This window comes from Microtetraspora glauca, assembly GCF_040656155.1.
GTDB classification, from domain to species: domain Bacteria; phylum Actinomycetota; class Actinomycetes; order Streptosporangiales; family Streptosporangiaceae; genus Microtetraspora; species Microtetraspora glauca.
Genome location: NZ_JBFALK010000004.1, coordinates 1 through 332,119 on the forward strand (window position 1 = coordinate 1; position 332,119 = coordinate 332,119).

The following is a 332,119-nucleotide window of genomic DNA, read 5'->3' on the forward strand; positions in this document are numbered from 1 at the left end:
AAGCGCGGTAACGTGTGGAGCTGACCGGTACTAATAGGCCGAGGACTTGTCCATAGATGTTCGCGTCGACTATGCAATTCAGAGACTGCAAACGGTCCTGCCTGCTGTGATGAGCGGGTGGTCCTGGTTGTGTGTTTCATAGGGTTACGGCGGTTATAGCGGTAGGGAAACACCCGGTTACATTCCGAACCCGGAAGTTAAGCCTTCCAGCGCCGATGGTACTGCACTGGGGACGGTGTGGGAGAGTAGGACGCCGCCGGACAATTTTTGTGGGAGAGGGTCACCCTTTTGTTGGGGTGGCCCTTTCTCTTTTTTGTGCCTTGGTGGGTAAGCGCTTTCCGTATTTGTTTGGCGGTGTATTGCTGGGGCCAGCCGCCGCCCAGCGCGTCGGGTTGCGGGGTGAGCCACTCGATGTGGGGGTTTTGGTGGTGGCGGAGGGCTGCCTGGTGTCCGTAGGCGCGGAGGCGGGGGCTTGCTCCGGCCGGCCGTGATAGTTGCGATCAGGTGCATACCGCTGTCGCGGTCGCGGGCGCGGTGGTTGCTGGCACGGTCTTACGCCGGCCTCCACAAACCCCCGCCTCCGCGCCCCCCTTTCCCGCCGCAGCATCCCGGTCTGGACGCACTTCCTGGCATGGACGGGTTCATGGAGACGTCCCCCGGCGCCCCGGCGTGGCCGCGTTCCGACGTGAGGAAGCGTTCATGGAGAAGTTCCCCGGTCTGGGAGCGTTCCGCCGTCCGGGCGTCTTTTCCGCTCTGGACGCCTTCCCGGGGGTGGGCGCGTTCCCCGGTCCGGGAGCGCTCCGCGGTCGGGCGTCTCCGCCGACCTTGAGGCGGCTTCCCCTTGCGTCGCCTCGGCTGTTGGCGCGTGGTTCTGACGTGTCCCGTGGTTCTGGCCCAGTGCGCGAAGCTTTGTGATCTCGTGAACGGCCGAGCTCCTCTGGACGGCCCGTCGCCGCCCGACCATGCCGTAGGCGGCGGGCCCGGCTCGGGGAAGGAGAAGTCCGACCGGCTCGCCCAGGAGCCGGGAGGAGGCGTTCGAGGGATCTGGCTGTGGCCCGCCACGTCGGGCGATTAGGCGCACCAGTTGGTGGAACTGGCCGGCTGCAGCCCGGTGAATGGGTGGATCAACTCCGGGCAGTCCGGGCAGGAGGCCGAGAAGACCTGCATCCATCGATGATCAGCCACGATCCGACCCAGACCAACGCCGGGTGACGAGACATCCCATAGCCAACACCTGCGAGCCTCGCCAAGATCACCTACGCGACGTCGGGCCGTGTCATCAGCGGCGACCGCAAATGCAACGCCAGACTGGGGCTGGTCAGGGGCACGATGCTCCACGTCGCCACCGCTGTCCCTGCGTCGGCGTCGACCACCAGCCGAACCCGGTGCGGGGTGGTGATGACGTAAAGCTCGGCGACGAACGTGTTGCCCTGCCAGGCGCCAGCCGCGACGACAGGGCGGCCGAGCGGCGAAGTTTCCCGCCATTCGCCGTGGCCGACCTCGACGTTGAGGAACGACCCGAATCGCAGGAGCCATCCACCGGCCACGGGATCGACGATCACCGTGGTTCCGTCGGGCAGAGCCGAATCCTCGGCGGAGGCGTCGAGTCTCGCCTTGACGGGACGCTCCGGGGCGGCCGAACCCGGCACCGGCGCGAGTGACAGCCGCCGCAGCCGATCGGCGAGGATCTCGTCGTCCCGGGCGCTTCCCGCGTGGTCCATGCCGGGCAGCAGGCAATCCCATATTGCGTCGAGCACTGCCTGTGCCTGCGTATTGGCGCCGGTCACGGCGACCACGAGACCGTGTGACGGGATGACTACGCATTGCTGGCCGAAGGAGCCGTCACTGTGGTAACCGTGACGCGACATCCAGAACTGGTAACCGTAACCGCAAAGGTAGTCAGCGTCCCCCGACCCGTCCTCGAATGGCAGGGTATCGATGTGCCGTCTGGTCGCGAGCTCCACCCATTCGCGCGGGACGAGCCGCCGGTCGCCCCAAAGGCCTCCGCGCAGGAGCAGTTCACCGAAGGCGGCGACGGCCTCGGTCGTGAGGTGCAGTCCGTGGAATCCGAAGGCGGCACCGCTCGCCACCCGGTCCCATTCGGCGTGGTCGACGCCCATCGGCTTGAAGAGGCGCTCGTCGAGCAGTTCCGGGAGGCCGCGGCCCGTGACCCGTTCCACCATCCGGGCCAGGATGAAGGTGGTCGGATTGTCGTAGGCGTGCCGTGTTCCCTCGGCCTCGGGAAACGGTACGCGCAGGAAGCCCTTCACAAGGTCGCCCGGTTCCAGTTGCCAGGCCTCGGCGAGGCTGTCCGTGCGGTGTCCGGCCGTCATGGACAGCAGGTGGTGAACGGTGAGGCGGCGTCCCTGCTCCGAGATGTCGGCCGGAACGTGGTCGGGCAACACGTCCACCACCCGATCGTCCAGCGAGAGCAGCCCGTCGGCGATCGCGAGCCCCACGGCGACCGAGGTGAACGACTTGGTCAGCGAGTAAAGAAGGTGCGGGCGTTCGGCCGAGTACGGCGCCCACCAGCCTTCAGCGACGACGTGACCGTGGCGTACGACCATGATGGAGTGACACTCGATGGATTGCGCTTCGAGCCGGTCCAGCAGCGCGGCGACCGCGCGGGACGACACCCCCGACGCGGCCGGTGTCGACCGCGGCAGTAGTGCGCGTTGAGAAGGCATCAGGCACCCTACCGCCAGGGAGTAGGGCTGCGGCGAAGTGTGCGGATGACTCGGAGCCGGCTGCGGGCCGGAGGAGGCGCCCGATCGGGTGTCGAGTACGTGTACGGGCGGGAGAGGGGGGCGCGGAGGCGGGGGTTTGTGGAGGCCGGCGTAAGACCGTGCCAGCAACCACCGCGCCCGCGACGGCCGCGAGAGCGGCATCACCAGAGGCCCGCTATCACGGCCGGCCGGAGCAAGCGGCGACCATGATCCACGATGTCAGGCGACACGGCTCCAGCGCTACGCGTGGAGTTCGCCGGACCAGATGGTGACGGCCTGGCCGACGAGTTCGACGCGCTCGCCCTTGATGGTGGTGCGCATCACGCCGGACCGCGCTGACAACTGCGCGCCGACAAGGGTGTCGCGTCCCAGTTTGGCCGACCAGTACGGGGCGAGCACGCAGTGAGCCGATCCGGTCACCGGGTCCTCGGGGACGCCGACGCGGGGCGCGAAGAACCGGGAGACGTAGTCGGGTTCCCCGAATGTCGTAAGCCCGGCGCCCTCTGAAGAGAGTCCGACCGGTGACACGTGCTCGGGTCCACCTGTTGGTACGGAGGCGGTTCCTGCCGTCGGTGTGTGCGTGGAGGCGGCGGGGGCGGTCACGATGACGGCTCGGACATCGAAGGCGGCCAGCGCGTCGATGTCAGGAGTCAGATCGCGCACTGCCTGTTCCGATTCGACCTCGGCGAGTAGATCGAACCCGCCCATTCCGGTCCACCGTACGGGAACGCCGAGGGCCTCCGCCAAACCGCTCGGCGGGGTGATTTCCGACGGGGAATGCGCCGGGAAATCCATCACTATCGAGCCGTCTTCTGACTGGTCGACGGAGAGAATTCCACTCTTTGTCGCAAATTCGATCTTGCCTTCGGCGAGACCCGTCGAATAGAGCACATGTGCCGCCGCGAGGGTGGCGTGCCCGCACAGCGCGACCTCAACGGATGGTGTGAACCAGCGTAGCGAGTACCGTCCCGAGGCGTCGGGTCCGAGTACGAACGCGGTTTCCGAGTGACGCATTTCGGCGGCGACGGACTGCATCCAAGAATCAGCGGCCGAGGCTTCCAGCAAACAGACGGCCGCCGGGTTACCCTTGAAGGGTTGGTCGGTGAACGAATCGACGGTGAAGATACGCATGCGGGTGATGCTATCGACGCCGTGAATGCGGCCTGGCGCGGGGGCGTACGCCGGACAAAATGAAATTCAGTCGGGCGTGTCGCCCGCCTGGGGCCGAATCGGTGGTTACTGTCCTTTCTATCGGGGTAGCCCAATGCGGCCGGATCTCGGGGAAAGGAAGTGCCGATGGGGGCAGTGCGCAAGGTGGCGAGCTACCTTGGTCTGGGCGCCGTTGAGCAGTATGACGAGCCCTATGGCGACGAGGAATACGAGGATGACTGGATGCCGGCGTCGGAGCGGGCGGCCAGGCGTTGGCAGCCTGCGGAGCAGCCCGCACGGATCGTGATGGTCCGTCCGCAGAAGTACGACGACGCTTTGACGGTTGGACGACACTTCCGCGAGGGGCACGCGGTGGTCATGGATGTGGTCGGCATGTCGATGGCCGAGGCCACCCGGATGGTGGATTTCGCGGCCGGCTTGGCGTACGGCTGCGAGGGGCGGATCGAGCGGATCGCCGAGAAGGTCTTCCTGCTGACTCCTGCCAACGTCGAAGTCTCCATGGTCTGACGCCGAGCCGGGCTTCCGGGCCTCTTTCTATCCGCCCGTCCCGGCTCGGCCCGTAGAACGACACCGTAGAGCGCACCGGCTCCCGTGATCAGGCAGCGGCCGGAACGGCTGCGAGAAGCCCGAGCTCCGGCAGGCGTCACCACGTCGAGACAGGCATGCGGCCGGCCACAGCGGTGGCGCGGCACCTGTCCGGCATGGGACCAGAGAGCACATCCCACGACGACGTACATGGAGAAGGCCACGGTGGTCCGGCCGTAGAAGGACGACCGCGGTCAGGCGGCGCGGGGGCCGCGCCGGAGCAGGCGGGTGAGCTCGCCGAAGTCCTCGGTGGCGGCGTCGGCGCGTTTCAGCGACTCTCTCGCGTGCTCGTGCAGCGCCCAGACCGCGCCTTCGGCGGTCTCGTTCAGCTCGGCGAGCCGCGCCTGGACGAAGTCGAGATCGGCCTGCTCCTGAACCCGGCGCTTCCACAGGAGGAAGCCACCCCAGCCGGCGACGGCGATCCCGGCGAGCGCGGCCACGAGGTGGACCGCGAAACCGGTGCCGAGCAGGACGACGCCGATGCCGATGAGAACATACCCCAGCCAGTTTCCCCGGCGGTTCCGCACGGACTCGGTGACGACGCCGTGCTCGGCCGCGTGCATGGAATTGCGATCGGGGCCTTCGGGGCGAAGGATCACGGGATGGCCGAGCACCGGTACGGTCACCGCCTCGGGAGGCGGCTCCTGGGCGGCGTGCAGGAGTGACTCCGCCGCCGCCTTCACCGCGGGGGCGGCGACATGGAGGGCGAGCGCCGCCAGGTGGGGTTCCGCGCCGGGCTGGACGTCCTGGAGCAGATGGCCCCGGAGCGAGCTGAGCGGCCCCTCATGGCCTCCTTGCCCGATCAGCGTACGCAGGACGGCGATGGGCTCGGCATCGGGCCACACCGATCCAGTCACGATCTTGGAGACCGTGACGGGCTGCCGGGAGGAGGTGATCTCGGCGCAGCGCTCGCGCAGGCGGGTGAGCCGGTCGGCGGCCTGGGCCGGGGCGGCGATCTCGGGGATCTCGGCCAGCTGGGGAAAGTCCTTGAGTGAAGGCGGTACGACGATCGCGGGATCGTCGGGGACGAGGGCCTCCAGCCAGAGCGCGTCCTCGGCGGGGACGGCGACCGCGTCGAGCTTGCGGAGCACGAAGATCTTGCCGACCGGCCCGTACGCGCCGCGAGCCGCGGCGAGCCACACCGCCCGCTGGCCGGAGGTCACCGGGCGGTCGTCGCTGAGGTCGCCGAAGGCCGTGCCGAGCCAGGAGGCGTGGATGCGGTCGCCGTGGCCGGCGACGGCGAGGGCGAGGCAGAGGAACAGCGCGGTGCGGCCCTCGTCGAGGCGGGCGGCGCGGGAGAGGGGTTCCATCGCGTCTTCGCCCGCCATGGTGAGGACCAGGGCCTGGACGGCGGGGGCGAGCCAGTAGTCCGGCACGTCGTCGAGACCGGGCGGCGCCACGGGCGCGCTCCCGTCGGCGGTGAGGTGGACCAGGAGCGCCTCAGCGTACCGATGCAGTTCGGTGGTGTCGGCGAGACCCGCGACGTCGGGGTTCTTGCTCAGGTCCATGCTCAACGCAGAACGCTCCCCGAGAAGGTGACGAAATGCCGCCGACTGAAGAACCGCCCCTGGCGGTGGCCACGCGCGCTGCGGGGATCGGCGGACACTCCCTTGACCGGGTCAAGACTAGACCGTCGCGGCGGCATATCTGGACCAGACGCGCCGAACGGCGAGCGGGGACTTGCCCCGCCCGGAACCGGTGGCTCCGGGCGGGGAGAGCCGTCACATCCGCTCGGGCACCTCGATGCCGAGCAGGTCGAGCCCTTGGAGCAGGACCCGGAGGGTCAGCGCGGACAGCGCCAGGCGGGACTGCCGCACGGCCTCGTCCTCGGCCTTGAGGACCGGGCAGTTCTCGTAGAACGACGTGAACGCCTGGGCCACGTCGAACAGGTAGTTGCACAGCCGGTGCGGCTCGGACAGTTCGGCGACGCTCTCGACGACCGCGCCGAAGCCGAGGAGTTGCAGCGCGAGAGCGCGCTCCGCGGGCTCGCCGAGGATGATCGGCCCACTCACGGTGGACGGGTCGACCGAGCCGTTGCGGAAGATCGAGCGGATCCGGGCCGTGGCGTACTGGAGGTACGGCCCGGTGTTGCCGGTCAACGCCAGCATCCGGTCGAAGTCGAAGACGTACTCGCTGTCGTGGCTGACCGACAGGTCGGCGTACTTCACCGCGCCCATGCCGACCTGGCGGGCGATCGAGCGGCGGGCGGAGGCGTCGTAGCCGCGGTCGGCGATGACGGCCTCGGCCCGGATGACCGCCTCCTCCAGCAGCTCGGTCAGCTTGACCGACTCGCCGCTGCGGGTCTTGAACATCTTGCCGTCGCTGCCCAGCACGCTGCCGATCTGGATGTGCTCGGCGCTGGCCTCGTCGGTCAGCCACCCGGCGAGGCGGGCGGAGGCGAACACCATCTGGAAGTGCAGCGACTGGGTGGCGCCCACGACGTAGAGGATGCGGTCGGCCTTGAGGTCGCGCACGCGGTACCGGATCGCGGCGAGGTCGGTCGTGGCGTAGCCGTACCCGCCGTCGCTCTTGCGGATGATCAGCGGGAGCGGCTGGTCGTCGCGCCCGGTGAAGCCGGGCGGGAAGACGCAGAGCGCGCCCTCGCTGATGACGGCGACGCCGGAGTGCTCGAGCTCGTCGCAGGCGTCGGCCAGCATCGGGTTGTACATGCTCTCGCCGGCGATGTCGTCGTCGGTGAGGGTGACGCCGAGCTGGTGGTAGACCCGGTTGAAGTAACGCTGGGTGTACTCGATGAACTCGCGCCACAGGCGGAGGGTGTCGGCGTCGCCGCCCTGCAGCAACGGCACCCGGAGGCGGGCGCGCGCCTCGAAGTCGGGGTCGCTGTCGAACTTGCGGCGGGCCTCCTGGTAGAAGGCGTTGCCGTCACCGGCGGCGAGCCGCTCGAGCGACTCCTCCTCGCCGACGTCGAGCAGGTGCTCGATGAGCATGCCGAACGGCGTGCCCCAGTCGCCGAGGTGGTTCTGCCGGATGACGTGGTCGCCGAGGTGCTCGTGGGTGCGCGCCAGCGTGTCACCCACGATCGTGGTGCGCAGATGCCCGACGTGCATCTCCTTGGCGGCGTTGGGCGCCGAGTAGTCGATCACGACGGTCTTGGGCGCGGGCTGCGGCACGCCGATCCGCTCGTCAGCCAGCAGCCGTGCGGCCTGGGTGGCGATCCAGCCGTCGCCGAGGGTCAGATTGAGGAATCCCGGGCCGCTGATCTCGACGCTGATGTCGCCGGTGTCGAGCGCGTCCACCAGGGCCTGGGCGACCTCCCGCGGCGTACGTCGGAGCCGCTTGGCCAGGCTGAGAGCGACGTTCGCCTGGTAGTCGGCGAACTGTGAGGGCCTGATCAGCGGGTCTTCGCCTGAGTACTCCTGGCCGAAGGCGGTGCCCAGCGCCTGCTGGACCCGCTCGGCGAGCACGAGTTGCGGGTCGGTCATGCGCTCAAGTTTATCGACGGCCGTCCATCCGTTTTCCAGCTCGGAAACGCGCGTCACCAGAGCCGATGCGATCTCGGGATGGAGGCGATCCGCTCACCGATGCGGGTGACGATCTCGCCGGCGGCCAGGCGCGCGGCGAGTTCGCACGCCGCGGCCACGCCGCCGGCCCTGGACGAGCCGTGTGCGATGACGACGGTCCCGTTCAGGCCGAGCAGTACGGCACCGCCGTGGGCCTCGGGGTCGAGCCGGCGGTAGAGCTCGCGCAGCCGGGGGCGCTGGAGCATGCCGCCGAACCGCGCCACCGCGCTCTCCTCGATCGTCTCCCTGAACTGCCCGAAGGCGTACCTGATGCTGCCTTCGAGTGTCTTGAGCGCGACGTTCCCGGTGAAGCCGTCGGCGACGACGACGTCGACCCGGCCGGTGAGCAGGTCGTGCCCCTCGATGTTTCCGTCGAAGTCGATCCCGGGCGTGCCGGAGAGCAGTTCGTGTGCACGTTTGATGAGCTTGTTGCCCTTCTCGGCCTCGGACCCGATCGTGAGCAGCCCGACCCGAGGCCGGGGAAGATCGAGCGCGGTCTGGGCGAAGGCCACGCCGAGGTGCGCGAACTGGACCAGCATCTCGGGCTTGGCGTCGGCGTTGGCGCCCGCGTCGAGGAGGACGGTGGGCGTCGGCCGGGTCGGGAGGGTGACCGCGATGGCGGGCCGTCCGACGCCGTGCTGTCCGCGCAGCCGGAGCTTTCCGGTCGCCACCACTCCGGCGGTGGATCCGGCGGAGACGACGGCGGACGCGTCTCCGCGCCGCAGGAGGTGGCAGGCGACGGCGATGCTGGAGCGGGGGCGGCGCAGGCTGGCGAGCGCGCCCTCGTCCATGGCGAGCGCCTCTTCGGCGCGTACGATGGGGATCTCCGCGGTGGCGTCGTACGCGGCGAGCGCCTCGTAGAGCAGCCGCGGCTGGCCCACGAGGACCACGGGGATCCCGCGTTCCCTGACCGCCTGTACGGCTCCCGCCACGATCTCGCCGGGAGCGTTGTCCCCTCCCATGGCGTCGAGGGCGACCGGCAGCGCCCCGACTGGGCCCGGGTCGGGCGCAACGCGGTCCAATCGGTTCACCTCACGAGTCTGCCACCTGCGCGGATCGTTGGCGCGAGCGTAGACCGTACGTGCGAGCGGGACGGTCAGCCGTGCCAGGGAGAGTGCACGTCGGTGGCGACCCGCGACAGGATGATCTTTCCGAAGCGGGCCTTTCCCGTCACCCTGATGAGCGGCCCGTCCCCTTCCTGGCCGCCGGAGACGTGGCGCTTGGAGAACAGGGCGCTGCCCTCGTCCATGATCCTGGCGTTCTCGGGCACGCGAACGATCATCTTGCCGCAGAACGAGTTGAGTTCGAGAGTGATCTCCCGGCCGGGCAGCACCGCGTCGCGCAGGTCGATGATCAGCGCGCCGAAGACCGAGCGGAGCTCGGTGTGGCGGCCGGCCACCCAGCGCCCGCTGCGGATGACCTTGCTGAAGACGGCGGTCACTTCTTGCCGCTCGGCCCTCAGCGCCGTCGTACCGGCGGTGCTGGGGAGGTCGGGGAGGTCGTGGGTGAGGGGGACGAGGTCGCCAAGCGTCACGGCGGTGTAGGCGGCGGACAGCCGGTCCGCATGCTCCGCGGAGGTGAGACGGCCGGTGGCCAGGCCCTCACCGAGGACGGCCGCGACCCTGTCCCGGTCGGCGTCTGAGGCACGCTGGCCTGCGTCTCCATCGCCATATGGGGTCAAGGAAGTCACAAGCCGACGATACTCCCTTTCGCGATATGTCGCGAGATCTGATGACATACGGCAGAACCTCACAAGGAAGTTTCCTGCCTGTGGAACCTGCCGTGGAGGCGGTGACTCGGGTTATATGGGAACCTCAGACGCGCGACGGGGGTAGTTGGTTTACACAGTTCCCAAAACCTACCGAGAAAGGAAGGCCGAGTGATCGTTAGCGAAAGCAAGCGAGGCTTCCGGGCCTACACCACCAAACATCTCGACGAGCTTCTCGGCCGCGGCGGCCTCGATGAGGCGGCCCGGTTGCGGGTCCGCGCCGTGGCGACGGTCCTGCCGTTCCGCACGAACGCCTACGTCGTCGACGAGCTGATCGACTGGTCGGCCGTCCCCGACGACCCGATCTACCGGCTCGTCTTCCCGCAGGAGGACATGCTGCCCGAGGCCGACGTTTCACGGCTGGCAGGCCTACTGCGCGACGGCGCGCCGGCGACGCGGGTTCAGGAGGCGGCCCGCGAGATCCGGATGCGGCTCAACCCGCATCCGGCCGGGCAACTCGAACTCAACGTGCCCCGTGTGGGTGGGGAACCCGTTCCGGGGTTGCAGCACAAGTACCCCGAGACCGTGCTGTTCTTCCCGAAGCAGGGCCAGACCTGCCACGCGTACTGCACCTACTGCTTCCGCTGGGCCCAGTTCATCGGCGAGCCCGACCTCAAGATGGCGTCCGACGACATCGGGAACCTCGTCGAGTACGTCAAGTCCCATCCCGAGGTGACGAGCATCCTCTTCACCGGCGGCGACCCGATGATCATGAGTGAGGCGGTCCTCCGCCGGTACATCGATCCGCTGCTCGGGCTGGAGCAGATCGAGTCGATCCGCATCGGCACCAAGTCCCTGGCGTACTGGCCGGACAGGTTCGTCGGTGATCCCGACGCCGACGCGACGCTCAAGCTCTTCGCCGAGGTGGTCGAGTCGGGCAAGAGCCTCGCTTTCATGGCGCACTTCTCGCACCCGCGCGAACTCGAACCCGACATCGTCCAGACGGCGGTCGGGCGGATCCTGGAGAGCGGGGCGACGATCAGGACACAGGCGCCGCTCATCCGCTCCATCAACGACAGTCCCGGCGTCTGGTCCCACATGTGGCGGCGGCAGACCGCCATGGGCATGATCCCTTATTACATGTTCGTCGAGCGCGACACCGGCCCACAGGACTACTTCGCGGTCAAGCTCGCGGACGCTCACCGGATCTTCCGTGACGCGTACGCGCAGGTGTCCGGGCTGTGCCGGACCGTCAGAGGGCCGTCCATGTCGGCCACCCCCGGAAAGGTCTGCGTCGACGGCGTCGCGGAGGTCGCCGGAAAGCGCGTCTTCGTCCTCCATTTCATCCAGGCGCGGGATCCCGAACTGGTCGGGCGTCCCTTCTTCGCCCACTACGACCCGCACGCGGTCTGGCTCACCGATCTGAGACCGGCGTTCGCGGACCGTTTCCCCTTCGAGTTCTCCGGTGCTTCCAGTCGGCTCAGCGCCTGACGCACGGCGGAATCACCCCCTTCGCCGTCCGTCGCCGGCCTCCGTATCCGTCTGAATTCTCAAGCGATCGGAAAATCTGTTCGCCCGGCCTGGGAAGCATGTTTACCGAGCCTTTTTCCCAGGCCGGGGATCGCTTCGCCGGATATCCCGATGAAAAGGGATTCTTGGGGATGACTGGAAGGTGATCGCTAGTCCTTAGATTTCCGGAAATTCCGGTCCTCTGCCCTGGCTGAGGTGCGGACGAGCGCGGCAGCCCACCCTTCGAGAAGGGTGATAGAAATGCCGTCCGTAGCTGAGTCCTGGTCGGCGCCGTACGCCGACACACGGGGGGTAATTCCCGCTCTCGTGAAAAGGGATATGAACCGGGGGAATTATGAATCGAATCATTAAGGCTGCCGCGGTCCTCATCACCGCCGGTATCGCGGGCATGTCCGCCGTGCCGGCCCAGGCCTCGGCCGCCGACACGGGCACCGACGCGCAGCTCGCGGCCGTCACGAGGGTGCTCGCCGACGTCCGCGCCGACGTGGTCGCCGGTGCGACCGGCTCCCTGCAGGGCCAGCTCGCCACCGTGGCGAACCTGGCGGCTCACGCGGACGCGAGCGTCAACGCGGTGGTCGCGGCGCAGCTCGCCGCGACGGCCAACGTCGCGCTCGGCGCGGTCGTCGACGTCAAGGCCGCGACCGAGGCTCAGCTCGTGGCCGCCGCCAACCTGACCGCCGACGTCACCGCCGCCCTCGCCGCGAACGTGAACGCGAACGTTCAGGCCCAGCTCACCGCCGCCGCGAACCTCACCGCGAGCGTCGCCGCCACCCTCACCGCCAACGTGAACGCCGCGGCCGTCGCCACGGTGAACGCGAACGCCGTCGTCGCGGCCCAGCTCGCCGTCGCGGCCAGCGCCGCCGCCAACGCGGCCGCCACCCTGACCGCCTTCGTCGACGCGCACCTGGACGCCGGCGTGGCCGTCCTCGCCGGCATCCGGATCCCCGTCGTCGTCCTGGTGGGCAACGTCCGCGCCCTGGCCAACGCCTCGGCCGCGCTCACCGCCAACGTGAACGCCGCCATCAACGTCGGTCTCGTGGCGAACCTCAGCGCCCTGCTCAACGTCAACGTCGGCGTCAACGCGCTGGCCGGCGTCAGGGTTCTGGTGCCCGGCGTGCTCACCACCGGCCTCAACACGGTGAAGTCGACCTCGTCGGTCACCACCACCCGTTCCAACGGCTGGGTGAGGACGGTGACCACGACCGTCGTTCCGTGGAACACCGTGACCGTGGTCAAGAACACCAGCACCAGCAGCACGAGCACCACCGGCACCACCGGGACCACGACCACCGGCACGACCACCACCGGCACCACCGGTACGCCGACCACGACCACCACCACGACCACCACTCCGGGCACGACCTACCCCGCGCGCACCAAGTAAGCGATGATCGGGTGCCGCCCCGGGTGCGGTCGCCGCACCCGGAGCACTCGCAACACTGAAAGAACATGAGAGAACCGGCCGACACCCTCCAGGTGTCGGCCGGTTCTCTCATGTCGTCAGCGTGTCGCCCGGGCGAGGCCGGGGCCGCCAGGTCGTGGAACCACGCAGGCGGGACGCGCTCCCCGGCGCCTGGCGCCGGATCAGTTGAGCGAGCCGCGCAGGCAGGTGCGCCGGCCGATCTCCGCCTGCAGCCGGGCCATCTGCCAGTGCAGATCGATCAGCTGCTCGGCGATCAAACTCAACGGAAGCTCCGAGGGATCTTCAGCGGCCAAATGGTCGATCGCCGTCGCCAGGTCACCCATCCCGCCCTCCGGTGTCCAGGTCGAATCTACGTTCGAATCATAGTGGAACACCGGCACGGGCGCATCAGGTTTCGTAGGTCGGCGCGATATAACCGCGGGCCAGGGTGTTCGCCGTGATGTTGAACCCCACCACGGCGGGTGGCGCGTCGTCGCCCACCCCGAGCTTCTCGACCTTCAACGCGTGCACGGCGAAGACATAGCGGTGCGGCCATCCCGGCGGCGGAGCGGCGCCGCCGTAGGACTTCTGGCTGTAGTCGTTGCGCGCGTGCGCGGCCCCCTCGGGAAGGCCCGCGAAGCCCGGGGCCGTCCCCGCGCCGGTCGGCAGCTCGGTGACGTCCGCGGGGATGTCGTACACGAGCCAGTGCCAGAATCCGCTGCCGGTGGGCGCGTCCGGGTCGAAGCAGGTCACCGCATAGCTTTTCGTGCCCTCGGGCGCGCCCGACCAGCGCAGGTTCGGCGACTGGTTCTGCCCGGTCATGCCCCAGTCGTTGAAGACGTAGGCGTCGGACAGGCGCTCCCCGTCCCGTACGTCGTCGCTCTCGACGGTCAGGCTGGGCACCTGAGGCAGATGGTCATAGGGAATCGGCGGCTGCGTCGGCACGATCCGTCCTCCGATGGGTCGACATCATGGTCGTCACCCATCCTGGTACGGCCGCCGCGCGGTCGCCACTGGCCGCGCTCAGGCCTTGTTGTACGCGGCGAGGACCTCGGAGGGGTCGCCGTCCATCTTGATCTTGCCCTTGTGCAGCCAGATGACGCGGCTGCAGGTGTCCTCGATGACGTCGAGGTTGTGTGCCACCAGGAAGACGGTGCCGGCGGACTCGCGCATCTGCTTGATGCGCTTCTGGCTCCTCTTCTTGAACTCGCGGTCGCCGGTGGCCAGCGCCTCGTCGATGAGGAGGACGTCATGGGTCTTGGCCGAGGAGATGGCGAAGCGCAGCCGCGCGCCCATGCCGGAGGAGTAGGTCGACATCGGGAACTGCACGAACTCGCCGATGCCGGAGAAGTCGACGATCTCGTCGTACTTCTCGCGCAGTTCGGTGGGGGACATGCCCATGGCGTAACAGCCGAGGACGATGTTGCGCTCGCCGGTGAGCTCCTTCATCAGGGCGGCGTTGACGCCGAGAAGCGACGGCTGGCCGTCGGTGTAGACCGCGCCCTTGTGCGGCGGGAGCAGCCCGGCGATGGCCCGCAGCAGCGTCGACTTGCCTGAGCCGTTGCGGCCGACGATGCCGATCGCCTCTCCGTGGCGGGCGACGAAGGAGACGCCCTTGACGGCGTGGACCTCCTTCATCTGCGGACGGCCCTGGCGCCTGACGATGCGCATGAGTGCGTTCGCCGCATTGCCCTTCTGGGAGTCCGAGGCGGCGCCGTACACCTTGTAGACGATGTGGAGGTTGTCGACGATCACCGTCGGCGTCCCGAGCACCTCGGGGGACGCCTGTGATTCTTCCTGGGCCACGTGGGACAGCTCCTTGGTCAGCTCAGCCACGTCCGTACCTCTCCTCGGCCCGCCAGAAGTACCAGAAGCCGACGATCAGCGCGAATATCGCCCAGAATATGCAGGTAATCCACGCCCATCGCTCCGGGAATCGCTGGTAGATCAGCAGGTCGCGCATGAACTCGATGTAGGCGGCGGCCGGGTTGAACTCCAGGGCCCACCGGAGCACGTCAGGGAGCTTCTCCGTGCGCTCGCTGATGCTGTAGAAGACGCCGGAGGCGTACAGCCAGGTGCGGGTGATGAACGGCAGGAGCTGGTTCGTGTCGCGGACGAACGCGCCGACGCGAGCCATGAACAGGCTCGCGCCGACGTTGAAGACCAGTTGCAGGGCCAGCGTGACCGGGATCAGCAGCCAGAGCCATGTGATCGGCTCGCCGGTGACCAGGACGAGCACGATGAGCACGCCCATCGACCAGCCGAGCTGCTGCAGCTCCTGCACCGCGTACGCCAGGGGCAGCGAGGCGCGGGGGAAGTGCAGGGCCCTGATGAGCGAGAGGTTCGACGAGACGGACTTGGCGCCGCTGATCACCGTCCGCTGGGTGAAGGTGAAGACCATGACCCCGGTGATGAGGAACGCGGGGTAGTTGTCGATGTTCTTGCTCTGACCGAGGATGACACCGAACATCAGCCAGTAGACCGCGGCGTTGAGCAGCGGCGTGAGCACCTGCCAGAGCTGCCCGAGCGCGGACTCGGAGTACTTCGAGACGTTCCTGGACGTGGCGTACGTCAGGATGAAGTGCCTCCGCGTCCACAATTGGCGCAGGTACGCGGGCAGGGTGGGGCGCGCGATGGCGCGTCGCAACCCGTGGCGCTCGGCGAGCGCGGCCAGTGACTCCGGCGCCCCGCCGCCCGCCTGGGCGTCCGCGACCGCGGAATCCGGCTGGCTCATGGGATGGACTCTATTGGATGGTGATGAGTAAGAGACCGGTGATGGTGATCCGTTGGCCTCTCGTGGACGTCGGCCGTGACCGTCGCGGGGAGCGGGGCCGCGGCTTGGTCAAAGGTAGCCCAGCGACTCGTGGTATGGGGACAACGGCACGGGTCCGATGTCATGGAGACGCCGATGCCCCATCAATCGCATCCTATGTGTACCTTATTGGGTGGTTTGGGCTTCGCATCGGCATTTAGCCCGACCTTGTTGGTATGCGTATGACGCCCCACCGACGCACGTGTGACCGAACTGCAATGCACCAGAGACTCGTCTGGTGTGCGGAGTGAGGGATGCTCGCGACGACTGGCAGGGCGTCAGCGGGCTTGACCATGTTTGCAAACGAGGGAACCTCACCACCATCCGAGGAACCCGCGCGAGTGAACGGGGCATGCCCGCCAATGCCCATCCTTAGAGGGAGGATCAATCCACTATGCGCGTAGCTAAGGGCGCACAGATCGCCGCGGGCACCGCGCTGCTTGCGCTTGGGGTCGCCGCGTGCGGCGGTGGCGGCAGCGGTTCCGGCGGCAGCGGCAGCGACGGCGGCACCAACCCCCGCGCGGCCGACGGCACCGTGTACATCCGGGGATGTGAGCCCCAGACCGGCTTCGTCCCGGGCAACATCAACGAGACCTGCGGCGGCACGATCAACCAGTTCGTGTACGACCAGCTGATCAAGTACAACACCGACACGGCCGCGCCCGAGCTGAGTCAGGCGGAGTCGATCGAGAGCCCGGACAACAAGGTCTGGACGATCAAGCTCAAGCCGGGGCTGAAGTGGAGTGACGGCACGCCGGTCACCGCCAAGAACTACGTTGACGCCTGGAACTACACCGCGTACACCCCGAACGCGCAGAACGGCGGCTGGTGGTTCGGCAGCGTCGAGGGTTACGGGGACGTCGCGACCGAGGACCCGGACGGCGCCGACGGGCCGAAGGAGGCTCCGAAGCCGGCCAAGGAGACCATGTCCGGTCTCGAGGTGATCGACGACCTCACCTTCAAGGTCACGCTGCAGGCCCCCGAGGCGGTGTTCCGCACCAAGCTGGGCTACACCACGTTCTCCCCGCTGCCCGACGCGTTCTTCAAGGACCCCAAGGCGTTCGCCGCCAACCCGGTCACGAACGGCCCCTTCAAGTTCGTGAAGTGGGACCACAACTCGCAGATCGTGGTCGAGGCCGTCGCGGACTACCCGGGCGCCGAGAAGCCCAAGGTCAAGAAGATCGTCTACAAGATGTACAAGGACGACGACGCGGCCTACGCGGACCTGGTGTCCAACAACCTCGACTTCACCGAGCTCGTCCCGCCGTCGGCCCTGGCCGGTGACAAGTGGAAGAGCGACCTCGGCGACCGCGCCATCGAGGGCCAGCAGGGCGTCATCCAGACGATGACCTTCCCGCTGTACGACAAGGAGTTCGGCGGCAACGCGGACTTCCGCAAGGCGCTGTCCCTGGCGATCGACCGGAAGACGATCACGGACAAGATCTTCAACAAGGGTCGTGTCCCGATCGACGGCTGGATCTCCCCGCTGGTCGAGGGCTACAAGACTCCGGGCGCGTGTGGCGAGTTCTGCACCTTCGACCCGGCCAAGGCCAAGGAGTACCTCGCCAAGGCCAAGGCCGCGGGCTACACCCCGCCGAAGGAGTACCCGATCTGGTACAACGGCGACTCCGCGCACAAGGAGTGGGTGGACGCCACCGCCAACAGCATCAACCAGGCCCTGGGCGCCGACGCCGGCTTCACGGTCGTGGGCAAGGCCACGCCGACCTTCGCCGAGTTCCGTGACCTGATCACGAACCGCAAGATGAAGGGCGCGTTCCGCACGGGCTGGCAGATGGACTACCCGAGCATCGAGAACTTCCTGAACCCGCTGTACAAGACGGGCGCGGGCTCGAACGACGGTGAGTTCAGCGACAAGGAACTCGACGCCAAGCTGAAGGAAGCCGACACCTCCACCGACCCGGCGCAGTCGATCCTCCACTACCAGGAGGCCGAGGCCATGCTGGTCAAGGAGATGAACGCCATCCCGCTGTGGTCGTACGGTCTGCAGGCAGGCACGTCCAAGTGGGTGACCGGTGTCAAGGTCACACCGTTCGGTGTGCTCGACCCGCTCTCCATCGCGATCAAGGAAGCGTAGGCTCGCCTCGCATGCGCCACGAGGCCGGTTCCAGACCGGGGCCGGCCTCGCTGGCTGTCTGACGGCGGATACGTAAAGTCACGGCTCCGCCACTGTCCAGCCCTCCCTTTCGGTCCTCCGCACTCATCCACCTGCGGCATTGTTGACCGGTAGGGATGCATGTACGACCTTTAGCGTCAGAGTGGAGGTGCGCATGGGCCGATATGCCATCCGGCGCCTGCTGCAACTCATCCCCGTGCTCCTAGGCACGACCTTCCTCATCAACTACATGGTGTGGCAGCTCCCCGGTGACCCGTTCGCCGCGCGCTGTGGTCAGCGAGCCTGCCCCGACTCATACATCTCCGCCATGCGCGCGCAGTTCGGCCTCGACCAGCCGATGCTCGTGCAGTACTGGCACTTCCTGAAGAACCTGCTGTCCGGCGACCTGGGTGTGAACTTCAACCAGGTGTCCGTGGCGTCGCAACTCGCCGACGCCTGGCCGATCACCATCCGGCTCGGCCTGATGGCCGTCGCCATCGAGGCGATCATCGGCATCGCGGCCGGCGTGCTGTCCGGTCTCAAGCGCGGCGGCTTCATCGACAACGTGATCACGATTTCCACGCTGTTCATGCTGTCGCTGCCGATCTTCGTCACCGGCTTCATCCTGCAGTGGCTGCTCGGCGTGCAGCTCCAGTGGATCAACCCCACGGTGTCCGACGCGGCGACCGTGGGTGAACTGCTGATCCCGGCGTTCGTGCTGGCCAGCCTCAACCTCGCGTTCACCGCCCGGCTCACCCGGACGAGCATCGTCGAGAACCGCCGGTCCGACTACGTCCGTACCGCGATCTCCAAGGGCATGACGAACCGCCGCGTGGTGGGCGTTCATCTCCTGCGCAACTCGTTGATCCCGGCACTGACCTTCCTCGGCACCGAGATCGGCTCGCTCATGTCGGGCGCGATCGTGACGGAGGGCATCTTCAACATCCACGGCATCGGTGGACTGCTCTTCACCGCGATCAACAACCACGACTTCACCATCGTGGTGCCCGTCGCGTCCCTGCTGGTTCTCGTCTATCTGCTCGCCAACCTGCTCGTCGACCTCCTCTACGGCGTGCTCGACCCGAGGATCCGTTATGAGTGAACCGACCGCCACGCAAGATCTGATCCAGGGAACGCCAGAGCCCTCGGCCGCCGCCGTCCCCAACTCGTCGGGGAAGCCGCGCAGCCTCTGGTACGACACCTGGGACATCCTGAAGCGCAGGAAGATCTTCTGGATCTCCTTCGTGATGCTCATCGTGTTCCTGGTGATGGCCGCGTTCCCGACGCTGTTCACCCACAAGGACCCCGAGTGGGCCACGCTCGCCAGAAGCATGGAGGGGCCGAGCGAGGACGCCTGGTTCGGCTTCGACCTGCAGGGCCGGGACGTGTTCGCGCGCACCATCTACGGCGCGCGCACCTCGATCATCGTGGGTGTGCTGGCCACGCTCGGCACCGTGGTGCTCGGCGGCATCGCCGGCGTCATCGCCGCGTACCAGGGGAAGTGGCTCGACTCGCTGCTCTCCCGCGTCGGCGAGATGTTCCTCGGCGTGCCGTACGTGCTCGGCGCGGTCATCATCCTCGGCTCGGTCGCCCCGGTGCAGTCCAACCCCGGTAAGACCATGATCATGACCGTTGTGATCATCGTGCTGGCCGTGCTCGGCTGGCCGGTGCTCATGCGCATCGCCCGGTCGTCGATCATCCAGGCCAAGCACCAGGACTACGTGCAGGCCGCCCGCGCGCTGGGCGCCGGCCCGTTCCGGATCATCTTCAAGCACCTGCTGCCGAACTCGCTCGCGCCGATCCTGGTGTACTCCACGATCACCATCGGCAGCTACATCGGCGCCGAGGCGACCCTGTCGCTCCTCGGCATCGGCCTGCGCACGCCGGTCATCTCGTGGGGCATCGCGATCGCCGACCACACCCGGTACATCCGGACCGGCGCGCACGCGATGTTCTTCCCGGCCGCGTTCCTGTCCCTCTGCGTGCTCACCTTCGTCATGCTCGGCGAGGCCGTACGCGACGCACTCGACCCCAAGCTTCGCTAGGAGGCACGAACAGTGATCGAAGTGCTTCCCGAGTCCGCGGGCAGCGGTACGCACGGCGGGGCTCTGCTGGAGGTCGACGACCTCCACGTGGAGTTCCGCACCAGGGCGGGCGTGGCCAAGGCGGTGAACGGCGTCACCTACAGCGTGAGCGCCGGGGAGACCCTGGCCGTGCTCGGCGAGTCGGGCTCCGGCAAGAGCGTGACCGCTCAGACGATCATGGGAATTCTCGACATGCCGCCGGGCAAGATCACCGGTGGTGAGATCCGCTTCCGCGGGACCGACCTGCTGAAGCTGCCCGAGGACGAGCGCAGGAAGGTTCGTGGCGAGGGCATCTCCATGATCTTCCAGGACGCGCTGTCCGCGCTCAACCCGGTTTTCCCGGTGGGCTGGCAGATCGCCGAGATGTTCCGCATCCACCGGGGCGCGTCCCGGGCCGACGCCAAGAAGAAGGCGATCGAGCTCATGGACCGGGTGCGCATCCCGGCCGCCAAGGAGCGGGTGAGCGACTACCCGCACCAGTTCTCCGGCGGCATGCGCCAGCGCATCATGATCGCGATGGCCATCGCGCTCGACCCCGAGGTGCTGATCGCCGACGAGCCGACCACCGCGCTGGACGTCACGGTGCAGGCCCAGATCATGGAGCTGCTGGCGGAGCTCCAGCGTGACAGCAACATGGGCCTGATCCTGATCACCCACGACCTCGGCGTGGTCGCCGACGTCGCGGACAAGATCGCCGTCATGTACGGCGGGCGGATCGTGGAGAACGCGCCGGTCCACGACCTCTACCGGAACCCGGCGCACCCGTACACGAAGGGCCTGCTGGAGTCGATCCCCCGGGTCGACCTCAAGGGGCAGGAGCTGTACGCGATCAAGGGCATGCCGCCCAACCTGCTCGACATGCCGTCGGGCTGTGCGTTCCACCCCCGCTGCCCGTACCGGCAGGAGACGTGCACGACCGACGTTCCCCCGCTGCACACGATCAGTGGTACGCGCGGCAGCGCCTGCCACTTCTGGAGGGAGGTTCTCGATGGCGACGCCCAGTGAGGTCGTTCTCGAAGTCCGCGATCTGGTCAAGCACTTCCCGCTGACCCAGGGCATCCTCTACAAGCGGCAGATCGGCGCGATCAAGGCCGTCGACGGCATCTCCTTCGACCTCCATCGGGGCGAGACGCTGGGCATCGTGGGGGAGTCGGGGTGTGGCAAGTCCACCCTGGCGAAGCTGCTCATGGCGCTCGAACGGCCCACCTCGGGCAAGGTGCTCGTGGGCGGCAAGGACATCGCCGCCGCCAGGGGGTCCGAGCTCAAGCACATGCGGCGCAACATCCAGATGGTGATGCAGGACCCGTACACCTCGCTGAACCCGCGGATGACCGTCGGCGACATCGTCGGCGAGCCGTACGAGATCCACTCGGAGGTCGTGCCGAAGGGCGACCGGCGTAAGCGGGTGCAGGAGCTGCTGGAGGTCGTGGGTCTCAACCCCGACCACATCAACCGGTACCCCCACCAGTTCTCCGGCGGCCAGCGGCAGCGCATCGGCATCGCCCGGGGGCTCGCCCTCCAGCCGGAGATCATCATCTGTGACGAGCCGGTCTCCGCGCTCGACGTGTCGATCCAGGCCCAGGTGATGAACCTGCTGGACGGGCTCCAGAAGGAGTTCAACCTCGCGTACATCTTCATCGCCCACGACCTGTCGGTGGTGCGCCACATCTCCGACCGCGTCGGCGTGATGTACCTGGGCAAGATGGTGGAGCTGGGCAAGGACACCGAGATCTACGACCGGCCGAGCCACCCGTACACCCAGGCGTTGCTCTCGGCCGTCCCGGTGCCCGACCCCGACGGACGCGAGCAGCGTGAGCGGATCATCCTGCAGGGCGACCCGCCCTCGCCGGCCAACCCGCCGTCGGGCTGCCGGTTCCGTACGCGCTGCTGGAAGGCGCAGGACATCTGCGCCGAGCAGGAGCCGCTGCTGGAGATCCGCGACAAGGCCGGGGACCACCCGAGTGCCTGCCACTTCGCCGAGGCCGCCGACGTCGTCCACGTGAACTGACGCCGGACCGGCACCGGACCGGCGTCGCCGGTCGAACGGGTCACATGCGCCCGGCCGCCTCAAGGGCGCGCCGGGCGCTCGCCATTCCGGCTCCGTACGCGTCGTCGCGCTCGCCGCGCGGGCGCGGGGTCGTGCCCCGCTGGAGCGCCCGCCGTACCTGGCGGGCCGACAGGTCGGGATAGCGGGAGCGGACCAGCGCCGCGACCCCGGCGACGAGGGCCGCGGCCGAACTCGTGCCGTCCGCCATCACGTACGAGCCGCGGCCCTCGGCGCTGACGATCTCCGTGCCGGGGGCGACCAGGGACAGGTAGTCCTGCCGGTTGGAGAAGGAGGCGGGCCGCAGCGCCCGGTCCACCGCGCCCACCGCGATCACGCCCGGATAGGCGGCGGGATAGTTCCTCCTGTTCGCTCCGGCGCCGTCGTTGCCGGAGGAGGCGATCAACACGACCTGGCGGGACAGGGCGTACCGCACGGCCCTCTCCTCGGCGGCCGATCCCTGGTAGGACCCGCTGCCTCCGCCGAGCGACATGCTGATCACCTGCGCGCCGTGGTCCACGGCGTACCTGATGCCGCGGGCGACGGCGTCGCGGCAGATCGTGTTGCCCACGCCGAGCAGGTCGTCATCGTCCAGCGTGACCTTGATCGAGAGGATCCGCGCCTCGGGGGCCACACCGAGTATGCCGTGGGTGTCGTTCGGGCCGTGCCCGCGACCCGCGATCAGGGCCGCCATGGCGGTGCCGTGCTTTCCGGAGGGCGCGTGCGGCGTTTGCCGGGTCGTGCTCGTCCACGCGCCGCAGGAGCCGCCGGGGCTCGTCGTGGCTCCGGTGAGGTCGGGTCCACGGACGACCGCTCCCAAGAGGTCGGGATGCCGGTCGTCCACGCCCGTGTCGAGCACGGCGACGGTGACTCCCGCGCCACGGGTGGTCCGCCATGCCTTCCTGACGTCCAGAGCCTGGAGCGGCCACTGGCGCGCGCGGACCGCGGCGCCCACGTCCTCGGAAGGGACGGCCGTCGCTCCGGTGAGCAGGCAGGCGGCGAGCAAGATCGGTACGACGCAGAAGAGCATCGCCGACCTCATGCCGTGACGGGCCTCCTCCCCGGGACAGCGGGTCAGGGAGGGCCAATTCTCGCATGGGACCGTCGACCGGAGTTGATGTTTCGGTGAACGACCCCTTGCGGTCCGTTATGTCACGGCTGTCCCTTCTGTGATTGCAGCGACAGCCGTACGTGGGCGCCGGGAGGGAGCCCGAGCCGCTCGGAGGCGTCCCCGGAGTTGACCGCGAGCGCGATCAGCCCCGCCGAGTCGGTGAACGCGACCAGATCACCGGGCGGCACCGCCGCGAACGTCTCCCGGTACGGCACGGCGAGCTGCCGCCTGCCGAGCCACACGCCGAGGGTGTCGCCCCCGCGTACGCCCAGCACGGCCAGGTCCGCGGTGGTGATGGACAGCTGGACGTTGCCGTGGCGGTCCACCGAGAGCACCTCGCCCTCGACCGCGCCGTCCCGCACCCGGGACGTGGGAGCGGGCAGCGAGACCAGCCCGAGAACGTCGATCCGCGGGCCTACGTCGCCCGGCCGGTGTCCGGCGCAGAGGTGCGCCGCGACGGGCGCGAAGATGTCCCTCCCGGGAAACGTCGGCGAGACGGGCTTGAGGAACAGGTCCTCGTTGGCGATCTCGTACGCCGCCTCGGCGCCTCCCGCCGCGTGCACCGCCCAGGACAGCACGCCGTTGTCCGGCCCGAGGAACATCCGCCCGCCGGCCTCGATGGCGACCAGGCGGCGGTTGCCCCCCATGGCGGGGTCGATGGCCGCGATGTGCACACCGGGGGGCAGGTAGGGCAGGGTCTGCGCCAGGATGGCCGCGCCGCGCCGCACGTCGCCCTCGGGCACGAGGTGCGCGACGTCGATGATCCGGGCCTCCGGCGCTATTCCGATGATCACTCCGTGGCACGCGGCGACGAACCCGTCTTCCAGCCCGTAGTCGGTGAGGAGCGTGATAACTGAGGTCACACCTGGTGACACTACGTCCGGCTCTCCGCTCTGAACACCCCGGCGTTCCGCGACTACCATGAGGGCGGGCCACAAGCCCGGCTGAGGAGGAGAGCATGGATACTGCGCCGGTCGGCGGCGAAGGTCCCGCTCCCGAGAACGCCCCCCGACCTCAGGCACTCTCGGATCGCGATCGCCAGGTGCTCGCGTTCGAGCGTCAGTGGTGGCGCTACGCGGGAGCCAAGGAACAGGCCATCAGGGAGACCTTCGACATCTCCGCGACCCGTTATTACCAGATCCTCGGGGAGCTGATCGACAGGGTCGAGGCCATGGAGCACGACCCGATGCTGGTCAAGCGCCTGCGACGGATGCGGGCGACGCGTCGCCGTGATCGGGCCGCGCGCCGTTTCGGCCCGCGCCCTTGACTGTTTTGGGGGTATGTAGCCCGCTATGGGAGACGAGACGGCGCCCGTCGAGGCGCTGATCAGGACCGAGACGGGACGCGCCGGGCTTGCGGCGGTGCTCGACGACCCCTCCGGGGCCGTGATCGGCCTCGACTTCGACGGCACGCTGTCGCCCATCGTGCCCGACCCGGCGTCCGCCAGGATCCACCCCGAGGCGCCCGCCGCGCTCCTGCGGCTCGGCGAACTGGTGCGCGCGGTGGTCATCGTGACCGGCCGTCCGCCCCTCCAGGCGCTCGCCCTGGGCGAGGCGCCCGGCGGCCCGGCCCTCGCCGACGTACCCGGTCTGGTCGTCCTCGGCCACTACGGCCTGGAGCGGTGGGAGGGCGGGGACGTCACCGCGCCGCCTCCGCCGCCCGGCCTCGGCCGCGTACGCGCCGAGCTGCCCTCGATCACGCGGGCCTTCGACGGCGTCCTGATCGAGGACAAGGGCCGGGCGGTGGCCGTGCACACCCGCAGGGCTTCCGATCCCGAGGGCGCGCTGCTGGCGCTCGGAGAGCCGGTGGCGAAGCTGGCCGCCGCGTCCGGCCTCATCGTCGAGCCGGGACGGCTGGTCCTGGAGCTGCGGCCGCCCGGCATGGACAAGGGGCAGGCCCTGCGCGCGTTCCTCGCCGAACGGTCGGCCAGGTCCGTCATGTTCTTCGGCGACGATCTCGGCGACATCGCGGCCTTCGACGCGGTGGCGACCTCCGGCCTGCCGGGAGTGCGCGTGTGCAGCGGCTCCGCGGAGGTCACCCGGCTGGTCGAGCACGCCGACGCCGTCGTGGACGGCCCCGAGGGCGTCGTACGGCTCCTGCGCTCGCTGGCCGCGGCGATCTCCCCGGCCGGCGCCTGAACCCGCTACAGCCGGCCACAGGCGATTCCCGAAGGGCCCGGCCGGGCCACGGCATGCGCACGGAAGGGCGCGTGCGGTCTCCCGCAAGTCGTTTGCAACTTCACGACCATACGATTCCGCCATGATGAAGAAGACGATCATGGCTGCCGTGGCCGGCCTCGCCGTCCTGGCGACCCCGGCCGCCGCTTCCGCTTCCACCTCCGCTTCCGACACCAAGATCCTCCGGCTGCGTGCCGGACTGAACCTGACCGTTCCCAAGTCCTGGAAGGTCTACAAGATCAGCAAGGACTGGACCCGCGTGGTGACGGGTTCGTGCCCGACCGTCCACGACGAGATCTTCGGGTTCCGTGACTCCGGTTGCCGCAGCTTCTGGGTGCTGGGCCCGAGCGCGATCGAGATAGGGCACGAGGTGTTCCAGGCGTACACGCCGGAAGGCCCGTTCTACCCGGCCACCGACGTCGGCCCCTGCGTGTACGACGCGAAACTCTCGACCGGCCAGATGACGCTCGCGGCCAAGGGGCTGCACCAGATCGGCCCCGGGCACAAGGCGTACTACCGCGCCTGGTCGGCCAACTGCGTCAGCATGAACAGCGGCAAGGTGAAGGGCCACTTCACCCAGCGTGAGTGGTACCTGCCGAAGTCGAAGATCCTTTTCGTGGACCAGTGGAACACGCAGGGCCTCTCGACGGTCCTCAAGTACGCGACCTGGAGCTGATGATCCCGCCGACGGCGAGCCCGATCAGCGCGGGCACGAGCAGGAACGCGGCGTGGGTGCCGAACCCGTCGCCCAGGGCGCCGAGGACGAACGGCCCGGCGCCGGACCCCACGCCCGCCCAGATGGAGGCGGCGCCGGACGCCCGGTCCGGCCTGCCGCCGGAGGCGTCGATGATCCTGGCCAGCGCGAGCGGGAAGTGGACGGAGATGCCGAGCCCGCTGAGCGCGAGGCCGACGTAGCCGAGCGGCACCGAGGTGCCGGTCCAGAAGATCGCCCACCCGGCCAGGGTCACGGCCAGCGCGCCGAGAAGCACCGTCGACGAAGGGAGGCGCAGAGCCAGCCTGGCGCCGCCGAACCGGCCGACGGCCATCCCCATGAGCATCGCGGACAGCCCGGTCGCCGCGGCGGCCGCCGTGAGCCCGGTCCGCTGGGCCAACAGCTCGGCCGCCCACAGATTGAACGTGAACTCCAGTGCCACGCAGCACAGCAGCACCGCCCCGGCCACATGGAAGCGCCACCCGTACGGCGCCTTGGCGGGGCCGGAGACGGCGACCGCGGCCTGCTGCGGGTCGGGCACCCAGACCCTGCCCATCGTGAGCGCGAGGACGGCGGTGGCGACGATCGGGATGTAGAGCGCGGACCGCCAGCCGAGTGCCGACCCGGCGGCGAGGCTGAAGACGTATGAGGCCGCGATGCCCGCGCTCACCCCGACGGCGTTGGACTCGCTGATCGCGGCGGGCCCGGCGAGGCCGTGGTGGTCGCTCAGGACGGCCATCGACACGTAGAGGGCCATGGAGGCCGATCCGCTGGCGAGGAGGTAGCCGCTCAGCGTGAACGGAAGCGCGTGGCCGAGCGCGACGGTGAGCATGCCCGCGTTCATGCCGACAAGCCCGGCCCAGGTGATGGTGCGGCGGCCGAAGCGCCTGGTCAGTGCGGGCAGGGCGAGGCCGGTGACGATCGCTCCGACCGCCATCGCGGTGCCGTGCAGGCCAGCGACGGCCTGGGAGACGCCGAGTTCGGCGCGCAGGGTGGGAAGCGCGGCGGAGAGCGCGTAGAGGTACGTCGCGAAGGTCGCGAGCTGGAGGTAGATCAGCCAGGTCGGCCGGTCCCTGGTGAGCCTGGCGGCCGCGACGGTCGTGGTCAAGCTCGTCCCCCGTGCTGAAGCGCAAACTAGCGCAGACGCTATCACCGGACCTCATTCAGGAGAGATCACCCTGAGGTCAGACAGGCGTGCGAACGCGATGGTCCCCGCCGGTCCATCGGGCCGCGGCGGGACGCCGCGGCATGGTCAGGACAGTGCGGCGAGCTGCTCCGCGAGCCACCGCCGCGGAGGGAGCGCGGTGGCCGCGGCGCGCAACCGCGCGCACCGCTCCGCCCGCTCGTCCTCCGGCATGATCAGCGCCTCGTGCAGGGCGGCCGCCGTACCCGAGACGTCGAAGGGGTTGACCAGCAGGGAGTCCGCTCCGAGTTCCGTGGCGGCGCCCGCCTCGCGGGAGAGCACGAGCGCGCACCGGGGCGAGAGGATCGGCCCCTCCTTGGCGACGAGGTTCATGCCGTCGCGTATCGGGTTGACCAGCAGCACGTCGGCCAGCCGGTACGCCGCGAGGGAGCGGGGATAGTCGTCGTGCACGTTGAGGATGAGCGGGTCCCACTCCTCGGTGGCGTAGGCGTCCTCGATCTCCTTGGCGCACCGCTGCACCGCCGCCGTGTACTCACGGTATTCGGGCAGGTCGTGCCGCGACGGGTAGGCGAAGGCGAGGTGGACCACCCTGCCGTGCCACTCGGGGTGGTCGGCCAGGAACTCCCGGTAGGCCATCAGGCCGCGGACGATGTTCTTGGACAGCTCGGTCCGGTCGATGCGGACGATCAGCCGCCGGTCGCCGACCTGCTCCTTGAGCGCGGTCATGCGCGCCTCGACGTCCGGCTCGGCGGCCCTGGCGCGGAGGGCGTCCCCGTCCACTCCGAGCCCGTGTACGCCGACGCGGGTGGTCCTGCCCTCGTAGGTGACCGTACGGCCGGCCCGGTCGACCCGCGCCCCCAGGATGGCGGCGCAGCAGTCCATGAACGCGGCGGCCCAGCGGGACGTGAGGAACCCGGCGTGGTCCGCGCCGAGGATGCCCGACAGCACCTCGGCGGCGACGTCGTCGGGCAGGAGCGAGAAGTACTCGGGCGGGGCCCAGGGCGTGTGCGAGAAGTGCGCGATCCGCACGTCGGGCCGCTCGACCCGCAGCATGGCCGGAGCCAGGGTGAGGTGGTAGTCCTGGATCATCACCTTGGCGCCGTGCGCGGCCTCCTCGGCGAGCGCGAGCGCGAACGCCCCGTTGTACTCCTGGTAGGACGCCCACTCGCGGCGGAAGCGCGTGTCGAAGTGCGGCATGGTCGGGGTGTTGTAGAGCAGATGGTTGACGAACCACAGGGTCGAGTTGGCGACCGCGTTGTAGGCCCGATGGAAGGTCGCCGGAGGGATGTCGAGCATCCGCAGCCGTCCCGTGTCGTAGCCCGCCTGGTCCAGCCGGCCGCCCGGCGCGAGCCGTGCGGCACTGCGGTCGCCGTCGGAGAGGGCCGCGCAGACCCAGAGCATGTCGGAGTCCTTGAACGCCTCGGACAGCCCGGAGACGAGGCCGCCGCCGCCGCGCCGCATGGTGAGCGCGCCGTCGTCGGACAGGGTGAACGAGACCGGCCCCCGATTGGAGGCGATCAGCACGTTGCTGCTCATGATCCGGCTCCCGTTACTGTGAGGGCGCGCATTCCGGAAGAGTAATAAATCCTGACCGTCGCCAATAGGATGTCAGGGAACCGCGGGTGCCCCGGCGAGGCGGGATGAGATCAGAGATGGCACTGGACGAGACGACCGAGGAACTGGCCCGATCGGCCGCCCAGGGCGATCATCGCTCTCTCGGCGAGCTGTTGCGCATGATCGAGCCGCACGTGCTGCGGCACTGTGAACGGCTGCTGCCCTACCGGCAGGACGCCGAGGAGGCGGCCCAGGACACCCTCCTCGCGGTCGCGCGCAACATCGGCAGGTTCGAGGGGCGGGCCAAGTTCAGCACCTGGCTGCACATCGTGACCGCCAACTGCGCCCGCACCACCTACCGGTCGCTGAAGCGCCGGGCGTCCGAGCAGGCGGAGGAGCTGCCCGAGCAGCGTCCCGACCCGCGCCGGGTCAGCGTCATCGCCGGATCGCGGCTCGACCTGCTGGACGCGATGGAGGCGTTGGAGGCGGAGAAGCCCGACCTCGCCCAGGCGCTGGTGCTGCGCGACATCTGCCAGCTGGATTACACCGAGGTGGCCGATCAGCTGGGCATCCCGCTCGGCACCGCCAAGTCGCGCATCCATCAGGCGCGCAAGTACGTGCAGACGGCCCTGGGCGAGGCATACGGCTGATCGTCTTACCTGGCAATGCGATTTCATCTCGAATAATGAGACGTCGGATCGGACACCTGGGACGACAAGGTACAGTGCTAGGGAGTGTCCCGCCGATGATCTTTGGGATACGCCCTGCGGCATGCCCGTCAGGGAACAACTGAATATTGCTCATCCAGAGGGGTGGAGGGACCGGCCCTGCGAAGCCCCGGCAACCCTCCCGGTGCCCGTACTCGTGACCACGAGGCCGGCCGGGACAGGTGCCAATTCCGGCTCGTGACCAGGGTGGCCACGAGCGAAGATGAGGGAAAGGCCTCGCTTCATGGCGCTCGCAAGCACTGCAAACTCCGCTCTCGACTTCGGCCCCGCCTCGGCTCTGTCCTGCCGTGAGTGCGGCACCCGCTATGACCTCGGCCCGATCTTCGCGTGTATCGAGTGTTTCGGGCCACTCGAGGTGGCGTACGACTTCGGTCCGGTGACCCGCGAGGAGATCGCGGCCGGTCCGACCAACATCTGGCGGTACAGCAAGCTCCTCCCCGTGCCCGGGAACGTCGAGACCCGGCCCAACCTCCAGCCCGGCTGGACCAAGCTGGTCAAGGCCGACAACCTGGCCGGAGAGCTGGGCCTCCGCTCGCTGTACATCAAGGACGACTCGGGCAACCCCACCCACTCCTTCAAGGACCGCGTGGTGGCGATCGCTCTGGAGGCCGCGCGGAACTTCGGCTTCCACACGCTGTCCTGCTCCTCCACGGGCAACCTCGCCGGAGCGGTCGGCGCGGCCGCCGCCCGCGCGGGGCTCGACTCGTGCGTGTTCATCCCTTCCAACCTCGAAGAGGCCAAGATCACCATGGCCTCGGTGTACGGCGGCCGCCTGGTCGCGATCGACGGCACCTACGACGAGGTCAACCGGTTCTGCTCCGAGCTCATCGGTGACGAGCTGGGCGAGAAGTGGGGCTTCGTCAACGTCAACCTCCGCCCGTACTACGCCGAGGGCTCCAAGACGCTGGCCTATGAGATCGCCGAGCAGCTCGGCTGGCGGATCCCCGACCAGATCGTCATCCCGGTGGCCTCCGGCTCCCAGCTCACCAAGATCGACAAGGGTTTCCGCGAGCTGATCAAGCTGGGTCTGGTCGAGGACAAGCCGTACAAGATCTTCGGTGCGCAGGCCGAGGGCTGCTCGCCGGTCTCCAGTGCGTACAAGGCGGGTCATGACGTGGTCCAGCCGGTCAAGCCGGACACGATCGCCAAGTCGCTGGCGATCGGGAACCCGGCCGACGGGCCGTACGTGCTGGACATCGCGCGGCGCACCGGCGGCGCGGTGGAGGACGTGAACGACCGCGAGGTGGTCGACGCGATCCGGCTGCTCGCCCGGACCGAGGGCATCTTCGCCGAGACGGCGGGCGGGGTGACCGTCGGCGTGCTGCGCAAGCTCACCGAGAGCGGCGCGCTCGACCCGGAGGCCGAGACGGTCGTGCTCAACACCGGAGACGGCCTGAAGACCCTGGACGCCGTCGCGGCCGAGGCCCGGCCCGCGGCCGTCATCCGCCCCTCTCTCGCGGCATTCCGTACGGCTTTCGCCAACTGACCGCGTTTACCAACGAAGCAACGAAAGCGAGCGAAAAATGAGCGTTTCTGTACGGATTCCGACGATTCTTCGTACATACACGGGGGGAGCCGCCGAGGTGTCCGGTGAAGGCGGAACGTTGCGCGAGGTCCTGCAGAAGCTGGACGCCGACTATCCCGGCATCGGCGCGCGGATCCTCGATGAAACGGGCAAGATTCGGCGTTTTGTCAACGTCTATGTCGGGGAAGAGGATGTCCGTTTCGTGGAGGGTCTGGACACCCCCACTCCCGAGGGTGTCCAGATCTCGGTGATCCCGGCGGTGGCCGGCGGCTGACCCCTCGCGAGCCCACGACACCCACGTACCCAGGCCGGCTACGTGGGTGTTCGCATGTTGACGTGGGGTTCTGGCTAATGGCCGTTTATCTGGACATCGGGGCATGTGGTGCAATTCTCAACTAACTAATCGTTAACCGAATATTCTCCTGATCCTGCTTTGGGCGAACGCCAAGAAGTAGTTTGGGGATTGACTCTGTTGCCCTACGGCTTGACACGGGTATGGTCGAGGACGATCGACGTAACCGGGGGCCTCTTCGGTATCGGCGGTCAGCACTGGTCTCGGGCGTCTGCATTGAGATCAGCTGTTACGGATCGCGCGGGAATGGGCGTGATCTCCAGCCCAGCAAGAGGAGTCGGAAGTGGCGCAGGGCACCGTCAAGTGGTTCAACGCGGACAAGGGCTACGGCTTCATCGCGGTAGACGGTGGTAAGGACGTGTTCGTCCATTACTCGGCAATCATGATGGACGGTTACAAGGCCCTTGAGCAGGGGCAACGGGTGGAGTTCGACATCACGCAGGGTCAGAAGGGCCCGCAGGCGGAAGGCGTACGGACCGTCGTTTGATCCTGGAACGGCATCTGACGGCGCTTCGTGGAGCGTCGGCCTGGGGCCCGGTTCGCGTGGGGCGAGCCGGGCCTTCGCGTTCCGGCACGCATCCGCCGTGTCCGTCAGGGTACGGCACGGGTAGATCCATGATGCTGGACGTGCGAAAAGAGTGATGCTTCCAGCTCAGACCCGTTGCGGCTTGCACTCGCCTGGGTAGAGTGCTAAACAGTTCGTTGGCACTCTGATGTCGAGAGTGACAGAAACACCAGGATCGAGGCGATGGGGCCGGCGAAGGGAATGCGGGCCCAGACGCCGTCGCGGGCGTCGGCTCGGTCCTCGCAAGCCACCCTGCAACTGGGAGGTCTAGCCTTATGGCAGCCAAAATGATCGCGTTTGACGAGGACGCCCGGCGCGGTCTCGAGCGCGGTATGAACCAGCTCGCTGACGCCGTGAAGGTGACTCTCGGCCCCAAGGGCCGCAACGTCGTGCTGGAGAAGAAGTGGGGCGCCCCCACGATCACCAACGACGGTGTCTCCATCGCCAAGGAGATCGAGCTCGAGGACCCGTGGGAGAAGATCGGGGCCGAGCTCGTCAAGGAAGTCGCCAAGAAGACCGACGACGTCGCGGGTGACGGCACCACCACCGCCACCGTGCTCGCCCAGGCTCTGGTACGCGAGGGCCTGCGCAACGTCGCCGCCGGCGCCAACCCGATGTCCCTGAAGAAGGGCATCGAGGCCGCCGTCGAGCGCGTCAGCGAGGAGCTCTCCAAGCTGGCCAAGGACGTGGAGACCAAGGAGCAGATCGCCTCCACGGCCACCATCTCCGCCGGCGACGCCCAGATCGGCGAGATGATCGCCGAGGCCATGGACAAGGTCGGCAAGGAAGGCGTCATCACCGTCGAGGAGAGCAACGCCTTCGGCCTCGAGCTCGAGCTCACCGAGGGTATGCGCTTCGACAAGGGCTACATCTCGGGCTACTTCGTCACCGACCCGGAGCGTATGGAGGCGGTCTTCGAGGACCCCTACATCCTCATCGTCAACTCGAAGATCTCGGCCAACAAGGACCTGCTCCCGCTGCTCGACAAGGTCGTGCAGGCGGGCAAGCCGCTGGTCATCATCGCCGAGGACGTCGAGGGCGAGGCCCTGGCCACCCTGGTCGTCAACAAGATCCGCGGCCTGTTCAAGTCCGTCGCCGTCAAGGCCCCGGGCTTCGGCGACCGCCGCAAGGCCATGCTGGGCGACATCGCCACCCTCACCGGTGGTCAGGTCATCAGCGAGGAGGTCGGCCTCAAGCTCGAGTCCGCGACCCTCGACCTGCTGGGCAAGGCCCGCAAGGTCGTCATCACCAAGGACGAGACCACCATCGTCGACGGTGCCGGTGACGCCGAGCAGATCGCCGGCCGGGTGAACCAGATCCGCGCCGAGATCGAGAACACCGACTCCGACTACGACCGCGAGAAGCTCCAGGAGCGCCTCGCCAAGCTGGCCGGCGGCGTCGCCGTCATCAAGGCCGGCGCGGCGACCGAGGTCGAGCTCAAGGAGCGCAAGCACCGCATCGAGGACGCCGTTCGCAACGCGAAGGCGGCCGTCGAGGAGGGCATCGTCCCCGGCGGTGGCGTGGCCCTGCTGCAGGCCGGCGCCAAGGCGTTCGACAAGCTCGAGCTGGGCGGCGACGAGGCCACCGGTGCCGCGATCGTGCGCAAGGCTCTCGAGGAGCCGCTGAAGCAGATCGCCGTCAACGCCGGTCTTGAGGGCGGCGTCGTGGTGGAGAAGGTGCGCAACCTCACCCCGGGTGAGGGCCTCAACGCCGCCTCCGGCGAGTACGTCAACATGTTCGAGTCGGGCATCATCGACCCGGCCAAGGTGACGCGCTCCGCGCTGCAGAACGCCGCCTCCATCGCGGCCCTGTTCCTCACCACCGAGGCCGTCATCGCCGAGAAGCCCGAGAAGACCCCGTCCGCTCCCGCCATGCCCGGCGGCGGCGACATGGACTTCTGAGTCTGCTCGTCAACAGAGAAGGGCGGTTCCCCTCGCGGGGGAGCCGCCCTTCTCTGTCGGAATGATCCATGGCGTCGGCGCTACCGCTTGACCTTTTCGGCCAGCTTGCCGCCGTTCGTGTCGACCGCCAGGCACGTGACAGACCGGTCTTTCCCCCACGACGCGGCGTCGGGCGGGTAGAGGATGAAACCGGAGAGCCGGTCGACCATCGGGCTGTCGGAGAGCAGGCGCGCAAGCCGCTTCTCGCACCCGGACGTGGCCTTGTCACTCACAGCGTCCCTGCCGGGCCACGCACCGGTGGGCAGGTCGAACTGGGTGATCACTTCGGCGTCGTGCGGCTCCGAGCACGACTTGGCACTGATGGTGTACGACACCTCGCCGTCGGCGACACCGTCGAGACAGTCGCCCGTCCGTAGGTCGGCGACGCTCAGGGAGCCGCTCTCCGTGATCGCGCCGGAGCTGTCCCGCTCCGCCGACGTCATGGCGGCGATGACGACGCCGGTCACGATCAACAGCGCCCACAGGCCGGAGATGGTGAGCCCCGCTATGGCGAGGCCCCGGCCCTTCTCGCCCCGCTTTCTGATCTGGACCAGCGCGGCGATCCCGAAAATGACGGAGAACAGCAGGCCGCCGATGATCCCGAAGACGAGCGCCGCCACGGCGAAGCCGTTGGTCCTCGCCGGGTAGGCCCCGTAGGGCGGGTGGGGCTGGGGTGGATAGGCGCCCGGGCCATACGAGCCATACGAGCCATACGAGCCATCGGGGTAGGCGGACGGTGGGCCGTATGGATTCGGCCCGTATCCGGAGCCCTGCGTGCCTGGTGGCTGAGAGGAACCCGAATCGGGCGGCGGGGGATAGGGGGAACCCGAGGCTGGGGGATAACCCGGGGGAAAGTCATTCACACGACCACATAGTGGCCCGTGTCCTTATTCGCGGCAAGCCGCCTATGTCATCCAGGCTGTCAGGACGCCTGGCGACGTGCGCCGATCTGCCGAACTCTCACGTCCGGTTCAGAGCCGGCACGGAACGACCGCCGCACACACATCTCGCCGCCGCGCCAGCACCTCCGGCACCCTGTCGTTCAGTTCGACCCATGCGGCGGTCTCGGGGGAGAGGTAACTCAGAACGCGCACTATGGTCGAGTGGTCGGCAGCCAGGTGTCGCTTGTGGATCGGTTCGTAATGCGCGATTCGATTGCGCAGCAGTCGGACGTGATAGAGGTCCCGGTGAAGGGGACCGCGCCGTCCCTCGTAGCCAGGGAAGGCCTGGTGCAACGCGGGTCTCCACAGCCGCGTTTCGTAGTCGTTTCCGCTGGCCAGGAGGTTCACCCAGAAACCGAACATCAGGGAGGCGACGATGTGGCCAGTCGTGGGTATGGTTCGCGCTCGAGCTACCTCCATCCTGGCCGTCGCGATCTTTTGCGGGGCGACCTGGTCAAGACACAGTCTGGGAGCCGTCCACCAGTCGGCGCGGTCGAACAGCCGCACCAAATGCCTGTGCAGAGCATTGCGGAGCACCACCTCAAGACAGTGAAGCGGGCCGTGGAAGGCCGCGGAGATCTCGATGTTCCACGCGTAGAGCCGCGCGGCGGCGAGGAGGTCGCCGTCGCAGACCCTCAGATAGGGGGCGAAGCGTTCCAGTGAGAGCGCGTTCTGTACCTCGATCATCGTTACTGTTCTCGGAGTGTGTTCGTAGTGCTACTATCGGTTCCGGAAGCCCCGGGATGTGCCTCTGCTCAGCAATCGCCCCGGGGCAAGCTCTTTTCTGGGGGAAATCGCCGAGCTCGTGTAACCTCTGTGCGCATCCATGTGACTACATAAAGTCAGCCCCCCGAACGTGGGTCCAGGGGGCCTTTCGGGCATCCGTATGACGGCTATTCGGCCAGTTCGGCCGGGAGGTCCTTCTGGTGGACGACGGTCAGTGACGTGACGGCACGGGTCAGGACCACATAGAGCCGGGCGAGGCCGCGCTCCTCCGCCGCGACGATGTCGGCGGGTTCGGCGACGATGACGTGGTCGTACTCCAGGCCCTTCGCGAGGGTCGCCGGAATGACGAGCAGGCGATGGTCGCCGGTCGAGTCGGGGCCCAGGACCCCGTGCTCGACGCCGTCGACCGTCAGGGCCGCCGAAACGTCGAGGACGCCGGAGTCCGCCACGATCACGCCGATGGATCCGGGTTGCGCGAGCGCCGGCCGTACGGCCTGGACGATCTCCGTGACCACATCGGCCGTCGGCCGTACGGACAGGGAGCCGGCGCCGGGACGGAGTGAGCGCGGCGCGGCGAGTTCGGGGGCCACCGAGGGGAGCAGCCGAGCGGCGTAGTCGAGGACCTCGCGCGGCACGCGGAACCCCAGCGTGAGCTCCGTGACCTCGCCCGACGGCTGTCCCAGGTGATCGAGCACGGCCTTCCACGACTGGGCGGACCACGGAGTCGTGCCCTGGGCGAGGTCGCCGAGGATGGTCGCGGAGCCGTTGCGGCAGCGCCGTCCGAGGGCGCGGAGCTGCATCGCGGACAGGTCCTGGGCCTCGTCGACCACGACATGCCCGTGAGAGGCCGTGCGCTCGATGAGGTCGCCCAACTCGTCGAGGAGCGCTCCGTCCGCCGCCGTCCATCGTGCCGACTTGTACGACCGGTACGGCTTACGCCAGATCAGCGTTTCCTGCTCGTCGGGCGACAGGTCGGTCTTGGCGGCGTGGGCGAGGAACTCGGCGTCGGACAACAGCCGGAACAGGACCTGCTCGGGCGTGAGCTTCGGCCACACCGCGTCCAGGACCTGCTTGACCGGCCGTGACCTGGCCACGGCGTCCTGGACCCGGTCGTCGGGCGACTCTCCGCGGCGCTCCATCTGGATGAGCACGGCGTTGGCCAGCCGCTGGGCGAGGGCCGTACGCCCCGGGCCGTAGCGGGTGGTGCCGCGCAGCGAGGCGACGATCTCGCGGACCTCGTAGTCGGCGACCCGGTAGCGGTTGACGCCCTTGGTGAAGAGCACGCCCTCCTCGGGTTTGGCGACGTGCAGCCAGAGGGCGCGCTTCAGCACCGCGGCCATCCGCGCGTCGCCCTTCACCGCGGCGACGGCCGGGTCCTCGGGATGGGCGTGGTCGCCGAGGATGCCCGTCACGGTCGTCTGGTCGACCTTCACCTCGCCCAGGGCGGGCAGCACGGAGGAGATGTAGGAGAGGAACGCGCGGTTCGGTCCGACGATCATGACGCCTGACCTGGAGAGCCGTTCCCGGTGGGTGAACAGCAGATAGGCCGCGCGATGGAGGCCGACGGCGGTCTTCCCGGTGCCCGGGGCGCCCTGGACGCAGACGGTCACGCCGAGATCGGATCGGACGATCTCGTCCTGGTCGGGCTGGATGGTCGCGACGATGTCGCGCATGGGGCCGGTGCGCGGGCGTTCGATCTCCTCGGTGAGCAGCTTGCTCTGCCCGAGCTCCCGGCCGTCGAGGGGCTCGTCCTCGTACGCGGTGAGGGAGCCGCCCTGGTAGCCGAAGCGCCGGCGCAGCGCCACGCCCATCGGGTCGGCCGGGCTGGCCTGGTAGAACGCGCGGGAGACCGGCGCCCGCCAGTCGATCACGAGGGCGCGGCTGTTGTCGTCGTGGACGTGCCGGCGGCCGACGTAGATCGTGTCCGGGAGGTCGTCGATCGCCGACCTGTTGAGCCGGCCGAAGAAGAGCGGGGTGTCGGGGTGGTCGGCGAGGGCGGCGACCCGCTGGTCGAGCAGCCCCTGCAACACCTGCTGCGAGACCCAGTCGCCGGCCGCGTCGGCGGAGAGGGACGCCGCGTGCTCCCGCATGTCCTTGAGCGCCGCGCGAGAGGTGGCCAGATGGGCGCGCTCCGAGGCGAGCACCTCATCCGGCGCGGGTATGTCGGGGGCGAGCTGGTGTCCGGGCATGCGAAAGACTCCTCGCGGGTCGGTCGGTGGCGGTACGCCGTTCGGTCACGGCGGGTAGCGAAACGCAGCAGTCTACCCGTGCCGGAATGTGGTCCCCAACCGGTTTTTCCGCTCGTGGGGCGCCGTGTCGCGGGCACGGATCACGCGGCTGACATGATCTCCCCGTAATCATCCCAACACGGTGCGAAATCGAACAAATCGGCATGGCGCCAATGCCGAAAAATCCGCGCAAATTACGTGATTTGCCTTAATGATGGGGTATGCCGCGACCGGTTGTGATGGGCACCCGGCCGGCGTGCGAGGGGGTGATGCGGTTGTCTCGGGCCGACGGTATTTCCTGGACGTAGATCGCGACTTTCCGTACATGGATCCGGACGCGTATCCGGGTCATGGACGCAGGGGCGGCGATGGCCGTCCCCCGTGGAGGAATTCCCCGGCAAGGCTCACCTCGCCGGGTCCTCCTCCCCCTCGGCCAACACCTCATCGGCGTCGATGATGTGGTACGAGTACCCCTGTTCAGCGAGGAACCGCTGCCTGTGGGCGGCGAAGTCCTGGTCGACGGTGTCGCGGCTGACCACGGAGTAGAACCGGGCGCCGCCGCCGTCGGCCTTCGGCCGGAGCACGCGGCCGAGACGCTGCGCCTCCTCCTGACGCGACCCGAACGTGCCGGACACCTGGATCGCGACGGACGCCTCGGGCAGGTCGATCGAGAAGTTGGCCACCTTCGACACCACGAGCACCTGGATCTCCTTGTCGCGGAACGCCTGGAACAGGCGCTCGCGCTCGCGGACCCGCGTCTCGCCCTTGATCACCGGGGCGTTCAGGTGCTCGCTCAGCTCGTCGAGCTGGTCGATGTACTGCCCGATGACGAGGACCTGCTCGCCCACATGCCGTCGTACGAGGGCCTCGGCGATCCGGTTCTTCGACGGGGTCGTGGCGCAGAACCGGTAACGCTCCTCGGCCTCCGACATCGCGTAGGCGAGCCGCTCCTGGTCACTCAGGGTCACCCGGACCTCGACGCAGTCCGCCGGGGCGATCCAGCCCTGGTTCTCCATCTCCTTCCAGGGCGCGTCGTACCGCTTGGGGCCGATCAGCGAGAACACGTCACCCTCACGGCCGTCCTCACGGACCAGCGTGGCGGTCAGCCCGATCCGGCGGCGGGCCTGGAGGTCGGCCGTCATGCGGAAGATCGGCGCGGGCAGCAGGTGCACCTCGTCGTAGACGACCAGGCCCCAGTCGCGGGCGTCGAACAGCTCCAGGTGGCGATACACGCCCTGACGCTTCGTCGTCATCACCTGGTACGTCGCGATGGTGACCGGCCGGATCTCCTTCTTGGTGCCGGTGTACTCGCCGATCTCGTCGGCGGTCAGCGACGTCCGCTTGATCAGCTCCTGCTTCCACTGGTGCGCGGAGACCGTGTTGGTGACCAGGATGAGCGTGGTCGCCTGCGCGTGGGCCATCGCCGCCGCGCCGACGATCGTCTTGCCCGCGCCGCAAGGGAGCACGACGACGCCGGAGCCGCCGTGCCAGAAGGCGTCCGCGGCCTCCTGCTGGTACGGCCGGAGCGTCCAGCCGTCCTCGGCGAGCGTGATCGTGTGATGCTCTCCGTCGACGTAACCGGCGAGGTCGTCGGCCGGCCAGCCCAGCTTGAGCAGCACCTGCTTGATGTTGCCGCGTTCCGAGGGATGGACGGCGACCGTCTCGCCGTCGATGCGCTCGCTGACCAGGGGCTGGACCTTCTTGGAGCGCAGCACCTCCTCGAGCACCGCCCGGTCGGTGCTGGTCAGCACCAGGCCGTGGCTGGGGTGCTTCTCCAGCCGGAGCCGTCCGTAGCGGGCCATCGTCTCGACCATGTCCACGAGCAGCGCGTTCGGGACCGGGTAGCGGCTGAAGCCGATCAGCGTGTCCACGACCTGCTCGGCGTCGTGCCCGGCGGCGCGCGCGTTCCACAGCGCGAGCGGGGTCACCCGGTAGGTGTGGACGTGCTCGGGGGCCCGCTCCAGCTCGGCGAACGGCGCGATCGCCTTGCGGCACGCGTCCGCCCGCTCGTGATCGACCTCGAGCAGCAGCGTCTTGTCCGACTGAACGATCAGCGGTCCGTCATTCAATGCCTGCTCCCTTGTACGGCTACCGCCTATCAAACAAGGGATCGAGCCGAATCACTCCCGGGTTTGGTCAATCGGGGGTGGGAGTGTCGAGATAGCCGTTCACTCCGGCCCAGACGAGGGCGATCATGCCGAGGATGAACAGCACGACGTTGATGCCGATGGAGATCCACGTCCACTTCAGCAGGCGCCTGGCCGTGTCCGGTTCGGTGTCGACCTTGCTGAGCGCGATGCCGGACAGGATGGCGCCCGCGATACCGCCGAGCGTGATGTAGCAGCTCAACGCGAGCACGAGGCTGATGACCAGGGCGACGATCGCGTGGGTGCGCGGGCCCGCGGGCTGGGGAGGGTAGCCGTAGGGTGGCTGGCCGTATCCCGGCTGGCCGTAGGGCGAGCCGTAACCCGGCTGGCCGTACCCCTGTTGGCCATAACCCGGCTGGCCGTACCCCTGTTGGGCATAACCCGGCTGGCCGTATCCCGGCTGGTCATAGGGCTGCCCGTACGCCTGCCCGTGTTGCTGGCCGTATCCCTGTTGACCGAACTGCTGCCCGCCATGGGGCTGCCCGGTTTGAGGATCCGTTCCGTACGGGTTGTGGGGGCTCTGCCACTCCTGGGGGTTCTGGCCCGGCTGTTCTGGGGTCGTCACCGTAGGTCGATCCTTCGTCGCTCGGGGTCCAGATTGTCGGGTTCCAGAAATATCACGGTATGGCGCTCCCCGCTCCGGTGCTGAGGACCGCATCGAAACGGGGAGCGCGGCGACCTGAGGGACCAGTCGCCAATCCAGCCCCTACCGGTCAGCCGGATCATCGCCAAATCGGGCGCCGAAAGGCAACGGATTAAACGACCGGTGCGGGTTAGAGGCGCGTACCGATGGCCCGTCACGCCACCGTGATGGGGAATCCGGGTGACAGGAGCCGCCATCTGGGCGCTGATGCCCGGTCGACGTTCGGAGCCGGGCCCGACTAGTTGACGTCGGCGATGCCGGTGATCCGGTGCAGCGCGAACCGGTGGACGGCCGCACGGGTCTCGTCGTAGGCGGTCAGATAGCCGCCCTCCATCCGGGCCGGCTCCAGGATGCGACTGGTGGCATGACCTTGCGAGTCGAGATAGCCGATCCACACCCGCGCCCCCTGGCGGATCGCCTCCTGGAGCGCGCTGATCGTCGCGGTCGAGGGAGAGCGCGGGACCTGCCCGCGGGGTGCGTCCGACGGCCCGCGCCGCGCGAGGTGGGCGTCGTCCCCGGCCCTGATCGCGCGTACGGCCGCGGCGACCATGTCGGGGTCGGGCCCGGTCGCGGTCCCGCCGCGCGCGAGCGGCTGGCCCTCGGTCCGCCGGGTGTCCGCCCGTGACACCAGCACGTCCCCTTCCAGGGACTCCGCCACGGGGGAGTAGCCCATCGCGCGCAGCGCGTCGACCAGCGTCGCACGGGACGTCTTGGAGGCGAGGACGGTGGGCGCGAGCCGCCGCAGGCGCAGTACGGACGCCCGCCGGTCGGCCACCACCTCGTCCAGGACCGCGGGGTCGTCGCAGCGGATGTAGGCCGAGGCCGTACCGACCCTGATGCGGCCGTGCCTGCGGGCCACGTCGGTGACCAGATAGCGCAGCGGCTGCGGCACCGGGGTGGCGGAGTGTCGCTCCAGCATCGTGAGCAGTTCGTCCGCCGACTGGCCGGCGTCGAGCGCCCGCCTGATCGACCCCTCGCCGAACCGGTAGACGGTCGCGCCGCCCTTGGACTCCACGTCCGCCGCCAGCGCCAGCCAGCGGCCGAGATCGCTGGTGAGCGGCCCCGGCGCCACAGCGGTCAGGTCCGCCTGCAGCAGCACCTTGTCCACGGGCTCGGGCAGCAGCGGTGCCAGCAGCTCCGCCGGGGCCTTCCCGGCACCGCCTCCGCCGCCGGCCCCCTGGCCGTACGGAGGGCCGGATGGAGGGCCGTACGGAGGGAAGGCGCGCAGCAGCGCGCGGCCATGGCCGGACAGGACGCCGAGCCCGGTGACGCCGAGGTGCTCGGCCTCGCGCAGCGTGAGCTCGGCCAGCCGGTCGCGGTGCGCGACCCGTCGGCGTGGCTGCTCCCACGCGAGGCGGCCGATCACCGACGCGGGCGTGGGGGCGATGCCGGGGCCTGCCGCGCCGAGTACGGACAGCGTGCGCAGGCGCACCTCGGAGGCGGCCGACCTGCGGAGATCCGGGTGCAGGGCATTGATCGGACGGTCGCGATCGTCACGCTCCCCGATCAGGCCGGGGGCGCGGTCCATGCCCGCCCAGGCCGAGGCGAGCAGGGTCCATCGGTCCTCGGTGGCCTTGAGCCGCCAGGCGTCGTACGCGGCGGTCGGCAGCCACTCCCCGTCGACGGACCCGCCCGACGCGACGAGTCCGGCCGCGTGCGCCACCTCCACGACGAGCCCGGTCGCCCACTCGGGGAGGTCGAGAATCTGCGCCGTCCGCTTCAGATCCCGTACGGCGAGGCCGCCGGCGCGCAGGACGCCCGGAGGATCGTGGCTCCAGAGCTCGCAGAGCTCCTCGACCGTGCGGACGAAGGTGAACGCCTGGCCGGCGGCGGTCCGGTCGGCCAGCGTCTGGTCGCGGGCCACGCCGTCGAGCTCGGGCGGTCCCGGGGACAGGTCGCGGTGGACGCGTCCCGCGCGCAGGTACAGCGCCACCTCGCGGGGCAGCGCCACGGTCTCCTCGCCGGTCGCCCCAAGGAGGCCGCGCGCCAGAAGCTGCTCGACCGGCGACCGCGCCGTGGCCGTACGGACCTCACGCCTGGCGCCGGCCACCCGGCCGCTCGGCGGGCCCCAGGCCAGCTCGTCCAGCGCCGCGCGGGCCTGCGGGGACACCTCGCCGATCAGCCGCCCGAGGGTGGCGGGGTCGGCGAGCAGCGCCGCCAGCCGCCGCCCCGGAGGAACGGCCGGATCCGTCGCGTCCGTCGCGTCTGTCGCGGCCGGGGCGATGTCGGCGATACCGGTGATGTCGGCGAGCAGAATCGTGAGGGACTCGGGGGAGTGGTGCCGGAACACGTCCGTCGCGGGCGGCCCGAGACCCGCCGGAGGATCGAGCGCCTCCTTGACCCCGGGCGCCGGCAGCAGCGCGTCATCGGGCCCGAAGATCAGGCATGCCGTCCTGAGCCGGTCGACGGCCTCCCGGAGCGCCGTGTCCAGCTCCGCGGCGTACCGCTTGTCGCTCGCGCGGCTTCCGTGGGGGAGGGCACGGGCGAGGATCGAGCGCAGCTCCGCGTACGCGAGCGGACCGGGCTGGAGGATCAGCGTCTCGGCGACGGACAGGGAGAAGCGGTCCAGCCGGTCGAGCGCCCGGCCGACGGCCGACGGCGTGCCCGCGCGCGCCGCCAACCCCTCGACGTGGGGCGGGACGGGCATGATGAGCTCCGGACGTGCCGTCACGAGGGCACGGAGCTGCTCGTCCGCGCGGCCGCGCAGCCACGCGGTGAAATCACCGTCCATCCCCTCACTCATCTCTTCATCGTAGGAGTACGGGTGCGGGTGATTCGCCTGGAAGGCGGCCCGCGGCCCCGCGAAACCACCGGGAGCCGTGGCCGGGGCGGGACCCGCGGCCTGGCCAGGGGGGTCGCGCCATATGCCGGTGCGCGGTACCGCGCACTTTGGCATCCTTTATCGGGTGAACTCGGTGGGATTCGACCTTGACCTGACCCTGGCCGACACGCGCGCGGCCATCGCCGCCGTGTATGAGGCGATGTCGCCGCGGCTGGCCTACCCCATCGACGTGGACGTGGTGGTCTCCCGGCTCGGGCCTCCGCTGGAGGAGGAGCTGGCCTACTGGATGCCGGAGGAGGAGATCCCCGCCGCCGCCGCGCTGTACCGGGAGCTCTATCCGCGGATCGCGCTGCCCATGACGGGGCTCATGCCCGGCGCCGGCGAGGCGCTCGCCGCGGTCCGCCGGGCGGGTGGCCGGATCATCGTCGTCACCGGCAAGAACGTGCTGGACGCCCGGCGCACCGTGGACGCCCTGGGGTTCGAGGTGGACGAGGTCGTCGGTTCGCTTTTCGGGGCCGACAAGGGCGAGGCCCTCGCGAGTTTCGGTGCCGGAGCATATGTTGGAGATCACGTGGCCGACATTGATGCGGCGCGTGCCGGTGGTGCCACGAGCGTCGCGGTGGCCACCGGTTCGTTCACGGCGGACCAACTAGTCGATCATGGAGCTGACGTGGTGCTGGAGGACCTCACCCAGTTCGTCGCGTGGTTCGACTCATGGACCGCCGTATCCGCGTAAAACACGGCCGTCAGGGCGGTCCACAGGCGCCCTTCGCGGGCATAACCTACATCCATTCCTTTCACGACAGTCTGAACGAGGTCACCCCTGTGCCGAGTGGCAAGGTCAAGTGGTACGACGCCGACAAGGGATTCGGCTTCCTCACGCGCGACGACGGCGGTGAGGTATTCGTGCATTCATCGGCGCTGCCCAAGGGCGTGGACGTCCTCAAGCCCGGGCAGAAGGTCGAGTTCGGAGTGGCCGAAGGCCGCCGCGGTCAGCAGGCCCTGTCGGTCCGTGTTCTGGAGCAGCCGCCCACCCTCGCCAGGGCCGCTCGGGTGAAGGGCAAGCGCAAGAAGCCAGACGAGATGGTCGTCATCGTCGAGGATCTGATCAAGCTGCTCGACGACATCTCGACGTCCTACCAGAAGGGCAAGCAGCCGGACGCCGCGCACGCCAAGAAGGTCGCGAGCGTGCTGCGCGCCGTCGCGGACGACATCGACGGCTAGACGGCCGATCAGCCTCTAGTACGGGTTGGTCAGCGGCTTGGTGTCGTCCCGCCGGGGCCGCAGGGGCTCGCGCGGGACGACCGGTGTGATGTCGGACTCCTCGTGGGGCGCCCACGCGGCACCCTGCGGGGTCGGCGCCCCGCCGCCCGGCGCGTCCGGTGGTGTACCACCGGGCTCGGGGACGCGCCCCGCCGTGGCGGCGAGCCGGGTCCGCCGCCGGACGAGCAGCCACACGAAGGTGACGGCGAGCCCGGCGGAGACCACCGCGAGCCCGGCCGGGCCGTGCGCGGACAGCGACATCACCAGCCCGGCCAGGCCGCCGAACACCCAGGCGATCTGGAGCAGCGCCTCGGCGACGCCGAACGTCGACGACCGCACCTCCTCGGCGATCTCCCGCTGGATGATCGCGTCCAGCGCCAGCTTGCCGAGTCCCTGGGCGAAGGCCGCGGCCAGCGCCACGACGACGGCCGTCCACAACGTGAAGAAGACCGCCGTGACCATCGTGGTGACGGTGGCCAGGGCGAGGGTGCCCAGGATGATGATCTGCGGGGAGCGTGACCGCGTCCACGACGCGACCGCCGCTCCGAGGAAGCCGCCCCCGCCCGCGGCGACGGCGAGCAGGCCGAGCGTGATGTGCGGGGCGAGGCCGGGGATGTTGCCGTCCTGCACGAGGAAGAGCAGGAAGAAGACGAGGAACCCGGCTTGGACGCGGATCGCGGCGTTCGCGCGCACGGCCTCGCCGACCACCGGGCCGACCCGGATCAGCTCGCGCCATCGATGCCGTGACCGGGCCTTCCTGCCCTGACCGGTCCCGAGGCCGGCCTTGTGATCGGCGCCGAGATCGGTGCCCTGGCCGGCGCCGGGCGTACCGGTCTCCTGGGCGGTGTGCGGTGCGGCGCCGAGATCGGCGGTGACGCCCAGTTCGGGATCGGCCTCGGGACCCGGTTCGAGATCCGGTTCGAGGTCGGCGTCGAGATCGGCTTCGAGATCGGGGGAGTCGACGTGGCGCGGCAGCCGTACGGCGGCGACACCCGCGACGAGGAAGAGCGCCGTGGTGGCGCGCAGAACCCAGTCGGCCCCGATCCAGGCGGTCAGCCCGGTCGAGAGGCCCGCCGCCGCGCCCGCGGCGACCAGTGCGAACAGCGCAACCCGGGCGTTCGCCGCGACCAGCGTGATGTCGGCGGGCAGCACACTCGGCATGATCGCGGCCCGGGACACGTTGTAGGCCTTCGACAGGACCAGCACGGCGAGGGCCGCGGGAAAGAGGGTGAGCGCGTCCGACGGCCGGATCGCCGCGGCCATGCCCCAGCACAGGAGTCCCCGCGCGAAGAGCGTTCCCGCCATGACGTAACGGCGGCCGGAGCGGAAACGGTCGAGTACCGGGCCCACGAAGGGCGCGACCACCGTGAACGGGATCATGGTGACCAGGAGGTACAGCGCGACCTGGCCGCGCGCCTGGCCGACCGGCAACTTGAAGAACAGCGCTCCCGCCAGGGCGACGGTGACGAACGCGTCGCCCGCGGAGTGCGCGGATGTGAGCTCGATCAGGCGGCCGAGACCGGTTCGCCCGGCTCCCTGCGCGTGGGTGAGCCTGCGCGTCGCCTGCCCGAGACTCCGGGTGCCCCGGCCGAGCCGCCGACCGGCGTGCGCGGCCGAACGGCCCGCCCGGCGGGTGGCTCCCGCGGTGGCGTGGCTCGCGCGCCGTACTCGGTTCCAGGCATTCGCCACGAAGAACGACTCCCTTCCCAGCTGGGGAATTCCAGTCTTACCCACTGATCGGGGTGCCGTCCGCTCGCGGAGTGGGTGAAAATGGAGTGTGAGTCGCACCCGAACCCGAAGCACCGCAGCGGACCAGGCATGCGCTGCGGCCGTCGAGCTGGCCCGCCGGGCCGCCGAGGAGGTCGCCCGGCCCGCGGAGGTGGGCGAGCATCTCGGCTTCGACAGCGAGGGCGACCGCGTCGTCACGCATTTCTTCGATTGTCTTGATCGAGCGTACAAGGGCTGGCGCTGGGCCGTGACGGTCGCCCGCGCGTCGCGGGCTCGTGTCGTGACGGTGAGCGAGACCGTGCTGCTGCCCGGGGCGGGCGCGCTGCTCGCCCCGAGCTGGGTGCCGTGGAACCAGCGGCTCCTCCCCGGAGACCTCGGCGTGGGCGACCTGCTGCCGACCGAGGCCGACGACGACCGGCTGGCCCCGGGATTCACCGCCACCGACGACGACTCCGACCGTCAGATGATCTTCGAGTACGGCCTGGGCAGGGCCCGGGTGCTCTCGGCTCTCGGCCGGGATCTCGCGGTGCGCCGCTGGCACTCCGGCGAGTCCGGCCCGCACAGCCCCATCGCGCACGCGGCCCCGGCCCAGTGCTCCACCTGCGGGTTCTACTGGCCGCTCGCGGGCGCGCTGCGGCTCGGGTTCGGCGTCTGCGCGAACGAGTACGCCCCGGACGACGGCCGTGTCGTCGCCGCCGACCACGGCTGCGGCGCCCACTCCGAGGCCACCACCGTCCCGTCGATGATCGTCGACCAGCCGCCGCCGATCCTGGACGATCTGGGATACGACCTGCTGCCCGCCGAGACCGAGGAAGAGGTGGTCGTGGCGGCGACCGAGGGGCTCGCGCCCAACGGTGGACCCGCCGAGTCCGCCGGTTCCGTGGACGAGTCCGACTCGGAACCGCTCGGTCACTCCTGATTCACGCCCCATCGGCCGGCGGGGCGCGTCCCGCCGGCCGTACCCGGGGTCCCTTGGAACCGGCGCGCGAGCAACCTCTGATGTTCGGGCAGGTTACCGGCCTTCTGCACCGATTTACGCGTGATCGCGGCGGTACGTGGAAGTGTGCGGGGGTTGGTTAAGGTACGTCCGGACGTGGCGGCGAGATCTGGGACCTGGGGGCTCTAAAGATGAACGACTCCTTCGGCACCGCGCGGATGCGCGACACCGTTCTCGCGGCGTGGACGGCCTCTCCCGCCCGGTTCCGCGAGGACGCCAACGCGGAGGAGGACTTCGCGCTCGGCGGCTACCGTGACCGGCTGGTCGTCGAGCTGGCGCAGAACGCGGCGGACGCCGCGCTGCGCGCCGGACTGCCCGGCCACCTGCGGCTGACCCTGCGTGACGGCGTCCTCCTCGCCGCCAACACCGGAGCCCCGCTGGACGCCGAGGGCGTGGAGGGCCTGTCCACGCTGCGGGTGTCCGGCAAGAAGGACGAGACGGGCGCCGTCGGCAGGTTCGGGGTGGGATTCGCCGCCGTGGTCTCGGTGTGCGACTCCCCGTCGGTCACCTCGCGCAAGACGGGCGGCGTGCGCTGGTCGCGTGAGGAGACGGCCGCCCTGGTGGCCGACCGGCCCGCCCTGGCCGCGGAGCTGACCGGGCGGGAGGGGCACGTGCCCCTGCTCCGCCTGCCCTTCCCCGGTGAGCCCACCGAGGTGCCGGACGGCTTCGACACGCTCGTACGGCTCCCGCTGCGGGACGAGGCGGCGGAGCGGGCCGTGCGCAGGATGCTGCGGGAGGCCGGACCGGCGCTGCCGCTGGCCATGCCGGCGCTGTCCACCATCGAGATCGAGCTCGACGGGGAGACCCGCACGATCTCCGCCGAGGGCTGGCACTTCGTCACCGCGTCGGGCTCGTTCACCTCGGAGCAGGTGGCCGAACTGTTCGCCGACCGGCCCACCGAGGAGCGCTCCCGGCCGTACTGGCAGGTCCGCTGGGCGGTGCCGACGGCGGCCTCCGGCGAGCCGCGTCCGCTGCCGGACGACGTGCCGCCCGTCGTGCACGCGCCGACGCCCAGCGACGAGCCGCTCGCCCTCCCCGCGCTGCTCATCGCCACGCTGCCGATGGCCACCGACCGGCGGCACGCCGCCCCCGGCCCGCTGGCGGAGTTCCTGGTCGAGCGGGCGGCGGACGCGTACGTCGAACTGCTGGCGTCGCTGCCGCGCACGCCGCGGCTGCTCGACCTGGTGCCGGGGCTCATCGGCAAGGGAGAGCTGGACGCGCGGATCCGCCGCGCGATCCTGAACCGGCTCCCGGACGTCCCCCTGCTGCCGGCCATCTCCGCGCCCGAGGAGCCGCAGGACGGCTCCGGCGTGGCAGGAGAGGCGATCCAGGCGTCCGGCGACGGCGGTCCGGGCTGGCTGGTGGCCGGTCGTGAGGCCAGGGTCGTGGCCGGTCCGGCGGAGTTCCTGGAGAAGATCGCCGACATGGTGCCCGGGCTGCTGCCCGCGGGCTGGTCGGCCCGCCACCCGGCGCTGACCGCCCTCGGCGTACGCCGGGTCGAGCTGGCCGACGTGATCGACATGCTGTCCGGAGACGCCGTGAAGGACAGGGAGCCCGCGTGGTGGCGGTCGCTCTACGAGGTGCTTCCCGCGGACGACCCCGAGGCGGTCGGCGCGGTTCCCGTCCCGCTGGCGGACGGCCGGTTGGTGCGGGGGCCGCGCGGCACGCTCGCTCTGACGAACGGCTCGGGTGACGGCTCGGGTGACGGCTCGGGCGGGGGTGCCGGGCCGCTCGACCCGTCCGTCCTGGCGCCGCTGGGGCTGCGCGTCGTGCATCCCGACGCCGTGCACCCGCTGCTGCTGCGGCTGGGCGCGGCCGAGGCGACCCCGCGCACCGTCTTGGAGGACCCCCTCACCCACGCCGCGGTGACCGAGTCGCTGGACAGCGCCGACCCCGAGCCGGTGGCGCAGGCCGTGCTCGCCCTGGTCGAGGCGGCCGGGCTGTCGGCGGGGGAGGCTCCGTGGCTGGCCGAGCTGGCGCTGCGCGGCGCGGACGGCGAGCTGTACCCCGCGGGCGACCTGCTGCTGGCCGAGGGCTCCCTGGCCACGCTGATCGATCAGGACGTGCCCTTCGGCGTCGCGGCGCCCGACCTGGTGGAGCGGTACGGTTCGCACGTCCTGGCGGCGGCCGGTGTGCTGGACGGGTTCGCCGTGGTGAACGATGCCGACGTGCTGCTCGACCCCGAGGACTGCGACCACGATCTCGACCTGGAGGACGAGTGGCTGGAAGCGGTGCTCGACCTGCTGCCCGAGCTCGACGTCCCTCCGGTCGCCCGCGAGTTCGCCGCCGTCCGTGACCTGGAGTACGTCGCGGACTGGCCGGCCGCGCTCGCGCTCCTGTCCCGCCCGCCGTTGCGCGCCGCCCTTCAGCCGCTGCGTGTGCTGGTCTCGGGAGAGGTCGTCGAGATCCCGTCGTACACCTCGTGGTGGCTCTCCACCCATCCGGTGCTCGACGGCAGGCGGCCCACGTCCCTGCGGCTCCCCGGGGGCGACCCGCTCCTGTTCGGCCTGTACGGCGACGCGCCCGCCGGGGTGGACGAGGTCGCGCTGACGATGATCGGCGTCCGGTCGTCGCTGGCGGAGCTGCTGGCGTCGCACGGCGGCCCGGACGAGTTGCTCGACCTGCTGGCCGATCCGTCGATCGAGGTGGACCGGGCCCAGCTCCGCGCCCTGTGGATCGCCCTCGCGGCGGTCGACCCGACGCGGGTGCGCCCGCCGTCGGCGGTACGTGCCGTACTGGACGGGGCGATCGTGGTGGCGGACGCCGAGGACGGGCGGGTCCTCGACGGGTCGAGCCGGGAAGAGCCGGCCGAGGGCCCGGGGGAGCCGGTGGTGGTCGAGGCGCCGGACCTGCTCGCCCTGGTGGCGGACCGGCCGCTGGTGCTCGCGCCGTTCGACCTGGCCGAGGCGTTGTCGGAGCTGCTCGACCTGCCGCTCGCGGGCGAGCTGGTGAACGGCGTGGTCACGTCGTCGGGCGAGGAGCGGCCGGTGCCCGCGGAGGTGCGCTCGCTGCTGCCGTCGGCTCCGCTGAGCTATGTCGAGCACGGAGAGCTGCTGGTGGACGGCAGGCCCGTGCCGTGGCGCTTCTTCGAGGGGAAGGTCCACGCGTCGGGGATCGAGGGGCTGGCGCGTGGGCTCGCCTGGGCGTCCGGGCAGTGGGGCGACCGCCTCGCCGTCGCGGCGTTGCTGCGTGATCCGGAGCGGGTTCCGCTGCTGCTCGCCGAGGCGGATCTCGACTCCTGAGACCGTCGCGGCGGCCGGTTCACTCGGGCGCTCCTTATGGGGCGCCTGACGGATGCCGGCCGCGCGCACTGAGGGCTTGACTCGTCAGTCTTCCTAGCGGCGGTCGCGATGGCGGATGTAGGCGAGGCCGAACAGTCCGAGCCCGATCCCCGCCGCGCAGGTCCACAGCCATCGGCTCTCGTCCGGCCGCGCGACCAGCAGCACGACCAGCGCGACCAGCCACAGCGCCGTCCCGACGAGGATGGTCGCGGTGTCGTTGGTCTTGATCGGCTCGAGGTCCGGCCGGGGCTGCTGGCTCACGGGACCCAAGCTTAAAGCCACCGCAAATCCGCGGAGCGGCGGATGGCGCGTTCACAAGGGCGGAGGCCGGAGCCCGTAGGGCCGGCGATACCACCGCGGCAGTGGATCCGGGCCCCGGAGCGAGCCGAGGGAATGGTGCATCTCATCCAAGCAGTAAAATATGCACAAAACGGTCACGGAACCGTCACACTGACCACCAAACTCTTTTCGCAGGTGATACCGCCTGCCACTCTTCGCGCGTGAGTAACAGCATGAATCCTCGGGCCACCGGCTTTCTTGATCGTTTCTTCTTCATCTCCGAGCGTGGCTCGACCATCGGCCAGGAGGTACGCGGCGGGTTCGCCACCTTCTTCACGATGGCGTACATCGTCGTGCTCAACCCCATCATCATCGGCACGGTGGCCGACAAGACCGGCAACCTCCTCGGCGGCGGCACCGTCCCCAACTTCCCGCTGATCGCGGCGGCGACCGCGTTCGCGGCCGGAATCCTGACGATCGCGATGGGTGTGTTCGGCCGCGTGCCGCTGGCCCTGGCGACGGGGCTCGGCCTGAACGCGTTCGTGGCCGTCGGCATCGCCTCCCAGATGTCCTGGGCGGAGGCCATGGGCCTCGTGGTGCTCGAAGGCATCGTGATCGCGATCCTCGTGCTCACCGGTTTCCGGGTCGCCGTGTTCAACGCCATCCCGGCCCAGTTGAAGACGGCGATCAGTGTTGGCATCGGTCTGTTCATCGCGTTGATCGGGTTCGTCGACGCGGGCTTCGTCCGCCGCATCCCCGACGTCGCGGGTACCACCGTCCCCGTGAAGCTGGGTGCTCTCGGCAACGGATCGCTCACCGGATGGCCCACGCTGGTCTTCGTCGTCGGCGTGATCGTGACCGCGTTCCTGATCGCCCGCAGGTTCAAGGGCGCCATCCTCATGGGCATCATCGGCACGACGATCCTCGCGATCATCGTGGAGGCCATCGCGCAGATCGGCACGCAGATCACGCCGGGCAAGCCCGTCAACCCCAACGGCTGGGCGCTGATCAAGCCGGAGTGGCCCTCGACGTTCCTGGAGCTGCCGGACCTGTCGCTGCTCGGCCACTTCAACCTCTTCGGCGGCTTCGCGAAGGTCGGCGGCGTCGCGGCGATCCTGCTGGTCTTCACCCTCTTGCTCGCCGACTTCTTCGACACCATGGGCACCGTCGTCGGCGTCGGCCGTCAGGCCGGGCTGGTCGCCCCTGACGGCACGATGGAGCGGACCCGGGCCATCCTGCTGGTCGACTCCCTCGCGGCGGCCGGCGGTGGCGCGGCCGGCGTCTCGTCCAACACCACCTACGTCGAGTCCGCCGCCGGAGTGGGCGAGGGCGCCAGGACCGGTCTGGCCAGCGTGGTCACCGGCCTCCTGTTCCTCCTGGCCATGTTCTTCGCGCCCCTGACGAAGGTCGTGCCGTCCGAGGCGGCGACCCCGGCGCTGATCATCGTCGGCTTCCTGATGATGACGCAGATCCGGGAGATCGACTTCAGCGACTACGAGATCGCGATCCCGGCGTTCCTCACGATCGTGCTCATCCCGTTCACGTACTCGATCACGGCGGGCATCGGCGCCGGGTTCATCACCTACGTGTTCATCAAGACGCTGAAGGGTCACGCGCGGCAGGTCCACCCGCTGCTCTGGATCGTCGCGCTGCTCTTCCTGATCTACTTCACCGTGGAGCCGATCAAGTCCGTCCTCGGTCTGTGACGTCCCGCCTCGTCGTACGCTGACGCCGTACGCGCCGCGCGACCTTCGCGGTCCTTCCGCGAGGGTCGCGTTTTGCGTTTTTTTGACGTAAGCCCGAACCGTGGAATACCGGCCACAACCGGTATAGTTAGCAAAGGTAATGACGCATGCTAACGAACGAACCCAAGACAGAACCGATCGCGAACCTACGCTCCGACGCAGGGCTGGCGTCCGCGCTGCGCGTCTCCCTGGCGCGGCTGAATCGACGGCTGCGCAAGCAGGCCGCGGGGCACGCCTTGACGCCCACCCAGCTCGCGACGCTGGCCGCCGTCGAGCGGCACACCGCGATGACGCCCGGAGAGCTGGCGGAGCACGAGAAGGTGCAACCGCCCTCGATGACTCGCGTCATCGCAAAACTGGAGGAGCGCGGCCTGCTGGCCCGCAGCCCCCATCCCACGGACCGGCGGCAGGTCAGCGTGAGTGTGACGGCCGCGGGAGCGACGCTCCTCAAGGAGGAGCGGCGGACCAAGGAGGCATGGCTGGCCCGGCGGCTGAAGGAGCTGACGGCCGAGGAGAGGGCGACGCTGAGGGCGGCGGCGCCGATCCTGGAGAAACTCTCCAAGAGCTGACCCGCGCCGAGGAGGCCGGGGACGCCGAGCCCGCCTGCGCCGCGGTCCCCGAACCCGGCACCGAACCCGGCACCGAACCCGGCACCGAATGCGGCGAAGAGCCTGACGCGCATGCCCGGACCGCGCCGGCGCCCGCGCGCGGCGGCATGTTCCGGTCGCTGCGCAACCACAACTACCGGCTGTTCGCGGCCGGCGGCATCGTGTCCAACGTCGGCACGTGGATGCAGCGGACCGCTCAGGACCTGCTGGTCCTCCAGCTGACCGCCGGCAGCGGGGTGGCGCTCGGCGTGACCGTCGCGCTGCAGTTCCTCCCGGTGCTGCTGTTCGGGTTGTGGGGCGGGATGCTCGCCGACCGCTACCCGAAGCGGCCGGTGCTCATGGTGGCCCAGTCGCTCATGGGCGTGCTCGCCCTCACCATGGGCCTGCTCACTCTCACCGGGTCCGCCCAGGTCTGGCATGTGTACGTGATGGCGTTCGTCCTCGGCGTGATCTCCTGCGTCGAGGTCCCCACGCGGCAGTCGTTCGTCGTGGAGATGGTCGGCCGCGACGACCTGTCGAACGCGATCGCCCTCAACAGCTCGACGTTCAACCTGGCCCGGGTCTTCGGGCCGGCTCTGGCCGGAGTGCTCATCTCCTGGATGGGCACCGGTCCGATCTTCCTGCTGAACGCGGTGTCGTTCGCCGCGGTGATCGGCGGCCTCGCGATGATGCGTACGTCCGAGCTGCGCACCCCGGAACCGGTGACGCGCGCCAAGGGCCAGCTCCGCGAGGGGCTGCGGTACGTCGGGCGGCGTCCCGACCTGCTGCTGCCGATCCTGATCGTGGGCTCGATGGCGATATTCACGCAGAGTTTCTCGACCAGCATCGCGCTCATGGCGACCGAGGTGTACGGCGCGGGCGCGTCCTCGTTCGGCGTCGCGTCCAGCGCGTTCGCCGTCGGCGCCCTCGGCGGGGCGCTGCTGGCCGCCAAGCGGGTCAGGCCGAGCCGCAGGTTCCTGATAATCGGCGCGATCTGCTTCGGCGTGTTCCAGGCCGTCGCGGGGCTGGCGCCCGGCTACCCGGCGTTCCTGGCGTTCCTGATCCCGGCCGGCATGGCCGTGGTCACGGTGAACACCACCGCCAACGCCACCGTCCAGATGGGCGCGTCGCCCGAGATGCGCGGACGGGTGATGGGGATCTACGTCCTCGTCTTCACCGGTGGCGCTCCCATCGGCTCGCCCCTGGTGGGCTGGCTGGCCGAGATGGCCGGGCCGCGGGTGTCGGTCGTCGTGGCGGGCGTGCTCAGCGTGCTCGGCGTCGGCCTCGCCGTACTGGTGACCAGGATCGTGGCCGCGCGGACGCGCCCGGAGAAGGCGCTGGAAGGGGCGGCGGCCGAGATTCCCGGTGACGCTTCGGGCGCGGCCCGGGTCGAGACGCCGGACGAGGCGGCGGAGCCCGTGACGGTGCCGCCGCGCTGGAGGCTGCGGCGGGCCGCCTGACGGTCCGCCGGGCCGCCCGGCCCTCCCTCGACGCCGATGGGCGCGGATCGGGGCCGGGCCGCCGGACCCTCCCTCACGCCGATGCGCGCCGATGGGTGAGAATCGCTGGGTGAGCAGGTTGTTCGTGGCGCTGTCGCCGCCTGCCGGCGTGCTCGCCGAGATCGCCGCCGAAGTCGGCCCGAGGCGGGCGGAGTGGCCGGATCTGCGGTGGGTGGACGACGCGCTGTGGCACGTCACCCTCGCGTTCCTCGGTGAGGTGCCCGACGAGGTGCTGCCCGAGCTCGAGGTACGGCTGGCGCGCGCGGCCTCGCGCTACGCGCCCATGACGGTGTGGTTCGGCGCCGCGGGGGCGTTTCCCTCGCCCGGCCGGGCCAGGACCTTCTGGATCGGCCTCAACACCGTTCCCGCCGGGTCCGCGAGCGCCCGGGACGCGTACGCAGGCCCTCCCGGCGACCTCCAGGAGAGCTCTCACGGGGATGATCACGGGGGTGCTCACGGCCGATCGCCCTCGGGGCCGTTCGCGGAGCCGCTGGTACGGCTGGCGGCGTCGCTCGCCGCCGGCGCGCGGCGGGCCGGGGCCGCGGAGGTGGACCGGAAGTCGTTCCACCCCCACCTGACCCTGGCCCGCTCACGGGCCCGCTCACGGCACGGCGACGATCTGCGGTCGCTCGTCTCCTCGATGAGCGCGTTCCACGGGCGCGAATGGGAGGCGGGAGCCGCCCATTTGGTGCGCAGCCATCTGGGATCCCATGTTCGCTATGAGCAGGTCGCGGTCTACTCACTCGGTGGACGCGATTAGGCTCCAATGCGTGGATCGTCCTCGTCGCTGGCTGCTGCCCACGGTGCTCGCGCTGCTCGTGCTCATCGTGGTGGTCGGAGCGTTGCTCCGCTAGCTACCAGGCGTACTCCTCGGGAGCGGTCTTGAAGCCGGGGAAGATCTCGTCGAGACGGGCGAGCGCCTTCTCGTCGAGTGTGATCTCCAGGGCCTTCATCGTCCCGTCGAGCTGGTCCAGCGTGCGCGGCCCGATGATAGGCGCGGTGACGGCCTTCTGGTGGAGCAGCCAGGCCAGGCCGACGTTCGCCGGGTCCTCGCCGAGCTCGTCGCAGAACCCCTCGTATCGCTCGATCTTGTCGCGGTGCTTCTCCAGCTCCTTGGCGATCACGTCCGAGGCGGAGCGACCCTTGTCGATCTTGCGGAGGATGCCGCCGAGCAGGCCGCCCGCGAGCGGGCTCCACGGGATCAGGCCGAGCCCGTAGTCCTCGCACGCCGGGATGACCTCCAGCTCCGCCGCCCGGACGAGCAGGTTGTAGTGGGACTGCTCGGAGACCAGCCCGAGCGAGTTACGACGGCGGGCGGACTCCTGCGCCTTGGCGATGTGCCAGCCGGCGAAGTTGGACGAGCCGACGTACAGGATCTTGCCCTGCTGCTTCAGGATGTCCATGGCCTCCCAGAACTCCTCGAACGGGGTGTTCCGGTCGACGTGGTGGGCCTGGTAGAGGTCGATGTAGTCGGTCTGCATGCGCTTCAGCGACGCGTCGCAGGCCCGGCGGATGTTGAGCGCCGACAGGCGTCCCTCGTTCGGCCAGTTGCCCATGTCGCCGTAGAGCTTGGTGGCGATGACCGTCTTCTCGCGGCGGCCCCCGCCCTGGGCGAACCAGCGCCCGATGATGTTCTCGGTGATCCCCTCGCCCAGCTTCCATCCGTACACGTTGGCCGTGTCGAAGAAGTTGATCCCCAGCTCATGGGCGTGGTCCATGATGGCGAAGGAATCGGCCTCCGAGGTCACGGGGCCGAAGTTCATCGTGCCGAGGCAGAGCCTGCTGACTTGGAGACCTGTGCGGCCGAGCTGTCCGTAATCCATGGAGTCCACACTAGGAACCTGGAGTGGACTCCAGTCGAGCGCATCCGGCGCCGAATCCACCCGATCACGGCCGGCGCGGCCCGGCCCCGGCGTCGGCGCGGGTTCCGTCGGGAATGATTGGCGCATGGGGAGCGGGACGGGGAGATTGCCGATGCGGAGGACAAAGCACTCGGACGGCCGCGCCGGTGGGCGTCTGCGCCGGCTGGTGCCGCCGATGCTCGCCCTCGTACCGGTGCTCGCCCTGCTGCTCGGCGCCGGTCCCGCCACGGCTGAGCAGGCGACCGCCGGGACAGGCTTCTCCGCGACGCGGGACGGCGAGCGGCTGCTGTTCAGCTTCAGCGACTCGCGGATCGACGAGTCCAGCGGTCTCGCGGTCTCGCCCACCCATGACGACATCGTCTACACCCACAACGACAGCGGCGACAGCGCGCGGTTCTTCGCCGTCGGCACGGACGGGCGGACCCGGGCCACGTTCAGGCTGGCCGGGGTGACGGCGCGGGACTGGGAGGCCATGGCCGCCTCCGTGGACCCCGCGACCGGCAAGGGCGTGCTGTGGTTCGCCGACATCGGGGACAACCTCGACGGCGCCTGGCCGGACGTCTCGGTGTACAAGGTCGCCGAGCCGGAGACGATGCGGTCGGCGACGCTCCAGGCCACGCGGTACCGCTTCCGGTACGAGGGCGGCGCCAGGAACGCCGAGGGCCTGATGGTCCACCCCAAGACCGGCCGGCTGTACATCGTGAGCAAGGAGTTCTCCGGCTCCGTCTACGCGGCGCCCAAGAGCCTGCGGACCGACCGGGTCAACCTGCTCCGCCGGGTCGGCCCCGCGCCGATCATGGCGACGGACGCCGCGTACGCGCCGGACGGGTCGAGCTTCGTGATCCGCACCTACTTCTCCGCCTCGCTCTACCGCGCGCCCGGCGATCTCATCGCCCATCTCACGATGCCGCCGCTCAGGCAGGCCGAGTCCATCACGTACACGCGGGACGGCAAGGCGCTGCTGACCGGCTCGGAGGGAGCGGGCAGCCCGGTCTACCTCGTGCCGCTGCCGGCCGGTGTCACGTCGGCCTCGGCATCGGCCTCCCCGACGCCGGCTGAGGCCGCGGACGCCCCGGCCGGTACGGCACGGCCCGCCGACACGGGCTCCACCGCGGCGTCGGGCGGACGGGAGAGCGGCGGGATCCCGCTCTCGATGGTCGCGCTCTGGCTGGGGACGGCCGTCGGGGCGATCGGCATCATCACCGTGATCGCCTATCGGACCGCGCGCTGACCTCCGGGACGGTGGGTCACATCCTGGCGACGAACGGCTCGCCGCGCAGCGCGTGCTCCACCAGCTCGATCGACCGGGCCAGGCGGACCAGGCGGGGGCCCTCGCGGCGGTAGGCGTCCAGCACGGCCTCGACGGCGTGCGGCGGCAGGTGGCCCTTGAGCTCGACCGCGGCGCCCCGATAACCGGCCCTCGCCGCCTCGATCTCGGCCTGGACGTGGTGGCGGGCCATCCGGGCGAGCGCGAGCGGATGCCGCCTGAGCACGCCGTACGCGCGGTAGTCCGGCGGGACCGCGTCGAGCAGCCACGCCGCCGCCGACTCCTCCCAGTCGGGGGTGTCCGGCGGGCGCACCTCGGACGGCCATCCGGGAGGCAGATACACGCCGACCAGCATACCGAACAAGAGTTCGATCAAGAGGGCTGTCCCTTGGGGTGTCGTCTGCGCTAACTTGCGATGATGCGCGTTCTGGGGGCGAAAGCCGTACGTCCATGAAGATCGGGGTGATCGGCGCCGGCATCCTCGGGCTGGCCGTGGCCCGGGAGCTGGCGGGCTCGGGCGCCGATGTGACTGTGCTCGACAAGGAGAGCCGGGTCGGGGCGCACCAGACCGGGCACAACAGCGGGGTCGTGCACGCGGGCATCTACTACGCCCCCGGATCGCTCAAGGCGCGGCTGTGCCGGGACGGCGCCGCCATGCTCCGGGAGTACTGCGCCGAGCACCGCCTGCCGTACGACGAGGTGGGCAAGCTGGTCATCGCCTCGACCCGCGCGGAGCTGCCCGGCCTGCGGCGGATCGCGGCCAGGGCACGCGAGAACGGGGTGCCCGGAATCGCCGAACTGGACGCGCTCGCCCTGCGCGAGATCGAGCCGTTCGCGGTGGGCGCGGGCGCGGTGCACTCGCCCACCACCGCGATCACCGACTTCCCGGCCGTCGCCCGCCGCCTCGCCGAGGACCTGGCCGCCATGGGCGGTGCCGTACGGCTGTCGCATCCGGTCAGGCGGCTGCGCGAGACCGCGAGCGGCGTCGAGGTGATCGCGGGACGGTCCAGGTTCACGTTCGACGCGGTCGTCTCCTGCGCCGGCCTGGGCACGGACCGGGTGGCCGCGCTGGCCGGGGCTCCGGGAGACGTGCGGATCGTGCCGTTCCGCGGGGAGTACCAGCGGCTGGCGGGCGCGGCGCGTCACCGGGTGCGCGGGCTGATCTACCCGGTGCCGGACCCGCGCTACCCCTTCCTGGGCGTCCACCTGACGAGACGGATCGGCGGGGAGGTCCTGGTCGGCCCCAACGCGGTCATGGCCCTGGCGTTCGAGGGGTACCGGTGGCGGGACGTGTCGCCGGGCGATCTGCGGGAGATCCTCGGCTGGCCGGGCACGTGGCGGATGGCCGGGAGGAACTGGCGCACCGGTGTGCACGAGGTGTACGGCTCGCTGGCGAAGGACGCCTTCCTGGCCGCGGCCAGGCGCTATGTCCCCTCGCTCGGTCCGGGCGACCTGGAGCCGGCGGAGGGAGGCGTGCGCGCCCAGGCGGTCGGCCGGGACGGGCGGCTGCTCGACGACTTCGCGATCGACGTCCACGGACGGATCGTGTTGGTCAGGAACGCGCCGTCGCCTGCGGCCACGGCGAGCCTCGCTATCGCCCGACATGTCGTCTTAACGGTGCCTTTAAGGTAAACCTCATATAGTGCTCGATGCCCCGAACGTCATCTTCACGTTGCCTTAAGGAAATTCGGTCAACATGTCATGGTGAGCGAATTCCCAGAAGCCCGGTTGCTGATCGTTGAAGACGAGCCCAACATCCTGGAACTGCTGGCGGCCAGCCTGCGGTTCGCCGGATTCGAGGTCACTACCGCCTCCAACGGAGGTGAGGCGGTCGCGGCGGCCCAGCGCCACCGGCCCGACCTGATCGTCCTTGACGTGATGTTGCCCGACATGGATGGATTCGACATCGTCCGCCGCCTGCGTGGTGGCGGAACGCATACGCCTGTCGTCTTCCTCACCGCGCGGGACGCCACCGAGGACAAGATCCGTGGGCTCACCCTCGGCGGCGACGACTACGTGACCAAGCCGTTCAGCCTCGAAGAGGTCATCGCCCGCATCCGGGCCGTGCTCCGCCGCACGGCGGGTGACCCGATGGCGCCGCCGCCCCGGCTGACCTTCGCCGACATCGAGTTGGACGAGGAGTCCCACGAGGTGTGGCGCGGTGGCCGCGCGATCCCGCTCTCCCCGACCGAGTTCAAGCTGCTGCGGTACTTCATGGCGAACGCGGGGCGGGTGCTGTCCAAGGCGCAGATCCTCGACCATGTGTGGGACTACGACTTCCGCGGTGACGCCGGCATCGTCGAGTCGTACGTGTCGGTGCTCCGTCGCAAGGTCGACAACTCCCATCCGCGCCTGATCCACACGCTCAGGGGCGTCGGATACGTCATGCGAACGCCCCCGTCCGGCGTCGTGTAGCCATGGCGGGGAGGTGGTCGGACCGCACGCCGCTGCGGATCAAGCTGATCGCCGCGATGCTGGCACTGGTCGCCGTCGCCCTCGCCGTCATCGGTGTGGGCAGTGTCTCGGTGCTCAAGGGCTACCTCGTCGACAGGGTCGACGCGCAACTCGACATGGTCGCGAGGGACGTCGGCAGGCAGATGAAGCGCAAGCCGCTGGAACTCGTCCGGCTGCGCACCCCACCCGACGGCTGGGTCGCGATCTACGGCGGCGACGGCGGGCTGATCGCCTCGCAGGCCGGGATGTCCGTCGAGGGCCTGCCCGGGCCGCTTTCCCCGCCCCGTGACACCGAGATGCCGCAGACCGTCGCGGCCGAGTCGGGAAACGGCATGTGGCGGGTGCGCGTCGTGCGAGGCGAGGACGGCGGAAGCGCGCTCGTCGCCGTCGACCTGGACTCCGTCCAGCAGATCACCACCCGGCTCGCGCTCATAGAACTGCTGGGGAGCGCCATCGTCATGGGCGTGCTCGCCGTGGTCGGCATCGTCACCGTACGGCGGAGCCTGCGCCCGCTGACCGAGATCGAGCGGACCGCGGAGGCCATCGCCGACGGCGATCTCAGCAGCCGGGTGCCCGACCGTCATCCGCGTACCGAGGTGGGGCGGCTCTCCCGCTCGCTCAACGGCATGCTGTCCCAGATCGAGTCGGCGTTCCAGGCGAAGGCGTCGTCGGAGGCGGCCGCACGCGAGTCGGAGGCGCGGATGCGCAGGTTCGTGGCGGACGCGTCACACGAGCTGCGCACGCCGCTCACCTCGATCCGGGGGTTCGCCGAGTTCCACCGGAGGGTGCCGGCCGACGGCGGCGACACCGCCCGCCTGATGCGGCGGATCGAGGACGAAGCCGCCCGCATGGGCCTGCTTGTGGACGATCTGCTGCTGCTCGCCCGGCTGGACCAGCAGCGCCCGCTCCAGGAGCATCCCGTCGATCTCCTCGCCATCGCGGCCGAGGCCGTGTACGACGCGCGGATCCTCGAACCGGACAGGGACGTGTCCCTGCTGGTCGACTCCGACGTCGCTCTGATCGTCGAAGGGGACGAGGTACGGCTGCGCCAGGTCGTCGGCAACCTGATGAGCAACGCGATGACCCACACACCCGCGGGGACGCCGGTCACGATCCGGGTCGGGGTGATCGGCGCGCGGGCCGTCGTCGAGGTCGCGGACAAGGGGCCCGGCCTGACACCGGACCAGGCGGAACGCGTGTTCGAGCGCTTCTACCGTGCGGATCTGTCGCGGGCCCGCAGGGACGAGTCGGTCAGCCGGTCCCTGGGCGGTAGTGGTCTGGGGCTGTCCATCGTGGCGGCGATCGTCCGGGCGCACGGCGGCACGGTGACCGTGGAGACGGCGCCGGGCGCCGGTGCCGCCTTCCGCGTCCTCCTCCCGCTGGTCCCCGAGGTCCTGATCCCCGACGAGGCCATGGACGATGACGCGGGATCGGGAGACACGGGATCGGGAGACACGGGATCGGGAGGCACGGGATCGGGAGACACGGTGTCCGGCGCGGGCGTCGGGTGAGGTGACCTCGCCCTCCCGATTTCCACCTGATTCTGAGGCCCTGACTCTGACCTGCCTGACTCTGACCTGCCCGGCTCCGGCTGTCTGGCCCCGACTGTCTGCCCCGACTGCCTGGGTCCGACCGCTTGATTCCGAGTCAGTGGTTCCGGTCCGAGACCGATTCCGGCCCGCTGGATTCCGAGGAGCTCGGCCGACGCGGGCTTCTCGGAATTCCCCGGCGTCACCTCCCCGGGGTCGCGTCACCTCCCGGTCTCACTTGCCGGGCCCCCGTCGGGGTCGGCGTGGGGGTGAGTCCTGGGAAGGTCCCGTCCGGGAACGTCCCCGGGCCGGAGGCTCCGCTCGACACGATCACCTGGTCGCCCTCGTCGAGGCCCTCGACGATCTGGATGTACTGGTCGCTCTCCACGCCGGTCTTCACCTGACGCCGGACGTCCTGGTCGCCGCTGCGCACGGTGACCGTCGCCGTCCCGCCGGATCCGATCTCCACGGCGCGCGCGGGGACGTAGACCGCGTTCTCGGCCTCGTCGGTCGTCACCTGGACGTACGCGGTCTGCCCGACCAGCAGGTTCTCGGGTGAGCTGGAGAGGGCGACGCGCACGCCGTACCGGACGAGCTGGTCGCTCGTCGTCGCGGTGACGTCGATGTGGGTGATGGTTCCGGTGAACTCCTGGCCGGGGTGGGTGTCCATGGTCACCGTGGCCTGCTGTCCGACCTTGAGCTTGCCGACGTCGGACTCGGTGAACAGCGCGTTCACCTGGAGCTCGTCCAGGTTGCCGAGGGTGATGAACGCCGATCCCGCGCTCGCCGTGTCCCCGGCCTTGCCGCCGACGGTCATGACCGTGCCCTTCGAGGGGGCTTTGATGATCACTCCGGCCAGCGCCTCCTTGGCGTCCGCGAACTCGCGCTTCGCCGTGGCGAGGTCGGCCTCGGCCTGCTCGACCGACGTGGTCCCCCCGCCCATGCCGGAGCCGCCGCCTGAGCCGGCGCCGGAGGAACCGCCCGCCGCGCCTCCGGAGGCGCCGGTGCCGGACGAGCCGCCCTGAGGCGAGGCGCCGCCGGTGGAACCGTTCGATCCCGTGGCGCGGTTCCCGGTGGTGGACTTCCCGGTGCCGGTGCCGGTGCCGGTGCCGGTGCCGCAGGTCGCGGCCGGGCCGGACGTCGTGGAGGGCCTCGCCGACGCCTTCCCCGACGGGCTCGCCGACGGGTCCGCTCCACCGCCGGTCGTCGCGGCCGGCGAGAAGCCAGAGGAGCCGCCTACCCCGCCGGACCCGGTGTTCGTGGTCACGGTGAGCATCTTGACGATGGTCTCGATGATGCCCTGGGTGACGGTGACCGTCTCCCTGACGGTCACTCGTTCCTTGATGATGATCGTCTGGGTGACGGTGACCGTGGGGGCCGGGTTCGGCCGGTTCTCCTGTGTCGGCTGGGCCGGCTCAGGTGTCGACGCGGAATCCGAGGGTTCCGGTGTCGGCTGTGCGTGCGCCCGCCGCGAGGACTGCTTCACCTCGGAGGACTGCCGTACGGTCTCCTGGCCGGCCGATCCCGGCTCCGACGTCGTGGTGGTCGTGACCGTGGAGATCGGGGTGGGCTCGGAGGTGGTCGTGGAGATCGGCGTCGGGCGCGACGTCGTCGTCGAGATCGGCACCGGGGTGGAGGAGGTCGTCACCGCCGGGGCGGCGGGGGTCACCACGACGGGGCCGACCACCGAGGGCGACGGAGCGGCCGAGGACGCCGCGGGCGTCGCCGAGGCGCCGCCGCCTCCGGGCGGGCAGGTCGCGGCGGCGGAGGAACTCGGGCCGGCGGACGGCGCGGCGGACTGCCGGGACGTCGTCCGGTCCGACGTGGACGTGGAGGAGCGGTCCGACGTGGGGGAGGCCGTGGAGGAGCTCTCCGCCTCTTCGGCGTCGTCGAGCGCCTCGTACGCGGCGGACAGCGCGGCGCGGGCCGCGAGGTAGTTCTCCCTGGCCTCCGTGCCGTCGACGCGTGCGAGGGCCTGTCCCGCCCGGACCTTCTGGCCGGGTCTGACGTACACCTTCCGCACGGTGCCCGAGGCGCTGAACGACAGGTCACGGCTGTTGGCGTCCACCGTGTTGCCGCTCGCGGAGATGGCAGAGGTCACGTTGCCGCGTTTGGCGGCCACCAGCTCGATCCTCGCGGTGGTGGCGGTCTCGTCGCCGCCACCGAGAAGGTAGACGCCGCCACAGGCGAGTACGGCGCAGGCGAGGGCCAGACCTCCTGTGCGAAGGACCTTGGGCGGAACAATCATGCGCAAAATGGTGCTGGTGCCAGGTCATACCAGGCTCAGGTGCGCCTGAGAGTTGTCTGTGTAGGTGTCCGCGTACGGGCGCAGTTGTCAGCAAAGCTTCAGGCACGTCCGAAGTTGGCTCAAGCCCCGCCAGGCAGGGTGAAGGCCCGTGAAGCTGTCGACCAGGCGCAGGGCGCTGATCGTGAACGGCACCCTCGGGGTGCTGGTGGCGGGTGGTGCGGTCGCCGCCTATCTCTCCCTCGTGGGCACCGCGGCCGGTCCCGCGAGCGCGGCCGGGGGTTCCACCGTGACCGTCGGCCGGGGCACGGTCCTCGACTCGGTCTCGGCCTCCGGCTCGCTGGAGAGCGCTCGGAGCGCGTCCCTCGACTTCCGTACCAGCGGGACGATCTCCTCGATAAACGTAAAAGAGGGCCAGAAGGTCAAAAAGGGGCAGGTTCTCGCGAGGTTGGACGGCTCCTCGCTGAGGGACGATCTCACCGCCGCGTCCGCGAGCCTCACGGTGGCCAAGGAGCAGAACGAGAGCCAGGCGACCGCCTCCAGCTACTCGCAGTACGTCAAGGCGCTCAACTCCTACAAGAGCGCCAAACGGGCCCTCGCGGAGACCGTGCTCAAGGCGCCGTTCAGCGCCACGGTCACCGCGATCAACGGCGTGATCGGCGACACGGCTGGATCCTCGTCAGGAGGTGGCGGAGGGGCGTCGTCCGGAGGGGCGTCGTCCGGAGGTGGCGCGGCCGGGGCGTCGTCGGGAGGTAGCTCGTCCGGCTCCTCCGGGACGATCGAGCTGATCGACACCTCCCGCATGCAGATCGTCGGCAACTTCACCGAGTCCGACGTCACGAAGCTGAAGGTCGGCCAGGCGGCCACGATCTCGTTCGACGCGCTCAGCGGGGTGACCGCCCAGGGCAGGGTCAGCATCATCAACCCGGTCGCCACGACGAGCAACAACGTCGTCCAGTACCCCGTGACCGTCACGCTCACCGAGATCCCCGACGGCGTGCGACTCGGCCAGACGGCCACGGTCGCGGTCGTCGTGGACAAGGCCGAGAACGTGGTCACCGTGCCCACCTCGGTGATCACCACCACCGGTGGTCGTACCACGGTCACCCTGCTGCGCGACGGGCGGCGAGTGACGCAGACCGTGGAGGTCGGCGTCGAGGGCGACGACACGGCGGAGATCAGGTCCGGCGTCTCCGAGGGCGACCAGCTGGTACGGCCGGCCACCACGTCCGGCGGGACGAGCGGATCCACCGGGATCGGCGGCGGCCGGATGCAGGGCGGTTTCGGGACCGGTGGCGGCGGGGTGCCCGGCGGCATGCCGGGTGGCGGCGGCGGACCGGCCGGTGGCCGATGAACGAGCCGCTGAACGGGCCCCTGAACGGGCCCACGGCCCGGCCCGGTGACGGCGCGTACAGCGCGGGGAACGGCTGGACGACCGCCGTGCCGTGCGACCCGCCGCCCGCCGACAGCCCGCGCGACGATGTCCCGGGCGGCGAGGCATCCGGTGCCGAGCCGGTCCTCCTCATCCGTGACGTCAGGAAGATCTACGGCGAGGGCGAGGCGACCGTGCACGCCCTGCGCGGCGTCTCGCTGACCGTCGAACGCGGCGACTACGTGGCGATCATGGGCGCGTCCGGGTCCGGCAAGTCCACGCTGATGAACATCATCGGCTGCCTCGACATCCCGACCACGGGGACGTACCTGCTCGGCGGCACCGATGTGGGCGTGCTCGACGACGTCCAGCTCGCCCGTGTGCGCAACCGGAGGATCGGGTTCATCTTCCAGTCGTTCAACCTGATCCCCCGGATGAGCGCGCTGGCGAACGTCGAGCTTCCCCTGGCGTACGGAGGGGTGCGGGCGGCCGATCGCCGCCGCCGGGCGCTGGCCGCGCTCGGGCTGGTCGGGCTGGCCGACCGGGTGGGGCACCAGCCGAACGAGCTGTCCGGCGGGCAGCAGCAGCGGGTCGCGGTCGCCCGCGCACTGGTCACCTCGCCGACGCTGCTGCTCGCCGACGAGCCGACCGGAGCCCTGGACAGCACGTCCACCCGGGACGTTCTGGCGATCTTCGACCGGCTGAGCGTGAGCGGCAGGACCATCGTCGTGATCACCCACGAGGACGACGTCGCCGCGCACGCCAAGCGTGTCATCCGGCTGATGGACGGTCAGATCGTCGAGGACCGCAGGCAGGCGCCGGTGGACGGGCCGCCGCCCCTCGCCGGGCTCCGACCCCCCACGGAAGCGGTGAGTGACCGATGAACGCCCTGGAGATCACCCGGTTCGCGGTACGCGGCCTGACCGCGAACAAGATGCGCAGCGTCCTGACGATGCTGGGCATCCTCATCGGGGTCGCCGCGGTCATCCTGCTGGTCGCGGTCGGTCAGGGATCGTCGGAGTCGATCAAACAGCGGATCCAGAGTCTGGGGGCCAACACCCTCACCGTCTCCGCGTCGTTCTCCGGCGGGTTCGGCGGCCCCGGAGGCCGGTCGGGCGGCGGTGGAGGCCCGCGCACCCAGGCGCGGGGGCTGACCCTCGACGACGCCCGCGCGCTCGCCGGATCGGGCAACGCTCCCTCGGTCAAGAGCGTCTCGCCCGTGGTGACCGCCTCCTCCGCCACGACGACGTACGAAGGGGCGAGCCACGACATATCCCAGGTCGTCGGCACGTACCCCAGCTATTTCGAGGCCACCAACAAGCCGGTCGCCTCGGGCGCGTACTTCACGAACCAGGACGTCACGGGGGTCCGCAAGGTGGTGGTCATCGGGAAGACGGTCGCCGAAGAGCTCTTCGGCCAGGCCGACCCGGTGGGCGGAAGGGTCAGCATCGAGGGCGTCTCCTTCACGGTCGTCGGCGTGCTGAAGGAATCGGGCTCCACCGGCGGCCAGGACGCCGACGACATCGCCATCGCGCCGCTGCCGGCCGTACAGCAGACGCTGTCCGGGTACGGCTCGCTCGGCAGCATCGTCATCCAGGCCACGAGCGCCGAGACGACGGACGCCGCTGAGGCGGAGATCACCGCGATTCTCAACCAGCGGCACGACATCACGGGCAGCGCGACGGCCGACTACCGGATACTCAACCAGGCCAGCCTGCAGGAGACGGTGACCGAGGCGACCGGCACGTTCACCGTGCTCCTCGGCGCGGTCGCGGCGATCAGTCTCCTCGTCGGCGGCATCGGCATCACGAACATCATGCTCGTGACCGTGACGGAGCGGACCCGCGAGATCGGCATCCGCAAGGCGATCGGCGCGCCCCGGGGGGCCATCCTCGGACAGTTCCTCATCGAGGCGACCCTGCTCAGCCTGATCGGCGGCCTGCTCGGGGTCGGCGTGGCCGTCGCGGGCAGCCAGTTCACGATCGCCGGGGTGCGGCCGGTCATCGTGCCGCAGTCGATCGTGCTGGCTCTCGGCGTCTCCGTCGCCATCGGCCTGTTCTTCGGCAGCTATCCCGCCAACCGCGCCGCGAAGTTGCGCCCGATCGAGGCACTGCGCTTCGAGTGATCCCGCGCCGCCGCGCGGTGACCCGAGGCGAGCACCCAAACCAGGAGTTGAGATGAGCAGAGCGAAGGCGAAGGCGGACAGGTCCGAGGCCGAGATGCCGGCGGGAGACCTGCTGGACACCTCGCCGTTCGACGACGAGCCCGAGACGGAGCCAGAGGTGCGTCCGGCCGGGCGGGGGATGTCGAAGGTCACCCTCGCGCTCGGCGCCGCTGTCGTGCTCGTGGCGGGCGTGCTGGCCGGCATCCAGGCGCAGAAGGCGTGGGGGACCGCGTCTCCGTCCGGTGGCGGCGCGGCCGCGGGAGCCGGCGCGCGCGGCCTCGCCGGCGGCGGTTTCGGCGGCGGGTACGGCGGTGGCGGCGGTTTCCCCGGTGGCTATCCCGGGGGCGCCGGCGGCGGTTTCCGCGGCGGCGCCGGTCAAGGCCAGGGACCGGGCCAGGCCGGTCAGGGTGCCCAGAGCGGTCAGGGTGCCCAGAGCGGTCAGGGCGGTCAGGGCGGTCAGGGGCAGGGCCAGCAGGGCAGGGGCGGCGCCGGCTCCTCCGGTGGAGGCGCGGCGGGCGACATGACCGTCGGCACGGTCAAGCTCGTGGACGGCAGCAAGATCTACGTCCAGACCTCGGGCGGGACCATCGTCACGATCAGGACCAGCGGTGACACGAAAGTGCAGGTCACCAAGGCCGGGAAGGTCACGGACCTCAAGGTCGGCAGCCCGGTCGTCGTCGCGGGCGCCAAGGACCAGGAAGGCGCCGTGGACGCGACCTCGGTCGTCCAGAGCTCTGTGAATCGCTGACGACGCGGACGAACCGCCGAAGGGAGACCACCCGATGACGACGGAGGCACGCCTGCTCGTCGTGGACGACGAGCCCAACATCAGAGAGTTGCTCTCCGTGAGCCTGAGGTACGCCGGATTCGAGGTGGTGACCGCCTCCGACGGCCGGGAGGCGGTCCAGATCGCCGAGCGAGTACGGCCCGACCTCATAGTGCTGGACGTGATGCTGCCCGACATGGACGGCTTCGCGGTCAGCGCCCGGCTCAGGGCGGCCGGTCGGCGGGTTCCCGTGGTCTTCCTGACCGCGCGGGACGCGACCGGCGACAAGGTCACCGGGCTGTCCCTGGGCGACGACTATGTGACCAAGCCGTTCAGCCTGGAGGAGGTGCTCGCCCGGATCCGAGCCGTGCTGCGCCGTACCCGCGGCGACGGCACCCCCTCGACCCGGCTCCGGGTGGCCGACCTGGAGATGGACGAGGAGGCGCACCAGGTGTGGCGCGCGGGCCGGCAGGTACGGCTCTCGCCCACGGAGTTCAAGCTGTTGCACTATTTCATGATCAATCAAGGCCGGGTGTTGTCGAAGGCGCAGATCCTGGACCACGTGTGGCACTACGACTTCGGCGGTGACCGCAACGTGGTGGAGTCCTACGTCTCCTACCTGCGGCGCAAGATCGACACGGTGGATCCGAAGCTCATCCACACGCTTCGCGGCGTGGGCTATGTCCTCCGTGCTCCGCGTCGCTGAGGTCAAGAGGCGGCTCGCCCGCACTCCTCTGTGGCTCCGCCTGGTGGGAGCCACGCTGCTGCTGGTGACGCTGGCGATAGCGCTCACCGGCGGCTTCGCCGTCCAACTGCTGCGCGGCTACCTGGTCGACCGGGTGGACCGGCAGTTGACGGGGTTCAGCCGGCCCCGGAACGACCCGCAGGGAGAGCAGGACCGGGTGCCGCCCGCCCCCAGCGGGACCCGGCCCCAGCGGCAGCCGGGTTTCTACTACATCGTCCTGCTCGACGCGGACGGCAACCCCGTACAGACCGTGCAGGAGCCGCCGAACGTCGATCCGCCCACCCTGCCCGCGCTCACGTCCGCCGACACGGAGCGCATGGGCCGCATGCTGTTCACCGCCGATTCGCCGTCCGGCGGGAAGTGGCGCGTGGTCGCCATCGGCGAGCCGGGCGGCATGACCCGCGTCGTCGCGGTCAGCCTCGCCGACATCGACGGGACGGTCTCCCAGCTCGTGGTCATCGTGGCCGGGGTCGGCTTCACGGTGCTCGTCGCGCTCGGCCTGGCCTGCTACTGGCTCGTACGGCGCAGCCTGCGCCCCCTCGGAGAGATCGAGCGTACGGCCCAGGCCATCGCGGGCGGCGACCTGTCCCGGCGGCTGCCGCTGCGGCATCGCCGTACCGAGATCGGACGGCTGGGACGGGCGATCAACGGCATGTTGTCCCAGATCGAGGCGGCGTTCCAGGACCGTGAGGCGTCGGAGGCGATGGCGCGCAGGTCGGCGTTCGACGCACGGCGGTCCGAGGAGCGGATGCGCAGGTTCGTGGCCGACGCGTCGCACGAACTGCGCACGCCGCTCACGTCGATCAGGGGCTTCGCCGAGCTCTACCGGCAGGAGCGCTCGCAGGACCCGGTGCGGCTGCTGCGCCGGATCGAGGACGAGGCCGCCAGGATGGGCCTGCTCGTGGACGATCTGCTGCTCCTCGCCCGCCTGGACCAGCAGCGCCCGCTGGAGCAGCGGGCCGTCGACGTGCTCAGCCTGGCCGCGGGAGCCGTACTGGACGCGCAGACGCTCGCCCCCGACCGCGAGATCGACCTTGTGCGGCTCGACGGCTCCGACGGGGCGGTGAAGGCGCTCGGCGACGAGCACCGGCTCCGCCAGGTGATCGGCAACCTGGTGGGCAACGCACTCCGGCACACCCCTCCGGGTACGGCCTTCCAGGTCCGGGTGGGGACGCTGCCGGATGATGGGGCAGGGGGCGGCCAGGTGGTCGTGATCGAGGTGGCCGACGAGGGACCCGGCCTGCGCGAGGAGGACGTCGAGCGGGTCTTCGAGCGCTTCTACCGCGCGGACCCGGCGCGCAGCCGGGCCGACACGGGCGGGACCGGGCTCGGGCTGTCCATCGTGGCCGCCCTCGTGCACGCGCACGGCGGCACCATCACCGCGGAGTCCCCGCCGGGCCGAGGAGCGGTCTTCCGGGTCCGCCTTCCGTCCTGTTGAGCGTTCTGTTCGAGCCTGTTCCGCGGCCGGTTGACAGGTGATCCTCAGCGGCGCCCGATGTGGTGCCAAGATTGCTGGGCTGGAGTGGATCGCCGTGGCGCGGGCTTCGCGACGCCGGAGCCGGCCGCCCGCGTGCACCCCTGCGTGAGAGGCCAGGTCGATCACCGTGCGTTTCCTGTACGCCGCCGTTGTGGCGGTTTCCGTCCTGACCGTCTCGGGCTGCGGGGGAGACGGCGGTGACGGCGACGGCGGCGGCGGTGGTGGTGGTGACCAGCGCGCGGCGTACATGAACTGCCTGCGGGAGAACGGCGTGACCCTGCCCAGCGGTCGTCCCAGCGGTCGTCCCACCGATCGTCCGAGCGGGGCGCCGGACGGCAGCGGCGATGACGCCCCAGGTGACGCGCCCGACGCGCGGCCCAGCGGCGCTCCCAGCGGTCGCCCGAGCGGGGGACCGGGAGGCTTCCGCTCCATGTCGCCGGAGATGCGGAAGGCCATGGAGGCGTGCCGGTCGCTCATGCCCGAGGGCGGGCGCGGCCCGGGCGGCTACGGCGGAGGCCCGGGTGGCTACGGTGGCGGTCCCGGCGGCCCGGGGAGTGCCGGCGGTGACGAGGGACGCGGCCCGGACGCCGCGGACACCGCCGCGCTGCGGCCCTTCCTCACCTGCCTGAAGGACAACGGCGCCGAGGTCGCCGAGGGGAAGAGCTGGCGCAACCTCGACCAGAACGACCCGAAGGTCGCCGCGGCGGTCAAGAAGTGCCGCACCCTCCTCCCCGAACCCTCAGCCCAGCCGTCCGCCTGACGACCGCGGGTCGCTCTCGACATGCCGCCTTTGTATGGGGTTGTGGTGGAAAGTTCGAGCTAGCGGGCATTCAGGGGGGCCGGGTGGGGAAGGTCCGAGGGTATGGCGGGCGGCACCGGGCTGCTTGAAGCCCTCGGAACGCTGCGACGTCAGCTCGATCACGATCTTTTCCCCCTGGAGATCGGGGACGTCGCGGCGGATCGCCGTGCGCTCAAGGAGCTGACCGGGCAGCTCGACGACTATCTGCTGCCCCGGCTGGCGGACATCGACGCGCCCCTGCTGGCCGTCGTCGGCGGCTCCACCGGTGCGGGCAAGTCGACCCTGGTCAACTCCATCGCCCGCGCCGACGTCACCGAACCCGGCGTGCTCCGGCCGACCACCCTCGCGCCCACCCTCGTCGCCGGGCCCGAGGACGCGCCGTGGTTCATGTCCGGCCGCGTGCTGCCCGGCCTCCCCAGGGTCACCGGGCCGGGCCAGGGAGAGCCGGGAACGCTGAAGGTGGCCGTGGTGGACACCCTGTCGCCGGGGCTGGCGCTGCTCGACGCCCCCGACATCGACTCGGTCGTCACGGCCAACCGCGAGCTCGCCGCGCAACTTCTCGCCGCCGCCGATCTGTGGTTGTTCGTCACCACCGCCGCCCGTTACGCCGACGAGGTCCCCTGGAGCTTCCTGCGCAGCGCCCGCGAGCGCAGCACGGCTCTGGCGATCATCCTGCAACGGGTGCCGCCGGACGCGCTCGGCCCGGTCACCGCCGACCTGGAACGCCTGCTCCGGGAGAACGGGTTGGCCGGTGCGCCGCTCTTCGCCGTCCTCGAATCGGTCCTCCCCTCGGAGAACGCGCGACTGCCCGCTGAGGCCGTACGACCGATCACGGACTGGCTGGCCGATCTGTCCGCCGACGCGCGGTCCCGCGCCGAGGTGGTACGCCAGACGCTGTCCGGCGCCCTGGACAGCCTCGTCGTCCGGGTGCCCGTCCTCGCCGCGCACGCGGACCGGCAGCGGGAGGGGATCGCGGCGCTCCGCGACGTCGCGGCGAAGTCGTACGACTCGGCGATGTCGGCCTTCGACGAGGGCATGCGGGACGGTTCGCTGCTCAGAGGGGAGGTGCTGGCCCGCTGGCAGGACTTCATCGGCACCGGCGACCTGATGCGCTCCCTGGAATCCCGTGTCGGCCGGGTGCGCGACGTCGTCGTCGCCTTCGTCATGGGACGGCCCACCCCCGACCGGGAGCTCCGGGTGGCGCTGGAGAGCGGCGTGGAGTCGCTGATCCGGTCCTCGGCGGAAGGCGCGGCCGAACGCGCCGTGGAGTCCTGGCTGGCCATGCCCGCCGGCCGGGACCTGCTCGAACGCGTCGGCGTCTCCACCGCCGGCCGGCTCGGCCGCACGTCGTCCGATCTGCGCGACACGGCCGGTGCGGCGGTGCGCGCCTGGCAGGGAGAGGTGCTCGATCTCGTACGCACCGAGGGCATGAGCAAGCGGGTCGCGGCCAGGACCGCCTCCTTCGGCGTGAACGGCCTCGGCCTGCTGCTCATGCTCGGCGCCTTCGCCTCCACCGGGGGCATCACCGGCATCGAGATCGGCATCGCCGGCGGCACCAGCGTGCTCAGCCAGAAACTGCTGGAGGCGATCTTCGGTGACCAGGCGGTACGGGCGCTGACCCACGAGGCCCGCGAGGACCTGCGCAGGCGTGTCCGGGCCCTCCTCGACGACGAACTGGCCCGCTTCACCGCGCTGCTCGACGGTGTCGGGCCCGGCGAGGATGCTTCGGCGAACCTGAGGGCCGCCGCGCAAGCCGTACAGGAGCGGAAGCGAGAGCTCCCGATCGCGCCGGCCACCGACGGCGGGGAGGGCGGCGCTCCCGGTGATCCGCGGTGAAGCTGTCGCGCAGGAAGGCCGGCGTCTCGCTGGACGACCGGCTCGCGGCGCTCGCCGAGGCCGCGGACCTGGCCGAGGGGCGGCTCGGCCGGGGGGTGATCGAGCAGGCCAGGAGTGTGGTGGCCCGCGCGGGCAAGCGGAGCGGCCTCTCGGTCGACCACACCGCCGTCGCCCTCGCAGGAGCGACGGGAAGCGGCAAGTCGTCGCTGTTCAACGCCCTGTCGGGGACGTCGCTCGCCGACGTCGGGGTGACCCGGCCCATGACCGCGCAGGCCCAGGCCGCGCTCTGGGAGGCCAGCGGCTCGGGGCCGCTCCTCGACTGGCTCGACGTCCCCCTGCGGCACGCGGTGAACGGCGACGGCCTCTCCGGGCTCATCCTGCTCGACCTGCCGGACCACGACTCGATCGAGCTGAGCCACCGCCTCGAGGTCGATCGCCTGGTCGCCGTCGTGGATCTGCTGGTGTGGGTGCTCGACCCGCAGAAATACGCGGACGCGGCCGTCCACGAGCGATATCTCCGGCGGTTGGCACGGCACCGGGACGTCATGATGATCGTGCTCAACCAGGTCGACCGGTTGCCGCGTCACGCCGTCGACCGCTGCCTGATGGACCTGCGCTCGCTCCTCGCCGCCGACGGCCTGTCCGGGGTGCGGGTCGTGGGCGTGTCCGCGCTCACCGGTGAGGGCCTCCCGGAGCTGCGCGAGGCGCTGGCCGGCCAGGTGTCCCGCCGTACGGCGTGGGCGTCGCGGCTCGGGGCCGACGCCGCCTCGGCCGGTGCCGCCCTGGCCGGGGCCTGCGGGGGTGCGGCGGAGCCGCTCGCCGGGCCGCTCACCGGGCCGCTCACCGGGCCGGACAGCGCGGAGACGTCGGCCAGATCGATGATCGTCCCGCTGGTCGCCGCTCTGGAGGTGGCGGCGGCCGTGCCATTGGTCGTCGAGGCGGTGGCCAAGACCCACCGGCACCGCGCCGTCGCCGCGACGGGATGGCCGGTGACGCGGTGGCTGAGGAAGCTGCGCCCCGACCCCCTGCGCCGGCTCCATCTCGGCGGTGTGACCGAGACGCCGGGCCGGACCTCGGTGCCCGCGGCGACGGCCGTACAGCGTTCGCAGGTGGACATGGCCATCCGCGAGGTCGGGGCCGAGGCCGCGCGCGGGGTGCCCGAGCCGTGGGCGGCCGCCGTCCGGCACGCGGCCCGCTCGCACGCGGGCGAACTGGGAGACGCGCTCGACCAGGCGGTGGCCCGGACGTCCCTGGGCGCGTCGAGGAGGCCACGCTGGTGGCGGGCCATGGGAGCGGTGCAGTGGCTGATCTTCGCCGCGCTGGTGTCAGGGGCGGCCTGGCTGCTCGGGCTGCTCGCCGTCGCCGCGCTCATGCTGCCCGAACCGCCCACGCCGAGTGTGGGCGAGGTGCCGTGGCCGACCGTGCTGCTGGTGGGAGGCGCGGTGGCCGGCCTGGCGGTCGCGGTCGCGTGCCGTGCCGTCGCCTGGCTGGGCGGCAGGCGCAGGGCGCGCAGGGCCGCCCGTGCCCTGCGCGCGAGCATCGTCGAGGTCGCCCGGCGGCTGGTGCTGGCACCGGTCCAGGGCGAGCTGGACCGCTATCGCCGGTTCGTCGAACGGGTCAGGTTCGTCAGATCGCCCTGAAACGAACGACCAGAGACCGCCTTCCCGGTCGCTCAGATCTCGGCGGCAGATCTCGGTGGCTGAGGTGTCGGCGGTTCAGGTTTCGGTGGTGCGGTCGGCCTGCCGCCGGGCGACGTCCAGCGGGTCGGGCAGCGGGTCGGGCAGCGGGTCGGGCAGCGGGTTCCTGGCCGTCTCGATCTGGCGTGGAAGGCCGGTGCCGATCTCGCTGTCCTCGGCCGCGGCCTTCGCCTCCGCGGCGGCGCGCTCGGCCTCCGCGACGGCCTCGGACCCCACCATGCGTTCCTGATCCCGCTCCTCACGGTCGCGGGTTGCCGCCGAGCGGGGCAGCGCCTCGGTGAACGCCCTGGAGACACCCTGCAGCGCCGACGTGACCTCGCTCGGGATCACCCAGAACGTGTTGCCCTGGCCGTTGGCGAGCTGCGGAAGGACCTGAAGGTACTGGTAGGCGAGCAGCTTGGGATCGGGATCGTTGCGGTGCACCGCCTGGAACACGTTGTCGATCGCCTGCGCCTGGCCCTCGGCCTTGAGGATCTGCGACGTGCGCTCGCCCTCGGCCCGCAGGATCGCGCTCTGCTTCTCGCCCTCGGCGGTGAGGATCTGCGACTGCCGGAGACCTTCGGCGGTGAGGATCGCGGCGCGCTTGTCCCGCTCGGCGCGCATCTGCTTCTCCATCGCCTCCTTGATGGTCTTCGGCGGGTCGATGGCCTTGATCTCGACGCGGTTGACCCGGATGCCCCACTTGCCGGTGGCCTCGTCGAGCACACCGCGCAGCTGGCTGTTGATGGTGTCGCGCGAGGTCAGCGTCTTCTCCAGGTCCATGCCGCCGACGACGTTGCGCAGCGTGGTCACGGTGAGCTGCTCCACGCCCTGGATGAAGTTCGCGATCTCGTACGCCGCGGCGCGCGGGTCGGTGACCTGGAAGTAGAGCACGGTGTCGATGTCGACGACCAGGTTGTCCTCGGTGATCACCGGCTGCGGCTTGAACGAGACCACCTGCTCACGCAGGTCGATCAGCGGCCGTACCCGGTCCACGAAGGGGATCACGAAGTTCAGGCCGGGTCCGAGCGTGCGGTTGTACCGGCCGAGCCGTTCCACGTTGCCCGCGCGGGCCTGCGGGACGATCCGGACGGATCGCAGCACGACGAACACCACCAGCAGAGCGACGATGATTCCCGCGATGACGGATGGGTCCATGCTCACTCCCGTGGATAGACGAGGGCGGTCGCCCCCTCGATCTCGATGACGTCCACCGTGGCGCCCGCGGGGATGACGAGGGTCTCGTCGTAGGCGCGGGCCGACCACTCCTCGCCGCCGATGCGTACCCGGCCGTCCCGCCCGGTGACCTCCTGCGTCACGTACGCGGGCCGGCCGACGAGCGCGGAGACGCCGAACTGCCTGGTGGGCGCCTGGGTCAGGTGGCGGCGGGCGATCGGCCTGACTCCGGCGATCCCGGCGACCGAGGCGGCGATGAAGACGACGAGCTGTATGCCGATGGGGAACCCGATGGCCGCGACCCCCGCGGTGAGCAGCGCCGCGACGGCGATCAGCCCGAGAGCAGCGGTCAGCGTGAAGATCTCGGCGACTCCCAGCCCGGCGGCCAGGATCAGCCAGATGATCCACGAGTCCATTTCCTCGCCTCCATAGCGATAAACGGATCCCGTTTCGTAGGGGTTCCTTCTTTTACGTTAACTCTGTATGGACGACACCTGATATTTCAAGATTTCAGGCTGGGGACCGAGCTGATGAAGGCCTGGACCGGACCCGGCACCCGCAGGGCGCTGCCCTTGATCCAGGCGTCCCAGGAGAGCTGCCAGAAACCCCAGCCGTTGTTCCATTCGAGTTTTCGGTCGGTCCCGGTGACGATGACGGGATCGCCGCGCAGCGCGTTGTCGTAGAACCAGGCCGCCTGGTCGGGGCGGGCGTTCACGCAGCCGTGGCTCACGTTGGCCCGGCCCTGGGCCCACACGTTGTTCTTGGCGTGGACGTACTCGCCGCTGTTGGAGATGCGCACGGCGTGCCCGATCATGACGTCGTAGTATCCCGGGTCGCCCTTGGATCGGCCGGGCGAGATCATCCGGACCGGATTGCCCTTTTCCATCGTCAGATGGACGCCGCTTGTCGTGGTGTACTCCCTGGTGGTGGCCATGCCCGCGCTGATGGCCATGCGCTGCGCGACCTCGCCGTCCCTGCGCACCACCATCTGGTGGGTGCGCGTGTCGACCGTGCTGACCATGCGCCGCCCGACCGCGAAGGTGATCGTACGGTCGGCCGTGCCGTACGTGCCGGGGGCGGAGCGCACGCCGGAGAGGTGGGCGGTGAGGACGATGTTCTGCCGGGCCGGCCAGAGATCCCTGGTGCGGAACACGACCTGGGTGTCGCCGAACCAGTGCCACGCGCCGTCGACGGGGCCGGTGTAGGCCTTCGTGTACGCCCTGGTGCCGTGCTGGCCGTACGCGGCCGGGGTGGCGATCGGCGACGCGCGGACCTCCAGGGCGCGCTCCACGGCCCGGCGGTCCTCGACGGCCTCGGCGAACGTCAGGATGATCGGCATCCCCACGCCGACGGTCTCGTGGTCGTTCGGCGTGATGGAGAGCACGTCGAGCGAACGTTGCGGCCGCAGTGTGCGGAACCTGTTCATGAGCCGGGCCGTGTCGCCGCCCGGGGCGCCCGCGGTGGCGTTCACGACGTATTCGGTGTCGGGGGCGAGCGTCCAGTCGGACCGCCAGACCGTGTGGGAGGCGTTGAACCCGCCGGGAACGATCATGCCGCCCGCGTAGGCCACCACGGCGGTCAGCGTGCCGTCGTGCGCCTTCACCACGAGCCCCCGGTCGGGCCTGGCCGCCGTGGACTCCGCGGCCGGCGACATCGTGATGCGGGGCAGGAGGTGCGGCTGTTCCTCGCGAGGGGCGGTCACGGCGGAGCATCCGGCGACGAGAAGCAGAACGGTCGTCGCCCATGCCACGAAGCGCATCCGCCGCCTGCCTCCTCGGTGCCCCAGATCCAGGTCACGTCCCGGGGATCCCACCGGCCCGCCGCGATCGTCCGTACGGCTTCTCGCGTCGCCGCCGCCCCACGCGGGCGTCCATCCGGCCGGCCCTCGCCTCGGCGAAGATCCACGGGACGCCTCCTGGCGCTCCGTAGCAGTATAGATACTCTACGTGGCGGAGGTGATCCTCCCTGTGACCTCTCCGAGCCCGATCCCGCCCGGCGCGGTCGCGGTGATCGTCACCGTGTCGCCGTCCTCCAGGAAGGCGCGCGTCGTGCCGTCGGTGAGTTTGACCGGCTCGGCGCCGTTCCAGGTCACCTCGATGAGCGAGCCGAAGGCCCCCTCGCTGGAGATCGTCCCGCTGGCGTACAGGTCGCCGGTGCGGAGCGACGCGCCGTTCACCGTCATGTGGGCCAGCATCTGGTCGGGAGTCCAGTACATGTCCCGGTACGAGGGTGTCGAGATCGTCTCGCCGTTCAGTTCGACGCGCAGGGTGAGGTCGAGCCCCCACGGCGACTGCCTGCGCAGGTAGTCCAGCGGGACGGGATCCTGCTCGCGGCCCGCGACCCTCGCGTGTTCGAGGGCGTCGAGCGGGGTGATCCACGGCGAGATCGAGGTGGCGAACGACTTGCCGAGGAACGGGCCGAGCGGCACGTATTCCCATGCCTGGATGTCCCGCGCGCTCCAGTCGTTGAGCAGGGTGACCCCGAAGACGTGGTCCTCGAACGCCCCGGCCCGCTCGCCCGGCCGGGTCGGCGTGCCGACCACGAAGGCCAGTTCGGCCTCGATGTCGAGCCGGGCGGAGGGACCGAACGACGGCCCCGGCATGCGCTGCCCGCACGGCCGCCTCACCGGGGTGCCCGAGACGACGACCGTCCCGGCCCGCCCGTGGTAGCCGACGGGGAGATGCCTCCAGTTGGGCTTCAACGGCTCCTCGTCCGGGCGGAAGATCCGCCCGAGGTTGGACGCGTGCTCCAGGGAGGCGTAGAAGTCCACATAGTCGGCCACCTCGACCGGCAGGTGCATCGTGACCTGGTCGAGCGGGATCAGGTGCGGCTCGACGACCGCACGGTCCCCGCCCGCCTCGTCGGCGCGGTCGGCGGCGAGGAGCGTCCGCAGCCGGGCGCGCGTCTCCCGCCATGCCGTACGGCCCCGGGCGAGGAAGGCGTTGAGTGTGGGGGAGGCGAACACCTCGTCGTGCAGCACGGGCGCGAGATCGAGCACGTGGTCGCCCACGCGCACGCCCACGCGCGGCGCCTCTCCGGGGCGTGAGAACACGCCGTAGGGCAGGTTGTCCAGGCCGAAGAGCGACTCGTCCGCCCCCGGCACCCAGCTTCGCGTCACCGTCGTCCTCTCCGTCACCGGGCGGTGGCCCAGGTCCAGGCGTATGCCGGATCCTCGCACGCGAGGGCGGCGGACCCCAGGTCCAGCGGGCGGAACGTGTCGATCATGACGGCCATCTCGCTCGTTTCCGTGTGGCCCTGCCGTACGGCCTCGACGACGGCCTCGACCGCGCCCGGCTGCGGCCCGTGCGTGAACCCGGCCGGATGCAGCGAGATGGAGCCGATGTCGATGCCCGAGCCTCGGCGCGCCGTGTAGTCGCCGCCGACGTAGAACATCAGCTCGTCGGAGTCCACGTTGTGGTGGTTGTACGGGATCGGCACCGCGTCCGGGTGGAAGTCCAGCGGCCGGGGGCAGAACGAGCAGATCACGAAGCCCGGTCCCTCGAACGTCTGGTGCACGGGCGGCGGCGCGTGCGTCCGCTTCACGATGGGCTCGAAGTCGTGGATGTTGAACGCGTACGGGTAGAGGCAGCCGTCCCAGCCGACGACGTCGAAGGGATGGTGGGCGTAGGTCAGCCGGGTCAGCCCACCACGGGTCCGTACCAGCACCCGCACCTCCTCGCCGTCCACGATCAGCGGCTCGGCGGGCGCGCGCAGGTCGCGCTCGCAGTACGGCGCGTGTTCGAGGAACTGGCCGTAGGCGGACAGGTAGCGCCGGGGCGGGCGGATGTGCCCGGCCGCCTCGACGACCAGCGCGGTGACCGGGCCCTCCGGAACCCAGCGGTGGATGGTGCCGGTCGGGATGACGACGTAGTCGCCCTCGCCCGCCTCGATCACGCCGTACGTGGACTCGAAGCGGGCCCGGCCGCTCGCGATGTAGACGCACTCGTCGCCCATCGAGTTGCGGTAGAGGTCGCTGGGCGCGTCGGTCGCGACGTACGACATGCGGACGTCGGAGTTGCCGGCGAGCGGCTGCCGCCCGGTGACGAGGTCGCCCGTGGCGGCGAGGTCCTGGGTGCGGAAGTGCCGCGGAGAGAGCGGCAGGTTCGGCGTGAGACCGGGAGCGGCGAGATCGACGGCCTCCGCTTTCACGATCGCGGTCGGCAGGTAGCGGTGATAGAGCAGCGACGAGTCGGACGAGAAGCCCTCCTCGCCCATGAGCTCCTCCGCGTAGAGCCCGCCATCCGGCTGACGGAACTGGACATGGCGCTTGCGTGGCACGTCGCCCACGACACGGTAGTACGGCATCGACCCTCCGCGTACGGATTCCGGACGTAGGTGTCCTCTATACGTGCGACGATGCGCCATTGCCGCAGAGATGTCAAACCACTTGGGGCACAAAAAGCCGATTTATCCCCGCGTTGCGGCAAGGCCGCGGGCGTCGCCGACGGCCCGTGTCTGGTGGCGATCGAGCTCATCTCCTGGCGGCCCGGCGGACGCCTAGACGGCGAGGCGCCTGGCGTCGACGTTGCCGCTCAGGGTGTTGAGGACGCCGGGTAGCTCCGCCACGGTCTGGGCGGGCAGGCCGGTCACGGTTTCCTCCGCCAGGGCGCACCATAGCCGCTTGACCTGGTCGGTCAGTGCCTTGCCGCTGTCGGTGAGTTCGACGATGCTGGCGCGCTTGTCGGAGGGGGCGGGTGCGCGGCGGATGTGACCGGAGGCTTCGAGCTTGCGGGTCATGAGCGTGACGCTGGGCGGTTCGACGCCGAGGGCCTCGCTGAGTTGGGCCTGGATCATCGGGCCGGTCCGGGCGAGTTCGAGCAGGAGAGCCTCCTGTCCAGGGTGCAGGCCGAGCGGGGCCAGCAGTGCCGCGGTCCTGGCGCGGTGGCGCAGACTCAGCCGGCGGATGGCCTGGTTGATGACGTCGGCTTGGTCGAAGTTCATGGGCTCTCCTCGACAAGTTGGTTATGCGCCTAACTATTATGCGCATAATGTTATCCGCATAACTAATCCTATGTGATGACGAGGAGCCCGATATGACCGCGAAGATCGCCGTCATCTACTACAGCGCGACAGGCTCGGTGCACGCACTCGCACAGGCCCTCGCCGAGGGCGCCGCCTCGACCGGTGCCGAGGTACGGCTGCGGCGGGTCGCCGAGCTGGCCCCCGACAGCGCGATCGACCAGAACCCGCGGTGGAGGCAGCACGCCTACGCCGCCGGCGGCAACCCCTAACCCGCACCCGGGGCGGCACGCCTGCCGGCAAAGGCAGCCCATGACACGCACCGGCCGACCGCCCCCCGAATCCCCACCGCAGATCCGCACTCCCCATCCACGACTCAGGAGACACTCGTGGCACCGCACCTATCCGCCCGCCCCCTCACCAGCAGCCAGGCCACAGCGAAGACCCGTCCTGCCTGGATCGTCCTGGCGCTGGTGTGTGCCAGCCAGTTCATGGTGATCCTGGACTCCTCCATCGTTAACGTCGCACTCTCCTCGGTCGACCGTGACCTCGGCTTCACCACCACCGGCCTGGCCTGGGTGGTCAACGGCTACCTGCTCACCTTCGCCGGCTTCATGTTGCTGGGCGGCCGCGCCGCCGACCTGTTCGGCCCCCGCCGGATGCTGGCCGTCGGTCTGACCGTGTTCTCGGCCGCGAGTCTGGTCGGCGGCCTGGCGACCACCGCGGAGGCCCTGGTGGCGGCCCGCGTCGCGCAGGGCATGGGAGCCGCCATGACGGCCCCCGCGACGCTGGTCGTGATCAACGCCTACTTCACCGAAGCACGCGCGCGTGCCCGGGCGTTCGGCGCCTGGTCGGCCTCCGGCGGCGTGGGCGGGATGGCCGGCGCGATCGCGGGCGGCGCCCTCACCACCGGCCTGTCATGGCGATGGGTCTTCCTGATCAACGTGCCGATCGGCGCGGTGCTGATCGCCACGGCCGTGACCTCGCTCGTTCGCACGCGAGCCGCCCGGCGGGAATCACTCGACCTCGTGGGCGCCGTCACCGGAACCGCGGGGCTGGCCGCGCTGGTCTACGGGGTCATGCAGAGTACCGATCACGGCTGGAGATCCGGGCTGGTCGCCGGACCGATCGGCGCGGGCCTGCTCCTGCTCGTCGTGTTCACCGTCGTGGAAGCGCGTTTCGCCGCGCACCCGATCATGCCTCTGCGACTGTTCGAAGTCCGGGGGGTCGCCGCGGGCAGCGTCATGCTCCTGCTGCTCGGAGGGGTCTCCATCGCGATGTGGTACTTCACGTCGCTGTTCCTGCAGGACGTCCTCGGCTACAGCGCGCTCGAGGCCGGGCTTGGGCAGACACCCGCGGCGGTGACGTTCATGCTGATCGCGCGGTGGGCCGCCGCTTCGCTGCCTCGCACCGGTGCACGTCCCCTGGTGCTGGCGGGCTGTGTCGGCTTCCTGGCCGGTTTCGGCTGGCTCTCCCAGGCCGAGGCGGCCAGCGGCTACGCCACCAGCGTGCTCGGGCCCACGCTGCTCATCGCGATCGGTATCGGGCTGACCTTCCCCACTCTCATGGCCGCGGCGACCGCGGATGCTCCCGGGGGTGACGCGGGGGTCGTCGGTGGCATGGTCGCCACCGCCAATCAGGTAGGTGGGTCGATCGGCCTGGCGGTGCTCGCGACGGCCGCCGGTGCCACAGCCGCGGCGGAGACCTCCGCGAACTCTCCGGTCGCCGCCCTGGCCGCCGGCTACGACCGGGTCTTCCTCATCGCGGCCGGGCTCGCCCTGGTCCTCGGGGTGGCCAGTGGGCTGCTGCCGCGGCACCGGCGCACCTGACCGCGGCCTGTCGTCCGTCGCGGCGGGGACGGGATCACTGGGCGAGGGTGTGGGCGAGGTCGCGGGCGGCCTCGACGACGCGGGGACCGACCGCGTCGACGTCGAGCAGGCCGAAGGTGACGACCCCGAGCGAGGCCTCCAGCCAGGGAAGCCCGCGGAGGGGGACGGCGATCCCGCGCGCGCCCTCCTGCAACTGCCCTTCGGTGACCAGGAACGGCCGGGTCGCCGCGGTCTCCGGTTCCGCCTCGTCGCCCGCCGGACGGGAGCCCGGGTGCGCCTGTTCCCGGGCCGCCTCCTCGCGGAGGGCGAGGATGGCGAGCCCGGCGGCTCCGCGGGTGAGCGGGTGGCGGGAGCCTTCCCGATAGGCGAGGTGCATGTCGGTCCAGGACGGTTCGACCACGGCGACGGCCACTCCGTCGTCGCCCTCGGCCACGGTGAGATGCGCCGTGGCCCCGACCCGCTCGGCGAGTGCGCGCAGCGCGGGCAGCGCGGCCGCGCGCAGCAGGGGCTGTACGGCCTGCGCCATCACGAGCACCCCGAAACCGAGGTGGACCCGGCCCTCCGCGTCCCGCCGGGCGAAGCCCTCGTTCTGCAGGGTCGTGATCAGCCGGTAGACGACGGGGCGGCTCAGCCCGAGCTCCTGGGCCAGTTCGGTGGGGGTGCGCCCCCGGTTCCCGTCGGCCAGCAGTCGCAGCAGCCGCAGCCCCCGCTCCAGCGTCTGTGCCGATTCCGCCGCCATCATCACAATCTCCTTCGAGCGCGGAGACCTCGTCTTCAGGTGCGATTATCGCCACTTCCGGCCGGCAGCCGGGCTCGGGCCGTTCGATCCGGCCGCTCAGGGCCGGGCCGCTCTCTTCGCTTCGTCGCCGTGAACGGCAGGGCTCGACGCCGCCGCCCGTTTGTGAAAAACGTGATCCTGGAGCTCACGTTTTCGGCGGTGTGGGGCGCATGCCTTCGAGCAGGGTGGTGAGGTAACGGTGGGCGGTGTCGATCCGGTCGGTGGGGGTGCCGCCGTGGACGGTCACGGCGTGGGCGATGCCGCACATGAGCGGGACGAGGTCGGCGGCGGCGAGGTCGGGGCGGACGGCTCTGGCGTCGCGGGCCCGCTCGAGGAGTGTGGTGCCGGCGGACACGAGTGACCTTTTGAGTTCCGTGGTGCGCGGCAGGGTGTCGGTGGTCGCGGCGGCGACCGGGGGCAGGGCGGCGTCGGTGACCTGTGCTTCGACGACGCGGGACAGGAAGCTCTCCAGCGCCCGCCAGGGGTCGGTGTCGGCCAAAGCCTGCTCGCCATGCGCGGCCAGGGCTTCCAGGCAGGGAGCGGCGACGGTCTCCAGCAGTGCCTCGGGGGTGGCGAAGTGCCGGTAGACCGTGGCGACCCCGAGGCCCGCCCGGCGTGCGACGTCGTTGAGCTGCAATGCGGTGCCCTGGTCGACCAGGTCGCGGGCGGTGGCGACGATCCGCTCCCAGTTGCGGGCGGCGTCTTTGCGCAGCTGTGTGGTCGTCATGTGGGAAGAATCCAGGTTGCTCGTCTTGGTTCACGGGCTTGTCGTCTGATCATATGCGGGCGTTCCCGGGGAACCTGGTTGTCGGGCGGCGGGTGCGTGGGTTTCGCTGAGCAGGTGTACGGCCTCGGCGATGCGGCGGTCGGTCGCCGCTCGGAACGGGGCGACGGGGTGTGCCTGGGGTCCGATGACGAGGCCGGTCCGGCCGGTCAGCGCGTGGTCGGTGGCGGCGGCGATCGAGGGCCTGGCCGCCGCGGACGCCGGACCGGAGGTGGAGCGCTCGAACTTGCGGCGTACCAGCGGCCACAACAGCCGCAGGGCAGGAGAGACGATCTTCGGGTCGGCCAGGGTGCCGTTGGTCATGTCGGTCGCGGCGCCTCCGGGATCGGCGGCGAAGACTGACACGCCCGTGCCGTCCAGCCGCCTCGCCAGGTCGAGCGTGTAGGCGAGGTTGGCGAGCTTGGCGCGGCCATACCAGTGGAAGCCGTAGTAGCCGCCTGGCGGCTCGACGGCGTCGAACACCCGCTTGGCGACGCCGACCGCGCCCGAGGTCACGTTCACGATCCTGCTCGGCGCCCCGGCGGTGAGCGTGGGCAGCAGTAGTTCGGTCAGCAGATACGGCGATAGGTGGTTGACGACGAACGACGCCTCGACGCCGCCCAGGTCCGTGCGCTCGGCGAACATCGCCCCGACGTTGTTGACCAGCACCGTCAACGGTTCCCCCGACGCGGCGTGGTCGGCAGCGATGTTGTCGGCCAGCGCGCGGACCTGGTCGAGCGAGGCGAGGTCGGCGGACAGGAACCGGCCGGGGTGCGCCGGTTGCGTCGCGTTGATCCGCTCAACCGCCCTGGCTCCCCGGTCGGCGTCGCGCCCGACCACAGTGACCGCGAACCCTGTGGCGGCCAGCCCCAGCGCAGTCTCCAAGCCGATGCCCCCGGTGCCGGCCGTGACCACAGCTGTCTTCGTCATGAGCCCCTCCTCCCATCTAACCGGATAGTTCATCCGGTTAGATGGGACAGTAGCATAATCGGATGAACTATCCGGTTAATGGCTTCGGCCGGTGATGACAGTCGGCCATGAAGCGCCTCCGCCGGCGGGACTGTCGTCCGACTCCGGCCGGCCGTACGGCGTGGGGGTTGTGGGCCGGGTGGAAATCGCCCACCGTGGGACGGGTGAAGACGGCGATCGTGATCGGGGCGGGGATCTGGGGAACGTCGCTGGCGCTGCGGCTGGCGGAGACGGGATGGCGGGTGACGCTGGTCGAGCAGTACGCCCCCGGGCACGTACGGCAGGCCAGTGCGGGGGAGACGCGGCTACTGCGGGCCGCGCACGGCGCCGACCAGTGGTACGCGCGGATGGCCAGGCAGGCAAGGGACGGCTGGCGGGAACTCGGCGCGCGGACCGGTGAGGAGCTGTATCTGGAGGCCGGGCTCATGTGGTTCGCCCGGCGGGAGGACGGCTGGGAGCGCGCCAGCGCCAACGTGCTGAAGAACCTCGACATCCCGCACGAGTTCCTCGATCCCGCCGAAGCGGGACGGCGGTTCCCCGGCTTCAAGGGGGACGACCTGGCGTTCGTGCTGTACGAGCCGGAGGCAGGGCTGATCCGGGCCCGTCGCGCCACCCAGGTGACGGCCCGGCTCGCCGTCGCGGCCGGTGTCACCCTCGTCCGCGCCAGGGCCGTGCCGTACGGCGACGCGGAGGGGAACGCCGGGCCCGCGATCGTCGCCGACGGTGAGGTGCTGCGGGCGGACCGGGTCGTCTGGGCCTGCGGCGGATGGCTGCCCACCCTGTTCGATGTCGAGGTCGAGGTGACCCGGCAGGACACGCTGCACTTCGCCGTACCACGGGAGTGGTCCACGCCGCCGCTGCCCGCGTTCTGCGACTACGAGGGATCGGCGTACGGCCACGGTGACGTGGACGGGCTCGGGATGAAGGTCACCAGCGACGTCGAGGGCGAGCCGTTCGACCCGCAGGAGGGCAGTCGCCGCGTCCTGCCCGAGAGCGAGGAGGCGGCCCGCGACTACCTGCGGCGCAGGTTCCCCTCCCTGGCGGGTGCGCCGGTGCTGTTCAGCCAGGTCTGCCAGTACACGCTCACCCGCGATGCCGAATGGATCATCGCCGAGGTTTCCGACGGGATGTGGCTGCTCGGTGGCGACTCGGGGCATGGCTTCAAGCACGCACCGGCCCTGGCCGGGTACGTCGCGGACCTTCTCGACGGCAGGCGGGAGGTGGATCCCCGGTTCGGCCTCCACGCCCGTGTGCCGGCCCGGGGACTGCGGACCAGCGGTGCGACGTAGATCAGGCGAGCGGGCGACCGCTCTGGAGCCAGGCGCCGAACTCGTCGAGGTTGATGAGACCGTCGCCGTCGGTGTCGACCTTGGTGATCACACCCTGGGCGCCCTCGACGGTGATCCGCTCGCCGAGCACCTCCATGAGGCGCACCAGTTCCTCGGCCGAGATCAGGCCGTCGTCGTCGCTGTCGACGAGGTCGAACGTCGCCGCGTACTCGCTCATGTCTTCTCCTCGCCCGGCGGCTCGTCGGCGTCCGAGAGCGTCCCCGGCTGTCGGTTCACGTTGGCGAGCAGCACGATAGCCGGATAAGTCACGATCGGTGTCGTTTTACGGCAAGCCCACGGCGGTGCGGCCTCAGGTTCGATGGACGGGACAATGGGCCGGTGCGAGTCGGGATTCTGGGACCACTGCTGATACCGGCGGCGGAGATCAGGGGCGCCCGGCTGCGTGCCCTCGTCATCCGGCTCGCGCTGGACCCCGGGCGGGTCGTCACGACCGAGCGGCTGATCGATGATCTGTGGGAGAACGATCCCCCGGAGAACCCGAGCGCCGCGCTGCAGTCGCTGGTCTCCAGGATCAGACGGCAGGTGGGGACGCTGATCGTCTCGCATCCCGCCGGCTATCGCCTGGACGCCGACGTGGACGCGGCCGAGTTCGAGAACCTGGCCGACAGCGGCAGGCGCGCGCTGCGCGAGGGAGATCCGGCGCGGGCGGCCGCCCGGCTGCGGGAGGCGCTGGCACTGTGGCGGGGCGAGGCGCTGGCCGACGCCGCCGGGCTGGCCTTCACGGCGGCTCCGGCCGCGCGCCTGGACGAGATGCGGCTGTGTGCCGTCGGCGACCGTGTCGAGGCCGACCTGGCGACCGGTGTCCCCGGAGCCGCCCTCGTCGCTGAACTGCGTGACCTCGTGGCGGCGCATCCGTTGCGGGAGCCGTACCACGTGCTGCTGATCAGGGCGCTGCTGGCGGACGGGCGGAGGGCGGACGCGCTGGCGGCGTACGAACGGGTGCGCCTGCTGCTGGCCGACGAACTGGGGACCGATCCCGGCGACGAGCTGCGCGCGGCGCACATGACCGCGCTGGGCGGGGGTGCGGCTCCGGTCCGGCGGGACAACCTGCCCGCCGGACTGACCACCTTCGTCGGCAGGTCCGATGACGTACGGCGGGTGAGCGAGCTGCTGGGACACCGGCGCCTTGTCACGCTCACCGGGCCCGGTGGTGCGGGCAAGACCCGCCTCGCGATCGAGGTGGCCGCACGCATGGTTCCGGTGGCGGGCCCGGACGCGTCGGCTCTGGTTCCCGACGGTGTGCGGCTGGTCGAGCTGGCTCCGGTGGGCGCGGACGCCGTCGCGGCGGTCCTGCGCAACACTGTGGGGCCGATCTCCGAGCTCGCCGACCGGCGGATGCTCCTGGTGCTGGACAACTGCGAGCACGTCGTCGACGTGGTGGCGGAGCTGGCGGAGCAGCTGCTGGCGGCGAATCCGGGCGTGCGGATCCTGGCCACCAGCCGTGAACCGCTCGACCTGCCGGGCGAGACGCTCCACCCCGTGAAGCCACTGGACCTGGCTCCCGCGATGGAGCTGTTCGCCGATCGGGCCGCCGCCGTCAGCCCGGATTTCGCGCTCGACGAGTCGACCTCGGGTGAGGTGGCCGCGATCTGCGCGCGGCTCGACGGTATGCCGCTGGCCATCGAGCTGACGGCGGCCAGGTTGCGCTCGCTGACTCTCCCCCGGCTGGCCGCCGGGATCGGGGACCGGTTGCTGGATCGCGGCAGCCGTACGGCACAGCGGCGGCATCGCACCCTGCGCGCGGTCATCGGCTGGAGCTGGGATCTTCTCGACGAGGACGAGCGCACGTTGCTGGCGCGGATGTCGGTGTTCGCGGGCGGCGCCACGCCCGAGGCGGTCGAGCGGGTCTGCGGGGCCGACCTGGACGTGCTGGTCTCGCTGGTCGACAAATCGCTCGTCCAGACGAGCGGGGACCGCTACCGGCTGCTGGAGAGTGTGCGCAGATTCGCCGCCGAGCGGCTCGCCGCCGCCGATGCCGAGGGGGCGCGGCGGGCCCATCTGGCGCACTATCTGGAGTTCGCCGAGGCGGCCGACCCCCTGTTGCGCACGGGCGAGCAGGTGCGGGTGCTGGCGGAGGTCGACGCTGAGCGCGGGAACCTCGACGCCGCACTGCGTCACGCCGTGGCGACCGATCGCCGGGCCGCGTTGCGGCTGTTCGCCGCGCTTACGTGGGCGTGGATCATACGCGGGCAACGGCGCGAGGCCGCCGAGTGGGCGGCGGTGCTCGGCGCGGGCGAGCCGCCCGAGGGGCTGGAGCTGGAGCACGCCCTGTGCCGGGTGATCGGCCCCACCGGCCGGCCGGGGGACGCGGCGCGTGTGCTGCGCGAGTCCGACCGGCCGGTCGCCCTGGTGGCGTGGTCGCTCGCGGACGGGTACGGCGGAGACATGGTGGACCAGGTCAGGGCCGCGACGGCGGGGTTCGCCGACCACCCCGACCCCTGGGCTCGGGCCACGGTCCAGCTGCTGCGAGGGCTCGTCATGCTGGAGTTCACCCCCGGAGGCGCCGACGCCGCCGAGAACCTGCTGGACGAGGCGCTGACCGGATATCTCCAGATCGGAGAACGCTGGGGCCTGTCGATGGCCCGCTACTGGCTGTCGCTGGCGCTGGAGAACAGGGGCGACTCGGCGAGGGCGCTTGCGGTGCTTGAGCAGGCGGCGGCGAGCGCGGCGGAGATCGGCTGTCCCCAGGTGCTGCCCGCCCCGGGGATGCTCGCCGTACGGCTGGCGCAGTTGCGCGGGCGCACCGGCGACCTGGCCGGAGCGCGGGCGGGGTTGTCGGCGGCGCGGGAGGGCGTCGAGCGGACCGGTGACGTGCTCGCCCTGGCCAGGATCGAGCACGCGCTGGGCGAGCTGGCCCGCCGCCGCGGCGACAGGACCGAGGCGTCGCGCAGGCTGAACCTGGCCGTCGAGCTGCTCGACGGGCGGCTCGCGCCGCCGCAGTTCCTTTCGCTGCTGGAGGTCGAGTGGTGCCGGTCGCTGGAGCTCGACGAGGGCCGTGCCTGGGCGCGGTCCGCCCTTGACCGCGCGTTCGACGACGACATCGCGAGAGCGGCCGTGTTCGAGGGCGTCGCGGAGTGGTGCCTGGCCGTGGGCGACCCGCGCCGGGCCGCGATCCTGCTCGGTACGGCCCGGCGGTTGCGCGGCATCGAGGACACCGCCGACGAGGCACTCCGCGAGCTGATCGAACGCTGCGCCGGCCTGCTCGGCCCGGACGCGTTCGCCGCCGCCTGGAACTCACACCATGGCCAGATAGGCGGCGAGTTCCTCGACTGACGACGTGGCCAGCCCGATGTATCCGTCCGGCCGGACCAGCACATACGTCTCGTCCCCGTACGGCTCGGCGAGCTCGTGGGCGTGGATCTCGCGGCCGGGCACGTCGGCGACGACGGCGGGCACCGGCCCCGACGACAGCAGCGTGAAATGCGGCCCCCGGAAAAGGTCGAACAACCGCACGGGTGTCCCGTCCGCCAGGTGGCGGCGGCCGTCCGGCGCCCGATCTCCTCCCCGCCGCGCCAGCGAACCGCCCCGGTAGCTGAGCAGGAGCTGCTGGGTCTCCTCGTCGCGTTTGTACGTCTTCTTGTCGTGCAGGGCGGTGCTCAGACCGAGAGCGTGGGCGGCGACCGGCAGCCGCTCCTCCTCATAGGTGTCCAGCAGTGCCTCCGGCGCTCCCGACAGCACCCGGGCGAGCTTCCAGCCCAGGTTGTACGCGTCCTGCACGCCGGTGTTGAGCCCCTGGCCGCCGGCGGGCGAGTGCACGTGGGCCGCGTCACCCGCGAGGAAGACCCGCCCGACCCGATATCGCTCGGCCATGCGGATGTTCACCCTGTAGAGCGAGGCCCACAGCAGCTCGCCGATCTGGACGTCGCGCAGCATGGACCGCTCGGCGAACACCTTCCGGAAGCCGGACAGGGTCAGCTCCGGCGTGACTCCGGGCCGCAGCTGGGCCATGAACTGGAAGGTGTCGGTGCCCGCCATGGGGAACAGCGCCACCATCCCCTTGCCCGGCCTGACCCATACGTGGATGTGCGCCCGATCGAGGCCGTCGATACGGACGTCACCGACGAGCATCCGCTCCTCATCGCGGGTCGCCCCGGCGAATCCCACCTCCAGCGTCTTGCGCACGAAGCTCCTGCCGCCGTCCGCCGCGACCAGGTAACCCGCCCGCACGGTCTCGCCGGTGCCGAGCACGGCGCTCACGCCGTCCTCGTCCTGCCGCAGGCCGACCAGCTCGTCCCCCTGCTCCACCGTGCCGCCGAACTCGGCCAGGCGCTCGCGCAGCACCGCCTCCGTGCGCCACTGCGGATTCATGATCACCATGGGGTACGGCACGGCGGGGGTCGGGTCCTTGAGCTTGTGCATCCGGCCCCGGTACACCGGAACCCTGCCGATCCGGACCCGGAGCGGGGGATAGACCGTGCCCGTCTCAAGGAGCGGGTCGACCACGCCGAGGTCGTCGAACACCTCCAGGGTGCGCGGCTGGAGTCCCTTGCCCTTGGATCCGTCGAACGGCCGGGGCGCCTTCTCGACGATCCGGAAGCCGACGCCGCGCCGGGCGAGGTCGATGGCGAGAGTCAGGCCGGTCGGCCCCGCGCCGACGACGAGAACGTCTGTGCGGTTGTCTGTGTCACTGCCCATGGCGGCACTGTCCCGGCCGTCGCTGCCAGATCACTGTCACGCCCGCCCGCGGCTCTGTCATCCACCGACTGCCTTAGATAACTATAGTTATTATAACTGCAGTTATCTATCTGGGAGGGGCGCCATGGACAAGCCTGCCCACATGTTCGACAGGGACAGCGAGTGGGCCTCCCTCACCCGCTTCGTGGGAAACGAAGCCAAGGGGGCGACCATCGGGGTCATTTACGGCCGCCGAAGGCAGGGCAAGACCTTCCTCCTTGACGCCCTCTGCAAGGCGACGGGCGGTTTCTACTTCGCCGCCACGGAGGCGACTGAAAGGGAGACCCTGACGAGGCTCGGCGCCGAACTCGCCGAGCACCTGGGGCTGCCTTCGGCCATCGGTCTCGCCGACTGGTACCAGGCGGTCGACTGGTTGCTCGCCCTGGGCCGGGACCGGCCGGTCCCGGTGGTCATCGACGAGTTTCCGTATCTGGTCCAGGCGACGCCCTCGCTGCCCTCGATCATCCAACGCGCGTACGCGCCCAACCGGAATGAGCGGACACAGTCGCGTACGCGGTTGCTGTTGTGTGGCTCGGCGATGTCCTTCATGGGCCGGCTCCTCACCGGAAACGCTCCGTTGAGAGGGAGAGCCGGGCTGGAAATGGTGGTTCCAACCCTCGACTATCGCCTTGCCGCGCGTTTCTGGGATATCGATGACCCGCGCTTGGCCGCGCTGACCCACTCGGTGGTGGGGGGAACCCCTGCCTACCGTACGGAGTTCCTTCACGGAGATCGGCCAGAGAGCCTGAGCGACTTCGGGCCGTGGATCGTGCGGAACGTCCTCGATCGGGACAGTCCTCTCTTCCGCGAGGCGCGTCACCTGCTGGCAGAGGAGCCGAACCTTCGGGATCAGGGGTTGTACCACTCGGTGCTCTCTGCCATCGCGGCCGGCAACAACGCGCGCAGCGGCATCGCGTCCTTCATCGGACGCAAGGTGACGGACCTCGCACATCCCCTGACAGTGCTCGAGGACGCGGGACTCGTCAGACGTGAGGAGGATGCTTTCCGGGCGGCACGCACGAGGTATTGCATCGCCGAACCGCTCGTGACCTTCTACCACGCGGTCATGCGGCCTGAATGGTCACGGCTTGACCGCGCCGGGCAGGCGGCTCGGGTGTGGGAGGAGAGTGGTGACAGGTTCCGCGGGCGGGTCGTCGGCCCTCATTTCGAGGCACTGTGTCGTCATTGGGCCCAGTTCTACGCTGGTCCCGAAACCTTCACGGCATCGCCATCGCACGTCGGCCGAGGGGTCGTCAACGACGCGGCCCGGCGCACGAGCCACGAGGTGGATGTCGTGGTGACCGGAGCCGCGACGGGAAGCAGGCGCCCGCTTCTGGCGATCGGTGAGGCGAAGTGGGGGGAGCGCGTCGGACTGGGCCATGCGGAACGTCTACGGCGGGTCCGCGAGGTGCTGCGGGGCCGCACGGACGTCGACGCCTCCGCCGCACGGCTCGTCCTTTTCAGCGCGGCGGGATTCACCGACGAGCTTCGCGAGCTGGCGGCGGGCGACGACGAGGTGCGGCTCATCGAGGTGGCCGATCTTTACCGGGATTGACCGGTTCCACCGGGGCGGGGTAGTGGGTTGCAGGTCAGGCACAAGCGGCTGAGCCCATGGTGATCCCATGGACCTGTCCGACGCCGTTCAGTCGCTCACCTCGCCGGTGACCCCCATTCGGGGCGGTCGCATGCCCGGTCCCGTCGGAATGAGCATCCTTCTGCTCTGCTGGCTGGCCCTGGGCGTCCTCCCGTTCGTGTTCTCCGTACCGGATCTGCGGCTCGCGACCGGTCAGATCGGCACCCCCGGCACGCTCACGGTCGTCTCCTGCGAGTCCCTGGGGGAAGGCCGGTACGACTGCAAGGGGCGGTTCACGCCTGACGGAGGCGGCGACGCCGTAAACGTGGACGCCTCTCCCGACTCCCGGGCGGGTGACGTCACCCCGGCCCGGCTCACCCCGGAGGGCGACCGTGCCCTTCCCACGGGTGTGAAGGGCGTCCTGCGCGCGCTGACCCTGCCCGCGCTCGGTGCCGGCGCGCTGGCCTTCCTCCCGTACGTGGTCCTGTACGTGCTCGGCGTACGGCGGGGCCGCGGAACGGCGGTGATCGCCGGAAGCGCGGTCAGCGCCGTGTCGCTCGTCATGATGATCGTGGGCGTTGCCGCCGCCGTCGCCTGATCACTAGGGTTTCGCCCCTATGGTCGACAAGATCACCTTATGGGCCGCGCGAGCCGCGCTTGCCATCTGGCTGGGGGCGGTCGCCGCCGCCGGGTACCCCACCTGGGAGTGGTGGCGGTTCGAGTCGGAACCAGGCGGGACCTTTTCAGGGTTCGATTGTGTCGGCCGCTGGGGCCACTCCTCATGGGTGGACTGGCTTCTGACACCGGCACGGACGGACATCGGGGCGATCCTGAGCGTCTCTGAGATGTGGGCGGTTCCCGCGCTGCTGGTCGTCGGGGCGTTCCTCGCCGGTCGCGGCTGCGGCGGTCCACGCGTGGCGGGGCGACGAGGGGCCGCCGCGCTCGCCCTCATGGCCGTCGCCCGGCCGCTCGCGTGGGATTACTTCGACAGCGAGGCGTGTACCTCGGTGCCCTTGCTCAGCCGGGCCTGGTTCGCCGAGGTGGTCTGCGGCTGGGGAAACACGGAGACGGCCTTGCTGGTGGCCGCCCTGCTGGTGCTGCTCGCGTCGACGCTCACACCACGTGGTCCGCGAGCGCCGCTCCCGCGCGCGGCCGTGACCACGTCGAGTGGACAGGGCATATCGAGCGGGCCGGATAAGTCGTATCCCGACTTTTCGGGGATGTTCGCCACGTCCATGGTGTCCGTCGCCGGCATTCCCGCGCCCAGGTCGCCCGTGCCGTACGAGCACAGGGGAATGGTCTGGCGGCGGTCGGTGGCGCTCCTGATCGACTATCTGATCGTCGTCCACATCCTGGGGGCCGCCCTCGGGGGGTTGCTGTCCATGATCCCCGGTGCTTCCGAGCCCGGCCTGGAGTACGGGGTGTTCAACCGGGTCGCCTCGTGGACGCTCGACTTCGAGCCGCGTTCGCACGCGATCATGCTGGCGATCTTCCTCTATTTCTGGTCGCAGTATGTGCTGTGGGGGCGGACGCTGGGACAGCGGCTGCTCGGCCTGCGGGTCGTCCCCGCGGGCCCCATGATCACAAGGCGCGTCATGGACGTGCTCGCGGGTTCGACCGCCGACCCGGCGGACACCACGCCGGTCGCGGCAGGTGCGGTGCCGGGGCAGGAGGGGGGACGGCGTCCACACGGACTGCGGGGGAGGCGGGCGGCGCTGCGCACGCTGGTCTTCCCGGTCGTCACTCTGCTGCCCGAGGTCGGGTGGGTCGTTCTGATCGCGGACGCCCTTGTGGCGTTGCTCGCTCCGGACGGCCGCGCCCTCCACGACCTCGCGGCGGGCACCGCCGTCGTACACGATCGGCGCTCGACGCCCGGACGCCTTGCTTCGCCATCCGTCCCTGATCGTCGGTGACGACGGCCCGTACGGCGGGGTGTTCTGCCGTACGGACCGGGAGTCGCTGACCGAGGTCAGCCGACGGTGCAGGTGACGGCGGGCGCGCTGTTGCCGCCGCTCCAGGAGCCGAGGAAGCCGAACGACGCGGTGGCGTTCGGTGCCAGGGAGCCGTTCCAGTTCACGTTCTTGGCGGTCACGTCCGCTCCGCTCTGGGTGACCGTGCCGTTCCAGCTCTGGGTGATCTGCTGACCGCCGGTGAACGTCCACTTCACGGTCCATCCGTTGATCGCGGCGGATCCGGAGTTCTTCACCGTGACGTCACCCTGGAAGCCGCCCGTCCACTGGTTCGTGATCGTGTAGGTCGCCGCGCAGCCCCCACTGCCCGTCGGCGTCACCGTGGGGCTGGCGCTCGGGCTCGCACTGGGACTCGGGCTCGCGCTGGGGCTCGGGCTGGGGGTGGTGCCCGAGAGCAGGGCGGCCAGCGCCGGGTACCAGCGGTCGCTCATCTTCTGGTCGCCCGAACTGTTGGGATGCACGCCGTCATAGGTGTCGGCGCTCGTGCTGAACCCGGTCCACTGGTCCACCACGACGATGGGGGACTGCGCGGTCGTCTTCCCCGCCGCCCAGCCGGGGATCGCGTTGTTCAGCGCGACGGCTCGGGCGCCGCACTCCGAGCAGGTGCTCGGGTTCATTGGAATGATCTTCGCGACGAGGATCTTCATGTTCGGGTTGCTCGCCCGCATCTGGTCCACGAGCTTGCTGTACGCGGCGAGGATCGTGTCGGTGGGGCGGTTGTTCCAGACGTCGTTCGTGCCGAAATGCATCAGCACGATGTCCGGCTGGGTCGCGGAGAGCCAGCCGGGAAGCTGGTTCTGGTCGGCGACGTTCGTGACGAGGGCGCCACCGTGGCCCTCGTTGTCCCCGTCGTACGGCAGCGAGCACCCCTGAGGGCCGAGCGTGCCGACGAAGTCGATCGATGTGTAGCCGCTGTTCTGCAATCGGTTCCACAGGATCGATCTCCAGCAGCCGGGGGATCCGGTGATCGAGTCACCCAGCGGCATGATCCGGAGCGTGGCCGCCTCGGCGGGCCCGGCGATCAAAAAGCCGATCAGCAGGACGAGGGCGGTGAGCAGGGCACTCTTCTTCGGCATCTTCGGCATCTTCGGCATCGCGAACTCCCGTCGTCGGTCGGGCGCGATGGTAGGAAACCTGTGCGGATCCGCCCAGGGCCCGCTCCCGTCGCAGGCGACCGACCTGCGGCTTCCTTACGGGTGGTGTGTACGTTTCATCGGACGTGCTCAGGCCGCGGCTCTCGACCTCGTGTCTGATCTGCCGGGTTCCGGCCTCCTCGACGCACCTCGTCCATTTCATGTTCCTCGCGCCCCGGTACGCGGGCGCGCCGAGCCCCGGAACCCCGAAGACCGGATGCACAAGAGGCGCCTGAGAACGGGACGTAAGCGGCGCTGAGAACGGGACGAGAGAGCCCCAGAGGGCGTACGGGGCTCCGCAGCGCGGTGGGACGCCGCTGGGCGGGACCGCCGCCTATGAGCATCGCCGCCGACCTAATATGCTGGCGCAACGTCAGTTTCATATCCCAGAGGGAGAACTTTGCGATGTACAAGGAATTCGCCGGCGAGGTCGTGATGTGGCTGATCCCCGTCGTCGTCCTTCTGGGACTCGCCGTCCTGATCACCACGACGGCCTGACGCCAAGCGTCCAGCACTACCGGCAGTACCAGCAGTACGCCCCGAAGCAACGGGGCGGCACCCGACGAGGAGGCCGGACCATCGAGGTCCGGCCTTTTCGCTGCCCGAGTCCGGGGCGTCAAGCCGATCGGGGACGAGGTCAGCGGCCCAGCTCGGCGATCAGCTTCCGGTACGCCGCGAAGGCCGGCTTCGGCGCGTAGTCGTCGGTCATGAGACCGAATCGGTGGAACAGGCCCGGCACGGAGCTGTCGGCGTCCCGCAGCGCGAAGTGGACGTAGCCGCCGATGTTGACCGCGGCACGGCAACCGTCGACCGCCCGGATGATCGTCTCCACCACCCACGCCTGCTGCTCCGCCGTACGCCCGGGTCCGGTGGGCCAGCCGTTCTCGGTGATGTACAGCGGCACCGCCGGATCGATGCCCGCCGGGGTGAGGCGCTCGGCGCGGTGCAGCGCGAGCAGGCCCGTGACGGTGTCGTGCAACCGGTCGGGGGAGACGGGCATGAAGACGTCCGGGAAGAAGTCCAGACCCACATAGTCGAGAGCGTCCGCGAACGCCTGCCCGCCCTCCTCGACGAGCGAGGCGACGAAGCCGGCGGCCGGGCCGAACAGCGGGGTCGTGTTGAATCCGATCTTCAGATGGTCGAAGCCCTGCCGCCGAGCCTCGTCCTTTGCCGCGAGCACGCCCTCCACCACGGCTCGGCGGATGTTCGGGTAGTAGCCGTCCAGCGTGGGATTGCCCTCCACGTTGGGCTCCTCGGTCACCTGCAGGGTCATGGCACGGTGTCCGTGGCGACGGACGAGGTCCCGGACGAAAGCGGTGAACCCGGCGACGTCGCCGCTCCGCGACTGGAACTGGGCGACCAGGTCCAGGGCGCGCCCCTCGCCGGCGTAACGCTCGACCCGCTCAGGCGTCCGCACATGGGTGCGCGGGTCGTCGGGGTCGGTGAATCCGAGGTAGCCGCGCACCAGGAAAGGCCGCTCACCGGACTGCAGCGACCTGAGCGCGTCGAGGATCCGCTCCGGATCGTCCGCCGGCCCCGTGGCCAGCCCTCCCGTGTCGTCGCCGGTGATCCCGCCGGGGTAGACGCCGAAGATCAGCGCGTCGGGCATGTCGGAGGTCGAGGTCATGATCGGTTCCTTTCGTCGTGCCGGGATGGGACGGCCCCGCCGGTCGGCTCACCGCCGGCGGGCCAGGGCAGGGTTCCGGAGGAGACCTCGTCGGCGATGGCGTTCACCCAGCCCAGCTCGGCGCGCGCCATGTGCAACGCGTACTCGGCCTCGATGACGTGCAGGCGCGGCACGCCGCCGGACGCCAGCGCCTCCCGCAGGGTCCGCTCGTCGTCGGCGATGGCCGCGCGGAGCCGACCCGCCCGCTCGCGCAGCGCCTCCGCCGCACCCTCCTGGCCCAGCGCGCCGAGGTAGGCGACGGCGGTGAGGAAGACCGGGTACTCGCGCCGGGGATTGCGGATCTGCTCGTCAAGCCGCGCGACGAACGCGGCGCGGCCCTCCCCGGTCAGCGCGTAGACGGTGCGGGCCGGCCGGTTCCCCTCCCGCACCCGGGCGCTCGGCGTGATCCACCCCTGTCCTTCCAATGCGGCCACCACGTCGTACAGCGAGCCGCGGTTGATCCGGACGCTGGCGTCCTTGCCGCGCTCGCGCAGCACGGCGGCCATCTCGTAGGGATGCATGGGCCGCTCCATCAGCAGACCCATCAGGGCCACGGCCAAGGGATTGTCCGCGCTGCGTGCCATAGTCGCCTCCTGATATCAGAAACCGACTATATACCTGTGACGGCCGACTGGGCCTCCGGCCGACCCGGAGCCTCGCCGAACGTCCCCGCCATCCCGCCGTCCCCGGCGCCGTCCCTGCCTCCACCGTTCGGGCTGTCTCGCATGGCATCTGGATTTCCGCTGTTTAGGGGCGTAACGGGGACAAAACCCCGCGATCTCTGCATGTCGCCCATGTGTTCACAAAAGTGCCATGCTTGTTGACCTTGATTCGGGAGAGTTGATCATGTGATACTGCGCGCAGGGTGTCAGTGATGCGAGGGGGAATCGCATTGCCGGCGCGGCAGTAGGGGCGAGGGAAAGCGGAGGTACGAACGGGGCTGGGGAACGTCATAACGGCCTATTCGATACCGACCCACGTCAAACGCAACGGTGGCGCGTGACGTAATGCCCTCAGGGCGCCTCGACTGTCCTTTGCCGGCCAGTTGGCGGCTGCGGGTGTTGTGTGCACCGCACGTGAATTCCTGCTGGGAGAACGTCGAAATGTCAACAGAAGTCGTCGCACCTGCCCCCGAGGCGAGGACTGTGCCCTTCTACCGCACCCTGACCCGGTACGCCCGTGACCCCGTCCGGGCCTTCGAGGAGGCGGGAAAGCAGGCCAACGGCGAACTCGTCCGCCTCAACATGGGCCCCTTCAAGCCCTATCTGGTGACGCATCCCGATCACGTCCAGCACGTCCTGCGCATCAACTGGTCGAACTATGTGCGCGAGGGCATGTTCTGGGATCCGTTGAAACCCCTGCTCGGTGACGGCATCCTCTCGGACGGGACGGGCTGGCAAGAAAGCCGGAAGATCCTCCAGCCGCTGTTCACCGCCAAGTACGTGGACTCGCTCACGGAACGCATGGCGGAGATTCTCACGGAGCAGATCCAGGAGACGATCCGCCCCGGAGAGCGCTTCAACGTCGTCACCGCGGTGTCCCAGATCGTGCACCCGACGATCGTCCGGCTCTTCTTCGGCGACAAGATCTCCCGCGATGACATCGCCCAGCTGGTCCCCGCGTACGACACCGCCGTCACCTCCAAGGCGATCCGGCTGGTCCTGCCGTTCGTCCCCGGCAAGGTTCCACTGCCCGGTGACAAGGCGTTCGAGCGCTCCGTGAAGACGATCAACGAAGTCGCGTACGCCCGGATCAGCGAGATCCGCAGCAGGGCCAATGATGATCGCGACGTCGTCTCGTTCGTCTGCCGGGCTCGGAACCACGAGATCGGTGAGATCGGCGCGAAGAAGATCCGTGACGACATCGTCGCCATGCACGGCGCTTCCACGGAGACCTCGGCGACGGCGCTCACGTGGGTGTGGGTGGCGCTCGACGCCTACCCCGACGTCGCCGCGCGTGTCTACGAGGAGATCGACCGCGTGGTCGGGGGCGACCCGATCAGCCCGGCGCACCTGCCGGAGCTGCGGTACCTCCGGATGTTCATCAACGAGCTTCTCCGTCTCTACCCGGCGGGCTGGCTCCTGCCGCGCATGGCGGTGAAGGACGACGTCATCGGTGGGGTCAAGATCAAGGCCGGTTCGACAGTGATGATCAGCTCCTACCTGACGCACCGGCTGCCGGAGTTCTGGGATCGCCCGCTCGTATTCGACCCGGAGCGGTTCGCCCCGGAGAACGAGGAGCGGCGGAACCGGTACGCGTACTTCCCCTTCGGCGGTGGGCCGCACCAGTGCCTCGGGCAGCACCTGTTCATGATGGAGGCCCTGCTTCTCGTCGGGGGCATCCTGAGCAGGTTCCGGCCGGTCGTCCACACGTCGGTGCCGGTCACGCCACGGCTGGCCTCGTCCCTGCGGCCGAACCAGAACTTCGAGATGACCCTCGTACCGGTCGAGCGCGCCTGATCATGCACGGGCACCACTCCAGCACGACGAAGAGTACGAGCATGTCCGCGGAACGGTTCGCGGCCGCCTCCGACATGGGGAGGATCGCCGCGCTCGCCGCGGCGGCCGGGCGCGACCTCCGCAGGTGCGCGGAGTCCTATGACGGCCTGTTCGGCGGGAAACCTTTCGACCCCGGCTTCTTCGGCTCCCTGTCCCTCGTGGGTGCGTTCGGGTCGCCCTGGGCGACGGTGGACGAGTTGCGGATCGTCAACCGGGCCGCGCTGTGGGTCTTCGCCGTCGACTGGCGGATCGACGTGACGGCGACGTCCGCGCAGGACGTCGATCTGATCGTCGGTGACTGCCTGACGGCGGTGGACGGTACGACGGAGCCCGCCACCCCGCTCACCCGGTTCCTCGTCGACATCAGGGACGAGCTCGCGTCCGTGTCCGCCTTCGGGACCGCGCGCCCCATGTGGCGGGCGCAACTCGAACGGATGCTGACCGCCATGGCCCGCGAATGGCGCTGGAACGACGCCCGCGAGAGCGCCGGTGACAAGGAGGAGGGTGCGTCCGGCCCTGGAGGAGGCCGGGTCCTGCCGGACCTGGAGGAGTATCTGGCCAACGCCGACGGCACCGGGTCCTCCTTCGTCAACGTCTCCCACTGGATCTTCACCGGTGATCCACGGACGGTGGGCCTCCTCGACGAGCTCATGGTGGTCGGCGCGGAGGTCCAGCGGTACCTCCGGCTGCTCAACGACCTCGCCACCTACCGCAGGGACGTCGGCTGGGGCGATGTGAACGTGCTGATGCTCGGCGTCGGCCGTACCGAGGTGTCGGAACGGATGTCAGTGCTCGCGGACCGTGCCGGAGAACTGCTCGAACCGCTGCGGGACGCGTGCCCGCGGGCGGTCGCCTATCTGGAATGCCAGGTCGGGTTCAACACGGGGTTCTACGGCGGCGCGGACTATTGGGGCGAGATGTGAGCATTGGCGATCTGGTTGTTCCGGAAAGCGCGGAGGCCGTCGTCGCCGCCGCCGACGAGTTGGTCGCCGGGCTGATGGCCCGGCCCTGGGGACAGGTCTCCCCGTCGGTGTACGAGACCGGCCGCCTGGTGACGCTGGCTCCCTGGCTGGCGGGCCACGCCGAGCGGATCGACTTCCTGGTCCGGACCCAGCATCCGGACGGCACCTGGGGCGCGCCGGACGGGTACGGGCTGGTCCCCACCCTCAGCGCGACCGAGGCGCTGCTGTCCGCGCTGTCGCGCGGCGACACGGGCTCCCGGCCCGAGACGGCGGCCGAGGTGGCCGGCGCGGCGGACCGCGGGTTGCGCGCGCTGTCCGCCTGGCTCGGTGGCGCGTCCTCCCCGGTCGACCACCCACGCTCCTGCCCGACCGGTACGTCCGTGGACGTGGCCGCCCTGCCGGACATGCCGGCTCTGGACATGATCGTTCCGTCCCTGGTCGTGGCGATCAACGAGCACCTGGACGCGCTGGACCGCACTCCCGGAGCCGCCGTCGACGCCGCCGGGCGGCGGCTCGGCATGCCGCCCGGCATGAGCACGGACCGGCTCGCGATGGTCCGGGCGCTGGTCGCCTCGGGTGCCGACCTGCCGGAGAAGCTGGTGCACGCCCTGGAGATCGCGGGTGGCGTGGCGAGCGGGGCGACGGCGGTCCGGCCCACCTCGATCGGGACGATCGGCGCCTCACCGGCCGCCACCGCCGCGTGGCTGGGCGACCGCGGCCTGCTCGATCCCACCGATCGTTCGTTGCGGCACCTGGAGGCGGTCGCGCGACGGCACGGCGGGCCGGTGCCGGTCGGGCTGCCGATCACCGTGTTCGAGCGCGCCTGGGTGCTCAGCTGGCTGGCCCGCGCGGGCATTCCCCTCGACGTGCCGCCGGAGATGCCCGCGGACATCAGGGCGGCGATCGGCCCGTCGGGAACCCCGGCGGGTCCGGGCCTGCCGCCCGACGCCGACACGACGTCCGTCGCGCTGTACGCGCTGGCGCTGCTGGGCGTGCCGTGCGAGCCCGCCGGTCTGTGGGCGTTCGAGACGGACACGCATTTCTGCACCTGGCCGGGCGAGGACGGGTTCTCGGTCAGCGTCAACGCCCACGTGCTCGACGCCTTCGGCCAGTACGCGGTCGCCCGCCCGGATGACGCGGCCCGTTACCTTCCGTACGTGCGGAAGCTGGCGGTTCTGGTGCGCGACCACCAGCGGCCGGACGGGAGCTGGGACGACCGGTGGCACGCCTCGCCGTACTACGCGACGGCGTGTTGCACGCTCGCGCTGGCCGACTTCGGCGGTGAGGAGGGGGCGGACGCCGTACGGCGGGCCGTGCGGTGGGTCCTGTCCACCCAGCGGCCGGACGGATCCTGGGGCAGGTGGGAGGGGACGGCGGAGGAGACGGCCTACGCCATGCAGATCCTCCTGCTCACCCGGCACCACCAGGCGGCGGGGGCACGCGATGCCGAGGCGACCGAGGCCGGAGTGACCGGGGCCGAGGTGACCGAGGCGGCGGCCCGCGGCTACGCCTTCCTGCTGGAACCCGCAGGTCAGGCGGAGGACCCGCCGCTCTGGCACGACAAGGATCTCTACCTGCCGGAGGCCATCGTGCGCGCGGCCGTCCTGGCGGCGCTGCACCTCGCCAGGACCGATCCGGTTGTTATGGAGTGGTACGGACAGTTATGATCTTGGCGACCCGCTCACAGGTGACAAATGCAAATATATTCGGACATTGAGTCGGTAAATGCATAGTCGCCTTGAGGGGATTTAATGCCTTTTGCTAAGGTACCCCGGGTGCGGCGCGGCAATTATGCCGTGTTGCTGTCGCGGCATCAATAGGTGGCATTCGTTAATTGCCGGGAAACGTGCCGCGGGATTCTCTGACATTGCTGGACGGGTATCTATGCGCTTCCGCAATTCGCGTGTAAGGACCAAGGTCACGGCCTTGCTCGTGTCGCTCACCGCGCTGTGGGCGTTCGCCGCCTGGGTGACGCTGCGGGAGGGTGTGAACCTGCTCGGCGCGACCACGATCGACGGCAGCGTGGCCGAGCCGAGCGAGCCCCTGCTGCTCGAGTTGCAGCGCGAGCGGCGGCTCTCCGTCGCCCGGCTCGGCAACTCCACGGCGTACTCCCGCCAGGAGTTGCAGGACCAGCGGGCCCGCACTGACAAGGCCCGGGCGGAGTTCGAGCGCTCCGCCGACAGCGACAGCGTCAAGTTCGCCGCGAGCGATGCGCTGCAGGAACGCATCCGGGCCACCTTCCTGCAGCTCGACGGCTTGAGCGCCACACGCAAGTCCATCGACGCGGGACGGTTCGGCCGTGAGCAGGCCGAGTCGGCGTACAACGAGGTCGCGGACTCCTTCGCCGAGATGTACGAGTCGGTGGCGTCACTCGACGACGAGGACATCGCGAAGGACGGGCGCCTCCTCGGCACGATGACCCAGGGCCGGGAGATGCTCGCCCGCGAGGACGCGCTGCTCGCCGGAGTCTTCGCGGCGGGACGGTTCACCGAGGCGGATCACGCCCGGTTCGTGACTCTCGTCGGCGCACAGCGCTACATCTTCGATCACACCGCGAGTGGCCTCCGAGACGAGGACCGCGCCGCCTACGAGGCGTGGACCAAGAGCCGCGCGGTGGCCGCCATGCGCAACCTGGAAGACCTGCTGATCCAGGGCAGGCAGGTGGAGCGCCCGCTGACCATCAGCGACGCGCAGTGGCGCGCGGTGGCCGAGCCCGCCCTCGCGAACATCCAGAAGATGATCCTCGACGGTGGTGACCGGCTCGTCGAACGCGCGACGCCGATGGCGATCGGCGTCGTCCTCCGCCTGGTCCTCGCCGGACTCCTCGGTCTCTTCGCCGTCGTCGCGTCGATCATCCTGTCGATCACCACGGCCCGTGCCCTGGTCCAGCAGCTGGAGAAGCTCCGCGACGCGGCGCTCGAACTCGCCCACGAGCGGCTTCCCAGCGTCGTGTCCAGGCTCGGTCACGGCGAGAAGGTGGACGTCGCCCTGGAGGCGCCGCCCCTCCAGTTCGGCGGCGACGTCATCGGCCAGGTGGGCCAGGCGTTCAACACCGTCCAGGAGACCGCCATCCGGACCGCGGTCGAAGAGGCCGAGCTGCGGCAGAGCATCCGCGACATCCTGCTCAGCCTCGCCCGCCGTACGCAGTCGCTGGTCCACAGGCAGCTCACCCTCCTCGACGTCATGGAGCGGCGCGAGAACGACGAGGCCGAGCTGAGGGACCTGTTCCGCGTCGACCACCTGGCCACCCGAATGCGGCGCAACGCCGAGAACCTCATCGTCCTCTCCGGCGCGTCCCCCGCCCGCGCGTGGCGCCGCGCGGTCCCGATGGTCGACGTCGTACGCGGCGCGCTCGCCGAGGTCGAGGACTACACCCGGGTCACCGTGCTCCCCATGGGAGACGTCGAACTGACCGGACGCGCGGTCGGCGACGTCATCCACCTGCTCGCCGAGCTGATCGAGAACGCCGTCTCGTTCTCCCCGCCGTACACGATGGTCCAGGTGAGCGGGCAGCTCGTCGCCAACGGGTACGCCATCGAGATCGAGGACCGCGGCCTCGGCATGTCCGAGGAGGACCTGGCGGTGACCAACGAGCGGATCGCCGATCCGCCCGAGTTCAACCTGTCGAGCACGGCCCGCCTCGGCCTGTACGTGGTCAGCAAGCTGGCCGAGCGGCACGGCATCCGGGTGGTGCTGAAGAGCTCGCCGTACGGAGGGACGACCGCGATCGCCTTGCTTCCGCACGAGTTGATGGGCGACGGAGCCAACCCGCAGAGCCCGTCCGAGCCCGTGTCCGCCGAGCAGCTCGTCAACGACGGCGCCTTCGGCGCGGCGCGTGACGAGGCGCAGGGTCCCCCGTTCCCCATTTCGCGTATCGCGCTGGTGGGCGGGCGCGAGCCCTCCGTCCAGGCGGTGCGCACGATTCACGACTCCACCGTTTCCCCCGCTCCGGGGACGGTCACCGGGCCGGTCTCCGTGCCCGCCACCGGCCCCGTCCCGGGACCGCGGCCGGATCCGGCGTCGGCGCCGTACTCACACGAGCCGCAGGGACCGCCCCAGGATCTGCCGCCGGGCCCGCCCGCGGGATCGCCGCCCGAGCCGTCCTACACGCCGTCCGGCCTGCCGTTCCGCGTCCCCCAGGCGAGCATCGCCCCGGCGCTCCGTGACGACTCCCCGGTCGCCGCGGGCGAGGAGAACGACGACGACGATCGTTCCCCCGAGGAGATCCGCAAGATCATGGGCTCGTTCCAGAGCGGAACCCGGCGCGGCAGGTCCGAGGCGTCCAAGCTGGTCGGCGACGACACGGGCCCCTTCGACGATCGGCCGTCGGCGTGACCCCGCCGCCCACCCGCCGTTCACCCCGCCATAAGGAGATCTACCGGTGACGCAGAAGACCAGCGCTTCCGCCGACCTGGCCTGGTTGCTTGACGACCTGGTCGGGCGGGTGAGAGAAGCCGAACACGGCATCGTCCTGTCCACGGACGGATTGCTGATGGCGTCGTCGGAGGGGCTGAGCGTCGACGACGCCGAGCACCTGTCCGCGGTGGCCGCCGGGGTCCAGAGCCTCGCCCGCGGTGCCAGCGAGCGGTTCGGCGGCGGCACGGTACGCCAGACCATCATCGAGATGAAGTCGGCCTACCTGATCGTCAGCGTGGCCGGACCCGGCGCCTGCCTCGCCGTGCTGTGCTCGCAGGACGCCGACGTCGGTCTCGTGGCGTACGAGATGGCCATGCTCGTCGTCCGGGTCGGACAGTATCTGACCTCTCCCGCGCGAACCGCCGAACCTGCTGCCAGGAGTGAAGCACCGCGATGAACATGGAGCGAAGTCCCGGAGAATTCAACGAGGAATGGCTGCTCGACGAGCCGACCGTGCGCCCGTACGTGATGACGCGCGGCCGCACCGACGCGAGGGGCAAGTTCGACCTCGTGACGATCGCGGTGACCATTCGCTCCACCACCGGAGCGGAGGTCGGCCTCGACCCGGAACATCTCGTCATCGCCAGGCTGTGCCGGCGGCCCCTGTCCGTGGCGGAGATCGCCGCGCACATGGACCTGCCCGCCGGGATCGTACGCGTGCTCCTCGGTGACCTGCTCGAAAAGGGTTTCGTCGCCGTGCAGCAACCCCAACCGGAGATGGACGTGCTGGACGAGAGAACTTACAGGGCGGTGCTCGATGGCCTCCGGGCGCTCTGACGCGCCGAAGCTGCCCAAGGCGATCAAACTGCTGGTCGCGGGTGGTTTCGGGGTCGGCAAGACCACCATGGTGGGCGCGGTGTCGGAGATCCGGCCGTTGCGCACGGAGGAGACCCTCACCGACCGCAGCGTGGGCGTCGACGACCTGTCCGGCGTGGAGGCCAAGAACACCACCACCGTGGCGATGGACTTCGGACGCATCACCATCGGCGACGAGTTCATGCTCTACCTGTTCGGCACCCCGGGACAGGAGCGGTTCTGGTTCGTCTGGGACGAGCTGGCCCGCGGCGCCCTCGGCGCGGTGGTGCTGGCGGACACCCGCAGGCTCGCGGACTGCTTCCCTTCCGTGGACTACTTCGAGCGCCGCGGCACGCCGTTCGTGGTGGCGGTCAACTGCTTCGACGGCTCGCCGCAGTACGACCTGGACGAGGTGAAGCTCGCGCTGAACCTCGGGTCCGAGGTTCCGGTGCTGCTGTGCGACGCGCGCAGGCGCGAGTCCGGCAAGGAAGTGCTGATCGCCCTGATCAAGCACGCGTACGGCAGGCGGCCGGCGGCGGTCAAGGAGACGTCGGCCACCTGACCGCGCCCGTCGCGGTGGCGTGCCCGACACGGTCACCGTCCGTGACATGACGTGATCAGGCAGGTAGGAACGCGGCATGACCACGCCGCGGCTCACCCTGTTCGCCGTCATCCTCACCTTCGGTACGGGAGCGGTGGACGCGGCGGCCTACATCCGGCTCGGCGGGGTCTTCAGCAGCGTGATGACCGGGAACCTGGTCCTGGCCGGATACGCCATCAGCAGCACGACGCTCAGCATGGCCCTCCACACGGCGGTCGCGTTCGCGGGATACATCATGGGCACCGCGCTGGGCACGCGCATCGCGGGCCACCCCCGACCGGACGAACCGATCTGGCCGGCCAGGGTCACCACGACCCTGGCGGTCGAACTGGTCGTCATCGCGTGCTTCAGTGTCGGCTGGGAGATGACCGGAGGTAACCCCGCGATCTTCGCCGAGCACGTCCTGCTCGCGCTCTCGGCGCTGGCCATGGGCATGCAGAGCGCGGCGATGCGCGGCCTCGGCGGGCACGCCGCCCTGTCCACGACGTACCTGACCGGGACCCTGACCGGGGTCGTCGCCGCCCTGCTCACGCCGCGGGACGGCACGCGCTTCGACCTGCGCGGCATGGCCATGCTGGCCGCACTCACCGGCGGCGCCGCCTGCGGGGCCACGCTCATCGCCGTCGCCCCCTCTCTCTTCCCCGCGATCCCCCTCAGCACGCTCGCGCTGGTCGTCGTGGCCGCCCGGATCACCTGGCCGACGGGCGCCGGCGCCGGGTGAATCCGCCCTGGCACGGGGGCGCGGCCGGAGGAAGAATCGTAGGGAGAACCCATGCGATGGTTGGAGGTCATCGTGCCAGAGGGACCGGAGAGCGGACAGCCGCCCGAGATCGTGGTGCGCGAGCCCGCACAGGACGCGCACGAGTACACCGTCGACCGGGTCAGGGACGTGACCCGCGAAGGCAAGATCGTGCTGGAGACCGGCGCCAAGGGAGTGGACACCGCGTTCCGGCAACTCTTCCCCACGACGTACGACCTCGTGCTCGATCACCCCGAGACCACGAAGACCTCCGAGGACGAGTAGCCCCGAACGGGCGGTTCGCTCCGTGTTTGCCTCGGGCGGGACAGGGCACCGAGAGCCTGAGAGTCCCGCCCGCCGCCCCACCCGGCGCCGCCGGCGGAAGTCACGCAGCGACGCGGCCGCACGCGAGCGGCCTTCGCGCTGGACCGAGCTGGTGGGAGAGTATGAGCCGCCTGCGCGACGTCAACTGGACCGACGCCCTGAGCTACGTCGTTCCCGTGCTCGCGGTCCTGACGCTGGGGCTCGCGTGGGGGCGCGTCCTGGCGCCCTTCGTCGTGGTCGTCGTCGCCTGCCTGCTGGCCGGGGCCGTGCTGTCCGCCGTCCATCACGCGGAGGTGGTCGCGCATCGGGTCGGTGAGCCGTTCGGGTCGCTCGTCCTCGCGGTGGCGGTGACGGTCATCGAGGTGGCGCTGATCGTCAGCATGATGCTGTCCGCCGGAGGGGAGACGTCGTCGCTGGCCCGCGACACCGTCTTCGCGGCGGTGATGATCACGTGTAACGGCATCGTGGGTCTGTCTCTGCTCGTCGCCACGCTGCGGCGCAGGGTGGCCGTGTTCAACGCCGTGGGAACCGGTGGTGCGCTGGCCACCGTCGCGACCCTCGCCACGATGTGCCTGGTGCTGCCCACCTTCACCACGACCACACCGGGGCCGGCCTTCTCACCGCCGCAACTGGCCTTCGCCGCTGTCGCCTCGCTCGCGTTGTACGTGCTGTTCGTGGTCACCCAGACGATCCGGCACCGCCAGGCGTTCCTGCCGATCACGACGGAGGGGGAGGTCATCGCCGTCGACGAGCACGCCGAGCCGCCGTCGCCCCGGATGACCGCGGGGAGCCTCAGCCTGCTGCTGGTGGCGCTGGTCGCCGTCGTCGGGCTGGCGAAGGTCGAGTCGCCCGCCATCGAGACGGCGGTCCGGGCCGCCGGGCTGCCGCAATCCGTGGTGGGCGTCGTCATCGCGTTGCTGGTGCTGCTGCCGGAGACGATCGCCGCCGTGCGGGCCGCCCAGAGGGATCGGGTGCAGATCAGCCTCAATCTCGGGTTCGGCTCCGCCATGGCGAGTATCGGGCTGACCATCCCGACCATCGCCGTCGCGTCGATTTGGCTGGGCGGGCACCTGCTGCTCGGCCTCGGGCCCATGCAGATCGTGCTGCTGGCCCTCACGGTCGCGGTGGCGACCCTCACGGTCGTCCCCGGGCGGGCGACCCTGCTCCAGGCCGGGGTCCACCTGGTGCTGTTCGCCGCGTTCCTCTTTCTCGCGATCAGCCCGTGAGGGCTCGCCGCCGATCCGTACAGGGGACCGGCGGCGAGGTCTCGACCCGGCCTCGCGGGTGACCGTCCGGAGGGACTTCCAGAGGGACTTCTGGGGGGACTCCTAGAGGGAACGGCCCTCGGCGGCGTGGAGACGGCGGCGGTGGTCGGCGAACACCTCGTCGTTCGACGCGACCGTGGCGCCGGGAACCGTCGGCGAGACGAACGTCGGCACGACCACACCCCGGCTCGCCAGGACGGCCGCCGTGCGGGTCACGATCTCATGGCTCACGACGCAGGCCACGACCGTGGACGCGCCGCCGACCGGGCGGTCCCAGCCGTCCACCTCGACGACCGCGTCCTGCACGGGAACGCCTGTGTCGACGGTGATGTCGCAGATCTCGGCGATCCGCTGCCCGGAGGAGTGCTCGGCGGGGCGCTCCAGGTTGGCGACCGAGGTCACCGCGACCGTGAACAGTCCGCGCTTGGCCGCGTACATGGCCGCCTCGACGGGGGCGGCGTTCCGCCCGCCGTGGGAGTACACCACCATGACGTCACCGGCCGCGAGCGGCTCGTGGTCCAGGTACTGCTGGACGTATCCCTCGGTGCGCTCCAGCCACAGCAGTTCGCGCACACCGCCGGGGCCGAGCACGTTGTGCCACATCAGCCGGGGGTCCGTCAGCGGGTGGATGCCCGCGAAGCTGCCGTAACGCGGGAAGGCGTCCATGGTCGGGATCACGGAGTGGCCGCTGCCGTAGAGGTGGATCAGTCCGTCGTTCTGGATGGTGTCCGCGCAGCGCGCGGCCACCGTGTTCAACGCCTCATCCTGGGTCGAGACGAGCCGGTCAAGGATGTCGATCAGGGTTCGGGTGTAGTTCACGGTGCTTCCTTTCATGGGTGGAGTCATGGATGGGTGGAGTCACGGATCGGATCACTGGATGTGGTCACGGGTTGCGCAGCGCCAGCCGTACGCGGTAACGATCGCCACGCATGACGCTGCGGACGTATTCGAAGGGGCCGTGGACGTCGAAGGTCAGCCGCTCGACGTAGAAGGCGTGGGCGCCGGGAGCCACGCCCAGGGTGGAGGCGTCCTCGTCCAGCACTCCGCCGACCGTGAAGGTCTCGATCGCCTCGCGCGGGACCAGCCCGTAGGTCTCCTTGAGTACCTGGTAGAGCGACCTGTCCGTGAAGTCGAGTTCGGCGATGCCCGGGAACCGTTCGAGGGGGAGCAGGGCGGTCTGCACCCCGACCGGACGCGAGCCGTCGGTCCTGAGCCGCCGCAGGCGCAGTACCGCCGCGTCCGGAGGCGACGGCATCTCGGGCGGCAGCCCGGCCTCCTCCGCGGTGACGACGCTCTGTTCCAGGACCCGGCCGCCCGACGTGTGACCGAGATCGGCCAGCTCGGCGGTGAAGGAGGTGACCCCCCGGGCCCCGGCGGTCAGGCTCGTGTCGCGGACGAACGTGCCCCGGCCCTGCTCGCGTACGAGCGCGCCGCGGTCCACCAGCCGGGCGAGCGCCTGCCGGACCGTGACCCTGCTGACGCCGTACGCCTTGCCGAGTTCCTCCTCGGTGGGCAGCCGCTCTCCGGCCAGCCACTCGCCCTCGTCGATCCGCTGCTGCAGGCTCCGCTCGACCTGCAGGTAGAGCGGGACTCCCGAGGTGGAATCCAGAGCCTTCACGATCATTCCGTCTCCAATCGGGCGGTGAGGAGCGCGCCCACGACCCCCGCGCGTGAGCCGAGCTCCGCCGCGCGCACGGGAACCCGGCCGCCGTCAGGAGAGGCGAAGCGGGCGACATGGCGGTCCAGCAGCGGTCCGAGGACGTCCATCGCGTCCGCCAACCCACCGCCGATCAGGATCACATCAGGATCGATCACGCTGGCGAGTGCCGCCACGCCACGGGCGAGTCGTACGGCGTAGCGGTCGAGCTCGGCGGCCGCCCGCTTGTCACCGCCGCGTGCGGCGGCCACCAGCGCGGGGCCGCCCGGCAGCGCCGACCCCGACGCCACCTGCTCGAACGGCCCGTGAGCGGGGTCGAGTGCCGGGCCGCGCTCGGGTGCCGGGCCGGGTTGGGGTTCGGGTGCTGGTGTGGGGTGGGGTTCGGGTGTCGGGCCGGGCTCGGGAGGCGGCGCGGGCAGCCAGCCCCACGAGCCCGCGCTGCCGTGCGCGCCCTTCCAGATCCGGCCGTCAACCAGCAGTGCCCCGCCGATGCCCGTGCCGACGGCCAGCAGTACGGCGGACCTCGCTCCCCTGGCCGCGCCCTCGGCCGCCTCGGCGAGCAGGGTGAGATGGCCGTCCAGGCCGAGCCGCACCGTCGTGCCGAGCCGCCGTTCCAGGTCCTCCCGGAGGGGCCGGCCCTCGATCCAGGGCAGCGCGGGGACGAACAGGGGGCGGTCGCCGTCCGACGTCCCCGGAAGCCCCACCCCGACCGCCTCCGGCCGTCCGGCCGCCGCGCACAGGGTCGCTATCTGGTCGAGGAAGGCGTCGTACGAGCCGGCGACGGGAACGGAGACGATCTCCCCGCGCCGGCCGGACGTCTCGGTCAGCACGCGGACGGACGTGCCGCCCACGTCGATCCCGATGAAGATCAACCCTTCACCCCCGTACGCGCGACGCTCCGCACGAACACCCGCTGCGCGAGCAGGAAGACCAGCATGGTCGGCACGCTGGCGATCAGCGCCCCCGCCATGACGACGTTCTGGTAGCGCACGCTCGTGCTGTAGGAGAGCAGGCGGCTCAGCGCGAGGACCACGGGGAACTTGTCGTCCGACTGCAGGATCGACAGCGGCCACAGGAAGTTGTTCCAGTAGAAGACGAACGCGAAGATCGCCAGGCTGACCACGGCCGGCCGCAGCAACGGTGTGATCACCCGCCACAGGATCCGCGCCTCCGACGCGCCGTCGATGCGCGCCGCGTCGATCAGCTCGTCGGGCACGTCCGAGATGAACTGCCGCATCAGGAAGATCCCGAACGCGTTCGCCAGCCAGGGCAGCATCACGCCGAGATACGAGTCCGCCAGGCCCATGGTCGAAACCAGCCAGTACAGCGGGACGAGGGTGACGATCGGCGGCAGGAACATCGTGGCGACGACGGCCCAGAACAGCACGTCGCGCCCCTTGAAGCGGTACTTCGCGAACACGTATCCGGCCATCACGCTGGTCACCAGCACCGACAGGGTCGACACCCCGGCGATCAGCACGCTGTTGAGGAACGCGTCGCCGAACGGGATGACCTGGAACACCTCGCCGAACGCGCCCAACGACGGGTCGGCGGGAAACCAGGTCGGGGGGACCTTCTGCAGCTCCTCCGGCCCCTTGAGCGCCGAGATCACCATCCAGTACAGCGGGAACAGCGGCACCAGCATGACCAGCGCGAACGCCAGCGCGGTCGCCACGCGTACGGCATGCTTCATGACCGCCTCCTCATCGCGGCGAGTACGACACCGGCGACGGCGACCAGGACCAGCAGCAGGCTGAACGCCATCGCGCTCGCCTGACCGGCGAGGCCGTACTGGAAGGCGGACCGCTGGATGGCGAACGACAGCACCGTGGTGCTCTCCGCCGGGCCACCCTGGGTGAGGATGTAGACCGGGTCGAAGACCTGGATCGCGTTGATGATCGCGATCAGCACGATGAACGTGGTCGTACGGCGCAGCAGGGGCAGCGTGACGCTCACGGTCTGCCGCCAGAATCCCGCTCCGTCGATGCGGGCCGCCTCGTAGAGGTCGATCGGGATCTGGGTGAGCCCGGCGATGACCAGGATCGTGTAGTAACCGATCATCTGCCACACGTGGAAGACGACGAGCGAGACCAGGGCCGTGCCCGGATCGCTGAGCCAGGCCGGCGCGTCCAGCCCGACGGCGTCGAACGCCTGGGCGATCGGGCCGTAGTCGGGGGCGTAGAGCGCGCCCCACACGATCGCGATGGCGACGGTCGGCACGACGTACGTCGAGAACAGCGCCGCTCTGGCTACGCCCTTGCCCGCGTTCTTCGGGAAGTAGAGCAGCATCCCGAGCGCGAGAGCGAGGGGGATCGTGACCACCAGGACGAGCAGCACGTAGATCACGGTGTTACGGAGGGCGGTGAAGAACTCCTGGCTGGCCAGCAGATCCTGGTAGTTGCCGAGTCCCCGCCACGACATCTCGGACAGCGGCGTGTACATCGACCAGTCGTGCAGGCTGATCCAGAAGGTCAGCGCGATCGGCACGGTGACGAACACGCCGATGACCGCCATGGACGGCGACAGGAAGGCGACCGCCGCGGCCCTCCTGGAGATCCCCCGAGCTCCCGCCCGCCGTCCGGGCGTCGCCCGGACGGCGGTGGTGGAGCGAGTCCGTACCGTCATGCGCCGGCCTTGGTGAGGATGTCCGCGACCTCCTTCTGCGCCGCGGCCATCGCCTCCTGCGCGGTCTCCTTGCCGAAGACGACGTTCTCGATGTGCTTCTGCACGGCCTGGCTCATGGCCTCACCGCCCAGCACGGCCGGGAACGGCTTCGCGTTCGGCAACTCGGCCACGTACGCCGCGATGAACGGGTCGGAGAGGTCGCTCTTGTGCGCGGTCAGGTCGCTGGTGCGGCTGGGCAGGATGCCCATCGACATCAGGATGTCGGCCATGGCCGAGGAACCGTTCTTGCCGCTTTCCGGGCCGTTGAGGAACGCGAGGAACTTCCAGGCGGCGTCCTGCTTGGCCGTCGTCGCCTTGCCGTTCACGACCGTGAGCCACGAGTAGGAGACCGGCGCGGACGCGGTGCCGCCCGGCCCGACGGGCAGCGGGGCCACGGCGACGTCGCCGTACTTGTCGCCCATGGCCTCCTTGAGCGCGCTCTGCCACCAGTTGGCCATGATGATCATGCCGGTCTTGCCGTTGACGAAGTTGTCGAGGTAGGGGCCGGTGGTGTTCGCGTTCGCGTTGCTCATGGACGGCTGGGTCGAGCCCTCCTTGACGAGCCGGGCGTACAGCTCGGCCGCCGCGAGGACCTTCGGATCGTCCAGTTTGGGGGTGCTGCCGTCGAGCAGCGCGCCGCCGTTCGATCCGACGAGCGACAGCCAGGGGTGGACGACGCCCGCGGGCCAGCTCGTGATGACGCCGAAGCCCTGCTGCGTGACCTTGTCGCCGTCGCGCTTCGTCAGCTTGGCGGCGGCGGAGACCAGCTCGTCCCAGGTCTTGGGCGGCGCCGCGATGCCCGCTTCGGCGAAGAGCTTCTTGTTGTAGTTCAGCGCGTAAAGATCGACCTCGTTGGGGTAGCCGCGCGCGGCGCCCTGCTTGGTGATGCCGTCCACCAGGTTGGCGGGCCAGTTGGCCTTGAGGTCGGCGGCGGCCGTGGCCGGGGCGGGCGCGGCGAGGCCGTCCCTGACCAGCTCGGGCAGCCAGAGGTCGTAGATCCCGGCGATCGTCGGGCCGCCCGGGCTCGCTCCCTGCGTTCTCAGCGTGCTGAGCAGGTTGGCGAACGGGACCGCTCGCACGTCGACGGTGACACCGGGGTTCTTCTTCTGGAACTCGGAGGCGGCCGCCTTCAGGGCCGTCACCTGCTCGGGTCCCCAGTGGGTGAGGAACGAGATCGTCTGCTTGCCGCCGTCGTTCCCCGTGTCGCCCGAGCCGCCACATGCGGTGAGCGTGAGCGCCAACGCGGCGCCAAGGGAGATCACTCCGGTGATCCTCAAGGGGGTTGCCTCCTCCCCGCTGTACGGCGCCGCACTCGGTGGCGTCGTTACATCGTTAGGTTGTTATAACGAATTTCCGGACGGTTGGGAACCCCTCCCCACACGCCGTTTTCGCCGTCCCTCGGCCCGTGTTTCGTGGCCCACCAGGGGCGAGACGTAGGTCGCGCTGCCGTTCCTTCCCGCGCCGCGTCGCAGGTCGGAAGTGCGAATCCGTGGGCGGAGGCGACGTCCCAAGGGCGTGGGGGGTGGTGGTCCCGGTCACGTCCCAAGGGCGTGTGAATCCGTGGGCGGAGGCGACGTCCCCAGGGCGGAGTACGTGAGGCCGGGCGGCCCGGCGCTGACCACTGGTACAGGCCGTCCTCGTCCAGCCATCCCTGTCGTCGTGTCCGTCCAGGCCCACCAGGCCCCTCCAGCGGAGGGCGGCCCGGAAGCGGACGCCTGGGTTGACGGCGCGACAGGTCGATCAGGGGTGGGGCGGTTTGGACGCGCGGCCGGGAGCGTCCAGGCCGGGACGGTGATGGGTCTCCCGAATTCGTGGGGTTTTATGGATTCGATTGTTACGGGTTCGCCTTCCCGGCATGCCTACATCGGACGGTTTGTCTGGTGTGCATCGGGGATGTGTCGCTGAGGCTGTGATGTCACAGGAAAGATCGTCGTATGTCGCAGGTGGCGTGCGCCTCGGACGCTCAACCGAATTAAATTGATTTGGCGCATATGTCCAGAAATAGTGTGTCGCTAATTTCATCGAGATCTGCGACAGAATTCGTTGTCTCCTGCGAATCTGTCGTGCAATAATTCGTGTAGATGTTCGGATACTGCTCGGGGGGTGGCGTGAACGGGGCATTTGGGTCTTTCGAGTTCTCTACGGAAAATCGGTCACGCCGTTCTCTTAAGGGACCGTGCGATGCCGAGTGGTGGGCGCAGGTGGCGGCGCTCAAAGCGCCCCGCGCGTCGCGCGGAAGTTCGGTGCTCGCGCTCGATGATGCCCTCGATGGCACCTTCGGCAGCGTCTCCGGCGGCGGCAGTGTCGGTGCGTCCGGAAATGCGTACGATGGTCCTCGGCGAAACTCCCGCGACGGCACCTGCGGGGCCCGCGATGGCGCCTGCGGGGATATTGGTGACAGTCGCAGTGCCTTCGGTAATCCTCCCCGCGATGCTCGGCGCGATGAGTCCCCTGGTGACGCCCGTGACGCCCGTGACGGCGTTCTCGGTGACATTTACGACAATGCACGCAATGGTGTCCATGGTGGAACTCCTACCTTTTTTCGCGACGATGCCCATGACATTTCCGGCGGTGCCGTTGATCGCGATGTTCGTAGTAATGCTCGCGACGAGGCCAATGACAATGCCCGTGGGGGCGTTCCTCACTATGCGCGTGGCGGCATCCATCGGGACGCCCGTGCCGACGAGGGAAGCATCCGTGGCGTTGCCGCTGACGGCATCGGCGGCGATGGCATAGGCGAAGGTCCCGGTATCGGTAGCGCTGGCGGTGTGGGCGCCGGTGTTGTCACAGGCGAGGGATACCGCGCCGGCGAAGAGGCGGGCGAAGGCGCCGGAGCCGGGGGTGAGGTCGGCGGCGGTGGTGGTGCTGCAGGTCGGGGTCCGGGGTGGGGTCGGGTGTCGTGGCCGTTGGTGGCGTCGGTCCGGGAGACGGCGTCCGCTCTGGCGCTCGCGGTGGTGCCGGAGTCCGCGCCTGTGTGTTTGGCCGAGGTAGAGGATCTGTTGTTCGCGCGGGATCGGCTGGTTTCGGCGGTCGCGGCGCGGGTGGAGCGGGTCCACGCTGCTGGTGAGGCCAGGGCGCATGGGCATGCGTCGACGAAGTTGTGGTTGCGTACGGCGGCGGGGATGAGCGTCGCGGGGGCGGGGCGGTTGGTCGCGCTCGCGGTCGAGCTGGCTCGTCTGCCTGTGGTTCGGGCTCGGTTCGCTGACGGCAGTCTGGCGGAGGGGTATGTGACGGCGATCTGCGCGGCGACCGGCCGGTTGACCGATGAGCAGGCCGGCCTGGCGGAGTCGATTCTGGTCGCGTTGGCGGATCAGGCGGGTCCGGCGGAGATCGCGCGGGCGGGCCGGTATCTGTATGCGGTGCTCAACCCGGATGGTGAGGATGACGATGCCGAGGCTGATTATCGGCAGCGTTTCCTGCTGGTGCGGGAGAGTTCTTCGGGTGGGCTGGAGGGAGAGTTCCGGCTTCCCCGCGAGGCGGGGGCGCGGTTGCGGGCGTTGCTGGATGCCTATGCCAAGCCTCGGGCTGTGGGTGATGACCGGCCGTTGCGGGTGCGGAACGCTGACACGTTGATCGCCGTGCTGGAGCGGCAGATCGGCACCGAACTCCTTGTTCTGATCAACGCCGAGTCCCTCCCCGACGACCCGGCCGGCGCTTCCGCATGCGACACGACCATCCAGGGCGCAACCGCGCAGGACACAACCACCCAGGACACAACCACCCAGGACACAACCGCGCAGGACACAACCGCGCAGGACACAACCACCCACGACAGCGCCGCCGCCACCGGAACAGGAACCCGAACGGGCACGGAAGCGGGCACAGAATCCGGAACGGAAGCGGCAGCGGGCACCGGAACGGGACCGGAAGCGGGACCAGCAACGGGCACCGCGACGGACACCGAAGCGGGACCGGCAGCGGGCACAGAATCCAGAACGGGACCGGCAGCGGGAGAGGGAGAGGGAGAGGGAGAGGGAGCAGTCACGGGAGCGAGCGTCCTCGCAAACACGGCTGGCACTGCTCCGGAGACCAGATCCGCGGCGACGGACCCGACCCCCGAGAGCGCCTCCACCATGGCGGTAGCAACCACGCCAGGTTCCGCCGCTGTCCCCGCGTCCGAGGCCGCCACTGCCGACGTGGCCGGCGCTGCCGAGGACACGTGCGCCGCAACACGCGCAGCTGAATCCGCACGTCCCGGCGAGCAAGCGAGTGATGGCGCTCCTCGGTCCGGCGGAGTGCCGGGCGTGCAAGCTGTACGAGAAGAGCTTGGTGCGGCCTGGGATGACCAGGCGTCGTCCCCCCATGAACCGACCTTCCCCGGAGCCGGGGCGGGACCGACATGGGATGAGCGCACATCGTCGCAAGAAGGGCCGTGCACCACCCAGCATGAGCACGCACCATTCCGAGAGGGGCCGGGCACGGCACAGCATGAGCGCACACCGTCCCAAGAGGAGCCGGGCACCACCCAGCATGAGTGCACATCATCCCGAGAGGGGCCGGGCACCACCCAGCATGAGTGCACATCGTTCCGAGAGGGGCGGAATGCGGTCCGAGATGACCAGCCATCGACCGTAGGTGAACGAGAGGCCGCATGGGATGGGTGGAGATTAGCCCAAGGTGGGCCGAGCACAACGCGGAACCAGCCGAGCACAACGCGGGACCAGCCGAGTGCGGCGCGGGACCAGCCGAGTGCGGCGCGGGACCGGCCGAGCACAGCGCGGGACCAGCCGAGTGCGGCGCGGGATGAGCCGGGTCCGGCACAGGGCGAGCGGGTCTCTGATTGGGTGACGCCCGGTGGGCTGATCTCGGGCCGGAGGCTGCCCGGACTGCTGCTGGCCACTGGGCAGTTCCTGCCCGTCTCCGATGTCCACCGCCTGGCCAACACCTCCACGCTGGCGCGCCTGGTCATGAACGCCGACGGCGAGGTCCTCGACATGGGCCGCAAAGTCCGGCGCGCAACGGCCCCGCAACGCAAGCTCATCCTCAGCCGCTACGCCACCTGCATGGTCGATGGCTGCCACCTGCCCGCTCACCTGTGCCAGATCGACCACATCGATAACTGGAGCGACGGCGGCGCCACCGACCTGGACAAACTCGGACCCACATGCCAGTTCCACAACCGCGACCGCTACCGAAACCCCCACCGCTACCGGCTCTATCGGGCCGGCAAGAACCGCTGGGCCTTCGCCTATACCGGCCCTCGGCCCACCACGGCCTTTCGCTAGGCCACGGCCCGTAGATCCACGGCCTGTGGACGAGCCGCCGGAACATACTCCGGGTACACGGATCGGGGGCGCAGGGCTGTGGCATTCGATGGCCATGGCAGCGAGTCCTGAGGGCTACGGATGCAGGAGCAGCGGACGCAACCGCTGTGGAGTGCGACGGCTGCGGGGCTCGGGCTCTGAATCCCGTTGCCTTGGGCACTGGGCTGCGGGTTCGGCGGCTACGAGAAATGTGGCGCGGCCCCATGCGCGTGCGGCCCATGCGCGTGCGGCCCATGCGCGTGCGGCCCATGCGCGTGCGGCCCATGCGCGTGCACCCCATGCATGTACGGCCCCCATGCATGTACGGCCGCTGCGGTGCGACCCAAACGTGTGCGGGCTAAACGTGCGGGCTAAACGTGCGGGCTAAACGTGTACGGCCCGCGCCGGGTGGGCGCGGGCCGTCAGGATAGGCGTCATAGATCGGGCATGAGAGGTTCTGGCATCAAAAGGCGATGCCGGGCGTGATCAGGCGACGGTCTCGGGCTCCTCGATCTCGTCGACGGTCCGGCGTGGGCCGGTGAACCACTTCCGCGCCGAAAGGGTCCACCACAGGGCGATGCCCAGCAGTACGGCGCCCACGGCGATCGGTGCGTAGTTCACGGACGTCCAGGCGAAGTCGTCGCTACCCGGCACGCCGGCGGGCGCGATCGGCAGGATGAAGTAGACCGAGATCACCGCGATCTCGACCACCGAGATCCAGCCGAGCACCTTGTACTTCGGCCCGAGCGTCCACGGTCCGGGCTGGAAGTCGGCCCCGGCGCGCAGCCGCAGCCAGATCGGGATGAGAAAGGCCAGGTAGAGCCCGATCACCGCGATGGACACCACGGCCAGGAACGCCACGGGCGTGGTCGTGCCCTCGGGGGCGTACAGCGCGGGCAGCGTGATCAGCAAAGCGACCGCGCAGCCGCCCAGGATGGCGTTGACCGGCGTGCGGTTGCGGTCCACCCGCGACCAGAGCCGCCAGCCGGGGACCGCGCCGTCGCGGGAGAACGCGTACGTCATCCGCGACATGGAGGTCACGCAGCTCATGCCGCAGAAGAACTGCCCGATCGTGGAGATGCCGAAGATCACCGTCGCGAGCGTGGATGACAACGACGACGTGAAGATGGCGCCGACGAAACCGGCTTCCTTGTTGACGGCATCTACGTCGGTCGCCGCGAACAGGAACGACAGCAGCAGGATCCAACCGCCGATCGCCGAATAGAAGATCGACTGCCAAAGGCCCTTCGCCGCGGTCCTGGCCGCGCCGTGGGTCTCCTCGGAGACGTGGGCGCAGGCGTCGAACCCGGTGATCGTGTACTGCGTGAGCAGGAACCCAAGCGGCAGGACGTACAGCCAGAACGCGGGACCGGAGTCACCGGAGCCGAATCCAGAGTTGTTGAACCGCTCGAACAGGAAGCCCACGCTCTGGTGCTCCGACGGCCCGAAGATCAGGATGAGCACGACCGCCGCCGCGCCGAACACATGCCACCACACCGACACGTTCTGCAGGATCGAGATCAGGCGGTGGCTGAAGATGTTGATCAGCGCGTGCAGCACCAGGACGACGGCGAACAGCAGGAACGTCTGCCGCAGGGCGTCGCCCTGGGCCCAGCTGTCGCTGAAACGGCCGATGGTGATGTTCAGGAAGGTGGCGCAGCCGTAGTCGACACTGGCGGTCACCGCGATCAGGCCGATCAGGTTGAGCCAGCCGGTGAACCAGCCGTGGATCGGCTTGCCCAGCTTGGCGGCCCACCAGTAGATGCCACCCGCGGTCGGGTAGGCCGAGACCAGCTCCGCCATGCAGAACCCGATGATCAGGATGAATGCCGAGATCAGGGGCCAGCCTACGGAGATCGCGAGCGGTCCGCCGTTGTTCCACGCCTGGCTGAACGTCGTGAAGCAGCCGGCCAGGATCGAGATGATGGAGAAAGAGATGGCGAAGTTGGAGAACCCGCTCCAGGTCCGCGAGAGCTCCTGTTTGTAGCCGAGTTCGGCAAGTCGTCTGGCGTCGTCGTCGAGGGCTTGCGCCATGAGGCCTCCTCTAACTGGTGGGGGGTATCCGGCCGTCGATGAGATGGCCGAAGCTGGGGGCGTCGAGGTCGCGTACGGCTCGCGCGAACTTGGCGGCGGCCTCGGCGTCGAGTTGGAAGTCGGAAAGTGCGCGGTTGCGGATGAGCCCGCAGTGCACGACGAACCACAGCGCCCAGGCGAGGTTGGACATGATCGCGTTCAGCCGTACCCGCGGGGCGTGCCGGTCGTCGCCGAAGTACGCCCGCGTGAGCCGTACGACCTGATCGGGGTCGTAGTCGGCCTCGGCCGCGATGTCGCCGAGCTCGAAGCAGGGATCGTTGTCGCCGGAGAGCTGGTAGTCGACGATGCGGATCTCGGCACCGGCGTCGATCAGGTTCTGGGGGAGCAGGTCGTTGTGGCAGGGGACGGTGGGCAGCGGCGCGGCGGCGAGCGCGGCCTCGATCTCGGCGACCACCGGCAGCCGGTCCGTGTATCCCTCCGGGAGCGTCAACTCGTGCGTACGACAGATGGCGAGCAGCTCGTCGAGCTTCCGGAAGATCGAGAACGAGTTGGCGAACCGCGGTCCGGCGTGCAGGCGCCGGCATGCGGCGGCGACCTTCGTGATCGTCTCGGGGGTGCTCATCACGGCGACGTCGAGGGTGACGCCGTCGATGTACTCCAGGACCATCGCGCCGGGCAGGACGTGGAGGACCTGGGCGCCCACACCGGTGGCCGCGGCGCACAGCGTGTTGGCGATCTCCTGGTGAAGGGGGACGCCGAGGCCGGTCTCGGCGATCCGGGGGTCCAGTACGCGCAGTAGCCAGCGGTCGCCGTCCTCCGTCTCCACACGCGCGATGTGGTGACTGAATCCGCCCTTGATCGTCGTGTGGGTGACCGGCCGACCGGCCCAGTCCGCGACGAGCGCCAGTGCGTCCTGAACGAGGTCTGGCATGGGCGACTCCTTTTGGTCTACCTTCAGACCATTGATCCGATTCTGCAGGCGGGGTGTTACGGAATCAAGCAGCCTCATGTGACATCTGAGGTCGCGGGAAAGGTGCCGATGTCGCGAATTCCAGCCGACGCTCGGGCGGTCGTCATCGGTGGTGGTGTGGCGGGGTGCAGCGTCGCCTACCATCTGGCCAGGCTCGGCTGGACGGACGTGATCCTCGTCGAGCGGCACGACCTGACCGAGGGCACCACCTGGCACTCCGCCGGATTCGTCGGCCAGCTCAGGTCCACCGTCACGCAGACTCGCATGATCATGTACTCCGCCGGGCTCTATCCCGAGTTGCGCGAGCTGACCGGCCTCGACCCCGGATGGCACGGCGTGGGCGGGCTGCGCCTCGCGACGACGCCGGAACGCCACGAGGAGCTCCTGCGTCAGGCGGCGGCGGCCGAGGCATACGGGCTCGATATGGAGGTGCTCGACCAGGCGGGGACGCTGGACCGGCTTCCCCTGCTGGAGGTCGCCGACGTGCGCGCCGCGCTGTGGCTTCCCGGCGACGGCTGGCTCGATCCCGCACGCCTGGGTCTGGCGCTGGCCGAGGGTGCCCGCCGGCTCGGCGTACGGATCTTCACCGGAGTCGAGGTCACCGGCATCGACGTGGCCGAAGGGCCCGGGGGCGCCGAGGTGCGTGCCGTACGGCTGCGCGACGGGTCGGGTGGCGGGGCGGGTGGAGAGTCGGGTCGAGAGTTGGTGGTGCGGACCGGGACGGTGGTGAACGCGGCGGGGGCGGCGGCGGGTGTGGTCGGCCGACTGGCGGGCGTGAACGTGCCGATCGTGCCGATCAAGCACCAGTACGTCGTCACCGCGCCGAAGGGCGTGCCGGCGGAGACGCCGACCGTGCGGGACCCGGACAACATCGTGTATTTCCGGGAGGAGGACGGCGGCATCCTCGTCGGGGGTTACATCAGGACTCCGCAGGTCTGGGACACCGCCCGCCCGCTCGCCGAACCCCGCACGCTCTTCGCCCCCGATATGCCGAAATTTCAGGAATCGTGGTTAGCGGCGGTGCGACGGGTTCCCCTCCTGGGCGACGTCGGGACCGGGCGGGACGCGGGCGAGTTCCGCAGCGTCGTGCACGGCCCCGAGGCGTTCACCCCGGACGGCGAGTTCCTGCTGGGGGAGACCGCGACGCGAGGATTCTGGGTAGCCGCCGGATTCTGCGTGCACGGCCTGGCCGCCGCGGGCGGCGTGGGCAAGGTCATGGCCGAGTGGATCGTCGACGGCACGCCCGAATACGACGTCTTCGGAATGGACATCCACCGATTCGGCGGGCACGCGCGCTCGTCGCGGTGGGCGCGTGCCAAGGCGCTCGACTCGTACAGCAAGTACTACGACATCGTCTATCCGGGCGAGGAGCGCACCGCCGCCCGCCCGCTCCGCAGGTCACCCGCGTGGGTACGGCACACCGAGCTGAAGGCGTCCTTCGGGGAAAAGGCGGGCTGGGAACGCGTCAACTGGTTCGAGTCCAACGCCGATCAACCGGACTCCGATGGTGTGGTGGCTGACAGGCTGTGCGCCGAGACCCTCCCGGCCGCCGAGACCGTGACCACAGGGGTGGAGACCGTCGGGACCGCCGAGGCCGTGGGGTCGGGGGCTACCGAGCTCGGGGCCGGGGCCGCGCCGAGGGGGTGGGCGGGGAGGGTCTGGTCGCCCGCGATCGGACGCGAGTGCCTGGCCACCCAGAACAGCGCGGGGCTCTTCGACCAGACTTCCTTCGCGAAGCTCGAAATTTCCGGTCATGGCGCATTGGCCATGCTCGAACGTGCCTGCGCCGGACGGATCGACCGGCCGATCGGCACCGTCGTCTACACCCAACTCCTCAACGAGCGTGGCGGCATCGAGGCCGACGTGACCGTGACTCGGCTCGCCCGGGACCGGTTCCGCCTGGTCACAGGTACGGCCTTCGGCGTCCACGACGCCGCCTGGCTGCGCCGCCGGCACATCGGAACCGGCGTCGAGAACGGGCTCGAAAGCAGAGCCGAGAGCGAGATCGGGAACGGTGCCAGGAGGGGGAGCGGGAGTGGTGTCGAGAACGGTGCCGGGAACGGTGCCGGGAAGGCGATCGAGAACGGCGTCGAGATTCGGGACGTCACCTCGGCGTACGCCTGCTACTGCCTGTGGGGTCCGAAGGCGTACGACATCCTGAGTGGCCTCACGGACGACGACCTGACATTCGGCTACCTGCGAGCGCGTGAGATCAGCGTCGGCCACGTTCCCGTGCTGGCCCAGCGGGTGACCTTCGTGGGCGAGTTCGGCTGGGAGCTCTACTGCCCGGTCGAATACGGCCTGACCCTGTGGGACACGCTGATGGACGCCGGGCTGCCGCACGGCATGCTCCCCGCCGGTTACAAGGCCATCGACGCGTTGCGGCTGGAGAAGGGCTACCGCGTCTGGGGCCTGGACATCACGCCCGAGACGACACCGCTTGAGGCCGGTCTCGGCTTCGCCGTACGCGAGGAGACGAGGACCGCGCTGCCCGAGCCCCGGCAGACGCTGCGCTGCCTGATCGTGGACGATCCCCGCGAGGTCTGTCTCGGCGGCGAGCCGATCAGGCCCGTCCATCACGACGCCCCGCCATCCACGCGGCCGTTCGCGTCCTCCGCGTCACCGACGTCGTCATCCGGAGCCTCACCAAAGCCGACCGCGCCGACCATATCGACCGCGCCGACCACATCGATCACGCCGACCCCGTCGATCTCGCGGGTTACCAGCGGCGGGTACGGCTACCGCGTCCACCGCTCGATCGCGTACGCGTACCTGCCTGTCGAGATCACCGGACGAGTGGAGATCGGGATCAACGGAGGGTGGGTGGGGGCGCGGATCGTGTCCGAGCCGCCCTACGACCCCGGAAACACCCGCATCCGAAGCACGCCCTGGCAGGAGGCGTGATCTCCGGCATGCGGCGGCGAGCGATCGACGCGGTGAGAGTGGCTCCGACGATCTGTGCGTGAACGCCAACGCCCACCTGATCAGGGCTCTCGGTTGTGAGTTCGAGGCCGCCCTGACCATGAACGTCGGGGACGCCGGCAGCTACGCCCGGATCAGCGCTTGGTCGCGTGAACGCGGTCACTTTCGGGAGCGCTCCAAGAATGCTCCGGGAGTGAACGCTCGACCTCGCCCGATCACGGGGGCAGTTCGGCCCGGGTGGGCAGGCCCTGCCATGGGCTCGGGCTGGCCACGGCGAACGCGGCCACGGCGATGCCCCGCTTGAGCCGGTCGGCCGGATGCAGCCCGTCGAGCATCGCGCTCAGATATCCCGCCACGAAGGCACCACCGACCTCGGTCGCGTCCACCGCCGTGACGGGGGCGGCCTGGGTGTCGTAGCGCAGCCCGTCCACTGTCGCGCTCGCCCCCTTGGACCCCCGGGTGACGACGAGTTCGGGGATCGTGCCGATCACGGAATCGACGAGGCTCAGTTCGTCCTGATTGGCGAAGAGCACGTCGGCGGACGCGGCCAGCTCGGTCAGGCCCTGCCGCGCCTCGTCCACGCTCTCCCAGAGGTACGGCCGGTGGTCGACGTCCACGGAGACCAGGACGCCCGCGTCCCTCGCCAGCTTGACCGCGTGGTGGACCGCGCTCCAGGAGAACCCGCTCAGCGCGAGCGTGATGCCGGTGACGTGCAGGATCCGTGCCGACTGTACGGCCTCGGCCGGCACGTCGCCGGTGGAGAGCCGCGATCCGGCCGATCCCGCCCGGTAGTAGACGGCGTGCGTCGCCCGCCCGATCCGGCGTTGCCGTACGACCAGGCCGGTGGAGGCCGTCTCGTCGACCCGGACGGAGGAGACGTCCACCCCCTCGCCGCGCAGCGTCGTCAAGGCACGGGCGCCCAGTTCGTCGGAGCTGACCCGACCCAGCCAGCCGACGGAATGTCCCAGCCGGGCCAGCCCGACCGCCATGGTCAGCTCGGGCCCTTCCATGTCGAGTCGGGCGGTGCCGTCGTGCCGGAGCCGGTCGGCGGACACGACGCCGAGAACCTCGCCGAGCGTGAACACCTCCGACCCGGCGGCCGGCAGCATATTGACGGTAGAAACAGTCATGTATGTCTTTCTCCGCGATCGATCGCGAACGATGCGGAAAAGCATGACAGAGGCGGCTCCGCGTCGGGAAGTGTCAGAGCGATCAAGAACGCTGTCGTATGCCCCTCGCCGCGCCCCGAGACCGCATGGCGCTCGCGGGTGGCCCGGAAGTTCGGCGGGGCAACGAGATCTGAACGGTCCGGCGGCTGAGTTCGCCGTGTGGGCGGGCCGGCGGGGGTGCCGACGCGGGGCGTGTCTCAGATGTCGCACTGCGAAGATCGCTTCGGCCTTGCCCTCCACCACGCCCTCGGCCTTTCCTTCCACCAGGCCTTCCGCCCTGGCCTTGGCTACGTTGTCGCGGGCCAGTCGCTGAGGAATTCACGGGTTTCGGTCTGCATGAGATTCTCCAGGTGCTCCCAGATCTTGTGGGGCAGCGCCGCACGTCCCATGTCAGTATCGGGTCATTGATCTGGGGTTCCAGATCGAATGCCGGAGATCTAGTCGCCGAAGGCGTCGACGGCGGCCTGGCAGAACGCTTTGAGATCGTCCGGTTTGCGGCTGGTGATCAGCGTGTTCGCCCCGTCGGTGTCGACCACGACCTCCTGGTCCACCCAGTTCGCCCCCGCGTTGCGCAGGTCGGTCCGGAGGCTCGGCCACGAGGTCACCGTACGGCCGCGGACCGCGTCGGCCTCGATCAGCGTCCACGGTCCGTGGCAGATGGCGGCCACGGGCTTGCCCGCGTCGAAGAACGCCTTCGTGAACTCGACGGCCTTGGGCTCCGCACGGAGCATGTCGGGGTTGGCTACCCCGCCGGGAAGGATCAGCCCGTCGAACTCCGAGGCGGAGACCTGGTCGAGAGTCGAGTCGACCGGGAACGACTCCGCCTTGTCCAGGTGATGGAACGCCTGGATCGTGCCCGGATCGGTGGAGATCAGTCGAGGGTTGCCGCCCGCGTGCTGTACGGCCTTCCACGGCTCGGTGAGCTCGACCTGCTCGACGCCCTCCGGGGCGACGAGGAACGCGATCGTCTTGCCCTGGATCATGTCTGCTCCCTCGTGCCGGTTCACCTGCGATTTCTTCGGTTTGCGACCGACCTGCCCAGCGATCGGGGATCTATGCGGGAACCTGGGTAGAGGACCGGCATGCCATTGTTCGTTGGCACCTCCGGCTGGCAGTACGCCGACTGGGGAGACCGGCTGTACTCCGGAGTGCCGCATCGGCTCTGGCTCGAAAGGTACGGCGAGGCGTTCTCCACGGTGGAGAACAACAACGCCTTCTATCGGTTGCCGTCACGGGAGACCTTCGAGTCGTGGGGCGAGCGCACTCCCGGCGATTTCGTCATGGCGGTCAAGGCGAGTCGTTTCCTCACCCACATCAAGCGGCTCAAGGATCCCGAGGAGCCGGTCGAACGGCTGCTCGGGGTGGCGGAGGGCCTCGGTTCCAAACTCGGTCCGATCCTGCTGCAGCTCCCGCCCACGCTGGCGGTGGACTGTGAGCGGCTCCACCACTGTCTGGCCCGGTTCCCCGGCAAAGTACGGGTGGCGGTGGAGTTCCGGCACACCTCGTGGTGGACCGAAGAGGTGCGCGAGACGCTGGGCGAGTTCGGCGCCGCCCTCTGCTGGGCCGACAGCCGGGGCCGCCCGCTGAACCCGCTGTGGCGGACCGCGCGCTGGGCCTACCTGCGGCTCCACGAGGGACTGGCCCGGCCGCTTCCCTCGTACGGTGACCGGGCGTTGCGCTCGTGGCTGGACCGGCTGGGGGACGTACCGGACGCCTACGTCTACTTCAACAACGATCACGGCGGCGCCGCCGTACGCGACGCGCTGCGGTTCGCCGACCTGGCCCGCCACGCCGGTCGCCGCGTGAGCCGTACCGGCGTCGAGGGCTCAGCCGAAGAGGCGGCCGGAGACTGAAGCGCCTGACTCCGTCATGTCGCGGCCGGTCAGGCACTGTGCTCGACGGCCAGCCGGGTGAGCTCGACCCGGGACCGGATGTCCAGCTTTCTGAAGATCTGCCGCAGGTGGAACGCCACCGTGTGCACGCTGATGAACATCTGCTCGGCGACCTGGCGATTCGTCCATCCCTGCGCGACCAGGAGTGACACGGCGCGCTCGGTGTCGGTGAGGCTGTCCCAGCCGGTGACCGGCCGGTCGGCGTAGCTCCAATGGCGGCGGCGCACTCCCTCCTGGCGCAACCGGCGGCGGACCCGGGCGGTGTCCCGCGTGGCGGCCGACTCCCCGTATCCGGCGAGGGCGCGGTTCAGGCTCTCGATCCCGGCCGCCTGGTCGCCTGTACGGCACAGGAGCACCCCGAGGTCCTCCTCCGCCGAGGCCCGCGACCAGGGATCGGCGGCTCGGTCCGCCGCCAGCGCGAGCGCGCGGGGATCGCCGTCGATCAGGCCGCGCGCGTGTGAGACTCCGGCGCGGGGAACGCCGGGATGGCCTGCGGGCAGCCGGTCCAGGGCGGTCGCGACGAGCTCGGCCCGCCTCAGGTCGCCGGTGCGGAGCGCGACGCGGACCAGCCAGACGGCGCAGCCGGGTTCCCCGGCGAGCACCCATGGATGCCGTGCCAGCCCGGAATAGACGTCATCCCGGAGCATCTGCTCCATCGCGCGTTCCGCGCCCTCGCCCGCTTCGGTCACGCGCCCCGAGGCCATGGACCGGATCAGGTCGTCGCCGCCGGGACACGCCCGTACGGACGGGTGGCCGGGAGACCGAGCCGGCGCGTGGGCGAGCGCCGCGCGCAGATCGCCGCGCCGCAGTGCGACCGTGACCAGCACGGACGCCGCGAGTGAGCCGATCAGGCCGGTCGCCGGGGTGCCGTCGGCGCGCAGGCACGTCCGCGCGTCGGCGGCTGCCTCGTCGAGCCGTCCCGACGCGAGCGCCGTACGGGCGCGCAGGACGGCCTGGCCGCGCGCCCGGTCCGCGTCCGTCCAGCCGGTTTCGGCGGCCGGAGCCGGCGCCGTCGCCGAGGCCGGGGGTGTGGCGGGAGCCGTGCCGAGGAGGGAACGCGCCTCGTCCGGCCTGCGGGCGTCGGCGAGCAGCAGGGCGAGGGCGAACCGCTCCTGTCCGGCGGCCACGCCGTCGCTGATCTCGCTGATGTCGCTGCTGTCCCGGTCTCCGGCGCCCCCGTGGCCGAAGTGGCCGAAGCGGCCGAAGCGGCCGAAATCATCGGGTCCGCCGAGACGGTCGGCGCGACCGGAACAGCGTTCGGCCTGGTGGCAGAGGGCGAGCCGCAGCGGCCGGGGCAGGCCGGTCAGCACGGCCCGCCAGACCAGCTCGTGCCGGAAGGCGAGATCGTCCCGGACCGCCACCAGCAGGCCGGCCGCGAGCGCCTCCTCCAGCGCGGGGAGCAGCATCGCGGGGGACGCGCCGAGCAACTCGGACACGTCGTCGGGCGAGAACGACCGCCCGAGGACGGCGGCCGCCTCCACCAGGTGGCGGGCCTCGCGGCCCAGCCCGTCCAGGCGGTGCCGTACGAGCACTCGTACGCGGCGCGGGAGCACGGGGGACAGCAGCCGGGCGCATCCGCCCGCGACCTCGACCGCGCCCTCGTCGCGCAGCCCGTCGACGAGCTCGACCAGCAGGTACGGGTTGCCTCCCGCGCCGGAGGCGAACGCGAGCAGTTCCGGTTCGGGCCGGGCGTCGAGCAGGTCGGCCACGATCCGGGCGACGGCCTCGTCCGGCAGCGGGCCGAGCGTCATCCTGTGGGCGCCGTGCCGTTCCAGGACGTCGAAGAGTCGCTCCGCCTCGTGCCTCTGGCCGCCGGTCGAGCGGGCGAGGATCCAGGCGAGCGGACGGGACGACAACCGGCACTGGAGGGTGCGCACCGCCATCAGTGTGGCCGGGTCGGCCCAGTGGAGATCGTCCAGCGTGACCAGCAGTGGGCCGGTGGCCATCCGCTTCTCCATGTGGATCCGCAGGCGTTCCAGCCGGGTCTCCAACCCCTCGGAAGCGGGGTCGTCCTCGGCGGGCATGTCGTCGAAGGCGGACAGGATCGGGTTCAGGGGGATGAGCCGGTCGAGTTCCTCGGCGCCGCCCGTCGCCAGGCCGAACCCCCGCGTGGACGCCTGCGCCGCCGCCCGGGTGAGCAGGGTCGACTTGCCGGTGCCCGGCTCGCCGTCGATCAGCAGGACGCCGTCCTCGCCGGTTCCGGCCCGTTCCAGCACCCCGGCGACGGCGGCCTCTTCGCATGCGCGCATCACATGTCCCCCGAAAGATGTCATGCCGCGAAATACCTGGTCAGTTGATGTGACGGCTACCCGTATCCGTGACGACTACACGATTTGACGGTGTGGCCCGGCGACCGGCGGGCGACGCTCAGAAGAGGGCCCGCCGCGTGAAGGCGCCTCATGATGGCGCGCGCCATCGGACCAGGACGTACGTGCCGGGGTGTGCCCGGACGGTCAGGCAGTGTCAGGCAGTCAGGTGAGGGAGCACCGCATGGCGAAGGCAGTCGGCATCGATCTGGGCACCACGAACTCCGTGATCGCGGCGATGGAAGGCGGGCAGCCGTCGGTGATCCCCAACGTGGAGGGATCGCGGACCACCCCCTCGGTGGTGGCGTTCACCGACCAGGGCGAACGGCTCGTCGGCCAGCTCGCCCGGCGGCAGGCGATCCTGAACCCGAAGGGCACGATCTACTCGTCCAAGCGCTTCATCGGACGCCGCTACGACGAGGTCACCAGCGAGATGAACGCGGTGTCCTTCGACGTGGTCGAGGGACCCGGCGGCGCGGTGCGCTTCCAGGTGCGCAACAAGCAGTACGCCCCGGAGGAGATCTCCGCCCTGGTGATCAGGAAGCTGGTCGCGGACGCCGGGAAGTTCCTCGGCGAGAAGATCACCGAAGCCGTCATCACGGTGCCCGCGTACTTCAACGACGCCCAGCGGCAGGCCACCAAGGACGCCGGCAAGATCGCCGGCATCGAGGTCCTGCGGATCATCAACGAGCCCACCGCGGCCGCCCTGGCGTACGGGCTGGACAAGAAGGAGAACGAGACCGTCCTCGTCTTCGACCTCGGCGGCGGCACGTTCGACGTGAGCATCCTGGACATCGGCGAGGGCGTGGTGGAGGTCCGCTCCACCTCCGGGGACACCCACCTCGGCGGCGACGACTTCGACCGCAGGGTCGTCGACCACCTGGCCGACGAGTTCCAGCGGCAGGAGGGCATCGACCTCAGGCGAGACCCGCAGGCGCTCCAGCGGCTGTTCGAGGCGGCGGAGAAGGCCAAGGTCGAGCTGTCGTCGGTCACCCAGACCACGGTCAGCCTGCCGTTCATCACCGCGGACGCCAACGGCCCCAAGCACCTGAACACGACGCTGATGCGCTCGACCTTCGAGCAGATCACCGCCGACCTGGTGGAGCGCTGCACCAAGCCGGTGGAGCAGGCGATGGCCGACGCGAAGCTCACCCCCGACGACATCGACGAGGTCATCCTGGTCGGCGGCTCGACGCGCATGCCCGCCGTGCAGAACCTGGTACGCCGGATGACCGGGGGCAAGGACCCCAACATGACCGTCAACCCGGACGAGGTCGTGGCCATCGGCGCGGCCGCCCAGGCGGCGATCATCAAGGGCGAGGTCAAGGACGTCCTGCTGCTCGACGTCACCCCGCTGTCGCTGGGCGTCGAGACCCTCGGCGGAGTGATGACCAAGGTCATCGAGCGGAACACGACGATCCCCGCCCGCCGGACGGAGACGTTCAGCACGGCGGAGGACAACCAGAGCGCCGTGGACGTGATCGTGCTCCAGGGCGAGCGCGAGCGGGCCGCGGACAACCGCGTCCTCGGCCGGTTCCGCCTGGAGAACATCCGGCCCGCGCAGCGCGGTACGCCGCAGGTCGAGGTGACGTTCGACATCGACGCGAACGGCATCCTCAACGTGTCCGCCAAGGACAAGGACACCGGAGGGGAGCAGCGCATCACGATCAGCGAGAGCTCCAACCTGGACAAGTCCGAGGTGGACCGCATGGTCGCCGACGCCGAGCAGCACCGCGGGGAGGACACCAGGCTCCGCGAGTTGATCGACGCGCGCAACGAGCTGGACACGGTCGCCTACGCCGTCGAACGCCGGGTGAACGAGCTCGGCCAGGCGGTGCCCGTACACGAGAAGGCGCGGGCGGAGACGCTGGTCACGGACGCGCGGCAGGCGATCAAGGAGGAGGTGCCGATCGACCGGCTCCGCTCCCTCACCGCCGAGCTCCAGCAGGTCTACCACGGTCTCGGCGCGTCCTCGGCGGCTCAGGGGCCTCCTGGGGAGGCCGGGCCGGGCCGCCCGCCCGGAGGCGAGGGCGGCGAGGACGTCATCGACGCCGAGTTCACCACCTCGGACTGACCCATGGCCGAGCGCGAGGAGGGCAGGCCCGGGGGCCACGACGAGAACCGGAACGAGGTCGCCGAGAACGAGGTCGCCGAGAACGAGGTCGACGAGAGGGTGGCCGAGCTGGAGGGCCGGTGGTTACGCGCCGTCGCCGAGCTGGACACCGTACGCCGCCGGATGGCCGGGGACGTGGAGCGGCAGCGCATGGAGGAGCGGACCAGGGTGGCCGCCGAGTGGCTGCCCGTGCTCGACAACCTCGAACTCGCCCTGCGCCATGCCGGAGACGGCGCTCTCGGTCCGGCCGACGCGGTGATCGAGGGCGTACGTGCGGTGCGGGACCAGGCGGTCGCGGTCCTGAGCAGGCTGGGCTTCCCGCGCCAGGACGTCGCCGGGCAGAAGTTCGACCCGGCCCTGCACGAGGCGGTCGGCGCCGTACCCGACCGGGACGCGGCGCCCGGGACGATCGTCGAGGTCGTACGGCCGGGCTACGGCGACGCGGAGCACCTGCTCCGGCCGGCGTCCGTGGTCGTCTCCACGAAGGCGGACTGAGGGCGGACTGAGGGCGGACCGATGGCGGGTGACTTCTACGAGGTACTGGGCGTTCCGCGGACCGCGAGCCAGCAGGAGATCCAGCGCGCCTACCGCAAGCTCGCCCGGTCCTACCACCCCGACGTGAACAAGGATCCGGGTGCCGAGGACCGCTTCAAGGAGATCTCGGAGGCCTACCAGGTGTTGTCCGACCCGGAGACGCGCAAACGGTACGACGCGTTCGGCCCGGACTTCCGCCAGGTGCCCCCGGACGTGGACCCCGAGACGTGGGCCCGCGCCCGCGCCGGAGCCGGGGCCAGGGCGGGTGCCGGGGCACGCGGCGCGCCCGAGTGGGAGTTCGCCGGCGGCGACTTCGCGGGCGGGGACTTCGAGGACATCCTGGGCGGGATCTTCGGCGGTCGCCGGGGCGGCCGCCGGTGGGGGCCGGTACCCGGCGCCGACCAGGAGGCCGAGATCACGGTCACGGTCGAGGACGCCTACCGGGGCGCCCGCCGCTCGCTCACGCTCCCCACCGGCCGGAGAGTCGACGTCTCCATCCCCGCCGGGGTCACCGAGGGGCAGCGCATCAGGCTGGCCGGTCAGGGCGGCCACGGCAGCGAGGGCGCGCCCGCGGGCGATCTCTACCTCATCGTCAGGATCGCGCCGCATCCCCGCTACGAGGTCAGGGGCAGGAACATCCACGTCGCGCTCCCGCTGTCCCCCTGGGAGGCGGCGCTCGGCGCGACGGTCGCGGTCGACACGCCGGGCGGTGAGGCCAAGGTGCGGGTCCCTGCCGGGACGTCCACCGGCCGTCACCTGCGGTTGCGCGGCCGGGGCCTGCCCAACCCGCGCGGCACGCCGGGCGACCTGCTCGCGGAGGCCAAGGTCATGGTGCCGCCGCATCTCACCGACGAGGAGCGGCGGCTGTTCGAGGAGCTGTCCGCGGTCTCCGGCTTCGACCCGAGGAGCCGCCGATGAGCTACGCACTCGTCCGGATGGACCTGCCGCGGATGGACCTGGACACGTTCGCGCGGGCCGCGAACCTGCATCCCGAGCTCGTGCGGCGGCTCGTCGCACTCGGGCTGCTCGACGCCGCGCCCGACGCGACCGGCCGGCTCTGCCTCGCTCCGTCACAGCTCGCCGTGGTCGCCCGGATCCAGCGGCTGCGCGCCGGTTTCGCCGTCAACTACGCCTCGGTCGGCCTGGTGATCGACCTGCTCGATCGCGTGGCCGAACTGGAGGCCGCCCTGCGAGCCCGCTCGCGTACGACCGGAGGTTGATCATGGACCCGAACAGGCTGACCCAGAAGTCGCAAGAGGCCCTGAACGACGCTCAGGCCGTGGCGGTGCGCCTCGGGCAGACCGAGGTCGACGGCGAGCATCTCCTGCTGGCATTGCTCACGCAGCCCGAGGGCCTCGTGCCGCGCCTCCTGTCCCGGGCCGGGGCCGACCCCGGCAAGCTGCGTACGGAACTGGAGGAGAATCTGGGCCGCCGCCCCTCGGTGAGCGGGCCGGGCACGACCCCGGGGCAGGTCTTCGTCACCCAGCGGCTGTCCCGGGTGCTCGACGCCGCCGATCGGGAGGCCGGACGGCTCAAGGACGACTACGTGTCGGTCGAGCACCTGGTGCTCGCGCTGATCGACGAGGGCCCGGAGACTCCGGCGGGCCGCCTGCTGCGCGAGCAGGGCCTCACCCGGGAGCGATTCCTGCAGGCCCTCACCGACATCCGCGGCCACCAGCGGGTCACCTCCGCCACGCCCGAGAGCGCGTACGAGGCCCTGGAGAAGTACGGCCGCGACCTGGTCGCGGACGCGGCGGCGGACAAGCTGGACCCGGTCATCGGCAGGGACAGCGAGATCCGCAGGGTGGTCCAGATCCTGTCCAGGAAGACGAAGAACAACCCGGTCCTCGTCGGTGACCCCGGCGTCGGCAAGACGGCGATCGTCGAGGGGCTGGCGCAGCGGATCGTCCGCGGCGACGTGCCGGAGGGCCTGCGCGACAAGACGATCTTCAGCCTGGACATGGGCGCGCTCATCGCCGGGGCCAAGTTCCGCGGCGAGTTCGAGGAGCGACTCAAGGCCGTGCTCGGCGAGGTGAAGGCGGCCGAAGGGCGGATCCTCCTGTTCGTTGACGAGCTGCACACCGTCGTGGGCGCGGGCGCCACCGAGGGCGCGATGGACGCGGGGAACATGCTCAAGCCGATGCTCGCCCGCGGCGAGCTGCACATGATCGGCGCGACGACCCTGCAGGAGTACCGCAAGCACATCGAGAAGGACGCGGCCCTGGAACGCAGGTTCCAGCCGGTGCTCGTCGACGAGCCGTCCGTCGAGGACGCCATCTCCATCCTCCGCGGGCTGCGCGAACGCCTGGAGGTGTTCCACGGCGTGAAGATCCAGGACGGCGCGCTGGTCGCCGCGGTCGTCCTCAGCCACCGGTACATCTCCGATCGCTTCCTCCCGGACAAGGCCATCGACCTCGTCGACGAGGCGTGCGCGATGCTCCGTACCGAGATCGACTCGATGCCGGCCGAGCTGGACGAGCTGACCCGCAGGGTGATGCGGCTGGAGATCGAGGAGGCGGCGCTCGCCAAGGAGACGGACCCCGCCAGCCGTACCCGGCTGGAGGACCTGCGCAAGGAGCTGGCCGACCTGCGGGCCGAGGCCGACGCGATGCGGGCGCAGTGGGAGTCCGAGCGGCACGCGCTGCGCAAGGTGCAGGGCCTGCGTGAGGAGATCGAGGCGGTACGCCGCGAGGCCGAGGTGGCCGAGCGCAGCTACGACCTCAACCGCGCCGCCGAACTGCGCCACGGCAGGCTGCCCGAACTGGCCCGGCGGCTCGCCGCGGAGGAGGAGCAGCTGGAGGCCAAGCAAGGCAGGAGCCGGCTGCTGCGCGAGGTCGTGACCGAGGAGGAGATCGCGGCGATCGTCGCGCGCTGGACGGGCATCCCGGTCAGCCGCCTCCAGGAGGGCGAGCGGGAGAAGCTGCTCCGCCTGGACGACATCCTGCACGAGCGTGTCATCGGCCAGGACGAGGCCGTGCAGCTGGTCGCCGACGCCGTCATCCGTGCCAGGTCGGGCATCAAGGACCCGCGCCGGCCGATCGGGTCGTTCATCTTCCTCGGGCCGACCGGCGTCGGCAAGACCGAGCTGGCCAAGGCCCTGGCCGCGGCGCTCTTCGACACCGAGGACAACATGGTCCGGGTCGACATGAGCGAGTACCAGGAGCGGCACACCGTGAGCCGGCTCGTCGGCGCCCCTCCCGGTTACATCGGTTATGAGGAGGGCGGCCAGCTCACCGAGGCCGTACGGCGCAAGCCGTACTCGGTGGTGCTCTTCGACGAGATCGAGAAGGCGCACGCGGACGTGTTCAACACGCTGCTCCAGGTGCTCGACGACGGACGGCTGACCGACGCGCAGGGCCGTACGGTCGACTTCAGGAACACCGTCATCATCATGACCTCGAACATCGGGTCGGAGTACCTGCTCGAAGGGGTGACCCCCAGCGGGGAGATCAAGCCCGAGGGCCGGGACCAGGTGATGGCGGCGCTGCGGCGGCACTTCCGCCCCGAGTTCCTCAACCGGGTGGACGACATCGTGCTGTTCAAGCCGCTGACCGAGGCGGAGATCGAGCGGATCGTCGACCTGATGTTCGGCGAGATCAGGTTCAGACTGGCCGACCGCCGGATGACGCTGGAGGTCACCGAGGAGGCCCGCCGCCTGATCGCCCAGGAGGGCTACGACCCGGTGTACGGCGCGCGCCCGCTGCGGCGGTTCATCTCGCGCGAGGTGGAGACGCGGATCGGCCGGGCACTGCTCGCGGGAGACGTCCAGGACGGCGCGACGATCAGGGTCGGTGTGGCGGCTGGTGAGCTCGTGGTCGGATTCGAGAACCCGGAACCGGATTAACATCCCGTTCACATACGGGCAAAAGCTCCGAAACGGTCCGTTGGCATTCTCGGGCGTGGCGATGAAACGCACGCTCGTGAAGGGATCGACGTGAGCTACAAGGCTGAGTACATCTGGATCGACGGCACGGAGCCCACGGCGAAGCTCAGGTCCAAGACGCGTGTCCTCAAGGACGGCGCGGAACTCCCGACCTGGGGCTTCGACGGATCCAGCACCAACCAGGCCGGGGGCCACTCCTCCGACCGCGTGCTCAAGCCGGTGTTCACCTGCCCCGACCCGATTCGCGGCGGTGACAACGTGCTGGTGCTGTGCGAGGTCCTCAACCCGGACATGTCGCCGCACTCCAGCAACACCCGCGCGCTCCTCACCGAGGTGGCCGAGCGGTTCGCCGACCAGGAGTCCTGGTTCGGCATCGAGCAGGAGTACACCTTCTTCCAGGACGGCCGCCCGCTCGGCTTCCCGATCGGCGGCTTCCCGGCCCCGCAGGGCGGCTACTACTGCGGCGTCGGCGCCGACGAGGTCTTCGGACGCGACGTCGTCGAGAAGCACCTCGACCTGTGCCTGGCCGCCGGCCTGGAGATCTCCGGCATCAACGCCGAGGTCATGCCCGGCCAGTGGGAGTTCCAGGTGGGCCCGCTCGGCCCGGTAGAGGCCGGCGACCACATGTGGATCGCCCGCTGGCTGCTGTACCGCGTCGCCGAGGACTTCGGCATCGCCGCCACGCTCGACGCCAAGCCGGTGAAGGGTGACTGGAACGGCGCCGGCGCGCACACCAACTTCTCCACCAAGGCGATGCGCGAGTCGTACGAGCCGATCATCACCGCCTGCGAGGCCCTGGCCGAGAAGGCCATGGAGCACGTGCAGAACTACGGCCACGGCATCGAGGACCGCCTCACCGGCCACCACGAGACCGCTCCGTGGAACAAGTTCAGCTACGGCGTCTCCGACCGCGGCGCCTCGGTCCGCATCCCGTGGCAGGTCGAGATCGAGCGCAAGGGCTACATCGAGGACCGCCGCCCGAACGCGAACGTCGACCCCTACGTGGTGACCCGCCTGATGGTGGACACCTGCTGCAGCGCCCTGGAGAAGGCCGGCCAGGTCTGATCCCCGCTCCACCCTTTTCGTACGGCTCCCACCCCTCACCGGGCGGGAGCCGTACGCGTTTGTGAGGGGGTGCCTGGTCAGCGGGGATGTCTTTATGGTTCACTCGACGGACCTTTTAAGACGTTTGACCCCGTTAGGAGTGCCTCATGGAGGTGTCCTTCTCCCCGCACGCGCCCACCGAGGTGCGTGCCGACCTGCTCGTCCTGCCCGCGTCCGCCGGCGAGGACCTGGGGTTCGAGCTCCGGCTCGCCGGATTCACCGGGCGGCCAGGCGAGGAGCTCCTGCTGCCGCGCCGCGCGGGTGACCCGTTCCAGGCGGGGGCGCTCCTGCTGATCGGCCTTGCGCCCGACGCCGACGAGCAGGCCGTACGGCGGGCGGTGGGGCACGCGGCGCCCAGGATGGCCGGGTTCGACACGGTCGCGGTCGCGCTGCCGCACCCCGGGGCGGTCGTCGAAGGCGTTCGCCTCGGCGGCTACCGCTTCGACGGCTACAAGAGCGCACCCGAGAACCGGTCCGTCGGACACCTGGTCCTGCTCGGTCCGGAGAACCGGGACGCGGTCGCGCGGGCCGAGGTGGTGGCCGAGGCCGTGACGTTCACCCGCGACCTGGTCAACACCCCCGCCGGGGACCTGGTCCCGATGACCCTGGCCCAGAGGGCCGTGGAGATGGCCGAGGAGGCGGGGCTGGACGTCCGCGTCCTCGGCGCCGACGAGCTGCGCGAGGGTGGCTTCGGCGGCATCCTCGGCGTCGGCGCGGCCAGCGCCAACCCGCCCTGCCTGATCGAGGTGAGCTACCCCGGCGACGGGAAGAGCGGGGTCGTCGGCCTGGCCGGCAAGGGCATCACCTTCGACGCGGGCGGCCTCGGGATCAAGAGCCAGAAGGCCATGGCGACGATGAAGAGCGACATGGCGGGCGGCGCCACGATGCTCGCGGTGGTCCGGGCGGCGGCCCGGCTCGGCCTGCCGACCGGCGTCCTCGCGGTCGTCCCCGCGGCCGAGAACATGGTCAGCGGGTCGGCGACGCGCCCCGGCGACGTCCTGCGGCACCGCAACGGCATCACCACCGAGGTCGCCGACACCGACGCCGAGGGGCGGCTGGTCCTGGCCGACGCCCTGGCCTACCTCGCCGAGCGCCGCCCGGACGCGATCATCGACGCCGCCACCCTCACGTACTCGGTCATGCACGCGCTGGGCGAGGACATCACCGGCGTCCTCGGCAACGACCGGGCGCTGATCGGCGCGATCACGGCGGCGGGCGAGCAGCAGGGTGAGCCCCTGTGGGAGATGCCGATGTGGCGTCCCTACCTGGAGCGGATCAGGTCCGACGTGGCCGACTTCAAGAACGACGGGGGCGCGCACGCCGACGTGATCCTGGCCGCGCTGTTCCTGGAGAACTTCACCGGCGGTGTCCCCTGGGCGCACCTGGACTTCGCGACCACGGCCTACCTGGACAAGGCCACCGACCTCGGCCCCGCCGGGGCCACCGGGGCGATGGTCAGGACGCTGATCAGCTATCTCGCGAGTCGTTGAGGCCGCGTTCGAGCATCGCCCTGATCACGTCCGCCGTCATGGTGAAGTGGCGCTCCGCGATGGACCCGGCCCGTTCGGCGTCCCTCGCGGAGATCGCCTCGTACAGCGCGCGGTGCTCGTTCAGGGCCTGACGGTAGGTCTCCGGGTCGTCCTCGCCGTACGGCTCGGTCGGGAAGCCGAGGCTGACCCGCATCAGCAGGTCGCGGCTGAGCGCGTTGATCTGGGGGTTGCCCGCGGCGGTGACCACGGCCGCGTGGAACGCCGCGTCGGCCGCCTGCTCCTCGCGGAGGCTGGACGCCCCGGCGTAGGCGTCGAGCGCGACCCGCATCGCCTCCAGGTCCGGGTCCCCACGGCGCTGCGCCGCGGCCCTGGCCGCCATGCCCTCGACCAGGCCGCGCAGGTCGAAGAGCTGCTCCAGCTCCGGCCAGCGCGGCACGAGCGTGCGCCTGACCGCGGCGGCGGTCGCCTCGGTCCAGCTCGTGCGCACGTAGGCGCCGCCGGTGCGGCCGCGCCTGATCTCGACGATGCCGACGGCCTGCAGGCGTCCGACGGCCTCGCGGATCGTGGCCCGGCTGACGTCGAGAAGGGTCGCCAGCTCCCGCTCGCCGGGCAGGCGCTCGCCGGGAAGGTAGTCGCCGATCGCGATGGCGGTCATGAGGCGGTCGGCCACCTCGGTCGCCACGGACGGCACGCGCACGGGGCCGAGCAGGCTCGCGGGTGCGTTGCCGTCGAGCGCCTGGCCGAGCACGCGGGCCAGGTCGTCCGCCGGTGGAGCGGTGTCGGCCGCCTGCTGTGTCACCTGCGGTGTCACTGACCGCGGGTCGTGCTGGTGGAGGTGCTGCTGGGACCGCTGGTGCGTCGGCGGGGGTTCCTCGGCCGGGATCCGGGCGCTCAGGGAAGGGTCCTTTCTGGGGGCATGGCGTGAACCGCACCTTACCCAACCGGCGGATTTCCAAAAAGGTATTGTGTCCAGGCCATTTATCCATATGCTGTCCAGACAACGGACATCTGTCTCATCTAGCGACATCTCGTCCCATCCCGTCCCCCGTACCCCCGGAGGTTGTGCGTTGGCCATTCCCGAACCGACCGAGCAGGGGCTCGCCCCCTTCGGCGAGTGGCAGACCTGGTACCGGGTGACCGGCGATCTCGCGTCGCCGAAGGCGCCCCTCGTGGTGCTGCACGGGGGGCCGGGCGCGGCCCACGACTACACCCTGCGGATCGCGCGCCTGGCCGAGCAGGACCGGGCCGTCGTCCACTACGACCAGATCGGCGTGGGGCTCTCGACACACCTGCCGGAGAAGGGCGCCGACTTCTGGACCGTCCAGCTCTTCCTCGACGAGCTGGACAACCTGCTGGCCCACCTCGGCATCGCCGGGCGGTACCACGTGCTCGGTCAGTCCTGGGGCGGCATGCTGGCCGCCGAGCACGCCGTACGCGTGCCGTCCGGGCTGCGCGGCCTGGTCATCGCCAACTCGCCGGCCTCGATGGAGCTGTGGCGCGAGGAGTGCGACCGGCTGCGGTCCGAGCTGCCGCAGGACGTGGAGCGCGCGCTTCGCGAGCACGAGGCGGCCGGCACCACGGACAGTCCCGAATACCGGGCGGCGGAGAAGGTCTTCAACGCACGCCACGTCTGCACGATCGTGCCCAACCCGCCGGAGGTGCTCGCCAGCGACGCCAAGACCGTCGCGGACCCGACGGTGTACCACACCATGAACGGGCCCAGCGAGTTCCACGTCATCGGCACCCTGAAGGAGTGGTCGGTCATCGACCGGCTCGACAGGATCGCCGCCCCCACCCTGCTCGTCTCCGGTCGACACGACGAGGCCACCCCTCGCACCGTGCAGCCCTTCGCGGACCGCATCCCCGACGTCCGCTGGGAGCTGTTCGAGCAGTCCAGTCACATGCCGCACATCGAAGAGGAAGAGCTCTACCTCCAGGTCGTTGGCGGCTTCCTCGACTCCACCGACTGATCATGAGGGATCTCCGAATGAAGCGCATCACCGTCATCGCCGGCGCCGCACTGCTGGCCGTCGCCGCCACCGCCTGCTCGGGCGGCGGCGCCACCGCCCCCGCGACGGGTACGGCGTCGCAGCCGGCCCAGGCCGCCGCCGGATTCCAGGAGCAGCACAAGGGCGGCACGCTCCGCCTGCTGGCCAAGGCGGGCGACGGCACGCTCGACCCGCACATCAACTACAGCAACGGCAACTGGCAGATCTTCCAGGCCCTCTACGACGGCCTGGTCTCCTTCAGGAAGGTCGGCGGGAAGGCGTCGTACGACATCGTTCCCGACCTCGCCGAGCAGATGCCGCAGGTCAGCGCGGACGGCACGTCCTACACCTTCAAGCTGCGCCAGGGCGTCACGTTCGCCACGGGCGACCCGGTCACGGTCGACGACGTCGTGGCCTCGTTCCAGCGGATCTTCCGGGTCTCCGGCCCGACGTCGGGCACCTTCTACGCCGGGATCGTCGGTGCGGCCGACTGCGTGAAGAAGCCGGCGGGCTGCACCCTCGACAAGGGTGTCGTGGCCGACGCGGCGGCGAACACGGTCACGATCAACCTGGTCGCGCCCGACTCGGAGTTCCTCCAGAAGCTGGCCCTGCCGCACGCCGTCGTGCTGCCGAAGGGCACCCCCGGCAAGGACCAGGGCACGACCCCGATCCCGGGCACCGGGCCGTACAAGGTGGAGTCCTACAACCCGAACAAGCAGATGAAGCTGGTCCGCAACCCCCACTTCACCGAGTGGTCCCGCGACGCGCAGCCGCAGGGCTACCCGGACGAGATCGAGTACAACTACGGTCTCACTCCCGAGGGTGCGGTCACCGCGGTCCAGAACGGCCAGGCCGACTGGATCTTCGACCCGCTGCCCGCGGACCGGCTCACCGAGATCGGCACCACGTACGCGGAGCAGGCGCACGTGAACCCGCTCGCCGCTTTCTGGTACATCCCGGTCAACGTCAACCTGGCGCCCTTCGACAAGCCCGAGGCCAGGGAGGCGCTCCAGTGGGCGTTCGACAAGAACGCCATGGTGAAGATGTTCGGCGGCGCCAACGTGGCGCAGCCGGCCTGCACGATCCTGCCTCCGGCCTTCCCCGGCCACGCCGACTTCTGCGACTTCCCGCAGCAGGACCTCGCCAAGGCCAAGGACCTGGTCCAGCGGTCGGGCACGGCGGGCCAGGAGGTCGCCATCGTGGTCGCCGACGACGACGTGAGCAAGCAGATCGGCGAGTACAGCAGGAGCGTGCTGGAGCAGATCGGCTACCAGGCCAAGCTGAAGGTCATCTCGACCAACATCCACTTCACCTACATCCAGAACAGCAAGAACAAGGTCCAGCTCAGCGTCTCCCAGTGGTACGCCGACTATCCCGCGGCCTCGAACTTCATCAACGTCCTGCTCTCCTGCGCCTCGTTCCGTGAGGGAAGCGACGCCAGCATCAACATCTCCGGCTTCTGCGACAAGGACAACGACGCCAAGATCGCCCAGGCCATGACGCTGGACCAGACCGACACCGCCGCCGCGGGCAAGCTCTGGGGCGAGCTCGACAGGGAGCTGATGAAGAAGGGCCCGATCATCCCCCTGTTCAACCCCAAGCAGATCGACTTCGTCTCCAAGAACGTCGGCAACTACCAGTTCCACGCGCAGTTCCACGCGCTGCTCGACCAGATGTGGGTCAAGTGACCACCGCGGTCAAGGACTCGGCTCCGCAGGCGGCCCGGCAGGCGGTCCGACCGTCCGCCGGGCCGTGGCGGCGAGCGCTCGGCCGGCTGCGGCGCAACCGCCCGGCGATGATCGCCGGGGTCGGGCTGCTGCTCATCGTGCTGGCCTGCGTGCTCGCGCCCGTCTACGCGAACCTGGTCGCGCACACCGACCCCTTCACCTCGGGCGCCTCGGCCACCACGATCGTGAACGGGCAGCAGGTGCCGGTCCTGGCCCAGAGCACGGAGGGGCTCGGCCTGGGGGTCACCCCCATCGGCCCCACCTGGGACCCGGGCCACTACCTGCTGGGCGCGGACAACCAGGGCCGCGACGTGATGGCCAGGCTCCTGTACGGCGGGCGCAACAGCCTGCTGATCGGCCTGTCCTCGGCGGTGCTGTGCTGCACGCTGGCCACGGTGCTCGGCGTGCTGGCCGGATACTTCGGCGGCTGGATCGACGCGGTGCTCTCCCGCTTCTTCGACGTGATCTGGGCCTTCCCCGTCTACCTGCTGGCGATCTGCCTGTCGGTGGTGCTGCTCACCAGCGGACTGCACCTGGGCCCGATCCACATCGACGCCGGCAGCCTCGCGCTTCCCGTCGTCATCATCGCGCTGATCTACGTCCCCTACGTGGCCAGGCCGCTGCGCGGCCAGGTGATGGCGCTGCGGAACAAGGAGTTCCTGCACGCGGCCGTCGGCCTGGGCGCCTCCGACCTGCGCGTCATGCGCCGTGAGGTGCTGCCGAACGTGCTGCCCACGGTCGTGGTGTTCCTGCCGCTGATGACCGCGCTCAACATGCTGACGGAGTCGGCCCTGTCGTTCCTGTCGGTGGGCGTGCAGTCCCCCGACGCGAGCTGGGGGACGATCATCAACGACGGTCTCGCCCTGCTCTACACCCGGCCCGTGATCACGATCGCGGCCGGCCTGTGCGTCGGGCTGACCGCCGTCGCCCTCAACGTCCTCGGCGACGGCGTGCGCGACGCGCTCGACCCGAACGCCCGGCTGCGGGGAGGCGCCTGATGGTCGGTTACATCCTGCGGCGTTTCGGCGCCGCCGTGCTCGTCCTGTTCGCGATCAGCGTGCTGGTCTTCCTCATCTTCTTCGCCACCCCCGGCGTGGACCCGGCCGCCCGCATCGCGGGCAAGAACGCCGACCCCGCCACGCTGGCGCAGGTCCGCGCGTCGTTCGGCTTCGACCGGCCGCTGCCGGTGCAGTACGCGATGATGATGAAGCACCTGTTCGTCTCCCACGACCTGACCTCGTTCGTGAACCGGGGCACACTCGTGATCCCGCAGATCATCGACGCGGTCCCCGTCACGCTCTCGCTCGTCGTGGGCGCGGCGGTGATCTGGATGGTGCTGGGCGTGGCCATGGGCACCCTCGCCGGCGCCATGCGTGGCACCGTGGTCGACCCGCTGGTCATGCTCCTCGGCGTCTTCGGCGTCTCGCTCCCGGTCTACTGGCTGGGCGAGGTCGTCAACCTGATCACCCAGAAGGAACTGCACGACTCGGTCTTCTCCTGGGTGCCGCCGCTGGGCTACGTGCCGATATCCCAGGGCGTCGGCCAGTGGGCGCTGCATCTGCTCTTCCCCTGGCTCACGCTGGCCCTGCTGTACGCCGGGATCTACGCCAGGTTGCTGCGCGGTGAGCTGATCAACGCGCTGAACGAGGACTACGTCCGTACCGCCCGCGCCAAGGGCCTGTCGGAGCGGCGGATCCTCATCAAACACGCGCTGCGCTGCTCGCTGATCCCGATCGTGTCGTTGTTCGGCCTGGACTTCGGGGCGCTGGTCGGCGGGGCGGCGCTGCTGACCGAGGTGGTCTTCGGCCTTCCGGGGGTCGGCAAGCTCACCTACCAGGCGCTGCAGAACCTCGACCTGCCCGTGATCATGGGCACCGTCCTGTACGCGGCCTTCTTCGTCGTGCTGGCCAACGCCGTGGTGGACGTCCTGTACGCCCGGCTCGACCCGAGGGTGCGCCGTGCCTGAACCGCTGCTTGAGGTCAGTGACCTCCGGATCCGCTTCGGCGGCTTCACCGCCGTCGACGGGCTGTCCTTCTCCGTACGGCCCGGCGAGGTGCTGGGCGTGGTGGGGGAGTCGGGCTCGGGCAAGAGCGTGTCGATGCTCGGCGTGCTGGGCCTGATCCGCACCCCGGGTGCGGAGATCTCGGGAAGCGTGGTCTTCCGTGGTCGTGACCTGCTCACGCTGAAGAACGCCGAGATGCGCGCGATCCGGGGACGCGAGATCGCGATGATCTTCCAGGACCCGATGACCGCGCTCACTCCCGTGTACACGATCGGCTGGCAGATCGCCGAGCAGATCCGCGCCCACGAGAAGGTCTCCAAACGCGCGGCCCGCGACCGGGCGATCACGCTCCTCGGCGAGGTCGGCATCCCGGCCCCCGAGCAGCGTGTCGACGCCTACCCGCACGAGTTCTCGGGCGGCATGCGCCAGCGGGCCGTCATCGCGATGGCCCTGTCGTGCAACCCCGCCCTGCTCATCGCGGACGAGCCGACGACCGCGCTCGACGTCACCACGCAGGCGCAGATCCTCGACCTCATGCGGCGTCTGCGTACGGAGTACGGCTCGGCCGTCGTCATGATCACCCATGACATGGGAGTGGTGTCGGAGATCGCCGACGAGGTCCTGGTCATGTACGGCGGGCGGGCCGTCGAGCGCGGCACCCGTCGTGAGGTCTTCCACGGCCCCCGCCACCCCTACACCTGGGGGCTGCTCGACTCCGTGCCCCGCGTCCGCGGTGCCCGCGCGCGCCGCCTCCCGACCATCCCGGGAACCCCGGGCGCGGCGGAGCGGGGCTGCCCGTTCGCCGACCGCTGCGTCCACAGCTTCGCCGCCTGCGTCGAGGTCCCGCCGCTGACAGGGGAGTCCGGCCATCTCGACGCCTGCTGGCTGCCAGAAGAGGAGAGGATGCGATGAGCACCCTGCTTTCGGCCACGGACGTGGTCAAACACTTCCGCGCGGGCGGCGGCCGTGCCGTACAGGCCGTCAACGGGGTCTCTCTGGAGGTCGTGAGCGGCGAGACGCTCGGCGTGGTCGGCGAGTCCGGATGCGGCAAGTCCACGCTGGGGCGCTGCCTGGTCAGGCTGACCGACCTCACGTCGGGCACGGTGGAGTTCCAGGGACAGGACATCACGAGTCTCTCCCGCCGCAGGCTCCGCCCGCTGCGGCCCGCCATGCAGCTGGTCTTCCAGGACCCCTACGCCTCGCTCAACCCGCGCCGCACCGCGGGCGACGCGGTCGCCGAGCCGCTGCGCATCCACGGGTACGGCGACGCGGCGGCGATCAGGAACCGCGTCGCCGAGCTGTTCGACCTGGTGGGTCTGGCACGGGCGCACCTGGACCGCTACCCGCACGAGTTCTCCGGCGGGCAGCGCCAGCGCATCGGCATCGCCCGCGCCATCGCGCTCAACCCGAAGCTGGTCGTGGCCGACGAGCCGGTCTCCGCGCTGGACGTGTCGGTGCAGGCCCAGGTGCTCAACCTCTTCGCCGACCTGCAGGAGGAGCTGGGCCTCACCTACGTCTTCATCGCCCACGACCTTGGCGTGGTGCGGCACGTGTCCGACCGGATCGCGGTGATGTACCTCGGCGAGGTCGTCGAGGTGGCCGAGGCCGAGGAGCTCTACGCGGCGCCCGCCCACCCCTACACCAACGCCCTGCTGTCGGCCGTCCCGGAGATCGACGACGGGTCGGGCGCCCCGCGCCGTGAGCGCGTCGTCCTGACCGGGGACGTCCCGAGCCCCATCGACCGGCCGAACGGCTGCTCCTTCCACCCGAGGTGCCCGGCGGCCCAGGCGCTGTGCCGTACCGAACGTCCGGCGCTGCGTTCCGTCGCGGGCCGCCAGGTGGCCTGTCACTTCCCGATCTCCCCGGGATCGATCGCCGCGGAGTGAGCGGTCAGGCGGGGGTCAGCGCGCCGGAAGGATGGTTCCCGGCCGGCGCGTCGCCGCCGTCCCCTCCGCCGTGCCCGTCGTCGCCGTCGGGTCCGGCGCCGCTCTCCTCGTCCAGCAGGGTCGTCTCGTCGAACGGCACGTGGCCGGCCAGCACCTCCCCGGCCCGCTCGCGGTCGAACTCGCCGGTCCAGGTCCCGATCAGTACGGTGGCCACCGCGTTGCCCGCGAAGTTCGTCAGGGCACGCGCCTCGGACATGAAGCGGTCGATGCCGACGATCAGGCCGACGCCGTCCACCAGGTCGGGCCGGTGTGACTGGAGGCCGCCGGCCAGGGTGGCCAGGCCGGCGCCGGTGACACCCGCCGCGCCCTTCGACGCGATGATCATGAAGATCAGCAGCGAGATCTGCTCACCCAGCGCCAGCGGCGCCCCTGTGGCGCTGGCCACGAAAAGCGTCGCCATGGTCAGGTAGATGGCGGTCCCGTCGAGGTTGAACGAGTACCCCGTGGGCACGGTGATGCCGACCACCGGGCGGCTCACCCCGAGATGCTCCATCTTCGCGATCAGCCGGGGCAGGGCCGACTCGGAGGAGGAGGTCGACAGGATGAGCAGGAACTCCCGGCCGAGATAACGCAGCAGCGCGAGGATGTTGACCCGTGCGACCATCCAGAGCAGCGGCCCCAGCACGACGAAGACGAACAGCACGCAGGTCGCGTAGAACCCGGTCATGATGACGGCGAGGCTCGTCAGCGCGTCTACGCCGGTCGCCCCCACAACCGCCGCCATCGCGCCGAACGCGCCCACCGGGGCGGCCCACATGATCATGGCGAGGATGCGGAAGACCAGCCGCTGGATGTGACCGATCCCGGCCAGGATCGGCGCGGCCCGCCCGCCCATGGCCTGCAGCGCGAAGCCCGCGAGCAGCGCGACCAGCAGCGTCTGCAGCACCTGGCCCTCGGTGAACGCCGACACGAGCGTCGCCGGGATGATCCCCAGGAGGAACGACGTGGTGTCACTCTCCCCGCCCTTGGCGGCCTCGGTCTCGGCGGCCTTGCGCAGGTCGTCGGTCAGCGCGAGGCCCTCGCCCGGATGCAGCAGGTTGCCGACGACCAGGCCGATGGCGAGGGCCACCGTGGACATGACCAGGAAGTAGCCGACGGCGAGCCCGCCGACCTTGCCGACCCGCGCCGCCTGGGTGACGGAGCCGACCCCGAGCACGATCGTGCAGAAGATGATCGGGCTGATCATCATTTTGATCAGGCCCACGAAAGCCGTGCCGAGCGGTTTCAACTCCTTGCCCAGCTCCGGGGCGAGAAGTCCCACGGCGATGCCGGCCAGTACGGCGACGATGACGGCGAGATACAGGTACCGGGTGCGGTCCCGGCTCACCTGAGGCGCGGATGCGGCCACGCGACCCCCTTGTACGGGAAGAGGTCCAAGAAAGACTTTCGGTGGCGTGACTATGCGCCGGGGGTGTGACGCCGGGTCACTATTGCGTACATTTCGTTCATCACCGAAACGACCTCACGGGAGCGAGACGAGGCAGATGACGAGGACGTCGCCCCCCAGACGGTCTCCCCTCAGACGATGGAGCCTCGCCGGGCAGATCCTGCTGCTCCAGACCGTGGTCGTCGGCGTCACGGTGGCGGCGGGCACCGCCCTCGCCTTCGCCCACACCCGCGACCTGCTCACCGACGACGCGACCCGGGTCGCCCGCTCGGTCGCGATCAGCGTGGCCGACTCGCCGTCCGTCCTGGCCGCGCTCGACGACCCGGCCCCCACCGGCGCGCTCCAGCCGTACGCCGAGCGGGTCAGGCGGGAGGTCGGCGTCGACTTCATCACGATCATGGACACCTCGGGCCGCCGGTACACCCACCCGAAGCCCAGCCAGATCGGCGGCATGTTCCTCGGCACCATCGGCCCCGCGCTGGCCGGCCGTACGTTCACCGAGACCTACACCGGCACGCTCGGCCCCTCCGTCCGCGCGGTCACCCCGGTCCGGGACGCCCACGGCGAGGTCCGGGCCCTGGTCAGCGCGGGCATCACGCTCGACAAGATCAGCGATCGGCTGCGCGACCAGGTCGCGGTGGCCGGGCTGACGATCCTGCTCGGCATGTCCGTCGGGGGAGCGGGCACCGCCCTGGTCGCCGCCCGGCTGCGCAGGCAGACGCGGGGGCTGGCCTCGGACGAGCTGAGCCGCATCTACGAGCACCACACCGCGATCCTGCACGCCGTACGCGAGGGCCTGCTGCTCGTCGACGACGACCGCACGCTGACCCTGTGCAACGACGGCGCCCGGGAGCTGCTCGGCCTTCCCGGCGACGCGGAGGGCCGCAAGGTGAGCGACCTGGGCCTGGACCCCGCGTTCACCGCGATGCTGGGCGCGGGCGAGCGGCGCACCGACGAGATCCACCTGACGCGGGACCGGGTGATCGTCGTGAACGCGGCACCGGTGCGATCCGGCCGCGGGTCACTCGGCATGGTCGTCACTCTGCGGGACCACACGGAGCTCCAGGCGCTCAGCGGCCAGCTCGACGCGGTGCGCGGCTTCGCCGAGTCGCTCCGCTCGGCCGCGCACGAGTCGGCCAACCGGCTGCACACCGTGGTCACGCTGGTCGAGCTGGGCCGGGCCGAGCAGGCCGTCGAGTTCGCCACCGCGGAGCTGCGCGCCGCGCAGCAGCTCGCCGACCGCGTCGTCGGCTCCGTACGGGAGCCCGTGCTCGCGGCCCTCCTGCTCGGCAAGACCGCCGAGGCGGCCGAGCGCGGCGTCGAGCTGTCCATCAGCCCGGACAGCGAGCTGGACGGCGAGCTGGACGACGCGGGCCTGGACGGCCGCGACCTGGTGACGATCCTCGGCAACCTGATCGACAACGCGGTGGAGGCCGCCACGACCGCCACGGCCGCCACGACCGGCACCCGGCCCGCCCGCGTACGGGTCCGCCTGACCATGGACGACGGCGGCTGCGTGCTGCGCGTCGCCGACAACGGCCCCGGCCTCGCCGAGGAGGACGCGGCGGCCGCGTTCCGGCGCGGGTGGACCACGAAGGGAGACGGGCGCGGGCTCGGCCTCGCCATGGTCGGCCAGGCCGTCCACCGCCTCGGCGGCACGATCGACGTCGCCCACGAGGACGGAGCCGTCTTCACCGTACGGCTCCCGCTGCGGAAGGGAGACGAGGCGTGATCTCGGTGCTGGTCGTCGAGGACGAGGAGGTCGCCGCCGAGGCGAACCGCCTCTACGTGGAACGGGTGCCCGGGTTCCGGGTCGCGGGAGTGGCCCGCTCAGGAGGGGACGCCCTGCGGTTCCTCCGCCGCGAACGCGTGGACCTGCTGCTGCTCGACCTGCACCTGCCCGACATGCACGGGCTGGAGGTATGCCGGCTGCTCCGCGCGGCCGGGGTCTCCTGCGATGTCATCGCCGTGACCTCCGCGAGGGACCTGTCCGTGGTCAGGTCGGCGGTCTCGATCGGCGTGGTGCAGTACCTCCTGAAGCCGTTCACGTTCGCCCTGCTGCGCGAGAAGCTCCAGCAGTACGCGCGGTTCCGCTCGTCCGTCGCCGGCGGCGGCGAGGTGAGCGCGCAGAGCGAGGTCGACAGGGCGCTGGCCACACTGCGGGGCGCCGCACGATCCGCGCTTCCCAAGGGGATGTCCCACGCGACCCTTGAGGCCGTCGCGGGCGAGCTCAGGAAGGCTCGCGAAGGGCTGTCGGCGAACGCCGTCGGCGAGGCGATCGGCGTCTCCAGGGTGACCGCCCGCCGCTATCTGGAGCATCTCACCGAGACCGGGATCGTCCGGCGCGTCCCGCAGTACGGAGGGGTGGGACGCCCCGAATGGCTCTACCGGATGACGTAGACGTCAGTTCTCCGGGCCCGACTCACGTTCGAGGCGGGCCAGATCGGACTCCATCCGCTTCATCACCCGCTGGTAGCCGTCCCAGCCGTACATCCTGATCAGCTTGGCCTTCACCCTGCGCGTCTCCTCCGCGACCATCTCCGGGCTCCGCTGGTTCAAGCCGAGCAAGGGATGGTGGGGACGATTCATAATGCGATGTCCTTCCGTGGCAACGACAAAGTAGTACTAACCAGGACGCGCTGGACGGCACAAAGGGTGACCGCCGCCGTGAACCTCGTCAGAATCGCTGTCAGCCGGACTCGCGCTCCGCGGTCAGCCCATCCCGGCGTACTGGCGGGGCCGCAACGCCTGGGCGCGCAACGCGGCCAGCGCCGCCGCCCGGCCCACCGAGGTGAGCTGCCACGGCGACCGCCACGAGCAGTCCGCGCGCAGATCGAGGGCGTCCAGGCGGCGCTGCAACTCACCCAGCGGCGCGGACAGATCGAGGGGCGCCACCCGGGCACCCGCCGCCGACCGCCAGCCCTCGCCGTTGACGACCTCCAGGATCCGGTCCCGCAACTCCTCGTACGGCAGGGCGGCACCGTCGGCGAGCAGCATCAGCGCCGCCTCGCGGACGGAGATCTCGAAGTCGTGCTCGCCCTTGGCCGGAGCGAGCAGCGCGGTCGTCGCCGCCGTCCACAGGCTCTCCGACTGCCGGGCCAGGCCGCGTCCCGCCGGGGTGAGCACCAGCTTCCTGCCCGTACGGCGGAGCGCCCGCAGGTCGTGCACGGCGATCTCCCTGAGCGTGGTCAGCGTCGGCACGTCCGCCTCGCCCCGGATCGAACCGGTGGTGAGGGCGTCCCAGCCGAACCTGTCCACCGACTCCGTCACCATGGCGCGGGAGACGTTGAACTTCTCCGTCAGCCGCACCCCCTCGACGGCCATGCCCAGCAGCCACCACAGCGGCTCCAGGTGCGGCTCCGCGGGAGCGGGGATGGGGGCGTGCAGCCGTACCTCGAACGGCTGGGCGAGCTCCCTGCGGGCGTTGCCCCGGCCGAGAACCCAGCGGTTCAACCGTTCCCCGTGGACCCGGTTCAGCCAGCAGTCGCCGCCCAGCTCCGACCGGGGGGAGGTCAGCCAGCGCCGGGTCAGCGCCTCCCGGTCGACCGGCTCGCCGGACATGATGGCCAGCTCCAGCGCGGCGGCGCACGCGACGTGCGCGCCCAGCTCCTCCGGCCCCATGATCGAACTCCAGGCGAGCTCGGTGATGTCCGGAGGCAGCACACCGGTGGCCTCCAGCGCCTGCTGGTAGGCCGTGGTCCCGGCCTCCTCGCCCTCCCGGGCGTACGCACGCAGGATCTGGGCCGTCGTCTGGGAGTCGCACAGCGCGGCGTAGCGGTCCATGCCGCCCAGCAGGAGCAGCCGCCCGAGCGCCCGGGCGATCACCTGGCGGTCGCCCGTCACCTTCACGGGCAGCGTGTACCAGAGGAACTCGCACACATCGAGCTGGCTGATCGTCTCCAGCGCCTCGCCGCCCGTCAGCCACTCGACGGCGACACGGGCCGGCTCGGCGGCGGCCGGCTCGGAGCGCTCAAGCTCGGCGAGGAGCGCGGCCACATCAGGTGCGGGCATGACTCGCAGTCTGCCGTATTGCCCCCATCGTCCGCGACGACCCGTGGTCACTCGCCACCACCCCCCGGGACCAACCATACGGGGGCTCAGATCCAGCCCTTCCGGAAGAGCATCCGGTCGTACCAGTCCTGGTACGGGATGACCTCGGCGGCGATGACGGGGTAGAGCCAGGCGAAGTTCGCCAGGACCAGCAGCGCGAAGAGGCCGACCCCCGCGGCTCCGGCCGCCCGGCGGCGTTGCGGCGCGTCCGCGGGCCCGATGATCAGGCCGCAGGCCAGCACGATCGCGATGATCATGAAGGGCAGCATCGGCAGCGCGTAGAACAGGAACATCGTCCGGTTGTCGGTGATCGCGTAGTAGAACCACGGCAGCCAGCCCGCGGCGTAGGTGAGCAGGATCGCGCCGGCCCGCCAGTCACGGGTCGCGACGTACCACGCGATCATGCCGATCATGGCGGCGAGGCCGGCGAACCAGATCACCGGAGTGCCGGTGCCGAGCACGGCCCACGAGCAGCTGTCGGCGCCGCAGCCCTTCGGCGACTCGTAGAAGAACGCCACCGGCCGCAGCAGCAGCGGCCAACTCCACGGCTCGGACTGGTAGTTGTGCGGCGTCTCCAGGCCGGTGTGGAAGCTCAGCACGTCGTGCTGGTAGCCGACCCACGAGCGCAACGAGTCGAAGACGAAGTAGAAAGGGCCGCTCGACGTGGCCTGGGCCCAGTTTCTGCCGTGCCCCTTGTCGGTGGCGAACCACCCGGCGAAGGACGACACGTACACGATGATCGGGACCAGGGCCATCCAGGCGGTGGCCAGCGGCAACTCCAGCCGGAAGGTCTCGCTGTACGGCCGGCGCAGCCCGACGGCGCGCCGCGCGCCCGCGTCCCACATCAGCGTCATGATCGCGAAGGCGACGATGAAGAAGAGCGTGGTCCACTTGGTCGCCAGCCCGGCGCCCAGGCACAGCCCGGCGGCCAGCCGCCAGGGCCGCCACCCGAGCCGGGGGCCCACGTCGAGTGAGGAGGCGGACTCGCGCCACTCGGCCAGCTTCTGCCGCGTCCGGTCCCGGTCCACCACCAGGCAGGCGAACCCGGCCAGGACCCAGAACATCAGGAAGATGTCCAGCAGTGCCGTACGGGACAGCACGAAGTGCAGCGCGTCCAGGGAGAGCAGGAACCCGGCCAGACAGCCGAGCAGGGTGGACCGGGTCATCCTGCGGGCCAGCCGGGCCAGGATGAAGATCGACAGTGCTCCGATCAGCGCGGCGGCGAACCGCCAGCCGAAGGGGTTGAGACCGAAGATCGCCTCACCGGCGCCGATCAGCCACTTGCCCAGCGGCGGGTGAACCACGTACGAGGCACACTCGCTCGCCTGCCCGCACTTCTTGAAGATGTCGGTGTTACCGGCCAACATCAGCTTGTCGGCGTTCTCGACGAACTGCATGTCGACGCCGTTCTTGATCAGGGCGTACGCGTCCTTGGCGTAGTACGTCTCGTCGAAGACGACCGCATGGGGCGTCCCGAGCCGGTAGAACCGCAGGAACGCGCCGAACGCCGCCACGATCAGCGGGCCCAGCCAGCCCCACAGGGCACTGCCGGGCATGGGCGGCACCAGCCGGTCCCGCAGGGACACCCGCGCTTCGGCGCCCCGGTCGGAGTCGGGCTGCTCGAACGCCTGGTGTGAGAAGTCGGTCACGGCCACCTGGACAGACTACTGTCGAGTGCCTGCGGCGACCATGAAGTTCGGGTCGATTACCGGCATCCAACTCTTCAATGATGAACGTTTCATATGGTGGGATACGTGCTTATTCTGGCGGGAGCTCCGATCGGCCAGGTGGGGGACGCCTCCCCGCGACTGCGGGAGGCGCTGGAGACGGCCGACGTGATCGCCGCGGAGGACACGCGCAGGCTCAGACGCCTCGCCTCCGACCTCGGCGTGACCCTGACCGGGCGGGTGGTCTCCTACTACGACGCCAACGAGGTCGCGCGCTCCAAGGAACTGCTGGAGGAACTGCTCCAGGGCGCGACCGTGCTCGTGATCACCGACGCTGGGATGCCCGGGGTGTCCGATCCGGGATACCGGCTCACCCGGCTCGCCGTGGACGCGGGTGTGCGCGTCACCGCGTTGCCCGGCCCGTCCGCCGTCACCACCGCCCTCGCGATCTCCGGCCTGGCCAGCGACCGCTTCTGCTTCGAGGGCTTCCCGCCGCGCAAGCCGGGTGAGCGGTCCCGCCGCCTCGCCGGCCTGGCCCGCGAGGAGCGCACGATGGTGTTCTTCGAGGCGCCGCACCGGCTGCACTCCTGCCTGTCCGCCATGGCCGAGGCGTTCGGCGCCGACCGCCAGGCCGCCGTCTGCCGCGAGCTCACCAAGACCTACGAGGAGGTACGGCGGGGCACGCTGGCCGAGCTGACCGGGTGGGCCGAGGGCGAGGTCAGGGGAGAGATCACGCTCGTCGTGGCCGGACACGCCCCCGAGGCCGCCGCGCCGGACATCGAGGACCTCGCCGACGAGGTCGCCCGCCGCGAGGCGACCGGCGTCCCCCGCAAGCAGGCGATCGTCGACGTCGCGAAATCCGCCGGCATCTCCAAGCGGGACCTCTACAACCACATCCACAGCGCCTGACGGCACGGCGGCGACCGGGCGGCTGTTACGGGGCGGGCCGGGCCTTCCCGCGCGGCAGCCGTAGGCGCCCGAGGGTGATGGCGGCGGCGACGCAGGCGACGGGGACGGCTGGCAGCAGATAGCGGTAGTCGAACTCCGCCGTCGCGGCCGGGGCCAGGACGAGCCCCACCGCGCAGAGCCAGGGGAGCAGCACCGGGCCGCCCAGCCTGCGCCAGCGGACCGCCACGCCGTACAGGCCGGCCAGCAGGAGCAGCCCGAGCACGGTGCCGGGCAGCCGGACGACCTTCTGGTAGCCGATCATGATGTCCGACCACGGCTTCACCTCGCGGGTGGCGGCCGGGCCGTTCTCGTACCGCTCGGCGTCCCTGTCCGTCTGGCCGAGATAGGACGTCCAGGCGGGCAGCTTCTGGGTGTAGTAGTTGCCGAACTGGTACTGCAGGTACGTCTTGGCGTCAGGGAACAGCGGGCGCCCCCACCCGAAGGCGCGGAAGAAGTCCTTGCCCACGGCGGCCAGATAGTCGCCGGGCTGGGCGAGGATCGCCTTCTTCGCGAACGTGCTCGCGTTGGCGTTGATCTCCGGGGTGAACTTCATGCCCGAGCCGAACACGTGGAGCTGGTTCTGGTCGTCCCACCACAGGTACGCCTGGGCCGTCCGCCCACGTTCGGCGGGGGGTGTGTTGATGCACAGGAGGGCGAGCTCCAGCTCGTTGCGCTTGTCGAGGCCCATCTTGTGGCAGTCGGCGAACAGGGCGGTCCGCATGTACAGGATGACGCCGTCGCTGTTGGTCATCGCGAACTGCCCGTTGACCGCCTTGAACCACCCCATGTAGGCGACGACGGGAAGCGCGCAGGCCGCGATCATCGCGGAGATCGGCTTCCATCCGGCCCGCTTGACCAGCAGGTAGACCACGACCAGGGCGAGGATCGGAAGGCCGATGCTGCGCGTCAGCGCGGTCAGCGCGAGCAGCGCGCCGACCGCGGCGCCCATCCGCCACGACATCTTCCTGTGCCACAGGACGAGCGTGACGACCGCCACCACCAGCAGGGTGAACATCGAGTCCGACATGATCAGCTGTTCGAGCTGGATCTGGTAGGCGTCGAACAGCACGGGCACGGCCGCGAGCGTGGCCCCCCAGCCGGGGAGGCCGAATTTCTTCGTCAGAAGTAGGTAGATAACTACGGCCGCCGCCAGACCCATCACATGCTGGGTGAAGACGACGAACGCGAAACTGTGCACCGGCTTGAGCAGCAGCAGCCAGAAACCGTAGCCGTCCGGGCGGATCGGGTGCGGCCGCGGATGCAATGCCACGGAGACGTAGTCGTAGGAGTCGTTGAACCACATGGCGGGGCCGAACCCCAGCATGGTGACGACCCGCACGATCGCCGCCAGGCCGAGTGCCACGGTGAAGACCCGGTGGCGGCCCAGCACCGCGAGAAGGCGCTTCCACCTGCTATCAGGGGGGGCGTCTAATGCCGAAGGCTCCGCAACCGCGACCATGGTTACAGAATGCCAGCCGTTTCGGTGACTTGCCCCGGGCACCTCCGGGCAGAGGGCATCATGGTTGACTACTTAGGGCGATCACAAATGTAGACGAAGGGTTGCGACGTGGAACTGACCGTAGTCATGCCCTGCCTCAATGAGGCCGAGACCGTCGAGACGTGTGTCCGCAAAGCACTTGCTTGCATGCGAGAGAACGGCATCGACGGCGAAGTGGTGATCGCCGACAACGGGAGTACCGACGGATCGCAGCAGCTCGCCCGCGACGCCGGGGCGCGTGTGGTCCACATTGACGCCAAGGGGTACGGCAACGCCCTCATCGGAGGCATCCGGGCCGCCCGCGGCAAGTACGTGATCATGGGCGATGCCGACGACTCGTACGATTTCACCAACCTGATGCCTTTCGTGGAGGAGTTGCGGGCCGGCGGTGAGCTGGTGATGGGCAACCGGTTCCGGGGCGGGATCGCCCCCGGCGCCATGCCCCCGCTGCACCGCTACCTCGGCAACCCGGTCCTGTCCTTCGTCGGGCGGCTGTTCTTCCCGAGCGCCATCGGCGACTTCCACTGCGGGCTGCGCGGGTTCCGCCGGGACTCGATCCTCCGGCTCGGCCTGCAGACCGGCGGCATGGAGTTCGCCTCCGAGATGGTGGTCAAGGCCACGCTCCAGGGCCTCGACGTCCGCGAGGTGCCCACGACGCTGTCGCCCGACGGCCGCTCCCGCCCGCCCCACCTGCGCTCCTGGCGGGACGGCTGGCGCCACCTGCGCTTCCTGCTTCTGTACAGCCCGCGGTGGCTGTTCTTCATCCCCGGCCTGGTGCTCACCGCCATCGGCCTGATCATGGGCGCCGCGCTGACCTTCGGCCCCGTCTACATCGGCAAGCTCGCCTTCGACGTCGACACCCTGGTCGGGGCGTCCGCCATGGTGGTGATCGGCTTCCAGGCGGTGCTGTTCGCCCTGTTCACCAAGGTGTACGCCGCGGAGGAGGGCTTCCTCCCCGAAGACCGGCGGGTACGCAAGCTCGTGGACATCGTCTCCCTGGAGAAGGGCCTCGTCGCGGGCGGCATGCTCGCCCTCGCCGGTCTCGTCGGTCTGGTGGCCTCGCTGGCCCACTGGGGCGGCAGGGGCTTCGGCGAGCTGATCCCGGCCGAGTCGCTGCGCTTGGTCGTGCCGTCGGCGACCGCGTTCGTCATGAGCTTCCAGACCATCTTCGCGTCGCTGTTCATCAGCATCCTCGGCATCCGCCGCTCGAAGGAGACCCCGGCCGACATCGCCGCGTCCGCCGCGGAGGAGGCCGCCGAGGCCGTCACCCGCGAGTCCAGCGCCGAGAAGACCGCCGAGAAGATCGCGGAGAAGACCGTCGAAGCCCCGGAGACCGTGGAGTCCGGTACCGCGCGGAGCCTGTCGCCGGAGCTGTAACCGGAGCCGTAATCGGTTCGAGACGCTGTGCGCGGGGCTCTAGTCTTGGAACCATGTCCCAGCACATCTTGACCGCCGTCGCGTGGCCCTACGCCAACGGCCCCCGCCACATCGGGCACGTCTCAGGTTTCGGCGTGCCGTCCGACGTCTTCAGCCGCTACCAGCGGATGGCGGGCAACAAGGTGCTGATGGTCTCAGGCACGGACGAGCACGGCACGCCCATCCAGGTCCAGGCCGACAAGGAGGGGCTGACCGCCCGCCAGCTCGCCGACCGCTACAACCGCGTGATCGCCGAGGACCTGACCGGCCTGGGCCTCTCCTATGACCTGTTCACCCGGACCACCACGGACAACCACTACGCCGTGGCCCAGGAGATCTTCCTCGGCCTGCACAAGAACGGCTACATCTTCCCCCGCACGACGATGGGGGCGATCTCGCCTTCCACCGGGCGCACCCTGCCCGACCGCTACATCGAGGGCACCTGCCCCATCTGCGGCTACGACGGGGCGCGCGGCGACCAGTGCGACAACTGCGGCAACCAGCTCGACCCGATCGACCTGATCAACCCGAAGTCCCGCATCAACGGCGAGACGCCCGCGTTCATCGAGACCGAGCACTTCATGCTCGACCTCCCGGCGTTCGCCGACACGCTCGGCACCTGGCTGCAGTCCAAGCAGGGCGAGTGGCGGCCCAACGTGCTGAAGTTCTCGCTCAACCTGCTCGGCGACCTGCAGCCGCGGGCGATCAGCCGCGACCTCGACTGGGGCGTGCCGATCCCGCTCGACGGCTGGCGTGACCGGAACGACAAGCGCCTCTACGTCTGGTTCGACGCGGTCATCGGCTATCTGTCGGCGTCCATCGAGTGGGCCAGGCGCAGCGGCGACCCGGACGCCTGGCGGCAGTGGTGGCAGAACCCCGACGCCCGTGCCTACTACTTCATGGGCAAGGACAACATCGTCTTCCACTCCGAGATCTGGCCGGCCATGCTGCTCGGCTACAACGGCGAGGGCGCGCGGAACGGCACGCCCGGGTCGCTCGGGAAGCTGGCCCTGCCGTCCGAGGTGGTGTCGAGCGAGTTCCTGACGATGGAGGGCCGCAAGTTCTCCTCCTCTCGCCAGGTCGTGATCTACGTGCGTGACTTCCTGGAGCGCTACTCGGCCGACGCGCTGCGCTACTACATCGCCGTCGCCGGACCGGAGAACCAGGACACCGACTTCACCTGGTCGGAGTTCGTCAACCGCAACAACGGCGAGCTGGTGGCCGCCTGGGGCAACCTGGTCAACCGGTCGATCTCGATGGCCGCCAAGAACTTCGGCGCCATCCCCGAGGCGGGCGACCTCACCGACGCCGACCGCGCCATGCTGGAGCTGTCCAGGAACGCCTTCCCCAAGGTCGGCGCCGAGCTGGGCCGCTCCCGGTTCAAGAACGCCGTGACCGAGGCGTTCGACGTCGTCCGCGAGGCCAACAGGTACCTCGCCGACCAGGAGCCCTGGAAGATCAAGGACGATCCCGACCGGCAGAAGTCCATCCTGCACGTCGCGCTGCAGGTCGTGGACGACGCCAAGACGCTGCTCACACCGTTCCTGCCCACCTCGTCCAACAAGATCTTCGAGATGCTCGGCGGTGAGGGCGTCTGGACCGGCATGCCGGAGATCCGCGAGGTGAACGAGAACGGCGGCGCGGACTATCCCGTGATCACCGGCTCGTACGACGGCGCCGCGCGTTGGGAGCACCGCCCCATCCGGGCCGGTGTCCCGCTCGCTCCCCCGACCCCGCTCTTCACCAAGCTCGACCCCAAGGTCGTCGACGAAGAGCTGGCCCGCCTCGGCGACTGATCAGGCAGGAGGTCTGGCGGAAATGTCCCGGGAACTTCCCGTGATGCCCGAGCCGTTGCCCGCCGAGGTGTTCGACAGCCACTGTCACCTCGACATCATGGTGGGCGACCGCAAGGCGTCATCGGGTGATCCGGTCGCGCTCGCCGCGCAGGCGGCGGGCGCGTCGGTCGAGGCCATCCTGGCCGACGCCCGCCTGGTCGGCGTGGCCCGGCTGGTGACCATCGGATACGACCTGCGCTCGTCCCGGTGGAACGCCGAGGTCGCCAGGGACCACGACGACGTCTACGCGGGCGTGGCCATCCACCCCAACGAGGCTCACGCGGCCACGCCCGAGGTGCTGGCCGAGATCGAGGAGCTGGCGCGGCAGCCGTACGTGCGGGCCGTGGGGGAGACCGGGCTCGACTACTTCCGGGACTGGGCCTCCCGCGACGACCAGCACGCGAGTTTCCGGGCGCACATCGAGATCGCCAAGCGGACCGGCAAGGCGCTGGTCATCCACGACCGCGACGCCCATGACGACGTGCTCGCCGTCCTCGCGGACCAGGGCGCACCGGACGTCGTGGTCTTCCACAGTTACTCCGGCGACGCCGAGATGGCCAAGAAATGCGCCGACGCCGGATATTTCATGTCATTCTCCGGGCCGGTGACGTACAAGAACGCGGGATATCTCCGCGAGGCGGCACGGGTGGCCCCCGCCGAGCTCATGCTCGTGGAGACCGACGCGCCCTACCTCCCGCCGACCCCGCACCGGGGCAAGCCGAACGCGCCCTACCTGATCCCGCTGACCCTGCGCTGCCTGGCCGAGGTCAAGGGCACGGACGTCGCCGAACTCGCCGCGACCATCATGGCCAACGGCGAGACCGTCTTCGGAGCCTGGTGAGCCCGCTCTGCCACCCCATGAGCCCGCGCGCGGGCGAGCCGGACGGCAAGAGGACATGCTCCGATGCCGGACACTGGATGCCATGAGTTTGCTCGGGCCTGTCGAAGTGCGCGCGCTCGCGGAGAAGCTGGGCATCCGGCCGACCAAGAAGCTCGGGCAGAACTTCGTCATCGACGGCGGCACCGTCCGCCGCATCGTCAGGGTCGCCGAGGTGACCCGGGACGACGTGGTCATCGAGATCGGGCCCGGGCTCGGATCGCTCACGCTCGCCCTCCTCCCGGAGGTCGCCCGGGTCGTGGCGGTCGAGATCGACCCCGTGCTCGCGGCCCAGCTTCCCGTCACCGTCACGGAGATGGACCCCGAGCACGCCGACCGGCTCTCCGTCGTCCACGCCGACGCGCTCAAGGTGACCCCGGACGACCTCAGGGCGGATCGGGGCGATCACGCCGAGGACGCGGACCGGCGCGGAGCGGATGCGGACGACCTGCCAGCCCTGCCCGACCTGCCCACGGCGTTGGTCGCCAACCTGCCGTACAACGTCTCCGTGCCCGTGCTGCTGCACCTGCTGGAGATCCTGCCGTCGCTGCGCCGGGGCCTCGTCATGGTCCAGTCCGAGGTCGCCGACCGGCTCGCCGCGCCCCCCGGATCGCGGATCTACGGCGTCCCGTCGGTCAAGGCCGCCTGGTACGCCGACGTGCGCCGCGCCGGACCCGTCGGCCGCAACGTCTTCTGGCCCGCGCCCAACGTCGACTCCGGCCTGGTCTCCCTCGTCCGCCGCGATCCTCCGGAGACGTCGGCCACCCGCGAGGAGGTCTTCGCGGTCGTGGACGCCGCCTTCGCCCAGCGCCGCAAGACCCTGCGCGCCGCCCTGGCCTCCTGGGCCGGTACGCCCGCCGCGGCGGAGCAGGCCCTGGTCCAGGCCGGCGTCCAGCCGTCCGCGCGGGGCGAGCAACTCGGCGTCGCCGACTTCGCCCGGATCGCGGAGAACCGTCCCCGCCACCGGTGACCCCCGGAGACCGGTGACAAGGGCACTGGTGCCCCTCCCGGCACTAGGCTCGGGTCTCGTGACTGCTTCCCAGAGGGCGACGGCGCGCGTGACCGTGCGGGTCCCGGCAAAGGTCAACCTGCAACTGGCCGTCGGACCGCTGCGCGACGACGGTTACCACGACCTGGTGAACGTGTTCCACGCCGTCTCGCTGTTCGACGAACTGACGGCCACGGAATCCGGAGCGGCCGGAACGTTCACCGTGCGTGTCGAGGGCGAGTCCGCCGCCCACGTGCCCGCCGACAGCACCAACCTCGCCGTACGCGCCGCCGAGGCCCTCGCCAAGCACGCCGGGCAGACCGCGCCCGACGGGCACCCGTACGGCGCCGCCCTGCTGATCCGCAAGGCCATCCCGGTCGCGGGCGGCATGGCGGGCGGCAGCGCGGACGCGGCGGCCGCCCTCGTCGCCTGTGACGCGCTCTGGGGGCTCGGGCTGTCCCTCGGGGAGCTCATGGAGATCGGCGCCGGCATCGGCAGCGACGTGCCGTTCGCGCTCCTCGGCGGCACGGCCGTCGGCACCGGCCGAGGCGAGCGGCTGACCCCCGTCCCGGTCACCGGCTCCTTCCACTGGGTGTTCGCCCTCGCCGACGGCGGCCTGTCCACTCCGCAGGTGTACGGCGAGTGCGACCGCCTCCGCGCGACCGCGGGCGAGGAGGTCGTCTGGCCGTCCGCGAGCGAGCCGCTCATGGCCGCCCTGCGCGACGGCGACGCCCGGGAGCTCGGCGCCGCCCTGGTCAACGACCTGCAACCGGCCGCGCTCGCTCTCCGCCCGTCGCTGGCGCGAACGCTCGACGCGGGGCGGGACGCCGGGGCGCTCGGCGCGATCGTCTCCGGATCGGGCCCCACGTGCGCCTTCCTGGCCGGATCCGCCGAGCACGCCCGGGAGGTGTCGGCCGCGCTGGCCGGGACGGGCGCCTGCCGTGCCGCCGTGACGGCCGAGGGCCCCGTCCCCGGCGCCGAGATCGTCTCGTAGGCGGATCGCGCCGGGAGGGGCATCGCGCGAGGGGATGCCGAGGGGGATGGCGAGCGTCGGCGGCTGCCTGCGCCCACCCGTTCCGTTCGGCCTGAGCGTCAGCCGTCCGGCTCGGCTGTACGACGGCTTTGCGGGAATCGGTAGGCTGGGCGGGCGATGAATCTGGTCAACCTTGAATCCGTGTCCCATGCCTTCGGGCCCAAGCCGTTGCTCACCGGCGTCACCCTCGGGATCGAGCAGGGCGACCGCATCGGCGTCGTCGGCCGCAATGGCGGCGGCAAGTCCACGCTGATCTCCATCATCGCCGGAGAGCTGAAACCCGACAGTGGGCGGGTCACCCACAATCGCGGCCTGCGGGTCGGGCTCCTGTCCCAGCGCGACGACTTCGATCCCGCGACGCCCGTCCACGACCTGGTGCTCTCGGGCCGGGCCGAGCACGAGTGGGCCGGCGACGCGGCGATCAGAGAGATCCTCGCCAACCTGCTCGGCGACATCGAGCTGTCGGCCCAGGCGGGCGCCCTGTCCGGTGGCGAGCGACGGCGGACCGCCCTCGCGAAGCTGCTCATCGACGAGCATGACCTGATCATCCTCGACGAGCCGACCAACCACCTGGACATCGAGGCCATCGCCTGGCTCGCCGGGCACCTCGCGCAGCGCAAGAGCGCCCTGCTCGTGGTCACCCACGACCGGTGGTTCCTCGACGCCGTCTCCACCAGAACGTGGGAGGTCGTGGACGCCTCCGTCGAGCGCTACGAGGGCGGATACGCCGCGTACGTCCTGGCCAAGGCCGAGCGGGCGCGCATCGCCCAGGCCGCGGAGGACCGCCGCCAGAACCTCATGCGCAAGGAGATCGCCTGGCTGCGGCGCGGCCCGCCCGCCCGGACGTCCAAGCCCAAGTTCCGTATCAACGCCGCCGAGGCGCTGATCGCCGACGAGCCGCCCGCGCGGGAGACCGTCGAGCTGCTCAAGTTCGCCTCCGCCCGGCTCGGGAAAACGGTCTACGACCTGGAGGACGTGACCCTGCACGCCGGAGGCCCCGGCGCGGGCCCGGTCGTGCTCGACCACGCCACCTTCCAGTTCGGCCCCGGCGACCGGATCGGCCTGATCGGTGTCAACGGCTCCGGAAAGTCGTCGGTGCTGCGGCTGCTGTCGAGCACGGTCGCGCCCGACTCCGGCCGCGTGGTGCGCGGCAAGACGGTACGGCTCGCGCACCTGTCCCAGGAGCTGGCCGAACTCGACCCGTCCCGGCGGGTGCTGGAGACCGTCGAGGAGATCCGCAAGTACATCCAGGTCGGCAAGAAGGAGTGGTCGGCCTCCCAGCTCCTGGAGCGCCTCGGCTTCAAGGGCGAGGCCCAGTGGAAGGTCGTCGGCGACCTGTCCGGTGGCGAGCGCCGCCGCCTCCAGCTGCTGAGGCTGATCATGGACGAGCCGAACGTGCTGCTCCTCGACGAGCCGACCAACGACCTCGACATCGAGACGCTCACCGAGCTGGAAGACCTCCTCGACGGCTGGCCGGGCACGCTGGTCGTGGTCAGCCACGACCGCTACTTCCTGGAAAGGGTGTCCGACCGGTGCGTCGCGCTGCTCGGCGACGGCAGGCTCTCCATGCTGCCCGGCGGCGTCGACGAGTACCTCTCGCGCCGCGCGGCCGGTGGGGCTCTGTCCGCCCGAGCGGCGTCCGCCGGTGCGGCCTCGGCCGCCGGGGCCCGTGCCGTACCGGCCGGGCAGGCGGGCCAGAGCGGGCAGGCCGCGCAGCCCGCGCAGGCGGGGGCCGGGGCGGCCGCGGATGCGGGTCAGGGCGCGCCGAGCGGCCTGTCGGCCAAGGAACAGCGCGAGCTGCAGAAGGAGCTCGGCCGTCTGGAGCGTCAGCTCGACCGGCTGGGCGAGCGCGAGGCGAAGCTCCACGCCCAGATGGCCGACGCCGCGAGCGACTTCGAGCGTCTCGGCACGCTGGACGCCGAGCTGCGCGAGATCACCGCGCAGAAGGAGTCGGTCGAGCTCGAATGGCTCGATCTCGCCGCCCGCCTCGACGCCTGACAGTGACGGCCTTGAGGTCTGACTGCGGCGTGCCCGGGTTGACAGCCGTTCCGGCTGGTCAGGCGGCTGGGCGTCGGCCACCGGATCGGTACGCATGTGGTCGGCGAACGGTGCCCGGGCACGGCAGTGCTGAATTCGTTCGGCGACGGTCTCAGGCCCTTGCGTCGGTCCAGGCCGTGCTGGTGAGGAAGTAGGTGTCGTAGAGCTCCTGCACCTCCAGGAGGCTCTCGGGTGGCACCTTCCCGTACGCGATGCGCTCCAGGTGGCGGAAGTACTCGAACCGTTCGACGCCGGGGGTGATGACGATGAGGATGTCGGCGTCTTCTCCCGGCGCGGCGGCGAAGGCGTGGGCGAGACCGGGGGGCACGATGACCAGGTCGCCGCGTTCGGCGGTCACGACCTGCTCGCCGGACAGCAGTTGGGCGGTGCCGTCCAGCATGTAGAACAGCTCCGCGGAGTTGGCGTGGTGGTGCGGTCTGGCGCCGTCCGCGCCGTCGGTCAGGCTGACCCGCTGGGTCGAAAGCGCGCCGCCGGTCGAGCTGCTGTCGGCCAGCAGCCGGATGGTGGTCGGGGCTCGGCCGATCACTTCGGCCTCCGCGGAACGGACGATAACGGACTCGTTGAAGTCCGGCATGACCAGGGACATCCGCATGACTCCTTTGGGGGATGGGTTCTGGCGGTCAGACGGCGAACAGCAGGCGGCGCTGAGCCGGAGCGAACCTAGCATAGCTTCGACAGGAATGCTAGCAATGCTAGAGTAGAGTCATGTCGATTCAGGCGCGCCGGCAGCGCGAGCGGGCCGAGCGGGAACGGTTGATCATCACAGCGGCCCGGGAGCTGGCCGAGGCCGAGGGCTGGGAAGCGGTGACGACCCGGCGCCTGGCCGAACGGGTCGAGTACAGCCAGCCCGTGCTCTACAGCCATTTCAAGGGCATGGACGCCATCATGGCCGCGGTCGCGGTGGAGGGCTTCGCCGACCTGGCCGCCGAGCTGCGCGCGGCCCGCGCGGCGGCGACGGATCCCCGAAAGGCGCTCGCCGACGTCAGCGCCGCCTACGCCGCGTTCGCCGAGCGGCGACCCGCGCTGTACGACGCCATGTTCAGCCGGACCGTCGACCTGCCCTTCGCCACCCCCGAAGCACCGGCCGCACTGCACGCGGCCTTCGGCGAGCTGAGCGAGGCCATACGACCACAGGCCGGTGACGACGACCTGGGCCTGCTCACCGAGACCTTCTGGAGCGGCCTGCACGGACTGATGACGCTCATGCGTGGCGGCAGGCTCCCGCGCGAGGACCACGACCGGCGGCTGACCCTCCTGATCGGCCGCTTCTCGCGCTGACCCACGGGCCCGCCTGCGCTGCCTGTTCGACCTCGGCTACAACTCGACCCCGGCGGTGACAGCCGGCCACACCGCCTCAGGACGCGAAAAAGGGACCCGGCTGGATGCCGGGCCCCTTCGTCGTCGCGGATGGACTGAGTGTTACCTCAGCTCAGATCGCTGATCGGTGATCAGACGATCTTGCCGGACCAGAGGTTGGCCGCGGCCTTGTAGACGCCGTACAGCTCGCCGTCGAAGTACGGGGAGACGCTGGTGTCGATGCGGTTGTTCTTGTCGGTGTCGGCCAGACCGATGGTGACACCGTTCAGGTAGCCGAGACGACGGTCGCTCTTGTAGTTGAGCAGCCAGGACGAACCGATCGAGCCCTCGCCGGTGAAGGAGGACTTGACGCCGACGAGCTCCTCGCCCTTGATCTCCTTGGCGGAGGCGGCGAAGGTCTTGCCGTAGCTCCACTTGAGGGTCTGGCCGGTGTAGGCGTAGTTGCCGTCCAGGTGGGACCCGCTCGGGTAGCCGAACACGAAGACCGGCTTGCCGAGCTTCTGGTTGTAGGCCAGGCCCTGACCGCCGACGTTGTCGCCGAGGCGGCCGACGTCCTTGAGGCCGATGGCCAGCTTCTTGCCCACGACCTGCCAGCCGTAGTACTTCGCCCAGAAGGTCCGCTTGAAGTACTTGTACTCGCGGCCGTGGCCGTGGTCGCCCTTGCGCTCGTCAGCCTGGTCCGGGGCGGTGCTCGGAGCGGTGCTCGGATCGGTGCTCGGAGCGGTGCTCGGATCGGTGCTCGGAGCGGTGCTCGGATCGGTGCTCGGAGTGACGTCCTTCGGGGCCTCGTCCTGGCCACCGCGAGGCTTGCCGTCGCCGGGCTTGCCGGGACCGTCGTGGTGGCCACCGCCGGGCTTGCCACCGCCGGGCTTGCCGGGGCCCTCGTCGGGCTTGCCGTCGACCGCCTTGCGGAAGTACAGGGTCTTCCCGTCACGGCTGACGTACGAGTCCCTGTCAGAGCGGTACTCGTCCCGGCTGATCTCGACGGGGTCGCTGGCGCCCGTGCCGTCGGCCCAGGGGCCGTTGCCGGTGAGGTCCCTGTTCCGGTTCAGGCTCTGGAACTCCGACACGGTGACGGCGATCTGGTAGCCGTCGTTGTGGCCGTGGTCGCCACCGCGCTTGTCGTTCTTGTCGTCGTGGTCGCGACCGTGACCGCCACCGTGGCCGTGGTCGTCGCCGTGGCCGTGGCCGGGCTTGCCGGGCTTCGTCACGGGGACGACCCGGAGGTCCGACCAGCCGGTGGTCTTGTCGTTCTCGAGCCGGCGAAGCTCCTTCTCCGCCTCAGCGCGGGTCCGGAAGACCTTCGAGACGTAGTGACGGTCGGCGCTCACGCTCTCGGGCAGGACGCCGTTGTAGACGGTCACGAACGCGTAGTTGCGGTCGCCGTCCTCGTAGACGTCGTAGTCGTAGTGCGTGAAGGCCTGCTTGCCGACGTAGATGCCCCACGGGGTCTTGCCCTGGTAATAACCCGGGATGAAGACCCACTTGTCGAGCGTCGCGCTGTTCGACTCGGTGTCGTAGACGCAGTGACCGGCCGTGGCGACCAGGTTGCGGTAGTTCGACTGCACGGAGGTGGCGGTGCACCAGTGCGGCCTGCCGTCCCCGCCGATGAAGAACACCTTGCCGGTGGTCTTGGGCAGGTTGACGTTCTTGGACTTGGACGCCGCCTTCTTCTCGTCGCCGATGGCGGGCACGACACCGGGCTTCGTGTCGGCGGCGGGTCCGCCGGTCGACACGTGCTTGGCGACGACCTTGGTCTCGACGTTGTACGGCGTGGCGCCGATCAGGTTGGCCTTGGCCTCGCCGTACCAGAACGCGGCGATTTCCTGGGCGGCCAGGTTGGTGTTGGCCAGGATGACCGACGGGACAGTGTCGCCGGCGGCCTGGGCGGGAGCGGCCAGACCTGCGGCCAGCAGACCGGCGGTGGCGACGAGGCCACCGTAGGCGAGAGAGCGCTTCAAGGGTTTCTCCTTGGTCTGTCGTGGGGCGTCATCTGCGTCCCATGCGTCAGTAAAGGGTTGGTAAACAAGCTACCTAAGGGGTTGCTGTGAGGGAAGTCGATTGAAAAGCCGCAGAACGGTGGAACCGATAGCGGTGGTGGCGACGTCCTAGTTATCCCGCCTGAGTTTCGGCCTGTTTCTGCTGATCAAGACCTGAGTGGCCGACCGGCCGGTATGTCCACATAGTGGATCGGTCCAGCAGTTCGATGTGAGATGAATCACAGTTTGACCGAAAAAATCCCAGTACAAGATCATCACGCTTGAGTGATTCGTCTGTTTTCATCAGGTCTGCGATGAAAACTAATGAAAAGACGTTTCAGTGTCGTCGAGGACCGGTTCCTGGGAGGCCCAGGTTGTGTGCGGGCCGGTATAGCGTCCGGCGTGCGGCATCCGATCCGCCTCATGGAGAGGGGCCGGCGGAGCGTCGACCGGGCTCGGCGACGCGCACCGCGGGGCCAGCCGATGTGCAGGGCGAGGCGACGTGAGAGGCGAGGCGACGTCCGCGGTCGACGCGCATAGGGCTCTCGCGTCGGGCCTTGTCGCGGCCCGCGTCTGCTTCCGGTCCTGGGCGGACCGCGCTTCATGCGCAACGCTTGAATTACCGCTTTATCGCAGAAAAAGGATAATTAACGCAAAGAGCCACATAAGGGTGAAATGCCCGCTTTTCGCGTGAATTGGTCATGCGGGGGGAGTGACGGGTGAGGGCACCCGCGCGGTGGCCGGATGTGAGCTGCTTCCCGGCGGAGACGCGAAAAAGGGGCCCGGCTGGATGCCGGGCCCCTTCGTCGTCGCGGAAGGGCTGAGTGTTACCTCAGCGTGGATCGCTGATCAGTGATCAGACGATCTTGCCGGACCAGAGGTTCTTGGCCGCGGAGTAGACGCCGTACAGCTCACCGTCGAAGTACGGCGAGAAGCTGGTGTCGTAGCGGTTGTTGCCGTCGGTGTCGGAGACGCCGATGGTCACACCGTTCAGGTAGCCCAGACGGCGGCCGTTGTTGTAGTTCACCAGCCAGGAGGAGCCGATGGCGCCCTCACCGGTGAACGACGACTTGGTGCCGATGAGCTCCTCGCCCTTGATGGCCGGGGCCTGGACCGCGAAGGTCTTGCCGTAGGTCCACTTGAGGGTCTTGCCGGTGAAGGCGTTGTTGCCGTCGGGGTGAACGCCGCTCGGGTAGCCGAACACGAAGACCGGCTTGCCGACCTTCTGGTTGTAGGCCAGACCCTGACCACCGACGTTGTCGCCCAGGCGGCCGACGTCCTTGAGCCCGATCCACAGGATCTTGCCCTTGAGCACGTAGTCGACGTCGTACTGGACGAAGAAGTTGCGCTTGGTGTACTTCTCGCCACGCTTGAGGTAGAGGGTGTTCTCGTCCCCGCTCCACGCCCAGGCGTCCGTCTGGCTGCTGTGCCCCTTCTTGTTGTTGGCGGCGGCGGCGTAAGCGGCGTCGAAGTCACCCTTGTTGATGGTCGTCACGTCCGCGCCGGTGCCGGTCGGCCAGGTGGTGTTGTCACCCAGCTGGTTGTCCGCCACGCCCGACTTGGCGATGATCGTCGCCCGGTTGACGTAGACCTTCTCGACCTCGGAGCCGGCGGGCTCGGCGCCCAGCTTGTCCGTGACGACGCGCTCGATCCAGAGCTTCGAGCGGCCGTTCTCCTTGTCGGCCTCGAGCTTGGCCTTCTCGTCCTCGGCTTCCTTCTTGGTCTCGAAGGTCACCGCGCCGCGCGTCTTCTCGGCGCTCGTGGGCAGGACGCCGTTGTAGACGGTGACGAACGCGTAGTCGCGGTCGCCGTCCTCGTAGACGTCGTAGTCGTAGTGCGTGAAGGCCTGCTTGCCGACGTAGATGCCCCACGGGGTCTTGCCCTGGTAGTAACCCGGGACGAAGACCCACTTGTCGAGGGTGGCCTTGTTCGACTCGGTGTCGTAGACGCAGTGACCGGCCGTGGCGACCAGGTTGCGGTACGCGGACTGGACCGAGGTGGCGGAGCACCAGTGCGGCCTGCCGTCCCCGCCCTTGAAGAACACCTTGCCGGTGGTCTTGGGCAGGTTGACGTTCTTGGACTTGGCGGTCGTCTTCTTCTCGTCGCCGATCGCGGGCACGACGCCGGGCTTGCTGTCAGCCGCGGGGCCGCCCTTGGAGACGTGCTTGGCGACGATCTTCGTCTCCACGCCGTACGGCGTGGCGTTGATCAGGTTCGCCTTGGCCTCGCCGTACCAGTAGCTGGCGACCTGGCGGGCGGCCAGGTTGGTGTTCGCGAGGGGGGTGCTGGCGACGTCACCGGCGGCGTTGGCCGGGGCAGCCAGGCCGGCGGCGAGCAGGCCGGCGGTGGCGACGAGGCCACCATAGGCAAGAGTGCGCTTCAAGGGGATCAGCTCCTTGGTCTGTCGTGGGCCGTCAATTCGCGTCCCACCGTCAGTAAAGGGATGACAAAGGACGTTACCTAAGCGCCCGCTGTGAGGGAAGTCGCAAGAAATCTCGCGAAACGGTGGAACCGGATGGCCGGTTGGTGCCGTCAGAGATGAAGGGAGCGGCATTTCCGCTGATCAACTTGAGGTGTGTCCAGTGCCCGGTCTCCGAGGGGTGCGCACATCGAGTCGCCCGCGTTGTGAGCTAAATCACAGTTTTATCTGCCGAATCGGCATAGACGGCAATCGACCCAAAGATCTCTTCGCCCATTTTGTACGAAAAAGTCGGAATTTAACGGGTGTCAAAGAGGGTCCTGTCGCCTGGACGGCGAGAGGCGACGATGCCACGCCCCCGCTCCACGGATCTTCGTCGCATGGAAGCGGGTTCTGTCGCAGAAAGCGAAAAGGACGCTCTCATCCCGTGGAAGGGCATTCGCGGGCCGCGACCTGGCATGCCGCGACATGACCTAATGCGATCCGCCGTCCGAGGCGTCGAAGGGGACGAGCAGGGTGTGAAGCAGGGCGGCGAGCGCGCGCTGCTCGCGTTCGCCCAGACCGGCGAGCAGTTCCCGTTCGCGGCGCAGTAGGCCGGCGAAGGCGGCGTCCACCCGCTCGACGCCCTGGGCGGTCAGCCGGACGAGAACACCGCGGCGGTCCTCCGGGTCGGGGTGGCGGGTGACCAGCCCGGAGGCGACCATCCGGTCGATCCGGTTCGTCATCGTTCCCGATGTGACGAGGGTCGCCCGCAGCAGTGCCCCAGGGCTCAGCTCGTACGGCCTGCCGGCGCGCCGGAGCGCGGTGAGCACGTCGAACTCCCATGATTCGAGGTCGTGCTCGGCGAACGCCGCGCGTCGCGCCCGATCCAGGTGGCGGCTGAGCCGGGACACCCGGCTGAGCACTTCGAGTGGGGTGACGTCCAGGTCGGGGCGTTCCTGCTGCCAGGCCGCGATGAGGCGGTCCACCTCGTCTTCGGCGGCCCTGGAGTGCGACATGGTGTTGATTTTAGCTCTCTTGACATCGAGAGACTCCGGTATGGACTATCTCGACATCAAGGTAAGGAGGAGCGACCTTCATGGCACCGGACATCTGGGATCCTACGATCTACGGGACATACGCCGACGAGCGCTCCCGTCCCTTCTTCGACCTGATCACCCGCGTGGCGGCCGACGCCCCCGAACATGTCGTCGACCTCGGTTGTGGCACCGGCGAGCTCACCGCCGAACTCGCCAGACGCTGGCCCACCGCGACCGTCCACGGCATCGACTCCTCCGCCGCCATGATCGGAAAAGCTCCTCGCGGGGAGCGTCTCGATTTCGAGGTCGCCGACATACGGGACTGGCGCCCGCGACGCCCCGCCGACGTCATCGTGTCCAACGCGGCGCTCCAGTGGATCCCCGAGCACCGCGAGCTCCTCGCCCGGTGGGCACAGGGCCTGCCTGCCGGCGGCTGGCTCGCCTTCCAGGTGCCCGGCAACTTCGACGCGCCCAGCCACGCCCTGATCCGCCGGCTGTGCCGTACGACCTGGCGCGACGACCTGGGCGACCTGGCGCGGGACTCCCCGGTCGGTGATCCCGCCGAATATCTGGACCTGCTCGCGGGCCTCGGCTGCGTCGTGGACGCCTGGGAGACCACGTGCGTCCATGTGCTTCCCGGTGACGACGCGGTGCTCAACTGGGTCAGGGGCACCGCCCTGCGGCCCATGCTCGCCCGGCTCGGGCCGGACCGCCGGGCCGACTTCCTGGCCGACTGCGCGCGGCTGCTCGGTGACGCCTACCCACGCCGCCCGTACGGCACGGCCTTCCCCTTCCGGCGGGTCTTCGTCGTCGCCAGGAAAGACAGGAAGGACAGTGAGGAACAGGCGCCGCAGGGATAGAGCGCCGCAGGGACAGTGAAAGGAGAAGGGGAACGCGTCGCCCGACCGTCAGGCCGAGTCCGCGTCCCCCTGCTGAGGACCGCCCTTGGCGGCCCGGCGGGCCTGCCGCTCCCGCGCCTTCTCCTGGTCGCGCTGGAGCCTCTCCTGGTCGCGCTGGACCTTCTCCTGCTCCTTGAGTTCGCGTTCGCGGGTCTTTTCTTGTTCTTTCAGCTCGCGTTCGCGTGCTTTCTCCTGGTCGCGCTGGGCCTTCTCCTGCTCGCGCTGCAGCTTCTTCTGCTGCTCCTTGAGTTCGCGTTCGCGGGTCTTTTCTTGTTCTTTCAGCTCGCGTTCGCGTGCTTTCTCCTGGTCGCGCTGGAGCTTCTCCTGGTCGCGCTGGAGCTTCTCCTGCTCGCGCTGGGCCTTCTCCTGCTCCTTGAGCTCGCGTTCCCGCGCCTTCTCGCTCTCCTTGAGCTCACGCTCCGTCGGCCGTGCCGTACGGGCGTCCGCGGGCGGGGCCAGCACCAGACCACGGGTGGCCGCGGTGAGCTGGGGGTTCGGATCCAGGCCGGTCAGGCCGTTCCACGACAGGTTGACCAGATGCGCGGCCACCTCCTCGCGCCGCGGCTTGCGCACGTCCAGCCACCACTGCCCGGTCAGCGCCGTCATCCCGACCAGCATCTGCGCGTACATCGGCGCGAGGTTCGGGTCGTAGCCGCGTTCCTTGAACTCGTCGGCCAGCACGTCCTCGACCTGGCTGGCGATGTCGCTGATCAGGCTCGCGAACGTGCCCGTCCCGGACGCGGCGTGCGAGTCGCGGACCAGGATGCGAAAGCCCTCGCTGCTCTCCTCGATGTACTGGAGGAGGGCCAGCGCCGCCCGTTCCAGCTTCACCAGCGCGTGTGACGCCGACAACGCCTGCGTGACCAGGGTGAGCAGCCGCTGCATCTCCCGGTCGATGACGACCGCGTAGATGCCCTCCTTGCCGCCGAAGTGCTCGTAGACGACAGGCTTGGAGACCTTGGCGCTCGCCGCGATCTCCTCGACGGAGGTGCCGTCGAAGCCCTTCTCCGCGAAGAGCGCGCGGCCGATCTGGATCAGCTGCTCGCGTCGCTCCGCGCCCGTCATGCGTCGTCGAGATCGGGAGGAGTCGTTCACACGTCCCATGATGGCCTGTTTGGTTTTGTCGGCAGATTCCGGCACCGCCGCGGCCTCACCGTCCGGCGGGACCAGCCGCGTACGTACGGCTGTCGCCGCCACCCCCGCCGAAGCGAGGGGCGCGACGACAGCCGGGCGGCGCCGAGAAGAGATATCGGCGGGATCACCCAAGTCGTTTCGCCGCCAGCCGCTCGGGGTTGGGCCAGCGCACGTCGTGCACCCAGCCGGCCTTCTCGAACCAGCGGATCAGGCCCGCGCTGAGGTCGATCTGGCCCTTGAGCACACCGTGCCTGGCGCAGGTCGGGTCGGAGTGGTGCAGGTTGTGCCACGACTCGCCGAACGACGGGATCGCCAGCCACCACACGTTGCGAGACTTGTCGCGGACCTCGAAGGCCTCCTCGCCGAAGACGTGGCAGATCGAGTTGATCGACCACGTGACGTGGTGGAGCAGACCGATGCGGACCACGGTGCCCCAGAAGAACGCGGTGACCGCGCCCTGCCAGGACCAGGTCACCAGCCCGCCGAGAATCGGCGGCAGCAGCATCGAGCTGAAGGCGAGCGCCGGGAACCAACGGTGCAGCTTCATGACGTCCGGGTCCTTGACCAGGTCCGGAGCGTACTTCTCGCGGTTGGTGCGCTCGGACTCGAACAGCCAGCCCATGTGCGCGTAGAGCAGCCCCTTGGACAGGGACTTGAAGCCGGGGCCGAAGCGCCACGGTGAGTGCGGGTCGCCCTCCTTGTCGGAGAACTTGTGGTGTTTGCGGTGGGTGGCGACCCAGTCGAGCACGGACATCTCGAGCGAGAGGCTGCCGGCGATCCCCAGGATAATCTTCATGGTCCGGTTGGCCTTGAACGACCCGTGCGTGAAGTAGCGGTGCAGGCCCACCGTGACCCCGAGCCCGGACACCACGTAGAACACCGCGGAGATAATCACGTCGCTCCAGCCCAGGCCCCATCCCCAGGCGAACGGCACAGCGGCGAACAGCGCGACGATGGGAGCTCCGACGACGATGCCGAAGGTGATCAGTTCGGCTCGGGTTTTCGGCTCCGGCTCGAACTCCGGCTTGGGCTGCCGTGCAGGACGTTCGGTGAGGACAGTCATGGGCTACCTCGCGAAGATGTGGGGAAGATGTCCGGCTACGCCACCGTAACCTACGCCATCGTAAGTTAGGAATTCCTAAGCCGCGAATGTAGGGAAGGTGACTCATTCCCACCCCAACTCGTGGCGCATCCATGCCTTGTGGAAGTGTCACTCGGTCTGCTACAAGCGTGGGTCCTCGGCGGTCGCGGAGCCAGGGTGGCGGGGCAACCTTTGCGCCAGGTTGGCGGCCCCCTGGCGGTCCTGTCCCGCTCGCACCGCACCGGCCGCGAATCGCGTTGAGTAGTCGGATTGCGACGGCTGATGCGTGGGAGAGGGCTACTACGGCTGTCTTCGTATAGATGTGCGCCAGGGTGCCTCGCTCTATCGGAAGATCGAGGGATGGTTTCAGGGGATGGCGGGCGGAATTACCGAGTCGGCAGGCGGCCCCACCGATCGGTAAGGTGGGCCTTGGCCTGTCGTGGTCGGGGATCACGAGAGTCCGATTCATCCCGGATCGTCTAATCGGCAGGACTTTCGGTTTTGGTCCGAAATGTGGGGGTTCGAGTCCTCCTCCGGGAGCTGCGTGTTCAGGTTCGAGGCCTGGTCGGGTGGTGAGACCGGCCAGGCTTCTTCCTTGTCCGGACCTTCTCGGTCGGGAACCGGGCCGGTTGCTCATCGCGGGCATGGGCGCACCGCTTGTCCGCCGCGATGCTCCGATCACTCGCATCTTCGCGACGGCGTTCGGCCCGATCGGACGGCTCACTGTCACGGCGCCTTCACTCGCCGGGACCGCCCGCTGCCGGGCCGCTGTCGGGCCGTTTTCGGCTGAGGAAGCAGCGCCGTGGTTACTGTCCGGAGTGTCCGGCAAGGTGAACATCGGGACCAGCGTCCTGACCCGGGCACGCCGGCGTGCTCGGCCGCGGGTGATGGTGCTTCACCGTCACGTTGCGTGACCCCGAGCCGAGGGCGGCGTTCCAGGTGGGGGCTGGATTCCGGTTGGGGGACGGCAGGTAAGCTCACCTTGTCGAGTGGGTGACCGTGCGACGCCCTGGCGGTAGCCGTACGTGATCCTCAAGCCGACCCGTTTCAATCGCGGATCCGAGGGAGCCCCCGCAAGTGAGTGTGCCGCGCCCTGCCGCCGTCATCGTCCTCGCCGCGGGCGAGGGCACCCGGATGAAGTCGAGAACCCCCAAGGTCCTGCACGAGCTGTGCGGTCGCGCGCTCGTCGATCACATGCTCGGCGCGGCCCGCGGGCTGGAGCCCGAGCGGCTGATCGTGGTGATCGGCCACGCCCGTGAGCAGGTCGAGGCCCATCTGGCCGGGAGCGCGCCGGACGCGCGCACCGTCGTCCAGTCCAGGCAGAACGGCACCGGCCACGCCGTGCGCACCGTCCTCGAGGCGGTCGGCACGATCAACGGCACGGTCCTCGTCACGTACGGCGACACGCCGCTGCTGCGCGCCGAGACGCTGAGCGCCCTGGTGGAACGGCATGCCGAGGACGGCAACGCCGTCACCGTGCTCACCGCGGTGGTGCCCGATCCGACGGGATACGGGCGGATCATCCGCGACACCACCGGCGCCGTCCTGGAGATCGTCGAGGAGAAGGACGCCACACCCGAGCAGCGGGCGGTCACCGAGATGAACTCGGGCGTCTACGCCTTCGACGGGTTGCTGCTCGCCGACGCGGTCAAGCGGGTGGGGGCGGCCAACGCCCAGGGTGAGGAATACCTCACCGACGTGCTGTCCATCCTGCGGGAGGACGGCCACCGCGTGGGGGCGCACGTCGCGGCCGACTACGTGGAGGTCGAGGGCGTCAACGACCGGGTCCAGCTCGCCTTCGCCCGGCAGGTGCTCAACGACCGCATCCTCAAGGCGCACATGCGGGCGGGGGTCACGATCGTCGACCCGTCCAGCACGCTGGTCGACGCCGGGGTGGTCATCGGCCCCGACGCCGTGATCCTCCCGGGGACCCAGCTCCTCGGTGCGACGAGCGTGGGCGGTGGCGCCAGGATCGGCCCGGCCACGACGCTGACCGACACCGTGGTGGGCGAGGACGCCGTGGTGCGCAACGCGGTCTGCGAGGGCGCCGAGATCGGCGCGGAGGCGTCGGTCGGCCCGTTCGCCTACCTGCGCCCCGGCACCCGTCTCGGGCGCAAGGGGAAGATCGGGACATACGTCGAGACCAAAAACGCCGCGATCGGCGACGGCTCCAAGGTGCCGCACCTGACCTATGTCGGGGACGCGACCATCGGGACCGGGTCCAACATCGGCGCGGCGTGCGTCTTCGTGAACTACGACGGCGTCGACAAGCACCACACGGTCGTGGGCGACCACGTCAGGATCGGCAGCGACAACATGCTGGTCGCTCCGGTGCGGGTGGGCGACGGCGCCTACACCGCCGCCGGCTCGGTGATCACCAATGACGTCCCGCCAGGGGCGATGGCGGTGGCCAGGGGCAGGCAGCGCAACATTGAAGGATGGGTCACGCGCCGTCGTGCCGGGACCTCTTCGGCCGAGGCCGCCCGGCTCGCTCTGGCGGCTCAGGAAGAGGTCGACCAGGAATAGCGACCGAACAAGCGGCGCGAGGCCGTACGCAGTCAGCAAGGAGAGATCGAGGCGCGGGAGACCGCGTAACTTCCCGAGGGGAAACAGCCGCCGTGAGCGTGCACAGCGAGCGAGCAAGGGGGCACAGCGAGGTGCCGCGGGTACGGATGACGAGTTGCCGGATGGTGGCCGCATGTTCGGCGAGGAGAGCGTCGTGAGTGGAATCAAGGCGGCGGGCGAGCGGAACCTGATGTTCTTCTCGGGCCGGGCGTTTCCCGAGCTGGCCGAGGAGGTGGCGTCGAACCTCGGGGTGGAGATCACTCCGACGGCGTTGCGCGACTTCGCGAACGGCGAGATCTACGTGCGCTATCTGGAGTCCGTCCGGGGCTGCGACGCGTTCGTGATGCAGTGCCACACCGCTCCGATCAACAAATGGATCATGGAGCAGCTGATCATGGTCGATGCCTTGAAGCGGGCCTCGGCCAAGCGCATCACCGTGATCATGCCGTTCTTCGGGTACGCCCGGCAGGACAAGAAGGGGCGCGGTCGCGAGCCGATCACGGCGCGGCTGATGGCCGACCTGTTCAAGCAGGCGGGCGCGGACCGGCTGATGTCGATCGATCTGCACACCTCGCAGATCCAGGGCTTCTTCGACGGCCCGGTGGACCACCTGTTCGCCTCGCCGGTCCTGATCGACTATCTGCGGGACAAGCTCGACCCCGCGACCACGACGATCGTCTCGCCCGACACCGGCCGCGTGCGGCTGGCCGAGCGCTGGTCGGACGCGCTGGGCACCCAGGTGGCGTTCATCCACAAGCGGCGGGACCTCGACGTGGCGAACCAGGTCAAGGTGCACGAGGTGGTCGGCCGCGTCAAGGGACGCACCTGCGTTCTCATCGACGACATGATCGACACGGGCGGCTCGATCTGCAAGGCGGCCGACGCACTGTACGAGCACGGCGCGACCGACGTGATCGTGGCGGCGACGCACGCGGTGTTCTCCGACCCGGCGGTGGACCGGCTGAAGAACTCCCGGATCTCCGAGGTGGTCGTCACCAACACGCTGCCGCTGGCGGAGGACAAGAGGTTCGACAGCCTGACCGTGCTGTCGATCGCACCGCTGATCGCGCGCGCCATCGAGCAGGTCTTCACCGACGGTTCGGTGACCAGCCTCTTCGAGGGCGACAGCTGATCGCCCGTGACCCGCGGGTCCCCGCCGTCGTGGAGTGGCGGGGGCCGCGGTTCGGGTAGGCTGCTCAAGTTGCGCTCGTAACGCCTTCCGCTAGGGCGGGTGAGGGGGAGCGCGTCATCCATAGACGATCATCCCTAGGAGATGTGCCGTGTCTGAGGTTCGCATCGCCGCTGAGCTCCGTACGGAGTTCGGCAAGGGCGCCGCTCGCAAGATCCGCCGCGCCGACAAGGTCCCCGCCGTCCTGTACGGCCACGGCACCGACCCGAGGCACCTGACGCTGCCGGGCCACGAGGTCCTGCTGGCCCTGCGTACGGCCAACGTGCTGATCCGCCTGCAGGGTGAGGTGGACGAGCTGGCGCTGCCCAAGGGTGTCCAGCGTGACCCGATCAAGGGCTTCGTCGAGCACGTCGACCTGCTCCTGGTCAAGCGCGGCGAGAAGGTCACCGTCGAGATCCCGGTCACCGTCACCGGTGACGTGGTCGGCGGCGCCCTGCTCGACCAGCAGCTGGTGACGGTCTCGGTCGAGGCCGAGGCGACGCACATCCCGGCCGGTGTCGAGGTGGACGTCGAGGGCAAGGAGGTCGGCTTCGCCGTCAACGCGAGCGACCTGAACCTGCCGAACGGCGTCACCCTCGCGGGCGACCCGGAGGCGCTGGTCCTGCACGTCGTCGCGGCTCAGGTGGCGGAGCTGCCGGCCGAGGGCGAGGCCGTCGTGGCCGAGGCCGCCGAGGGCGAGGCCGCCGAGGCCGCCGAGTAGGAACGTTTCGCGTGAGAGGGTCCTCCACAGGATGTCCTGTGGAGGACTTCTCCGTATGAGGAGACGGTGATGGAGGATCAGCGCTGGCTGGTCGTCGGCCTGGGCAATCCGGGGCCGGAGTACGCCGGTAACCGGCACAACGCGGGATTCATGGTGTCGGACGAGCTGGCGGCGCGGGTCGGCGGCCGGTTCAAGGTGCACCGGTCGCGGGCGGAGATCGTCGAGGGCCGGTTGGCGGGTGCTCCCGCTGTGCTGGCGAAGCCGCTGTCGTTCATGAACCTGTCCGGCGGCCCGGTGAAGGCGCTCGCGGACTTCTACAAGGTGGCCCCGGCCAACGTCGTCGTGATCCATGACGAGCTGGACATCCCGTACGGCGCCCTGCGGGCGAAGCTGGGCGGCGGCGACAACGGGCACAACGGCCTCAAGTCGATCACCAAATCCCTGGCGACGCGGGACTACCTGCGGATCAGGTTCGGGATCGGCCGGCCGCCGGGCCGGATGGACGCGGCGGCCTTCGTGCTGAAGGACTTCGCGACGGTGGAGCGCAAGGACCTGCCGTTCCTGGTGGACCGGGCGGCGGACATGGTGGAGTCGCTGATCCGGGTGGGGCTGGAGGCCACGCAGAACACCTTCCACGCGGCCGACCTGAACCCGGTCAAGCCTCCTCGCTGACGGCGCCCCCGGCGGCGGGGCGGTCCTCCTCGACGGTGGGGCGGTCGCGGTCCCGCCAGAGCATGAGGTTCTGGAAGAGCTCGGCCTGCTCGATCGCGTCGTCGAGGGCGTGGTGGGTGTGCCGGCGGGTGGATCTCACCTCGCGCGGCATCTGCCGTTTGGTGGACCAGGCGATCGGGACGCCGGCCTTCGCCGCGTAGAGCGTCTTGATGTCGATGCACCGGGAATGTCCGAACGGAGATTCCCCGGTGAATTTCATGAAATACCAGTAGATCCACATCCAGTCGTAGGAAAGCGGGAACGCGGCCAGTACGGGCAGTGTGTCCCCGCAGACCTCGCGCACCCAGGCCGCGGCTGCGCTCATCGCCTCAGCCGGATGCCATCCCTCCCTGATCAGCGCGTCGCGGTCGAGGCCGCTCACGGCGAGGGCGGCGGGCACGTAGTCGTCGCTGATCGGGCGGAGTTCGGCGTAGAAGGTCGCCGATTCCGGTTCGGGCCTCTCAAACGTCCTTCCCGCCATACGTCCGGCGACCGCCATGCCGAAACTCACCATGGAATAAGGGCCGGGAATGGGCCCGTCGGCTTCGATATCAACGGATATATACGTTTCGGCTTTCACGGATTCTCCTCAAGCGTGGCCATTCGGCCGCTAGCATTCCGTCACTGTCAGTAAGCGTTCAGTGACAGTTCGATGGCAAATCGACCATGCGCGGGGAGGCGGGGCGTGCAGGAGGGCGAGCTGGCCGCGGCGGCCGTGGGCGTGCCGGGGGGCGTGTCCGCGTCTCCCGTTTCCCGGCCGCCGAAATGGGCCTCGCGGTACCGCTTCCACGCGGCACTCGTCGACATCGCCTGTGCTCTCCTCGCTGGAACCACCGCTGTCGCGGCCCGGTTCGGCGAGGTTACTCCGTACGTCGCCCCCTATGTCGTGATGAGCGGGATGCTGCCGCTCCTGTGGTCGTGCTCGCTGGCGATCAACCGGGCGTACGAGCCGCGCCTGATCGGGGTGGGCTCCGAGGAGTTCCGCCGGATCGCCCAGTCCGGCTTCACGCTGACCGCCGCCGTCGCGATCGCCGCGTACGTGACGAAGACCGACATCGCCCGCGGTTACGTGGTGCTCGCCCTCCCGGTGATGACCGTGCTCACCCTCTGCGCCAGGTACGGCATGCGCCGCAGGCTGCACCGGCGCTGGGCGAGGGGCGGCTGCATGCGCAGGGTCGTGGCGGTCGGCCACCGGGCCGCGATCACGGATCTGACGCGCAGGTTCCGGCGCGAGCGCTACCACGGGATGGAGATCGTCGCCGCCTGCGTGCCGTACGACGCCTCGGGAGAGGTGGAGGGCGTGCCGGTGCTCGGCGACTTCACCGACGTCCCCTTGGTCGTGGAGCAGGCGGGGGCAGACACGGTGGCCGTGCTGGCCTGCCCCGAGCTGGACGGTACGGCGCTGCGGCGGTTGGCGTGGCGGTTGGAGCGCAGCCGTACGGACCTGGTCGTCGCGCCCGCGCTGATGGAGGTTGCCGGGCCGCGCACCACGATCAGGCCCGTGGCGGGGCTGCCGCTGTTGCACGTGGAGCATCCGGAGCTGGCCGGGATCCGGCAGCTCATCAAGAACGCCTTCGACCGGATCGTGGCGGGAGTGGCGCTCGTCGCGCTGTCCCCGCTGCTCGCCGTCCTGGCGGTGGCCGTACGCGTGTCGAGCCCGGGACCGGCGCTGTTCCGGCAGACGCGGGTCGGCAAGGACGGCGCGGAGTTCACCATCCTGAAGTTCCGCACGATGTGGCAGGACGCGGAGGCGCGGAAGGTCGATCTCGTCAGCGACGCGGGCGGGGTGCTGTTCAAGATCCGTCAGGACCCGCGGGTGACGCCGATGGGAAGCTGGCTGCGGCGCCGCTCGCTGGACGAGTTGCCCCAGCTGATCAACGTGGTGAAGGGACACATGTCCTTGGTGGGGCCGCGTCCGCCGCTGCCGGAGGAGGTCGCACGGTACCGTGACGACGTCCGCAGGCGGCTCGTGGTCCGCCCGGGGATGACGGGCCTGTGGCAGGTGAACGGGCGATCGGACCTGTCATGGGAGGAATCAGTGCGGTTGGACCTGCGTTACGTCGAGAGCTGGTCTCTCATGCTGGATCTGCAGATCCTGTGGAAGACGTGGTCGGCCGTGATACGCGGGGCGGGAGCTTACTGAATGACGATGCGGGACGACCACACTCTGGCCGGTGAGCTGGCGTCGGAGGCGGGTGAGCTGCTGCTGCGGCTCCGTGACCGCCACGGCTTCGCCGATCCGAAGGCGTTGAAGGACGCGGGAGACCGCGGGTCGCATGACTATCTGATGGAGGCCCTGGCGCGGTTCCGGCCGGACGACAGCGTTCTGTCGGAGGAGGCCACGCGCGAGGAGCGGCTGGATCCCAGGAGGCTCTCCGCCGAGCGGGTCTGGATCGTCGATCCGCTGGACGGCACCCGCGAGTTCGCCGAGGAGGGCAGGTCCGACTGGGCGGTCCACGTGGCGCTGTGGGAGGGCGACGCGCTGAAGGCCGGCGCCGTGGCGCTTCCGGCCCAGGGGAGGACGCTCACCACCGGGGAGCCGCCCCTGCTGCCCCGGGCGTCCGGGCGCTTCCGCATCGCGGTCAGCCGGACCCGGCCGCCGGAGTTCGTGGCGAAGCTGGCGCACGAGGTGGGCGCGGAGCTGGTGCCGATCGGCTCGGCGGGCGCCAAGATCGCCGCGGTGCTGACGGGCGCGGTCGAGGCGTACGTGCACGCGGGCGGCCAGTATGAGTGGGATTCGGCCGCTCCGGTCGCCGTCGCGCTCGCCGCGGGCGCCCACGCGAGCAGAATCGACGGCTCGCCGCTCGTGTACAACCAAGCCGACCCCTCGTTGCCGGATATCCTGGTCTCCCTACCGGATCTGGCGCCAACGTTGCTCGCCGGCATCCGTGACCTGCACCGCTAGCCCGTCGAAGGAATCCCCTAATGCTTCAGCGCGACTACACGACGTCGCAGCTCGACGTCCTGGAGGCCGAGGCGATCCACATCATGCGTGAGGTCGCGGCCGAGTTCGAGCGCCCTTGTCTGCTGTTCTCCGGCGGCAAGGACTCCATCGTCATGCTCCGCATCGCGGAGAAGGCGTTCTGGCCGGCGCCGATCCCCTTCCCCCTCATGCACGTGGACACGGGGCACAACTTCCCTGAGGTCATCGAGTTCCGCGACAGGCGGGCCGACGAGCTGAGCGCCCGGCTCGTGGTGGCCAGTGTGCAGGACTCGATCGACTCCGGGCGCGTCTCCGAGGAGACCGGGCGGCGCGCCTCGCGCAACCGGTTGCAGACGACGACGCTGCTGGACGCCATCGAGGAGCACGAGTTCGACGCCGTGTTCGGTGGAGCCCGGCGGGACGAGGAGAAGGCCCGGGCCAAGGAGCGGGTCTTCTCCTTCCGCGACGACTTCGGCCAGTGGGACCCGAAGAACCAGCGTCCCGAGCTGTGGAACCTGTACAACTCGAAGATCCGCAAGGGTGAGCACATCCGCGTGTTCCCGCTGTCCAACTGGACCGAGCTGGACATCTGGGACTACATCCGGCGCGAGGGCATCGAGATCCCATCGATCTACTTCTCGCACACGCGGACGGTGTTCGAGCGGGACGGCATGCTGCTCCCCGACGCCGAGGTGGTGCGGCGCGGTGAGGACGAGCCGCTGTTCGAGGCCGTCGTCCGCTACCGCACGGTCGGTGACATGACGTGCACCGGCGCCGTGGCGTCCACGGCCGCGACGGTCGAGGAGATCATCGAGGAGATCGCGGTGACGCGGCTCACCGAGCGCGGCGCGACGCGTGCCGACGACCGCGCCTCGGAGGCCGCGATGGAGGACCGCAAGAAGGAAGGCTACTTCTAAATGGACATCCTTCGTTTCGCCACCGCGGGCTCGGTCGACGACGGCAAGTCCACCCTGATCGGGCGGTTGCTGTTCGACTCCAAGGCCATCTTCGAGGACCAGCTGGAGGCGGTCGAGCGGACCTCGCGCGACCGCGGGACCGAGTACACCGACCTGTCGCTGCTCACCGACGGCCTGCGCGCCGAGCGGGAGCAGGGCATCACGATCGACGTGGCGTACCGCTACTTCGCGACGCCCAAGCGGAAGTTCATCATCGCCGACACTCCGGGACACATCCAGTACACCCGGAACATGGTCACCGGCGCGTCCACCGCCGACCTGGCGATCATCCTGATCGACGCCCGCAAGGGCGTGCTCGAGCAGTCGAGGCGGCACGCCTTCCTGACGACGCTGCTTCGTGTGCCGCACCTGGTCCTCGCGGTGAACAAGATGGACCTGGTCGACTACGCCGAGGAGCGGTTCGAGGAGATCCGGGAGGAGTTCACCGCGTTCGCGTCGAAGCTGAACGCGGCGGACCTCACGTTCATCCCGATCTCGGCGCTGCACGGCGACAACGTGGTCTCCCGCTCGGAGAGCATGCCCTGGTACCAGGGGACGTCGCTGCTGCACCACCTTGAGAACGTGCACATCGCCTCCGACCGGAACCTGGTCGACGTGCGCTTCCCCGTGCAGTACGTGATCAGGCCGCACAGCGCGACCAGCCAGGAGCTGCACGACTACCGGGGATACGCCGGGCAGGTGGCCGGCGGCGTGCTGAAGCCGGGTGACGAGGTCACGCACCTGCCGTCGGGGCTGACCACGCGCATCGCGGCGATCGACACGTTCGACGGACCGGTCGAGGAGGCGTTCCCGCCCATGTCGGTCACCCTCCGGCTGGAGGACGACATCGACATCTCGCGGGGCGACCTGATCTGCCGGCCGCACAACCAGCCGAGCGTCGCGCAGGAGCTTGACGCGATGGTCTGCTGGATGGCCGACTCGGTGAAGCTCCAGCCCCGGTCCAAGCTGATCATCAAGCACACGACGCGTACGGCACGGGCCCTGGTCAGGGACCTGCAGTACCGGCTGGACGTCAACACGCTCCACCGGGACGAGGCGGCGACGTCGCTGGGTCTCAACGAGATCGGCCGGGTGTCCCTGCGGATCACCCAGCCGCTGTTCGTCGACGACTACTCGCGCAACCGGCTCACCGGCGGGTTCATCCTCATCGACGAGGCGACGAACGGCACCGTCGGTGCCGGGATGATCGTCGACGCGCGGTAGATCATCTGCCGTTCCATGAACGGCTGATTACCTTCCGCGCTAGGGTCGTCACGTTCCGCATCCACATCGTGGAGGGTTCGTGACTGACGCTCAGCCGGTGATCTTCGTGGGTGGGCTCGGCCGCAGCGGCACCACATTGCTGGAGCGGCTGCTGGGCGAGTTCCCCGGAGCCGTGCCGCTCGGAGAGGTCGTCCATCTCTGGGCGCGCGGCGTCCACGCCGACGAGCCGTGCGGGTGCGGAGAGACGTTCTCCCGCTGCCCTTTCTGGGGCAAGGTGGGCGACCTGGCCTTCGGTCGCTGGAAGGCGAGCGAGGCCGATCGCCTGCTCCGGCTGCGGGCCCGGGTGGACCGCACCCGTCACGTCCCGTTCCTCGCCTTCGGCAGGGTGCGGCGCGTGGCCGAACTCGATGAATACGTGTCGGCCTACGCCTCCGTCTACGCCGCCGCCGCCGAGGTCGCCGACGGTGACTGGATGATCGACTCCAGCAAGCACGCCTCCCTGGCGTACTGCCTGGCGGTGGCGGAGGCGACGCGGGCGCGCCTGCGGGTCGTCCATGTCGTACGCGATCCGCGAGCGGTCGCCGCGTCCTGGCGCAGCGACGTGCGGCGGCCGGAGGACGGCCGACCGATGGCCCGATGGGCTCCGGGACGGACGGCCGTCCACTGGCTGGTCCAGAACCTCGCCTTCGAGCTGCTGCGCAGGCGGGGCGTGCCCGTCATCCGGGTCCGTTATGAGGACCTGCTGGGGCGGCCGGCCGAGACGCTGCGTGAGCTGGCCGCCGAGCTGCGGGTGGCGCGCGCGCGTGACGCGCTGCTGTTCCTCGACGATCAGGAGGCGCTGCTCGGCGTGGCGCACACGGTGTCCGGCAATCCGATGCGGTTCGTCGTCGGGCGGGTGCGGTTCAGTGCGCCCCGGGCCGCGTTGCCGTTCGTGCACCGCCTGCTGGTCACCGCGCTGACCTGGCCGTTGCTCCTCCGGTACGGCTATCGCCTCGCGCCGCGGCCGGAGGCCCTGGGATGAAGCCGTCCGTGGGCGTCGTGATCCCCACCAGGGGAGACCGGCCCGAGCTGCTCGCGGCGGCGGTGTCGGGCGTGCTCGATCAGGAGTACGGCCGGCGGCTCCGGGTCGTCGTGGTGGTCGACGGCGGCGACGTCACCGGACCGGCCGAGCAGGTCGCCGACGTGGTGGCGGCGACCCGGGGGAGCGTCCGGGTGATCGCCAACCGATGCACGCCCGGCTTGCCGGGCGCCCGTAACACGGGCATCGCCGAGCTGGACACCGACCTGGTGGCGTTCTGCGACGACGACGATCTGTGGCTGCCCGGCAAGCTCGCGGCGCAGGTGGCGGCGCTGGCCGAGGAGCCGGGGGCCGACTTCGCGAGTTGCGCGATCCAGGTGGAGTACGGTTCCCGCCGGGTGCCCCGGCTGGCCGGCGCCGACCGGGTGACCCGGGCCGACCTCACCAGGTCGCGGATGGTGATGGTGCACTCCTCGACCTTCCTCTTCCGCACGGCCGCGGCCTATCGGGCCGACGAGAGCGCCCCGGGCGGGCAGAACGAGGACTGGGACCTCGCGTTGCGCGCGGCGCGGCGGCATCCCATCGTGCACGTGGACCGGCCGCTCGTCCGGGTGCGCTGGGGCGCGTCCGGATACGCCACGAAATGGGCGGAACGGATCGCCGGGCTGGAGTGGATGCTGGCCCGGCACGCCGACCTGGAGACGGATCCCCGAGGCGCCGCCCGGATCTACGGCCAGATGGCGTTCCACCACGCCGCGCTCGGCCATCGCAGGGACGCGGGCCGGTGGGCGTGGAAGGCGTTCTCCACGCGCCGGGGCGAGCCGCGCGCGGCCATGGCGCTGGCGGTCGCGACCGGCCTGGTGCCGGCGCGCGCGGTGCTCGGCCTGCTGCACACGCGCGGCCGGGGCATCTGATGCCGGCGGCCCGGGTGGCGGTCGCCGGCGTGGAGCTTGACCCGCTCACCGAGGGCGAGGTCGTGACGCGGGTGTTCGACGACCTGCGCCGTGGCCGGGGCGGCCACCTGGTCACCCCGAACGTCGACATCTGCCGGTTGGCCGTGCGCGACGCGGAGCTGCGCGCCCTCGTCCGGCGGGCCGACGTCGTCGTGGCGGACGGCATGCCGCTCGTGTGGGCGGCGCGGCTGCTCGGCACGCCCCTCCCTGGAAGGGTGACCGGCGCCGACCTGATCTGGGCGCTGTCGGAGGCGGCGGCACGCCACGGCGTCCCCGTGTACCTGCTGGGCGGCCCGCCGGGGGTGGCCGACGCCGCCGCGTCGGCGCTGCGCGCGCGCTGCCCGCGCCTCGCCGTGGCGGGGACGCACACTCCGCCCTTCGGGTTCGAGTCCGCCCCCGGCGGGGTGACCCCGATCAGGGACGCCCTGCTCCGTGCGAAGCCCGGCCTGGTCTTCGTGGGCCTGGGCTTTCCCAAGCAGGACCGCCTGATCGAGGTGCTGCGCGCCGACCTGCCCGCGGCGTGGTTCGTCGGCTGCGGCTCGGCCATCGCCTTCGCCGCCGGTGCCGTACGGCGGGCGCCGGGGTGGATGGGCGAGGCGGGCCTGGAGTGGTTGTTCCGGCTGCTGTCCGAGCCGGCCCGGCTGGGGCGGCGCTATCTTGTGGACGATCTGCCCTTCGCCCTCCGGCTGCTCGCCGGCTGCCTGGTCGGCCGTCGTGGGCTCACTGGAGAGCGGACGTCAGATCGCGTATCCGGGACACCTCGCCGGGGGTGAGCCGCTCCCGGTAGGTCCCGAGGGCCGCTCGCGAGTCCATGGGCCGGAAGGCCGTCCTGGACAGGCCGGTCCAGGAGAAACCCGTCGCGGGCGTGCCGGTCGCCGCGGTGCAGGCGGCGGCGATCCGGCCCGCCGCACGCTCCGACCAGGGCAGGCCGCACCAGGCGTAGAGGTCGCGGAAGCGGTCCAGCGGTGCGGTGGCGAGCGACTCGTAACCGACGATCCGGATGCCGGGGTCGGCGGCGGCCAGGTCGGCCGTCACCCGCCGGGCCACCCGCCAGAGCGCCGCCGCCTTGGCGATGCGGTCCTGGGAGCCGACCAGCGGGCGCAGCTCCTCCACGCAGGGGTGGTCGCGGACGAGGAGCGGCTGTTCGAGCAGCTCGTGGAAGTAGACCGTCCAGCCGAGCCGCTGCCAGCTGCCGACGAACGACACCGGATCCCTGACGAGGACGAGCACGCGGCAGCCGAGGCGCCGGGCGAACCAGGCGGCGGAGAACAGCGCGAACGGGTCGTCCAGGAGGGCACGCCGCCCGATGAGCCGGCCGAGGCGGAACGCCGTGCCGTACTTCGCCATGCGGGCGAGGTCGCGTGGGCGGCGGTTGCGGCGGAGCTCGGCGAGATGGCCGTAGCGCAGCCCGATGGTACGGGTGAACGCCTCCAGCCAGGGCGACTCGTCGTCGGGGCAGATGTACTGGAAGCGGTGCGTCACGGAGGCGTCGAGAACGCCGGGGCTGCGTCCCGGCGGGTGCTCGGGGTTGAGCGGCTCGTTGACGTAGACGAGGCGTCCGCTCGCCGCGAGCATCTTCCCCGCCCAGCTGGTCCCGCTGCGTGGCAGCCCCGTCACCAGCAGCGGCCCGCCGTACCCGCTCGTGTTGTGGCTGCCGTCCCGGTTGCGGTGGCCGCTCCGGCTCGTGTGGCCGCCGCTCACGCGGTCGCCCTGAGCCCGAACGCCGCCATGCTGTGCCGGCCGAACGGCCGCAGGCCGTACCGGCGGGAGATCTGGACGAGTGGCAGCAGGTTCTTCACCAGGACGCCGCCCGACCAGCCCAGAGCGGCTCCGAGAGCGCCGTGGACGGGCACGAGCAGCACATCCAGGGCGATGGTCGCCGTCACCGCGCAGACGGCGTTGACGAGGCTCGCCGTCGTGTGCCCGGAGGCGATCAGCATGACGTCGACCATGCCGCAGGCGCTGGCGACCATCATCGTCGCGGACAGGACGAGCGCCACGGACGCCCCCCGGGCGTACGACGTGCCGAAGATCTGCAGCAGCCACGGAGCGAGCACCGCGTACCCGAGCCAGACCGGCCAGGTGACCATGACCAGCCACATCGTCGCCGTCTGGTAGAGCTCCCGCGCCCGGCCGAGGTCGCCCTCTGCGAGCGCACGGACCAGCCCGGGTTGTACGGCCTGCGCGAGCCCCTGCCCGGCGAGCTGGCCGACCACCTTGAAGCGGGTGGCGGCCGTGTACATCGCGGCGGGCGCGGGACCGGCGAGCGCGGCCACGATCACGATGTCGAGCCGCTGGAAGACCGCCTGGATCGCGGCCGCCGCCGACCGGGGCGCGGTGTACCGCCAGAACCGTTCCCAGCGCACGGTCGGCGTGCGGCCCCGGAGCCAACGGGCCGCCACGGCGCCGACCGGAAGCGCGGGGAGCGCCCACGCGGCGGTCAGGACGGGGACGGCCGCTCCGGCGAGCAGTCCGGTGGAGACCAGCGCCACCTGGCCGAGCGGTTGCGCGACACCGCTCAGGAACAGGGTGGGCCGCATCGAGCCGAGCCCGCGCGTGGCCGCGATCAGGACGTCGGCGACGGCCACCGCGGGCAGCGCCGCCGCGAGCACCGGCCAGACGCCCGCGGGGACGCCGACGAGCGGGGCGAGCAGGTCGCCGAAGGCGGCGACGGCCACGGCGACCAGGGACGAGAGCACCACCACCGGGCCCAGCGCGACCAGCAGCACCGGACTGCCCGCCGACCCCGGATCTCGGGACACCCCCGCGAGGAAGTAGACCAGGCCGTTCCCGGTGTCGAGCCGGGAGACCCCGGCGAGCATGAGGCACAGCGCCGTCGCCGCGAAGAACGCCCCGGCCTGGGCGGGGGCGAGCGACCGGGTCACCACCAGGACGACCAGGAACTGGGCCGCCGCGCCCGTCGCGGCGCACAGCAGCCCGGCCGCGCTCTTGCGGGCCAGCGGGAGGTCCCGCCGCCTGGTCACCGGCGTGCGTCCCGGCCCGAATGCCAGGAAGGTTCGGCGCCCAGCCACGGGGTGAGCAGGGCGTCCCAGGGGGCGAAGTGCTCGGTCAGGCGGCGCCGTACCGAGGCGGGCATGTCCGCGGTGCGTGGCTGGGCGTTGTGCCGCTCGAAGAGGGGATTCCCGAGCCGGGGCAGGCCGAGGAACCCGATGACCCTGTCGTAGACCGGCTGGGGGTCGCGGAAGAACGCGCCGCTGTCCAGGACGAGCACGTGCTCACGCCCGACGAGCAGTTCCAGGCGGGCGAGCTGCTCGGCGTACCGGCCACGCGTGACGTAGGCGTGGTGCCGGTGGGCGTGGCTGGCCGCGTGGGGGAAGACGCGGAGGCGGTGCGCCTCGCCGGCGAGGCGTTCCTCCTCCAGGTCAAGGGCGCGTTCGAAGGAGCGCTCGGTCTCGAAGCCGCGGGCCAGCTCGTGCGCGTGGGCCGAGTAGGCGCGCTCCACGGGGTCCCGCACCAGCACGATCAGCTTGGCCTCCGGCAGGTCCCAGGCGATGCGGGCCGGGGCGAGCGGGTGGAACAGGTAGTAGGGCGACGACTCGAACGCCTGGGCCTGGTGGCCGTGCCGCCGTTCCTGCCGTCGCGCGGCGGCCTTGCGGGGGAAGTGCGCCTGGTACCAGGCCAGCCCCTTCTCGTACGCCATGTCGAAGTAGTGCACTCCCTTGTGCAGCACCGGCTTCATGATCAGCGGGTGCCGGGAGAGCGCGCGGTAGAGCGAGGTGGTGCCGCACCGCTGCGCGCCGACGAGGAGGAACGACGGCAGGATCCTGCCCCCCACGGTGAGTCTGCCCGTGGTCAAGGAGACGGCGTGCGCCGAGCGCTTGAGGGTGGACTTCACAGCAGGGGCTCCAGATGGTCGACGAGTGGGTTGAGCCAGGTCGAGGCTGGGCCGAGCGGTTGGTGGCCGTCTCGGTCGTGCCGGTCGGCGAGCGTGATCAGATAGTGCGCGGTCGTCCGCCTGGCCTCCGCGGCCGAGAGCCCGAACGGTGCCAGGAGGGGGACGGCCCGGGCCAGGCATGCTTGCGTGGCGCCCACCGGGCCCATGCGTTTCAGGACCCGGTGCAGGAAATGGTGGAGCGCGTCGAAACCGAGGGGAACGTCGGTGCCGAACCGTTCCCAGTCCCAGACGAGGAGTCGTCCGTCCGTGCCCGCCGAGATGTTCCAGGGAGCGAAGTCCCCGTGCCAGGCGCACGATCCGAGAGAGGCGATCTCGGTCACGGCCGCGTTGAGCAGGCCCGGTGGAGTCGCCGCCGACGTGATCGGCAGCGGCGACAGGACCAGCACGTCCATGTCGTGCCAGAGGCCGTGGTGCAGCACGGCGGGCACGGAGATCACCTTGAGCGGCCGATCGGCGAGCATGCGCAGGGTGGCGCTCTCGTGCCGGATCAGGTCGCGGGCCCGGTCCGAGTCCCCGACCTTGACGAAGCCGAGCAGGCCGTCGGATCCGCGCGCCGACAGGATCGGCTTGCGGTTGGCCCGGCGCGCGGGCCGTACGCGCAGCACCGTGCGGACACGCTGGCCGAACACCTCGCCGAGGTACGTCTCGATGGTGTCGGGGCCGTCAGGGACCAGAAGCCGCCCGCCGCGCCCGAGCACGGAGTGCCAGCGGGTACGCGGAACGAGCCGCCGGGGGACGAGCCGGTGCGGGAGCACGGTCCTGGCGCTCGTGGCCGTGGACGGGGGGTAGAGCAGGTCGAGCACCTCGTGGAGGTAGCGCAGCCGGGCCCTGGCGTCACCCATGTGCCCACCTCGCGTTCCCCGTCCTCGAAGGCCGTGCCGGACGCTGTGTCGAAGGCCGTGCCGGACGCTGTGCCGGATGTCGCCCGAGCGGCTGGGCCGAGTTGCGCCAGAGCAGGGCGAAGGAGATCAGATAGAGGCTCAGCGCGCTGACCAGGCCGTCGTAGACGAACATGTAGAAGAGCACGAGGATCATCACGAGCGTCCCGGCCTGCCCGATCGGCGACCGGTCGTGCCAGAAGCGCCGCAGGGCCCCGAGGAAGAAGCCGACGTACAGTGCCGCGCCGGCGAAGCCCTGCGTGATGAGCGTCAGCCAGAGCTGGCCGTCGCTGCCGAGCGGGGGATGGCCGCAGGTCGGGCACCACTCGGTCTTGCCGGTCGTGATCGTGGAGTAGTTGCCGTAGGCGTTGCGCGTGCTGCCGTAGCCGATCACCGGCGACGAGGCGGCGGCCCGGACGGTGGACGACACGGTGAACGCCCGGATGTCGTTGCTGTGCGGGTTGTCCAGTCGTTGCCCCACGATCGTGGCGAGCGGCGACAGCACCAGCGCCGTGCCGGCCAGGGCGACGGCCGTGCCGACGACGAGGGGACGGCCCCGGAAGGCGAGGTACGCGGCGGACAGGCCGAGCCCGATCCACAGGCCGCGGTTGAGCGAGTAGACGATGGGGATCGCCGCGAGCGGGAGCAGCACGGCGACGGCCACCCGCCGCAGCGGCCCGCCGTACACCCACCAGCCGACCAGGAACCAGACGAGCAGCACGGAGATGTTGCTGCCCCAGGCGTTGGCCCACTCGAACGGCGCCTCGGGCCGGGGGGACGCGTGCCCGAGAACGTGCTGCATCTGCGCCGCCGTCGGGTGGATGAGGTTGCTGACGAAGGAGTTGCCGCCGATCCACTCCGGCAGCAGCATCTCGACGGGAGCGGTGAACTGGAATCCGGGGGCGAACACGCCGAGCAGCCCGCCCGCCACGGTGGTGACGAACAGCACGCCGAGCAGCCGGACCAGGGTCAGCTGGGGAAGCTCCTCGTGGGTGAGGTTGCCGAGGTAGAGCACCATGACGGCGAGCGCGGTGTAGACGGCGAAGCGCATCAGATAGCCGAGGATCCGGCCGGTGGACAGGTCGCCGTAGGTGCCGGGAGGGTTCTCGGCCAGGGTGAGCGCGCTGATCGCGTATCCGGCGAGAAGCAGCATCCACAGGCCCATGCCCGTGGGCACCCTGATCGGCCGCCTGCGCCACAGCACCACCGCCATCGGCACCGCGACCACGACGATCGACAACCCGCCCAGGCCGAGCGCCCACCAGATCGGATAGCCGGCGAGCAGGGCGGCGATGGGCCACACCGCGGGTCTCATGCCGTCTGCTTCATCGAGCGCGTCGACATGGGCAGCGTGGGCGGCACGGTGACCGCGCCGAGCACCGTCGTGCCCTGCCTGGCGAGCCGCCGTACGGCCTGGGCGACCTCGGTGGAGGTGGTCCGGCGCAGGCCGAGGAGCAGGACGGCCGCGTCGGGGCGGTCGGCGGGGTCGGTGACCACGGCGATCGGGGCCAGGTGGGAGAGCGCGGCGCCGAGGCGTTCGGCGACCGGCCCGCCGGTGACCGTGCCGAGCTCCACGACCAGGAGCCGGTGGTAGCCCTCGCCGAGCGAGGCGGCCACTCCGGCGGCCAGCTCGCGGAAGGCTCCGGGATCGGCCCGGAGCGGGATGTCGGCGAGCAGCGGGAGCGTGGTGAGGCGCTCGACGTCCGCGGCCGCGCGCACCCGGGTGTCCAGCCGGTCGCGGCCGAACGCGGCCCCGGCGCCGGCGAGCAGGCCGAGGAAGAGGCCGCTGCCGAGGTACAGCGGGACGCTCGGCGCGCTGGGGGCCGACGGGGGGCGTGACTGGCTGATCACCGCTCCGGGAGTGACCGCGATGGTCTTGAGCGCGTCGTATTTGAGCGTGAGGCTGTACACCTGCCGGCCGAGCACCGACTGCTGGTGCTCGGCGACCACGCGGGCCGCGGATCCGTGTGGCAACGTCGCGACGTTCTCGGCGGCCTTGCCGAGCTCGCCGTCCAGTTCGTGCAGCTTGGTGGACAGTGCCTTCATCTGCGCGGCGAGGGTCTGGGCGGCCGACAGTGAGCGGTTCCGCAGGTAGGCGTCGGCGAACGCCTGCGCGCCGGCGGCGGCTGAGATCGGGTCGCCCGCGGTGAACCAGATGGAGAGGATGGCGGAATTCGGTGGAACGTCCACGGTGACCTGTTCCCGCAATTCCTCCGAATCGGGCTTTTTCAAAATTTCAGCGGCTTTGGAGGCAACTGTCGCAGAGTGGGCGATTTGCGCCTCTGTATCAAGATTGAGGGGTTCGCGCTGTCGCGAGCTCACCTGGTTGACCTGATCCTGAACGCCGGTCGGCAGAACCTGTACCTGTGCCACGGACGCGTATTCCTTGGGTGTCACCACCAGCAGCGCGACACCGCCCGCGACACCCATGAACAGGCATGACGCGACGAGCAGCCGACGGCGGCGGAGAACCGACCCGTAGTCGGCGAGATCCCTGCTGTACGGCGGCGGAAAAGAAGATCTCACCATGCCCCCGAACTATAGGCGCGGTTGTGCTTTTCCCCATCGGATATTGAAAGATTTTCTTCCGCCGAATCGCCGCGCAATAACGATCATTAATGCGAAATGTCCGATGGCGCGATATCACAAAGTTCCCCTCGATCTTCCCTCGAGTAATGGCAAGGTGGCCCCCAAGGTCGTTCAAGCGAAGGGGGAAAGGTGCGGCGAACAGCGCTGATCGGGCTGGCGGCACTGCTGGTGGGGTGCTCGGCCGCGCCGAGCACCCCGGTGCAGGGTGTACGGACCGACCTCGACAGCAGGATGGGCACGCGTGGCGCGATGTCCTGCACGGTCACCGCCAAGCTCATCCCGACCTGCGGGGCGTGGTGGGGCATCGCCCCCGACATCTTCACAGGACGGCGCGTGGACGCCGCCACGGTGCGCGCCGAGCGGCGGATGGGCCGCAGGGCCGACATCGTGCACGTCTACCACCGGGGCGGGGAACTGTTCCCCACGCCCGCGGAGCGGCAGATCGCCCAGGGGCGGCGGCTGCTACTGATCAACTGGAAGCCGTCCATGACCGCGAGCTGGGCGGAGGTCGCGAGCGGTGCGGTCGACCACCGGATCGACATCCTCGCGGCGTACATCAAGCGGACCTTCCCCGGCCGGTTCTTCCTCACGATCCACCACGAGCCGGAGAACGACGTCCGGCTGGACGGCGGCTACTCCGCCGAGGACTACGTCGCGATGTTCCGCCACGTGGTCACCCGGCTGCGGAGCAGGGGAGTGACCAACGCCGTCACCGTCATGACGTACATGGGCGCGCCCAACTGGGCCACCAAGCCGTGGTTCGACAAGCTCTATCCCGGCGACGACGTGGTCGACTGGGTGGGTCTGGACCCGTACGCCGACACGCGGGTGCACGACTTCGCGGGCCTGGTCAACAAGACCAGGCCCGACCATCCGCAGTGGCCGGGTTTCTACCGGTGGATGCAGTCGCGCTTCCCGGGAAAGCCGATCATGCTCTCCGAGTGGGGTGCCTTCGAGCGCCCGGACATGCCGCAGTTCAAGCCGCAGTTCTACGCCTCGGTCGGCCGGCAGATCAGCGAATTCCCGCAGATCAAGGCCCTGGTGTACTTCGACTCCCCGGCGGCGCCGCGCGGTGACACGCGGTTCGACTCCACCGTGGCGGCGGACAGGGCGTTCTCCAGTCTGGCGGGCGGTCCGTACTTCAGCGGGACGCAGGTTCCCGTGCGCTGACCGGCTCCTCCGGTACGACGCGCGCCTTGGCGAACCGCCACGCGAACGCGGCGGCCACGCCGAAGCAGACGACGACCACCAGCAGGGGCATGTTGCCCACGCCGAGAAGCTTGAGCGCCGAGGCGAGGAGCACGACCGCCAGCGCGAGCCGGATCACCTGGTCGGGCGCCCAGGCCGAGATCCGCGACCCCAGATAGACCCCGGGGATCGACCCCAGGAGCAGCGACGCGGTGAGATCGAGCTTGAAGTCGCCGAACAGGATGTGGCCCACGGCCGCCGAGGCGACCAGCGGGACCGCCTGGACGAGGTCGGTGCCGACGAGCTGGTTGGCCCGCAGGGCCGGATAGACCATGACCAGCGCGACGACGATGAGGGAGCCGGACCCGACCGACGTCACGCCCACGACCAAGCCCCCGACCATACCGATCAGTACAGTCGGCATTGGGCGCACGTCGACGTGCCGCGCGGAGAGCGCGCCCGCCCCCTGACGCAGGCCGAGGAGTGACTTCGCCAGCAGGCCGGTCAGCGCGAGCAGCAGTGCCACTCCGAGCGCGTACTTGACGGCCTGCTGCATCTGCTCGCCCTCGCCGAACAGCCGGGCGGCGAACACCCCGGCGAACGCCATGGGGACCGAGCCCAGGCAGAGCCAGCCCACCATGCGCAGGTTCACCGTCCCGTTGCGCAGGTGCACCATGCCGCCCACCGGCTTCATGATCGCCGACGCCACGAGATCGCTGGAGACCGCGGCGAGCGGCGGCACGTTGAAGAACAGCATCATCATCGGCGTCATGAGGGCGCCTCCGCCCATGCCGGTCAGCCCGACGATGATCGCCACGAGGAACGAGCCCGCCACCAGGGCCGGATCGATGTCCATCAGTCGTTCACCGCTCCTCGTCCGCGTGGTTCCCCGCCGCGCCGGTTCCGTGCGTGATCACCGGATCCATCCTCCCGATGTGAGCAGATTCAGCACGGCGGAGACCGCCCTGTCCACCGTCATGCCGGTGGTGTCCAGCGTCAGCTCGGCGTCCTCGGGCTCCTCGTACGGGTCCGAGACGCCGGTGAACTCCGGGATGAGCCCCGCGCGGGCCTTGGCGTACAGGCCCTTGCGGTCGCGGCGCTCGCACTCCTCCAGCGGCGTGGAGATGTGGACGAGGAGGAAGTCCGCGCCCACCTCCTCGGCCATCGCGCGCACCTCGTCCCGGGTCTCAGCGTACGGCGCGATGGGCGCGCAGATGGCGAGGCCGCCGTGCCTCGCCACCTCGGCGGCGACGAAGCCGATCCGCCGGATGTTGTGGTCGCGGTCCTCGCGGGAGAAGGTCAGCCCGGCGGACAGGAGCCGGCGGACGACGTCGCCGTCCAGGTAGGTGACGGTGCGGCCGCCCCGCTCCAGCAGGGCGTCCCGCAGCCCGCGGGCGATCGTGGACTTGCCGGAGCCGGACAGGCCGGTGAAGAACACCACGAGCCCGCGGCGGTGCGGCGGCCCGGGAATGACGACGGGCGCCGGGCCCGCGTAGTGCTCGGTCGCGCCGTAGTTGCGCGCCACGTGCTCGCGCAGCTCCAGGTCGATCTCGGGGTCCTCGCGCGGCGCCAGCGGCACGGCGACGACGGACGAGCCGGGCAGCGCGGCGGACGCCTTGAGCGCGGCCCGCACCACGGCGGGGCCGCTCTCCCCGAACACGAGGGGGAGCAGCAGGATGCCGGCCTCCAGTTCCTCGGCGGTCGCCGCGATGTCGTCGAGCGTGGGGGAGTCCAGGGGTCCCCGCATGGTGACCGCGAGGGTCTCGCCGTCAGGCAGCTCCTTGCGCACGTCCTCGGGGGTACGGCGCAGCCGGGCGAACGGCCCGTACGCGGGGGCGTCGAGAGCCTCGACCGGACCGGCGGCGTGGTGGCCGTCCCGCTCGCGCACGGTCATGACGGCGACGGACGCGCCCTCGGGGTCCCTGAGCGTGACCTGCTCGCCGGGCTGGATGCTCTCGGGAAGCGCGATGGTGATCGGGTCGGGCCACGATGTGCCGTCGGCGAGCCGTCCGTGGGCGACCACCTCGTCCACGTCGGCCGAGGTGAGGAAGCCGGTGAGCGGCGCGAACGCACCTGAGAGGAGCAGTTCCAGGTCGGCGAGCTCGCGCGCGTCAGGAGTCCATTCAGACATAGCTTCCATTTCCGATCGAATTAGTCGGATACCTACCTTATCCCGCGACCGAGGCATAGCGCAGCCCTTGCCGGGGCGTCCAAGAAGGTGACATTAACCCCTGGAGGTGGTCGTGGACGCCGCAGACGAGCGACGTTTCCGCGAGTTCGTGTCTGAGTCTTCCCCGGCACTGATGAGACTGGGCTTCCTGCTGACAGGAGGAGATCAGCACTCAGCCGAGGATCTGGTGCAGACCGCGCTGGCCAAGGCGCTCACGAAGTGGAGCCGCATCGACGATCCGGAGGCGTACGTCCGGCAGATCATGTACCGGCAGCAGATCAGCTGGTGGCGGCTGCATCGGCGATGGCGGGAGACGGTCGTCGCGGACCCGCCGGAACGGGCGGCGGGGGACGGCTTCAGCCCGACGGAGTTGAGGCTCGCCCTGCGCCAGGCGCTCGCCCGGCTCACGCCCCGCCAACGGGCCGTTCTGGTCCTGCGTTATCTCGAGGACCTGTCCGAGGCCGAAGTGGCGCGGATCCTGGGCTGCTCGGTCGGGACCGTGCGCAGCACCGCGCACCGGTCACTCGCCCGGTTGCGCGGCAACGCGCCGGAACTCGCCGATTTCCGTCTTTCCGCCAGTGAGGTGAGGTCATGACGCCCCGAGTGCTCAAGGAGACCCTGGAGGAGTGGGCACGTGAGGCGCGCGTCCCACGCGACCTGGCCGATCGCGCGCTGCGGCGGAGCGGACGTCGTCGTCTCGACGCGTACCTCGCCCCCGCGTTCGCGACCGGGATCGTGGTCCTGGCGGTCATGCTGGCGGTCCCGTGGTTGCGGGCGGCCGGGCCCGCGCCCGTACGGCCGGCGGTGTCGCCGTCTGGGGCGCCGTTGAGGCAGGTGATCCCGCTCCGGCCTGCGGACGATCCTCCGGTCAAGGTGACCTTCGACGAGCGGAGCCGGGGCGGTGTGCTCACGGACACGCGCAACTCCCCGCCGAAGGAGATGATCGCGGCCGGCCGCGTGGCGGTCTCGGCGTACTGGGTCTGGAATACGCGGGCCACCGCCGACGGGGAGACGCTCGACCGCACCTGGTACCTGCTCGACCAGGTCACCCTGAGGTACGAGAAGACGGACTGGGGCTACCTCGATGTGGCGCCTGGCCTGCGGTACGCGGCGGTGCTGGAGAAGGACCTTCCGGTGCGGCGCATCGGGATCTTCGACATGGAGACGCGCAAGATCCGGGCCTGGATCCAGGTGGACGAGCCCGTCGGCGGGGTCGCCTGGTCGCCGGACGGTACGCGGCTGGTCGCCACCGCCTACCCACGGCACCCCGACGTGCGGATGGGACCGGTCGGTGACGGCCGGGGCGCCGCCAGGACCGGCTTCTACGTGATCGATGTGGCGACCGCCACCGCGGGAGAGTTCCACGCGGTGGATCCCGACGCCGTCGACAACCCGAACGGGCGCCGCGACTTCGGGTGGAGCGACGACGGCGCGCTGATCTACGAATGGGACATCTCCCCGCGGCACAAGGTCTTCTACGACCTTGAGGGCAACCCGCGCGACGCTCCGGCCGACTACGTGGTGACGGAGTCCGAGGCCGGTGTCTCGCCCGACGGCACACTGCTGGCCGGAAGGGGCGGGCTGCCGACCAAGGTGACCGAACGCGCGACGGGCGCGGTCGTGGGACGCCAGCGGGTGCTGCGACTGCTGGCGTGGGCCGACGACGACCATCTCATCGCTCTCGGCTGCGCGGGCTCGTGCGGGAACGAGTTCGCCAACGGGCTGGTGCTGGTGAGCGTCGACGGCGCGAAGACGGTGCAGCTCAGCGCCAACCGGAAGAACACGACGAAGCCCGGATCCTGGGAGCCGGTCTTCACCCTCAGATAGACACCCAGATAGACACCGCCTGGAGAGGCCGGATCGCGGGACCGCAGGTGGAGCGGCCCGGTCGCGTGAGGCCGGGTGGTGCCGGTTCGGGTGAGCCCGATCAGATGAGCCGGTTCTGTCGGGGCGGGTCAGATCAGGCGGGCGAAGTGGCTCTGCGGCTTGCGGACGACCAGGATGATCTCGTCATGACCGGCGGGCAGGCGTCCTCCGGAGAGCTTGCCCACCATCCCGCACACCGTCTCCACCAGACCCGCCCGCGGCCCGCGGCATGCGGGGCCACTCGTCCTGGTGTAGTCCTCGGCGATCATCAGGCCCCGCATGAGGCAGTACGCGTTGATGCCCTCGCGTGAGCTGACCGGCTCGTAGACGGCGGGCAGCGGGCCCACGGTCCCGGCCGGGACGAACCCCTTCCACACCATCCGGCGCACCCAGGACGGCAGCATCCGGTCGCAGAAGCCGTACGCCGAGCTCCTGTCCCTGAGCCGGATCAGCATCAGCCCGCCGGGACGCAGCCCGGCCGCCATGCGGTCCAGCACGAGCTCGGCGTTGCGGATGCGGTCCAGCAGGAAGTCCACGAAGATCACGTCGTAGGAGCGCTGCGGGATCGGCACGTTGCGCAGGTCGCCCAGCGTGAACGAATCCAGGTCGTCGCGTTTGGTGGCGTACGCCCGCAGCGCGGGCAGGTCCTCGTCGATCCCGCTGACCCGGGAGCCGAACCTGTCCATGTTCCCGTCGCCGAAAATCGACGTGCTGGCCCGGCCGCACCCGGCGACGAGGATGTCGAGCTTGCGGCCGAGCTGCTCGGTCCACTGCTCGCGGATCTTCTTGCTGAAAACGTCGTCGTGGCCCGCCGACGGCGAACGAACATCGGTCATGTCACCGATAGTAATCAGACATGCTCGCAGCGTTGTGTATCCGGGTCGCGGCAAGCGGTTTGTCCGGGCACGTCGGTGGGCGGGCGTAGCCTTGAGCAATGCCCCCCGGTTCGCACCGACCGGGGGTTTGACCCGTGCCATCGTGGGGCTTTTATGTCACTTTCCGGCTTGCTCGATCTGGTCGCCGCGGAACCGACCCTGGCGGCGGCGCTCGACCAGTCCGACCTCGGCGCCGATCTGATCGCGCCCGCCGCGCTGCGGCCACTCGCCGTCGCGGCGCTTTCGCGCGCCCGGCCGGTGCTCGCCGTGACGGCCACGGGCCGGGAGGCCGAGGACCTGGCCGCCGCCCTGACGAGCCTGCTCGACGAGACGTCGGTGGCGGTCTTCCCCGCCTGGGAGACCCTCCCGCACGAGCGGTTGTCGCCGCGCAGCGACACCGTCGGCCAGCGCCTCGCCGTACTGCGCCGCCTGGCCCACCCGGTGCAGGGCGACCCGAGCGCCGGGCCGTTGCGCGTCGTCGTGGCGCCGGTCCGTTCCCTGTTGCAGCCGATCGTGTCCGGGCTCGGCGACCTGTCGCCGGTACGGCTGCGCGCGGGTGAGGACGCCGAGCTCGACGAGGTCGTGGCCAGGCTCGTGGAGAACGGCTACCACCGCGTCGACATGGTGGAGAAGCGCGGCGAGGTCGCCGTACGCGGCGGCCTGCTCGACGTCTTCCCCCCGACCGAGGAGCACCCGCTCCGGCTGGAGTTCTGGGGCGACACGGTCGAGGAGATCCGCTGGTTCAGGGTGGCGGACCAGCGCTCCCTGGAGGTGGCGCAGGACGGCGTGTTCGCCCCGCCGTGCCGCGAGCTGCTCCTCACCTCCGACGTACGGCAGCGCGCCCGCGAGCTGGCGGACGAGCATCCGGCGCTGAAGGACGTCCTCGATCAGCTGGCCGAGGGAGTGCCGGTCGAGGGCATGGAGGCGTTCGCCCCGGTGCTGGCCGGCGGCATGGACCTCCTCGTCGACCACATGCCGGTCAGGTCGGCGGTGTTCGTCTGCGATCCCGAGCGCATCCGGGGCCGGGCCGTCGAGCTGGTCCACACCAGTCAGGAGTTCCTCGAGGCGTCCTGGATCACCGCGGCGGCCGGCGGCGAGGCCCCGATCGACCTCGCGGCGGCCGCCTTCCGCACGCTCGAGGAGATCCAGGAGCACGCCAGGGAGCTGGGCCAGCCGTGGTGGAGCATCGCTCCGTTCGGGGACGGCGTGGAGGTCGGCGCGCAGGACGTCGAGGCGTACCGCGGCGACACCCAGCGCGCGCTGGCCGACATCAAGGGGTGGCTGGGCGCCGGCAAGGCCGTGGTGCTCCTCAGCGAGGGGCACGGCCCGGCCGAGCGCATGGTGGAACTGCTCAAGGGTGTGGACGTGGCGGCACGCCTGGTGCCCTCCCTGGACGCCCCGCCCGCCCGCGACGTCGTCCAGGTCACGACCGGTCGGGTCGAGCACGGGTTCGTGACCGACGCGGTGGCCGTGCTGACCCACCTGGACCTGGTCGGCCAGAAGGCCTCGACCAAGGACATGCGGCGGCTCCCCTCGCGCCGGCGCAACATGGTGGACCCGCTCCAGCTCAAGGTCGGCGACCACGTGGTGCACGAGCAGCACGGCGTCGGCCGCTATGTCGAGATGGTCCAGCGGACGATCCAGGGCGCCACCCGCGAATACCTCGTGATCGAGTACGCCAAGGGCGACCGGCTCTACGTCCCGACCGACCAGCTCGACGAGGTCACCAGGTACGTCGGCGGCGAGTCACCGACCCTGAACCGCATGGGTGGCGCCGACTGGGCCAAGGCCAAGACCAAGGCCAGGAAGGCCGTCAAGGAGATCGCGGGCGAGCTGATCCGCCTCTACTCCGCACGGATGGCCTCGCCGGGCCACGCCTTCGCCGCCGACAGCCCGTGGCAGCGCGAGATGGAGGACGCCTTCCCCTACGCCGAGACCGGCGACCAGCTTGAGGCGATCGACGAGGTCAAGCGCGACATGGAGCGCCCGGTCCCGATGGACCGGCTGATCTGCGGCGACGTCGGCTACGGCAAGACCGAGATCGCGGTGCGCGCGGCGTTCAAGGCCGTGCAGGACGGCAAGCAGGTCGCGGTGCTGGTCCCGACGACGCTGCTCGTCCAGCAGCACCTGTCCACCTTCGGCGAGCGTTTCGCGAGCTTCCCCGTCACGGTGAAGCCCGTCTCCCGCTTCCAGACCGACGGCGAGGTCAAGGAGACCATCGAAGGTCTCAAGGTCGGCGGCGTCGACGTGGTGATCGGCACCCACCGGCTGCTCTCCCCGGAGGTCAGGTTCAAGGACCTGGGCCTGATCATCGTGGACGAGGAGCAGCGGTTCGGCGTCGAGCACAAGGAGGCGATGAAGCACATGCGGACGCAGGTGGACGTGCTCGCCATGTCCGCCACGCCGATCCCGCGGACCCTGGAGATGGGGCTCACCGGCATCCGCGAGATGTCCACGATCCTCACCCCGCCGGAGGAGCGGCATCCGATCCTGACGTTCGTCGGGCCGTACGACGAGAAGCAGATCGCGGCGGCGATCCGGCGTGAGCTGATGCGCGACGGCCAGACGTTCTTCGTGCACAACCGGGTGCGCAGCATCGACAAGGTGGCCGCGCGGCTGCACGAGCTGGTCCCCGAGGCGCGCGTCGCGGTGGCCCACGGCCAGATGAACGAGCAGCAGCTCGAAAAGATCATGGTGGACTTCTGGGAGCGCAACTTCGACGTCCTCGTCTGCACCACGATCGTCGAGTCCGGGCTGGACGTGCCCAACGCCAACACGCTGATCGTGGACCGGGCGGACAGCTACGGCCTGTCGCAGCTCCACCAGCTCCGCGGCCGGGTGGGCCGGGGCCGCGAGCGCGGCTACGCCTACTTCCTCTACCCGCCGGAGTCGCCGCTGACCGAGACCGCCCATGAGCGGCTGGCCACGATCGCCCAGCACACCGAGATGGGCGCCGGCATGTACGTCGCGATGAAGGACCTGGAGATCCGGGGCGCGGGCAACATCCTCGGCGCGGAGCAGTCCGGCTTCATCGCCGGCGTCGGGTTCGACCTGTACGTCCGGATGATGGCCGAGGCCGTGCAGGAGCAGAAGTCCAAGCTCTCCGGCCAGGCCGAGGTGGAGGAGCGCCCGGACGTCAAGGTCGAGCTGCCGATCAACGCGCATGTGCCGCACGGCTACGTGACGTCCGAGCGGCTGCGCCTTGAGGCGTACAAGCGGATCGCCGCGATCGGCTCCGAGGACGACATCGCCGCCGTGCGTGACGAGCTCACCGACCGGTACGGCCGGCCGCCGCAGGAGGTCGACAACCTGCTGGAGGTGGCCCGCTTCCGGATCCGGGCGCGCAAGGCCGGGCTCACCGACGTCACCCTGCAGGGCCAGCAGATCAGGTTCGCCCCGGTGGTCCTGAAGGACTCCCAGCAGGTACGGCTCCAGCGCCTCTATCCGAAGTCGATCGTCAAGCAGGCGACGGAGACCCTGCTGGTTCCGGTGCCCAAGACCAAGCCGATCGGCGGGCAGCCGCTGCGGGATCTGGACCTGCTCAAATGGTGCGGTGACCTGGTCGAGGCCATGTTCCTCGAGCCCCTGCGGGTACAGTGACCCGCGGATCTGTGAGAATCGGCACAATTGCCTGACCTGCGTCGTCGGAGGGATCGTTCGTGAAGTCGTATCGAGTGCGGGTCGCCGTGGCCGCGGGGCTGGCGGTCGCCGGTCTCGCGTTGAGCGCCTGCGGGCCCGTCCAGGCCGGTGCCGCAGCCATCGTGGGCAAGGAGCGCATCTCCTCCAGTGATCTGGACGCGAAGGTTCGCGAGTTCCGCGCCGACCTCGCCTCCCGCAAGATGGCGGAGGACCAGCTCAACCTGAGCATGTCGGTTCCGCAGCTCATCCTGTACAACACGGCCAACGCGCGGCAGTACGCCGAGCTCGCGCGGCGCAAGGGCGTCACCGTCGCCGAGAGCGAGATCGACGGCTTCGTCGCCGCGCGCGGCGGCCAGGCGAAGGTCGACGAGATGCTGCTGTCCGGCGGCATTCCGCGCTCCATGGGCCGGGACACCATCCGGGCGGTTCTCGTCCAGCAGAAGCTGATGGCGCAGGCGGGCGCGGGCAACGACGAGCAGAGCGTCCAGGCCGCGCTGGTCAAGGTCGGCCAGGAGGCGGACGCCGCCGTCCCGGTCACCTTCAGCCCGAGGTACGGCAAGTTCGACCCGCAGCAGGGCTTCGTCGCCGACGACCGCTTCGGCGCCGTCGCCGCCCAGTAGGCCGGTGTTCTCCTCGGCATGGCGCTGATCATCCTGACGACGTCGCCCCGGGTCGCCCCGGGGCTGCTGACCGGCCAGGCGTGGGCGGCGCTCGGCCGGCACCCCGTCCGCACCGCCTCGGCCGACCACCCCTACCTGCCCTTCCTCGCCGAGGCGGGGATCGAGGTCGAGACGGTGACACCCGACCCCGCCGCCCTCGCCCGCGAAGGCCGTACGGACACGATCGTCTGGCTGGCCGCGCAGGACGGCGAGGAGGCGTTCATGCGGGCGCTGGGGCAGGCGGCGATCACCCTTGAGGACCCTCCGGTGATCGAGGTGCTCCCCGGGTCCTACGACCTGCCGGGCGCCAGGCTGCTCGATCTCGTCCGGGTCATGGACCGGCTGCGGCGCGAGTGCCCCTGGGATCGCGAGCAGACCCACGAGTCGTTGGTGCCCTACCTCGTCGAGGAGTCCTACGAGGTCCTGGAGACGATCGAGGAGGGCGACCGGGCGGCGCTCCGCGAGGAGCTCGGCGACCTGCTGCTCCAGGTGATGTTCCACTCCCGCGTCGCGCAGGAGCGGCCGCCGGAGGACGACGGGTTCGACATCGACGACGTCGCGGCCGGCATCGTCGAGAAACTGGTCCGCCGTCACCCCCACGTCTTCGCCAGCACGAGCGTGTCGGGGGCCGGCGAGGTCAGCGACAACTGGGAGACCATCAAGGCCGCCGAGCGGGCGGCCAAGGGAGCGCCGGAGTCGGCTGTGGCGGGTGTGCCCATGGGCCAGCCCGCGCTGTCCCTGGCCGCCCAGCTGCTGCGCCGCGCGGAGCGTGCCGGTGCCCCCGCCGAGCTGGCCGGGGATCTTCCCTCCGAGCTCGGCGCGCGGCTCTTCGAGCTCGTACGGCTGGCGGCGGAGCGCGGCCTGGACCCGGAGGCCGAGCTGCGGGCGGCGGCCCGCGCGTACCGCTCCCGGGTGGAGGAGTGGGAGACCCGCGCATGACGGGACGAACAGGGCGGTAGCCGTACCGGGTAGTAGGGGCCGATAGGCTCGTGAGGCAAACTGCCCGCGACTTTGCTAGGAGCGATCCGTGGCTGCCATCGAGGCCGTTACCGCCCGCGAGATCCTGGACTCCCGTGGCAACCCCACGGTCGAGGTCGAAGTCCTGCTCGACGACCACAGCACCGGCCGCGCCGCGGTCCCGAGCGGCGCCTCGACGGGCCAGTTCGAGGCTGTCGAGCTGCGTGACGGCGACAAGAGGCGATACCTCGGCAAGGGTGTCGAGAAGGCCGTCCTCGGCGTGACGGACGAGATCGCCGACGAGATCATCGGCTTCGACGCCGAGGAGCAGCGACTGATCGACCAGACGATGATCGACTTGGACGCCACGCCCAACAAGGCCAGGCTCGGCGCCAACGCGATCCTCGGCGTCTCGCTCGCCGTGGCGAAGGCCGCGGCCGACAGTGCCGACCTGCCGCTGTTCCGTTACGTCGGCGGCCCGAACGCGCACATCCTGCCCGTGCCGATGATGAACATCCTGAACGGCGGCGCGCACGCCGACACCAACGTCGACATCCAGGAGTTCATGATCGCGCCGATCGGCGCCGAGACGTTCTCCGACGCCGTGCGCATGGGCACCGAGACCTACCACTCGCTCAAGAGCGTGCTGAAGGAGAAGGGCTACGCCACGGGCCTGGGCGACGAGGGCGGCTTCGCGCCGAGCCTCCCGTCCAACCGCGACGCGCTCGACCTGATCCTCGTGGCCATCGAGAAGGCGGGGTACACCCCCGGCGAGGACATCGCCCTCGCGCTCGACGTGGCCGCCTCCGAGTTCCACAAGGACGGCGTCTACACGATCGACGGCAAGGGCCTGTCCGCCGCCGAGCTGATCGCCTTCTACGAGGACCTCGTCCGCTCCTACCCGCTGGTCTCCATCGAGGACCCGCTGAACGAGGAGGACTGGGAGGGCTGGCAGGCCATCACCGCCGCCCTCGGCAACCGGGTCCAGCTCGTCGGCGACGACCTGTTCGTCACCAACCCGGAGCGGCTGGAGCGCGGCATCCGCGACGGCGCGGCGAACGCCCTGCTGGTCAAGGTCAACCAGATCGGCACCCTGTCCGAGACCCTCGACGCGGTCGAGCTCGCCCACCGCAGCGGTTACCGCTGCATGATGAGCCACCGCTCCGGCGAGACGGAGGACACCACGATCGCCGACCTGGCCGTCGCGACCAACTGCGGCCAGATCAAGACCGGCGCGCCGGCCCGATCCGACCGTGTCGCGAAGTACAACCAGCTCCTGCGCATCGAGGAGCTGCTCGACGACGCCGCCCGTTACGCGGGCCGGGGCGCGTTCCCCCGGTTCCGGGGCTAGTTTGTGACGATGCCCCGCTCGGGCGTTCGGGAGGTGGTTGGAGTTGGCGAAGCGGCCGCAGCTGACGGGACGCGCGGCGATCCTCGCGGTCGTCGTGTGCGCGATCGCGATGAGCCTGGCCTACCCCTTCCGTGAGTACATCGCCCAGCGGCGGCAGATCGCCGAGCTCGAACAGGAGCAGGCACAGGCCCTCCAGCACCTGCGCAATCTCGAGGACCAGCGCAGGAAGCTGGAGGACCCCGATTACATCAAGCAGCTCGCGAAGAAGCGGCTGCACTACTGCGAGCCCGACGCCAAGTGCTACGTCCTGCTCGACGGCAAGGACAAGGCGGTCACGGTGAAGGCCGAGGCGAAGAAGTCCGGAACCGCCCCGTGGTACGTGACACTCTGGCAGTCCGTCCAGGCGGCGGACGCGGGCGACGGCCAGAAGGCCGCTTCGTGAAGGAGTTCGAGGGTGGTTGATCCGGCCGATCTGGCGGCCGTACAGGCGCAGCTCGGGCGCCCGCCGCGCGGGGTGCGCGCGGTGGCGCACCGGTGTCCCTGCGGCCTGCCCGACGTGGTGGAGACGTCGCCCCGGCTGCCCGACGGCTCGCCGTTCCCGACGCTGTTCTACCTGACCTGCCCCAGGGCCGCCTCCGCGATCGGCACGCTGGAGTCGTCCGGCCTGATGCGGGAGATGAAGGCCAGGCTGGCCGAGGATCCCGAGCTCGCCGCGGCCTACCGCGCGGCGCACGACGACTACGTCACGCGCCGGGACAAGGCGGCGGAGGAGGACGGCCTCGCGCCCCTGCCGCGGGACATGCAGAGTGCCGGAGGCATGCCGGAGCGGGTCAAGTGCCTGCACGCCCTGGTGGGCCACGAGTTGGCCGTGCCGGGGGCCAACCCGTTCGGGCGGGAGGCGCTGGACGCCCTCCCCGACTGGTGGGCGGACGGGCCCTGCGTGGGGCCGTGCGCGGAGGAGCGGGCATGACCCGGGTCGCCGCGATCGACTGCGGGACGAACTCCGTCCGGCTGCTCATCGCCGACCTCCCGGACGATCCCGAGCGTGGCGAGCCGGTCGACGTCGAGCGCCGGATGGAGATCGTCCGGCTCGGCCAGGGGGTGGACCGCACCGGCAGGCTCGCGCCCGAGGCGCTGGAGCGCACCTTCACGGCCATGCGCGGCTACGCGAAGCTGATCGTGGAGCACGGCGGGGGCGGGCCCGGCGCGCGTCCCGCCGACGTCATGCCGGTCCGGGTCGTGGCGACCAGCGCGACGCGGGACGCCTCCAACCGCGAGGAGTTCGTGGCCGGGGTCCGCGAGATCTTCGGTGTCGACCCCGAGGTGGTGACCGGCGCCGAGGAGGCCCGGTTGTCCTTCACCGGCGCGACGCGCGGCCTGGCCGCGCTCGGCCCCGAGGCGCCCTACCTCGTCGTGGACATCGGCGGCGGCTCGACGGAGTTCGTCGTGGGGACGGACACCGTCGACGGCGCGCTGTCGGTGGACATCGGGTGCGTGCGGCTGACCGAGCGCCACATCCGCCGGGACCCGCCGGAGGAGCGCGCGGTGGAGGCGACGATCGCCGACATCGAGGCCGCGATGGACCTGGTCGAGGAGGCCGTCCCGGTCCGGGAGGCGCGCAGCCTGGTCGGGCTGGCCGGTTCCGTCACCACGGTCGCGGGCATCGCCCTCGGCCTGCCGGAATACGACTCCACGCTGATCCACCACTCGCGGATACCGGCCGGGACGGTGCACGAGGTCTCGGCGCGGCTGCTCGCGTCGACGCACGAGGAGCGCGCCGCCATCCCGGTGATGCATCCGGGCCGGGTCGACGTCATCGCCGCGGGAGCGCTCATCCTGGACCGCATCGTGCGCAGGTACGGCTTCGCCGAGGTCGTCGTCAGCGAGCACGACATCCTCGACGGCATCGCCTGGTCGCTCGTCTGATCGCCTCGTCGCAGGGCTCTTCGTGGTCCTGCTGTTGCCACTATTACGCATTGCACAGTACTGTGCGGTGCGTGGACAGTAGCCAGCTACTCAAGGGCGTCCTCGACCTGGCCGTGCTCGCGGTGCTCGACGGCCAGGACAGCTACGGATACGACGTCGTGCGCCGCCTGCGCGAGGCCGGGCTCGACGATGTCGGCGACGCGTCGGTGTACGGCACGCTGCGCCGGTTGTTCAAGGCCGGGGCACTCACCTCCTACGTGGTGGCCTCCGACGAGGGGCCGCACCGCAAGTACTACGGCCTGAACGACGTGGGCCGATCGCTTCTCTCCGACTCGGCGAGGACCTGGACGTCCTTCGCCTCCACCATGGACGGCCTGCTCAAGGAGGTTGGTGCGGGATGACCCCCCCGATGGATCCGCACGAGTACGCCCGCGCCGTGCGCGCGGAGCTCGCCGACCTGCCCGCGAAGGACAGGGACGAGCTGATCGAGGACCTCGACGATCATCTGGCCGAGGTGGCGGCGGAATCGGACGTGCCGCTGGAGGAGCGGCTCGGTTCTCCAGCGGCGTACGCGGCCGAGTTGCGGGCCGCCTACGGGGGCCGCCCCGCACGGCCGCGGACCCGCGTCGCCGACCGGGCCGGCGCCCTGGCCGGTACGGCGCACGCCCGGCTGCTGCGGCTCACGCCGTACCGGCAGGTCATCGCCTTCCTGCCCGAGTTGCGGCCGGCCTGGTGGGCGGTGCGGGGGTACGCGCTGGCCCTGGTCGTGCTGTCGGCCGTCGGGCCGGGCGGAGTGATCCCCGGTGACCCCGTGGCCTGGGTGTTCACCCTCATGATGGTCTGGGCCTCCGTCTGGCTCGGGCGGCGTACCGTCGCGGGCTCTCGGGTGGGCTGGAGGCGGTTCCCGCTGATCCTGGCCAACGCGGCGGCGGCGTGGGCCGTCCTCGTGGGGATGGCCGCGGCGGACCACACGGGGGTGTACGAGAGTTCGACCACGTTCGAGGCGAGCGGGCCGCTGACGAGGGAGGTCAGGAACGTGGCCACGTTCGACGGCGGTGGGATCTACAACATCCTCCCGTACGCCGAGGACGGCACGGCCCTGAAGAACGTGCGGCTCTACGACCAGGACGGCAGGCCGCTCGTCCTCGAACCGGAGATGTACGACAAGCGGATGTACCGGCCCTGCGTGGGGGAACCGCCGATGGCCAACGCCTATCCGCTGGACCTGCGGGAGATCGACGAGCAGGCCTTCGACGAGAACGGCCGCCGGCAGCCCTACGCCTGCGACCCCCCGGCGCAGATCCCGTCGGTCACGGCCGAGCCGTCGCAGCCGGTCGATGACTCCGCCTCGCCCTCGCCGTCGCAGCAGGGTGAGGACTCGGCCTCGCCTTCGACGTCAGCCTCGGCTGAGCCGTCCGGCTCTCCCGAGCCGTCCGGCCGGCCGTCCCCCGCTCGGCGCTGACCGGGGGCGCGGCGCCGACCGGGGGAACGGCGGAAGCACGGGCGGGAAGCTGGCACGATCGATGACATGAGCTTCGTACCTCCCGGATCCGGGTGGCCGGGCGACCTGGCCCGGCCGGATACGCCGGTCGCGCACGACGCCGCCGAGGTCGTACGGCTCGCGGGTGAGAGCCGTACGGTCGCGGAACTGGTGGCCAGGGAGTCGGTGTGCCGTGCCTGCCCGTCGCTGGTGAAGTGGCGGGAAGAGGTCGCCGACGTCAAGAGGAAGTCGTTCGCCGACCAGACCTACTGGGGCCGGCCGGTGCCGGGATGGGGCGACGACGATCCGCGCGTCCTGATCGTCGGGCTGGCCCCGGCCGCCCACGGAGGCAACCGTACGGGCCGGATCTTCACGGGGGACCGCAGCGGCGACTGGTTGTTCGCCTCGCTGTACCGGACCGGGCTGGCCGCGCAGGAGACCAGCACACACGCGGAGGACGGGCAGCGGCTGATCGGGGCGCGGGTGATGGCCGCGGTCCGGTGCGCGCCTCCCGGCAACAAGCCGACACCGCAGGAGCGTGACACCTGCTCCCCGTGGCTGGCCCGCGAGTTGGCCCTCGTCGCCGGGTCCACGCGGGTGATCGTGGCCCTGGGCGGGTTCGCGTGGCAGGCGATGTGGCCGGCGCTGCGCGCGGCGGGATACGAGCTGCCGCGCAGCCGGCCGCCGTTCGGTCACGGGCGCGAGGTCACCGTCTCCTACGGGTCGCGTCCGGTGCACCTTCTGGGCTGCTACCACCCGAGCCAGCAGAACACCTTTACCGGCCGGGTCACGGCGGAGATGCTGGACGCGGTGTTCTCACAGGCGGCCACCCTGGCCTTGTGAAGGCTTTCACGAATGTGAACTCGGTCACGCCCGAAACTTTGCGTCATTTTCACGGGGGAAGATGGTCCCGATCTACTCAAAATCGGAAATATAGGACAAGTTCTCCAGGGGTGGATTGGTATCAGCCGCGCGGCGTGACGTAGCCTTGTGAATGCTTTCACAAGCGATCTACACACGAAGGGCACCCGTGGTGAACCGCAAGTCAAAGCACATTCTCATCGTCGGCGGTGGATACGTGGGCCTTTACACGGGCCTTCGGCTCCAGCGCAACCTCCGCCGGGAGCTGCGCGAGGGGAGTGTGCGGATCACGCTCATCGACCCCCAGTCGTACATGACCTACCAGCCGTTCCTGCCGGAGGCGGCGGCCGGGAACATCTCTCCCCGTCACGTCGTCGCCCCGCTGCGCAGGGTGCTGCCCAAGGTACGCATCCTCAACGGCAAGGTCTCCAAGGTGCACCACGAGGCCAGGACGGTGACGTTCGAGCCGGGCACGGGCCAGTCCCGCGAGATCGAGTACGACATCATCGTCATGGCGGCCGGATCCATCTCGCGCACGCTGCCCATCCCGGGCCTGGCGGACGCCGCGATCGGGTTCAAGACCGTCGGTGAGGCCATCGCGCTGCGCAACCGGGTGATCGGGCTGCTCGACCGCGCCGAGTCCAGCGAGGACGAGGAGGTGCGCCGCCGCGCCCTCACCTTCGTCGTGGTCGGCGGCGGTTTCGCGGGCATCGAGGCGCTCGCCGAGCTTGAGGACATGACCGAGGACGCGATCAAGTACTACCCGAGCATCGAGAAGAAGGACCTGCGCTGGGTCCTCATCGAGGCCTCGGACCGGATCCTGCCCGAGGTCGGCCCCGAGATGGGCCAGTGGACCGCCGAGCAGCTCCGCGAGCGCGGCATCGAGCTCAAGATGGAGACGTTCCTCCAGTCGTGCGAGGGCGGCCTGGTCAAGACCTCGGACGGCGACGAGTTCGAGTCCGCCACGATCGTGTGGACCGCCGGGGTCAAGTCGGCCCCGGTCGTCAACTCCGGCGACCTGCCGCTCGACGAGCGCGGCCGGGTCAAGACCACCACCCGGCTGACGGTCGCCGCCACCAAGGACGCCTTCGCCGCCGGTGACGTCGCGGGCGTGCCCGACATGACGAACGCGGGCCAGTACTGCGCGCCCAACGCCCAGCACGCCGTACGGCAGTCGAAGGTCCTCGGCGACAACATCACCGCGTACCTGCGCGGCGGACAGCTGAAGGACTACCGCCACAGGTACGCCGGTTCTGTCGCCGGCCTCGGCCTCTACCGGGGTGTCGCCAACGTCTACGGCGTCAAGCTGCGCGGATTCCCCGCATGGTTCATGCACCGGACCTACCACCTGTCCCGGGTCCCCACGATGAACCGGAAGGTCCGCGTGGTGGCCGACTGGACGCTGTCGCTCTTCTTCCGTAGGGAGACGGTGTCGCTCGGCGAGATCGAGCACCCGCGCGACATCTTCAAGGCCGCGGCCGCCTCGACGCGCAAGAAATAGACCCGCCCGTCGTACGGCGCGTACCCCTCGACCGGGGTACGCGCCGTACGGCTTTCTGTGTCCGGAAGAAGGAGAAGCGGCGTAAGGTCCAACCAGTTACAGATGAGCGATCCGTGACGTATGATCGCGGCGCCCCCGTAGCCCAATGGCAGAGGCAAGCCCCTTAAAAGGGCTCCGGTGTGGGTTCGAGTCCCACCGGGGGCACCTTAGGCATGCTCGCAAAAACAAACCTGTGACCTGTGGGAATGCGGTGACGGATCGATCGGTACCGTCCGGCCGGCTATGGATGTGACCGATCGGCTACGGGACGTTGTCCTGCTCGCCGTTGTTCGACCAGGCCGCACCGGGGGCGGGGTTGGCCACTTCAACGACCGGTTCCCCCATCCGTTCGGTAGAGCCGGTCTTCCCAGAGCTTGACGGCGTCCTCGGGCGCAGCATGGCGTGGTGCACGAGGGTGAGGGCCGCAACAAGCCGAGGCCGCGCGAACCCGCGAACCCCGCGCGCCTTTCCGCGGCTCGCCTTGCTGTGACGCCGGGCGTCGACGGCCCATTTCGGCACACTCGACAGGTGGAGGGCCGTCCCGCAGGTAAGGGGTTCCCCGCAGGCCTGACCCAGATGATTTCGGCACCAGCCACAGGGAATGGACGATCCCCTCACGGGAAACGCCCTTACGCCCCCGGCGGTGCCATGTCCGTGGACGGATACATCGATAACAGGACCACCGGCCGACCTTCTGTCGGCGAAAGCGGGCGGGTTCGACCGGGTGGACGGGTCTCACGCGAATCGGGGTGCGATTCCGAGTGGCGCGAACACGATCCGGGGGCGACCCGAGACTACTTGGCAGGGCTGTCAGCCCCCCAACCCGTCAGGAGTCATCCCCTGTTCGTACATCCCCTCTGAGGATTCGCTTCGGTACCCGTGCCGGTTATATTCCGCCTGAGGTGGCGATTTCCTGAGCGGAGGCGAATGCGTCGATGGCGCGGCGTTCGCCGGTCAAAGGCGTACTTGAAAGCCGGGTGTCGGTGTTGCAAATGAGGCACGGGCGATAACCGGTCGAAATGAGGAGCGAATTATCCGTCGCCTTCAAACAAACTAAAAGTGACCGGAAAGCGTTTCCGGTCACTGTTTATTTCCGATGGTCCGGGAGATCAGAGGGGCACGGGAATGCTCCCCGATGGGCTGATGGAGTCGCGCACGGCGCCGGGAATTCCCGACTCGGATAACACGTCCCAAGAGGAACCAACTTGCTCAAGTCAAGTAACTTCGCCAGGCTGTTCGTGATCGGCACAATCCTGACGGGCAGTGCCATCGCTTTGAACGCGGCCGCCGCTGTTTCCGCGAGCGCCGCGGTGGAAGGCGGCGTTCCCGCCCGTGCGGCCGCCGGTCACCACGTCAGCGTTTTGTTCATCGGCCCGGGCAAGAACCGTAACCGGAACAAGAACAAGAACAGAAACCGGCAGCACCAGCGGGCCAGGCAGCACCAGCACGAGCGTCAGACGCAGCATATCCGCAACAACGTGAATATCCACGGCATCCCCGGCGAGCGCGGCCCGCAAGGCCCCGCGGGACCGCAGGGGCCACAAGGTCTCCAAGGTCCGCAGGGCGTACCGGGTCAGCAGGGCGTGCCCGGAGTCTCCGGATACCAGGTGGTGAACGGGGCTAACGTGACCTGCCCCGCCAACACCCTGGTTTGTCCAGCAGCTGTGGCGACCTGCCCTGCGGGGAAGGTGGTGACCGGCGGCGGCTACGTGTTCTCGACCGTCGGGCTCAACCCTGCACCTGCCTTCTTCAACAACGGGGTGGTCTCGGGCCAGCAGTGGACCGCCCTGGCCACCAACCCGAACCCGACAGTCGCTGCCATCTATCGCGCGCAGGCCTTCTGCGCCTTCGCCTGATCTTGCCCATCGGTACGGGGATTCCGGGCGGAGGCCCCGTCACCGGCAGGTCGATCGCGTCGCGCCGGGATGAGAGAGCGCTTCCCGGCGCGACGCCGTCCCGGGGCGGAGGTCTCCGACGATTGGGCTCCGCGGGGGCACCATGCGCATGCCCGGGAAAGCCCTGGTCAGTCGGTGCGGACGTCCAGTCCCAGGGCGGTGGCGAGCAGGACGGCCTGCTGGAGGTCGATCACCGCGCCGTTCAACGTGACGGTGAGCGGGTCCAGGGACGAAAGGTCGCTTCCGCGGAGATCGCAGCGGGACAGTTCGGCGGCGCGCAACCACGAGCCGGACAGATCGACCCGGCGGAAGGTCGCGCCCTCCAGCCGAGCGCCGGTGAGGTCGGCCTCGCGCATCCGGACGTCGGTGAAGGTGGTGCCGCGCAGGTCGGCGCCGGGGAGCCCGGCGAACGACCAGTCGCCGCCGTCGACCTTCATCAGGTCGTAGGTGCAGCCGTCGAACATGCTGCCCACCATCTTGCAGCCGGTGAAGCTGGAGTCGAAGAACGAGCACCGGACGAACGTGCAGTTGGTGAAGGCGGCGTCGGAGTGCGCCGACGCGTTGAACCTGGCGCCGCGGAAGGTGCAGTCGGAGAAGACGGCGCCGTGGCCGAACGCCTCCGTCATGTCGAGGTCTACGAAGAGGACCTGGCTGTGATCGTGACCCGACAGGTCCTCGCTGTCCCAGTCCGCGCCGTGGACGGTGCTGGAGGTCGGCGCTGCCGGCCTGCCGTACGTGCGTTCAGCCACGGCGGGTCTCCTGGTGTCGGGTTCGGTGGGCCCGCGTGATTCTGCCCCCGGGGTACGACAATTCGCGGGCGGCCCGGGGGCGTCGGTGACGATCCTTCAGTGAGACGTGTGGTGACCGTAGGGGACCGCCTTCACCAGCGTCACCCTCATCGTCCGGCCGTTGGGCAGCTCGTACGTGCGCTGCTCGCCCTCCCTGGCCCCCGTCAGCGCCGTCCCGAGCGGGGAGTTCGGGGAGTAGACCGGGATGTCGCCATCCACGGACTCGTCCCTGAGCCCCATGAGGAAGGTCTCGGTCTCGTCCTCGCCGTCGTAGCGGACGGTCAGCACCATGCCCGGCTCGGCGACCCCGTCGTCCGGCGGGTCCTCGCCGACCACCGCGGACTTGAGCAGGTCCTGGAGCTGGTGGATGCGCGCCTGACGGCGCTCCCGCCCCATGATCTCCTCGTTGCTGTCCGGGTCGTGCGGCGCGGCGCCGTCGCCCTCGCCCGCGCGGTGCGCGAGCAGCCCGGCCAGTTCCTCTCGGAGCCGGTCGTACGCGTTCTGGGTGAGCCATGTCCGCTGCGTGTTGGTCATGTCACGCCTCCTTGTCCACATAACATGTCCGCATAACACAAAGACACAGCCCGGTACGGACTGTGCCCAGTGCAATTATATCTACCTGTCAACCCAGTGAAAGATGCAACCTGGGCTACCGTTGAAGTGAATGTCGGCATCCGGTGACTCTGCGAGCGTGAACGATGGTGGTCCTGGGACAGCTCCTGGACATCCTCGGCACCCTGGGCGCCTGTGAGTGCCGGGGCCCGGTCGACCGGGACACCAAGCTGCGCGGTCTGGCCCTGTACGACCCGTCCGACCCGCAGGTGGCGGCGGACGACCAGGTCATGCTCGGGGTCGGGATCGACACCCCGGCCGGGGCGGCCGGGCTGCTGAGCCGCGGCGACGCGGCCGTCGTGGTGCTGCGCGGCCGCTTCTCCCTGGACGAGGGCGTCGCGCGCGCGGCCCGCGAGGCCGGAACCCCGGTGGTGCTCGTCGATCCCGGCGTTTCGTGGGGCCAACTCGTCGCGGTGATCCACACGCTGGTGTTCGGCGAGCACGCCGCGGCCAAGGCCGCGGCCCCGGGAGGGTTGTTCGACCTCGCCGACACCATCGCGGGAGCCGTCGACGGGTCGGTGACCATCGAGGACGTCCAGGCGCGGGTGCTCGCCTACTCCCACCGCCAGCAGGACGTCGACCAGGCGCGGCTGCTCACCATCCTGGGCCGTCGCGTGCCGGACGAGACCCTGGCGGCGCTGCGTACCCAGGGCGTGTTCGCCCATCTGGACGACTCCGACGAGCCGCTGTTCGTGCCCGCCCTCAGCAGCGAGCTGACCGCGCGGGTGGTCGTGGCGGTGCGCGCGGGCCGTGAACTGCTCGGCTCGGTGTGGGTGGAGGTCGACCAGCCGCTTTCCCCCGGGCAGAACGCGGCGCTGGTCGCCGGCGCCCGCGTCGCGGCAACCCACCTGCTGACCAGTCGCGCGAGCGCCGATCTGGAACGCCGGGTCGAGGCCGATCTGGTGCGGAGCCTGATCGAGGGCGCCGCCGACGCCCCCGCCGCGCTGCTGCGGCTCGGATTGCCCGGGACCGACCTGCGGGTCATCGCGCTGCGCGCCGACGGAGGCGCGGACGCGGTGCTGCTCGCGGCACGCCACGCGACCGTCGGCTTCACCTGGGCCCGTCCCGGCCGCAGCGCCCTCGTCGGCGACGTGCTGTACACCGTCCTCTCCGGCGGGAAGGACGCGGACGCGGCCCGTGCCTGGGTGCGGGCGCTGGCGCGTGATCTCCCATCCGACGCGACGCTGTGGGCCGGGATCGGCGGTCCCGCGGACCTGTCCCAGCTGCCGGCCAGCCGGAGCGAGGCGGACGAGAGCCTGGCGGTCCACATGTCCGATCCGGACACGGAACTCCCCGTCACCTACGACGCGGTCTGGGACCGCATCCTGCTGCGCCGCCTGGCCGGCGCGGCCGCGGCGGGAAGGATGCCGACCAGCGGCCCGGTCGTGGATCTGGCCCGGCACGACGCCGAGCACGGCACCGAGTACGTCCCGACACTGCGCGCCCTGCTGCGCGCGCAGGGCGACCTCCGGGAGGCGTCCGCCAGGCTGGCCGTGCACCCCAACACGGTCCGGTACCGCCTGCGGAAGATGTCCGAGGCCACCCGGCTGGAGCTCGACGACCCGCGCAAGCGCCTGGCGATGATGATCGCATTGGAAGTCGGCGCGGCGATGTCCGAATAGAACAACCGGCTCGTCATCCATTGTCCGAATCTGGCAGCTCTCACCCCTTCTTCCGCGGCCATGCTCGTGGTGTACGTCTCAAGAAAGGGAGAGCAGTCGTGGCGGAGGAGAAGTCACCGCGCAGCGTCGTGGTGGTGGGGGCCGGGATGGTCGGCCTGTCGGTGGCATGGTTCCTCCAGGAGCGAGGAGTGCAGGTCACAGTGGTCGACCGGGCCGGCGTGGCCGCCGGCGCGTCCTGGGGCAACGCCGGATGGTTGTCTCCTGGCCTCGCCATCCCACTGCCCGAGCCCAGCGTCCTGCGGTACGGCATGCGCTCGCTGCTCGACCGTGACGCGCCGTTGTACATTCCGACCAAGCCGGACCCGCGGCTGTGGTCCTTCCTCACCAAGTTCGCCACCCACTGCACCATGCGCCAGTGGCAGCGGGGCATGCAGGCGTACCGGCCGATCAACGCCCAGTGCCTGGACGCCTTCGACGTCCTGACCTCGAACGGCGTCGAGGCCCCGACGATCGAGGCGCCGATCATGGCCGCCTTCGAGAAGGCCGGCCAGGCGGACGACCTGCGCCGCGAGCTGGAACTGATCCTGCGTTCCGGGCAGGAGATCAGCTTCACGGAGATCCCCGGCGACAAGATCGCCGCGGAGGTCCCGCAGATCTCGTCCAATGTCGAGCTGGCGATCCGGCTGGACGGCCAGCGCTACATCGACCCCGGCGCCTTCACCCAGTCGCTCGCGGACGCCGTGGTCGCCCGCGGCGGTCGGATCCGTACCGGTTTCACGGCGCGGAACCTGCGCCACGGCGCGCGCGGTGTCACCGTCGAGGCGTACGCGGGTGAGCCGGAGCACGCGGACGCCGTCGTGATCGCGACCGGAGCGTGGCTGGACGAGCTCGCCCGGCCGCTCGGGGTCCGCACCCCCGTCCGCGCCGGCCGTGGGTACTCGTTCACTGTGCCGGTCGAGCAGACCGTTCCGTGCCCGATCTACTTCCCCGCCACTCGCGTCGCCTGCACGCCGTACCAGGGCCAGCTCCGGGTGGCCGGGACCATGGAGTTCCGCTCGCCCGACCACCCGCTGGACACCGGTCGGGTCGCCTCGATCATCAAGGCAAGCCGGCCGCTGCTGACGGGAGTCGACTGGACGAAGCGGACCGACACCTGGGTCGGCCCCCGCCCCGTTACCCCCGACGGCCTTCCGCTCATCGGTGGCACCCGGGTGCCCGGCGTCTACATCGCCGGAGGCCACGGCATGTGGGGAGTCACCCTCGGCCCGGTGACCGGGCAGCTTCTCGCCGAGCAGATGGTCCTGGGCAAGCAGCCCGCCGAGCTGCGCCCCTTCAGCCCCGTCCGCTGAGCGCGGGAGAGTCAGGGCACCCGCCGGAGTTCGACGAGAACTCCGGCGGGGAACTCCGACCACGGGACGATCGTTGGAAACGCCAGTGGACTGGCGTAACGCCCCGCTGAGATGCTGGGCGTCGCACGCTGATCGGAGAGTCGGAGGCAGAGGTGGAGAGCAAGAACCCCATTTTCAGTCAGCGGGGCGCTCCCGGGGGACGGCAGGCATGGTCCGGGCCGGCCCCGAGTGTCCAGCAACTGAACGAGATGTACGGCGCGCCCTCCTACGCGCCTCCGGCGGAACGCGCGATGACGATCGACGACGTCGTCGTACGCGGTTTCATGACCTTCGGCACGCTGTTCCTCTCCGCGGCCGTCGCGTGGTACCTGGACCTCAGCTGGTCCGTCGCGGCCCCCGCGATGATCGTCGGCCTGATCCTCGGACTGATCGTCTCGTTCCGGCAGAGCACCAACCCGGCGCTCATCCTCGGGTACGCCCTCTGCTACGGCGTGGCCATCGGCGTGCTCAGCCACGTGTACGACGACGTCTTCCACGGCATCGTCCTGCAGGCCGTGCTCGGCACGATGCTGGCCTTCGGCGGGACGCTCGCGGTCTACACGCTGAAGATCTTCAGGCCCACGCCCAAGTTCACCAAGTTCGTCATCGGCGCCGCCCTGGCCGCGGTCGGCCTCATGCTCGTGAACTGGATCGCCGGATTCTTCGTGAACGGCGGGCTCGGTCTGCGGGCCGACAACCCGATCGGCTGGATCTTCAGCATCGCGATGATCCTGCTGGGCTGCTTCTTCCTGCTCCTCGACTTCGACGAGATCGAGAGCGGTGTCCGGTCCGGCGTCCCGGCGAGATACGCCTGGCGGATGGCCTTCGGGCTGACGCTGAGCCTGGTTTGGCTCTACCTGGAGATCCTCCGGTTCATCAGCTACTTCACGGACAGCGACTAGTCCTTATGATCAACATTTCATAACGAAACGATTTCCGTTGGGGGCTTGTCAAGCCGGGACGGGTGAGGCAGTGTCGAGCGCAAAGGAGCCTTATCCGTGGAGGTGCTCATGACGTTGAACCACTCACCGGAGACACAGACCAAGATCATCGCTCGCGTCCCCACCATTACCGGACGCGCCCTCCCCGAGTGGTTCCGAACAATCGACAACGGCCCGGCGTTTCTACGATGTGATGAGCGGGCCAACTGGCTCGCCGACGAGCACGGGCTCACCCACGGCTACGCGGTCGCCATCGTCCTGGAGCACGAGCGGCGTCGCAGGGGCCGACACTTCTGATCTGATCCGCGCCCGCGCCGTCCTCGGCGCGGGCGCATCATTGTCTTCATGGACTTGGACAAGGCACGCGCGTTCCTTAGGAACAACCACCGCGCGGTCATGCTGACCTGGCACGCCGACGGGCGGCCGCAGATGTCTCCCGTCACCGTCGGTGTCGACCGCGACGGATACGTCGTCGTCAGCAGCCGTGAGACGGCCGTGAAGACCCGCAACCTCCGCCGCAACCCTCAGGTGTTCCTCACCGTCACGACCGACGCCTTCTACGGCGAATGGGTGCAGATCGAGGGCACGGCCGAGATCATCTCACTGCCGGACGCGATGGACCGGCTGGTCGACTACTACCGCGACATCAGCGGTGAGCATCCCGACTGGGACGACTACCGCGCCGCCATGGTGCGGGACCGGCGCGTGATCATACGGATCGCGATCGACCGCGCCGGTCCCGACTTCCAGGGTTAGGTCGTGTCTGACTGATCAAGCCCTGCTGCGCACGGCCTGTCGGACACTCCCCAGCCGCCTGCTCCTAGCTCAGCCGCTCGATGATCATGGCCATGCCCTGGCCGCCGCCGACGCACATGGTCTCCAGGCCGATCGACTTGTCGTGGAACTGGAGGCTGTTGAGCAGCGTGGAGGTGATGCGGGCGCCGGTCATGCCGAAGGGGTGGCCGACGGCGATCGCGCCGCCGTTCACGTTCAGTCGGTCGATGTCGATGCCGAGGTCCTGGTACGACGGGATGACCTGGGCGGCGAAGGCCTCGTTGATCTCGACGAGGTCGACGTCGCCGATGGACATGCCGGCGCGGGCGAGCGCCTGCTTGGTCGCCTCGACCGGGCCGTATCCCATGATCTCGGGGGACAGGCCGGTGACGCCGGTGGACACGATCCGGGCGAGGGGTGTGATCCCCAGGGACGCGGCCTTGGTGTCGCTCATGATGACGACCGCGGCGGCGCCGTCGTTCAGCGGGCAGCAGTTGCCCGCCGTGACGGTGCCGTCGGGGCGGAAGACCGGCTTCAGCTGCGAGACCGCCTCGTAGGTGGTGCCCGCGCGCGGCCCGTCGTCCTTGCTCACCACGGTGCCGTCGGGAAGGGTCACCGGGGTGATGTCCTTCTCCCAGAAGCCGTTGGCGATGGCCTTCTCGGCGAGGTTCTGCGAGCGGACGCCGAACTCGTCCTGCTCCTGGCGGGAGACGCCCTTGAGGCGGGCGAGGTTCTCCGCGGTCTGGCCCATCGCGATGTAGATGTCCGGCACCGTGCCGTCCTCGCGAGGGTCGTGCCAGTCTCGGCCGCCCTCGGCCAGCTTCGCGGTACGCTCGCGCGCCTCCCCGAACACCGGGTTCTGCGTGTCGGGCAACGAGTCGGAGTTGCCCTTGGCGAACCGCGAGACGCACTCGACGCCGGCCGAGACGAACACGTCGCCCTCGCCGGCCCTGATCGCGTGCAGCGCCATCCGGGTGGTCTGCAGCGACGAGGAGCAGTAACGGGTGACGGTCGTGCCCGGCACGCCGTCCAACCCGAGCAACACCGACACGACGCGCGCCATGTTGAAGCCCTGCTCGCCGCCGGGAAGCCCGCAGCCGAGCATCAGGTCGTCGATGTCGTTCGGGTCGAGCTGGGGGACCTTGGCCAGCGCGGCGCTGATCATCTGGACGGTGAGGTCGTCGGGACGGATGTCCTTGAGCGAACCCTTGAAAGCGCGTCCGATCGGCGAGCGGGCCGTCGCGACGATGACTGCCTCAGGCATGTGGCTCTCCCTGCCTTATCCCTTTTCTGCGGAGGTTACCCCGGGGTACGGCGGTCGCCATCCCCGGGGGGCCACAAAACAGAACTTTCTACGGTCAGCCGTACATGCCGGGAGAGGTGGTGGTTCCGTCCTTGATGGCGTGCAGCGCGCCCTTCTCGTCACGCCAGATCCGCCAGCCGCTCTGGCTGCCGGTGAACCACGCGGGCGGGGCCGCCGCGGAGGTGATCCGCTGGCCGGTGCCCAGATCGAACTCGCACAACGCGGCGATCGAGTAGAACCCGGGGGAGATGCCGGTGAGCTTCAGCGGCTGCGGGTCGGTCACGCAGAACGACCACCCCTTGGTGCCCCGCGCCTCGGCGGGCTGGCCGCTGAGCAGGTTGAACGCGGTGCCGGGCGCGCTGTGCTTCAGGAAACCCAGCGTGTCCATCTTCTGCGGGAAGGCGAGCCACCATCCCGAGCCGGGCACCTGGGCCGCGGTGATCTGGCCGACGACCCGGCCGGACTCGCCGTCCAGCCGGGCGAAGCCGCCGTACTGGCCCTGCTGGTCGACGGGACGGACGACCGGCGCGAACGCGGGGTTGCCGCTGGGATAGACCCGGACCACCGACGGCCGCATCCACTCAAGGACGCCGTCCGCCAGACGGATCGAGAACAATCCGAACGTCGAGGTCTTCTTGGTGCGCGAGTCGGTGTACGGCGCGACGTAGCCGACCAGGTTGCCCCCCGTGGTGCCGAAGGCCCAGCCGCCGGACATGTCGACGCCGGCGCCGAGGGCCTGCTCGATGGGCAACTGCCACAGGGTCTTGCCGGTCTTCAGGTCGTGTGCTTCGAGCACGGGATGGGTGGCGAGCCGTAGCAGCACGACCCGGGTCGGGTCCGACCACTCCACCTCGGCGATGCCGGGGACCCGCCAGATCGTCTTACCGGTCAGGGCGTCGAGCACCACGAGCCGGGCCGTGCTGAGCGCGGTGTGCTCGGACAGGCAGACGTACGGCCCGCACCGCTGGGGGCCGAAGGTCGAGTGGACGGGCCTGGTCCACTTCTGCCGGCCCGTGTGGGCGTCCCTGACGACCAGGGTGGCGTTCCACTGGCCCTGCTTGACGGGGTCGATCGCGGCGACGACGCTCTGGCCGCTTCCGGCGTCGACGATCGCCGGGGCCTGCACACCCATCCCCGGCAGCCGTCCGGTCATCGTCGCCGGAAAGGCCCAGAGCTTCTTGCCCGTCGTCTCGTCGAGCGCCACCGTCTCCAGGGTGCCGTCCGGCTTCATCGAGGTGGTCGCGGCGACACCCGCCCCCGTGGTGGTTCGGCTGACGGCGTTCACCTCGGTGGTCTGCCAGGTGGGGTACTTCTGCTCGGAGGCGGCGTCGCTCTGGGAGCAGCCGGCCAGGGCCCCGCTGGTCAGCAGGGCGGCGGAGGCGAGCGTGAGGGTGACTTTCGCGTGGGGCCGGGTCATATCACTCCTACTGGGGGTGACGGCCGGGTCGCGAAAGGTGACCGACCCTAGGCGCTCTTGGATATCGGCCCGGGGCGTCGGCGGAGCAGTGCCGCCCACCGTCCCTGGGGGCCGACCGCCCGGCCGGCGACCCGGGTCGCGCTGACCTCGGTGCCGGGTTCTTCCACGGCCATTGCCGCCAACAGGTATTGCGATCCTTCGACGCGCTGGGGCTCGGGCTCGGGCCACAATCCCAACGCGGCGCATACAGACGGTAGCACTGTGTACGCGGCCTGTAGGTAACCTCTGGCAGAAGGGTGATAACGATCAGGGCCGAACATCTCGGCAGGGTTCGTGTCGAACTCGGGTCCGAGCAGGTCGGCGAAGGCGACCGTCCGGCCGCCCGCCTCCACCACCGCCACGGTCTGGGCCGCGGCGAGCTGGCGCGACCAGCGCCGTGTCACCCAGCGAAGAGGCTGCGGGATCGGCCGGATCGAGCCGAGGTCGGGACACGTTCCCACGACGACCTCCGCCCCGGCCTCGCGCAGCCGGCGCACCGCCTTCTGCAGGTGCCGTACGGCATGGGCGGGGAGGGTGGCCGTGGTGACGTCGTTGGCGCCGATGAAGATGACGGCGACGTCCGGTTCGGAGGCGAGGGCGCGGTCCACCTGGGGGCCGAGGTCGGCCGAGGCCGCGCCCGACTGGCCGACGACGGTGAGACGCACCGGGCGTTCCGCCACGGAGGCGAGGCCGTTGGCGAGGTTCACCGCCGGGGTTCCGTCGGGAACCGTCAGGCCGAGACCCACGGACGTCGAGTCGCCAAGCATGACCATGCGTATCGGTTCGCCGTCGAAATCGCCGTAGACGCCGTCGGCGTCCGGGCCGTCCATGCCGTGCGGATTTCCCACGATCCGGCGGGCGATCAGGGCCTCCGCCATGAGCAGGCCGTACGTGGCGACTCCCAGGGCGGTGAGGCCCCCTCCGCCCATCGCGGCCGCGGTCGCGATCCGGCGCGCGGCGCGCGCCGCCCCAGGCGTCCAGATCACCTGCTCTCCCCGTTGTGACGGTACCTTTTGGTAGAGAAACTAGCCCAGTTCCGGCCACCCCCTCGGGATGACGGCTGCAGGCAAGCTGACAAAGCTTCAGTAAATCAAGGCGGTCTTCGCGGTGCGCGTACACGATTCCCTGATCGAGCTCATAGGTGACACCCCGCTCGTGCGGCTGCGCAAGGTCACAGCGGGTTTGCCCGCCCAGGTGCTCGCGAAAGTGGAATATTTCAACCCGGGCGGTTCGGTCAAGGACCGGATCGCGTTGCGGATGGTCGAGGCCGCCGAGAGGAGCGGCGCGCTGAAGCCCGGCGGCACGATCGTCGAGCCGACGTCGGGGAACACCGGCGTCGGGCTGGCCATCGTGGCCCAGGAGCGGGGCTACAAGTGCCTGTTCGTCTGCCCGGACAAGGTCGCCCAGGACAAGATCGCGGTGCTCAGGGCGTACGGCGCGGAGGTCGTGGTCTGCCCGACCGCCGTCTCGCCTGACCACCCCGACTCCTACTACTCGGTGTCCGACCGGCTGGCCCGCGAGACGCCGAACGCCTGGAAGCCCGACCAGTACTCCAACCCCGACAATCCCGAGAGCCACTACCACTCGACGGGCCCGGAGATCTGGGAGCAGACGGAGGGGCGGATCACCCACTTCGTCGCAGGCGTCGGGACGGGCGGCACGATCAGCGGCACCGGGCGCTACCTCAAGGAGGTCTCCGGCGGCCGGGTGAAGGTCATCGGGGCAGACCCCGAGGGGTCGGTCTACTCCGGCGGCACGGGCCGGCCGTACCTCGTCGAGGGCGTCGGTGAGGACATCTGGCCCGCGACCTACGACACGACGATCTGCGACCAGGTGATCGCGGTCTCGGACAAGGACTCGTTCGGGATGACCCGCCGTCTCGCCCGCGAGGAGGCGCTGCTGGTCGGCGGGTCCTGCGGCATGGCCGTGGTCGCCGCGCTCCGCGTCGCGCGGGACGCGGGGCCGGACGACGTCGTGGTCGTGCTGCTGCCGGACGGCGGCCGCGGCTACCTGTCCAAGATCTTCAACGACGAGTGGATGGCCGACTACGGGTTCCTGACGACGTCGAGCGACGAGGGTCTCGTCGGCGACGTGCTGGGGCGCAAGGGCACCGGACTGCCGGAGTTCGTGCACGTCCACCCGCACGAGTCGGTCGGTACGGCCATCTCCATCATGCGGGAGTACAGCGTGTCGCAGCTCCCGGTCATGAAGGAGGAGCCGCCCGTCATGGCGGCCGAGGTCGTCGGCTCGATCATCGAGCGCGACCTGCTCGAAGGGCTCTACCGCGGCAAGGTCGCCGCCGAGGACCCGCTGGGCGACCACATGTCCGCGCCGCTCCCGATGATCGGTTTCGGCGAGCCGGTCGCACGCGCGGTCGAGGCGCTGGAGAAGGCGGACGCGGCCGTGGTCCTCGACGACGGCAAGCCGGTCGGTCTCCTCACCCGCCAGGATCTGCTCGCGTTCCTGGCGTCGAATTGAGCGGCTCTCGGGAAGGTTACGCTCAGGCTATGAACGAAGGCTTCGAGACGCTGGCCATTCACGCAGGCCAGGAGGCGGATCCGCACACGGGTGCCGTCGTGCCGCCCATCTACGCCGTGTCCACGTACAAGCAGGACGGCGTGGGCGGGCTGCGCTCGGGTTACGAGTACAGCCGGTCGGCGAACCCGACCAGGACGGCCTTGGAAGAGTGCCTCGCCGCCGTCGAGGGAGGCGCCCGCGGCCTCGCGTTCGCCTCGGGGCTGGCGGCGGAGGACACCCTGCTCCGCACGGTGTGCGCGCCGGGTGACCATGTCCTGATCCCGGACGACGCCTACGGCGGCACCTTCCGGCTCTTCGCGAAGGTGCTCGAGCGGTGGGGCGTGTCCTACGACCCGGTGCCGCTCGGCGACGTGGACGCGGTCCGCGCGGCGGTGCGCCCCGAGACCAAGGTGATCTGGGTCGAGACGCCCACCAACCCGCTGCTCGGGATCGCCGACATCGCCGCGCTGGCGTCGGTCGCCCACGACGCGGGCGCGCTGCTGGTCGTGGACAACACGTTCGCCTCGCCGTACCTGCAGCAGCCGGTCGCGCTCGGCGCGGACGTGGTGGTCCACTCGACGACGAAGTACGTCGGGGGCCACTCGGACGTCGTCGGCGGCGCGCTGGTGGCCGCGTCGGCGGAGCTGGGCGAGCGGCTCGCCTACCACCAGAACGCCATGGGCGCGGTGGCCGGGCCCTTCGACGCCTGGCTGACCCTGCGCGGCCTCAAGACCCTCGCCGTACGGATGGACCGGCACTGCGACAACGCCGAGCGCGTGGTCGAACTGCTCGCGTCCCACCCGAAGGTGACCCAGGTCCTCTATCCGGGGCTGCCCGAGCACCCGGGGCACGAGGTCGCGGCGAAGCAGATGCGGCGCTTCGGCGGGATGGTGTCGTTCCGGGTCGCCGGAGGCGAGGAGGCCGCCGTCGAGGTGTGCAACCGGGCGAAGCTGTTCACGCTCGGCGAGTCGCTCGGCGGGGTCGAGTCCCTGATCGAGCACCCGGGGCGGATGACCCACGCGTCGGCCGCCGGCTCGCCGCTGGAGGTGCCCGCCGATCTCGTCCGGCTCTCTGTCGGCATCGAGACGGTCGGCGACCTGCTCGCCGACCTCTCCCAGGCGCTCGGCTGACCGGTCCTCGGCTGGCCGGTCCTCGCTGACCGGTCAGGGAGTCGGGTCGAAGAAGACCATCAGGAACAGGATCACCAGCCAGATCACGGCGGCGATGCCGCCCATGGCGGCGATCCTGCCGATCTGGACCCTGGCGTCGTCCTCCGTGCTCTCGCTTGACAGAGCGCGGATGGCGGCGCCTTCGTCGCGTTCGATGAAGACCATGAGCACGGCGGCGACGACGAACAGCGTCATCGACGCCGAGAGGTACGGCGCGCCCAGCTTGCTGCCGCCGAGGATGAGCCCGGTGATGAACACACCCAGCGTCAACACGCCGAAGAGCCGGGTGCTCCGCCGGAGATAGCGCAGGACACCGAGGTCGCGCGTGCGGATGTAGCGCGGGACGGCACTGGTCACCGCGGTCAGGGGGCCGATGGCGAAGATCGCGAACCCGATGTGCAGCCACAGCAGCACCTTGCCGAGAAACGACATGTGGCCGAGGTTATCGCCTGGCTGATCGAATCGGGAGCACGGCCGATTCCCTCAGTGGTTCGCGGAGGCGCGACGGCACTTCGGGCAGTCGTGCCGAGGGTTGCTCACGTACCGGCAGGCCGTGTGGTCCACATAGAGGCCGAGGAGCCACCGTGTGCCCGAGGCGAGGTAGCCCGATCCGGGGTCCGTGGCGGATCCGCGCCGGTCCTCGACCCGGATGCCGATCACGATGACCGCGAACACGCCGATGATCCCGCCCACGATGATCAGCACTCCGATGACCAACACCTGAGGCATCCCGTCCTCCCTTCCCGGTGATCTCGCGAGTCTTGACGCGGAAGCGGTGGCACCGGTCCCGCGCCGTGAACTACGCTTTGTTCCTTCTGAGCCTGCTCACCGGTCTCATACCAATGAGTGGGCTCTGTATAAACGGGTACGGCAGTTTTGGACCGGAAAATCTAACCGGTGAGTAACCTTTGGGGAAGGGGAGGTGCGACGTGCCCCAGCCGCTGTACCGGCAGGTGGCAGACGCGCTCCGTCAGGAGATCAGCAGCGGTGAGCTGCAGCCCGGCGCGCAGCTTCCCTCCGAGCCGGAGCTGGAGAAGCGTCACGGGGTCTCACGCAACACCGTTCGGCTGGCCCTCGCGGCGCTGGCGAACGAGGGCCTCGTGGAGCCGCGCCAGGGGCGCGGGACCTTCGTGCGGGACCGCACCACCTTCATGGTGCTCGCTTCGGCCGAGGAAGGCGGCTCCGCGCGCGACGACAGGGACGCGTTCGTCGCCGCGGTCACCGTCGCGGGGCGCAACCCGGAGCAGGTCGACTTCCGGATGGAGGTCCGCACCGCGTCCTCCGAGGTGGCCGCTCGCCTCCAGGTCGACGAGGGGTCCCCGGTGGTCGTGCGCAGCATGCGCCGCCTGATCGACGGCCGCCCCTGGTCCATCCAGGAGTCCTTCTATCCCATGGACGTCGCCCAGGGGACGCGCCTCATGTCGCCCACCGACATCCCGTACGGAACGATCACCGAGATGGCGCGGCACGGTCACGCGCAGGTGGGATATCGCGACGAGGTGCTGAGCCGCATGCCCACCCACACCGAGGCCGCGTTTCTCGGCGTGGGAACGGGGGTTCCGGTGCTGGAGATGTTCCGCACCGCCTATTCGGCCCAGCGTGCGATCCGCCTCACGATCAACGTCTACGCCGGTGACAGCACCCAGCTGGCCTACGAGATCGGCGATGTCACGGCCGGCCAGGAGCCATCGCCCACCACGGAGCCGTCATGAGCTTCCGCCTGCGGCTGGCGCGCCGCGACGACGTCGACGACCTCATCTTCCTGCGGGACGAGGCCGCCACCTGGCTGCGTAAGAAGGGGTCGGACCAGTGGGCCGCGACGTGGCGAGGGGACGCCGACCATCGGCGCAGGCTCCTCGTGGGCGTCGATCTGCGCGCGACCTGGCTGGTGACGCTGGGGAACCATCCGGTCGCGACCGTCACCGTCTACGACGAGGATCATCCGGGAATATGGCTACGGGCGCCGCATGGTCACGAGCCGGCGTTCTACCTGCACCGGCTGATCGTCTCCCGGCAGTCCGACGACTGCCGCGGTCTCGGAGGCCGTGTCCTCGACTGGGCGGCGGCCTGCGCCGAACTGGCCGGTGCCGGATGGCTCCGGGTCGACGTGTGGACCACCAACACCGGGTTGCACGACTACTACAAGGGCAAGGGGTTCGCCCCGGCCGGGCTGATCCCGATGGACGTCCTCGACGGGCTCGGGTGGAGCGACTATCCGTCGCGGGCGTTGTTCCAGCGAAAGCTGGCGCCGCGGAAAGATCCAAATTTCGCCATGGATGAGGCACGCGCCGCCCACCTCTGGGACGGCATTGGTTTCGAAATATCCAAATCCGGATAAAACGTCATTCAGACAATGAGGTCTGACTTGGTCCTGTCCACGGGCAGATCGGGAGGCCTGCCGTGACACAAACCCCGGAGCCGTACAGCCAGGAGTGGCTGAGGCTTCCCGTTTCCTATGTCCGTCAGGTCGCCGAGGCGCTGGGGGAGCGCGTCGCTCGCTGGTGGGACGACCCGTTCGATCCACGTGACGCGACGATCGAGCTCGCGGACGGCACCGCCCTCGTCTGGGACGAGGAGAGCGGCTGGCGACACGGCCGGTTCGTCTCGGGCGAGCAGGGTGTGCGCACCGAGTTGGCCGACGTGCGCTATCTCGGCGGCGGTGTGCTGCCGGCGCCCACGCGCGTGGTGACCCTCCTCGACGACCCGGCGTACGGCGGTACCTCGCGTCCGGAATATCGCCGCTACACCCACCTGGGCGACGGCTTCGACCAGGCGCTGGCGGGCTTCGTCCCGGTCACCGCCGGACCCGACGGCCATCGTCTGAGGCGGCTCACCGTCTGAGGCGGCGGCTCACCGCCTGGTGCGGCGGCTGCGCAGGAAATCGCTGACGACGTACTCGCCGAGGCGCTCGGCGCTGGGGGAGAAGACCCTGCCCCCGTTGCGCCGGGCGACCTCGTCGACGAAGTCGCGCAGCCGTTCGTCGGCGGCCAGCATGAACACGTTGATGGTCGCCCGTCGCCGGGTCATCTTGTCGACCTCGGCGAGGGTGAGTGCGAGGGTCTCCGGCGACGGCGGCCAGTCGAAGCGCGGCACGCCGTTGCGCAGCAGGTGGGCCGTGGGCTCGCCGTCGGTGACGACCAGGACCACCGGCTCGAAGTCCGGATGCCGGTCCAGGTGGCGACCGGCGATCAACAGCGCGTGGTGCAGGTTGGTGCCCTGGACCATGTCCCATTCCAGACCGGCGAGCTCGTCGGCCCGGAGCACCCGCGCGTAGTTCGAGAATCCGATGATCTGCACGGCGTCCTGCGGGAACTTCGAGGTCACGAGCGCCTGGAGGGCGAGCGCCGTCTGCTTGGCCGCCGCCCAGGTGCCCCGCAGCGCCATGGAGTACGACAGGTCCACCAGGAGGCAGACCGCCGCGGCGGACCGCCGTTCGGTCTCCACGATCTCGAAGTCGTCGACCGAGAGGGTGACCGGGGCGCCGCCGCCACGCCGTACGCCGTTGACGATGGTGCGGACGACGTCGATGGGCTGCTCGTCGCCGAACCGCCAGGGCCGGGTGGACCCGGTCAGCTCGCCCGCGGCTCCGGCGTCCCGCTGGTCGTGGTCGCCGCGGCGGCTGGATTCGAGCGAGGAGAACGCCCGACGGAGCGCGGTCTCGCCGAGCCGGCGCACGGCCTTCGGGGTGAGTTCGAGCTTGCCGCGGTGGCGGCGGAGGTAGCCCTGGGCCTCCAGTTCGCGTTCGATCCGGCGGAGGGCCTCCAGGTCGTCCACGGCCGATCGGCCGAGCGCCCGGCGGATCGCCGCCTCGTCGATGTCGTCGAGCCGGGCTCCGGGGTAGTCCTGCCGGAGGGCGGATTCGAGCTCGCCGAGGTCCGCCAGCTCCTGCAGGGCGGTCACGGCGTCGCCCATGCCCATGGGGTCCTCGCCGGACAGCCGCTCGGGGGTCTCCCAGGCGAGATCGGGCCGCCGTGCGTACAGGCTCTCGCCGAGGCGGCGCATCTGCTCGGCCAGCCCGGCCTGTTCCAGCGTCTGCTCGATCAGCCCGGCTAGCTCGGCCCGCTGTTCCGGGGTCAGTGACGCCAGTAGCCGCTGCGCCGCCGCGGCCCGGCGGGCAAGCTGGTCGACGAGTTCCTCGAGATTCTGCGGATTCTCCGGGAACATGTCCCTGTATTTCCGCATAAATTCGGCGAAATCATCCGGGGTGTGTTCGCCGCGGGCGTCCCGATCGAGCATCTCGTTGAGATCCGTCATCATCTGGCGGATCCGCTCCATGGCGGCGGGGTCGGGGCTCGCGAGCGCGTCCCGCATGCCGCGGAACTGGCTGTCCAGGACCTCCCTGCGCAGCAGGTCGCGCAGTTCCTCGAACGTCCGGCGGGCGGCCGGCGACCGCCAGTCGTAGGAGCTCAGCTCCTGGATCGCCCGGGAGGTGTCGGGGGGAAGCGCGTCGAGCATCGCCTCCCGGAACCTCGCGTCGTCCGAGGGATCGGGAGTGCGGTTCCCCGCGGGGGGATCTCCGGTCTCCCGCCGAAGCTCGGCCCGCTCCTGCCCGATCGCCTTGTCCAGCAGGGCACGGGCCTGTTCCAGGGTCCCGTCGAGCCGGGTGTTCGACCGCAGCTCCCGGCGGCGCTGCCGTACCTGGCGGAGCAGGTCGTCCAGCCCCCGGCGGTCGGGGGCTCCGGGGAGACCGCGTCTCAGCAGGTCGCGCAGCGCGTCCAGCGGTGTCGACCCGGACAGGATGGCGTCGCCCATGCCGTCCAGAGCCTCGCGCACGTCGTACGGCGGGGCCAGTGGATCAGGCCCGTCGTGATACTCCCCGTACAGGTAAGCCACGGGACCACGCTACCCGCATATATCGCCCTGACAGGGATAGACTTCGTGGATCTCCATGACCTCACCGCTCGCCGCGAGGTAGTCCACCTTCACCTGCATCTCCTTGAGCGCGCCGAGCGCCCCGGCGAGGTCGGTGGACGAGCACTGCCGCATCCCGATGCCGTCACGGTCGGTGCTGGTGGGCTGGACCGAGTTGTCTCCGCAGGAGCGCCCGACCCTGAAGAAGATCATCGTTCCGGTGTACGGCAGGGTGATCGGCTCGCCCGACTTCTTCGTGAAGGAGTACCCCATGCTGGGGACCCGCTTCACCGCGTACGGCGTGAACTGTACGGCGCCCTTGCCCGCGGGTGCGATCGTGCCGAACGCCGTCCGGGGGTCGTCCGGCGGATAGAGGAACTCCTGGGCCTGTACGGCGGCGCCCGAGGCCGGGTCGTACGTCACCCTGACGGGGACCGGGCCGAGGCTGAGCGTGAAGTCGAGGTCGTTCGCGGCGCAGCGGGTCGCGCCGAGCGCCTTGGCGTCGATCGCGATCTTCCCCTCGGTCTCCTTGAGGTCGCACGCGACGGTGATCCTGCGATAGTCCAGCGACGGGGCGAAGGTCACCCGGACGTCCTCGGCCGACCGGATCGCCTCGACGCGGTAGCGATTCTTGTCGCGGGTCGCCCTCCTGGGGCTGATGATCATCGTGCCGGGGCCGTCGGCGCGGGCGAAGCCGTACACCGTGCTCGTCGGCCGGGACGGCTCGGCCGCGGGCGTCGCGGGCGTCGTGGTCCTCGTCGAGGACGCGGCGGCCGGGGACGAGGCGCCTTCGGCCTCCTGGCCGCATCCGCCGAGGGCCGCCAGGGCCAGGGCCGCGAGGGCGAGCGAGGCGGGACCGCGCGTGATCATGATGGGTTCCCCCGTGCTGGTAGCCGTTCGATGCACCCGTTCAGATGGGCCCACCGGACGAAAGGTTGCGCGGGGGAAGGTCACGATCCGGTCATGTCCTGTAGACGGCGCCTCCGGCGAGCTCGTCCTTGGAGAGGCGGCGCATGAGATAGAGCCCTTCGAGCGCGAACTCCAGCGCGGCCGCGGCGTGGCCGGGCGACTCGTCACCCTCGCCCATGCCGAGCGTCGACATGATCTTGGCCAGGCCGTCCACCCGGCCGATGCGGCGCAGCAACTCGGTGGCGGGCACCAGCTCGCCCGACTCCACCTGAGCCCCCTCGGAGAACCGGCCGAGCAGCCCGGTCAGGTCGGCGCCGCCCAGCGAGCCGCGGAACGTCTCGGCGGTCGCCCGGCGCAGGAGATGGGCGAGGACCTCGACCTCGCGTCCCTCCTCGCTCACCTCGAACTCGACCTTGCCGCGCAGCGTGTGCACGATCCCCGGGAGGTCGCACACCCGGACCACCGCGCGCTCCTCGCCCGCCAGCGCGGCCCGCCGTACGGCCGAGGCGGCGGCGGTCTCGGCGGCGGCGATCGAGAACCGCGCGGAGACGCCGGAGCGGCCGTCCACCGCCGTGGACTCGCGGACCAGCCGGGTGAACCTGGCGATGACCTCGACGAGGTGGTCGGGGAGGTCGGCGTTCAGCTCGTGCAGCGCGGCCTCCTGCCGGATCAGGACCAGCTCGTCGGCGATGCTGCGGGGATAGTGCGTACGGATCTCCGCGCCGAACCGGTCCTTCAGTGGCGTGATGATGCGGCCGCGGTTGGTGTAGTCCTCGGGGTTGGCGCTGGCGATCAGCAGGATGTCGAGCGGAAGACGCAGGTTGTAGCCCCGGACCTGGATGTCGCGCTCCTCCAGCACGTTGAGCAGCGAGACCTGGATGCGCTCGGCGAGGTCGGGCAGCTCGTTGACCGAGAAGACGCCCCGGTTGGTCCGTGGCACGAGGCCGTAGTGGACGGTCTCGGGGTCGCCGAGCGTGCGGCCCTCGGCGATCTTGATCGGGTCCACGTCGCCGATGAGGTCGCCCACCGAGGTGTCCGGCGTGGCGAGCTTCTCGCCGTAGCGGTCGTCGCGGTGCCGCCAGGCCACGGGCAGGTCGTCGCCGTGCGCGGCGGCCAGTCGCCGGCACCGTACGCAGACGGGGGCGTAGGGATGATCGTTGATCTCGCAGCCCTTGACCACCGGCGTCCACTCGTCGAGCAGCCCGGCGACGGTGCGGATCAGCCGGGTCTTGCCCTGGCCGCGCTCGCCGAGGAGCACCAGGTCGTGGCCCGCGATGAGGGCGCGTTCCAGGTGCGGCAGCACGGATTCGTCGAAACCGACGATGCCGGGAAACCGGGGTTCTCCCGAACGCAGCCGGGCGAGAAGGTTCTCGCGAATCTCGGCCTTCACGGTCCGATGGACGTGTCCACTCTCGCGCAGCTCGCGCAGAGTGCTGGGAGCGGGTGCGGGCGATTTGTGCACGGAGACGAGACTACGTCGCCATCGGAAGATCCGGCACCTCGGTACGCATGGGGATCTTGACCATTGTGTGACGCCCGTTGTGCGTCGATCCCCCCTTAGTGGGGAGAATCGGGGCAAGAGGGCAATTAGCGACTCAGTAGTGACCCAGCAGTGTCGACAGGAGGAGGCGAGACGATGGCGGTTTTGACAAGCCGGTTCGCCGATGGTCTCGCCGTGGGCACCGATCTCGTGGAGACGGCCGAGGCCGCGATCCGGCAGGCCCTGGCCGGGCTTTCCGGACGCCCCGACCTCGTCTGCTTCTTCATCTGCGGAGACGATGCCGACGACGTCACGCGGGCCGGGCAGCGCGCCATGTCCCTGGTTTCCGGCGCACACGTGATCGGATGCAGCGCCACCGGGGTGATCGGGGACGCGCAGGGGGTGGAACTCAAACCCTCGGTCAGCGCGTGGGCCGCGTCCCTGGGCGACGCCGAGGTGACGACCTTCGCGCTGGAGACGCTCCGCACCGAGGATCGCTTCGTGGTCATCGGCCTGCCAGAACGGGGCCCGGAGGACAGGGTCGCCGTCCTGCTCGCCGATCCCTACACGTTCCCGACGGACGCGTTCGTCGAGCATTCGGGGGAGGTGCTCGGCAATCTGCCGATCATCGGCGGTCTGGCCAACGCGCTCGCGGGCCGCGACTCGGTACGGCTCTTCGCGGACGGCGAGACGTACACGGAAGGCGCGATCGGCGTCATCCTCGGCGGTTCGCTGAACGTGAGCACCGTGGTCAGCCAGGGCTGCCGCCCGATCGGGCCGACGATGGTGGTCACCCGGTCAGAGGACAACCTGCTGCTCGAACTGGCCGGCCAGCCCGCGCTCGCCCGTCTCGAGGACATCGTGAGCGGGCTCGGCGAGGCGGACAGGGAGCTCGTCGCGTCCGGGCTGCAGATCGGCCTCGCCATGGACGAGTACGCGGAGCGTCACGAGCGCGGAGACTTCCTCATCAGGGGTGTGCTCGGCATCGACCCCGAAAGGGAGGCCGTCGCCATCGGCGACGTGGTGGAGATCGGCAGGACCGTCCGCTTCCAGGTGCGCGACGCCGAGACCGCGGACGAGGACCTGTACGAGCTGCTCGACGACTACGTCAACCAGGGCGGCCGGGTGGACGGCGCGCTGCTGTTCTCCTGCAACGGGCGTGGCTCCGCCATGTTCGGCTCGGCCGACCATGACGCCCTCGCCGTACGCGACACGCTCGGGCCCATCGGCGTGGCCGGATTCTTCGCCGCGGGAGAGCTCGGACCGGTCGCCGGGCAGAACCACGTGCACGGGTTCACCGCGTCGATCCTGGTCTTCTCCTCCTAGGGAGCGTTTTATGGATCTTTGCCGTAGCGAGGATCGGCCGGATGGATGCGTCGCAAGGCGGAGGAGGAGGCCGTAAGCGGAGCCTACGGCCGACATTCCCGGGCCCCGCGGAAACTCCGAGCCTGCGAGGAGTTTTCGTGGGTGGGGCGACAACGCCGCGAGGCGCCATCTGGTCGACCGCAGTAGGCCAAGAAGATCCATAGAACACGACCTAGTGCCCCTCCCGGCGCCGGAGATCACAGTCGCGTCATCGGAGGGCCGGACGGGTTCGTCGGTGTCGGCTGGCATGCTCTCGCTATGACAGAGATCCCGGTTGAAAACTACGCCCAGCGCTGGACCGGAGACATCCGGACCACCCCTCCGCTCGTGGGTGACGAGCGCGAGATCCTGACCGCCTTCCTCGACTGGCACCGGGCGACGTTGGAGCTCAAATGCGCCGATGTCGCACCGGAACGGCTGTCGGAGAAGGGTGTTCCTCCGTCCGGGTTGAGCCTGCACGGCCTGATCCGCCACCTCTCCGGTGTGGAGCGATGGTGGTTCCGCCAGCAGTTCGCCGGTGAGGACGTGCCGGATCTGTACTACTCGGACGACGATCCGGACCAGGACTTCGACGATCTGGGCGGCGACGTCACGCAGGCCCTGGCGGTGTGGCGTGAGGAATGCGAGCGTTCCCGTGAGATCGTCGCCAAGGCGTCGTCCATGGAGGACACCGGCACGCACCTGGCGAGCGGGCAGCCGATCTCGCTGCGTCGCATCATGGTGCATGTGATCGCTGAGTACGCGCGGCACAACGGCCATGCCGACCTGCTCCGCGAGCGGATCGACGGCGCCGCGGGACACTGACCCCACCGGCCTGCCATCGGGGCAGCTCCGGGGCTCCAGGCGGTGCCAGCGACCACGGGGGACGATCACGGCGGTGCCTGCCTGCAACTGCACCATGTCCTCGGCGCCGTCGGGCCTGGCGGGGCGGAACCGTCCCCCGCCGGTCAGGCAGCAGACCGCTTCAGGTCGATGGGTGAGATGGGGTTCGTCGTCATGACGGCGTTCCTTCCAGTCGGTTCTGTGCGGGGGTGGCGGGCCGCGGGTCAGGGGTTGTGGCCCGGCGGCGGGGCAGCACGCCGATCGCCACGACCGCCGCGATCACGAAGAGGGCGGCGGTGACGGAAAGGCTCAGGGCGTAGCCGTCGTTGAGCGCTGCGAGGTCGGTGGCCGTGCCGGTGCGGTGTGCGGCGATGGTCGCCAGAGCGGCAAGGCCGATGCAGCCGCCGAGTTGGCGGGAGCTGTTGAGGAGGCCGGAGGCCATGCCGGCCTCGTGTGGGGCGATGCCGGTGGTCGCGGCGGCGGCGACCGGGGCGAGGACCAGTCCGGCGCCCACGCTGGTGACGATGGATGGGCCGAGTACGTCGGTGAGGAAGCTGCCACCGGGGCTGATGAACGCGAACCACACCAGGCCCGCGGCGGCCAGCAGGGCTCCGGGCACCAGAGGCGCGCGAGGGCCGCGGGTCGCGGTGACGCGGGTGGCGGCGATGGTGCCCACCACCATGCCCACGGAGAAGGGCAGGAACGCGACGCCGGTCGCCGCGGCGCCCATGCCCAGAACCTGCTGCATGTACAGGGACACGAAGTAGAACGCCGTGAACTGCCCGGCCGCGGCGAGGAACACCAGGACGTTGGCGCCGGCGACCCATCGGCTGCGCAGCAGACCGAGGCGCAGCAGCGGCGCGGGGGACCTGGACTCGGTGAGGACGAAGGCCGCCAACAGTACGACCGCGGCGGCGAGGGTCGCCGACGTGGCCGGTGAACCCCACCCCTGGGCGTCGGTGCGCACGACGCCGAACACCAGCAGTCCGATTCCGCCGGTCGCCAGGACGGCGCCGAGCGCGTCCAGCCGCTCGCGCTCGGCGGGTCGCGCATCGGTGGGCACACCGACGACAACCAGCGCGAGGGCCACTGCCACGATGGGGAGGTTGACCAACATCACCCATCGCCACCCCGCGTACTCGGTCAGCAGCCCGCCCGCCAGTACGCCAAGAGCGCCGCCTGCCGCGTTCACCCCGCTCCACACTCCGAGCGCGCGCACGCGCCGCGGACCCTCGGTGAACGTGGTGGTGAGCATCGCCAGCGCGGCAGGGGCGGCCGCGGAGGCGCCCAGGCCCTGACCGGCGCGGGCGGCGATCAGTTGCCAAGGTGTCTCGGCAAGCGCGCCCGCCAGCGAGCACAGCCCGAAGACGGCCAGGCCCAGCACGAACAGCCGACGCCGGCCGTACAGGTCGCACGCACGGCCCCCCAGCAGCAGGAAACCGCCGAACGTAAGGGCGTAGACGTGCACGACCCACGACAGGTCGAGTGGCCCGAATCCGAGCGCGGTGCGGATCGCGGGCAGCGCGACATTGACCACCGACATGTCCAGGGCGACGACGAACTGAGCGACGGCCACCGCCGCCAGTACCACGCCGGGACGCCCTTGCAAGTTTTTATACATGTAAGAAAAATAGCCTGAGAAGCTCACCACTGTCGACACCGGGGGATGATGAAGGCATGCCGCAGCCGTCCGCCCCACGCAAAACCCTTGGCCGACCTCCCCGTATCTCCCGCGAGGAGGTCGTCAAAACGGCCCGTCGGATCGTGGACGCGGAGGGCGTGGACCGGCTGACCATGCGGCGGCTGGCCACGGAGATCGGCAGCACGCCGATGGCGCTCTACCACCACGTCCGAGACAAGGAAGAACTGCTCGTCCTGCTGCTGGACGACTACGCCGCGCGGACGCTGCACCGGCCCGAACTGCCCGCCCAGCCTCGCGAGCGCGTCGTCGTCGCTGCTGCCGCGATCCACGAGGCGCTCGCCGCCTGCCCCTGGATCGTGGAGGTGTTGACCGCCGACGACCTGATGTCCACATCCGCCTTGTGGTTCGTCGAGCAGATCGTCGACGGCCTGGTCGAATGCGGGCTGACCCCCGAGCGGGCCGTACACGGATATCGCGCGATCTGGTACTACACCGCCGGGGAGATCGTCGTCCGGACGGCGGCGACCCGGCGGCGCGCGGCGGGCGACCGTGACACCTACCGGGAACGTGTCTTCGCCGACATCGACCCCGGCGAGCTTCCCCGCCTGGCCGAGGTCGCGGAGCGCTGGGCGCCGCTCACCGCCGAGAACACCTATCTGGATGGGCTCCGAGCCCTGGTGGATGGCCTCCTCGCCACCCGCTGACGTCCAGTAGATCGCCGACACGTTCGGCGTGCCGCGCTCCACGGTGTATGGCCACCTCGACAAGGCCACGACCGTCCCCCGCCGGCCCAGGAAGACCGCCGCAACCACGTCCTGAAACCTACCGGCGGGTTATTTGCTCCCTGATGTCTGAGCTAGTGCCGTGACCGGCAAGGTTTGCCCCGAGGTCACGGGCGGGCGAGCTGCTCCAGCCGCTGGTGCAGGTGATCCACATAGTCCTCGGACTCGGGCTTCATCAGGACGCTGCGCAGGATCCGGGCCCCGTCCGCGTCCTGGGTGATCTTCGGGTGCCGGGCGTCCATGGCGGCCGCGCCGACCCGAAGCGTGCTCAGGAAGACCGGGTCCTCGGCGTCCGTCATCCCCGCCTGGAGGATCCGTGCGCTGGCCTCGTCGATCCGGCTCAGCGTGGCCGGCTCGGACACCGGGAAATAGCTGACGATGTCGAGCTCGGGCCGCTGGTACAGATCCAGGTGCTCGGACTCCTCGATCAGCTCGGCCCAGCGCACCGCCGCGCGCCGCCCGGCGGCCAGGACCTGCCCCAGGCCGTCCCGCGTCGGCGGAAGAAGCTGGAAGGTGAGCCACAGGGCCGCCGCGGCGGCGCCGGCCCGGGAGCACTCCAGGCTGATCTCCCCGAGGTGCAGCTCCTCAGAGGTGAAGTAGGTATACGGGGAGTCGTGGAGATAGAAGCGGCCCACGGCCGGGTCGCGGAACAACACCGCGCCGCAGCCGTACGGCTGGAGCCCGTGCTTGTGCGGGTCCACCACCACGGAGTCGCACCGCGCGATCGCCCGCCAGGGCGCCTCGGGCAGGCCTTCCGGCCCGTCGGACCCGGCCAGCAGCGTGAAGAACCCTCCGTAGGCGGCGTCCACGTGGATCCGTACGTCATAGCGCTCGCGCAGGGCCAACGCCTCGTGGAGGGGGTCGACCGTGCCCAGGGCGGTGGTGCCCGCGGTGAGCACGACGGTGCCGACGCGTCCTGTGCGCAGCAGCTCCTCCAGCGCGTCGAGGTCCATGGCGCCGCGGCCGTCCACCGGCACAGGATGTCCCTCGATCCCGAGGACGCCGCACATCCGGCTGTGCGTGTAATGAGCCTCGGCGCTGTAGGCGACACCCCGGCCCGGGTGGAGTTCCCTGGCGACGAAGAGGGCCTCCAGGTTGGCGATGGTGCCGCTCGTGGTGAGGTGCCCGAGATGGGGCTCGAAACCGAACATCGTCGCCAGCTGCGCGACCACCTCGCGCTCCATCGCGGCGGTGGCCGGGCCGCCGTCCAGCGCGTGGTTGTTGGGATTGATCAGCATGGCTGTCAGGTAACCCACGACGGCCGCCGGGTGCGGCGGCTTGAGCATCTGCCCGGCATACCGCGGATGGAAGAACGGGTAGTTGTCCCGCAGCCGCTCAGTGAGCAGGCCGAACGCCGTGCCGAAGCGCTCGTCGTCGATCCGCAGCGACGGATGCTGGGTGAACTGCCCGAACGTACGGGACCAGGTCTCGTTGGCGGTCACGGCCTCATCGAGCCAGTGTCGCAGGTCCATGAGATGAGCTCCTGAGGGTCGGGTCGGAGGGGCCGCTCGGTCCAGGCCCTCGCCGCACAGGCCGGGCAATTCATTTGACGCCAAACAAAATACGCGTGCTCGATCAGAACGCGCCAGAGCCGGAAGGCGCCGGAGCAGCCGGCGGCCCGGTCGCCGCGAACTCCGCCGTCTCGGGGATCACGTTGGCCACCGCGCCGGCGGCGGGAGCCTGACCCCGGAGAGGGTGGCCGCCGAGAACTGCGAGCGCTATGGGGGTGCGTGTAACGCTCGATCCCGGTCTGTCCAAGCAAGGGTGTATTCGGACGGACGACCAAGGAGTGACACTGGTGCGCCTGAGACAGACGGGATTGGCGGACATCGCCGATGATCCCGTGGCATTCGAAGCCTTCTATCGGCGCCATTTCGAGGCCGTGACCCGGTTCCTGGCGCGGCGGGTGGGGGACCCGCACGCCGTGGCCGACCTGACGGCCGACGTGTTCCTCGCGGTGCTCGACTCGGCGCACACCTACCGGCCCGGCAAGGGCAGCGAGATCGCCTGGCTGTACGGCGTGGCGCGCAACACGATGCTGGCCGAGCGCCGCCGCTCGGCCAGGGAGTCACGCGCGAACAGCCGGATAGCGGGGCGCCGGCTGCTCGAAAGCGACGACGTGTCCCGGCTGGAAGATCGGATCGATGCCGAGTCTCCGGCCAGGCGGGCCATGGAGGCGATGGCCGGACTTCCCGAGAACGACCGGGCTCTTCTGGAGCTGGTGGCCGTCGACGGCCTCAGCCCGGCGGAGGCCGCCGCCGCGCTCGGCATCCGGCAGGGAACCGCCCGAGTCAGGCTCCACCGCGCGCGCCGCGCGCTCCGGCAGATCCCCGGCGTCGTGCCGCCTCTCGTGATGGAAGGACACCGATGAACGACACCTTCGAAGACCGCCTGCTCGCGGCGCTCAAGGCCGAAATGGCCGCCCGGCCGGAGGCGAGGCCCGTCGCGGCGGCGCGCCGGATGACCGGTCGCAGGATCCTGACGGGAGCCGCCGTCCTCGGCGTCGCCGCCACCGCGGCCGTCGCCGTGCCGATGATGATCGGCGCGCAGACCCCCGCGTACGCGTTGACGAAGAACGCCGACGGCTCGATCAACCTCAAGATCAACGAATTCCGGGATCCGGATCAGGTCGAGAAGGACCTGGCCGACATGGGGGTGCGCGCCGACATCACGTACCTGCCCCTGGGCAAGCGGTGCGCCGACGGCCGGGCGCCCTTTGTGGACGGCGACCGCACCACCACGACCTCCGAGGAACTCCGGAGCAAGGACCCGGCCGTTCAGGAGGAACTGCGGAAGAGGATGGAGAAAACGGTGTCCTACAAGGCCATCCGGCCCAAGAATGGCATCACGATCTATCCGCGGTACATCAGGCCCGGCCAGATCGTGATGATCGAGGTCGCGGAGAATCCGGTCGAGCCGACGGTGGACAAGCCGGGGGTCGCCTGGCAGTTCAGCGGCAGGCTGACGGAGGGGCCGGTCAAGCCCTGCCAGGTCGTCGACCAGCCCGGTGCGTTCGAGATCGGCGACGCCACGCCGCCGCCCGGCAGCTGACGCGCGCCGGAGCCCTGACTCCCGTGCGAGCCCGTGGGCGCGGGTGCGGTTCGCGGCGGGCATTGGGGAACGTGGACGCCCGCGAGTGGGAGACTTTCGGGCATGGGTGCTCCACAGGTGACGTACGACGATGTCGTCGCCGCACGTGAACTTCTCGCCGGTGTGATCGTGCAGACTCCGGTCGTGCACTCCAGAGTGTTGTCCGAAATGCTCGGCGGCCCGGTCCATCTCAAGTGCGAGAACCTCCAGCGCGCCGGATCCTTCAAGGTGCGCGGGGCGTACGTCCGGATCGCGCGGCTCACCGACGAGGAGCGGGCCCGCGGTGTGGTCGCCGCCAGCGCGGGCAACCACGCCCAGGGGGTGGCGTTCGCGTCGGGGCTGCTCGGCGCGAAGTCGAGGGTCTACATGCCCGAGGGCGCTCCGCTGCCCAAGGTCGAGGCCACCCGCGCGTACGGCGCCGACGTCGTCTTCGCGGGGCACACGGTCGATGTGGCGCTGCAGGCGGCCAAGGACGACGCGGAGCGGTCGGGGGCGGTGTTCATCCACCCTTTCGATCACCCTGACGTGGTCGCCGGGCAGGGGACGATCGGGCTGGAGATCCTGGAGCAGTTCCCCGAAACCGGCACGATCGTCCTCCCCATCGGCGGCGGCGGGCTCGCGGCGGGCGTCGCCCTCGCGGTGAAGTCGCTCCGCCCCGGCATCAGGATCGTCGGCGTCCAGGCCGAACGCGCGGCGGCCTATCCGGAGTCACTCGCCGCCGGCCATCCGGTCATGGTGGAACCCACCTCCACGATGGCCGACGGCATCGCGGTCGGACGCCCGGGTGAGCTGCCGTTCGAGCTGATCCACTACCTGGTGGACAGCGTCGTCACGGTGTCGGAGGAGACGCTGTCCCGGGCGCTGCTGCTCTGCCTCGAACGCTCGAAGCTGGTCGTGGAGCCCGCGGGTGTGGCCGGGGTGGCCGCCCTGCTCGACCACCCGCACGCGTTCGAGCCGCCGGTGGTGGCGGTGCTCTCGGGCGGCAACATCGATCCGCTGCTGCTCTCCAAGGTGCTGCGGCACGGTCTCGCGGCGGCGGGGCGCTATCTCGCCTTCCGCATCCGGCTGACCGACCGGCCCGGTGCCCTGGCGGCGCTGCTCGCCAGGCTCGCGGATCTCGGCGCGAACGTGCTCGACGTGGTGCACGAGCGGGTCGCGCCGAGGCTCCATCTCGACGAGGCCGAGGTCCTGCTGCAGCTGGAGACCCGTGGGCCCGCGCACTGCGACGAGGTCCTCGGCGCCCTGCGCCGCGACGGCTACAAGCTCAGCTTCGGCTAGCCTCGCTGCTCGCTGCTCGCTGCTCGCCGCTCGGCGCTCGGCGAGGCCGAGGCCGAGGCGGACGCGGCCGAGTGCTCAGGTCAGCCGAGCGCGGGGCGGGTGGGCTGGAAGAGCCAGGCGTCGAAGAGCGGGCCCAGCTTCTTGCCGGACGTCTTCTCCGCCATGGCGATGAACTCGTCCGTCGTGACATTTCCGTACTTGTAGGTCGCCGCCCACTTCTTGATCAGGGCGAAGAACGCGTCGTCGCCGATCTCTTTGCGCAGGGCGTGCAGCGTCATGGCACCGCGCGTGTAGACGGAGTCGTTGAACAGGTCGTCGCGCTGGGCCTTGCCGGGCGGGTAGCTCCACATCGCGTTGGCCGTGTCGGCGTACGACGTCCGGAACATCTGGTCGGCGGTCGAGCCGCCCGAGTGCTCGGACCACAGCCACTCGGCGTACGACGCGAAGCCCTCGTTCAGCCACAGGTCCTGCCAGCGCTTGATGCTCAGGCTGTCGCCGAACCACTGGTGTGCCAGCTCGTGGGCGATGATGCCCGAATCGGGCGCGAAGCCGCCGTAGATGGGCTTGGTCTGGTTCTCCAGGGCGTAGCCAGCCTCGTAGTCGTCCACCACGCCGCCGGTCGAGGAGAACGGGTACGGCCCGAACACCGTCGTCCAGTAATCGGTGATCTGGGCGGTCTTGGTGTAGAGGAGGTCGAGCGTGTTGCGGTACTTCGGGTCCGTCGCGGCGTAGACGGGGATGCCGCCCGGCGAGGTTCCGGTGCGGACGTCGAACTTCCCGGTCGTCATGGTCGCGAGATAGCTCGCCATGGGGTGCTTCTCACGCCACACGAACGTCGTCTTGCCGCCGCTGGTCGTCGGCTCGCCGACCTGCTCGCCGTTGGCGATCGCCGTCAGGCCCGTAGGGACGGTGATCTCGAAGTCGTATGTGGCCTTGTCGGCGGGGTGGTCGTTGGACGGGAACCATGTCTTGGCCCCGTCGGGCTCCGCGGTGACGAAGGCCCCGTCGGGCGTCGGGATGAACCCGTAACTGCCCAGGTTGGAGGAGTTGCGCACCGGATCCGGCACGCCGGAGTAGTCGACGGTGACGGTGAAGGGCGCGTCCTTCGCGATCATCTTGGGCGCCGTGACGACCAGTTCATCGCCATCCCGGGTGAACGTCGCGTCGGAGTTCCCCACGGTCACCCGGCTCACCGTGAACCCGTGCAGGTCCAGATCGAACCGTGACAGGTCCTGTACGGCTTTCGCCTGGATGGAGGTGCTGCCGGCGAGCATCCTGGACGCGGGATCGTAGGACAGCTTCAGCGTGTAGTGCCCGACGTCGTATCCGCCGTTGCCGTCCAAGGGGAACGTCGGGTCGCCGATCCCGGGGGCACCGACCGCATCGGAACGGTCCACGCCGGAGCCGGGCGATGCGGCGGCGTGCCCCGGTGCGGACGTGCTCCTCCCGCCAGGGCCGGTGACCGCGCCCTCGGAGGGCGCGCAGCCGATCAGGGAGATCAGGACGAGCGCGGCGAACGTGGTGGTCAGTCGGCGTGCGGCCATCATCAAGCCAGACTATGCGAGGTGGTCGGCGCCCTTCTCCACGTGTCCCCACGCATCCAGCTCACGCGTCGACGACGAGCGTCCCCGCGGCCTTGTCGTGCAGCGCCTGCTTCCTCCCGTCGAAGACGATCCATCCGAGGTCCAGGATCCAGAGGCAGCACAGCCAGGCCAGCACGATTTCCGTGAGCTGCCGGACGGCGGCCTGTCCCACCCCGATGCGCTGCCCGTTCTCGCGGACCACCCGCATCCCGAAAATCTTCTTTCCGGGGGTCTGGCCGTTCCAGAACGCATGGAACAGCCAGTAATAGAGGAAGCCGACGATGCTCGCGAGATAGGTGTGCGTGACGTCCACGAGGGTCACCGTCCCGGTCGTCGGCTCCTTGACGATCCGCCACGACGTCCAGACGAGCGGCGACGAGATGATGGCCACGATGACGATGTCGAAGATGCCGGCGAACAGGCGGCGCCAGCGGCCGGCGAGCGAGGGAGCCGCCGGCCCGAGAGGCGGCGGCTCCCACGGCGTCCGCGGGTCTGGTCGCGGTTCGCCTTCAGGCGGAAACGGTGGCTCCATGACCTTGTGGTCACCGGGCACCGGCCACCCGAAAGCCGCCGCCGCGCAAAATCGCTAAAGGTTTCCGCGCAGTTCCTGCTCGCGCTCGATCGCCTCGAACAGGGCCTTGAAGTTCCCCTTGCCGAAGCCGAGGGATCCGTGCCGCTCGATCAGCTCGAAGAACACCGTGGGCCGGTCCTGTACCGGCTTGGTGAAGATCTGCAGCAGGTAGCCGTCCTCGTCCCGGTCGACCAGGATCCGCCGCTTCTTCAGCTCCTCGACCGGCACCCGGACCTTGCCGATCCGCTCGCGCAGCTCGGGGTCGTCGTAGTACGAGTCGGGCGTCTCCAGGAACTGCAGCCCGGCCTCCCGCATGCGGTCGACGGCCGAGAGGATGTCGTTCGTCGCGAGCGCGATGTGCTGGACGCCCGGCCCGCCGTAGAACTCGAGGAACTCGTCGATCTGCGACTTGCGCTTCCCGGGCGCCGGCTCGTTCAGCGGGAACTTGACCTTGCGGCTGCCGTTGGCGACCACCTTCGACATCAGCGCGGAGTACTCGGTCGCGATGTCGTCGCCGATGAACTCGGCCATGCGGGTGAATCCCATGACCCGCTCGTAGAACTCGACCCACTCCTCCATGCGCTCGACGTTGCCGACGCAGTGGTCGATCGCCTGGAACATCCGGTCCCCGGGCTCGACGATCGGCTCGGCGGCGACGTATCCGGGCAGGTAGGGCCCCGAATAGTTGGACCTGTCCACGAGCGTGTGCCGGGTCTCCCCGTAGGTCGCGATCACCGCGAGCATCACCTTGCCGTGCTCGTCCTCGATCCCGTACGGCTCGGTGATGCCGGTGGCGCCACGCTCCAGCGCGGTCCGGTAGGCGCTCTCCACGTCCGGTACGTCGAGCGCCAGGTCGATCACGCCGTCACCGTGTTCGGCGACGTGCCGGGCCACCGGAGTGCCGGGCCGTACGGCGCCGCGGAGTTCGAACCGGGCACCTCCGGACGTCAGCACGTAGGCGACCTCGTCGCGGCTGCCGTTCTCCGGGCCCCGGTACGCGACCAGGCGCATCCCGAAGGCGGTCGAGTAGTAGTGGGCCGCCTGCTTGGCGTTGCCCACCGCGAAGACGACCGCGTCCATGCCATGCACAGGGAACATATCGCTCATGCCGTCACTGTCGGACTATCTGGCCAAGGTGTGCAACACATGGAAAAATCAGTAGACAATCTGCCCAGTTATCGACCCCGAACCTGGGAGAACGTTGTGACCATTGATCAGCTGGATGTACGGCTCATCTCGATGCTGGCCGCCGAGCCCCGCATCGGCGTGCTGGAGTGCTCGCGGCGTCTCAACGTGGCGCGCGGCACCGTCCAGGCCAGGCTCGACCGCATGGTGGAGCGCGGGGTGATCACGGGGTATGGCCCCGACATCGATCCGACCGCGATCGGATACGGCGTGACGGCCTTCGTGACCCTGCAGATCAGGCAGGTCAGCGGGCACAGCCCGGTCGTCGATCGGCTCGCGCTCGTGCCCGAGGTGCTGGAGGTCCACACCATCACCGGCGGCGGTGACATGCTGTGCCGGGTGGTCGCCCGTAGCAACGCCGACCTCCAGCGTGTCATCGATCTCATCGTCGACGTCGACGGCGTCGTGCGCACCTCGTCGGTGATCGCCCTGGACACGCCCGTGCCGTACCGGACCCTGCCGCTCGTCGCGGCGGCGAACCGGAACTGATACCGGGACCGCCCAGGGGCCGCACCGGGACCGGATCGGGACCGGATCGGGACCGGATCGGGACGGGATCGGGAACCGCGACCGAAACGGGATCCGGTACCGCGGCCGGGGGCGTGAACAAGGCGCTGAAACCGGAACAGGGGCCGGAACTCAGAAAGAAGCAGCCCACAGTACGCCAAGCATCGTTATCCCTCGTTTACCTTTGAATGGTTCGCCCAGGCGTCGCGAGGGCAGCGAGAGCGTGAGCAACCGGGGGTAGCGCGTGGAGACCGACGAGATTCCGGAGCAGCCGTCCGGGCCGGAGCAGCCCTTCGGCGCGGAGTCGCCGTCCGAGCCGAAGCGAAAACGGCCGAGGAGGAGGCGGCTCCTCAGGATCGCGTTGATCGTGTTCGGGGTCTGCGTGGGCGCGGTGGTCGGCCTGTTCGGCGTCATCTGGGTGATGACGCCGATCCCCGACACGACGCAGGACCTCGCGACCGCGCAGGGGTCGGTCATCTACTACAGGAACGGCAAGAGCGTCCTGGCCACTCAGGGCACCAACCGCAAGAACGTGCCGCTCAGTGAGGTGCCCGAGCCGGTCAGGCAGGCCGTCATCGCCGCCGAGAACCGGACGTTCTACAACGACCAGGGCGTTTCCCTGTCGGGCACCGCGCGGGCGGTGTGGTCGACGGTCACCGGGCAGCAGCTCCAGGGCGGCTCCACGATCACCCAGCAGCTGGTCCGCAACTACTACAGCGGGCTCAGCCAGGAGCGTTCCGTCGAGCGCAAGCTCAAGGAGATCATGATCGCCCTCAAGGTGGATCGCTCCAAATCCAAGGACTGGGTCCTGGAGCAGTACCTCAACACCATCTACTTCGGTCGCGGCGCGTACGGCATCCAGGCCGCGTCCCAGGCGTACTTCGGCAAGAACACGCGGGACCTCACCCCGGCCGAGGGCGCCTACCTCGCCGCGGTGATCCAGCAGCCGTCCCGCTTCGCCAACCCCAAGGGCACCGATCTCGACGCGGCCAAGAGCCGCTGGCAGGCCGTCGTCGACGGCATGGTCCAGACCCGGGCGATGACGGGTGAGCAGGCCGCGGCCCTCACCTTCCCCACGCTGGCCAAGCAGAAGGCCCCGCTCACGCTCGACGGCCAGAACGGTTTCATGGTCGCCCAGGTCACGGCCGAGCTGAACCGGCTGGGCTACACCGACGAGGACATCAGCCAGGGCGGCCTGAAGATCACCACGACGTTCGACAAGAAGCTGATGAAGCTCGCCGAGCGGTCGGTGAAGTCGGTCCTGCCCGACAACATGCCGCAGAAGGTGCGCACCGGCCTCGCCGCCGTCGATCCCGCCACGGGCGAGGTCCTCGCGTTCTACGGCGGCAGGTACGAGTCCAACCAGTACGACAACGCCTTCTCCGCCAAGGTCCAGGCGGGATCGACCTTCAAGCCGTACACGCTGGCCGCCGCGCTGGAGAACGGCTACGGCCTGACCAGCCGGGTCAACGGCAACTCGCCGATGCGGATCGCCTCGGCCACCATCCCGAACTCCGGCGGCCAGTCGTACGGCTCGTCCATCGACCTCGTCCAGGCCACCCGCAACTCGGTGAACACCGCGTTCGTGGACCTGGGGCAGCAGGTCGGCCTCGGCAAGGTCGCCGAGGCGGCAGAGGCGGCGGGCATCCCCGCGGATCAGCTCACCCAACACCGGGCCGCCGCCACGTTCCCCCTCGGCGTCGCCTCGGTGAGCGCCGTCCAGCAGGCGTCCGGGTTCGGAACGTTCGCGGCTCAGGGCATCCATCACGACGTCCACGTGATCCGCTCGATCACCGACGCGGACGGCAACACGCGGAAGATCACCGCGCCGGGCAGGCGGGCGTTCAGCGAGGACACCGCCGCCGACACGACGTACGCGCTGGAGCAGGTGGTGCGGGGCGGCACCGGCACCGCGGCGCAGCTGTCCGACCGGCCGGTCGCCGGAAAGACGGGGACCACCGACAAGTCGGCCGCCGTCTGGTTCACCGGTTACGTGCCGCAGCTCTCCGTCGCGGTCAACATGTTCCGCGACGACAACAAGGCGGTGGAGGTGCCCGGATACGGCGCCTTGTACGGCGGAACGCTGCCCGCGCAGATCTGGAAGCAGTTCATGTCGGAGGCGATGGACGGCAAGCCCGTCAAGGACTTCCCCGATCCGTCGTCCTACTACTACGGCGGATACGACTCCTACGACCCGTACGGGTCGTATGGCGGCTACGACCGCTACGGCGACCGCTACGGTGACCGGTTCAACCGGGACAACGGGGGCGACGGCGGGAACGCGTCGCCCAGCCCGCAACCGTCCGCCACCGATCCGGGGACCCCGGACCCCGGAAGGCCCGACGGCGGTGAGACCACCGGACCCGGCCGGCCCGACGGGGACGGCGGGACCGGCGGCACGGGAGGCTCCACGGAGCCGCCGGGGAACACCGACCACACCGAGGCGCCGCCCGACCAGCCGACGCAGTGACCTGACTCCTCAGCGAGCCAGCTCGGCCTTCAGCTCCGCCGGGGTCGTGACCGGCGCCCGGCAGGTGAAGCGGCGGCACACGTAGGCCGCGGGGGCGCCGTCCACCATCGGCCGTCCTTCGAGCAGCGGGACCTCCCGCTCCTGCCCGTCCCGGGCGCCGCCGAGAGCGATCACCAGACCGGGAACCGTGGACATGAGGGCGGCCCGGTGCAGCGCCGCCGTACGCGGATCGTCGGCCGGGCCGACGATCGCCACCTCGGCCGGGCCGTGCAGGGCGGCCTCGGCCACCGCGAGCCCCCAGCCCGCGAACCTGGCGTACTTGCCGGCCAGCACGGTGACGGTGCCCAGCGCCGCCTCCGCGGCCTCCCTGTGCCGAGCCGATCCGGTGAGCGCGGCGTAGGAGAGCAGGGCCCCGGCGGCCGCGAACTGCCCGGACGGCACGGCGTTGTCCGTCGGATCCTGCGGGCGTTGGAAGAGGCGCTCGCCGTCATCCGCTGTGTCGAAGAACCCGCCCGACCCGTCGGTGAACCTGGTCAGCAGCGTTTCCAGCAGCTCACCGGCGAGGCCGAACCACCGGGTATCGCCGGTCACCCCGTAGAGGGCGAGGAAACCCTCGGCGACGTCCGCGTAGTCCTCGAGCACGCCCGCGTTCTGGCCCGCCCGGCCGTCCCGTGACGTGCGCAGCAGCCGCCCGCCGTCCACATGCAGCCGGGCGAGCAGCTCGGCCGCCGCCGTAGCCGCCTCGACCAGGTCGGGCCGCTCGAACAGCGCCCCCGTCTCGGCCAGCGCGGCGATCGCCAGCCCGTTCCACGCCGCCACCACCTTGTCGTCCCGCCCGGGGCGTGGCCGCTCCTCGCGCGCCGCCAGCAGTGCCGTACGGACGCGGTCGAGACGGGCCCGGTCGTCGGGGTCGGCGAGGAGTTGGAGCACGGAGGTCCCGTGCTCGAAGGTGCCGGTGACCTCGAAGACGGAGGCCGCCCACGCGCCGTCGTCGTCTCCGAGCACTTCGCGGAGCCGGTCGGGCGTCCAGACGTAGAACAGGCCCTCGCCGTGCCGGCCGTCCGGACCCGTGCTGTCGGCGTCCAGGGCTGAGGCGAAGCCGCCCTCGGGCGTGCGCATCTCGCGGAGCAACCACTCCGCCGTCTCCAGTGCCACCCGCCGGGCGAGCGTCGAACCGGTCGACCGCCACCAGTGGGAGTACACGCGCATCAGGAGCGCGTTGTCGTACAGCATCTTCTCGAAGTGGGGGACGACCCATCCGGCGTCCACGGAATATCGCGCGAAGCCCCCGCCGAGCTGGTCGTACATCCCGCCCCTGGCCATCGCGTCCATGGTCTTCTCGGCCATGGCGAGCGCGTCGGGCGTCCCGTGGCGGAGCAGGAACTCCAGCACCATGGACGGCGGGAACTTGGGCGCGCCGCCGAACCCGCCCGCGCGCGGGTCGAAACCCCCGGCCAGATCGCGTACGGCCTGCTCCAGGGTCGCGGCCGTGGGCAGCGGACCGGACGGCAGCCGGCTCTGCTCGTTGAGGGCGTCGACGACTTTCGACCCCTGGAGTACGACGGTGTCGCGGTCGTTCTGCCAGGCCTGCGAGACGCCGTGCAGCAGCCGCTGGAACTGCGCGCGGGGGAAGTACGTCCCGGCGTAGAACGGGTGGCCGTCCGGAGTGGCGAAGACCGTCATGGGCCAGCCGCCCTGCCCCGTCATCGCCTGGGTGGCGCTCATGTAGACCGCGTCGACGTCGGGCCGTTCCTCCCGGTCGACCTTGACGCTGACGAACCGCTCGTTCATCAGCTCGGCGGTCCCCGAGTCCTCGAACGACTCGTGTGCCATCACATGGCACCAGTGACAGGCGGAGTACCCCACGCTGATCAGCAAAGGGATGTCTCGCCTGCGCGCCTCGGCGAAGGCGTCGGCACCCCACTCGAACCAGTCGACGGGGTTGTCCGCATGCTGCGCCAGATAGGGACTCGTGGCGTTTTTGAGCCGATTCATGAAGAACCCCTCGCGTTCGGGCGCTGACGCCCCGGGCGACTTCCGCGTCATCTCACACTATGGTCCCCATCTCCGGCCGAGGGCGTACCAGTGACCGGTCCCGGCCTCCCCGGCGAGAACAGGATCAGTGAACGTGACGACGTCGGTGACGAGGTCGCGGAAGATCGGCGGATAGGCGGCGCCGTCCGTGCCCTGCTTCCTTCGCCAGGCGGAATAGGGGATCTGCCTGGTATCTGGAAGATCGAGGATCACGTCAGAGAGCTTTTTCATCGTCACGCCACGATGGGAAGCGGTGTTCTCCAACGCGGTGCGCACGGACGCGCCGTCGAGATCGTGGCAGCCTGTGAGACGCCAAATATCGGCATAGTCCCGGTCGCGCGTGTTCTGGCTGGAACGTTCCAAGGCCGTGATGGTCTTCTCCGCAAGCACGTTCTCCATCGGGTAGCCCAGCAGCGGGAAGCCTCCACCGGTCACCAGCGTTGGGTAAGTGATCATCTCCGGACCCGGGGTGATCGGATCTCCGAAGCTCACGTCGAGTTGAAGACGGGTGCGCGACTTGCCCAGCAGGGCGGGAACGCACACGCGCACACCGCCGTAGAAGTCGTCTTCCCGGATCGCGGAGGCGCGGATCGCCGTGACGTCGAAACGGAGCCCGTCCTCGGCCCGCATGGATGCGATGCTGATCACGCGGGAGAGCACGGTCTGCTCATCGTTCGCGAACCCGCGCCCCATGAGGTCGATGTCGCGAGTGACTCGGCGGGCACCGAAGGCCGCGAGAAGAAGGCCACCCTTGAGAATGAACTGCCCGGCCATGTCCGAAGAGCTCAGCCGGCGGAGAAAGCCTTCCAGGGCGTACAGGGTGATCAGATCGTCCGTGTTGCGGCGCTCGCGCCTGGCGAGGTTGCGCAAGGTGTTGTAGGCGAGGCCTTCCGGCGTGTCGCGTGGGGGGTTGGGGGACATCAGTCGAGCACCACCTGGATCGCGTTCCGAAGGGGACCCACGCCGCCGAGGAGTTCCGCGTATCTCATCAGATCGCTGGGGGTGGTCCCACGGCGTCGCAGGTAGGACCGCAGCGCCCGCAGGGCGACCTGATCGCCGACGAGGTGACGCAATCGCATGCAGTCGACCACGGTCCGTGACGGACCATAGATTCTCACATGTTCGCCCGGTGCGGCTTCCCAATATTCGATCCCTTCCTCGAAGGTCGCCGCGGCGAAGCGATGGGCGCGAACCAGGGGATAGCTGATCCGAGGAAGTGGTCCGCCCCGGGGTACCGCCAGGTTCACTTCCCCTGGGATCTCGTCGGTCAGGTCGTGGACGGCCAGCGCCGTCTCCAGGCACAGAACTCCGATCGGGACGCGTGTGCACGCGGCGATCAGATCGACGTACATGGTGACCGGGGCGTCGCTCTTCCGGTATACGCCCCTGCTCAACTCGGTGATCTGTCCGGTGTCGCGGAGTTGACCAAGCGCGTTGGAGCCGATGCCGGCGTCCCTGGCCTGACCGGCCGTGAAGGTGGGGCCGAGGTGGCCCAGGCGCTGTGCGAATACTGACTTCGCGAGCTTGATCACATTTCAAAGTAACACCACGTTGCGGTAGGTGGCGTGACTTTCAACGATGGATCTCCCGGGGTGGGGGATGTGTTCCGGCGGCGGCACGGCGTAGGCTCCGGGGGCGTGAGCTTGGATTTGGACTACGCCGTCAGGCACGCGGGCCGGCCGGCGGCTGAGTTGACGCGGCGTGACGTGGCCCGGGTGCTGTTGGCGGTGCCGTCGGGGCAGGCCCTCGTCTCTCTTCCCGATCTGAGGCGCGAGCTCCTGGCGGCGGGCAATCCGCTGTCCGTCCCGTTCTGGGACTCGGCCAAGGCGACCCTTTCCAGCATCGAGTCCGGTGTGGCGACGGTCGGCGACGTGCAGCGCTGGCTGGAGTCCACGGGGAGCGAGCCGATCCTGCTCACCCGCAGCTACTTCGTCTGGCCGGAGGAGGGCGAACGCGGGCCGGTCGCCACCGAGATGCACGCCAGGATGGTCGCGTTCCTTGAGGAGCGTGTCGCGTCCGGCCAGATCGACGTGGACGCGCTGGCCGCGGGCGACTCCGACGCCCGGCACGCGTACGAGGAGTTGCAGGAGCGCTGGCTGGGCGCGCCGCTGCCCGACGGCCGAGTGCCGGGCACGGCGGTCAGCGACGAGCAGGACGAGGAGCTCTACGCCGCCTGGGACGAGGAGGAGGCGTTCGCGCTGGGCGAGCTCCGCCGGATCCTGGCCGAGTTGCCCGAGCCGCCGCTGCCCGCCGGAGATCTGCGCTCGGCCGCACTCCGGCTCCGCGTGACGCTGACGGAGAACGGCTATCCGGGGAACGTGCTGCGGGCCTGCGCCGGACTCGACGAGGACGCGCTACCGGAGCGCGACGAGGACCTCTGGCTGGCCGTCGCGGCCGGCATCGCGTCGCCGATCTCGGATCTGCCCGACGAGGAGGACGCGGCCCGGTTCTTCGACATGGAGGGGGAGCTGAGCCACGAGGACTCCATCCTCGCCTCGCTCTGCGCCATCAACCACGCCGACTGGCTCGCGGCGGTGACCACGCTGGCGAGGTACGGCCCCGGCGCGCTGGCCTCGCCGGAGCGGATCGCCCGGTTCATCGCCGACTCCGAGGACGTCGATCTGGACGCAGAGGACACCCTGGCCGAGCCTGAGGACCTTGAGGCGACGGAGATGCTGTTCACCGCGGTCACCCCGCTGTGGGCACATCTCGGCATCGTGGACAAGGCCGAGGTGTTCACCGCGCTCGGCTGGTGGGGCCTGCCCAAGGCGCTGGAGCGTGCCTGGTCGGCGGGCTGATCACTCCGCGAGCAGGTCGCGGTACTCCGGATGACGCTCGATGTACCGGGCGACGAACGGGCACTTCGGCACCACGGTCCGCCCGGTCTCCCGTACCTGGTCGAGGGCGCCGCCCACGAGGCGGCTGCCGAGGCCCTTGCCCTCGAACTCCTCGCGGATCTCGGTGTGGGTGAAGACGATCGTGTCGTCGCGGAGACGGTACTCGGCGAACCCGGCGACCTCACCGTCGAGCAGGAGCTCGTACCGTGAGGCCGCCGCGTCGTGGACTATCTCGGGCACTCTTCAACCCTCGCGCACGGGGATGGCGGGGTGCTCGCGCTCGTGTGGCAACTCGATCTTCGACATCTGCCTGTTCATCGACTTGATCAGGAAGAACAACGCGAAGCCGATGGCGGCGACGATGATGAAACCGAGAAGCCCCGGACCGATGCTCGGGTCGGTTGCGGTGGTGGAGTTCACGCTTCCAGCTTACGAGCAGGCAGGGGTGACCTCCGCGTGGATCCCCGTGAAGAGGTCGTCCTCGGGAAGCGAGGTGTCCACCAGGGACCTGGCGAGGTGGTAGTCCTCTGTCGGCCAGACCTCCTGCTGGATCTCACGCGGGCAGACGAACCAGAACCCGTCGGGGTCGACCTGGGTGGCGTGCGCGATCAGGGCCAGGTCGCGGATCTCGAAGTAGTCGGCGCACGGGACCCTGGTCGTGACGTCCCACTTCTCCGGGCGGTCCTCCCAGCGCGCGATCCAGTCGGCGTACGGCGAGCCCATGCCGCGCTCGTTCATCGCCTCGTGCAGCGCCTCGAACCGCTCCTTGCTGAACCCCATGTGGTAGTAGAGCTTCAACGGCTGCCACGGCTCGCCGGTTCCGGGGTACTTGTCGGGGTCGCCGGCCGCCTCGAACGCCTCGATCGAGATCCGGTTGGTCATGATGTGATCGGGGTGCGGGTAGCCGCCGTTGTCGTCGTACGTGAGGATCACGTGCGGGCGGAACTCGCGGACCAGTGCGACCAGCGGCGCCGCGGCCACCTCGATCGGCTGTACGGCGAAGCATCCGTCGGGAAGCGGCTCGGTCTCGTCGTCGGGGAGCCCCGAGTCGACGAAGCCGAGGAAACGCTGCTCCACGCCGAGGATCTCCCGCGCCCGCTCCATCTCCAGGCGGCGTACCTCGCCGATGTTCTCCAGGACGTCCGGCCGGTCCATCTTGGGGTTCAGAACGGAGCCGCGTTCGCCGCCGGTACATGTGGCGACGAGGACGTCCACACCTTCTCTGACGTAGCGGGCCATCGTCGCCGCGCCCTTGCTCGACTCGTCGTCAGGGTGCGCGTGAACGGCCATCAGCCTCAGCGGTGCACTCACGGCTCTCCTCAATGTGTCCAGTCAGCTCCTCGAAGAGGTTAGCTTCTGGAGGGGGCGAGACCCCCGGGTTGGACAATTGTTTCGGACAACACCGTAAGACCCCAGGGAGATTCCGCCATGGCCGCCGAATCCAGCAGCAGGCCCGGTACGAGGGCCGGCGACGCCGGTGACAGGACCGGCGCGCTCGACGCTCCCATTCTCGGCACGCCCGACGACTATCCCGCGCGGCCTCAGGGGCGCCGGAGCGTCCTGGCGTACGTCGTCATCGGTCTGCTCGTCGCCGTGATCGCGGGCGGCTGGGGATACGTGATGATGGCCGCGCGGGGCAACCCCGAGGTGCGGGCCGACGTGGTCAGCTACAACGCCGACGCGGCCGACTCCGCCGAGGTGACTTTCCTGGTGCACAAGCCCGCCGACAGTGTGGCGAGCTGCCGGGTGCGTGCCGTCGACGTCCTTCACACCGAGGTCGGCAGCAAGGAGGTCACCATCCCGTCCGGCAGGTCGGACCTCACCGTGACGGAGCGTCTGAAGACGAGTTCCCAGGCCACGAGCGTGCTCGTTCAGTACTGCAATCTCGTATAGTGGAATCTTTGGGGAAGCGTTCGAAGGCGTTAACTTGTAAGCCTTTCGAGTCACTTAGAGGAACAAGGAGAGCCCGTGGCCGTCTCCCAGAACGACAACGTCACCTGGCTGACGCAAGAGGCGTACGACCGCCTCAAGGAGGAGTACGAGTACCTTTCCGGCCCGGGTCGCACGGATATCGCGAAGAAGATCGAAGCCGCCCGTGAAGAGGGCGACCTCAAGGAGAACGGCGGCTACCACGCGGCCAAGGACGAGCAGGGCAAGATGGAGGCCCGGATCTTCCATCTCCGCCAGATCCTGGACAGCGCCAAGGTGGGCGAGGCACCCCGCACCGAGGGTGTCGTCGGTCCCGGTATGACCGTGACGATCCGTTTCGTGGGTGATGACGAAGAGGTGACGTTCCTGCTCGCCTCGCGCGAGGAGAGCGGAGCGCCCATCGACGTCTACTCGCCGAACTCGCCGCTCGGCTCCGCGATCAACGGCAAGAAGATCGGCGACAAGGCGATGTACACCATGCCCAACGGCCGCCAGAACGAGGTCGAGATCCTCGAGGCCGTGCCGTACATCGGCAACTAGCCACCCGATCACACGTGCGTCGACCCGCCGGTACGTCTTCGCGCCGGCGGGTTTTGGCATGTGCGCCGATTGCGGTATTCGCCCTCGTACGGCAGTCTCGTTGATCGGGCTCGCCGATCCGAACGCGCTGCGGGCCTACGGGGAGATGGGGTGGGATGGTGCTCGACGGGCGTGCGCGTTCCTCGTTCCGGACGAGCGTCGCCCGCGTGGTGTCCGAGACCCGGCAGGACCTGGCCTACAGCCCGAGGGTGTCTCCCCGCAGGCGGATGCCCCGCGCGGCGGTCCCCGTCATCGCGGCGCTCCTGGTCTCCGTGTTCACCGCCGACCTGGTCGTCCTCAACCGCGATCCCACCACTCCGCCCGTACGGCGGCAGGCGACGGGGGCCGGTGCCGACGAGCACGACCGGCGGGTGGCGTCCGCCGAGCAGATCAAGGCGACGACTCCCGCGGTGGCGCCGCTCAAGGAGCTGCGCGACCCGCACCTGTTCGTGGTGGCGCGGGGGCCGCTCTCCCCGGACGTCGTGGCGAAGGTGCGCAAGGCGAAGGGCGTGGCGGCGGCGGAGGTGACCGACGCCGCCGACGTCATGGTGGACGGCAAGCGGGTGCAGACCCTGGGCGTCGAACCGTCGACGTTCCGCCCCTTCACGCCGAGGACGACGGCCAGATCCGACGCCCTCTGGAACAACGTCGCAGCCGGTGAGGTGGCTGTCTCCTTCGACCTGGGCCAGGACGGCGGCATCAAGCTGGGCTCGACGGTGACCGGAGGACGCCTCCAGCTGCGCGTGGGCGCGTACGCCACGATGGGCATGGGCTCGATCGCCGCCGTGGTGTCCCGGCAGACCGCGCGGAACCTGGGCATCCCCGAGGGCAACGCCCTGGTCGTCAGCGCTCCCAAGGTGGATTCGGGGAAGCTGCGCAGGAAACTGCTGAAGATCCTGCCGAAGGGCAGCCAGGTGGCCACGATCAACCCGGTGGTCGTGGTCCCGCGTGGCCGGACCACGCAGCAGAAGACCTGGCCGGTGACCGCGTTCATGTCGGTCGACCAGCTCAAGGTCGCGCTCACGGCCGCGGTCGGCAAGCTGGGCCGCCCGTACGTGTGGGGCGCGGAGGGCCCGAACACCTTCGACTGCTCGGGCCTGGTCCAGTGGGCCTACGCCCAGGCGGGGGTCCGGATGCCGCGGGTCACCCACCAGCAGTGGGCGACCGGCCCGCAGGTACCGCTCTCCCAGGCGCAGCCGGGCGACCTGCTGTTCTGGCGGAACGACCCGACCAACCCCAACTACATCTCGCACGTCGCGATCTACTGGGGCAACGGCAAGATGCTGCACGCGCCGCGTACGGGCGACGTCGTCAAGATCGCCCCGGTCTACACGCGGAACCTGGCCGGAGTGGTCCGGGTCAGCCCCTGGGTCGCCGCCCGCGTCCGCTGACCCCGGAGCAACGGGCGGAATACCCGTGACCGCGGTCCGGTTTGCCCGGCCACGCGACGCCGTGACCTCGCCGTCCGTGGAAGTCCGGTCGAGGTCACGGCGTGGAAGTGTCAGGCGAGCCTGACGGTCATCGGGTCCAGCCACCCGGTCGGGGTGAGCCCGGCCTTGGCGATGCGCTCGGAGAATCCGGCAAGCTGGCCGTAGTCCCAGAGCGGGATGGCGGGCAGATCCCTGACCAGCAGCGCCTCGGCCTGTTGGTAGAGCTTGATCGCCTTGGCCGAGGAGCGCTGCCGGTCGGCCGCGCGCAGCAACGCGTCGAAGCGAGGGTTGCGGTAGCCGCCGTCGTTGGACACCCCGTCCGAACCGTACATGGGGGCGAGAACGTTCTGGATGTGCGGGAAGTCGAGCTGCCAGCCCACCCGGAACATGCCGTCCAGCCGCCCGCCCGTCACGGCCTCCCGGAATTCGTAGAAGGTCCGTATCGGCTTGGGCACCACCTTCACTTTGCCGCCGAGTGTCTTGTTCACGCTCGCGGCGACGGGCTTGACCCAGTCGGCGTGCGCGCTGTCGGCGTTGTAGTAGAGCGGGAGAACGGCCGGCGGCCGGAATCCCGACGCGAGGGCCTTCGTCAGATATTTGCGCGCCTTGTTCGGGTTGTACGCGCATACCTGCCCGCAGGGGTCGCGCCTGCTGCCTTCGGCGGTGGGCGGGACGAAAGAGCGGGCGGGGACGCGGCCACCGCCGAAGACCTCCCTTGTGATCCTTTCCCGGTCGATCGCCATCGAGATGGCCTTGCGGAAGTCGGTGTTCGCCGCGACCTTCGCCGGGAAAGTGATCACCTGGTTGACGTGGCCCGGTCGGCTGATCACCCGGCCGTCCAGATCCTTCTTGAACGTCGCGAGTTTCGTCGAGGGGATCAGGGTGGTGAAGTCGACGTCGCCGGAGCGAAGGTCGGCGTAGAGCACGTCCTCGTCGCGGTAGGCCCGGTAGACGATCCTCTCGACGGCCGGCTTGGCCCCGGGGTAGTCGTCGGACCGCTCCACCACGCTTTCGGACGAGGGCGACCACGAGACGACCCGGTACGGGCCGTTGCCGACGGGCTTCTTCTCGAAGCTCGCCGGGTTCTTCAGGGTCGAGTCCGGCAGCGGGGAGAAGGCCGACATACTGAGCCTCTTCACGAAGACGCCGAGCGGCGCGGACAGGGTGATCGTGAACGTGTGGTCCCCGGTCACCTTGAGTCCGGACATCTTCCGCTTGCCATAGCCCTCGATCTCCCCGAAGAGGAAGGAACTGTCCGTCTTCGTCGCTGCGGTCTGGTTCCACGCCTCGACGAAGTTGCGCGCCTTGACCTCGGTCCCGTCGTGGAACTTCCAGCCCTTACGCAGGGTGACGTGGTAGACCCGGTTGTCCTTCGTGGTGATCGACGTGGCGACCGCGTAGCGGGCCCGGGAGGTGCCGGGCACGTACTCAGTCAGCCCGGTGAAGAGCGCGTCCAGCGGTTCGGAGCCGCAGGCGTCCAGGGTGCCGACATTCGAGATCTGGTACGCCTGACAGGTTCCGACGACGATCTCCGCGGCGCTGTCTGCCCGCGCCGTACCGGCCAGGGCCGCGCCGGGGAGCAAGGTGAGGGCCGTGACGGCGGCGAGTCTCCGACGAGACATCTCTGGCCTCCAATGGTGAAATTCCGGTCGAAAACCGGTAGATCACCTTAGGGCGTGAAGCGGATCGTCGCTTCTGACACAGGGCGCGACCTGGTCACGATCCGGCGAGTCACGATCCGGCGAGTCACGATCCGGCGAGTCGCGGGCCGCCGGATCGCGGTTCGGGACGCCATCTTCGGGCGCGCGGGTTCGGGCGGGGGAATTCGGAAAGGGGGACTCGAAATGGGGCTCAGAGGGGGAGACCGCTTTCGAGGAGGGCCAGGGCCTCGTCGATCAGGTCGGGCAGGGAGCGGGTGCCGTCCGCGGCGGCCCAGCTGTACAGCGCCGGGAGCATCGCCCCCAGCACGGCCCCGGCGAATGTCCGCACGGCGGGGGCGGACCGGTCGCGGCCTGAGCGCTCGGCGACCACCCCGGCCAGCAGGTCCACCGTGGTCAGCAGGTTGTCCAGGCTGCGGGCGCGTACGGCAGGGACGCTCATCATCAGGCTCATCCGGACGCGGACCTCGTCCAGTCCCTCAGGGGGAATCTGCGCGAAGGCCGTGTGCAGCGCCCGCCGGATCGCGGTGAGCGGGGGCAGCTCCGGCGGCTGGGCCCGCATCACCGCCAGCAGTATCGGGTCGTAGTCGTCCTGGACGATCAGGTCTTCCTTGGTCGGGAAGTACCGGAAGAGCGTGCTCGGAGACACCTCGGCCGCCTCCGCGATCTGCTCGACGGTGGTGGCCTCGTAGCCCTGCTCGGTGAACATCCGCAGCGCGTGCTCCTGGATCGCCCGCCGGGTCTTGGCCTTCTTGCGCTCGCGCAGGCTCAGGACGGCCCGCTGCGGCGAGTCGGCGTTCCGGTCAGCGCGCTGAGGGGAGCTCATGCCCCGATTTTGCCGTCTCCCCGCACCTCTGGGAAGGAAGATCAACATCGGCGGGGCCGGTGACCGGGGCCGCGGCCGGAGTGGACAGTGGAAAGGAGGCTGCCGAGTGTGGCGCCGATCGCGCCCCGCGGGACACGCGGCTCCGGAGTGAAAGTAACTCCAGGAAGAGTGTCACTGTCGACACATGGCCTGCCGAGGGAAGCGGTTGTAATCTCGATTACATGGATACAGAGGAGCAGTTGCGGGGCTGGTTCGCCGGACGCCTGCCCGAGGGCTGGTTCGCCGAGGCGCCCGAGCTGGTGGTCGATCGCGAGGAGATCGCGGTCGTCGGCGTCGTCCCCCCGCTGACCGTGGCGCGCGGGTTGCCCGACCTGGAGCGTTCCGCCGCGCTGGAGGGCTACGTCGAGCGGTTCCGCGAGGAGACCAGGGAGCGCCGGATCGAGATCGCTCGCGAGGCCGAACGGCGATTCCGCAGGAAGGTTTCCTGGGGGATCGTCGTCGAGGGCGAGAGAGTGATGTTCACCACGTTGTCGGTGCCCGTCATGACGCGGTTGCGGCAGCCGGAGCGTCAGGTCCTCGACACACTCGTCGCCGCGGGGGTCGCACGCAGCCGCAGCGACGCCCTGGCCTGGTGCGTCCGTCTGGTGGGGCGGCACACCGACACCTGGCTCGCTGACCTGCGGGATGCCCTCCAGCACGTGGACCGGGTCCGCGCCGCCGGGCCGGATCACGTGGACTAAACCAATTGAAAAAATGGTCTGGACCACTTCGGATGGCCTATACCAATATCACCGGACGGGAGTGATCTGACGCTCGGAACTCGTTTCTTTGAACCGCTTTCTACTGGGTAGGCTCCACGAACCGTCACGGCCCCTGCCTGGACAAACTCCATTCCGGAGCCGTGTGGACCCGAGTGCCGCCGGATATGGGCGTGGTCTACGCCAATTGGATTCGTCGGCCATTCGTCGTCAATGATGATTTGGTCCTTCGAGAAAAAGGAGCCGGTTCCGTGTCCATATCAGCAGAGGTACGCGTTCCGACGACTCACCCCGAGCTGGCCGCCTGGGTCAGGGAGATCGCTGAGCTGACCCAGCCTGACAGGGTCGAATGGTGCGACGGCTCCGAGGCGGAGTGGACCCGCTTGACGAACCTGCTCGTCAAACAGGGCACTCTCACCCGGCTGGCCAAACGGCCCAACAGCTTCCTTGCGACCTCAGACCCGAGTGACGTCGCCCGGGTCGAGGACCGAACGTACATCTGCTCGGAGCGGGCCGAGGACGCGGGGCCGACGAACAACTGGATCGCCCCGGCCGAGATGCGGCGGACGTTCGGTGAGTTGTTCAAGGGATGCATGCGCGGTCGCACGATGTACGTCGTGCCGTTCTGCATGGGTCCCCTCGGCGGCACCATCTCCCAGCTCGGCGTGGAGATCACCGACTCGCCGTACGTGGCGGTGTCCATGCGGGTCATGACCCGGATGGGTGAGGAGGCGCTGCGCCTGATCGAGGAGCGCGGCGACTTCGTCAAGGCCGTCCACTCCGTGGGCGCCCCGCTGGCCGAGGGCCAGGAGGACGTTCCCTGGCCGTGCAGCGACACCAAGTACATCAGCCACTTCCCGGAGACCCGCGAGATCTGGTCGTACGGCTCGGGCTACGGCGGCAACGCCCTGCTCGGGAAGAAGTGCTACGCGCTGCGCATCGCCAGCGTCATGGCAAGGGACGAGGGCTGGCTGGCCGAGCACATGCTCATCCTCAAGCTCACGCCGCCGCAGGGTGAGGCGCGGTACGTCGCCGCGGCGTTCCCCTCGGCGTGCGGCAAGACCAACCTCGCCATGCTCCAGCCGACGATTCCCGGCTGGAAGGTCGAGACGATCGGCGACGACATCGCCTGGATGCGGTTCGGCCCCGACGGCCGCCTGCACGCCATCAACCCCGAGGCGGGGTTCTTCGGCGTCGCGCCGGGGACCGGCGAGTCCACCAACGCCAACGCGATCGAGACTCTCTGGGGCAACAGCATCTTCACCAACGTCGCTCTGACCGACGACGGCGACGTGTGGTGGGAGGGCCTCACCGACGAGCCGCCGGCCCACCTGACGGACTGGAAGGGCCGTTCCTGGACACCGGAGTCCGGCGAGCCGGCCGCGCACCCGAACGCGCGCTTCACCACCCCGGCCGGGCAGTGCCCGACGATCGCGCCTGAGTGGCAGGACCCGGCGGGCGTGCCGATCTCGGCCATCCTGTTCGGCGGGCGCAGGGCGACCGCGGTCCCGCTGGTCACCGAGTCCCTGAGCTGGCAGCAGGGCGTCTTCCTCGGGGCCAACGTCGCCTCGGAGAAGACCGCGGCGGCCGAGGGCAAGGTCGGCGAGCTGCGCCGCGATCCGTTCGCGATGCTCCCGTTCTGCGGCTACAACATGGGCGACTACTTCGCCCACTGGATCAGGATCGGCCAGCAGGCGGACCCCGCCAAGCTGCCGCGGATCTACTACGTCAACTGGTTCCGCAAGGACGCGAACGGCCGGTTCCTGTGGCCGGGCTTCGGCGAGAACAGCCGGGTCCTCAAGTGGATCGTCGGCCGGCTGAACGGCCAGGAGGACGCCGTGCCGAGCGCGATCGGCAACCTGCCCGTCGCGCTGGACACCGAGGGCCTGAACGTCTCCGAGAGCGACATGGCGGAGCTGCTGAGCGTCGACCCCGAGGTGTGGCGTGAGGAGGCGGCGCTCGTGCCGGCCTTCTTCGAGACCTTCGGCGACCACCTGCCCAAGGAGCTGTGGGACGAGTACAACGCCCTGGTCGACCGCCTGAGCTGACCTGAGCGCTCCTGAGCCACCGTACGGGCCTCGGATCGTCCGCTGGACGTCCCGAGGCCCGTACGGCTTTCGCCTAGTGCATAATCCCCACGGACCGCCTGTGTGGAGGCGAGCGGCGATCATATGCGCGCTCCCTCGACGGAGGGGTCCATGAAGGGTGTCCTACCTGTCCCCACGATCGTCAGTGGTGGTCATCCTCACACGCGGTGTGTGCGACGGGGCATGCGGCGGCGGCTCGACCGACGCCGGTCATAACCTGGCGGAGGAAACCCGTCTACGGCCCGGCCTGTGGGCCCGTCTGACGCGCCGGGTCCGCTAACGCGGACTTGCCCGTTTTGGGGTGTTAGCGGCGAGTTGTCGCGGCTAGCGTGTGAACCGTGCAAGGGCTACCGTGCGTAGACGGATCATACCTTACCGTTAATCCGGTGCCGTGCCGGGACAGACTGGGCGTGCCGTACGAGGTCACGTTGGAGCTGTACCGGGACGGCGTGCCGTACGGAACGGTCGGGGAGCGGTGCGGCTGGTTCCTGGCCAGGCTGGCCCGGGTGATCGCGGACGCGAGAGCGGACGGCGGTCCCCAGGCCGGCGGCTGGCCGGATCCGGAGGACCGCTTCCCCGGTGGAGAGGGCGAGATGTTCGCCCTTCGCTACCGGAGCAGGATCGACGTGGTCGGCGGCGGTGAGCTGCGCTGCCAGGTGCGGACCATGCCGTCGTGGATCCCCACCCGGCGGCGCGGAGGCGTCGCTCCGCTGGGCGAGTGGCGGCTCACCCGCAGGGCCTTCCTGGAGGCGTGGGGCGCGAGCGGCGTCGGCCTGCGCGCGGAACTGACCTCCGGGCGCCTGGCCGCCTTCGTCGAGGGTCTCGTCTGCGACGCCGAGGAAATATTGGGGGGTTCGTTCGAGATGGAACGCAACAGCAACCTCACGGACGGAGCAGTCAGGGTGTCGCGGCCCCGATAATTGACCGGAGCCACCGGGTCGCGAGGGAAGAGGACTTGCATGGGCGTGCGCGATCTCGTGTACAAGCTGTACGAGCGCAGGCTCGAGCGGAAGCTCTCCGGGTCCCGCGAGGCGGACCTGATCCCCCGGCATGTGGGCGTCATCGTCGACGGCAACCGGCGATGGGCCAGGGCCATGGGCCTGCGTGACGTGAGCCGCGGGCACCAGAAGGGCGCCGACAAGATCACCGAGCTCCTGGAGTGGTGCCGGGAGGCCGGGGTCGAGTACGTGACGCTGTGGCTGCTCTCCACCGACAACCTCTCCCGGGACCAGGCCGAACTCCAGCCGTTGCTCCAGGTGATCGAGGGTCTGGTGCAGGACCTCGTCGAGCAGGGATGGCACGTCAGCCCCATGGGGTCACTGGATCTGCTGCCCGATCACACCGCTCGTGTCCTGAAAGATGCAAAAGAAACCACATCACACCGCCCTGGCCTGATTGTGAACGTGGCCGTTGGGTATGGAGGAAGACGTGAGATCGCTGATGCGGTGCGCTCTCTCCTCCAGGAGCACGCCAGCAAGGGCGCGAGCATCGAGGACCTCGTCGAGGTCCTCGACGTCGAGCACATCGCGGAGCATCTCTACACGCGCGGACTGCCCGACCCCGACCTCGTCATCCGGACGTCGGGAGAGCAGCGGCTCTCCGGCTTCCTGCTCTGGCAGAGCGCCCACTCCGAGTTCTACTTCTGCGAGGCCTACTGGCCTGACTTCCGCAGAGTCGACTTCCTGCGGGCGCTCCGCTCGTACGCCGCGCGGCACCGTCGGTACGGTTCCTGAAACGGCACGTGAACGCTCCCTTTCGGTCACGGTCCAGCTATTGGGATCAAGGGGAACGTTACGTACCGTAGTGGGAGAGGGCCTGTCCTTGATCGTGAGGAGGGCCGGAATCCCGGTCCACTTCGTCAGGGCACGGGTCCGGTCCGTTCACCACCATTCACGGCAGGGTGCCCTTTCCAGGCGCCCGGGGGAGAACGCGTGGCACAGTCCTCGAGTAACCCGACCCGCACCTACATCCTTGACACCTCCGTCCTGCTCGCCGACCCGGCGGCGATGAGCCGCTTCGCAGAGCACGAGGTCGTCATCCCGGTCGTCGTCGTCACCGAGTTGGAGGCCAAGAGGCAGCATCCTGAACTCGGCTACTTCGCCCGCGAGGCACTGCGCTTCCTCGACGACCTCAGGGTGCGGCACGGTCGCCTGGACGAGCCCATGCCGATCGGCGAGGGCACCATCCGGGTGGAGCTCAACCACAGCGACCCGTCGGTCCTTCCGGCCGGGTTCCGCCTCGGTGACAACGACACCCGCATCCTCACAGTCGCGCAGAACCTCGCGGCCGAGGGCTGCGACGTGGTGCTCGTCTCGAAGGACCTGCCCATGCGCGTCAAGGCCGCCTCGATCGGCCTCGCCGCGGAGGAGTACCGCGCCGGGATGGTGGTCGAGTCGGGCTGGACCGGCATGGCCGAACTCCAGGTGACCACCGAGGACGTCGAGGCGCTCTTCGAGAGCGGCAACGCGGACCTGGAGGAGGCCCGCGACCTTCCCTGCCACACCGGCCTGCGGCTGCTGTCCAGCCGCGGCTCCGCGCTCGGGCGCGTCATGCCCGACAAGTCCGTACGCCTGGTCCGGGGCGACCGCGAGGTCTTCGGTCTGCACGGCCGGTCGGCGGAGCAGCGGATCGCGCTCGACATCCTCATGGACCCCGAGGTGGGCATCGTCTCCATGGGGGGACGCGCGGGCACCGGGAAGTCGGCCCTGGCCCTCTGCGCGGGCCTGGAGGCCGTGCTGGAGCGCCGCCAGCACCGCAAGGTCATCGTCTTCCGCCCGCTGTACGCCGTGGGCGGCCAGGAGCTCGGTTACCTCCCGGGTTCGGAGAACGAGAAGATGGGCCCCTGGGCCCAGGCCGTCTACGACACGCTCGGCGCGGTGACCACGCCCGAGGTGATCGAAGAGGTCCTGGACCGCGGAATGCTGGAGGTCCTCCCGCTCACGCACATCCGCGGCCGCTCGCTTCACGACGCGTTCGTCATCGTGGACGAGGCCCAGTCGCTGGAGCGTGGGGTGCTCCTCACCGTGCTGTCGCGCATCGGCGCGAACTCGCGGGTGGTGCTCACCCACGACATCGCCCAGCGCGACAACCTCCGCGTCGGCCGGCATGACGGCGTGGTCGCGGTGGTCGAGAAGCTCAAGGGGCATCCGCTGTTCGCGCACATCACGCTCACCAGGTCGGAGCGGTCGCAGATCGCCGCCCTGGTGACCGAGATGCTGGAGGACATCACCTTCTGATCCCGGCCTGCCGGGGGTCAGGGCGGGAGATGGCCGTTCTGCGGTGCCAGATCCCAGTACTCCCGGCAGGTGTGGATCTTCAGGGTCTCGGCGTCGCCCTGCGCGATCTCCACGGCCCAGATCTCCGGGCGCAGCCGCGCCGTACAGGTGATCTGGGCCATCGCGATCCTGGACATCTTCGGCCCGCTGACGAACACCCGGAGCCGCAGGCCCACGCTGTCCGGATCGTTGCGGCTGCTCGGATCGGGCGTGTACCGCATGAGCTGGACCTGGGCCAGCCGCATGCGGCTCAGGGCGGTGCCGACGCCGCTGGGCGGGCGCCGCCCGGCCCCGAACAGCGCGGAGAGAACATCGTTGACGTGCGAGGACGTCGCGGCCACGCTGGTGGGCTCGAGCCGTCCCGACCGGACGAGGTAGACGCGCACAACCGTCGAGGCGCCGCTGATGACCGGAGGCGGGCCGCCGTCGTTGACCCTCGTCGGCTCCACCCCGCACCCCGCGACCGCGGCGAGGAGCAGCACGACCCCGGCCAGCCGGCCCAGCACGACCCGGCCCAGCACGGCCCGGCCCGCCAAGATCTGGTCCATCGTGATCCGGCCCGCGGTGACACGGCTCATGACGCGGCTCATGACGCGGGTCACGGCGCGGGGATCCACAACGTGAAAAGGGTGCCGGGGTCGCATCGTCGTACCTCGATCGTGCCGCGGTGCAGTTCCGCGTTGGCCTTGGCGATGGCCAGCCCCAGGCCGCTCCCGACGCTGCGCGCCCGGCCCGCACCGGCCTTGTAGAAGCGCTCGAAGACGTGGGGGAGCGACCGCTCCGGGATGCCCTCCCCGTGGTCGCGTACGGTGACCTGGAGGCCGCTGGGCCGTACTCTGGCGCTCACCAGCACCGGCTGGGCCCCGTGGTGCAGGGCGTTGCCGACGAGGTTGGCCACGATCACGTCGAAGCGCCGGGGGTCGAGGGAGAACATCAGCCCGATCGGGACGGTGAGCTTCACCTGGTCGGCCCAGCCGCGTACCTCCAGGCAGTCGGCCAGGGTGTCGCCCACGTCCACGTTCTCCCTGCGCAGTACGGCGGCGCCGGAGTCGAAGCGGCTGACCTCGATGAGGTGCTCCACGAGGATCTTGAGCCGGTCGATCTCGCGGAGCACGATGCGCACCGCCTCGCCCGCGTCGTCCGGCAGGCCGTCCGCCTCCTCGGAGAGCATGTCCGTCACCGCGGTCATCGCGGTCAGGGGCGTGCGCAGTTCGTGCGAGACGTCGGCGACGAAGCGCCGGGACATCGCCTCCAGGGTGCGCAGCTCGGTCACCTTCTCCTCCAGCGCCTCCGCCGTCTCGTTGAAGATGGCGGTGAGCTCGGCCAGCTCGTCCTTCCCGCGTACGGGGAGCCGGATGTGCAGCTCGCCGGCGCCGAGCATGCGCGCGGCGGTGCCGAGCCTGCGTACGGGGAGCAGCACCTGCCAGGCCGACAGCAGGGCCACGGTCAGCGCGATCGCCAGCGTGATCCCGCCCGCCTGGAGGAGCGAGCCCCGCAGCCGGTTGAGGACGCCCTCCTCGTCGCTCAGCGAGACGAAGACGTACGCGCTCAGGCCGGTGCCGCGCACGACGCCGTTCTGGTTGGCGCGGTGGATCTGGGTGGCGACCAGCAGCCACGGCCGGTCGTTCAGCCTGAGCCGCTGGAACACCAGGCGCCGGGTGGCCTGCCAGCGGAGCTGATCGGGCACGTCGGTCATGGTGAAGGGCGAGCCGCGGCTGATGCGCCGGTGGCCGCCGTAGGTGACGATGACCGCGCGGTCGGGCCCGTTGAGCGCGTTCACGAGGTCGCCCAGGTCCTCGTCGGTCACCGTGGAGTCGCTCGGCCACACGACGTCGCTGGCGCCGACCGGCAGGGCGACCCGGGACAGCGTGTCGCGGATGTCGGAGACCGAGACCCGCTGCACTCGGTCCAGCAGTTCCCTGCGGACGAGTTGGTAGCCGAGCCCGGCCACGGCCACGGAGGCGATGATCGCCACCAGCAGGAAGGTGATCACCAGCCGGCCGCGCAGGCCGGTGGGAACCCAGCTCATGGCGGGCTGAAGCGGTATCCGAAGCCGCGGACGGTGTGGATGAAGACCGGCTCGGCCGGCACCGGCTCTATCTTCGCCCTGATCCGCTGCACGCACGCGTCGACCAGCCGCGAGTCGGCGACGTGGGAGTGGTCCCACACGGTCCTGAGCAGGTAGCGGCGGTTGAGTACCTGGCCCGGATGGCGGACCAGTTCGAGCAGCAGGCGCAGCTCCGTCGGGGTGAGGTGGATCTCGCGCCCCTTGTGCGTCACCTTGAGCGCGCCCCGGTCCACCAGCAGGTCGCCGAAGCTGATCCGGTCGGAGGAGGCGGACTCCAGGCGCCGCAGGACGGCCCGGATCCGCGCGTCGAGCACCCGTGGCTCCACCGGCTTGACCACGTAGTCGTCGGCGCCGGCCTCCAGACCCACGACCACGTCGAGGTCGTCGCCCCGCGCGGTGAGCAGGATGACCGGCAGCGAGTCCAGCTTGCGGATGCGGCGGCACACCTCGACCCCGTCGATGCCCGGGAGCATCACGTCGAGGATCACGATCTCCGGGCGCCGGGCCCGTACGTGGGCCAGGGCCTCTTCCCCCGTCGCGTACGCCGTCACGGAGTGGCCCTGGCGGGTGAGCGCGAGCTCGAGCCCCATGCGAACGGAAGGGTCGTCTTCGACCAGGAGGATGCCAGCCACGCGGACATTATGGACTGTATGTCGGGAATTCCTGGGGGTGTCATGAAACCGTAACGCGGCGCGCACCTGGTCAGGACGAACGGCGTGCAAGCTCGCGAAAGGGTCCTCCCTTCGGCGCGGGGGTCCGAGGGGCGGACCTGTGTGATGAATATCACATGTTTCAGGAAAGCCCACGTACCGGGCGGTTAGGGCAAAGAATTCACCAACGGACTTTATTGTTTGGGTTGCGCGACACCCCCGGGTACAGGGCAAGCTCATAGGTCGTGAGTTCTGGTCAGCAGCTGAGGGAGCGCCCGTCGCGTTCCCGTTCCAAGCGCCGGTCGGGTCCGAGCCTGCTGACCCCCAAGCGCGTCATCATCATCGGCGTGACGTTGGTCCTGGTCGGCGGGGCCACCACGCTCCTCGTCCGTACGGCGATCGAGAACGCGAACACCCCGCCCAACCCGGTGTCGCTTCCCGAACTGCTCGCCGGGGACCCCTCCGTCGCCAATCCCGCGATCGACGCGATGAAGGCGCAGGCCGCGCAGTCGCTCAAGGAGGCCCGGCTGAAGGCGAGCCGGGACACGCCCAAGGCCGACCTCGACCCCGTCAAGATCCCGAAGCAGGCGCCGGGCGGCGGCGGCTTCAACCCGGCGGACTTCCCGCCCGGCTCCAAGCCCGACCCCGGCAGCAACAAGGCGCTGGGCAGGGAGATGGCCGCCGCGCGCGGCTGGGGCGACTCCGAGTGGGGCTGCCTGGAACGGCTCTGGGACAAGGAGAGCCACTGGAACGAGCGGGCGATGAACCGCTACAGCGGCGCCTACGGCATCCCCCAGTCCCTGCCCGGCAGCAAGATGGCGAGCGCCGGGTCCGACTGGCAGACCAACGCCGCCACCCAGATCAAGTGGGGCCTGGGCTACATCGCCGGCCGCTACAAGACCCCGTGCGGCGCCTGGGGCCACTCCCAGGCCACCGGCTGGTACTAAGTGCGTCCCTAGCCCTGGTCAGGTTTGGTCGACCTTTCGGCAAGACCGCGGAGTCCGCTCCGTTCGCCGGGCACCCTTGGCGTCATGGGTGTGAAGGTCAGTGTTGTGGTCTCCGTCTGCGATCCCGGGCCGGCGGACGACGCCTTCGACGCGTGCGTGCGCTCCCTGCTGGAGCAGTCGCTGCCCGCGGAGCAGTACGAAGTGATCTTCGCGGACGACGGTTCCACGGACGGCACCCGCGAACAGCTGGACACCGTGGCCGGCGTGCGCGAGAACGTCCGGGTGCTCCACCTGGACCACAGTGGCGGTCCCACGAGAGGCCGCAACGTCGCCCTCTCCGTCGCCCGCGGCGATTACGTGTACTTCATGAACCAGTACGACCGACTGGAGCACAGCGCCCTCCAGAACATGTACGGCATGGCCATGCGGTCCGGCGCCGACGTGCTCGTGGGCAGGCTGGCGGGGGAGGGGACGCCGCTTTCGGCCTTCACCGGCAGCAGGGAGCGCGCGGACGTCCTCCGTGACCGCCTGCTGGGTCTGCCGACGGCGCACAAGCTGTTCCGGATGGGCTTCCTCGCCGAGAACCAGATCCGCTTCCCCGACCGCCCGCTGGCCGAGCAGGCGTTCGTCACCCACGCCTACCTCGCCGCGCGGGCCATCGCGATCCACGCCGGGCAGATCTGCTGCCAGGTCGCCACCCCCCAGGAGGACGGGCAAGAGGATCCCGCCGCGCTGGTCGCCGGGCTGCGGACCATCCTCGACATCGTCGAGGCGTACACGCCGCCCGGGCAGCGGCGCGACCGGATCCAGGCCCACTGGTTCCGCGTGCTCGGGCTGCGCCGGCTCGGCGGCGCCCGGTTCGAGGCGGCCGGCGACCACCACCGGACGGTCCTGTTCGCCCGGCTCAGGGAACTCGTCCAGGAGCGCGTACCCGCGCGGCTCGACGCGTACCTTCCGGTGCACCTGCGGGCCCGTGCCGCGCTGCTGCGGGCGGACCGCCAGGAGGAACTGGCCAGGCTCGCCGCGGCGTCACGCGGGACCCGGTTGCGCGCCGAGCTGCAGGAAGTCCGCTGGGACCAGAGCGTGCTCACCATGGACCTGGCCGTCGAGATCGTCGACGCGGGCGGCGCACCGCTGCGGTTCCACGCGGAGAACGGCCGCCTGTACTGGATGCCGCCGACCCCCATCGAGGGACTGCTCGCCCCCGAGATGGCCGACGTGACGGAGGCGGCGCGGCGGGCGCGGATGGAGGTCTACATCCGGGACGCGCAGACCGGCGTCGTCTACTTCCTCCCGGTGACCAGCACCGTCCAACACGGCCGCGACGGCGACGGGGTCCGGGTGTGGGCCGCCGGCCAGGCCCGGCTCGACGTGGGCTCCGCCGCGCTCGGGCGCCCGCTGCGTCCCGGCCTGTGGGAGGTGCACGTGCGGATGCGCGGCGTCCACCCGGCCCGCACCAGGGTCGCCAGGGCGGAGGCGCCGATGAACTGCGCGGGCGTCCTCGCGGACTATCCCCGGCGGCTGGTCATGCCGTGCTGGTCGGGGAAGGGCGAGCTCAGCGTCTGCGTAGAGCCGCAGTCCTTCCCCGAGTCCATCGCCCTGGTGTCGCCCCGCGCCTCGGTCACCCACAGCGACGACGACGTGTACGTCGTGGTGCCGGTGCCGTACGTGCCGCCGAGCGGCGGTCCCGCGGTCGAGCTGGTGCTCCGCCAGATGGGTGGCCGGGGGCGGGGCATGACGGTCCCCGCCCTCGTCGAGCCCGGCGTGCCCGGACGGCTGGCCGGCCAGCTGATCGCGAAGGTGCCCGTACGCAGGCTGGGTGGCGAGGGCTGCCTCGGCCCCGGCGCGTGGCGGCCGGGGCTTCGGACGGAGGGCAAGGACGTCGATCTGCGGTTCACGCTGGAGGTGGGCTTCCGGGGGCACGTCAGGGTGCGGCCGGCCGGTACGCGGCCCACCCCCTCGTTGTTCCGGAGGATCGCCGCCAGGATCCCGGGCTACGCCGCGCTCAGCTGAGCGGTGAGCGCCGCGCGGAACTCGGCCGGCTTCTCGATGTGCGGGCTGTGGCCGCAGCCGGGGATCGCGACCTCCCGGTAGTTCCCGTAGCGGTCGAGCGCCGCCCGCGTCTGGGTGACCATCGGCTGGGCGGGCGTGCCGTCCCAGCCGGGTACCACGCCGATCGCCCCCAGGTGGACCAGGTCGAACAGCGACGTGTCGGAGACGATCACGTCCTCGGTGCCCCTGATCCACAGGATGGGCGGCTTCGGGTCGATGGTGTGCAGGTCGTCGATCCGGAAGTAGGTCGGCGCCATCGTGTTGAGCACGCCGCGCTTGCCCGGCGCGACGCCCGGCCAGGCGGCCGCGGTCGCCGTGTCACCCGGATAGTGGTCCTCGCCCAGCCGGGTGGACAACATCGACTCGACGAAGGCGTCCTCGTCGTCGCCCAGATCGGCTCCCGGGACCACGTAGGCCGTGCGGAGCACCGTACGCGGCGACACCGGGGAGTCCGCGGACCGGTCACCCGCCCGCAGGGCCGCCACGAAGTCGGGATTGGCGGCGCCGCCGCCGGCGCCGGTGCCGTCCGGGTGCGTCAGGACGCCGTCCGGCCCCGTCGTCCCGCCGAACCCGTACGGCGAGACCGGGTTGACCAGCGTGGCGCTCCTGACCGTTTCCGGCCGGTCGCGGAGCGCCTGGAGGACGACGCCGCCGCCCATGCTCCAGCCCACCAGATGGGCGGCGCCGATCACGTCGAGGAGCGACAGGACGTCGTCGGAGTAGTCGCGCAGTCCGCGGGTCGCGTCCACCGGCGCCGGGTCGGAGTCGCCGAACCCGCGCAGGTCGACGGCGAGCGGGCGGAAGCCGGCGGGCAGTGCGAGCATGGTCGAGCGCCAGAAGGTACTCGACGACACGTTCCCGTGGACGAACAGCACGGGTTCGCCGGTGGTCCCCGGCACGGAGAGGACGTTGAGGGTCGAACGCGCGGTGCTGATGCGCTCAGCTGAGATCATGGTGCGGCTCCAGGTAGGCGGGGTCGGGGTGTCACATCGTCACGTTTCTCAGGGCTCTTGGCCGACGCGGGCCGTGGAGGCCCGTCGTGACCCGGAGGTCGGCTCGACGGCGGTGAGGTCACGGTCGCGGGTCTCCTTGGCCGCGACCACGGCGATCACCGTGACCACCGCCGAGACGGCGACGTAGATGGCGATCGGGACGCCGGAGGCGTACTCCTTGAGCAGGGCGACCGCGATGATCGGGGCGAGCGCCCCGGCCACGATCGAGGCGAGCTGGTAGCCCACGGACACGCCGGAGTAGCGCATCCTGGTGGCGAACAGCTCGGAGAAGAACGCGGCCTGCGGGCCGTACATCGCCCCGTGGAAGAGCAGGCCGACGGTCACCGCGACCGTCGCCAGGGCGAACGACCCACTGTCGACGAGCGGGAAGAAGGCGAACGCCCAGAGGCCGACGCCCACCGCGCCGATCAGATAGACGGGCCGGCGGCCCAGCCGGTCGGAGAGCGCCCCCCACATCGGGATGGTCACGAAGTGGACCGCGGAGGCGATCAGCACCGCGTTGAGCGCGGTCTGCTTGGGCATGCCCGCGGCGGTGGTGGCGTACACGAGGACGAACGCCGTGATCACGTAGTAGGAGACGTTCTCTGCGAGCCGCGCGCCGATCGCCACCAGGACGTCACGCCAGTGATGGCGCAGCACATCGACGATCGGGGCCTTCTGCTCGGGAGCCTGGTTGGCCAGCGCCTCCTTGAACACGGGCGACTCCGTGACGGTGAGCCGGATCCACAGTCCGACGAACACCAGCAGGCCGGAGAGCAGGAACGGGATCCGCCAGCCCCAGGCGAGGAACGCCTCGTCGGACTGGACGGCCGCGAGGATCGCGAGCACCCCCGTGGCCAGCAGGTTTCCGCCTGGCGCGCCGGCCTGGGGCCAGGAGGCCCACAGGCCGCGCCGCTTGGGGTCGCCGTGCTCGGAGACCAGCAGGACCGCGCCGCCCCACTCGCCGCCCAGGGCGAAGCCCTGCACCAGCCGCAACGCGGTGAGCAGCAGGGGAGCCGCCGCGCCGAGCGTCGCGTAGGTCGGCAGGCAGCCGATCAGGACGGTCGCGCCGCCCATCATCAGAAGGCTGACCACGAGCAGCCGCTTGCGGCCCAGCCGGTCGCCGTAGTGACCGAAGATCAGGCCGCCGAGAGGCCGGGCGGCGAAGCCGACGGCGTACGTGAGGAACGCGAGCAGCGTGCCGGTCAGGGCGTCCTCGGCCGGGAAGAACAGCTTGTTGAACACGAGTGCGGCGGCCGAGCCGTAGAGGAAGAAGTCGTACCACTCGATCGTGGTGCCGATCAGGCTGGCGCTGACGACCTTGCCGATCGGGGTCCGTGTTTCGTTGGCCACGGGGAACTCCTCGGGTGGGGGGTGCGGCCACCATATGGTGTGACGCATGTCACTCCTATGGCCGGTCGGCACATACCTCACCCGTCGGTTATGTGGCTCCGGAGGCGGTACAGGCGCAGGGCGAGCTGGATCTCCAGGGCGCGCTCCGGCTCCTGCCAGTCCGGTCCCAGGAGCTGGGCCACCCGGTCGAGCCGCTGCGTCACCGTGTTCACGTGGATGTGCAGGGCGTCGGCCGTACGCGACAGTGAGCCGCCCGCGCCGAAGTAGGCGGTCAGGGTCCTGATCAGCGCCGTCCCGCGCCGCCCGTCGTAGTCCAGGACGGGGCCGAGGGCGGACGTCAGGAAGCCCGATACGTCCCGCCCCTCGCCCATCAGCAGGCCGACGAAGCCGAGTTCCTCCGCGCTCGCGCCGTGCCCGGACCGCCCGAGCGCGATCAGGGCGTCCGCGCAGCGCTGCGCCTCGCGGTAGGCGGCGGACACGGCGGAGGAGACGGTCCCCGCCGCCCGCGCGGCCCCCGCGGTGGCGGGACGGCCGAGCGAGGAGCTCAGCTCGCGGGCGACGCGGCGCGCGACCGCGCCGGGTTTGTCCCCCGGGAGCAGCAGCACGACCTCGTCCCCGCGCGTGGTGGCCAGACCGTGGGCGAGCGCGGCCTGCGACGACGCCCAGAAGGCGGCGCGCTCCCGCTGCCCCTCGTGGCGGGTGACGACGAGCACGTGCGGTCGGTCGAGGTCCACGCCCAGCCTGCGCGCCCGGTCACCGAGCCCGGTGAGGTCGGGCCGGGAGATCAGGTCGTCGAGCAGCTCGCCGCGCACCCGGCCCTCGGCCTCGGCCACGCTGCGTCGGAACAGCAGCAGCAGCGCGGTGACGATCGCGGCCCGCTCCAGGATGCGCTGGTCGGCGGCGGCCACGAGCTGCTCGGTCCGCAGCACCAGCGTGCACAGCGGCGCCGCCCCCACGTCCACCGACGCCACGTAGGCGCCGCCTCGTTTGACCGTACGGCCGAGCGCGCGTGAGGACTGGGCGGCGTCGAAGACTCCGGCGTCGAGGTCGGCGGCCTGGCCCACCAGCGGGCGCCCCTCGTCGTCGAGGACTGTGACGGTGCCTCCGAGCACCTCGGTGACGACCGCGGCGACGTCCTCCACGCCGCCGCCGCGAAGCACCAGCCCGGTCATCCGGTCGTGCGCGTCTGCCGCCCGCTCGATGGCCTCGCTGTGCGCGCTGATCACGGTGTTGGCGCCGCTCAGCTCGGCGAGGGCCGCCCGCGTCTCCTGGAGCAGCCGCGCGGTGTCGATCGCGACCGCGGCGTGCGCGGCCAGCGAACAGAGCAGCGCCACCTCCTCCTGGACGAAGGGCCGGGCGCTCCGATTGGCCGCGAACAGCACACCGATGACCTGCGTGCCGAGCCGCAGCGGCACGCCGAGGATCGCGACCAGGCCCTCCTCGTGCACCGCCTCGTCGATCGTGAGCGTGTGCCGCAGCCGCTCGTCGGCGAAGTAGTCCGCCGTGTTGTACGGCGTGCCCGACTGGGCGACCAGCCCGCCGAGCCCCGCTCCCATCGCGAGCCGCAGTTCGCGGAAGCGCGCCGAGATGGAGCCGTCGGTGACCCGCATGCAGGTGTCGCCGCGCTCGGGGTCGTGCAGCGTCATGTAGGCGATGTCGGTGGACAGCAGACGCCTGGCCCGCTGCACGATCGCCTCCAGCACGGCGTCGAGGTCGGTCAGCCCGGCCAGGTCGCCCGCGGTGTCGAAGAGCGCCGACAGCTCGGCCTCGCGCTTGGCCCTCCTGCGCAGCATGGCCCGGACCTTCAGGGCCGCTACCTTGTCCTCCTCGAGCGCGGTCGTGTCGAGGCCGGCCGCGCGGGCCTGGAGCACCGGCCCCTCGAACTCCACGGCCGAGGCCTCACGGGCGAGGAGTTCGAGATAGACGTTCACCTCAGCGTGCGCTCCATCCTCCGTCGAGCGGAATCGAGGCTCCGGTGATGAACGAGCCCTGTGGACCGCAAAGATAGGCCACCAGCTCGGCGACCTCATCCGGCTCCACCAGGCGCTTGATCGCCGCGGGGGCCAGCATGATCTGCTCGACGACCTCGTCCGGGCCGATCCCGTGCGTACGCGCCTGCGCCGCGATCTGGTTCTCCACCAGCGGGGTCCGCACGTACGCGGGATTGACGCAGTTGGAGGTCACGCCGTGAGGGGCGCCTTCCAGCGCGATGACCTTGGACAACCCCTCCAGCGCGTGCTTGGCCGTCACGTACGCGGACTTGTACGGCGAGGCGCGCAGGCCGTGAACGGAGGAGATGTTGACGATCCGCCCCCAGCCGCGCTCGTACATGCCGGGCAGGACGGCCCTGGCGATCAGGAAAGGCGCCTCGACCATCACCTTGAGGATCTTGGCGAAGATCTCCGGCGGGAACTCCTCGATCGGCGCGACGTGCTGGAAGCCCGCGTTGTTGACGACGATGTCGGCCGTGAGGCGGACGTCCGGCGACGGCGCCTCCGGCGCCTGCCGGGTCGCCACGTCGCGCCAGGCGTGCAGGAAACTCGGGTCGGACAGATCGACGGCGACCGGGGTGCCACCGACCTCGGCGGCGACCTCGGCGGCGCTCTCGGCGTTCATGTCGGCGACCACCACGCGCGCGCCCGCGGCCGCGAGCCGGAGGGCGCACGCCCGGCCGATGCCACTGCCCCCGCCCGTGACCAGGGCCGTCCGCCCCTCAAGGCTCGTCATGACGACCAACCCTAGGAATCACAAAGCGACCGGCCCATGGTGGCCGTGGACATATATCGGTCCCCTTCTATGTGGTCGAGGCGCCGTGGCGGGCGCGTCGTGGCGGGCGTGTCGTGGTCCGGCGCGGTGGTCCGGCGCCGTGGTCCGCGCGGCGCCGTGGGCGCGGGTCACGCGGGCCGGGTCATGGACAGGGCGTCGAGGATCTCGTCGAGCTGCTTCTCGGTGAGCGTGCCGTCGGCTACGTGACCGCGTTCGACGACCACCTGGCGGATCGTCTTGCGCTCGGCGAGGGCCTGCTTGGCGATCTTGGCGGCCTCCTCGTACCCCAGGTAGCGGTTCAGCGGGGTGACGATCGACGGGGACGACTCGGCGTACTCCCTGAGCCGGTCCACGTTGGCGGTGATCCCGCGCACGCACCTGTCGGCGAGCAGCCGCGAGACGCTCGCGAGCAGCCGGATCGACTCCAGCGCGTTGCGGGCCATCACCGGGAGCATCACGTTGAGCTCGAACGCGCCGGAGGCGCCCGCCATCGTGATGGTGGCGTCGTTGCCGATCACCTGCGCGGCGACCATCGTGACCGCTTCCGGGATCACCGGGTTGACCTTGCCCGGCATGATCGATGATCCGGGCTGGAGGTCGGGCAGGTTGATCTCTCCGAGCCCGGCCCGCGGGCCCGACCCCATCCAGCGCAGATCGTTGGCGATCTTGTTGAGGGACACGGCGATCACCTTGAGCGCGCCGGACAGCTCGACCAGGCCGTCCCTGGCGCCCTGCGCCTCGAAGTGGTCTCTGGCCTCGGTGAACGGCAGGCCGGTCGAGCGGCTCAGCTCCTCGATCACCCTGCCGGCCCAGGCCGGATCGGGCGTGTTGATTCCGGTGCCGACCGCGGTGCCGCCCAGCGGCAACTCGGTGAGCCGGGGGAGCACCGCCTGGATCCGCTCGATGCCCAGTTCCATCTGCGTGGCGTATCCACGGAACTCCTGGCCGAGCGTGACCGGGGTGGCGTCCATCAGGTGTGTCCTGCCGGACTTCACGACGTCGGCGAACTCGACCGACTTCTCCTCGAGCGCGGTCGCGAGGTGCTCGAGCGCGGGGGTCAGGTCGTGGGTGACCGCCTGGGTGGCCGCGATGTGGATCGACGAGGGGAACACGTCGTTGGACGACTGCGAGGCGTTGACGTGGTCGTTGGGGTGGACAGGCCGGCCCAGCCGCTCCTCCGCGAGGGTGGCGATCACCTCGTTGGCGTTCATGTTGGACGAGGTCCCGGAGCCGGTCTGGAAGACGTCGACGGGGAACTGGTCGTTCCACCGCCCGGCCGCGACCTCGTCCGCCGCCTCCCGTACGGCCCGCGCCATGTCCTCGTCGAGGATTCCGTACGCGGCGTTGACGGTGGCGCAGGCGGCCTTGATGTGGCCGAGCGCGGAGATGTGCGCGGGTTCGAGGCCCCGCCCTGAGACGGGGAAGTTCTCCACGGCCCGCTGGGTCTGCGCCCGCCATTTGGCCGCGGCGGGCACCCGAACCTCACCCATGGAGTCGTGCTCGATCCGGAAGTCGTCCATGTCCCAGTCCTATCAAGACCACGGAGGACCGCTTCGCCCGGCCGGTGAAGGAACGGGTGATGTCCATGCCTTGTCATGTCCTGACTTATCCGGCAAAGTCGCCTTGACTTTCGCGAGCAAGGGGATGGCGACCGGGGAGGGCGGGTGCGACGTCCGCGGGTGAAGCCCGAACATCAGCCGTACCGCTCCGGCGAGCGCACGGTCCGGATCGGAGGGGAGATCTACGGGCTGGCCTCGGAGATCTCCGACCCGTACGGCTGCGCCTGGGCGGCCCTGGAACTCATGGACGGCAGCAGGGACCGGCAGGCGGTCGTCGAGTGCCTCCGGCGGCGGTTCCCCGGGCTGGATGTCGAAGGGGTCGTGGACACGCTGCTGGCCTCCGGGCACGTCGAGGACGCGGACGCGCCGGTGCCCGAGCAACTCGACGCGCGGCAACGCGCGAGATACAGCAGGAACGCCGACTACTTCCGGTGGATCGACCTGCGGCCGAGGGAACATCAGTGGGAGCCGCAACTACGGCTGCGGCGGTCCCGCGTCGTCGTGCTCGGCATGGGCGGCACCGGCTGCCACGCGGCGTGGGCGCTCGCCGCGGCGGGTGTGGGCGCGATCCACTGCGTGGACCCCGACGAGGTGGAGCTGTCGAACCTGAACCGGCAGATGCTCTTCGGCGAGGCCGACATCGGCCGGGCGAAGGTGGAGGCCGCTCTCGCCCGCATGCGAGAGATCAATTCGGACATCGAGATAACGGGTGAGATCCGGCGGATCGGCAGCCAGGAGGAGTTGTCCGAGCTGATCGCGGGCTGCGACGTCCTCGCTCTGTGCGCCGACGAGCCGCGCGTACAGGGAGGGATCCGGCGCTGGGCGAACCGGGCGTCCGCGGCGGCGGGGATCCCCTGGGTCGGCGGGGGATATGCGGGGCCGCAGGTGTCGGTGGGGGTCTTCGCGCCGGGCTATCCCTGCTTCGAGTGCTTTCTCGCGGAAGGGAAGGAACGCGGCCACGTGACCGACTTCGCGTGGCCCGGCGTGATCGCCACGTCCGCCGGGATCTCCGGCCTCCTCGTCGCCCAGGGCGTGATCACGTTGCTCACCGGCGTGCCCGAGGTCCCTCCCGGCTATGTGCACGGCGTGAATCTGGTGGCTCCTGATGATCGTGTCTACGTGCGGTATCCGTCCCGGGGCGACTGCGTCGTCTGCGGCCGCGACTAGATCTTGACTCACTTGTGGAATTTGCTGATCGTGAGTCTTGACGAGACCCCGAGAGAAGGGCCGTGCCGTGAAGTCGGACGACATCGTTCCCGATCTCCCCGATGAGGGCGAGAGCGAGAAGAAGGAACAGATCCTGATCCGCAGGCTCGACAAGATCGAGACGACGGGATGGCCGGCCAGCAACGGTAACTCGAACTGACGGCCGTACGGATGGACGGTGGACACGCCGGAGGCCGGCGTGTCCACCGGCACGTTTCCGCCGGTTCGGGTTCCGGGGGAACGGCGGGAGTGGATCGGGACGACGGGCCGCCGAGCCGAAAGGGAGACATGGATTTCGTCGACACTGTGCGGAACGCGCCGGCGCGAACGCTTTCCGTCGAGGCCTATCAGGCCGAGTTCGCCGAGGTGTACGCGTCGGTGGCGCAGCCGGCGATCAAGCTGGAGCGGGCCCAGCACTTCGACGAGGAGGACTTTCCGAGCTGGGTCGCGTTGCGGGAGGGCGACTGGGATCGCTCGCTCGCGCTGCTCAGGGAGACACGGGAATCACTGATCGAGTACTACCGCAGACATGCCGAGTTCCGGCGGGTCCGGATCGTCGAGACCCCGCTCACGCCGTACATGCGATGGGAGATGCACGCGTTCGTCGAGCGGGTGGCGGCGGGTGAGCGGATCCGGGTGCTGCCCGGATCGGCGGTGGCCGAGATGGAACGTGCCGCACCGCTGCCCGAGCTGGTGATCCTCCGGGGGGACCGGATGTACGAGGTCCTCTACGACGAGAGCGGCGTGCACACGGGTGCCCGGCGCATCATCGACCCCGACGTGGTACGCCACACGCGCGCCGTGCTGTCCTCCCTCTTCGAGCGGAGTGAGGAACTGATGACCTTCTTCACGCGGGAGGTCGCCCCCACCGCGATGAAGTAGCGCGTTCCCTAGCCGCTCAGCGCGGTCATGGCGAGGACGACCAGGACGAGGAACGCGACGACCGCGAGCCCCATCAGCAGGAGCACCCGGATCCGGCCGCCCCGGTCAGGTGCCGGGGTGGCGTGCATGGCGAACAGGTCCGTGCCGAGGCCACCCCCCGGTACGCCCCCCGGTCCGCCTGCTGGTCCGCCTGCCGGTCCGGCGGCGGGTGCCTGGGGCAGGTGCGCGACGGGCATCTGGGTGGCGGGCGGCGGCGGTCCCTGGACGCGCGGCGCCAGGCCGGGCAGCCGGCCCGCGACGGTCGTGTCATCGCGTCCGCCCGCGTCCGCCGCGCCTCCGACCCGTCCCGCTGTCGGTCCCGCTGCCGGTCCGGGTCCCTGCCATGCGGGTCCCGGCTGAGCGGAAGGCGCCGGCGGTGCCGCGTGGGCCGAAGGTACCGGAGGCATCGGCGGTGCGGCGGGTGCGGGGCTCTGCGGCGGTCGGGCCGGTTCGGGGGCGGGCGGCCGCGCGGATCCCGGGCCGGGCGGCAGGCGGAGCCCGGCCTTGGGACGGATGACCACCATGGTCTGGTCGGCCCGGTACTCCTCGGCGGGCGGCTCGGACCCGGCGTCCTCGTATCCCGCCGGGGCCTCCGCATCCGTGCGCTTCCTGGGCCGCTCGCGCTCCAGCTGCTTCACCGGCGGGGTGGCGACCGGCGTCGCGCCGACGGGCGTGTCGGCCACCGTGCGCAACATCGCCGCCGCGCGTTCCGGCGTGAGCCGTACGGTGTGGTCCTTCTCCAGCAGGCCGTCGAGAACGGGCCGGAGCGGACCGGCCTGGGTGGGCGGGTCGGCGGACTCCGTCATCAGCGCGCTGAGGGTCTCGGCGACCGAGGCCCGCTCGTACGCCGGCCGGCCCTCGACCGCGAAGTACAGGGTCGCGCCGAGCGACCAGAGGTCGGACTCGGGCCCCGTGTGATCTCCGCGGGCCCGCTCCGGCGCGGTGTAACCGGGAGAGCCGATCACCATGCCGGTCTTGGTCAGGGCGCTGTCGCCCTCCGCCTTGGCGATCCCGAAGTCGGTCAGCACGACCCGGCCGGTCTCGGTGATCAGCACGTTGCTCGGCTTCACGTCCCGGTGCAGGACGCCCTGGAGGTGCGCCGCGCGGAGCGCGGCGAGCAGATCGAAGCCGACCTCGGCCACCAGCCGGGGCGGCAACGGCCCCTCGTCCTCGATGACCTGCTCGAGGGACCTGCCCTCGACGAGCTCCATGATGATCCACGGACTGCCGTCGACCTCGATCGCGTCGTAGATCGTGGCGACGGAGGGGTGGCTGACCCGGGCGGCGGCGCGGCCCTCACGGATCATGCGTTCTCGTAGCTCCCGCCGCTGCCCGGCGCTGAGCGACGGGTCCTGGCGGATCTCCTTGACGGCGACGTCACGCCCCAGCGTGCGGTCGAAGGCCCGCCAGACGGTGCCCATCGTGCCGCGTCCCAGCGTGGTGGTCAGTTCGTACCGATCGATGAGCAGCCTGCTCCCCATGAGAAGAAAGATAGCGATTCCTCCTCGCGGAACGCTTTCTGGTTAGTTGAGAAAATTTCTCGGCCAGAAACGCCGGGGCAGGATCACCTGGATGACCGTGCGCAACCTCTGCGCCATCGAGTTCCGCGTCTTCGGGCGCTCGGACGGCTTCCGGTGGACCCCTTCGGTGGGACGGCGCCGCTGGGCGGGGATCCCGGTCATGTCCTCGCGGAGCTCGCGCGGGAAGCTGTGCGGGGACGTCCTCACCACGGGGCGCGACTCCGCGCGGTGCTGGCCCCGGTGCGTGGGCCTGCGGATCGCGGGCGGCAGGGCGGGCGGGGGTGAAGGCCGGACGGGCCGGTGCGTGATCGGCTCCTCCCCGGTGCCTCCCGCGGCGATGCGCGCGAGCGCCACCGCGGCCCGCACTCCGTCGAGCCTGGCGTCCGGGTCGATCTGCAGCAGGCCGCGCAGGACCGGCGCGAGGGGGCCGGCCCGCTCCATCGGAATCGGCGCGCCGCTGGTCAGCGCGGCCAGCGCGGCCGCGGCCGTACGGCGGCCGTGCAGGCCACGGCCCTCGACCGCGGTGTACAGCGTGGCGCCGAGCGACCACAGGTCGGCGGCCGGGCTCGCCTTGGCGCCCAGGACACGCTCGGGCGCGATGTAACCGGCGGAGCCGAGCACGATGCCCGCCTGAGTGATGGAGACATCCCCTTCGAGAGCGGCCAGCCCGAAGTCGGTCAGGACGGACCTGTCGTCGGTCACGAGCACGTTGCTCGGCTTCACGTCCCGGTGCAGGATGCCCTTCGCGTGGACGGCACGCAGGGCGCCGAGCACCTGCCGGCCGATCTCGGCCACCCGCTGGGGCGGCAGCGGGCCCTCCCGCCGGACGAGCTCCTCCAGGGACTGCGCCCGGAGGAGCTCCATCACGATCCACGGCCGGTCGTCCTCGGTGATGACGTCGAAGACCGTGATGACCGACGGGTGGGCGACCATGGCGGTCGCCCGGCCCTCGCGTTCGGTCCGCGCGCACAGCTCAGCCCGCAGGTCCTCGTCCAGGACGAGCGGGAGCCGTACCTCCTTGACCGCCACGTCACGGTCGAGCAGCTCGTCGCGTGCGCGCCAGACGGTGCCCATGCCGCCGCGCCCGACCGGCTCGACAAGCCGATACCTCGCGGCGAGCTGGTATCCGGACGGCGCACGCATGGGTGGCAGCTTACCGATTTGTGCAATGCGACCTGTAGAGACCATGCCGCGAAATTGTTGAGATCTTTTGTCATATCTACTGACTCATGATTTGACACGAGCGTGAAGGAGTCGGGGCGCTCGGAGGCTCCTTGGCAAGGAACTTCCTCCGAGTAGAAAACCGACCACCCCTCGCCGCTGTGCACAAAGTAATCGAATGGCAGCTGAGAGTAATGTCCCGCCCATGCCCGGAATCGATCACGAGATGCCCATCGAGTTCATCCGCAACAGCCCCATGACCGCTGTGGAACTCCTCCGCGACGCCGCCGGCGTCCAACCGCCCCCATTCGCCACCGCCGCCGTCGAAGCCGTCGACTGCACCCAACTCGCCCCGGTGGAGTTCCGTGCCGACTCCGTCGTCGTCCTGCGCGACACCGAAGGCGCCGCCCAACTCGCGCTGATCGTGGAGGTACAGAACCGTCACGACACACGAAAGCGATACAGCTGGCCGGTCTACGCCACCGCCCTCCGCGCACGCCTGGAGTGCGCCACCGCCCTGATGGTCATCTGTCCCGATCCGCCGATGGCCCGCTGGAGCGAACAGCCCATATCACTCGGCCCCAGCGGCACCATCACCCCACTGGCCGTCCACCCCGGCCGCATCCCACTGATAACCGACCCCGACCGGGCACGCACCTGCCCCGAACTGGCCGTACTGTCCGCCACCGCACACGCCGAACGACCAGAGATCGGACTGGCATTGGAAGCCATGGTCGCGGCGCTGGAGACGCTGGACGAGGAACGGGCCAAGCTATATTTCAACTACGTGTTCTCCGTGCTACCCACAGTGGCGCGCAAGCATCTGGAGGAGATCGTGACCACGACGAGCCACGACTACGAGAGCATGGCCGGTCAGTACCTGTCCCACTGGGTCGACCAGGGCCGCCAAGAGGGCCTTCAGGAGGGCCGTGCGGAGGGCCTTCAGGAGGGCCTTCAGGAGGGCCGCGCTGAGGGTGAGGCGGCGGCGATCTTGGCCGTGCTCGACGCCCGGGGGCTGGAGATCTCCCCTGATGCCCGTGACCGGATCACGCGTTGCTCCGACCTGCACCAGTTGGAGGCCTGGATTCGCCGGGCGGTGACTGTGACGTCCGCGGACGACATCTTCACCTGAGCCCGAGGACGCAGATGGCGCAAGGGTGCTGACGGTGGCGGGGCGTCTGGTCGCATGCCGCAGACAGGACGACATGACCCCGCGCGTAGGCCCCTTCCTTGATCAGAAAGGGCCTACGCCCTGGAGTCGTCTCAGTGAGCCGGACCCCGGACCGCCACGTCAGTCATAGGGCGAGAGGTGGTGTCCGGGTCAGGCCTTCCGGCCGATGGACAGGACCGGACCGGTGGTGTCCTGGAAGAAGTCGTTGCCCTTGTCGTCCACGACGATGAAGGCGGGGAAGTCGACGACCTCGATCTTCCAGACGGCCTCCATGCCGAGCTCGGGGTACTCCAGGACCTCGACCTTCTTGATGCAGTCCTGCGCGAGGCGCGCGGCGGGGCCGCCGATCGAGCCCAGATAGAACCCGCCGTACTGCGCGCAGGCGTCCGTGACCTGCTTGGACCGGTTGCCCTTGGCCAGCATGACGAACGAGCCGCCCGCGGCCTGGAAGCGCTCCACGTACGAGTCCATGCGCCCGGCCGTCGTCGGGCCGAACGATCCGGAGGCGTACCCCTCGGGGGTCTTGGCCGGGCCGGCGTAGTAGACGGCGTGGTCCTTCAGGTACTGGGGCATCTCCTCGCCCGCGTCCAGCCGTTCGGCGATCTTCGCGTGCGCGATGTCGCGGGCGACGACGAGGGGGCCGGTGAGGGAGAGCCGCGTCTTGACCGGATACTTCGTGAGCTCGGCGAGGATCTCGGTCATGGGGCGGTTGAGGTCCACGCTGACGACGTCGTCCGAGAGGTGTTCGTCGGTGGTGTCGGGGAGGAACCGCGCCGGATCGGTCTCCAGCCGCTCCAGGAAGACGCCCTCGGGCGTGATCTTCGCCAGTGCCTGCCGGTCGGCGCTGCAGCTCACCGCGATGGCCACCGGGCAGGACGCGCCGTGGCGCGGAAGCCGGATCACCCGTACGTCGTGGCAGAAGTACTTGCCGCCGAACTGGGCGCCGATGCCGAGCTTCTGGGTGAGCTCGAAGACCTTCTTCTCGAGTTCGAGATCGCGGAAGCCGTGCCCGCTGGTCGACCCCTCGGTGGGGATGCCGTCCAGGTAGCGGGCCGAGGCGTACTTGGCGGTCTTGAGGGCGAACTCGGCGCTGGTGCCGCCCACGACGACCGCCAGGTGGTACGGCGGGCAGGCCGCGGTGCCGAGCGAGCGGATCTTCTCCTCCAGGAACTGGAGCATCCGCTTCTCGTTCAGGACGGCCTTGGTCTCCTGGTAGAGGAACGACTTGTTCGCCGAGCCGCCGCCCTTGGCCATGAACAGCAGCTTGTACTCGTCGGCGTGGCCGTAGGGGTCCTCGGCGTACAGCTCGATCTGGGCGGGCAGGTTGTTGCCGGTGTTCTTCTCGTCCCACATGGTGAGCGGGGCCATCTGCGAGTAGCGCAGGTTCAGCTTGGTGTAGGCGTCGTACACGCCCCGGCTGATGTGCTCGGCGTCCCGGCCGTCGGTGAGGACGTGCCGGCCCCGCTTGCCCATGACGATCGCGGTGCCGGTGTCCTGACACATCGGCAGCACGCCGCCGGCGGAGATGCTCGCGTTCTTCAGCAGGTCGAGTGCGACGAACCGGTCGTTGCCGCTGGACTCGGGGTCCTCGATGATCTTCCGGAGCTGGGCGAGGTGGGACGCCCGGAGATAGTGCGAAATATCGTGGATCGCGGCTTCGGTGAGCAGGCGCAGCGCCTCCGGCTCGACCTCAAGGAACCTGCGGCCTGCCGCTTCGGTGATCCGTACCCCCTCTGTGGTGATCAGACGGTAATCCGTCTCGTCCGTGCCAAGCGGTAGCAGGTCGGTGTAGTCGAACTCGGGCATCGTCTTCGATCCTCTGGTGTCTCGCCTGTTCCTCCGAGCGGAGGATATGCCCGCGCGCGGGCGGGCGGCGCCGAGGGGGCCGCCGGCCGGTACGCGGTGCGAGCCCGAGAAGGATGCCCACCACGACGACCGCGGCGCCGCCCACGTCCGCGAACGAGGGGACGCCCAGGCCGAGGACCACGGAGGTGACGAGGGCGCCGATCGGGATCATCCCGGCGAACAGCCCCGCCCGGTCCGGGCCGAGATGGGGGAGCGCGCTGTACCAGAGGAAGAACGCCACCGCCGTCACGACCACCGCCTGGTAGCCGAGCCCGAGCACCTCGGCCGCCGCCGGCGTCCGCAGCATCGCCATCCCGTCCACGGCCAGCCCGATGACCAGCAGGAACGGCACCGCGAGCGCCGCTGAGTAGGCGGAGACCCGGATCGCCCCCAGCTTCGGCAGCAGGGGCAGGGCGAGCAGGGAGAAGCACACCTCGCAGGCGAGGGCGCCCAGCGACCAGAGCAGGCCGGGAAGGTTCCCGCTGCCCAGCCCGGTGGCCAGCGTCGCGCCCGCCACGACGACGAACGCCGACGCGAGGATCCTCGGTGAGGGCGCCGTGCGGGCCGCTCCCGCGAACAACGGGCCGAGCAGGGCCATGGCCACGGGCGCCGCGCCCAGGACGGTGCCGGCGAGGGTCGGGCCCGCCGCGGTCGCGGCCTCGATCAGGCACACGTTGAACATCACCAGCCCCGTCAGGGACAGCGTGGAGAGCAGGACGAACTCCCGCGGCGTGAGCCGTACGAACCCGAGGCCGCGATGACGGGCGGCGGCGAGCAGGACGGCGGCTCCGAGGGCGTAGCGCAGCGCCTGCCCGCCGTACACGGGGTAGGTCGCGATGAGGTCGGACACCGCGGTCAGGGTGCCCACCACGAACATCCCGGCCGCCGCGCTCGCCGCCGCCCGCCCGGTCGCGGCGGTGGTACTGGTTTCTGTGGTCACGGTTGGTGATGCTAGGAAGGCAATGGCTCTCTCAACGGGTCCAATCGGACATAGAAATCGAGGACCAATTGGCTGACCTGCATCTCGCGGTCGACCGGAGCGCGGGTGGGCTGGCCGGCCAGATCGCCAGGGAGCTCAGGGAGTCGATCCGTTCCGGCCGGCTCGTCAGGGGCGCCAGGCTGCCCGCCAGCCGCGATCTCGCCAGGGATCTCGGCCTGTCCCGCGGCGTCGTGGTCGAGGCGTACGAGCAACTCGTCGCGGAGGGCTTCCTGGAGGCCAGGGTGGGCGCGGGCACCCGTGTCGCCGCCGGGCCCGTCGGCCGCCCGCAGGAGGGGCGTTCCGGGGACCCTGGGACGACGTACTACGGCTACCGCCCGACTTCGCCGGATCTGACGGCGTTTCCGAGGCAGGCGTGGCTGGCGGCGATCCGGCACGTGCTGGCGACCCTGCCGGGCGACTTCCTGGACTACGGGGATCCCGGGGGTGTGCCCGAGCTGCGCGAGGAGCTGGCCGGTTACCTGCGCCGGGTGCGTGCGGCCGACGCGGACGCCGGGCAGGTGGTGATCGTCACCGGCGTCGCCCAGGGGCTGAGCCTGGTCGTGCGGGCGCTGGCGGAGGCGGGCGGCCGGGTCGCGCTCGCGGTGGAGGAGCCGACGAGCCCGCGACAGCTCCCGCTGCTCAGGCGGGCCGGCGCCGACCTGGCCGGGGTGCCGGTCGACGCCGAGGGGATCGACGTCGCCGCGCTCGCCCGGACGGGGGCGCGGGCGGTGCTGCTCACGCCCGCCCACCACTATCCGACCGGGGTGGTGTTGTCCCCGCGCCGCCGCGCGGATCTGATCGCGTGGGCCGCGGAGACGGGCGCGATCCTGCTGGAGGACGACTACGACGCCGAGTTCAGGTTCGACCGGGATCCCGTCGGCTGCCTGCAGGGGCTCGCCCCCGACCGCGTCGTGCTCGCCGGGAGCGTGAGCAAGTCCCTCGCTCCCGGCCTGCGCCTCGGCTGGCTCGTGGCGCCCCCGGACATCGCCCAGTCCGTACGGCGGGCCAGGGGGGAGCTCGATCTCGGCTCTCCGGTGATCGACCAGTACGCCCTGGCCCGGTTCATCCGGACCGGCGGGTACGACCGGCACCTGCGGCGGATGCGCAGGGAGTACCGGCGCAGGAGGGACGCGCTGGTCCGGGCGCTCGCCGAGCACCTGCCCGCGCTGAAAGTGCATGGCATCTCGGCCGGTCTGCACCTGTACGCGGAGCTTCCCGGAGGGTGGGACGAGCCGCGGGTCGCCGAGGCGGCGCGCGCGTGCGGCCTGACCGTCGATCCGGTGTCCTCCGCCCTCGTGATCGGCTTCGCCCGCCTCCCCGAGCACCGGATCGCCGAGGCCGTACGGGATCTCGGGGTGATGATAGATCGTCAGAATGTCTGGACATAGCCTTGACCCGAGGGTGCGCCGTCCGGAATGTTGGACGGGCGACGCGTGCGGCCTCTCAACGAGGCGTGTGGGCCTCTCGACGAGGTGTTCTCTCAACGAGGAGACGAGATGACGTACATACCCGCGGGTTCCGCGCCCTCCGGCCAGTGGAACCTGGAGATCACCCCTGACCTGGCGGGATGGGTGTACTGCGGCCTGCGGGTCGCCGATCTCGCGGGCGAGCCGGTTCGGTTCGAGACCGGCTCGGAGGAGATGCTGGTCGTGCCCCTGTCCGGATCCTGTGAGGTCGTCGCGGACGGCGTACGGCTGGAGCTCCAGGGGCGGCGGTCGGTCTTCGACGGGGTCACCGACTTCGCGTACCTGCCGGTCGGGGCGTCGGTGCGCCTGGCCGGCGAGGGCCGGATCGCGCTGCCGTCGGCCCAGGCGACCCGGCGGCTGCCCGTGCGGTACGGCCCGGCGGACGCGGTGCCGGTCGAGACCAGGGGCGGCGGGGTGGCCACCCGGCGGATCAACAACTTCTGCGCGCCGGAGGTGTTCGAGTGCGACCGGCTCATGGCCGTGGAGGTGATCACCCCGGGCGGCAACTGGTCGTCGTACCCACCGCACAAGCACGACGCGCCGGGCGAGCACGAGGCCGTGCTGGAGGAGATCTATTACTACGAGGGCGGTCCCGGCTACCAGCGGGTGTACAGCTCGCCGGGCAACCCCATCGACGTGCTGGCCGAAGTGAACTCCGGTGACGTGGTCCTCGTGCCGTACGGCTACCACGGGCCCTCGATGGCGTCCCCGGGCTACGACCTGTACTACCTCAACGTCCTCGCGGGGCCGGGCGAGCAGCGGTCCATGGCCTTCTCCGACGACCCCAGGCACGCGTGGATCCGCGAGACGTGGGCGACGTCATGAGGGTGCCGTGAGGACGTCATGAGACAGGCGGCGGCGTTCTGGAGACGCCCGGGAGAGCGCCGGGGCGTCATGAGGCCGTCAGCGACGACGCGCGCGGCTGGAAGCCGCGGGCGAGGACGATGATCACCGCGGCCAGCGCGAGCGGCGCGGCGAACGCGACCCGATAGTCGGCGGCCTCGGCGATGCCGCCGACCAGGGCCGCCCCCACGATGAAGCCGACGTAGTTGAACATGTTGACCCGGGCGATGGCCACACCGGTCCCGGCCGGGTCGAGGCGCCCGGCAGCCGAGAACGACTGCGGGGCGACCACCGACAACCCGACCCCGGTGAGGGCGAAGCCCGCGATGGCGAGCGGCTCGGTGGGCGCGGCGACAATGGCCACGAAGCCGAGCGTGGCGACCGCGCCGCCGATCCTGACGATCACCGCCGGGCCGTACCTCCGGACGGCGAGGTCTCCGCCCACCCTGACCAGGAACGTCGTGGCCTGGTAGGCGCCCAGCGCCAGGGGCACCACGGACGCCGGCGCGTGCATGATCTTGTCCATGAAGACCGAGCCGAAGTTGGAGATCGACGCGTCGCCCACATAGAGGAAGGCCATGGCCAGGCACAGCGGGATGATCGGCTTCCAGGGGAACCGCGCCTTGGTCAGGGCGACCTCCTGGGCCACGTGCTCCTCCTCGGGAAGGCAGAGCCAGCGCGCGGCGACGACCGCGACCGCGGCGCCCGGCGCCATGACGATCGCGAAGGTGACCGCGAGGTCCAGGTCGAGTTCGGCGGCCGCCGACGCCCACAACGCCCCGACGACCGCCGCCGCGCTCCACAGTGCGTGGAACCCGGTCAGTACGGCACGGCCGTACCGGCGCTCGACCGCGACGCCCTGCATGTTCATGCCCGCGTCCACGCCGCCGAGGCCGACGCCGAACAGCACGAGGGCCACCACGAAGAGGGGGACCGTGGGGGCGAGACCGGCCAGCACCACGGCGGCGCACGTCAGCGGCTGGAAGGCGCGCAGGATCCGCCGGCTGCCGAAACGCGCGGCGAGCGTGCCGGCCAGCACGCTGCCCGCGCCCGCGATCACCGGGACGATGAGCAGCAGGATGGTCAGCTCGCCGTCGCTCAGGCCATGCTTGCGCTGGAGCGCGGCGACCTGCGTGAGCAGCGTCGCGAACGTGAGGCCCTGGACGAAGAAGACGGCGAACGTGGCGAGCCGCGCCTGCCGGTCACGCTCGGTGGGCCGCGATGGAAACGATGGCGGCGTGGGCGTCGGCAACGCGGCCTCCGAGGGGGGAAACGTGAGGGGCGTTCAGGTTATGCCGCGCTGATCACGTGGTCAATGGTCCCGGCACATGCCGATGGCCCCCCGCCTCCGGGCCCTCTGCCCCACGGCCGTCATGTGTGTCCCACGGCCGTCGTACGGTCGCCCGTACGCCGGTGGGCGACGGCGGCCGGCCGAACCTGGTGGATACGGCGGCATGGCCCGGGGAAGATCGTGCCGCCGGTGGGGGTTCCTTCGCGCGCGACACCACTTAGGCTCGACATGTGAGCTTCGAGTCCCGCGCGAACAACTGGATCTCCGCTTTCCTGGGTTCCGGATTGCCCGGAGCCAAAGACCCGGCCGGGCCCTCCCCGGCCGAGCTGCGCGCGTCCGACGCCGACAGGGAGCAGGTGATCGGCCTGCTCAGGGACGCCGTCACCGACGGGCGGCTCACCATGGCCGAGCACGAGGAGCGGGTTGAGCGGGCGTACGCCGCCCGCACGCTGGGCGACCTCGTCGGCCTCACCGCCGATCTCGTCCCGCCGGAGAGCCAGCCGTTCCTCATGGACGGCCGCCCGGTGGTCGCCCTCTTCCGTACGGAGAACCGGGCGGGCCGCTGGGTGGTGCCCTCGGAGGTGCCCGTCACCTCGCTCGGCGGGCGGGTCACGATGGACCTGTGCGAGGCGCTGCTCCAGACCCGCCGGGTGGTGGTGCGACTCGCCGTGATGGCCGGGACCGTGACCCTGATCGTGCCGGAGGGCGTCCGCGTCGTGAGCGCCCCGGACGCTCGGATCAAGGCGTTCCACGACGAGGTACGGCTCCCGCCGGGCGCGACCGGACACGCGCCGGACGCGCCCGTCATCGAGCTGGCGGGCTTCGTCTACGGAGGCAAGGTCATCGCCAAGTCGCCGAAACGCCCCAGGAAGGGCTTGTTCCGCCGGTCCTGATCGGACTGATGTCTCAGACGGTGGTGCCTCAGACGGCGGTGTCGAAGTTGATCGCGCTGTAGGCGCTCAGCTTCCAGAGCTGATGCTCGCTCTCGATCTTGCGGATCGTGCCGGAACGGCCCCGCATGACCAGCGAGTTCGTCACGGCGGCGCCGCCCTGGTAGCGGACGCCGGGCATCAGCTCGCCGTCCGTGATGCCGGTCGCGGCGAAGAAGACGTCGTCGGAGCGGACCAGGTCGTCGGTGGTCAGGACCTGGTCGAGGTCCAGCCCGGCGTCGAGCGCCTTCGTGCGCTCCTCGTCGTCGCGCGGCCAGAGTTTGCCCTGAATGACGCCGCCCATGCACTTCAGCGCGCAGGCCGCGACGATGCCCTCCGGCGTGCCGCCGATGCCGAGCATCAGGTCGACGCCGGTACCGGTGCGGGCCGCCATGATGGCGCCCGCCACGTCGCCGTCGGTGATGAACCTGATCCGCGCGCCCGTCTCCCGGATCTCCTTGACGATGCGCTCGTGCCGGGGCCGGTCCAGGATCACGACCGTCACGTCGGACGGCTTCGCGCCCTTGGCCCTGGCCACCGCGCTGATGTTGTCCGCGACCGGCGCGTTGATGTCCACGGCCGACGCCGCGGCCGGGCCCGTCACCAGTTTCTCCATGTAGAAGACGGCGGACGGGTCGTACATCGAACCGCGCTCGCTCACCGCGATGACCGAGATCGCGTTGTTCATGCCGAGCGCGCACAGCCGGGTGCCGTCGATCGGGTCCACCGCGACGTCGCATCCGGGGCCGGTGCCGTCCCCCACCTCCTCGCCGTTGTAGAGCATGGGGGCGTTGTCCTTCTCGCCTTCGCCGATCACGACGACGCCCTTCATGGACACCGTGTTGATCAGCTGTCGCATGCCGTTGACCGCGGCTCCGTCCGCACCGTTCTTGTCGCCGCGGCCCACCCACCGTGCCGCCGCCATCGCGGCCGCCTCAGTGACGCGAACCAACTCCAGGGCGAGGTTGCGGTCGGGAGCACGCTCCCCAGTGGCCAGCGCTGCCGGTACGTGATCAGCCATCGTTCCCCTTAAGTCAGGCGTCGTAAGAGCTGATGGTAGTTGCGTATGTCGTTCTTGTCCGATTGGTCTGGACCGGTCGCCGCAGGCCGGAGGCCATTTCCCCTGGCACTGCCCCGTGATGGGCAGGCCGGGATATCGTCGCGGTTATGAGCAGCGACACCGGGCCAGCCGTCACAGTCCGCACGTCGGAGCGTGGTGCCGCGACGAGGATCGCGCTCCTCGAAGCGGCCAGAGAGATCTTCATCACGTGTGGTTACGCGGAGACCGGCGTGACCGACGTGGTGGCGCGGGCCGGGGCCAGTGTGGGCAGCCTTTACCACCATTTTTCGGGAAAGGCCGATCTTTACCTGACGCTGTTCGACGACTTCCAGATCCGGCAGACCCAGCGGACGAGGCAGGCCATCCAGGAGGCCAGATCGCGGGGTGAGTCCGAGCCGATGACGCTGCTCCTCGCCGGTGCCCGGGCGTACCTCGACGGATGCCTCGCCGAGCGCGAGCTCGCGGCGCTGTTCCTGCGCGGCGACGGGCCGACCGGGTTCGAGGTCGTCATGCGGGAACGGCTGCGCCAGTGGACCAGGCGCAGCGCCGCTCTCTTCGAGCGTGAGGACGCCCTCGTCCTGGTCGTCACCGGCGCCCTCGCGGCCGTCGTCCAGGAGGTGACCCTCTCCGAGGACGACGAGCGCGCCCGCAGGATCGCGGAGGAAGCGCTCGCCTACATCGGCCGGATCCACTGACCTTGACCCGGATCGCCGTCACCGGGCACCGAAACCTCTCTCCCCGCACCACCGTGCTGATCGACACCGCGGTCCGCGAGGCGCTCCGGCCGTACGCCCCGGACATCGTGGGCATCTCCTGCCTGGCCTCCGGTGCCGACCAGATCTTCGCCTCCGCCGTCATCGACCTCGGCGGCGTGCTGGAGGCCGTCGTCCCCGCCCGCCAGTACGGCGAGGCATCCTTCCGCGAACTCCTCGCCAGGGCCGTGACGGTCCGGCGCCTTCCTTACGACCTCCCGTCACCGGCGGCATACGCCGCCGCCAACGAGGTGATGCTCGCGTCCGCCGACGTGCTCGTCGCGATCTGGGACGGCCTCCCGGCGCAGGGGATCGGTGGCACGGCTGAGGCGGTGGCCGACGCGGTGCGCCGGGAGATGCCCGTGCACATCGTCTGGCCACCGGGAGCGGCCAGGCTTGACACGACTTGACTCGCCGGTTCCCCTCAAAACGTGGATGTGCTTCCCGAAACGGAATTCCCCGCGCTCTACAAGGCGGCCGACCGTGCGGCGATGGCCGGTCAACGCCGCCTGCTCGCCGCCACGGCGGTCCGGCTGATCTCCCTGGTCACCGCCGCCATCTTCGGCTCGCTGAGCGTCATCGTGGGCAGCCTGGACGCCGCGGGAACGGTCGCCGCGAGCGCGATGGGGGCGGCGCTCGTGACCGAGGTCTACCTGCTCACGACCCGGCCGGAGCGCCAGTGGTACGAAGCGCGAGCGGCCGCGGAATCGGCCAAGACGCTGGCCTGGAGATACCTGGTCGGAGGCCAGCCCTTCGACGTCGACGAGGACGATCACGGCGCCGACCAGCTCCTCCTGCGCAGGTACAGCAGGATCACGGCAGCTCTGCACGGCTTCGCGCCGGTCCCCGTGTCCGACGCGGACGCACAGGTGACCGAGAGGATGCGCCAGGTCCGCGCGCTCTCGCTCGACGAGCGGAAGCGGCACTACATGGTCGGGCGGCTCGACGACCAGCGGGCCTGGTACGCCGCGAAGGCGGCCAGGCACGAACGGCAGGCGGGCAGGTGGCTCATCACGCTCGCCCTGCTGGAGGGTTTCGGTCTGGTCGCGGCGGCGTTGAAGTCGGCCCAGGCGCTCGACCTCGACCTGCCGGGCATTCTCGGCGCGGTCGCCGCCGCCGGAGTGGCGTGGTTGCAGACACGCCAGCACCAGCAGCTCGGGAACGCGTACTCCATCGCGGCGCTGGAGGTGGGCGACATCGTGTCGCGGGCCGACTGGCCCACCACGGAGAGCGAGTGGGCGCACTTCGTCGATGAGGCCGAGGAGGCGATCTCCCGGGAGCATATGCTGTGGAGCGCCTCCCATAGTTGACGATAAACATCGGTAAAAGGCGCTTAAATACTATCTTGCGCCTTATGTCGGGAAATATTAGACCATTTCGTGACCGGTCGCGCAGGCCCGTTCGGCGAGTCGAGTGGACAGGCGCGGACCCGTTAAAGTAACGCCATAGAGTTGTAGTTTCGGCTGGACCCGATGCCCTGATCGGCGATAGCGTGACCGCGTTAGCGCCCGTGGTGACGAGACCGGTTATGGAACGTCGTGTCCGCCACGGGCTACCTGCGTATTGAACGGTACGAGCCGATGAAAATCACCGATCAGCAGACGGACATTGCCTCAGACGTCAGGGACCTCAGGGATGTTCCGTTGTCCCTCGTCCATGGGGCCGAAATCGACCGTGTCATGCGCAGGATAGTCCCCGACTCCCCGGATATTCAGCGCGTTTCCGTCGCCGCCTTCAACTCCTCCATCTGACCTGAGGAGGGCCGCCGTGAGCGGGCCCTTCGTGCCGTTCCGGCAGTTTGTGCTCAAGGTCCACAGTCGTTGTGACCTGGCCTGCGATCACTGCTATGTCTACGAGCACGCGGATCAGAGCTGGCGTGGCCGTCCGCGCGTGATGTCGCCCGAGACAGTCTCGTGGTCGGCGCTGCGCATCGCCGAGCACGTCAAGGAGCACGGCCTCGAGCGGGTGCACGTCGTGCTGCACGGCGGCGAGCCCCTGCTCGTGGGCGCCAAGCGGCTCGGGGAGATCGCCGCGGAACTGCGGCACCACCTCGACGGCGTCTGCGACCTCGATCTGCGGATCCACACCAACGGAGTACGGCTCGACGAGCGGTTCTGCGACGTGTTCGCCGAGCACCGCGTCAAGGTCGGGATCTCCCTGGACGGCGACAGGGCGGCCAACGACCGGCACCGTCGCTATGCCGACGGGCGGAGCAGCTACGACCAGGTCGTCAGAGCCGTCGGCCTGCTCCGGCAGCGTCCCGAGCTGTACGCCGGACTGCTGTGCACGATCGACGTCGCCAACGATCCGATCGCCGTCTACCGCGGCCTGGCCGAGCTGGAGCCGCCGCGCGTCGACTTCCTGCTCCCGCACGCGACCTGGGACAGCCCGCCGCCGCGCCCCTCGGCCACGGCGTACGCCGACTGGCTGATCGCGATCTTCGATCTCTGGTACGAGGAAGGCCGGAAGATCGATGTCAGGATCTTCGAGTCGATCATCAGAACGTCGCGGGGCGAACCGAGCCTGACCGAGTCGCTCGGCCTCCAGCCCTCCGATCTGGTCGTCATCGAGACCGATGGCGCCTATGAGCAGGCGGACTCGCTCAAGACGGCGTTCGCGGGGGCGCCCGAGACCGGGCTGCACGTCCTGTCCGACACCCTCGACGACGTGGCCCGCCACACCGGGATCGTCGCCCGCCAGCTCGGGCTGGACGGGCTGTGCGACACCTGCCGGGCCTGCCCGGTGGTGGAGAGCTGCGGAGGCGGCCTGTACGCCCACCGCTATCGCACAGGGTCGGGGTACGCCAATCCGAGCGTGTTCACCGCCGACCTCCTCAAGCTGATCACTCATGTTCGGGGCAGGACCACCATGCCGACGCACGCTCTGCCGTACTCGACCATCGACGCACTCGCCGCGGGATACGGCGAGGAGGCCGACGTGGCCCGGCTGGCGGAGTCGCAGCGCAGCGTGCGCCGCGCGCTGCTCGCCGCGGTGAACGCGGCGGGCAGGAGCGTGCCCGAGGCGTGGGACGTCCTGGTGGGGCTCGACAACGACCATCCGGAGGCGGTCGAGGCCGTGCTGGCCCACCCGTACGTCCGGGTCTGGGCGGCGGAGTGCCTGCGCGACGGCGGTGACGCCGAGTACCTGCGCAACATCGCCGCGGCCGCCGCCGTCCGGGCGGGTGCCGACGTCTCGCTCGACATCGCGATCATCGACGGATCGGCGCACCTCCCCTCGCTCGGCACGCTCGACGCCCTTCCCGGCCGTGCGGCACGGCTCAGGATCGAGGGGGGCTCGTTCGCCGTGGAGGGGCGCGAGCGGGGAGCGTGGCGTCCCACGCGGCGGATCACGGCGGGGGACCTCTCCCTCGCGCTGGAAGACGCCGACCCGTTCCGCGACCGCCACCAGTGGCCCGCCGCGCCACGTCTCGGCGAGCGGGACGCGGCGGCCTGGCAGGAGATGGTCGAGCGGGCCTGGCGGATGATCGAGACCGATCATGCCCGGTACGCGCCGGGGTTGCGGGCCGGGCTCACCACGCTGACGCCGCTCGCGCCGGGACCGGCGGGACGCGACGTGAGCTCCACCGCGCGGCATGCCTTCGGCGCGGTCGCGGCCGCGCTCCCGGCTGATCCCGCGACGCTCGCGCTCCTTGTGATCCACGAGTTCCAGCACGTCAAGCTGGGCGCCGTGCTGGACATCCTCGATCTCTACGACGAGACCGACAGGCGGCTCTACTACGCGCCCTGGCGGGACGATCCCCGGCCCTTGGAGGGACTGCTCCAGGGTACCTACGCGCACGTCGCGGTCACCGACTTCTGGCGGGTGCGGCGCCTGGACGCCCCGGACCAGGGGGAGACGCACTTCGCCCGCTGGCGGGCGCACACCGCGGAAGCGATCGAAACGCTCGCGGCCTGTGGTGCGATGACGCAGGTGGGAGATCTGTTCGTGGCCGGAATGCGGCGGTCGGTCACGCCCTGGCTGAGCGAGCCCGTCCCACCGGACGCGGAAGAGGCCGCCGCCAGGTCGGCGCGGGATCACCAGGCGAAATGGATCGTTCGCGCCGAGAACTGACGCCCGGCCGGCGCGCGTAATGTAACGTCCTTGCAGCTTTCCTTTCGAGACTTTTCTCACGTAGGTCGAGGTTCCTATAGTGAGGATCTCGGAAGGAAGGAGGCGAATGACCGCGTCACGACCCGACGGGGACCCCCAGGAGCCGTATTTCTTCCTGAGTTACGCGCACGTCCCGCCGTATGACGTCACCGACGGCAGTGATTCCAACCGGTGGGTCGAAAAGCTCTTCAGAGAGCTCTGCCAGCACATCATGCACCTGACGGAGGTCCCGTCGGGGGCGGCCGGATACATGGATCGCGAATTACGGACAGGCGACAACTGGAAAGAGAAGATCTCGGAGCGCCTTTCCACCTGCCGGGTCTTCGTGCCGCTCTATTCCCCACGCTACTTCGAGAGCGATCAGTGCGGCAGAGAATGGGCGGCCTTTCTGGAACGCGGACGCGGCCGCTCCGATCTGGGGCTGCCGATTCCGGACGCCATCGTCCCCGCGATATGGACCCCCATACGGCCGACCAGGATGCCCGCGGCGGCGCAGACGATCCAGTTCAACCACGCCGACCTCGGCGCGCGGTACGTCGAGGAGGGCTTCTACGGGATCATGAAGCTGAACAGGTACCGGACCCATTACCAGGCCGCCACCATGGAGCTGGCGAAACGGATCGTCGAGGTCGCACGGAACTCGCCCATGCCCCGGGGCCACATCCGTGACTACACCACGGTGCCGAGCGCGTTCGAGGACAACACCGCGGAGCGGCCGATCACGGTCACGGTCCTGGCGCCCGACGAGGATCACCTGCCTCCGGGGCGGAGGGCGTACCACTACGGGCGGAAGCCGCAGGAGTGGGATCCCTTCCGCACGTCCAACGGGGCCCGCCCGCTGGCCGACCACGCGATGGAGCTGGCTCGCGCGCGTGGATACCTGCCGGAGGTGGGAGCGCTCGACCAGCACGCCGAGGCGCTCTCCGCGGACGAGCCGCGCTCGCCCGCGGTGATGCTCGTCGATCCGTGGGCCACCACCATGGACGACTGCCGCGCCTCCCTCCGGGGCATCGACCGTCCCGGGCGTCGGTGGATCACCGTGATGGTGCCCTGGAACAGGGAAGACGCGCAGACCATGGCGAACGAGGCACGACTGAAGGTGTGCCTGCGAGAGGCGCTCGGCAACAAGCTCACCGAGCCGGACGCGGTGCCCGACGTGCCCACGCTCGACTCCTTCAGAAACACGCTGCCGGAGGTCCTGAACAGGGCGTCGCAGCACTACCTGAAACGGGCTCCCGCCTATCCGCCGGCGGGTCCGTCGACCGACAGACCGAGGCTGATCGGGCCGGAGGAGTGATCACATGAGCGAGGGCCGGATCGTCACCTTCTACTCCTACAAGGGCGGTACCGGGCGGACGATGGCGCTGGCCAACACGGCCTGGATCCTGGCGAGCAGCGGACTGCGCGTACTGATCGTCGACTGGGACCTCGAATCGCCAGGATTGCACAAATTCTTCCGGCCCTTTCTCGAACCTGGGATCATGGGCGCGACCACCGGCGTGATCGACCTCATCACCAACTACCAGTGGGCCGCCATCAGGAACGAGGAACGCCCGGGCGACTGGCACAAGGCGTACGCGCGGGTGGAGCCGCACGCGGTCTCCCTGGACTGGGCGCATTTTCCCGAGGGGGGCACCCTCGACCTCATCTCCGCCGGGCGGCAGAACCGTGACTATTCCTCCCTGGTGTCCAATTTCGACTGGGACAACTTCTACGACCGGCAGGGCGGGGGTCAGTTCTTCGACGCGCTGCGCGCCGACATGAAGGCGTGCTACGACTACACCCTCATCGACAGCCGTACCGGCCTGAGTGACATCGCGGAGATCTGCACCGTGCAGATGCCGGACGTGCTCGTCACCTGCTTCACCCTGTCCGACCAGGGCATAGACGGGGCCTCGGCGGTCGCCAGGCACATCGACGAGCGCTATCGCGACCGGGCCATCCGGATCCTGCCCGTACCGATGCGGGTGGACATCGGCGAGAAGGAGAAATGCGACGCGGGGCGCAGCCTCGCCCGCCGGAAGTTCGACCGGTTCCCCAACGGGATGGCCGTCGAGGACCGCAACCACTACTGGGGCGCGGTCGAGGTGCCGTACATGCCCTTCTACGCCTTCGAGGAGACGCTCGCCACGTTCGGTGACGAGCCGAACCGGCCGGGGTCGATGCTCGCCGCCTTCGAACGGCTCACCTCCGCGATCACCGAGGGAGCGGTCACGTCCTTCCCATCGATGGACGAATCCATCCGGATGCGGCATCTCGACCTGTTCGTACGGCGGCACGCCGGGCTGCACTCCGACGTGCACGTCTACTACGCGTCCGAGGACCGGATGTGGGCCGACTGGATCGCCGCGGTGCTGGAACGCCATGGCTACCGGGCCGTGCTCACCGGCATCGACATGGAGGGGCCGGCCGAGACGACCACGGAGGCGGCGCGGGTGGTCACCGTGCTGTCGGGCGCCTTCCTGCGGGTGCCCGGCGCGGCGACGATCTGGTCCCGGCTGGTGGCCGCCGAGTCGGCGGGCCGGGGTGAGCTGGTCCCGATCCGCGTCTCTGAGGCACGTTTCCCTTCGCCGTTCGGTGACCGGGCGCTGGCCGATCTCACCCGCATCGGGGAGCGGTCGGCGGCGAGCACGCTGCTGAAAGCGCTCAACGGTTCCGAGGAGTCCGTGGCGGTCGACGTGGCGGCCATCGGCGCGCGATTCCCGGGGAGCGAGCCGCAGGTGTGGAACGTCTCCGCGCGGAACGCCGCCTTCACCGGGCGCGGCGCGGTACTGGAGACCCTGCGCGACCAGCTCGTCGGCGGCAAGGCCGCGGTGGTGCTGCCCCAGGCCCTGTACGGCCTCGGAGGCGTGGGCAAGACGCAGGTCGCCCTGGAGTACGCGCACCGGTTCAAAGCGGACTACGACGTCGTGTGGTGGGTGTCGACCGAGCAGACCGACTCGATCAACTCCGCGTTCGAGGAGCTGGCCCGGCAACTCGGCATTCCGGTGGGGGAGAACGTCGCCGAGGTCGTCACCGGGGTCCGTGAGGCGCTGCGGCGCGGCACCCCGTACGCCCGCTGGTTGCTGATCTTCGACAACGCGGGTGATCCCGAGGAGCTGACCGGATATTTCCCCGGCGGGACCGGCCACGTCCTGGTCACCTCGCGCAACCAGTCCTGGTCGAGGGTCGCCGCGCCTCTCGAAGTGGACGTGTTCAGCCAGGAAGAGAGCCTTGAGCACCTGAGCCGGCGGGTGCCGGGGCTGGCCGAGTCCGACGCTCTCGACGTGGCGGACGCGCTGGGTTACCTGCCGCTCGCGGTCGAACAGGCGGCGGCCTGGCTGGCCGAGACGGGCATGCCGGCCGCGACGTTCCTCGAACAGCTCAGGACGGAGAGCGCGCGGGTGCTGTCGCTCGGACAGCCGGCCGACTATCCACATCCGGTGGCGGCGACCTGGAACCTCTCGCTGGCGAAGCTGCGTGAGACCTCGCCCGCGTCGGTCCGGCTGCTCGAACTCTGCGCGTTCTTCGCCGCCGAGCCGATCTCGATGCAGCTGCTCTACAGCGACGAGATGATGCGCTCGCTCCTGCCGTACGATGACACGCTGCAGGAGAAGCTCGTGCTCGGGCGGGTCATCCGGGAGATCGGCAGGTTCGCGCTGGCGAAGGTGGACCAGGCCAACAACACCATCCAGGTGCACCGGCTGGTCCAGGCCGTGATCCGCGGCCAGATGACCCAGGATGAGCAGGACGAGGCGTGCCACGTGGTCCACCGCGTCCTGGAGAAGGCGCGGCCGAACCAGGGCGAGGTGGACGACCCGGAGAACTGGATCCGGTTCGACCTCATCTGGCAGCACCTGCAGCCGTCGCGGGCCACCGAGTGCCAGGAGGAACCGGTCCGGCGGCTGCTCACCGACCGGGTGCGCTACCTGTGGAAGCGCGGCGATCTGGAGGCCGCGCTGACCCTCGGCGACTACCTGGCCAACTACTGGGAGGAGACGTTCGGCAGGGACGAGCGGCAGCGGCTGCACCTGCTGTTCAACATCGCCAACGTCAAGCGTTCCCAGGGGCTCTATGAGGAGGCCAGAGAGCTGGACGAGTGGACGCTCGAACGCCAGCGCGAGGTGGTGGGGGAGCAGCATCCGCACACGCTGATGACCGCGGGCGGGCTCGCGGCCGACCTGCGCGCGCTCGGCGAGTACGAACGCTCGCTGGAGATGGACCTGGCGACCTACGAGATGTGGAAGCGGCTGTACGGCGAGGAGTACCACAAGACCCTTTCCGCGGCCCACAATCTCGCGCTGTCCTACCGGCTCGTCGGCGACGGCGTCAACGCGCGCGAGCGCGACGAGAAGACCCTGCAGCTGCGTAGGGAGGTGCTCGGCCCGACTCATCCGTACACGCTGTTCTCCGCCACCCACCTCGCTCGTGACCTGCGCGAGATCGGCCGCTACCGGGAGTCGATCGAGTTGCTGCGCACGACGCTGCAGCACTATCGCGAGTCGCTGGGCGAGGGCTTCATGGACACGCTGCGCGCCGCCAAGAGCCTCGCGGTGTCGCTGCGCCGGGGCGGCGCGCATCAGGAGGCGTGGCAGGTGGCGCTGGAGACGGAGGAGAGGTACCGGGAGCGTTACCCGGGAACGCCCGACGCGCTGGCGGGGACCCTGGAGCTCGCCTGCTGCCTGTCGGCGCTCGGTGACAAGGCCGGGGCGCTGGAGATGGCGGGCGGCATCATGAACATCTACCGCGAGGACCTCGGCGACTCGCACCCCGGCACTCTGATCGCGCTCAACAACGTGGCGATCTACCAGCGTGGCACGGGTGAGGTGCCTCGGGCGACCGAGGGTGCCACGCGGGCGTACGAGGGTCTGCTCGGGCAACTCGGTGACAGCCACCCTTTCACGCTCGCCGCCGCCATCAACCTGGCCAACTGCCTGGGAGCCGGTGGTCGTGCCGGCGAGGCGGAGGCGCTGGAGCTGGCCACCCTTGACAGGCTGCGCCAGAAACTGGGGGAGGAACACCCGGACACGCTGGTCTGCGCGGCGAACCTGTCGATCACCATGCGGTCGGCCGGCCGCATGGAGGAAGCGGATCTCGCCCAGCGGCGGATATTGGCGATCATGGCCAGGGTTCTGGGGGAGAACCATCCGGCGCTGGCGGACCTCAGGCAGGGACGGCGTATCAACCGAGACCTGGAACCCCAGCCGTTCTGACGCCGCCTTCCGGGAGCCGGGACGTGGTCAGCCACGTCAGGATGTCCGGCAGGACGTGCAGCGCGGCGAAATGGGCGGCGCCGGACTCGATGATCACGTTCGCGCCGGGGATGCGCTCGCCGAGCCAGCGCGCGTGCCCGGCCGGGGAGAACACGTCCTCGTCTCCGTGCCACAGCATGGTGGGCACGGTGATGTTCGCCGGGTCGAAGCCCCACGGGGCGTTGAAGGCCAGGTCGTCGTCCACCCAGCCCGCGTCGGAGTGTTTGAGCGCCTCGGCGAAGTTCCTGGCCAACATCCGCCGGATCCCGTAGTCGGCGACGACGTGGCGGTCCGGCTCCGGCAGGTCGGCGGTGAGCGCCGGGACCAGGCGGGTCGGGTCCTCCCGTACCTGGGCGACGGCCGCCGACAGGAGTTCGGCGACCGCCTGGTGCCCGTTCGCGGCCGCGGTGAACTCGATGATGTTCGACCGGGCCATGCCCTCGAACCAGTCGAGCCCCTCCGCCGCGCGCGGCGCCAGCGGGACCAGGGCCGCCACCCTGGTCGTGCGCTCGGGCAGGAGCGCGGCGCAGGCCAGCGCGTGCGGCGCGCCGCCCGAGCGCCCGGCGACCGCGAACCGGTCGATGCCGAGGGCGTCGGCGATCGTGGACACGTCCTTGGCCACGTCGGCCACGGACCGGCCGAACTTCCGGTCCGACCCGCCGTATCCCGGCCGGTCGTAGCTGATCAGCCGGATCCCCAGGCGGTAGAGGACGGACGCCCGTGGAACCGGCCCGAGCCTGCTGCCGGGGGTGCCGTGCAGCAGGAAGACCGGGTTGCCGCCCGGCCGGCCCCGCTCGTCGACCGCGAGATTTCTTCCGTCCGGCGTCCGTACCGTAGCCGTCAACGCGTGCCTCCCCGTGAGCGTTCGCCTCGGAAAGTGATTCCCCGTTAGGTAGCGTTCTTCTCATAACGGGATGTTGCGGAAGTATCGCGCTTGTCCGCATGGTGGTCCGATGCCGGTAGGCTCCCCTGACGTGCGCCGATTCACTGAGGGCTTCTACGGCTACGCGTTCGCGCTGATCGTCTGCCTGGCCGCCGGTTCGTTGATCCTCTTTTTCATGCCGAACGGCAAGAGCGAGCACATTCCCCGCATCGACTTCTCGATCGACAAGGTCAACGCCGCGCGCGCCGCGTCGTACACGATCGAGGTGCCGGGTCAGGTGCTTCCGAACTGGGTCCCGACCAGCTCCCAGCTCACCGACAAGGCCGGTGTCGTCACGTGGCGGCTGGGCTTCGCCACCGACAAGCGGATGCACGCCATGGTGGCGCAGAGCAACGAGACGCCGCTCGCCGACTTCGCCAACCGGATGGCCAACTCCGACAAGGCCACGGGCACCCGCCAGATCAACGGCACGGCCTGGGAGGAACGCTTCCGCCAGGACAAGAACCAGCGGTCGCTGATCCGGATCCTCCCGGATCGCACGGTCGTGGTGACCGGGTCCGCGGACTGGGACGAGCTGACCGCGCTCGCCGCCTCCCTGGTGGTCCAGCCCAAGCCCGCCACCTGATCCGGGCAGCCTGACGCGGCGTCGCCAGCCGCGGTGCCTGAACCAGAGCCGCTGGGCTTCCAAGCTGCCGGGATTTCGAGCTGCCGGATCGAGTGCCGTCCGACTCAGAGCGGCTGATCCTGAGCCGCACGAGAGCGCGGCCGCTCCCGGCTCAGAACGGCGTCTCCTCCTGGGGCTCCTGGCGCTCCGCCATGGCCGCCGCGAGCTTGACCCGAGCGCCCTGGAGCCACTCCTCGCAGATCGCGGCCAGCTTCTCGCCCCGCTCCCACAGCTCGATGGACTGCTCCAGGGTGAGCCCGCCGGTCTCCAGCCGCCGAACGACCTCGGTCAGCTCCTCGCGGGCCCGCTCGTAGGAGGGGGGCTTCTCCTCGGGGGACGCCTTCTCTGGGGATGTCTTCTCGTCGGCCACGCACCAACCTTAGAGTCCGAGTACGACAGGTGGAGATAATCCGCGCCATGACCGTTCGCGCCACCGCTTGGGGGTGGCACAGGTCGGTGAAGCGAGAAGCCGCAGAGGTGCCGCATGACACGGCATGGGCTGAATCCCCAGCCTTCAGGCAGTCCTTCAGGCTGGGGAGCGCGTCAACCCTGTCTCACGTGGACGTCGCCGTCACCGTGACCCGGTCGTCGGGGAAACGGACGGTCAGCTCGTCGCCGGGCTTGACCTCGCCCGCGAGCCGTACGACCTCCCCTGTGGGGCGCTGGACGATCGCGTAGCCACGCTCCAGCGTCGCCGCCGGGGACAGCGCGACGAGGCGGGCACGCAGGTGTTCCAGCGAGTCCGCGGAGCGGTCCAGGGAGGAGCCCAGGCAGCGACGGGCCCGCTCGCGCAGCGCGTCCACCTGCTCGGCCCGGCGGTCGAGCTCGCGTACCGGATCGGCGAGTGAGGGCCGCGACTGGACCGACCTGAGCCAGGAGAGCTCCCGATCGAGCCAGCCGCCCAGCACGCGGCGACCGCGATCCCTGAGCTGGCGCACCAGCGTGAGCTGCTCACCCACGTCGGGCACGACCTTCTTGGCCGCGTCCGTCGGGGTGGAGGCGCGCACGTCCGCCACGAGGTCGATCAGCGGGCTGTCCTGCTCGTGCCCGATCGCGCTGACCACGGGTGTACGGCACGCCGCCACCGCGCGCACCAGCGACTCGTCCGAGAACGGCAGCAGGTCCTCCAGCGAGCCCCCGCCCCGCGTGACGATGATCACATCGACCTCGCGGTCCGCGTCCAGCCTGCGCAGCGCCTCGGTGACCTCGCCCACGGCGTACGGCCCCTGCACGGCGACCGCCTCCACCTTGAACCTCACGGCGGGCCAGCGGCGGCGAGCGTTCTCGATCACGTCACGCTCGGCGGCCGAGTCCCTACCGCAGACGAGGCCGATAGTGGAGGGGAGGAAGGGCAGCCTCCGCTTGCGGTCGGCGTTCGTCAGGCCCTCGGAGATGATGAGCCGACGCAGGCGTTCCAGCCGGGCCAGCAGCTCTCCGACGCCGACCGGCCGGATCTCGGTCGCGGTGAAGGCGAAGGACCCCTTGTTCACCCAGAAGTCGGGCTTGACGTGCATGACGACCCGGGCACCGTCGACCGGCCTGGGCAGGCTCGCCTCGTACACGCCCCGGGAGCAGGTGACCCGGGCCGAGACGTTGGCCACCGGGTCGCGCAGGGTGAGGAAGATCGTTCCGCCCCGGGCGGTCAGCTCGGTGATCTGCCCCTCGACCCAGACGGTGCCCAGCCTCCCGATCCACTGGGCGACCATCTGGAGCACCGAACGGATCGGAAGCGGCGCCTCAGGAGAGGTCTTCGCGCTCAAATCAGGAACCGGCTTCGATCTTGGCCAGGCGAGTCTCGTACATGCGGACCACGTCTTCCCGGTCCGCCGTCGCCTTCTCGTAGGCGATCAGGTCGCGCATCTGGTCGGCCGACTTGCCGCGCATGCGGGCACGCAGCGAAGCCAGCGTCAGCCCCGCGTAGCCGGGGTACGGCTCGGCGAGGGCGGCCTCCTCGACCTCGGGTGCCGCCTTCTTCTTGGCGCGCGCCTTCGGGACCACGGTGGGCTCGGCCTCCGCCGCGGCCTCGGCGGCCTTCTTCGTGCGCGGCTTCGCGGTCTTGGGCTTCTCCGCGGCCGGCTTCTCCGCGGCCGGCTTCTCCGCGGCCGGCTTCTTGGGCGCGGGCTTCTTGGGAGCGGGCTTCTGCGCGGCCGGCTTCTCAGGGGCGGGCTTCTCGGCTTCGGGCTTGGCGGCGGCCTTCTCGGCCTCCGGCTTGACCTCCTCCTGCGCGGCGGGCTTCTTGGGAGCGGGCTTCTCCGCGGCCGGCTTCTCCGGGGTGGTGACCTGGGGCTCCGGCTGTTCCGCGGCGGAGGGCTCGGGCGCGGGCTTCTCGACGGGCTTCTCGACCGCGGGAGCCTCCCACTCGGCCTTCTTGTCCGGGGAAATGATCACCGGCTCCTCGGCGGCCTTGGAACCGTTGGGCTCGTGCTCCTCCTTGGCCGACGGGCGTGGGGCGAAGATGACGGGCTGGCGACGGGCCGGCCGCTCCTCCTCCGCCGCCGGTTCGGCCACGGTCGGCGCCGGCGCGGGGGCCTCCTCGCTCTCCGGCGTGGTGATGCGCTTGATCGTGGAACGGACCTGGTCGCCGATCAGCAGAGCCTGTCCCACCCCGCTGAGGGTGGTCTGCAGCGCGTTCACCGGCAGGTCCTTGGCCTTGTCCTTCAGCTCGTCGCCTCTCTTGAAGAGGCTACGGAGAGGCTTGGTGAGTGCTCGGAAGAGGGACATCGCTGCTCCAGAGGAGTCGTGTTCGGATGTTGCGAGAGAGGTCAAGAGGCGGCTGACGCTCCACATAGCATAGGAACATGGAGCCATATACCCCCGCGACCCGTCGTGTCCTGGTTGCCAAGCCGCGCGGCTATTGCGCGGGAGTGGACCGAGCTGTCGAGGCCGTGGAGAAGGCGCTCGACCAGTACGGCGCACCCATCTACGTCCGCAAACAGATCGTCCACAACACCCACGTGGTCCGGACGCTGGAGGCGCGTGGCGCGATCTTCGTCGATGAGACGGAGGAGGTGCCCGAGGGCGCGATCGTGGTGTTCTCCGCCCACGGCGTGGCGCCCAGCGTGCACGACGAGGCCGCCGAGCGGAGGCTCCGTACCATCGACGCGACCTGCCCGCTGGTCACCAAGGTGCACAACGAGGCCAAGCGCTTCGCGGCGAAGGACTACGACATCCTGCTCATCGGCCATGAGGGCCACGAGGAGGTCGAGGGCACGGCGGGCGAGGCTCCCGAGCACATCCAGCTGGTCGACGGCCTCGACGGCGTCGGCGGGGTCGCGGTGCGTGATCCCGACCGTGTCGTCTGGCTCTCCCAGACGACACTCTCGGTCGACGAGACCAACGAGACCGTCGCCCGGCTGCGCGAGCGCTTTCCGAACCTGATCGACCCGCCGAGCGACGACATCTGCTACGCCACGTCGAACCGGCAGACGGCGGTCAAGCAGATCGCGGCCGAGTCCCAGCTTGTCATCGTGGTGGGCTCCACGAACTCCTCCAACTCCAAGCGCCTGGTCGAGGTGGCCAAGGACTACGGCGCCGCCGCGTCCTACCTCGTGGACGACGCCTCCTTCATCCAGGACGAGTGGCTCGACGGCGTGACCACGGTCGGCGTCACGAGCGGCGCGTCGGTCCCCGAGGAACTGGTCGACGGCGTCCTGCGAAGGCTCGCCGAGCACGGCTTCACCGATGTCGAGGAGGTCGAGTCCGTGAAGGAGAGCATGCGGTTCGCCCTTCCCCACGAGCTCCGCCGGGACCTGCGCGCCTCGTCCTAGGTGCGTTCCACGTACCCGGTCACGTCCCGGGTACGTCCGCGCTCACCGCGCGAGTGATCCACCGGCTTCCTCCCGGCTCCCGTCAGGCCGCCGGGAGGAAGAGCCGCGACGGCGTGTTCCGCAGCGTTCCGCACGCCGGTGACCGGCCTGGACGCCACGACGCCAATCCCGCAAACGGCCGAGCCCATGACGCCGAGCCACACGTCGGCCGAGCCCATGACGCCGAGCCACACGTCGGCCGAGCCCATGACGCCGAGCTCATGGCGGCCGAGCGGAGGGCGGGGTTCTGGTCAGCCGGTCACCAGGAGACCGTAAACCTCGAGGAGCCACACCAGCGCCCACAGCAGAACGGCGGCTGAGCGGTGCGCTCCTCGGCCCGTTCCCTCGGCCTGAAAGTCCGTCAGCACCACGTCGTCCTCCCGGAAGACGGCCCGGAAGCCATCGTCCCTCCCGGCACTAGCGAACGTCATCGGCCCGCGACGACCCACCCTCGGTACGCGTACGGCCGGGCTCACCGGCCGCGGGTGCCGTAGGGGTCCCGGGAGGTGCCTGCCGCTGTGTGGAGGGCATCGGCGCCGCGCCGACCGGAGCATCGCCCACCGCGGCGGCCGTCACGGCCATCGGAGCATCGGTCGGAACACCGGTCGTCGCGTCGGGCGTCTCGGAGGGCGTCTCGAAGGGCGTCTCGAAGGGCGCCGTGGCGTCGTTCCGCATCGCCGCGGTCTCGTTCTTGAAGATCCGCAGTGACTTGCCCAGCGCGCGGGCGGTGTCCGGCAATTTCTTGGAACCGAACAGCAGGATCACCACGAGCCCCAGGATCAGCAGGTGCCCGGGCTCCAGGCCATTGCGCAGAAACATCGCGCCCCCATCCGTTCTGTCTTCGCCGGGACACGAGATTCGGTGATCCGTACCCGCGCGCCAAGTTTGCTACATTGCGCAACTATACAAGCGACGGCTGCTCTGTGGTCGTTCTCCCCGCAGGAGCGATAGGTATGAGGGCACCCACCACGGACAGTCGGCGATCATCGGCCGAGCGGCGGCGTGGGGGTGCCCGGAAGCCGTCGCGCGGGCGGCGCATCCTGCTGATCACCCTCGTCACGGTGGCGTCGCTCGTCGCCGTGCTCGTCGTGGGAGCCGGATGGATCTACTCGCGGCTCGACGCGAGCATCAACACCTTCGACGAGAAGGGGATCGACCGTCAGCGGCCCGCCGCGACCTTCGCCGGTCAGAACATCCTGGTCATCGGGTCGGACTCGCGGTCAGGAAAGAACAGCAGGCTGGGCGGCGGCAAAGGTGACGTGGGCCGTTCCGACACCGCGTTCCTGCTGCACGTCTACGCCGACAGGAAGCACGCGGTCGCCGTGTCGATCCCACGCGACACCCTGGTGGACATTCCGCGGTGCCGCCTGCCCGATGGCACGTGGACCAGGCCGCAGAGCGACGTCATGTTCAACACGGCGTTCACCCTCGGGCTCACCGCGAAGGGCAATCCGGCCTGCACGCAGAACACGGTGGAGAAACTGACCGGCCTGCGCGTCGATCACACCGTCGTGGTCGACTTCCAGGGCTTCTCCGCGATGACCAGGGCGGTCGGGGGCGTGCGGGTCTGCCTGCCCAAGGACGTCTACGAGGGAGACCTCGACCCCAACCTGGGCTCGCGCGGCAGGCTGCTGTTCACCAAGGGACGACAGACCGTGGCCGGCGTCAAGGCACTGAACTACGTGCGCATCCGGCACGGCATCGGCGACGGCTCCGACATCGGCCGCATCCAGAGGCAGCAGGCGTTCCTCTCCAGTCTGATCAGGAAGGTGAAGGCGCAGGGGCTCAACCCGGCCACCCTGCTCCCGCTCGTCGAGGCGGCCGCCGGGTCGATGACCTTCGACCCCGGTCTCGGGTCGGCCGACAAGCTGTTGTCGTTCGCGATGTCGATGAAGGACATCGACCTGCGCGACACCAAGTTCGTCACCCTGCCCTGGCGCTATCAGGGGGCACGGGTCGCGATCGTCCAGTCCGAGGCCCACGCCCTGTGGGCGGCGCTCAGGGCGGACCGCACGATCGACGGTGTGGACGCCAGCGGCAAGGCGCGCCCGTCCGGCCTCCCGTCCCCCACACCCGCGGCGGCGGTCTCCGGCACGGGGATCAGCGTCACTGTCTACAACGGCACCACGGTCACCGGCCTCGCCGCCCGTGCGGCCGACAGGTTGACGACCGCCGGGTTCACGGTCACCCGCGTCGCGACCGCCGACTCCCAGAACCACGCCGCCACCCTGATCGAGTACGGCCCCGGCCAGGCGGAGCGGGCCAGGACCGTCGCGCGCATGTTCCCCGGCGCGAAGTTCCGGCGGGTGACCGATCGCGGGGTCACCGTCATCCTGGGCCGGTCGTACGTGAGGACGCCCGACCCCAGTGCCTCCACGCCCGTCGCGCTGCCGACGAGCGTCGCGGGCAAGGCCCGCTCCGCCGCGGACGATGCCTGCTCCGACCTCTCGTACGGCTGAGCGAACGCGGGGCCACCCGACCACGGCGGGAAACATGGCGAGACGTGGACCGGGGCGCTACGGCCGATCCGCGTGGCGACGCTCGAAGAACGCATTGGCGGCACGGAGTACGACGCCGTAGAGCAGCACGACGATCGCGACCAGCAGGTAGTACGCGAACGGGAGGGTCGTCATGCCCAGAAGCGGAGCGAGCGGCGAGAGCGGCAGCAGTACGCCCACGATCACGAGGAAACAGACGGCGATCCCGAGCGGGAGGGGAACGTGGCGCCGCCCGCGCAGCACCAGTATCGCCACCCCCTGCGTGAGCAGGTTCTCGACGAACCACCCGGAGTGGAAGGCGCTCTGACCGGTCACCTGGGCGGACCAGGGCACGGCCGACGCCAGTACCGCGAAGGTGGCCAGGTCGGCGAGCGCGTTGAGCGGGCCGAAGGCGGCGATGAAACGCGTGAGGTCGCGTGGCCGCAGCCGTGAGGGACGCCGCAGAACGGCGGGATCCGGCCGATCGAAGGCGAACGCCAGCTGGGCGGCGTCGAAGCACAGGTTCTGCACCAGGACCTGGGCCGGCAGCATCGGCAGGAACGGCAGGAGCAGTCCGGCCCCGAGCATCGCGATGACGTTGCCGAGGTTGGAGGAGAGCACGATCCGCAGATAGGTGACGATGTTGCCGGTGCTGCGGCGACCGGCCATGATCGCGTGATCGATGGCGGTGAGGTCCTTCGACGCCAGAACCACGTCGGCCGTCTGCCGCGTCACGTCCACGGCGTCACTCGGGCAGATCCCGACATCGGCGGCCCGCAGCGCGGGAAGGTCGTTGACGCCGTCGCCGAGAAATCCGGTCGTGTGCCCGGCCGCGCGCAGCGCCCGGACGATGCGCGCCTTGTGCTCGGAGGTGCACCGTGCGACGACCGTGCTCCGCATGGCGAGCTCGGCCACGGCCGCGTCGGTGAGGCCGTCGATGTGGTCGGCGACGACGACCGTGCCCGGATCGAGGCCGAGATCGCGGCAGGCGCGGGCGGCGGTGCCCGGATGATCGCCGGTGAGGACCTTCACCGCGACACCGCGGCCGGCGAGGACGGCCAGCGCGTCCTCGGCATGCGGTGTGAGCGTGTCGCGGAGCCCGACGAAGCCGAGGAAGGTGAGATCGTGCTCGTCGCCGGGGCCGTACGAACCGGGGCGCGCGGGGCGATCCGCGAGCCCGACGGCGAGCAGCCGAAGGCCCTCCGCGGCCTTCTCCTCGGCGAGACGGCGTATGCGGCCCCGTGCGGCGGCGTCGAGTTCCACCTCCGTGCCGCCGGTCCGCACCAGGGTGCAGCGATCCAGCACGTCCTCGGCGGCGCCCTTGACCACCAGGGTGTGCACCGCCGTACGGTCCGGGCTCTGGACGACCGCGCAGGAGCTGCGGCGCACGGGGTCGAAGGGCAGCGCGGCAACGCCGTCGGACGCGGGCAGGGTGCCCCCGAGCCGCTCGGCGGCGTCGAGGATGGCCTCGTCGAGGGCGTCCGGGTTGGGGAGATCGGCGAGCTGGAGCGTCCACAGGCTGTTGACGGCCGCCCAGCGGAGGACATCCGGATCGGGCCGGCCGTCCGGGTCGAGGGAGCAGTCGAGGATGGGCAGATCCTGGGTGAGAGTGCCGGTCTTGTCGGTGAAGAGCACGTGCACCGCGCCGAGATCGTGCAGTGCGGGCAGCCGCTTCACGATCACCCCGTGGCTTCGCGCGAGGACGGCCGAGCCCCGGGCCAGCGCCGTGGTGACGATCACGGGCAGCATCTCGGGTGTCAGCCCGACGGCCACCGCGATGGCGAACGGCAGCGCCTCCAGCCCGCGCCCCCGCAACGCGGCGTTCGTCAGGAGCACGACCGGCGGGATCAGCAGCATGAACCGGATGAGCAACCAGGAGATCCCGTTCACCGAGCGGTCGAACGAGGACGGCCCGCGTTCTCGCATGCCTCCCCGATGCGCCCCGGCGAACCGGGTGCCCGCGCCGGTCGCCACGACGACCGCGAAGCCGCTGCCGGACGCCACGCTGCTGCCGTGGAAGCACAGATAGGGCCGGTCGAACAGATCCGTCTCCGCGTCGGCGGGCACGTCGACCGCGTGCTTGGCGACGGGATGGGACTCACCGGTGAGCGCCGCCTGATGGACGGTGAGACCGCTCGATCGCAGCAGCCGCACGTCCGCGGGGACCAGATCACCCGGACCCAGCCCGATCACGTCGCCGGGGACGAGATGGTCGACGGGGATCTCCCGCGACACCGGCGCCGCGGTCTCGTCTGCCCGGCGCCGCACCGTCGCGGTGGTGGCGACCAGCTCACGGAGCGCGGCCACGGACCGGTCGGCGCGGTGCTCCCCGCCGGAGCGCAGCACGCAGCTGACGACCACGAGTACCAGCACCACGCAGGCGGTTCCCCACGACGCGATGGCCGCGGACACCAGCCCGAGGCACAGCAGCACCATGGCGAACGGATCGCGCAGGCTGCGCGCGAGACGCCGTAGCCATGAGGCCGGGCTCCGCGGCGCCACCGCGTTCTCGCCGTACCGCAGCAGGCGGTCCTCGGCGTGCGCCTCCAGCAGACCGCGCGGTCCGCTTCGCATCAGCCGCAGCACCTCCAGCGAGGTGAGCTCGGCCACGTCGGTGATGGAGACGTGGTCCGGCGGCCCGCCGTCAGCCTCGGGACCGCCGCGCCGACCGGCGTCGGGCAGGGACTCAGGCGCCCAGACCACGGACGTGCCTCGACGCCTCCCCGCGGTCGGCCAGCCGCCCGACCAGCCACCGGACCATGGTCACAACGTCCTGATCGTGGATCAGGTAGACGACCCGGCGCCCCTCGCGCCGCGACCGCACCAGCCCCGCCAGCTTCAACTTGGTCAGATGCTGGCTCACCGCGGGCAGCGCGCCGCCCACGCGCTCGGCGAGCCCGCTCACATCGCTTTCGCCCTGGGACAGCGCCCAGACGATCTGCAGGCGCGCGGGCGAGGCCAGCAGCCCGAAGGCCGCGGCGGCCTCGGTCAGCAGGTCAACGGACGGGCCTTCGAAGTCGCCGCCGCTCGTCGCCACTGTCGCTCTCCCGTTCACCGAGCACCGTCTGGAACCTGCGCGGAATGGGGCCTTTCCGTATCCGCTGAGGCTCTCACGCTCCGGCGTCGCGGTGCCGTCGGAAAGGCGCATTCCGCGTGCTCACCGTAGCCTCGCGCCCGACCACTGACGACCACGTACGACAGTTGACGACCCGCGTGCGGCCTCTGACGGTCAGTCGCGGGCCTCGCCGTACACGCGGGGCTCGAAATAGCCCTCGGGCTCAGGATCGAAAGCGGTGTCCTGGCCGCGCCGGGGGCGGGGCACCTCCGCGCGGGTGGCCAGGTTCTCCCGCAGGTCGCGCATGTTCTGCGGGAGGCCGCGCCACCAGGCGATCCCGAGCACGACCGCCGATCCGCCGAACAGCCACGGCGCGGCGGACGACAGCGAGGTGAACAGCCCCAGCCCCAGCGCCTGGAGCATCGAGGCGGCCTTCAGCGACCGGACGAACTCGACGAACACCGCCGTCGCGAAGAAGACCAGCGGCGGCGTGACGACGAGGGGGAGCAGGTCACGCGGTTGGACCAGCAGGACGGCCGCGACACAGCCCACGACGAAAGCCGGTCCGGGCTTGACGATCTGGCCGAGCAACGTGACGACGAGGAGCAGGGTGATGGCTCCCCGGGCCGTCAACCTGAGCTTTGTCTGATCGGTGCCTCTCATCGTGGCCCCCTTTACGACGAGTCTCGCGCCAACTTACCGTTCTGGCCAGGAACAGGAGAGGCGCTTACGCGCTCTTCGTCCCCCAACTCCGGAACGGCGGGCAGGCGGGGCGGTTCCTCGACCATGGCCGGGCTCTCCAGCGCGGTGTCCGTGAGGCCGAGGTCGCTCATCTTCCTGGCGCTCACCAGCACGCGGCTCTCCAGCGAGCCGACCGTCCTGTTGTACGCGGTGACGGTCCGGGACAGCGCCCGTCCGAGGCCGTCGATGTGCCGGCTCAGCCCGCCGAGCCGGTCGTGGAGCTCCTTGCCCAGGTCGAAGACGGCCCGCGCGTTCTCGCTGAGCGCCGCCTGCTGCCAGGCGTACTGGGCGGTGCGCAACATCGTGATCAGCGTGGTCGGCGTGGCGATGTGCACCCGCCTGTTCATGGCGTACTCCAGCAGGCCGGGGTCCCGTTCGAGTGCCGGGGCGAGGAACGCCTCCCCGGGGATGAACAGGACCATGAACTCCGGCGCGGGGCTGAACGCCTGCCAGTAGGCCTTGGCGGCCAGCCGGTCCACGTGGTCGCGCAGGTGACGCGCGTGCGCGTCGAGTCGCGCCGAGGCCAGATCCGGGTCGCCCGCCTCCGCCGCCTCCAGGTACGCGGCCAGCGACACCTTCGAGTCCACGATGATGTTCTTGCCTCCGCTGAGCCGTACGACCATGTCGGGGCGGACGAGACCGTCGGGAGTGGCCGCGCTGACCTGCTCGTCGAAGTCGCAGAAGCGTGCCATGCCGGCGATCTCGGCGACCCTGCGGAGCTGCAGCTCGCCCCAGCGGCCCCGTGCCTCGGGCCGCTGGAGTGCCCGGACCAGTGCGGTCGTCTGGCTCCTGAGCTGCTCGGAGCTCTGCCGTACGAACTCCATCTGCTTGCCCAGCTCGGCGCGGGCGGCGCGGGCGCCGAGCTCGCTCTCGCGCAGCTGGTTCTCGACCTTCGCGAGCGTGTCCCTGAGCGGCCCGACCAGGTTCTCGACGGCCTGTCTGCGCTGGTCGAGGTCGCCCGTGGCCTCGGCCCTGGTGGTGTTCAGCCGGTTCTCCGCGAGTTCGAGGAAGCGCAGGTTGTTGAGATCGAGGGCGCGGGCGCTGATGGCCTGGAACCGTTCCGCGAGCTGCCCCTCGACGTAGGCGATCTTGTCCTCGGCCGCCCTTCTTCTCGCCTCCGCTTCGGAGATTCTGGCCCGTGCCAGCAGGAACCCGATCAGGAGCCCTACGGCGATACCTACGGCAAGCTGCAGGACGAGAGCCACGACATCCACGGTTCGGGATGATCCCAGGCAATCCGGCTCGGGAGGGGGAGGCGCGCGGGTGTCCTCCCGCCTGCCATGCCGGTCCGGCGGTGCGGGATCCCCGTGACCCGGCCCTCGGCGTAGGGAGCCCCGGCATCGCGTTCGGCTTGTGCGAACAGCGCTCATCACCCAGAGTCGTGTTGTGACTACGTACGGCTTGCGCCCCCAGATAGCCGGGATAACGGCCGGGGTTGTGATCGCGCTCGTCGTGGGGTTGGGCGCCGTCGTCGCCTCCGGCCGGGAGGCCGCACCGTCCGCCCCGGCGCCGCTGGCCTGGGCCGACGGCGCGTGCGTGCGGCGGACCGGCACCGCGGTCGGGCTCGTGGTCTGCGACCAGGCCACAGGCCGGGTGAGCCGGATCACCGCACGTCCGCCTCACTGCCCGTCCGACACCGACGAGTTCGTCTCCCTCGGCTCCGGCCGTACCGCCTGCGTCCGCAACGTGGGGGGCCGTCACCCCGGGGACGCGGGGAACGGCGGCGGCGTGCTGCGCGCCGGTGACTGCGTCGCGATGCGCGGCGGGGAGCGGCCGTGCGCCGAAGGCGACTGGTACGGCCGGGTCACAGGAGTCACCGAGACGGCCAGGCAGTGCCCGTTGGGGACGATCGAGGCCCTTCCTCTCAAGGGAGGGCAGGTGGCCTGCCTCGGCAAGGACGGCCGGGTCGTCGCGGCGGGGGACTGCGTCGAGCGTCCGGCCCTCCCGACCTCGGTCCGCCTGCTGGTGAAGGTCGCGTGCGGGTCCGAGCGGGCGTGGGCGAGGGTCACCGGCCGGGTCGAGTCCCCGACCCGGTGCGCGGAGGGCTCCGACCACTACCTCCGGTCCCTGCGCGGAACCGAGGTGATCTGCCTGTCTGGTGTCGGAGCAACCCGTGGCGGCCCGTAAACTCGGCCTACGTGAGCCTGAGCATCGGCATCGTCGGCCTGCCCAACGTCGGCAAGTCCACCCTCTTCAACGCGCTGACCAAGAGCGGCAACGCACTGGCGGCGAACTACCCCTTCGCCACGATCGAGCCCAACGTGGGCATCGTCGGCGTGCCCGACCCGCGTCTCGCCAAGCTGGCCGAGATCTACGGCTCGGCGCGCATCCTGCCGGCGAAGGTCGAGTTCGTCGACATCGCCGGACTCGTCAAGGGGGCGTCCGAGGGCCAGGGCCGGGGTAACCAGTTCCTCGCCAACATCCGCGAGACCGACGCGATCTGCCAGGTGATCCGGGTGTTCTCCGACCCCGACGTCACGCACGTCGACGGCGACGTCGCGCCCGAGCGCGACATCGAGACGATCAACACCGAGCTGATCCTCGCCGACCTGCAGACCATCGAGAAGGCGCTGCCCCGCCTCCAGAAGGAGGCCAGGACCAACAAGGACCGCAAGGCCCAGCTGGACGCCGCCGAGGCCGCGGCCAAGCTGCTCGACTCCGGGACCACCCTGTACGCCGGGGCCAAGGCGGCGGGCATCGACCCCGCCGACCTGCGTGAGCTGCACCTCCTCACCGCCAAGCCGTTCCTTTACGTCTTCAACCTCGACGCTGACGAGCTGGTGGACGAGGACCTGCGGGCGCGGCTGTCCGCGATCGTCGCGCCGGCCGAGGCCGTGTTCCTGGACGCCAAGATCGAGTCCGAGCTGGTCGAGCTGCCGGACGAGGAGGCCCTGGAGCTGCTGCAGTCCGTGGGCCAGGAGGAGTCCGGCCTGTCCCAGCTCGCCCGTGTCGGTTTCGAGACGCTCGGGCTGCAGACGTACCTCACGGCCGGGCCCAAGGAGACCCGCGCCTGGACGATCCGCAAGGGCGCCACCGCTCCCGAGGCCGCCGGTGTGATCCACACCGACTTCCAGCGCGGCTTCATCAAGGCCGAGGTCATCTCGTTCGACGAGCTGGTCGAGGCCGGGTCGATGACCGCGGCGCGCGCCGCCGGCAAGGCCAGGATCGAGGGCAAGGAGTACGTCATGCGTGACGGCGACGTCGTGGAGTTCCGCTTCAACGTCTGATCGCCGCCCCGTTACGTCTCTGAGCTGCGAGGACAGCAATACCTGGCGGTTAGGTAATCGATGGTGCCGCTGGCCAGGCGTAACGTGCTTTTCCGGCAGAACGGATAGGCGTGGGGCGTGGGGCCGGGATGAGACCCGGTTTGCTCGGTCGCGGCGATGCTTGCACCATGGGCGTGGCTTTCCTGGAACAATTGGCCCGACCGCTAGGGTGAAAACTTCAATGCGGATAACCGGATCGAGAGTAAGACGACACCGCGCCAGCCGGGGGGATCGGCGCGAGCGGAGGCGTGATGGCTCGCAGGTCAACCGTCCAGCCGGATCCTCGGATCGCTGGCGACCCCGAGTCGTACCCTCCGCAGGGCCCTGAACGGGTGTCGGTCTCGAGCGGGAGTGCCCGCAGACGCGGGGGTTGGAGCGGTGGCGGGGGCCGCTGGCTCGTCTGGACCGGCCGCGCGATCCTGTGGGCGTTGATCATCGTCATCGTCGTCAACGGGGTGCGGGCGCCGTTCGAACGGTTCACCCAGGAGAGCACCTCGACCGGGGCGACACCCGAGCCGAGCGATTCCGGTTTTCCGGTGACACAGGCCGCGGCATTTGCCAATCAGTTCGCGGCGGTCTATCTGAATTTCGACGCGTCTAATCCGCAACAAAGAGCGGAACGATTGAAGGCATTTCTGCCCGAGGGCGCCCAGGAGCAGTTCGGCTGGAATGGATACGGCCGGATGTCCGCCGGTGCCTTCCAGTTCGCGGGCATCAACGTGCGCGACGCGGGCAACGCCGTCGTCACCGTGACGTACCAGGCGGGCAGCAAGCGCGGCCTGCTTTCCGTGCCGGTCTATTTCGACGGGTCCAGGTTCGTCGTGTCCGCGCAGCCGGGGCTGCTGCCCGCACCCGACCCGGCGGGGCTGCCGCAGCTGGCCGAGCCCGACCGCGACTCCGCGACCGAGGCCGAGCTGCGCCCCCAGCTGGAGGGCTTCTTCAAGGCGTACGCGGCGGGGGACCAGGTCGACCTGCAGCGGTACGTCGCGAACGGCGTGACCATCGAGGGCTTCGACGGAGCGCTGACGCTCGCCCAGCTCAAGGACGTCGTGGTCCCGGCGGGCGCGGAGAGCACCAGGGAGGTCACCGCCGTCGTCGTGTGGGCCGTGTCGTCGGGCGGGGCCGCCGCCACCCCGCGTACGGACGATCCGGCGTCGCAGCCGGCCGGGCTGGAGCAGGCATACCGGCTCACCGTGGAGAAGCAGGGCGGCAAATGGTTCGTCGAGGCAGTCCAGGGCGCGAGCCGCCCCGTGGGGTAGCGCATGACCGGACACGACGCCGCTGATCCATACCCCGGGAGGGCGTGAATTGATTCTGAAAACCATTGTGGAGATCGCGTTCGATCCATCGACTCCACCTGCCACGGGGATCAACACCGAGGGGCTGGCGGACTTCCTGCGCAAGTTCTTCGCCCCGCTCTTCTTGGTCGTGGTCTCCGTGGTCGCGCTCTTCTTCCTCTTCACTCGAGAGATCACCAGATTCATGCAGTTCATCATTCTGGCGATCGCGATCGGCGTGATCTTCTACGTGCCCAACATCATCGAGGTGACGGCGAAGGCGATCGCGGGGGCGCTCGGCATCAAGTGATCAGGCAGAGAGGAGGATCGGGTGGATCTGCCCACATATACCAATATTTGGCGAATTGAGAAGCGGCTCTACAAGCTGTACGACCTGAAGCTGCCGACACCGCTTCCCATCGTCTGGATCGGTGTGTTCGTGGGCGTCCTCGTCCCGTGGTGGACGTTCCTCTTCTTCGTCGGGCTTCCGTTCGACGCGCCCTGGCACGTGGTCTATCTGGTCCCGCCCGGGATCGTGACCTGGCTATCGACCCGGCCCGTGATCGAGGGCAAGCGGCTCACCGAACTGCTCCAGTCGCAGGTGCGCTATCTGGCCGAGCCCCGTACCTGGTGCCGCATGGCGCCGGTCAGCGAGCCGGACGAGATCACCCTCACCGTGCGGGTCTGGCGATCCGCTCCCGCGGTGAAGGGCAAGGCCAGGAGCCGGCAGCGGCGCGCCGCCGCCTCCACCGTGCGGCCGGCGGTCGCCGCCGCGGCGAAGGGGGCCGCCGCGGTCCCCGCCGTCGCCGAACCCGTCGCCGTGCCCCCGCCCATGCCCCTGCCCGCCCCGGGTGCCGCCTCCGCGACCGCCCAGGGCGCCGGGTCCGCGCCCGTGCTGGGTGTCGGGTCCGCGCCCGCCGCAGCCCGGAGGGGTACGACGGGCGCCGCCGCGCGGCCCGCCGCCGACCGCGCGCTTCCCAGAGGGGAGCGGACGGCCGCCGGAGCCGCCGGATACGGCGAGCCCGCCGTGCCGCCCATCGGCCCCGACGCGCTGCGCAAGCTGCGCAGGCTGGCCGCGTCCGCCCAGGACGGTACGGGGGAGCGGGAGCGGGAGCGCCGCGTACGGGAGCAGCCCGTGCGGGAGCTGGGCCTGCCGGCCGCCGATCCACCGACGTATGGCGCCGAGCGTGGCGCCGTTCCGGAGAGGGAGGCATCCGAGGGCGCCTCACCCCGTCTCCCACAGAAGGTCTGGTCCTCGACGGCGACGTCCGCCACCGACGGCCACGCGACCGACGGCCGCGCCACGGACGGCCCTGCTTCCGGCGCTTGGGCGAGTGACGGTCCCGCTTCCGGCGGTCCGGTGTCTGGCGGTTCGGCGTCCGCGTTCTCCACGTCTGGCGGTTCCGCTCCTGACAGCCCCGTCAGCGATGGATCTGAGGCGGAGCGGCCCGCGCATGAGGCCCCGAGGCACGCTCGCGCGGAGCCCGTACGGGAAGAGCCGTGGGATGCCGCGCACGAGCCACCGAGACACGCCCGCGCGGAGGCCGTGTCCGAGGCCGGAGAAGCACGGGAGTCCGAGCACGAGCCGCGGACGCAGGCCGACGAGGAACCGGCGGTGCGGCCCGCGCCGGAACCGGTGACGCGGCTCGCCGAGCGGCGAGCGGAGCCCGCGCGGGAGCCCGCGCGGGAGCCCGCGCGGGAGCCGGTGGGGCAGGCGGCCGAGGAGACCGCGACAGCGCCTGCCGTCGAGCCTATGACGCGGGCGCGGGTGGAGATCGCGCGCGAGAGGGCGGCGCAGCCGGTGGGCCGATCCGAGGCCCTTCGCGAACCCGTCAGCGAGCCCGCCAGAGAAGAATCCGTCAGCGAGCCCGCCAGAGAATCCGCCAGCGAACACGTCAGGCAGCCTGCTCGCGAACCTGTCCGCGAGTCTGTTCGTGCGCAGGTCGGCGAATCTCCCAAGGAGCACGTCAGGGAGCCGGTCCGCGAACCTGTTCGTGAGCCCGTCGGTGAGTCTGCCAAGGGGCACGTCAGGGAGCCGGTCAGGGAACCCGTCCGCGAGCCGGTCAGGGAACCGGCGGACGCCCCGCCGGTGCCCGTCTCGATCAGGGCGGTGGCGCCGGGCGACGAGCCCAAGGTACGCCGGGTCGAGTCGGTGGTCGGCAGGGACACCTCGGGCGGGTGGCGCAGGATCGCGCAGGTCGTCGTGGGCGGCGGCGGAGGCCGTACCGACGGGATGGAGATCGACGAGGCGCGGGCCCGCAGTGTGCTCACGGGAAGCAGGCGGATCCTGGTCCTCGGTTGCACCGGCGGCGCGGGCCAGACGACGACGACGCTCATGCTGGGCCACACCTTCGCCAAATACCGCGAGGACCGGGTGCTCGCCCTGGACGCGAGCACGGGAGCCCAGACGCTCACCACGAGGATCACGGCGGACTCGCCAGAGACGCTGAGCTCGTTGCTCGCGGGCTCCGGAGGGGTGAGCGGCTACCTCGGCATGCGGTCGTACACGACACGTTGCGACTCGGGGCTGGAGGTGGTCGGCGCGGACTCCGACGCCGGAGCGGCGCAGCGCCTCGAAGCCGGATGGCCGCGGATGCTCTCGGCGCTGGACCGCCACTACCGGCTGATCGTCGTGGACCCGGCGGCGGCGCTGGCCGCGCGGCTCCTGCCGTACGCCGACCAGCTCGTGCTGGTGGCCCCGGCGAGCGAGGACGCGCCGGACGCGGTGGCCATGACGTACGAGTGGCTGGACGGCCACGGCTGCTCCGAGCTGCGGCGCAGGGCCGTCATGGTCGTCAACGGCGTGAGCAGGCGCAGCGCGTCCGACGTGGAGCAGGCCGAGGCGGTGGCCAGGGGACGCTGCCGGGCCATCGTTCGCATCCCCTGGGAGGACGAGCTGTCCCGTCAGGGACCGGTCGATCCGGCCCGCCTCCGGCCCGGGGGGCGTAGGGCGTACGTGGCGCTGGCGGGTGTGATCGCGAGCGGGCTGGCGGCGAACCAGCACAAGCAGGAGGTGGCCAGGTGAGGGAGCAGTGAGCGCCGAGCGAACCCGACGAGCGAGTGGAGCGGCCCGAGTGGGACGGGCCGCCCGCATGGCGATCGAGGAGTGGTGAGCGACCTATGAGCGCGGCGCGAACCCGACGAGCGAGTGGAGCGGCCCGAGTGGGACGGGCCGTCCGCATGGTGAGCGACCTGTGAGCAGAACGCGCAGCCGTCTCGCGGTGCGGTACTTCGACGATCGTGTCCTCCTCACCGACTCCTCGGCGTGGGCGTACTTCCGGCTTCCGACGGTGAGCTACGAGTTCGTCACGCCCGAAGAGCGCGAGGCGCTGGCGACGAACATCACGATCGCGCTCGCCGCGATCAGGATGCCCGACGCCGAGGTGCACCTGCGGGTCGCCCACCGGACCTACCCGGCGGCGGAGTGGGCCATGGCCCTGAACGCCACGTCCGACGAGGGGTCGGGCTGGCGCGACTACCTGGAGGAGATGTACCGGCACGTCTGGGCGAAGGACTTCTGGAGCAAGGAGATCTACCTCGGCGTACGGCTCGGCCGGCGCGGGGCCCAGCTCGGGACGGGGGCGCTGGCCCAGCTGTTCGGCTTCTACCTGCGCAGCGAGAAGGCGCTCGGGATGGAAGACGACCACGTGCCCGATCGGGAGGTCGAGCGGTGGACCGAGCAGGCCGAGCGGCTCGGGCGCGCGCTCGCCTCCAGCTCGCTCTACGCCCGGCACGCCACCTCGACCGAGATCGCCTGGTTGTTCCAGCACGCGGTGTCCGGCGCGCTGGGCGATCCGCCTCCCTCGGCCACGCCGCGACGCAGGTGGGGCAAGGGCGAGATCGAGTCCCTGGTCGAGGGTCAGATCCACAACGGCCGTTCCCTGCTGCGGATCGAGCAGCCGACGGGCGACTCGTTCACGGCGCATCTGTCGTTCGCCAGGTTCCCCGACCTGATGCCGTTCCCGGATGGCGAGCCGTGGCTGCACTTCGCCGACCAGATGCCGTTCCCGGTGGAGATCTCCAGCAGGATGCGGCTGATCCCTCCGGTGATGGCGAGCAAGGACGTGGCCAGGAAGCTGGCGCACGCCCGTGACATGGACATCCACATCCGTGAGGCGGGAGCGGAGGCGCCGCTCGCGCTGGCCGAGCAGATCGACGCGGCCCGGATGCTGGAACACGGCATCACCAAGGAACGGCTCCCCTTCGTGTACGGCTGGCACCGGCTGAGCGTGAGCGCCCCCACCGAGGAGATCTGCGTCCAGCGGGTCGAGGCGATCGTGGAGCACTACCGGGATCTCGGCATCGACGTGGTGAACTCCACCGGCGACCAGTTCTCGCTGTTCTGTGAGGCGCTGCCCGGCGAGAAGGTACGGGTCAACGCGTACGCCCAGCGGCAGCCGCTCCGCACGATCGCGGGCGGGATGGCGACCGCCACCGTCGACCTGGGCGACCGGGTGGACGAGTCGGGCGCGGGCTGGCTCGGGCCGTACGTCGGGGAGACCTTGGGGCGGGCGCGCAGCATCGTCCACTTCGACCCGCTGGTCGCGGCGACGAGGAACCGCCCCACGGCCATCGCGATCACGGGGGAGCCGGGCGGTGGCAAGACCACCCTCGCGCTGCTGCTGATCTATCAGATGGCGCTGCGCGGCGTGACCGTCGCCGTCATCGACCCGAAAGGCGACGCCGAGTCGCTGGTGCGGCTGCTGGAGGACCGCGGCCGCCGGGCGCGGATCATCCCGCTCGGGTCGGCGGCGCCCGGCCTGCTCGACCCGTTCTCGTTCGGCGACGACATCGCGGCCAAGAAGACCATGGCGACGGAGACCCTCCGGCTGCTGCTGCCGCGGATGTCGGAGGAGCGGGAGTCGGCCATGATCCAGGCGGTGGCGGCGGTCTCCAACCAGCCGGACCCCTCGCTGGGCAAGGTCGTCGACCATCTGGAGCGGTCCGAGGACCCCGCCTCCAAGAACCTCGGGGCGGTGCTCCGCTCGATGTCCGAGATGCATCTGGCGCAGCTCTGCTTCGACCCCTCGGGCGGCGACCAGATCGACACCGAGGGATGGACGACGGTGTTCACCCTGGGCGGGCTGACCCTGCCCGACGTCGCGACCGCCCGTGACGACTACTCGTACGAACAGCGGCTCTCCGTGGCCCTGCTGTACCTGGTGTCCCAGTTCGCCCGGCGGCTGATGAACGGCCTGGACCGCCGTACACCCAAGGCGATCTTCCTGGACGAGGCGTGGGCGATCACCTCCACGCCCGAGGGGGCCAAGCTGGTGCCCGAGGTGTCGCGGATGGGCCGATCCCGCAACACGGCACTGGTCCTGGTCTCGCAGAACGCCGGTGACCTGCTCAGCGAGCAGGTGACCAACTGTCTCTCTTCGGTGTTCGCGTTCCGCTCCACGGAGCGGGTGGAGGTCGAGCACGTGATGGAACTCCTCGGGGTCGACGCGTCGGAGGAGCACAAGGCGGTGCTGCGGTCCCTGGGCAACGGGGAGTGCGTCTTCCGGGATCTGGACGGGCGGGCCGGCCGGATAGGGGTGGACCTCATCTCGGAGGAGCTGCTCCGCTGGCTCGACACGAATCCCACCCACGACAAACCGAACGAGAAAAGGCATGATCTTCTTGGCGGGGGCGCCGACAAGTCAGGGGTCGCGCAGGAGGTGCGGTCTTGAGAATGCGCGTGAACGGTCGCGCTCGCTCTGGTACTCGGCGCAGGCTCGCCCTGCTTCTCGTGGTGTTCGCGGCGTTCCTGACGCTGCCCCTGGTGCTCTCCGGCACGGCCAGTGCCGCGGGCCCGTGTGATCTCTCCCCGGCCCTCGCTCCGGAGATCGTCGACGGCGGCGTGGACGGTCTCGTCAAGGCCCCGCCGCCGGACACCGGCGACACCGGCGCCGCGACCGGCGCCAGTGCCGGGGCGGGCGCGGAGCCGGCCGCCGCGGCCGAGCAGGCTCCGGCCACCAACTACGCCCGGTACGGCATGGCCGGCCAGTTCTGGCACACCTACGACCTGGGCTGCTCCGACGTGACCGCCGTGCTCGGCAACTCCTGGGCGAACGCGATCTTCTCCTGGGCCAAGGCGATCGACCGCCTGACGATCACCACCTACCAGGCGGCGGCGTCCGAGGGGCCGATCCAGCCCATCAAGGACGTGGTCGACGACATCGTCACCAACCTCGCCAACGCGATGTACTGGCCGTACCTGCGGCCGATCGTCATCCTCGGCGCGATCTGGCTCGCGTGGTACGGACTCATCCGCAAGCGGGCGACGACGACCACCGAGGGCGTCATCTGGATGGTCCTCGCGGTGACCGTGGCGATCTGGTTCTTCAGCCGTCCCGGGGACTTCACCGGACTCGGCAAGGTGGTGACCGACAAGACTGGGGAGATCGTCAACTCGGCGTTCTCCGGGTTGCCCGGCGCCGGGGGCGCGTCCTGCCTGCCCGCCAAGAACGCCGGTGACGCGGAGCCCAAGGCCGGAGGGTACGCCCAGCCGGGTACGCCGGGGGTGGACCAGAACGCCGACGCGCTCTGGTCCACGCTGGTGTGCAAGCCCTGGCTGATGGGCGAGTTCGGCACGGCGGACGCGAACGCGCCGATCGTGCAGACCATGGCCCCCAAGCTGCTCGACCTCCAGGCGATCGACCGCGAGGAGCAGGCGGCCAGGCAGATGCCCGGCACCGACGCCCACCAGAAGCGCTTCGAGGAGGAGATCGCCAAGCCCCTGGAGAACACCTCGGTGTTCTTCCTCTTCCAGGGGAAGGACTGGACCAGCCGGCTGGGCATCGCGATCGGCGCGTTCATCGCGGCCATGGTCGCGGGCCTGCTCATCTTCCTGGTGGCGGTGTCCCTGCTGGCGCTCAAGGTGGGCTTCCTGCTGCTGTTGATCCTCGGGCCGGTCTTCCTGCTGATCGGCGTCCATCCCGGGTCGGGGCGGATCATCGCGATGCGGTGGGTGGAGATGGTCGTCGGCACGCTGCTCCGCCAGGCCGTACTGGCGCTGGTGCTCGGCGTGCTCGTGTACGGCTACTCGTTGATCATTTCGACGAACCTGCCGTGGAGCATGCAGATCCTGTTCATGGCGTTGCTGACGATCGCGGTGTTCTTCTACCGGCGGCCGTTCCAGCACCTGTTCGCCTCGATGGACGGTCACACCCTCACGACCCGAATGCTCGGCGACGCGGCCAGCGCGCCCACCCTCTCGCGTGCCGCGAACGCGCTGCCTCCGGTGGCGGCGAGCCGGGTGGGACGGTGGGGCCTGCGCAAGGCCGAGCCGGTCATCGGCGCCGCCGCGATGGCGGGCACCGCGGGCACCGCGGCGGCGGTCGCCGCCTCCTCGGTGGCGCAGGGCAAGGTACGCGGCGAGGAAGGGGCGGCCACGGCTGTTCCCTCCGGGGTCAGGGCCGGGGGGCAGCCGGTGCCGCTGGAGACCGACGCGCAGGGGCCGGGGCGGCGCAAGGCGACCACGGTCCCGCGCCAGGGATCGGCACCGCCGCTCAACCTTTCCGGTGTCCGACCGGCGACGCCTGTGCGCATGTCGTCGGGTTCGAGCTCCGGCTCGGGTTCCGGCTCGGGGTCGGGGTCGGGCGGCGGCTGGTTCAGCGGCCGTTCCGGCGGCTGGGCCTCGCGGCCGTCGAGCGGCTCCGGCGGGTCGGGCGGGTCGAGCGGGTCCGGTGGGTCGGGTGGCCGCAGGTCGGCCAGGACGGGCTCGTCCGGCGGGTCGGCCCCCAGAGGCGGCTCCGGCGGTTCGGGCGGTTCGGGCGGGTCGAGCTCCCGAGGCGGCTCCGGTGGCCGGTCGTCGGGAGGGGGCCTGTTCGGCGGGTCGAGCGGATCACGGTCCTCCGACGCGCCCCCGCTGTGGTTGTCGAGCCGAGGCGACAGCGGGCGCAGCCCCGATGACGCGCCCGGTCCCTTCTGGGCGAAACCCTCCAACCCCGACAAGGAATGACCATGAAGGGTAGGGACGGCCGGCGGGGGCTCGCCTTCGCCGGGATCGTGGTCGTCCTCGCCGTCGTCGGCGTCTATCTCACGTCCGCGGGCCCGTCGGGCGGCGACGCGTCCGGCCAGGACCCGGGCGGGCCGACCAGGGCCACGGGCCAGATGCCCGGCCGGGGTCCGACCACCATCCCGAGCCGGGTCCCGAGCCAGGTCGCCACCACGCCCGCCGCCTTCGACGTCTACTCCTATCTCCCGCTGTCCAAGGCCGAGCTCGGGGCGGCGGCCGATCTCGCCCGCCGCTTCACCGAGTCGTACGGGACCTTCAAGCACGACGACGACCCGGAGGCGTTCGCGAAGCGGCTCGGGGGGTTCTCGACCGTGGAGTTCGGCGCGGACCTGACCCGCACGCTGACGTCGCCCGCGCTGGTGAACCACAACCGGTCCGACGAGATCGTGTCGCGTTGCTCGGCGACGGTGAGGTCCATCCGGGACATGACCGCCAACATGGTCACCCTCGTGGTCGGCTCCGTCCGGCAGATCACCGCCAAGAGCGGCGACAAGGAGCAGCGTGACGAGTTCGCGGTGACCGTGATCAAGGTCGGCTCCGACTGGCGGGTGTACGACCTGCAACCCGCGGACGCCGGCCAGGACGGGGACACGTCGCCGTGATGCCGCCCAAGGCTCTGGCGGGGAGGCTCTCCTGGCGAGGGCTGGCCATCGCGCTCGCGGTCCTGGTCCCGTTCACGCTCTTCGGCTCGATCATGCTGATGACGCCCTCGCCGTCCATCCTGCTGGGCGGGGGCCTGGGCGGCGCGGACTGCGCCGAGGCCGCCACGGCCACGGACCTGTCCGACGTCGCCCGCGAGGACATCCCCTCCGACTATCTGGAGCTGTACAAGAAGTACGGCGAGCAGATCGGCGTCCAGTGGAACGTGCTCGCGGCCGTGGGCAAGCGAGAGACCGACCACGGAAGGTCCAAGCTCCCCGGGGTGCGGGACGGCACCAACTACGCGGGCGCCGCCGGGCCCATGCAGTTCCTGATCAGCACCTGGGGAGGCAAGTCCAGGATCAAGATGGGGACCGAGTTCAACGGCTACGCCTCGGACGGCGACGGCGACGGGTACGGCGACGTCTACGACCCCGCCGACGCGATCCTGGCCGCGGCGAAGATGCTCAAGCGCAACGGTGCTCCCGACGACCTCAGACGGGCGATCTTCGTCTACAACCGCGCGGACTGGTACGTCGACCAGGTCCTGGCGATCGCCAGGCGCTACGCCGCCACGGGCGGCATCGACACCCCCAACCCCGCCTGCGACACGGCCGACGCCCCGAGTGACGTCGTACGGAAGATCCTGGAGTACGCCCTCGCCCAGCGCGGCAAGCCGTACCTGTGGGGAGGTACCGGGCCGGACGCGTTCGACTGCTCCGGGATCATCTACATGGCCTACCGCAACGCGGGCCTGACGATCCCCCGCACGACCTTCGGCCAGTGGCCCTTCGGCGTACGCGTCGAGCCGGGCAGTGAGCAGCCGGGAGACCTCGTGTTCTTCAACGCCGGGCCGGGCACCGGGCCGGACCGGCCGGGACACGTCGGCATGATCGTGTCGGCCGGGAAGATGATCGAGGCCCGCTGCACCCGATGCGGGCCCATCAAAGTCACCACATATGCCGATCGTGGGAATCTGGTCGGGTTCACCCGTCCCCTCCAGAACGCGGATGTGCTGGAGCAATTGAAAAGAGCCGCTCTAACGTAAGGACCATGGACCACATCGTCGTCGGGGCAGCGATCATCGAGAATGGCAGACTCCTGGCCGCGCAGCGGGCCGATCCGCCCGAGCTGAAGGGCGGCTGGGAGTTTCCCGGCGGGAAGGTCGACCCGGGCGAGAGCGACCACGACGCCCTGGTACGCGAATGCGTCGAGGAACTCGGCGTCAAAATCGCCGTCGGCCGCAGGGTCGGCGGCGAATGGCCCCTCTCGAACGGCTACATCCTGCGGGTTTGGCTCGCCACCATCGCGTCGGGCGTTCCGGAGCCCCTGGAGCACCTCGCCCTGCGCTGGCTGGGCCCCGGGGAGTTCTACGACGTCGCCTGGCTCCCCGCCGACCTGCCGATTGTCGGCGCCGTCGAGGGTTTGCTCAATGGTTCCTCGTAAGATGTCTTTACTGTTCCTTTTGCCTAAGTAGAATTCCGCTTTAGTCAAAGGCGGATGTGACGGAGGCGGCAGTGAGCGGAAGCGCACGACTGAGGGCCGCCCTCTCCGCTGTGATCATCACGCTTTCCGTGCTGGTCGCCGTGCCGGTCATCGCCGCGCGCGCGGACGACAAGATCGAGCCGTGCGACGTCGGCCAGACGTGCCAGCCGGAGGTCACGGTGACGGTCACCGAGACGCCGGGAGGATCGACCCCGAGCCCGACCGGCAGCCCGGTGGTGACGGCGACGGTCACCGTCACACCGACACCCAGCCCGTCGCCCACCCCCTCGCCGTCCCCCTCACCCGTGCCGAACACGATCGAGACCACCTCGGCTCCGCCGATCATCGACCCCGTCGAGACGACGCCGGAGCCGACGCCGGAGGACGAGGAGCCCCAGGTCTCCCTGCCGGAGGCGAGCAGCAGCCCGACCGAGTTGTCCGTCCCGCAGACGGACTTCGGGGACCCGACTCCTGATGGCGCGGCGTACGAGCTGCGTAACGCGGCCCCCGAGTTCGACCAGGTCACGCTGAGTCACAAGCTCGCCGTGCCGGCCGCGCTGCTGGTGCTTCTCGCCCTGTTCGGCTGGCTCGTCTTCGAGGGCAGGCTGCGGCGGATGGCGCACGCGGCGGCTGTGAAGAAGGCGGGCCCGGTGAGCGCGCCCCAGCCGGGCCTCGCCGCCGCGGGCCCGGCGTACGCGCCGATGGTCGGCTTCGTGCCCGTCCCGGTGGCGTATCCGCCGACCTACGGCTACTCCTACATGGGCGAGCAGCCGTACGGCTACCCGCAGGGCTATCCGATGGCCGCACAGCAGCAGGGCTACGGCGTGCAGCCGGCGTACCCCGCTCAGCAGGCGTACCCCGGTCAGCCGGCGTACCCGGGTCAGCAGGGGTACCCGGCTCAGCAGCCGTACGGCGTGCAGCAAGGCTACGGAGCGCCCCAGGGTTACCCGCAGCAGGGTTATGGTGCCCAGCAGGCGTACGGGGCGCCACAGGGCCAGCAGGTGGACGCCTGGAGCTTCGCGGTGAACGAGCCGGACCCGGCGGCGGCCCCTCGCCCGGACGTCCCCGGCGGTGCGGCCCCTCGCCCGGATGTTCCTGGTGGCGCGGTCCCCGGTGCGGCCGGTCCTGACGGGACCGCGGTGTATCCGATGCCGTGGCCGGAACAGGGCGCCCAGCCGCCCGGCCAGGGCGCCTGACCCAGGCGGCCGTACCCTCCGGGCGATGACCGGTGCCGGAGCGTGAAGGATTAGATGCCGCCGGGCCCGCGTGCGCTGGTCACTGGTCCTGCGGGTCTTCGGGGGACGTGGCGGGAACGACGCAGGACAGGGCGCGGCGCAGGATGGCGGCGAAGGATTCGGTGTTGCCGGGCGCGAGCCAGTGCCGCCCCGCCACGCGGATGGCGCCGGCGACCGCGGCGGCCGTGACGGCGGGGAACAGGTCGCGTCCGGCGTCGGTGCCGGTGCGTGCCGCGATCGCCTCGGCGAGCGGTCCCTCCGCCATGGTGAACGCCTTCAGCGCCTCGCCCTCCAGCTCGGGCGTCGACATGATCATGCGTAGGCCCGCCTTGTCGGGCTCAGGATCGGTGTAGAGCTCGATCACGGCCGCGATGACGGCCTGATCCAGCGGCTCGTCGGCGGGTCGGGAGCGCAGTGCCTTCCCCGCGCGCCTGGACTGATCAGCCTGGAAGGAGCAGATCGCCTCCTCCCTGCTGGAGAAGTAGTTGTTGTAGGTGCGGGGGGAGACTCCCGCGGCCGTGGCGATGTCGTGGACGCGCACCAGCGCTAGCCCGTGGGGGCCCTGCTCGATGGCCAGGCGCAGCGCGGCGTGGCTGATCGCCTCCCGGGTGGCCTGCTTGTTGCGCGCCCGGAGGTCCATGGCATCGTCACTCATGAGGAGACTCTATCCGACGTTGCGCGTTGCGCACTATATGCGTGACGCGCATGTTGTGAGCAGGGTGCGACGAGACGCCTGGCGATCACGCCTGGAGAGTGTCAACCATCTGGCGTGCGCCGGGGCGGCGATTCCCTCGTATCTCCGAGCCAGGAAACTCCGACACCGCCGGCTTCGGCATCGTCACGATCCTGCCCACATGGCGACGGCCGTCCGCGCGGGGCGCGCGGACGGCCGGGTTCGGCGCCGGAGCGCCCCCCCGCACCAGGGAAGCGGGAAGAAATT

Annotated in this window: 285 protein-coding genes, 2 tRNA genes, 1 rRNA gene, 1 pseudogene and 1 riboswitch; of the genes and pseudogenes, 167 read left to right on the forward strand and 122 right to left on the reverse strand. The window is 70.1% G+C overall.

Annotated features, from left to right (window positions below):
• Nucleotides 1–145 precede the first annotated feature (145 nt).
• Nucleotides 146–262: ribosomal RNA gene (rrf, locus tag AB0I59_RS09080) — 5S ribosomal RNA — on the forward strand.
• Nucleotides 263–1,256: 994 nt separating this feature from the next.
• Here the strand turns inward: rrf and AB0I59_RS09085 are convergent.
• On the reverse strand, nt 1,257–2,687 hold the full coding sequence (locus AB0I59_RS09085; RefSeq protein WP_358131604.1) for a serine hydrolase domain-containing protein: 1,431 nt from the start codon (nt 2,685–2,687) through the stop codon (nt 1,257–1,259).
• A gap of 279 nt (nt 2,688–2,966) precedes the next feature.
• Nucleotides 2,967–3,857, reverse strand: a complete 891-nt coding sequence (locus tag AB0I59_RS09090; protein WP_061260747.1) for a PhzF family phenazine biosynthesis protein — start codon at nt 3,855–3,857, stop codon at nt 2,967–2,969.
• A gap of 165 nt (nt 3,858–4,022) precedes the next feature.
• Between AB0I59_RS09090 and AB0I59_RS09095 the strand changes: the two genes are divergently transcribed.
• Nucleotides 4,023–4,403: a cell division protein SepF gene (locus AB0I59_RS09095; RefSeq protein ID WP_061260749.1), complete on the forward strand. Its 381-nt coding sequence runs from the start codon at nt 4,023–4,025 to the stop codon at nt 4,401–4,403.
• A 272-nt stretch (nt 4,404–4,675) separates the two neighbouring features.
• Here AB0I59_RS09095 and AB0I59_RS09100 read toward each other — a convergent pair whose 3' ends face one another.
• From AB0I59_RS09100 to AB0I59_RS09115, 4 genes are all read right to left on the reverse strand, one after another.
• On the reverse strand, nt 4,676–5,989 hold the full coding sequence (locus tag AB0I59_RS09100) for a hypothetical protein (protein ID WP_358132033.1): 1,314 nt from the start codon (nt 5,987–5,989) through the stop codon (nt 4,676–4,678).
• Between the two features lie 213 nt (nt 5,990–6,202).
• Complete coding sequence (gene argS, locus AB0I59_RS09105; protein ID WP_358131607.1) at nt 6,203–7,924, reverse strand: arginine--tRNA ligase; 1,722 nt, start codon at nt 7,922–7,924, stop codon at nt 6,203–6,205.
• Between the two features lie 53 nt (nt 7,925–7,977).
• Nucleotides 7,978–9,024 (reverse strand): phosphate acyltransferase PlsX, encoded by a 1,047-nt coding sequence (gene plsX, locus AB0I59_RS09110; RefSeq protein ID WP_358131609.1) that lies wholly within the window; start codon nt 9,022–9,024, stop codon nt 7,978–7,980.
• A 74-nt stretch (nt 9,025–9,098) separates the two neighbouring features.
• On the reverse strand, nt 9,099–9,692 hold the full coding sequence (locus AB0I59_RS09115; RefSeq protein ID WP_358131611.1) for a DUF1707 SHOCT-like domain-containing protein: 594 nt from the start codon (nt 9,690–9,692) through the stop codon (nt 9,099–9,101).
• 189 nt (nt 9,693–9,881) lie between these two features.
• Here AB0I59_RS09115 and AB0I59_RS09120 point away from each other — a divergent pair, with 189 nt between their 5' ends.
• Nucleotides 9,882–11,201 (forward strand): KamA family radical SAM protein, encoded by a 1,320-nt coding sequence (locus AB0I59_RS09120; protein ID WP_061260755.1) that lies wholly within the window; start codon nt 9,882–9,884, stop codon nt 11,199–11,201.
• A 373-nt stretch (nt 11,202–11,574) separates the two neighbouring features.
• A complete protein-coding gene (locus AB0I59_RS09125) occupies nt 11,575–12,624 on the forward strand; it encodes a hypothetical protein (protein ID WP_061260757.1) in 1,050 nt (349 codons plus the stop codon).
• A 200-nt stretch (nt 12,625–12,824) separates the two neighbouring features.
• On the opposite strand, the gene AB0I59_RS09130 is transcribed toward AB0I59_RS09125, so the two are convergent.
• The 4 genes from AB0I59_RS09130 to AB0I59_RS09145 form a co-directional block, all read right to left on the reverse strand.
• Nucleotides 12,825–12,986 carry a hypothetical protein gene (locus tag AB0I59_RS09130; protein WP_358131613.1) on the reverse strand — a complete coding sequence of 54 codons (162 nt, stop codon included), beginning with the start codon at nt 12,984–12,986 and terminating at the stop codon, nt 12,825–12,827.
• Nucleotides 12,987–13,050: 64 nt separating this feature from the next.
• On the reverse strand, nt 13,051–13,587 hold the full coding sequence (locus AB0I59_RS09135; RefSeq protein WP_358131615.1) for a YbhB/YbcL family Raf kinase inhibitor-like protein: 537 nt from the start codon (nt 13,585–13,587) through the stop codon (nt 13,051–13,053).
• 78 nt (nt 13,588–13,665) lie between these two features.
• Complete coding sequence (locus AB0I59_RS09140) at nt 13,666–14,448, reverse strand: ABC transporter ATP-binding protein (protein ID WP_061260913.1); 783 nt, start codon at nt 14,446–14,448, stop codon at nt 13,666–13,668.
• Nucleotides 14,449–14,470: 22 nt separating this feature from the next.
• On the reverse strand, nt 14,471–15,376 hold the full coding sequence (locus AB0I59_RS09145; protein WP_061260762.1) for an ABC transporter permease: 906 nt from the start codon (nt 15,374–15,376) through the stop codon (nt 14,471–14,473).
• 472 nt (nt 15,377–15,848) lie between these two features.
• Between AB0I59_RS09145 and AB0I59_RS09150 the strand changes: the two genes are divergently transcribed.
• The 5 genes from AB0I59_RS09150 (at nt 15,849) to AB0I59_RS09170 (ending at nt 21,659) form a co-directional block, all read left to right on the forward strand.
• Nucleotides 15,849–17,549, forward strand: a complete 1,701-nt coding sequence (locus AB0I59_RS09150) for a peptide ABC transporter substrate-binding protein (RefSeq protein ID WP_061260763.1) — start codon at nt 15,849–15,851, stop codon at nt 17,547–17,549.
• Nucleotides 17,550–17,742: 193 nt separating this feature from the next.
• Nucleotides 17,743–18,669, forward strand: coding sequence for an ABC transporter permease (locus AB0I59_RS09155; RefSeq protein WP_061260765.1), 927 nt, complete (start codon nt 17,743–17,745; stop codon nt 18,667–18,669).
• Nucleotides 18,662–19,612, forward strand: a complete 951-nt coding sequence (locus AB0I59_RS09160; RefSeq protein ID WP_061260767.1) for an ABC transporter permease — start codon at nt 18,662–18,664, stop codon at nt 19,610–19,612. The genes AB0I59_RS09155 and AB0I59_RS09160 overlap by 8 nt, the downstream gene beginning before the upstream one ends.
• 12 nt (nt 19,613–19,624) lie before the next feature.
• Nucleotides 19,625–20,656: an ABC transporter ATP-binding protein gene (locus tag AB0I59_RS09165; RefSeq protein ID WP_358131618.1), complete on the forward strand. Its 1,032-nt coding sequence runs from the start codon at nt 19,625–19,627 to the stop codon at nt 20,654–20,656.
• Complete coding sequence (locus tag AB0I59_RS09170; protein WP_061260769.1) at nt 20,640–21,659, forward strand: ABC transporter ATP-binding protein; 1,020 nt, start codon at nt 20,640–20,642, stop codon at nt 21,657–21,659. The genes AB0I59_RS09165 and AB0I59_RS09170 overlap by 17 nt, the downstream gene beginning before the upstream one ends.
• A gap of 40 nt (nt 21,660–21,699) precedes the next feature.
• Here the strand turns inward: AB0I59_RS09170 and AB0I59_RS09175 are convergent, their stop codons facing one another.
• Entirely contained in the window at nt 21,700–22,737 is a 1,038-nt protein-coding gene (locus AB0I59_RS09175; protein ID WP_061260771.1) for a S8 family serine peptidase, read from the reverse strand.
• Nucleotides 22,738–22,847: 110 nt separating this feature from the next.
• Nucleotides 22,848–23,669, reverse strand: a complete 822-nt coding sequence (locus AB0I59_RS09180; protein WP_061260773.1) for an SAM hydrolase/SAM-dependent halogenase family protein — start codon at nt 23,667–23,669, stop codon at nt 22,848–22,850.
• Between the two features lie 95 nt (nt 23,670–23,764).
• Between AB0I59_RS09180 and AB0I59_RS09185 the strand changes: the two genes are divergently transcribed.
• The 3 genes from AB0I59_RS09185 to AB0I59_RS09195 all read left to right on the forward strand — a co-directional run bounded on the left by AB0I59_RS09185 (nt 23,765) and on the right by AB0I59_RS09195 (nt 25,659).
• On the forward strand, nt 23,765–24,073 hold the full coding sequence (locus AB0I59_RS09185; RefSeq protein ID WP_061260776.1) for a DUF3263 domain-containing protein: 309 nt from the start codon (nt 23,765–23,767) through the stop codon (nt 24,071–24,073).
• 25 nt (nt 24,074–24,098) lie between these two features.
• Nucleotides 24,099–24,944: a trehalose-phosphatase gene (gene otsB / locus AB0I59_RS09190; RefSeq protein ID WP_358131621.1), complete on the forward strand. Its 846-nt coding sequence runs from the start codon at nt 24,099–24,101 to the stop codon at nt 24,942–24,944.
• A 121-nt stretch (nt 24,945–25,065) separates the two neighbouring features.
• Nucleotides 25,066–25,659: a hypothetical protein gene (locus tag AB0I59_RS09195; protein ID WP_061260780.1), complete on the forward strand. Its 594-nt coding sequence runs from the start codon at nt 25,066–25,068 to the stop codon at nt 25,657–25,659.
• On the opposite strand, the gene AB0I59_RS09200 is transcribed toward AB0I59_RS09195, so the two are convergent.
• On the reverse strand, nt 25,637–26,803 hold the full coding sequence (locus AB0I59_RS09200) for an MFS transporter (protein ID WP_061260782.1): 1,167 nt from the start codon (nt 26,801–26,803) through the stop codon (nt 25,637–25,639). The genes AB0I59_RS09195 and AB0I59_RS09200 overlap by 23 nt on opposite strands.
• Nucleotides 26,804–26,947: 144 nt before the next feature.
• Complete coding sequence (locus AB0I59_RS09205; protein WP_061260785.1) at nt 26,948–28,375, reverse strand: alpha,alpha-trehalose-phosphate synthase (UDP-forming); 1,428 nt, start codon at nt 28,373–28,375, stop codon at nt 26,948–26,950.
• A gap of 116 nt (nt 28,376–28,491) precedes the next feature.
• Between AB0I59_RS09205 and AB0I59_RS09210 the strand changes: the two genes are divergently transcribed.
• The 5 genes from AB0I59_RS09210 to groL all read left to right on the forward strand — a co-directional run bounded on the left by AB0I59_RS09210 (nt 28,492) and on the right by groL (nt 33,464).
• Entirely contained in the window at nt 28,492–29,043 is a 552-nt protein-coding gene (locus tag AB0I59_RS09210; RefSeq protein ID WP_061260787.1) for an RNA polymerase sigma factor, read from the forward strand.
• Between the two features lie 147 nt (nt 29,044–29,190).
• Nucleotides 29,191–29,330, forward strand: a riboswitch (SAM riboswitch).
• A gap of 14 nt (nt 29,331–29,344) precedes the next feature.
• Nucleotides 29,345–30,607, forward strand: a complete 1,263-nt coding sequence (gene thrC / locus AB0I59_RS09215; RefSeq protein ID WP_061260789.1) for a threonine synthase — start codon at nt 29,345–29,347, stop codon at nt 30,605–30,607.
• Between the two features lie 37 nt (nt 30,608–30,644).
• Nucleotides 30,645–30,920: a MoaD/ThiS family protein gene (locus AB0I59_RS09220; RefSeq protein WP_061260791.1), complete on the forward strand. Its 276-nt coding sequence runs from the start codon at nt 30,645–30,647 to the stop codon at nt 30,918–30,920.
• Nucleotides 30,921–31,281: 361 nt separating this feature from the next.
• On the forward strand, nt 31,282–31,485 hold the full coding sequence (locus AB0I59_RS09225) for a cold-shock protein (protein ID WP_061260793.1): 204 nt from the start codon (nt 31,282–31,284) through the stop codon (nt 31,483–31,485).
• 353 nt (nt 31,486–31,838) lie between these two features.
• Complete coding sequence (groL, locus tag AB0I59_RS09230; protein ID WP_358131625.1) at nt 31,839–33,464, forward strand: chaperonin GroEL; 1,626 nt, start codon at nt 31,839–31,841, stop codon at nt 33,462–33,464.
• Nucleotides 33,465–33,544: 80 nt separating this feature from the next.
• On the opposite strand, the gene AB0I59_RS09235 is transcribed toward groL, so the two are convergent.
• The 6 genes from AB0I59_RS09235 to AB0I59_RS09260 form a co-directional block, all read right to left on the reverse strand.
• The gene (locus AB0I59_RS09235; RefSeq protein ID WP_061260797.1) at nt 33,545–34,123 is read right to left on the reverse strand and encodes a DUF4190 domain-containing protein; all 579 of its coding nucleotides are present in this window, start codon (nt 34,121–34,123) and stop codon (nt 33,545–33,547) included.
• Nucleotides 34,124–34,474: 351 nt separating this feature from the next.
• The gene (locus tag AB0I59_RS09240) at nt 34,475–35,131 is read right to left on the reverse strand and encodes a hypothetical protein (RefSeq protein ID WP_358131627.1); all 657 of its coding nucleotides are present in this window, start codon (nt 35,129–35,131) and stop codon (nt 34,475–34,477) included.
• Nucleotides 35,132–35,337: 206 nt separating this feature from the next.
• Nucleotides 35,338–37,359: a HelD family protein gene (locus AB0I59_RS09245; RefSeq protein ID WP_061260799.1), complete on the reverse strand. Its 2,022-nt coding sequence runs from the start codon at nt 37,357–37,359 to the stop codon at nt 35,338–35,340.
• Nucleotides 37,360–37,802: 443 nt separating this feature from the next.
• Nucleotides 37,803–39,467, reverse strand: a complete 1,665-nt coding sequence (locus tag AB0I59_RS09250; RefSeq protein ID WP_061260801.1) for a DNA repair helicase XPB — start codon at nt 39,465–39,467, stop codon at nt 37,803–37,805.
• 67 nt (nt 39,468–39,534) lie between these two features.
• On the reverse strand, nt 39,535–40,110 hold the full coding sequence (locus AB0I59_RS09255) for an MgtC/SapB family protein (RefSeq protein WP_358131630.1): 576 nt from the start codon (nt 40,108–40,110) through the stop codon (nt 39,535–39,537).
• A 316-nt stretch (nt 40,111–40,426) separates the two neighbouring features.
• Complete coding sequence (locus AB0I59_RS09260; RefSeq protein ID WP_358131632.1) at nt 40,427–42,931, reverse strand: helicase-associated domain-containing protein; 2,505 nt, start codon at nt 42,929–42,931, stop codon at nt 40,427–40,429.
• Between the two features lie 163 nt (nt 42,932–43,094).
• Here AB0I59_RS09260 and AB0I59_RS09265 point away from each other — a divergent pair, with 163 nt between their 5' ends.
• Nucleotides 43,095–43,706 (forward strand): HAD family hydrolase, encoded by a 612-nt coding sequence (locus AB0I59_RS09265; RefSeq protein WP_358131634.1) that lies wholly within the window; start codon nt 43,095–43,097, stop codon nt 43,704–43,706.
• A gap of 89 nt (nt 43,707–43,795) precedes the next feature.
• Complete coding sequence (locus AB0I59_RS09270; RefSeq protein ID WP_061260809.1) at nt 43,796–44,194, forward strand: cold-shock protein; 399 nt, start codon at nt 43,796–43,798, stop codon at nt 44,192–44,194.
• A 15-nt stretch (nt 44,195–44,209) separates the two neighbouring features.
• Here AB0I59_RS09270 and AB0I59_RS09275 read toward each other — a convergent pair whose 3' ends face one another.
• On the reverse strand, nt 44,210–45,922 hold the full coding sequence (locus AB0I59_RS09275; RefSeq protein ID WP_358131636.1) for an MFS transporter: 1,713 nt from the start codon (nt 45,920–45,922) through the stop codon (nt 44,210–44,212).
• An 88-nt stretch (nt 45,923–46,010) separates the two neighbouring features.
• Here AB0I59_RS09275 and AB0I59_RS09280 point away from each other — a divergent pair, with 88 nt between their 5' ends.
• Together AB0I59_RS09280 and AB0I59_RS09285 are read left to right on the forward strand one after the other, a co-directional pair.
• Nucleotides 46,011–46,880: a DUF3027 domain-containing protein gene (locus tag AB0I59_RS09280; protein WP_061260813.1), complete on the forward strand. Its 870-nt coding sequence runs from the start codon at nt 46,011–46,013 to the stop codon at nt 46,878–46,880.
• 209 nt (nt 46,881–47,089) lie between these two features.
• Nucleotides 47,090–50,200, forward strand: coding sequence for a sacsin N-terminal ATP-binding-like domain-containing protein (locus tag AB0I59_RS09285; protein WP_358131638.1), 3,111 nt, complete (start codon nt 47,090–47,092; stop codon nt 50,198–50,200).
• Between the two features lie 93 nt (nt 50,201–50,293).
• On the opposite strand, the gene AB0I59_RS09290 is transcribed toward AB0I59_RS09285, so the two are convergent.
• On the reverse strand, nt 50,294–50,500 hold the full coding sequence (locus tag AB0I59_RS09290) for a DUF2530 domain-containing protein (RefSeq protein ID WP_358131640.1): 207 nt from the start codon (nt 50,498–50,500) through the stop codon (nt 50,294–50,296).
• Nucleotides 50,501–50,751: 251 nt separating this feature from the next.
• Here AB0I59_RS09290 and AB0I59_RS09295 point away from each other — a divergent pair, with 251 nt between their 5' ends.
• From AB0I59_RS09295 to AB0I59_RS09310, 4 genes are all read left to right on the forward strand, one after another.
• Nucleotides 50,752–52,224 carry an NCS2 family permease gene (locus tag AB0I59_RS09295; RefSeq protein ID WP_061260819.1) on the forward strand — a complete coding sequence of 491 codons (1,473 nt, stop codon included), beginning with the start codon at nt 50,752–50,754 and terminating at the stop codon, nt 52,222–52,224.
• 146 nt (nt 52,225–52,370) lie between these two features.
• Nucleotides 52,371–52,832: a MarR family winged helix-turn-helix transcriptional regulator gene (locus AB0I59_RS09300; protein ID WP_061260821.1), complete on the forward strand. Its 462-nt coding sequence runs from the start codon at nt 52,371–52,373 to the stop codon at nt 52,830–52,832.
• The gene (locus tag AB0I59_RS09305) at nt 52,739–54,310 is read left to right on the forward strand and encodes an MFS transporter (protein ID WP_358131642.1); all 1,572 of its coding nucleotides are present in this window, start codon (nt 52,739–52,741) and stop codon (nt 54,308–54,310) included. The genes AB0I59_RS09300 and AB0I59_RS09305 overlap by 94 nt, the downstream gene beginning before the upstream one ends.
• 109 nt (nt 54,311–54,419) lie before the next feature.
• Nucleotides 54,420–55,109 (forward strand): 2'-5' RNA ligase family protein, encoded by a 690-nt coding sequence (locus AB0I59_RS09310; protein WP_358131644.1) that lies wholly within the window; start codon nt 54,420–54,422, stop codon nt 55,107–55,109.
• Between the two features lie 94 nt (nt 55,110–55,203).
• On the opposite strand, the gene AB0I59_RS09315 is transcribed toward AB0I59_RS09310, so the two are convergent.
• The gene (locus tag AB0I59_RS09315; protein ID WP_061260822.1) at nt 55,204–56,172 is read right to left on the reverse strand and encodes an aldo/keto reductase; all 969 of its coding nucleotides are present in this window, start codon (nt 56,170–56,172) and stop codon (nt 55,204–55,206) included.
• Nucleotides 56,173–56,323: 151 nt separating this feature from the next.
• On the opposite strand from AB0I59_RS09315, the gene AB0I59_RS09320 reads away from it, so the two are divergent.
• Entirely contained in the window at nt 56,324–57,442 is a 1,119-nt protein-coding gene (locus tag AB0I59_RS09320) for a hypothetical protein (RefSeq protein ID WP_358131646.1), read from the forward strand.
• Nucleotides 57,443–57,458: 16 nt separating this feature from the next.
• Here the strand turns inward: AB0I59_RS09320 and AB0I59_RS09325 are convergent, their stop codons facing one another.
• Nucleotides 57,459–57,854 (reverse strand): hypothetical protein, encoded by a 396-nt coding sequence (locus AB0I59_RS09325; RefSeq protein ID WP_435830925.1) that lies wholly within the window; start codon nt 57,852–57,854, stop codon nt 57,459–57,461.
• A gap of 74 nt (nt 57,855–57,928) precedes the next feature.
• Here AB0I59_RS09325 and lhgO point away from each other — a divergent pair, with 74 nt between their 5' ends.
• The 3 genes from lhgO to AB0I59_RS09340 all read left to right on the forward strand — a co-directional run bounded on the left by lhgO (nt 57,929) and on the right by AB0I59_RS09340 (nt 61,443).
• Entirely contained in the window at nt 57,929–59,110 is a 1,182-nt protein-coding gene (lhgO, locus tag AB0I59_RS09330; protein WP_358131648.1) for an L-2-hydroxyglutarate oxidase, read from the forward strand.
• 69 nt (nt 59,111–59,179) lie between these two features.
• Nucleotides 59,180–59,893: a response regulator transcription factor gene (locus tag AB0I59_RS09335; protein WP_061260828.1), complete on the forward strand. Its 714-nt coding sequence runs from the start codon at nt 59,180–59,182 to the stop codon at nt 59,891–59,893.
• 2 nt (nt 59,894–59,895) lie between these two features.
• The gene (locus AB0I59_RS09340) at nt 59,896–61,443 is read left to right on the forward strand and encodes a sensor histidine kinase (protein WP_358131650.1); all 1,548 of its coding nucleotides are present in this window, start codon (nt 59,896–59,898) and stop codon (nt 61,441–61,443) included.
• 220 nt (nt 61,444–61,663) lie between these two features.
• Here the strand turns inward: AB0I59_RS09340 and AB0I59_RS09345 are convergent, their stop codons facing one another.
• Complete coding sequence (locus tag AB0I59_RS09345; RefSeq protein WP_358131652.1) at nt 61,664–63,709, reverse strand: efflux RND transporter periplasmic adaptor subunit; 2,046 nt, start codon at nt 63,707–63,709, stop codon at nt 61,664–61,666.
• 148 nt (nt 63,710–63,857) lie between these two features.
• Here AB0I59_RS09345 and AB0I59_RS09350 point away from each other — a divergent pair, with 148 nt between their 5' ends.
• From AB0I59_RS09350 to AB0I59_RS09390, 9 genes are all read left to right on the forward strand, one after another.
• Nucleotides 63,858–65,060: an efflux RND transporter periplasmic adaptor subunit gene (locus AB0I59_RS09350; protein ID WP_358131654.1), complete on the forward strand. Its 1,203-nt coding sequence runs from the start codon at nt 63,858–63,860 to the stop codon at nt 65,058–65,060.
• A complete protein-coding gene (locus AB0I59_RS09355; RefSeq protein ID WP_082777559.1) occupies nt 65,057–65,962 on the forward strand; it encodes an ABC transporter ATP-binding protein in 906 nt (301 codons plus the stop codon). Before AB0I59_RS09350 ends, AB0I59_RS09355 begins: the two co-directional genes overlap by 4 nt.
• Nucleotides 65,959–67,203, forward strand: coding sequence for an ABC transporter permease (locus AB0I59_RS09360; RefSeq protein WP_061260838.1), 1,245 nt, complete (start codon nt 65,959–65,961; stop codon nt 67,201–67,203). The genes AB0I59_RS09355 and AB0I59_RS09360 overlap by 4 nt, the downstream gene beginning before the upstream one ends.
• 52 nt (nt 67,204–67,255) lie before the next feature.
• Nucleotides 67,256–67,990, forward strand: a complete 735-nt coding sequence (locus tag AB0I59_RS09365; protein WP_358131657.1) for a hypothetical protein — start codon at nt 67,256–67,258, stop codon at nt 67,988–67,990.
• A gap of 34 nt (nt 67,991–68,024) precedes the next feature.
• On the forward strand, nt 68,025–68,714 hold the full coding sequence (locus AB0I59_RS09370) for a response regulator transcription factor (RefSeq protein ID WP_358131659.1): 690 nt from the start codon (nt 68,025–68,027) through the stop codon (nt 68,712–68,714).
• The gene (locus tag AB0I59_RS09375) at nt 68,689–70,191 is read left to right on the forward strand and encodes an ATP-binding protein (RefSeq protein ID WP_061260844.1); all 1,503 of its coding nucleotides are present in this window, start codon (nt 68,689–68,691) and stop codon (nt 70,189–70,191) included. Before AB0I59_RS09370 ends, AB0I59_RS09375 begins: the two co-directional genes overlap by 26 nt.
• Nucleotides 70,192–70,381: 190 nt before the next feature.
• Entirely contained in the window at nt 70,382–70,990 is a 609-nt protein-coding gene (locus tag AB0I59_RS09380) for a hypothetical protein (protein WP_358131662.1), read from the forward strand.
• Between the two features lie 102 nt (nt 70,991–71,092).
• Complete coding sequence (locus AB0I59_RS09385; RefSeq protein ID WP_358131664.1) at nt 71,093–72,865, forward strand: GTPase family protein; 1,773 nt, start codon at nt 71,093–71,095, stop codon at nt 72,863–72,865.
• A complete protein-coding gene (locus AB0I59_RS09390) occupies nt 72,862–74,505 on the forward strand; it encodes a YfjP family GTPase (protein ID WP_358131666.1) in 1,644 nt (547 codons plus the stop codon). Before AB0I59_RS09385 ends, AB0I59_RS09390 begins: the two co-directional genes overlap by 4 nt.
• Nucleotides 74,506–74,580: 75 nt before the next feature.
• Here the strand turns inward: AB0I59_RS09390 and AB0I59_RS09395 are convergent, their stop codons facing one another.
• From AB0I59_RS09395 to AB0I59_RS09420, 6 genes are all read right to left on the reverse strand, one after another.
• On the reverse strand, nt 74,581–75,699 hold the full coding sequence (locus AB0I59_RS09395) for an SPFH domain-containing protein (protein WP_358131668.1): 1,119 nt from the start codon (nt 75,697–75,699) through the stop codon (nt 74,581–74,583).
• A 2-nt stretch (nt 75,700–75,701) separates the two neighbouring features.
• Nucleotides 75,702–76,133, reverse strand: coding sequence for an NfeD family protein (locus tag AB0I59_RS09400; RefSeq protein WP_061260850.1), 432 nt, complete (start codon nt 76,131–76,133; stop codon nt 75,702–75,704).
• A gap of 86 nt (nt 76,134–76,219) precedes the next feature.
• A complete protein-coding gene (locus AB0I59_RS09405) occupies nt 76,220–77,476 on the reverse strand; it encodes a L,D-transpeptidase (protein ID WP_358131671.1) in 1,257 nt (418 codons plus the stop codon).
• A 183-nt stretch (nt 77,477–77,659) separates the two neighbouring features.
• Nucleotides 77,660–78,835 (reverse strand): fumarylacetoacetase, encoded by a 1,176-nt coding sequence (gene fahA, locus AB0I59_RS09410; RefSeq protein ID WP_358131673.1) that lies wholly within the window; start codon nt 78,833–78,835, stop codon nt 77,660–77,662.
• Between the two features lie 14 nt (nt 78,836–78,849).
• Nucleotides 78,850–80,022 carry a homogentisate 1,2-dioxygenase gene (locus tag AB0I59_RS09415; protein WP_358131675.1) on the reverse strand — a complete coding sequence of 391 codons (1,173 nt, stop codon included), beginning with the start codon at nt 80,020–80,022 and terminating at the stop codon, nt 78,850–78,852.
• 192 nt (nt 80,023–80,214) lie between these two features.
• Nucleotides 80,215–80,658, reverse strand: coding sequence for a MarR family winged helix-turn-helix transcriptional regulator (locus tag AB0I59_RS09420; RefSeq protein WP_358131677.1), 444 nt, complete (start codon nt 80,656–80,658; stop codon nt 80,215–80,217).
• Between the two features lie 92 nt (nt 80,659–80,750).
• On the opposite strand from AB0I59_RS09420, the gene AB0I59_RS09425 reads away from it, so the two are divergent.
• Together AB0I59_RS09425 and AB0I59_RS09430 are read left to right on the forward strand one after the other, a co-directional pair.
• A complete protein-coding gene (locus AB0I59_RS09425) occupies nt 80,751–80,948 on the forward strand; it encodes a flavodoxin domain-containing protein (protein ID WP_061260858.1) in 198 nt (65 codons plus the stop codon).
• Between the two features lie 117 nt (nt 80,949–81,065).
• Nucleotides 81,066–82,505: an MFS transporter gene (locus tag AB0I59_RS09430; protein WP_061260860.1), complete on the forward strand. Its 1,440-nt coding sequence runs from the start codon at nt 81,066–81,068 to the stop codon at nt 82,503–82,505.
• 34 nt (nt 82,506–82,539) lie between these two features.
• Here AB0I59_RS09430 and AB0I59_RS09435 read toward each other — a convergent pair whose 3' ends face one another.
• The 3 genes from AB0I59_RS09435 to AB0I59_RS09445 form a co-directional block, all read right to left on the reverse strand.
• Nucleotides 82,540–83,247, reverse strand: coding sequence for a helix-turn-helix domain-containing protein (locus AB0I59_RS09435; RefSeq protein WP_358131679.1), 708 nt, complete (start codon nt 83,245–83,247; stop codon nt 82,540–82,542).
• A 181-nt stretch (nt 83,248–83,428) separates the two neighbouring features.
• Nucleotides 83,429–84,010 (reverse strand): TetR/AcrR family transcriptional regulator, encoded by a 582-nt coding sequence (locus AB0I59_RS09440; protein ID WP_358131681.1) that lies wholly within the window; start codon nt 84,008–84,010, stop codon nt 83,429–83,431.
• Nucleotides 84,011–84,040: 30 nt separating this feature from the next.
• Nucleotides 84,041–84,976 (reverse strand): SDR family NAD(P)-dependent oxidoreductase, encoded by a 936-nt coding sequence (locus AB0I59_RS09445; protein ID WP_061260864.1) that lies wholly within the window; start codon nt 84,974–84,976, stop codon nt 84,041–84,043.
• Nucleotides 84,977–85,179: 203 nt separating this feature from the next.
• Between AB0I59_RS09445 and AB0I59_RS09450 the strand changes: the two genes are divergently transcribed.
• Nucleotides 85,180–86,304 carry an NAD(P)/FAD-dependent oxidoreductase gene (locus AB0I59_RS09450; protein WP_061260866.1) on the forward strand — a complete coding sequence of 375 codons (1,125 nt, stop codon included), beginning with the start codon at nt 85,180–85,182 and terminating at the stop codon, nt 86,302–86,304.
• Nucleotide 86,305: 1 nt separating this feature from the next.
• Here the strand turns inward: AB0I59_RS09450 and AB0I59_RS09455 are convergent, their stop codons facing one another.
• A complete protein-coding gene (locus AB0I59_RS09455; RefSeq protein WP_061260868.1) occupies nt 86,306–86,521 on the reverse strand; it encodes an EF-hand domain-containing protein in 216 nt (71 codons plus the stop codon).
• A gap of 161 nt (nt 86,522–86,682) precedes the next feature.
• Here AB0I59_RS09455 and AB0I59_RS09460 point away from each other — a divergent pair, with 161 nt between their 5' ends.
• Nucleotides 86,683–89,637 (forward strand): AfsR/SARP family transcriptional regulator, encoded by a 2,955-nt coding sequence (locus tag AB0I59_RS09460; RefSeq protein WP_358131684.1) that lies wholly within the window; start codon nt 86,683–86,685, stop codon nt 89,635–89,637.
• Here AB0I59_RS09460 and AB0I59_RS09465 read toward each other — a convergent pair.
• Nucleotides 89,599–90,999: an FAD-dependent monooxygenase gene (locus AB0I59_RS09465; RefSeq protein ID WP_358131686.1), complete on the reverse strand. Its 1,401-nt coding sequence runs from the start codon at nt 90,997–90,999 to the stop codon at nt 89,599–89,601. The genes AB0I59_RS09460 and AB0I59_RS09465 overlap by 39 nt on opposite strands.
• On the opposite strand from AB0I59_RS09465, the gene AB0I59_RS09470 reads away from it, so the two are divergent.
• From AB0I59_RS09470 to AB0I59_RS09480, 3 genes are all read left to right on the forward strand, one after another.
• The gene (locus tag AB0I59_RS09470; protein ID WP_358131688.1) at nt 90,998–92,593 is read left to right on the forward strand and encodes an AAA family ATPase; all 1,596 of its coding nucleotides are present in this window, start codon (nt 90,998–91,000) and stop codon (nt 92,591–92,593) included. The genes AB0I59_RS09465 and AB0I59_RS09470 overlap by 2 nt on opposite strands.
• Nucleotides 92,594–92,660: 67 nt before the next feature.
• A complete protein-coding gene (locus tag AB0I59_RS09475) occupies nt 92,661–93,209 on the forward strand; it encodes a hypothetical protein (RefSeq protein ID WP_358131690.1) in 549 nt (182 codons plus the stop codon).
• A 19-nt stretch (nt 93,210–93,228) separates the two neighbouring features.
• Nucleotides 93,229–94,524, forward strand: coding sequence for an RDD family protein (locus tag AB0I59_RS09480; RefSeq protein ID WP_358131692.1), 1,296 nt, complete (start codon nt 93,229–93,231; stop codon nt 94,522–94,524).
• Between the two features lie 56 nt (nt 94,525–94,580).
• On the opposite strand, the gene AB0I59_RS09485 is transcribed toward AB0I59_RS09480, so the two are convergent.
• From AB0I59_RS09485 to AB0I59_RS09495, 3 genes are all read right to left on the reverse strand, one after another.
• On the reverse strand, nt 94,581–95,675 hold the full coding sequence (locus tag AB0I59_RS09485) for a cellulose binding domain-containing protein (protein WP_358131694.1): 1,095 nt from the start codon (nt 95,673–95,675) through the stop codon (nt 94,581–94,583).
• Between the two features lie 676 nt (nt 95,676–96,351).
• A complete protein-coding gene (locus tag AB0I59_RS09490) occupies nt 96,352–97,341 on the reverse strand; it encodes a glycoside hydrolase family protein (RefSeq protein WP_358131696.1) in 990 nt (329 codons plus the stop codon).
• Nucleotides 97,338–97,964 (reverse strand): PadR family transcriptional regulator, encoded by a 627-nt coding sequence (locus AB0I59_RS09495; RefSeq protein ID WP_061260880.1) that lies wholly within the window; start codon nt 97,962–97,964, stop codon nt 97,338–97,340. Before AB0I59_RS09495 ends, AB0I59_RS09490 begins: the two co-directional genes overlap by 4 nt.
• A 519-nt stretch (nt 97,965–98,483) precedes the next feature.
• Between AB0I59_RS09495 and AB0I59_RS09500 the strand changes: the two genes are divergently transcribed.
• The 10 genes from AB0I59_RS09500 to AB0I59_RS09545 all read left to right on the forward strand — a co-directional run bounded on the left by AB0I59_RS09500 (nt 98,484) and on the right by AB0I59_RS09545 (nt 108,941).
• Nucleotides 98,484–99,839 carry a cytochrome P450 gene (locus tag AB0I59_RS09500; RefSeq protein ID WP_358131699.1) on the forward strand — a complete coding sequence of 452 codons (1,356 nt, stop codon included), beginning with the start codon at nt 98,484–98,486 and terminating at the stop codon, nt 99,837–99,839.
• 41 nt (nt 99,840–99,880) lie between these two features.
• Nucleotides 99,881–100,801 (forward strand): terpene synthase family protein, encoded by a 921-nt coding sequence (locus AB0I59_RS09505; protein WP_358131701.1) that lies wholly within the window; start codon nt 99,881–99,883, stop codon nt 100,799–100,801.
• Nucleotides 100,798–102,507 (forward strand): prenyltransferase/squalene oxidase repeat-containing protein, encoded by a 1,710-nt coding sequence (locus AB0I59_RS09510; protein WP_358131703.1) that lies wholly within the window; start codon nt 100,798–100,800, stop codon nt 102,505–102,507. Before AB0I59_RS09505 ends, AB0I59_RS09510 begins: the two co-directional genes overlap by 4 nt.
• Nucleotides 102,508–102,772: 265 nt before the next feature.
• Complete coding sequence (locus tag AB0I59_RS09515) at nt 102,773–105,175, forward strand: sensor histidine kinase (RefSeq protein WP_358132039.1); 2,403 nt, start codon at nt 102,773–102,775, stop codon at nt 105,173–105,175.
• A gap of 46 nt (nt 105,176–105,221) precedes the next feature.
• Entirely contained in the window at nt 105,222–105,653 is a 432-nt protein-coding gene (locus AB0I59_RS09520; protein ID WP_061260888.1) for a roadblock/LC7 domain-containing protein, read from the forward strand.
• Nucleotides 105,650–106,033, forward strand: coding sequence for a DUF742 domain-containing protein (locus AB0I59_RS09525; protein ID WP_063818989.1), 384 nt, complete (start codon nt 105,650–105,652; stop codon nt 106,031–106,033). Before AB0I59_RS09520 ends, AB0I59_RS09525 begins: the two co-directional genes overlap by 4 nt.
• Nucleotides 106,014–106,613 carry a GTP-binding protein gene (locus AB0I59_RS09530; RefSeq protein ID WP_061260891.1) on the forward strand — a complete coding sequence of 200 codons (600 nt, stop codon included), beginning with the start codon at nt 106,014–106,016 and terminating at the stop codon, nt 106,611–106,613. The genes AB0I59_RS09525 and AB0I59_RS09530 overlap by 20 nt, the downstream gene beginning before the upstream one ends.
• A gap of 76 nt (nt 106,614–106,689) precedes the next feature.
• Nucleotides 106,690–107,373, forward strand: coding sequence for a YoaK family protein (locus tag AB0I59_RS09535; RefSeq protein ID WP_358131706.1), 684 nt, complete (start codon nt 106,690–106,692; stop codon nt 107,371–107,373).
• Between the two features lie 51 nt (nt 107,374–107,424).
• Nucleotides 107,425–107,676 carry a hypothetical protein gene (locus AB0I59_RS09540; protein ID WP_061260895.1) on the forward strand — a complete coding sequence of 84 codons (252 nt, stop codon included), beginning with the start codon at nt 107,425–107,427 and terminating at the stop codon, nt 107,674–107,676.
• A 161-nt stretch (nt 107,677–107,837) separates the two neighbouring features.
• A complete protein-coding gene (locus AB0I59_RS09545; protein ID WP_061260897.1) occupies nt 107,838–108,941 on the forward strand; it encodes a calcium:cation antiporter in 1,104 nt (367 codons plus the stop codon).
• 102 nt (nt 108,942–109,043) lie between these two features.
• On the opposite strand, the gene AB0I59_RS09550 is transcribed toward AB0I59_RS09545, so the two are convergent.
• The 7 genes from AB0I59_RS09550 to AB0I59_RS09580 form a co-directional block, all read right to left on the reverse strand.
• Complete coding sequence (locus AB0I59_RS09550; protein ID WP_358131708.1) at nt 109,044–109,799, reverse strand: sugar isomerase domain-containing protein; 756 nt, start codon at nt 109,797–109,799, stop codon at nt 109,044–109,046.
• Between the two features lie 64 nt (nt 109,800–109,863).
• Entirely contained in the window at nt 109,864–110,598 is a 735-nt protein-coding gene (locus tag AB0I59_RS09555) for a GntR family transcriptional regulator (RefSeq protein ID WP_358131710.1), read from the reverse strand.
• Nucleotides 110,599–110,600: 2 nt separating this feature from the next.
• On the reverse strand, nt 110,601–111,509 hold the full coding sequence (locus AB0I59_RS09560; protein WP_358131712.1) for an ROK family protein: 909 nt from the start codon (nt 111,507–111,509) through the stop codon (nt 110,601–110,603).
• Nucleotides 111,506–112,330 (reverse strand): carbohydrate ABC transporter permease, encoded by an 825-nt coding sequence (locus AB0I59_RS09565; protein WP_061260903.1) that lies wholly within the window; start codon nt 112,328–112,330, stop codon nt 111,506–111,508. The genes AB0I59_RS09560 and AB0I59_RS09565 overlap by 4 nt, the downstream gene beginning before the upstream one ends.
• Nucleotides 112,327–113,262: a carbohydrate ABC transporter permease gene (locus AB0I59_RS09570; RefSeq protein WP_358131714.1), complete on the reverse strand. Its 936-nt coding sequence runs from the start codon at nt 113,260–113,262 to the stop codon at nt 112,327–112,329. The genes AB0I59_RS09565 and AB0I59_RS09570 overlap by 4 nt, the downstream gene beginning before the upstream one ends.
• Nucleotides 113,259–114,578 carry an ABC transporter substrate-binding protein gene (locus AB0I59_RS09575; RefSeq protein ID WP_082777566.1) on the reverse strand — a complete coding sequence of 440 codons (1,320 nt, stop codon included), beginning with the start codon at nt 114,576–114,578 and terminating at the stop codon, nt 113,259–113,261. Before AB0I59_RS09575 ends, AB0I59_RS09570 begins: the two co-directional genes overlap by 4 nt.
• An 876-nt stretch (nt 114,579–115,454) precedes the next feature.
• Nucleotides 115,455–116,387, reverse strand: a complete 933-nt coding sequence (locus tag AB0I59_RS09580) for a hypothetical protein (protein ID WP_358132054.1) — start codon at nt 116,385–116,387, stop codon at nt 115,455–115,457.
• Here AB0I59_RS09580 and AB0I59_RS09585 point away from each other — a divergent pair.
• Entirely contained in the window at nt 116,343–118,526 is a 2,184-nt protein-coding gene (locus AB0I59_RS09585; protein ID WP_435830930.1) for an HNH endonuclease signature motif containing protein, read from the forward strand. The genes AB0I59_RS09580 and AB0I59_RS09585 overlap by 45 nt on opposite strands.
• 504 nt (nt 118,527–119,030) lie before the next feature.
• On the opposite strand, the gene AB0I59_RS09590 is transcribed toward AB0I59_RS09585, so the two are convergent.
• Both AB0I59_RS09590 and AB0I59_RS09595 read right to left on the reverse strand, forming a co-directional pair.
• Entirely contained in the window at nt 119,031–120,578 is a 1,548-nt protein-coding gene (locus tag AB0I59_RS09590) for an amino acid permease (RefSeq protein WP_061258172.1), read from the reverse strand.
• A gap of 10 nt (nt 120,579–120,588) precedes the next feature.
• The gene (locus AB0I59_RS09595; RefSeq protein WP_358131716.1) at nt 120,589–121,509 is read right to left on the reverse strand and encodes a phosphotransferase; all 921 of its coding nucleotides are present in this window, start codon (nt 121,507–121,509) and stop codon (nt 120,589–120,591) included.
• A gap of 108 nt (nt 121,510–121,617) precedes the next feature.
• Here AB0I59_RS09595 and AB0I59_RS09600 point away from each other — a divergent pair, with 108 nt between their 5' ends.
• Complete coding sequence (locus tag AB0I59_RS09600) at nt 121,618–124,452, forward strand: GcvT family protein (RefSeq protein ID WP_358131717.1); 2,835 nt, start codon at nt 121,618–121,620, stop codon at nt 124,450–124,452.
• 233 nt (nt 124,453–124,685) lie between these two features.
• Here the strand turns inward: AB0I59_RS09600 and AB0I59_RS09605 are convergent, their stop codons facing one another.
• Nucleotides 124,686–125,600, reverse strand: coding sequence for a sugar kinase (locus AB0I59_RS09605; RefSeq protein WP_358131719.1), 915 nt, complete (start codon nt 125,598–125,600; stop codon nt 124,686–124,688).
• Between the two features lie 476 nt (nt 125,601–126,076).
• A complete protein-coding gene (locus AB0I59_RS09610) occupies nt 126,077–126,622 on the reverse strand; it encodes a type 1 glutamine amidotransferase domain-containing protein (RefSeq protein ID WP_061258176.1) in 546 nt (181 codons plus the stop codon).
• Between the two features lie 99 nt (nt 126,623–126,721).
• Between AB0I59_RS09610 and AB0I59_RS09615 the strand changes: the two genes are divergently transcribed.
• Nucleotides 126,722–127,492, forward strand: a complete 771-nt coding sequence (locus tag AB0I59_RS09615; protein WP_358131721.1) for a DUF72 domain-containing protein — start codon at nt 126,722–126,724, stop codon at nt 127,490–127,492.
• A 29-nt stretch (nt 127,493–127,521) separates the two neighbouring features.
• Here AB0I59_RS09615 and AB0I59_RS09620 read toward each other — a convergent pair whose 3' ends face one another.
• The gene (locus tag AB0I59_RS09620; protein WP_358131723.1) at nt 127,522–129,780 is read right to left on the reverse strand and encodes a helix-turn-helix transcriptional regulator; all 2,259 of its coding nucleotides are present in this window, start codon (nt 129,778–129,780) and stop codon (nt 127,522–127,524) included.
• 241 nt (nt 129,781–130,021) lie between these two features.
• Between AB0I59_RS09620 and dnaK the strand changes: the two genes are divergently transcribed.
• The 7 genes from dnaK to AB0I59_RS09655 all read left to right on the forward strand — a co-directional run bounded on the left by dnaK (nt 130,022) and on the right by AB0I59_RS09655 (nt 138,961).
• Entirely contained in the window at nt 130,022–131,911 is a 1,890-nt protein-coding gene (dnaK, locus tag AB0I59_RS09625) for a molecular chaperone DnaK (protein ID WP_358131725.1), read from the forward strand.
• Between the two features lie 3 nt (nt 131,912–131,914).
• Nucleotides 131,915–132,445, forward strand: coding sequence for a nucleotide exchange factor GrpE (locus tag AB0I59_RS09630; RefSeq protein ID WP_358131727.1), 531 nt, complete (start codon nt 131,915–131,917; stop codon nt 132,443–132,445).
• Between the two features lie 21 nt (nt 132,446–132,466).
• The gene (locus AB0I59_RS09635) at nt 132,467–133,402 is read left to right on the forward strand and encodes a DnaJ C-terminal domain-containing protein (RefSeq protein WP_358131729.1); all 936 of its coding nucleotides are present in this window, start codon (nt 132,467–132,469) and stop codon (nt 133,400–133,402) included.
• Nucleotides 133,399–133,704, forward strand: a complete 306-nt coding sequence (locus AB0I59_RS09640) for a chaperone modulator CbpM (protein ID WP_061258182.1) — start codon at nt 133,399–133,401, stop codon at nt 133,702–133,704. The genes AB0I59_RS09635 and AB0I59_RS09640 overlap by 4 nt, the downstream gene beginning before the upstream one ends.
• Before the next feature lie 2 nt (nt 133,705–133,706).
• Entirely contained in the window at nt 133,707–136,328 is a 2,622-nt protein-coding gene (gene clpB / locus AB0I59_RS09645) for an ATP-dependent chaperone ClpB (RefSeq protein ID WP_358131731.1), read from the forward strand.
• 90 nt (nt 136,329–136,418) lie between these two features.
• Complete coding sequence (glnII, locus tag AB0I59_RS09650; protein ID WP_358131733.1) at nt 136,419–137,432, forward strand: glutamine synthetase; 1,014 nt, start codon at nt 136,419–136,421, stop codon at nt 137,430–137,432.
• Between the two features lie 146 nt (nt 137,433–137,578).
• Nucleotides 137,579–138,961 carry a leucyl aminopeptidase gene (locus tag AB0I59_RS09655; RefSeq protein WP_358131735.1) on the forward strand — a complete coding sequence of 461 codons (1,383 nt, stop codon included), beginning with the start codon at nt 137,579–137,581 and terminating at the stop codon, nt 138,959–138,961.
• Here AB0I59_RS09655 and AB0I59_RS09660 read toward each other — a convergent pair.
• On the reverse strand, nt 138,939–139,760 hold the full coding sequence (locus AB0I59_RS09660; RefSeq protein WP_358131737.1) for a FadR/GntR family transcriptional regulator: 822 nt from the start codon (nt 139,758–139,760) through the stop codon (nt 138,939–138,941). The two genes, AB0I59_RS09655 and AB0I59_RS09660, sit on opposite strands and share 23 nt — an antisense overlap.
• A 268-nt stretch (nt 139,761–140,028) precedes the next feature.
• Here AB0I59_RS09660 and AB0I59_RS09665 point away from each other — a divergent pair, with 268 nt between their 5' ends.
• The 6 genes from AB0I59_RS09665 to AB0I59_RS09690 are packed head-to-tail and all read left to right on the forward strand — an operon-like array spanning nt 140,029 to nt 146,565.
• Nucleotides 140,029–140,931, forward strand: a complete 903-nt coding sequence (locus AB0I59_RS09665) for a proline iminopeptidase-family hydrolase (protein ID WP_061258186.1) — start codon at nt 140,029–140,031, stop codon at nt 140,929–140,931.
• Nucleotides 140,932–140,948: 17 nt separating this feature from the next.
• Entirely contained in the window at nt 140,949–142,637 is a 1,689-nt protein-coding gene (locus AB0I59_RS09670) for an ABC transporter substrate-binding protein (RefSeq protein WP_082777205.1), read from the forward strand.
• The gene (locus tag AB0I59_RS09675) at nt 142,634–143,674 is read left to right on the forward strand and encodes an ABC transporter permease (protein WP_358131740.1); all 1,041 of its coding nucleotides are present in this window, start codon (nt 142,634–142,636) and stop codon (nt 143,672–143,674) included. Before AB0I59_RS09670 ends, AB0I59_RS09675 begins: the two co-directional genes overlap by 4 nt.
• Nucleotides 143,674–144,642, forward strand: a complete 969-nt coding sequence (locus tag AB0I59_RS09680) for an ABC transporter permease (RefSeq protein ID WP_061258189.1) — start codon at nt 143,674–143,676, stop codon at nt 144,640–144,642. The genes AB0I59_RS09675 and AB0I59_RS09680 overlap by 1 nt, the downstream gene beginning before the upstream one ends.
• Nucleotides 144,635–145,591 carry an ABC transporter ATP-binding protein gene (locus AB0I59_RS09685; RefSeq protein ID WP_061258190.1) on the forward strand — a complete coding sequence of 319 codons (957 nt, stop codon included), beginning with the start codon at nt 144,635–144,637 and terminating at the stop codon, nt 145,589–145,591. The genes AB0I59_RS09680 and AB0I59_RS09685 overlap by 8 nt, the downstream gene beginning before the upstream one ends.
• A complete protein-coding gene (locus tag AB0I59_RS09690; protein WP_358131743.1) occupies nt 145,588–146,565 on the forward strand; it encodes an ABC transporter ATP-binding protein in 978 nt (325 codons plus the stop codon). Before AB0I59_RS09685 ends, AB0I59_RS09690 begins: the two co-directional genes overlap by 4 nt.
• Nucleotides 146,566–146,569: 4 nt before the next feature.
• On the opposite strand, the gene AB0I59_RS09695 is transcribed toward AB0I59_RS09690, so the two are convergent.
• Nucleotides 146,570–147,973, reverse strand: coding sequence for a cation:dicarboxylate symporter family transporter (locus tag AB0I59_RS09695; RefSeq protein WP_358131745.1), 1,404 nt, complete (start codon nt 147,971–147,973; stop codon nt 146,570–146,572).
• Between the two features lie 136 nt (nt 147,974–148,109).
• Here AB0I59_RS09695 and AB0I59_RS09700 point away from each other — a divergent pair, with 136 nt between their 5' ends.
• Both AB0I59_RS09700 and AB0I59_RS09705 read left to right on the forward strand, forming a co-directional pair.
• Nucleotides 148,110–149,744, forward strand: coding sequence for an ATP-binding protein (locus tag AB0I59_RS09700; RefSeq protein ID WP_358131747.1), 1,635 nt, complete (start codon nt 148,110–148,112; stop codon nt 149,742–149,744).
• On the forward strand, nt 149,741–150,412 hold the full coding sequence (locus AB0I59_RS09705) for a response regulator (protein WP_228646137.1): 672 nt from the start codon (nt 149,741–149,743) through the stop codon (nt 150,410–150,412). The genes AB0I59_RS09700 and AB0I59_RS09705 overlap by 4 nt, the downstream gene beginning before the upstream one ends.
• Nucleotides 150,413–150,415: 3 nt before the next feature.
• Here AB0I59_RS09705 and AB0I59_RS09710 read toward each other — a convergent pair whose 3' ends face one another.
• The 3 genes from AB0I59_RS09710 to AB0I59_RS09720 all read right to left on the reverse strand — a co-directional run bounded on the left by AB0I59_RS09710 (nt 150,416) and on the right by AB0I59_RS09720 (nt 153,711).
• Complete coding sequence (locus AB0I59_RS09710) at nt 150,416–150,571, reverse strand: hypothetical protein (protein ID WP_228646136.1); 156 nt, start codon at nt 150,569–150,571, stop codon at nt 150,416–150,418.
• A gap of 153 nt (nt 150,572–150,724) precedes the next feature.
• Nucleotides 150,725–152,023: a hypothetical protein gene (locus AB0I59_RS09715; protein WP_061258195.1), complete on the reverse strand. Its 1,299-nt coding sequence runs from the start codon at nt 152,021–152,023 to the stop codon at nt 150,725–150,727.
• Between the two features lie 86 nt (nt 152,024–152,109).
• Nucleotides 152,110–153,711: a dolichyl-phosphate-mannose--protein mannosyltransferase gene (locus tag AB0I59_RS09720; protein WP_358131750.1), complete on the reverse strand. Its 1,602-nt coding sequence runs from the start codon at nt 153,709–153,711 to the stop codon at nt 152,110–152,112.
• Nucleotides 153,712–153,804: 93 nt separating this feature from the next.
• On the opposite strand from AB0I59_RS09720, the gene rsmI reads away from it, so the two are divergent.
• A complete protein-coding gene (gene rsmI / locus AB0I59_RS09725) occupies nt 153,805–154,638 on the forward strand; it encodes a 16S rRNA (cytidine(1402)-2'-O)-methyltransferase (RefSeq protein WP_061258197.1) in 834 nt (277 codons plus the stop codon).
• A 25-nt stretch (nt 154,639–154,663) separates the two neighbouring features.
• On the opposite strand, the gene AB0I59_RS09730 is transcribed toward rsmI, so the two are convergent.
• On the reverse strand, nt 154,664–156,136 hold the full coding sequence (locus AB0I59_RS09730; protein WP_061258198.1) for a hypothetical protein: 1,473 nt from the start codon (nt 156,134–156,136) through the stop codon (nt 154,664–154,666).
• Between the two features lie 108 nt (nt 156,137–156,244).
• Between AB0I59_RS09730 and AB0I59_RS09735 the strand changes: the two genes are divergently transcribed.
• The 6 genes from AB0I59_RS09735 (at nt 156,245) to AB0I59_RS09760 (ending at nt 164,322) form a co-directional block, all read left to right on the forward strand.
• Complete coding sequence (locus AB0I59_RS09735; RefSeq protein WP_358131752.1) at nt 156,245–157,552, forward strand: glycosyltransferase family 2 protein; 1,308 nt, start codon at nt 156,245–156,247, stop codon at nt 157,550–157,552.
• Nucleotides 157,553–157,605: 53 nt separating this feature from the next.
• Entirely contained in the window at nt 157,606–159,387 is a 1,782-nt protein-coding gene (gene metG, locus AB0I59_RS09740) for a methionine--tRNA ligase (RefSeq protein WP_061258199.1), read from the forward strand.
• A gap of 22 nt (nt 159,388–159,409) precedes the next feature.
• Nucleotides 159,410–160,267 (forward strand): TatD family hydrolase, encoded by an 858-nt coding sequence (locus AB0I59_RS09745; protein WP_228646131.1) that lies wholly within the window; start codon nt 159,410–159,412, stop codon nt 160,265–160,267.
• Between the two features lie 82 nt (nt 160,268–160,349).
• Nucleotides 160,350–161,273, forward strand: coding sequence for a 16S rRNA (adenine(1518)-N(6)/adenine(1519)-N(6))-dimethyltransferase RsmA (rsmA, locus tag AB0I59_RS09750; RefSeq protein ID WP_358131755.1), 924 nt, complete (start codon nt 160,350–160,352; stop codon nt 161,271–161,273).
• 58 nt (nt 161,274–161,331) lie between these two features.
• Nucleotides 161,332–162,285 (forward strand): 4-(cytidine 5'-diphospho)-2-C-methyl-D-erythritol kinase, encoded by a 954-nt coding sequence (locus AB0I59_RS09755; protein WP_358131757.1) that lies wholly within the window; start codon nt 161,332–161,334, stop codon nt 162,283–162,285.
• Between the two features lie 156 nt (nt 162,286–162,441).
• On the forward strand, nt 162,442–164,322 hold the full coding sequence (locus AB0I59_RS09760; RefSeq protein ID WP_358131759.1) for an ABC-F family ATP-binding cassette domain-containing protein: 1,881 nt from the start codon (nt 162,442–162,444) through the stop codon (nt 164,320–164,322).
• 151 nt (nt 164,323–164,473) lie between these two features.
• On the opposite strand, the gene AB0I59_RS09765 is transcribed toward AB0I59_RS09760, so the two are convergent.
• Nucleotides 164,474–164,974 carry a cupin domain-containing protein gene (locus AB0I59_RS09765; RefSeq protein WP_228646126.1) on the reverse strand — a complete coding sequence of 167 codons (501 nt, stop codon included), beginning with the start codon at nt 164,972–164,974 and terminating at the stop codon, nt 164,474–164,476.
• Between the two features lie 113 nt (nt 164,975–165,087).
• Between AB0I59_RS09765 and AB0I59_RS09770 the strand changes: the two genes are divergently transcribed.
• On the forward strand, nt 165,088–165,660 hold the full coding sequence (locus AB0I59_RS09770; RefSeq protein ID WP_358131761.1) for a TetR/AcrR family transcriptional regulator: 573 nt from the start codon (nt 165,088–165,090) through the stop codon (nt 165,658–165,660).
• Between the two features lie 170 nt (nt 165,661–165,830).
• Here AB0I59_RS09770 and AB0I59_RS09775 read toward each other — a convergent pair whose 3' ends face one another.
• From AB0I59_RS09775 to AB0I59_RS09785, 3 genes are all read right to left on the reverse strand, one after another.
• Entirely contained in the window at nt 165,831–167,660 is a 1,830-nt protein-coding gene (locus AB0I59_RS09775) for a trypsin-like serine peptidase (RefSeq protein ID WP_358131763.1), read from the reverse strand.
• Between the two features lie 874 nt (nt 167,661–168,534).
• Complete coding sequence (locus tag AB0I59_RS09780) at nt 168,535–170,061, reverse strand: trypsin-like serine peptidase (RefSeq protein ID WP_358131765.1); 1,527 nt, start codon at nt 170,059–170,061, stop codon at nt 168,535–168,537.
• Nucleotides 170,062–170,570: 509 nt separating this feature from the next.
• Nucleotides 170,571–171,095 (reverse strand): MarR family winged helix-turn-helix transcriptional regulator, encoded by a 525-nt coding sequence (locus AB0I59_RS09785; protein WP_061258206.1) that lies wholly within the window; start codon nt 171,093–171,095, stop codon nt 170,571–170,573.
• An 80-nt stretch (nt 171,096–171,175) separates the two neighbouring features.
• Between AB0I59_RS09785 and AB0I59_RS09790 the strand changes: the two genes are divergently transcribed.
• Nucleotides 171,176–171,976: a trans-aconitate 2-methyltransferase gene (locus AB0I59_RS09790; protein WP_358131767.1), complete on the forward strand. Its 801-nt coding sequence runs from the start codon at nt 171,176–171,178 to the stop codon at nt 171,974–171,976.
• Nucleotides 171,977–172,024: 48 nt separating this feature from the next.
• Here the strand turns inward: AB0I59_RS09790 and AB0I59_RS09795 are convergent, their stop codons facing one another.
• Nucleotides 172,025–173,119 carry a TetR/AcrR family transcriptional regulator gene (locus AB0I59_RS09795; RefSeq protein WP_435830926.1) on the reverse strand — a complete coding sequence of 365 codons (1,095 nt, stop codon included), beginning with the start codon at nt 173,117–173,119 and terminating at the stop codon, nt 172,025–172,027.
• Nucleotides 173,120–173,273: 154 nt separating this feature from the next.
• Nucleotides 173,274–174,212: an acyl-CoA desaturase gene (locus AB0I59_RS09800; RefSeq protein WP_061258207.1), complete on the reverse strand. Its 939-nt coding sequence runs from the start codon at nt 174,210–174,212 to the stop codon at nt 173,274–173,276.
• Nucleotides 174,213–174,698: 486 nt separating this feature from the next.
• Here AB0I59_RS09800 and AB0I59_RS09805 point away from each other — a divergent pair.
• The 5 genes from AB0I59_RS09805 (at nt 174,699) to pth (ending at nt 179,356) form a co-directional block, all read left to right on the forward strand.
• Nucleotides 174,699–174,770: transfer RNA gene (locus AB0I59_RS09805), tRNA-Gln, on the forward strand.
• A gap of 537 nt (nt 174,771–175,307) precedes the next feature.
• Nucleotides 175,308–176,756 (forward strand): bifunctional UDP-N-acetylglucosamine diphosphorylase/glucosamine-1-phosphate N-acetyltransferase GlmU, encoded by a 1,449-nt coding sequence (gene glmU / locus AB0I59_RS09810; protein ID WP_358131771.1) that lies wholly within the window; start codon nt 175,308–175,310, stop codon nt 176,754–176,756.
• 193 nt (nt 176,757–176,949) lie between these two features.
• Nucleotides 176,950–177,927: a ribose-phosphate diphosphokinase gene (locus AB0I59_RS09815; protein ID WP_061258362.1), complete on the forward strand. Its 978-nt coding sequence runs from the start codon at nt 176,950–176,952 to the stop codon at nt 177,925–177,927.
• Nucleotides 177,928–178,075: 148 nt separating this feature from the next.
• Nucleotides 178,076–178,684, forward strand: a complete 609-nt coding sequence (locus AB0I59_RS09820; protein WP_061258209.1) for a 50S ribosomal protein L25/general stress protein Ctc — start codon at nt 178,076–178,078, stop codon at nt 178,682–178,684.
• 69 nt (nt 178,685–178,753) lie between these two features.
• Entirely contained in the window at nt 178,754–179,356 is a 603-nt protein-coding gene (pth, locus tag AB0I59_RS09825; RefSeq protein WP_061258210.1) for an aminoacyl-tRNA hydrolase, read from the forward strand.
• On the opposite strand, the gene AB0I59_RS09830 is transcribed toward pth, so the two are convergent.
• Nucleotides 179,340–179,894, reverse strand: coding sequence for a 3'-5' exoribonuclease domain-containing protein (locus tag AB0I59_RS09830; RefSeq protein ID WP_358131774.1), 555 nt, complete (start codon nt 179,892–179,894; stop codon nt 179,340–179,342). The two genes, pth and AB0I59_RS09830, sit on opposite strands and share 17 nt — an antisense overlap.
• 153 nt (nt 179,895–180,047) lie before the next feature.
• Between AB0I59_RS09830 and AB0I59_RS09835 the strand changes: the two genes are divergently transcribed.
• The 7 genes from AB0I59_RS09835 (at nt 180,048) to AB0I59_RS09865 (ending at nt 187,242) form a co-directional block, all read left to right on the forward strand.
• Nucleotides 180,048–181,538, forward strand: coding sequence for a sugar transferase (locus tag AB0I59_RS09835; RefSeq protein WP_082777210.1), 1,491 nt, complete (start codon nt 180,048–180,050; stop codon nt 181,536–181,538).
• Nucleotides 181,539–182,300, forward strand: a complete 762-nt coding sequence (locus AB0I59_RS09840) for a 3'(2'),5'-bisphosphate nucleotidase CysQ (protein WP_358131776.1) — start codon at nt 181,539–181,541, stop codon at nt 182,298–182,300. It abuts the gene before it with no gap.
• 20 nt (nt 182,301–182,320) lie between these two features.
• Nucleotides 182,321–183,235, forward strand: coding sequence for a sulfate adenylyltransferase subunit CysD (cysD, locus tag AB0I59_RS09845; protein WP_061258213.1), 915 nt, complete (start codon nt 182,321–182,323; stop codon nt 183,233–183,235).
• A complete protein-coding gene (gene cysN / locus AB0I59_RS09850) occupies nt 183,236–184,498 on the forward strand; it encodes a sulfate adenylyltransferase subunit CysN (RefSeq protein WP_061258214.1) in 1,263 nt (420 codons plus the stop codon).
• Between the two features lie 79 nt (nt 184,499–184,577).
• The gene (locus AB0I59_RS09855; RefSeq protein ID WP_061258215.1) at nt 184,578–185,519 is read left to right on the forward strand and encodes a sulfotransferase; all 942 of its coding nucleotides are present in this window, start codon (nt 184,578–184,580) and stop codon (nt 185,517–185,519) included.
• Complete coding sequence (locus AB0I59_RS09860; protein ID WP_061258216.1) at nt 185,516–186,430, forward strand: glycosyltransferase family 2 protein; 915 nt, start codon at nt 185,516–185,518, stop codon at nt 186,428–186,430. The genes AB0I59_RS09855 and AB0I59_RS09860 overlap by 4 nt, the downstream gene beginning before the upstream one ends.
• The gene (locus AB0I59_RS09865) at nt 186,430–187,242 is read left to right on the forward strand and encodes a WecB/TagA/CpsF family glycosyltransferase (protein WP_061258217.1); all 813 of its coding nucleotides are present in this window, start codon (nt 186,430–186,432) and stop codon (nt 187,240–187,242) included. The genes AB0I59_RS09860 and AB0I59_RS09865 overlap by 1 nt, the downstream gene beginning before the upstream one ends.
• Here the strand turns inward: AB0I59_RS09865 and AB0I59_RS09870 are convergent.
• From AB0I59_RS09870 to AB0I59_RS09900, 7 genes and pseudogenes are all read right to left on the reverse strand, one after another.
• Entirely contained in the window at nt 187,190–188,170 is a 981-nt protein-coding gene (locus AB0I59_RS09870; protein WP_082777211.1) for a sulfotransferase, read from the reverse strand. The two genes, AB0I59_RS09865 and AB0I59_RS09870, sit on opposite strands and share 53 nt — an antisense overlap.
• Nucleotides 188,167–189,453 carry a lipopolysaccharide biosynthesis protein gene (locus AB0I59_RS09875; RefSeq protein WP_358131780.1) on the reverse strand — a complete coding sequence of 429 codons (1,287 nt, stop codon included), beginning with the start codon at nt 189,451–189,453 and terminating at the stop codon, nt 188,167–188,169. The genes AB0I59_RS09870 and AB0I59_RS09875 overlap by 4 nt, the downstream gene beginning before the upstream one ends.
• Nucleotides 189,450–190,325, reverse strand: a complete 876-nt coding sequence (locus tag AB0I59_RS09880) for a sulfotransferase domain-containing protein (RefSeq protein ID WP_358131782.1) — start codon at nt 190,323–190,325, stop codon at nt 189,450–189,452. Before AB0I59_RS09880 ends, AB0I59_RS09875 begins: the two co-directional genes overlap by 4 nt.
• A complete protein-coding gene (locus AB0I59_RS09885; protein WP_358131784.1) occupies nt 190,322–191,227 on the reverse strand; it encodes a hypothetical protein in 906 nt (301 codons plus the stop codon). The genes AB0I59_RS09880 and AB0I59_RS09885 overlap by 4 nt, the downstream gene beginning before the upstream one ends.
• On the reverse strand, nt 191,220–192,578 hold the full coding sequence (locus AB0I59_RS09890; RefSeq protein WP_358131786.1) for a hypothetical protein: 1,359 nt from the start codon (nt 192,576–192,578) through the stop codon (nt 191,220–191,222). The genes AB0I59_RS09885 and AB0I59_RS09890 overlap by 8 nt, the downstream gene beginning before the upstream one ends.
• Nucleotides 192,575–193,453: a hypothetical protein gene (locus tag AB0I59_RS09895; protein WP_358132056.1), complete on the reverse strand. Its 879-nt coding sequence runs from the start codon at nt 193,451–193,453 to the stop codon at nt 192,575–192,577. Before AB0I59_RS09895 ends, AB0I59_RS09890 begins: the two co-directional genes overlap by 4 nt.
• 93 nt (nt 193,454–193,546) lie before the next feature.
• A pseudogene (locus AB0I59_RS09900) lies at nt 193,547–193,792 on the reverse strand (Wzz/FepE/Etk N-terminal domain-containing protein); the annotation flags it as partial.
• 189 nt (nt 193,793–193,981) lie between these two features.
• Between AB0I59_RS09900 and AB0I59_RS09905 the strand changes: the two are divergent.
• Nucleotides 193,982–195,022, forward strand: coding sequence for a glycoside hydrolase family 26 protein (locus AB0I59_RS09905; protein ID WP_358131788.1), 1,041 nt, complete (start codon nt 193,982–193,984; stop codon nt 195,020–195,022).
• On the opposite strand, the gene AB0I59_RS09910 is transcribed toward AB0I59_RS09905, so the two are convergent.
• Nucleotides 194,994–195,896 carry a sulfite exporter TauE/SafE family protein gene (locus AB0I59_RS09910; protein WP_358131790.1) on the reverse strand — a complete coding sequence of 301 codons (903 nt, stop codon included), beginning with the start codon at nt 195,894–195,896 and terminating at the stop codon, nt 194,994–194,996. The genes AB0I59_RS09905 and AB0I59_RS09910 overlap by 29 nt on opposite strands.
• 57 nt (nt 195,897–195,953) lie before the next feature.
• Nucleotides 195,954–197,180, reverse strand: coding sequence for an adenylyl-sulfate kinase (cysC, locus tag AB0I59_RS09915; RefSeq protein WP_358131792.1), 1,227 nt, complete (start codon nt 197,178–197,180; stop codon nt 195,954–195,956).
• Between the two features lie 103 nt (nt 197,181–197,283).
• On the opposite strand from cysC, the gene AB0I59_RS09920 reads away from it, so the two are divergent.
• Both AB0I59_RS09920 and AB0I59_RS09925 read left to right on the forward strand, forming a co-directional pair.
• Entirely contained in the window at nt 197,284–197,805 is a 522-nt protein-coding gene (locus AB0I59_RS09920; RefSeq protein WP_358131794.1) for a SigE family RNA polymerase sigma factor, read from the forward strand.
• Nucleotides 197,802–199,037: an SMP-30/gluconolactonase/LRE family protein gene (locus AB0I59_RS09925; protein ID WP_358131796.1), complete on the forward strand. Its 1,236-nt coding sequence runs from the start codon at nt 197,802–197,804 to the stop codon at nt 199,035–199,037. The genes AB0I59_RS09920 and AB0I59_RS09925 overlap by 4 nt, the downstream gene beginning before the upstream one ends.
• A gap of 128 nt (nt 199,038–199,165) precedes the next feature.
• On the opposite strand, the gene AB0I59_RS09930 is transcribed toward AB0I59_RS09925, so the two are convergent.
• A complete protein-coding gene (locus AB0I59_RS09930; RefSeq protein ID WP_061258225.1) occupies nt 199,166–199,912 on the reverse strand; it encodes a class I SAM-dependent methyltransferase in 747 nt (248 codons plus the stop codon).
• A gap of 153 nt (nt 199,913–200,065) precedes the next feature.
• Here AB0I59_RS09930 and mfd point away from each other — a divergent pair, with 153 nt between their 5' ends.
• The 13 genes from mfd (at nt 200,066) to AB0I59_RS09995 (ending at nt 214,220) form a co-directional block, all read left to right on the forward strand.
• Nucleotides 200,066–203,551 (forward strand): transcription-repair coupling factor, encoded by a 3,486-nt coding sequence (gene mfd, locus AB0I59_RS09935; protein WP_358131798.1) that lies wholly within the window; start codon nt 200,066–200,068, stop codon nt 203,549–203,551.
• A gap of 59 nt (nt 203,552–203,610) precedes the next feature.
• On the forward strand, nt 203,611–204,210 hold the full coding sequence (locus AB0I59_RS09940; RefSeq protein WP_358131800.1) for a hypothetical protein: 600 nt from the start codon (nt 203,611–203,613) through the stop codon (nt 204,208–204,210).
• 18 nt (nt 204,211–204,228) lie between these two features.
• Nucleotides 204,229–205,188 (forward strand): nucleoside triphosphate pyrophosphohydrolase, encoded by a 960-nt coding sequence (locus tag AB0I59_RS09945; protein WP_358131802.1) that lies wholly within the window; start codon nt 204,229–204,231, stop codon nt 205,186–205,188.
• Between the two features lie 88 nt (nt 205,189–205,276).
• Nucleotides 205,277–206,557: a phosphopyruvate hydratase gene (gene eno / locus AB0I59_RS09950; RefSeq protein WP_061258229.1), complete on the forward strand. Its 1,281-nt coding sequence runs from the start codon at nt 205,277–205,279 to the stop codon at nt 206,555–206,557.
• Between the two features lie 43 nt (nt 206,558–206,600).
• The gene (locus tag AB0I59_RS09955; RefSeq protein WP_061258230.1) at nt 206,601–206,999 is read left to right on the forward strand and encodes an FtsB family cell division protein; all 399 of its coding nucleotides are present in this window, start codon (nt 206,601–206,603) and stop codon (nt 206,997–206,999) included.
• A gap of 12 nt (nt 207,000–207,011) precedes the next feature.
• Nucleotides 207,012–207,527 carry a DUF501 domain-containing protein gene (locus AB0I59_RS09960; RefSeq protein WP_061258231.1) on the forward strand — a complete coding sequence of 172 codons (516 nt, stop codon included), beginning with the start codon at nt 207,012–207,014 and terminating at the stop codon, nt 207,525–207,527.
• Nucleotides 207,524–208,483, forward strand: coding sequence for a Ppx/GppA phosphatase family protein (locus AB0I59_RS09965; protein WP_358131805.1), 960 nt, complete (start codon nt 207,524–207,526; stop codon nt 208,481–208,483). Before AB0I59_RS09960 ends, AB0I59_RS09965 begins: the two co-directional genes overlap by 4 nt.
• A gap of 71 nt (nt 208,484–208,554) precedes the next feature.
• Nucleotides 208,555–208,884 carry a PadR family transcriptional regulator gene (locus AB0I59_RS09970; RefSeq protein WP_061258233.1) on the forward strand — a complete coding sequence of 110 codons (330 nt, stop codon included), beginning with the start codon at nt 208,555–208,557 and terminating at the stop codon, nt 208,882–208,884.
• Entirely contained in the window at nt 208,881–209,945 is a 1,065-nt protein-coding gene (locus tag AB0I59_RS09975) for an HAAS signaling domain-containing protein (protein ID WP_358131807.1), read from the forward strand. Before AB0I59_RS09970 ends, AB0I59_RS09975 begins: the two co-directional genes overlap by 4 nt.
• Before the next feature lie 66 nt (nt 209,946–210,011).
• Nucleotides 210,012–210,806, forward strand: a complete 795-nt coding sequence (locus AB0I59_RS09980; RefSeq protein WP_061258235.1) for a uracil-DNA glycosylase — start codon at nt 210,012–210,014, stop codon at nt 210,804–210,806.
• Between the two features lie 151 nt (nt 210,807–210,957).
• Entirely contained in the window at nt 210,958–212,325 is a 1,368-nt protein-coding gene (locus AB0I59_RS09985; protein ID WP_061258236.1) for an NAD(P)/FAD-dependent oxidoreductase, read from the forward strand.
• 131 nt (nt 212,326–212,456) lie between these two features.
• Nucleotides 212,457–212,529 (forward strand) — tRNA-Leu (locus tag AB0I59_RS09990).
• Between the two features lie 1,040 nt (nt 212,530–213,569).
• A complete protein-coding gene (locus AB0I59_RS09995) occupies nt 213,570–214,220 on the forward strand; it encodes a hypothetical protein (protein WP_358131809.1) in 651 nt (216 codons plus the stop codon).
• Nucleotides 214,221–214,387: 167 nt separating this feature from the next.
• On the opposite strand, the gene AB0I59_RS10000 is transcribed toward AB0I59_RS09995, so the two are convergent.
• Both AB0I59_RS10000 and AB0I59_RS10005 read right to left on the reverse strand, forming a co-directional pair.
• The gene (locus AB0I59_RS10000; protein WP_061258237.1) at nt 214,388–215,008 is read right to left on the reverse strand and encodes a pentapeptide repeat-containing protein; all 621 of its coding nucleotides are present in this window, start codon (nt 215,006–215,008) and stop codon (nt 214,388–214,390) included.
• A gap of 96 nt (nt 215,009–215,104) precedes the next feature.
• A complete protein-coding gene (locus AB0I59_RS10005) occupies nt 215,105–215,581 on the reverse strand; it encodes a GreA/GreB family elongation factor (RefSeq protein ID WP_061258238.1) in 477 nt (158 codons plus the stop codon).
• Nucleotides 215,582–215,745: 164 nt separating this feature from the next.
• Here AB0I59_RS10005 and AB0I59_RS10010 point away from each other — a divergent pair, with 164 nt between their 5' ends.
• The 5 genes from AB0I59_RS10010 (at nt 215,746) to AB0I59_RS10030 (ending at nt 220,366) form a co-directional block, all read left to right on the forward strand.
• Entirely contained in the window at nt 215,746–217,281 is a 1,536-nt protein-coding gene (locus AB0I59_RS10010; RefSeq protein WP_061258239.1) for a PucR family transcriptional regulator, read from the forward strand.
• A 98-nt stretch (nt 217,282–217,379) separates the two neighbouring features.
• Nucleotides 217,380–218,630 (forward strand): NAD(P)/FAD-dependent oxidoreductase, encoded by a 1,251-nt coding sequence (locus AB0I59_RS10015; RefSeq protein ID WP_358131812.1) that lies wholly within the window; start codon nt 217,380–217,382, stop codon nt 218,628–218,630.
• Nucleotides 218,631–218,782: 152 nt separating this feature from the next.
• On the forward strand, nt 218,783–219,571 hold the full coding sequence (locus tag AB0I59_RS10020) for a Bax inhibitor-1/YccA family protein (protein ID WP_061258240.1): 789 nt from the start codon (nt 218,783–218,785) through the stop codon (nt 219,569–219,571).
• 108 nt (nt 219,572–219,679) lie between these two features.
• The gene (locus AB0I59_RS10025) at nt 219,680–219,907 is read left to right on the forward strand and encodes a DUF4287 domain-containing protein (protein WP_061258367.1); all 228 of its coding nucleotides are present in this window, start codon (nt 219,680–219,682) and stop codon (nt 219,905–219,907) included.
• 48 nt (nt 219,908–219,955) lie between these two features.
• A complete protein-coding gene (locus AB0I59_RS10030; protein WP_358131814.1) occupies nt 219,956–220,366 on the forward strand; it encodes a PPOX class F420-dependent oxidoreductase in 411 nt (136 codons plus the stop codon).
• A 64-nt stretch (nt 220,367–220,430) separates the two neighbouring features.
• On the opposite strand, the gene AB0I59_RS10035 is transcribed toward AB0I59_RS10030, so the two are convergent.
• The 3 genes from AB0I59_RS10035 to AB0I59_RS10045 form a co-directional block, all read right to left on the reverse strand.
• Nucleotides 220,431–221,648, reverse strand: a complete 1,218-nt coding sequence (locus tag AB0I59_RS10035; protein WP_358131816.1) for an acetyl-CoA C-acetyltransferase — start codon at nt 221,646–221,648, stop codon at nt 220,431–220,433.
• Nucleotides 221,649–221,742: 94 nt separating this feature from the next.
• A complete protein-coding gene (locus tag AB0I59_RS10040) occupies nt 221,743–223,104 on the reverse strand; it encodes an outer membrane protein assembly factor BamB family protein (protein WP_061258243.1) in 1,362 nt (453 codons plus the stop codon).
• Nucleotides 223,105–223,151: 47 nt separating this feature from the next.
• Entirely contained in the window at nt 223,152–224,129 is a 978-nt protein-coding gene (locus AB0I59_RS10045) for an SGNH/GDSL hydrolase family protein (RefSeq protein WP_358131818.1), read from the reverse strand.
• A 121-nt stretch (nt 224,130–224,250) separates the two neighbouring features.
• Here AB0I59_RS10045 and AB0I59_RS10050 point away from each other — a divergent pair, with 121 nt between their 5' ends.
• Both AB0I59_RS10050 and AB0I59_RS10055 read left to right on the forward strand, forming a co-directional pair.
• On the forward strand, nt 224,251–225,621 hold the full coding sequence (locus tag AB0I59_RS10050) for a cystathionine beta-synthase (protein ID WP_061258245.1): 1,371 nt from the start codon (nt 224,251–224,253) through the stop codon (nt 225,619–225,621).
• A gap of 29 nt (nt 225,622–225,650) precedes the next feature.
• On the forward strand, nt 225,651–226,790 hold the full coding sequence (locus tag AB0I59_RS10055) for a cystathionine gamma-synthase (RefSeq protein ID WP_061258246.1): 1,140 nt from the start codon (nt 225,651–225,653) through the stop codon (nt 226,788–226,790).
• 33 nt (nt 226,791–226,823) lie between these two features.
• Here the strand turns inward: AB0I59_RS10055 and AB0I59_RS10060 are convergent, their stop codons facing one another.
• Both AB0I59_RS10060 and AB0I59_RS10065 read right to left on the reverse strand, forming a co-directional pair.
• A complete protein-coding gene (locus tag AB0I59_RS10060; protein WP_061258247.1) occupies nt 226,824–227,261 on the reverse strand; it encodes a hypothetical protein in 438 nt (145 codons plus the stop codon).
• A 51-nt stretch (nt 227,262–227,312) separates the two neighbouring features.
• The gene (locus AB0I59_RS10065; protein WP_061258248.1) at nt 227,313–227,558 is read right to left on the reverse strand and encodes a hypothetical protein; all 246 of its coding nucleotides are present in this window, start codon (nt 227,556–227,558) and stop codon (nt 227,313–227,315) included.
• A 200-nt stretch (nt 227,559–227,758) separates the two neighbouring features.
• Between AB0I59_RS10065 and AB0I59_RS10070 the strand changes: the two genes are divergently transcribed.
• The 3 genes from AB0I59_RS10070 to AB0I59_RS10080 all read left to right on the forward strand — a co-directional run bounded on the left by AB0I59_RS10070 (nt 227,759) and on the right by AB0I59_RS10080 (nt 229,670).
• Nucleotides 227,759–228,541 (forward strand): GntR family transcriptional regulator, encoded by a 783-nt coding sequence (locus tag AB0I59_RS10070; RefSeq protein WP_061258249.1) that lies wholly within the window; start codon nt 227,759–227,761, stop codon nt 228,539–228,541.
• Entirely contained in the window at nt 228,538–229,167 is a 630-nt protein-coding gene (locus tag AB0I59_RS10075; protein ID WP_358131821.1) for a GNAT family N-acetyltransferase, read from the forward strand. Before AB0I59_RS10070 ends, AB0I59_RS10075 begins: the two co-directional genes overlap by 4 nt.
• A gap of 62 nt (nt 229,168–229,229) precedes the next feature.
• On the forward strand, nt 229,230–229,670 hold the full coding sequence (locus AB0I59_RS10080; RefSeq protein WP_358131823.1) for a DUF6292 family protein: 441 nt from the start codon (nt 229,230–229,232) through the stop codon (nt 229,668–229,670).
• A gap of 9 nt (nt 229,671–229,679) precedes the next feature.
• Here the strand turns inward: AB0I59_RS10080 and AB0I59_RS10085 are convergent, their stop codons facing one another.
• The 3 genes from AB0I59_RS10085 to AB0I59_RS10095 form a co-directional block, all read right to left on the reverse strand.
• Complete coding sequence (locus tag AB0I59_RS10085; RefSeq protein WP_358131825.1) at nt 229,680–231,662, reverse strand: vWA domain-containing protein; 1,983 nt, start codon at nt 231,660–231,662, stop codon at nt 229,680–229,682.
• A gap of 9 nt (nt 231,663–231,671) precedes the next feature.
• Nucleotides 231,672–232,550 (reverse strand): hypothetical protein, encoded by an 879-nt coding sequence (locus AB0I59_RS10090; protein ID WP_358131827.1) that lies wholly within the window; start codon nt 232,548–232,550, stop codon nt 231,672–231,674.
• Between the two features lie 91 nt (nt 232,551–232,641).
• Nucleotides 232,642–234,051: a sigma 54-interacting transcriptional regulator gene (locus AB0I59_RS10095; RefSeq protein ID WP_082777217.1), complete on the reverse strand. Its 1,410-nt coding sequence runs from the start codon at nt 234,049–234,051 to the stop codon at nt 232,642–232,644.
• 174 nt (nt 234,052–234,225) lie between these two features.
• Here AB0I59_RS10095 and AB0I59_RS10100 point away from each other — a divergent pair, with 174 nt between their 5' ends.
• Together AB0I59_RS10100 and AB0I59_RS10105 are read left to right on the forward strand one after the other, a co-directional pair.
• On the forward strand, nt 234,226–235,395 hold the full coding sequence (locus AB0I59_RS10100) for an FIST signal transduction protein (RefSeq protein ID WP_061258254.1): 1,170 nt from the start codon (nt 234,226–234,228) through the stop codon (nt 235,393–235,395).
• Between the two features lie 297 nt (nt 235,396–235,692).
• Nucleotides 235,693–236,238, forward strand: coding sequence for a DinB family protein (locus AB0I59_RS10105; RefSeq protein ID WP_358131830.1), 546 nt, complete (start codon nt 235,693–235,695; stop codon nt 236,236–236,238).
• A 190-nt stretch (nt 236,239–236,428) separates the two neighbouring features.
• On the opposite strand, the gene AB0I59_RS10110 is transcribed toward AB0I59_RS10105, so the two are convergent.
• Nucleotides 236,429–237,877, reverse strand: coding sequence for an MFS transporter (locus AB0I59_RS10110; RefSeq protein ID WP_061258256.1), 1,449 nt, complete (start codon nt 237,875–237,877; stop codon nt 236,429–236,431).
• A 56-nt stretch (nt 237,878–237,933) separates the two neighbouring features.
• Here AB0I59_RS10110 and AB0I59_RS10115 point away from each other — a divergent pair, with 56 nt between their 5' ends.
• On the forward strand, nt 237,934–238,602 hold the full coding sequence (locus tag AB0I59_RS10115) for a TetR/AcrR family transcriptional regulator (RefSeq protein ID WP_358131832.1): 669 nt from the start codon (nt 237,934–237,936) through the stop codon (nt 238,600–238,602).
• Between the two features lie 185 nt (nt 238,603–238,787).
• On the opposite strand, the gene AB0I59_RS10120 is transcribed toward AB0I59_RS10115, so the two are convergent.
• Entirely contained in the window at nt 238,788–240,152 is a 1,365-nt protein-coding gene (locus AB0I59_RS10120) for a pyridoxal phosphate-dependent decarboxylase family protein (protein ID WP_358131834.1), read from the reverse strand.
• 326 nt (nt 240,153–240,478) lie between these two features.
• On the opposite strand from AB0I59_RS10120, the gene AB0I59_RS10125 reads away from it, so the two are divergent.
• The 3 genes from AB0I59_RS10125 to ilvA all read left to right on the forward strand — a co-directional run bounded on the left by AB0I59_RS10125 (nt 240,479) and on the right by ilvA (nt 243,048).
• The gene (locus AB0I59_RS10125; RefSeq protein ID WP_228636869.1) at nt 240,479–241,051 is read left to right on the forward strand and encodes an RNA polymerase sigma factor; all 573 of its coding nucleotides are present in this window, start codon (nt 240,479–240,481) and stop codon (nt 241,049–241,051) included.
• Complete coding sequence (locus AB0I59_RS10130; protein WP_358131836.1) at nt 241,048–241,731, forward strand: hypothetical protein; 684 nt, start codon at nt 241,048–241,050, stop codon at nt 241,729–241,731. The genes AB0I59_RS10125 and AB0I59_RS10130 overlap by 4 nt, the downstream gene beginning before the upstream one ends.
• Before the next feature lie 102 nt (nt 241,732–241,833).
• The gene (ilvA, locus tag AB0I59_RS10135) at nt 241,834–243,048 is read left to right on the forward strand and encodes a threonine ammonia-lyase (RefSeq protein ID WP_061258260.1); all 1,215 of its coding nucleotides are present in this window, start codon (nt 241,834–241,836) and stop codon (nt 243,046–243,048) included.
• Nucleotides 243,049–243,128: 80 nt separating this feature from the next.
• On the opposite strand, the gene AB0I59_RS10140 is transcribed toward ilvA, so the two are convergent.
• From AB0I59_RS10140 to hppD, 3 genes are read right to left on the reverse strand one after another with little or no spacing between them, the layout of a single operon-like run.
• Nucleotides 243,129–244,595, reverse strand: a complete 1,467-nt coding sequence (locus AB0I59_RS10140; protein ID WP_358131838.1) for a M1 family metallopeptidase — start codon at nt 244,593–244,595, stop codon at nt 243,129–243,131.
• A gap of 58 nt (nt 244,596–244,653) precedes the next feature.
• Nucleotides 244,654–245,163, reverse strand: a complete 510-nt coding sequence (locus AB0I59_RS10145) for an RDD family protein (RefSeq protein ID WP_358131840.1) — start codon at nt 245,161–245,163, stop codon at nt 244,654–244,656.
• Between the two features lie 54 nt (nt 245,164–245,217).
• Nucleotides 245,218–246,309 carry a 4-hydroxyphenylpyruvate dioxygenase gene (gene hppD, locus AB0I59_RS10150; RefSeq protein WP_061258263.1) on the reverse strand — a complete coding sequence of 364 codons (1,092 nt, stop codon included), beginning with the start codon at nt 246,307–246,309 and terminating at the stop codon, nt 245,218–245,220.
• A 96-nt stretch (nt 246,310–246,405) separates the two neighbouring features.
• On the opposite strand from hppD, the gene AB0I59_RS10155 reads away from it, so the two are divergent.
• Together AB0I59_RS10155 and AB0I59_RS10160 are read left to right on the forward strand one after the other, a co-directional pair.
• Nucleotides 246,406–246,876: an Lrp/AsnC family transcriptional regulator gene (locus AB0I59_RS10155; RefSeq protein WP_358131842.1), complete on the forward strand. Its 471-nt coding sequence runs from the start codon at nt 246,406–246,408 to the stop codon at nt 246,874–246,876.
• A 262-nt stretch (nt 246,877–247,138) separates the two neighbouring features.
• Nucleotides 247,139–249,364, forward strand: a complete 2,226-nt coding sequence (locus tag AB0I59_RS10160; RefSeq protein ID WP_358131844.1) for a transglycosylase domain-containing protein — start codon at nt 247,139–247,141, stop codon at nt 249,362–249,364.
• A gap of 9 nt (nt 249,365–249,373) precedes the next feature.
• Here AB0I59_RS10160 and AB0I59_RS10165 read toward each other — a convergent pair whose 3' ends face one another.
• The 3 genes from AB0I59_RS10165 to AB0I59_RS10175 are packed head-to-tail and all read right to left on the reverse strand — an operon-like array spanning nt 249,374 to nt 252,930.
• Nucleotides 249,374–251,359, reverse strand: a complete 1,986-nt coding sequence (locus tag AB0I59_RS10165; protein WP_358131846.1) for a thioredoxin domain-containing protein — start codon at nt 251,357–251,359, stop codon at nt 249,374–249,376.
• Nucleotides 251,360–251,416: 57 nt separating this feature from the next.
• On the reverse strand, nt 251,417–252,319 hold the full coding sequence (locus AB0I59_RS10170) for a nucleotidyl transferase AbiEii/AbiGii toxin family protein (RefSeq protein WP_358131848.1): 903 nt from the start codon (nt 252,317–252,319) through the stop codon (nt 251,417–251,419).
• Complete coding sequence (locus tag AB0I59_RS10175; protein ID WP_358131850.1) at nt 252,319–252,930, reverse strand: type IV toxin-antitoxin system AbiEi family antitoxin domain-containing protein; 612 nt, start codon at nt 252,928–252,930, stop codon at nt 252,319–252,321. Before AB0I59_RS10175 ends, AB0I59_RS10170 begins: the two co-directional genes overlap by 1 nt.
• Before the next feature lie 105 nt (nt 252,931–253,035).
• Between AB0I59_RS10175 and AB0I59_RS10180 the strand changes: the two genes are divergently transcribed.
• On the forward strand, nt 253,036–254,196 hold the full coding sequence (locus tag AB0I59_RS10180; protein WP_061258373.1) for a hypothetical protein: 1,161 nt from the start codon (nt 253,036–253,038) through the stop codon (nt 254,194–254,196).
• Here the strand turns inward: AB0I59_RS10180 and AB0I59_RS10185 are convergent, their stop codons facing one another.
• The 3 genes from AB0I59_RS10185 to mca are packed head-to-tail and all read right to left on the reverse strand — an operon-like array spanning nt 254,197 to nt 255,546.
• Nucleotides 254,197–254,475 carry a GNAT family N-acetyltransferase gene (locus tag AB0I59_RS10185; RefSeq protein WP_061258266.1) on the reverse strand — a complete coding sequence of 93 codons (279 nt, stop codon included), beginning with the start codon at nt 254,473–254,475 and terminating at the stop codon, nt 254,197–254,199. It abuts the gene before it with no gap.
• Between the two features lie 3 nt (nt 254,476–254,478).
• The gene (locus AB0I59_RS10190; protein WP_228636888.1) at nt 254,479–254,655 is read right to left on the reverse strand and encodes a large conductance mechanosensitive channel protein MscL; all 177 of its coding nucleotides are present in this window, start codon (nt 254,653–254,655) and stop codon (nt 254,479–254,481) included.
• A gap of 9 nt (nt 254,656–254,664) precedes the next feature.
• Nucleotides 254,665–255,546 (reverse strand): mycothiol conjugate amidase Mca, encoded by an 882-nt coding sequence (gene mca / locus AB0I59_RS10195; RefSeq protein WP_061258267.1) that lies wholly within the window; start codon nt 255,544–255,546, stop codon nt 254,665–254,667.
• 117 nt (nt 255,547–255,663) lie between these two features.
• On the opposite strand from mca, the gene AB0I59_RS10200 reads away from it, so the two are divergent.
• From AB0I59_RS10200 to AB0I59_RS10210, 3 genes are all read left to right on the forward strand, one after another.
• Nucleotides 255,664–256,128: a DUF4307 domain-containing protein gene (locus tag AB0I59_RS10200; protein WP_228636892.1), complete on the forward strand. Its 465-nt coding sequence runs from the start codon at nt 255,664–255,666 to the stop codon at nt 256,126–256,128.
• Nucleotides 256,129–256,203: 75 nt separating this feature from the next.
• Nucleotides 256,204–256,704 (forward strand): transcription elongation factor GreA, encoded by a 501-nt coding sequence (greA, locus tag AB0I59_RS10205; protein WP_061258269.1) that lies wholly within the window; start codon nt 256,204–256,206, stop codon nt 256,702–256,704.
• 155 nt (nt 256,705–256,859) lie between these two features.
• Complete coding sequence (locus AB0I59_RS10210) at nt 256,860–258,134, forward strand: C40 family peptidase (protein WP_358131854.1); 1,275 nt, start codon at nt 256,860–256,862, stop codon at nt 258,132–258,134.
• Between the two features lie 110 nt (nt 258,135–258,244).
• Here the strand turns inward: AB0I59_RS10210 and AB0I59_RS10215 are convergent, their stop codons facing one another.
• On the reverse strand, nt 258,245–259,795 hold the full coding sequence (locus AB0I59_RS10215) for a peptide ABC transporter substrate-binding protein (RefSeq protein WP_358131856.1): 1,551 nt from the start codon (nt 259,793–259,795) through the stop codon (nt 258,245–258,247).
• 229 nt (nt 259,796–260,024) lie between these two features.
• The gene (locus AB0I59_RS10220) at nt 260,025–260,657 is read right to left on the reverse strand and encodes an acyl-CoA-like ligand-binding transcription factor (protein ID WP_358131858.1); all 633 of its coding nucleotides are present in this window, start codon (nt 260,655–260,657) and stop codon (nt 260,025–260,027) included.
• 221 nt (nt 260,658–260,878) lie between these two features.
• Here AB0I59_RS10220 and abmR point away from each other — a divergent pair, with 221 nt between their 5' ends.
• The 5 genes from abmR to phoH2 all read left to right on the forward strand — a co-directional run bounded on the left by abmR (nt 260,879) and on the right by phoH2 (nt 266,738).
• Complete coding sequence (gene abmR / locus AB0I59_RS10225; RefSeq protein ID WP_061258275.1) at nt 260,879–261,397, forward strand: ATP-binding transcription factor AbmR; 519 nt, start codon at nt 260,879–260,881, stop codon at nt 261,395–261,397.
• Nucleotides 261,398–261,666: 269 nt separating this feature from the next.
• Nucleotides 261,667–263,463, forward strand: a complete 1,797-nt coding sequence (locus AB0I59_RS10230) for a phosphoenolpyruvate carboxykinase (GTP) (RefSeq protein ID WP_435830927.1) — start codon at nt 261,667–261,669, stop codon at nt 263,461–263,463.
• A 425-nt stretch (nt 263,464–263,888) separates the two neighbouring features.
• Complete coding sequence (locus AB0I59_RS10235) at nt 263,889–264,422, forward strand: hypothetical protein (protein ID WP_358131860.1); 534 nt, start codon at nt 263,889–263,891, stop codon at nt 264,420–264,422.
• Nucleotides 264,423–264,461: 39 nt separating this feature from the next.
• A complete protein-coding gene (locus tag AB0I59_RS10240) occupies nt 264,462–265,235 on the forward strand; it encodes an isoprenyl transferase (RefSeq protein WP_061258278.1) in 774 nt (257 codons plus the stop codon).
• A 198-nt stretch (nt 265,236–265,433) separates the two neighbouring features.
• A complete protein-coding gene (gene phoH2 / locus AB0I59_RS10245) occupies nt 265,434–266,738 on the forward strand; it encodes an RNA 5'-3' helicase PhoH2 (protein WP_228636903.1) in 1,305 nt (434 codons plus the stop codon).
• A 17-nt stretch (nt 266,739–266,755) separates the two neighbouring features.
• Here phoH2 and AB0I59_RS10250 read toward each other — a convergent pair whose 3' ends face one another.
• Genes AB0I59_RS10250 through AB0I59_RS10260 form a run of 3 tightly spaced genes read right to left on the reverse strand, consistent with a single transcriptional unit; the run spans nt 266,756 to nt 269,477 of the window.
• Complete coding sequence (locus AB0I59_RS10250) at nt 266,756–267,355, reverse strand: hypothetical protein (RefSeq protein WP_358131862.1); 600 nt, start codon at nt 267,353–267,355, stop codon at nt 266,756–266,758.
• A gap of 20 nt (nt 267,356–267,375) precedes the next feature.
• Nucleotides 267,376–268,806: an ATP-binding protein gene (locus AB0I59_RS10255; RefSeq protein ID WP_061258282.1), complete on the reverse strand. Its 1,431-nt coding sequence runs from the start codon at nt 268,804–268,806 to the stop codon at nt 267,376–267,378.
• Nucleotides 268,803–269,477: a response regulator gene (locus AB0I59_RS10260; RefSeq protein WP_082777222.1), complete on the reverse strand. Its 675-nt coding sequence runs from the start codon at nt 269,475–269,477 to the stop codon at nt 268,803–268,805. Before AB0I59_RS10260 ends, AB0I59_RS10255 begins: the two co-directional genes overlap by 4 nt.
• Before the next feature lie 365 nt (nt 269,478–269,842).
• On the opposite strand from AB0I59_RS10260, the gene AB0I59_RS10265 reads away from it, so the two are divergent.
• Together AB0I59_RS10265 and AB0I59_RS10270 are read left to right on the forward strand one after the other, a co-directional pair.
• Nucleotides 269,843–270,442 carry an aggregation-promoting factor C-terminal-like domain-containing protein gene (locus AB0I59_RS10265; RefSeq protein ID WP_308066722.1) on the forward strand — a complete coding sequence of 200 codons (600 nt, stop codon included), beginning with the start codon at nt 269,843–269,845 and terminating at the stop codon, nt 270,440–270,442.
• Between the two features lie 84 nt (nt 270,443–270,526).
• Nucleotides 270,527–272,455: a glycosyltransferase gene (locus tag AB0I59_RS10270; RefSeq protein ID WP_358131865.1), complete on the forward strand. Its 1,929-nt coding sequence runs from the start codon at nt 270,527–270,529 to the stop codon at nt 272,453–272,455.
• Here AB0I59_RS10270 and AB0I59_RS10275 read toward each other — a convergent pair.
• The 5 genes from AB0I59_RS10275 to AB0I59_RS10295 all read right to left on the reverse strand — a co-directional run bounded on the left by AB0I59_RS10275 (nt 272,437) and on the right by AB0I59_RS10295 (nt 279,125).
• A complete protein-coding gene (locus AB0I59_RS10275; protein ID WP_061258287.1) occupies nt 272,437–273,447 on the reverse strand; it encodes an alpha/beta fold hydrolase in 1,011 nt (336 codons plus the stop codon). The two genes, AB0I59_RS10270 and AB0I59_RS10275, sit on opposite strands and share 19 nt — an antisense overlap.
• 48 nt (nt 273,448–273,495) lie before the next feature.
• A complete protein-coding gene (locus AB0I59_RS10280) occupies nt 273,496–274,839 on the reverse strand; it encodes an MFS transporter (RefSeq protein WP_358131867.1) in 1,344 nt (447 codons plus the stop codon).
• 77 nt (nt 274,840–274,916) lie between these two features.
• On the reverse strand, nt 274,917–276,770 hold the full coding sequence (locus AB0I59_RS10285; RefSeq protein WP_061258290.1) for a helix-turn-helix domain-containing protein: 1,854 nt from the start codon (nt 276,768–276,770) through the stop codon (nt 274,917–274,919).
• Between the two features lies 1 nt (nt 276,771).
• Nucleotides 276,772–277,566: a 3-hydroxybutyrate dehydrogenase gene (locus tag AB0I59_RS10290; RefSeq protein ID WP_061258377.1), complete on the reverse strand. Its 795-nt coding sequence runs from the start codon at nt 277,564–277,566 to the stop codon at nt 276,772–276,774.
• A gap of 167 nt (nt 277,567–277,733) precedes the next feature.
• Nucleotides 277,734–279,125 (reverse strand): class II fumarate hydratase, encoded by a 1,392-nt coding sequence (locus AB0I59_RS10295; protein ID WP_061258293.1) that lies wholly within the window; start codon nt 279,123–279,125, stop codon nt 277,734–277,736.
• A 144-nt stretch (nt 279,126–279,269) separates the two neighbouring features.
• On the opposite strand from AB0I59_RS10295, the gene AB0I59_RS10300 reads away from it, so the two are divergent.
• The 3 genes from AB0I59_RS10300 to AB0I59_RS10310 all read left to right on the forward strand — a co-directional run bounded on the left by AB0I59_RS10300 (nt 279,270) and on the right by AB0I59_RS10310 (nt 281,252).
• Nucleotides 279,270–280,331 (forward strand): HesA/MoeB/ThiF family protein, encoded by a 1,062-nt coding sequence (locus AB0I59_RS10300; RefSeq protein WP_358131870.1) that lies wholly within the window; start codon nt 279,270–279,272, stop codon nt 280,329–280,331.
• A gap of 67 nt (nt 280,332–280,398) precedes the next feature.
• Nucleotides 280,399–280,530 carry a hypothetical protein gene (locus AB0I59_RS10305; RefSeq protein ID WP_255705887.1) on the forward strand — a complete coding sequence of 44 codons (132 nt, stop codon included), beginning with the start codon at nt 280,399–280,401 and terminating at the stop codon, nt 280,528–280,530.
• Between the two features lie 128 nt (nt 280,531–280,658).
• Complete coding sequence (locus AB0I59_RS10310; protein WP_358131873.1) at nt 280,659–281,252, forward strand: DUF6879 family protein; 594 nt, start codon at nt 280,659–280,661, stop codon at nt 281,250–281,252.
• Nucleotides 281,253–281,260: 8 nt separating this feature from the next.
• On the opposite strand, the gene AB0I59_RS10315 is transcribed toward AB0I59_RS10310, so the two are convergent.
• The gene (locus AB0I59_RS10315) at nt 281,261–282,772 is read right to left on the reverse strand and encodes a serine/threonine-protein kinase (protein ID WP_358131875.1); all 1,512 of its coding nucleotides are present in this window, start codon (nt 282,770–282,772) and stop codon (nt 281,261–281,263) included.
• 42 nt (nt 282,773–282,814) lie between these two features.
• Nucleotides 282,815–283,954 (reverse strand): serine/threonine-protein kinase, encoded by a 1,140-nt coding sequence (locus AB0I59_RS10320; protein ID WP_061258302.1) that lies wholly within the window; start codon nt 283,952–283,954, stop codon nt 282,815–282,817.
• A gap of 223 nt (nt 283,955–284,177) precedes the next feature.
• On the opposite strand from AB0I59_RS10320, the gene AB0I59_RS10325 reads away from it, so the two are divergent.
• Nucleotides 284,178–285,104 (forward strand): RpnC/YadD family protein, encoded by a 927-nt coding sequence (locus tag AB0I59_RS10325; protein ID WP_061258303.1) that lies wholly within the window; start codon nt 284,178–284,180, stop codon nt 285,102–285,104.
• 189 nt (nt 285,105–285,293) lie between these two features.
• On the opposite strand, the gene AB0I59_RS10330 is transcribed toward AB0I59_RS10325, so the two are convergent.
• On the reverse strand, nt 285,294–286,949 hold the full coding sequence (locus AB0I59_RS10330; RefSeq protein ID WP_358131878.1) for a fumarate hydratase: 1,656 nt from the start codon (nt 286,947–286,949) through the stop codon (nt 285,294–285,296).
• Nucleotides 286,834–287,928 (reverse strand): DMT family transporter, encoded by a 1,095-nt coding sequence (locus AB0I59_RS10335; protein ID WP_358131880.1) that lies wholly within the window; start codon nt 287,926–287,928, stop codon nt 286,834–286,836. The genes AB0I59_RS10330 and AB0I59_RS10335 overlap by 116 nt, the downstream gene beginning before the upstream one ends.
• 68 nt (nt 287,929–287,996) lie before the next feature.
• Here AB0I59_RS10335 and pdxR point away from each other — a divergent pair, with 68 nt between their 5' ends.
• Nucleotides 287,997–289,355 carry a MocR-like pyridoxine biosynthesis transcription factor PdxR gene (gene pdxR, locus AB0I59_RS10340; RefSeq protein WP_061258307.1) on the forward strand — a complete coding sequence of 453 codons (1,359 nt, stop codon included), beginning with the start codon at nt 287,997–287,999 and terminating at the stop codon, nt 289,353–289,355.
• A 108-nt stretch (nt 289,356–289,463) separates the two neighbouring features.
• The gene (gene iolB, locus AB0I59_RS10345; protein ID WP_061258309.1) at nt 289,464–290,258 is read left to right on the forward strand and encodes a 5-deoxy-glucuronate isomerase; all 795 of its coding nucleotides are present in this window, start codon (nt 289,464–289,466) and stop codon (nt 290,256–290,258) included.
• Between the two features lie 67 nt (nt 290,259–290,325).
• On the opposite strand, the gene AB0I59_RS10350 is transcribed toward iolB, so the two are convergent.
• Nucleotides 290,326–291,528 (reverse strand): MFS transporter, encoded by a 1,203-nt coding sequence (locus AB0I59_RS10350; RefSeq protein WP_358131882.1) that lies wholly within the window; start codon nt 291,526–291,528, stop codon nt 290,326–290,328.
• Between the two features lie 269 nt (nt 291,529–291,797).
• Here AB0I59_RS10350 and AB0I59_RS10355 point away from each other — a divergent pair, with 269 nt between their 5' ends.
• Nucleotides 291,798–292,460 (forward strand): DUF1707 SHOCT-like domain-containing protein, encoded by a 663-nt coding sequence (locus tag AB0I59_RS10355; protein ID WP_358131884.1) that lies wholly within the window; start codon nt 291,798–291,800, stop codon nt 292,458–292,460.
• Between the two features lie 28 nt (nt 292,461–292,488).
• Here the strand turns inward: AB0I59_RS10355 and glpX are convergent, their stop codons facing one another.
• Nucleotides 292,489–293,517, reverse strand: coding sequence for a class II fructose-bisphosphatase (gene glpX, locus AB0I59_RS10360; protein WP_228636947.1), 1,029 nt, complete (start codon nt 293,515–293,517; stop codon nt 292,489–292,491).
• A 146-nt stretch (nt 293,518–293,663) separates the two neighbouring features.
• Between glpX and AB0I59_RS10365 the strand changes: the two genes are divergently transcribed.
• The 7 genes from AB0I59_RS10365 to fxsT all read left to right on the forward strand — a co-directional run bounded on the left by AB0I59_RS10365 (nt 293,664) and on the right by fxsT (nt 303,610).
• Nucleotides 293,664–294,251: a TetR/AcrR family transcriptional regulator gene (locus tag AB0I59_RS10365; RefSeq protein WP_358131886.1), complete on the forward strand. Its 588-nt coding sequence runs from the start codon at nt 293,664–293,666 to the stop codon at nt 294,249–294,251.
• Between the two features lie 2 nt (nt 294,252–294,253).
• Nucleotides 294,254–294,718, forward strand: a complete 465-nt coding sequence (locus AB0I59_RS10370; RefSeq protein ID WP_358131888.1) for a hypothetical protein — start codon at nt 294,254–294,256, stop codon at nt 294,716–294,718.
• 21 nt (nt 294,719–294,739) lie between these two features.
• Nucleotides 294,740–295,618 (forward strand): DUF4231 domain-containing protein, encoded by an 879-nt coding sequence (locus AB0I59_RS10375; protein WP_358131890.1) that lies wholly within the window; start codon nt 294,740–294,742, stop codon nt 295,616–295,618.
• Nucleotides 295,619–295,846: 228 nt separating this feature from the next.
• The gene (locus AB0I59_RS10380) at nt 295,847–296,059 is read left to right on the forward strand and encodes a hypothetical protein (protein WP_358131892.1); all 213 of its coding nucleotides are present in this window, start codon (nt 295,847–295,849) and stop codon (nt 296,057–296,059) included.
• A gap of 16 nt (nt 296,060–296,075) precedes the next feature.
• Nucleotides 296,076–298,379: an FxsB family cyclophane-forming radical SAM/SPASM peptide maturase gene (locus AB0I59_RS10385; RefSeq protein WP_358131894.1), complete on the forward strand. Its 2,304-nt coding sequence runs from the start codon at nt 296,076–296,078 to the stop codon at nt 298,377–298,379.
• 106 nt (nt 298,380–298,485) lie between these two features.
• Nucleotides 298,486–299,715, forward strand: coding sequence for a TIR-like protein FxsC (locus AB0I59_RS10390; protein WP_061258316.1), 1,230 nt, complete (start codon nt 298,486–298,488; stop codon nt 299,713–299,715).
• Between the two features lie 4 nt (nt 299,716–299,719).
• Nucleotides 299,720–303,610, forward strand: coding sequence for an FxSxx-COOH system tetratricopeptide repeat protein (fxsT, locus tag AB0I59_RS10395; RefSeq protein WP_358131896.1), 3,891 nt, complete (start codon nt 299,720–299,722; stop codon nt 303,608–303,610).
• On the opposite strand, the gene AB0I59_RS10400 is transcribed toward fxsT, so the two are convergent.
• A complete protein-coding gene (locus AB0I59_RS10400) occupies nt 303,579–304,493 on the reverse strand; it encodes an alpha/beta fold hydrolase (RefSeq protein WP_358131898.1) in 915 nt (304 codons plus the stop codon). The genes fxsT and AB0I59_RS10400 overlap by 32 nt on opposite strands.
• 130 nt (nt 304,494–304,623) lie before the next feature.
• On the opposite strand from AB0I59_RS10400, the gene AB0I59_RS10405 reads away from it, so the two are divergent.
• Nucleotides 304,624–305,157: a DUF4245 domain-containing protein gene (locus AB0I59_RS10405; RefSeq protein ID WP_358131900.1), complete on the forward strand. Its 534-nt coding sequence runs from the start codon at nt 304,624–304,626 to the stop codon at nt 305,155–305,157.
• Nucleotides 305,158–305,308: 151 nt separating this feature from the next.
• On the opposite strand, the gene AB0I59_RS10410 is transcribed toward AB0I59_RS10405, so the two are convergent.
• The 3 genes from AB0I59_RS10410 to AB0I59_RS10420 form a co-directional block, all read right to left on the reverse strand.
• Entirely contained in the window at nt 305,309–305,566 is a 258-nt protein-coding gene (locus tag AB0I59_RS10410; protein WP_061258320.1) for an exodeoxyribonuclease VII small subunit, read from the reverse strand.
• 184 nt (nt 305,567–305,750) lie between these two features.
• The gene (gene xseA / locus AB0I59_RS10415; protein WP_228636975.1) at nt 305,751–306,956 is read right to left on the reverse strand and encodes an exodeoxyribonuclease VII large subunit; all 1,206 of its coding nucleotides are present in this window, start codon (nt 306,954–306,956) and stop codon (nt 305,751–305,753) included.
• Between the two features lies 1 nt (nt 306,957).
• Nucleotides 306,958–307,917: a hypothetical protein gene (locus AB0I59_RS10420; protein WP_358131903.1), complete on the reverse strand. Its 960-nt coding sequence runs from the start codon at nt 307,915–307,917 to the stop codon at nt 306,958–306,960.
• Nucleotides 307,918–307,994: 77 nt separating this feature from the next.
• Between AB0I59_RS10420 and AB0I59_RS10425 the strand changes: the two genes are divergently transcribed.
• Nucleotides 307,995–308,963, forward strand: a complete 969-nt coding sequence (locus AB0I59_RS10425; RefSeq protein ID WP_061258324.1) for a 4-hydroxy-3-methylbut-2-enyl diphosphate reductase — start codon at nt 307,995–307,997, stop codon at nt 308,961–308,963.
• On the opposite strand, the gene AB0I59_RS10430 is transcribed toward AB0I59_RS10425, so the two are convergent.
• Nucleotides 308,960–309,211 (reverse strand): hypothetical protein, encoded by a 252-nt coding sequence (locus AB0I59_RS10430; protein ID WP_358131905.1) that lies wholly within the window; start codon nt 309,209–309,211, stop codon nt 308,960–308,962. The two genes, AB0I59_RS10425 and AB0I59_RS10430, sit on opposite strands and share 4 nt — an antisense overlap.
• A 208-nt stretch (nt 309,212–309,419) precedes the next feature.
• Nucleotides 309,420–309,821, reverse strand: a complete 402-nt coding sequence (gene tatA / locus AB0I59_RS10435) for a Sec-independent protein translocase subunit TatA (RefSeq protein WP_061258329.1) — start codon at nt 309,819–309,821, stop codon at nt 309,420–309,422.
• Between the two features lie 134 nt (nt 309,822–309,955).
• On the opposite strand from tatA, the gene AB0I59_RS10440 reads away from it, so the two are divergent.
• Entirely contained in the window at nt 309,956–311,461 is a 1,506-nt protein-coding gene (locus tag AB0I59_RS10440; protein ID WP_358131907.1) for an LCP family protein, read from the forward strand.
• Between the two features lie 57 nt (nt 311,462–311,518).
• Here AB0I59_RS10440 and mgtA read toward each other — a convergent pair whose 3' ends face one another.
• The 4 genes from mgtA to AB0I59_RS10460 form a co-directional block, all read right to left on the reverse strand.
• Complete coding sequence (mgtA, locus tag AB0I59_RS10445; protein WP_358131909.1) at nt 311,519–314,182, reverse strand: magnesium-translocating P-type ATPase; 2,664 nt, start codon at nt 314,180–314,182, stop codon at nt 311,519–311,521.
• Nucleotides 314,166–314,516: an ArsR/SmtB family transcription factor gene (locus AB0I59_RS10450; RefSeq protein ID WP_061258332.1), complete on the reverse strand. Its 351-nt coding sequence runs from the start codon at nt 314,514–314,516 to the stop codon at nt 314,166–314,168. Before AB0I59_RS10450 ends, mgtA begins: the two co-directional genes overlap by 17 nt.
• Nucleotides 314,517–314,708: 192 nt before the next feature.
• Nucleotides 314,709–315,197, reverse strand: a complete 489-nt coding sequence (locus tag AB0I59_RS10455; RefSeq protein WP_061258334.1) for a DUF6542 domain-containing protein — start codon at nt 315,195–315,197, stop codon at nt 314,709–314,711.
• Nucleotides 315,198–315,208: 11 nt separating this feature from the next.
• Nucleotides 315,209–316,489: a DNA recombination protein RmuC gene (locus AB0I59_RS10460; protein WP_082777226.1), complete on the reverse strand. Its 1,281-nt coding sequence runs from the start codon at nt 316,487–316,489 to the stop codon at nt 315,209–315,211.
• Between the two features lie 172 nt (nt 316,490–316,661).
• Between AB0I59_RS10460 and AB0I59_RS10465 the strand changes: the two genes are divergently transcribed.
• From AB0I59_RS10465 to AB0I59_RS10515, 11 genes are all read left to right on the forward strand, one after another.
• Nucleotides 316,662–317,402: an LppU/SCO3897 family protein gene (locus tag AB0I59_RS10465; RefSeq protein ID WP_358131912.1), complete on the forward strand. Its 741-nt coding sequence runs from the start codon at nt 316,662–316,664 to the stop codon at nt 317,400–317,402.
• An 11-nt stretch (nt 317,403–317,413) separates the two neighbouring features.
• Nucleotides 317,414–318,502 carry a redox-regulated ATPase YchF gene (gene ychF / locus AB0I59_RS10470; protein WP_061258336.1) on the forward strand — a complete coding sequence of 363 codons (1,089 nt, stop codon included), beginning with the start codon at nt 317,414–317,416 and terminating at the stop codon, nt 318,500–318,502.
• A gap of 467 nt (nt 318,503–318,969) precedes the next feature.
• Nucleotides 318,970–319,800, forward strand: a complete 831-nt coding sequence (locus AB0I59_RS10475; RefSeq protein ID WP_228637001.1) for a conjugal transfer protein — start codon at nt 318,970–318,972, stop codon at nt 319,798–319,800.
• A gap of 55 nt (nt 319,801–319,855) precedes the next feature.
• Entirely contained in the window at nt 319,856–320,128 is a 273-nt protein-coding gene (locus AB0I59_RS10480; protein ID WP_228637104.1) for a hypothetical protein, read from the forward strand.
• Between the two features lie 21 nt (nt 320,129–320,149).
• On the forward strand, nt 320,150–322,843 hold the full coding sequence (locus AB0I59_RS10485) for a TcpE family conjugal transfer membrane protein (RefSeq protein ID WP_358131915.1): 2,694 nt from the start codon (nt 320,150–320,152) through the stop codon (nt 322,841–322,843).
• A gap of 169 nt (nt 322,844–323,012) precedes the next feature.
• Entirely contained in the window at nt 323,013–325,490 is a 2,478-nt protein-coding gene (locus AB0I59_RS10490) for an ATP-binding protein (RefSeq protein WP_358131917.1), read from the forward strand.
• 2 nt (nt 325,491–325,492) lie between these two features.
• On the forward strand, nt 325,493–327,763 hold the full coding sequence (locus AB0I59_RS10495; RefSeq protein WP_358132046.1) for a type IV secretion system protein: 2,271 nt from the start codon (nt 325,493–325,495) through the stop codon (nt 327,761–327,763).
• A gap of 2 nt (nt 327,764–327,765) precedes the next feature.
• Nucleotides 327,766–328,422 (forward strand): hypothetical protein, encoded by a 657-nt coding sequence (locus tag AB0I59_RS10500; protein ID WP_358131919.1) that lies wholly within the window; start codon nt 327,766–327,768, stop codon nt 328,420–328,422.
• Nucleotides 328,422–329,507, forward strand: a complete 1,086-nt coding sequence (locus AB0I59_RS10505; protein WP_358132048.1) for a C40 family peptidase — start codon at nt 328,422–328,424, stop codon at nt 329,505–329,507. The genes AB0I59_RS10500 and AB0I59_RS10505 overlap by 1 nt, the downstream gene beginning before the upstream one ends.
• A 5-nt stretch (nt 329,508–329,512) precedes the next feature.
• Entirely contained in the window at nt 329,513–329,905 is a 393-nt protein-coding gene (locus AB0I59_RS10510; protein ID WP_061259391.1) for a (deoxy)nucleoside triphosphate pyrophosphohydrolase, read from the forward strand.
• 71 nt (nt 329,906–329,976) lie between these two features.
• Nucleotides 329,977–331,140, forward strand: a complete 1,164-nt coding sequence (locus tag AB0I59_RS10515) for a chromosomal replication initiator protein DnaA (RefSeq protein WP_358131921.1) — start codon at nt 329,977–329,979, stop codon at nt 331,138–331,140.
• A gap of 79 nt (nt 331,141–331,219) precedes the next feature.
• Here AB0I59_RS10515 and AB0I59_RS10520 read toward each other — a convergent pair whose 3' ends face one another.
• Nucleotides 331,220–331,834 carry a TetR/AcrR family transcriptional regulator gene (locus tag AB0I59_RS10520; protein ID WP_061259389.1) on the reverse strand — a complete coding sequence of 205 codons (615 nt, stop codon included), beginning with the start codon at nt 331,832–331,834 and terminating at the stop codon, nt 331,220–331,222.
• Nucleotides 331,835–332,119: the final 285 nt, after the last annotated feature.

What these genes read in the sequence shown, in the direction of transcription:
- AB0I59_RS09360 (WP_061260838.1), top strand. Translation starts at nt 65,959, where the DNA reads ATGAACGCCCTGGAGATCACCCGGTTCGCGGTACGCGGCCTGACCGCG.
- rsmI (WP_061258197.1), top strand. Translation starts at nt 153,805, where the DNA reads ATGGTGGGATACGTGCTTATTCTGGCGGGAGCTCCGATCGGCCAGGTG.
- AB0I59_RS10110 (WP_061258256.1), bottom strand. Translation starts at nt 237,877, where the DNA reads ATGTATAAAAACTTGCAAGGGCGTCCCGGCGTGGTACTGGCGGCGGTG.
- cysD (WP_061258213.1), top strand. Translation starts at nt 182,321, where the DNA reads ATGCTTCAGCGCGACTACACGACGTCGCAGCTCGACGTCCTGGAGGCC.
- AB0I59_RS09240 (WP_358131627.1), bottom strand. Translation starts at nt 35,131, where the DNA reads ATGATCGAGGTACAGAACGCGCTCTCACTGGAACGCTTCGCCCCCTAT.
- AB0I59_RS10035 (WP_358131816.1), bottom strand. Translation starts at nt 221,648, where the DNA reads ATGCCTGAGGCAGTCATCGTCGCGACGGCCCGCTCGCCGATCGGACGC.
- AB0I59_RS09700 (WP_358131747.1), top strand. Translation starts at nt 148,110, where the DNA reads ATGACGAGGACGTCGCCCCCCAGACGGTCTCCCCTCAGACGATGGAGC.
- AB0I59_RS09260 (WP_358131632.1), bottom strand. Translation starts at nt 42,931, where the DNA reads ATGAGTGAGGGGATGGACGGTGATTTCACCGCGTGGCTGCGCGGCCGC.
- AB0I59_RS09305 (WP_358131642.1), top strand. Translation starts at nt 52,739, where the DNA reads ATGGCTGGCCCGGCGGCTGAAGGAGCTGACGGCCGAGGAGAGGGCGAC.
- AB0I59_RS09400 (WP_061260850.1), bottom strand. Translation starts at nt 76,133, where the DNA reads ATGGACTCGTGGATCATCTGGCTGATCCTGGCCGCCGGGCTGGGAGTC.
- AB0I59_RS10390 (WP_061258316.1), top strand. Translation starts at nt 298,486, where the DNA reads ATGACCGCGTCACGACCCGACGGGGACCCCCAGGAGCCGTATTTCTTC.
- cysC (WP_358131792.1), bottom strand. Translation starts at nt 197,180, where the DNA reads ATGGAAGCTATGTCTGAATGGACTCCTGACGCGCGCGAGCTCGCCGAC.
- AB0I59_RS09545 (WP_061260897.1), top strand. Translation starts at nt 107,838, where the DNA reads ATGAGCCGCCTGCGCGACGTCAACTGGACCGACGCCCTGAGCTACGTC.
- thrC (WP_061260789.1), top strand. Translation starts at nt 29,345, where the DNA reads ATGGCGCTCGCAAGCACTGCAAACTCCGCTCTCGACTTCGGCCCCGCC.
- AB0I59_RS10310 (WP_358131873.1), top strand. Translation starts at nt 280,659, where the DNA reads ATGGATTTCGTCGACACTGTGCGGAACGCGCCGGCGCGAACGCTTTCC.
- AB0I59_RS10005 (WP_061258238.1), bottom strand. Translation starts at nt 215,581, where the DNA reads ATGACCAACACGCAGCGGACATGGCTCACCCAGAACGCGTACGACCGG.
- AB0I59_RS10315 (WP_358131875.1), bottom strand. Translation starts at nt 282,772, where the DNA reads ATGGGGAGCAGGCTGCTCATCGATCGGTACGAACTGACCACCACGCTG.
- AB0I59_RS09635 (WP_358131729.1), top strand. Translation starts at nt 132,467, where the DNA reads ATGGCGGGTGACTTCTACGAGGTACTGGGCGTTCCGCGGACCGCGAGC.
- AB0I59_RS10090 (WP_358131827.1), bottom strand. Translation starts at nt 232,550, where the DNA reads ATGATCACGCGCGGTCCCGCCTCGCTCGCCCTCGCGGCCCTGGCCCTG.
- AB0I59_RS09185 (WP_061260776.1), top strand. Translation starts at nt 23,765, where the DNA reads ATGGATACTGCGCCGGTCGGCGGCGAAGGTCCCGCTCCCGAGAACGCC.
- rsmA (WP_358131755.1), top strand. Translation starts at nt 160,350, where the DNA reads ATGAGTTTGCTCGGGCCTGTCGAAGTGCGCGCGCTCGCGGAGAAGCTG.
- AB0I59_RS10170 (WP_358131848.1), bottom strand. Translation starts at nt 252,319, where the DNA reads ATGTCCCCCAACCCCCCACGCGACACGCCGGAAGGCCTCGCCTACAAC.
- AB0I59_RS10055 (WP_061258246.1), top strand. Translation starts at nt 225,651, where the DNA reads ATGAACGAAGGCTTCGAGACGCTGGCCATTCACGCAGGCCAGGAGGCG.
- AB0I59_RS10420 (WP_358131903.1), bottom strand. Translation starts at nt 307,917, where the DNA reads ATGTCCCTCTTCCGAGCACTCACCAAGCCTCTCCGTAGCCTCTTCAAG.
- AB0I59_RS09790 (WP_358131767.1), top strand. Translation starts at nt 171,176, where the DNA reads ATGGCACCGGACATCTGGGATCCTACGATCTACGGGACATACGCCGAC.
- AB0I59_RS09980 (WP_061258235.1), top strand. Translation starts at nt 210,012, where the DNA reads ATGAGCTTCGTACCTCCCGGATCCGGGTGGCCGGGCGACCTGGCCCGG.
- hppD (WP_061258263.1), bottom strand. Translation starts at nt 246,309, where the DNA reads ATGAGCGATATGTTCCCTGTGCATGGCATGGACGCGGTCGTCTTCGCG.
- AB0I59_RS09210 (WP_061260787.1), top strand. Translation starts at nt 28,492, where the DNA reads ATGGCACTGGACGAGACGACCGAGGAACTGGCCCGATCGGCCGCCCAG.
- AB0I59_RS10425 (WP_061258324.1), top strand. Translation starts at nt 307,995, where the DNA reads ATGGAGCCATATACCCCCGCGACCCGTCGTGTCCTGGTTGCCAAGCCG.
- AB0I59_RS09610 (WP_061258176.1), bottom strand. Translation starts at nt 126,622, where the DNA reads ATGATCCAGGGCAAGACGATCGCGTTCCTCGTCGCCCCGGAGGGCGTC.
- AB0I59_RS09655 (WP_358131735.1), top strand. Translation starts at nt 137,579, where the DNA reads ATGGAGGTGTCCTTCTCCCCGCACGCGCCCACCGAGGTGCGTGCCGAC.
- AB0I59_RS10065 (WP_061258248.1), bottom strand. Translation starts at nt 227,558, where the DNA reads ATGCCTCAGGTGTTGGTCATCGGAGTGCTGATCATCGTGGGCGGGATC.
- AB0I59_RS09680 (WP_061258189.1), top strand. Translation starts at nt 143,674, where the DNA reads ATGGTCGGTTACATCCTGCGGCGTTTCGGCGCCGCCGTGCTCGTCCTG.
- AB0I59_RS10330 (WP_358131878.1), bottom strand. Translation starts at nt 286,949, where the DNA reads ATGCCCGAGTTCGACTACACCGACCTGCTACCGCTTGGCACGGACGAG.
- AB0I59_RS09155 (WP_061260765.1), top strand. Translation starts at nt 17,743, where the DNA reads ATGGGCCGATATGCCATCCGGCGCCTGCTGCAACTCATCCCCGTGCTC.
- groL (WP_358131625.1), top strand. Translation starts at nt 31,839, where the DNA reads ATGGCAGCCAAAATGATCGCGTTTGACGAGGACGCCCGGCGCGGTCTC.
- AB0I59_RS10215 (WP_358131856.1), bottom strand. Translation starts at nt 259,795, where the DNA reads ATGTCTCGTCGGAGACTCGCCGCCGTCACGGCCCTCACCTTGCTCCCC.
- AB0I59_RS09715 (WP_061258195.1), bottom strand. Translation starts at nt 152,023, where the DNA reads ATGCCCGCACCTGATGTGGCCGCGCTCCTCGCCGAGCTTGAGCGCTCC.
- AB0I59_RS10500 (WP_358131919.1), top strand. Translation starts at nt 327,766, where the DNA reads ATGAAGGGTAGGGACGGCCGGCGGGGGCTCGCCTTCGCCGGGATCGTG.
- AB0I59_RS09565 (WP_061260903.1), bottom strand. Translation starts at nt 112,330, where the DNA reads ATGAAGCATGCCGTACGCGTGGCGACCGCGCTGGCGTTCGCGCTGGTC.
- AB0I59_RS09245 (WP_061260799.1), bottom strand. Translation starts at nt 37,359, where the DNA reads ATGCCCGGACACCAGCTCGCCCCCGACATACCCGCGCCGGATGAGGTG.
- AB0I59_RS10105 (WP_358131830.1), top strand. Translation starts at nt 235,693, where the DNA reads ATGACAGAGATCCCGGTTGAAAACTACGCCCAGCGCTGGACCGGAGAC.
- AB0I59_RS09480 (WP_358131692.1), top strand. Translation starts at nt 93,229, where the DNA reads ATGGTCGACAAGATCACCTTATGGGCCGCGCGAGCCGCGCTTGCCATC.
- AB0I59_RS09765 (WP_228646126.1), bottom strand. Translation starts at nt 164,974, where the DNA reads ATGCGGATGTCCCTGGTCATGCCGGACTTCAACGAGTCCGTTATCGTC.
- AB0I59_RS09125 (WP_061260757.1), top strand. Translation starts at nt 11,575, where the DNA reads ATGAATCGAATCATTAAGGCTGCCGCGGTCCTCATCACCGCCGGTATC.
- AB0I59_RS09885 (WP_358131784.1), bottom strand. Translation starts at nt 191,227, where the DNA reads ATGGGTGACGCCAGGGCCCGGCTGCGCTACCTCCACGAGGTGCTCGAC.
- AB0I59_RS09425 (WP_061260858.1), top strand. Translation starts at nt 80,751, where the DNA reads ATGACCGCGAAGATCGCCGTCATCTACTACAGCGCGACAGGCTCGGTG.
- AB0I59_RS10030 (WP_358131814.1), top strand. Translation starts at nt 219,956, where the DNA reads ATGGACTTGGACAAGGCACGCGCGTTCCTTAGGAACAACCACCGCGCG.
- AB0I59_RS09495 (WP_061260880.1), bottom strand. Translation starts at nt 97,964, where the DNA reads ATGGCACGCAGCGCGGACAATCCCTTGGCCGTGGCCCTGATGGGTCTG.
- AB0I59_RS10255 (WP_061258282.1), bottom strand. Translation starts at nt 268,806, where the DNA reads ATGAGCTGGGTTCCCACCGGCCTGCGCGGCCGGCTGGTGATCACCTTC.
- AB0I59_RS09770 (WP_358131761.1), top strand. Translation starts at nt 165,088, where the DNA reads ATGTCGATTCAGGCGCGCCGGCAGCGCGAGCGGGCCGAGCGGGAACGG.
- AB0I59_RS09580 (WP_358132054.1), bottom strand. Translation starts at nt 116,387, where the DNA reads ATGCCCATGCGCCCTGGCCTCACCAGCAGCGTGGACCCGCTCCACCCG.
- AB0I59_RS09415 (WP_358131675.1), bottom strand. Translation starts at nt 80,022, where the DNA reads ATGCCGTACTACCGTGTCGTGGGCGACGTGCCACGCAAGCGCCATGTC.
- AB0I59_RS09590 (WP_061258172.1), bottom strand. Translation starts at nt 120,578, where the DNA reads ATGGCGCAAGCCCTCGACGACGACGCCAGACGACTTGCCGAACTCGGC.
- AB0I59_RS09525 (WP_063818989.1), top strand. Translation starts at nt 105,650, where the DNA reads ATGAACATGGAGCGAAGTCCCGGAGAATTCAACGAGGAATGGCTGCTC.
- AB0I59_RS10060 (WP_061258247.1), bottom strand. Translation starts at nt 227,261, where the DNA reads ATGTCGTTTCTCGGCAAGGTGCTGCTGTGGCTGCACATCGGGTTCGCG.
- AB0I59_RS10145 (WP_358131840.1), bottom strand. Translation starts at nt 245,163, where the DNA reads ATGGAGCCACCGTTTCCGCCTGAAGGCGAACCGCGACCAGACCCGCGG.
- AB0I59_RS10510 (WP_061259391.1), top strand. Translation starts at nt 329,513, where the DNA reads ATGGACCACATCGTCGTCGGGGCAGCGATCATCGAGAATGGCAGACTC.
- otsB (WP_358131621.1), top strand. Translation starts at nt 24,099, where the DNA reads ATGGGAGACGAGACGGCGCCCGTCGAGGCGCTGATCAGGACCGAGACG.
- glpX (WP_228636947.1), bottom strand. Translation starts at nt 293,517, where the DNA reads ATGGCTGATCACGTACCGGCAGCGCTGGCCACTGGGGAGCGTGCTCCC.
- AB0I59_RS10250 (WP_358131862.1), bottom strand. Translation starts at nt 267,355, where the DNA reads ATGAGCCGTGTCACCGCGGGCCGGATCACGATGGACCAGATCTTGGCG.
- AB0I59_RS09965 (WP_358131805.1), top strand. Translation starts at nt 207,524, where the DNA reads ATGACCCGGGTCGCCGCGATCGACTGCGGGACGAACTCCGTCCGGCTG.
- AB0I59_RS09485 (WP_358131694.1), bottom strand. Translation starts at nt 95,675, where the DNA reads ATGCCGAAGATGCCGAAGATGCCGAAGAAGAGTGCCCTGCTCACCGCC.
- AB0I59_RS09285 (WP_358131638.1), top strand. Translation starts at nt 47,090, where the DNA reads ATGAACGACTCCTTCGGCACCGCGCGGATGCGCGACACCGTTCTCGCG.
- AB0I59_RS10275 (WP_061258287.1), bottom strand. Translation starts at nt 273,447, where the DNA reads ATGATCTCAGCTGAGCGCATCAGCACCGCGCGTTCGACCCTCAACGTC.
- AB0I59_RS09505 (WP_358131701.1), top strand. Translation starts at nt 99,881, where the DNA reads ATGTCCGCGGAACGGTTCGCGGCCGCCTCCGACATGGGGAGGATCGCC.
- AB0I59_RS09150 (WP_061260763.1), top strand. Translation starts at nt 15,849, where the DNA reads ATGCGCGTAGCTAAGGGCGCACAGATCGCCGCGGGCACCGCGCTGCTT.
- AB0I59_RS09300 (WP_061260821.1), top strand. Translation starts at nt 52,371, where the DNA reads ATGCTAACGAACGAACCCAAGACAGAACCGATCGCGAACCTACGCTCC.
- AB0I59_RS09130 (WP_358131613.1), bottom strand. Translation starts at nt 12,986, where the DNA reads ATGGGTGACCTGGCGACGGCGATCGACCATTTGGCCGCTGAAGATCCC.
- abmR (WP_061258275.1), top strand. Translation starts at nt 260,879, where the DNA reads ATGGATACAGAGGAGCAGTTGCGGGGCTGGTTCGCCGGACGCCTGCCC.
- AB0I59_RS09860 (WP_061258216.1), top strand. Translation starts at nt 185,516, where the DNA reads ATGAAGCCGTCCGTGGGCGTCGTGATCCCCACCAGGGGAGACCGGCCC.
- AB0I59_RS09395 (WP_358131668.1), bottom strand. Translation starts at nt 75,699, where the DNA reads ATGGACCCATCCGTCATCGCGGGAATCATCGTCGCTCTGCTGGTGGTG.
- AB0I59_RS09170 (WP_061260769.1), top strand. Translation starts at nt 20,640, where the DNA reads ATGGCGACGCCCAGTGAGGTCGTTCTCGAAGTCCGCGATCTGGTCAAG.
- argS (WP_358131607.1), bottom strand. Translation starts at nt 7,924, where the DNA reads ATGACCGACCCGCAACTCGTGCTCGCCGAGCGGGTCCAGCAGGCGCTG.
- AB0I59_RS09435 (WP_358131679.1), bottom strand. Translation starts at nt 83,247, where the DNA reads ATGATGGCGGCGGAATCGGCACAGACGCTGGAGCGGGGGCTGCGGCTG.
- AB0I59_RS09090 (WP_061260747.1), bottom strand. Translation starts at nt 3,857, where the DNA reads ATGCGTATCTTCACCGTCGATTCGTTCACCGACCAACCCTTCAAGGGT.
- AB0I59_RS10290 (WP_061258377.1), bottom strand. Translation starts at nt 277,566, where the DNA reads ATGACGAGCCTTGAGGGGCGGACGGCCCTGGTCACGGGCGGGGGCAGT.
- AB0I59_RS10120 (WP_358131834.1), bottom strand. Translation starts at nt 240,152, where the DNA reads ATGGACCTGCGACACTGGCTCGATGAGGCCGTGACCGCCAACGAGACC.
- AB0I59_RS10455 (WP_061258334.1), bottom strand. Translation starts at nt 315,197, where the DNA reads ATGAGAGGCACCGATCAGACAAAGCTCAGGTTGACGGCCCGGGGAGCC.
- mfd (WP_358131798.1), top strand. Translation starts at nt 200,066, where the DNA reads ATGTCACTTTCCGGCTTGCTCGATCTGGTCGCCGCGGAACCGACCCTG.
- ilvA (WP_061258260.1), top strand. Translation starts at nt 241,834, where the DNA reads ATGGGTGCTCCACAGGTGACGTACGACGATGTCGTCGCCGCACGTGAA.
- AB0I59_RS09440 (WP_358131681.1), bottom strand. Translation starts at nt 84,010, where the DNA reads ATGACGACCACACAGCTGCGCAAAGACGCCGCCCGCAACTGGGAGCGG.
- AB0I59_RS10240 (WP_061258278.1), top strand. Translation starts at nt 264,462, where the DNA reads ATGGGCGTGCGCGATCTCGTGTACAAGCTGTACGAGCGCAGGCTCGAG.
- AB0I59_RS09595 (WP_358131716.1), bottom strand. Translation starts at nt 121,509, where the DNA reads ATGCCAGACCTCGTTCAGGACGCACTGGCGCTCGTCGCGGACTGGGCC.
- AB0I59_RS09600 (WP_358131717.1), top strand. Translation starts at nt 121,618, where the DNA reads ATGTCGCGAATTCCAGCCGACGCTCGGGCGGTCGTCATCGGTGGTGGT.
- AB0I59_RS09315 (WP_061260822.1), bottom strand. Translation starts at nt 56,172, where the DNA reads ATGGATTACGGACAGCTCGGCCGCACAGGTCTCCAAGTCAGCAGGCTC.
- AB0I59_RS10140 (WP_358131838.1), bottom strand. Translation starts at nt 244,595, where the DNA reads ATGATGGCCGCACGCCGACTGACCACCACGTTCGCCGCGCTCGTCCTG.
- AB0I59_RS10040 (WP_061258243.1), bottom strand. Translation starts at nt 223,104, where the DNA reads ATGACCCGGCCCCACGCGAAAGTCACCCTCACGCTCGCCTCCGCCGCC.
- AB0I59_RS09320 (WP_358131646.1), top strand. Translation starts at nt 56,324, where the DNA reads ATGCGGAGGACAAAGCACTCGGACGGCCGCGCCGGTGGGCGTCTGCGC.
- AB0I59_RS10220 (WP_358131858.1), bottom strand. Translation starts at nt 260,657, where the DNA reads ATGAGCTCCCCTCAGCGCGCTGACCGGAACGCCGACTCGCCGCAGCGG.
- AB0I59_RS09930 (WP_061258225.1), bottom strand. Translation starts at nt 199,912, where the DNA reads ATGACCGATGTTCGTTCGCCGTCGGCGGGCCACGACGACGTTTTCAGC.
- AB0I59_RS09690 (WP_358131743.1), top strand. Translation starts at nt 145,588, where the DNA reads ATGAGCACCCTGCTTTCGGCCACGGACGTGGTCAAACACTTCCGCGCG.
- AB0I59_RS09085 (WP_358131604.1), bottom strand. Translation starts at nt 2,687, where the DNA reads ATGCCTTCTCAACGCGCACTACTGCCGCGGTCGACACCGGCCGCGTCG.
- AB0I59_RS09615 (WP_358131721.1), top strand. Translation starts at nt 126,722, where the DNA reads ATGCCATTGTTCGTTGGCACCTCCGGCTGGCAGTACGCCGACTGGGGA.
- AB0I59_RS10495 (WP_358132046.1), top strand. Translation starts at nt 325,493, where the DNA reads ATGCGCGTGAACGGTCGCGCTCGCTCTGGTACTCGGCGCAGGCTCGCC.
- AB0I59_RS09530 (WP_061260891.1), top strand. Translation starts at nt 106,014, where the DNA reads ATGGCCTCCGGGCGCTCTGACGCGCCGAAGCTGCCCAAGGCGATCAAA.
- AB0I59_RS09095 (WP_061260749.1), top strand. Translation starts at nt 4,023, where the DNA reads ATGGGGGCAGTGCGCAAGGTGGCGAGCTACCTTGGTCTGGGCGCCGTT.
- clpB (WP_358131731.1), top strand. Translation starts at nt 133,707, where the DNA reads ATGGACCCGAACAGGCTGACCCAGAAGTCGCAAGAGGCCCTGAACGAC.
- AB0I59_RS09865 (WP_061258217.1), top strand. Translation starts at nt 186,430, where the DNA reads ATGCCGGCGGCCCGGGTGGCGGTCGCCGGCGTGGAGCTTGACCCGCTC.
- AB0I59_RS09945 (WP_358131802.1), top strand. Translation starts at nt 204,229, where the DNA reads ATGGCGCTGATCATCCTGACGACGTCGCCCCGGGTCGCCCCGGGGCTG.
- AB0I59_RS10165 (WP_358131846.1), bottom strand. Translation starts at nt 251,359, where the DNA reads ATGAATCGGCTCAAAAACGCCACGAGTCCCTATCTGGCGCAGCATGCG.
- AB0I59_RS10365 (WP_358131886.1), top strand. Translation starts at nt 293,664, where the DNA reads ATGAGCAGCGACACCGGGCCAGCCGTCACAGTCCGCACGTCGGAGCGT.
- AB0I59_RS10520 (WP_061259389.1), bottom strand. Translation starts at nt 331,834, where the DNA reads ATGAGTGACGATGCCATGGACCTCCGGGCGCGCAACAAGCAGGCCACC.
- AB0I59_RS10270 (WP_358131865.1), top strand. Translation starts at nt 270,527, where the DNA reads ATGGGTGTGAAGGTCAGTGTTGTGGTCTCCGTCTGCGATCCCGGGCCG.
- AB0I59_RS09835 (WP_082777210.1), top strand. Translation starts at nt 180,048, where the DNA reads ATGGCAAATCGACCATGCGCGGGGAGGCGGGGCGTGCAGGAGGGCGAG.
- AB0I59_RS09295 (WP_061260819.1), top strand. Translation starts at nt 50,752, where the DNA reads ATGAATCCTCGGGCCACCGGCTTTCTTGATCGTTTCTTCTTCATCTCC.
- AB0I59_RS09205 (WP_061260785.1), bottom strand. Translation starts at nt 28,375, where the DNA reads ATGAGCAGCAACGTGCTGATCGCCTCCAATCGGGGGCCGGTCTCGTTC.
- AB0I59_RS09340 (WP_358131650.1), top strand. Translation starts at nt 59,896, where the DNA reads ATGGCGGGGAGGTGGTCGGACCGCACGCCGCTGCGGATCAAGCTGATC.
- AB0I59_RS09160 (WP_061260767.1), top strand. Translation starts at nt 18,662, where the DNA reads ATGAGTGAACCGACCGCCACGCAAGATCTGATCCAGGGAACGCCAGAG.
- AB0I59_RS09445 (WP_061260864.1), bottom strand. Translation starts at nt 84,976, where the DNA reads ATGACGAAGACAGCTGTGGTCACGGCCGGCACCGGGGGCATCGGCTTG.
- AB0I59_RS09420 (WP_358131677.1), bottom strand. Translation starts at nt 80,658, where the DNA reads ATGAACTTCGACCAAGCCGACGTCATCAACCAGGCCATCCGCCGGCTG.
- AB0I59_RS09730 (WP_061258198.1), bottom strand. Translation starts at nt 156,136, where the DNA reads ATGGTCGCGGTTGCGGAGCCTTCGGCATTAGACGCCCCCCCTGATAGC.
- AB0I59_RS09220 (WP_061260791.1), top strand. Translation starts at nt 30,645, where the DNA reads ATGAGCGTTTCTGTACGGATTCCGACGATTCTTCGTACATACACGGGG.
- pth (WP_061258210.1), top strand. Translation starts at nt 178,754, where the DNA reads ATGGAGGATCAGCGCTGGCTGGTCGTCGGCCTGGGCAATCCGGGGCCG.
- fxsT (WP_358131896.1), top strand. Translation starts at nt 299,720, where the DNA reads ATGAGCGAGGGCCGGATCGTCACCTTCTACTCCTACAAGGGCGGTACC.
- AB0I59_RS09670 (WP_082777205.1), top strand. Translation starts at nt 140,949, where the DNA reads ATGAAGCGCATCACCGTCATCGCCGGCGCCGCACTGCTGGCCGTCGCC.
- AB0I59_RS10430 (WP_358131905.1), bottom strand. Translation starts at nt 309,211, where the DNA reads ATGGGCTCGGCCGACGTGTGGCTCGGCGTCATGGGCTCGGCCGACGTG.
- cysN (WP_061258214.1), top strand. Translation starts at nt 183,236, where the DNA reads ATGGACATCCTTCGTTTCGCCACCGCGGGCTCGGTCGACGACGGCAAG.
- AB0I59_RS09785 (WP_061258206.1), bottom strand. Translation starts at nt 171,095, where the DNA reads ATGTCGCACTCCAGGGCCGCCGAAGACGAGGTGGACCGCCTCATCGCG.
- AB0I59_RS09345 (WP_358131652.1), bottom strand. Translation starts at nt 63,709, where the DNA reads ATGATTGTTCCGCCCAAGGTCCTTCGCACAGGAGGTCTGGCCCTCGCC.
- AB0I59_RS09985 (WP_061258236.1), top strand. Translation starts at nt 210,958, where the DNA reads ATGCTTTCACAAGCGATCTACACACGAAGGGCACCCGTGGTGAACCGC.
- AB0I59_RS09405 (WP_358131671.1), bottom strand. Translation starts at nt 77,476, where the DNA reads ATGCGCTTCGTGGCATGGGCGACGACCGTTCTGCTTCTCGTCGCCGGA.
- AB0I59_RS10075 (WP_358131821.1), top strand. Translation starts at nt 228,538, where the DNA reads ATGAGCTTCCGCCTGCGGCTGGCGCGCCGCGACGACGTCGACGACCTC.
- AB0I59_RS09760 (WP_358131759.1), top strand. Translation starts at nt 162,442, where the DNA reads ATGAATCTGGTCAACCTTGAATCCGTGTCCCATGCCTTCGGGCCCAAG.
- AB0I59_RS09840 (WP_358131776.1), top strand. Translation starts at nt 181,539, where the DNA reads ATGACGATGCGGGACGACCACACTCTGGCCGGTGAGCTGGCGTCGGAG.
- AB0I59_RS10025 (WP_061258367.1), top strand. Translation starts at nt 219,680, where the DNA reads ATGACGTTGAACCACTCACCGGAGACACAGACCAAGATCATCGCTCGC.
- AB0I59_RS09630 (WP_358131727.1), top strand. Translation starts at nt 131,915, where the DNA reads ATGGCCGAGCGCGAGGAGGGCAGGCCCGGGGGCCACGACGAGAACCGG.
- AB0I59_RS09370 (WP_358131659.1), top strand. Translation starts at nt 68,025, where the DNA reads ATGACGACGGAGGCACGCCTGCTCGTCGTGGACGACGAGCCCAACATC.
- AB0I59_RS09500 (WP_358131699.1), top strand. Translation starts at nt 98,484, where the DNA reads ATGTCAACAGAAGTCGTCGCACCTGCCCCCGAGGCGAGGACTGTGCCC.
- AB0I59_RS09470 (WP_358131688.1), top strand. Translation starts at nt 90,998, where the DNA reads ATGGCGGCACTGTCCCGGCCGTCGCTGCCAGATCACTGTCACGCCCGC.
- AB0I59_RS10440 (WP_358131907.1), top strand. Translation starts at nt 309,956, where the DNA reads ATGAGGGCACCCACCACGGACAGTCGGCGATCATCGGCCGAGCGGCGG.
- AB0I59_RS09465 (WP_358131686.1), bottom strand. Translation starts at nt 90,999, where the DNA reads ATGGGCAGTGACACAGACAACCGCACAGACGTTCTCGTCGTCGGCGCG.
- AB0I59_RS09620 (WP_358131723.1), bottom strand. Translation starts at nt 129,780, where the DNA reads ATGCGCGCATGCGAAGAGGCCGCCGTCGCCGGGGTGCTGGAACGGGCC.
- AB0I59_RS09745 (WP_228646131.1), top strand. Translation starts at nt 159,410, where the DNA reads ATGTCCCGGGAACTTCCCGTGATGCCCGAGCCGTTGCCCGCCGAGGTG.
- AB0I59_RS09335 (WP_061260828.1), top strand. Translation starts at nt 59,180, where the DNA reads ATGGTGAGCGAATTCCCAGAAGCCCGGTTGCTGATCGTTGAAGACGAG.
- AB0I59_RS09830 (WP_358131774.1), bottom strand. Translation starts at nt 179,894, where the DNA reads ATGGCGGTCGCCGGACGTATGGCGGGAAGGACGTTTGAGAGGCCCGAA.
- AB0I59_RS09455 (WP_061260868.1), bottom strand. Translation starts at nt 86,521, where the DNA reads ATGAGCGAGTACGCGGCGACGTTCGACCTCGTCGACAGCGACGACGAC.
- iolB (WP_061258309.1), top strand. Translation starts at nt 289,464, where the DNA reads ATGACGTACATACCCGCGGGTTCCGCGCCCTCCGGCCAGTGGAACCTG.
- AB0I59_RS09195 (WP_061260780.1), top strand. Translation starts at nt 25,066, where the DNA reads ATGATGAAGAAGACGATCATGGCTGCCGTGGCCGGCCTCGCCGTCCTG.
- AB0I59_RS10100 (WP_061258254.1), top strand. Translation starts at nt 234,226, where the DNA reads ATGGCGGTTTTGACAAGCCGGTTCGCCGATGGTCTCGCCGTGGGCACC.
- lhgO (WP_358131648.1), top strand. Translation starts at nt 57,929, where the DNA reads ATGAAGATCGGGGTGATCGGCGCCGGCATCCTCGGGCTGGCCGTGGCC.
- AB0I59_RS09100 (WP_358132033.1), bottom strand. Translation starts at nt 5,989, where the DNA reads ATGGACCTGAGCAAGAACCCCGACGTCGCGGGTCTCGCCGACACCACC.
- AB0I59_RS10320 (WP_061258302.1), bottom strand. Translation starts at nt 283,954, where the DNA reads ATGCGTGCGCCGTCCGGATACCAGCTCGCCGCGAGGTATCGGCTTGTC.
- AB0I59_RS10130 (WP_358131836.1), top strand. Translation starts at nt 241,048, where the DNA reads ATGAACGACACCTTCGAAGACCGCCTGCTCGCGGCGCTCAAGGCCGAA.
- AB0I59_RS09535 (WP_358131706.1), top strand. Translation starts at nt 106,690, where the DNA reads ATGACCACGCCGCGGCTCACCCTGTTCGCCGTCATCCTCACCTTCGGT.
- AB0I59_RS09475 (WP_358131690.1), top strand. Translation starts at nt 92,661, where the DNA reads ATGGACCTGTCCGACGCCGTTCAGTCGCTCACCTCGCCGGTGACCCCC.
- AB0I59_RS09365 (WP_358131657.1), top strand. Translation starts at nt 67,256, where the DNA reads ATGAGCAGAGCGAAGGCGAAGGCGGACAGGTCCGAGGCCGAGATGCCG.
- AB0I59_RS09910 (WP_358131790.1), bottom strand. Translation starts at nt 195,896, where the DNA reads ATGGACATCGATCCGGCCCTGGTGGCGGGCTCGTTCCTCGTGGCGATC.
- AB0I59_RS09605 (WP_358131719.1), bottom strand. Translation starts at nt 125,600, where the DNA reads ATGACTGTTTCTACCGTCAATATGCTGCCGGCCGCCGGGTCGGAGGTG.
- AB0I59_RS09175 (WP_061260771.1), bottom strand. Translation starts at nt 22,737, where the DNA reads ATGAGGTCGGCGATGCTCTTCTGCGTCGTACCGATCTTGCTCGCCGCC.
- AB0I59_RS09385 (WP_358131664.1), top strand. Translation starts at nt 71,093, where the DNA reads ATGGCGGGCGGCACCGGGCTGCTTGAAGCCCTCGGAACGCTGCGACGT.
- AB0I59_RS09975 (WP_358131807.1), top strand. Translation starts at nt 208,881, where the DNA reads ATGACCCCCCCGATGGATCCGCACGAGTACGCCCGCGCCGTGCGCGCG.
- AB0I59_RS09890 (WP_358131786.1), bottom strand. Translation starts at nt 192,578, where the DNA reads ATGAGACCCGCGGTGTGGCCCATCGCCGCCCTGCTCGCCGGCTATCCG.
- AB0I59_RS09375 (WP_061260844.1), top strand. Translation starts at nt 68,689, where the DNA reads ATGTCCTCCGTGCTCCGCGTCGCTGAGGTCAAGAGGCGGCTCGCCCGC.
- AB0I59_RS10210 (WP_358131854.1), top strand. Translation starts at nt 256,860, where the DNA reads ATGGTGCTCGACGGGCGTGCGCGTTCCTCGTTCCGGACGAGCGTCGCC.
- AB0I59_RS09540 (WP_061260895.1), top strand. Translation starts at nt 107,425, where the DNA reads ATGCGATGGTTGGAGGTCATCGTGCCAGAGGGACCGGAGAGCGGACAG.
- tatA (WP_061258329.1), bottom strand. Translation starts at nt 309,821, where the DNA reads ATGTTTCTGCGCAATGGCCTGGAGCCCGGGCACCTGCTGATCCTGGGG.
- AB0I59_RS10505 (WP_358132048.1), top strand. Translation starts at nt 328,422, where the DNA reads ATGCCGCCCAAGGCTCTGGCGGGGAGGCTCTCCTGGCGAGGGCTGGCC.
- AB0I59_RS09925 (WP_358131796.1), top strand. Translation starts at nt 197,802, where the DNA reads ATGACGCCCCGAGTGCTCAAGGAGACCCTGGAGGAGTGGGCACGTGAG.
- AB0I59_RS10010 (WP_061258239.1), top strand. Translation starts at nt 215,746, where the DNA reads ATGGTGGTCCTGGGACAGCTCCTGGACATCCTCGGCACCCTGGGCGCC.
- AB0I59_RS10115 (WP_358131832.1), top strand. Translation starts at nt 237,934, where the DNA reads ATGCCGCAGCCGTCCGCCCCACGCAAAACCCTTGGCCGACCTCCCCGT.
- AB0I59_RS10295 (WP_061258293.1), bottom strand. Translation starts at nt 279,125, where the DNA reads ATGGACGACTTCCGGATCGAGCACGACTCCATGGGTGAGGTTCGGGTG.
- AB0I59_RS10200 (WP_228636892.1), top strand. Translation starts at nt 255,664, where the DNA reads ATGGCCGCCGAATCCAGCAGCAGGCCCGGTACGAGGGCCGGCGACGCC.
- AB0I59_RS09490 (WP_358131696.1), bottom strand. Translation starts at nt 97,341, where the DNA reads ATGACCTCGACCTCCGACATGCCCGACGCGCTGATCTTCGGCGTCTAC.
- AB0I59_RS09795 (WP_435830926.1), bottom strand. Translation starts at nt 173,119, where the DNA reads ATGGGACGTGTGAACGACTCCTCCCGATCTCGACGACGCATGACGGGC.
- AB0I59_RS09800 (WP_061258207.1), bottom strand. Translation starts at nt 174,212, where the DNA reads ATGACTGTCCTCACCGAACGTCCTGCACGGCAGCCCAAGCCGGAGTTC.
- AB0I59_RS10325 (WP_061258303.1), top strand. Translation starts at nt 284,178, where the DNA reads ATGCCCGGAATCGATCACGAGATGCCCATCGAGTTCATCCGCAACAGC.
- AB0I59_RS09640 (WP_061258182.1), top strand. Translation starts at nt 133,399, where the DNA reads ATGAGCTACGCACTCGTCCGGATGGACCTGCCGCGGATGGACCTGGAC.
- AB0I59_RS09570 (WP_358131714.1), bottom strand. Translation starts at nt 113,262, where the DNA reads ATGACGGTACGGACTCGCTCCACCACCGCCGTCCGGGCGACGCCCGGA.
- AB0I59_RS09355 (WP_082777559.1), top strand. Translation starts at nt 65,057, where the DNA reads ATGAACGAGCCGCTGAACGGGCCCCTGAACGGGCCCACGGCCCGGCCC.
- metG (WP_061258199.1), top strand. Translation starts at nt 157,606, where the DNA reads ATGTCCCAGCACATCTTGACCGCCGTCGCGTGGCCCTACGCCAACGGC.
- AB0I59_RS09145 (WP_061260762.1), bottom strand. Translation starts at nt 15,376, where the DNA reads ATGAGCCAGCCGGATTCCGCGGTCGCGGACGCCCAGGCGGGCGGCGGG.
- dnaK (WP_358131725.1), top strand. Translation starts at nt 130,022, where the DNA reads ATGGCGAAGGCAGTCGGCATCGATCTGGGCACCACGAACTCCGTGATC.